455 protein-coding genes, 13 tRNA genes, 8 pseudogenes and 1 CRISPR repeat array (2 of these 477 cut by a window edge) are annotated in these 459,036 nt (G+C 51.0%); of the genes and pseudogenes, 205 read left to right on the forward strand and 271 right to left on the reverse strand.

Features of this window, described 5'->3' with window-relative positions; genetic code table 11:
* The 3 genes in view from BWM17_RS06510 to BWM17_RS06520 are tightly spaced (at most 30 nt apart) and all read left to right on the forward strand, a layout consistent with a single transcriptional unit that may run on beyond the window.
* Positions 1-453, forward strand: the 3' portion of a protein-coding gene (locus tag BWM17_RS06510; RefSeq protein ID WP_309493128.1) for a uroporphyrinogen-III synthase. It extends 456 nt beyond the left edge of the window; 453 of the gene's 909 nt are visible here — the last part of the coding sequence; the start codon falls outside the window, past its left edge; its stop codon occupies positions 451-453.
* Between the two features lie 2 nt (positions 454-455).
* A complete protein-coding gene (locus BWM17_RS06515) occupies positions 456-1,547 on the forward strand; it encodes a DUF362 domain-containing protein (protein WP_309493129.1) in 1,092 nt (363 codons plus the stop codon).
* A 30-nt stretch (positions 1,548-1,577) separates the two neighbouring features.
* Positions 1,578-1,994, forward strand: coding sequence for a pyridoxamine 5'-phosphate oxidase family protein (locus tag BWM17_RS06520; protein WP_309493130.1), 417 nt, complete (start codon positions 1,578-1,580; stop codon positions 1,992-1,994).
* A gap of 37 nt (positions 1,995-2,031) precedes the next feature.
* On the opposite strand, the gene comD is transcribed toward BWM17_RS06520, so the two are convergent.
* Together comD and BWM17_RS06530 are read right to left on the reverse strand one after the other, a co-directional pair.
* A complete protein-coding gene (comD, locus tag BWM17_RS06525; RefSeq protein WP_309493131.1) occupies positions 2,032-3,153 on the reverse strand; it encodes a sulfopyruvate decarboxylase subunit alpha in 1,122 nt (373 codons plus the stop codon).
* Entirely contained in the window at positions 3,150-4,385 is a 1,236-nt protein-coding gene (locus tag BWM17_RS06530; RefSeq protein ID WP_309493132.1) for a cysteate synthase, read from the reverse strand. Before BWM17_RS06530 ends, comD begins: the two co-directional genes overlap by 4 nt.
* 92 nt (positions 4,386-4,477) lie before the next feature.
* Between BWM17_RS06530 and BWM17_RS06535 the strand changes: the two genes are divergently transcribed.
* From BWM17_RS06535 to BWM17_RS06560, 7 genes and pseudogenes are all read left to right on the forward strand, one after another.
* The gene (locus BWM17_RS06535; protein WP_309493133.1) at positions 4,478-5,410 is read left to right on the forward strand and encodes an ABC transporter substrate-binding protein; all 933 of its coding nucleotides are present in this window, start codon (positions 4,478-4,480) and stop codon (positions 5,408-5,410) included.
* 42 nt (positions 5,411-5,452) lie between these two features.
* Positions 5,453-5,572: pseudogene (locus BWM17_RS09640) on the forward strand (AbrB/MazE/SpoVT family DNA-binding domain-containing protein); the annotation flags it as partial.
* Positions 5,573-5,677: 105 nt separating this feature from the next.
* The gene (locus BWM17_RS06540; RefSeq protein ID WP_309493134.1) at positions 5,678-5,893 is read left to right on the forward strand and encodes a 4-oxalocrotonate tautomerase family protein; all 216 of its coding nucleotides are present in this window, start codon (positions 5,678-5,680) and stop codon (positions 5,891-5,893) included.
* 38 nt (positions 5,894-5,931) lie between these two features.
* Positions 5,932-6,447 (forward strand): C-GCAxxG-C-C family protein, encoded by a 516-nt coding sequence (locus tag BWM17_RS06545; RefSeq protein WP_309493135.1) that lies wholly within the window; start codon positions 5,932-5,934, stop codon positions 6,445-6,447.
* 229 nt (positions 6,448-6,676) lie between these two features.
* Positions 6,677-6,830 (forward strand) — tRNA-Lys (locus BWM17_RS06550).
* A 282-nt stretch (positions 6,831-7,112) separates the two neighbouring features.
* On the forward strand, positions 7,113-8,120 hold the full coding sequence (locus tag BWM17_RS06555; RefSeq protein WP_309493136.1) for a hypothetical protein: 1,008 nt from the start codon (positions 7,113-7,115) through the stop codon (positions 8,118-8,120).
* Positions 8,121-8,334: 214 nt separating this feature from the next.
* A complete protein-coding gene (locus BWM17_RS06560) occupies positions 8,335-8,808 on the forward strand; it encodes a hypothetical protein (RefSeq protein WP_309493137.1) in 474 nt (157 codons plus the stop codon).
* A gap of 69 nt (positions 8,809-8,877) precedes the next feature.
* Here the strand turns inward: BWM17_RS06560 and BWM17_RS06565 are convergent, their stop codons facing one another.
* From BWM17_RS06565 to BWM17_RS06590, 6 genes are all read right to left on the reverse strand, one after another.
* Complete coding sequence (locus BWM17_RS06565) at positions 8,878-9,129, reverse strand: hypothetical protein (RefSeq protein ID WP_309493138.1); 252 nt, start codon at positions 9,127-9,129, stop codon at positions 8,878-8,880.
* Positions 9,130-9,137: 8 nt separating this feature from the next.
* Positions 9,138-9,905 (reverse strand): HEAT repeat domain-containing protein, encoded by a 768-nt coding sequence (locus BWM17_RS06570; RefSeq protein ID WP_309493139.1) that lies wholly within the window; start codon positions 9,903-9,905, stop codon positions 9,138-9,140.
* A 155-nt stretch (positions 9,906-10,060) separates the two neighbouring features.
* Positions 10,061-10,519: a hypothetical protein gene (locus tag BWM17_RS06575; protein ID WP_309493140.1), complete on the reverse strand. Its 459-nt coding sequence runs from the start codon at positions 10,517-10,519 to the stop codon at positions 10,061-10,063.
* Positions 10,520-10,526: 7 nt separating this feature from the next.
* Positions 10,527-11,912, reverse strand: coding sequence for a FecR family protein (locus BWM17_RS06580; protein WP_309493141.1), 1,386 nt, complete (start codon positions 11,910-11,912; stop codon positions 10,527-10,529).
* Between the two features lie 182 nt (positions 11,913-12,094).
* The gene (locus BWM17_RS06585; protein ID WP_309493142.1) at positions 12,095-13,393 is read right to left on the reverse strand and encodes a HEAT repeat domain-containing protein; all 1,299 of its coding nucleotides are present in this window, start codon (positions 13,391-13,393) and stop codon (positions 12,095-12,097) included.
* A gap of 57 nt (positions 13,394-13,450) precedes the next feature.
* On the reverse strand, positions 13,451-14,200 hold the full coding sequence (locus tag BWM17_RS06590) for a hypothetical protein (protein WP_309493143.1): 750 nt from the start codon (positions 14,198-14,200) through the stop codon (positions 13,451-13,453).
* A 532-nt stretch (positions 14,201-14,732) separates the two neighbouring features.
* On the opposite strand from BWM17_RS06590, the gene BWM17_RS06595 reads away from it, so the two are divergent.
* Entirely contained in the window at positions 14,733-16,358 is a 1,626-nt protein-coding gene (locus tag BWM17_RS06595) for a HEAT repeat domain-containing protein (RefSeq protein WP_309493144.1), read from the forward strand.
* Positions 16,359-17,261: 903 nt separating this feature from the next.
* Here BWM17_RS06595 and csa3 read toward each other — a convergent pair.
* Entirely contained in the window at positions 17,262-17,918 is a 657-nt protein-coding gene (gene csa3, locus BWM17_RS06600; protein ID WP_309493145.1) for a CRISPR-associated CARF protein Csa3, read from the reverse strand.
* A gap of 131 nt (positions 17,919-18,049) precedes the next feature.
* Between csa3 and BWM17_RS06605 the strand changes: the two genes are divergently transcribed.
* The 6 genes from BWM17_RS06605 to BWM17_RS06630 are packed head-to-tail and all read left to right on the forward strand — an operon-like array spanning position 18,050 to position 24,467.
* A complete protein-coding gene (locus tag BWM17_RS06605; protein ID WP_309493146.1) occupies positions 18,050-18,520 on the forward strand; it encodes a hypothetical protein in 471 nt (156 codons plus the stop codon).
* Positions 18,521-18,522: 2 nt separating this feature from the next.
* Positions 18,523-19,725 carry a DevR family CRISPR-associated autoregulator gene (locus BWM17_RS06610; RefSeq protein WP_309493147.1) on the forward strand — a complete coding sequence of 401 codons (1,203 nt, stop codon included), beginning with the start codon at positions 18,523-18,525 and terminating at the stop codon, positions 19,723-19,725.
* A gap of 6 nt (positions 19,726-19,731) precedes the next feature.
* Entirely contained in the window at positions 19,732-20,607 is an 876-nt protein-coding gene (gene cas5a / locus BWM17_RS06615; RefSeq protein ID WP_309493148.1) for a type I-A CRISPR-associated protein Cas5a, read from the forward strand.
* Between the two features lie 29 nt (positions 20,608-20,636).
* On the forward strand, positions 20,637-21,776 hold the full coding sequence (locus BWM17_RS06620; RefSeq protein ID WP_309493149.1) for a hypothetical protein: 1,140 nt from the start codon (positions 20,637-20,639) through the stop codon (positions 21,774-21,776).
* Positions 21,758-23,653, forward strand: coding sequence for a CRISPR-associated helicase Cas3' (gene cas3 / locus BWM17_RS06625; protein ID WP_309493150.1), 1,896 nt, complete (start codon positions 21,758-21,760; stop codon positions 23,651-23,653). Before BWM17_RS06620 ends, cas3 begins: the two co-directional genes overlap by 19 nt.
* Complete coding sequence (locus BWM17_RS06630) at positions 23,646-24,467, forward strand: CRISPR-associated endonuclease Cas3'' (protein WP_309493151.1); 822 nt, start codon at positions 23,646-23,648, stop codon at positions 24,465-24,467. Before cas3 ends, BWM17_RS06630 begins: the two co-directional genes overlap by 8 nt.
* Positions 24,468-24,495: 28 nt before the next feature.
* Here the strand turns inward: BWM17_RS06630 and BWM17_RS06635 are convergent, their stop codons facing one another.
* From BWM17_RS06635 to BWM17_RS06645, 3 genes are all read right to left on the reverse strand, one after another.
* Positions 24,496-24,909, reverse strand: coding sequence for a PIN domain-containing protein (locus tag BWM17_RS06635; RefSeq protein ID WP_309493152.1), 414 nt, complete (start codon positions 24,907-24,909; stop codon positions 24,496-24,498).
* A 5-nt stretch (positions 24,910-24,914) separates the two neighbouring features.
* Positions 24,915-25,157, reverse strand: coding sequence for an AbrB/MazE/SpoVT family DNA-binding domain-containing protein (locus BWM17_RS06640; protein ID WP_309493153.1), 243 nt, complete (start codon positions 25,155-25,157; stop codon positions 24,915-24,917).
* A 122-nt stretch (positions 25,158-25,279) separates the two neighbouring features.
* Complete coding sequence (locus BWM17_RS06645; RefSeq protein ID WP_309493154.1) at positions 25,280-25,483, reverse strand: hypothetical protein; 204 nt, start codon at positions 25,481-25,483, stop codon at positions 25,280-25,282.
* A gap of 355 nt (positions 25,484-25,838) precedes the next feature.
* Here BWM17_RS06645 and BWM17_RS06650 point away from each other — a divergent pair, with 355 nt between their 5' ends.
* The 6 genes from BWM17_RS06650 to BWM17_RS06675 all read left to right on the forward strand — a co-directional run bounded on the left by BWM17_RS06650 (position 25,839) and on the right by BWM17_RS06675 (position 35,885).
* On the forward strand, positions 25,839-26,564 hold the full coding sequence (locus BWM17_RS06650; protein ID WP_309493155.1) for a hypothetical protein: 726 nt from the start codon (positions 25,839-25,841) through the stop codon (positions 26,562-26,564).
* 818 nt (positions 26,565-27,382) lie between these two features.
* The gene (cas2, locus tag BWM17_RS06655; RefSeq protein ID WP_309493156.1) at positions 27,383-27,667 is read left to right on the forward strand and encodes a CRISPR-associated endonuclease Cas2; all 285 of its coding nucleotides are present in this window, start codon (positions 27,383-27,385) and stop codon (positions 27,665-27,667) included.
* A gap of 9 nt (positions 27,668-27,676) precedes the next feature.
* Positions 27,677-28,561 (forward strand): type I-A CRISPR-associated protein Cas4/Csa1, encoded by an 885-nt coding sequence (cas4a, locus tag BWM17_RS06660; protein ID WP_309493157.1) that lies wholly within the window; start codon positions 27,677-27,679, stop codon positions 28,559-28,561.
* Positions 28,562-28,564: 3 nt separating this feature from the next.
* Positions 28,565-29,590 carry a CRISPR-associated endonuclease Cas1 gene (cas1, locus tag BWM17_RS06665; RefSeq protein WP_309493158.1) on the forward strand — a complete coding sequence of 342 codons (1,026 nt, stop codon included), beginning with the start codon at positions 28,565-28,567 and terminating at the stop codon, positions 29,588-29,590.
* A complete protein-coding gene (cas4, locus tag BWM17_RS06670; RefSeq protein WP_309493159.1) occupies positions 29,565-30,164 on the forward strand; it encodes a CRISPR-associated protein Cas4 in 600 nt (199 codons plus the stop codon). Before cas1 ends, cas4 begins: the two co-directional genes overlap by 26 nt.
* A gap of 109 nt (positions 30,165-30,273) precedes the next feature.
* Positions 30,274-34,657: direct repeats of the CRISPR family, unit length 37 nt; unit sequence GTTTCAATAGGAAGACTCATAAAATGAGGATTGAAAG.
* Between the two features lie 199 nt (positions 34,658-34,856).
* Positions 34,857-35,885, forward strand: coding sequence for a DUF362 domain-containing protein (locus BWM17_RS06675; protein WP_309493160.1), 1,029 nt, complete (start codon positions 34,857-34,859; stop codon positions 35,883-35,885).
* Positions 35,886-35,894: 9 nt separating this feature from the next.
* Here the strand turns inward: BWM17_RS06675 and BWM17_RS06680 are convergent, their stop codons facing one another.
* Entirely contained in the window at positions 35,895-36,374 is a 480-nt protein-coding gene (locus BWM17_RS06680; protein WP_309493161.1) for a hypothetical protein, read from the reverse strand.
* A 163-nt stretch (positions 36,375-36,537) separates the two neighbouring features.
* Here BWM17_RS06680 and BWM17_RS06685 point away from each other — a divergent pair, with 163 nt between their 5' ends.
* The 3 genes from BWM17_RS06685 (at position 36,538) to BWM17_RS06695 (ending at position 39,189) form a co-directional block, all read left to right on the forward strand.
* Positions 36,538-37,287, forward strand: coding sequence for a helix-turn-helix transcriptional regulator (locus BWM17_RS06685; RefSeq protein WP_309493162.1), 750 nt, complete (start codon positions 36,538-36,540; stop codon positions 37,285-37,287).
* A 114-nt stretch (positions 37,288-37,401) separates the two neighbouring features.
* A complete protein-coding gene (locus BWM17_RS06690; protein ID WP_309493163.1) occupies positions 37,402-38,226 on the forward strand; it encodes a hypothetical protein in 825 nt (274 codons plus the stop codon).
* A gap of 198 nt (positions 38,227-38,424) precedes the next feature.
* On the forward strand, positions 38,425-39,189 hold the full coding sequence (locus BWM17_RS06695; protein ID WP_309493164.1) for a cyclase family protein: 765 nt from the start codon (positions 38,425-38,427) through the stop codon (positions 39,187-39,189).
* 54 nt (positions 39,190-39,243) lie between these two features.
* Here the strand turns inward: BWM17_RS06695 and BWM17_RS06700 are convergent, their stop codons facing one another.
* The 8 genes from BWM17_RS06700 to BWM17_RS06735 all read right to left on the reverse strand — a co-directional run bounded on the left by BWM17_RS06700 (position 39,244) and on the right by BWM17_RS06735 (position 46,182).
* Positions 39,244-40,536 (reverse strand): DUF1116 domain-containing protein, encoded by a 1,293-nt coding sequence (locus BWM17_RS06700; RefSeq protein WP_309493165.1) that lies wholly within the window; start codon positions 40,534-40,536, stop codon positions 39,244-39,246.
* Positions 40,537-40,612: 76 nt separating this feature from the next.
* Positions 40,613-41,005 (reverse strand): RidA family protein, encoded by a 393-nt coding sequence (locus BWM17_RS06705; RefSeq protein ID WP_309493166.1) that lies wholly within the window; start codon positions 41,003-41,005, stop codon positions 40,613-40,615.
* 97 nt (positions 41,006-41,102) lie between these two features.
* Positions 41,103-41,315 carry a hypothetical protein gene (locus BWM17_RS06710; protein ID WP_309493167.1) on the reverse strand — a complete coding sequence of 71 codons (213 nt, stop codon included), beginning with the start codon at positions 41,313-41,315 and terminating at the stop codon, positions 41,103-41,105.
* A 126-nt stretch (positions 41,316-41,441) separates the two neighbouring features.
* Entirely contained in the window at positions 41,442-43,733 is a 2,292-nt protein-coding gene (locus BWM17_RS06715; protein ID WP_309493168.1) for a xanthine dehydrogenase family protein molybdopterin-binding subunit, read from the reverse strand.
* Positions 43,733-44,221 carry a (2Fe-2S)-binding protein gene (locus BWM17_RS06720; RefSeq protein WP_309493169.1) on the reverse strand — a complete coding sequence of 163 codons (489 nt, stop codon included), beginning with the start codon at positions 44,219-44,221 and terminating at the stop codon, positions 43,733-43,735. Before BWM17_RS06720 ends, BWM17_RS06715 begins: the two co-directional genes overlap by 1 nt.
* Positions 44,221-45,090: a xanthine dehydrogenase family protein subunit M gene (locus BWM17_RS06725; RefSeq protein ID WP_309493170.1), complete on the reverse strand. Its 870-nt coding sequence runs from the start codon at positions 45,088-45,090 to the stop codon at positions 44,221-44,223. The genes BWM17_RS06720 and BWM17_RS06725 overlap by 1 nt, the downstream gene beginning before the upstream one ends.
* 134 nt (positions 45,091-45,224) lie before the next feature.
* Positions 45,225-45,677: a nucleoside deaminase gene (locus tag BWM17_RS06730; RefSeq protein ID WP_309493171.1), complete on the reverse strand. Its 453-nt coding sequence runs from the start codon at positions 45,675-45,677 to the stop codon at positions 45,225-45,227.
* Positions 45,678-45,687: 10 nt separating this feature from the next.
* Positions 45,688-46,182 carry a hypothetical protein gene (locus BWM17_RS06735; protein WP_309493172.1) on the reverse strand — a complete coding sequence of 165 codons (495 nt, stop codon included), beginning with the start codon at positions 46,180-46,182 and terminating at the stop codon, positions 45,688-45,690.
* 87 nt (positions 46,183-46,269) lie between these two features.
* Here BWM17_RS06735 and BWM17_RS06740 point away from each other — a divergent pair, with 87 nt between their 5' ends.
* The gene (locus BWM17_RS06740; RefSeq protein ID WP_309493173.1) at positions 46,270-47,640 is read left to right on the forward strand and encodes an amidohydrolase; all 1,371 of its coding nucleotides are present in this window, start codon (positions 46,270-46,272) and stop codon (positions 47,638-47,640) included.
* A gap of 58 nt (positions 47,641-47,698) precedes the next feature.
* Here BWM17_RS06740 and BWM17_RS06745 read toward each other — a convergent pair whose 3' ends face one another.
* Complete coding sequence (locus BWM17_RS06745; protein WP_309493174.1) at positions 47,699-49,177, reverse strand: amidohydrolase family protein; 1,479 nt, start codon at positions 49,175-49,177, stop codon at positions 47,699-47,701.
* 188 nt (positions 49,178-49,365) lie between these two features.
* On the opposite strand from BWM17_RS06745, the gene BWM17_RS06750 reads away from it, so the two are divergent.
* A complete protein-coding gene (locus BWM17_RS06750) occupies positions 49,366-50,544 on the forward strand; it encodes an amidohydrolase family protein (protein ID WP_309493175.1) in 1,179 nt (392 codons plus the stop codon).
* A 31-nt stretch (positions 50,545-50,575) separates the two neighbouring features.
* Here the strand turns inward: BWM17_RS06750 and BWM17_RS06755 are convergent, their stop codons facing one another.
* From BWM17_RS06755 to BWM17_RS06780, 6 genes are all read right to left on the reverse strand, one after another.
* Positions 50,576-51,751: a (Fe-S)-binding protein gene (locus BWM17_RS06755; RefSeq protein ID WP_309493176.1), complete on the reverse strand. Its 1,176-nt coding sequence runs from the start codon at positions 51,749-51,751 to the stop codon at positions 50,576-50,578.
* Between the two features lie 15 nt (positions 51,752-51,766).
* Positions 51,767-53,230 carry an FAD-binding oxidoreductase gene (locus BWM17_RS06760; protein WP_309493177.1) on the reverse strand — a complete coding sequence of 488 codons (1,464 nt, stop codon included), beginning with the start codon at positions 53,228-53,230 and terminating at the stop codon, positions 51,767-51,769.
* A 131-nt stretch (positions 53,231-53,361) separates the two neighbouring features.
* Entirely contained in the window at positions 53,362-54,453 is a 1,092-nt protein-coding gene (locus BWM17_RS06765; protein WP_309493178.1) for an NAD(P)/FAD-dependent oxidoreductase, read from the reverse strand.
* Positions 54,437-56,032, reverse strand: a complete 1,596-nt coding sequence (locus tag BWM17_RS06770; protein WP_309493179.1) for a lipoyl protein ligase domain-containing protein — start codon at positions 56,030-56,032, stop codon at positions 54,437-54,439. The genes BWM17_RS06765 and BWM17_RS06770 overlap by 17 nt, the downstream gene beginning before the upstream one ends.
* A complete protein-coding gene (locus BWM17_RS06775; RefSeq protein ID WP_309493180.1) occupies positions 56,025-57,017 on the reverse strand; it encodes a radical SAM protein in 993 nt (330 codons plus the stop codon). Before BWM17_RS06775 ends, BWM17_RS06770 begins: the two co-directional genes overlap by 8 nt.
* A gap of 14 nt (positions 57,018-57,031) precedes the next feature.
* Positions 57,032-58,174 (reverse strand): radical SAM protein, encoded by a 1,143-nt coding sequence (locus BWM17_RS06780; RefSeq protein WP_309493181.1) that lies wholly within the window; start codon positions 58,172-58,174, stop codon positions 57,032-57,034.
* Positions 58,175-58,342: 168 nt separating this feature from the next.
* Here BWM17_RS06780 and BWM17_RS06785 point away from each other — a divergent pair, with 168 nt between their 5' ends.
* The 4 genes from BWM17_RS06785 to BWM17_RS06800 all read left to right on the forward strand — a co-directional run bounded on the left by BWM17_RS06785 (position 58,343) and on the right by BWM17_RS06800 (position 63,906).
* The gene (locus BWM17_RS06785) at positions 58,343-60,511 is read left to right on the forward strand and encodes a molybdopterin-containing oxidoreductase family protein (protein ID WP_309493182.1); all 2,169 of its coding nucleotides are present in this window, start codon (positions 58,343-58,345) and stop codon (positions 60,509-60,511) included.
* A gap of 4 nt (positions 60,512-60,515) precedes the next feature.
* Positions 60,516-61,004: a 4Fe-4S dicluster domain-containing protein gene (locus BWM17_RS06790; protein ID WP_309493183.1), complete on the forward strand. Its 489-nt coding sequence runs from the start codon at positions 60,516-60,518 to the stop codon at positions 61,002-61,004.
* 99 nt (positions 61,005-61,103) lie between these two features.
* Positions 61,104-61,538, forward strand: a complete 435-nt coding sequence (locus tag BWM17_RS06795) for a hypothetical protein (RefSeq protein ID WP_309493184.1) — start codon at positions 61,104-61,106, stop codon at positions 61,536-61,538.
* 55 nt (positions 61,539-61,593) lie between these two features.
* On the forward strand, positions 61,594-63,906 hold the full coding sequence (locus tag BWM17_RS06800; protein ID WP_309493185.1) for a xanthine dehydrogenase family protein molybdopterin-binding subunit: 2,313 nt from the start codon (positions 61,594-61,596) through the stop codon (positions 63,904-63,906).
* 73 nt (positions 63,907-63,979) lie between these two features.
* On the opposite strand, the gene BWM17_RS06805 is transcribed toward BWM17_RS06800, so the two are convergent.
* From BWM17_RS06805 to BWM17_RS06820, 4 genes are all read right to left on the reverse strand, one after another.
* A complete protein-coding gene (locus tag BWM17_RS06805; RefSeq protein WP_309493747.1) occupies positions 63,980-64,939 on the reverse strand; it encodes an ABC transporter permease in 960 nt (319 codons plus the stop codon).
* Entirely contained in the window at positions 64,932-65,882 is a 951-nt protein-coding gene (locus BWM17_RS06810; RefSeq protein ID WP_309493186.1) for an ABC transporter permease, read from the reverse strand. The genes BWM17_RS06805 and BWM17_RS06810 overlap by 8 nt, the downstream gene beginning before the upstream one ends.
* A gap of 118 nt (positions 65,883-66,000) precedes the next feature.
* A complete protein-coding gene (locus tag BWM17_RS06815; protein WP_309493748.1) occupies positions 66,001-67,455 on the reverse strand; it encodes an ABC transporter ATP-binding protein in 1,455 nt (484 codons plus the stop codon).
* Between the two features lie 110 nt (positions 67,456-67,565).
* Positions 67,566-68,639: a BMP family ABC transporter substrate-binding protein gene (locus tag BWM17_RS06820; RefSeq protein ID WP_309493187.1), complete on the reverse strand. Its 1,074-nt coding sequence runs from the start codon at positions 68,637-68,639 to the stop codon at positions 67,566-67,568.
* Between the two features lie 138 nt (positions 68,640-68,777).
* Here BWM17_RS06820 and BWM17_RS06825 point away from each other — a divergent pair, with 138 nt between their 5' ends.
* The 3 genes from BWM17_RS06825 to BWM17_RS06835 are packed head-to-tail and all read left to right on the forward strand — an operon-like array spanning position 68,778 to position 70,998.
* The gene (locus BWM17_RS06825; protein WP_414641339.1) at positions 68,778-69,449 is read left to right on the forward strand and encodes a hypothetical protein; all 672 of its coding nucleotides are present in this window, start codon (positions 68,778-68,780) and stop codon (positions 69,447-69,449) included.
* A gap of 8 nt (positions 69,450-69,457) precedes the next feature.
* Positions 69,458-70,645, forward strand: a complete 1,188-nt coding sequence (locus BWM17_RS06830) for a thiolase domain-containing protein (RefSeq protein WP_309493189.1) — start codon at positions 69,458-69,460, stop codon at positions 70,643-70,645.
* 11 nt (positions 70,646-70,656) lie between these two features.
* Entirely contained in the window at positions 70,657-70,998 is a 342-nt protein-coding gene (locus BWM17_RS06835) for a Zn-ribbon domain-containing OB-fold protein (RefSeq protein ID WP_309493749.1), read from the forward strand.
* Positions 70,999-71,005: 7 nt separating this feature from the next.
* On the opposite strand, the gene BWM17_RS06840 is transcribed toward BWM17_RS06835, so the two are convergent.
* From BWM17_RS06840 to BWM17_RS06850, 3 genes are all read right to left on the reverse strand, one after another.
* Positions 71,006-72,367 carry an amidohydrolase gene (locus tag BWM17_RS06840; protein ID WP_309493190.1) on the reverse strand — a complete coding sequence of 454 codons (1,362 nt, stop codon included), beginning with the start codon at positions 72,365-72,367 and terminating at the stop codon, positions 71,006-71,008.
* Positions 72,368-72,552: 185 nt separating this feature from the next.
* Complete coding sequence (locus BWM17_RS06845) at positions 72,553-73,944, reverse strand: monomethylamine:corrinoid methyltransferase (RefSeq protein ID WP_309493191.1); 1,392 nt, start codon at positions 73,942-73,944, stop codon at positions 72,553-72,555.
* Positions 73,937-74,623 carry a corrinoid protein gene (locus tag BWM17_RS06850; RefSeq protein ID WP_309493192.1) on the reverse strand — a complete coding sequence of 229 codons (687 nt, stop codon included), beginning with the start codon at positions 74,621-74,623 and terminating at the stop codon, positions 73,937-73,939. The genes BWM17_RS06845 and BWM17_RS06850 overlap by 8 nt, the downstream gene beginning before the upstream one ends.
* Positions 74,624-74,762: 139 nt before the next feature.
* Here BWM17_RS06850 and BWM17_RS06855 point away from each other — a divergent pair, with 139 nt between their 5' ends.
* From BWM17_RS06855 to BWM17_RS06865, 3 genes are all read left to right on the forward strand, one after another.
* Positions 74,763-75,941, forward strand: coding sequence for a BMP family protein (locus BWM17_RS06855; RefSeq protein ID WP_309493193.1), 1,179 nt, complete (start codon positions 74,763-74,765; stop codon positions 75,939-75,941).
* 93 nt (positions 75,942-76,034) lie between these two features.
* Positions 76,035-77,102, forward strand: coding sequence for an ABC transporter permease (locus BWM17_RS06860; RefSeq protein ID WP_309493194.1), 1,068 nt, complete (start codon positions 76,035-76,037; stop codon positions 77,100-77,102).
* A gap of 20 nt (positions 77,103-77,122) precedes the next feature.
* Positions 77,123-78,037 carry an ABC transporter permease gene (locus BWM17_RS06865; protein WP_309493195.1) on the forward strand — a complete coding sequence of 305 codons (915 nt, stop codon included), beginning with the start codon at positions 77,123-77,125 and terminating at the stop codon, positions 78,035-78,037.
* Positions 78,038-78,081: 44 nt separating this feature from the next.
* Here BWM17_RS06865 and BWM17_RS06870 read toward each other — a convergent pair whose 3' ends face one another.
* Complete coding sequence (locus tag BWM17_RS06870; RefSeq protein ID WP_309493196.1) at positions 78,082-79,611, reverse strand: ABC transporter ATP-binding protein; 1,530 nt, start codon at positions 79,609-79,611, stop codon at positions 78,082-78,084.
* A 258-nt stretch (positions 79,612-79,869) separates the two neighbouring features.
* Here BWM17_RS06870 and BWM17_RS06875 point away from each other — a divergent pair, with 258 nt between their 5' ends.
* From BWM17_RS06875 to BWM17_RS06890, 4 genes and pseudogenes are all read left to right on the forward strand, one after another.
* Positions 79,870-81,201 carry an amidohydrolase gene (locus BWM17_RS06875; RefSeq protein ID WP_309493197.1) on the forward strand — a complete coding sequence of 444 codons (1,332 nt, stop codon included), beginning with the start codon at positions 79,870-79,872 and terminating at the stop codon, positions 81,199-81,201.
* Positions 81,202-81,354: 153 nt separating this feature from the next.
* Positions 81,355-82,152: pseudogene (locus BWM17_RS06880) on the forward strand (diguanylate cyclase); the annotation flags it as partial.
* 18 nt (positions 82,153-82,170) lie between these two features.
* Positions 82,171-82,425: a 4Fe-4S binding protein gene (locus BWM17_RS06885; RefSeq protein ID WP_309493750.1), complete on the forward strand. Its 255-nt coding sequence runs from the start codon at positions 82,171-82,173 to the stop codon at positions 82,423-82,425.
* 6 nt (positions 82,426-82,431) lie between these two features.
* A complete protein-coding gene (locus tag BWM17_RS06890; protein WP_309493198.1) occupies positions 82,432-83,823 on the forward strand; it encodes an amidohydrolase in 1,392 nt (463 codons plus the stop codon).
* A gap of 42 nt (positions 83,824-83,865) precedes the next feature.
* Here the strand turns inward: BWM17_RS06890 and BWM17_RS06895 are convergent, their stop codons facing one another.
* A complete protein-coding gene (locus BWM17_RS06895) occupies positions 83,866-85,251 on the reverse strand; it encodes a dihydroorotase (RefSeq protein WP_309493199.1) in 1,386 nt (461 codons plus the stop codon).
* Between the two features lie 68 nt (positions 85,252-85,319).
* On the opposite strand from BWM17_RS06895, the gene BWM17_RS06900 reads away from it, so the two are divergent.
* The 6 genes from BWM17_RS06900 to BWM17_RS06925 all read left to right on the forward strand — a co-directional run bounded on the left by BWM17_RS06900 (position 85,320) and on the right by BWM17_RS06925 (position 90,708).
* Complete coding sequence (locus BWM17_RS06900) at positions 85,320-86,330, forward strand: arginase family protein (protein ID WP_309493200.1); 1,011 nt, start codon at positions 85,320-85,322, stop codon at positions 86,328-86,330.
* A 68-nt stretch (positions 86,331-86,398) separates the two neighbouring features.
* Entirely contained in the window at positions 86,399-86,890 is a 492-nt protein-coding gene (locus BWM17_RS06905) for a 4Fe-4S dicluster domain-containing protein (RefSeq protein ID WP_309493201.1), read from the forward strand.
* Positions 86,854-88,776 carry an aldehyde ferredoxin oxidoreductase family protein gene (locus tag BWM17_RS06910; protein WP_309493202.1) on the forward strand — a complete coding sequence of 641 codons (1,923 nt, stop codon included), beginning with the start codon at positions 86,854-86,856 and terminating at the stop codon, positions 88,774-88,776. Before BWM17_RS06905 ends, BWM17_RS06910 begins: the two co-directional genes overlap by 37 nt.
* 31 nt (positions 88,777-88,807) lie before the next feature.
* Positions 88,808-89,113, forward strand: coding sequence for a MoaD family protein (locus tag BWM17_RS06915; protein ID WP_309493203.1), 306 nt, complete (start codon positions 88,808-88,810; stop codon positions 89,111-89,113).
* Positions 89,114-89,303: 190 nt separating this feature from the next.
* Positions 89,304-89,777, forward strand: coding sequence for a cytidine/deoxycytidylate deaminase family protein (locus tag BWM17_RS06920; RefSeq protein ID WP_309493204.1), 474 nt, complete (start codon positions 89,304-89,306; stop codon positions 89,775-89,777).
* A gap of 28 nt (positions 89,778-89,805) precedes the next feature.
* The gene (locus BWM17_RS06925; RefSeq protein ID WP_309493205.1) at positions 89,806-90,708 is read left to right on the forward strand and encodes a prephenate dehydrogenase/arogenate dehydrogenase family protein; all 903 of its coding nucleotides are present in this window, start codon (positions 89,806-89,808) and stop codon (positions 90,706-90,708) included.
* Positions 90,709-90,713: 5 nt separating this feature from the next.
* On the opposite strand, the gene pheA is transcribed toward BWM17_RS06925, so the two are convergent.
* Genes pheA through BWM17_RS06945 form a run of 4 tightly spaced genes read right to left on the reverse strand, consistent with a single transcriptional unit; the run spans position 90,714 to position 94,640 of the window.
* On the reverse strand, positions 90,714-91,559 hold the full coding sequence (gene pheA / locus BWM17_RS06930; RefSeq protein ID WP_309493206.1) for a prephenate dehydratase: 846 nt from the start codon (positions 91,557-91,559) through the stop codon (positions 90,714-90,716).
* A 25-nt stretch (positions 91,560-91,584) separates the two neighbouring features.
* Positions 91,585-92,823, reverse strand: a complete 1,239-nt coding sequence (locus BWM17_RS06935; RefSeq protein ID WP_309493207.1) for an argininosuccinate synthase — start codon at positions 92,821-92,823, stop codon at positions 91,585-91,587.
* A 44-nt stretch (positions 92,824-92,867) separates the two neighbouring features.
* Entirely contained in the window at positions 92,868-93,380 is a 513-nt protein-coding gene (gene leuD, locus BWM17_RS06940; RefSeq protein WP_309493208.1) for a 3-isopropylmalate dehydratase small subunit, read from the reverse strand.
* 3 nt (positions 93,381-93,383) lie between these two features.
* On the reverse strand, positions 93,384-94,640 hold the full coding sequence (locus tag BWM17_RS06945; protein WP_309493209.1) for a 3-isopropylmalate dehydratase large subunit: 1,257 nt from the start codon (positions 94,638-94,640) through the stop codon (positions 93,384-93,386).
* 178 nt (positions 94,641-94,818) lie between these two features.
* On the opposite strand from BWM17_RS06945, the gene BWM17_RS06950 reads away from it, so the two are divergent.
* From BWM17_RS06950 to BWM17_RS06970, 5 genes are all read left to right on the forward strand, one after another.
* Entirely contained in the window at positions 94,819-95,478 is a 660-nt protein-coding gene (locus BWM17_RS06950) for a nuclease-related domain-containing protein (protein ID WP_309493210.1), read from the forward strand.
* 78 nt (positions 95,479-95,556) lie between these two features.
* Positions 95,557-96,099: a CDP-2,3-bis-(O-geranylgeranyl)-sn-glycerol synthase gene (locus BWM17_RS06955; RefSeq protein ID WP_309493211.1), complete on the forward strand. Its 543-nt coding sequence runs from the start codon at positions 95,557-95,559 to the stop codon at positions 96,097-96,099.
* A 248-nt stretch (positions 96,100-96,347) separates the two neighbouring features.
* Positions 96,348-97,022, forward strand: a complete 675-nt coding sequence (locus BWM17_RS06960) for a pyruvoyl-dependent arginine decarboxylase (protein ID WP_309493212.1) — start codon at positions 96,348-96,350, stop codon at positions 97,020-97,022.
* A 41-nt stretch (positions 97,023-97,063) separates the two neighbouring features.
* Positions 97,064-98,803: an ATP-dependent DNA ligase gene (locus BWM17_RS06965; protein WP_309493213.1), complete on the forward strand. Its 1,740-nt coding sequence runs from the start codon at positions 97,064-97,066 to the stop codon at positions 98,801-98,803.
* 171 nt (positions 98,804-98,974) lie between these two features.
* Positions 98,975-100,030 (forward strand): tyrosine-type recombinase/integrase, encoded by a 1,056-nt coding sequence (locus BWM17_RS06970; protein WP_309493214.1) that lies wholly within the window; start codon positions 98,975-98,977, stop codon positions 100,028-100,030.
* Between the two features lie 306 nt (positions 100,031-100,336).
* On the opposite strand, the gene BWM17_RS06975 is transcribed toward BWM17_RS06970, so the two are convergent.
* The 8 genes from BWM17_RS06975 to BWM17_RS07010 form a co-directional block, all read right to left on the reverse strand.
* Entirely contained in the window at positions 100,337-100,768 is a 432-nt protein-coding gene (locus tag BWM17_RS06975; RefSeq protein ID WP_309493215.1) for a hypothetical protein, read from the reverse strand.
* Between the two features lie 295 nt (positions 100,769-101,063).
* The gene (locus tag BWM17_RS06980) at positions 101,064-101,537 is read right to left on the reverse strand and encodes a hydrogenase maturation protease (RefSeq protein ID WP_309493216.1); all 474 of its coding nucleotides are present in this window, start codon (positions 101,535-101,537) and stop codon (positions 101,064-101,066) included.
* Positions 101,538-101,631: 94 nt separating this feature from the next.
* Positions 101,632-103,092: a Ni/Fe hydrogenase subunit alpha gene (locus tag BWM17_RS06985; RefSeq protein WP_309493217.1), complete on the reverse strand. Its 1,461-nt coding sequence runs from the start codon at positions 103,090-103,092 to the stop codon at positions 101,632-101,634.
* On the reverse strand, positions 103,089-104,045 hold the full coding sequence (locus BWM17_RS06990) for a F420-nonreducing hydrogenase (RefSeq protein WP_309493218.1): 957 nt from the start codon (positions 104,043-104,045) through the stop codon (positions 103,089-103,091). The genes BWM17_RS06985 and BWM17_RS06990 overlap by 4 nt, the downstream gene beginning before the upstream one ends.
* A 2-nt stretch (positions 104,046-104,047) precedes the next feature.
* On the reverse strand, positions 104,048-104,479 hold the full coding sequence (locus BWM17_RS06995) for a hydrogenase iron-sulfur subunit (protein WP_309493219.1): 432 nt from the start codon (positions 104,477-104,479) through the stop codon (positions 104,048-104,050).
* A gap of 15 nt (positions 104,480-104,494) precedes the next feature.
* On the reverse strand, positions 104,495-107,860 hold the full coding sequence (locus BWM17_RS07000) for an NAD(P)-binding protein (protein WP_309493220.1): 3,366 nt from the start codon (positions 107,858-107,860) through the stop codon (positions 104,495-104,497).
* Between the two features lie 5 nt (positions 107,861-107,865).
* Positions 107,866-108,759: a CoB--CoM heterodisulfide reductase iron-sulfur subunit B family protein gene (locus BWM17_RS07005; protein WP_309493221.1), complete on the reverse strand. Its 894-nt coding sequence runs from the start codon at positions 108,757-108,759 to the stop codon at positions 107,866-107,868.
* Entirely contained in the window at positions 108,760-109,323 is a 564-nt protein-coding gene (locus BWM17_RS07010; protein WP_309493222.1) for a 4Fe-4S dicluster domain-containing protein, read from the reverse strand.
* A 253-nt stretch (positions 109,324-109,576) separates the two neighbouring features.
* Between BWM17_RS07010 and hypE the strand changes: the two genes are divergently transcribed.
* A complete protein-coding gene (hypE, locus tag BWM17_RS07015; protein ID WP_309493223.1) occupies positions 109,577-110,623 on the forward strand; it encodes a hydrogenase expression/formation protein HypE in 1,047 nt (348 codons plus the stop codon).
* Between the two features lie 19 nt (positions 110,624-110,642).
* On the opposite strand, the gene hypD is transcribed toward hypE, so the two are convergent.
* The 7 genes from hypD to BWM17_RS07050 all read right to left on the reverse strand — a co-directional run bounded on the left by hypD (position 110,643) and on the right by BWM17_RS07050 (position 117,758).
* Positions 110,643-111,725 (reverse strand): hydrogenase formation protein HypD, encoded by a 1,083-nt coding sequence (gene hypD, locus BWM17_RS07020; protein WP_309493224.1) that lies wholly within the window; start codon positions 111,723-111,725, stop codon positions 110,643-110,645.
* Between the two features lie 4 nt (positions 111,726-111,729).
* Positions 111,730-112,101, reverse strand: coding sequence for a hydrogenase maturation nickel metallochaperone HypA (gene hypA, locus BWM17_RS07025; RefSeq protein ID WP_309493225.1), 372 nt, complete (start codon positions 112,099-112,101; stop codon positions 111,730-111,732).
* A gap of 22 nt (positions 112,102-112,123) precedes the next feature.
* A complete protein-coding gene (gene hypB / locus BWM17_RS07030; RefSeq protein ID WP_309493226.1) occupies positions 112,124-112,792 on the reverse strand; it encodes a hydrogenase nickel incorporation protein HypB in 669 nt (222 codons plus the stop codon).
* 25 nt (positions 112,793-112,817) lie between these two features.
* Entirely contained in the window at positions 112,818-113,060 is a 243-nt protein-coding gene (locus BWM17_RS07035) for a HypC/HybG/HupF family hydrogenase formation chaperone (protein WP_309493227.1), read from the reverse strand.
* Between the two features lie 62 nt (positions 113,061-113,122).
* Positions 113,123-115,402: a carbamoyltransferase HypF gene (gene hypF, locus BWM17_RS07040; protein ID WP_309493751.1), complete on the reverse strand. Its 2,280-nt coding sequence runs from the start codon at positions 115,400-115,402 to the stop codon at positions 113,123-113,125.
* Positions 115,403-115,451: 49 nt separating this feature from the next.
* Entirely contained in the window at positions 115,452-117,620 is a 2,169-nt protein-coding gene (locus BWM17_RS07045) for a molybdopterin-dependent oxidoreductase (RefSeq protein ID WP_309493228.1), read from the reverse strand.
* Between the two features lie 60 nt (positions 117,621-117,680).
* Positions 117,681-117,758, reverse strand: a tRNA-Arg gene (locus BWM17_RS07050).
* Positions 117,759-117,851: 93 nt separating this feature from the next.
* Between BWM17_RS07050 and BWM17_RS07055 the strand changes: the two genes are divergently transcribed.
* A tRNA-OTHER gene (locus BWM17_RS07055) sits at positions 117,852-117,988 on the forward strand.
* A gap of 311 nt (positions 117,989-118,299) precedes the next feature.
* Here BWM17_RS07055 and BWM17_RS07060 read toward each other — a convergent pair.
* Positions 118,300-118,860, reverse strand: coding sequence for a C39 family peptidase (locus BWM17_RS07060; RefSeq protein WP_309493229.1), 561 nt, complete (start codon positions 118,858-118,860; stop codon positions 118,300-118,302).
* Positions 118,861-119,250: 390 nt separating this feature from the next.
* On the opposite strand from BWM17_RS07060, the gene BWM17_RS07065 reads away from it, so the two are divergent.
* The gene (locus tag BWM17_RS07065; protein ID WP_309493230.1) at positions 119,251-120,879 is read left to right on the forward strand and encodes a vWA domain-containing protein; all 1,629 of its coding nucleotides are present in this window, start codon (positions 119,251-119,253) and stop codon (positions 120,877-120,879) included.
* 189 nt (positions 120,880-121,068) lie between these two features.
* On the opposite strand, the gene BWM17_RS07070 is transcribed toward BWM17_RS07065, so the two are convergent.
* Positions 121,069-121,203, reverse strand: a complete 135-nt coding sequence (locus BWM17_RS07070; protein ID WP_309493231.1) for a hypothetical protein — start codon at positions 121,201-121,203, stop codon at positions 121,069-121,071.
* A 245-nt stretch (positions 121,204-121,448) separates the two neighbouring features.
* On the opposite strand from BWM17_RS07070, the gene BWM17_RS07075 reads away from it, so the two are divergent.
* Positions 121,449-122,279 carry a sulfide/dihydroorotate dehydrogenase-like FAD/NAD-binding protein gene (locus BWM17_RS07075; RefSeq protein ID WP_309493232.1) on the forward strand — a complete coding sequence of 277 codons (831 nt, stop codon included), beginning with the start codon at positions 121,449-121,451 and terminating at the stop codon, positions 122,277-122,279.
* A gap of 41 nt (positions 122,280-122,320) precedes the next feature.
* Positions 122,321-123,688 (forward strand): NADPH-dependent glutamate synthase, encoded by a 1,368-nt coding sequence (gene gltA / locus BWM17_RS07080; RefSeq protein ID WP_342766507.1) that lies wholly within the window; start codon positions 122,321-122,323, stop codon positions 123,686-123,688.
* A gap of 46 nt (positions 123,689-123,734) precedes the next feature.
* Here the strand turns inward: gltA and BWM17_RS07085 are convergent, their stop codons facing one another.
* The gene (locus tag BWM17_RS07085; protein ID WP_309493234.1) at positions 123,735-124,769 is read right to left on the reverse strand and encodes an isocitrate/isopropylmalate dehydrogenase family protein; all 1,035 of its coding nucleotides are present in this window, start codon (positions 124,767-124,769) and stop codon (positions 123,735-123,737) included.
* A gap of 116 nt (positions 124,770-124,885) precedes the next feature.
* Here BWM17_RS07085 and BWM17_RS07090 point away from each other — a divergent pair, with 116 nt between their 5' ends.
* Positions 124,886-125,404: a Mut7-C RNAse domain-containing protein gene (locus BWM17_RS07090; protein ID WP_309493235.1), complete on the forward strand. Its 519-nt coding sequence runs from the start codon at positions 124,886-124,888 to the stop codon at positions 125,402-125,404.
* Positions 125,401-126,030: a TIGR00296 family protein gene (locus BWM17_RS07095; protein ID WP_309493236.1), complete on the forward strand. Its 630-nt coding sequence runs from the start codon at positions 125,401-125,403 to the stop codon at positions 126,028-126,030. Before BWM17_RS07090 ends, BWM17_RS07095 begins: the two co-directional genes overlap by 4 nt.
* A 17-nt stretch (positions 126,031-126,047) precedes the next feature.
* Here BWM17_RS07095 and BWM17_RS07100 read toward each other — a convergent pair whose 3' ends face one another.
* Together BWM17_RS07100 and BWM17_RS07105 are read right to left on the reverse strand one after the other, a co-directional pair.
* Positions 126,048-127,190: a glycosyltransferase gene (locus BWM17_RS07100; RefSeq protein ID WP_309493237.1), complete on the reverse strand. Its 1,143-nt coding sequence runs from the start codon at positions 127,188-127,190 to the stop codon at positions 126,048-126,050.
* Positions 127,191-127,263: 73 nt separating this feature from the next.
* Entirely contained in the window at positions 127,264-128,457 is a 1,194-nt protein-coding gene (locus BWM17_RS07105; RefSeq protein ID WP_309493238.1) for an MFS transporter, read from the reverse strand.
* 212 nt (positions 128,458-128,669) lie between these two features.
* Between BWM17_RS07105 and BWM17_RS07110 the strand changes: the two genes are divergently transcribed.
* Complete coding sequence (locus tag BWM17_RS07110) at positions 128,670-129,044, forward strand: hypothetical protein (protein ID WP_309493239.1); 375 nt, start codon at positions 128,670-128,672, stop codon at positions 129,042-129,044.
* A 76-nt stretch (positions 129,045-129,120) separates the two neighbouring features.
* Here BWM17_RS07110 and BWM17_RS07115 read toward each other — a convergent pair whose 3' ends face one another.
* From BWM17_RS07115 to BWM17_RS07145, 7 genes are all read right to left on the reverse strand, one after another.
* The gene (locus BWM17_RS07115; protein ID WP_309493240.1) at positions 129,121-129,576 is read right to left on the reverse strand and encodes a hypothetical protein; all 456 of its coding nucleotides are present in this window, start codon (positions 129,574-129,576) and stop codon (positions 129,121-129,123) included.
* Positions 129,577-129,584: 8 nt separating this feature from the next.
* Positions 129,585-129,842, reverse strand: coding sequence for a TIGR00304 family membrane protein (locus BWM17_RS07120; protein WP_309493241.1), 258 nt, complete (start codon positions 129,840-129,842; stop codon positions 129,585-129,587).
* Positions 129,843-129,934: 92 nt separating this feature from the next.
* The gene (locus tag BWM17_RS07125; protein ID WP_309493242.1) at positions 129,935-132,076 is read right to left on the reverse strand and encodes a CDC48 family AAA ATPase; all 2,142 of its coding nucleotides are present in this window, start codon (positions 132,074-132,076) and stop codon (positions 129,935-129,937) included.
* A 126-nt stretch (positions 132,077-132,202) separates the two neighbouring features.
* Entirely contained in the window at positions 132,203-132,598 is a 396-nt protein-coding gene (locus BWM17_RS07130) for a helix-turn-helix domain-containing protein (protein WP_309493243.1), read from the reverse strand.
* A gap of 102 nt (positions 132,599-132,700) precedes the next feature.
* Positions 132,701-133,717: a polyprenyl synthetase family protein gene (locus BWM17_RS07135; RefSeq protein ID WP_309493244.1), complete on the reverse strand. Its 1,017-nt coding sequence runs from the start codon at positions 133,715-133,717 to the stop codon at positions 132,701-132,703.
* A 38-nt stretch (positions 133,718-133,755) separates the two neighbouring features.
* On the reverse strand, positions 133,756-134,790 hold the full coding sequence (locus BWM17_RS07140; protein WP_342766508.1) for an NAD(P)-dependent glycerol-1-phosphate dehydrogenase: 1,035 nt from the start codon (positions 134,788-134,790) through the stop codon (positions 133,756-133,758).
* A 52-nt stretch (positions 134,791-134,842) separates the two neighbouring features.
* Positions 134,843-136,021: an NAD(P)/FAD-dependent oxidoreductase gene (locus BWM17_RS07145; RefSeq protein WP_309493246.1), complete on the reverse strand. Its 1,179-nt coding sequence runs from the start codon at positions 136,019-136,021 to the stop codon at positions 134,843-134,845.
* A gap of 149 nt (positions 136,022-136,170) precedes the next feature.
* Between BWM17_RS07145 and tes the strand changes: the two genes are divergently transcribed.
* The 5 genes from tes (at position 136,171) to BWM17_RS07170 (ending at position 141,671) form a co-directional block, all read left to right on the forward strand.
* A complete protein-coding gene (tes, locus tag BWM17_RS07150) occupies positions 136,171-137,784 on the forward strand; it encodes a tetraether lipid synthase Tes (RefSeq protein WP_309493247.1) in 1,614 nt (537 codons plus the stop codon).
* 91 nt (positions 137,785-137,875) lie between these two features.
* On the forward strand, positions 137,876-139,219 hold the full coding sequence (locus BWM17_RS07155) for a UbiD family decarboxylase (protein WP_309493248.1): 1,344 nt from the start codon (positions 137,876-137,878) through the stop codon (positions 139,217-139,219).
* Between the two features lie 7 nt (positions 139,220-139,226).
* Positions 139,227-140,432 (forward strand): aconitase X catalytic domain-containing protein, encoded by a 1,206-nt coding sequence (locus BWM17_RS07160; protein WP_309493752.1) that lies wholly within the window; start codon positions 139,227-139,229, stop codon positions 140,430-140,432.
* On the forward strand, positions 140,429-140,845 hold the full coding sequence (locus tag BWM17_RS07165) for an aconitase X swivel domain-containing protein (protein WP_309493249.1): 417 nt from the start codon (positions 140,429-140,431) through the stop codon (positions 140,843-140,845). Before BWM17_RS07160 ends, BWM17_RS07165 begins: the two co-directional genes overlap by 4 nt.
* A gap of 40 nt (positions 140,846-140,885) precedes the next feature.
* Positions 140,886-141,671, forward strand: coding sequence for an isopentenyl phosphate kinase (locus tag BWM17_RS07170; protein ID WP_309493753.1), 786 nt, complete (start codon positions 140,886-140,888; stop codon positions 141,669-141,671).
* A 53-nt stretch (positions 141,672-141,724) separates the two neighbouring features.
* Here the strand turns inward: BWM17_RS07170 and mvk are convergent, their stop codons facing one another.
* Together mvk and BWM17_RS07180 are read right to left on the reverse strand one after the other, a co-directional pair.
* Positions 141,725-142,723 (reverse strand): mevalonate kinase, encoded by a 999-nt coding sequence (gene mvk, locus BWM17_RS07175; protein WP_309493250.1) that lies wholly within the window; start codon positions 142,721-142,723, stop codon positions 141,725-141,727.
* Between the two features lie 42 nt (positions 142,724-142,765).
* Positions 142,766-143,113: an SCP2 sterol-binding domain-containing protein gene (locus BWM17_RS07180; protein WP_309493251.1), complete on the reverse strand. Its 348-nt coding sequence runs from the start codon at positions 143,111-143,113 to the stop codon at positions 142,766-142,768.
* A 121-nt stretch (positions 143,114-143,234) separates the two neighbouring features.
* Between BWM17_RS07180 and BWM17_RS07185 the strand changes: the two genes are divergently transcribed.
* Entirely contained in the window at positions 143,235-143,381 is a 147-nt protein-coding gene (locus BWM17_RS07185; RefSeq protein WP_309493252.1) for a DUF5679 domain-containing protein, read from the forward strand.
* A 320-nt stretch (positions 143,382-143,701) separates the two neighbouring features.
* Complete coding sequence (locus BWM17_RS07190; RefSeq protein WP_309493253.1) at positions 143,702-144,559, forward strand: hypothetical protein; 858 nt, start codon at positions 143,702-143,704, stop codon at positions 144,557-144,559.
* 13 nt (positions 144,560-144,572) lie between these two features.
* Here the strand turns inward: BWM17_RS07190 and BWM17_RS07195 are convergent, their stop codons facing one another.
* Positions 144,573-145,493, reverse strand: a complete 921-nt coding sequence (locus BWM17_RS07195; protein WP_309493254.1) for a carbohydrate kinase family protein — start codon at positions 145,491-145,493, stop codon at positions 144,573-144,575.
* Positions 145,494-145,647: 154 nt separating this feature from the next.
* On the opposite strand from BWM17_RS07195, the gene BWM17_RS07200 reads away from it, so the two are divergent.
* Positions 145,648-146,832, forward strand: coding sequence for a hypothetical protein (locus BWM17_RS07200; RefSeq protein ID WP_309493255.1), 1,185 nt, complete (start codon positions 145,648-145,650; stop codon positions 146,830-146,832).
* A gap of 93 nt (positions 146,833-146,925) precedes the next feature.
* Positions 146,926-147,396 (forward strand): DUF22 domain-containing protein, encoded by a 471-nt coding sequence (locus BWM17_RS07205; protein WP_309493256.1) that lies wholly within the window; start codon positions 146,926-146,928, stop codon positions 147,394-147,396.
* A gap of 174 nt (positions 147,397-147,570) precedes the next feature.
* On the opposite strand, the gene BWM17_RS07210 is transcribed toward BWM17_RS07205, so the two are convergent.
* Positions 147,571-147,734 (reverse strand) — tRNA-Lys (locus tag BWM17_RS07210).
* A gap of 105 nt (positions 147,735-147,839) precedes the next feature.
* The gene (locus tag BWM17_RS07215; protein WP_309493257.1) at positions 147,840-148,106 is read right to left on the reverse strand and encodes a hypothetical protein; all 267 of its coding nucleotides are present in this window, start codon (positions 148,104-148,106) and stop codon (positions 147,840-147,842) included.
* Positions 148,107-148,298: 192 nt separating this feature from the next.
* On the opposite strand from BWM17_RS07215, the gene BWM17_RS07220 reads away from it, so the two are divergent.
* The 4 genes from BWM17_RS07220 (at position 148,299) to BWM17_RS07235 (ending at position 152,555) form a co-directional block, all read left to right on the forward strand.
* Complete coding sequence (locus BWM17_RS07220; RefSeq protein ID WP_309493754.1) at positions 148,299-148,808, forward strand: (2Fe-2S)-binding protein; 510 nt, start codon at positions 148,299-148,301, stop codon at positions 148,806-148,808.
* Between the two features lie 14 nt (positions 148,809-148,822).
* A complete protein-coding gene (locus BWM17_RS07225) occupies positions 148,823-151,180 on the forward strand; it encodes a xanthine dehydrogenase family protein molybdopterin-binding subunit (RefSeq protein ID WP_309493258.1) in 2,358 nt (785 codons plus the stop codon).
* A 24-nt stretch (positions 151,181-151,204) separates the two neighbouring features.
* On the forward strand, positions 151,205-152,065 hold the full coding sequence (locus BWM17_RS07230) for a xanthine dehydrogenase family protein subunit M (RefSeq protein WP_309493259.1): 861 nt from the start codon (positions 151,205-151,207) through the stop codon (positions 152,063-152,065).
* 64 nt (positions 152,066-152,129) lie between these two features.
* The gene (locus BWM17_RS07235) at positions 152,130-152,555 is read left to right on the forward strand and encodes a RidA family protein (protein WP_309493260.1); all 426 of its coding nucleotides are present in this window, start codon (positions 152,130-152,132) and stop codon (positions 152,553-152,555) included.
* Between the two features lie 48 nt (positions 152,556-152,603).
* On the opposite strand, the gene BWM17_RS07240 is transcribed toward BWM17_RS07235, so the two are convergent.
* Entirely contained in the window at positions 152,604-153,686 is a 1,083-nt protein-coding gene (locus tag BWM17_RS07240) for a hypothetical protein (protein ID WP_309493261.1), read from the reverse strand.
* A 274-nt stretch (positions 153,687-153,960) separates the two neighbouring features.
* Between BWM17_RS07240 and BWM17_RS07245 the strand changes: the two genes are divergently transcribed.
* The gene (locus tag BWM17_RS07245; RefSeq protein WP_309493262.1) at positions 153,961-155,052 is read left to right on the forward strand and encodes an ABC transporter ATP-binding protein; all 1,092 of its coding nucleotides are present in this window, start codon (positions 153,961-153,963) and stop codon (positions 155,050-155,052) included.
* 13 nt (positions 155,053-155,065) lie between these two features.
* Complete coding sequence (locus BWM17_RS07250; protein WP_342766495.1) at positions 155,066-156,154, forward strand: ABC transporter ATP-binding protein; 1,089 nt, start codon at positions 155,066-155,068, stop codon at positions 156,152-156,154.
* 57 nt (positions 156,155-156,211) lie between these two features.
* On the opposite strand, the gene BWM17_RS07255 is transcribed toward BWM17_RS07250, so the two are convergent.
* From BWM17_RS07255 to BWM17_RS07265, 3 genes are read right to left on the reverse strand one after another with little or no spacing between them, the layout of a single operon-like run.
* A complete protein-coding gene (locus tag BWM17_RS07255; RefSeq protein ID WP_309493264.1) occupies positions 156,212-157,066 on the reverse strand; it encodes a carbohydrate ABC transporter permease in 855 nt (284 codons plus the stop codon).
* Positions 157,067-157,078: 12 nt separating this feature from the next.
* Positions 157,079-157,957 (reverse strand): sugar ABC transporter permease, encoded by an 879-nt coding sequence (locus BWM17_RS07260; RefSeq protein ID WP_309493265.1) that lies wholly within the window; start codon positions 157,955-157,957, stop codon positions 157,079-157,081.
* A gap of 27 nt (positions 157,958-157,984) precedes the next feature.
* Positions 157,985-159,604 carry an extracellular solute-binding protein gene (locus BWM17_RS07265; RefSeq protein ID WP_309493266.1) on the reverse strand — a complete coding sequence of 540 codons (1,620 nt, stop codon included), beginning with the start codon at positions 159,602-159,604 and terminating at the stop codon, positions 157,985-157,987.
* A 205-nt stretch (positions 159,605-159,809) separates the two neighbouring features.
* On the opposite strand from BWM17_RS07265, the gene BWM17_RS07270 reads away from it, so the two are divergent.
* Positions 159,810-160,871: a class I SAM-dependent methyltransferase family protein gene (locus BWM17_RS07270; protein ID WP_309493755.1), complete on the forward strand. Its 1,062-nt coding sequence runs from the start codon at positions 159,810-159,812 to the stop codon at positions 160,869-160,871.
* Here the strand turns inward: BWM17_RS07270 and BWM17_RS07275 are convergent.
* The 9 genes from BWM17_RS07275 to BWM17_RS07315 form a co-directional block, all read right to left on the reverse strand.
* Positions 160,861-161,292: a DUF371 domain-containing protein gene (locus BWM17_RS07275; protein WP_309493267.1), complete on the reverse strand. Its 432-nt coding sequence runs from the start codon at positions 161,290-161,292 to the stop codon at positions 160,861-160,863. The two genes, BWM17_RS07270 and BWM17_RS07275, sit on opposite strands and share 11 nt — an antisense overlap.
* Before the next feature lie 345 nt (positions 161,293-161,637).
* On the reverse strand, positions 161,638-162,336 hold the full coding sequence (locus tag BWM17_RS07280; protein WP_309493268.1) for an ABC transporter ATP-binding protein: 699 nt from the start codon (positions 162,334-162,336) through the stop codon (positions 161,638-161,640).
* On the reverse strand, positions 162,329-163,054 hold the full coding sequence (locus tag BWM17_RS07285) for an ABC transporter ATP-binding protein (protein ID WP_309493269.1): 726 nt from the start codon (positions 163,052-163,054) through the stop codon (positions 162,329-162,331). The genes BWM17_RS07280 and BWM17_RS07285 overlap by 8 nt, the downstream gene beginning before the upstream one ends.
* Positions 163,041-164,036 carry a branched-chain amino acid ABC transporter permease gene (locus tag BWM17_RS07290; RefSeq protein WP_309493270.1) on the reverse strand — a complete coding sequence of 332 codons (996 nt, stop codon included), beginning with the start codon at positions 164,034-164,036 and terminating at the stop codon, positions 163,041-163,043. Before BWM17_RS07290 ends, BWM17_RS07285 begins: the two co-directional genes overlap by 14 nt.
* Positions 164,029-164,907, reverse strand: coding sequence for a branched-chain amino acid ABC transporter permease (locus tag BWM17_RS07295; protein WP_309493271.1), 879 nt, complete (start codon positions 164,905-164,907; stop codon positions 164,029-164,031). The genes BWM17_RS07290 and BWM17_RS07295 overlap by 8 nt, the downstream gene beginning before the upstream one ends.
* Before the next feature lie 44 nt (positions 164,908-164,951).
* Positions 164,952-166,331: an ABC transporter substrate-binding protein gene (locus BWM17_RS07300; protein WP_309493272.1), complete on the reverse strand. Its 1,380-nt coding sequence runs from the start codon at positions 166,329-166,331 to the stop codon at positions 164,952-164,954.
* A gap of 251 nt (positions 166,332-166,582) precedes the next feature.
* The gene (locus tag BWM17_RS07305) at positions 166,583-168,025 is read right to left on the reverse strand and encodes a trimethylamine methyltransferase family protein (protein ID WP_309493273.1); all 1,443 of its coding nucleotides are present in this window, start codon (positions 168,023-168,025) and stop codon (positions 166,583-166,585) included.
* A gap of 13 nt (positions 168,026-168,038) precedes the next feature.
* Positions 168,039-168,692, reverse strand: a complete 654-nt coding sequence (locus tag BWM17_RS07310; protein WP_309493274.1) for a corrinoid protein — start codon at positions 168,690-168,692, stop codon at positions 168,039-168,041.
* A 261-nt stretch (positions 168,693-168,953) separates the two neighbouring features.
* Positions 168,954-169,316, reverse strand: coding sequence for an SCP2 sterol-binding domain-containing protein (locus tag BWM17_RS07315; protein ID WP_309493275.1), 363 nt, complete (start codon positions 169,314-169,316; stop codon positions 168,954-168,956).
* 204 nt (positions 169,317-169,520) lie between these two features.
* Here BWM17_RS07315 and BWM17_RS07320 point away from each other — a divergent pair, with 204 nt between their 5' ends.
* Positions 169,521-171,602 (forward strand): hydantoinase/oxoprolinase family protein, encoded by a 2,082-nt coding sequence (locus BWM17_RS07320; protein ID WP_309493276.1) that lies wholly within the window; start codon positions 169,521-169,523, stop codon positions 171,600-171,602.
* A gap of 2 nt (positions 171,603-171,604) precedes the next feature.
* Positions 171,605-173,380, forward strand: coding sequence for a hydantoinase B/oxoprolinase family protein (locus BWM17_RS07325; RefSeq protein WP_309493277.1), 1,776 nt, complete (start codon positions 171,605-171,607; stop codon positions 173,378-173,380).
* A gap of 116 nt (positions 173,381-173,496) precedes the next feature.
* Here the strand turns inward: BWM17_RS07325 and BWM17_RS07330 are convergent, their stop codons facing one another.
* Both BWM17_RS07330 and BWM17_RS07335 read right to left on the reverse strand, forming a co-directional pair.
* The gene (locus BWM17_RS07330) at positions 173,497-173,976 is read right to left on the reverse strand and encodes a hypothetical protein (protein WP_309493278.1); all 480 of its coding nucleotides are present in this window, start codon (positions 173,974-173,976) and stop codon (positions 173,497-173,499) included.
* A 123-nt stretch (positions 173,977-174,099) separates the two neighbouring features.
* The gene (locus tag BWM17_RS07335; protein WP_309493279.1) at positions 174,100-175,320 is read right to left on the reverse strand and encodes a Xaa-Pro peptidase family protein; all 1,221 of its coding nucleotides are present in this window, start codon (positions 175,318-175,320) and stop codon (positions 174,100-174,102) included.
* 191 nt (positions 175,321-175,511) lie between these two features.
* Between BWM17_RS07335 and BWM17_RS07340 the strand changes: the two genes are divergently transcribed.
* The gene (locus BWM17_RS07340) at positions 175,512-176,345 is read left to right on the forward strand and encodes a DUF364 domain-containing protein (protein ID WP_309493280.1); all 834 of its coding nucleotides are present in this window, start codon (positions 175,512-175,514) and stop codon (positions 176,343-176,345) included.
* Between the two features lie 62 nt (positions 176,346-176,407).
* Complete coding sequence (locus BWM17_RS07345) at positions 176,408-177,133, forward strand: cytochrome c biogenesis CcdA family protein (protein WP_309493281.1); 726 nt, start codon at positions 176,408-176,410, stop codon at positions 177,131-177,133.
* A gap of 20 nt (positions 177,134-177,153) precedes the next feature.
* Here BWM17_RS07345 and BWM17_RS07350 read toward each other — a convergent pair whose 3' ends face one another.
* Positions 177,154-178,266, reverse strand: a complete 1,113-nt coding sequence (locus BWM17_RS07350) for a glycosyltransferase family 2 protein (RefSeq protein ID WP_309493282.1) — start codon at positions 178,264-178,266, stop codon at positions 177,154-177,156.
* Positions 178,267-178,644: 378 nt separating this feature from the next.
* Between BWM17_RS07350 and BWM17_RS07355 the strand changes: the two genes are divergently transcribed.
* On the forward strand, positions 178,645-179,556 hold the full coding sequence (locus BWM17_RS07355) for a GH39 family glycosyl hydrolase (protein WP_309493283.1): 912 nt from the start codon (positions 178,645-178,647) through the stop codon (positions 179,554-179,556).
* Here the strand turns inward: BWM17_RS07355 and BWM17_RS07360 are convergent.
* The 5 genes from BWM17_RS07360 to BWM17_RS07380 all read right to left on the reverse strand — a co-directional run bounded on the left by BWM17_RS07360 (position 179,553) and on the right by BWM17_RS07380 (position 182,449).
* Positions 179,553-181,175, reverse strand: coding sequence for a hypothetical protein (locus BWM17_RS07360; protein ID WP_309493284.1), 1,623 nt, complete (start codon positions 181,173-181,175; stop codon positions 179,553-179,555). The two genes, BWM17_RS07355 and BWM17_RS07360, sit on opposite strands and share 4 nt — an antisense overlap.
* Before the next feature lie 225 nt (positions 181,176-181,400).
* Positions 181,401-181,504 (reverse strand) — tRNA-Arg (locus BWM17_RS07365).
* 119 nt (positions 181,505-181,623) lie between these two features.
* Positions 181,624-181,872, reverse strand: coding sequence for an alpha/beta hydrolase (locus BWM17_RS07370; RefSeq protein ID WP_309493285.1), 249 nt, complete (start codon positions 181,870-181,872; stop codon positions 181,624-181,626).
* A 102-nt stretch (positions 181,873-181,974) separates the two neighbouring features.
* Complete coding sequence (locus BWM17_RS07375) at positions 181,975-182,292, reverse strand: alpha/beta hydrolase (RefSeq protein ID WP_309493286.1); 318 nt, start codon at positions 182,290-182,292, stop codon at positions 181,975-181,977.
* The gene (locus BWM17_RS07380) at positions 182,267-182,449 is read right to left on the reverse strand and encodes a hypothetical protein (protein ID WP_309493287.1); all 183 of its coding nucleotides are present in this window, start codon (positions 182,447-182,449) and stop codon (positions 182,267-182,269) included. The genes BWM17_RS07375 and BWM17_RS07380 overlap by 26 nt, the downstream gene beginning before the upstream one ends.
* A gap of 108 nt (positions 182,450-182,557) precedes the next feature.
* On the opposite strand from BWM17_RS07380, the gene lpdA reads away from it, so the two are divergent.
* Entirely contained in the window at positions 182,558-183,964 is a 1,407-nt protein-coding gene (gene lpdA / locus BWM17_RS07385; RefSeq protein WP_309493288.1) for a dihydrolipoyl dehydrogenase, read from the forward strand.
* Positions 183,965-184,046: 82 nt separating this feature from the next.
* Complete coding sequence (locus tag BWM17_RS07390) at positions 184,047-185,243, forward strand: dihydrolipoamide acetyltransferase family protein (protein WP_309493289.1); 1,197 nt, start codon at positions 184,047-184,049, stop codon at positions 185,241-185,243.
* A 94-nt stretch (positions 185,244-185,337) separates the two neighbouring features.
* Here the strand turns inward: BWM17_RS07390 and BWM17_RS07395 are convergent, their stop codons facing one another.
* The 7 genes from BWM17_RS07395 to BWM17_RS07425 all read right to left on the reverse strand — a co-directional run bounded on the left by BWM17_RS07395 (position 185,338) and on the right by BWM17_RS07425 (position 193,175).
* A complete protein-coding gene (locus tag BWM17_RS07395; protein ID WP_342766510.1) occupies positions 185,338-186,342 on the reverse strand; it encodes an alpha-ketoacid dehydrogenase subunit beta in 1,005 nt (334 codons plus the stop codon).
* A gap of 15 nt (positions 186,343-186,357) precedes the next feature.
* A complete protein-coding gene (locus tag BWM17_RS07400) occupies positions 186,358-187,308 on the reverse strand; it encodes a thiamine pyrophosphate-dependent dehydrogenase E1 component subunit alpha (protein WP_342766511.1) in 951 nt (316 codons plus the stop codon).
* A 173-nt stretch (positions 187,309-187,481) separates the two neighbouring features.
* Entirely contained in the window at positions 187,482-188,924 is a 1,443-nt protein-coding gene (locus BWM17_RS07405) for a trimethylamine methyltransferase family protein (RefSeq protein WP_309493292.1), read from the reverse strand.
* Between the two features lie 3 nt (positions 188,925-188,927).
* Positions 188,928-189,587 carry a corrinoid protein gene (locus BWM17_RS07410; protein ID WP_309493293.1) on the reverse strand — a complete coding sequence of 220 codons (660 nt, stop codon included), beginning with the start codon at positions 189,585-189,587 and terminating at the stop codon, positions 188,928-188,930.
* 35 nt (positions 189,588-189,622) lie between these two features.
* Positions 189,623-190,399 (reverse strand): SDR family oxidoreductase, encoded by a 777-nt coding sequence (locus tag BWM17_RS07415; RefSeq protein ID WP_309493294.1) that lies wholly within the window; start codon positions 190,397-190,399, stop codon positions 189,623-189,625.
* Positions 190,400-190,409: 10 nt separating this feature from the next.
* Entirely contained in the window at positions 190,410-192,692 is a 2,283-nt protein-coding gene (locus BWM17_RS07420) for a xanthine dehydrogenase family protein molybdopterin-binding subunit (RefSeq protein WP_309493295.1), read from the reverse strand.
* Positions 192,693-192,698: 6 nt separating this feature from the next.
* Positions 192,699-193,175 (reverse strand): (2Fe-2S)-binding protein, encoded by a 477-nt coding sequence (locus BWM17_RS07425; protein WP_309493296.1) that lies wholly within the window; start codon positions 193,173-193,175, stop codon positions 192,699-192,701.
* A 307-nt stretch (positions 193,176-193,482) separates the two neighbouring features.
* Here BWM17_RS07425 and BWM17_RS07430 point away from each other — a divergent pair, with 307 nt between their 5' ends.
* From BWM17_RS07430 to BWM17_RS07450, 5 genes are all read left to right on the forward strand, one after another.
* Entirely contained in the window at positions 193,483-194,331 is an 849-nt protein-coding gene (locus tag BWM17_RS07430; RefSeq protein WP_309493297.1) for an FAD binding domain-containing protein, read from the forward strand.
* Between the two features lie 38 nt (positions 194,332-194,369).
* The gene (locus BWM17_RS07435; protein ID WP_309493298.1) at positions 194,370-194,585 is read left to right on the forward strand and encodes a hypothetical protein; all 216 of its coding nucleotides are present in this window, start codon (positions 194,370-194,372) and stop codon (positions 194,583-194,585) included.
* 84 nt (positions 194,586-194,669) lie between these two features.
* Positions 194,670-196,190 carry an ABC transporter substrate-binding protein gene (locus tag BWM17_RS07440; RefSeq protein ID WP_309493299.1) on the forward strand — a complete coding sequence of 507 codons (1,521 nt, stop codon included), beginning with the start codon at positions 194,670-194,672 and terminating at the stop codon, positions 196,188-196,190.
* A gap of 27 nt (positions 196,191-196,217) precedes the next feature.
* Entirely contained in the window at positions 196,218-197,132 is a 915-nt protein-coding gene (locus BWM17_RS07445; RefSeq protein WP_309493300.1) for a sugar ABC transporter permease, read from the forward strand.
* A complete protein-coding gene (locus BWM17_RS07450) occupies positions 197,133-198,011 on the forward strand; it encodes a carbohydrate ABC transporter permease (RefSeq protein ID WP_309493301.1) in 879 nt (292 codons plus the stop codon).
* A 203-nt stretch (positions 198,012-198,214) separates the two neighbouring features.
* On the opposite strand, the gene BWM17_RS07455 is transcribed toward BWM17_RS07450, so the two are convergent.
* The 8 genes from BWM17_RS07455 to BWM17_RS07490 all read right to left on the reverse strand — a co-directional run bounded on the left by BWM17_RS07455 (position 198,215) and on the right by BWM17_RS07490 (position 205,844).
* Positions 198,215-199,309, reverse strand: coding sequence for an ABC transporter ATP-binding protein (locus tag BWM17_RS07455; protein ID WP_309493302.1), 1,095 nt, complete (start codon positions 199,307-199,309; stop codon positions 198,215-198,217).
* An 88-nt stretch (positions 199,310-199,397) separates the two neighbouring features.
* Positions 199,398-199,877, reverse strand: a complete 480-nt coding sequence (locus tag BWM17_RS07460) for an SRPBCC family protein (RefSeq protein WP_309493303.1) — start codon at positions 199,875-199,877, stop codon at positions 199,398-199,400.
* A 140-nt stretch (positions 199,878-200,017) separates the two neighbouring features.
* A complete protein-coding gene (locus BWM17_RS07465; RefSeq protein ID WP_309493304.1) occupies positions 200,018-200,962 on the reverse strand; it encodes a type II secretion system F family protein in 945 nt (314 codons plus the stop codon).
* 7 nt (positions 200,963-200,969) lie between these two features.
* Complete coding sequence (locus tag BWM17_RS07470) at positions 200,970-201,884, reverse strand: type II secretion system F family protein (RefSeq protein WP_309493305.1); 915 nt, start codon at positions 201,882-201,884, stop codon at positions 200,970-200,972.
* Entirely contained in the window at positions 201,881-203,653 is a 1,773-nt protein-coding gene (locus BWM17_RS07475; protein WP_309493306.1) for a type II/IV secretion system ATPase subunit, read from the reverse strand. Before BWM17_RS07475 ends, BWM17_RS07470 begins: the two co-directional genes overlap by 4 nt.
* Before the next feature lie 42 nt (positions 203,654-203,695).
* Entirely contained in the window at positions 203,696-204,724 is a 1,029-nt protein-coding gene (locus BWM17_RS07480) for a hypothetical protein (protein WP_309493307.1), read from the reverse strand.
* 14 nt (positions 204,725-204,738) lie between these two features.
* Entirely contained in the window at positions 204,739-205,212 is a 474-nt protein-coding gene (locus tag BWM17_RS07485) for a hypothetical protein (RefSeq protein ID WP_309493308.1), read from the reverse strand.
* A 98-nt stretch (positions 205,213-205,310) separates the two neighbouring features.
* Positions 205,311-205,844 carry a hypothetical protein gene (locus BWM17_RS07490; protein ID WP_309493309.1) on the reverse strand — a complete coding sequence of 178 codons (534 nt, stop codon included), beginning with the start codon at positions 205,842-205,844 and terminating at the stop codon, positions 205,311-205,313.
* A 209-nt stretch (positions 205,845-206,053) separates the two neighbouring features.
* Here BWM17_RS07490 and BWM17_RS07495 point away from each other — a divergent pair, with 209 nt between their 5' ends.
* On the forward strand, positions 206,054-206,836 hold the full coding sequence (locus BWM17_RS07495) for a lipoate--protein ligase family protein (RefSeq protein ID WP_309493310.1): 783 nt from the start codon (positions 206,054-206,056) through the stop codon (positions 206,834-206,836).
* A 9-nt stretch (positions 206,837-206,845) separates the two neighbouring features.
* Here BWM17_RS07495 and BWM17_RS07500 read toward each other — a convergent pair whose 3' ends face one another.
* The 3 genes from BWM17_RS07500 to BWM17_RS07510 are packed head-to-tail and all read right to left on the reverse strand — an operon-like array spanning position 206,846 to position 210,063.
* Positions 206,846-208,051 carry a dihydrolipoamide acetyltransferase family protein gene (locus BWM17_RS07500; protein ID WP_309493311.1) on the reverse strand — a complete coding sequence of 402 codons (1,206 nt, stop codon included), beginning with the start codon at positions 208,049-208,051 and terminating at the stop codon, positions 206,846-206,848.
* Positions 208,052-208,061: 10 nt separating this feature from the next.
* On the reverse strand, positions 208,062-209,036 hold the full coding sequence (locus BWM17_RS07505; protein ID WP_309493312.1) for an alpha-ketoacid dehydrogenase subunit beta: 975 nt from the start codon (positions 209,034-209,036) through the stop codon (positions 208,062-208,064).
* Position 209,037: 1 nt separating this feature from the next.
* A complete protein-coding gene (locus tag BWM17_RS07510) occupies positions 209,038-210,063 on the reverse strand; it encodes a thiamine pyrophosphate-dependent dehydrogenase E1 component subunit alpha (protein ID WP_309493313.1) in 1,026 nt (341 codons plus the stop codon).
* Between the two features lie 114 nt (positions 210,064-210,177).
* On the opposite strand from BWM17_RS07510, the gene BWM17_RS07515 reads away from it, so the two are divergent.
* On the forward strand, positions 210,178-210,492 hold the full coding sequence (locus tag BWM17_RS07515) for a hypothetical protein (RefSeq protein WP_309493314.1): 315 nt from the start codon (positions 210,178-210,180) through the stop codon (positions 210,490-210,492).
* Between the two features lie 228 nt (positions 210,493-210,720).
* On the opposite strand, the gene BWM17_RS07520 is transcribed toward BWM17_RS07515, so the two are convergent.
* Both BWM17_RS07520 and BWM17_RS07525 read right to left on the reverse strand, forming a co-directional pair.
* Positions 210,721-213,102: a carboxypeptidase regulatory-like domain-containing protein gene (locus BWM17_RS07520; protein WP_309493315.1), complete on the reverse strand. Its 2,382-nt coding sequence runs from the start codon at positions 213,100-213,102 to the stop codon at positions 210,721-210,723.
* A 527-nt stretch (positions 213,103-213,629) separates the two neighbouring features.
* Positions 213,630-213,705: transfer RNA gene (locus BWM17_RS07525), tRNA-Arg, on the reverse strand.
* 113 nt (positions 213,706-213,818) lie between these two features.
* On the opposite strand from BWM17_RS07525, the gene BWM17_RS07530 reads away from it, so the two are divergent.
* Positions 213,819-214,553 carry a phosphoribosyltransferase family protein gene (locus BWM17_RS07530; RefSeq protein WP_309493316.1) on the forward strand — a complete coding sequence of 245 codons (735 nt, stop codon included), beginning with the start codon at positions 213,819-213,821 and terminating at the stop codon, positions 214,551-214,553.
* 37 nt (positions 214,554-214,590) lie between these two features.
* Here the strand turns inward: BWM17_RS07530 and mtnA are convergent, their stop codons facing one another.
* Entirely contained in the window at positions 214,591-215,628 is a 1,038-nt protein-coding gene (gene mtnA / locus BWM17_RS07535) for an S-methyl-5-thioribose-1-phosphate isomerase (RefSeq protein ID WP_309493317.1), read from the reverse strand.
* Between the two features lie 180 nt (positions 215,629-215,808).
* On the opposite strand from mtnA, the gene BWM17_RS07540 reads away from it, so the two are divergent.
* Together BWM17_RS07540 and BWM17_RS07545 are read left to right on the forward strand one after the other, a co-directional pair.
* Positions 215,809-216,033: a hypothetical protein gene (locus BWM17_RS07540; protein ID WP_309493318.1), complete on the forward strand. Its 225-nt coding sequence runs from the start codon at positions 215,809-215,811 to the stop codon at positions 216,031-216,033.
* A 188-nt stretch (positions 216,034-216,221) separates the two neighbouring features.
* Complete coding sequence (locus tag BWM17_RS07545; protein ID WP_309493319.1) at positions 216,222-217,082, forward strand: hypothetical protein; 861 nt, start codon at positions 216,222-216,224, stop codon at positions 217,080-217,082.
* A gap of 42 nt (positions 217,083-217,124) precedes the next feature.
* Here the strand turns inward: BWM17_RS07545 and BWM17_RS07550 are convergent, their stop codons facing one another.
* The gene (locus BWM17_RS07550) at positions 217,125-217,532 is read right to left on the reverse strand and encodes a hypothetical protein (protein ID WP_309493320.1); all 408 of its coding nucleotides are present in this window, start codon (positions 217,530-217,532) and stop codon (positions 217,125-217,127) included.
* 51 nt (positions 217,533-217,583) lie between these two features.
* On the reverse strand, positions 217,584-218,963 hold the full coding sequence (locus BWM17_RS07555) for a glycosyltransferase family 2 protein (RefSeq protein WP_309493321.1): 1,380 nt from the start codon (positions 218,961-218,963) through the stop codon (positions 217,584-217,586).
* 362 nt (positions 218,964-219,325) lie between these two features.
* Here BWM17_RS07555 and BWM17_RS07560 point away from each other — a divergent pair, with 362 nt between their 5' ends.
* Positions 219,326-220,576 (forward strand): glycosyltransferase family 87 protein, encoded by a 1,251-nt coding sequence (locus BWM17_RS07560; protein ID WP_309493322.1) that lies wholly within the window; start codon positions 219,326-219,328, stop codon positions 220,574-220,576.
* A gap of 138 nt (positions 220,577-220,714) precedes the next feature.
* Here the strand turns inward: BWM17_RS07560 and BWM17_RS07565 are convergent, their stop codons facing one another.
* Entirely contained in the window at positions 220,715-220,909 is a 195-nt protein-coding gene (locus tag BWM17_RS07565; RefSeq protein ID WP_309493323.1) for a hypothetical protein, read from the reverse strand.
* A gap of 155 nt (positions 220,910-221,064) precedes the next feature.
* On the opposite strand from BWM17_RS07565, the gene BWM17_RS07570 reads away from it, so the two are divergent.
* A complete protein-coding gene (locus BWM17_RS07570; protein ID WP_309493324.1) occupies positions 221,065-222,558 on the forward strand; it encodes an ATP-binding protein in 1,494 nt (497 codons plus the stop codon).
* Positions 222,559-222,562: 4 nt separating this feature from the next.
* Positions 222,563-223,720, forward strand: a complete 1,158-nt coding sequence (locus BWM17_RS07575) for a DNA double-strand break repair nuclease NurA (protein WP_309493325.1) — start codon at positions 222,563-222,565, stop codon at positions 223,718-223,720.
* A 9-nt stretch (positions 223,721-223,729) separates the two neighbouring features.
* Here BWM17_RS07575 and glnA read toward each other — a convergent pair whose 3' ends face one another.
* On the reverse strand, positions 223,730-225,169 hold the full coding sequence (glnA, locus tag BWM17_RS07580) for a type I glutamate--ammonia ligase (protein ID WP_342766512.1): 1,440 nt from the start codon (positions 225,167-225,169) through the stop codon (positions 223,730-223,732).
* A gap of 163 nt (positions 225,170-225,332) precedes the next feature.
* Here glnA and BWM17_RS07585 point away from each other — a divergent pair, with 163 nt between their 5' ends.
* From BWM17_RS07585 to BWM17_RS07605, 5 genes are all read left to right on the forward strand, one after another.
* On the forward strand, positions 225,333-225,782 hold the full coding sequence (locus BWM17_RS07585) for an Lrp/AsnC family transcriptional regulator (protein WP_309493327.1): 450 nt from the start codon (positions 225,333-225,335) through the stop codon (positions 225,780-225,782).
* A gap of 89 nt (positions 225,783-225,871) precedes the next feature.
* Positions 225,872-226,543, forward strand: coding sequence for a flavodoxin family protein (locus BWM17_RS07590; RefSeq protein ID WP_309493328.1), 672 nt, complete (start codon positions 225,872-225,874; stop codon positions 226,541-226,543).
* Between the two features lie 213 nt (positions 226,544-226,756).
* Positions 226,757-226,870, forward strand: coding sequence for a CxxC-x17-CxxC domain-containing protein (locus BWM17_RS07595; protein ID WP_342766513.1), 114 nt, complete (start codon positions 226,757-226,759; stop codon positions 226,868-226,870).
* A gap of 29 nt (positions 226,871-226,899) precedes the next feature.
* Positions 226,900-227,376, forward strand: coding sequence for a hypothetical protein (locus tag BWM17_RS07600; RefSeq protein WP_309493330.1), 477 nt, complete (start codon positions 226,900-226,902; stop codon positions 227,374-227,376).
* Positions 227,377-227,554: 178 nt separating this feature from the next.
* A complete protein-coding gene (locus BWM17_RS07605; RefSeq protein WP_309493331.1) occupies positions 227,555-228,097 on the forward strand; it encodes a DUF998 domain-containing protein in 543 nt (180 codons plus the stop codon).
* Between the two features lie 7 nt (positions 228,098-228,104).
* Here the strand turns inward: BWM17_RS07605 and BWM17_RS07610 are convergent, their stop codons facing one another.
* Positions 228,105-229,040, reverse strand: a complete 936-nt coding sequence (locus tag BWM17_RS07610) for a ribbon-helix-helix domain-containing protein (protein ID WP_309493332.1) — start codon at positions 229,038-229,040, stop codon at positions 228,105-228,107.
* 95 nt (positions 229,041-229,135) lie between these two features.
* Here BWM17_RS07610 and BWM17_RS07615 point away from each other — a divergent pair, with 95 nt between their 5' ends.
* Both BWM17_RS07615 and BWM17_RS07620 read left to right on the forward strand, forming a co-directional pair.
* Positions 229,136-229,642 carry an ECF transporter S component gene (locus tag BWM17_RS07615; RefSeq protein WP_309493333.1) on the forward strand — a complete coding sequence of 169 codons (507 nt, stop codon included), beginning with the start codon at positions 229,136-229,138 and terminating at the stop codon, positions 229,640-229,642.
* The gene (locus BWM17_RS07620; protein ID WP_309493334.1) at positions 229,632-230,399 is read left to right on the forward strand and encodes a hypothetical protein; all 768 of its coding nucleotides are present in this window, start codon (positions 229,632-229,634) and stop codon (positions 230,397-230,399) included. The genes BWM17_RS07615 and BWM17_RS07620 overlap by 11 nt, the downstream gene beginning before the upstream one ends.
* Before the next feature lie 430 nt (positions 230,400-230,829).
* Here BWM17_RS07620 and BWM17_RS07625 read toward each other — a convergent pair.
* Positions 230,830-230,907: transfer RNA gene (locus tag BWM17_RS07625), tRNA-Glu, on the reverse strand.
* 9 nt (positions 230,908-230,916) lie between these two features.
* On the reverse strand, positions 230,917-231,201 hold the full coding sequence (locus tag BWM17_RS07630) for a Trm112 family protein (RefSeq protein WP_309493335.1): 285 nt from the start codon (positions 231,199-231,201) through the stop codon (positions 230,917-230,919).
* A 114-nt stretch (positions 231,202-231,315) separates the two neighbouring features.
* On the opposite strand from BWM17_RS07630, the gene cgi121 reads away from it, so the two are divergent.
* Complete coding sequence (gene cgi121, locus BWM17_RS07635; RefSeq protein ID WP_309493336.1) at positions 231,316-231,903, forward strand: KEOPS complex subunit Cgi121; 588 nt, start codon at positions 231,316-231,318, stop codon at positions 231,901-231,903.
* Between the two features lie 11 nt (positions 231,904-231,914).
* Here the strand turns inward: cgi121 and BWM17_RS07640 are convergent, their stop codons facing one another.
* The 3 genes from BWM17_RS07640 to BWM17_RS07650 form a co-directional block, all read right to left on the reverse strand.
* Positions 231,915-232,487: a THUMP domain-containing protein gene (locus tag BWM17_RS07640; protein ID WP_309493337.1), complete on the reverse strand. Its 573-nt coding sequence runs from the start codon at positions 232,485-232,487 to the stop codon at positions 231,915-231,917.
* Positions 232,450-233,070, reverse strand: coding sequence for an L-threonylcarbamoyladenylate synthase (locus tag BWM17_RS07645; protein ID WP_309493338.1), 621 nt, complete (start codon positions 233,068-233,070; stop codon positions 232,450-232,452). The genes BWM17_RS07640 and BWM17_RS07645 overlap by 38 nt, the downstream gene beginning before the upstream one ends.
* A 96-nt stretch (positions 233,071-233,166) precedes the next feature.
* Positions 233,167-233,313: transfer RNA gene (locus BWM17_RS07650), tRNA-Phe, on the reverse strand.
* Between the two features lie 107 nt (positions 233,314-233,420).
* Here BWM17_RS07650 and BWM17_RS07655 point away from each other — a divergent pair.
* From BWM17_RS07655 to BWM17_RS07665, 3 genes are all read left to right on the forward strand, one after another.
* Positions 233,421-234,641: a phosphoglycerate kinase gene (locus BWM17_RS07655; protein WP_309493339.1), complete on the forward strand. Its 1,221-nt coding sequence runs from the start codon at positions 233,421-233,423 to the stop codon at positions 234,639-234,641.
* A 28-nt stretch (positions 234,642-234,669) separates the two neighbouring features.
* Positions 234,670-234,769, forward strand: a tRNA-Thr gene (locus tag BWM17_RS07660).
* Positions 234,770-234,864: 95 nt separating this feature from the next.
* Entirely contained in the window at positions 234,865-235,107 is a 243-nt protein-coding gene (locus tag BWM17_RS07665) for a 4Fe-4S binding protein (RefSeq protein ID WP_309493340.1), read from the forward strand.
* A gap of 181 nt (positions 235,108-235,288) precedes the next feature.
* Here the strand turns inward: BWM17_RS07665 and BWM17_RS07670 are convergent, their stop codons facing one another.
* The 3 genes from BWM17_RS07670 to BWM17_RS07680 all read right to left on the reverse strand — a co-directional run bounded on the left by BWM17_RS07670 (position 235,289) and on the right by BWM17_RS07680 (position 237,948).
* Complete coding sequence (locus BWM17_RS07670) at positions 235,289-236,347, reverse strand: MBL fold metallo-hydrolase (RefSeq protein ID WP_309493756.1); 1,059 nt, start codon at positions 236,345-236,347, stop codon at positions 235,289-235,291.
* 117 nt (positions 236,348-236,464) lie between these two features.
* The gene (locus BWM17_RS07675) at positions 236,465-237,343 is read right to left on the reverse strand and encodes a hypothetical protein (RefSeq protein WP_309493341.1); all 879 of its coding nucleotides are present in this window, start codon (positions 237,341-237,343) and stop codon (positions 236,465-236,467) included.
* Positions 237,304-237,948 carry a Yip1 family protein gene (locus BWM17_RS07680; RefSeq protein WP_309493342.1) on the reverse strand — a complete coding sequence of 215 codons (645 nt, stop codon included), beginning with the start codon at positions 237,946-237,948 and terminating at the stop codon, positions 237,304-237,306. The genes BWM17_RS07675 and BWM17_RS07680 overlap by 40 nt, the downstream gene beginning before the upstream one ends.
* Positions 237,949-238,161: 213 nt before the next feature.
* On the opposite strand from BWM17_RS07680, the gene BWM17_RS07685 reads away from it, so the two are divergent.
* Positions 238,162-238,935 carry a phosphoribosyltransferase gene (locus BWM17_RS07685; RefSeq protein ID WP_309493343.1) on the forward strand — a complete coding sequence of 258 codons (774 nt, stop codon included), beginning with the start codon at positions 238,162-238,164 and terminating at the stop codon, positions 238,933-238,935.
* Between the two features lie 10 nt (positions 238,936-238,945).
* Here BWM17_RS07685 and BWM17_RS07690 read toward each other — a convergent pair whose 3' ends face one another.
* Positions 238,946-239,254, reverse strand: coding sequence for a thioredoxin family protein (locus tag BWM17_RS07690; RefSeq protein ID WP_309493344.1), 309 nt, complete (start codon positions 239,252-239,254; stop codon positions 238,946-238,948).
* A 113-nt stretch (positions 239,255-239,367) separates the two neighbouring features.
* Complete coding sequence (locus BWM17_RS07695; RefSeq protein ID WP_309493345.1) at positions 239,368-239,697, reverse strand: DsrE family protein; 330 nt, start codon at positions 239,695-239,697, stop codon at positions 239,368-239,370.
* Positions 239,698-239,881: 184 nt separating this feature from the next.
* On the opposite strand from BWM17_RS07695, the gene BWM17_RS07700 reads away from it, so the two are divergent.
* A complete protein-coding gene (locus tag BWM17_RS07700) occupies positions 239,882-240,607 on the forward strand; it encodes a DapH/DapD/GlmU-related protein (protein ID WP_309493346.1) in 726 nt (241 codons plus the stop codon).
* Between the two features lie 21 nt (positions 240,608-240,628).
* Here BWM17_RS07700 and BWM17_RS07705 read toward each other — a convergent pair whose 3' ends face one another.
* From BWM17_RS07705 to BWM17_RS07740, 8 genes are all read right to left on the reverse strand, one after another.
* Complete coding sequence (locus BWM17_RS07705) at positions 240,629-241,837, reverse strand: MFS transporter (RefSeq protein ID WP_309493347.1); 1,209 nt, start codon at positions 241,835-241,837, stop codon at positions 240,629-240,631.
* A 284-nt stretch (positions 241,838-242,121) separates the two neighbouring features.
* A complete protein-coding gene (locus tag BWM17_RS07710; RefSeq protein ID WP_309493348.1) occupies positions 242,122-242,805 on the reverse strand; it encodes a ubiquinone/menaquinone biosynthesis methyltransferase in 684 nt (227 codons plus the stop codon).
* Between the two features lie 83 nt (positions 242,806-242,888).
* On the reverse strand, positions 242,889-243,449 hold the full coding sequence (locus BWM17_RS07715) for a CD3072 family TudS-related putative desulfidase (protein WP_338140516.1): 561 nt from the start codon (positions 243,447-243,449) through the stop codon (positions 242,889-242,891).
* A gap of 125 nt (positions 243,450-243,574) precedes the next feature.
* A complete protein-coding gene (locus BWM17_RS07720; RefSeq protein WP_309493351.1) occupies positions 243,575-244,960 on the reverse strand; it encodes a monomethylamine:corrinoid methyltransferase in 1,386 nt (461 codons plus the stop codon).
* 17 nt (positions 244,961-244,977) lie between these two features.
* Positions 244,978-245,667: a corrinoid protein gene (locus BWM17_RS07725; RefSeq protein ID WP_309493352.1), complete on the reverse strand. Its 690-nt coding sequence runs from the start codon at positions 245,665-245,667 to the stop codon at positions 244,978-244,980.
* A 142-nt stretch (positions 245,668-245,809) separates the two neighbouring features.
* Entirely contained in the window at positions 245,810-246,583 is a 774-nt protein-coding gene (locus tag BWM17_RS07730) for an ABC transporter ATP-binding protein (protein WP_309493353.1), read from the reverse strand.
* Complete coding sequence (locus BWM17_RS07735) at positions 246,583-247,332, reverse strand: ABC transporter permease (RefSeq protein ID WP_309493354.1); 750 nt, start codon at positions 247,330-247,332, stop codon at positions 246,583-246,585. The genes BWM17_RS07730 and BWM17_RS07735 overlap by 1 nt, the downstream gene beginning before the upstream one ends.
* A gap of 109 nt (positions 247,333-247,441) precedes the next feature.
* The gene (locus tag BWM17_RS07740) at positions 247,442-248,533 is read right to left on the reverse strand and encodes an ABC transporter substrate-binding protein (RefSeq protein ID WP_309493355.1); all 1,092 of its coding nucleotides are present in this window, start codon (positions 248,531-248,533) and stop codon (positions 247,442-247,444) included.
* A 207-nt stretch (positions 248,534-248,740) separates the two neighbouring features.
* Here BWM17_RS07740 and BWM17_RS07745 point away from each other — a divergent pair, with 207 nt between their 5' ends.
* Both BWM17_RS07745 and BWM17_RS07750 read left to right on the forward strand, forming a co-directional pair.
* On the forward strand, positions 248,741-250,114 hold the full coding sequence (locus BWM17_RS07745; RefSeq protein WP_309493356.1) for a monomethylamine:corrinoid methyltransferase: 1,374 nt from the start codon (positions 248,741-248,743) through the stop codon (positions 250,112-250,114).
* A gap of 91 nt (positions 250,115-250,205) precedes the next feature.
* The gene (locus BWM17_RS07750) at positions 250,206-251,324 is read left to right on the forward strand and encodes a BMP family protein (RefSeq protein ID WP_309493357.1); all 1,119 of its coding nucleotides are present in this window, start codon (positions 250,206-250,208) and stop codon (positions 251,322-251,324) included.
* Positions 251,325-251,410: 86 nt separating this feature from the next.
* On the opposite strand, the gene BWM17_RS07755 is transcribed toward BWM17_RS07750, so the two are convergent.
* Positions 251,411-252,334 carry an ABC transporter permease gene (locus BWM17_RS07755; RefSeq protein ID WP_309493358.1) on the reverse strand — a complete coding sequence of 308 codons (924 nt, stop codon included), beginning with the start codon at positions 252,332-252,334 and terminating at the stop codon, positions 251,411-251,413.
* A gap of 16 nt (positions 252,335-252,350) precedes the next feature.
* Entirely contained in the window at positions 252,351-253,364 is a 1,014-nt protein-coding gene (locus BWM17_RS07760) for an ABC transporter permease (protein ID WP_309493359.1), read from the reverse strand.
* Between the two features lie 275 nt (positions 253,365-253,639).
* On the opposite strand from BWM17_RS07760, the gene BWM17_RS07765 reads away from it, so the two are divergent.
* Positions 253,640-254,302 (forward strand): corrinoid protein, encoded by a 663-nt coding sequence (locus BWM17_RS07765; protein WP_309493360.1) that lies wholly within the window; start codon positions 253,640-253,642, stop codon positions 254,300-254,302.
* An 8-nt stretch (positions 254,303-254,310) separates the two neighbouring features.
* Here the strand turns inward: BWM17_RS07765 and BWM17_RS07770 are convergent, their stop codons facing one another.
* Positions 254,311-255,363: a uroporphyrinogen decarboxylase family protein gene (locus BWM17_RS07770; protein WP_309493361.1), complete on the reverse strand. Its 1,053-nt coding sequence runs from the start codon at positions 255,361-255,363 to the stop codon at positions 254,311-254,313.
* 97 nt (positions 255,364-255,460) lie between these two features.
* Between BWM17_RS07770 and BWM17_RS07775 the strand changes: the two genes are divergently transcribed.
* From BWM17_RS07775 to BWM17_RS07805, 7 genes are all read left to right on the forward strand, one after another.
* A tRNA-Ile gene (locus BWM17_RS07775) sits at positions 255,461-255,556 on the forward strand.
* A gap of 212 nt (positions 255,557-255,768) precedes the next feature.
* Entirely contained in the window at positions 255,769-256,338 is a 570-nt protein-coding gene (locus tag BWM17_RS07780; protein WP_309493362.1) for a flavin reductase family protein, read from the forward strand.
* 85 nt (positions 256,339-256,423) lie between these two features.
* Positions 256,424-257,662: an amidohydrolase family protein gene (locus tag BWM17_RS07785; RefSeq protein ID WP_309493363.1), complete on the forward strand. Its 1,239-nt coding sequence runs from the start codon at positions 256,424-256,426 to the stop codon at positions 257,660-257,662.
* The gene (locus BWM17_RS07790; RefSeq protein ID WP_309493757.1) at positions 257,659-258,330 is read left to right on the forward strand and encodes a 2,5-diamino-6-(ribosylamino)-4(3H)-pyrimidinone 5'-phosphate reductase; all 672 of its coding nucleotides are present in this window, start codon (positions 257,659-257,661) and stop codon (positions 258,328-258,330) included. Before BWM17_RS07785 ends, BWM17_RS07790 begins: the two co-directional genes overlap by 4 nt.
* A gap of 15 nt (positions 258,331-258,345) precedes the next feature.
* Positions 258,346-259,590: a 7,8-didemethyl-8-hydroxy-5-deazariboflavin synthase CofG gene (cofG, locus tag BWM17_RS07795; protein ID WP_309493364.1), complete on the forward strand. Its 1,245-nt coding sequence runs from the start codon at positions 258,346-258,348 to the stop codon at positions 259,588-259,590.
* A 3-nt stretch (positions 259,591-259,593) separates the two neighbouring features.
* Positions 259,594-260,766, forward strand: coding sequence for a 5-amino-6-(D-ribitylamino)uracil--L-tyrosine 4-hydroxyphenyl transferase CofH (gene cofH / locus BWM17_RS07800; RefSeq protein ID WP_309493365.1), 1,173 nt, complete (start codon positions 259,594-259,596; stop codon positions 260,764-260,766).
* Between the two features lie 156 nt (positions 260,767-260,922).
* The gene (locus tag BWM17_RS07805) at positions 260,923-261,393 is read left to right on the forward strand and encodes a cyclic nucleotide-binding/CBS domain-containing protein (RefSeq protein WP_309493366.1); all 471 of its coding nucleotides are present in this window, start codon (positions 260,923-260,925) and stop codon (positions 261,391-261,393) included.
* Positions 261,394-261,455: 62 nt separating this feature from the next.
* On the opposite strand, the gene BWM17_RS07810 is transcribed toward BWM17_RS07805, so the two are convergent.
* A complete protein-coding gene (locus BWM17_RS07810; protein ID WP_309493367.1) occupies positions 261,456-261,965 on the reverse strand; it encodes an HAD-IIIA family hydrolase in 510 nt (169 codons plus the stop codon).
* Positions 261,966-262,071: 106 nt separating this feature from the next.
* Here BWM17_RS07810 and BWM17_RS07815 point away from each other — a divergent pair, with 106 nt between their 5' ends.
* Positions 262,072-262,470 (forward strand): NfeD family protein, encoded by a 399-nt coding sequence (locus BWM17_RS07815; protein ID WP_309493368.1) that lies wholly within the window; start codon positions 262,072-262,074, stop codon positions 262,468-262,470.
* Here BWM17_RS07815 and BWM17_RS07820 read toward each other — a convergent pair.
* Both BWM17_RS07820 and BWM17_RS07825 read right to left on the reverse strand, forming a co-directional pair.
* The gene (locus BWM17_RS07820) at positions 262,467-263,840 is read right to left on the reverse strand and encodes a glycosyltransferase (protein WP_309493369.1); all 1,374 of its coding nucleotides are present in this window, start codon (positions 263,838-263,840) and stop codon (positions 262,467-262,469) included. The two genes, BWM17_RS07815 and BWM17_RS07820, sit on opposite strands and share 4 nt — an antisense overlap.
* Before the next feature lie 16 nt (positions 263,841-263,856).
* On the reverse strand, positions 263,857-264,819 hold the full coding sequence (locus BWM17_RS07825; protein WP_309493370.1) for a hypothetical protein: 963 nt from the start codon (positions 264,817-264,819) through the stop codon (positions 263,857-263,859).
* A 276-nt stretch (positions 264,820-265,095) separates the two neighbouring features.
* Between BWM17_RS07825 and BWM17_RS07830 the strand changes: the two genes are divergently transcribed.
* Together BWM17_RS07830 and BWM17_RS07835 are read left to right on the forward strand one after the other, a co-directional pair.
* Entirely contained in the window at positions 265,096-265,563 is a 468-nt protein-coding gene (locus tag BWM17_RS07830; protein ID WP_309493371.1) for an NUDIX hydrolase, read from the forward strand.
* A complete protein-coding gene (locus tag BWM17_RS07835; protein ID WP_309493372.1) occupies positions 265,563-266,609 on the forward strand; it encodes a radical SAM protein in 1,047 nt (348 codons plus the stop codon). Before BWM17_RS07830 ends, BWM17_RS07835 begins: the two co-directional genes overlap by 1 nt.
* Positions 266,610-266,638: 29 nt before the next feature.
* Here the strand turns inward: BWM17_RS07835 and sepS are convergent, their stop codons facing one another.
* The 4 genes from sepS to BWM17_RS07855 form a co-directional block, all read right to left on the reverse strand.
* Entirely contained in the window at positions 266,639-268,225 is a 1,587-nt protein-coding gene (gene sepS / locus BWM17_RS07840) for an O-phosphoserine--tRNA ligase (RefSeq protein WP_309493758.1), read from the reverse strand.
* Positions 268,225-268,914 (reverse strand): hypothetical protein, encoded by a 690-nt coding sequence (locus BWM17_RS07845; protein WP_309493373.1) that lies wholly within the window; start codon positions 268,912-268,914, stop codon positions 268,225-268,227. The genes sepS and BWM17_RS07845 overlap by 1 nt, the downstream gene beginning before the upstream one ends.
* Positions 268,911-269,873 carry a 4-demethylwyosine synthase TYW1 gene (gene twy1 / locus BWM17_RS07850; protein ID WP_309493374.1) on the reverse strand — a complete coding sequence of 321 codons (963 nt, stop codon included), beginning with the start codon at positions 269,871-269,873 and terminating at the stop codon, positions 268,911-268,913. The genes BWM17_RS07845 and twy1 overlap by 4 nt, the downstream gene beginning before the upstream one ends.
* 99 nt (positions 269,874-269,972) lie before the next feature.
* Positions 269,973-270,440: a CopD family protein gene (locus BWM17_RS07855; protein WP_309493375.1), complete on the reverse strand. Its 468-nt coding sequence runs from the start codon at positions 270,438-270,440 to the stop codon at positions 269,973-269,975.
* 243 nt (positions 270,441-270,683) lie between these two features.
* Here BWM17_RS07855 and BWM17_RS07860 point away from each other — a divergent pair, with 243 nt between their 5' ends.
* Positions 270,684-271,016: a helix-turn-helix domain-containing protein gene (locus tag BWM17_RS07860; RefSeq protein WP_309493376.1), complete on the forward strand. Its 333-nt coding sequence runs from the start codon at positions 270,684-270,686 to the stop codon at positions 271,014-271,016.
* A 146-nt stretch (positions 271,017-271,162) separates the two neighbouring features.
* On the opposite strand, the gene BWM17_RS07865 is transcribed toward BWM17_RS07860, so the two are convergent.
* Positions 271,163-272,170, reverse strand: a complete 1,008-nt coding sequence (locus BWM17_RS07865; protein WP_309493377.1) for a substrate-binding domain-containing protein — start codon at positions 272,168-272,170, stop codon at positions 271,163-271,165.
* A 31-nt stretch (positions 272,171-272,201) separates the two neighbouring features.
* Here BWM17_RS07865 and BWM17_RS07870 point away from each other — a divergent pair, with 31 nt between their 5' ends.
* Complete coding sequence (locus BWM17_RS07870; protein WP_309493378.1) at positions 272,202-272,756, forward strand: TOBE domain-containing protein; 555 nt, start codon at positions 272,202-272,204, stop codon at positions 272,754-272,756.
* A 124-nt stretch (positions 272,757-272,880) separates the two neighbouring features.
* Positions 272,881-273,480, forward strand: a pseudogene (locus tag BWM17_RS07875) (ThaI family type II restriction endonuclease).
* Here BWM17_RS07875 and BWM17_RS07880 read toward each other — a convergent pair.
* On the reverse strand, positions 273,453-274,349 hold the full coding sequence (locus BWM17_RS07880; protein ID WP_309493379.1) for a site-specific DNA-methyltransferase: 897 nt from the start codon (positions 274,347-274,349) through the stop codon (positions 273,453-273,455). The pseudogene BWM17_RS07875 and the gene BWM17_RS07880 sit on opposite strands and share 28 nt — an antisense overlap.
* Entirely contained in the window at positions 274,349-274,495 is a 147-nt protein-coding gene (locus tag BWM17_RS07885) for a DUF7557 family protein (protein ID WP_309493380.1), read from the reverse strand. Before BWM17_RS07885 ends, BWM17_RS07880 begins: the two co-directional genes overlap by 1 nt.
* 264 nt (positions 274,496-274,759) lie before the next feature.
* Here BWM17_RS07885 and fbp point away from each other — a divergent pair, with 264 nt between their 5' ends.
* The 3 genes from fbp to BWM17_RS07900 are packed head-to-tail and all read left to right on the forward strand — an operon-like array spanning position 274,760 to position 277,446.
* Positions 274,760-275,854, forward strand: coding sequence for a fructose-1,6-bisphosphate aldolase/phosphatase (gene fbp, locus BWM17_RS07890; RefSeq protein WP_342766514.1), 1,095 nt, complete (start codon positions 274,760-274,762; stop codon positions 275,852-275,854).
* Positions 275,855-275,865: 11 nt separating this feature from the next.
* Positions 275,866-276,555: a triose-phosphate isomerase gene (tpiA, locus tag BWM17_RS07895; RefSeq protein WP_309493381.1), complete on the forward strand. Its 690-nt coding sequence runs from the start codon at positions 275,866-275,868 to the stop codon at positions 276,553-276,555.
* An 18-nt stretch (positions 276,556-276,573) separates the two neighbouring features.
* Positions 276,574-277,446, forward strand: coding sequence for a damage-control phosphatase ARMT1 family protein (locus tag BWM17_RS07900; RefSeq protein ID WP_309493760.1), 873 nt, complete (start codon positions 276,574-276,576; stop codon positions 277,444-277,446).
* Here the strand turns inward: BWM17_RS07900 and BWM17_RS07905 are convergent.
* The gene (locus BWM17_RS07905; protein WP_309493382.1) at positions 277,435-278,133 is read right to left on the reverse strand and encodes a phosphoglycolate phosphatase; all 699 of its coding nucleotides are present in this window, start codon (positions 278,131-278,133) and stop codon (positions 277,435-277,437) included. The two genes, BWM17_RS07900 and BWM17_RS07905, sit on opposite strands and share 12 nt — an antisense overlap.
* A 64-nt stretch (positions 278,134-278,197) precedes the next feature.
* Between BWM17_RS07905 and BWM17_RS07910 the strand changes: the two genes are divergently transcribed.
* From BWM17_RS07910 to BWM17_RS07930, 5 genes are all read left to right on the forward strand, one after another.
* Positions 278,198-278,833, forward strand: coding sequence for a methyltransferase domain-containing protein (locus BWM17_RS07910; protein WP_309493383.1), 636 nt, complete (start codon positions 278,198-278,200; stop codon positions 278,831-278,833).
* Between the two features lie 93 nt (positions 278,834-278,926).
* Entirely contained in the window at positions 278,927-280,081 is a 1,155-nt protein-coding gene (locus BWM17_RS07915) for a M20 family metallopeptidase (protein WP_309493384.1), read from the forward strand.
* 261 nt (positions 280,082-280,342) lie between these two features.
* Positions 280,343-281,911: an ABC transporter ATP-binding protein gene (locus tag BWM17_RS07920; protein WP_309493385.1), complete on the forward strand. Its 1,569-nt coding sequence runs from the start codon at positions 280,343-280,345 to the stop codon at positions 281,909-281,911.
* On the forward strand, positions 281,908-282,942 hold the full coding sequence (locus BWM17_RS07925) for an ABC transporter permease (RefSeq protein ID WP_309493386.1): 1,035 nt from the start codon (positions 281,908-281,910) through the stop codon (positions 282,940-282,942). Before BWM17_RS07920 ends, BWM17_RS07925 begins: the two co-directional genes overlap by 4 nt.
* A gap of 4 nt (positions 282,943-282,946) precedes the next feature.
* The gene (locus BWM17_RS07930) at positions 282,947-283,873 is read left to right on the forward strand and encodes an ABC transporter permease (protein ID WP_309493387.1); all 927 of its coding nucleotides are present in this window, start codon (positions 282,947-282,949) and stop codon (positions 283,871-283,873) included.
* A 62-nt stretch (positions 283,874-283,935) separates the two neighbouring features.
* Here BWM17_RS07930 and BWM17_RS07935 read toward each other — a convergent pair whose 3' ends face one another.
* The 5 genes from BWM17_RS07935 to BWM17_RS07955 all read right to left on the reverse strand — a co-directional run bounded on the left by BWM17_RS07935 (position 283,936) and on the right by BWM17_RS07955 (position 288,047).
* Positions 283,936-285,069 carry a BMP family protein gene (locus BWM17_RS07935; protein ID WP_309493388.1) on the reverse strand — a complete coding sequence of 378 codons (1,134 nt, stop codon included), beginning with the start codon at positions 285,067-285,069 and terminating at the stop codon, positions 283,936-283,938.
* Positions 285,070-285,305: 236 nt separating this feature from the next.
* Positions 285,306-286,802, reverse strand: coding sequence for an amidohydrolase (locus BWM17_RS07940; protein WP_309493389.1), 1,497 nt, complete (start codon positions 286,800-286,802; stop codon positions 285,306-285,308).
* 265 nt (positions 286,803-287,067) lie between these two features.
* A tRNA-Asn gene (locus tag BWM17_RS07945) sits at positions 287,068-287,192 on the reverse strand.
* Positions 287,183-287,560, reverse strand: coding sequence for a thioredoxin family protein (locus BWM17_RS07950; RefSeq protein ID WP_309493390.1), 378 nt, complete (start codon positions 287,558-287,560; stop codon positions 287,183-287,185). The genes BWM17_RS07945 and BWM17_RS07950 overlap by 10 nt, the downstream gene beginning before the upstream one ends.
* 76 nt (positions 287,561-287,636) lie before the next feature.
* Positions 287,637-288,047: a M67 family metallopeptidase gene (locus BWM17_RS07955; protein WP_309493391.1), complete on the reverse strand. Its 411-nt coding sequence runs from the start codon at positions 288,045-288,047 to the stop codon at positions 287,637-287,639.
* Positions 288,048-288,124: 77 nt separating this feature from the next.
* On the opposite strand from BWM17_RS07955, the gene BWM17_RS07960 reads away from it, so the two are divergent.
* Together BWM17_RS07960 and guaA are read left to right on the forward strand one after the other, a co-directional pair.
* Positions 288,125-289,108, forward strand: coding sequence for an ornithine cyclodeaminase family protein (locus BWM17_RS07960; protein ID WP_309493392.1), 984 nt, complete (start codon positions 288,125-288,127; stop codon positions 289,106-289,108).
* A 110-nt stretch (positions 289,109-289,218) separates the two neighbouring features.
* The gene (gene guaA / locus BWM17_RS07965; protein ID WP_309493393.1) at positions 289,219-290,157 is read left to right on the forward strand and encodes a glutamine-hydrolyzing GMP synthase; all 939 of its coding nucleotides are present in this window, start codon (positions 289,219-289,221) and stop codon (positions 290,155-290,157) included.
* A gap of 32 nt (positions 290,158-290,189) precedes the next feature.
* On the opposite strand, the gene BWM17_RS07970 is transcribed toward guaA, so the two are convergent.
* From BWM17_RS07970 to BWM17_RS07985, 4 genes are all read right to left on the reverse strand, one after another.
* Entirely contained in the window at positions 290,190-290,648 is a 459-nt protein-coding gene (locus BWM17_RS07970; protein ID WP_309493394.1) for a thioredoxin family protein, read from the reverse strand.
* A 126-nt stretch (positions 290,649-290,774) separates the two neighbouring features.
* Entirely contained in the window at positions 290,775-292,433 is a 1,659-nt protein-coding gene (locus tag BWM17_RS07975) for a hydroxymethylglutaryl-CoA synthase (protein WP_309493395.1), read from the reverse strand.
* Positions 292,434-292,802: 369 nt separating this feature from the next.
* Positions 292,803-294,401, reverse strand: coding sequence for an ATP-binding protein (locus BWM17_RS07980; RefSeq protein ID WP_309493396.1), 1,599 nt, complete (start codon positions 294,399-294,401; stop codon positions 292,803-292,805).
* Positions 294,364-295,389 (reverse strand): hypothetical protein, encoded by a 1,026-nt coding sequence (locus tag BWM17_RS07985; protein ID WP_309493397.1) that lies wholly within the window; start codon positions 295,387-295,389, stop codon positions 294,364-294,366. The genes BWM17_RS07980 and BWM17_RS07985 overlap by 38 nt, the downstream gene beginning before the upstream one ends.
* A 138-nt stretch (positions 295,390-295,527) precedes the next feature.
* On the opposite strand from BWM17_RS07985, the gene BWM17_RS07990 reads away from it, so the two are divergent.
* The 7 genes from BWM17_RS07990 to BWM17_RS08020 all read left to right on the forward strand — a co-directional run bounded on the left by BWM17_RS07990 (position 295,528) and on the right by BWM17_RS08020 (position 301,284).
* Positions 295,528-296,160 carry a metallophosphoesterase family protein gene (locus BWM17_RS07990; RefSeq protein ID WP_309493398.1) on the forward strand — a complete coding sequence of 211 codons (633 nt, stop codon included), beginning with the start codon at positions 295,528-295,530 and terminating at the stop codon, positions 296,158-296,160.
* A 13-nt stretch (positions 296,161-296,173) separates the two neighbouring features.
* Entirely contained in the window at positions 296,174-296,980 is an 807-nt protein-coding gene (locus tag BWM17_RS07995) for an MBL fold metallo-hydrolase (protein WP_309493399.1), read from the forward strand.
* A gap of 63 nt (positions 296,981-297,043) precedes the next feature.
* On the forward strand, positions 297,044-297,475 hold the full coding sequence (locus BWM17_RS08000; RefSeq protein WP_309493400.1) for a cyclic nucleotide-binding/CBS domain-containing protein: 432 nt from the start codon (positions 297,044-297,046) through the stop codon (positions 297,473-297,475).
* 123 nt (positions 297,476-297,598) lie between these two features.
* On the forward strand, positions 297,599-298,003 hold the full coding sequence (locus BWM17_RS08005) for a hypothetical protein (protein ID WP_309493401.1): 405 nt from the start codon (positions 297,599-297,601) through the stop codon (positions 298,001-298,003).
* A gap of 11 nt (positions 298,004-298,014) precedes the next feature.
* On the forward strand, positions 298,015-298,443 hold the full coding sequence (locus tag BWM17_RS08010) for a hypothetical protein (protein ID WP_309493402.1): 429 nt from the start codon (positions 298,015-298,017) through the stop codon (positions 298,441-298,443).
* Positions 298,444-298,559: 116 nt separating this feature from the next.
* Entirely contained in the window at positions 298,560-300,998 is a 2,439-nt protein-coding gene (locus BWM17_RS08015; RefSeq protein WP_309493403.1) for a valine--tRNA ligase, read from the forward strand.
* A gap of 118 nt (positions 300,999-301,116) precedes the next feature.
* Positions 301,117-301,284, forward strand: coding sequence for a hypothetical protein (locus BWM17_RS08020; RefSeq protein ID WP_309493404.1), 168 nt, complete (start codon positions 301,117-301,119; stop codon positions 301,282-301,284).
* A gap of 50 nt (positions 301,285-301,334) precedes the next feature.
* On the opposite strand, the gene BWM17_RS08025 is transcribed toward BWM17_RS08020, so the two are convergent.
* The 3 genes from BWM17_RS08025 to BWM17_RS08035 all read right to left on the reverse strand — a co-directional run bounded on the left by BWM17_RS08025 (position 301,335) and on the right by BWM17_RS08035 (position 302,966).
* A tRNA-Gln gene (locus BWM17_RS08025) sits at positions 301,335-301,474 on the reverse strand.
* 96 nt (positions 301,475-301,570) lie between these two features.
* On the reverse strand, positions 301,571-301,846 hold the full coding sequence (locus BWM17_RS08030; protein ID WP_309493405.1) for a hypothetical protein: 276 nt from the start codon (positions 301,844-301,846) through the stop codon (positions 301,571-301,573).
* A gap of 148 nt (positions 301,847-301,994) precedes the next feature.
* Positions 301,995-302,966 (reverse strand): triphosphoribosyl-dephospho-CoA synthase, encoded by a 972-nt coding sequence (locus tag BWM17_RS08035; protein ID WP_309493406.1) that lies wholly within the window; start codon positions 302,964-302,966, stop codon positions 301,995-301,997.
* 114 nt (positions 302,967-303,080) lie between these two features.
* On the opposite strand from BWM17_RS08035, the gene BWM17_RS08040 reads away from it, so the two are divergent.
* Together BWM17_RS08040 and BWM17_RS08045 are read left to right on the forward strand one after the other, a co-directional pair.
* Positions 303,081-303,389 (forward strand): translation initiation factor, encoded by a 309-nt coding sequence (locus BWM17_RS08040; protein WP_309493407.1) that lies wholly within the window; start codon positions 303,081-303,083, stop codon positions 303,387-303,389.
* Between the two features lie 101 nt (positions 303,390-303,490).
* On the forward strand, positions 303,491-303,709 hold the full coding sequence (locus BWM17_RS08045; protein ID WP_309493408.1) for a hypothetical protein: 219 nt from the start codon (positions 303,491-303,493) through the stop codon (positions 303,707-303,709).
* An 18-nt stretch (positions 303,710-303,727) separates the two neighbouring features.
* On the opposite strand, the gene aroC is transcribed toward BWM17_RS08045, so the two are convergent.
* The 18 genes from aroC to hisC all read right to left on the reverse strand — a co-directional run bounded on the left by aroC (position 303,728) and on the right by hisC (position 321,512).
* A complete protein-coding gene (gene aroC / locus BWM17_RS08050) occupies positions 303,728-304,828 on the reverse strand; it encodes a chorismate synthase (RefSeq protein WP_309493409.1) in 1,101 nt (366 codons plus the stop codon).
* Positions 304,821-306,104 carry a 3-phosphoshikimate 1-carboxyvinyltransferase gene (gene aroA / locus BWM17_RS08055; RefSeq protein ID WP_309493410.1) on the reverse strand — a complete coding sequence of 428 codons (1,284 nt, stop codon included), beginning with the start codon at positions 306,102-306,104 and terminating at the stop codon, positions 304,821-304,823. Before aroA ends, aroC begins: the two co-directional genes overlap by 8 nt.
* A gap of 8 nt (positions 306,105-306,112) precedes the next feature.
* Positions 306,113-306,982 (reverse strand): shikimate kinase, encoded by an 870-nt coding sequence (locus BWM17_RS08060; RefSeq protein WP_309493411.1) that lies wholly within the window; start codon positions 306,980-306,982, stop codon positions 306,113-306,115.
* The gene (locus BWM17_RS08065; RefSeq protein ID WP_309493412.1) at positions 306,983-307,840 is read right to left on the reverse strand and encodes a shikimate dehydrogenase; all 858 of its coding nucleotides are present in this window, start codon (positions 307,838-307,840) and stop codon (positions 306,983-306,985) included. It abuts the gene before it with no gap.
* Entirely contained in the window at positions 307,830-308,519 is a 690-nt protein-coding gene (aroD, locus tag BWM17_RS08070; RefSeq protein WP_309493413.1) for a type I 3-dehydroquinate dehydratase, read from the reverse strand. The genes BWM17_RS08065 and aroD overlap by 11 nt, the downstream gene beginning before the upstream one ends.
* Positions 308,516-309,601: a 3-dehydroquinate synthase II gene (locus tag BWM17_RS08075; RefSeq protein WP_309493414.1), complete on the reverse strand. Its 1,086-nt coding sequence runs from the start codon at positions 309,599-309,601 to the stop codon at positions 308,516-308,518. The genes aroD and BWM17_RS08075 overlap by 4 nt, the downstream gene beginning before the upstream one ends.
* The gene (locus tag BWM17_RS08080; protein ID WP_309493415.1) at positions 309,598-310,389 is read right to left on the reverse strand and encodes a 2-amino-3,7-dideoxy-D-threo-hept-6-ulosonate synthase; all 792 of its coding nucleotides are present in this window, start codon (positions 310,387-310,389) and stop codon (positions 309,598-309,600) included. Before BWM17_RS08080 ends, BWM17_RS08075 begins: the two co-directional genes overlap by 4 nt.
* 11 nt (positions 310,390-310,400) lie before the next feature.
* Positions 310,401-311,444, reverse strand: a complete 1,044-nt coding sequence (gene asd, locus BWM17_RS08085; protein WP_309493416.1) for an aspartate-semialdehyde dehydrogenase — start codon at positions 311,442-311,444, stop codon at positions 310,401-310,403.
* Complete coding sequence (locus BWM17_RS08090; protein WP_309493417.1) at positions 311,437-312,684, reverse strand: aspartate kinase; 1,248 nt, start codon at positions 312,682-312,684, stop codon at positions 311,437-311,439. The genes asd and BWM17_RS08090 overlap by 8 nt, the downstream gene beginning before the upstream one ends.
* Positions 312,685-312,941: 257 nt before the next feature.
* Positions 312,942-313,505: an alkyl hydroperoxide reductase subunit C gene (gene ahpC, locus BWM17_RS08095; RefSeq protein ID WP_309493418.1), complete on the reverse strand. Its 564-nt coding sequence runs from the start codon at positions 313,503-313,505 to the stop codon at positions 312,942-312,944.
* A 66-nt stretch (positions 313,506-313,571) separates the two neighbouring features.
* On the reverse strand, positions 313,572-314,162 hold the full coding sequence (locus tag BWM17_RS08100; protein ID WP_309493419.1) for an aminodeoxychorismate/anthranilate synthase component II: 591 nt from the start codon (positions 314,160-314,162) through the stop codon (positions 313,572-313,574).
* Positions 314,159-315,649: an anthranilate synthase component I family protein gene (locus BWM17_RS08105; RefSeq protein WP_309493420.1), complete on the reverse strand. Its 1,491-nt coding sequence runs from the start codon at positions 315,647-315,649 to the stop codon at positions 314,159-314,161. The genes BWM17_RS08100 and BWM17_RS08105 overlap by 4 nt, the downstream gene beginning before the upstream one ends.
* 16 nt (positions 315,650-315,665) lie before the next feature.
* A complete protein-coding gene (gene trpA / locus BWM17_RS08110; protein ID WP_309493421.1) occupies positions 315,666-316,481 on the reverse strand; it encodes a tryptophan synthase subunit alpha in 816 nt (271 codons plus the stop codon).
* A complete protein-coding gene (gene trpB / locus BWM17_RS08115) occupies positions 316,478-317,692 on the reverse strand; it encodes a tryptophan synthase subunit beta (RefSeq protein WP_309493422.1) in 1,215 nt (404 codons plus the stop codon). The genes trpA and trpB overlap by 4 nt, the downstream gene beginning before the upstream one ends.
* The gene (locus tag BWM17_RS08120) at positions 317,689-318,357 is read right to left on the reverse strand and encodes a phosphoribosylanthranilate isomerase (RefSeq protein WP_309493423.1); all 669 of its coding nucleotides are present in this window, start codon (positions 318,355-318,357) and stop codon (positions 317,689-317,691) included. Before BWM17_RS08120 ends, trpB begins: the two co-directional genes overlap by 4 nt.
* A gap of 3 nt (positions 318,358-318,360) precedes the next feature.
* Entirely contained in the window at positions 318,361-319,131 is a 771-nt protein-coding gene (locus BWM17_RS08125; RefSeq protein ID WP_309493424.1) for an indole-3-glycerol-phosphate synthase, read from the reverse strand.
* Positions 319,124-320,176 (reverse strand): anthranilate phosphoribosyltransferase, encoded by a 1,053-nt coding sequence (gene trpD, locus BWM17_RS08130; protein WP_309493425.1) that lies wholly within the window; start codon positions 320,174-320,176, stop codon positions 319,124-319,126. Before trpD ends, BWM17_RS08125 begins: the two co-directional genes overlap by 8 nt.
* Positions 320,177-320,411: 235 nt before the next feature.
* A complete protein-coding gene (hisC, locus tag BWM17_RS08135; RefSeq protein ID WP_309493426.1) occupies positions 320,412-321,512 on the reverse strand; it encodes a histidinol-phosphate transaminase in 1,101 nt (366 codons plus the stop codon).
* A gap of 168 nt (positions 321,513-321,680) precedes the next feature.
* Here hisC and BWM17_RS08140 point away from each other — a divergent pair, with 168 nt between their 5' ends.
* On the forward strand, positions 321,681-322,691 hold the full coding sequence (locus BWM17_RS08140) for a (Fe-S)-binding protein (protein WP_309493427.1): 1,011 nt from the start codon (positions 321,681-321,683) through the stop codon (positions 322,689-322,691).
* 5 nt (positions 322,692-322,696) lie between these two features.
* Positions 322,697-323,932, forward strand: coding sequence for an LUD domain-containing protein (locus BWM17_RS08145; RefSeq protein ID WP_309493428.1), 1,236 nt, complete (start codon positions 322,697-322,699; stop codon positions 323,930-323,932).
* Here BWM17_RS08145 and BWM17_RS08150 read toward each other — a convergent pair.
* Together BWM17_RS08150 and BWM17_RS08155 are read right to left on the reverse strand one after the other, a co-directional pair.
* Positions 323,929-325,218 carry an NRAMP family divalent metal transporter gene (locus BWM17_RS08150; RefSeq protein ID WP_309493429.1) on the reverse strand — a complete coding sequence of 430 codons (1,290 nt, stop codon included), beginning with the start codon at positions 325,216-325,218 and terminating at the stop codon, positions 323,929-323,931. The genes BWM17_RS08145 and BWM17_RS08150 overlap by 4 nt on opposite strands.
* A 9-nt stretch (positions 325,219-325,227) precedes the next feature.
* Positions 325,228-325,626 carry a hypothetical protein gene (locus BWM17_RS08155; RefSeq protein WP_309493430.1) on the reverse strand — a complete coding sequence of 133 codons (399 nt, stop codon included), beginning with the start codon at positions 325,624-325,626 and terminating at the stop codon, positions 325,228-325,230.
* A 141-nt stretch (positions 325,627-325,767) separates the two neighbouring features.
* On the opposite strand from BWM17_RS08155, the gene BWM17_RS08160 reads away from it, so the two are divergent.
* The 4 genes from BWM17_RS08160 (at position 325,768) to BWM17_RS08175 (ending at position 330,187) form a co-directional block, all read left to right on the forward strand.
* A complete protein-coding gene (locus BWM17_RS08160; RefSeq protein WP_309493431.1) occupies positions 325,768-326,373 on the forward strand; it encodes a PRC-barrel domain-containing protein in 606 nt (201 codons plus the stop codon).
* A gap of 99 nt (positions 326,374-326,472) precedes the next feature.
* A complete protein-coding gene (thrC, locus tag BWM17_RS08165) occupies positions 326,473-327,702 on the forward strand; it encodes a threonine synthase (RefSeq protein ID WP_309493432.1) in 1,230 nt (409 codons plus the stop codon).
* Complete coding sequence (locus BWM17_RS08170) at positions 327,699-328,721, forward strand: homoserine dehydrogenase (protein WP_309493433.1); 1,023 nt, start codon at positions 327,699-327,701, stop codon at positions 328,719-328,721. The genes thrC and BWM17_RS08170 overlap by 4 nt, the downstream gene beginning before the upstream one ends.
* A gap of 47 nt (positions 328,722-328,768) precedes the next feature.
* Complete coding sequence (locus BWM17_RS08175) at positions 328,769-330,187, forward strand: aspartate kinase (RefSeq protein ID WP_309493434.1); 1,419 nt, start codon at positions 328,769-328,771, stop codon at positions 330,185-330,187.
* A gap of 14 nt (positions 330,188-330,201) precedes the next feature.
* Here BWM17_RS08175 and BWM17_RS08180 read toward each other — a convergent pair whose 3' ends face one another.
* The 9 genes and pseudogenes from BWM17_RS08180 to hisG form a co-directional block, all read right to left on the reverse strand.
* On the reverse strand, positions 330,202-330,879 hold the full coding sequence (locus tag BWM17_RS08180) for a histidinol phosphate phosphatase domain-containing protein (protein ID WP_309493435.1): 678 nt from the start codon (positions 330,877-330,879) through the stop codon (positions 330,202-330,204).
* Positions 330,876-331,268, reverse strand: a complete 393-nt coding sequence (gene hisI / locus BWM17_RS08185; RefSeq protein ID WP_309493436.1) for a phosphoribosyl-AMP cyclohydrolase — start codon at positions 331,266-331,268, stop codon at positions 330,876-330,878. Before hisI ends, BWM17_RS08180 begins: the two co-directional genes overlap by 4 nt.
* The gene (gene hisH, locus BWM17_RS08190; protein WP_309493437.1) at positions 331,265-331,879 is read right to left on the reverse strand and encodes an imidazole glycerol phosphate synthase subunit HisH; all 615 of its coding nucleotides are present in this window, start codon (positions 331,877-331,879) and stop codon (positions 331,265-331,267) included. The genes hisI and hisH overlap by 4 nt, the downstream gene beginning before the upstream one ends.
* A gap of 2 nt (positions 331,880-331,881) precedes the next feature.
* Positions 331,882-332,166, reverse strand: coding sequence for a phosphoribosyl-ATP diphosphatase (hisE, locus tag BWM17_RS08195; RefSeq protein ID WP_309493438.1), 285 nt, complete (start codon positions 332,164-332,166; stop codon positions 331,882-331,884).
* Positions 332,163-333,476: a histidinol dehydrogenase gene (gene hisD, locus BWM17_RS08200; RefSeq protein WP_309493440.1), complete on the reverse strand. Its 1,314-nt coding sequence runs from the start codon at positions 333,474-333,476 to the stop codon at positions 332,163-332,165. The genes hisE and hisD overlap by 4 nt, the downstream gene beginning before the upstream one ends.
* Before the next feature lie 5 nt (positions 333,477-333,481).
* Positions 333,482-334,246 (reverse strand): annotated as a pseudogene (hisF, locus tag BWM17_RS08205) (imidazole glycerol phosphate synthase subunit HisF); the annotation flags it as partial.
* Positions 334,247-334,249: 3 nt separating this feature from the next.
* Positions 334,250-334,840 (reverse strand): imidazoleglycerol-phosphate dehydratase, encoded by a 591-nt coding sequence (locus tag BWM17_RS08210; RefSeq protein ID WP_309493441.1) that lies wholly within the window; start codon positions 334,838-334,840, stop codon positions 334,250-334,252.
* Complete coding sequence (gene hisA, locus BWM17_RS08215) at positions 334,827-335,582, reverse strand: 1-(5-phosphoribosyl)-5-[(5-phosphoribosylamino)methylideneamino]imidazole-4-carboxamide isomerase (RefSeq protein WP_309493442.1); 756 nt, start codon at positions 335,580-335,582, stop codon at positions 334,827-334,829. Before hisA ends, BWM17_RS08210 begins: the two co-directional genes overlap by 14 nt.
* A complete protein-coding gene (hisG, locus tag BWM17_RS08220; RefSeq protein WP_309493761.1) occupies positions 335,579-336,442 on the reverse strand; it encodes an ATP phosphoribosyltransferase in 864 nt (287 codons plus the stop codon). The genes hisA and hisG overlap by 4 nt, the downstream gene beginning before the upstream one ends.
* Before the next feature lie 94 nt (positions 336,443-336,536).
* On the opposite strand from hisG, the gene BWM17_RS08225 reads away from it, so the two are divergent.
* The 8 genes from BWM17_RS08225 (at position 336,537) to BWM17_RS08260 (ending at position 342,149) form a co-directional block, all read left to right on the forward strand.
* Entirely contained in the window at positions 336,537-336,953 is a 417-nt protein-coding gene (locus tag BWM17_RS08225; RefSeq protein ID WP_309493443.1) for a hypothetical protein, read from the forward strand.
* An 85-nt stretch (positions 336,954-337,038) separates the two neighbouring features.
* Positions 337,039-337,212 (forward strand): alpha-aminoadipate/glutamate carrier protein LysW/ArgW, encoded by a 174-nt coding sequence (gene lysW/argW / locus BWM17_RS08230; RefSeq protein WP_309493444.1) that lies wholly within the window; start codon positions 337,039-337,041, stop codon positions 337,210-337,212.
* 18 nt (positions 337,213-337,230) lie between these two features.
* Positions 337,231-338,070: a lysine biosynthesis protein LysX gene (gene lysX / locus BWM17_RS08235; protein WP_309493762.1), complete on the forward strand. Its 840-nt coding sequence runs from the start codon at positions 337,231-337,233 to the stop codon at positions 338,068-338,070.
* 21 nt (positions 338,071-338,091) lie between these two features.
* Positions 338,092-339,150 (forward strand): N-acetyl-gamma-glutamyl-phosphate reductase, encoded by a 1,059-nt coding sequence (gene argC, locus BWM17_RS08240; protein ID WP_309493445.1) that lies wholly within the window; start codon positions 338,092-338,094, stop codon positions 339,148-339,150.
* A 98-nt stretch (positions 339,151-339,248) separates the two neighbouring features.
* On the forward strand, positions 339,249-339,863 hold the full coding sequence (locus tag BWM17_RS08245) for a DUF2284 domain-containing protein (protein ID WP_309493446.1): 615 nt from the start codon (positions 339,249-339,251) through the stop codon (positions 339,861-339,863).
* Positions 339,864-339,957: 94 nt separating this feature from the next.
* Complete coding sequence (locus tag BWM17_RS08250; protein ID WP_309493447.1) at positions 339,958-340,776, forward strand: [LysW]-aminoadipate/[LysW]-glutamate kinase; 819 nt, start codon at positions 339,958-339,960, stop codon at positions 340,774-340,776.
* A complete protein-coding gene (locus tag BWM17_RS08255) occupies positions 340,763-341,965 on the forward strand; it encodes an aspartate aminotransferase family protein (RefSeq protein WP_309493448.1) in 1,203 nt (400 codons plus the stop codon). Before BWM17_RS08250 ends, BWM17_RS08255 begins: the two co-directional genes overlap by 14 nt.
* A gap of 22 nt (positions 341,966-341,987) precedes the next feature.
* Positions 341,988-342,149, forward strand: coding sequence for a hypothetical protein (locus BWM17_RS08260; protein ID WP_309493449.1), 162 nt, complete (start codon positions 341,988-341,990; stop codon positions 342,147-342,149).
* Between the two features lie 8 nt (positions 342,150-342,157).
* On the opposite strand, the gene cofE is transcribed toward BWM17_RS08260, so the two are convergent.
* From cofE to BWM17_RS08295, 7 genes are all read right to left on the reverse strand, one after another.
* Positions 342,158-342,925, reverse strand: coding sequence for a coenzyme F420-0:L-glutamate ligase (cofE, locus tag BWM17_RS08265; protein ID WP_309493450.1), 768 nt, complete (start codon positions 342,923-342,925; stop codon positions 342,158-342,160).
* Between the two features lie 25 nt (positions 342,926-342,950).
* The gene (locus BWM17_RS08270) at positions 342,951-345,629 is read right to left on the reverse strand and encodes a DNA-directed DNA polymerase I (RefSeq protein ID WP_309493451.1); all 2,679 of its coding nucleotides are present in this window, start codon (positions 345,627-345,629) and stop codon (positions 342,951-342,953) included.
* Between the two features lie 54 nt (positions 345,630-345,683).
* The gene (gene speB, locus BWM17_RS08275) at positions 345,684-346,577 is read right to left on the reverse strand and encodes an agmatinase (protein ID WP_309493452.1); all 894 of its coding nucleotides are present in this window, start codon (positions 346,575-346,577) and stop codon (positions 345,684-345,686) included.
* Entirely contained in the window at positions 346,574-347,566 is a 993-nt protein-coding gene (locus BWM17_RS08280) for a deoxyhypusine synthase family protein (protein ID WP_309493453.1), read from the reverse strand. The genes speB and BWM17_RS08280 overlap by 4 nt, the downstream gene beginning before the upstream one ends.
* A gap of 140 nt (positions 347,567-347,706) precedes the next feature.
* Positions 347,707-349,689, reverse strand: coding sequence for a molybdopterin biosynthesis protein (locus BWM17_RS08285; protein ID WP_309493454.1), 1,983 nt, complete (start codon positions 349,687-349,689; stop codon positions 347,707-347,709).
* Positions 349,682-350,986, reverse strand: coding sequence for a gephyrin-like molybdotransferase Glp (gene glp, locus BWM17_RS08290; RefSeq protein WP_309493455.1), 1,305 nt, complete (start codon positions 350,984-350,986; stop codon positions 349,682-349,684). Before glp ends, BWM17_RS08285 begins: the two co-directional genes overlap by 8 nt.
* A gap of 110 nt (positions 350,987-351,096) precedes the next feature.
* Entirely contained in the window at positions 351,097-352,284 is a 1,188-nt protein-coding gene (locus BWM17_RS08295; RefSeq protein WP_309493456.1) for an FprA family A-type flavoprotein, read from the reverse strand.
* Between the two features lie 127 nt (positions 352,285-352,411).
* Between BWM17_RS08295 and BWM17_RS08300 the strand changes: the two genes are divergently transcribed.
* Positions 352,412-353,041, forward strand: coding sequence for an NYN domain-containing protein (locus BWM17_RS08300; RefSeq protein WP_309493457.1), 630 nt, complete (start codon positions 352,412-352,414; stop codon positions 353,039-353,041).
* Between the two features lie 8 nt (positions 353,042-353,049).
* Here BWM17_RS08300 and BWM17_RS08305 read toward each other — a convergent pair whose 3' ends face one another.
* On the reverse strand, positions 353,050-354,027 hold the full coding sequence (locus BWM17_RS08305; protein WP_309493458.1) for a zinc metalloprotease HtpX: 978 nt from the start codon (positions 354,025-354,027) through the stop codon (positions 353,050-353,052).
* Positions 354,028-354,201: 174 nt separating this feature from the next.
* On the opposite strand from BWM17_RS08305, the gene BWM17_RS08310 reads away from it, so the two are divergent.
* From BWM17_RS08310 to BWM17_RS08325, 4 genes are read left to right on the forward strand one after another with little or no spacing between them, the layout of a single operon-like run.
* Entirely contained in the window at positions 354,202-355,797 is a 1,596-nt protein-coding gene (locus tag BWM17_RS08310) for an FAD-dependent oxidoreductase (protein WP_309493459.1), read from the forward strand.
* Between the two features lie 6 nt (positions 355,798-355,803).
* Complete coding sequence (locus BWM17_RS08315; RefSeq protein ID WP_309493460.1) at positions 355,804-356,289, forward strand: 4Fe-4S dicluster domain-containing protein; 486 nt, start codon at positions 355,804-355,806, stop codon at positions 356,287-356,289.
* A 6-nt stretch (positions 356,290-356,295) separates the two neighbouring features.
* On the forward strand, positions 356,296-356,583 hold the full coding sequence (locus BWM17_RS08320) for a (2Fe-2S)-binding protein (RefSeq protein ID WP_309493461.1): 288 nt from the start codon (positions 356,296-356,298) through the stop codon (positions 356,581-356,583).
* On the forward strand, positions 356,567-357,766 hold the full coding sequence (locus tag BWM17_RS08325; protein ID WP_309493462.1) for an FAD-binding oxidoreductase: 1,200 nt from the start codon (positions 356,567-356,569) through the stop codon (positions 357,764-357,766). The genes BWM17_RS08320 and BWM17_RS08325 overlap by 17 nt, the downstream gene beginning before the upstream one ends.
* Here BWM17_RS08325 and purE read toward each other — a convergent pair.
* The 7 genes from purE to purS are packed head-to-tail and all read right to left on the reverse strand — an operon-like array spanning position 357,726 to position 365,685.
* Positions 357,726-358,151, reverse strand: a complete 426-nt coding sequence (gene purE, locus BWM17_RS08330) for a 5-(carboxyamino)imidazole ribonucleotide mutase (protein ID WP_309493463.1) — start codon at positions 358,149-358,151, stop codon at positions 357,726-357,728. The genes BWM17_RS08325 and purE overlap by 41 nt on opposite strands.
* A 17-nt stretch (positions 358,152-358,168) precedes the next feature.
* Positions 358,169-359,656 (reverse strand): phosphoribosylamine--glycine ligase, encoded by a 1,488-nt coding sequence (gene purD / locus BWM17_RS08335; RefSeq protein WP_309493464.1) that lies wholly within the window; start codon positions 359,654-359,656, stop codon positions 358,169-358,171.
* Positions 359,643-361,052, reverse strand: a complete 1,410-nt coding sequence (locus tag BWM17_RS08340; protein ID WP_309493465.1) for an amidophosphoribosyltransferase — start codon at positions 361,050-361,052, stop codon at positions 359,643-359,645. Before BWM17_RS08340 ends, purD begins: the two co-directional genes overlap by 14 nt.
* The gene (purF, locus tag BWM17_RS08345; RefSeq protein ID WP_309493467.1) at positions 361,049-362,485 is read right to left on the reverse strand and encodes an amidophosphoribosyltransferase; all 1,437 of its coding nucleotides are present in this window, start codon (positions 362,483-362,485) and stop codon (positions 361,049-361,051) included. The genes BWM17_RS08340 and purF overlap by 4 nt, the downstream gene beginning before the upstream one ends.
* On the reverse strand, positions 362,482-364,710 hold the full coding sequence (purL, locus tag BWM17_RS08350) for a phosphoribosylformylglycinamidine synthase subunit PurL (RefSeq protein ID WP_309493468.1): 2,229 nt from the start codon (positions 364,708-364,710) through the stop codon (positions 362,482-362,484). The genes purF and purL overlap by 4 nt, the downstream gene beginning before the upstream one ends.
* Positions 364,711-364,720: 10 nt before the next feature.
* The gene (purQ, locus tag BWM17_RS08355) at positions 364,721-365,428 is read right to left on the reverse strand and encodes a phosphoribosylformylglycinamidine synthase I (RefSeq protein WP_309493764.1); all 708 of its coding nucleotides are present in this window, start codon (positions 365,426-365,428) and stop codon (positions 364,721-364,723) included.
* Positions 365,425-365,685, reverse strand: a complete 261-nt coding sequence (gene purS / locus BWM17_RS08360; protein ID WP_309493469.1) for a phosphoribosylformylglycinamidine synthase subunit PurS — start codon at positions 365,683-365,685, stop codon at positions 365,425-365,427. The genes purQ and purS overlap by 4 nt, the downstream gene beginning before the upstream one ends.
* 403 nt (positions 365,686-366,088) lie before the next feature.
* Between purS and BWM17_RS08365 the strand changes: the two genes are divergently transcribed.
* Both BWM17_RS08365 and BWM17_RS08370 read left to right on the forward strand, forming a co-directional pair.
* A complete protein-coding gene (locus tag BWM17_RS08365) occupies positions 366,089-366,316 on the forward strand; it encodes an LSM domain-containing protein (protein ID WP_309493470.1) in 228 nt (75 codons plus the stop codon).
* 46 nt (positions 366,317-366,362) lie between these two features.
* Positions 366,363-367,559 (forward strand): methionine adenosyltransferase, encoded by a 1,197-nt coding sequence (locus tag BWM17_RS08370; RefSeq protein WP_309493471.1) that lies wholly within the window; start codon positions 366,363-366,365, stop codon positions 367,557-367,559.
* A gap of 11 nt (positions 367,560-367,570) precedes the next feature.
* Here the strand turns inward: BWM17_RS08370 and BWM17_RS08375 are convergent, their stop codons facing one another.
* The 4 genes from BWM17_RS08375 to BWM17_RS08390 all read right to left on the reverse strand — a co-directional run bounded on the left by BWM17_RS08375 (position 367,571) and on the right by BWM17_RS08390 (position 371,792).
* Entirely contained in the window at positions 367,571-368,449 is an 879-nt protein-coding gene (locus BWM17_RS08375; protein WP_309493472.1) for an RIO1 family regulatory kinase/ATPase, read from the reverse strand.
* A gap of 51 nt (positions 368,450-368,500) precedes the next feature.
* Entirely contained in the window at positions 368,501-370,114 is a 1,614-nt protein-coding gene (locus BWM17_RS08380) for a CTP synthase (protein WP_342766515.1), read from the reverse strand.
* Positions 370,115-370,257: 143 nt separating this feature from the next.
* Positions 370,258-371,043 carry an S-methyl-5'-thioadenosine phosphorylase gene (locus BWM17_RS08385; protein WP_342766516.1) on the reverse strand — a complete coding sequence of 262 codons (786 nt, stop codon included), beginning with the start codon at positions 371,041-371,043 and terminating at the stop codon, positions 370,258-370,260.
* A gap of 20 nt (positions 371,044-371,063) precedes the next feature.
* Positions 371,064-371,792, reverse strand: a complete 729-nt coding sequence (locus BWM17_RS08390; RefSeq protein WP_309493475.1) for a diphthine--ammonia ligase — start codon at positions 371,790-371,792, stop codon at positions 371,064-371,066.
* Between the two features lie 161 nt (positions 371,793-371,953).
* On the opposite strand from BWM17_RS08390, the gene BWM17_RS08395 reads away from it, so the two are divergent.
* Positions 371,954-372,967: an adenylosuccinate synthetase gene (locus BWM17_RS08395; protein WP_309493476.1), complete on the forward strand. Its 1,014-nt coding sequence runs from the start codon at positions 371,954-371,956 to the stop codon at positions 372,965-372,967.
* On the opposite strand, the gene BWM17_RS08400 is transcribed toward BWM17_RS08395, so the two are convergent.
* From BWM17_RS08400 to BWM17_RS08415, 4 genes are all read right to left on the reverse strand, one after another.
* Positions 372,964-373,350, reverse strand: coding sequence for a hypothetical protein (locus tag BWM17_RS08400; protein ID WP_309493477.1), 387 nt, complete (start codon positions 373,348-373,350; stop codon positions 372,964-372,966). The two genes, BWM17_RS08395 and BWM17_RS08400, sit on opposite strands and share 4 nt — an antisense overlap.
* A gap of 70 nt (positions 373,351-373,420) precedes the next feature.
* Positions 373,421-374,071 (reverse strand): YqaA family protein, encoded by a 651-nt coding sequence (locus BWM17_RS08405; RefSeq protein WP_309493478.1) that lies wholly within the window; start codon positions 374,069-374,071, stop codon positions 373,421-373,423.
* Between the two features lie 137 nt (positions 374,072-374,208).
* Positions 374,209-375,183: a calcium/sodium antiporter gene (locus BWM17_RS08410; RefSeq protein WP_309493479.1), complete on the reverse strand. Its 975-nt coding sequence runs from the start codon at positions 375,181-375,183 to the stop codon at positions 374,209-374,211.
* Between the two features lie 9 nt (positions 375,184-375,192).
* Positions 375,193-376,440, reverse strand: coding sequence for a 2,3-bisphosphoglycerate-independent phosphoglycerate mutase (locus BWM17_RS08415; protein ID WP_309493480.1), 1,248 nt, complete (start codon positions 376,438-376,440; stop codon positions 375,193-375,195).
* A 105-nt stretch (positions 376,441-376,545) separates the two neighbouring features.
* Here BWM17_RS08415 and proS point away from each other — a divergent pair, with 105 nt between their 5' ends.
* From proS to BWM17_RS08430, 3 genes are all read left to right on the forward strand, one after another.
* Positions 376,546-377,985 carry a proline--tRNA ligase gene (gene proS / locus BWM17_RS08420; protein WP_309493482.1) on the forward strand — a complete coding sequence of 480 codons (1,440 nt, stop codon included), beginning with the start codon at positions 376,546-376,548 and terminating at the stop codon, positions 377,983-377,985.
* Positions 377,986-378,025: 40 nt separating this feature from the next.
* The gene (locus BWM17_RS08425; protein WP_309493483.1) at positions 378,026-378,301 is read left to right on the forward strand and encodes a 30S ribosomal protein S26e; all 276 of its coding nucleotides are present in this window, start codon (positions 378,026-378,028) and stop codon (positions 378,299-378,301) included.
* Positions 378,302-378,362: 61 nt separating this feature from the next.
* The gene (locus BWM17_RS08430; RefSeq protein ID WP_309493484.1) at positions 378,363-378,701 is read left to right on the forward strand and encodes a PadR family transcriptional regulator; all 339 of its coding nucleotides are present in this window, start codon (positions 378,363-378,365) and stop codon (positions 378,699-378,701) included.
* Here the strand turns inward: BWM17_RS08430 and BWM17_RS08435 are convergent.
* Positions 378,698-379,516, reverse strand: coding sequence for an HD domain-containing protein (locus tag BWM17_RS08435; RefSeq protein ID WP_309493485.1), 819 nt, complete (start codon positions 379,514-379,516; stop codon positions 378,698-378,700). The two genes, BWM17_RS08430 and BWM17_RS08435, sit on opposite strands and share 4 nt — an antisense overlap.
* A gap of 90 nt (positions 379,517-379,606) precedes the next feature.
* Entirely contained in the window at positions 379,607-381,286 is a 1,680-nt protein-coding gene (locus tag BWM17_RS08440) for an alkaline phosphatase family protein (protein WP_309493486.1), read from the reverse strand.
* Positions 381,287-381,629: 343 nt separating this feature from the next.
* Here BWM17_RS08440 and BWM17_RS08445 point away from each other — a divergent pair, with 343 nt between their 5' ends.
* From BWM17_RS08445 to BWM17_RS08455, 3 genes are all read left to right on the forward strand, one after another.
* Entirely contained in the window at positions 381,630-382,994 is a 1,365-nt protein-coding gene (locus BWM17_RS08445) for a phosphomannomutase/phosphoglucomutase (RefSeq protein WP_309493487.1), read from the forward strand.
* 109 nt (positions 382,995-383,103) lie between these two features.
* Entirely contained in the window at positions 383,104-383,673 is a 570-nt protein-coding gene (locus tag BWM17_RS08450) for a hypothetical protein (protein ID WP_309493488.1), read from the forward strand.
* Between the two features lie 48 nt (positions 383,674-383,721).
* Positions 383,722-384,372 carry an MBL fold metallo-hydrolase gene (locus BWM17_RS08455; protein WP_309493489.1) on the forward strand — a complete coding sequence of 217 codons (651 nt, stop codon included), beginning with the start codon at positions 383,722-383,724 and terminating at the stop codon, positions 384,370-384,372.
* Positions 384,373-384,622: 250 nt separating this feature from the next.
* Here the strand turns inward: BWM17_RS08455 and BWM17_RS08460 are convergent, their stop codons facing one another.
* Entirely contained in the window at positions 384,623-385,315 is a 693-nt protein-coding gene (locus tag BWM17_RS08460; protein ID WP_309493490.1) for an MFS transporter, read from the reverse strand.
* A gap of 222 nt (positions 385,316-385,537) precedes the next feature.
* Here BWM17_RS08460 and BWM17_RS08465 point away from each other — a divergent pair, with 222 nt between their 5' ends.
* The 3 genes from BWM17_RS08465 (at position 385,538) to BWM17_RS08475 (ending at position 387,465) form a co-directional block, all read left to right on the forward strand.
* Positions 385,538-386,554: an alanine--glyoxylate aminotransferase family protein gene (locus BWM17_RS08465; RefSeq protein WP_342766517.1), complete on the forward strand. Its 1,017-nt coding sequence runs from the start codon at positions 385,538-385,540 to the stop codon at positions 386,552-386,554.
* 55 nt (positions 386,555-386,609) lie between these two features.
* The gene (locus BWM17_RS08470; RefSeq protein ID WP_309493492.1) at positions 386,610-387,161 is read left to right on the forward strand and encodes a nitroreductase family protein; all 552 of its coding nucleotides are present in this window, start codon (positions 386,610-386,612) and stop codon (positions 387,159-387,161) included.
* Between the two features lie 172 nt (positions 387,162-387,333).
* A complete protein-coding gene (locus BWM17_RS08475) occupies positions 387,334-387,465 on the forward strand; it encodes a hypothetical protein (RefSeq protein WP_309493493.1) in 132 nt (43 codons plus the stop codon).
* A 76-nt stretch (positions 387,466-387,541) separates the two neighbouring features.
* Here BWM17_RS08475 and pheT read toward each other — a convergent pair whose 3' ends face one another.
* From pheT to BWM17_RS08495, 4 genes are all read right to left on the reverse strand, one after another.
* A complete protein-coding gene (gene pheT, locus BWM17_RS08480; protein WP_309493494.1) occupies positions 387,542-389,215 on the reverse strand; it encodes a phenylalanine--tRNA ligase subunit beta in 1,674 nt (557 codons plus the stop codon).
* Positions 389,216-390,715, reverse strand: a complete 1,500-nt coding sequence (locus BWM17_RS08485; protein ID WP_309493765.1) for a phenylalanine--tRNA ligase subunit alpha — start codon at positions 390,713-390,715, stop codon at positions 389,216-389,218.
* Between the two features lie 73 nt (positions 390,716-390,788).
* Positions 390,789-391,049, reverse strand: a complete 261-nt coding sequence (locus BWM17_RS08490; RefSeq protein ID WP_309493495.1) for a hypothetical protein — start codon at positions 391,047-391,049, stop codon at positions 390,789-390,791.
* Positions 391,050-391,267: 218 nt separating this feature from the next.
* On the reverse strand, positions 391,268-392,284 hold the full coding sequence (locus BWM17_RS08495) for a hypothetical protein (RefSeq protein ID WP_309493496.1): 1,017 nt from the start codon (positions 392,282-392,284) through the stop codon (positions 391,268-391,270).
* A 136-nt stretch (positions 392,285-392,420) separates the two neighbouring features.
* Between BWM17_RS08495 and BWM17_RS08500 the strand changes: the two genes are divergently transcribed.
* A complete protein-coding gene (locus tag BWM17_RS08500) occupies positions 392,421-393,569 on the forward strand; it encodes a tryptophan--tRNA ligase (protein ID WP_309493497.1) in 1,149 nt (382 codons plus the stop codon).
* Here BWM17_RS08500 and BWM17_RS08505 read toward each other — a convergent pair.
* On the reverse strand, positions 393,559-394,047 hold the full coding sequence (locus BWM17_RS08505) for a phosphopantetheine adenylyltransferase (protein ID WP_309493498.1): 489 nt from the start codon (positions 394,045-394,047) through the stop codon (positions 393,559-393,561). The two genes, BWM17_RS08500 and BWM17_RS08505, sit on opposite strands and share 11 nt — an antisense overlap.
* 40 nt (positions 394,048-394,087) lie before the next feature.
* Between BWM17_RS08505 and map the strand changes: the two genes are divergently transcribed.
* Positions 394,088-395,002 carry a type II methionyl aminopeptidase gene (map, locus tag BWM17_RS08510; RefSeq protein ID WP_309493499.1) on the forward strand — a complete coding sequence of 305 codons (915 nt, stop codon included), beginning with the start codon at positions 394,088-394,090 and terminating at the stop codon, positions 395,000-395,002.
* Here map and BWM17_RS08515 read toward each other — a convergent pair.
* A complete protein-coding gene (locus BWM17_RS08515) occupies positions 394,999-395,397 on the reverse strand; it encodes a hypothetical protein (RefSeq protein WP_309493500.1) in 399 nt (132 codons plus the stop codon). The two genes, map and BWM17_RS08515, sit on opposite strands and share 4 nt — an antisense overlap.
* A 17-nt stretch (positions 395,398-395,414) precedes the next feature.
* Positions 395,415-396,539, reverse strand: coding sequence for a DUF1512 domain-containing protein (locus BWM17_RS08520; RefSeq protein ID WP_309493501.1), 1,125 nt, complete (start codon positions 396,537-396,539; stop codon positions 395,415-395,417).
* On the opposite strand from BWM17_RS08520, the gene BWM17_RS08525 reads away from it, so the two are divergent.
* Together BWM17_RS08525 and BWM17_RS08530 are read left to right on the forward strand one after the other, a co-directional pair.
* Entirely contained in the window at positions 396,538-396,678 is a 141-nt protein-coding gene (locus tag BWM17_RS08525) for a hypothetical protein (RefSeq protein WP_309493502.1), read from the forward strand. The two genes, BWM17_RS08520 and BWM17_RS08525, sit on opposite strands and share 2 nt — an antisense overlap.
* Positions 396,679-396,719: 41 nt before the next feature.
* The gene (locus BWM17_RS08530; protein ID WP_309493503.1) at positions 396,720-398,090 is read left to right on the forward strand and encodes a monomethylamine:corrinoid methyltransferase; all 1,371 of its coding nucleotides are present in this window, start codon (positions 396,720-396,722) and stop codon (positions 398,088-398,090) included.
* Positions 398,091-398,225: 135 nt separating this feature from the next.
* Here the strand turns inward: BWM17_RS08530 and BWM17_RS08535 are convergent, their stop codons facing one another.
* Positions 398,226-398,546 (reverse strand): winged helix-turn-helix domain-containing protein, encoded by a 321-nt coding sequence (locus BWM17_RS08535; RefSeq protein ID WP_309493504.1) that lies wholly within the window; start codon positions 398,544-398,546, stop codon positions 398,226-398,228.
* 255 nt (positions 398,547-398,801) lie between these two features.
* Between BWM17_RS08535 and BWM17_RS08540 the strand changes: the two genes are divergently transcribed.
* The gene (locus tag BWM17_RS08540; RefSeq protein ID WP_309493505.1) at positions 398,802-399,371 is read left to right on the forward strand and encodes a hypothetical protein; all 570 of its coding nucleotides are present in this window, start codon (positions 398,802-398,804) and stop codon (positions 399,369-399,371) included.
* Positions 399,372-399,512: 141 nt separating this feature from the next.
* Here BWM17_RS08540 and BWM17_RS08545 read toward each other — a convergent pair whose 3' ends face one another.
* Complete coding sequence (locus BWM17_RS08545; RefSeq protein ID WP_309493506.1) at positions 399,513-399,737, reverse strand: hypothetical protein; 225 nt, start codon at positions 399,735-399,737, stop codon at positions 399,513-399,515.
* Between the two features lie 176 nt (positions 399,738-399,913).
* On the opposite strand from BWM17_RS08545, the gene BWM17_RS08550 reads away from it, so the two are divergent.
* From BWM17_RS08550 to BWM17_RS08585, 8 genes and pseudogenes are all read left to right on the forward strand, one after another.
* Positions 399,914-401,002 carry a phosphate uptake regulator PhoU gene (locus BWM17_RS08550; protein ID WP_309493507.1) on the forward strand — a complete coding sequence of 363 codons (1,089 nt, stop codon included), beginning with the start codon at positions 399,914-399,916 and terminating at the stop codon, positions 401,000-401,002.
* Positions 401,003-401,275: 273 nt separating this feature from the next.
* Positions 401,276-402,850, forward strand: coding sequence for a hypothetical protein (locus BWM17_RS08555; RefSeq protein ID WP_309493508.1), 1,575 nt, complete (start codon positions 401,276-401,278; stop codon positions 402,848-402,850).
* Positions 402,847-403,155 (forward strand): hypothetical protein, encoded by a 309-nt coding sequence (locus BWM17_RS08560; protein WP_309493509.1) that lies wholly within the window; start codon positions 402,847-402,849, stop codon positions 403,153-403,155. Before BWM17_RS08555 ends, BWM17_RS08560 begins: the two co-directional genes overlap by 4 nt.
* 120 nt (positions 403,156-403,275) lie before the next feature.
* A complete protein-coding gene (locus tag BWM17_RS08565) occupies positions 403,276-403,920 on the forward strand; it encodes a methyltransferase cognate corrinoid protein (RefSeq protein ID WP_309493510.1) in 645 nt (214 codons plus the stop codon).
* A 17-nt stretch (positions 403,921-403,937) separates the two neighbouring features.
* A pseudogene (mtbB, locus tag BWM17_RS08570) lies at positions 403,938-405,335 on the forward strand ([dimethylamine--corrinoid protein] Co-methyltransferase).
* A gap of 343 nt (positions 405,336-405,678) precedes the next feature.
* Positions 405,679-405,909: a sulfurtransferase TusA family protein gene (locus BWM17_RS08575; RefSeq protein WP_309493511.1), complete on the forward strand. Its 231-nt coding sequence runs from the start codon at positions 405,679-405,681 to the stop codon at positions 405,907-405,909.
* A 67-nt stretch (positions 405,910-405,976) separates the two neighbouring features.
* Positions 405,977-406,321: a P-II family nitrogen regulator gene (locus tag BWM17_RS08580; protein WP_309493512.1), complete on the forward strand. Its 345-nt coding sequence runs from the start codon at positions 405,977-405,979 to the stop codon at positions 406,319-406,321.
* A 185-nt stretch (positions 406,322-406,506) separates the two neighbouring features.
* Positions 406,507-406,722 (forward strand): DUF2116 family Zn-ribbon domain-containing protein, encoded by a 216-nt coding sequence (locus tag BWM17_RS08585; protein WP_309493513.1) that lies wholly within the window; start codon positions 406,507-406,509, stop codon positions 406,720-406,722.
* A 239-nt stretch (positions 406,723-406,961) separates the two neighbouring features.
* Here the strand turns inward: BWM17_RS08585 and BWM17_RS08590 are convergent, their stop codons facing one another.
* The 3 genes from BWM17_RS08590 to BWM17_RS08600 form a co-directional block, all read right to left on the reverse strand.
* Positions 406,962-408,383: a cytosine permease gene (locus BWM17_RS08590; RefSeq protein WP_309493514.1), complete on the reverse strand. Its 1,422-nt coding sequence runs from the start codon at positions 408,381-408,383 to the stop codon at positions 406,962-406,964.
* 3 nt (positions 408,384-408,386) lie between these two features.
* Complete coding sequence (locus BWM17_RS08595) at positions 408,387-408,698, reverse strand: hypothetical protein (protein WP_309493515.1); 312 nt, start codon at positions 408,696-408,698, stop codon at positions 408,387-408,389.
* 159 nt (positions 408,699-408,857) lie between these two features.
* Positions 408,858-409,127: a DUF2116 family Zn-ribbon domain-containing protein gene (locus BWM17_RS08600; protein WP_309493516.1), complete on the reverse strand. Its 270-nt coding sequence runs from the start codon at positions 409,125-409,127 to the stop codon at positions 408,858-408,860.
* A 156-nt stretch (positions 409,128-409,283) separates the two neighbouring features.
* Between BWM17_RS08600 and BWM17_RS08605 the strand changes: the two genes are divergently transcribed.
* Positions 409,284-409,802 (forward strand): hypothetical protein, encoded by a 519-nt coding sequence (locus BWM17_RS08605; RefSeq protein WP_309493517.1) that lies wholly within the window; start codon positions 409,284-409,286, stop codon positions 409,800-409,802.
* 40 nt (positions 409,803-409,842) lie between these two features.
* On the opposite strand, the pseudogene mttB reads toward BWM17_RS08605, so the two are convergent.
* Both mttB and BWM17_RS08615 read right to left on the reverse strand, forming a co-directional pair.
* Positions 409,843-411,327: pseudogene (mttB, locus tag BWM17_RS08610) on the reverse strand ([trimethylamine--corrinoid protein] Co-methyltransferase).
* Between the two features lie 146 nt (positions 411,328-411,473).
* Positions 411,474-412,124 (reverse strand): B12-binding domain-containing protein, encoded by a 651-nt coding sequence (locus BWM17_RS08615; protein ID WP_309493518.1) that lies wholly within the window; start codon positions 412,122-412,124, stop codon positions 411,474-411,476.
* A gap of 325 nt (positions 412,125-412,449) precedes the next feature.
* On the opposite strand from BWM17_RS08615, the gene pylSc reads away from it, so the two are divergent.
* Genes pylSc through pylD form a run of 4 tightly spaced genes read left to right on the forward strand, consistent with a single transcriptional unit; the run spans position 412,450 to position 416,429 of the window.
* On the forward strand, positions 412,450-413,292 hold the full coding sequence (gene pylSc, locus BWM17_RS08620) for a pyrrolysine--tRNA(Pyl) ligase large subunit (RefSeq protein WP_309493519.1): 843 nt from the start codon (positions 412,450-412,452) through the stop codon (positions 413,290-413,292).
* A gap of 13 nt (positions 413,293-413,305) precedes the next feature.
* Complete coding sequence (pylB, locus tag BWM17_RS08625; RefSeq protein WP_309493520.1) at positions 413,306-414,406, forward strand: methylornithine synthase PylB; 1,101 nt, start codon at positions 413,306-413,308, stop codon at positions 414,404-414,406.
* Between the two features lie 6 nt (positions 414,407-414,412).
* Positions 414,413-415,621: a 3-methylornithine--L-lysine ligase PylC gene (pylC, locus tag BWM17_RS08630; protein ID WP_309493521.1), complete on the forward strand. Its 1,209-nt coding sequence runs from the start codon at positions 414,413-414,415 to the stop codon at positions 415,619-415,621.
* The gene (pylD, locus tag BWM17_RS08635) at positions 415,602-416,429 is read left to right on the forward strand and encodes a 3-methylornithyl-N6-L-lysine dehydrogenase PylD (RefSeq protein ID WP_309493522.1); all 828 of its coding nucleotides are present in this window, start codon (positions 415,602-415,604) and stop codon (positions 416,427-416,429) included. Before pylC ends, pylD begins: the two co-directional genes overlap by 20 nt.
* 135 nt (positions 416,430-416,564) lie before the next feature.
* Here the strand turns inward: pylD and BWM17_RS08640 are convergent.
* The 5 genes and pseudogenes from BWM17_RS08640 to BWM17_RS08660 form a co-directional block, all read right to left on the reverse strand.
* Positions 416,565-417,944 (reverse strand): annotated as a pseudogene (locus tag BWM17_RS08640) (monomethylamine:corrinoid methyltransferase).
* Between the two features lie 110 nt (positions 417,945-418,054).
* Complete coding sequence (locus tag BWM17_RS08645; RefSeq protein WP_309493523.1) at positions 418,055-418,705, reverse strand: corrinoid protein; 651 nt, start codon at positions 418,703-418,705, stop codon at positions 418,055-418,057.
* Between the two features lie 170 nt (positions 418,706-418,875).
* Positions 418,876-419,508 (reverse strand): phosphoribosyltransferase, encoded by a 633-nt coding sequence (locus tag BWM17_RS08650; RefSeq protein ID WP_309493524.1) that lies wholly within the window; start codon positions 419,506-419,508, stop codon positions 418,876-418,878.
* 61 nt (positions 419,509-419,569) lie between these two features.
* Positions 419,570-419,720, reverse strand: a tRNA-Ile gene (locus tag BWM17_RS08655).
* Between the two features lie 174 nt (positions 419,721-419,894).
* Positions 419,895-420,380 carry a twin-arginine translocase TatA/TatE family subunit gene (locus BWM17_RS08660; RefSeq protein WP_309493525.1) on the reverse strand — a complete coding sequence of 162 codons (486 nt, stop codon included), beginning with the start codon at positions 420,378-420,380 and terminating at the stop codon, positions 419,895-419,897.
* A 162-nt stretch (positions 420,381-420,542) separates the two neighbouring features.
* Here BWM17_RS08660 and BWM17_RS08665 point away from each other — a divergent pair, with 162 nt between their 5' ends.
* Positions 420,543-422,339: a ribosome biogenesis/translation initiation ATPase RLI gene (locus BWM17_RS08665; protein WP_309493526.1), complete on the forward strand. Its 1,797-nt coding sequence runs from the start codon at positions 420,543-420,545 to the stop codon at positions 422,337-422,339.
* A 132-nt stretch (positions 422,340-422,471) separates the two neighbouring features.
* On the opposite strand, the gene BWM17_RS08670 is transcribed toward BWM17_RS08665, so the two are convergent.
* From BWM17_RS08670 to nifB, 4 genes are all read right to left on the reverse strand, one after another.
* On the reverse strand, positions 422,472-422,819 hold the full coding sequence (locus BWM17_RS08670; protein ID WP_309493527.1) for a DsrE family protein: 348 nt from the start codon (positions 422,817-422,819) through the stop codon (positions 422,472-422,474).
* On the reverse strand, positions 422,812-423,627 hold the full coding sequence (locus BWM17_RS08675) for a sulfurtransferase (protein ID WP_309493528.1): 816 nt from the start codon (positions 423,625-423,627) through the stop codon (positions 422,812-422,814). The genes BWM17_RS08670 and BWM17_RS08675 overlap by 8 nt, the downstream gene beginning before the upstream one ends.
* A complete protein-coding gene (locus BWM17_RS08680; RefSeq protein WP_309493529.1) occupies positions 423,624-425,426 on the reverse strand; it encodes a nitrite/sulfite reductase in 1,803 nt (600 codons plus the stop codon). Before BWM17_RS08680 ends, BWM17_RS08675 begins: the two co-directional genes overlap by 4 nt.
* 293 nt (positions 425,427-425,719) lie before the next feature.
* A complete protein-coding gene (nifB, locus tag BWM17_RS08685) occupies positions 425,720-426,973 on the reverse strand; it encodes a nitrogenase cofactor biosynthesis protein NifB (RefSeq protein ID WP_309493530.1) in 1,254 nt (417 codons plus the stop codon).
* 104 nt (positions 426,974-427,077) lie between these two features.
* On the opposite strand from nifB, the gene BWM17_RS08690 reads away from it, so the two are divergent.
* The gene (locus tag BWM17_RS08690; RefSeq protein ID WP_309493531.1) at positions 427,078-427,410 is read left to right on the forward strand and encodes a hypothetical protein; all 333 of its coding nucleotides are present in this window, start codon (positions 427,078-427,080) and stop codon (positions 427,408-427,410) included.
* A gap of 87 nt (positions 427,411-427,497) precedes the next feature.
* On the opposite strand, the gene BWM17_RS08695 is transcribed toward BWM17_RS08690, so the two are convergent.
* Both BWM17_RS08695 and BWM17_RS08700 read right to left on the reverse strand, forming a co-directional pair.
* Complete coding sequence (locus tag BWM17_RS08695) at positions 427,498-427,779, reverse strand: signal recognition particle subunit SRP19/SEC65 family protein (protein ID WP_309493532.1); 282 nt, start codon at positions 427,777-427,779, stop codon at positions 427,498-427,500.
* Between the two features lie 70 nt (positions 427,780-427,849).
* Positions 427,850-428,242: a 30S ribosomal protein S8e gene (locus tag BWM17_RS08700; RefSeq protein WP_309493533.1), complete on the reverse strand. Its 393-nt coding sequence runs from the start codon at positions 428,240-428,242 to the stop codon at positions 427,850-427,852.
* 206 nt (positions 428,243-428,448) lie between these two features.
* Between BWM17_RS08700 and BWM17_RS08705 the strand changes: the two genes are divergently transcribed.
* The 4 genes from BWM17_RS08705 to BWM17_RS08720 are packed head-to-tail and all read left to right on the forward strand — an operon-like array spanning position 428,449 to position 433,046.
* Positions 428,449-429,522, forward strand: a complete 1,074-nt coding sequence (locus BWM17_RS08705) for a BMP family protein (protein ID WP_309493534.1) — start codon at positions 428,449-428,451, stop codon at positions 429,520-429,522.
* 5 nt (positions 429,523-429,527) lie between these two features.
* Positions 429,528-431,054 carry an ABC transporter ATP-binding protein gene (locus BWM17_RS08710; RefSeq protein WP_309493535.1) on the forward strand — a complete coding sequence of 509 codons (1,527 nt, stop codon included), beginning with the start codon at positions 429,528-429,530 and terminating at the stop codon, positions 431,052-431,054.
* Positions 431,027-432,106 (forward strand): ABC transporter permease, encoded by a 1,080-nt coding sequence (locus BWM17_RS08715; protein WP_309493536.1) that lies wholly within the window; start codon positions 431,027-431,029, stop codon positions 432,104-432,106. The genes BWM17_RS08710 and BWM17_RS08715 overlap by 28 nt, the downstream gene beginning before the upstream one ends.
* Positions 432,099-433,046: an ABC transporter permease gene (locus BWM17_RS08720; RefSeq protein ID WP_309493537.1), complete on the forward strand. Its 948-nt coding sequence runs from the start codon at positions 432,099-432,101 to the stop codon at positions 433,044-433,046. Before BWM17_RS08715 ends, BWM17_RS08720 begins: the two co-directional genes overlap by 8 nt.
* Positions 433,047-433,141: 95 nt before the next feature.
* Here BWM17_RS08720 and BWM17_RS08725 read toward each other — a convergent pair whose 3' ends face one another.
* On the reverse strand, positions 433,142-433,783 hold the full coding sequence (locus BWM17_RS08725; protein ID WP_309493538.1) for a class II aldolase/adducin family protein: 642 nt from the start codon (positions 433,781-433,783) through the stop codon (positions 433,142-433,144).
* 175 nt (positions 433,784-433,958) lie between these two features.
* On the opposite strand from BWM17_RS08725, the gene thiC reads away from it, so the two are divergent.
* A complete protein-coding gene (gene thiC / locus BWM17_RS08730; protein WP_309493540.1) occupies positions 433,959-435,245 on the forward strand; it encodes a phosphomethylpyrimidine synthase ThiC in 1,287 nt (428 codons plus the stop codon).
* On the opposite strand, the gene BWM17_RS08735 is transcribed toward thiC, so the two are convergent.
* Together BWM17_RS08735 and kae1 are read right to left on the reverse strand one after the other, a co-directional pair.
* Positions 435,242-436,477, reverse strand: coding sequence for a translation initiation factor IF-2 subunit gamma (locus tag BWM17_RS08735; protein ID WP_309493541.1), 1,236 nt, complete (start codon positions 436,475-436,477; stop codon positions 435,242-435,244). The genes thiC and BWM17_RS08735 overlap by 4 nt on opposite strands.
* Positions 436,478-436,574: 97 nt before the next feature.
* Positions 436,575-437,564 (reverse strand): KEOPS complex N(6)-L-threonylcarbamoyladenine synthase Kae1, encoded by a 990-nt coding sequence (gene kae1, locus BWM17_RS08740; protein ID WP_342766518.1) that lies wholly within the window; start codon positions 437,562-437,564, stop codon positions 436,575-436,577.
* Positions 437,565-437,748: 184 nt separating this feature from the next.
* Here kae1 and BWM17_RS08745 point away from each other — a divergent pair, with 184 nt between their 5' ends.
* The 3 genes from BWM17_RS08745 to BWM17_RS08755 all read left to right on the forward strand — a co-directional run bounded on the left by BWM17_RS08745 (position 437,749) and on the right by BWM17_RS08755 (position 441,545).
* The gene (locus BWM17_RS08745) at positions 437,749-438,621 is read left to right on the forward strand and encodes a xanthine dehydrogenase family protein subunit M (protein WP_309493544.1); all 873 of its coding nucleotides are present in this window, start codon (positions 437,749-437,751) and stop codon (positions 438,619-438,621) included.
* A 7-nt stretch (positions 438,622-438,628) separates the two neighbouring features.
* Entirely contained in the window at positions 438,629-439,102 is a 474-nt protein-coding gene (locus tag BWM17_RS08750; protein WP_309493545.1) for a (2Fe-2S)-binding protein, read from the forward strand.
* Positions 439,103-439,235: 133 nt separating this feature from the next.
* Positions 439,236-441,545, forward strand: a complete 2,310-nt coding sequence (locus tag BWM17_RS08755) for a xanthine dehydrogenase family protein molybdopterin-binding subunit (protein WP_309493546.1) — start codon at positions 439,236-439,238, stop codon at positions 441,543-441,545.
* A 69-nt stretch (positions 441,546-441,614) separates the two neighbouring features.
* Here the strand turns inward: BWM17_RS08755 and BWM17_RS08760 are convergent, their stop codons facing one another.
* The 23 genes and pseudogenes from BWM17_RS08760 to BWM17_RS08870 all read right to left on the reverse strand — a co-directional run bounded on the left by BWM17_RS08760 (position 441,615) and on the right by BWM17_RS08870 (position 457,137).
* Complete coding sequence (locus tag BWM17_RS08760) at positions 441,615-443,645, reverse strand: TIGR04076 family protein (RefSeq protein ID WP_309493547.1); 2,031 nt, start codon at positions 443,643-443,645, stop codon at positions 441,615-441,617.
* Between the two features lie 476 nt (positions 443,646-444,121).
* Positions 444,122-445,579 carry a trimethylamine methyltransferase family protein gene (locus BWM17_RS08765; RefSeq protein WP_309493548.1) on the reverse strand — a complete coding sequence of 486 codons (1,458 nt, stop codon included), beginning with the start codon at positions 445,577-445,579 and terminating at the stop codon, positions 444,122-444,124.
* A gap of 12 nt (positions 445,580-445,591) precedes the next feature.
* Complete coding sequence (locus tag BWM17_RS08770; protein WP_309493549.1) at positions 445,592-446,242, reverse strand: corrinoid protein; 651 nt, start codon at positions 446,240-446,242, stop codon at positions 445,592-445,594.
* Positions 446,243-446,496: 254 nt separating this feature from the next.
* Positions 446,497-446,979: an EMC3/TMCO1 family protein gene (locus BWM17_RS08775; RefSeq protein ID WP_309493550.1), complete on the reverse strand. Its 483-nt coding sequence runs from the start codon at positions 446,977-446,979 to the stop codon at positions 446,497-446,499.
* A 2-nt stretch (positions 446,980-446,981) separates the two neighbouring features.
* Positions 446,982-447,581 carry an adenylate kinase gene (locus BWM17_RS08780; RefSeq protein WP_309493551.1) on the reverse strand — a complete coding sequence of 200 codons (600 nt, stop codon included), beginning with the start codon at positions 447,579-447,581 and terminating at the stop codon, positions 446,982-446,984.
* Positions 447,582-447,614: 33 nt separating this feature from the next.
* Positions 447,615-449,018 carry a preprotein translocase subunit SecY gene (secY, locus tag BWM17_RS08785; RefSeq protein WP_309493552.1) on the reverse strand — a complete coding sequence of 468 codons (1,404 nt, stop codon included), beginning with the start codon at positions 449,016-449,018 and terminating at the stop codon, positions 447,615-447,617.
* A 16-nt stretch (positions 449,019-449,034) separates the two neighbouring features.
* Entirely contained in the window at positions 449,035-449,475 is a 441-nt protein-coding gene (locus tag BWM17_RS08790) for an uL15 family ribosomal protein (RefSeq protein ID WP_309493553.1), read from the reverse strand.
* A gap of 41 nt (positions 449,476-449,516) precedes the next feature.
* Positions 449,517-450,008 carry a 50S ribosomal protein L30 gene (locus tag BWM17_RS08795; protein WP_309493554.1) on the reverse strand — a complete coding sequence of 164 codons (492 nt, stop codon included), beginning with the start codon at positions 450,006-450,008 and terminating at the stop codon, positions 449,517-449,519.
* A gap of 6 nt (positions 450,009-450,014) precedes the next feature.
* Complete coding sequence (locus BWM17_RS08800; protein ID WP_309493555.1) at positions 450,015-450,635, reverse strand: 30S ribosomal protein S5; 621 nt, start codon at positions 450,633-450,635, stop codon at positions 450,015-450,017.
* 125 nt (positions 450,636-450,760) lie between these two features.
* A complete protein-coding gene (locus BWM17_RS08805; RefSeq protein WP_309493556.1) occupies positions 450,761-451,354 on the reverse strand; it encodes a 50S ribosomal protein L18 in 594 nt (197 codons plus the stop codon).
* The gene (locus BWM17_RS08810) at positions 451,354-451,812 is read right to left on the reverse strand and encodes a 50S ribosomal protein L19e (RefSeq protein ID WP_309493557.1); all 459 of its coding nucleotides are present in this window, start codon (positions 451,810-451,812) and stop codon (positions 451,354-451,356) included. The genes BWM17_RS08805 and BWM17_RS08810 overlap by 1 nt, the downstream gene beginning before the upstream one ends.
* Before the next feature lie 62 nt (positions 451,813-451,874).
* Positions 451,875-452,255, reverse strand: a pseudogene (locus BWM17_RS08815) (50S ribosomal protein L32e); the annotation flags it as partial.
* 7 nt (positions 452,256-452,262) lie between these two features.
* The gene (locus BWM17_RS08820; protein WP_309493559.1) at positions 452,263-452,808 is read right to left on the reverse strand and encodes a 50S ribosomal protein L6; all 546 of its coding nucleotides are present in this window, start codon (positions 452,806-452,808) and stop codon (positions 452,263-452,265) included.
* Positions 452,809-452,821: 13 nt separating this feature from the next.
* Complete coding sequence (locus BWM17_RS08825; RefSeq protein ID WP_309493560.1) at positions 452,822-453,214, reverse strand: 30S ribosomal protein S8; 393 nt, start codon at positions 453,212-453,214, stop codon at positions 452,822-452,824.
* 15 nt (positions 453,215-453,229) lie between these two features.
* Positions 453,230-453,391 (reverse strand): 30S ribosomal protein S14, encoded by a 162-nt coding sequence (locus BWM17_RS08830; RefSeq protein WP_309493561.1) that lies wholly within the window; start codon positions 453,389-453,391, stop codon positions 453,230-453,232.
* On the reverse strand, positions 453,388-453,942 hold the full coding sequence (locus BWM17_RS08835; RefSeq protein ID WP_309493562.1) for a 50S ribosomal protein L5: 555 nt from the start codon (positions 453,940-453,942) through the stop codon (positions 453,388-453,390). Before BWM17_RS08835 ends, BWM17_RS08830 begins: the two co-directional genes overlap by 4 nt.
* Before the next feature lie 5 nt (positions 453,943-453,947).
* Positions 453,948-454,697, reverse strand: a complete 750-nt coding sequence (locus BWM17_RS08840) for a 30S ribosomal protein S4e (protein ID WP_309493563.1) — start codon at positions 454,695-454,697, stop codon at positions 453,948-453,950.
* Positions 454,690-455,124: a 50S ribosomal protein L24 gene (gene rplX / locus BWM17_RS08845; RefSeq protein ID WP_309493564.1), complete on the reverse strand. Its 435-nt coding sequence runs from the start codon at positions 455,122-455,124 to the stop codon at positions 454,690-454,692. The genes BWM17_RS08840 and rplX overlap by 8 nt, the downstream gene beginning before the upstream one ends.
* Before the next feature lie 14 nt (positions 455,125-455,138).
* Positions 455,139-455,576: a 50S ribosomal protein L14 gene (locus BWM17_RS08850; protein ID WP_309493565.1), complete on the reverse strand. Its 438-nt coding sequence runs from the start codon at positions 455,574-455,576 to the stop codon at positions 455,139-455,141.
* Positions 455,576-455,908 carry a 30S ribosomal protein S17 gene (locus BWM17_RS08855; RefSeq protein ID WP_309493566.1) on the reverse strand — a complete coding sequence of 111 codons (333 nt, stop codon included), beginning with the start codon at positions 455,906-455,908 and terminating at the stop codon, positions 455,576-455,578. The genes BWM17_RS08850 and BWM17_RS08855 overlap by 1 nt, the downstream gene beginning before the upstream one ends.
* A gap of 1 nt (position 455,909) precedes the next feature.
* Positions 455,910-456,197 carry a ribonuclease P protein component 1 gene (gene rnp1, locus BWM17_RS08860; protein ID WP_309493567.1) on the reverse strand — a complete coding sequence of 96 codons (288 nt, stop codon included), beginning with the start codon at positions 456,195-456,197 and terminating at the stop codon, positions 455,910-455,912.
* Positions 456,194-456,397: a 50S ribosomal protein L29 gene (gene rpmC, locus BWM17_RS08865; protein WP_309493568.1), complete on the reverse strand. Its 204-nt coding sequence runs from the start codon at positions 456,395-456,397 to the stop codon at positions 456,194-456,196. Before rpmC ends, rnp1 begins: the two co-directional genes overlap by 4 nt.
* Complete coding sequence (locus BWM17_RS08870) at positions 456,397-457,137, reverse strand: 30S ribosomal protein S3 (RefSeq protein WP_309493570.1); 741 nt, start codon at positions 457,135-457,137, stop codon at positions 456,397-456,399. The genes rpmC and BWM17_RS08870 overlap by 1 nt, the downstream gene beginning before the upstream one ends.
* 134 nt (positions 457,138-457,271) lie before the next feature.
* Between BWM17_RS08870 and BWM17_RS08875 the strand changes: the two genes are divergently transcribed.
* On the forward strand, positions 457,272-458,348 hold the full coding sequence (locus BWM17_RS08875) for a histone deacetylase (protein ID WP_309493571.1): 1,077 nt from the start codon (positions 457,272-457,274) through the stop codon (positions 458,346-458,348).
* A 47-nt stretch (positions 458,349-458,395) separates the two neighbouring features.
* Here BWM17_RS08875 and BWM17_RS08880 read toward each other — a convergent pair whose 3' ends face one another.
* Positions 458,396-459,036: the 3' portion of an HAD-IIA family hydrolase gene (locus BWM17_RS08880; RefSeq protein ID WP_309493572.1), read on the reverse strand. The gene runs 163 nt beyond the window's last position; 641 of the gene's 804 nt are visible here — the last part of the coding sequence; its start codon lies off the right edge, out of view — the gene reads right to left on this strand; its stop codon occupies positions 458,396-458,398.

Here is a 459,036-nt window from a genome sequence, read left to right on the forward strand (position 1 = left end):
CGGGAGGGGATGAAAGGCTTGGGAGCCAAGGTGGTGGAGGTTCCCGTCTACCGGTCGACGCTTCCCTCAGACAGGTCGAGGATGCTTCAGCTCGCCCGAGACCTCTCTGCGGCTAGGGTTGACGCTGTGACTTTCACCAGCTCCTCCACTGTCGAAAACCTCTTCAAGGTGGCTGCGAAAGCAGGTTTAGCTGGGAAGCTTAAAAAAGCCCTAGAGAGCTCGGTGACAGTCCTGGCCATTGGGTCGAAAACGCGGGAAACACTGCGGAAGCTTGGAGTTGCCTCGTCTCTGATGCCTGAGAAGTTCACCGCGGAAGCCATGTTGAAAGCTTACATCGACTTCTTGAAAGGGAGCTCACTTCCGCTCTTCCCTGCTTCAGGGAGGAGGCAGGTTTCCCCTTCCAGCAACCGTTTTAAAGGCTCTGTTCCTCCCCACCGTGAAAGGGAGGGGTAGCCTTGGCTGAGGTCTACTTTTTCGACTACGGGAAAGGAACCAGCATACTACCCGGCCTTGAAAAGCTTTTCTACTCCTCGGGAATGGCGGAGGTGGCCGCCCCCGGAGCTAGGGTTGCCGTAAAGGTTCACATGGGAGAGCGGGGAAACCTCACCTACCTCAGGCCCCCCATCGTCCGAAAGGTTGTGGAGCTGGTGAAGGCTGTGGGAGGCGTGCCCTTCGTCGCTGATACCACGGTGCTCTACCCCCAGAAGCGCTTCACAGCCCGAGACTGCTTGGAGACCGCTGCCTACAACGGCTTCACCCCTGAAACCGTTGGCGCCCCTATTGTCATAGCCGACGGGGAAGACGGCTACCAAGGGGTCTCCGTTGAAGTTGAAAGAACAGTGGACGGATGCAGGCTGAGGGAGGTAAAGGTTGCCTCCGCCTTCCTCGAAGCCGACGCCATGATAGTCTTATCCCATGCTAAAGGCCACCTTCTCTCCGGCTTCGGAGGAGCCTTGAAAAACCTAGCCATGGGATGCACCACGAAGCATGGGAAAGCCGCCCAGCATGCCTCCCACGGCCTAGGGTTCGACGGGTCCAAATGCGACGGTTGCGGGAAATGTGTTGAAGCCTGCGTTTATGCAGCCCTCAGGCTGGAGGGAGGCAAGGCTGTTCGAGACCTTGAAAAATGTATGCACTGCTGCAACTGCCTCTTTGTGTGTGAGAAGAACGCCTTCTACTGGCCTGAAGGTTGCAGGGATGTCTTCCAAGTGTACATAGCCCACGCTGCCTACGCGGTTGCGAAAGTCTTCAAGAAAGGCCGAATGGGCTTCCTCAACTTCGTGCAGGACGTTACTTCCCGCTGCGACTGCTGCACCACCGCGGAGAAGGCTGTCACCCAGGACGTAGGCATCCTTGCCTCCTCCGACCCTGTGGCCGTCGACAAAGCCTCCGTCGACCTGATAGACCAAGCGCCTAAGCTGGCTCAGCTTCCCCACGACCCGCCGGACATCCTAGGAAAGATAAACGGAACCAACTCCCTCATCCAGCTGCGCACAGCTCAGAAACTGGGACTGGGAAGCCTAAAATACGAGTTGACGACGATTTAAACAATCAAACCATACGCTGGGTGAGGGATGATGAAGGTGAACAAGGCGGTTATGGATTTTTTCAACTTCCCCTGCGCCAAGGGCCGGCCTCCGGTTTGGGTGGCAACCGTCTGCAAGGGGGCTCCGCACGTGGTCCCCGTGTGCTTTGTGAAGCCGCTAGGGGATGACAGGCTGCTGATAGCAAATGTCTTCATATCCAAAACCGTGAAAAACTTAAAGGAGAACCCTCATGTGGCTGTGGGCGCGTCCAAGAAGGACGAAGGCTTCGACGGCTACCTCCTAAAGGGCGCCGCGGAAATAATTGAAGAAGGCCCTGTGTTCGAAGAGTTCCGCAGAAACGTGGAGGAACTGAGCGGAGGAAAGAGAAAACCCCGCTCAGCCATACTGGTCCGCATAGAAGAGGTTTACTCCCTCCAACCTAGGCTGGGGAAAAAGAAACTTCACTGAAGGCTCCCTTCGTTTCAAAAGCCACGGAAGAGGAGTTTTAGCTCTTCAAAAATTCCACGACGTTCTCCTTTATTTCCCTAGAACTTAGGGGAACGTTTGGCAGCTCCACGTTGCCCGGCTTGGCCACGGCGTGGATGAAGTTAGGCCCCTCGCCCAACTCCTCTAAGACCCGGTGAAGCTGGTCTTTGGTGGCTACCTTATAGGTGTTTTTTATGCCGAACCCCCGGGCGACCAGCTCCAAGTCCGCGTAGCCGTTGGCCGCCGTGGGCTGGTTGCCTGTGGAGCCGTAGACTCCATTGTCGAAAACCAGTAGGGTGAGGTTTCGGGGGGCGGTCAGCGCGGTGGTGGCTAGGGTGCTGGGGTTCATCAGTATGCTGCCGTCTCCCTCCACCACGACGACTTCCTTCTGGGTGTTGAGGGCTATGCCTAACCCTACAGCCGAAGCCATCCCCATGCTGCCCAGCATGTAGAAGTTGGATTTCTGATGCTTCAGATGGTAGAGTTCCTTGCAAGGATAGCCCAAATTGCACACGACGGCTTTTCCCTCCAGATAGGGGACAGCTGCCTCCATGAGCTGAAACCTGGTGAAATGCGGGCGGATTCTCAGGACTTTGTGCTGTTGCTCTTCCAGTTCTTTTCTTTCCACGACGATGTTTTCCATTCCGCGCATGTTTTCACCCCAGAGTTTCGGGTTCAGCAAAAAGGCGTGGACGGTGTTTTCCTCGAAAACCTTTCCCAGAATGTCCTCCACCGCGGACAGCTCCCTAGGGTCCGCCAGCTCGGTGCGGCCTATCTCCAAGGCGTCCAGAAGTTTAGGGAGGTATTTTCCCATGGGAATCTGAGCCGCTATCCTTTCGTCGTAGACCCCCCTCCAGCTGACGAGGATGGGTAAGGGAAGCTGGTAAAACTTTGTCAGAGAACACAGAGCGTTGATGGTGTTTCCCACCCCGGAGCTTTGAATCAGCATCCCCGCCCTAGCGCCGGCTAGGGAGGCCCCTGCGCAGATGCCGACCCCCTCCTCCTCCCTGCTCAGGGGAACATGCCTGAAATGGCGGGGTATCTCGGCCAGAAGCCTCTGCACCCTTTCGCAGGGGAGGGAAACCATGAGGTTGACTCCTTTCCTCTTGAAAGAATCGACGATGACGCGTTCAGGCTTCATGATAGAACCTCCCTGAGTTCTTTTTCCGAGATGTCCTTGGAAACTTTTATTCCGTCCACGGGGTATATGTCCACGTCTTCTTTAACCCTTTTCTCCCCGCCTCCTGAAACATTCAGTAAAACGGTGTCCTCCGCATCCACCTTCCCCACCTCAACCGCCTTGAACAAAGACGCCACGGCGACGGCGGCTGCTGGGACAATGTCCACGCCTTCCACTTCCTCGAAGAGTTCCCCTGCCTTCCGAGCTTCAGCGTTGGTCACCGCGTACATTTCCCCCCCGGTAGCCGTCAAGGCATCGTAGAGGCCCCCCTTCACACCGTAGAGGGGAGAGCGTTTAGAGAGCACTTTAGCGTAGATCAGGTTCACCGCCTCCCCGGGAGGAAAGTCCTGGGGCAGAATTTCCCTCCGCCCAGCCTTCCAAGCCTCCACCATGGGGGCGAAGGGGCTGTTCTGAGACAGGTGCAGCCGCGGCAGCTCCCCGCCGAACCTTCCATCCTCCAGCAGCCTCAACGCTGCCTCCCAGGCGCCGATTCCCCCTGTGCCGCTGCTCACGGCTTGAAAATAATGCTCCGGCAGCCTACCTATCTCCCCCACAGCGTCCAGCAGCACCGTTCCCAGAGCGTCCCTCCGAGCGACGTTTCTGCCTCCCCCCTCGCAGGTGAAGCCTTCCATGGACCAAAGCTTCTTAGCCAAGGCATCCGCGTCGGAGTAGTCCCCCTCCACCACCAAGGTCTTAACCACAGGGGAAACCACCGGGCTCCAAACGTCGCCGACGCAGCTCCGCGGCACCACAGCGACCAAGGGGAAACCAGTCTGAGAGCCTATGTGCACGAACGCGCGGGCGGAATTGCCCGCGGAGGATACGACGATGTTTTTCACACCGCCCTCCAAGGCCCGCTGGATCACCACAGGAGCCTCCAACTCCTTGAAGGTGCACGTCTTAATCTCCGCTCCCAGCTCAGGGCAGTACCCGCTGAAGGAAACATACAGGTTCCGGAGGCCGAGCTCCCGGGCTAGGCCCCGGCTTTTGTAGGTCACCGGCTTCCCATGGTAGTCTGTGGTTTTCTCCACAGGAAGCCATCCGTAGAAACGCCACAAGCCTGGAAGGCTGCGGAGAATCAGCCTTTTTTCCGGATAGTTACTTCTTAGGATTCCATCATGCTTAGGGCATGTGAGGGTGAAGCCGCTGCTGTATTCTGCACCGCATTCCGGACACCTCAGAGTATACTTCATGGCTAGGCTGCCGGCTCCTCTCAAGCGGAATTGTTTCCCAAGATTTAAATCATCAGGAGAATTTAAGTCCTATTCAAGCGGAGGGCGGTGTTTTGAGAAGAGGACAACTGAGGATCGGCCACCTTTCCACCTTCTACCACACCTCGTTCATTCTCATGGGCACAGGGTGGATTGAAGCAGAGATGAACGTGGACGTGGACTGGGAGCTGTTCGCCGCCGGCCCCGAGATAGTTCAAGCCTTCGCCGACGGCCGCGTAGACATCGGATACATAGGACTGCCCCCCGCCGTCATCGGAATCGACCGAGGCATCCCCATCAAATGCATTGCCGGAGGCCATGTGGAAGGCACAGTCTTGGTGGCTGATAAAAAATTCAAGTCCTTGGAGGAGCTGGGAAGCGTGAAGGCTGTCCTTCAACAGTTCGGAGGCGGGACCATCGCCTCCCCCCAGCGAGGGTCAATCCACGACGTGATCATCCGCCACCTCATCAGGGAAGAGGGCCTCGAGGAAGCAGGCATAGCTGTGAAGAATTTCGAATGGGCTGACCTCATCCCCGACGCCCTCTTGGACGGAGAAGTGCAGGCAGCTGTGGGAACCCCTGCCTTAGCGGTGGCGGTTTTCCGGGTCTGCGACGGTAAGATGGTCATCCCCCCAAGCAGGATGTGGCCCTACAACCCCAGCTACGGAATCCTCGCCAGCAAGGAGATGGTGGAAAACACCCCCAGCCTGCTGGAGGATTTCCTAAGGCTTCACGAAAAAGCCTCAAACCTGATAAGAGAGGAGCCGGAAAAAGCAGCCCGCATAGTTTCCCGCGTGGTAGGGCTGGTGGACGAGGACTTTGTGCTCCAAGTCTACAGGGTCTCCCCGAGATATTGCGCCAGTCTCCCCAGAGAATACATCGACTCCACCCTAGCTTTTCTCCCCGTGCTGAAAAAGCTGGGCTATATCTCCCGGATGCTGAGGGAGGAGGACATATTCAACCTAAGCTTCATCAGAAAGATTCACCCCCAAACCCCCCACTACTAGCGGCATCCAACCCGCAGAGGGGTTCTTTTAAAGTCTTTAAGGACAACTATTCCTATGGGAATCATTAAGCAATTTAACCTTTCAGAAGGAGATAAACTTAATTGGGAAATTAGAGCTGAGGATGGGGAGCTTATAATAGTTGTAAAGCCATTAAGACGGTGAAAAAGATGGATGAGTTCGTATATACTGCCAAAATTAAAGAATAGCATGAACTTCGTATAATAAAAAAATTTAGGGTAGTTTAAAACTAAAAAGGAGGTGATCGAGATGCCGTTGATTCAAATGTATTTTGGAAAGGGCGCTCTCACAGATGAGCAGAAGGCCGACTTGTCCAGAAAAATCACCGACTTGATCGTCAAGGAGGCAAAACAACCACAACATTACACGTGGGTCATAATCCATGAGGTCCCCGTGGAGAACTGGATGGTCGATCGTCTCACCTTACCAGAGCTTAAGGCCAAGCTCATGGCCGAAAAGGAGTAACGAGTGCCCAAAAAGTAAGGTAATAGAAGGTGAGAAAAATGTCTGAAGAAAAACAACCTGATGTGAAGGAATTGCAAGAAAAAGTGATGCGATATTTCTGCGATAGACCCAGCAACTTCCCTACCGGGCGACCGTATAACTGCTGTGAAAGTGTTCTCTTAACTCTGCAAGAATATCTCGGTACAGATTCTGAGCTGATTCCGAAGATCGGTACGGCGATAGGTGCAGGGGTTAGCTTGAACGGGCTTCTTTGCGGTTCTATCTCAGGTGTGGCAATAGCTATTGGCATCAAATACGGGAGAAGTACTCCAGAGGAGAACCCGGAACCGGTATGGGCAATGATGAATGAATATGTGGCTGCCTTCAAAAAGAAGTTTGGCTATGTAAATTGCAGACAACTCACCGGTCTAAACTTAAAGACACCAGAGGGATTGAAAGAATACTTTACAAGGGTTCATGACTACGAATGCACTGAGAGATTAAAATTTGCAGTTGAGAAGGCTGTAGAGATCCTTAAAGGCAAGAGTAAAACATCGTCAGGGAACGTCGCCTAACAGAGCGTATCCGACTTCGGTGCTTCGCGCTTTCACCTAAATCCAGCAAAGCTGGACTTCAGATACGCTCGGAACGTTAAGTGAGACATTTTGTTCTATTTCAAGATCGATTTAGAGTTACCACTACGTCTGCAACACTACAAATGCAACACCCTAAGATTCAACAGAACCCGCGGAGGGAAAAGTTAATTATTTCTCCCCTGATAGTAACCATGGGCCTGCCAGAACTGGGCCCGTAGGCTGCCAGCCGCAGCCGGGAGGCTCAGCTAGGATAGAGCACCGGGCTTTTACGGGCCACCCGCCCAAAGCCACCCGGAAGAAGAAAGGCCAAGCCCGCCTCTTCTGGGGAAGGGTCTCGGGTTCGATTCCCGACGGGCCCGCCATTTCACTGGTTTAACGAATTCTTAAGCATTTGTTTATCAGCTGTATGAATTGTTTCTAAGGAAATAGCAGCGTCGTTGGTTGAAGGCTTTGGGAGCTGGCTTAGGATTAAACACTGTTCTGCTTTGATTTCCAGATTCAGTCTTAATTCTCCACTTCACCCATCCTAGAAAAGACCCCTCTTCTGTTTCTGTTGTTCCCTTGTCTGAAATGTGTTAAAGCCGGTAGGAAACATGCAAAACTATTTAATCTATAAGCTTCAATAAGATACTGAGGGTATTTTTATGTCGCAAAGCCTTATTTCTGATGCTCCGGGGATGAGAGACCTTGTTGGGACCTATGCGTGGGTTACGGGGAGGCACTCTGCGGCGCTCAGGAAGCTGGCTTCTAAGATTGTGAAATACTATGTTTCCTACGTGAAGGTTGAAGACGGAAAGGTGGTCAGCATCTCCCCTGAAAACGCTCACACACCCACCGTGGAGAACATGCTCTACCGTATACATGCAGGATGGTCCAAGGATCCTGAAGAAAAGGTTGGGCGGTTTGTGGACTCCAAGATTACCCTTGCAGAGCTACAAGAGATCAGGGAAGCGGCGGACGCAGCGTTACGCGTGATAGAGGAGAACAAGTGGCCAGCGGGAAACATGGCCCGCTGCCTCGAACCCTTCTTAGGTGTGATACGTGAACTCTTTGAGCTGATAAGAAAGAAAGACGTTACCTCGAATAAAGTCATCAAAAAGTATGAGGAGGCCGTGAGGAAGTTCCATAAGGAACTTGTCGAGACACCGTGGGACAAGCTCCCAAAAGCCGATCCCCCTACGATAAAAGAAACATTAGCAGATTTCGCCAAGATACTGGGGGAGGTGCAAAAAGGAGTAGAATTTTGGACCTTTTATTTGCCGGGTCTCCCCACAGACTTCGACAGGATCGCATCAACCTTCTATGTTTCAGTCAGGGAAATAGACGATGCCTTCCGCGGATACGAGGAGCTGGTCAGAAGTTGTAAAGAAAAGTCAGGCTTCATGAAAGGACCCCCACCTGACCTCACGCAAAGCGCAATGCAAGCCATGCGCAGATTATGGGATCTACTATGTGGACTGGGAATCCCAACCGTTCTGTCTTCCAACTATCTAAAAAAACCTATTTTCAAGAAAGAAGCGTTGAGAGAGATCGACAAAGCCATAGAGAAAGCTTCCAAGCAAGGCTACGTAGACGGCAAAGACGCGAGTAGAGTGCTCCATTTCCTAGGATTCGGCTCCCGTATGTCCATAGTCCGCTGGATGAACAGGTAAGATAACAAGGCTGGGGAGGGTAGCTACCGCAGTCTACTTCCACCGCCACATGGGACTAGGGATCAAAGGTGACACTCGCTACCCAGTCAAACAGTTTAGGAAACCTTGAAAAGTAGGCAGAACTGGTCTGCTTGATCCTTATAACGTAGCTGAAATCTTATCGCTTAAGAAGCAATTAAGGTCACTTTATAAGACTGCTAGCTAACATATACTCATGGCCCAGAAGATCTATCCTCTGATGAGACTGAGGGACATGGCCCTCATTTCTGTCATGTTTTTGTTCTTGTTCGCTGCTCTCAACGGGTTCCTGTTGCCTCTTTTAACTCGCTTCATTCCTGAAGCGGCATTGTTTTGGCTGGCTTGGGGTTGGATAATCTTTCTGTTATTGATACTTAGCGTCATCAGCATGATCCTTAATGGGTTGGGCATCAGGAAGAGTGAGATAGTCCTTGGCGAAGAAGGCATGCTCATCAAACACACCTTATGGAGGACGACTAGCATTCAAAAGGTAACAGATGTGAAGATATCCAAGTCTGGGAAAGTGACGGTCGAAGGCTTGAGTGCTGATGGAAAGAGAATCCGTAGAACGTTCTCAAGGACGTTTGGCTTAGCAAAGAAATGGGAGGATTTCAAGAAGGAATTGCAAAATTTCGTCACCCCCTCCAAGGAGCAACAAAGCCAAGGATAAAAAGGAGGAGTATTCACTAAACACCCTCATAAGCTCTGTCAGTTTCTAAACTGGAACTTCACCCCTCATTTATTCAAAGTTCCGACAGATCGGTTTATCCAAGAGTGATGGAGAAATCTGTTTTATCCCCTTTTCGAACGTGAACAGACTTTTCGTCTTATCCACTATCACGCCAAGTTTATTCAACTCAGCCTCCAATGGGCGGACTTCCCCTTCCCTTCCTACTATCGTTTCAGCTCTGAGTCCGAACTCTCCCAAAACCCCGAATGTGTTCTGCCCGTATTCTGTCCTGTCAAGGTATTCCTTTATAGCCTTCGCCATTTCCGCGTTCAGGTTTCCCTTCTTCCAGCTTTGATTCTTTCTAAGCGTTCTAGCCAGTCGTACAGCGGTTTCCTCGCCTTCTCCCAATCATAATTCTCCGGAGCCCCGAATGGCTGTTCTCTCAGATAATATTCCTGATCACGGTTTATCTGTTCGATGCCATGTTTGACAGCAGCGATCATTTCCTCTACAGAGATGTATTTCTCTAGGAAAGAGGCGTATCCATGTGTTTTGATCAAGCTTAGAATGAGTTCCTTATCCCTGCGGACATCGGGGTCCATCTCTTCGAGAAGCTTTTCGAATGCTACCACTGGAGGAACGTAAATCGTCGCTAAGAACTTCAGTATCACTTCTTTATCTTTTCTCCACCTTGAATCCTTGATGACAACTTCTGCTGCGGAACGGGAGTTCGGGGAGCCGGATGAGAGCATTATATCTCTGCATGTTCCATAATCTTCAAGCTTGACTAACGCCCGTTCGACGTGGGTAAGCCACGGACGATTTTTGTGATAACGATCTCTGTAGTATAATTCTCTGAGGGCTTGGACGGCATCCTCACCGCCTATGTTGGCCAACGCCTCCACGCTCACCGGAGTATGTGAGAATTTTGCATATTCTAGGAGAGGTTTAACGGCACGCTTGTCACCAAGTTCTCCCAGCCTCCTAGCAGTCTTCTCCCCTTCCTTCCCATAACGTCCCCGCTCGGAAAGCGCTTTTTCTAATTTGTCAATGTACTTGGGGACTTGGTCGCCGCGGAATCTGTCTAAGAAGCCCATCCGAATCCAGCAGACGATTGTTTTGCGGTAGATTTAAATGTTTCTAGCCCTGGAGTAAGCTTTGAGATTTGGGCGTAATGTCTTTCACGACTTCGATTCTACTTATAGATTGAAGATAATCCCTCTTGCTTCGGAGAATGCCTTGCAACCTAGGTTCATGTACGTTCTCGGGTAATTGCGGTATCTATACGTAGACAATTTAAGTCCTCTTTGAATTCCTCCCACCTTTCCTGCAGCTCCCCTTTCCTCGCAACCCGTTTCCTGATTTTCTTGCCGTCAGGAGCTTCGCCTACTATCGTTAAGCTTACCTCTTTCTTTCGAGCTCTCAAAGCCCTTCCTCTACTTATCTTTACCTCACCTATCTTCCTGATTACAATTTCTCCCAATGGTCGATGAAGAATTACACCTTCTTCAGCGATGGTGATCCTCGTTATCGTAAAGAGCAACAGAGCTGCTGCCATAATGGCCAGCAGAAGAAAGTAGGCAGCAAGAGGTCCGGAGCTTGGAAGAACTTTGTATCTGTAACTTATTCCAGCAAACATAAGAAGTAGTAGTACTGCACCGGCGTCTTTTCCCAGCCCACCAAGCTTATAGACCTTCTCCTCCGTACCCATAAAGACTTCAGCTCCTTCGTCTTCTTCTTACACCAAGATAGAGAGCTCCTGCTACCAAGGCTGTTAGCACGACAGCAAGCACGACCGGCATGGTTCCTGCCCAGAATGTGGTGGGTGTAGGTGTGGGCTTCAGAGTGGGCGTAGGTCGGGGTGAAGGCTTCTCTTCTACTATTTCCCACCACCTATCGATCTGTCCGGGATCGATCGAAGTTGGGTCTGAGGGTTTGCCGCCAGCTCTCACAACCGAGGTTTCATGCTGTTCTACAAGGACTGTCTTTGTGCGGGTTAGGTCGGAGAATTCAGCTGAACCCTCGAGGACGATTATGGTTGTAGTTCCATCTTCAGCGACCTCCAAGGAGAGTTCAGTCCCCCTAGTCCAAATCGTACTGAACGGAGTTGTTATGAGAAACCTTGCTCCGTCGATCCCAATCCACATCTTACCCCAGGAGAATTCCAGTTCTCTATCCCTTTCCCCACGGCCCAGCTGCTTGATGCTTACACGTGAGCTCTCTCCAACAACAAGAGAGGCGTTTTCCTCAGGGATGACTATCTTCACCTGCGTTTCCGACGCCGTGATCACGGTGTCTCCGACTTGAAGCATGGCGTAGTTTTCGTAACGGTACTCACCTGAATACTCATCATACTCTCCGATTCGGTGAGCGTCTATCGTCATCGCTCGTTCTTCATCGTCTCTAAGAACCTTGAAGTTGCCGTAGTAGGTGTCGGCGACCACGGAGAGACCCCATGTAGGATAGAGAACCTTCACGACCTCTCCCCCGGCCTTCACCGAGTATGGATCTGACTGGTAGCTTGTAAAGAGCACCAGCTTTGGCTTAGGTGTTATAGGAGGCTCGCCCACAGTCTCCTCCACGTACGTGAGCTTTGCAAACAGCCAGAGCACACCTATCTGCCACGTTCCCCTCCATGTACTCGGTTCACCTTCCCTTGGAAAAAAGACTAAGGACGCCGTTATAGCAGGCTCCTCGTCGGGGTAAATTGACAGCTGAGGGGGATCTAGGGAAATGGTGCCGGTGATCCCGACCACATATTCGGTGGGGCTTATCTCAGCCGCTACATGGGTGATATTTGGGTGATGATGGACGTAGTGTGGCTGCTGAAGTATGACCTTGGCCTTTCCGGCTAGGGGCGCAGATTTCCCCTCACTGCCTACATCCTGCACGGTGAACGCCAGCTTAACCGTACACTTCCAGGTTGATGCCTCCTGTCCATGAGCCTCCGTCCATGTAGCTTCTAATTCCCCGCTCCAACTACCCGCATACTTGAACCCGGAATCCTCCGCATGTACGCTTGGCACTTGGGTTGAAGCTGTGATCGAGGTTGATAGAGCAACAATCACTATGAGAAATACGGTTGCCAGCGCATGTTGAGGCATTTATACACTATCCGCCAAACCTCTTTTAGCAAGGAGAATTTATAAACTTTATATCCACGGCATACAAAGTTTCCAAAACTTGGAGACGTTTATAGGCCTGTACAGCATGGAGTCGGGATTCCAACCTTCGCCCTAAGGAGGTTTTGACTTAACTTTCTTGAGGGCTAGCGTCGTCTTGTCACCTATGCTGTTTCGCCTTTCGTCTCATGTCTCAACACATGAAGTAGCAGACCTTCTCGTAGCCTCTCTGCGTCCGGCTCAAGTTTCTCCGTATAGCTGAATACGTGGCTACTGCACTTCCTACATTTCCACACCCATAAAGTCAGGGAATCACTCGTTTCCACCTTATACTCAAACCATTCCTTAATAGGCTTAGAAGACGGTCTCATTCTAGTTCGGATCTTTTCAAGCGCTTCCGCTGCTTTTCGGCGAACCAATGTACTATCTTTTGCAGTGTAATACGTATTCTCTACGTAGGTCCCATACCATTCGACCGTGTCAATTAATGGTTCAACGGCCCTTTCATCCCCAACTTCACCCAAGGCCTCGGCGGCCCATGGTTTAATGTCAACGTCAACTCTGCTCCTTCTCCAACGGTCATCTGTCAGTACTTTGATGAGTGCTTCAACATCCCTTTCCTTTGTCATTTTATCTATCATCCTCTGAGAAATATATCGAACGGCGCTACGCGCAGCGTCGCTCACCGGATATTCATACTCGATCCTTGATTCTGAATAGTAGCCAGCTTCGTCTACGTTCTGATCGCTTACATGCCTTTCTTCCTTATACGGATCTGAGATTGCCACTTGGAGAAGAAGTTCGATCGCTTGTTCGTTTCCAATTCGGCCCAGTGCTTCAGCCGCGTCTTTGCGTACTCCCCACCAACTGTCTTTAAGAGCTTCGATCAGAGGAGGCACCGCCCAAGCGCCACCTATTCTTTTCACCATTTCGACAACGGTATCCTTCCCGGGGACTTCCCTAGAGTCTTTACCAAGGGTCTTGGCCAATTGCCTGAAGGCAGGTTCACCGAGTTCTGCCAGCACATCGGCGGCAATGTCGGTGGGCACTTTACCGCAATATTTGATAAGGGTTGCGATGGCTTTCTCATCACCCTCCTTTCCTAGGTTAGCAAGGTCTTTAAATGCCCTAACACACTCTTCCTCTCCGAAATCCCCAAGCTCCCAGGCCAGTGCCTCTACGGTCGAGCTGTTCATCGCTCTCAACGCTTCAGCAGCACATCGGCATATCTGAACATATGCATCTTGATATGCACGCCAGTCCTTAGATGGTATGCGGTGGGGGTCGTGCTGTTGAAGCGTTTTGCACAACGGTTCCACGGCGCGTCTATCACCAATTCGACCTAACGCTCGGGCAGCTCCGGCGCGAACATCTAGGTCCCTATGGTTGAGCGCCTTTACCAATCCCTCAACATTCCGTTTCCGCTCCATCTTCTCGATATCGGGCTTGCCGAATATTCCCATTTTTGTCACTCACTTTTCATTAAGCTTTATTCCCATTTTGGCCGAAACATCTTCCCCTTATGGAAGCCAGCCACCTATGTTTATCCAAGCGTGCTCCAAGTCGATTTCATCAGCGGGGGATTTCTTCACGATGTGCCAAGCCAGTTTCATCAAATCTTTTCCGCCCATCTCATACAGTTCTTCCCCTATCTTCCTAGCTCGGATGTTCTTCCTCCTCTCCATTCCGCGCCCTTCTGGATAGAAACTGGGACCCTTTCCAAAGTATCCTTGAGTTACTCCTATTGAGATCAACTCCGTGACCAGTCTTTCAAACTCCTCAAGTCTGTCGCCAGGAGTCACAACAGTCGTTATGATTTTCGCCTTCTTCTTGTAGATGATCTCGACGACGGCCCGCTGAAACACCTGGACCTTGTATATGCTTAGCTTTCTCCCAATTCCAAACACCCCCTTCCTACCTGGGGACGCCAATTCAACGCTTCTCAGCGACGCAGTATCGTCAATCCTTTTTTTCGCTCTCTTCTTGGCGTCCTCTTCATCGAGCGCTTCGATTGTAAACTCCTTCTTTCCAGAAGACAGGTAAACTTTCTTGTCTAGGACTTCTCCATCAGCGGGTACATCTTTTCTTGCCTTCTCGAAGGCTTCCTCGACCGTTTGCGCAACAGACCTTATCGTTTTGGGCTTTCCATCGGAAATGATCTTCGAGTCTAATTTCAAGAGAGGACCCATGATCGATAGTATCTCGCGCTTAACTTGTTTCCTGGCCTCTGCCAGAGATTCACCTTCGCCCACTATCTTTAGCGTAGTCATCTTATCGCCCCTCTGGTATTAAATATACCACATTCGGAACATCTTTCAGGTACCCTTTTTTCCGCATGCGTGTCTTCTCCCAAAAACAGCTTATCAAATATTCCCAACCTTTGTTCACCTAGAGCTCATAATATGAAAGCCTACTAACATTTATTAAATGAGTAGTACTTCACCTAATGGGGCATCTCATGACTAAGGGCCATATGAAGGATTCAGGTATAAGGCGTTGGCTTCACGAAGTGAACGGCATCAAGCCATGGGAGTAAGCATTATGAGCGCTTCGCCAACAGTAAAAAATAACATCTACAAAACAGGAGTCCTCTACGGGATTAACGTAAAGGAAAACATATACCAAGACTCAGCTCACGGTACTGCTTACACCTTGCTTGATAAGTATACCCCTAGTATCCGTGGGAGAAATTAGCATGCCAACCCTCCTATTAACGGCTGCTACAGGAGCCTTCGTGTTTTTCACGATTATCTTAACAGCGGGACAACCACCATAAAAAATCTGAAATGAAAGGAGATAAAAATGAGTGAGCCACCAACCTTAGTAAAATTAGAGGAAACATTACAACTCATCGAAAAAACCAGAACAGCAGAATCACCGAGCCAAAAAGTTGAATTTTTAAAGAAAACTGCTGACCAAATTTTACCTTACATTAAACAATGGAAGCCCATTTATTTACGATTAGAATCTGGATTTGAAGAAGAAACCATAACCGGGCCGCCACCCTATAGAAGACCCATAGAAACAATTATAAAAGAATACGTAAAAGAAAGTGGCAAACATGCAGATAAAGGTATTCTTCTCTACGAGCAGCCGATAGCAAATCGTAAAATTGGAGAGATATGCGAGATTTGGCTTCTTCGCTCTGGGCGTTTACTCCTAATAGAAACATTAAGCTGCGAATATAACGCTGGATATTGGGGTGGATATAAAGACGAAACTCATTATCCGAATACCTACAAATGGTCAGGGAAAGCTACGAAAACAGTTGACCCCGATGAGTTAGTTTCAAGATCAGATGAAATTGTGAAAGGTTTCGTTCAAATAATAAAGGATATCTTATTTACTATCAAAGAGGTTGAGGAAGGCCAACAAAAAACCCTATTTTATATTTTAGAAACTTTATTATCAGAGAATATAACCATCGATAGATTTCTTGAACAGCTGTCATCTAAATCTACATCCACCATTGGCAAATATCTCTTTGAAGGAAATGTTTTTAACACGCTCTCTAGAAGTCTGCTTTTATCTTTAATATCTGCCGGTGTTCTTGCAAAAGTTGGAAAAAATGTGATCACGCCTTTGATTAAAAAGTTTAACGAGGCAGGTGAAAAAGACTCTGAACTTTGTTTGGAGATAATCAATGTTCTTTTAAAGATCGACGATGGTGATGATACCACTGAGTTTCTCATAAAAGCAGTTGAAGAAGGTATTGGTTATAGATGGGGCAACTCCGTCATAGCCAGAAATGTTGCGGCTAAATTAGGGGAAATAGGTGATGAGAGAGCATACTTACCCCTCCTCAAATCTCTCAAAGGCCTTTCTCTCATAAAGGATGATGACCTGAGATTCAAAGCAATTCGGTCAACTGAAGAAGCACTGCTCAAAGTCGCGAGCAAGTTAACCGCAAAGTCTATCGAACCCCTAATTCAAGCTCTCAATGATACTGATTATAAAACACGCTTGTGGGCGGTGGTAGGATTAGGTGAAATTGGGGATGAGAAAGCAACGGAACATCTTATCAAAATCTTAGACGATGAAACTTGGGGAATAAGAGACAACGCAGTTGTGGCGCTAATGAAAATCGGGGGCGAAAAAGTGCTCAATGTTGTTATCCAAACCCTGATCGAAACGCTCGATGAGCCTTTTGATTTTAGGTGTAAGCAGGCGATAATTAAATTAGGAGAAATTGGAGATGAAAGAGCAGCAGAGCCTCTTATCAAAATCTTAAACGAAAACACAAAGGTAGAACTTAGAATAGAAGCGGCAAAGGCTCTTGGCAGGATTGGTAGTGAAAAAGCTATAGGTGCTCTTGTCCAAGTTTACAAGAAAGATAGAGACAAACAGTTACAGTCTGTTGCAAAGGAAATCCTAGATAGGCTGGGCAAACGACCTAAATCTCGATTTGAGAAAATGTTTGGAAGATAACGGTCAAATTAAATAGCGCTACACTTGCAAGCTAGCTGATTTAAGGAAAATGCTATCAAATTAGGAGTAGGTAAACTATTCTGATTAAGACCCTTTATCCCAATGTTCTTCATATGTTGTCAACTGCCTCACCGTTTACACTCCATGCTTCTACGACCTACACTGCAGCTGAACAGCAGGGACAGCCGCTTTAGGGGCGGTGGGCGTCTCAAAAATTAAGCCAGCTGTTTAGTGAACTATGCAATAAACCTGCTATCTCCGCCACTATCCAATAAATTTAACCCGTTCCTTTTTTCTTCCTAGACCTTAAGAAAAATAGTGAGTTGAATAGAGGCATGTTCGTCCAAGCCTTTTCAGGGGCGCCTCACCCCAGGGGTGGGGTTTCGAGACACCGTGAGTCTGACGTTCTAATGCTTTTTTGACGGCTTCAAGTTCACCACGGACCATTTTGAGTCTAAGGCCTTGTCTTAGAACGAAGTGTTTCCGATGCCTAGCAACGGCATCCTTGCTCACCGGCACGCCTAAGGCGCAAACTTTGGCGGCTATCTGGCGTAGAGATATTCCTCGCTCTGTCTGACCCTTCACGGCTACCTGAAGCTTCGGAGGCGGGCTGCAAATCTTACAGGGACGCCCACCTTTACCCTGTCTTGAACTAACTCCCCTCAGCGATAAGTTATCTTACTGTTGAATATCTCCAGCAGCAAAGTAGCCCTAGGAGATTATGAGAAATAAGAAAATTGTTCCTTAGTTCTTATGAAGATTCAAGATCGGATGTAAATCCGCCTGCGTGCTGGCTAGGTTTGCCGGGTACTCCGACATAGGAGGGGTCTGAACAAGCTGTTCGAAGCGGCAAAACTCCTAACAAAATCACAGGAACAGTAAAGGTTTGAATGACTGTCGGGATTATGTCAACATCTTGCCCAACTCTGATGCTTGGATTTGGATTTTTCTGCCTTCCCTCCTAAGAGTGACGAACCCATCGGATGCCAACCTCCGTAGGACCCTTGAAAGAGTTGAGGAGCTTACGTCGAGGGCCTTCAGAAGCTCGCCTGTTTCCATCATGCCTTCGCTGTTGCCCAGCGTTCTTAAGACCATGCGTTCTGTTTCGCTAAGTTTCCTGAGAAGACCTAGAGGTGTTAGCCTAACCGTTCCGGCTGCCCCTTCAAGTTCTAGGTCGGTGAACGAGAGCCTTACCCCATTGATGGCGGAGAGTAAAGCGGCGGTGTAGGCTTCGAGGACGAGGGCCCGCATCCCCCCGCTGAGGTTGAGGTAGACCTCCCCTCTAGAGGCTTCCCGCTCGATCAGCCCCTTAACCAAGCTTACGGCCTGGACAAAGTCTTCCACCGGTATGTTTAGGCGTTCGAGGCCTATGGTTCCGCCGGAAATGGCGTTCAGCATTTCCCTCAACTTCTCCATGGCGTTAGAAACTCTGGCCTCGTCCCCGATGCCCTTAGGAACGAGGACTACCAGCTTATCGTCCCGGCTAAGCCCCAGCCTAACCACCGGAGCCAAAACCGCAGACTCGGTAAAGCCGAAAGTGTTAATGAAAGTCTTAGACAAGCTTCAGCCTCCCAATTTCACTTATTAGGAAAACATTTCATAAAATTGAAATATAGGCTTTTCTATTTCAAAATACCGAAAAATTTAAAAAGCATATAAGACCCAAAAATATTTTTACGGGGGCCCTAATTATGTCGTTAAAAGAAAGTTTTAGGGAAGAATTCCAAGAGGTGGTTGACGTCTTAGGCGTGTTTGCCAGAATGGGGGCTTACGGTTTAATAGACCGTATAGCCGGAGCCCTAACACCTGAAGCAGTTGAACATGCACTCTACGACGCTATGAGAAGCCTTAACGCATTAATAAGGCAAGCCTCAATCGTAAAGATTGAGAACAAAGATGAGCCCATGAAAATAGTTGACTGGACCGAAAAACTTGACGACCCTCGCTATCAACTAGCAGAGGAAGGAAAAGTTGTTGAAGTTATAAGCGGCTCAACCGAGTTACGTGGTAAACGTGTACGCTACGTTAAGGTACCAGATTATCTTCCAAGTCAAGAAAAGCTCGACAGCTTTGTAAGCCAAGTTAAAGAAAAAGGTTTTGAGGGTTTAAGCTTAGCCCGCAGAGTTGCACTTCTTTCACTGACACCTTACAGGAGAGGATAAGCATGTTTTTAAGCGTTTCAGCCCGTTTTCTTGTAAACGTTGAAGCATTAAATATGGTCGAAAGCGTTGGTAACGTTGTCAGACATAGGAGAGCTCCTATAATAGTCCCAAGTAGCAATAAAAATGAATACGTGTTGGTTTATACACCAGTTATAAGTGGGGAGAGCATAGCAAATGCCTACCAACGCTGGATGGCTGAACTTGCAAAACAAGAAAATCTACCGGTGTGTACTAACTGTGAAAGAGCTTTCTTCGTTAAACATGGAGATCGCGAAATATTTGGTGATAAGAATTGGGAAATTAAACTTAAAGAGATTATCGAAAGATTTGCTGAACGCAGAAGAATGGAAAACTGGAATGAGTTAAAACAACGTATTATGGATATGAAAAATCTGGTAAACAAAGTTTCAAGCCACTGGGCAAACAGCTTCGATGAATGGATTAAAAACAAAGAACAAAATCCTCCTAAGCGCCGTGAAGAACTGGATAGCGCTTGGAATGAATTACGTTCATTATCTATCCATTACATGGAAGAATCCCTTATAAACAACTGCGTAGTTGAAGATATAGGTGGCTTCCTTTTACCAGAAGAATTTCCAGTTAAGCGTACTTCTAAGTTTCAAGTCGGTTTTATGGTTCCAGCCTATGATCAGATAAGAACCTCTGCTTTAGAAGCTCAATTCCACGTGAGATACGCTCCGGATCCCGCTAGACATAGCATATACTATGTGGAGTTAGGCTCGGCACTTTATGCATTTCATTTTAATATAGACTTAGGTGCGATTGGTTACACTAGTATGATGAAAAAAGAGATGGTAGTAAATGAAGATGAAAGACTAAAACGGATAGAACTCGCAGTTAAAGCTTTAACCCACATGTTAGAGAATAAACTATTCGGTGCACATCTTTCACGTCATAATCCTGTAGGTGAACTTAGAAGTCTCGTAGCAGTCGTTAGTGAACCTTTACCATTTACAACCTCCATAGCTCATGGAATCGATTACGTCGAAGATACAAGCAAGAGGGCCAAGCGATTTTCAGAAATTATTACAAATGAATCATCATATGGGCAGTTTATTAATAAAGAAGGTCTAGGAACAAAGGAAGTTTCTGAAGAACGAGTTAATCTAAAACGAACTGAAACCGTCTCGGAGGTCTTTAAAAATATAATTAAACATGTAACCGAGGAGCTTAAGACTAAGTGACTATGATTGGTAGATTGGTATCTGCTAAAACTTAATGCGGATCTTGCATGGGGTTTCTCCATTAAAACACCTACAACTTCGGCTGCGGAAATGGCATTATTATGTCCTCCCCCTTCAACCTTATTTGGTGCCTTAGCTCGAGGGCTTGCATATCAATTTGAGGATTGGTCTGAATGTATAGTTAACCCAAAGATTAATAGGCCTGAAAGCTCCACTACAAAAATATTAGACTTTATAATTTCAGCCCATTTTGGATTTTCAAAGGATACAATAGCAATAACGCCTTGGAGCGACCTTACACATTCCTCTGCTATACCGTACCAACAAGTTCAACATAGAGTTGAATCTAAACGTGCAATGTGGTTTGGGGTACATGCAAGCGGTAAAATATATGCTGCCAATTCCCATGTTAACATCATTTATGTTATTAGAAGTGACAATGCTGAAAAAAAGCTTGGAAGCGACTGGAAAGACAAGCTGAAGAGAGCAGGTTTTTGTATATTAACATTAGGTAGTAAAGAAGGAATAATAGTCATTAAGCATGTGGAAGTTATTGACGCAAAAGTTATAGATAAAACCACCTTAAAAACTAGTTATTATTTACCAGCTGAAGCCGTTAAAGACTATAAGCCTCAAGAACTTTGTGAAGGCGAATTCTGGGAACATAGGTATATCTCTCCGCATTGGAGAGGGACTTTCCGTAGAAAGGATAAAGCCGAACGAGAAGAAGTGACAAGAACTCGATACATTCTACCTTTAGACAAATTAAATTTCGGTCAAAGGAATGTTACTGTCCATCTATCCGAGCAGGGCATAGGATTAACGGCAGCAGACGGATCACCAGAATATACAGTGATACTTTTAAAAGATTGGATGGCTTAGTTATGTGCGCTACTCGTTTATCAGTTATTGTGAAACTACCCTCAGAAGGATTCTTAATTAGAGATTTTATGCTAACTACACTTGCATACATGTGTGTAAAGGTAGGCATGCCTGATGTAAAGACAATGGAAGCATCTATCAAAGTAAGCTCTACCATTAATTTAGCAAAAGCATATGTAGAAGTTTTAAGAAATAGTGCAAGAAAAAAGAATCTAAGGTTTTATCCCCCTGATAGGAGTGCTAAAAATAAACTTTTTTCTGGAATCAAAAAACTCTCAAAAAAACTCCCTCAGGATTTATCTGGAGTTTTTAACAGTTACGCTGATTGGCTCGAAAGCAACCCAAAACATGTAGAAGAAATATTAAAAAGTTTAGGCGTTTTAAGATGGTCTGGGCCCATAGATAACGACATCTTCTATTTTGGGCGTAATCCAACAATTCCCGCTGCTCAACTCTTTAAACTTAACTATTATGCGGGTAGGAGGGTTTTTCTTCCGCAACGCTACCAAGATGCTAGATTATACTTTGACATTCATACCTTCATATTTACATTAGCCGGCGCTTCTTTGTCTCTAGTTGGAACTATAAGAAATGGACCAACTGTTTATGTCGCAGTACTCGATCCTGGTGCGATAGGTTTATGTGAAGCTTTACAGGGTTTCATCAATGAAGTGAAGTGTAGATTAGTTCCTGAGGTAATTTTTAGAGTTGCCTCAACCTTAAAAATAGCTAAACTTGGTGTTCACCCTATCAAGATAGTGATGATAAACGAGGTTGGGAATAGGCCCTCCTTATTATCGTCTCAGAATGTTTTCGTCGATGAAGGTCTGTTACGTTTCACAAACTACTTAAAAACCGACATTCGTGAAAAGTTATTAAGACTTTTAACTTTCGCTCTCAGCGATTGGGAAACAGAGGATATAAATCAACGGATGATCGTAAGGATCGGATATGAGATTGCACAGGCCATCTATCTGTCAACTACAGGAGCCTTAAAGTCTGCCGATGTAATTTACCACGTAGCTAGGTCAACTTACGCTACAACAGGCGACAGGTTTGGTAGAGCTTTAAAAGAAGCTAAATATTCACCGATAAGAAATTTAGATGAATTTAAATATCTAGTTTTAGGCATCAAGGATGCATTGGAAAGATGTGTTCAAGCACCCTAAAATCTTTTGAGCAAATATATGGATATACACCTAGACCTGCTGTACGTGTATTACTTGAATTTATTGATAAAAAACTTGAGGGTGAAGATTCCAAATTTTTGGTGCTATTCTCAGCGCCAACTAGTTATGGTAAGTCCTCGTGTACCATAGCTATAGCTAATACACTAGCACACAGTAGTAACTATCTAGGTGAACGTTTAATACATGTGCTTCCTCTCCGCTCAATTATTGAAGATTTATACATGAAAGCTAAAGAAAAGAAAAGAGAGATGAAACTGAATAGTGAGTTAACAATTGGAGCGCAAGCTATGCACATATTAGATGCTGAAAAATCACCTTACATGATGCCTAAGGTTGTTTATACCACTATAGATTCATTTATTCACAACTTATTTAAAAGGCCAGTAGCTGAAATGTACAGAGAGCACAGTCATTTTGACATTCCGAGATATGCTATATACTCGTCTCTTATCATATTTGATGAAGCTCATCTTTTTTCAAGTGAGATTAAAATTAGTGAAAATGAGCTGCAACAGAAGCATAATAGAATGTTTACAGCGTTCTGCGCCTCTATTCGAGCGCTCACTGAATCTTCAGTGCCAGTAATAGTTATGACAGCAACTATGCCAAATATTTACACACATAGCCTACTTCAACATGTTGCCAATCATACTGACATTTTTATGATCGGAGTTGATCCTGCGCTAAGTACAGAGGAAATAAGGGAAAGCTCTCCTACTGGTTTTAGAAATATTAGATGCTTTAGTACTGGTGTTGATAAAGATTTTTACCGTATTATTCAGGAAAACAATCCGGAACTGAAAAATATAGTGGATGAAACTGACATCAAGAATATCGTTCTGAAGTATTGCACATTAGGAAATGTAAAAATTTTAGTGGTCAGAAATGTTGTGAAAAAAGCCTTAAAAACCTACAAAGACCTAAAGGAAGAACTGAAAAAAAGGAATCTACAATGTTTCGTACTACATGGTAGGATGAGTGTTGAGGATCGGGAAAATACATTACAGCTTATCAAGAAAACTGAACAAGATAATAGTGGGATAGTTCTAGTTTGTACGCAAGTTATAGAAGCTGGAGTAGATATAGATTTTGATATATTAATCAGCGATGCTGCACCGTTTACCTCTCTTATCCAACGAGTTGGGCGGATTGGTAGGAGTTTAAAAGAAAGGAAAATTCATCCAAGTGTTTACATAGTTACGGGAAACGGAGATGGCATCTACGATAAAGAGCTTGTTAAATCCACGCTTAATCATACGAGAAAAGCGCATAATCAAGGGAAACAGATAGGATGGAGAATTTCAACAAGATATGAAACTTACAACGGACTCATAAGTTACAAATGGTTGCTGGAAAAAATATATACTAGCCTCAAATATTCTGTCGATGAAAAATTGATAAACGTTTTACGTGAAATAGACCACTATTTTATTGGCTCTGAGAGTTTAGAGCTTCAACGTAAACTTTGCAGTTTCGTTAGGGATGAAGGATTTATAGCTACCTCAACATGGAAAGGTGAAAGTCAAAAATTTAAAAATAGACGCGAAGCTTTAGAGATAGCATATAAAAGCATGCTTCCACTAACTTTCAGCTTCTTGAAAGATAAATGGAGGAAAATATTAAAGGTTAACGAACAAAAGATTGCTATACTAATTCATGAAGGCAATAATTTAAGATCAGAACTTTCAGAGGACATATATGAAATACTGGAGAATGTTGAAAGAGGCAAGGAATGCTTCCTTTTATATAAACTAGATAAGGCTATGCGAAAACTTAGAAAAGGTGATCAGATACCCTTAGCAATTATCTTACATAAAGACAGTTATAAACTAAAAGAGGGCTTAATCATTGAATAGCGAGCTAGCATATTCTTGGTGCGGTGAAAGGCTTGAGGAGCACTCACATAAGACTTCTGAGATTTTTAAATTAACCTTTGAAGACAGAATAATAAAAACGTTAAGCGGAAGATTAAACTATAAGTTTAATGATGTGGGAAAGTTTATCATCAGACTTATACCTTTACTACATGACATCGGAAAATCTCATGTACAGTATCAAAATACCATAAAATTTAAAGAGAGATGTCCTAAAACTGCCATCATATGTCGTGAATGTAAAGATAAACCAAACTTCTCATGGCATGAAGTATTATCAGCTCAGTTATGTTGGAGAGTGATAGAAGATTTACTCTTTAATTTAAGTTTATATGATAGGTTTAAGAATCTACAAGAGATCGCAACTGCATCTATACTATTTCATCATCAGGGAATCAGAGCTATAGAATCAGAGACACCTCTTAAAGAAATCAATTTAAAAGAGTATCTTAATGAAACGCTATACACATTATTGCCTAAATTAATAGATATTGCTCACTACGGATTAAAACTAGATGGGCATCTGATTAGAGAAATAGTGTCTTCAGCACTACAAGAGCTAGAAAGTGACCTTAAAAGTACAAGGAGTCTTAAAGGCTTATCTACTAGGATACTGAATGAACTTAGAACTGCACCAAAAAATTACCTAAAACTTTATTCTATTACTGCTGGTCCCCTCGTAATATGTGACTGGATTGCTGCTAGAGTATTACGTATCCAAAATCATTATCATTATTCTCCTATGTTAAATGAAGCAGTATATTCTTTTCCAGAATTAGAAACTTATTTAAAATAGAACTTCTTTCCGGTTTCCGAAGGTAGCTTTAAACGTATTTGGCTGGGTGGTTGTATTTTAGGTTGGCTATGTTTGTGTATGTTCTGTCGTAGCTTACCAGTCCGGCTTCTTCGACAATGCTGGCCGCTGCGTGGAGGCTGTCGAAATACGTTAACTGCTTGTACCTGCGCCTGAGCTCGTAGGCCTTTGCGTGGTAGAGTGGTTTGGATGGCAAGAGGTCTACGGCCCTGTATTCTAGGAGGTTTCCGAGGGCGGTGTAGAAGGCTCCAACTTCCCTGACGGCGACCTCACCCGACCTTATCAGCAGGTTTAGCTCTACTAGGGCATAGGGGGAGAGCAGCGTTTCCCCCTCAAACATGTCGAGAAGCCTGACGGCCTCACCGTGGTGTTTATCCCCCTTGGACACGAGGGCTAGGAGGACGTCGGTTTCGACCAAGATCACGGAGCCTAAGCCTCCAAAAGCTTACACTCAGCAGCCCTCCGCAGCCTTCTGATGTCCCTCTCCACGTTGCTCGTACCCTTGACGACGATTTTCTCCAAGGATTTTAACGGGTCTTCTATGGGCTCTAGCACAACCCTACCCTTTTCGACCTTAACCCTAACCCGCTTCGAGAGGCCCACCTCCCTGCGAACCTCTGCAGGTATGACGATTCTACCCTTCCTATCGACCTTAGCCGTCAACGGATCCAAATTCCCACCTCAAATGAGATTCCTATCCCACCATATAAACATTCCCACTTAAACCAGTGTGGGAAACTCCGTCCTAACCAAGGCTATGTTCGGCATATCCATCTGTAGCCGCAGCATCTCCTTCAGCTCCCCGTGGAGCCTGAGGTTTTCCTCCTGCTGAAGCCGAGCCTAGGAGCTGCATGGAGCACCCGCTCGAAGAAGACAATCCGGGGACAGTAGAGGAAATGCTTCGCGTCGGTCACCGAGAAAAGGGCCTCGGTCACGTCGGAGGTAGGCTGCCTACCTAGGTCTCTTCGGGGGCCTACCTGAGACTTTCGACGGCCCATAAAGTATTTCTAGTCTATGGCTCTGAGCCATCAGTTTTGAGAGCGGGCGGCAGGCGGGTTTTCTATTTTTCGGAGATTATCTCTCGAGCAAAGGTTTTAGCAAATTTTTCTTTGATATTTTTTGAAGTTTAAATCTATACGCGTGCTGATAAAGAATGAGGGACAATGCATGATATTCGTATCAAAGATAGTATTACATCTCAATTTTGTTTCTCCTGCTAGGTTTCCTTACTGGATGGGTTCTATGTTTCGGGGAGGTTTCGGCCAAAACCTAAGAAAAGCTGTGTGCCCATCTCCTAATGCTGAGTGTTCTTCATGTGATCAACGTCTTCAATGCCTTTTCTATCATACTCACATGAGAAGCGAGGCGAAAAGAGGCTATGCGCCTCCGTCTAAACCTGTCATCTTGATTCCCCCATTTTTCGGTAAGGCCATGGATATTGAAAAGGACGCCTGCCTCACCGTAGAAGCCCTCCTCTTAGGAGATTTCCGACGCTACCTTCCCCACCTCCTTTTGGGCATGAATTTTCTCGGGCAAGTCGGCCTCGGCTCAACCCGCCACTACGGCCTAAGCAGGTTTGAAGTGGAAAAAGGCATCTGCGCCTTTTCAGGGAAAACCGTGTACGAGAGGGGAGTCATAATGCCGGCAAACATGAAATCTGTCGACGTAAGGGACATACCCCCTTACCCTGACAACCGTGTAAAAGTCGGCTTCAAAACTCCCTTCACAGGCAGCTGCTTTCCTCCCACGCCTGAGAGGCTTTTGTGGATGATTCGTAGGAGGCTGATAGGCTTCGTAAACGAATACGGCGACGGCTCAGAGGTAGCCGACTTCAAATGCAGCGGGCAAATAGTAAATCATTCCGTGCATGTTCACCACCTCCAGAGACGTTCTAAGCGCAGTGAGAAAAAATATTTTAAAGGATACACCGGCGTTGTGGACTACGAGTTCAGCGAGTTGGATGACGTGGGAAGATGGCTTCTGAACCTAGGCTTCATCATCGGCTGCGGCCCTGACTCCTCCTTTGGCTGCGGTTTCCTCCAAGATTTAACCAATCCTCCGTTTGAAACGCCAAGTTAACCCCCCTCAGAGGGGCTTGTGGGTCACCCTAACACTGAGGCCAGAGAGCCTGCAACGCGGTACTACGCCAGCATGCTTTCCCCGCTTCCAGCTTTTTTCTCAGCCCTCGCAGCCTGCTCCGCGGCGTTATGACTGCAATAAGTTTGGCGGCCAAGTCTCTACAGGCTTTGTTCTACGGCGATTTTCCTGTTTTAAGAAGAAAATAATACTAAGGGAGAGCAATAATACTGGGTTAGCTCTGTAGTTTTAAAATGTCCAAAAAATTGGATGACCCCCGGAGGGAGGTTCTCCAAAAAATTGGAGACTTTGGAGGCATCAGCCATCTTCAATCTTCGGTGTCTTTGCGCAGACCTCCGTCAAACCTATTGCTGGAGTTAGTTTCTTCTCCTTGCCCTCCCTGGATTTCTTTCACTTTCACCCCAGCCTAGACCCCACAAAATATTCTATTTACGCGGAGTCTATTGCATAGGAAGTCATTAAATGGTCCCTGTGGTCGCGGAGGTCCTTAACGGAGGTTTTCTTCATGTTCCATAATACTTTCGCTGGCGGCTAAATGCTCAGCCAAAATTTCGTTAATTGTCTTGGAGGTCCCCTTTAGCCCCTTTTTCGGCCTTTAACATCTAAGTTATCCCTTAATATTACGGTAGTCTTTCAGCCATAAACATAAACCGTTTATCTGCTTAAAACATTTACAATATGGCTTCTCCGGAAGTTTGTCCACATTTATCCAACCGACACCGGTAAGGCTTAAGGGTCGTAGAAGGTTCTTTAATCCATTTGGTGATCTCAGATCACCATCGAAAAAGGTGAGCTTGTTTATGATGACCCTAGTCATCTATGATATCTCCAACGATGACAGTCGAACTAAGCTTGCTAATTTACTTCAAGATTTCGGCCTTGAGAGGATCCAGTACAGTGGTTTTAAAGGAGACCTAAACACCCACGACCGCCACATCCTCGCCCAGCAAGTAAAAAAGTTCGTAACGGGAGAACGCGACAGCGTATACATAATACGGCTCTGCAACGAATGCGCCAGCCTCTGCCACATCGTCTCCAGCAAAGAAGCAATTTTTATCGATAAATCCCATGTAAAAATCGTTTAGAGGTAAAGGATGATGTATTTCCTCTCCGAGCTAGAGCACAAACTGCTCCTCCATAAACTTCTACCAACTGCCAGAGAGGTGGGTGTGAACCCTGACCTACGGGGATGGAACTGGCATCAATCCCCCCTCAAACCCTATTACAACGAAAAGATTCCCATGTACGCTGTATGCTCAAAATACTGTCCAACCAACCGAGACATTTTCTTGAACCAAGTGAAAAAAGTCGCCCCCACCCTCAACTTCAACGTATCTTTAGGGAAACTTCTCCACGGCGTCGTCAGCGACGCTCTCCAAGCCATCATAGCTAGGGACAGCTTGAATTTTGAAGACTGGTGGAAGAAAATACGCTGGGAAGGAATGGTAGGTGACAGAGACCTGTTTAAGAAACGTGCCAGGCAAGTTTGGGACCATGTGCAAAAAACCTGCCATGCCAAATACGCCCACGTCTCTACTGAGCAGCCCTTCGCATCCAACTACGACCTAATGGCCTCAGCTTTACCCTTCCTAGTAGAGCATAAGATTTCAGGTGAACTCCTAGGCTTAAGCGGGTTGCTCAGCCTTGACTGCTACGACTATCTTCGCTGTATCATGTTCGACTTGAAGGTGGAGAGCAAACAAGAAGATTGGCATAGGCTATCCCCTGTGGGTTATGCTCTGGTTTTTGAAAGCGTGCACGAAGTACCAGTGGACATATGTTGCGTGCTATACTTGAACTTCCTTGACGATAAAATCGTGGTCAAGAAAGATCTCTTCTTCGCCAACAACGACCTGCGCAGCTGGTGGATAGAAGAGAGAGACCGTAAACTGGAGATTGTGGCCCAGAGGAAAGACCCTGGCACGCCAAATGTCTGCGATGAGAGTTGCATCTACTACATGAGTTGCAGGGGTGGGTGAGTTATGGAGCGTCTGGTGGTCGACGGCTTTGGAAAATATGTAGGTAGGAAAGGTAACAGAATAATTGTGAAAGACGGCGGAAGCATAGTCCACCAAGCATTACCCGAAGAATTGAGACAGATCTTGGTGACCGGTAAGGGGTCCATCGGCTTCGACGCCATAAACTTCCTGTCCTCCAACGGTGTAGACATAATCTTCCTGAATTCTAGAGGTCAACTCACCGCACGTCTTGCACCTTTGGAAATGAGAACCGTTGAAACGAGGAAAGAACAATACTACGCCTACAAGGATGCTAGAAGTATGGTTCTCGGAAAAGCGTTCGCCCTAGCAAAGATAAAGAACCAATATGCAACCCTCGGCACCTTAGCCAAAAGGAGAAAAGACACTAACCCAAGCTCAGCTGAAGAAATATACAACAAAAGAGAAGAACTACGGTCGAAAATATCGGAGATGGAGCATGTTGAGGGAAAGAACATCGAATCAGTCAGGGACACCGTCATGGGCATCGAAGGCTCCGCCTCAGCCCTATACTGGCTTGGCGTCGCTCAAGTCATCCCAGAGGAATTCGGGTTTAAGGGGAGATCGGGAAGATACGCCCCTGACCCTGTTAACGCCATGCTGAACTATGGCTATGGAATCTTAGAAGGCGAAGTATGGCGTGCTGTGCACTTTGCCGGCTTAGACCCTTACGGCGGCTTTCTTCACGCCGACCGTCCTGGAAAGCCTAGTTTGGTCTTGGATTTAATGGAAGAATTCAGGCAGCAGCTCATCGATAAGAGTGTCATCAAGCTTATATCGAGGAAGGAGGTTGCTCCTGAAAATTTCACAGTAAAGGAGAATGTTTGCTCTTTAGGCGATGAAGCTCGAAGGACATTGTTGACAGAGGTATTGGAAAGATTTGAAGAATACGTGGCTGTTGGCGATGAGAAGGTCAGATGGTGTGACCTAATAGTAAACCAGGCTAGAAAGATTGGAAAATACTTGAGGGGAGAGATACCGCTGTATGAAGGCTTCTTCCTCCGGTGGTAAACTTCCAATAGACGTATGGGAGATAGTCCAGTATTACTACTGTCCTAGGAAAATTTACTTTCTAAGAACTTTAGGGGTTCCTGTGGTGCAGAAAAGAAAAATGGCTATGGGTCAAGATGAGCACTTGAAAGAGATAAAAAGACTGAAGGAGAGACAATCGGTCTTCGGCTTCAGGAAAAGCGATGTGGAAGAAATATACCAAAAACTGGCGTTAGAGGATGCGGAGCTGGGTTTAGCAGGACAGATAGATACTGTCATCAAACTTAAGAACGGTAAAATTATGCCGGTGGAGCTGAAATATTCCGACTATGTGGCCGCGTTCAGAAGCAGGAAAAAACAGCTCACAGCCTACGCCATTCTCTTGGAGAGAAAATTTAATCAGATTATAGATACGGGTATTCTCTATTTTCCCATACAGAATAAGCAAGTGACGGTTTCAATAACATACGAGGATAAGAAAAACTTACTCGCTGACTTGGAAAAGATAAGGCAGTTGATTCTCAGCGAGAAAATACCGCGTAAATCTCAGAGCGAGAAATGCCGTTACTGTGAAGCCACCAGATACTGTGGTTAATGTGAACGCCTTCATATATCCCACATCGATTTTTTAATGTTCACAGGGGAGGTCTTGAACCAAAAAGGATAAATGCCTATCAACAAAAAATAACCGTAGGTAAGGGACGGTTTCAATAGGAAGACTCATAAAATGAGGATTGAAAGGCTCCACCGCCACCTCAGGGTGGAGGCGCTCATACCGTTTCAATAGGAAGACTCATAAAATGAGGATTGAAAGAGGGAGAATTACGATTTTATGCTTGGTGGGCCGACAAGTTTCAATAGGAAGACTCATAAAATGAGGATTGAAAGCTTCCGATGGCCCACTGGGGAAATGCCCAAAATGCCGGTTTCAATAGGAAGACTCATAAAATGAGGATTGAAAGCACATTACTGGGACACGGAAGTGGGCGGCGGGTGGGGGTTTCAATAGGAAGACTCATAAAATGAGGATTGAAAGGTTAAGTTTTCTGCTGAACCGAGGAATTTCATTTTCGGGTTTCAATAGGAAGACTCATAAAATGAGGATTGAAAGAGGACTTCGGCTTGGCTGAGGTTGTGGTTTTCAGCCAAGTTTCAATAGGAAGACTCATAAAATGAGGATTGAAAGACCGACTGGAAAACATCCTAAAAAAAGTTGAACAAGTTTCAATAGGAAGACTCATAAAATGAGGATTGAAAGGTCATATTATTTACCTAAAGTCCCTTTTGGTCATCCAGGTTTCAATAGGAAGACTCATAAAATGAGGATTGAAAGTGTAGTAGATGCGGCCGGCTGTCTCCAGCTCCACCTGCAGTTTCAATAGGAAGACTCATAAAATGAGGATTGAAAGTCAAGTTTCCCGATGGCAGTGAAGTGGAAACTTCTTAGTTTCAATAGGAAGACTCATAAAATGAGGATTGAAAGTTGAAGCGGTTAAAATAGGCAAATTCGAGGGAGAAGTTTCAATAGGAAGACTCATAAAATGAGGATTGAAAGTCGAAATAACTGAGCGAAAATGGAAATGCCTCAGATGGTTTCAATAGGAAGACTCATAAAATGAGGATTGAAAGTAATTCTGAAATCGTTTTTTATTTTTTCAGGCACGTTTCAATAGGAAGACTCATAAAATGAGGATTGAAAGAATTCTCCCGAAGCTCCTTGACCACCTTAGCCCTCATGTTTCAATAGGAAGACTCATAAAATGAGGATTGAAAGGGCGTAGGTGTCGGTGCAGGTAAAGGCGTAGGAGCAGGTTTCAATAGGAAGACTCATAAAATGAGGATTGAAAGTTAAAATCAGTCTCCTTGTAAAACATCATTTTTTATGTTTCAATAGGAAGACTCATAAAATGAGGATTGAAAGTGTATTGCGGTGGATAAGGCTTTTTCTGGATCATCGAGTTTCAATAGGAAGACTCATAAAATGAGGATTGAAAGGTTATTTGTATGAACATCATCCTTCAACCTTCTTTAAGTTTCAATAGGAAGACTCATAAAATGAGGATTGAAAGCGACATACTGCGCTCCCAAGAAAATCAGGAGAATCAGTTTCAATAGGAAGACTCATAAAATGAGGATTGAAAGTATAGCATTAGTCATCCTACCAGTCGCCTGTTGTTTGTTTCAATAGGAAGACTCATAAAATGAGGATTGAAAGTCTTTATAACCTCCATCCTCCTCTCTGAGTCTTTTTGTTTCAATAGGAAGACTCATAAAATGAGGATTGAAAGTGAAAGGCGCCGAAGCGCTCCGCAATCTCAGGTGTGAAAGTTTCAATAGGAAGACTCATAAAATGAGGATTGAAAGAGTTTGAGAGCGTAATTACCCTTACGTAAGCACCGAGGTTTCAATAGGAAGACTCATAAAATGAGGATTGAAAGTGAAATTTTATTTTACTTTGATTTATCAGTCTAGCCATGTTTCAATAGGAAGACTCATAAAATGAGGATTGAAAGGGCTCACCGTCAACCGCCTCAAGCAGGCCTGCGAGGAGTTTCAATAGGAAGACTCATAAAATGAGGATTGAAAGAGACGACATCCTTCCAGAGCCCGGCGTCACCCCTGGTTTCAATAGGAAGACTCATAAAATGAGGATTGAAAGGAGTTTACGTTGTGGATGCGGAAGCAGGGGTTTGGGCCGTTTCAATAGGAAGACTCATAAAATGAGGATTGAAAGAATTCCCCTTGGCAAGTTTATAGAAATGGAAGTGATGTTTCAATAGGAAGACTCATAAAATGAGGATTGAAAGGATGGCTGGTGCGCCCTTCCTCTACGGGCACAATCTGCCGTTTCAATAGGAAGACTCATAAAATGAGGATTGAAAGGAGGGGACAGGTTGAGGGGGAGCTTCTCCTTCAGTTGTTTCAATAGGAAGACTCATAAAATGAGGATTGAAAGATGTCGTTAAGCCGCCTCTGATACCACTTGGCGACTTGTTTCAATAGGAAGACTCATAAAATGAGGATTGAAAGTCTATTCCAAAATCATAATAAAGCCACTCCACTTCTGTTTCAATAGGAAGACTCATAAAATGAGGATTGAAAGAGTAGCCATCCTTTACGGTGTAGGCTGTGGTAGAAGTTTCAATAGGAAGACTCATAAAATGAGGATTGAAAGGAAGGCTCAGGACTTGCCCGCCGACGTGACTTCGGTGTTTCAATAGGAAGACTCATAAAATGAGGATTGAAAGTAGGCGGATGTAGGGTCGCATCCAGCAGCCTAGTTTGTTTCAATAGGAAGACTCATAAAATGAGGATTGAAAGTTAGATGAGGAGTAAAACTCTATTTTTTATTCCCTAGTTTCAATAGGAAGACTCATAAAATGAGGATTGAAAGCTTTAATTCATCCCCCTTTTGAAAAGATAGGAAAGGTTTCAATAGGAAGACTCATAAAATGAGGATTGAAAGTTGAAGCGGTTAAAATAGGCAAATTCGAGGGAGAATTAGTTTCAATAGGAAGACTCATAAAATGAGGATTGAAAGTTTTATTCTCCTTTTAAAATTGAATTTATAGCTTCATGTTTCAATAGGAAGACTCATAAAATGAGGATTGAAAGCGCTCAACAAAGATTGAGTTTAAGACTTATTAAAAGTTTCAATAGGAAGACTCATAAAATGAGGATTGAAAGCGTAATCCGCGTTTTTCGGGCCGTTTAGGGCAAGTTTGTTTCAATAGGAAGACTCATAAAATGAGGATTGAAAGTTGCTTTCGGTTAAAACTGCTAATGTCGTTATTACAGTTTCAATAGGAAGACTCATAAAATGAGGATTGAAAGACCATTTTTCTATATCTTCCGCGGCTTTCGGTCTTGGTTTCAATAGGAAGACTCATAAAATGAGGATTGAAAGATCAGGCTAGCTAAAAGCTAGTCTAACGTTAGAATGGGTTTCAATAGGAAGACTCATAAAATGAGGATTGAAAGCCTCTTCTCTGAGGTGAGGGTAGGCTTTCAGGTAGCGTTTCAATAGGAAGACTCATAAAATGAGGATTGAAAGCTTTTTTTGTAAAATTCAAGAAATAAATTTTTTCCTTTGTTTCAATAGGAAGACTCATAAAATGAGGATTGAAAGACGAGATCGCAGGCAAACCCCCAACTCCACCAACGGCACCGTTTCAATAGGAAGACTCATAAAATGAGGATTGAAAGAAAAAAGTCAGCCCCCCCTCTCAGTTTCCTCTTTAAGTTTCAATAGGAAGACTCATAAAATGAGGATTGAAAGTTATCATAACCACGGAAGACAATGTAAACGCAAACGCGTTTCAATAGGAAGACTCATAAAATGAGGATTGAAAGTCCCATTTTCCCTCTATGGCTCTTTCAAGTATTTTGGTTTCAATAGGAAGACTCATAAAATGAGGATTGAAAGGAGATTAAAAAAAACGAAGAATAAGCGTTCCCTTTAGTTTCAATAGGAAGACTCATAAAATGAGGATTGAAAGGGGCTCGGCATCGAAGCCTTAACCGTCACGTCTCCAAGTTTCAATAGGAAGACTCATAAAATGAGGATTGAAAGTCGGTTGTCTCTTTAGGACAACATTGCCTTATCTAAGAGTTTCAATAGGAAGACTCATAAAATGAGGATTGAAAGTAAATAAATTGTCAGCCCAAGACCACCGCCCACCAAGTTTCAATAGGAAGACTCATAAAATGAGGATTGAAAGCCTTACTTCTATTCCTCTATAGTAGTAATCATTCTCGTTTCAATAGGAAGACTCATAAAATGAGGATTGAAAGATCTTAGTGATCCTCTTAGTAGTAGAAGCTTCAACGTTTCAATAGGAAGACTCATAAAATGAGGATTGAAAGGCGGACTTGGAGCAGCGGGAGTCGGATGTGTTCTTCGGTTTCAATAGGAAGACTCATAAAATGAGGATTGAAAGACCGGCATACTGTCATTTCAGGCATAACACAATCAGGGTTTCAATAGGAAGACTCATAAAATGAGGATTGAAAGACGCGTGGAAACCCCACGGAGACCAACCTTGAACATAGTTTCAATAGGAAGACTCATAAAATGAGGATTGAAAGCCTGATTTCACCACCAAGCCAACTGGTGGTGATGGACAGTTTCAATATGTCAGTTTAAGAACGATTTGAACGCTCAAGGAGGCAAAAGCCGAGGAAATCCTATAAGGGCTCCACTTAGCTCCTTATCCTAATCCCAAACAGCCCTAACGCCATGTTTAAAGGACCTCTGCGTGGTTCCTATGCGAAGATGGGGGTTTAGGTGAAGTTAACCCGCCGCAAACTTGTAGCAGTCACCGCCTTAGGGGGGATAGGCGTTCTGTTGAGCGGTTATTTTCTCGCCATCTCTACTCGGAAGATGATGGAGGTGGAGAGCGGTGGTGAAAACGTGGAAGTTTATCTGATAAAGACGTCGGACAGAAGCGTTGGAATAAGAAGTATCCTCCGCCGATTCGGCTTGGAGAGTTATCGTGGAAAAACCGTTGCCTTGAAGGCTAACTTTAATAGCGCCGACCCCTTCCCAGCCTCAACACATGTGGAAACCCTCCGAAGCTTGGTGGAAGAGCTGAAGAAAGCCGGAGTAGGCTCGCTGACCTTGGCCGAGCGGAGCGGCATGGGCGACACCCGGAAAGTCTTAGAGCAGATGGGCGTCTTCAATCTTTCAGAGAAACTGGGCTTTAAAACAGTGGTGCTGGACGAGGAGGGCAGGGATGGGTGGGTCAAGATCCAGCCGAAGGGAACCCACTGGCTGAAAGGATTCCCCATCGCAAGAGTTTTCCTCGACGCCGACAGGGTGGTTCAAACTTGCTGCCTGAAAACCCACCGTTTCGGAGGGCATTTCACCATGTCCCTGAAGAACTCGGTAGGCCTTGTGGCTAAGCACTTTCCCGGTGAACCGTATAACTACATGTGGGAGCTACATTCCTCCCCTTATCAGAGGCTTATGATTGCCGAGATCAACCGGTTCTACAAGGTCGACTTGGTGCTCATGGACGCTTTGGAAGCCTTTGTGAGCGGAGGGCCTGAGCGCGGCGAACTGGTGAAACCTAGCCTCCTGCTGGCCAGCCGAGACAGAGTTGCCATCGATGCGGTGGGAGTAGCCATCCTCCGAAGCCACGGTTCGACGAAGGAGGTCATGAAAGGAAGAATCTTCGACCTAGACCAGATCCGCAGGGCAGCTGAACTCGGCCTAGGCGTCAGCTCACCCTCAAAAATAAAGCTCATCCCTCTAGACGGGGAAAGCGTCGGGGAAGTGAAAAAGCTTGAGGAAATCCTCCGTTCTCAAGGATAAAACCGTCTCCTATTTCAGTATCGCCCCGCAGAAAGGGCAGAGGTTGTATCCTTTCAAAAGCGGTTTACCGCAGCTGAGGCATCTGGGCTGGGAGGCTGAGTTGACCAAAGACGAGACCTGTTTTCTGATGTAGGTCCACAGTTTTTCCTCGAAATATTTGTAGGCTGCAGCGCTCGCACCCGCGGCTATTAGGCCGGCTCCCAGCGTGATCGCCCCCACTATGGCTGAGGCGGCGATGTTCTTCCCCCAGTCGCCGGTTCCCACGGTGACCTCGAAGTCGTTGGGGTTGCCCTTAACCACGATGTCGAGGCATCTCCTCGCTCCGAGGAGGGTTCTCACAGCGTCTGCTTTTATGGCTTGAACATGGTAGAAGCCGGCTTTTCTGGTGAGTTTGGCTTCAAAATCATGGGTGTTGCAATAGTCCACGATCGACGTTGCAAGCCGTCCTAAATCCACGTTTAAAGCAGTCCACCGCTCCTTTCTAACCAAGGAACATACCAGCCTGGGGAAGCTGTGACATCAACAGTACACCGGGCCTCCTTTAATCTTTCCGGCCAGAAGATGTTTTTAGTCTTTTCTGGAAAGAAATAATCAGCATCCACAGGAATGTTTAATGGAGAGGCTGACAAAAGTTCTATGGCCGGTGAACTGAATGGCTGCGCGCAACTCCGTCGAAAGCTGGGAAGAAAGGAGCCGGTTGAAAATCGCCTCCGCCTTCTCTCTTGTAGGCGGAATTCTAATGCTTTCAGGTAGCTTAGTCAGGTGGTTTTGGTGGAGCCGGGGATGGATGAGCGGAAGCCTCATGGGTATGCACATGATGCGCATGGGGCCGATGATGGGCGGCTGGCCGGGAGGGCCGCTCCCCATATGGAGCATAATAGGCCTTGGAGGCGGACTCGCTGTGGTCCTCTGTGCTCTTCTTCTCCATGCTAGACCTGACCGACGTCTCCTAGGAGCTCTTATCATAGTTTTCTCCTCCCTGAGCATTCCAGCCTCACTAGGAGGATTCGTGGCAGGCTTCTTCTTAGCGGTTTTGGGCGGAATATTAGCTCTCACTTGGAAAGTAGCCCCGCCTAGCACCGGTAGGTGGGTCTACGCTCCTCCGCAGCCTACCCTAAAGGAAGGCGAGACACCTACAGACGCCCTCTCCGCTGCTTTAACTTTGATGCGCCCGATTCTTTCCGAGGATGAGCAAAGGGTTTTGGAGGAGATAGTTAAGGCTCGGGGGGAAATCCTCCAAAGAGACCTACCCAAGAAACTGGGTTTCTCCAAGGCTGCCGTCAGTAAGGTCATTTCAACCCTAGAAAGGAGAGGCGTGGTGGCTAGGGAAAAATACAAATGGACCTACCGGGTTAGACTCTCGGAAAGGCTTATTTCAGAGGCTAAAAACAGTTATGAATAATTAGAAACGTTTAAAAACAAAAATAAACTATTTCTAGGCTTAACTAATTGTAAAAAGGTTTAACAGAGGCTTTCTGCTATTCTCAGCCAACAAAAAAGGAGGTGTGAATGGAAAATGGGAGACGACAAAAAAATCTTGACCGTTACCCTAGTGGCGATTTTAACATTGGCCGCAGCCTTCTCTCTAATATGGATAAGTGCGCAGGCTTCCCCGCTGCCGACAGTGAGGATGCGCCCCTCCGATAACTTGACTTTTCAAGGGAGATGGAGCGGTATGGGCGGCTATGGAAGCGGGGTTATGGCCCCCCAAGCCGGTAGGCCTACTCCCTACGGGTGTGGAATGGGCCACGGAATGATGGACGGCTGGCACGGTCCCAGCGGAGGAATGGGCTGGGGTATGGGGTGCCCGATGATGGGGGTTTCCGCCTACTCTTATCCCCCCCGCCTCCTCCAGCCTCTATCCATCGAAGAAGCAGTGAAAATTGCGGAAGGCTATCTGGCGTCCTTAGGTAACCCTGACCTCGCGGTGGAGGAAATCGAAGAGTACACGCTGAATTTCTATGTGCTCTACTACGAAAGAAGCACAGGCATGGGCGCTTTCGAGATGCTCATCGACAAGTACACGGGAAACATCTACCCGGAGCCCGGGCCTAACATGATGTGGAACACCAAATACGGGGCAATGGGCAGGTACTGGGCGGCTTCCTCAGCGGACATGCCCATAACCCGGGACCAAGCCGTCAAGATTGCTCAAAACTACCTAGACCTCTATCTCCCCGGAGCCACGGTGGAAGATGTCCACGCCCTTTACGGCTACTACACAGTTATGATCGCCCTCAACGGCCAGACCTACGGCATGCTCAGCGTCAACGGTTACAGCGGTCAGATCTGGTACCATACATGGCACGGTCTATTTGTTCAAGAAATTGAAGTAGAATAAACTCCGGCTTTTATCAAGCCGGGGCTCCCGATTTTTTATGATCCTTAAACCTCGGTTGTTGTGATCCAACCCCGTTTTCTAGTCAAATGCTTTTTTGATGCAGAAAATCGATTTCGTCGGTGGTGACATGAAATTTTCAATCCGTCGGCTTAAAAATTTAAATACAGAAATCCGGCTTCACCTTTTACGTGATGATAAATGAAATTGAGGGCAGTTGATCTAACTCAGCCGCTGGGAATAAAAACTCCGCCGTTTCCCGGCGGTAGACCCATGACCATTAAATATACGAATAGGATTTCCGGTGACGGATATGGTCAGCAGGAATACACTTTCACAACTCACACGGGGACGCATCTTGACGGCCCCTTGCACTTTGACCCGAAAGGCGAGGACCTTGCAAGTTTACCCATGGATAAGCTCTTCGGGGAAGGGGTTATCGTCGACGTCAGTGAAGTCGGGGAATACGGAATTTACACGCCTAAGCACGTTACGGAAAAGGTTGAAGTTAAGAAGGGGGATATTCTCATAATTCACACAGGCTTCCACAAGTATTATGTCGGAGACAGAGACCCGGATGAGGTGGCCTACTTCTACAAGCACCCTGGACCTGACTGGGAGTTCAGAAACTGGTGCGCTGAAATGAAGTTTAAATGGCTAGGGGTGGACGCTGCCTCTCAAGACCATCCTATGAACATAGCTGACCTCAGAAAGTTGAGGCCCAAGTTCGTCGAAGAATTCGAGAAGAAACACGGCAAAAAGAGGGAGGAGATTTTCCCCGACGAAATGGAGCATCTGATGCACTGGTCGCTTTTCGCCAAGCCGCATCAGATCATTCACGTCGAAAACGTAGGCGGAGACATCGACAGCGTGCTAAACCGCCGGGCGTTGATCGGCTGCTTCCCCCTCAAGGTGGTGGACGGAGAGTCCAGCCCCTGCAGGGTCGTAGCCTTTATCGAAGACTGATAATTTCAACGAGTCCAAACTGCTTGGGAAACTTGGAAGCCGCGGGATGTCGCCTTACCGGTTACAGGGCCAAGTATCCGGTAGGCCCCATCGTCTCCTAGCCTCGGCTACTGCTTTTTCAAAGCATTCAAGGGGCGGGTATACGATGCCCGCTCCCACCTGTCCTATGCCTGGAGACCTGTGGGCTAAGCCGGTGTTGATTACCGGAGTGATGCCTGTTCGCAGCACTTTTCTGATGTCTATTCCCAAAGGTGTGCCTTCATAATCCAAGTACGGTATCCGGTAGTCTCTATGTTTGGCAACGGTTATCCTGTACATCTGCTTGGTGGATTGAACTCCGAAGCTCGGCGACCCGCCTACGAACTCTGCTATGGCTGGAGAAGCCGCCATGGCGAATCCCCCGATACCCGCCGGCTCTGAGATGTAGGAGTCCCCCACCACGGGGTTGGCGTCCTCTAAGCGGAAGCCTTGGAAGATCTTTCCGCTTGACTGCACGGGGGCAGGTGCGGTGAACCACCGGTTTCCCAGACCGCTTACTCTGATTCCCAGCTCGACGCCGTTGGTCGTTATCGCTGTGACCACCGTGCTGTAGTTGATTCCTTGAGCTGGATCCATCGTCGCCTTACTGGACGCCATGGACAGGTTCAGGAAGAAATGGTCGTTTCCCCCGATAAAGTCGAGAACTCTGGCTAAAGTTTCTCTTTCTATGTTCGACCTAACTAGGGGTGGGGTGATGGTTTTGAAAAAAATCGCCGTCGCCGACTTGTTTCTGTTATGGCATTCGTCTCCTCTTCTCAGAGCTTCAGCTATCATTCTTTTCAAATTGATTTCCCCTAAGGCTTTTATCGCCGCCTTTAGCGCAGGCATCAAGGCTTTTTCCATCCATCTCAGCCTTTCCACCACCTCCGTGTTGTTAGCTCCGAACCTCAAGGTCTTAACCTGCCCTACGCCCTCGTTCAGATTGGAGAAGGCCGTGTTTCCGAAGGTTTTGTTCTTCACGACGAACACGGGCATGGAAGGTGAAATGATTCCCGCCATCGGCGCAACGGCATCATGTTCATGGGTTGTCGAAAACCTGATCCGGCCTTGTTCCACAAGTCTGGCGGCTTCCTCAACATCTCTGGCTAAACCTTCGTATACAAGGGCTCCTAGGGCCGCGCCTTTCATGGGTCCGCACATTCTCTTCCATTCTATCGGGGGCCCTGCGTGCAGAAGCATGTCTTCCTTCATTCCAGGTATGACTTTCACAGCTTTGTTGATGTCCACCAACACGGTTTCCGCGTTTACTATTTTCTCGATCACTCTCGCGTTGGCTTCGTCTATCATTTCATCCACAGTTTTACTCATGCTTTCCCTGTTCCCCTGTTACTATGACTGTCTTCGGTGAATTAGATGAAAACCTGCGTGCTCCGGAAATGTTCTATTAGTCCAAAACAGCGTCCGCGTCTACCTCAACCAGAAGCTCTTCTGATGCTAGGCTTTTGACGACGAGAAGGGTGCTGGCTGGGAGAACGCCCCCTTTAAAGTATCGTTTACGCACTTCATGGAACTTAGGGCGGTTTTTGAGGTCGGTGAGGTAGATTCGCATCCTCACTATGTTATCCAAAGTTCCCCCGCTGGCTTCCAAGATGGATTTCAAACACTCGAACACGTGAACTGTCTGCGCTTCCATGTCTCCCTTACCGACGATTTCCCCTTTTTCGTCGAAGGCCGCTTGGCCGGAGATGAACAAAAACTTGCCAACCTTGACGGCGGGAGAAAGCATCCCGTTTCCCGGCCACACCCGGGACGTGGTTATGCATGTTTTCTCAACCATGGAGATCCCTTCTCTGTTGACTCACCTTTTTACAATTAAATTATTAAGTATAACGGTTAAAAGCTAGGCCTACAAAAATGTTCTAGAGGCGGCTGAATTACCCGCCGGCAACCGGGGGCGCCAAGGTTATCTCGTCGGCCTCCGGGTCAAATTCGGTGGTGACTTTTCGCAGATGCTTTTTCCGTTTGTAGGCAAGCCACCCTTGCTTCAGCTTTTCCTGGAAAATCTTCTTCGCTTCTTCGACGGAAGAGGGGTCGCTTTCGCTCCATTTCACCTTCTTGTTTTCGAGGAAAACCTTAAGCTCCCCCATCCTCATCACACTGGCAGACTTGTGGCTGAATGTATAACTGGAACGCAGATGAATTAAACCCGTCGATTAATTTCGTTTAAATTTTCGCGTATTTAAAGGTTGAGAAAAAGGTTCTCTTGTTGAAAGTCAAACTTTTCGGAGGGCTTTGAGGATTTTCTCCGCCGTAAGGGGGAGATCCCTTATCCTCACACCTGTGGCGTTGTACACGGCGTTGGCTATGGCTGCGGCCGTGGGCACCAAACCCGGCTCTCCCACGCCCTTCGCCCCGTAGGGGCCGTCGGGGTCGATGGACTCCACGATGACGGTCTCGGCTTCCGGCATATCCGCGGAGGTCAGCAGTTTGTAGTCTCGAAAATTCGGGTTAAGCATGATGCCCTTTTCGTCTAAGAGGATCTCCTCGGTCAGAGCGTAGCCTATGCCTTGGTGTAGGGCGCCTTCAATCTGGCCCTCCACCGTTTGGGGGTTTATAGCCCGGCCGACGTCATAGGCGGACACCATCTTGAGCACTTTCACATCCCCTGTTTCCGTATTCACCTCCACCTCAGCGAACTGCGCGCCGAAGGGGTGAGTCGGCGCTATGCGGCCGTAGAACGACCTAACATCCGGGCTTTCCGTGTTGGGAGTGTCGTAGTCCGCCTTGCCCATGATGGTCCTCCCCTCGGAAAACTGTGCAAAACGGATCACATCCGAGATGGGCGCAGACCTACTGGGGTTTCTTTTAACGTAAATTCTCTGACCCCCCGCTTCTAAGTCTTCAACTTTGGCGTCCAGCATCCGAGCGGCGACTTCCAAAAGTTGGCGTTTAACCTCCGCGGCAGTTGCCTTCACCGCGTTGCCTACTATGAAGGTTGTTTTACTGGCATAGACCCCGTAATCGTAGGGGCAGATGTCCGTGTCGGCTGTAATTAGATAGACATCCCTCACCCTGATCCCCAACTCTTCCGCAACCATCTGTGCCAGCACCGTGTCGGAGCCCTGCCCGATATCAGGCGCTCCGGTAATTAGGGTCACTGTGCCGTCTTCGTTGAGCTTTATCATGGCGGAGGCGGTGTCGCTGCCGAGACAGTAGCCGGTGGAGTGTATCATAGACGCCATGCCCACCCCCCTCGCCTTGCCGCCGGCTCCTTTCGGTGTTTTCCGCTTTTTATCCCAGCCTATTCTTTCCGCTCCTTTCCGAACGCATTCTTCTATGCCGCAGCTGGTTATCTGCCATCCGATGGCGGTTACATCGCCGCTTCGAACGTGGTTTTTCAGCCTAAACTCCTTAGGGTCTATTCCCAACTCTTCCGCCATTAAGTCTATCTGAGACTCCACGGCAAAATTTATCTGAGGATTTCCATACCCGCGGAAGGCGCCCGCCACAGGCGTGTTGGTGTATACGCAGTACCCTACATACTTCACGTTGGGGCATCTGTACAGCGAGACGCCGGCTCCTAAGCCGTAGGGTACCACACACGGCCCGTGGGAGGCGTAGGCCCCAGTGTCAAAGACAGCCTTGATCACACGGGCTGTAAACAGGCCGTCTCGGGTTACTCCCGTCTTCAGCTCAACAATGCAAGGGTGCCTAGTTCGGGTGGCGGAGAAAACCTCCTCCCTGCTGTACTCCATCTTGACGGGCCGGCCTGTCTTCTTAGCCAGAAGCGCTGCGAAAGGTTCTACGATGAGCTCGGACTTCGCTCCAAAACCTCCTCCTATGGAGGGAACCATGCACCTGACCATGCTCAAAGGCATGCCTAAAATCTTAGCCAACGCGCTCCGCATGGAGAAGGGGTTCTGAGTAGGCGACCAAACTGTCAGTTTCCCCGCGCGGTCGAAGCTGCAGACGCATACATGCCTCTCCAAACAGCAGTGGGCAACCCGCGAAGTTGCATACCTGTCTTCAAAGACGGAGTAAGCCTCCTTCAAGCCTTTTTCCACGTTTCCCTGCCCCCCCTCCACCGTTTTTGCAACGTTATTCTTCACTCCCGGTATCTCCGGGTGAAGCTGGGGGGCGTCGGGCTTCATGGCCTCCTCCGGGTCGTAAACAGCCGGCAGCACCTCGTAGTCTACGTTTATCAGCTCCAAAGCTTCCTCAGCAACGTCCTCGTCCACAGCGGCAACTGCTGCCACAGGCTCCCCAACAAACCGAACCCTACTGTCGAAAACATATTGGTCGTAGACACAGTAGGGAGGGACATGGGTGCCCCACAAGATTCGGGGAGCATCTCGGTGGGTGACTACAGCCTTCACGCCCTTAAGCTTCTCCGCCCCAGCCGTGTCGACTCTGAGAATCTTGGCGTGGGGGTGAGGGCTTTTTAAAACTCTGCCGTAAAGCATCCCCGGCAGCTTTATGTCTCCTGTGTATACTGTTTCCCCTAAGGCCTTCTTCAGCACGTCAACCTTCGGCAGGCTTCTGCCAACGCATGAAAACTCGCTCATCACCGGCCCTCATTTCTCAAAACCTTAGCGGCTGCTAAGATAGCTTTGACAGGTTTAACGTAGCCCGTGCACCGGCATAGGTTCCCGGAGATAGCTTCCCTTACCTCCTGCTCTGTGGGGTCCGGGTTCTCGTCAAGCAAAGCCTTGGCGGCGAGAATCATCCCAGGCGTGCAGTAGCCGCATTGAATGGCGCCCTCTTCGATGAAGGCCTTTTGAAGCGGATGGAGGTCAGGCCCCTTGGCAAGACCTTCGATGGTGATTATCCTCCTACCCTCCGCCTGCGCGGCGAGCAACACGCAGGACTTAACGGCTTTCCCGTCCATGAGAACAGTGCAGGCGCCGCATTCGCCCGTGCCGCAGCCGTACTTAGTTCCGGTGAGGTTGAGTTCGTTTCTCAGGACGTGAAGCAACGTCCAATGAGGCTTCACCGCCACCTCATAGTCTTCCCCATTTACATTTAACTTGATGAGCATTCGCCCCACCTGCATCATCCTCCCCTTAACGCTTTATCCGCCGCCTGGGTTAACGCATGTTTAACGAAAACCCTGCTCAGCTCCCGGCGATATTCGGCGGAGGCTCTGACATCGCTGATGGGCCTAGTTTCCTCCGAGGCTGTTTCAGCCGCCTCCTCAACAAGGGAAGCCTCCAGTTTTCTCCCTTTAACCAAAGCCTCAGCCTTCCCAGCCCTCAGGGGCGTGGGCGCCACCGCCCCCAGCACTATTCTAGCATCTTCGCAGGCGCCGTTCAAGCCTAAGGTAACCCGGACCGCAGCGTTCACCAGAGCGATATCCCTTCGCGTCCGACCCTTTTTGAGGAATACCGCCGCCGTGCGAGCTGGCTGCGGTGGAACTTGGATTTCGGCGAGGAGTTCCCCCTTCTGCAGAACGGTTTTCCTAGGGCCTAGGAAAAACTCCTCTAAGGTGACGGTTCTCTCCCCGGTGGGGTTGAGTATTTTCGCCTTGGCTTCCAAGGCAATCAGCCCTGGAGGGAAATCTGCGGAGGGCACAGCGCTGCAGATGTTTCCCCCAACTGTAGCGGTGTTTCGAATGGAAGGGTCGCCCATCCGGGAGGCTTCCTCCCAGAGGACGCTGTAGGGTTCCCTCTTCAACAGTTTGGAGTCTAAGACTTCGGAAAGCGTGGTGGCGGCGCCGATCTTTAAGTGGTCTCCCTCGCTTTTAACGTAGTTCAAGCCTAAGCGGGTAATGTCCACGAGGCATTCAACCTCCGGCTTCTCAACCAGTAAGTCTGTGCCCCCTGCAATGGGCCTCGCCCGCTCTCCGTACTTGGCCAGCAGAGAAACAGCCTCCTCCACGGTCATAGGCCTGTAGTACTCTGTAGGCCTGAAAAGTTTCTTCACCTGCGAGCCTCCTCTTATGTATAAGTTTAGTTGACGGTGTATCTGTGTAACCTCTTTAGCCTTATTTATTTTTTCCGCCGGACTTGTGAAAGAAATCTGATTCTCTCTTAGCTTTGCATGCTAAGCCTTGGAACCTATTTGACGCCTATTCTTTTGTACAGGTTCAGGCATTCTTCGGATAACACGCCTTCGACGATTTCGATGCTGGCTGAAGCCTTTTCTATCAAAAATCTGCATCTGACAGGGATTCTTTTTTTACCTAGTTTAGCTGTTTCCTCCATGGATGCGCCGTAAACTATCCTAGTTAAGCCTGCCCATATGCATGCGGCTGAGCACATGGGGCAAGGTTCATGGGTGGCGATGATGGTGCTCCCCTCGAAGCCTAGTCCGCTGAGTTTTTTCGCAGCCTTTCTGATGGCGTTGATTTCAGCGTGGGCAGTAGGATCACTGTCTGTGACCTCGGTGTTATGGGCCTTGGCAACGATTTTTCCTCTTGACACAATGACGGCTCCGTATCCCTTGTTTCCCTCCTTCAAGGCCAACTCAGCTTCTTTGAGGGATATTTTCATGAATTTTTCCCATCCCATTGGGGAAGCCTCACTTTCCTAACTCGATAATCTCTTCGCAAAATTGCGCATACGGCCTGATTTTATCGTAGTTTCTTTTGAATTTTAGGTTCGGATTGACTTGGCGGATGAAGTCTTCCGTCGACTTCTCGTAAGCCTCTCTGCAAACTTCTCTGGTGTCGAAGCCTAGAAGCCTACATGCCTCTAAAATCGGGCAGAAATTGTACGACCTGAAAACGATCCGGTGTTGAGATTTTTTCACTATCTTAACTTCATCCCGGTTGATCCCTATCTTGAGAAGGAGAAGCTCAAAGGCTTTCTCCACATCTGTCCCTTCCAATTTCAACATGCTTTTATTTTTTCTAAACCAAGTTAGTCTTTTGTTTAAAACTTGGCTTTCCAGAATTTTCCAGTTTCTGTTTTTCCATTCCGCTATTTCTTTCAGTTTTTTAACGGCGTCTTTCACCATCCTTTGCTGGCTGTCGGTTATTTTTCCGTTCCGCAACTTGGTAAACGTGAGTTTCACCGAAGATCACTGGGAGCTAGGGCTTAAATGATTAATCCCGTCAAAGTTTTATAGAAGTTCCCGAATAACTGTTTTCCGTGGTTTATTTTGACTGAGACAACCATCATCAAAAACGGTATCGTCGTAACTGTTGACGAGGAGAACAGAATATACAAAGATGGCGCGCTCGCCATTCAAGACGGCCGCATCGTGGATTTGGGCGAAACTGAAAAAATCGAAAAGGAGTATAAAGGGGACATCATCATCGACGCTCGCAAGAAAGCGGTTCTCCCCGGGTTCATAAACCTCCATGCCCATTCAGGTTTGATTCGCGGCACAGCTGAGGACTTACCTCTCTGGGAATGGCTGGCTAAATGGATTGACCCTAAGCATAAGGTTCTGACCAACGAAGACGCCTATATTGCTGCCTCCCTCTGCTACGCTGAGATGGTCAAAGCCGGGATCACCTGCGTTTTAGACATGTACCGTTTCATGCATCGGTGTGCAGACGCAGCTGAGGAGGTCGGTATCCGAGCTGTGCTGGCCCCCTACGTAGCTGACCGTCCTGAGTACGATTATTTCGAGAAGCTCAGCGACAACATCAAATTGGTTGAGGCAAGACATGGAAGCGCCAACGGCCGTATACATGTGTGGTTCGGGTTAGAGCACTTGCTCTACTGCACCGAAGAAGCCTACTACAAGGTGAGTGAACTTTCAAAGAAATACGGTGTAGGCATCCACACCCACGGAGAAGAGTCCCTGGAGGTCGCTTTAAGGTTAACCAAGGAGTATGGGCGTTATCCCATCCAAATATTCCACGACAGAGGCATCTTAGGCCCTAAGACTGTGCTCGCTCACTGCGTTTGGCTCAATCCGACGGAAATCAAACTCCTCGCAGCCACTAAGACAAGCGTAGCACACTGCCCTGTCTGCAACATGAAGATAGCCTCAGGGGTGGCTCCAATCCCCGACTATCTTAACCAAGGCGTCAACGTGGGGTTAGGAAGCGATGGAATAAAAGAGAACAACCGATGCGACCTAATCCAAGAGATGAAAGTAGCCGCCATCCTGCAAAAAGTCCACCGGCTGAACGCTTCGCTTCTGCCCGTGGAGCAAGTGTTACGCATGGCCACCATCAACGGGGCGAAAGCCTTGGGCTTGGAGAAGGAAATAGGCTCCTTGGAAAAAGGTAAGAAAGCAGATGTTATTCTCATCGACTTTAAGAAACTTCACCTAACTCCCTTCCTAGTGGGGAAATACTTCAACATCCTCGCCAACATAGTCTATGCAGCCCAAGCCAGCGATGTGGACACAGTTCTGGTAGACGGAAGAATAGTCATGGAAAACCGTCGGCTGCTAACCGTGAACGAAGAAGAACTGATGGAAAAACATACAAAAGCCACTGAGGAGCTTCTGGAGAGAAGAGAACCTTTCGTCCCCAAAGAAGTTCCAACAGCATGGGATGTGAAAATAAAATAATCATCTTGTCTGATTTTCAACAATATCGGCGAGGGCGGCTAAAAAAAAGAAGGGGAAGTCATTCGCGCACCCATTTTAGCTCCCAAACTTCAGGCTTCTTAAGCCATGGTGCTGTGGGGACTATCTCCTCGCCGCATTTTTGAACATAGTCGATTACTTTATCTTCGTCAACCGTCTTGACCACGCCTTTCTCCATCACTATCTTGCCGTCGATGATCACGGTGTCCGCTGAGTGGCCTGTTCCGTTGTACACGAAATTGTTGATGACAGTGTACTTTGTGACGGGAACCCAGTACACTTTTCGAAGGTTCCACATGACGATGTCCGCCTTTTTCCCCACTTCCAAGGAGCCGATGTCCTTATCCCACAAGAGGGCTTTAGCGCCGTTCAACGTCGCCATCTCCAAGACTTTAGGATTCGGGTCGGCGGTTTTGAGCATAAACAAGTCTGGGTCTGGGAAGATGTAGGGATGCCACGCTTCAGCATGACCTACGGCCACCGTCCAGATGTCTCGGACAAGGTCGTGCGCCGTTCCAGTGCTTGATTCGTCGTTTCCGATGCAGACGTTTATCCCCATGTTCACCATCTGCGGAATCTTCCCCCGCATGGAGACCGCTGAATATACGCCGTGCATGCTTGAACCGGGGACATGAACCACGTTGGAATTGGTTTCTTTAAGCATCAAAAGCTCCCGCCCGTTCACCCAAGCCATGTGGGCTGCCATGAAGTCCGGCCCTAGGACCCCATGCTCGTAAAGATATTCTATATCCCTCTTACCGAAACGTTTGCGGGTCATTTCAACCATGTCATGGGACACACCGGCGTGGGTTAGGATCCCTATCTTATACTTATCAGCCAATTCCCTCACTCCCCTGCACAGCTCAGGGGTGACGTTACAGACTTGCTGCAGGTCAAGCCAAGCTTTGATGCGGCCATTGGCTGCGCCTTCGTATTTTTTGATAAATTCTTCGCTTCGCTTTAGGCATACGTCTGTGGACTCTCTAAGCCTGTCACACAGTTCAGTGAAAGCATCATAGGAGGCGTAGTCTGATTTCGTAGCTTCATGAATGTCCATCAAGTCTCTTCCCAGCACAGCTCTCATGCCTATTTCGGTGACAGCCTTAGCCGGGGCTTCTTCCATCGTTTGGATGGTGCCGCAGTCGCATACTGTGGTTGTTCCGGTTTTCACAGCCTCCAAAAGGTTCTTCAACGCAGCATAATAGTAGTTCTCTTCAGTCAGCTTCATGTAGGTCCAAGAGAAGTATCTCTCACACCAAGGGACAACAGGCACATCGTCCATCATACTTTTATCGTAAGCGGATTCCAGATGTATGTGTCCGTTGATCAAGCCTGGTGTGACGAAGAAGTTTTTTCCGTCAATTACCACGTCGGCTTTATGTTTCTTCTTCACGTCGGAGGGGTCTCCGATGTCAACTATTCTATTTCCCTCTATTGCTATGGAGGCGTTTTCTAGAAGTCGCCTTTGGCTGTCCATGGTGAGGACGAAGCGGGCGTTTTCGATCAAAATATCAGCCATACTTAACACCTGAAGTAAGGTACCGCTTAAAATTATATAAATCTTAGTTAAAAGAAATGAAAAATTTTTCTAACTTCGCGCGTAACTTAATAATGTTCAGCCACAGTTAAATATGCGTGAGAAAGATGGGTAAGGTCGTCATCACAAACATAGGTAAAATAATTTCAGGAAATCTGAAACAGCCCGTTTTGAAAGCAGACACTATAGTGGTTCAGGAAGGTAAAATCTCCCAAATCGGTTTCAGCGGGGAGGTGGATGTGGAAAACGCTCAACATATCGTGGACGCCAACGGAATGGTTGTAACTCCCGGCTTCATCGACTCTCACACCCATCAGCTGATCGGAGACTGGAATCCCATACACAATTCGCTGAGGTGGATGGAAAGCTATCTGCTAGCCGGGGTCACCACTCTCATCTCGCAGGGGGAAGCTGTAACCCCTGGATACCCCGGAGACCCAGCTGGGATGAAAGCTATGTCCATAGCCGCTGCCAAATGCTACAAAAATTTCAGACCTGGAGGTGCTTTGAAGGTTCACGGAGGCGCCGTCAGCCTTGTCGAAGGATTCACGGAGGATGATTTCAGGGAGATGGCTGAAGCAGGCGTTTGGCTGGTGGCTGAAATAGGCTGCTTTGGCATAGCCCAGCCTGATAAGGTTAAACCCATGGTGGGGTGGGCTCGGAAATACGGGATGAAAGTCACCATGCATCTGGCGCCCCCCTCCGTGCCTACTTCCACTGGGCTGGGCGCTCATGAGATCATGGAAGTAAACCCGGACATAGTGGCTCATGTCAACGGCGGCTCCACCGCGGCACCCCTGCGGGATGTGGAAATGCTGGTTAAGGAAACAGACCTTCCCTTAGAGTTCGTTTTCAACGGTAATCCTAAGGTGGGCGTTGAAATGATCAGGATGATGGTGGAGAGAAAAGTGTTCCATCGGCTGATCATAGGGTCTGATTCCCCCACCGGCAACGGGCTTATTCCCACGGCTGTCCTTCGGACAGTGGTTCAAATTTCTTCCCTGAATGAGGTTCCCGCGGAAACCGTCATCGCAGCGGCCACAGGCACCACTGCAGATGTATTCGGATTGAAGGATGTGGGTAAAATAGAAGTAGGCCGCGCCGCTGACTTGTTGGTGATAGATAAACCCGCCGGCTCGGTGGGAGCGGACGCTTTAGAAGCCATCGAGGCAGGGGACATTCCTGGAACAGCCATGATAATGGTGGACGGGCGAATAGTCGCCTACCGAGGGCGAGACACCCGGCAGACGGCGAGATACGTAAAAGTGGACGGCGTGGAAAAAAGAATCATGACCCCGGAAGACTACCTCTACGGGCCTTACAGGTTCAGCGGCGAAGTCTTATCTTGACAGCTAAAAATTCCACCCCACAAACCCCGGGTTACGCCAGAAACTCGGCGACCAATTCGGCGATGTCATATACGGCCATCTTCGCGCATCTCTCAGCGGCTACGTCGGTCATGTGAAGCTTGCAGGCTACGCATGCTGTGGCAATATTGGCAGCACCTATTTCCTCCGCCTCCTTAAGTCTTTTTTCAGCAATGTTGAAAGACAAGTTTCGATTAGTAGCTTTAAGGAGACCTCCCCCACCGCAGCAGTTACTCCTCTCGCGGTTGTAGGGCATTTCCAGCAATTTGACTCCCGGGAGATTCTCTAAAATCTGCCTGGGCTCCTCGTAGATGCCGCCCAACCTTCCGATTTCGCAAGGATCGTGGTATGTTACAACCGTTGTCCGCGGCTTAAACTTTAATCTGCCTCCGTTCACCTGGGAGCTTAGAAATTGTGAAAAATGCTCAATCTCGATTTCAGGGTCTATGCCGAGTAAGGTGGGGTATTCATGTTTAAACGCAAGGTAGCATCCAGCGCAGTTCGTGACGAGTTTCTCCACTCCCAATTCTTTGAGTTTTCTCAGGTTGTGCTCCGCTAACCTGTTTGCCGAAAAAGTTTTCCCTGCAAGAATCAAAGGGTGACCGCAGCACCATTCATCGGAACCGAGTATGGTGTAGTTTACTCCCGCTGAGTCAAGGATTCGGACGGTGGATTCAGGTATGGAGGCTATTCTGCCTGTGAAGGCGGAGACGCAGCCTATAAAGTAGGCGATTTTAGCCGGCTTGTTGATTCTAGGTAAAACCTGCTCTTCGATCATCATCGACCAAATGGTTCGCTCGGAGTTGGGCATTGAAAAAATGTTGTTCTCCTTCAGGACGGCTTTATCGATCTCCTTAGCCGGCGGAGGAAGCAGTCCTCTGTTTCCAAGCTCTGCCCGGGTTGCCGTCCACAACTTTGTGAGGTCGATTTTAGATTGACATACCTCTTTACAGTGGCCACAGAGTGTACACTGAAAAACTCTCTCTGCAAACTTATCGCTGAACGGACGCTGTTCAAGCGAATGTTTCCCTCCGAGAAGTAGCTTCATGTAGTATATTTTTCCCCGGGGGGCTGTTGACTCCCATGCGAGCTGATCGAACACTGGGCAGATAACCCGGCAGTAACCGCACTGGGAGCAGACCCACGGCTCCGACGCCATATTAAAGTGCTCCAACATGGAAAGCTTCAAGGGACATAATCCTCCCTAAATAAGCCGGTTAACAAGGGCTCCAACGGCCATGGACAGGCGGTAGAATCTCGGAGGGATGGGAAACCCGAATCTTGTACTCGCCTCGAAGAATTTACCCGGGTTCATTATCCCTCTGGGGTCCAGCTTCTTTTTCACACGCTTAAGCTCCTCAAAATATTCCGTCCCGTATTTCTCGGCGGCATAGAAAGAATTCCAGAGGCCGATTCCGTAAGGGGAGCCCCCCTGCCTTAATCCTATGTCGGTTATATCTTTTATCAAGGCGAACTGGGTGGTGTACTTCAGCGTCTTTCTCTCATCCGTCAAAAACACCGCCATGACTAGGGCGGAATCTCTTGAAACCACGTAGCCTTCAACTCCGAGTTTAATGCCGTATTTTTTTTGAAGCAACTTGATTCCGCCGACGGTAGCACTCAGGCGGTTTAGGGGGACAACGACCTCCCCCGCCAGCAAGGTTGGGCCAAGCCGGCTTATCCGCATGGGGTTGAATCTTTCCTCCCACTCGTGAGTGCACACGTTTTCCTCAGCCAGTTTAGCTTTAGCCTTTCGGAATTCTTCTCCGAAGTAGTTGACCCCGCGGGTAACTTCGGACGCTGGCCCCTCATAGGCTGCTAGAAGAAAGTTTTCTTCCCGAATTTTCACCCGGCTTACTTGGTTCTTTAACTCCACGAGTTCCCTGTCCATGAACTTCAAAAGATAGGGAACAACTTCCGCTTTGGCTAGACTACTGAGGAGGTTTGCCACCGTTTCAAATTCAGAAGAATACAGTGCGCATACGGCTGTTTTTTCAGGTTTTCTACGGATTTTAAACTTTAAGCTTGTGATCACTCCGAGGACTCCCTCGGTGCCGAAAAACCACTTCATCTCAGGCTCCTCTGAGCCTGAGGTAAGCCGCTGTATCCGACCTTGGGGGGAAACCACCTCCAACTCTGCGATTTGCTCACCGAAATATCCGAACTTCAGAGAGCCTATCCCGTAGCCTCCCGTGCTGATCCAGCCGCCGACGGTGCTGGACGGTGCGCTGGTCGGATAGGATAGCACGGTGTAACCTTCGCCTGACAGCTGGTCCATCAGTCTTTTCCATACTATCCCCGCCTCAACCTCCACGGAAGGCTCATCGGAATACAGCTTTTTGATCCTGTTCAATTTAACAAGGTCAAGCACGAGGCCGCCTTTAACCGGCACTGACCCCCCTAACGCCCACGTTCCAGCCCCTCGAGGCACTATGGGAATGCGGCGGTGAAAGGCGAACTCTACTACCTTCGCCACTTCCTGAACGTTTTCAGGCCTGACGATGGCGGCGGGTTGCATGTTGAAGAGTTTGGACAGAAAGCTCGGTATGGGCGCTGTGTCGTGACTGTAGAGGCTTTTCTCCAGCGGATCCTCGGAGATGTCTTCTTCCCCGACGATGTTGCTGAGGTGGGCGAATAATTCATCCATGGTAATGTAGGTGTTACTCATCCCACCCTATTTATCCCTATTCCTGAATTCTCCCCAAAAGTTCCGGCTTTGCAGAGCTACGTTCCCAGTTGTCGCTGGCAGGAAATAATTCCACACGTGTGGAAAAAGGCTGCGTGAAGAATAGACGCGGATCACAGCGGCAAGCTACGTTTGAGCTCCGACTTTACAAATTCCCCCGCCGCCTCATCGGTTAAGTTTGAGGTGGATTCCTGCGTCTTTCGGATAAACATGTTCAAATCTTCTACACGTCGGCTATAGACTGAGGAAAGTCTTTCCCCGGAGTGTTCAGCTATATCTATGGATTCAGCCGCCGTGATCCCGCTTTCCATCGCCAGCCTCACGCCTTCTCCGGAAAATTGGTTGCAAAAACCGGCTGCATCGCCAATCAAAACCACACGGTCTTCTCCGTTCACCGGCCTATCATGAGGAAGGACGGCGGCTTCCTCTTTAACCAATCGAATGGGGTGAAAGGAGAATTCTCGGCGCAGCCATTCTTTAAACTTCTCCATACGGGTAGACATCTGCTTAAAGGAGCCTGTAGGCAGCGCTGTTCCCAGCACAAAAAACCCGTCTTTCGGAACCACATAGGCGTAAAGGGGAGCGATCTCCTGTTTGAAAAACACATAGAAACAGTCGCTGAAATCTCCCTCAGCTTCCCACCATTCCTGTAAAGCTGTAAACATTTTCATACGCCTACACGGATACAGTTTTCTTCTCACCTGGGAAAGCGCCCCATCTGCACCTACAAAATATAAGGCGGAAAACCTCGCCTTCTCACCGTCAACCTCCGCCGCAACCTCCACCCTCCCGCCGGCGAAGCGAAGGCCTTTAAATTCAGCCTTGAACCTCACATCCACCCCGAAGTTCTGCGATGCTTTCTGCAGCCAACGGTCGAAGAGGTCTCGATTTACGTTGAGGAGCCTGTAGCCTCGGACAGCTCCGCCTTTCCTCCTACCTTCAGGCGGAACGTAGAAAAGGCTGAGGGTTGGAGGTGTGCACATTACCTCTTGGGGTAGCTTCAATCCTAGGTCGCTTAAAACCTCAGTGCAGATGGAAGGAAACACTCCCCCGCAGGGCTTATGTCTAGGCGGTGCTCCCTTCTCCAGGAGAAGGGTTCTATATCCGAGTTGAGCGCATTTTATGGCTGAGGCAGCCCCAGCCGGGCCTCCTCCCACAACTATTACGTCAAAACTTTTACCTGTCATACTACCGTCTTCTTCCAACTTGTGGAAGTAGCTTTTCAAGCAAGTCTGTTTTCAATTTTGTCTGGGCGTTAAACTCCCCCTTGTATGCTTCTCCCTCTTTTCCGAGGTCGTAGCAGGTCTGGTCTTCGATGCCGATGATAAGCCCTGGAACCCCCGCCTGCTCTAAGTCGTCCCTATGCTTGCAGTAAAAAGCTTCGCAGCAGCATCCAACATACCCTCTTGCCTTTTCTCTCCTCAACTTCTCTAAAACCTCCATCAGATGTTCGAAGCTTAGGATGGTGATGACCTTCATTCCCACACGCTCAGCCAGCTCGTAGGCTTCTCCAACTGAGCAAACTCCGCACTTTTCGCAGCTGTCTAGGAAGCGGTGTTTGCACGAGAGGTCTTTGGCGCAGTAAGGCAGAAGAAGGTATTCACCTTCAAAACCGTTCTCCGAAAGGCTATGCCGCAAAACAGGGTACAAGCAGTTTACCTCTTCCTCCGAGAGACCTATCTTCTCAAAAGACAACTTATCCGCAGCCTCCAGAATAAGTTCAACGATATGTCCTGGAGTCACCCCAACTATCTGAACGGATTTTTCCGCAAAGAAGCTTTCAACAATATTCTGCGCTTCTTCAAGCTGAGTTGCCTTTAAGGCTGCTTCTAGGTCGAGGATCGCCCGGGATGGGAAGGTGAAGAAATCCCCTGTGATGAATACTTGCTTGATGATTTCTGATTCTCTGTCTAATGCCAGCGAAACCCTCACCAGTCCTCCCGGCGTTTTATCCACTGCATGCACCATTCCCAGCCCATGGGACAAGCGCCTATCCGAATAGATCCACTGGTCAGACTGGAAATAGGGAAGTTTCTCCTTGAACATGTTCTCTTCCGCTTCTGTTAGACTCCCTTCGATCAACCTAACCTTCAAGGCTTTCTCGAATCCTTTCACCAGAGCCTCCTTAATTTTCTGGTAGCTGGGAGTGCTGCCTAGTTCCCAGCTTAGGCATGTTACCCTCTGTTTTACGGACTTAAGCTCCTTATCCTTCAGCTTCACAATGGGTATCCGTAAGGCGCGGATCATAGAGTCTACGTCGAAGTCGGTGAGAAGCGTGCCTTGGAATAGAAACACCTCACCCCGCTCCACACCCCCGGTGCCGGAGATTTTTCTACCGTTCACTTCCACATCGTTTTTCGGCCGGAAGGCTCCTTCGACGCCCAAGGTTTTAAGGGCGTAGATTACTCCTTGGCACATCCACTTGAACAGCTCCTCTCTGGCATGGTAGTTGGGGACAGCGGATTTGGAGGCGACTATTTCCCACCCTATCGACGACTGGTCAAAGTAGATGGCTCCCCCGCCTGTGAGCCTTCTGTTGACGTCGATTCCTTTTTCTTCAACGTAGGATAAGCGGACTTCCTGCTCTACATCTTGATGGTAGCCCACCAAAACCGCTGGGGGGTTGAACCTGAGAAATCGTAGAGTATCCGGAGTGAGATGGGAAGACCGACACTCCAGTAGGGCGTCGTCTAACGCCATGTTCTCCGCAGCAGTACGTACACCTGTATCCAGCAGCCGCCACTCCACAGTCTCCTCACCGGAACACTCCGTTAGCCTAAACAAGTTCTCTCCAAAGGAGCGAGCAACATTCACTGTGGAACTCAACGCTGAGCTTCAGCTTCTCAGCCAGCCGGTATGCCTCCTCACAGGGGTAGGCAAGCCCATTTACGCCAGCCTTCAAAGCCAAGATGTCGGTTTCGATCCTCTGCTCTCCCCTAGGCCGGGCGCACCCTAAAATTATCGGCGTCCTAGGCATGCTCAGTCTTGAAGCAAGGATCACTCTGGCGATGTCCATAGGGCTGGGGGGCGCTGCATGCCCCATGGGCGTTCCTGCCAGAGGCATGAGGGCGACGACGACTACGGCCGCCGGTCGATGTCTGGCAAGCATCTCCACAGCTTTCCCTTCACCCAGCAACCGCCCGTAGTGGATGCCTACCACGATGTGGGGGACGGTTGGTATGCAATTTTTCTCCAGAACGGATAACGTTGAGCTAAAATCTTCCACGCTTCGGTCTAGATGGTAGACTTTCCTAACAGTTTCATCCGCTCCGAGGATGTCGACCATGGCAGCGTCTACACCCACGTCCACTAATTCTTCCGCCAAGGACTGGTCGATAAGCCCTACATGCACCGCCAATTTTAATCCAATCTCCCGCTTTATGCGCTTCATCACGGGGACGAATTTTTTCAGGGGAACACTACCGTCGTGTATGCCGCCGCCAGTGATTAGGCATCCAACTCCCCCGGCTTTTTTGACCAGTTCACATGTTTTGAAAAGTTTTTCAGGGGTTGGCGCTGGGATCATGTTCTCCAGCATTTTTCCTCTGCAGTGTTCGCAGTTAAGCTGACATGTCCTCCCAGTAATGGAGATCCCGGGAAACCTGTAAGGGTCACCGGCTTGGTAGAAAGATGTTGCGTAACGCACCATGCCAGGGGCGTAGAAATGAATCACGTCTCGGAAGTTTCTTCTAGAGAGACGGTAGGCCTTCTCGAAGATAGAGAAAAGCCTGCGGCTGGAGGCGTTGAAACAGTCTTCTATCAAGTTCATGTCCAAGTAAACTCCTAGCATCGATAACGCTGGTTTAACAGCTCCCCAGCCACCTCACCCATCCAGACCCTAACCGGCTCCTCAGAATAGTCCCACAGCTGCCTTCTGATGAGTTCTACATCATCCCGGTTAGGTTGGAAAGGATAGTTCCGCAGCTCCCCCAAATATGCTTGGTAAGGAGTGCAGTTTGAAAACGGCCTATTGCAGGCGCTGTCCATACTTTTGCCAGCGCACCCCGAGGTCATAAACGGCCAGCCGCTTTCCACTGTCTCATTCAATAAGTCTTCTGCGATGCCGAAGTCTGTTAGTCTGCCTACCCTGTCAAACGTCATATCTTCCACCCTAGCTAGGCCTTTGTTTATCAAAAACCTAGCAAGCTGAACTCTCCGGTATTTTCCTATAGGCGGCTGCAGGCTGTCTTGCAACTGCGAGTTTTCTTCCGGGAAGAAGGAGAAAAGATGGGTGAGGGCGCCTGCGTCATAGGCCTTCTGAATAGTCTTCACTGCCTCTTCCTCTGTTTCACCTAAACCTACGATGAGGTGTATGCCCACGTTGAATCTGCCGAAGACTTCCACAGACTCCTCCACAACCCTCCAGTATTTGTTCCACTTATGAGGTCCTCCAACGCCTTTGCCTCTCAGCCTTTCAAACAGTTCCGGCGTCGCAGCGTCAACTGCCACACCCACCTTGTCAGCGCCAGCGTGCTTCAACTTACCTAGCCATTTCTTGTCGACGATGGTAGGTGCGATGAGGGCGGAGACGGCTTCGATCTTCTCGCTGAGCACCCCTACAATTTTCAACGTGTCGTTTTTCGCTTTACCGTTGGTGACCATGGAGACGCATACTCTCTCCACATGACTGCAGAATCCGCTTTCTATCCTTCGGGCAACGTCTTCAAGGAGGACCACAGGCCACTCTACCCGTATGAAACTGTATTCGTCCCAAGGTTTAGCTATGGTTCGAGTGTGGGAGAGCCCGCAGTAGGCGCATCTCCCGGCGCACCCCTCCCTGTAGGTCAGAAGAAGGTTAAGGCAGTATAGTTTGGCATTCCGATAGAATCTCCCAGGCATTAAGCCCAACGTTATGGCAGCGGCGAGGCTTGTCCTCACATATTCAGGGGATTCACGCGGAGGCGAAGGACCTGTCGAAGGTTCCACGACACGGTTCACCGCCAGTCTCGAGGCTGTATCTTCAATGGAAACATCCCTTTGAAACATTTTTTCTCCAGCAACATCTCAAGTTTGAGCAATCGGTTTTTCGGCGCAATAAAATTTATATTTTTTCCAATTGTATTTATGACTATTGGAATTATGTGAGGTTTCTTCATGAAAAAAATAGTAAAATCCATCTGCACCCAATGCCACTGCGAATGCGGAGTACTGGTTCACGTGGAAGACGGTGTGGTCAAGAAAATCGAAGGAGACCCGGAGTTCCCTCAAAACGAGGGTACCATGTGCCCGAAAGGTTTAGCGTTTGTTCAACTGCTCTACCACCCGGATCGTTTGAAGTATCCCATGAAGCGAGTTGGCGAAAAAGGGGAAGGCAAATGGGAGAGAATATCGTGGGAGGAAGCCTTAGATTTGATGGCAGCTAAATTCACGGAATACAGAGAAAAATACGGCCCCCAATCCATCGCCTTCGGCTTTTGCGACGGAGACAGAGACGAAGTCGGCCCATGGATGGCTTGGCTTATTGCCGTAGGCAGCCCCTATATTTTCGGCACCGACGCGCACTACTGCCTCCGACCTGCTTTCGTGGCTGATTCGCTTACCTTCGGCCAGTCTCACACATGGGAGGTGGGGCCTGACTACGACAATAGCAACTGCATCCTCATCTGGGGGGCTAATCCCGTCGAAAGCCACCCTTGCTCCACTGCACGGAGAATCCTCAAAGCCAGAGCTAGAGGCGCGAAGCTGATAGTCGTTGACCCCAGGTTCACGCCTCTTGCTTCCAAGGCGGATGTTTGGCTGCAGCCGCGACCGGCCACCGATGCGGCTGTGGCCTTGGGGATGCTGAACGTCATCATCAACGAGAAGCTTTACGATGAAGATTTTGTGAAAAACTGGTGCACCGGCTTCGAGGAGTTAAAAGAGCGCGTGCAGCAGTATCCTCCAAGCAAAGTAGCGGAAATCAGCTGGGTGCCTGAGGAAGACCTAGTTAAAGCTGCCAGATTGTATGCAAAAAATAAGCCCTGTGCCTTCCATACGCGGATGGGGTTGCTTATGAACACCAACAACCTTCAAACAGTTCGAGCGGTGGACTTGCTGTCCGCTGTTACAGGTAACGTTGACATAAAAGGAAGCAATATTCTGCCCTATCCTTCACCTCCTCGCTCCCGGTCCTACGTCGACTTCTTCCGACTTCATAAGGAGTCCATACCCTTGGAGCTCTTTGAGACGAGGCCTGGGTACAAAGAATGGCCTCTTATCTATGGCTACGACTCGCCTTGGAATGATGCTCACCCCCCCTCGGCCATCGAGGCCATAGCGAGAGGTCAAGTTAAGGCGATGATATGGGTCAACGACCCGGTGATGGGACTTCAAAACAGCAAGAAGATTCAGGAGTCCCTTAAAAAGCTGGAATTCATGGTGGGCATAGACTTCTTCCTGTCGCCCACCGCCAATCTGGCGGACATAGTTCTCCCTTCGGCTACATGGCTGGAGAGAGACATGATCCACGATCTGCACTATTTCTATCTTCCGCCCAAAGGAAAACGCGACTATCACGAGTCTTTCGTGAGCATCGGGGAAAAAGTGATAGAGCCGCTTTACGAGTGCTGGGAAGAGAGAAAAATGGCTGCGGAGTTAATTAAAAGAATGGGGCTGAAATCACCTATTCCCATAGATAGCTCAGACGCCTATAACAACTGGCGGCTGGAGCCTTTGGGCATCACCGTCGACGAGTTGAAGAAAAAACGCATCGTAAGCATACCGATCAAGTACAAGAAATACGAGGAAATAGGCTTTCAAACGCCTTCGTTCAACGTTGAACTCTGCTCCAACGTGCTGAAGGAGCAGGGCTTCGACCCATTGCCCTACTACGAGGAACCCCCGGAGAGCCCCTACAGCACCCCGGAGCTTGCAAAGGAATACCCTTTCATCCTGATTTCTGGGGGAAGGCATATCTGCTTCTACCATGGAGCTCTGCGGCAGCTTCCTTGGCTGAGGGAGCTGAACCCTGAGCCTAAAGTGGAGATCAACCCTGAAACCGCGGAGGAGCTAGGCATTCGAAACGGAGACTGGGTTTGGATTGAGACTCCCAGAAGAAAGGGTGAGCGGGTTAAACTGAAAGCTGAACTTACGGAAACAGTGCACCCCAAGGTGATTCACGCCTATTCCCACTGGTGGTTCCCTGAAAGGAAAGACGACCCTGACCGGGGATGTTTCGAGTCAAACATCAACATCATAACCTACGATGATCCTCCCTACGACAAGCATTCGGGAACCCCCCTGATAAGAGGTTGCTTATGTAAAATAGGCAAGGTGGAGGCTTGAGACAATGGTTAAGTATGCGCTGATGTTCCATCCCGATCGCTGCGTCGGATGCCCCACTTGCGTGGTAGCCTGCAAGCAGGAAAACGAGATTCCTGTAGGGCCTTCCTGGCTGAGGATAACCAAGCGCGTATACAAGGTCGACGGGAAACTTAAGATGAGTTTCAACCTCCTGCGATGCATGCACTGCGGCAGACCTCCCTGCATTGAAGCCTGCCCGGTGAACGCTATAACCAAACGCTCAGACGGGATTGTCTTGATAAACAAGGAGCTGTGTACCGGCTGTAAAGCCTGCATCGAAGCCTGCCCCTTCAAAGCTCCGCAATACAACCCGGAAAAGGACGTAGTGGAGATGTGCACCCTCTGCGTTCACAGGATTGAGAAGGGACTGCTACCCTCCTGCGTTCAACACTGCCCAGCAGGGGCCTTATATTTTGGGGACGTGAACGCCGTCACAGCTGCGCTTCAGGAAAACAAATGGCCCACTGAAGTCTAAGGGCTGACGGCCCCGGATTTTTTCATTTTTTAACCGATAAGTTTCCCTAGGTCCTAAAATTATATAGGGACCCTCGGCAAAACAATGCAAGGTGTCAACATGGTTAAGGTTGAGAACTATAATCTGCCGGATGAACTTTATTACTGGGCTAAAGGCTACACTTGGGCTAAGATAGAATCCGGCGACAGAGTGAGAGTAGGCATCACGGACTTCGGCCAAGACCAGGCGGGAAAAGACCTGCACATCCGCATACGGCCTAAAGGCAGCTCGGTGGTTCAGGGGAAATTCTTCGGAACCTTGGAGTCAGCGAAATGGGTCGGACCTCTGGAGTCCCCGGTGAGCGGAGTCATCGTAGATGTTAACGAAGAAATCAAAAAGCCTGAAAACAGAAACCTCGTCAAAGAAGATCCCTATGGGAGAGGGTGGTTGGCGGTAATTCAGCCTTCCAATCTGGAGAGAGAACTTAAAAATCTTCTCCAAGGCGAAGCCGCTGTGAAATGGTTAACCGAAGAGATCGCTAAAGCTAAAAAGTAGCTAAACTGAAAAGTAGAATCGAAAATTTTTATAATTCTTGCTCCATAAAAAAGTTATGCCTGTTTTCTCTTTTGTGGGTAAGAGTGTTGCTCGGTTTGATGGTTTGGAGAAGGCTACGGGTCGGGCTGTTTTTGTGGGGGATTTGTCGCTGCCTGGGATGTTGTGGGGGAAGATTCTTCGCAGTCCTCTGGCTCACGCTCGGATTGTGGGCATCGACACGGGGGAGGCGGAGAGGGTTCCCGGGGTGAAGGCTGTCCTAACCCACCGCGACGTACCCAAACACCCGTCCCACATGGGCCATCATCACCCTCCTCTATCCCCTGACGACCGGTATATTCTGGACGATCGGGTGCGTTATGTGGGCCATGAGGTGGCGGCGGTGGCGGCGGACAGCCTGGAGGCGGCGGAGGAGGCTGTGGAGAAGATCAGGGTGGAATACGAGCCTCTGCCCGCGGTTTTCAACCCCCAGGAGGCCATGCGGCCTGGGGCCCCCAGGCTGCATGTGGGCGGGGAGCGGGGCATCTACGACCGGGAGCGGAACATCGCCAACCACCTGGAGATCGCCGTGGGCGACGTGGAAGCCGCCTTCCGGGACTCCGCCCACGTCTTCGGCCCCGAAACCTTCCGCACCAGCGCCCCCCACCACGCGCAGCTGGAACCCCACGCCGTCCTAGCCTCCGCCGACCCCCAAACCGGCCGAGTCACCATCTGGGCCACAACTCAGACTGTTTTTCACTACCGTAAAGCTTTGGCTGCGGCTTTAGGTATGCGGGAAGGCGACATCAGAGTCATCGCTCTTCACCTAGGTGGCGGGTTCGGAGGTAAAGTTCTCACAGCCTCCTACGATGCTCTCGCTGTGCTTTTGTCGCGGAAAACCGGCCGGCCGGTGAAGATCGTCCTCACCCGGGAGGAGGTGCTCGGCGGAGGCACCGGCAACCGAAGCCCCGCCATCCTCCAACTCAAACTCGGCACAGACCCCAACGGCCACTTCACAGCCTTCGACGCAAAAATAACCATGAGCACAGGAGGCTACGCCATTGAGGGAGGAGCTGTGATAGGAGTCTGCTGCACGATGCTCACCTGCCTTTACAAGTTTCCAGCCTTCCGGGTTACAGGAGACTCTGTTTACACCAACTGCCCCCCAAGCCTTGGCTTCCGGGGCTTTGGCAACCCTCAAGGCCAGTGGGCTTTGGAGCAGCTTGTGGACATGGCTGCGGAGGAACTGGGCCTAGACCCCCTGGAGATACGGAGGAGAAACCAGGTGAGAGTAGGAGACACGGTCCCTTCAAGCAAGAATCCTCTTAAAACCTGCGGCTTGGAGGAGTGTATGGACCGGGGGGCTGAGCTCATCGGCTGGAAGCGGAGAGAGGACCCCGCCTACCGGGGAAAAGGCGCCAAAAGAAAAGGCATAGGCATGGCCGCTGTAACTCAAGTGTCAGGGTTGGGGGGAACCTTCACACCCTATCCGGAAGTTTCGAATGCTGTAATTAAGATGAACGATGACGGCACATTCAATTTGATGATGGCTCTCCACGAGATGGGTGAGGGAATAAAGACCGTTATCCTTCAAATAGCAGCTGAAGAACTAGGAGTGCGAATAGACGACATTAAACTGAGTTCGGAAATAGACACGGACGTATGCCCCTTCGACCACGGCTCTTTCGCAACCAGAACCACTTACGTATGCGGCTCCGCTGCTAAGCTCGCAGCGGCTGACGCGCGCAAGCAAATCTTGAAGAAAGTAGCGGAAAAACTGGACACCAAGGTTGAAAACCTTGAAATGGTTGAAGGGAAAATCTACGTTCGCGGAGACCCTGAAACAGCAATTTCTCTCCGAGAACTCGCGGAGCACATCCGCTTCCATGACATGGAAGACGCTGGGACCATCGTCGGCCGCGGGTCCTTCACAGCTCAAGCCAACTCCCCACCCTTCGGAGCTCAGTTTGCCGAGGTGGAGGTGGACATGGAAACGGGGGAGGTGCAACTCCTCCGCTTCGCAGCAGTTCACGACGTAGGCACAGCCATCAACCCCCAAGCGGTGGAGGGTCAGATTGAAGGCGGCGTAGCTCAAGGCATAGGCTACGCCCTCACCGAAGACACCGTGATTGACCCTCGGACAGGGGAAATTCTCACCGCCAGTTTCCTCGACTACAAAATCCCCTCCTCTCTGGATATGCCTCCCCTCTACGTCGCCCTCGTTGAGCCTTCCGATCCCTATGGACCCTACGGAGCCAAGGGCGCCGGCGAACCTCCCATCGTCCCCACGGCTCCGGCCATCGCTAACGCCATTGCTAACGCCATAGGTGTTCGCATCAAAAGCTTGCCTATGACCCCTGAGAAGATACTGAAGGCGTTGAAAAAACTCTGAAAAACCAAGATTAAACTACAGCTGTCTCTGGAGTGCTCCCGGACAGCCGGGCTAGAAGTTTACATGCAGCCTCCTATGTTTTTTCGCCTCTCACATACGGAGTTAAGAGCGCGGTGGGTGCGCCTATCTTTTTCGCCAAAGCCGTCGTAGAAATGGAGCTTAAAGCGAGAATGGTGAGAACGTAGGGCATCATCATGAGCAGGTTGTAGGGGATACCTATTCCTACAGCCTGAAGCCTCAGCTGAAAGGAGTCAATGACTCCGAAAAACAGCGAGCCGGCGAAGCTCCATACAGGATTCCACATTCCAAAGATCACCAAGGCTATGGCTATCCACCCACGCCCGGCGGTCATGAGTTCCACCCACTGGCGGGTGTAGGCCAGTGACAGGTAGGCTCCTGCGATGCCGGCCATGATGCCTCCGAAGAACACGCAGAGATACCTCGTCAAATAGACGTTCACGCCTAGAATGTCCGCGGCTTCAGGGTTTTCACCCACCGCCCTGATTATCAGGCCGATCCGTGTTTTGAAGAGAATCCATGAAGACACAGCGACGATGAAGAAGGCGAGATAAACTAAAACGTTTTGGCTGAACAGAATAGGCCCTACTATCGGAAGGTCGCTCAAGCCGCGGATGTAGATGGGATAGAAACCCGCCTCCGCCGCCATGCCGATCCACTTTTTCCCAATGTAGCTGGTTACCCCTATGCCGAAAATGGATAGAGCAAACCCTGAAATCACTTGGTCTGATCTGGTTGTGATGGACAGGAAGGCATGAATAAGACTCATGGCTCCGCCGCATAAGGCTGCCAAAAGGATCCCCATCCAAGGATTTCCTGTGATGTTCACCCCGATGAAGCCGACTAAAGCCCCTACGATCATCATTCCCTCTACGCCCAGATTTAGCACCCCTGAGCGTTGAGCGTAGATTTCCCCAACCGTAGCCAAAATGAGAGGAGTACCCAGCCTCAACGCCGAAGCCACCAGTGCTGTTGAGAAAATTTCTGTCAGAATTTCCTGCACGGCTTCATCCACCTCTTTCAAAGCTGACCCTATAACGGATTAGAAACTCTCCTGCAACAATTAGAAGAAGCACCAGCGATTCGATGATGTTCACCAAAGCCACAGGTATGCCGACTGCCCGCTGCATCATGTCAGCTCCCACCAGTAAGCCTCCGAAGAAAATGGATGAAGCAATTACGCCGATGGGGTGTAATTTCCCCAATAACGCCACCACCACGGCTGTGTATCCGTATCCGGGGGATAAGCCAGGCATGATTCTGTAATGAATGGCGGACACCTGAACCATGCCGGCGATACCCGCGAGGCCTCCGCTTATTATCACAGCTGGGATGATGGTTTTGAAGATGCTGATGCCTGCATAGCGGGCGGCTTTTATGTTGGCGCCAACGACTCGGATTTCATACCCTAACCTAGTTTTCATCAGCATCAAGTAGATGAGAACGGCGGCTATCAAGGCGAAGAAAATGCCCACATGCAGCCGAGAACCAGCTAGGTTGGGCAGTCTGGCGGCTTCGGTGATGATGGGGGACCACGGAAAGCCTTCGTACATCCACGGCCCTACTAACATGTGGGTTACCCACAATATCGCTATGTAGTTCATCATCAGAGTGGTGATTATTTCATTTACTCTCAGCTTTACCTTCAAAACTCCCGGTATCATCCCCCAAAATCCTCCGCCCAAAAACCCTAGAAGCAACATGAAAGGAAGAAGAAAGGCAGCGTCAAGTTCGGAAAAAGCATAAGCAGCCCATGTGGCTGCGAAGGCTCCCATGTACAGCTGTCCTTCCGCTCCGATGTTGAAAAAGCTGCATCTAAAAGCCAAAGCGACACCCAAACCAGCCAGCATGAGAGGCGTTGCCTTGACAACTGTTTCGATTAAACCGAACCTGCTGCCGAAGGCTCCTAAAAATAGTTTCCCATAAGCCATCAGAGGGTTAACTCCGGAGGTGACCAAGAAAACGGCTCCTAACAGCAAAGCTAACAGGACACTGGACGCTGAAATAAGCAACTTCAAATAAAGGGAGGGAGAAGGCCGTTCAACTAACCTCAGCCGCAGTCGCTGCATGGAAGATTCACTTTCCCCCAGCCATCATTAAGCCAACCTCTTCTCTCTGCGCAGCCTTAGCCTCCACCGTGCCCACGATTTTCCCTTGATACATCACCGCTATTCGGTCGCTTAGAGCCATGATTTCGTCAAGGTCTTCTGAGATGAGCAGTATGGCGACACCTCTCCGCCTCTGCTCCAGCAGCATCCTTTGAATATATTCTGTGGCGCCCACATCTAGGCCTGAAGTAGGGTGAACGGCCACCAAAACCTCCGGGCTGGCGGAGATTTCCCGCGCCAATAGAAGTCTCTGCTGATTCCCCCCCGAAAGCAATTTAACTGGGGTGTCTCTGGCTGGGGTCATAATGTTAAAACTTGAAATCAGACGGTCGCAGAAATGCTCCACAGCCTGACGGTCGATGAATAATCCTCGGTTGAAATCGCTACTTCTGTAATTCTTAAGAATCAGGTTCTCTAAAACACTCATGCTTGTGACAAGTCCTATGTTCACACGGTCTTCAGGTATGTGAGCTAACCCTAAGTCAATTCTCTCCCTCGGTGAACAGCCGGTGATGTCTTGGCCTTTAAGGAAAACTTTTCCTCCCGAAGCCTTCCTGAGGCCTGTGATAACCTCCGCTAATTCGCTCTGGCCGTTGCCCGCTACTCCGGCAATCCCAAGGATCTCTCCCTGTCTTACATACAGTGAAACTCCGCGAAGAGCTTCCAGCCCTTTGTCGTTGAGTGCGTGAAGATCTTTCACTTCTAAAATAACCTTGCCTTTCCCAAGTTCTTCTCTTTCAGGTCTGAAAATGACCTCCCGGCCTACCATCATGCGAGCCAGTTCAGCCTTGTTTGTTTCGTCCTTATTGCAGGTGAAGACAACTTTTCCTGCGCGCAGCACCGTGATCCTGTCTGCAACGGACATAACTTCCTCCAGTTTATGGGTGATGAACACGATGGAGAAACCTTGCTTCACCATCAGCCTAAGGGTCTCGAAAAGTTTCACGGTTTCCTGAGGTGTAAGCACTGAGGTGGGTTCGTCTAAAATTAACGCCCGAGTTCCCATGCACAAGGCTTTGATGATCTCCACCCGCTGCTGCTCACCTACTGAAAGTTGCCAGATCTTTGTCTGAGAATCAACTTTCAACCCGTATTTTTCAGAAAGCTCAGCTATCTTGGATCTGACCTCTTCCACATTCTGAGAAAATAAACCTGCAGACTTCAGCCCTATCATCACGTTTTCCACAGCGTCGAAGGAGGGCACCAGCGAGAAATGCTGCTGCACAAACCCTATCCCGTTTCTTATGGCCTCCTTGGGTGAGTTAGACGTGAAACGTTTCCCGCGAAGCAGTATATACCCCTCATCCGGCTGGTAGAGTCCGTACAGTATCTTCATCAAAGTAGTCTTCCCAGCGCCGTTTTCCCCCAGCAGCCCGTGGATTTCACCTTCTCTGAGGTCGAAGTCTACGTGGTCATTAGCCACCAAACTACCGAACCTTTTAGTTATACCCCGCATTGAAACAACATTCGCCTTTTCCAAAGCTACCGTCACTGATAATTAGGGTGAAGAAAAAATAAAGGAGAGGTTAAAGGCTACTCCCAAGTATACTCGCTGATGGTGGGAACTACAAACTCGCCTGCAACTATCTGGCTTCGTCTTTCAGCTATCTTTTCCTTCACGTCGTCAGGAACCATAGGCCCGAAGAGAGTTAGGTCCGTGGCACCTTCTGCTATGCCTCGATAATAGAACTGGTTCAAATCCTCCCTCGTCAAAGTTCCCGCTCTCCAGCCTTCTATGATCTCCCCGAAGAACGGCGCCCAATTCCATATGATGATCGCCACCACAGCTTCTGGGGCGATGAAGCGGCTGTCGGTGTACATTCCGAAGGCATAAACACCTCGCTCCGCGGCTGCCTCCAGAACCGCAGCGGAGTCTTGGTAGTGGCTGAGAAAGTCTGCTCCAGCGTCAATAAGAGCGAAGGCTGTCTCTTTCTCTTTCGGCGGGTCATACCATGTACCTGTAAAGGCCACTCGAACCTCGATGTCGGGGTTAATCTCTTTGGCTCCCAAGATGTAGGCGTTGATACCGTACACCAGCGTTTCGATGGGGTAAGCCCCGACGAAGCCTATTACTCCCGTCTTGGTCATCATTCCGGAAAGCATCCCTGCCAAATACTGGCTTTCGTAGTCGCGAGCGTAGTACGTGGCTACTCCCGGGGCAGTGGGTCCGCCACCAGGGTACAGGAAAGCAACCTCCGGGTGTTCCTCCGCTAGCTTGAAGCAGGCGTCTTGGTAACCCCAACTATGAGCGAAGATCACCTTATGGCCTAATCTAATCCAATCGCGCAAGTACGGCTCAGCATCAGCCTCGGGGATGTTGTCGGCGTAAGACATTTCCACAGCAGGTAATGTCTCAGATACCTCCTTCATCGCCGTGTAAGCAGCATAGTTCCACCCGAAATCCCCTATGGGGGACGGTAGCAGCAAAGCTACCTTAATGGGCTCAACTTCAACTGGTGCGGGTGTAGGCGTTGGGGTTGGGGCGGGTCTTGTGGCTTGCCAGGCGGCGTAGCCGCCCACACCAGCCACCACCGCCGCAGCAATGGCGGCAATGCCGTATTTCATCGCACTTCTACGAGATTTATCTGCCAAAACAGTTACCTCCACTTCCCGTTTTTATCCCCTATTGGAAATATAAGCTTTTGGGTTCAGAGTATAAAAAATTGTTTTTCCAAGGAAGGACGCCGAAAGAATTAAAATTACGTCCATATCTAATTGATGATCCTAACTAGCTAGAAGGTGAAGGTGTTGTCAGAAGATCAGGAATCGATTCTCAGGGTAGATTGGGATATCCCGAGGAAGATCTATCCGCCGAAGGTGGTAACTTTGGCCAGCGGTGAGAAACTGGTAATTCGGGAGATAGAGAGAGGAGAGGTGCCTCCTATTCTTGAGGCCATTAGACCGCTACTGACGGTTGAGAAGGATTACTATGACATTGTAAGTGCCAGAGTATATGCAGAGCTCTTGGGATGGTACAGATATAGAGTGAAAAACGAGTACTGCCTCATTGGAGTGGTAAATGGTGAATTGGCAGGACTGGTCAACAATAGGCTGGTTAATGAAAAGGTTTGCATGAGCCTTCATACCCTTGCTTTGAAAAGAGGTGGACGGATAGGGGCCCATCTGTTTGCAGCCAAACAGGAGCATGCTATTGAGAACTACAGCGTGGACGAGGTTTGGGTTACCGCGGAAAGTCCTATAGGGTTTAGGCGGTGGATGGTGGAATGGAGCTTGCAGCCTAGGCCTGACCTGCAACATGAATTGGGAGGTGTAACGGTTTACGTCTTGACGAAGGAAAACTACTACAAACTGAAGCCGCAGAAAGTCTTTGGAGAAAGACCGGTTCCTGAAGAATTATATAAGGAGTCGCTTAATCCCAAGATAATAATACCAGACATAATACGCCAACAAGAGTAAGATGAACTATGCTCAGACAAGTTGCAGTCATAGGCTGCGGAATGACAAAATTCGGCCGACATGACGGGAAAACCTTATTGGAAATCATGGTCGAAGCATCGCTTCGCGCCATCGATGACGCGAAAATTGGAGAACGTGATGTTGATGCTGTCTACGTCTCCACCATGCTATCTGGGGAATTATCCAATCAGACTGCTCTTGGCAGCGCCCTTGTCGACCAACTTGGGCTAATGCCCGCTGCAGCTCATCGCTTGGAGAACGGTCCAGCGTCCGGGGGTTCAGCGGTTAAAAATGCATGTATGGCGGTGGCTTCTGGATTTTGCGACTTGGTCTTGGTGACTGGAGGTGAGAAGATGCGGCATATATCCGGCGACAGAATAACAGACCTCATCAGTACGATGGTTCACCCCACTGCCGAATACGTGCATGGCGTCACTCTCCCCGCTCTTGCCGCCATGTTCACTAGGCTTTATATGCACCGTTATGGGCTGAAGCGTGAACATTTAGCAAAAGTAGCCATAAAAAACCATGCCAACGCCTTGAAGAATCCCTACGCTCACATCCACCAGCCCATAACCATCGAGGGTATTCTTTATGCCAAAGAGGCTGAAGTCAACAATCCTTTGGTTGCGGATCCTCTTCGGCTGTTTGACTGCTGCCCGGTTACGGATGGCGCCGCGTCGGTTGTTTTATGTGCGGCTGAAATCGCTAAGGAGTTCTGCGATACACCTGTCATCGTAGCTGGGCTAGGTCAAGCTACAGACACCTTAGCGGTTCATGAAAGAGAGGACCCAACTCTGTTGAAGGCAGTACAGGTAGCCTCTCAGAAGGCCTTTAAGATGGCTAAACTAACCCCTGCCGACATGGATTTGGCGGAACTGCATGATGCCTTCACCATCTTGGAGATCGCTGAGAGTGAAGACTCCGGATTCTTCGCTAAAGGAACCGGGCATAAGGCCTTGGAGGAGGATGTTACCTCTCTAGGCGGCAAATTGCCCATCAACCCCTCCGGCGGTCTGAAAGCTCGAGGGCATCCTGTAGGCGCCACGGGGGTGGCCCAGATTGTCGAGTTAACATGGCAGTTACGCGGTGAAGCAGGGGGAAGGCAGGTTCAAGGAGCAGAGAAAGCTTACTGCTGCAATTTCGGGGGGTTTGGTAACAACGTTATCTCATTCGTATTAACGAGGAGGAATTGATTGTGCAAAAAATGACCGGGTTCAAGTGTGAAAAATGTGGAAAGATGTTTTATCCAAAACATGCTCGCTGCCCAAGGTGTGGAAGCTTGGAGTTGAAGGAGATAGATCTGGGAAACGAGTGCACGTTGATGACTTATACGAAGCTCTTCGCTGTACCGGAAGGTGTGGAGCAAATTCCCCTCTTACTGGGCATAGTGGAATTCAAAAACGGAGTTAGGGCGCTGGGTCAGATAGTGGCTGAAGAGGTAGAAATAGGCGCCACTTTACAGCCGGTATGGGGTCCCCTAAGAAAGGTCCACGGCAAAACGGTCAGCGGCTTCAAGTTCGAGCCAGTCAAGCGAAAACTTAGTTGAAGAAAATCTATCTTCGCCCCATAAGCTCTTGGGCGAACTTTTCTCCTATAGGCCGGGCTTTTTCCATTATCTTCTTCTCGTTCAGCACTTCGATTTTCCGGTCCCGCATCAATATTTTTCCGTCGACTATCACCGTCCTCACATGGCCGGCGTGGGCGAAGTAGACAATGTGGGAGAGAATGTTATCCTTGGTGAGGGGGAAGAACCGCGGATCGGCTAGGTCCAGCAGAACCACGTCAGCCTTCTTTCCTTTCTCCAAGCTGCCTACTTCTTTTTCTAGCCCCAGAGCTTTAGCCCCGTCCCTCGTCGCCATCCTGAAAATATCCCTAGCAGGCAGTAGGGAGGGGTCCAAATGGTTAACTTTGTGCACGCAGCCTGTGAATTTCATCACTTCGAACATATCTAAGGGAACAACCTGAGGGCCGTCTGTGCCTAAGCCTACGGTGATCCCTTCCTTCACCATTTCAGGGACTCTGGCGATTCCGAAGGCATATTTCATGTTGCTCATGGGATTGTGGGCGACTTTTGTGTCGGTTAGCTTGAAGAGTTTTATCTCTTCGTTGCTGAGCCAAATGCAGTGGAAGCCTATGGTCTTCGGCCCCAGCAGCCCTATGTCGTACATGAACTCGACGGGTCTCCGCCCGAACTTCTTCTTGATCACCTCCACCTCGTCCAACGCCTCCGCCATGTGGATGCCTATGCCGACTCCGTATTTGTCAGCGATCTCTAAGCACTTTTTGAAGTAGTCTATTTCACAGGAGTAGGTGGCATGAGGGTGAACCCGCACGTTAATTCTGCCGTTTTCAACCCTATGCCATCTTCGTATGGTTCTCTCCGTCATTTTCAAATATTCTTCAGGACTGTCCGCGTCTGGAAGTTTTCGACTGTCTAGGACTTGGGGGCATAAGACTGTCCGTAGGCCTGAGTCTCTGGCAGCCTTAGCCATGGACTCCGGGAAAATATGGCAGTCAAGGTGGGTTGTTGTACCGTTTTTGATCATCTCTAGAAGCCCTACTGTTTCGGTGATGCGCACGGTTTCTGCGGTGTGGTATTCGTAGCCGAACCAGATCAACTTGGCCAGCGTGTCGATGATGCCTTTCGCCGGCAGGTCTTCGATTAACCCTCGAACATAGGTCTGCCCCACGTGGGCATGAGTGTCCACCAATCCGGGGATAACTGCCATTCTCGCCGCGTCGATGACAACCTCTGGCTTATACTGCTTTTTCTTTAGCTCCCCGCTTCCCCCTAGGTCGACAATTTTGCCATCTTCAATGTAGACATCGCCATACTCGATGATCCGTCTCTCATTGCAGACGAGAAATCGAGCGTTTCTTATCATGATGGATTTAGCTCTTTTCAAACCGGGCATGGTCTAACTAATAAAAATACCCAATAAAAAATTTGCCCTAATTCTAAAAAACAGTGGAAAACGCTGGAAACATCCCGCCAACCCAGCGTAGGCGAGACGCCTCACTCGAAAAAACCAGTGCTCATATATGCCACTTTTTCACACTCACTCCTCAGCTGGGATTATAGGCATACTTACTGCTGCGTCTATTTCCATGGTTTTTGGAGGCCTAGGTTTTCGAGTTCTTTCCACACCTTCTCGTAGATGGCCTGCCACTCCGGGGTGGGTTGGAGGGTTTTGAGGTCGGTGCACTGGGGGAAGCTGAGCCCTTTTGGGGGGCGGCGGAGGCGGTCCTCGTAGCGGGGCAGCAGCGCCTTCACCAGCTCGCAGGCCTCCCCCCGCCTGAGGCCCGCCGAGGCCTTGACCACCTCCGCGCAGAACCTGTTCTCCAACCCGCTGGCATAATCAGGAAACCTACAACCCGTAGGACGAGTGCCCATCACCATGCATATGCCCGAAGACACTTCGGCGACGGAGATGCAGGCTGTTTCGTAGAGAAGCATGTCCGTGCAGGGGCCGCTTACCTGGCTGGTGACTCCGAAAGGCAGCGTGTTCGTTTTCATGCTTCTAGCCTGCACGGTGATGCTATTCGCCCAGATGGCTTCCCTTCCGCAGTTTCCGAAATACCTCACGTCAAGAATGTCGCTCTGGATAACCGTAGGCTGCATGACGGCGCACTGCAATACGTGAGCGGCTAGGGCTCCTACAGCTGCCCCTTCCGGGGGGCCTTCGTAGCCTCCGATCATCGTCCAATGCCCTGACTCGATGGGGGCGCCCCAGTTGATGGCGTGGGCAACCTTGTGCAGCAGCGAGTAATCTGTTTTCAAAGGTGAGGGAAGAAGGGCGATGGCTATCGCCCACGAGGGGTCAAAACTACCCGGAGCCCCGTAGCCGCCTAGGTACCCATATTCGGTGGGGCTGCTTTCCACGCCCCAAGCAGGCATTCCAGGTCTTCCCGCCCTCCTGGTGGCTTCTCTCACCAGAAGCCCTTCGTATTTTCCCCAAAGTGTCTCGTAGGGGGTTCCTCCCCTGCAGATTCTGCCGTGGAACGTCAGAAGGCAAGGGGATATCACTATGTCCACCACCCGGTATTGCGCAATAGCTTGGCAGACAGGGATGATGAGGTCTTCCGAAAACGTTATCCCTAGGGGAGTCATGGTGGTGATCGGGGGCTTTTTATCCTCCGGCTTCCTCGGCTCGATGACAACCCTGTCTGAACCCGATCCTAGGGTTAATCTGCTCGGCCTGTTCCTGAGAGCCTCTTTGAGCTCTTCTTCGGTAAACTTTATTATTCTTTCCGTAGCTAGGCACAGCATTCCCGTGCTGAGGGCAAGCTCGAAGCCGGCTTCCCAGAAATCGTCCACCAACCCGTCGTCTGTGTTCACAGGATTTTCAGGAGCGCACACACCGGTGAGTCCGTGTTCTTTCAGGATTCTCTTTATTTCTAAGGGTACGATCCTCGCTTCCCAGTCTTTCACCTTACAAACAGGGCCTGTGTGAGCTTTATCCAAAACCTCCAAAAATTTAGTCTCACTCACCGGGTGCACCTCTGGCGACGAGTCCGCTTACTTCCCTGCTGCCTTCCATCAGTATTTTAGCGACTTCAACAGCGTCTTCCGCGTATTTCCCCCAACCGTCCGCAGAGATTCTCTCAGCCCACTGTGGTGTGACAGGGGCTCCTCCCACCATGATTCTATACCTGCTTCTGACTCCCATGTCTTGAAGCTGGTCTATTACATCCTTCTGGTAGATCATGCTGGGGGTTATCAGAGAAGACATGGCGATAATGTCGGCTTTAACTTTCTCCGCTTCATCCACAAATCTACCAGACGGAACGTCGGCGCCTAGGTCGACGACCTCAAACCCAGCCACTTGGAGCATGGTGGCTACGAGATTCTTCCCTATGTCGTGAATATCTCCGAAGACGGTTCCGATGACAACTTTTCCTCTCCGTATCTCCCGCTTCTTTTCTTCAGGGATTTTAGCTGTTAAAACTGCTAACGCCTCTTTCACAGCGTCGGCTGCAAGGATTACCTCGGGTAGAAATATTTCAAATCTACTAAACTTATCTCCTATTTCCTGCATGAGCACTGTTACTTCCGAGATCGCGGCTAGCGGGTCTCCTCCTTGCTCTACGAATTTCTCCGCCATTTCCCTAGCGTCTTTTTCAGAGCCTATCCGAATGGCTTCTTTCAGCTTCTCAGTTACACTGCTCAAACAATGCAGCCTCCTATCCTGCTAACTCGCAATACCAATTAATCACGTGAACTTAAAAGTTTACTCCTGACTCTCTCAGCTAAATTTACCAAAAGTCTTATATACAGTTCCAAGAAAAACTAGGTACTAGGTGTATTCTATGTCTTCGGAAAATGTTAGTCAGCCTCGTAGAAGTGCGTTGAAATATGGTGTTGCTGCGGTTGTGGCTGTGGTGGTGGCCGGTGTGGGCGGCTACGCCGCCTGGCAGGCCACAAGACCCGCCCCAACCCCAACGCCTACACCCGCGCCGACGCCTACGCCCACTCCCACCCCAACACCAGCACCTACGCCAACCCCAACACCAACACCCACGCCAACACCCGCGCCTGCTCCTAAGAAGTTGAGGCTAGGTATTATAACTCCGACTCCCATAGAGGAACCGTGGAACTTGGCTCTGTTCCAAGCTTTAACACGGACGAAAGACGAATTGAACATAGAGTTTGACATATCAGAGTCTGTTAGTGTCGCTGACGCCTACACGGTGTTAAGCGGCTACGCGGAGGAAGGCTACGACATTCTACTCGCCCACAGCTGGTATCCCGACGCCATCAAAGACATAGCGGAGCAGTATCCGGATGTCTACATTCTGGGCGCTGGAGGGGGAACAGAGCTTAAAGTTCTCTATCCGCCTCCGGAGGAAGTCCCTCCGAATGTGGGCCATTATGACACGTGGATGCATGAAACCGGATACTTGGCGGGCATGATCGCTGGCTACATGACCAAAACCAATAAACTGGGCATTGTAGCCGGCTACCCGGTAGAAAACGCCAACAGGTACATGAACGGTTTCATCATGGGGGCCAAAGATGTCAACGCTGAAGTCCGCGTTCTCCTCACATGGATAGAATCATGGTTCGACCCGGCGAAGGCGAAAGAAGCCGCCATCGCCCAGATTGAAGCAGGAGCAGACATCATATACAGTGAAAGGCCCGGAGGCGAAGTAGCAGCGGAAGAGAGAGGCCTTTTCTGCATCGGCCAAGATGTTGACAACTGGGAGCTAGCACCCGAGGCCACGTTGACAAGTATCATGTGGATCATCGACCCGATATTGAGAGACGTCGTCAATGGTGTGAGAGCAGGGAAATTTGAGAACAGAGAATATGCCTACGGTCTAGCTGAAGGTGGAACTGATATTGCACCATACCATGGAACAGCCGACGTGGTGCCTGAGTGGGTTAAGGAAAGCGTCGCGGCAATGAAGCAGGACATCATCGAAGGGCGGGTAGTCATACCCCACATCGAAACAAAGCCGGAGGAATACTGGGGAGAAGCGCTTTAAACTCCCCTTCTCTTCTTTATTTTTTGCTCAGTGGAAATCCCTTGACATATTTTAGTAGCCAGCTTTTATAAGGCAAAACGGGAATTGAGGAGCATGGTCCATCTCCTCAAAATTGAAATAAAAAAGCGGGAAACCCCCTCAAAAGTCGCGGAGTTCATAACAGTAATCATAGCGGCCGTAGTGGCCCTTCTCATCGGGGCGGTTTTAATCTATTTAGAAGGAGCAGACCCTATCCTCGGCTATAAAGCTCTTCTCATAGGTTCTTTGGGGAATCGCGCCGTCTTTCTCGAAACCTTAGTGAAGATGGCACCTCTCCTTCTTGCAGGTTTAGGCATGGTAGTCGCCTACCAGTGTAAATTTTGGAACATAGGTGGAGAAGGCCAGATTTTCGCAGGAGCCTTGGTTACTACTTGGGTTGGGATAACTTTCACAAAGGAAAATCCCGGCATTTTACCCTTGGTTATACTGTTGAGTTTTCTAGGCGGCATGGCTTGGGCTTTGATCCCCGCCGTGCTAAAAGTGAAGCTTCAGATAAACGAGATCATAACCACTCTGCTGATGAACTTCATCATCATCTATTACATAGATTACTTGGTGCTGGGTCCGTGGATGGACCCCATATCGGTGATGCCTCAATCCGTGAGAATAAACCCTTCAGCTAGGTTGATGGAAATAGTTCCGGGAAGCCGGCTTCACGCAGGCTTCCTCATCGCCATGGTCTGCGCACCGTTGGTATACATACTTCTCCAAAAAACAGTTTTAGGATACCGGATAATGGCGGTGGGCAACAACCCTGAAGCAGCGCGCGCCGGAGGCATAGACATCGCCAAAACCATCCTCATCGCCGCTGCAATAAGCGGAGGCCTCGCCGGCCTCGCGGGTATGGGGGAAGTCAGCGGGCTTCATTACCGTCTCCGAACAGACATAAGTCCAGGCTACGGTTACACCGCCATCCTAGTAGCTTTACTGGCTAGGTTGCACCCCTTCCTTGTGGTGGTGACATCCTTCTTCTTCGCTGTTCTGTTTAAAGGAGGAGATGCCCTAAAGAGGGTGACGGGGGTGCCGACGGCTCTCATCCCCGTAATCCAAAGCATCGTTTTCATCAGCATTCTAGCCAGCGAAGTTATCACGCGGTATGAGATACGAATAAAGAGGCGGTAACACTGGTCTTCGAGGAAGTTGTGGTAGCAGGGCTTCTGGTCGCCACCCTGAGAATGACCACCCCTATTCTGTTTGCGGCTGTAGGTGAAACTATCACCGAACGCTCCGGTGTGCTAAACCTTGGAATGGAAGGCATAATGTTGATGGGCGCCATCGCAGGCTTCATCGCCACATTCACCACCGGGAACCCTTGGATGGGTGTTTTGGCGGCGATGCTCGTAGGCGGCTTAATCGGTTTAATTCACGCAATTTTATCCATAAGTTTGGGAGTAAACCAAGTGGTTTCAGGTGTTTCCCTAACCATTTTCGGAATGGGTATGTCAACCTACATCTACCGGGCGTACTTCGGAGCGCTTCCGGTTCCCCCATCTATAGAGCCTTTCAAGGTTCTGACCGTTCCCGTGCTGAGCGGGATACCGTTCATCGGGCCTTTTCTATTCCAAGCTTACCTTCTCACCTACATTTCCCTGTTTCTCGTGGTGTTTTTCCAATTTTTCCTCTTCAAAACCCGCTGGGGGTTGAGGATCAGGGCTGTGGGAGAAAACCCTGAGGCAAGCGACACAGCCGGAATAAAGGTGTTGCTTCTACGCTATGTGTGCGTGATTTTAGGGTCGATGCTGGCGGGGATAGGTGGCGCATTTCTGCCGTTGGCTATTGTTAAATTTTTCATGCCCATGATGACCGCGGGCCGCGGCTGGATTGCTGTGGCTGTAGTCATATTCGGCAGATGGATTCCCGTCAGGGTTTTGGGAGGCGCCTTACTCTACGGCTTCGTCGACGCTCTTCAACTTCGCCTTCAAGCTGTAGGGATAGGGATCCCCTACCAGTTTTTCCTCATGGCCCCCTATCTTGTGGTCGTCTTGGCTTTAACCGTAGTAGGAAGAAAAATGAAGCCTCCCAAGGGCTTGGCCATACCGTATAAGAGAGGCGAATAAGCAGATTTTTCTCCTTCAATTAATAATGGCTTACGGAGTATCCGTTACTCTGCAGATTTAGGTTTCACCCCAGCCATCATCAACCCAAGTTCTTCGATGTTAACTTTCTCCGTGGGGATTATGCCCATGATCTCCCCCTCATATATGACTGCGATCCTGTCGCTGAGGGAGAGAATTTCGTCGAGGTCCTCTGAAATGAGCAAAATGGCAGTGCCATTCTTCTTTTGCTGAACAAGCATATTTCGTATATACTCCGTAGCACCCACGTCAAGACCCCTAGTCGGCTGGGAAGCTATCAGAAGCTTGGGAGTCCCGTCCATCTCACGGGCGAGGATGAGTTTTTGAATGTTCCCTCCGGAGAGGTACCTCACATATGTTTTTATGCTCGGAGTCATGACATCGTATTTTGAAACCAGCTTCTGCGAATGCTGGTCAATTTCCTTATCGTTCAAAAACCCTTTTCGAGAAAAGGGTTCACCATCATGCGTCTTCAAGATGACGTTTTTTGTGATGGGGAAGTCGACTATCACCCCCTTCCCCAAACGGTCCTCTGGAATGTAGGCTACCCCTTGTTCGATCACTTCCTTCGTCGACCGGTTGCTTATTTCACGTCCGCAGAGAAGAACCTTTCCAGCCTTAGCTCTGCGCAGATTGACTAAAACTTCCTCCAACTCACTCTGACCGTTACCGCTGACTCCGGCTAATCCTAAAATCTCCCCGCGGCGTATGTTGAAGGACACTCCTTTAAGGGCCAACATTCCTCTATCATCTAGAGCTTGGAGATCTTTAACTTCAAGAATCACTTCGTCACTTTTCACCGGAACTCTCTCTATTTGGAAGATCACCTCCCGCCCCACCATCATCCTCGCCAACTCCCTCATGCTGGTTTTAGAAGTTTCAACGGTGGCGATAACTTTGCCTTTTCGGAGTACGGTCACCCGGTTGCTGATGTCCATGACTTCCTTCAGCTTATGGGTTATGAATATGATGGCGTATCCTTCCTCAGCCATCCCGCGAAGCGCCTTGAAGAGTTCCCTTACCTCCGTGGGAGAAAGAACAGCGGTAGGCTCGTCGAGGATCAATATGTTCACATCCCGGTAGAGGGCTTTCAGGATTTCAACCCTTTGCTGCTCTCCCACCGACAGCTCCCATATCTTAGCTTTCAAATCGACTTTGAATTCATGTCGCTTCATGATTTCAGATATTTTATTTTCTGCGCTTTTAAAGTCCAGTAAACCTCTCTTCTCAGGTTCCAGCCCGAGAACGATGTTTTCAATAACGGTCAATTCAGACACAAGCATAAAGTGCTGGTGGACCATGCCTATCCCAAGGCTGATGGCTTCTCGAGGTGATCTTATGTCTACTTTTTGACCGTGAACAAATATTTCCCCTGAATCCTTACGGTACAGCCCGTACAGTATCTTCATCAAAGTAGTCTTCCCAGCGCCGTTTTCCCCCAGCAGCGCATGAATCTCCCCCGCCTTCACGTCAAAATTAATATTGTCATTGGCGAGCACTCCGGGGAACCTTTTAGTGATCCCTCGCATCTCCACAACAGTTGACCCGATTTCCACTTTTTCGGCGAACGCCGGTTGAGAGGGTAGTTTTTCTTTAGGAGGGGGGTTGGCGGTTAGGCTGATTTTTCTGAGTCTTGATGCCACATATCTCACCAAATATTTTTTGTGGATGTCTATTTATGATGCTTCAAGTAAATTTAAGGGTTATGTGGATGAGCGTTTTAAAGTTGCATTCCTCCATAACTGATAAAAGCCTGTGGAAACAAGAATTTTAAATTCTCAAAAGGATAGATGATAGCAAAGGAGAGTGAAAGGTTGAGTTTAGCGATAGAAGGTGGAACGATAATAACTTTAGATAAAAACCGCCCCATCATCAAAAACGGGCTTCTTGTCGTTCAAGATGGAGAGATCACCTTCGTGGGGGAGAAGTCTGAATTTAAGGAAAGCCTAGACGTCGAAAGACGGATCGACGCTTCGGGAAAGTTCGTCTTCCCAGGTTTCATCAACGCTCACAACCACATGTTCCAGGTTTTTATCAGAAGCGTCGCGGTGGACATGGAGCTTCTGGACTGGCTGAAATTGGCCATATGGCCGTTTACCCAGAGCCTCACCGAGAGCGATATATATGTGGCGGCGAGGCTTGCCATCATTGAAAACATAAAGTCGGGAATAACCTGCATCGTGGACAATCAATACCCCCGATTCTACGAGCCGGTAGCTAAGGCGATGGATGAAACCGGTATCCGCGGAGTTCTCGCCTGCGGATATTACGAACTGAACGTCTTGGATGAGATGAAGACTGAACCCTCGGAAGCGCTTAAAAAATGTGAAGAGACCCTCAGGAAATGGGATAAAGCTGGAGGTGGACGTATCAGGGTATGCCCCGCCCCCATGCATCCCTGCTTCGCTTCCGATGAGCTCATCTTAAAATCCAAGGAACTCGCAGACAAGTATGATACCTATCTCCACATTCACACGGCGGAAAGCGAGAGAGACGTCAGAATGCTCATGGAGAGGACTGGAAAACGAGACGTCGAGTATCTCCACGACTTAGGGGTGCTGGACAGCCGGTTTCTAGCCGTCCATTCCGTATGTGTGACGAAACGGGAGATAGACCTTCTCGTGGCATCCGGTGCCCAGATAGTTCACAACCCCATCAGCAACATGTATGTCTGCGACGGTGTAGCCCCCATTCCTGAATATATTAGAAGAGGCCTCAACGTAGCCCTAGGGACCGACGGCTCCGCGAGCAATGGGAATCAGGATTTCTTATCATCCATGAAGTTCGCTGCTTTACTCCACAAAGTCTACCACATGGACCCGTCGATAATTAAGGCTCAGGATTCCTTGGAGATGGCCACCATCAACGGAGCGAAAGCTCTCTCCATGGGAGACCGGCTGGGCTCCCTTCAAGTGGGTAAGAGGGCTGATATCACCATAGTGGACATGTTCAAACCTCACACGGTGCATGTGCACGATCCCGTGGGTTCGCTGGTTTACTCTTGCACCCCAGAAAACGTGGACACAGTCATCGTGGATGGGAAGATTCTGATGGAGAACAGGCGGATAACCTTCACCGACGAAGAGGAGGAACTGAGAAAAGCCGATGAAGTGGCTCAGGCCGTTAAAGAAAGAGCTCGAATATAGAGTGGAGAAGCCGAAGTTATTCCGTCGAGAGTGACCCATGAACTCCCAATCGAAATGGGGCGCGGATTTTTGAAATGGTGAAACGGTATTTTTTATTAATCGAGTAAACAGTAAAATGTCGCGAGGTGAGCAGGAACGGATCTTTCCGTAGAATTAGCCGGTGTTAGGTTGCCTTTCCCCACCGCTCTTTCATCCGGCCCTCTGAGCCGGGACGGCGCCACCATCAGGAAAGCCGCTCAGCAGCATGGTGTGGGGGCTGTTTTCACCAAAACGATCATGGAAAAATATGAAGATACACCCCGGCCCAGCATGGCTACGGTTAAAGGCGGTTTACTGAATTATGACTGGCAAGCTCCAGGGATAAGCGAATTCTCTGAAAGAGAGCTTAGAATCGCCAAGGAAGGGGGGAAGCCAGTTATAGCGAATGCTCTGGGTTTGACGGTGGATGCAAGCGTAAAATTGGCTGCCGCCTTAGAAAAGGCGGGAGCAGACATGTTTGAGCTTCCCGTCCCAGCCGCCCCTCTGAAAGAGCTTACGGAGACGGTGAAGGCTGTCCGGGAGGCCATCAGCATACCTTTCATCGTAAAGCTGGGCCCTGACATTCCTGACATACCCAAATACGCTCGAGCCATAGAAAGCGTTGGTGTTGATGCCATATCAGGAATAAACACCTTCGGCCCCTGTCTCTCCATCGACGTGTACACCGGGAAGCCTCTGCTGGGGGCGAAATCCGGCTACGGCTACCTCTCAGGTTCGGCGATAAAGCCGCTGGCAGTTCGCTGCGTCGCCGAGATGGCCATGGCTGTCAGGATTCCTGTGCTGGGCGGCGGGGGAATAAGCAATGGCGAGGACTCTATAGAGATGTTCATGGCCGGTGCCACCTGCGTTCACCTTCACACGGCAGCTCTGCTACGGGGCTTGGGGGTATTCTCAAAGATCGTCAACGAACTAGAAGAGTTCATGAAGAAAATGGGCTACAGAAGCTTGGACGACATCAGAGGCATATCGCTAAAGTACCTGCGTAAAGAAGCCACCTATACTCTATTTCCAGCTAAAGTGGAAGCTGAGCTCTGCAACGGCTGCGGGGCTTGTGAAAGAGTATGCGCTTACGACGCTGTCAAGGTCGTAGAAGGTATAGCCCAAATAGATGAAGAGGCCTGTTTCGGCTGCGGACTCTGTAAAAGCATATGTCCCACCCGGGCGATCACCTTGCATAAAAGGTGAGATAACTTGGCTGACTATATCTTCGAAAACGGAACTGTTGTGACCATGGATGGGAAAGGGAAAATCATAGAAGACGGCGCTGTGGCTGTGGAAGGAAACAGAATTCTAGCTGTCGGAAAAACCTCCGACGTCAAGAGGAGACACAGCGCGGAAGAACGGATTGACGCCAGAGGTAAGGTTATCTTGCCTGGTTTTGTAACCTCCCACAATCACATGTACAACTCGTTGACACGCTACATGAAATTGTCCATCTCCCCGGAAATAGGCTTAGATTTCGGACCTATTCTAACTAGGTGGTGGTGGCCGAAGATCGAAGACACCTGCAGAAAGGACGATGTCTACGCTGGAGTTTTGCTGGCGAGCACCGAAATGGTTAAAAGAGGAATCACCTGCACCGCTGACCTTCAAGAAGGCCAAAACCTCATCCCCGGGGTTCTGGACTATGCTGCGAAAGCCGTGGAAAAGGTTGGAATCAGAGCCTGCCTTTCCTTTGAAGCGACGGATAGAGAAAGCGTCAAGAAAGGACGGCTGGGCCTCAAGGAAAACGAAGCCTTCATCAAGAAATGGAATTATAAAAAAGATTCACGCATCCGAGGGATGATGGGAGTGCACACATGCTTTTCATGCCATCCTGAGACATTAAGGAAAGCCAGAGAAATCGCTGACAAACACCGGTGCGGCATTCAAATCCACATCGCTCAAAGTGTATACGAAGTCAAAATGATCCGGGAAAAATATGGAGTGGGGGGTTCTGTTGAATTTCTAGACAAGCTAGGTTTCCTAGGGCCGGATGTGAATGCCGCCCACGGAATCTACATCTCAAAAAAAGAGCTGGAGATATGGCAAAGAAACGATGTGGGATTGTCTTTTAACATAAAAAGCAACGCCTTCTGGGCTAACGGCCTCGCCCCCGTGGTTGATCTGCTCCGAAGAGGCTGCAAGGTTGGTCTCGGCGTCGACGGTGAGAACATCTACGACATGTTTGAGCTGATGGCTTATTCTGCGGCGATACTTCGCCTTTACCATTTGGATTTATCTCTGATACCTCCCAAGCAGGCGCTTGAAATGGCCACCATGGGCGGAGCCAGATGTTTAGGGTTGGAAAAGGAAATAGGTTCTCTTGAAGCTGGGAAGAAGGCTGATGTTTTAGTTGCAGATTTTTCCGGCCACGCTCATTTAACGCCTATTTTTGATAAGCTCGCCGCCTTGGCATTCTATGTCAGAGGCACGGATGTGGACACGGTCATGGTGAACGGGGAGATTGTGGTTCGGGGGAAGAGGATTTTGACGGTGGATGAAGAAAAGATATCAGAGCTAGCTGCCAAAAGGGCTGCAAAGTACCAAGAGCGCGCCGCGTCCGCTCCGTTAAACCCTCCGTGGAACTTGCCGAAAAAGTGAAAGTCAACGCTTCTTATGCCTATGTAGCTCATCTGGGCAAGATTATTTTTTCAAAATATGGTGCCTTTGACATGGTACGAACCTACCTTTCCCAAGCTTACCCCACACTTCACCGTCCACCATCATAAGCTCTCCTTTAGACACAGTCATCACAGGTATTCCTTTCATGCGCCATCCTTCGAAAGGTGTCCAATCGGCTTTATGGTGAAGGCGGTCTGCTGATATTTTAAATTCCTTTTTCCTGTCGATGACCACGATGTCCGCGTCGGACCGCGGTTGGATGACGCCCTTCCTAGGGTAAAAGCCAAATATCCTCGCCGGCTTGGTGCAGCAAGCATCAACGAATCTTTCTAAGGAGATTCTCCCTTTGTTTACACCTTCGCTCATCATGAGCATAAGCCTTGTTTCAACACCAGGCACCCCGCCTTCAACCTCCCATATGTTTTCCCATCCCTTGTCCTTCTCCCTCTTTAGAGGAGCGTAGTGGTCCGTTGTGATGATGTCTAGGGAGCCGTCTGCCACTGCCCTCCACAGCGAGTCCCTATCTTCTCTGGACTTCAAGCAAGGGTTCGTCTGAAGATACGGCCCGAACTTCCTGAGGTCTTCTTGAGTGAAAAATAGAAAGTGTGGGCAGGTCTCACCGGTTAAAGGGAAACCCTCCTGCTTACATCTTCTAAGGAAATCTGCAACGTTGCCCGAGCCGACGTGAAAAATATGCAGAGGCACCCCGGCTTCCTCGGCAAACAGGATCGCTCTCATGGCAGCTTCATCCTCACATATTCTAGGCCGTGACTCTGCATGAGCAGTAGCATCGATTCTCCCAGCTTTTTTAAGCTCCTCTTGAAGGTGTCTTCTTATCTCTTCGCTCTCCGCATGAACTGAAACTATCCCCTTCGCCTTTCCCACTTTTCTAAACGACTCCAATAGGATTCCGTCGTTCATGACTTGTTCAAGCCCGTTGCAGTTAGCTAGGACATGTTTGAAGGATGCAACACCTTTCTCGGCCAAGCTGTGAATACAGTCCATGGATTTTTCATCCAATATGTAAACGTGCAGAGAAAAATCTATTAAGGACTCCCTCTCACCTACCATTTTCACCCTTTCAAAACTTTTTTCCACATCTTCCCCCCAGCCTGCAAAATCAATAACCATCGTGGTCCCACCTGCTAAGGCGGCCTTTGTGCCGCTTTCAAAATCTTCTCGGTAGCGAAATTTTTCCCCATTATAAATATGGACGTGGGCGTCGATGCCCCCGGGTATAATTAGGTTTCCTTTCACGTCAATAACCCTGTCTGCTCCAGGGAGATGTGCATCCTTTGCCACTGCTACGATTTTTCCGTCATCCACAACCAAACCCGCGTCCAGTAGTCCGTAGGATGTGAAAATTTTCCCGTTTTTCAAGACTAGATCGACTTTACTCACTTTCATGTGAACACCGGACTCGTTAACTTTAGATAAGATGTAAAGAAATAAACATTACCGAGATAGAGGGGTAAATGGTGAAATTCAAGCATAGGAAGCCGATGGACCCTCTAGAAAAACTGTTAACACCTACGATCTACGGCAACACGCCAACCTTCTTGGCTGTCCCTCGCGCGAGGGACAAGCGAGACCTTAAAGGAGCTGACGTGGCAATTATAGGCGGCGGCTATCAGAGTTTCGGGGAAAACCCTTGGAGGACAGATTTAGGTTTAACTTTTTACAGCCAAGGAGAAAGAACTTTTGAAATCCTCGACCCCATGCTGCTGAGAAAAGCTTCGGTGAAATACAGCGGATTTCTGCCAGAACTGAACATCGACGTGTTTGAGCATATAAGGCTTGTCGACTACGGAGATGTAACCGGCATCTCTCCGATAATAACCCGGGAAGACTGGGTTAGAGCTGTTCAGCGAACTGTTGAAAAAATAAGCGAAGTGTTGGAGGCGGGCTGCATACCTATCACCATTGAGAGCAGCATGTACGCTGTTGCGAAGGCCATGGCTGAACGGTCTAAGGGAAGCATAGGCATCATAACTTTGGATGCGCATGGAGATAACGCCTGTCCACCCCCGTACGTTGGCTGGGTTGATCCCGTTTCCACATTGGAAAAGGTAGACATGGAAAAATTCGTTCTGATCGGCATGCGGGGACCGCGAAACTTCAAAGAACAATTGGACTGGTATCAGAAACGAGGAAGCCATGTCTACACCTACAAGGACATCAAAGAAAGGGGCATTAACGCCGTCATCCAGGAGGCTGTCAAGATAGCCTACAAAGGAACTGAGAACGTCTTGCTGAACATAGATTTCGACGTATTAGACCTGAGTGTTGCCCCGGGATTAGATGAACCCTTGGGAATTATGATGGAGGACCTCTTAACTGTCACTCTCCGAATCGGTGAAAAAGGCTTCGCAGCCTTCAATATAGAGTGGATACCGAAGCCCACAGCGGCCTTATACCACATAGTAACTTGGACTACCTTATACTTGCTAGCCGGTTTAGCTATGGGCAGAAGAAAACTAAGATGAAAGGTCGCTACGGGTGCATTTAAATAAAACAGCATGCGTGAAGATGTAGATGGTTCTAGGTGAAATTGGTGGTCAAAAAAATTCTCTACGCAGACCCTTTGGAATGCTGCGGATGTAGAAACTGCGAAATAGCCTGCTCCGTGGCAAAGGAAGGCATTATGAACCCACATAAATCTAGAATAAGGGTTGTCCGAGAAGGGCCTGTAATCGACATGCCGATAGCCTGCCGCCAGTGCGCAGACCCTCCCTGTGCCAAACCCTGTCCCACCAATGCCTTGGTGAAAGAGAACGACTTAGTTGTACTTTATGAAGAAAACTGCATAGGTTGTGGTTTATGCGTGGAAGAATGCCCTTTCGGAGCCATTTTCATCCACCCAGATAAAGGAACAGCCATCAAATGCGACCAATGTGGCGAATGCCTCGATTTCTGCCCCACCGGAGCGTTAAAGCTCGTATCCACCGAAGCGGTGGCGCATGAAAAACGCATAGACCTTGCGCAAACTCGAGTTAAGGTGATTGAGGAATGGCTTTTAAATTCAAAGGATATGGCGGAAAAATAATCCGAGTGGATCTGGGCCGGGAAAAAACCGTTTCCCAACCGCTATCCAGCGACATGGCAAAGAAGTTTCTAGGCGGAAACGGCTTCGTCACAAAAATCTTATGGGATGAAGTTAAACCCGGATTAGACCCATTTGACCCAGAAAACCGGCTCATCTTCGCCATCGGCCCTCTTTCTGGTACAGGATGGCCTCAAGCCGGTAGGTTTGAAGTGGGAGCGAAGTCTCCTCTCACAGGCATTTATGGTGATGCCAGTTGCTGCGGCCATTGGGCGTCAGAGTTGAAGTTCGCAGGCTACGATGCCATAGTCTTCCAAGGGAGAGCCAGTAAACCTGTTTACCTTTGGGTGGATGATGACAAAGTTGAACTCAAAGACGCAAAAGATGTTTGGGGAAAAACAACCTCTGAAACCGAGAAAATACTGAGAGAGCAGCATGGCAAGGATGTTCAAGTTGCCAGCTGCGGCCCTGCTGGAGAAAATCTGGTGAGATTCGCCGGAATACTGCACCAGCGAAGGGCCGCTGCGCGAAGCGGGATAGGCGCCGTGATGGGATCTAAAAAACTGAAGGCCGTAGCCGTTCACGGTTCAAAAGATGTGGCGCTGGCTGATCCTGAGGGATTCTACAAGTTTTCAAGGGAAATCATTGAGCTGTATAAACGGGATAAATTCATCGAGTCTAGGGCTAAATATGGAACTCCGATTTTGGTAGAGCTGATGAACGAAATCGCCCGATGGCCTGTGAAAAATTTTCAAACAGGATATACTCCCCATGCTAAGGAAATAGGCGGCGAACGGATTAGGGAAGAGTATAGGATTAAGGACAGAGCCTCCTTCGGATGCTGGGCTAGATGTGAAAAACCTTTGATGGTAAAGCAGGGACCCTACAGGAGGATCTATGCAAAACAGCCTGAGTATGAAAGTTTATCAGCGTTAGGAGCTAGAAACTGGATTCACAATCTTGACGTCATCATCTACGCCAACGAGCTCTGCGACGAATACGGCATGGACACCATATCTACTGGAGGAACAATTTCCTGGGCTATAGAGTGTTATGAGAAAGGAATCATCACCAAAGAAGACACAGGCGGCTTAATTCTATCTTGGGGCAACACTGAAACCCTCATCGAGCTTATCAACAAAATCGCAAAAAGGGAAGGATTTGGAAACCTCTTGGCTGAAGGAAGCTTAAGAGCCTCTAAAAAAATCGGAAAAGGCTCCGAGAAGTATGTGATGCACGTTAAAGGGATGGAGATTGCTGCTCAAGACGGCAGAGCACAAAAGTCTATGGGATTAGCTCACGCCACCTCCAGTAGAGGCGCAGACCACCTGAAGGCTTTCCCCCTCCTCGACGAGGTTGTAATGAATGAATATATCGTAGCCCGCTATGGCCGAGAGTATCTTCCCGAAATGGCCAATAGGCTTGATATCAAACATAAACCCTTTGAGGTTAAAGACGGGGAGGAACTATGCGCCCTATGCGACAGTCTACTGCTGTGTAAAAGCGCAGGAACCAGTCTACCTCTCTTCACAGGGGCAGTTTATTATCCGGAAATGGCCAAAGCCGTTAAACTGGCGACAGGCATGAACATTGATGCATCAGGGATGCGGACGATAGGAGAAAGAATCGTCAACCTACAAAGGGCCTTCAACATCAGAGAGGGAATCTCGCGGAAAGACGATACACTGCCTTCAAGGTTCACCGAGGAACCAGCTCCCGAAGGGCCGCCGAAGGGGCATGTCGTCGAGTTGGAGCAACTGCTAGACGAATATTATAAGCTCCGGGGTTGGGATAAAGAAACAGGGCTCATCCCCCGAAAGAAACTAGAAGCATTAGACCTAAAAGATGTAGCCGACAGCTTAGAGGCCATGGGAAAACTTCCAAGATAAAGTCTTTTATTTTTTCCATTCTCAGCTTAATATGGGGAACTCTGTATCTATGAAAGTCAACGTAGTCTATCTTACAACATTCAGAGAAATCGTCGGTAGGCGAAGCGAAACTGTGGAATTGCCGGATGGTTCAACGCTCATGGATTTACTTGAAACTTTAGCTGAAAGAAGCCAAAAATTCCGGAAGGAACTGTTCAACCCAGAGGGGGGAGAGATTAGAAGCTACAACAAGGTGGCGTTAAACGGCATCTACGCAGAGTATCTGAACGAAAAATTCGCTACAAAGCTTAGAGAAGGAGACAAAATACTCATCGCTCAGGGAGTTTCCGGAGGTTAAAACGAACAATCCCACACCTTTAACGGGGAATAGGCTCGTTTTCCCGCCTAGACTCTCCAAAAAACTGGAGAGTTTAACATATCCAAACTCCCTTCGATTAATTTTAAGTTTGGCTGGACTTGGAGAAAAAGTACGCTGAGCAAATGGGAAACCATATTAATGTGAGCCGGTCATTACTTTGGAATGAAAAATGAGGCCTTCTAAGGAAGAATATTATCTGGCCATAGCTTCCCAGGTGGCTACGAGAAGCACATGCCTCCGGAGACACTACGGAGCCATCATCGTGAGAGACGACCAGATAGTCAGCACAGGCTACAATGGGGCGCCCCGTGGGCTACCTAACTGCATCGACCTAGGCTACTGCATTCGAAAGGTGCGTAACATCCCCCCAGGGGAGAGATATGAGTTCTGTCGAGGTGTCCACGCTGAACAAAACGCCATCATCAACGCCGCCCGGGCGGGAGTCAGCGTCCTCAAGGGAACCATCTACATTGCAGGGCGAGATGCGGACACTGGAAGAGCGCTGACGGAAAACTATCTGGTACCATGCCGTCTCTGCGCGAGGATGATCATCAACGCTGGCCTCCAAGCAGCGATAACACCCTACAGGGTCTTTTCGGTAGACCACTTGGCGGAGATAGGCGAATTGGAGAAGGTTGATTAAAACATCCGCAGCCTAGAAGGTGTCAGGTTTGGATCCCTTTGGAAGAAAAATTTCCATCATCGGTGGAACGGGTAGAATGGGCAGGTGGTTTGCCAAATTTTTCAAAGACAAAGGCTTCCAAGTTTTGATAGCCGGTCGAAGCCTTTCAAAAGCAAGGCGGGTGGCTGCTCAACTGGGTGTGGAGTTCGCCGAAAAGGGGAAACCTGCCGTGGAAGACGCCGATATGGTGATGGTGGCCACAACGCTGAATTCCACAGCGGCTGTTCTCTTGGAGAACGCTCCTTTGATGAAGAGGGGAGCCGTCCTCATGGATGTTGCTTCCCTGAAAAGCGATGTCATCCCAGCTTTGCAGAAAGCCGAAGCCTACGGAGTTCACTGCCTAAGCCTCCACCCCATGTTCGGTCCAGCCGCTCAAACCATGGCTGGAAAAAACATGCTAGTCATTCCGGTGAGTAGTTTGAAAGGAGAATTGAGGAGGCTTCTGAGGATTTTCAGCGAAGCAGGAGCTCGCGTAGTAATTCTCCCCAACGCTCAAGTCCATGACAGGATGATGGCCCTCACTCTCGCTCTACCCCATTTTGTCAACATAGTATTCGGGCGGACACTCTCCGCGGCGGGTGAAAAAATAGGAGAGCTTCAAAAATTCGCGGGAACAACTTTTTCCATGCAGACTCTTCTGGCTGGAAGCGTCCTTCAAGAAGACCCTCAAACCTATGGGTCCATTCAAATCGACAATAAAGCTTTTCTTAAAATCCTATCATTACACATTGAAAAGGTCAACGAATTGAAGCGGATCATTCAGGGAAAAGACAAAGCTAGTTTCATAAAATTTTTTGATGCAGCAAGGGATTACTTGGCTGAAAGCGCTGAGTTCAAGGCCTCGCCTAAAAAAGTTTACAGTGCTCTTGAATTTTTGAAGTCATCAGGGTAAAAATTTTACGACGCCCGCCTGTAGGAGCCTAAGACCTTAAGAAATTCACATAGGCTTCGCAGGTCTCCTATGGCTTCTGCGCACTTTTCATCTTTTCTATGCCCTTCAAATTCCATGAAGAAAACATACTCCCAAGGTTTTTCCTTAGAAGGTCTGGACTCGATCTTTGTCAGGTTAATGCTTCGGGAGGCAAAAGGCTCCAACGCTTTATGAAGGGCGCCGGGGACGTCTTTGGTGGAAAAGATGAGAGAGGTCTTATCCTTTCCTGTAGGCTTAGAATCACTTTGGGAGAGGACAATAAAACGGGTTAAATTTTGAGGCCAATCGCAGAGGTTTTTTTCCAGAATTTTCATACCGTAGATCTTCGCAGCCAACTCTGTTCCTATCGCTGCGGCATTTTTCATTCTTTTGAGTTTTCTGACAGCTGAAGCCGTGCTTTCCACCTCTTTTCTCTTTGCTTTGGGGAAATTCTCGTCCAGATAGGTTCTGCACTGGGACAGAGCTTGAGGGTGAGATAGAATGACTTTGATTTTCGACTTATCCGTTCCCCTATTCACTATGAGGCTGTGTTTTATCTCCTCCAGGATTTCGCCACATATTTTCAAATTAGACTTGTAAAGGAGGTCCAGAGTTAAGTTAACGGAACCTTCAACAGAATTTTCTACCGGCACAACCCCGTAGGTAGCCTTACCCTCAGCTACGGCTTCAAAAACTTCTTGAAGAGACTCCAATTCAAGGAACTTCGCTTTCCTTTTGGAGAAGAATTTTATCGCCGCCTGCTGGGTGAAAGTACCTTTAGGTCCTAGGAAGGCTACAGTAGGATGTTTTTCCTTTGTTTTCAAAGTCGACAACGTCCCCATGGATCCGGGTTTACTTTTATTTTTCATCTTCGCTGACTTCCGATTCTTTAGTGGCAGACTTTAGTTTGGCCAGAAGCTGGCTGGAAACCTTTGTAGGAAGCCCCCAGATTTCGATGAAGCCTTCAGAAGCAGACTGGTCGAAGGTTGACTTCACGTCGTAAGTGGCTAACCTGAGGTCGTAGAGGGAGAAGGGAGAGCTTCTGGCCACCGTCTTCACGCTTCCTTTGAAAAGTTTAAGCTTAACTGATCCACTTACTCGCTGCTGGCTGGTTTTGATGAAGGCGTCTAAGTCCTTTTTGAGAGGGTCTTCCCAAAGGCCGCTGTAAACCAGCCAACTCCATTGCGAGTCTACATACTGCTTGAACATCAACTCATGGCGGGTTAAAACCAGCTTTTCCAAGTCTCTATGAGCTTCCAGCAAACATGCTGCAGCAGGGCACTCGTAGACTTCTCTTGACTTCAACCCCACGACTCTGTCTTCCACGTGGTCTATTCTTCCTATCCCGTGAGCCCCCGCGATTCGATTCAGGTTTTCGATCAGGGTCACCCCGTCAAGTTCTTCGCCGTTTAATGCGATTGGGACTCCTTCTTCAAATTTCACTGTCAAGTAAGCGGGTTTATCAGGAGCTTTCTCCGGGGATGTTGTCCAGCTAAAGGCATCTTCAGGGGGTTCAGTGTCTAAATGTTCCAGCGGACCTGACTCTATGGAGCGCCCCCACAGATTTTGGTCTATGCTGTATGAGGCTTCTTTCAAGATTACAGGTATTCCATGCTTCTGCGCGTACTCGATTTCCTTATCCCGCGTTAACCCCCATTTTCGAACCGGAGCCAACACAGTGAGTTCAGGGGCTAGGGCGCGGATGCTGACCTCAAACCTAACCTGATCGTTTCCCTTTCCAGTGCAGCCGTGAGCTACTGCTGAGGCTTTTTCCTTTCTAGCTACTTCCACCAGTTTAGCAGCTATCAAAGGTCTTGCTAGCGCGGTGCTGAGAGGGTATTTCTCTTGGTAAAGCGCATTGGCTTGGATGGCTGGGAAGACATAGTCTTCCACAAACTCCTTTGTGGCGTCTATGTTGTAATGCCTCGAGACTCCTAGCTTCAGGGCTTTATCCTCAACGGCTTTAAGGTCTTCCTGCTGGCCTACATTTACAGTTACGGTCACTATCTCTGCGTTGTATTTCTCCGCAAGCCACTTTATCATGACTGTGGTGTCAAGGCCGCCGGAGTAGGCTAGGACTATTTTCTCCAAGGACATCCTCACCAAAAAAATCATGTTAAAAGGCTTAAAGCTTTTTAGCTTCAGAGGACATAGGTACCCTTCTTCTTAAGATACTCAACCAGTCCGCCGCTTTGAAGAATATCCAAAAGAACGGAGGGTAGAGGTCTGAAGTTGTAGGATCTCTCAGCCTCCCTGTTCTTTATCACGCCAGCCTCCAAGTCTATCTCTAGGATATCTCCCTCCCTAGTTTCTTTGGATGCCTCCTTTGACTCAAGTACAGGTAAACCCACATTGATGGCGTTTCTAAAAAATATTCTGGCGAAAGACTCCGCCACCACAGCGCCTATGCCCAGTTCCTTCAACACCCGTGGAGCATGCTCCCGGGAGGAGCCGCATCCGAAATTTTTCCCAGCTACAATGACATCCCCCGGCTTGGCTTTTTTTGAGAAGTTCGGGTCTAAGCCTTCCATAGCATGTTCCGCCAGCTCTTTCATGTTGAGGGTTTTAAATTTGTATTTACCTGGGATGATGACATCAGTGTTTACGTCGTCGCCGAACTTCCAAACTCGACCTTTAATGGGCTTGAAAACCATAGGTCAACCTCTCCAACCTTGAGGGTCAGTTATTTTCCCCGTTAAAGCGGACACAGCGGCTGTCTTAGGCGAGACGAGGTAAATGTCTGCCTCCGCGCACCCCATCCTCCCTACAAAATTTCTGTTGGAAGTGCTTAGGACGACTTCCCCGGGAGCAGGGATCCCTTGATGAGCTCCTACACAAGGCCCGCATCCGGGATTACACAGCGTGCATCCTGCCTCGAGAAAAGTTTTGATGAATCCTGCCTCCAAAGCTTCTAGGTACACGTTGACGGAAGCAGGGACGACGATCATCCTAACATGAGGGCTGATTCTTTTCCCAGCTAAGATTTCAGCGGCCTCCTTCAAGTCTTCTACGCGACCATCGGTGCATGAACCTAGGAAAACTTGGTGAATGTCAAGGCCTTCCACTTCTTTGACAGGCTTCACATTATCCACTGTGGGCGGGCATGCTATTTGAGGTTCAATCTTTGATACGTCGTATTCACGTGTCTCCACGAACTCTGCGTCAGGGTCGTTCTTCAAAGCTTTAGAGAAGTTCCTTCTCTTCTCGAGGATATATTTCTCAGTCGTTTCATCAGGTTCTACCAAACCGTTTTTAGCTCCCATTTCCACAACCATATTGCAAAGAGTAAGCCGCCCGTCCACGCTCATATGCTTCACAGCCTCTCCAGAAAATTCCACAGCCTTGTAGGTAGCTCCGTCTGCTCCTATCTGACCGATGAGGTAGAGGATAACGTCTTTAGGAGTAACATGAGGAGGCATTTCGCCATCTAGGTTTATCTTTAAGGTTTCAGGAACTTTAAACCAGAGTTTTCCCGTCTTGAAAACTGCCGCTACCTCTGTGGAGCCTATGCCCGTGGAAAAGGCTCCCAAGGCTCCGTAGGTGCATGTGTGAGAGTCTGCGCCTACTACAACCATGCCAGGTTCCACGTGTTTCTCCACCATCAGCTGATGGCATACTCCCACACCCACATCGTAGAAGTTTTCAATTTTCTGCTCCGCGGAAAACTGCCTCATCAGCTTGTGAAGACTGGAGGTCCCTTCTGTGGCGCTGGGAGCTACGTGATCTATGACGAGGATGACTTTTTTCGCGTTCCATAGGAGTTCGCCGCCCATTTCCCTGAACATTTTAATGGCTAAGGGAGCGGTCCCGTCATGAGCCATGGCCAAGTCTACCTCAGCCACCACCAGCTCGCCTTGCTCTACGTTCTTCCCCGATGCCCTCGAAAGAATCTTCTCCGTTATGGTCTTTCCCATAAGTGTCTTGAACTCCTCTTATGGTGTTGGAATTAAAGGAAAAATGCTGAGAAAAGATATATACCTTACTAGAAAGCCCTTTTAGATAGGCTTTAAAGCCCACGGACAAATTAAACAAGCTGGGAAAATCTCCAATTTGACCCTCGCAAAATTGAACAAAGAATTTTTACTGGAGATTTTGAAGTACACAAAGGAAAGCGATGTCCTACTTGAGGACGTGTTATTATCCAACACTTTTCTACCTTCCCACACAGCCAGAGACCAGTTGAACCAACTCGCTGTTCAGAGGCTTATTTCCAGAGAGGGAAACCGCCTAAAAATTTCGCCAATCCAGAAAGTAGATCTGGCGGTTCAAGCCTTAAGGCTGGGTTTAACCCTCGGCTCTGTCTGCCGATATCTGACTTGGCAAGAGTTTGAAAAGGTAACAGCCTACGCTTTGGAGAAAAACAACTACCATGTTTTAGCCCACTTGAGGGTGAAAATGAACGGAGAATGGAGTGAAATAGATCTTCTCGCCGTTCAAAATTGGCTTGCGTTAATGATAGACTGTAAACATTGGAAAACCCACCTAAACAGGTCGAAGGTTCAGAGAATAGTGGACATGCAACTGAAGAGACTGGAGGCTCTGTCATCTCCTAAGAACTTGAAGAAAATCGAGGTTGAATTAAAAATGAAGCTTCCACCTTGTTTGAAGGCAGTTCCGGTGGTTGTAACTCTGCTGGAGGTTAACTACCTTGTCTACAGAGGAGTTCCCATTGTTCCTATATCCAAGTTCGGCGGCTTCCTCAATGAGGTGCTGGGCTGCTGGGAGCTTTTTTCATTCAAATCCCTGACCTGAAGCACCCTCGCTTATGCGGCTTCGTAAGTTTAATATGGAAAAGGATGTTTACTGGTTCAGATGGCCGTGGGTTGAAGCTTGGCTGACCTAAGTTTCATCATCTCTTCAGCCATCATCATGGTGCCGGCCTATCTAGCCAACGGCATGCCTGTCCTTTTTGGGGGTGGGAGGCCCATCGACGGAGGAAAGAATTTCTTCGACGGTCGGAGGCTTCTAGGAGACGGTAAAACGGTGAGAGGAGCTGTTGCAGGGGTGATGTTTGGGGTGGTAGGCTGCCTTTTGACAGCGAGTTTCCTGAATTTGGTAACCACTCAGTCTTTCCCTCTGCCTCTTTACGCTCTTTTAGGGTTGGTCGTAGGCTCAGGTACAGTTTCAGGAGACCTTATAGGGGCTTTTATCAAAAGGAGAGCCAATCTTCCCCGAGGAGCCCCAGCGCCCGTGCTAGACCAGCTGGGATTCATTTTAGTGGCTCTGCTTTTCATCTACCTCTTTAACCTAGCTGTTCCCTTACTAACTCTGACCGTAGAGGTCTTTTTCGCCGTTTTGGTGGTAACGCCCTTTATTCACATAACTGCTAACGTGATCCTTTTTCTTTTAGGGAAAAAAAAAGAACCTTGGTAGTTTTCTGGTTTTTTAGAAAACTTTATTTGAAAGCCATCAACCTAGAAACTTTTGGGGCTTTGAAAGAGAAATTCTTTAAATTTTTAAGGTTTGGGTCTAAATTTTTTAAACTGAAATGTATAATAATGAAGCTTCCTGAAAATATTCCTAATTTCGGCTTTATATTTTAAATTAATCGTGTCTAAAGGATTTATTCTGAGGAAAAACTTTAATAAGAAAAATTAAAAACATCTAAAAACGTAAAAACCTTGCATGTTAAGGAAAGGGAGGCAAATCATAGAAAGTTGGCGTATCCGATACATGGACTGTTTCTGCCTAAAAAATTCTTTCTGACCAGCGGATGCGCAACCAGTTCTACGTCTCCTCTAAACGCCTTTGACGCCGCCCTCATCAAGGCGGGAATAGGACAATGCAACCTTGTGAGCGTGTCTTCCATACTTCCCCCAGACGCGGAGAAAATGGAGAGCTTTGAAATCACACCTGGCACCATCACGTTTTGCGTTTTAGCTCGAATGGACGGAGATCCCGGGGAGACCATCGGCGCAGGTATAGGATGGGCCTGGGGCATCACAGCAGATGAAAGAAAATATGGAATCGTCGCTGAGGCTCACGGGTATAAAGATCGGGAAGCCATCGATAGGGAGTTAAAATGGAAACTTCAGGAGATGGCTAAACTCAGGCAGATGCGCTTAATTCATGTTGAAACAAAACCTGAATGTTTAGAGGTCCCTAAGGGGAAATATGGCAGTGCAACCGTCGCCCTTGTCTACGTACCATGGGAGTTGGAAGAAACTCAGCGAACCATTGCTAGGGAATCCTATATGGTCCCTGAGGAATTGTTAAAGATGGAAGCAGTTACAGCGAAGGTAAACAATAATTCGGGGTCTCTTAAACTTCAAAACAATTCCCGCCTTAAGACATAAGAAAAACTTTAATCACTGAAGACTATATTTCCTAAACTGCCGTGGTTCAATTTAAAGAACTCTGCGAATTATGTGAGCGTTTAAGTCAAGTCTCCAGTAGAATTTCCAAGATAAACCTAGTAGTAGAATTTCTCAAAAGGGCAGACTTGGAGGAGATTTCTGCAGCCATTTCCCTTATCATGGGGAACCTCCCCAAAGCTTACGGGCAGCCTTTGAACCTCAGCCATTTGACTCTTTACCGCACTGTATTGAGGATGACCAAGGTGGAGGAGGAGAAATTTTTCGGCGAATTTAGCCAAACAGGGGATGTAGGAGAAACTGTTAAGAGAATTCTCGAAAAATATCCATCTAAAACGCAAAAACTCCTCAAAGATGAGCCCATAACTTGCCGAGAAGTTGCTGAAGCCCTTCAGCAGATAGCGGAATTTACAGGAGCGGGCGCTCGGGTTAAGAAAGAAAGGCTGCTGGAAAGCCTCTTAGGCAGGGTAAGCCCGTTGGAAGCGAAATATTTGGTGAAGAATCTGCTGGGGGAAATGAGGCATGGATTCGGCGAAGGCCTCATGGAGGAAGCTTTAGCCAGAGCCTTCAATATCGGAGTTGAAAAGATCCGCATAGCCCACATGTCTATAGGGGACTTGGGGCGGCTGGGGAGACTGTTGAAATCCAAAGGACAGGCTGGTTTAGAGGCGGCGGTCATAGTTCCCTTTCATCCTGTAAAGCCTATGTTGGCCGAACATGCTGAAAGCTTAGAAGAAGTGCTTAGGCAGCACGGGGGAAAAACATGTTTAGAAGACAAGTTAGATGGGGTTAGAGTGCAGATTCATAAGGTAAACTCTGAAGTTCGCATTTACAGTCGAAGATTGACGGAGGTTACAGATTCTTTCCCAGAGGTCTCCAAGACGATAAAGGAGAAGGTGCAGGCAAAAGAAGCCATAATAGACGGGGAAATAGTAGCCGTGGATCATAGAGGCCGCTTTCAACCATTTCAAGAAATTATGAAAAGATACGGGCGAATTAAAGAGACCTATGACTTCGCTAAGCATGTCCCTGTCGCCCTCTTCTTATTCGATATTCTCCACCTAAACGGGATGCCTCTTATCGATAAACCCCTGATGGAAAGAAAAGCCATATTGGAGAAGATTGTTCCTTCGCGGATGCTTGTCCGCAGCCTAACCGCTGTAAGCCTCGACGAAGCTAGGAGATTTTTTGAAGAAGCCATAGGTAGAAGATGCGAAGGCGTTGTAGCCAAGCGTCCAGATTCTACTTATACCCCGGGCATCCGCGGGAAAAAATGGCTGAAAATAAAGCGGCCTCCCTACACTTTAGATCTTGTAATTGTGGCGGCGGAGTACGGCTATGGATATAGGCATAAGTGGCTTAGTGATTATTACCTGGCAGCAAGCGTTCAAGATGGTGAAAAGAAAGACTCACCCACAACCTTTCCAGAATACGTGGAAGCCTTCCATGGCGGCAAGTTTGAAATAGTTGGGAAAACTTTCAAGGGTTTGACTAACGAAGAAATCAAAACTCTCACCCAAAGGCTTCAAAACATAGCCCTCAAAACTGAAGGAAGGGCGGTCATAGTTAAGCCTGAAATAGTGGCGGAGATAGCCTTTTCGGAGATTCAGCGGAGTCCCCAGTACAGCAGCGGCTACGCCCTCAGATTCGCCAGAATCATCCGTATCAGAGACGATAAAACCGTAAGCGAGATCAGCAACCTGAAAGATGTTGAGCGAGTTTTCCTCACTCAGCATAGGGTCCAAGATTTTGGACGGGTATAGTGCTCTCCAAAAAATCGAAAACTGTGAAGTAGGAAGTTTTCCATAAATTTTCCGGATCTTTTCTTGTTGGAGGTTAGGGGGTAAAATGGAAAAGTTTTTGGAAATGAAAGGGCTCTTAAAATTTTTCCGTATATATGCAGAGTGCAATACGGAAAAATCCTTATATAACAAATGAAATCACCCATAATTATTCCGGTGGAAAACATGCAAGACCTCCTAGCCTACGAGTCTGTTCGATCTTGGATGAGCAATTTCCCAGACAGACCTAACACCAAAAAAGTCTATCTATTTAGGCTGTCTAAGTTCTGTCAGTGGATAGGGAAAGACCCTGACACCTTAATTCGAGAGGCTGAAAAAAATCTTTCCGCTGCACATAATCAGCTGAAAGAATTCTACAATAAGCTGCTGGGAGAAGGTAAAAGTCTAAAGACAGCGAGCACATCTTATCAATGCTTAAGGTCTTTCTATCGCTGGAATGACGTGATCCTGCCTCGGGCACCGCGAAGTTTCAAAGGCCGGGTAGAATTCGCCTCCCGACGAGTTCTAAGCCAGCAGGAAATCAGCATTATGGTAGGTGCATGCTCCACCATAAGAGACAAAGCTCTGATAACCTTCCTAGCTCAATCTGGCCAGCGAAGCGGGGTTTTAACGGCTTTAAAATATAAACATGTAAGAAGAGGACTTGAAAATAATGAGAACCCGCTGCTGGTGGAAGTTCCAGCTGTGCTTAGAAATGACAAAGGAATTAACATCAACAAGCTGGGTGAAGCCTACAGGTTTGCGGTAGGGAGAGACTCGATCATGTTTTTGAAGATGATGATAGAAGAACGTCGAAGGGACGGTGAACCTATCGACGGGGAAAGCTGGCTTTTTAGGAGCTACTCTAAAGGCGGTGAAAACGGAAAGTCGACGCCTACAAAAATTTCTAAAAGTGAAAGGGGTCCCCCTTTAACATCTGTTTCCATCAGAGAAATAGTTCACGAGGTCGCCCTAAGAGCTGGAATTCAAGGGAAGGCCTCGGATAAACGCTACGAGATATATCCTCATGTCTTCAGGAGATACTGGAACATGAGAATGCAGGAAGCAGGCCTCAGCGAAGATTTAAGGGAGTATATGATCGGGCATAGAGTCCCCTACGAGGGCGCCTACAGTAGATGGTATCCCGACGCCATAAGGCGGGAATGGAAAGCTAAAAATGTCGAAAAATATCTCAGCCTTCTCTTATAAACGCCTCTCCAGTTATTAGGGCGAAGAGGAGATGTCCCTAAATTTATTATACTTTAGTAGGGTTTTTTTGGATGCTCGCTGAATTATCAGTTTCCTATTTTTAATTTTAACACTAACCCATACTAGGTCTTCTTTGAAGGGGAAACTTGAGTCGTCAACCAACTTTGTTGGCAGATAGATTCTCGGCGAAGAATAGCTTCGTCCATTTTTCAGCAGTTTTTTTGCTACGGTAAATTTTGCCAGACACTCTTTCAAGGCTTATCACGTTTTACTTCGTAAATACTGTTTCAATATCATTAGAAAAGTTTATAAAATTTTCCTTCGCAAAAATCTCAGAAAATCTAGCTTACTTAAAACTCCTTTCTGCTGAAAGTTTTCAGGTGGAACGGATTTTTTGAGCGGCCTTACTGAGTCAATGACGGAATTATGTATAAATCGTAATATTTCTTCTTCAAGCTGATTAAAATTTGGAATAAAAACGTAAATGTTGGAAGGAATATATACCATAAAAGGTAATCTGAGTGTATTAGAGTAAAGGCCCTCGGAGGTTTTTGTGTATATCTTCAAGCTGATTTCCTCCCGATCACGCGGTGACTGGTCTGGGTTATACTCTATTTCAAACGTCCATTCTTGGGGAAGCCTGCGTTGCAAATATTTCTTCAGAAGAGTGACTAGAGTTTCCCCGTATTTTAAGGCAAACTCCTTCCTTTCTCGTAGGGGTATGGGAAACTTGGGCACCTTTCGCCATCTCCACCTTGAACTAGGCTCACCAGTGGTAAAGTCTACGGAAGCACATAAGTTTATTTAAGCTTGAATAAGCGACTTGGAACTGCTAAGTTGCAACTTATATTAAATAGTGTTGAAAGTTGAAGGAACAGAACCTGAGTAACGTAGGTTTGTGCCCCTTTGCAGAAGTTTTCCGTAATCTTGTTTTTTGCGCGTCTCCGCCGTTTTCGATTTTTTGGACGGTTATTAAACCCTCCAAAATTTTGGAGGGTAGAAGCGTGATGCGTCCCAGCTTTGCAGATTGACCTCATGATTCCAGTTCTTTCAAAATAGCATCAACAACCCGAAGACCGGCTTCCCGAACTTTCGCCGTTATCCGCTTCGTGAAGACGGAGAAATCTTTTATTTCTATGGCGTAGACCACTATTTCTTTCGGCATTCTATTGGGAGCATAGTTTTCACCAAGTCTTAAAGCGGTGGCGAAATTCAAGTCATGGGAGGAAGAAAGGTGACGGGTGCTGTCAAACTCCGAGGGGGAAAGCCTAAATATTCGGCCTACCTCAGTCTTTCCAGTTGCTATGGCGTCTACAACTATCACTTTATCGTAGTCCAGCATTTCCTCTATGAGCCTTAATCCTCCCGCACTGGCCTCCTTGACATCGATGTCTGTGCGGCGGCGCAACCGTTTTTTTAAATCTCGAGCAACCTGTATGCCTATCCCATCGTCTCCTAAGATTTCATTGCCTACGCCCAGTATCAAAGTTTTCAACTTGATCTTCAACAGATCAGTAAGCGATGGGCAGATAAAGATTACGAAGTAAACTTCCAGCGCCTAAATATAAAATAGAGGAATAGTTAAACTTCAAAATAAAAAATTAGAAGCGCGTCAACCTCTTCTTGAGCTTTCCGCGACTATCGTAAATGTCAACTTCAAGAGGCATCTGACCGGGCAGCGTGTGGGTGGCGCAAGCGAAACAGGGATCGTAGGCTCGGAAAGCCATTTCCACCATGTTTAGTATTCCCGGCGACACTTCACCGTTCTTGATTAACCCCTCTGCCGCTTTTTTAATGGACATGCATATAGCGGCATGGTTATTGGTAGTACCCACTATAAGGTTAACTTTCTGCACGATCCCCCTTTCATCAGTCTGATAATGGTGGTAAAGAGTGCCACGGGGAGCTTCAACAACGCCTACTCCCTCGCTAGGGGTCTCAGTTATTGGTCTTCTAACGTTCGGATCTGTTATTTCAGAATCTTGGCTGAGTTCCAAGAGTCTTTCCGCAGCGTAAAGCAATTCCACCAAACGGGCCCAGTGAAAGGCTAGGGTAGCATGCACGGGCTTTCCGCCTAAGGTTTCGTATAGTTTTTCATACTGCTCCTGAGCAAGAGGCGTCGCCATTCCGTCCGCGGCGTTAAGCCGTGCGAGAGTGTTGGCGCGGTAGACTCCGCTGTTTTTACCGTCTACAAAACCCTTCCATCCCACTTTTTTTAGGTACGGGAATTTCAGGTAAGACCAAGGTTCCACTCGTTCTTCAAGATGATTTAAATAGTCGGAGGCTGGGAATTTCACGAACTCATTGCCGTCCGGGTCTACAACCCTGATTTTTCCGTCGTAAAAGTTCACTCGGTTTTTGTCGTCCACCAGACCCATGTAGTAGGTTTTGTGCGTGTAAGTGTCTCCGGTGATGAGGTCCACGTAGGTCTTGTTTTTGAGGACTATGTCTTCAAAAAGTTTCAAGGAGAACTGCGCAAATTTGACTTCCTCTTTTGCCATTTCCTCTATTCTAGCTCTTTCCGTTTCTTTCAAGGGCTTACTTATTCCGCCGGGAACACCGAAAGTTGGATGAACTTTCCTCCCGCCGATCATGGACACGATCTCCAAGGCGTCCATTCGCTGTTTTATCACGTACTTTCCGGCTTCCACACCTACTTTACGTATCACGCCGAAGATGTTTCGCTCCTCCGGAGGCGCCTCGGGGCCGACGACGAAGTCGGGGCCGCCTAGAATGTAAAAATGAGTGGTATGATCGTATACGTAGAAAGCACTGTAGAGGAGTTCCCTGAGTTTTTTAGCCGCGGAACTAGGCTCCACGTTGAAAACAGCATCTAATGTTTTGGTGGAGGCCATATGGTGGGCTTCAGGACAGACACCGCAAATGCGCGCGGTTATGTCCGGCATTTCCTCTACAAATCGGCCTTCGCAGAATTTTTCGAAACCCCTTAGCTCGGGGACTTGGAAGTAGGCATTGGCCACATTGCCTCTGTCGTCTAGAAAGATACTTATTTTCCCATGACCTTCAAGCCGGGTTATAGGGTCTATGGTTACTGTTTTCATTTTCTTACCCTCCCAAGAATGGATTTGGTTAGAGTAAACTTGTAGAACTTACCTAGGGGGTCTATTACTTTGCCTAGGGCTTCCTTTATCTCCTCTTCATCTGTGGAATCCAAGTTTGAGGCTAAGGCCGAAAGCATCTTGGCGCCTTGGTCTTCAATGTTAGGCGAAGGCCCATAGCATCCCCAACAAGGCATGTTAGCCTTGGGGCACAATGCCCCACAGCCCCCTCTCGTGGCAGGCCCCATGCAGATGACACCTTGCTCTAGAAGGCACTGCTCTTGGTCGGGGACGATTTCGTAAGGTCGGTAGATGGTCTTGAATTTGTTCCCCAATCTTTTCCTTTCACATTCATGGCAAAGCGCCCTGTCTGAGGCTCCCACAACTGAGCCTTTCGGCGGCAGTTTCCCGCTGACGATGGCTTGGATGGCATTCCAAACTTGCTCTCCAACAGGCGGGCATCCGGGAACATAATAGTCCACATCGACAACTTCGTCGAGGGTGGAAACATTTTCCCTCAACTCAGGTAACTCCAACTCCCCTTCAGGAATTGAGTATTTCGGCTGAGGCTCCACCTTTTCCGGATTGATTGTGCTTGGAGTTTCATGGTAGGCTCTGGTGAAGATGTCTTTGACGGTGGTGGCGTTTCCTAAGCCGGGGATACACCCATCTACGGCGCAGGAGCCGAAAGCTATCATCACCTTAGACTTAGCCCTCAGAAGCTTAGCTACATGCTCATCTTCGCGATTACGAATGGCCCCGTTGAAAAAGCAAACGTCTATGCTTTTGTCTTCCATTTTCTCCACATCGGAAAATTTGAAGTCCACAGCCGCAGGCCAGAAGACTATGTCAGCAACAGCCATGACATCCAATACTTTTTCCCCTATTTCGAGAACTGATATTTCGCAGCCTCCGCAGGAAGCAGCCCAGTAGAAGCCCAGTTTCAACTTTCCCATTTTTACCGTCCCTCCTTCTTGCCAGTGTTCCAGTTTAACGGCCCTAGTTGTCTGATTTTCTCTGTCATCTCATGAACTGTTTTGGCGAATTTTTCTCCCTCGGAGGCTGAGATCCATTCTAGCCTCACTCTCTCTTTCTCTATGCCGAACTGCTCCAGAAGCCTTGAAAGGAGAGTGTACCTTTTTAACATCATATAGTTCCCTTCCATGTAGTGGCAGTCTCCCGGGTGGCATCCTGCAATGAGAACTCCGTCAGCCCCTTGGGCTAGAGATTTAATTACGAATGTTGGGTCTATTCTGCCTGTGCAGTTAACTCGGATCGTGTACACGTTAGGTGGGTATTCCATCCTGCTTGTACCAGCCAAGTCGGCTCCCGCGTAGGCACACCACCGACACAGGAAACCGATTATTTTAGGTTCAAACTTCTCTCCCAATCAAAACACCCCTTTTTAAGTGGCCAAAATTCCCTCCACTTCCGCGTAAATCTGTTTATCTGTGAAACCTTGCTGTTTAATGGCGCTTGAAGGACATGCGGCAACGCAGACCCCGCAAGCTTTACAGAGGGTTTCTTGCACCACCGCCACTTCTTTTTCCTCGTCAAATTCTATTGCATTAAAGGGACAGGCTCGAATGCAAACCCGGCAGGCGGAGCAAAGGTTCTCATCAACTACCGCTATATCTGGCTCAACTTCCACTTTACCACGGTCGATAAGCGAGAGCGCCTCAGCTGCAGCTGCTCCTCCTTGAGCCACCGAGTCAGGTATGTCTTTAGGCCCTTGGCAGGCTCCTGCTATGTAGATGCCGTCGTTGGCCGTGGAGACTGGGGCTAACTTCGGATGTCTTTCTAGGAAGAAGCCGTCTCTGCTTCGGCTGAGAAGGAATGTTTTAGCGATCTTGTCGCTGTCTTTCCTCGGCTCCAAGGCTACGCTGAGAATGACCATGTCCACCGGAATCCGCCGCACTACTCCGAGGAGGGTGTCCTCGCATACTACGATGAGTTTTCCCTCTTCTTCTGGGGTTTCAGCGAAATCTGTAACCTCAGCGCCCTTACCTCTTATGAAAATCACTTCCTCGTTCATCACTCTCTTATAGAATTCTTCATACCCTTTGCCGAAGGCTCTGATGTCGATGTAGAGTTCGTAAACTTTAGCATCGGGTAGTTTCTCCCTAACTAGGTGAGCGAATTTCATGGACTGCATACAACATATCCGGGAACAATATTCGTGGTAGTTTTCATCCCGGCTTCCGACGCAGTGGAGGATGGCTATGCTTTTAGGTGCCTCTCCGTTTTTGAGGGTTATCTTACCGCCAGTAGGCCCTGAAGCATTGCACATCCTCTCAAATTCGAGTGAGGTTACAACATTATCATAGACTCTATAACCGTACTGCCGAGCGATAGAGGGATCGAAAACGTCGAATCCTGTGGCTACAATGACGGCTCCAACATCTATCTCCATCACTTCATCTTTCATCTCATGGTTAATTGCCTCCAGATCGCAGGCTTTAACGCATTCCAAGCATTCGGAACATATTCCGCAATCCATGCAGCGGTCAGCTTCACTTTTAGCTCGCTCGATGTCATAGCCTCGGACTACTTCGCTGAAATCTTTTATCCGCGCGCTAGGCTCTGCAACTTGAGGCTCAATCCGCTCCTGAACAGGGAAACGTTCTCTGAATTCCGCGATCTGCTCTTCGCTAGGTTCACGGGGAGCCTTCACTTCTTCCGGGGTGGGAGCTAAAGGCTCTCCTTTCAGGTATCTGTCAATGGACTGGGCGGCCTTTCTACCAGCAGCCATGGCATCGATGACGGTGGCAGGACCAGTTACCACGTCTCCTCCTGCGAATACACCTTCCAGATTGGTGGCTAGAGTGGCCTCGTCGACCTTCAGCGTCCCCGCGGGGGAAAGCTCTAAGCCTATCTCTTTGACGAATTCTAGGTCGGGTGTTTGGCCTATAGCAGCGATGAGGTTGTCTACTTCGATGGTGAATTCTGAACCTTCAATGGGAATAGGCCGCCGGCGCCCGCTGGCGTCAGGAGGGCCTAACTCCATCCGGATACATTCCACTTTTGATATTCGGCCTTTCTCCGCAATGATTCTTTTCGGAGCCACGAGGAACGTTAATTTAACGCCTTCCATTTCAGCAGCGTGAACTTCCTCCTTGCTGGCAGGCATCTCTTCGCGGGAACGCCTATAGAGAATAGTTGTAGAACTCCCCAGCCTAACTGCCACTCTAGCAGCGTCGATAGCAGTGTTTCCTCCGCCGACGACCACCACCCTGCGTCCCAGCTGAACTTTTTCACCCATGTTCACTCTGCGGAGAAAATCTAGGCCGGGGATAACGCCTTCCGAGTCTTCCCCAGGAATTCTGAGGCTCACACTCCGCTGAGCCCCTGCAGCCAAGAAGATGGCCTGGTATTTTTTCTTCAATTCCTTAAATCGAATCTGTTTTCCTACTTTAACGTTTGTCTTAATTTGCACTCCAAGCTTTTCAATGTAGCCAATGTCCTTGCTGAGGATGTCTCTGGGAAGACGGTAGGCGGGTATCCCCATCCGCAGCATTCCACCCGGTTCGCTAGCAGCTTCGAATATGGTGACATCATATCCCATGAGGGCTAGGTCATGAGCTGTGGTAAGACCTGCTGGACCTGAGCCTATGATGGCGACTTTCTTACCGTTTTTAGTTATGGACGGTATCTCTATTTCTTCAACATCAACCTGGTCAGCTGCAAATCTTTTGAGGGCGGCTATAGACAGAGGCTCGTCGACATATCTGCGGTTGCAGACGTTTTCACAGGGATGATAGCACACCCGGCCGCAGACGGCAGGGAGGGGATTAGTTTTCCTGATGAGCTGGTAAGCTTCTTTGAATTTACCTTCAGCGATGAGGGCTAGATACCCCTGAACATCTTGATGGATGGGACAAGCTAACTTACAGGGTGGAGTCTCCTTTTTGGAGATGAGGAAAGTATGAGGAACTGCCTGGGGAAACGGCATGTAAATGGCCTTGCGAAGGCCGAGGCCTAAGTCGAATTCGCTGGGTACTTCAACTGGGCAGACGTTGAGACATTCTCCACAAGCAGTGCATTTTTCAGGGTCTACGTATCTGGCTTTCTTTCTGATTTTGACCTTAAAGTTGCCTGCGAAACCTGAAAAGCCTTCAATCTCACTGTAAGCCAGTAGCTCAATGTTGGGGTTACTTCCAACCAAAGACATCTTGGGAGTGAGTATGCATGCAGCACAGTCTAGAGTTGGGAAAGTTTTATCAAACTGCGCCATGTGGCCGCCTATGGTGGGCTCTTTTTCTACTAGGTAGACTTTTTTACCGGAATCAGCAACTCTAAGAGCCGCCTCGATCCCGGCTATGCCTCCGCCCACAACCAATGTGTTCGGGTTCACACTGAAAGTTTTGATCTCCAAGGGCTCATGATGGGAAACTCTTCTCACGGCAGCTGCTACCAGTCTTTTAGCTTTCTCCGTTGCAGCTTTACTATCCTCCGTAACCCATGAATCCTGCTCCCTGATGTTTGCCATCTGGAACAGGTACGGGTTCAAGCCTGTTTCATTCAAAACGCGCCTGAAAGTCTGCTCGTGCATCAGCGGTGAACATGAGGAAACAACGATGCGGTTTAAACCGCATTCCCTGATGTCTTTTTTGATCAAGTCTTGGCCTGGATCAGAGCACATGTATTTGTATTCTCTTGCCACCACAACTCCTTTTAGTTTAGAAGCAAACTCTGTTACTTCTTGAACGTTCACTGTCCCTGCAATGTTCGTCCCACAATGGCATATGTAGACTCCAATTCGCTCTTCCACCAAATTCACCTCTCCCTTTTAATCACACTCACTTTGTAAGGCTCGATGATTTTATCCACCGCCACCAACTCCTGTCCCAAGGCTACTTCACTCTCTATGGGACGACCGAAAGCTAACCCCAAAAGCTGGGTGAAATATAGTGTAGGCATAGAATAATGGGTTCCGAAAATCGAATTGACCCTATCTTGGGAAGCTTCCAAGTTCATCTGACACAACGGACAAGCAGTAGCAATACAGTCCGCCCCTGATCTGGATGCAGCTTTTAACAGTCTTTCGATCAGCTTTAAGGCAGCCTCCTCATTGGTAACCCTCTGCATGCCGCCGCAACACTTCGCTTTTAAAGGAAACTTGACTGGTTCAGCGCCGATCCATCTGAGAAGCTGTTCCATGGTTTGAGGGTTTTCTTTGTCGTCAAAGGCTCCGAAAGGGCGAACAGTTTGGCAACCGTAGTAGGGCGCCACTTTCAAACCTTTGAGCGGGGCTGTAACCTTCGATTTCACTGCTTCTTCTCCTACATCGTTAACTATGATGTCAAGCAGATGACGTACTTTTAATGAGCCATAGTATTTGAGGTTGATTTCCCCTAAAGCCGCGTTCACATTTTCTCTCAGCTCTTTGTTTTCACATATATACCGATTGGTTTTATCTAGAACAACGTAGCATGCTGGACAGATTGTCGCTATATCCCGATTATACTTTTCAGCTAGAGCTAAGTTCCGGGCGGCAAGAATGTGAGCCCGCAGTTCGTAGATCGACATGTAGGCAGTAGCTCCGCAGCAGTTCCAATCATTCAATTCTAGAAGGTTCACTCCCAAAACTTTTGAAGCAGATAATGCAGAAATTTCATAGCTTTTATTCAGCCCTTTAACCGAACATCCCGGAAAATACGTATAATCCAATTACTTTTCTCCCCCTTTTGAACGTTCAACTAGATTTGGCTCCATTTTTTTACTCACTAACCATCTGTCTATTTTATGGAGGTCTTCTACACCTTTGATCGTTTCCACGCCCAGCGGCAGACGTCCACGTCTGAAGAGCTTTAGACCTAACATTGCTTGTGACAGAAGTTTTCCAGGTTTAGTTTTAGAGGTTTTCATGCCGTAGGTGGCCATTAGTTTCATTTCAGGGATGCGGCCATACTTGTTAACCAGTTCGACGAAAGTTTTAGCTAGAATCGCCGCGCCTTGATGTTCTCCTAGTCCATATTCGATAGCTAGCCTTTTCAACTCATACATGAAGTCGGTGATTTTAATGCCCGCTGGACATCGGACGGTGCAAAGGTAGCATGAAGTACAAAGCCACATAGTGTTGCTTTTCAAAACTCTATCTACCATTTCCGCTCTCAAAGATGCTATGATCTCTCGAGGGGTATAGTCCATAGCCCAGCTTGTCGGACAGGATGCTCCACAACTGCCACATTGAAGACATTTTTTAATGGTACTGCCTTCAGGGGTTGCGTACAAAGAATCTAGGAAACTTTTTGACTGGATGGAAGAAACGACCTCGGACAGTACATTTCACCTTGGCTATAGTATTTTCGATGGTATATATAAAAATTTTCTATATATAAACAATAAAAATAAATTTTTTACAAATAATAAAAAATAAAAAAGTATATATAAATTTTAACCCCTCATCAACCCCCTCAAAAAGGTTAATTAACCAAGAAAAGGCTGAAAGCACGTAAATGTCTTCCTCAACCAAGAGGTTACACCTATGGACTATGTAACCCTAGCCCATGGAGCCGGTGGAACCGTCATGCAAAGTTTGATCAAAAAGTACTTTTTAGACTTTTTAGGAGGTAGCAAAGCCGAAGTTCCTCTGGAGGCCTTGGATGACGCAGCTGTGGTGGATGATGTCGTTCTTAAGTCCGACTCTCATACGGTTAAGCCTCTCTTTTTCCCAGGGGGGGATATCGGACGGTTGGCTGTGGCGGGGACGGTTAACGATATAGCGGTTATGGGCGCGGAGCCCAAGGCCTTAGCCGCTGGCTTCATCATAGAGGAAGGGTTTCCCATAGCGAATTTAGATAAGGTTTTAAGGGGAATGAGAGACGCTTGCCGGGAAGCTGGAGTCTACGTGGTAACCGGTGACACCAAAGTTGTTGAAAAAGACGCTTTAGACCAGCTTGTGATAAACACCTCGGGAATAGGCAAAAGAAGTGAAGCTTTGGATGAAAACTTAGCTGTTGTAAAGAAATATCGGCCTATAGATTCCCGTTGGCTTTTAGATTCAAATCTCCGAAAAGGAGATAAGATAATAGTCTCAGGGACCGTAGGCGACCATGGACTAGCCCTGCTAGCTTTCAGGGAAGGCTACAACTTCGGAGGAAACATCGTCTCCGATGTAGCTCCACTGAACAAACTAGTTCAGAAACTCCTAAAAGTGGGGGGTATAGTGAGTATGAAAGACCCGACTAGAGGCGGCTTGGCCAACACCCTCAACGAATGGAGCGAAAAATCGATGGTCGGAATCACCGTTAAAGAAAGTCGAATACCCATCTCCGAGGGTGTGAAAGCTGCCTGCGAAATGCTGGGCATAGACCCTCTGGAAGTGGGAAACGAAGGTAAATTGGTCATCGCAGTGGTTCCTCAGAAAGCCGAGGAAGTTCTCGCTGCTTTGAGGGATACAAAAGAAGGAAGGGAAGCCCAAATTGTCGGAGAGGCCACCGACAAATTCGGTGAAGTGGTTCTAGAGACAAGCGTAGGTGGACGAAGACTGCTCCCTCCGCCCGCAGGAGATCCCATCCCTAGGATCTGCTAGGGAGGGCGCCGCCTAACTTTTACCTCGGTCCTCCACCGTATTTATATTCGATCTGGCATGCACCTTCTATCGACACCATGCAAGGCCCTAGAGGGTGCGATGGTGTACAAGCTCGAGCGAAAAGCTGGCAGTCTTGAGGGTTCACCAATCCTCTGAGAATTTCGTTGCACCGGCATCCTTTCGGCTCAGGGAAATCCATGTTTTCCAGTTCTTTAAGTTGGTCTTCAAACCTCTTTCTGGCGTCATAATTCTGAAACTTGTTTTTCAGCTTCATTCCTGAAGCCTTGACAACGGGGAAACCTCTCCAAGCTAGATCGACAGGCTCAAAAACTTTCTCCAACACTGCTAAAGCTTTAACATTTCCCTCCGGCTTCACCGATCTTCTATATTCATTTTCAACCTTGGCTTCGCCTTTCTTAATTTGCTGCGCTAACATGTAAATGCCCATGAGAACATCTAAGGGTTCGAATCCCGCGATTACTTGGGGTATGTGGTATTTTTCCGAGAGCATCTGGTAAGGTCTTAGGCCGATGATGGTGCTTACGTGGCCGGGTTCTAAAAGTCCCTGGATAGCTAGGTCGCCCATCTCAAGCAGAGCGTGGAGGACCGGGGGAACGTAGCGGTGGCAGTTGAGGACTGTGAAGTTTTCCGGAGGATCCCTAAGCAGAGTGACTGCTGTACTGGGAGCGGTGGTTTCGAAGCCTACTGCCAGAAAAATCACGTTTTTCCCGGTTTTCTTGGCCAAATTGACAGCGTCTTCGATGCTGTAGACTATTCTCACATCGCAGCCTTCAGCTCTGAGGTCTAAAAGCGAGCTTGCTCTCCCTGGAACTCGGACGGCGTCCCCGAAGGTTGCCAGCACATTCCCTTTTTTAGCCATGGTTATAGCCTCCTCGTATTCTCTAGTTGTAGTCACGCATACAGGGCATCCAGGGCCTTGTCTTACTTCGATTCCACTTTGCTTGAAGAGGCTGTCTAGACCGAAGCGAACAATGGTATCTTGATGAGTTCCGCAGACGTGCATGATTCTAATTTTAAGATCTATCCCTTTCAGTTTTTCAACGATCTTTTTAGCGACTTCGCTGTCCCTGTATCTGAACAAGCTTTTACACCTCCATTTTCACAGATTTTATAATGCACTCTTTCCCTTCTACTACTTGAATGTCATTTCCGCATTTCGGACACCGGAAAACCGGCAGCCTGAAATGGTAGGCTGGATTCTCCTCGTATGAGATAGGCCCTCGGTAGCCGCAGAGTTCACATTTCACCACTCCTTCCTTTTCTTGAACGTGGAGAGTCGAGCCTTCTAAGGGCGTCCCCTTCACCAAGGCTTGATAGCAGAACTTAACCTGTTCCACGCTTAGGAAAGTAAGTTTCCCTATGGTAAGGCGGACTGCAAGAATTTTCTTTGCCCTCCGCTTGGATGCTTCGTCGAGAATTTTCTCCACGATCTGGGCGGTAAAAGAATATTCATGCATTTACAAGGACACCGGACTACGCTCAGAGTTCTAATGCTTCTAGAACGCTGTCTATTCCCTCACCACTTTTGCAGCTTACTCTAGCTATTCGAGCTCTCGGATTAACTTTACTTATGTCCTCCTCCAGTTTATCCACATTTACATCCACGATTTCAGCTAGGTCGATCTTGTTGATGGCTACCACATCGCTGCCGAGAAAAGACAGAGGATGTTTTACCACAATATAGGGGCCTTCGGTAACACTTACAACAGTGAGCCTCTTCTCCGACCCTAAGGGGAACTCCACAGGGCAGATGATGTTTCCCACGTTCTCGATGAAAATGAGGCTTAGTTTTTCAAGGTCAAATTTTTTCAAGGCTTTTTGAACTAAATTCGCATCGAGATGACATTCTCTGCCTGTGTTTATCTGAACTACAGGAACTCTGTGCACTTTCAAGCGATCCGAGTCTATGGTTGTAGTTAGGTCCCCGTTGAGAACAGCGATACTGTATTTTTTCCCCAATTTTTGGATGAACCTGTCGATGAGAGAAGTTTTCCCCGAGCCCACGGAACCCATGATGTCTATAGCCTTTACACCATGTTTTCTCAGCAGTTCCCTGTTTTCTTCCGCAAGCCGCCTGTTGGCTTGAAGAAGGTCTTCTTCAAGCTCGATGTCGTAGGTTTCGCCTTCAGCAGTTACAACTTCTCGCATCCGGCCTCCACCTCGAAAGAAAAAATCAATATTTTCCTGATGGCGAAGTTTCAGCTGTGCTGAGCAGTTCCTCCCACAGCTTCAGGGTTTTTTCAGCTTCCTCCTTGTCTAGCACTTGGATGGCAAAACCGGCATGCACTATTACATATTCGCCTTCAGCCACATCAACTAGGGATATGTTTACGTCCCTTGTTACTCCGTCGCCGAAATCAACCTTGGCGATGTCGCCTTTTATCTCCTTTACTTTCGCTGGAACTGCTAGACACAATTTCTTTTATGCCACCATTGCATACTCAATTAGTGTTATCTTATATTAACAATTCTCCTTTTTCAGTTCAGCCAACTGGCTACCACCGACTGTCCGAATGATATCCCCCCGTCTCCGGGGGGAATTTGAATGTGGGTGAAAAAGTTGAATCCTTCTCCCTCCACAATGTTTCTGATGACCCTGCTGATGTGCTCGTTGTAGGCTACACCTCCAGAGAAGCCAACAGCTTGAACTCCTAGCCTATCGCATTCTTTCACAGCTAATTCAGCTAGCCCCCTAGCTAGGTAGGACTCTGCAGAGTAAGCTAGGTCCGCGGGTGAATGTTCATCTCGTCGAATGAACACTTCCTTAAGGAGATATGACGTGTCGAGAACTCCTCCGGAAATCTTAGGCGTTAAGCACAGGATGTCTCTACCTTTTATGGCGGCAGATTCAAGCTTCACGGCAGGTTCTCCTTCATAGGTCCGTTCATAGCATAAGCCCAGCAACGCTGAGACGGCATCTAAAACTCTTCCACAGCTTGTGGTCTTGGGGGCGTGCCCGCTTTCCAACTGCCTTAAGACTACGCCTAACTCCATTTCCCCACGGGGGAAACATCTAACATTTGAATATAGCCATTCTTCGACATCCACCAACCCGTGAAGAATGCCAGCTACCATCCTCAACGGGTAACGGGTGGCAGCGTCTCCACCGACCATAGGCTGCTCTTGAAGATGGGCAAGCCGTCTGAAGCCGTCTCGGTCGCAGTATAGAATTTCTCCACCCCATGCGGATCCGTCGGAGCCGTAGCCGAAGCCGTCGCAGCAGATGCCGATCATATGGGTGAGGTTATGCTCGGCCATGAGAGCTGCTATGTGGGCGTGGTGGTGTTGAACCTGCACCACGGGACATCCGAGCTTCTCCGCCAGCTCGTAGGCGAATTTGGTTGTGCTAAATTTAGGGTGCAGATCGCAGGCGATTACCTCAACTTTGAGGTTTGTCAGCTTTAGCAGATGGTCTGTGGCACTTTTAAGATAGTTAAGGGTTTCAAGATTTTCCACGTCTCCAATATATTGCGAGATAAAAGCCCGCTTTCCGGAAAGCACGCAAGAAGCCACATTTTCTTCAGCCCCCAAACCTAAAGCGCAACGTTTCACTTCGGATCCCAAGTGAATCGGTGCGGGGGCGTAGCCTCTGGATCGACGGATGAGGGTGGGGGTTCCTCTATTCACGCGAAGGACTGAGTCATCGCATCTTTGGGCTATGTCTCTATCATGCATGAGAAAGAAGTCGACAACAGGCCTCAGCCTCCTCACGGCTTCCTGATTTTCCACAATAATGGGCTCGCTGGGAGGGTTAGCGCTGGTCATCACTAGAGCTGGTTCATTTATGCTATCAAAGAGCATGTAGTGGAGGCCTGTGTAAGGCAGCATGACGCCTACGTTGTGAAGACCCGGGGAGATCAGGTCTGAAAGATAAAAATTTTCACTCTTCTTCAGCAGAACTATGGGCTTTATGTACGATGTCAGAAGAGCAGCTTCCTCCTTTCCCACCTCCGCAAAGGATTTCACCGCCTCAAGGTCTCGGGCCATCACGGCGAAAGGCTTCTGCGCCCGGTGCTTGGCCTTCCTCAGCCTGATTATCGGCTCAGGCTTCATCGTCGATGTAGCCACATGGAAGCCGCCGTTTCCTTTAACAGCCACTATGTAGCCTTCTTCAAGCAGCCGGCCTGCTTCTCTGATAGGATCCTGATGGTCGAGGATCTGTCCGTCTTTTGAGGTTAAAAAAACTCTGGGGCCGCACCGAGGACAGGCCACAGTTTGGGCGTGAAACCGCCGATTTAAGGGGTCCGTGTACTCTCGACTGCAATCTTCGCACATGGGGAAGCGGTTCATCACTGTGTTGGGTCTGTCGTAGGGTAGTTTCTCTATTATAGTATACCGAGGGCCGCAGTCGGTGCAGGTGATGAAGAAATAGCCGTATCGCCTGTCCTTTAGGTCACGAAGCTCACGAAGACAGTTGTCGCAGATGGAAATGTCCGGTGGGATTATGGACCCTGAAAGGTCGCTCTTTTCACTGCTCTTAAGGATGATGAACCTTGAAAATTCTCCCTTATCCTCTGCATAGTTCACGCTTAACTCGTAGATCCGGGCCAAAGGCGGCTTCTTCCTCTCAAGGTCATCAATGAACCTTTTGACATTTTCCTCCGACCCTTCAACAACTATCTCCACACCTGCATCTCCACGGTTTCGAACAGTACCTTTCAGCTGGTTCTCTGCCGCAATACGGTAAATGAAGGGACGGAAGCCTACGCCTTGAACAATCCCCGTGACTAAGATTTCAGCGCGCAGAGGCCCGCACACCAAGTCCGCTTGAATTGCATTTTAAGGAAAGATCGCGGTACATTTATTCCTATTGCGGGCTACGTGAGCTTATTTTGTAAACTTTGCAGAGAGTGCCTCTAACCCGAACAGACCCGCATATTTTTTCCCTTGGCGGAGCATCAGATGTTATGACATTGATGTTTGATTCGAAACAGCCATGCTGTGGGGATGGCTTCTCCGGGAACCACCATCCATGTCTTGCGTGGGCGACCATGGGATGAATGCCGGCTGTAAGTTTAGCTTTAAACTTAACTCTCTCACCCTTAACCTGCGGGGTCTCAACCCAAACCCAGTCGCCGTCTTTAATGCCCATCTTAGTTGCCGTTTCCGGATGAATTTCAATCTCAGGGTCGGGTGCCAGCCTACGCAAGCTTGGAATCTGGCGGCCCTCAGAATGGAAATAGTTAATATGCCTTGAACCTGTAATCAAAATGAGGGGATATTCTTCTAAAAATTCCGGTGAGCCTACAGGGCTCTCCGGTGGTTCCACGTAAGTTAGCAGCGGGTCGTATCTGTATTTTTCCAGAATTGTTGAATAAAGCTCCACCTTTCCTGTGGGTGTTTTAAAACCCTCACTTTCATATTTTTTATATTTCAGAGGCGTCATGATGTGTCCTTTTTTCTTAAACGATTCAAACGTTATTCCTAGTCCTTTAACTCTCCAGTCATTGAATTCCCCAACACTGTTCCAAGGAAGAAACCTTCTGTTCGCCCAAGGGATTCTTTTAACCAGTTCTATAACTATTTTCATATCATGCCAACACTCAGAAGGCGGCTCTATTACTTTCTGTCTAGCGGCAATGTAATTTACGTATGAAAGATTACAGCCGTCGTCTCTTTCAAGCCACATGGCAGCTGGGAGGACATAGTCGGCTAATTCGGCAGTAGGGGTCATGAAAAAGTCAACGACAACCAAAAGTTCAAGCTTTTTCAATGTTTCCCAGACTTTCTTACTGTTCTGAATGTTAATAACAGGATTTCCTCCCCCACAGAACAACGCCTTTACAGGATAGGGTTTACTGGTTAAAATAGCATCGATCAGAAGCAGAGAATTAACAAAGGGAAGCAACGCTTCTTCTCCTGATGTAAGAGGATAAACGTTGCTCCCTATGCGCCTCTTCTCCAAGGATGGATCTGGCCGAAGCGCCCTTGCCTCTTTTCCCACTCCCAGTAGCAGCTCATCACCTACATATCCTTCCAAGTTTACAGAAAAAAGGTTTCCTCCTTTTACGTCAAGATTTCCCGTAAGTGCTATGAGTACAGCTAAAGCCCGATTCGTCTGAGTGGAATTGAGGTTATGCTCCACCGCTACACGGTGGTGGAGAACCGCCGGCTTTGTCGTCGCATAAATTCTGGCAGCTTCCTTTATCTTTTCAGCTGAAATCCAAGTTATGTCGGCTACTCTTTCAGGAGGATACTGCTTTAAGTGTTCTTTTAGCGCATCAAATCCGTGGCACCATTTTTCAACAAACTCCTTATCGTATAGTTCCTCCTCTAGGATCACATATATCATCCCCAAAGCTAAGGCAACATCTGTTCCAGGTCTGACCTGTAACCACAAGTCTGCTTGAGAAGCGAGAACTGTCTTCCGTGGATCGATGACGATGAGCTTAACATTTCTTTTCTGCTTAGCCTCAATGATCTCCATTCCTCGCGGTGGATGGGAAACCACCGGGTTTCCACCCCAAACCACAATGCAGTTTGCGTTTTCGTAATCAGGTCCCACCTCCATCATAACAGACTTGCCGAAAGTGCAGTTTTCCGCTATTAAGGAAGGAGCAAAGCATATGTGCAAATCAACACTTCCAACATTCGGACTGTTCAGCGCGTAAACAAGTAGACAGGTAGAATAAAGAGTAGGTCGAGGGCCAGTGCCGTGAATTGAAGCAATTGACTCGGAGCCGTATTTTTCTTTAATTTCCGTAAGCTTTTCAGCAATCTCATTTAAGGCTTGATCCCATGATATCCTCCGCCATTTCCCTCCACCTCGTTCTCCAACCCTCTTCAGTGGATGCTTTAAACGGTCAAGATGTTCCACAAATTCTGAATATTTTTCACCTTTAACGCAGATAAACCCGCGGTTCAATGGAAAAGCCGGGTCGCCTTCGATCTTCACTACTCTTTCATTCTCAACGTGAACGAGAACTCCGCATTCGCAATGACAAGCTTGGCATATAGTCTTGACTGTTCTTTTCAAACTTACCCCTGCCTAGAAATTGAATATCTCCCCGACAAACTATTTATCGTTTCAGGAGCATGGCGGGCCCGGGGGGATTTGAACCCCCGACCTACAACTTAGGAGGCTGCCGCGCTGTCCTGACTGCGCCACGGGCCCAACTTTAGGTGAAAATAAAAGATTTTAAACCTTTTCACGGAAGGGCGGTTAAACTAATTAAGACTGGGAGTCTCCCCTTATAGGGGAAGCTATGCGGGGGTTCCCGAGCCGGGTCAAAGGGGCAGGGCCGCTCACCGCGGGGCCTAACTTAAGATCCCTCACCTCGGGTTAGCCTATGAGAAATCCTGTGGCGAAGGCTTTCGTGGGTTCAAATCCCACCCCCCGCACCAGATAAGTTCGATTCCCAAGCCCGTTTTATTGGGCGGACAAGCTAGGTAGAGATACCAGCAAAATCGGATTTTAGAGAAGAGGCGAAAGGGAATTGGGAAGGAGGAGAAAAACTCAGCTTCCCAAGGAATGTCGTCCTGACCAGCCTGTACATCCATGCGGCTCCACCGAGTTTTGTCCAGAAGACCCTGAAAAATGCATTTTCTTCAGAGGAGGGCTGAGATAACCCTTTTCCAAAACAGCTTGAAAAGTGGCTTCGGAAACCTGGGTTCACGGAGTCTCTTTGCGGATCTTTCTCAGGTTTGCATGTAATTTATTTTTTTATTATTCTTCTTAGTTTCTTAAAAAACCTAGGCAACGAGCGGTGTTTTCTCGCCTTCTTTAATTCAAGTATATCCCCACGCCAAACGCTGTCTTCTTCAAGCTTGTGGAAGACCAAATACTTCACCGCTCCGTCTCCAGTGTCATATACTTCAATTCCCTCGGCATCATAACCGACAACTACAAGGGCGTGCGCTTCAACTCGCTCAGGGTCGTAGAGGGTGATGATTGGAGGGATGTCTCTGTCTACGAGTCCTTTGACTTTCTTCTTCCAAATCTGAAAATTGCCATAACTTTCATCCCAGCGTTTAATGTCAATTCCATCTTTTTTGAAGACTTCTCTCAGACAAGCAACTACTTCCCGAAAGTCGGATCCTTGAAACATCCCTCTCCGTCCCTCCGCTAACCGCCGTACTATGCCATCTTGGTCCCAGTTTTTTGAGAGGTTGGTGAAGCGGAGAACGACCTCCATGGACGCGGGGATACATTGATTTTGCCCTGTTTGGACTACTTTGCAAGTGGAGATTGTTTGAAAATCTTTTATCCTTCTCAAAGATGCAGCCTTCTCGTTTCAAGTATTTTTCATGACAAGCGTGGCTATATGCCTTGTTCTATCCGACTGTAGATGATAGTGGTTTGCACCTTAACATAGTTTCTTTAGACTGCTTTACATACCGCGGCAATGGACATGCAACCGCAGTCGACTTTAAGGCAGAAATGCCCCCGCCCAATACCTGCAAGGTATGTCATGCGAAAATGTAGATCAAGCGGCTTTAAACCGGTCTAATCTAATTTAGGACGGCCCCTTTTGGAGGGTGATTGTTTGGCAGTTGAATATTGTTATTTTAGGGAGAGATTTTCGACATGTTTAAATGTGTATGTTTAACCGAGTATTCCAGAAATGGGCAGGCTGAGAGGACCATTTGTAAGGTTTCTGCTTTTGATGCTCATTTTTTCTACGTTAGCAAGCGCACAGTTTACCCTTCGGACGGTTTCTTCCACCCCGCCGCACTTAGAGGTGGATAAGTCTGTAAATCCTTCAAAAATATGGATCAAAAGTCTAGGCTTCACCCCAGAAAAGGCTAGAATAACCCTAACCCTCAGAGGGGTCGGTGACCCTGCGGTTCAAAGTTTCCCCATCGACGTGGTGCTGATCGTGGACAGGTCTGCGAGTATGGCTGAAGGAGAAAAGTTGGAAGGCGCTAGGTACGCTGTGAGTAGTTTTCTGAAGCTTCTAAACCCGGAGATAGACCGTTCAAGTCTAGTGTCTTTTTCTTCTTCAGCAAGAATAGATAGAAAGTTGACATTTAACCACATGCAAGTTCAGGAAGCCATCATGGGCCTGAGTCCAGAAGGCGCAACTGCCCTAGGCGACGCTATTCACCTAGCCAACTTGGAACTGTCTTCCCATGGAAGACCGCAAGCCGTTTTGGTGGAGATCCTACTGTCAGATGGGGCTGCAAACATAGGCTCGGACCCTGTGAGGCGGGCTGAGGAGGCGGCGGATATGGGCATCGTCATCTACAGCATAGGATTAGGAGTGCCCACGGAAGAAAGTCTATCCTTGCTGGAACATGTGGCTAAGTTGACTGGTGGTAAATATTATTCTGCACCGGATCCCGCCAACCTTGAAGGCATCTACCGCGAGGTGGCGCAGCAATTAAGCAGCTTGGCTGGGAAGAACATAGTTGTAAAAGAGGTTCTGCCAGATTACCTCAACCTAGAAGGCGATTACACCCTAGAGCCTGTCGAGGTTATCCTTAACCCCGATGGGACTACAACCATCTTCTGGGATGCAGGTTTCCTTCCCATAGGTGATACGTGGACTGTGTCTTTCAACGTAAGCTCATCCCAAGGCGGCTTTCTCCCCGCGGATGTTTATGGAGAAACAAAGGTTGCCTATACAGATTATAAGGGAGAGTTCGCGAGCGTCATCTTCCCGGAAGTAAAGATATTGGTGAGAACAGTCAATCATCCACCAGTGGCAGATGCTGGAGCCGACATGTTTGTTGAACAAACCACGTATCAGGGTGCGATGGTGACCCTCAACGGGTCCAGTTCCTTCGACCCAGACGGGGACTCGCTAACCTACATTTGGACATGGGACGGTAACATTGTTTCAGGTGAAAGCCCAACTGTGCTGTTACCGTTAGGGGAGACGGTGGTGATGCTAACCGTAGATGATGGAGTTTTTTCGGATACCGATACGGTGAAGGTCACTGTCCACGAAACCACACAGTTCACTGCCCCCTTAGTTTACGAACAACCTTCAACCTCTATTAGGGAGGAGGTGAGAGGGATTGACGTAGAAAGCCTGTTTAGAGTAACGTTCGTACCTTTTTACGCTCTCTTTTTCAGGGAGATTATCCTCCTATCCGTGTTGTTGCTTCTGGTGGTCTTGCTGGTTATGATGACAAGAAGTCAGAGAATCTACGACCGATATGGTGAGGAGTATATGAAGCTTCTTAAGCAGTTCATGGTGCATAGGATTCTGGTAAAAATTCTGTACTTGTTGTTGGTCATCCTTGCCATAACCCTGTTTATACTCCCCATTCTCTTGGCTATCTTCTGATTCTGAAGAGAAAAATAACTTAAAAGAGACAACCTGTTTTCGAAATAGAAGTGGAGGCTCTTAACATAGAAAGCTGAGCGAAAGACCGTATAAATAAAATATATATCGGAAGCTTTTCATGAAAAGCTGATTTGTTGAGGATACTCTCATAGGCGGCGGAGGTTCAGACCGTCCAGAGGAGAGAAGGCGTTACCATTCTTCTTCCTCAGCCCACTCTTCCTCTTCGCCCCATTCCTCCTCTTCCCCGGCCAGCTCTTCTTCTTCTCCAGGGTCTATTTCTCCACCGTTCCAATTTTCATCTTCCACGTTTAAGGCGGCAGGCATCATTCTTCTACCTCAGCGCATCCTTGGTTTTCTTGAACAGGGTAGTTATACTTAAATTTTATTCCCCTTCTCCGGGAACAGCTTCCGGAGGTTCTTATTTTTCCATTCAAGTTTAAATACCACTCCCTAAATTTAGCGGATTTTAAACCTTAGAAACGAAGTTTTTATTAGCAAAGTAAAATAATGAAAATAAAAAATAAAAGCCGCTTCTAAGGCGCTGACATTCAGCAGGATGTGGAAATCAATTGAATGATATAGTTTCAGCAAAAGAGTTGGCTCCCAATATCAAGCAGTTTGAAATCTTGGCCCCTCCCGTGGCTACTAAGGTTAGGCCGGGCCATTTCGTGGTTTTGCAGACGGAGGAGGAAGGAGAGCGGATACCTTTAACCGTTGTTGACTCCAACCCTGAGAAAGGCACTGTTACCCTCGTGTTTTTGGAAATCGGAGCCTCCACCAAGAAGTTGGGAAAACTGAAGCAGGGGAACCGCATCCTCCACTTCGTCGGACCCTTGGGGAACCCCTCTGAAATAGAGAAATTCGGGCAAGTTGTCTGCGTAGGGGGAGGAATAGGCGCAGCGGCCATCTACCCCATCGTCAAGGCTTTAAAGGCTGCGGGCAATCGAGTGATATCCATCATCGGGGCGAGAAACAAGGACCTATTAATATATGAAGAAGAGCTGCGAAAGGTAAGCGACGAGCTTTATGTAACCACAGACGACGGCTCGAAAGGCCGCCACGGTTTCGTCAGCGACGTTCTGAAGGAGCTACTGGAAAAGGGCATTCCCATCGACAGGGTCATAGCCGTGGGTCCAGCTGTTATGATGAAGGTGATAAGCAACCTAACCAAGCCCTTCAGAGTTAAAACCATCGTAAGCTTAAACCCCATCATGGTGGACGCCACGGGCATGTGCGGCTGCTGCAGGGTTTACGTGAGCGGTGAAACCAAATTCGCCTGCGTCGACGGACCTGAATTTGATGGGCATCAAGTTGACTTTGACAATCTCCTAGCCCGGCTTCGAACCTACGTGGAGGAGGAAAAGCTTTCTCACCAGATGTTGGAAAAGGGAGAGGGGTGAAGAAAGTGGCGAAGCCAGATAAGCTCATTCCCAAACAAGCCATGCCCAAGTTGTCCATGGAGGAGCGGAGGAAAACACTCAAAGAAGTGGCTCTAGGCTTTTCCGAAGACCTAGCCTTGGTTGAGGCCTCTCGATGCCTTCAATGCGCCAAACCTAAATGTGTTGAGGGTTGCCCTGTGAACATCGACATCCCCGCCTTCATCAAACTCATTCAAGAGCGAAAGTTTGAGGAAGCCATCGAAAAAATAAAGGAACGAAACGCCCTCCCCGCCATGTGCGGCAGGGTTTGCCCTCAGGAAAACCTATGCCAAAAAAGCTGTGTGCTGGGGATAAAAGGTGAACCTGTAGCCATAGGCGCCTTGGAGAGGTTTGCAGCTGACTACGAGTTGAAAAAGGAACCCATAACCCCCACCGGAAGCAAATGCAACCCTACAGGCGTAAAGGTGGCTGTGGTGGGCTCCGGGCCTTTCGGATTGACAGCGGCCGCCGACTTGGCTAAGCAAGGCTTCGATGTTACCATCTTCGAAGCTTTACATGAGCCGGGCGGTGTTCTCATCTACGGGATCCCGGAGTTTCGGCTTCCTAAGCGTGTGGTGAAGGCGGAGGTGGAGTATGTTAAATCGCTGGGAGTTAAAATTCAAACCGACGTCATCATCGGTAAGACCTATACCTTAGACGAACTTTTCCAGATGGGCTACAAGGCGGTGTTCATCGGAACCGGAGCTGGGGCTCCGATTTTCTTAGGCATACCTGGAGAAAATCTCAGCGGCATATACTCAGCCAACGAGTTTCTGACAAGGGTTAACCTCATGAAAGCCTACCTCTTCCCCAAGTACGCTACCCCGGTGAAAGTCGGGAGAAAAGTGGCGGTCATAGGCGGTGGAAACGTAGCCTTCGACTCCGCTAGGACAGCGTTGAGGCTGGGAGCTGAGAAGGTTGCTCTTGTCTACAGGCGGACGGAAGCGGAAATGCCCGCTAGGAGAGAGGAAGTTGAAAACGCTAAGGAAGAGGGTGTCGAATTCATGTGCTTGGTGAACCCCGTCCGATTCATCGGCGACGAAGCCGGGTGGGTTAAGGAGATGGAATGCCTCAGGATGGAGCTTGGAGAACCCGACGAGTCAGGGAGAAGGCGGCCCATACCCATCAAGGGCTCCGAGTTTCGAATTCCTGTGGACACGGTGATCGTGGCCATAGGCACTAGGGTGAATCCTCTCATCCAAAAGACAGCTCCTCTTCTCAAAACAGATAAACATGGACACTTGGTCGTTGACGACTACGGTAGGACCTCCATGAAGTTCGTGTATGCTGGAGGAGACATAACCTCAGGGACAGCGACGGTCATCGAGGCCATGAAAGCCGGGAAAAGAACGGTTCAAGCCTTCTGCGAAGATCTTCAAAAATCTGAATAAAAACAGCGAAACAGTCTCTTCCATCGTCTATATCCGCCGGCAACCGTTAGATTTCCTGTCCTAAAATCTTCGCTGCTATGGCTTCAGCCATTTCGCTGGTAGTGGCGTTGCCTCCCAGATCGTAGGTTCGCGTCTTACCCTCCGTGAGGACGGCGAGGACGGCTTTTTCCACCCTCTCAGCGGCTTCCCCCTCTCCAAGATGATCCAGCATCATTTTGGCAGCTAGGATGGTGGCAAGAGGGTTAACCTTGTTCTTTCCCGCGTATTTTGGGGCTGAGCCGTGGACAGGCTCGAACATTCCGTAGGTGTCCCCCACATTGGCTCCGGCGGCGAAGCCCAAGCCCCCTACCAGCTGAGCTGCTTCGTCGGAGAGGATGTCTCCAAACATGTTGGTAGTGACCACCACGTCGAATGTTTCCGGCCTTTTGATGAGCTGCATGGCCATGGCGTCGATACGTTGCTCCTCCACCGCTACTTCCGGATACTCCTTAGCCACGTCTAGTACAGCTTGTTTGAAAATTCCGTCGGTGAGCTTTAGGATGTTTCCTTTATGGACGTAGGTTACCAGTTTCTTTCTTTTGGAGGCTAGGTTGAAAGCGCAGCGGGCTATTCTTTCACAGGCTTTTCTTGTTATAAGCCTTAAAGCTACAGCGACTCCGGGGACTATTTCGACTTCTTTGGCGAAGTAAAAGCCTTCAGTGTTCTCCCTTAGGATGATCAAGTCGATGTCGGGTTTAAGGGCGGCCACTCCCGGCAAGGTTTTACACGGCCGAATGTTGGCGTAGAGGTCGTAAAGTTTCCTGATGGTCACGGCTACACTCACCGGGGAACCGGGTTCTTCAGGGGTGGTCATGGGGCCTTTGAGGCAGACGCTGGTTTCTTTCAACATTTCCAAAGTTTCCGCGGGGAGGTTGGTTCCGTATTTAGCGATACAATGGTATCCCGCTTCCCCGCGGAGGTATTCGAGCCTTAACCCCTTCACCGCGTCTTGCACCGCATCCAGAACGGTGAGGGCGGCCTCTACAACTTCAGGGCCTATGCCGTCGCCGGGAAGCACCGCTATTTTATAGACATTGGTCATGGTGGATCCCCAAGTCGGAAAGACCGTTCAAAGCCTGTTCTATGATGGGTGGTGTTCCTTAAAAAGTTGGCTTACCAAGAAGCTAAACTTTAAGGCATGGGCTGCCAAAGTAGAAGATGAACTCAATGTCTTTAAAAATACGCTTCCTCGCCGACGGAATGCTGGGAAAGCTAACCCGATGGCTGAGGATGCTGGGCTACGACGTAGAATACATCCGAGACTCCCCAGACGAGAAACTAGTGGAGAGGGCTGAGAAAGAGAGAAGAGTTCTGCTGACCAGCGACCTCCACCTTTACAGGAGAGCCCTAAGACGAGGTATCCGAGCTCATCTAGTGGAGGGAAGAAAAGAGGCTGAAAAAATAGCCGGAATGGCTGGAAGGTTCAAACTGAAGTTGAAAATCAACCCCGAGAGCTCCCTGTGTCCCCGCTGCAATTCACCTCTTAGAGAGGCGGAAGCCTCCGTCTTGAGAAGCCTAATACCTGCCTCCGTCTTGAGGAAGCACCAGAAGTTCTGGGTCTGCACCAACTCTGAATGTGGGAAGGTTTACTGGAAAGGAAGCCACTGGAATGAAATAGATAAAATACTGGAAGAAGCTAGATCGTATCTGAGGAAGAATCTGAGGGTTAAACCTTGACCTTCCAGCTTACAGACGAAGAAGGAAGCTTCCTAGTTCACCTTGCAAGGGAAGCCATAATCCTCCATCTCCGCTCAGGAGAAAAGATGAAGCCTCCCCTAGGCACACCGCCAGCCCTGAAAACCAGATGCGGCGTGTTTGTAACTCTCAACAAAGTTAAAGGCGGGGAAAAAGAGTTGAGAGGTTGCATAGGCTACCCTGAACCCACAGCACCCTTGGTAGAGGCAACCATCGACTCAGCCCTCAACGCAGCGTTTTCAGACCCCCGATTCCCACCTCTCAGAGAAAAAGAGCTGGCGGAAGTCGTGGTGGAGGTAAGCGTCCTAACGCCTCTCCAGCCCGTTCGAGTAAAAGACCCACGCGAACACCTAAACCACATTAAGGTGGGCGTAGACGGATTGGTGGTGGAGAGAGGTTGGAACAGAGGCTTGCTTCTCCCTCAGGTTCCCGTGGAGTGGGGCTGGGATGTGGAAGAGTTCCTGGCCCACGGCTGCCTAAAGGCTGGGCTTCCCCCGGATGCGTGGCTTCTATCCGGAACGAAAATCTACAAGTTTCAAGCCATCATCTTTGAAGAGGAGGAGCCGGGGGGAAAGGTTAGAAGGCGAACTCAGCCTAGCGATGGGTGAAGGAAGTTCTCCGGAGACTATCTGCGGGCGGCTTCGATGAGCCTGACGGCTTCCCTGACACCGTTGAACTTGCTTGCGTATTTTCTCAGCTTCATGATGTTCTTTTTATAGTAACTGTAATTGTTCACTATTTTTTCCACAGCAGCCTTCAATTTAGTTGAGGTAACTTTCCCCTTGATGCGGATGGAGCAGCCCATCTCCTGCATTTTCTTCGCATTCGCATCCTGCTCTACCTGGGTAGGTATGCATATGCTGGGTTTTCCGTACTTTATCACCTCAAAACATGTGTCATGGCCTCCGCTGAACAAGACCAGAAGCGCCCTCTCCATCCACTTCCCTCTTTCTTCCACCCAGCCTTTCACCAAGCAGTTTCCGACTTTCCTTTCAAAACTGCTTCCCGGCTCCCCTAGGCTTACCCTACTTTCGCAACTCATTCCGGAGAGAATGGGTATGATGGAGTCGGCTAGTTTGACCCTTGTACCCATGGGTCCGCTTATCGACGCGTAGATGAATTCTCCAGAATCGGCCAAGGGCTCCAAGCTCATGTCGGAGAAACTGCCCACGTAGTGCACGTTATCAAACCGTTTTAGATTGCCTAGATTATACTGGCAGACAGTATAAGGCGGTGGGAGGTCTGGAATGACAATGCTGCTACTATTCGACATGTAGTTATCCGCAAGCCTTTGAACGGGAAACGCCAAAAAATTGGCTAGGAAATGGTTCGGCTGGGTTATGTTTGTAATGAACACACATGGCATGCCTCTCCTCAAAGCCGCCCTTATAGTCGCCAAGTCCCCGTCTGACACGTAGAGGTCAGGCTTAACTTTGGGAATCTCATCCCTCAAAATATAATAATGACGTAAAAATTCTCCAAGCGCGCTAGGCTTCTTCCGGACTCCCCCCCCACTAGAGTCGAAATAAGGCAAAGGCAGAAAAACGTTTAAAAAAGAGGGCAGAACCTTCACGCCGCCAGCATCCTCATACCAAGAAACCCCGGGAGCAAAGTAAACCTCTTCGAAATTTTTCCTCAGTAATTCGTAAGCGTAACCGCCGGCGAGAAAATACACTTCATGGCCTCTCTTCTCCAGTTCTTTTCCAATTTTAACTGTCCTAAACGCATGCCCTGTGCCGATGTTGCAGGAAGTGTAAAGTATCCTCATGGGTTTCCCGGTTTCTTGGCTGCTAATACGATTAGTGATTGATCCGTATAACATTCAAAACCTTTTAATACTTTTAAGCCTGAGCCTCCGCTTCACCCCTTCTAATTCCTTCGAAGGTAAGCGGGCATCGTGGAAAGACGGATTGGCTATTTTTTATCTTCGCTGCAAACACCGTTGCTGCTCCTCCTGTGACGAGTGCTAGGAATAGGAAGGCCGCCTCAAAGCTGGCTACGTCCAGCAGATACCCCATGATTGTGGTGAGCAAAATTCGCCCTAAAAACCCGAGGAATAAAACTATTCCTAAAGTTGTGCCGCTGTGGATGGAAACGTCTATGGTTAGCTTGTTGGCTGAGGCGAAGGTGAAAGCGCTGAACCAAGCTATTAAAATCGAAAGGGTGAGCATTAGGTAAAATTGGTGGGATAAAGATAAGCCCCCCAAAGAAAGAGTGCAAACCATGAGGGACAACAGGATCAAAAGTCTGCAGCTTAAACGCTGAGCTGCGTAACCCCCTGATATTCTTGAAAAGGCATTCACCAACACAACTATCGATCCGAACATGATGCTGGAGATTAGGGTCTTCTCCAAAATGAAATAGCTGGTTATCCATGTTCCTATGGCTAGTTCTAGCCCCAGCGAAGAAAATTGAACTGTTCCCAGCGATAAAATCCTAGGGTCTCCGGCTATCTTTAGATCCTTCATCGACAAAGCGGGACATCCGACAGTCTGAGGCGTTTCCCTCTGTGCGATTAAAAAACCTAAAGCTGGAGACAATGAGAGTAAGGGAAAAAGATTGACTATCTTCCAGTCCACGGCTAAGGTTATCGGAGACACGACGAAGGCGGCGACGGTGCCGAAGCCGAAGAAGCCGCCGTACAGCCCTTGATTCTTGGCTTTTTCACCCTTTTCAGACCACACGGCGATGTAGTTGGCGGCGGCTACGAAATTAGAGCCAAGCACGGCTCCTAAAACAATTCTCAGCAGGAGGATATGCAAAAATTCCGTTGCGAAAAAAAGAGCGACTAAGATGGGGATGCTCAAAGTTAAAGTAAGCTTCAGAGTCTTATTTGCACCCAGTTTATCCGACATGAAGCCGCTGGGAATTAAGGCTACTAGGCCGCCTAACATCAGCAGGGACATCAACAGGCTGATTTCGGTGAAAGAGACGTTGAAAACTCTGACAAGCTCAGGCAAAATCGGAGCTATGCTAAAGATAGCCAGCCCGGCGGAGAAGTTGGATAAGCATGCGACGAGTAAATGCTTATTCATCGGAGTTCTCAGCCTCTCTCCTTCCGATAAATTCGCAGGATCGACAAACCGTCAAGTAACTCATGGTTATTCACATTTTCCCAAACATATTTAATTCCTCTCATTTTCCTCCTTGCCTGTTAGGTTGGCATCGCCCTCCACTGCCGAGGGTTAATATTAGGTTTATATAGACGTTCGCAAAACCCCCTCTCAAAGCGAAAAAGGTTGACGGTTTGGCTGAAAGGTATTTAAAGGCAGTTCAGAAAGTCCTCAACAAAGGCTCCGTTTACCTCAGACTCCACGGCTCCATATACAAGATAAGAAGCCTTGAAATCAAAGGCTCCGACGCCAAATTCGACTGCCGAAGCCTGCATAATGGGGAAAATTACGAGATCAGCTTTAAAATTGAAAAGAAACTCATGACCGACCTCATCGGCTTCGGCCTCAGAGACAAGCCCAACAGTGTGTTCGTGATTTCCGAGGATGCTGATAAGCCTATATGGTTTGAGACTTCGCTTCAAGAACTGATTGAGGAAGTGGAAAAACGAGCTCTGCGAAAAGACCTTCTAAAAGAATTAAGCACATACGCGGACATAGAAGAAACCTAACAGCCAATTTCCCGGGAGCCTGACACAGGCTTATCTTCCGGCAAATATCTCTTCGGGAAATCGTCCTCCCCGATTATTACTCAAACCACCTAGGCAATCTGCCAAGCCAAAGGAAGACAGCTACTAAGACCAGCATGAGAAAGACTGCCATAACGGCGATGATTGAAAATTGGGCGCTTTGGACATCGCCCCCAGAGCCGAAGCCGAAAATGAGGGGAAAAGGCCAGATGAAAAAGAAACCTGAGCCCTCCGAGGGAACACCGCCTAGGACAACGGCCAAGAAGACTAAGGTCATGCCTGCAAAGATCGCCATAAAACCCAAAGTTAAGAGATAGGGCAAAAGCCCTAAGCTAGGAGGACTTCCTGAGCTGTAGGTTTCCGCCGTCTCCTCCCTTTCTGAGGAGGTAGGTCTGCATCCAAGGCAAGTCCAGTTCCAAGGGTTCACACACCGCTCGCAAACTTTTCGGCCGCATTCTTGGCAGACATAGCGGGCTCGACGGCGGAAGCAGACCTCGCAGTTTAGGGAGGTCATCCAGCCGCTCAGCCTCCTCTGAGCAGAACTGGCATCACCGTGAAAACCAGCGCAACCAGCATGAGGATTAGGGTGAGGTATATCAGCGTTTTCACCGTCTTAGTGTCGGAGCCGAAGACTATGGGGAAAGGTCCCAGCAGCACAACGCCCCCCGTGGTTTTAGGTCGAGTCTTACCTAAGCCCAAGCCGGAGAGCAAAACGGCTAGAAAGACTAGGAGAAAGCCGACTGTGATCAGCAGAAAACCCAAGAACGCTAGGTCCGTCATAGGCTTGTCGAATAGGAGGCACTCGGATTCGACTTATAACTCTTGCTGGATAGGCAGCTTCACGAGGTCTGCTTGGGGCTTTAACGTTTCTCCTAGGCGTAGATGGGTGCTTCCATAGGTAGCCTGGATTGGGGGGATGGTGCTGCCTTGGAAGGTTTAACCTTGGCTGCGGCTTGCTCGAAGTGACGGAGGTAGACTTTTTCCGCTTTCATGTCTTCCCTCAGCGCTATCATGCCTGCTTCACGGCAGAGGGCCTCCAGTTCAGCGCCTACATAGCCTTCGGTCATGTCCGCCAGCTTTTCTAGGTTTACATCCGAAGCCAAAGGCATGTTCCTTGTGTGCACTTGCAGTATCTTCAGCCTTGAATCCCTGTCAGGCACAGGCACGTTCATGATCCGGTCGAACCTTCCCGGTCTTAGAAGGGCTGGGTCGATGAGGTCGGGCCTATTGGAGGCGGCTATTACGACTACTCCCCTCAGGTTTTCCAACCCGTCCATTTCGGTGAGCAGCTGGCTTATGACTCTCTCCGTCACATGAGAGTCTCCGAAGCCGGAGTCTTTCCGCGGAGCTATGGCGTCGATTTCGTCGAAGAAAATTATCGCGGGAGCAACCGTCCTAGCCCTCCGGAACACTTCCCGGATGGCTTTCTCGGATTCTCCAACCCATTTGCTTAAGACCTCGGGGCCCTTGATGGAGATGAAGTTGGCTTCGCTTTCGTTGGCCACAGCCTTAGCCAGCAGCGTCTTCCCCGTGCCCGGTGGGCCGGCTAAGAGAATGCCTCGAGGCGGCCTGATGCCCATGCGTTTGAAGCTTTCAGGGTTGTGAAGAGGCCATTCTACAGCCTCCTTCAGCGCTTGTTTGACGTCTTCAAGCCCTCCGATGTCCGTCCATCGGACGTTGGGCTTTTCTATGAGGACTTCCCGCATGGCAGAGGGTTGAACTTCCTTGAGAGCTTCGAAGAAGTCTTCTTTTGTCACTTCGATTTTCTGCAAAACCTCCGGTGGAATGGTGTCCTTCTCCAAGTCTAGGTTGGGCAAAACTCTGCTCAACGTTTTCATGGCTGCTTCCCTGCAAAGGGCTGCCAGGTCAGCGCCTACGAACCCGTGGGTGATGTCGGCTAACTCCTCCAAGTTGACATCTTTGCTCAGCGGCATATTCCGAGAATGCACCTGCAGGATTTCCAGTCTTCCCTGCCGGTCTGGAACTCCTATTTCAATCTCTCTGTCAAATCGCCCCGGCCTCCGCAAGGCTTCATCGATGGCATTAGGCCTGTTGGTAGCTGCCATGACGATGACTTGCCCCCTAGCCTCCAGACCATCCATCAAGGCTAGAAGCTGGGAGACTATTCTGCGCTCTACTTCCCCTGTTGCCTCTGAACGTTTCGGAGCTATGGCGTCGATTTCGTCGATGAAGATGATGCTAGGAGCGTTCTCCGCTGCCTCCTTGAAGATCTGCCTCAACTGCTCCTCGGATTGGCCGTAGAATTTGCTCATGATCTCAGGCCCGTTGATGAGGATGAAGTTAGCGTTGGTTTCGTTGGCCACAGCCTTAGCCAGCAGCGTCTTACCGCATCCCGGAGGCCCGTGAAGGAGGACGCCTTTGGGTGGGTCGATGCCTAGGCGGTTGAAGAGCTCCGGGTGCTTTAGGGGTAGCTCCACCATTTCCCTGATTTTCTTTACAGCATCCTTCAAGCCGCCTATGTCCTCATAGGTCACTCGGGGAACGGTTCCCACGCCTTTGACGGGAGTTTCGCGAATGGTGAGCGTAGTGTTTTCCTCTATCTGAACCAATCCTTTTGGGACGGTGTTGACGACGGTGAGTTCTAGGGCCCGGCCGAGGACTCCAACCGCCACGATGTCCCCCGCCGTCACAGGCCTGTTTAAAAGGTACTGTTTAACGTAATCTTCAAACCCTTCCCCAAACTTTATCGGTTGGGTTGGGGCAAGGATGATTTTTTCAGCGTTCTGAACTTCAGCTTTTTTGATGGTGACGGTGTCCCCTATGGAGACTTGGGCGTTGCTGCGGGTTAAGCCGTCCATTCGCACTATTCCAAGACCCACGTCTTCCGCATAAGCAGGCCAGACGATGGCGGCGGTGGTCTTTTTCCCTTGTATTTCGACGATGTCCCCAGATGTGACGCCTAGTTTTTCCATGGTTTTTGGGTCGATGCGGAGGATTCCTCGCCCTGCATCTCTTTGTGTGGCTTCTGCCACTTTCAGTTGAATGCCGGTCATGTTCCATCACCTCCTTTACATAAGGGTTAGTAACTTTCTATTTTGGAAAGCTATATAGTTAATAGTTCGGGAGGTATATAAACTTTACTCTTAATATAGCTTCTTACCAAAAAGGTAAGTAAAAATTTACCCGAATTCCAGCGTAAAATCCTTCATCCTGTCAATCTTCTTCAGAATAGCCGCCATTTCCCTCAGCTGGGCCAAAATTATCTTCCCTAAGGGCGATAGTTGGTAGCCTTCCGGCTCCCGGGCAATAGCCTCCGCCTTCAGCAAGTCATCTAAACACTGAGCTATGGTCTTCTGGCTGTAGCCTAGAGCCTGATGAAGCTCGGTGAAGGTTAAAGACGGTTTCTCAGCTAGAAGCCGCATAACCCGGTAGCGGCTCTCGTTGGAGATGACCCTGAAAAGCTCGATCACGGGGTCGAGGTCTTTAGTAGCCACTAGTTTTACGTCGATTTCCTCGTCTATGATAACTTGCCCGTCTTTGGTGCTGAGTTTAAGCCGGCGGACTTTTATCCCCATTGCTTGTCATCTCTGTTATTAATAAATAGAGTGAGGCATATAAACTTTACTTAAAAGAAAGTAGCTTACCTTAAAAGTAAGTAAACAACCCTCGGCATGGAGTTAAAACTCACGCCGAACCAAAAGACCGGTCAAGGCGGCTAAATCCGCCCTAGCCTTAGTAGGCGGGAATCCCTCCAGCTCATCTAACGCCTCTCGGACGAGTTCTTCCGCTTTCCGTTGCGCATAGCTTGTAGAACCCAAGGACACGATTAACTCCCGAGCCTTAAGCAAGTCGGCTTCCGCCGGAGTCCCTTGCATCACTTGGAGGAAGAGAGCCCTCTGCTCCAGTTGAGCATGGTGAAGAGCGTGGATAATGGGCAGAGTCTTCTTCCCTTCCCTGAGATCGCTGCCCACAGGTTTACCCAGCTTCTCCTCTGAAGCCGTCAAGCCGAGGACGTCATCAACAATCTGGAAGGCTAAGCCTGCCAGCCGCGCGAAGCTTCCCAGCCTTTCGACTTGACTCTGAGAACCTCCGCCCACGATGGCTCCAGCTTGGGCGGCTGTCTTGAAGAGGTAGGCAGTTTTCTTTTCCACCATCATAAAATACTGTTCCTCCGTGACTTCCTCCACCTTAGGGTAGGTCATGTCTAGCATCTGACCCTCACACAGCTGGATGGCAGCTTCAGTGAGAAGGGCGAAAACCTTAAGGGCCCGGCTTTCGGGAATTCCCCCCTTCCCAGCTTTTTCCAAGACCGCCTCGTAGACTTTGGCGAAAAGGAGGTCGCCGGCAATGATCCCCACCGGTTCCCCCCACCGTGCATGGACGGAAGCGACTCCCCGCCTTACAGGGTCTCTGTCAATGATGTCGTCGTGGATGAGGGTGAAAGTGTGCAGAAGCTCCACAGCCGCAGCGACGGGAAGTGCATTCTCCGCGTTTCCCCCAACTAGTTCACAGGTTTTAACCGCCAAGTAGGGTCGGAGCATTTTCCCTCCCGCGGATGGAAGATGTCGGGCTGCTTGGTAAAGGAGTTGGAGTTCCGGTTTTTCAACTGTCAACATTTCAGCTATGATCTTTCCTACCTTTCGGGAGACTTCTCCCAGGTCATCCGGCCAAGGGAGGCTTGAATTTGAAGCCAAACTGCATCCGGCCTCTTATTGCCTTGAAAACTAAATTCTTAGATAACTCCAGTATTTTTAGCTAATCTATGAGCAGCGTCTTTACTTAAACCCTTTTCTCCTAGGATGGTGTACCTTTGGGGTCTTATTTTATGAGCCATAGCCAATGCCTCCACCACATCCTGAGGGGAAACATGAAGCTCCTCCGCTGTGGTAGGCGCTCCTACTTTTCGGAGGACATCCCTAACCATCTTCCACTTCAACTTGTGAAGATACGCCATCATGATGGTTCCCACCCCGCAGCGTTCACCGTGAAGAGCCCGGTCGGGAGCTATCATGTTTAAGGCGTGACTGAAGAGATGCTCGGAACCGCTGCAAGGCCTAGAGCTGCCTGCAATGCTCATGGCTACTCCGCAGCTGATGAGAGCCTCCACCACGATGCGCACTCCCTGTTGCGAGTTTTCGTGAATCAGGTCAGCGTTCTTGGACACCAAGCGGGCACTCATCAAAGCTAGGTTGGCAGCGTAGTCCCCATAATACTCGTTTTGAAGCTGGTGGGAAAGCCACCAGTCCTTGACCGCTGTATATTTCGCCATGATGTCCCCACATCCGCTGGCTGTGAGCCGGTAGGGAGAGCCGGCGATCACGGAGATGTCGGCTATGATGGCCATGGGCGCTTGGGCGCCGACGGAAAGAGGCTTCTCCAGTCCTTTAAGGGAGGCTTGGGGGCTGGCTATGCCGTCGTGGGAGGCAGCGGTAGGTATGCTGATGAACTGCACCTGGCTTTTCGCGGAGCTGAGCTTGGTGACGTCGATGATTTTTCCTCCCCCCACACCTAAAACCACTTGGGGTTTAGACTCTTTGATCTTCCTCTCAGCGGCTTCAACCCAGTGAACGGTAGGCTCAGGGACAATGAGTTCTTCCACATCGAAACCCGCATCGGACAAGGAGTCAAGCACAGCCTCCGCCGCGGTGCTACGGGTTCGAGGCCCAGATATTACTAATCCCTTTTCGGAGAAGCCTAAGCTTCTGCAGGCTTCCCCCACCAAGCGGAGTAGGTTGTTTCCGACGATGACTCTCCTCGGCAGCTCCATGGAGTGAACAGGTTGCACGGTGTTTTATCCCCTGAACCTTTGATTCAAATCTTTATCCGCTCAGTAAGGCTTCTCCAAGGCGGGCTGCGAACTCGGGATGGCTCTGCAGTTTCTTTCCAACCTTTTCGATGTTGAAGCCGCTGGCTAAGTTCACAATATCTTCTCCAGTCAAGATTTCAGCCAGCTGGTTTAACTCCGAGTCCCCCAGCTTCTCTATCAGTTTGAGGGAAAGGAGGCTGTTGGCTATGCGCCTACTCCAGTAGGCGTATCGGCGGGGGTATTCTTCCAGGTCCACGTCTCCCTGAACAGCCGCCCGCCCGGCTACCTCCCCCGCTATTTTTCCAGCCACGATGGAGGTGTGAATTCCCCCGCCAGTCAGGGGGATAACTTGCCCTGCAGCATCCCCGCAGAGGAGCACACCTTCCCCGTGGACCACCCGGCCGATCTGTCCTCCCACTGGAACAGGGGCTGCTTGAATTTCCACAACTCTCGCCTTCTCAAACTTGGCGGGATGAGCTGCTATAAATTTGTCTAGGTAAGGTTTTGCAGGGGCTCCCCGGACTCCGATGCCCACGTTGGCCGAGCTCTCGCTTTTTGGAAAAATCCAAGCATAACCCAAGGGAGCGACTTCATGGCCTACGTAGGTCTCCAAGACATGGGGGTCGTCTAAGCGGCAGTTAACCATCTTATATTGGACGCAGGGAATAACCTCGTATCCTTCTCTGCTGAAAAATTTCTTCGCCACCAAAGAAGTGACGCCGTCACATCCGACCAGCATCTTACACTTTATCTCTCCGGTTTCGCCGAGCCGCTTCACCTTCAAGCGGAAAAGCCCCTGATTTTTTTCGACGTCTAAAACCGTCGCCCCCACTAGGATTTCAGCTCCCTGCTGAACTGCTTGGCATGCCAGTTCTTGGAGGAAGAGCTTCTTCTCCAAAAGGAAGCCTTCGCTGAAGCCCAGCTCCTCGGAGTAAATTTCAACCTTTTTCTCTTCGTTGGGAGCGTAGACCATGATGCCTTTCACTCTGTTGCAGATGAAACGGGGTGAGGGGTCTATCTCGGCGTCTGCTAACGTAGAGCCTGAAACAGCTTCCCCGCAGACCTTTGCCCCTAGGCTCCGCTCCTTCTCTAGGAGGAGAACTTCAGCTCCTGTTTGAGCTGCTTTCCGCGCAGCCATCAGCCCAGCCGGACCTGCGCCTACCACCGCCACGTCGAAGGTTTCTTGGCTCAAAGAGACACCTGCTCAATAAAGTTATTTTTTAAGCAAAGCCAGATAAATACCTACTGTATGCCGGTTGGAATAGCCTACCTTGGCCGCTTTTTAAGTAAAGGTTTATTATAGGTTGGTTTGCATATAATGTTTTAACATCGCATTTGGTGGTGCCTATCTCGACCGAGCTGACGGTTGAAGAAAGGGTGAAAGTGGATACAGGGCGGGAGGTCGGCGCTGAGGAGCTCCTTCGGAAAACCCAGAGCCTCTGCCCTGAGTGCCTCAAACTCATCCCCGCGGAAATCTACGCCAAAGAAGATAAGGTCTGGATAAGAAAGCAGTGCCCCGACCACGGGGAAGTCGTAGACCTCTACTGGGGCTCCTACTCCATGTACCAAAGAGCCCAGAAATACGAAAGAAGGGGCAAAGGTATCGAGAACCCCAAGATCTCCAAGGCTCACCCCGTTTGCCCGGTGGACTGCGGTCTTTGCAATATCCACCTCACCCACACTGCTTTGGCCAACATCGTGGTTACCAACCGATGCGACCTCACATGTTGGTATTGTTTCTTCTTCGCTGAGAAGGCTGGCTACGTCTACGAGCCCACCCTCGACCAGATAAGAGAGATGGCTAGGGCGTTAAGAAACGAGCGGCCGGTCCCCGCCAACGCTGTTCAGCTTACCGGAGGAGAACCCTGCCTTAGAGAAGATTTGGTGGACATTATCAGAATATGTAAGGAGGAAGGTATCGATCATGTTCAGCTTAACACCGACGGAATAAGACTGGCCACCGACCCCCACCTCGCTTCCAAGGTGAGGAAGGCAGGCGTCAACACGGTCTATTTGAGCTTCGACGGAGTTACCCCTAAGACTAATCCGAAGAACCACTGGGAAATTCCCGCGATCCTAGATAACTGCAGAAAAGCGGGGCTGGGCATTGTCTTCGTGCCTACCGTGCTGAAAACGGTGAACGACCACGAAGTAGGAGCCATCATCCGGCATGCGGTGAAAAACATCGATGTCGTCCGGGGAGTTAACTTCCAGCCTGTCTCTTTGGTTGGCAGGATGACGGAGCGGGAGAGGGCTCAGTACAGGATTACAATACCCGATGTGATTCAGAGGATCGAGGAGCAGATGGACGGGGAGATAGGCTCGGAGGACTTTTACACCGTGCCCTGCGTCACGGCTGTCAGCGACTTCGTGGAAGCCATAACCAAGAAGCCCAAATATGAGCTTGCCATCCACTTCGCCTGCGGCGCCGCCACCTACGTGTTCAAGGAAGGAGATCGGCTTATTCCTTTGCCGAGATTCGTCGATGTGGAAGGGCTCTTCGAGTATTTGAGGGAGAAAGCTGAGGAGATGAGGGCTGGGAAGAGTAAGTATCTGGTTTTGCCTAAGATGCTTTTCAAGCTGGGAAGCTTCATCGACAAGGAAAAACAGCCCAAAGGCCTCAACCTCGCCAAGATTCTCTTCCAGATTTTCCTGAAGCATGACTATCGGGCGCTGGGGGTCTTCCACCACCGTTCCCTGTTCATCGGCCTGATGCATTTCCAAGACCTCTACAACTGGGACATTGAACGTGTTATGAAATGCGACATCCACTACGCTGTGCCCGACGGGAGGATCATACCCTTCTGCACCTTCAACGTTATACCCCAGTGGTACAGGGATAAAATCCAGAGAGAGTACGGAATTCCCGTCGAAGAATGGGAGAAAAAGACAGGTAGACGGCTGAGAGACGACCTCTACAAAAGGAAGATGCCCTCCGCGCCCATGGAAAGCTAGGCCGGCGGCAATGCGACGGCTGTCTTTATAAGGATGTCAAAGATATTGGAAATTGAAGCCTGTTTCCGTTAACCTGCGGTCTGTGCCAGAGATGCCTGACCTGAGAAATTTTTTGAGGGAATCTGAAAAGATAGGAGACGTTTTCAAGGTCTCCCGGGAGGTCTCCGTTAAGTTCGAGGCCTCCGCCCTCATAAAGAGGCTGGAAGCTGAGGCCATCGTCTATCTGGAAAAGATCAGGGAGTCAGATTTCCCGGTGGTGGCCGGAGTCTGCGGGAGAAGAGAGCGGGTCCTCAGAGCATTGGGCGCGGGGGAAGCGGAGTTTTACAGCCGTCTGCTGGGGGCGCTTCAATCCCCTGTAAAAGCTGAAAGGGGAGAAGACGGCCCCGTGAAGGAGGTGAAGGAGGCTCCTGACCTTCGAAGGCTTCCCATCCTCACCCACTACGAGGGAGACGGGGGCCCCTATATTACCTCCGCGTTGGTTTCAGCCCGAAGCCTCGACGGCCGGGTGGAGAACGTCTCCATCCATAGGCTTCAAGTTTTGGATAACCGTCGCCTCGCCATAAGACTGGTGCCCCGGCATCTCTACCAGCTTCACCAGTCGGCTAAGGAGGCGCACAGGGCTTTGGATGTGGTCATCTCTATAGGGGTTCATCCCGCTCTCTCCCTAGCGGCCTCGTCCCCCGCTCCTTTTGGGGTGAGCGAATACGATGTGGCAAACGCCTTGCTGGGCGGAGGGCTTAAGCTGGTCAGGGGTGAGTCGGTGGAGGCCTACGCTCCAGCGGAGGCTGAGATAGTCTTGGAGGGTAGGCTGCTGCCTGGGGAGGAAGTGGAGGAAGGCCCTTTCGTGGACTTGACGGAAACCTATGATGCTGTCCGCCGGCAGCCGGTGGTGGAGGTTGTGAAGGTTTTCAGAAGGGAGAAACCCCTCTACCAAGCTCTCCAGCCCGGAGGCTGCGAGCATAGGCTTCTGATGGGCATGGCTCGGGAGGCTAAGATCTGGGAGGCGGTGAGAAACGTGGTTCCTGTGGTTAAGGCCGTCAACCTGACGGTGGGAGGATGCGGATGGCTTCACGCTGTCATAGCCGCGGAGAAACAGACAGACGGGGATGCCAAAAACATCATCCTCGCCGCCTTCGCCGCCCATCCCAGCCTGAAACATGTAACCGTAGTCGACCCTGACATCGACGTTCACAACCCTAGGGAGGTGGAGTGGGCTCTGGCTACCAGGTTTCAGGCCGATAAAGACTTAGTGGTGATTCCTCGGGCTCGAGGGTCAACTTTAGACCCTTCAGGAGACCAGAAGGAGGGCTTAACCGCCAAGATGGGGTTTGACGCTACAGTCCCCCGAACCTTGCCCAAAGAAAAATTCTCCAAGGCAAAGATTCCGGGGGAAGAGGAAACTTGCCGCCGTTTTCTAGGGGAAGCTGGAAGGTGACTTATCCCTGTTCTTAACCAGAGAAGAAGAGCGTATTTTGAACGGGGAGAAAGGTGAGGCCGCGGCGACTTGCATGCGGCTTCTCGTCACCTTGGGGGAGCTTTTCGAGGCGGATAGGATGATCCCCATAACCAGCGCCCACGTTTCAGGAGTTTCCTATAAAAACATCGGCACCGCCGGCTTGGAGCTTCTGGAGGAACTGGCCGGAAAAGGGGCGAAGGTTCAGGTGAAGACCACCCTCAACCCGACGGGGATGGATTTTTTTAAATGGAGAGAAGTGGGTGTAAAAGAGGAATTCGCCCGCGAACAGCTGCGGATCGTTGAGGCCTTCCGAAAGATGGGCTTACTGGAGGAGTTAACCTGCATACCCTACGAGGCGGGTAACCGGCCTTCGGCTGGGGAGCATGTTGCCTGGGCTGAATCCTCCGCCCTAGCCTACGCTAACTCCGTCCTAGGCGCTCGGACTAACCGGGAAAGCGGCATCTCCGCTCTTGCCAGCGCTGCGGTAGGCCGGACGCCCTACTACGGCCTCCACCTAGACGAAAACAGGGCGCCCACTCTCCTTGTGCAAGCTCCCCCGGAGCTGGAAGATCCTTTGGAATTCAGCGCCCTGGGATATTTCATCGGACAGAACTTCGGGAGAGCCGTCCCTCTTATTCGAGGGCTGAAAACCGTAAGGCCTGAAGGGTTGAAGGCCCTTGGAGCCGGGATGGCTGCCTCGGGGGCTGTGGCCCTCTACCACGTGGAAGGCCTGACTCCCGAAGCCCACCGTTTCTCGGAGAAGCCTCTGGGAGGCTGGGAGAGGCTGAGGGTGGATAGAAAAGACTTGGAGGAGACCCTTCGGAAGCTTTCCTGCGGGGCTGAGGGCGGTTATGACTGCGTTTTTCTCGGCTGTCCTCATTACAGCCTCCGCCAGCTTGAAAGGCTTACCTCCAAAGTGAGGGGAAGAAGGCTGCGTCGAAGGCTTTGGGTTTGCACCTCCAGAAAAGTCTATGAGGAAGCTGAAAGGAGAGGCTATGTGGCTGCCATAGAGGAGGCGGGAGGAGTGGTGCTCAGGGACACCTGCATGATAGTTTCCCCCACTGAGGAGTTAGGCATAGACACCGTGCTCACCGACTCCTGCAAGGCAGCGCATTATTTTCCCAGCCTCTGCAGGGTTAAAGCCAGCCTTGGAACCTTGGACGCCTGCGTGGAGGCCGCTGTAAGGCGTTGAGAACCCTGACCCTTAGGGGGAGAAAGCTGGTAGGCGGCTTGGCTGAGGGAGTCGCCCTTGTGACCAAGCAGCCCATATCCTTCTTCGGAGGCGTAAAACCGGAAACAGGCTTGGTGGTGGAAAGAGGCCACGAGCTTCAAGGCAAAAGTATCAGGGGAAAAGTTTTAGTTTTTCCTCACGGTAAGGGTAGCACTGTGGGCTCCTACACGCTTTATGCCTTAGCCAAACAGGGCGCGGCCCCTAGGGCTATCGTCAACCTTGAAACCGAGCCCATCATAGCCGTGGGCTGCGCTTTGACGGGGATACCGTTAGTGGACAGGCTGAACAAGGACCCTTTGGAAGTCATTGACACGGGGGATTATGTGAAGATCCTCGAAGATGGCACCGTGGAGGTAAGAAAAAGCCTAGCGTAAGCCCCCGGGGTGAAAGGCTATTCAACGTAACAAGTTAACCATTCTCAAGCTGGGCGGCTCGGTTATAACGGTGAAGGAGGAGAGATACACCCCCAACCAGGCTGCTATCTCTCGGCTTGTTGGAGAAATTAAGCAGGCTGAGGTTAAGCCGCTGATCCTAATCCACGGAGGAGGCAGCTACGGCCACCCCATCGCCAAGGACCACCAGATAAAGGGAGGCTACCGGGAGCCTTCTCAGCTTCAAGGTTTTGCCAAAACCCATCAAGCCATGGTCACCCTCAACGGAATGGTTTTAGAGGCTCTTCTTCAGGAGGACATACCCTCCATGAGTCTTCCCCCCTCTGCTTTCCTGACCACGGACAGGGGGCGTATCCGCTTCTTGGAGCTGAGGCCCATCCTCAAACTTTTGGAGCTAGGCGTCCTCCCCGTGCTCTACGGCGATGCCGTCTTGGATTCAACCCTAGGCTTCACCATTCTATCCGGAGACCAGCTGGCCGCCCACCTCGCCATAAAGCTTAACGCAGGCCGAATCATCATGGGCATAGACGTGGACGGCATTTACTCGAGAAACCCGAAAACAGACCCCTCAGCGCAGCTTATCCCCCATCTCACCCTCCATGAGCTGAGGGAAGTTCTCAAGCACCTTCAGGAAGAGACAGTGGAGGAAGCCGATGTCACAGGAAGCATGGCGGGGAAGATTCAGGAACTCATACCCGCCCTCAAACGGGGAGCCCAAGCCCTGATAGTAAATGCGGAAAAACCGGGCAACATCTACAAGGCTCTAAAACGGGAGCAAGTCCTAGGGACGACGCTTCAGGCAGTGTAGTGAAAAACCATGCCATATTTGTGCATATTTGTGCATGGCTTCCAGAAGCAAGCTTAGCCGACGCAGCCTTTTCCAACCCACGACCTCAGACCTCTCTCATCAGTCTCCACCAAATAGGTTTCTCCGTGGAGCCTCTGCAAAGCCTTAGCCACGTTTTCAAGGTCTTCTCCTCGAGCTAAGGCGATCATGCAGCCGCCGCCTCCCCCACCTGTCAGCTTAGCTCCGAGGGCTCCGGCGTTTCTAGCCGCCTCGATGAAGAGCTCCAGCCTCTTGTGGGAGACTCCCACAGCTGAAAGCAGCTTCTGGTTTTCATCCATACACCTGCCCAGTTGAGGGAGGTCTCCTCTCCTGATGGCTTCAGCAGCCTGCAACGTCAGCCGCCTAGCAGCCTTCAAGTTTTTCCTCATCAAGGCTTCTCTTTCCTCCGCCAAACTGCTTACCTTTTTAACCAAGACCCCCGTAGACCGGCGGATGCCTGTGTTCCCAACGACCAAGCGAAGCGGCCTAGCTGCTTTCAAAAACTTAACCGGAGCGCCTTGCTGGAAAAAAATGATGCCTCCGTGGATGCAGGTAGCTTGGTCTATTCCTGAAGGCCGGTAGTGGAGGAGGCGCTCGGAGAAATAGCTCAGCCTCAAGACTTCCTCCCTAGACAGTTTTAACCCCACAAACCGGGCTACAGCTGCCACGGTGGACACAGCCATGGCGGCGGAGGAGCCCAGACCCACCTGTATGGGGATTCCCGATTCAACCTCCACATCCAAGTCTAACGGGGGACTGCCTGCGTAGTCTAAGACGGCTTCCGCAGCTATCTTTATGGGCCTCAGCAGTCTGCCGCCGGCTTTACCTCCCACCTCCGCCTTGTACCTGCCACCGTGGAAGAGGCCGGCTGCTTTAAGGCCTCTGGAAGATACGTGAATCCCAGCCTCAACCCCTTTCCTCACCCGGGCTTCCGCATAGAGGTTGACGGCCATGCTTATGGCGGGGGCTCCGTGAACGCAGAAATGCTCCCCCAAAAGGATGGTTTTAGCCGGGGCCCTAGCGGCTGAAAACATGGAATAAAATCAGGAATAAAAGATTTAAAGGCGTTGCTGAACTCACATTCCGAGAACCTTTTTCACCACGTTGACTTCCTTGAGGCTGATGTTCCTCCACTTAATCTTCCCCGTAAGGAGGTCGATGACGTTAACCCTCTTCTGGTCGATCATCTTCTGGAGAATTTCCTTACTGGTTTCCAAGTACATGTCCTCCGGGCAGTTTTCAGGGGAAACCGTCATCCGCAAACCGTCGACGGAAAGATGAAAAACGTAGACAGCGTCGTCCGTAACCTTCAGCACAATAGTCCTCCCTTCATATTCCTTTAAAAGATCACGAAGCTGAGGCTCACTCTGCAGCCGCTTGTTAAACTTGATGATCCCGTTGTCAAAGCGTTCCTTAAACGACATGGGACTCATTAATTATGAAAAGACATTTAAAATTTACCCCAAAGTGTGATCCTTTGCTTCCATAAGCAGTTTTAAATACTATAAAAAGGGGAAATAATAGGTTAAAAGGAGTTTATGAATCATGACAGAAGGATTCTGTATGAAATGCCGGAGAAAAGTGGAGATGGCGGACGCAAGAGAAGAAACATTGAAAAATAAGCGAAGAGCCTTGGTGGGCAGATGCCCCGCCTGCGGCACAAAAGTCGTAAAAATACTTAAAAAAGCCTAACCCATCTGAAAGCCCTAAACCAACTTAAACCCGGCCGGATTCCAGCCACACGGCCTTTTTCTCAAAAAGGCTTAAAACCGTTAGAACTCCCTCCAAAGCATCCGGTGCTCTTCCCGCCAGTTTATCCGAAATTTGAAGCTTAAAGCGGGAAGGTTGCACTTTAAATTTTGAAGAAAGCAGTCTTGTATAGGCTGGTTTCTTTTTCCTCTAAAAACGTTTTAATCAGTTTAGGCTGAAACTTTTAATCGCATCTCGTTGAATACTATTCTCGAAGAAAAAAAAGCTGAGAGACTGGAGGAGCATTTCTTCGGCTGAGCGACATGGTGAAGCTGGCGGTTAAAAAATTTGGCGAAGTGCGCGAGGGAGAATTGAAATTCGCATTGGAGGTGCTTGATGAATGTTACAGGCGCCTGAAGCCTCATGCCCTCAGCCTCGTAGACCTTTACGTTTTCGAAAAGTCCTCGGCCATGACCGCTTTCCTAGCTTGGGAAAGAGAACAGTTGAGAATAAAAACTTCCGATGTGAGCGAGCAGTTTTTCGCCGTCCATGATGCTTGGAGGGGGATACCGAGAATCGCCTTCAGCCTAGAAAAAATGCGGGTTATTCCGCAGCCTGTGGTTGTAGGCGGATTGAGACATGAAGCCGCTCACACTGTTCTTCACGGCTCCCCTGAGTATTACATCATACCCATCCCTGAACCTTTAAGGAAGATGGAAGTAAAATACGGACTCCATCCGCAGATGACCGAGGAGCTACTTTACCTTATCTCCATGGCTGTCAAAGACTGCGAGGTCACAGAACTCCTCTACAGCCGAGGCTATCTGGAAGACCAAGTAGCCTACAACAAGTTTTTTCTTTCCACCACCGGCGAAGATGAGCAAACATGGGAGCTTGCCAGAGCGGAACCCTCGACCGCAATCCTTTTCCTCACCTCCCTCCTTAAAACCGCTTGTTGCACTGCCCCCCTCCTAGGAAACAAGCGGCATGGGAAAGAACTTCAGCATGCTCTGCGCGAAAGCCTAGCTTTCCTACCCTTAGAATTTAGCTCCAAAATCCCTACTCTCGCCGCCCGCGCGGCTGAGGGAAGAGAGGGGGACACTCACCGGAAGATACTGCTGTTCACTCAAGATGTCGTCAGTGAACTGATACGGCCTCTGTTCCACACCCAAGGCCATTAAACCGGGGTGAGGCTCATCTTCTTTTAAGACCCTTCCATCCTCTCTGAACATCCTTCAACATGGCAGTGTAGTGGAAGATGACTTGCATCTCGGTTTCCAGCTGAGACTTATACCCATAGGGGCCGATGAAACCCAGCTTCTGCCCAGCCACAGCGTTCCCGAACATGGCTGCCACAACGGGGTTACCGTACTTCATCAACCCGTAGATATAGCCGGCGGCGAAGGAGTCCCCTGCCCCCGTAGTGTCCACCACCCTCTCTACAGGAACCGGGGGAATATGAGCGTGGTAGACGGCCTCTGTTTCGCTATAAACGACCAAAGCCCCTTGGCTTCCCAACGTTATGACCACCTGTTTGATTCCCTTTTCAATCCACCGCTCCGCCGCCTCCACCATTTCCTCTTCTCCGGCTAAGTTGACTCCCGCGGAATACGCAGCCTCTGTCTCGTTCATTTTGAGGATGTCGATGTGAGGAAGCCATTCTTCAATATCCGACCAAGCTTGGAGGACCCGGTTGTTTTCCGGGTCGATGGAGTTTGTGGGACCGTGGGCGTCGAAAAGAATCAGGCCTGAAGACGCCTTCCTCAGTCTCTCCACAGTGTCTAAGGGAACCTCAAAATCGGTGACTGGAACGAAGATGAAGGCGTCGGATTCGATGAAAGGTTGAAGGTCTTCAAAGGATATAGGCTTCATCCTGTTAGTCTGCTTCTCTAACCTTTCGCTTTCTGAAATGTACTTCAGAAAGATTCTGTTCGTTCCTTCAGGCGTAGCCCTGAGCCCTGTTAGGTCAATGTGGCGGTGCAACCCCAGCAAGCGTCGGAGCAGAGGCATATCCTCTTCGCCTACGTTGGCGACAGGGTGGATGGTGGAAGGAGGCTGGAGCAGGGAGGCTAAAGCTAGGGTAGGGTAAAGAACGCAGCCATACTGTTCTTTCACAACCCCTAGATGGGTTTCAATATGGTCGTAGGGTATGGGTCCCGCTACAACTACCTTAACTACCTTTAAGGCCTCCTCAAGGACGTTAGGTGGCTTTAATAACCAATATTTCTTTTCTTGGATATTAAAGGTAACGCGTTTCGGTGGAGAAACATTGTCCCTTGTAGGTTTCGCCTCAAACAGGGGATTCGGCCACTGGAGAAGGTTGAGAAACTACCTCACCCTACCTCCCCTTAAGGATAGAGCGGTGCTGATAGCGCCCATGACGCTGGCCAACCTTTCTTGGGAGGTAGTGAACTCCGTGGGCTACGTGGACGGAGGAGCAAGGATGGTGCTGGAAGAAGATGGAAGCCTTCAGACCACGGTGAAATACGACTCTCACCTGCCCTATAAGCCGAGTGTGGAAGGCTATTACCTCATCCCTTGGGCGCATGCCTACTTGCACAGGGCTCGGATGCTGGTGGTGGACGCTCACAACGAACCTGAGATTGTCTACTGCGATGAGCTTTTCCCTCAGTCCGCCGACATCGTCCGCCTCTGCCGGGAGCAAGGCCTGCGAAAGGTGGTCTTCACCCTAGAAACGCAGGTCTTTCGGAAATTACCTCTCCGATACCGGAGAGCTTTTGAAAAGGTAGACATCCTCCTCGTCCCCTACGAGAAAGAATTTTTCGCCGAATGTGTCTCCCTAGAGCCCTTTGAAGAGTTTGAAGATAAAATGTTCTATGCGGGAAGCGTGATCAATCCTTCAATCGTCAAAATACTCCGCACTCCCAAGACGAAGGCGAGGGAGATGTTGAAACTGCCAGCCGATAAAACCGTCATCTTTTGCACCTACGGAAAAGGGGAAGGCGCCCAGCGGATTGTAGAAGCTCTTGTGCAGATTGGAGACGACTTCGCAGCGAAGCATCCCGGCACCCATTTCATAGTGAGCGACCCCACAGGCAGATTCCGGCAGTCAATGCCCTCCCGGCCTTGGCTGGAATTCATAGGACTAGACTATCAAAAGGCTATGATGACCATGGCTGCCTGCGATTGCACCATCCAAGGGCTGGGAACAAGCACTCTGCTGGAGGGGTTGGTAGCAGGGAAGCCCATGGTAGCCATCAGCCTTGAAAGACCCTACGAAGAACAGGAAGCGAAAGGCAGAGGCGTGGAAAAATTCGGACTAGGAGAGTATCTCCCCATCAGCCAAGTATCACCCCGCAGCATCTCCAACGCCCTCCAAAGAGTTTTAGAGGAGGGCTACGGAAAAAAATTGAGACAAGCACTCCCAAGAACCCTCGGCAACTTGAAGGGTGCAGAAAAAATAGCTGACCTTTTAGCCTCAATCTTGTCGTAGCTGAAGCTTTTTGAAATGGAACTTGGAAAGGGCTTCAATGGTAATATGACCCGAACCTGATTATATATAATATTGGTGGCAGAGATGCCAAGGATGAAAATCTCCTACCTCACCAAGGGATATGAAGGGGAAAAGAAATCTCTCGAAATCTCAGCTGAACCGTACGAATTTATATTGACAACCCGAGGATGCTGGGAAAACGTCATCGCCGATGAGGATGTCTTCGTTCAGAAGGGGGAAATCAAGTCCATTAGAATTAAGCCCCTCCAGTTGAAACCTGAGGAAATCGTGATCTCATGCCCCATCATGCGAAACGCCCTAGGCTGCATCCTCTCCGTGGGAGGCGAAGGCCCGCCCAGAAGGGTGGAGAAACCGCGTAGGTTCACCTTCGCCCTCTTCGCCGCTTACAGGGAAGGAGAAATTCAGAAAAACGAACTGCTGGGAGTAGTCAACATTCTCTCCACCGCCGTCAGCATCAGCGCCCTAGCTAGAACGCTTCTGAACATAAGATACTTCGTCACACACTTTACGAAGCCGCCGCAAAAGCCGCGCGGCTCAACGTAACAGAAAAGAAACAGCCAAAACCTATCCACCGCCATCGGGCATGATGAAGATTTAATCAAAAGCCCCCATGAAGCAAAAGAATTCAGAAGCATCAGTGTAGCGACTTATGTTGGAGTTGGATGGAAAGTTTACTAAAATTGCGTATTAACATAATTTTCAAAACTGATAAACTTATGGCGGGCCCGGAGGGATTTGAACCCTCGACCACTCCCCGAGGCGTCCGAGAAACAGGCCTCTACGGGTTTCACCCAGCGGCTAAGAGCTGCAGCCTGCCTAGGCAGTCCGCCGCTCCACCTTTTCAGGGCATTTCCTAGGAAGCCTGACTGAGCCACGGGCCCTTCTAAAGTTAGAATGGCAACCCGTAAACTTTTAAGGTTTTTTCCCCAAGCTGCTGAAAACATTGCATACTCAAACAGCAGTTTGGCGGTCCTAGAACAGCCGTGTTATCCTCCGCCGGCAAAAGGCCTTATGGTTATCTGCTTCTCCTCGTTTCCTTTTAACTCTTCTTTAGGATTAACTATTCGATCGTTTACGACGACAAAATACGGAAATACTCCTTCAGACGAAGAGTCTGGAAGGTTTAAGACTAAGCCTTTTTCCTTCGTGGCTTTCAGTATAGCCTCGATTATCTTCGTTCCCTCCGGCACTTCAAGGGTTACGTATTGCTGGCTTCGTGCACTCAATCCGTAGGCTTTGATCGCAACTTTCATAAACAGGGACTACCCCCTTTGTTTTTTTCATGGTGCTTCTCTTAAATTTTATGCTTTGACAATAAACATCACACTCATGTCTTTGTCAGAAAAGGCAGAGCCTTTACCTTTCTACTGCTCTCTCAACTTCCTTTTACGTTAAGCCGTCTGAAAAATTTAAATAATGAAAAAATGGAAACAAATAATAGGTTGGTGATACTATTGGCGACCATTACAAAGAAAACCGTGAAATTAACGGTAAACGGCGTAGAATGCGAAGTAGAAGTTGACGTCAACGAGGTGTTAGCAAAAGTTCTGCGAGAAAAACTGGGATTAACCGGTACAAAAATTGGCTGCGAAAGCGGAGAATGCGGAGCCTGCACAGTTCTAATAGATGGACAACCCAAGCTTTCATGCCTGATTCTCGCCATCGAATGCGAAGGGAAAAAAATATTGACCGTAGAAGGTCTTTCAGACCCTGAAACTGGAAAGCTGCATCCCATCCAAGAAGCCTTCATAGAAAATTTTGGGTTTCAATGCGGCTTCTGTACACCGGGATTTCTTATGGTGACTAAAGCTCTGCTGGATAAAAAAACTGGAGAAAAACTCACGGATGAGGAAATACGACTTGCCATTGCAGGAAATATCTGCAGGTGCGGTGATTACTACCATATTATCGAGTCGATCAAAGCGGCTGCAGAAAAAATGAAAAGATTTTCTTGAGGAGGTGGCGGTAATTGATTGAATGGAAAGTTTATCCGGCGAAAGGCGCGCAGGAATTTAAATGGATTGGAAAATCTATCCCTCGAAAAGAATCTTATGAGAAAGTTACAGGGGCTGCTAAATTTGTCGCTGACATGAAAGCTGACCTTTGCGCGAAAATCTTGAGGAGCCCCCATCCCCATGCGATAATAAAAAACATAGATACCAGTGAAGCTGAAAAGCTTCCCGGTGTAGCCGCCATAATCACCCACAAAGATGTACCAAAAAGGCTACTCCCTCGAAGCAGCGCTAGAGCTTGCTACATTTTGGAGGATCATGTGCGTTACGTAGGCGATGAAGTGGCGGCGGTAGCGGCTGTAAGCGAGGAAGTGGCGGATGAAGCATTAGACCTGATAAAAGTTGAATACGAGGTCTTGCCCGCCGTGTTCGACCCGGAAGAAGCAGCTCGGGAAGACGCGCCGAAGTTGTATCCTGAAGGCAACGTCTACGGCCCTCTAGGCGGGACTATCGTGGAGAAGGGTATACGTGAACCTACAGTGCTTGAATGGGGAGACCTTGACAAAGGCTTTAAGGAAGCTGACGTAATAGTGGAAGATAAATTTGTGGTAAAACCGCAGATACACGCACCTTTAGAGCCTCATGTTTGTTTGGCTCAATGGGAAGGAGACCGGCTGACGCTCTGGGTCGCTACGCAGACGAAACATGAGATCATTGATAGCCTCTCCTACGTGTTCGAGATGCCGTCAAGCAAGATCAGAGTCATATCGAGGTATGTAGGAGGAGGGTTTGGGTCAAAATACATCGAAAGATACATTCCCATTGCAGCCTTGCTGTCCAAAAAAGCAAAAGGTAAATCGGTAAAGCTGGTGTACACAAGGGAAGAGGAACAATGTCATACAAAGCGAGCAGGCCAGAAAATATACGTTAAGATCGGCGCCAAAAAGGACGGAACTTTCACTGCCATTCACTTCAAAACCTACTGCGATATCGGAGGCTACGGAAATTCTGTCAGTGGAAGTTGCCAATTTTGGGAAGAAGCGCCAGCTATTTCTTATAAAGCGGAAAATGCTCGATTTGAAGCTTGGGATGTGCATGTGAACTATTTCAGCACCCAGCCGTTCCGTTCGGTGCAGGTGCCAAGTACAAATTTCGCTTTAGAGCAAGTCATCGATCAGGTTGCTGAAAAACTTGGAAAAGACCCCGCGGAGATCAGGCTGAAAAACATGCCTGAAACGGGGGACGTTGTGCCTCCTAAACCCTACAAGAATCCCTTCTACCCCAGAGCCGCCTTGGATACCTATCCCTCCAAAAAAATGCTACAAGAAGTCTTGAAAGAGATAGGATGGAAAGAGAAGTGGAAAGGTTGGGGGAAACCTGTAGCCGTAGAAGGATCGAAAAGGAGAGGAATAGGCCTAGCCTACTCGGCTGCTTGGGGAGGGTTTAACTACGATGGATTAATGACCATGACCGTCACCATGTATCCGGACGGTTCGCTTACGATCCTTTCAGGCACCCAGGATCTAGGCACAGGTTCCAATACAACTTTGTGCATGATAGCCGCGGAACATCTTGGAATATCCTTGGAGGAGGTCAGCATAATCGCCGACGATACGGCTGTAGGGCAGTTTGACTACTATGAAGCCAGGTCAAGCCGGACGTTGACTATCGGGGGACACATGCTCCTACTCGCCATCGAAGACGCGAAACGGAAGATTTGCGAGACAGTAGCCCCGAAACTTGAGGTGCCTCCGGAAAACTTAGAAGTCAAAGAGAAAAAAGTCTACGTTAAAAATGATCCTAAAAGAATGATTCCTCTCACAGAAGCCATCACTTCAACAGTGGTTGGCACTGCATCAGGTCCTCCGGGAAGCGAATTCCCTGAAATCGAGCCCGGGTTCAAATGGCGTAACCCTCTAGTTTCAGCGGCGGAAGTTGAAGTTGACGTTGAAACAGGAGAAGTTAAAATAGTAAAACTGGTTCCCAGCTACTGCCCAGGGAGAATGGTAAATCCCAAGATTGTGATAGGGCAATATTTGGGAGGAGCATTATGTCAAGGGGTAGGTATGGCTCTCTACGAGAATTTCAACTTCGACGAAAAGAACAACGTCTATGTCAGCAGAAACTTCTTAGACTATAAAATCCCGCGAGCGACAGAAATGTACGAAGTAAAACCTGTCATAATAGAGGAAGTCAAAGACCGGCCTCCACACGTAGGACCCCCCTACGGGGTGAGAGGTGTCGGAGAATGGGGAATAGGCGTCATTGTCCCTGTTATTGCCAATGCCATTTACAATGCTCTAGGCGTTAGGGTTAAACGCTGCCCGATGACAAGCGAGGTCGTTTTAGAGGCGCTGAGAGGGGGGAAAGAGTAGATGCCATTTATAATGAAAAGGCCCTTGAAGAAATTCGAATACGTGGCTCCTTCGAAGCTTGAGGACGCATTAGCTATCCTTGGAAAACTCGGCGAGAAAGCCGCGATATTGGCAGGAGGAACAGACCTTCTGGTATTCATGAAAGACAGGGCGATTATGCCCCAATGCATTATAAACATCAAAAACATAGCCGGGATGGATTATATAAAGGAGACAGAAGAAGGGGGATTGGCGATAGGCGCCCTCACCCCCATCATCAAAATAAACGAGTCCAAGCTGATCAAGCAGAAATATCCCTCGCTTCACGAATGTACCACAAAAGCATTTCACAGTTGGCAGATCAGAAACATGGCTACAATAGGGGGAAACATTTGTCGAAGCTCCCCTGCTGCGGATGCTGTACCTCCCTTAATGACCTATGATGCGGAAGTGAAACTGGTCGGGCAAAAAAGTGAGCGGAGAGTATTGTTAGAAAAATTCTTCCTCGGCCCTAACAAAAACGTGCTAGATCGGGAAATTTTGACAGAGATAATAATACCCCCGCAGAAAGGAAACTGCGGAATGGCTTTCGAAAGCATGAAACGAGTCTCCGTGGACTTGTGCAAATTGAACTGCGCTGTGAAAATTGTGCTTGAGGGCAATACATGCAAAGACATCAGAATAGCCCTCGGCGCCGTAGCTCCCACACCCATCAGAGCAAAAAAAGTTGAAGAAACCGTGAGAGATAAAGAAGTTACCGACGAGCTCATCGAGAAAGCTTCTCAAAAAGTCGTCGAAGACATCTCCCCAATAACCGATGCTAGGTCAACCGCTGAATACCGGAAACAGGTTAGCGTGGTAATGGTCAGAAGATTGATAAAGCAAGCAGTTCAACGTGCAAAATAATATCTCTAACCCAAAGTTAGGAAAAATTTAAATCGTGGATCACGCCTATCACTTCCGATGCAAAATGGGTAAAAGAATAGCCATAAATCCAAAAGGTGTTTGGGATCCTTCCCAAGGTCCAGATGCGAAAGTAAGCAAGTTTCCAGTTGGCTGGTCACAGGTTGCCATAAAGGGAAACTTTATTTTCATATCAGGTCAAGTTGGAGCCAACGAGAAAGGCGAAATGCCCCTCGACCTTAAAAGCCAGATGGAGTTGACCTACGAGAACATTGACAAATGCTTAAAGGCTGCAGGCGCCACATGGGATGACGTTGTTTTCATGACCATCTACGGAACGTCTCTTGACGTAGAGTTCTACAACATCTGGCGTGAAGTCCAAGCGAAGTACATTTCCGGGCCGCCATTCCCAGCTTTAACAGGTGTAGGTTGCGCTCGCCTCACTTGGCCAAACCAGAAAGTTGAATTGGATGTAATAGCCATTAAGGATTAAAGCTTCACCTTTTTTTTTTTTAAAAAAAAAAGGGAAAAATTAACTGTTTTAATACGAAAGAATTCGCTTCGGGTTATCTATCATCATAGTGCGAATTTGCTTTTTAGATACCCCCATGTATCTCAGCCTAGGAACGATGTGTTTCAGTATATGCGCGTAGCCCCAGCCTCCATATTTCACCCTTTGAAGTTTTGTGAAAACATCTTGGGACATCATGAGCTGTTTTTCATAGCCTTGGTCGCATAGTTCTGCAATGGCCAGTAACCGCTCATTATCGCTGACGAATAAAGCTCCAGGCCACAGGCTGTTCCACCAGCTTTCATTGCCAATGGTGTCATATTCCAAGATTATTGGATATTTATCCATGAGTTTTTTATGAAATTCAACGTTAACTTTGGATCTGTCATCACTACAAGTCAAGTCCATGTGACTCATATAGAACTTTTCTAGATTCGCTCCTTCCTTTTCTATCATCTTTATTATATTCTCCTGGTCAAAGACTTTCTTTTTCTTCTCCACGTCTAGAAGCGTTGGATGTATGGTGAAGGGCGCTCCCGTTTCTTTCTGAGCCCGAGCTGCCCCTCTGAATACTTTTTCCTCTTCTTCCGATATGGGGTAAAGAGTAGCGCATTTTATGACGCCTGCTTTTATTTCGGTTTCAACCGGATAGCTTATGCCCTCCGTTAACTCCTTCACGATGAAGTCGCGCACTCCGTCAATGTCCATTTTCTTTACCAAAGGCGGGTGAGATAAACCGATGTAGAAGCCTGAAGGACAAATTATGTTGATGCCTGTAGCTTGGGAGATTTTCCTCAGGGCTAACGGATCCCTTCCTACTCCCGGGCAAGTCAACTCCACTAAGCTGTTGCCACCCCAGTGTTTGAATTCCATCAATTCCTCAATAGCTTCATCCACGTCAAGCATTGTCAAATTGTTGCAAGATACACCGGCATCCCGCAGAAGATCCCCCCGATTCGCCAAGGTTATCGGCGCGTCGACCAGCGCTCTTTTCCTTCCTTCATCAGGAGCCGTATGCCAAACTGTAAATGTGCAGATGAGATGCTCATGGGGTAGTGTTAACTTCAACTCTTCCGGCGAAATAGGACCGTTAACAGTTTCCACCCTAGCCATGTGTCCACACCTCCAGATTTCCATGAGTAGCGAGGTTTCCATCCCTCAACTTCAGGGAGCACAATTGAGTAATACCCTCCATTCAATTAATCAGCTTAGTTTGCATGTCGCTTAAAAATATTTTGCACACTCCAATGAGAAGCCTTCCTGAGCCAACTTCGATGAAGATTTTTTAAAGGTTCTTTGGTGAATGTGAACTTCTCCCGTAACCTATTTAAAGTAGAACGGTGAATTTTTCAATCGCGTATTTCGTGACATCATCGGATGAAGCCCTATGGCAACTGTCAAAGTATCGTTAGAGAACGTGACAAAAAAATTTGGAGATATTACCGCTGTTAACAGGATCAGTTTAGATGTGAAAGAAGGGGAATTTCTATGCTTACTCGGGCCTTCAGGTGCCGGTAAGACTACCACACTCAGACTCATAGCTGGTACTGAAACGCATGACGAGGGAAATATATACATTGATGGAGTGCTTGTGAACGATCTTCCCCCTAAAGACCGAGACGTAGCCATGGTTTTTCAAACCTATGCTCTCTACCCGAATAAAACAGTCTTTGAAAACATAGCCTTCCCGTTGAAGGTAAGAGGGACGCCTAGGGACGAAGTTGAGAAGAAAGTTTTAGAAGTTGCAAAAACCTTGGGAATAGAAAAATTGCTCGATAGGCTTCCGGCATTGCTCAGTGGAGGTGAACGGCAGAGAGTTGCCATTGCTAGGGCGATAGTGAGAAGACCTAAAGTGTACTTGATGGATGAGCCCTTAACGAACTTAGATGCAAAACTTAGAGTTCTTATGAGGTCTGAGATTAAAAGAATGCAGCAGCAACTTCAGATAACGGGGATTTATGCCACTCCAGATCTATTTGAAGCTATGAGCATAGGTGATAGGATCGCTGTTATGAGCAAGGGCTCTGTTCTCCAATGCGATAATGCGGAGAGTTTGTACAATAAACCCAAGCATATAATTGTTGCTGAAACCATGTGCAGTCCGCGAATTAACCTGATAAACTGCACTTTAAACGAGAAGAATGGAAAAATCATGCTCGACGCGGGAGATTTTGTCTACGATATGACAGAACTGAAAGATGTAGTCAGCAAATTTTTAGATAAGGATGTTGTCTTAGGGGTGCGACCTGAACACGTAAATATTTTGGATAAGAAAGTCAAAGAGGCCATCCCGGCTGAGGTGATCGGCATAGATCATATCAGGCCGGAAAATGTTGTTTATTTGAAGGTGGGGGGAACCGAGCTGATAAGTTTAGCCGACGAGGTTACGGCAAGTCGAATTAAAGATAAAGTATACTTTACCTTTGCCAATAAGCATATAATACTTTTCGACAGGAAAACTGGAAACTGCATCCTCTAAGGAAGCGAGAAAAATGGTTTCTGTCCGTTTGGAAAAACTCACAAAAACCTTTGGGAAAACGATAGCGGTCAATGAGCTAGATTTGACTATAAAGGATGGGGAATTTTTATGTTTACTCGGGCCCTCAGGCTGCGGTAAAACAACGACGCTTAGAATGATCGCAGGTTTAGAAACACCGACGAAGGGAGAAATCTACATAGGAGACGTGCTTGTGAACGATCTTCCTTCTAAAGATCGAGATGTAGCTATGGTTTTCCAGTTTTACGCCATCTATCCTGAAATGAAAGTTTTTGACCAGATTGCCTTCCCCTTGAAAATGTTGAAGAAACCAAAAGAAGAGATCGATAAAGCCGTTAAAGAGGTTGCTGAACTTTTAGGAATAACTGATGTGCTTAACTTTCCTGTGGAACGCTTAACGATGGAGCAAAAGCAAAAAATTGAGCTGGGCAGGGCCATTGTAACCCAGCCTAAAGTTTACCTTTTCGACGAACCTCTCACAAACCTAGACACGAAAGTTAGAGCTCGTACAAGGATCGAATTGAAGAAACTTCAGCAAAGGTTGAAAACGACGACTATATATGTCACCCATGACCAGCTCGAAGCTTTAACTTTAGCTGACAGAATCGCTGTGATGCACTTGGGCAGACTTCAACAATGCGATACTCCGGATATGCTTTATAGGTATCCGAAAAACTTTTTCGTAGCAGGATTCATCGGCAGTCCGCCCATGGATTTCATAGACTGCACTCTAGTGGAGAAAGACGGTAGATTCGTACTTGATGCGGGAATTTTCAGCTATGATGTAACCGAGTTCAAAGAAGACATCGAGAAGCTTACGAATAGCCGTGAATTCGTAATCGGAGTGAGGCCTGAGTTTTTGACGTTAAGTCTGACTAAAACCGCTAACAGCCTTGCAGAGGCCTACGTGGACATCATTGAACCTTTGGGGGCTAGAATGATAGTAAATCTGAAAGTTGGAAACTATACTCTAAAAGCAAATGTGCGTAAGATGCCTTTGACAAGCGGGGAGAAAGTATGGTTTGGATTCGATAAAGATAAGCTTAGATTATTCGATAAAAAGACAGAACACTGCATCATCTAAATTTCTGCCGGCGCAGCACTATATTTTATTATTTTATCTTAGAGAAAAATTTTTCATTTACTTGATAGCGCCGCTCATGATTCCTTTAATGATGTATTTTTGAAGTATAACGGCCAGGGCTATAACTGGGAGGCTTGAAAACACACCGGCAGCCATAACCCGGGGGATAACCTGCTTCATCGGGCCCATGAACTCTAAAATAACCGGCTGAAGCATTTTGAAATCTCTCACACCGATGACGCTGGAGTACATAAGCTCATTCCATGAAATGATGAAACAGAAAACCGTAACGATCATGACGCCTGTGATGGACAGAGGCAGAACAACCCGAAACATGGTTCCAAACCTACTCAAACCATCAACCTGTCCAGCTTCCTCCAAGTCCATGTGAACTCCTCGAAATATTGAAGCAAGCATCCATGTCATCAGAGGAAGAATGAAGACGCTGTGAGCGAACACGACCCCCGGCAAGGTGTCTATCAAACCTAAAGCTCTCTCCACTGTTGCCACAGGTATCAGCAATGCAACTCCTGGTAGCATATAGAAGATCACGATGGCTTGGAGGAGGACCCTGTTCACTTTAAACCTGGTCCTGACAAGGGCGTAAGCTCCCAGTGAACCTGCTGTCATTACGAAACCCGCCGTTATCAAGGCTACTAAAGCGCTGTTCACAAGCCCTTCGGTGAAAGGCGGGTAGCTTAAGAGTTCACCGTAATGGAAGACTGTAAATTTAACGGGTTTAAACGGGAAGGGGGGAGGCCTGTAAAGGTCTATTTCCCGCTGTAAACTTGAAGTAACCATCCAGAAATATGGAAAAAGTATGGTGAAAACTAAGATGGCGAAGGCTGTGTATATTCCGATTTTCCCTGCGATTTTTCTTGCTTTGTTCGGTTTTGGTATTTGAACGTTCATTTATGTTTCACCTCAAACAACCTTGTACCATCTGAGTGCGGTAAAAGCGAAAACTAGGCCTATCAAGGTTACTACATAGGCAAGTGTAGCTCCGTAGCCTGCATTCAAATACCAGAAGGTTGTGAGGTAAGAATAGAAAGTTAGCACATAACTTTCAGTCCCCGGGCCGCCTTTGGTGATGGAGATCACAATATCGAAACTGTAAAGTAAGGATAGAATGGCGTTTAAAATACAATTTATGACGAATATTCCCTTGATATGCGGCCATATGACATATTTGAACCTGGAAAGAACACCAGCCTTGTAGATTTTCACAGATTCAACAATTTCTTTTGGAACATTTTGAAGAGCTGAAAGAAATAAAAGCCCGTAGAGTGTAAAAACTTTCCAGCAGAAGAATAAAGCTAAAATATTTAATACCAGAAACGGAGTGCTGAAGAACGAAATTGCTGCGGGAATTAAGCCTAAGGTTTTCAACAGCCAATTGACAATACCGTAAGCTGAATTGAAGATCCACCAAAATATTAAGGATACAACTATCGGGGGGGTAGCCCAAGGTAGAAGAAGAAGGACTCTTCCGAAGGTGTTTCCCTTGAATTCTTGACTTAAAAGCAGGGCTGTACCTAAACCAGCTGGAACGGCTATTATGGTGGTTAAGCCGAAGAAATACAGAGTATGCCAAAGGGAGGTTATGAACACAGGGTCCGAAATCATATAAGCCCAATTACGCAAGCCTACAAAGGAATATTCTAGCGTCCTCAAACTTAAGTCCGTAAATGTGTAATAAAATGAAGCCCCAAGGGGATATAAAATAAAAATCGAAAGGAAAATAAAGAAGGGGGACAAGCAGAGAAGGGCGAATTTACTTTCTCTGCTTATCTTCAGAGCCACAGTTCGATTCTTCTCCTAGTGAGGCTTTTAGCCTCCCCTAAGCCAGTACAGCCAAGATAGCGACTCCTCAGGGGAGTTTTCCTCAATCCACTTGAGGATGTCGTCGATCTTAGCTATCACTTCCCCGGTTATCAGTCCGTCGGTCCAGGCTTCAGGATATCCGCCACCGTACTTCTCATACTCCTCGTCGACTATTTCGTCGCATTTCTCAGCAGCATCACTCATAGCTTGCTCCGCTGTCTTTATGCCTTTGAGGGCGTTAGTTATTTCAATCTCCACAGTGTCAGTTATAGCCTGATACGCCGGTCTAATGTAGCGGCTGCATCTATACTTCGACTGCTCCAGCTGCTCCATGATGAACATGTTCCATGGGAAAACAGCGAACCTCTCGTCATAGAAGTATGACCATCTTGTCGGACATGGCTCCTCAAGATCCGGTGTCGGCCCATTATGCAATGTCATCTGCACTTGCGTCTCTTTGCTGTGAAGGAACTTTATAAAGTCCCACGCTGCCTCCTTGTGTTTAGCCATCACCGGAATTCCGTAACCTTCAGGAGCGTTCTCGGAGGCTGAACGCACAACTCCACTATGTCCTGGAACAAGCCAAGTTATGACTTCCTTCTTTGACAGCGGGTATCCCAGTTCATGGTACTTCGGCATTACAATAGTGGTCACATGGGGATAGTACATCATGTAGGTGGCGTTTTCCAAGTACCACTCTTTTCCAGCTTGAATGCTGAATATCCATTCGATAGCAGCAGGGTTCATGTAGTTCCTATACAGCTCGATCATATCCTCTACAGCTCTAATAGATTCCTTGCTGTCCACATTGATCGTCCTACGGGAGTCATACTTCCAGAAGTCGCCCCCGTTGCAATGCAACCACACAAGGTAGTGGGTTAGAAGATATCCTTGCCTGAATCCTGCCGCATAGGGGTAATAGCCTTCCTTGCCTTTAAAGTGGTTCTTCAGCAATTCAAGCTGCTCCAACCATTCTTCAAACGTCGTAGGCCAGCTTAGCCCTACTTCCTTCAAATGGGTTAGGTTAGCGTTGAGGGTGAAAACCTCGTACATTCTTGGCAGAGCGTAGTATCTGTCTTTATAGGTTACAGTTTCCCGGGCGTAGGGCACTATGTCCTTGTCTACTTCTGGAGGGATCTCTATTCCCAGCTCGTCCAGAGGGGTGAAGAATTCCAGAAACTCTTGAAGCCAAGCTCCCCATTCATAGGTTACGTCGTAGGCATAGGTTCCAGCTGCGAAGGTTGTGGCTAGCTTATCATGCATGGTCACGAAGTCGTCCGTGAAAATGTTGATCTTTGTTCCAGTAACCTCTTCGTATCTGGATATGTTTTCCTCGTAATTGTAGTACCATCCACTGTGAGCAGACGTATAGAAGTTTAGCTCCGGAACCGATACAAGACCCCACTGATCAATAGGCGCCTTAAACGTATCCGCAACAACCGGAGTTGGAGTTGGTGTAGGGGTAGGGGTTGGTGTAGGCGTGGGTGTAGGCGCAGGCGCAGGCCTCATGGCTTGCCATGCAGCGTAGCCGCCCACGCCAGCGACAACAGCAGCGGCGATGGCGGCGATGCCGTATTTCATCGCACTTCTACGAGACTGACTTGTCATTTCATTTTCACCTTCCATCCTTTTTATTTTAAAGAAAATTAATATAAAACTTTCGGTATAAAATCACACTCAATAACAAACCATGTTTAACAAGAACTTTATACTTCCCAGCAACAATTTCTGGTATTCTCAAGTAAAGATTTAAACATAAAACTAATATCTATGCTAAGATTTCTCTCCCCTACAGTCAAATTTAATCAGCAGTCAACTGGAAGGTTTCGCGCTGAAAACTAAAAGCCAATGTTTAGCGGTCAGGAAAAAAGACTGCGAGTTTGCCCTACGCTTGCTTAAGGAGCATGCTTTCCTGAAACGTGAGATGAAAATCTCCGTCGAAGGAGAACTGGCTTTTATTCCTATAAAAGAAGCTCCTCCTCGAAATCTTCTGAATAATGCTGGGCTAGGCTACGTGAATGTGGTGGAGAAAATCGTAGAAGCTGGGAAGACGATTCAGAATTTTACTAGTGCCTTAGAAAAAGTTATTCCTTCCAAATTAAAACCGTTGATTCCGCGATCCCTAGACATCATCGGCCATGTGGCCATCGTAGAGCTGCCGCCAGAGCTGGAACCCTACGCGGAAGCTTTGGGCAAGACAGTTATGGAGACCCACAGAAACGTCAAAACGGTCCTAGCTAAAACATCCCAAGTAGACAGTCCTTTTCGGCTGAGAAAGTTCAAGCTCATTTCCGGCATAGATCAAACGGAAACCGTTCACCGAGAGTTTGGATGCCGTTTCGTCGTGGATGTAAGGAAAGTCTACTTCAGCCCTAGACTGAGCTTCGAACATGACAGAGTTTCAGCTCAGATAGGTGAAGGGGAAACCGTGGTTGATATGTTCGCAGGAGTAGGCCCTTTCTCAATTCTCACAGCTAAAAGAAGGAAGAAGGTCAAAGTCTACGCCATAGACGCCAATCCCGAAGCTTACAGTTATCTGCTGAGAAACATCGCCATTAACAAAGTTGATAGCAAGGTCACCGCTCTGCTTGGCGACATCCAAAGACTCTTGGAGAAAAACCTAAGGGGGGTGAAGGCTGACAGAGTCATAATGAACCTTCCCTCTGAAGCCTTTCGCTTTCTCCCTCAAGCTTTAACCTTGCTCAAGGCCGAGGGCATCGTCCACTATTATTGCTTTGCAAAGGAGCCGAACCCATTGGAGAAAGCGGAGGAAGAAGTGAAGAAAACTGTCGCCTTCTCCGGGTGGAAAGCGGATGTCCTTTATGCCCGGCGTGTCAAGCCTTCGGCTCCAAGAACATGGATGGTAGCCTTAGACCTCAGATTCACCCTCTAACTTCGACTGTCAGCTCGATGACGACGGAGACGTCAGCTCTCGACAGTTTGGCGACTAATTCTCTGGACAAATCCGCCGCCGCCTTATCCGCTCTAACCATGACCGTTCGTGGACAAATATAGTTGCTTTTTCTAACCACCAAATCGGTAGGATGCGAAAAAGACAGACGGGGATCTCCCCAGCCTCGGACGAGTTCCCTCTCCCCTTCAACCTTGACTGTTAAGGTGAGTTTGGCTTCGCTCTTCCGGGCTAGTTGTTTAAACTTTGAGCTGAGTTCAGCTGCTCCCTTGTTGGCACCCACGGCTATGATGCAGTCCCCTCGAAGGGAGAGACATTCTTCCTTGGTGACCTCTAGGGTTGTTCTGTGAGTTGCTCGGACAGCCTTATGGCCTCGCGCTGTGAAGACTTCCACTACTTTCATGAGAAACAACCATTAACCTAGGCTTCTCTCTAACCTTTCCAACTTTATCCTCGCATCGAAAGGTTTTATTTTTTCATCTCGGAAGGTTTAGACGTTCACGAGCTAAAACTCTATATGTATCCTTCCCGAATATTAATTCCATGGTGCTCATAAGCATTCGTGAAGTTTTCATCATTATCGCCGTAATTTTCGTACTCATCGTATTCCTGCCATGGCTTGCAAAGAAGAGAAAGGAAATGTAAGTGCGAAAAATATTTAACAGATTTTTCCGTTTAACGGCTGAAACTGCAGCGTCCCGTAGCTTGAATAAATCAACTTGCAGTAAAAACCTTGAGTACGGATGCTTTACATACCCAAATAAGATTTTCTCACAAAATCCGAGTCTAGAAGGTTAGTGCCCTCCGCAACTATACTTCCGTTCTCAAGGACGTAGGCTCTATCTGCCGAGGAAAGAGCCAACCGTACGTTTTGCTCAACCAGCAGTATCGTTAATCCTCGTTTCTTAAGCTCTTTTATCACATTATGAATTTTCTGCACCAATAGTGGTGCAAGACCTTGCGAGAATTCGTCGATAAGGAGGATGTTCGGATCAGCCATGAGACTTCTTGCAATGGCTAACATTTGCTGCTCGCCTCCGCTAAGTGTTCCTGCAAGTTGCATACTACGCTCTTTTAGCACAGGAAACAACTCGTAGACCATTTTCAAATTTTCATCCTTCTTTAACTTAGCACGTTTCAGGTAGCAACCCATTTCCAAATTCTCCTTGACCGTCATAGCTGGGAAAAGCCGCCGCCCCTCAGGTATATGTCCAATACCAAGCGCTGCGATGGAGTGAGGCGGAAGTTCATCTATTCTTTTACCCATAAACGTTATCTTTCCCGTCTTCGGATGAAGTAAACCGGAGATAGTTCTCATCAGAGTTGTTTTTCCGGCTCCGTTTGAACCCACGACAGCTACGTATTCTCCTTCATCAATTTTTATGGAAACATCTCTCAGCGCTTGCGCGTCTCCATAATAAACACTGATCCTGTCTACTTCAAGCATACTCGCCCACCCCCAGATAGGCTTCTATAACCTTCTTGTCTTGAGATACTTCTTTAGGGGTGCCATCGGCTATAACTTCCCCTTGGTGTAACACTACAACCCTCTCTGAAACGGACATCACGGCTTTCATCACATGTTCCACCATGAGAACGGTGACACCTCTCTGCGCAATCTCACGGATGATCTTAAGACCTTCTTCAATTTCTGCAGGAGTCAACCCAGCTAATACCTCGTCGAGAAGCAGAAGTTTAGGATTGACAGCTAAGGCTCTGGCGAGCTCAAGGCGCTTCCTGTTCTGAAGGGTTAAACTGGCAGCGGGAACATGGGACAGCTTATAGAGACCAGTTAGCTTCAAGATATTTTGGCAGTAGGCTTCCAAGTCCTGATCCCCCAGCCGGCGGCTGAATATTGCAGGAGTCATAACGTTATCCATCACTGTTAGGCTGTGGAATGGCTTCACTATCTGAAATGTCCGCCCGATTCCCATTCGACAGATTTTAGTTGGCGTAAAGCTAGTGATGCGTTTTCCGTCAAATAATATCTCACCCGCATCGGGTTTATAAAAGCCGCAAATAACATTGAACAAGGTTGTCTTCCCAGAGCCGTTAGGCCCGATGAGGCCTATGATACCTCCTTTCTCGATGTTGAGGGTTACGCCTCTCAGGGCTGTTAATCCTCCAAACCTCTTGGACACGTTCCTCAGTTCAAGAAGACTCACGTTTTAACAACCTCTGAATTTTCTTAAAGAAGATTGGAGCAGATGAACGTCCAGAGAGGGCCCCCACAATGCCTTCAGGCATAAATCTGAAGACTACAACGAGCATGATGGCCATGAGAAGTAGGGAGCCTCTCATGAAGAAAGTTTTACCTATCTCTTCGAAGATCAGGACGAGTACAGCACCCACTATCGGTCCGGCGAAAGTGGAAGCCCCTCCTATAACTGCCATAACGATCACTTTGAATATCCAAGAGAATTCAAAGGCACTGTAAGGATCAACAAAGACCTTATATTGAGCAAAAAAACCTCCAGCCAGCCCAGCTAGAAAGGCGTGGATCATGAAGGCTATGGTCCTGTAGAGGGTCGTGTTTATTCCCATCATTCTCGCTGCATCGTAATTATCGCGAACGGAAACAAAGGCTAAACCCAGCCTAGAATTGATAATTTTGTAAAATACAATAATCGCGCTGAAGCCCAAGATTAGGGCTCCAAAATAGTCAAAAGCTGGAGGGTAAGGATGCTCTACAAATATACCTGCTCCAGCATTTGTAACAGCGGGAAAACCGAGGATAAGTGTTCTGGCAATTTCCGCAACCGCCCATGTGCCCAAGGCGAAATACCAACCTCTTATATGCAGAAGAGGATAAGCTACGATCAACGCAAACAAAGCGGCCATGCAGCCCCCTAACAGAATGTTGAAAGGTATAACGATATCTATGTTATGAAAACTAAGCAGAGCCACCGTATAGCCACCCACGCCGAAGAAGCCGATGTGGCCGAAGGTGAATTCTCCAGCATATCCGCTGAGTATACTCCAGCTGATAGCCAGGACGATGTAAACCATGAGGAAAATGATGAGGCTTGAGATGTATGCGCCTATTAGTCCGACCATGAACATGGCTGTGAGGATTGCGAAGCATATTATGGTCAAAACGTAAACGTTACCGAATCTACCTAGAGGGATGCTTCTGAACTTAGGCATAGACTTCCACTTTCCCTAGAATGCCTCTGGGTCTGAGAAGTAAAACTAGGAATAGAATTACGTAGACAACAGTATCCCGGAAAACTCCGCCGAACACGTAAATTCCTATATTCTCAAGTAAACCGACAATTATTCCCGCTATAAAGGGGCCGGCGATGCTTCCCATACCTCCGAGAATGAGCACTATAAAACCTCTGACTGTGAAAGCTATCCCCAACCCGGGGTTAAGGACATGGGTGAGAATCCAAAGCAACCCTGCCACGGATGCAAGGGCTGTGGAGAGGCCGAAAGTCAAGTAGGCCGTTTTCTCAAAGTTAACCCCCAGCATCATAGCCGCTTCTCTGTCTTGAGTGCAGGCTCTGATGGCTCTTCCAAGGCCTGTTCGGCTGAGGGTGAGATGGAGTAGAACAGCTACGGCAACCGCCATCAGCAAAGCCAGAACACGCATGAGATTGACCAGAACGCCCCCTACCATGAAATTTAGTGCAGTATAACTGGTTTCTATCGACCTGAGGTTAGGAGACCAGACGATGAATTCGGATTGCATGATTACAAGGGCTAGGCCGAAGGTGATGACCATGGAGGCGGAACTTTGAAGCTCAACTTTTCTGATAGACGGGCCCACAATGAACTTTTGAATAAACATTCCTGCCCCAAGGGTTAGAGGTACGATTATGACGAGAGATAAAAGAGGGTCTAGGCCGAAAAGAGTGAACAGCCAAAAACTGATCATCGCTCCGAAAATCATGAGATCCCCATGGGTATAGTTGATGATCCTCATCACACCGATTATCTGGCTTAGTCCTATGGCTATCAGCGAATAAATACTACCCTCAAGAATACCACTTATCAAAACTTCAGGAGGTATCATCCTCAGGACACCAAAAAATAAAAAAAATGGATGGACCGGCTATTTCAGCCTTTAGGAGTATACCGCGGTTTAGCATCGGCTATTTCCAGCGGCCAAACGATTTTCGGCCATCCATCTTGGTATTGAGCCCACGAGAATCTCATCTTCGTATTAGTACCGTCTTCGGCCAACAGCACATCTCCTACAACCGTGGTGATGGTATGCTTCCTCACGAAAGATGCAAGTTCATCATCATCCAACGTTCCAGCTGCATTGATGTATCTCGCCGCTGCTTCTAGTTGGACGAAGGTTGTAGTGGCTCCGAAGGCTGAAGGAAGCGCGCCGAATTCGGCTTTATATCGCTCCCTAAACTTGTCGGCATATCCGCCATGGTATTCCTCAGACCACACAGCATATCCGTAGGTCATGACTCCTTCGGCTATTTCTGGGGTTACACCGCCCAGCTCAGGGTTTACGAACCATTCAGCATAAGTCCCTGCCTCGTTGGCGTAGAACAGGAGGTCCTTGGTCAGGTTCATCTCGACTATCAGCTTCTGAACGTCTACACCTGGACCGAACCAGGCTGAATGGTACCAAAGGTCTGGTTTGGCTGCCTTCACTTTTTCCAATAAAGGCGTGAACTCAGCGATGAACGGGTCGTAGAGCTCAACCAGCACAGGTTCTATTCCTAACCCTCTCCATACGTCAGGCCATTTAGTTGTGTACTCAACTCCATAGGGGTTGTTTGCAAAGGTTATCGCTATGGTTTCGGGGTAGGCAGAGCCTTGGTACTCCCATTTATCCCAGTCCGCTATGAATCGGTGGAATCCATCATTCCATCCACCGGCTATACCTCCTGTTTCGACTCCCGGATTGAAAAAGTACGTGGGGTCTTCGTCTGGAGGCAACGGTGCGACCACTGTCCAAAGGGCTTTACCATGTTTTCTGGCTACAGCATAGGCTGGATGAGCCATGTAGGTGGCGTAGGGTCCTAGGAGAATGTCAACCTTGTCGCTTACTATAAGTCTCTCATACAGAGATGTGGCTTTGGGAACCTCCCCCGCATCATCGTAGATCACCAGTTCTACAGGTCTGCCTAAAATTCCCCCATCCTCATTTATGAAGTCCCGTGCCGCCTCAACGCCTCGGAGGCACAACTCACCGTCCGGTGCAAGAAAACCCGTCAAAGGTAACGTAATACCTGCCTTCACAGGCTCAGGAGTAGGGGTAGGGGTCGGAGTGGGTGTAGGAGTTGGCGTGGGCGTAGGCGTAGGGGTCGGAGTCGGTGTCGGAGTGGGTGTAGGAGTTGGCGTGGGCGTAGGCGTAGGGGCTGGAGGTCTTGTGGTTTGCCAGGCGGCGTAGCCGCCCACACCAGCCACCACCACGGCCACAACAGCGGCAATACCGTATTTCAGAGCTTTCCTACGGGGTTCGGAAGCTGCCATGTTTAAACACCAACTTATCTTTATGTAAGTAACTATTTATAAAACTTTCCAAATAGAAAGATTTTTAATTAATTTTTCAAAAAATAAAATTATATACGTGGCTGAGTTTTTTACATTCACGTTAATAAACCCTATTTTTCGAAATACAGTTTCCTATCTGGGTTTTTATTTAATTATTCAAATTTCCCAATCTAGTAAAGGAGTAGCTATGCCGAAGATGATGCGAGACAGTCAAGTAAGTTGATGTTACGCTACCACCAGCCTTGTTTCTTGTACCATTCCTCTGCTTCTCGAAGTATTCTGTTAATCTCTTCATCTTGGTCTTTGGGCAGGGGGGTCGGCGTGTGAGTGGAGAGGATTTCTTTAACTCTAGTCTTCGCGTTCTCTAAGGCTGTCTTTTTTCCTCCCTGAACCCACTCTGGATATGATGTTCTATCTGCCACCTTTGGTATGAACAACTCCTTTTTCCACCATCTCCGCGTATGCTCCCTGTTAAGATAATGCCCGGGAATCGGTCCGACTTCCTCTATCAAGTTCACGGCTAACGTTTCTTCACTTACGTCCATACCTTCCAAAACACGCTTAACCATGCCCATGACATCGTCGTCTAGCACCGCTATCACAGGATGCGCCGTAAGCTCCATGCTACCTCCGCCTAAAGCACATATCACATTAGCCCCGGAGAGGGCTGCTAAAAAAGTGGAGACAGCTCGCTCATACCCGCACTGGTAGTCTACAGCCTTTCCAGACCAGAAAAAGGCGTTTCCACACGGTATCCTATAGTGACGCCAGATCTGGTTGAAAGCCATACTGTGAAGGCAGATTTCCACGGCTCCGAAAAAAGGATGACCTCTCTGCATGTCGATGGGAAACGTGAAATCGTAAGGAATTACCCCTATCCCCGGCCTGATGAGCTGCGCCAACACCAAAGCCGCCAACAACTCCGCATTGGTCATCACCGTCGCTCCGGCTAACGTCACCGGGCCGGATCCCCCGTAGACAGCACCACTCCACAGTTCAACGGGAAACCCAACCTCGACGTAATCAAAAGCAGCCTCGACGGCATCGCTGTAATATGTTAAAGGCGGGGACACGGTAACGATGCCGAGAAGCTGCTGGCCGGTGGCTTTCGCCATTTTTATGTTCCAAACCTGACATTTTTTGATTCCCCCCGCATCCATCGCCTTCGTAGAGTTTCTTATGCGGCTTGCGCACCCCATGGGCAGAGTCATGAGGGGGTGGACTCCCTGAAAGTTGTGGTGGGGGCCATAGCCCAGTATATGCACGTGTTCCAAGGCGTCGAGAACTTTAACGAAATCATCTTGATCCTGCAGGGTAGGCGTTTTAGGCTCCAAGGTGTCCAAGTCAAGGGTGTTCATTCCGCAGTTGGACATCATGTATACGGTTGTGCCACCTATTCTCACCGTGTTCTTCGGGTCTCTCGCCTTGACAGCGAAGCTGCTGGGAGCTTTACGCAGGCATTCTTCAACCAAGTAGTCGGGGATTTTCACCAGACGTTTTTGAAAGTCAACATGGCAGCCGCTGTCGGCGAACAGTTTCAAAGCTTTATCGTGCTCAAATCTGACCCCTGTTTCTTGGAGAATGTCTAAAGTTCCCCTGTGGATTGCCTCCACCTGCTCGTCGCTTAAAATTTCCAGCGGTTTTATGTTGAGGGGAAAACCGTTTAAAACCATGCTTCCCTGACCCCTATTCTATTCCAGCCAGTTTTTTGGCCAGTTCCGCTGCACCAGGCGCTGTGGGGGCATATCCGTCCGCGCCTATGCCCTCAGCGAACTCTTGGGTCACAGCACCCCCGCCTACCATGACCTTCACCTTATCCCTGAGTCCTTCTCTTCGCAGAGCCTCTAGGACTTTTCCCTGCTCAGGGGTTGTTATCGTCATAAGACTTGACATAGCCAGAATGTCTGGGTTATACTTTCGAACAGCCTCTAAAAATTTCTCAGCTGGAATGTCGACGCCTAGGTCGATGACCTCGAAGCCTGCGGCTGTGATCAGGGTGGACACCATTGTTTTCCCTATGTCGTGAATATCCCCGGCCACAGTTCCGATGACCACGGTGCCTTGAGTTTTCTGTTTTTTCCCTGCCTTCTTAATTTCCTCCTCGATGATGGGCACAGCGTTTTTCATAGCCTCCGCAGCCATCGACAGATCGATTATGAACAGCTCACCTCGACCGAAACCTTCACCTACTTTTCTGATGGCTTCGGTTAGCACATCTGCCACTGTGAGGGGGTCTATTTTCTTTTCCATGGCTTTCAAAGTTAAACTTCTTGCGTCTCCTGCGTTTCCCTCGAAAATCGCTTTCTTTAAGTTTTCTAGGATCTCGGTTTCTGCACTCAACTATTAGGTCACCTTTGCGTTTGACTTCATTAAGTGCTAATAAGCTAATTAAAATATAATATTATTTTCCGTCACCGCCTGCAAGAAAAAAAGACTTCTACATTACAGATAAGCCTCCAATGACCGACGAGAAATAGGACGAATACGAAACAGAAAACATTGAAGGGTGCTTTCCATAAATTTTTAAAAAGTACCGCTTCCCTTGCCTATATTTATCTCTGAGATGGATTTTGACGGAAGCCTTTCAGCTGAAGACTTAAGTCATCTGAGGAAAAATCTAACCAAGCTGAGGGCTTTTTTGTGGGAGTTGGCTACTATTTCTCCTAGACGTTTAAATTTCGTTCCGTCGACGATGGACCCGGATACCTCGTACCTGTGAAAAGTGTAGGCTTCTTGCGGGTCCATTTCTCCCAGCAGTATTTTTGTAAAATACTCTGGGTCGGACTTTATGGTTACATCAGGGTTTTCACTCTTCCCGTCGAAGAAGGCGATCTTCCCATCCTTGACCTGAACGAAAAAGCGTTCCCTGTCCCCTATTTCAAATTGGATGGTGGCGTCCCAAGATTCCATGAAATCTTTTGCTTCCTTGGTTCGATTAGCAAGCCATGTAAGCGCCTTGACCATCAGCTTGCTTTTAGCCAGTTTCTTTCCCTCGGGTTTCTTTAAAAATAAGTGGTGGGCGTGATATTTACTTTGCTGAAATGCTCCCTTGAACCCTGTGGGTTAGGCTTAAAATCCTATAAATCCTATAAAGGATTTCATAATCTAAACATGGGCGAGTTAATCTAGGCGAGAGGGAAAGAATAGGAGGAGGCTAGGGTTGGAGATTTGAAATGCGTCGGGGTGGATGTGGGGGGAACCTTTACAGACCTTATTCTCATGGACGACGAGAAAGGTACCGTCTTCACCCACAAAGTCCCTTCTACCCCCCGCGACCCTTCCGTGGGAACGCTCAACGGCTTGCTGGAGCTGTGTAAAACGGCTGATGTTCAGCCTTCCGAGATCAGCCTATTCTTCCACGGGACAACCGAAGCCACAAACATTGTGATAGAGCACCGCGGCGCCAAAACCGGGATGATAACCACCAAGGGCTTCAGGGACATCGTTTACATAGGAAGACAGAAGAGATATCTCACCTACTCCGTCCAGATAGACCCGCCTTGGCAGAAGCACCCCTTAGTTCTGAGGAGATACCGACTTCCTGTGACCGAGAGGATAGGCGCTGACGGGAAAGTGCTTGTTCCCTTGGATGAAGAAGAAGTAGCAGAAGCCATTAGAAAGCTGAAGAAAGAAAAAGTCGTCTCCATAGCGGTGTGCTTTCTGAACTCTTACATCAACCCTGTTCACGAGGATAGAGTTCAACGGTTGATAGCGGAAATCTACCCAGAAGCCTACGTTTCACTAAGCCACGGCATCATCAACCAGTACAGGGAGTATGAGCGGTTTAACACCACCTGCCTCAACGCTTACATCGGCCCTGTTGTTGCCAAGTACATAAAAAACCTCAAACAGGCTCTGCGTTCTAGAGGTGTGGAGGCGGAACTGCTCCTAATGCAGTCTAGCGGAGGAACCGCTTCCACTGCGTGGGCGGTTGAGAAGCCTGTTACCCTTCTGACCTCCGGACCTGCAGCCGGGCTCATTGCCGGCACGAAATTCGGCCAGCTAGCCGGCTTCGAAAACATCATCACCTTGGATGTGGGAGGAACATCGGCGGACATCGGCGTTTCACCCCGTGGAGTAATGAGGTACAAGTATCTGCTGGACACCAAGATCAGAGGCTACCATGCTATGCTGCCCACTTTGGACGTGGATACCATAGGCGCTGGAGGCGGCTCCGTCGCCCACGTGGAGCAGGGAGTCTACAAAGTCGGTCCCAGAAGCGCTGGAGCGAAGCCGGGTCCCGCATGTTATGGCCTAGGAGGCGTGGAGCCCACCGTCACCGACGCTCACATAGTGGCTGGGAGGCTTAACCCCGACTACATGCTTGGAGGAAGAGTGAAGGTCTATCCTCAACGGTCTAAAAAGGTCTTTGAAGAAAAAGTCTGCCATGTTCTCGGCTTGAAGTTAGAGGAGGCGGTTCTCGGGGCCATCAGGATAGTCAACCACAACATGACCTTAGCCATGGAGATGAACAGTATAGGCCGAGGCTACGACCCCCGGGATTTCGCCCTTGTAGCCTTCGGGGGGGCAGGGCCTCTTCATGCCTGTGAAATTGCGCGGGAGCTGGCGATTCCCCACATTGTCGTGCCTCCTCTGCCGGGAATAACCTCCGCCATAGGCTTGCTTTTGGCTGACGTTTCCTACGATTATTCCATGACCATAATGCAGGCTTCCAAAGGCTTAGACCCTGAAAAATTGGAAGAACATTTCACCGAGTTGGAGGAGAAAGCCTATCAGAGGCTGAGGGGCGACGGCTTTGCCGACGATAAAATCTCCATTCATAGAATTGCGGAATGCCGGTACAGAGGCCAGAGCTACGAGCTTCGAGTCCCCCTCCACACAGCCGGGGCGGCTGAAGAGACGTTGAAAAACTTGGTTCAGGAATTCCACCGAACTCACCATAGGGAGTACGGCGTAAGCTTCCCTGAAAGAGAAATTGAAATCGTTCACATTCATGTCCTTGGAGTTGGAAAGACATCTCCCTTCGTTTGGAAAAGGATAGAAAGAGGGACAGAGAAACCGGACAGCGCCCTGAAAGCAGAGAGGAAAGTCCTGTTCGAGGTTGACGGTGAACCTCAATGGGTGCAAACGCCTTGCTATGAAAGAGGAGACCTTAGGGCTGGAAATGTGGTTAAGGGCCCTGCGATAGTGGAGCAGCCGGACTCCACTACGCTGATAGACTTCGGCTACAAGGCGGAGGTGGACGATTACGGAAACCTTATCATTAAGGCGGAGAGTGAAGAACACTGACGGTGAAAAATCATAGTAAAATAGACCCTGTTACCCTCAGAGTTTTAGGCGGAGCCTTTGACACCATAGCCAAGGAGATGGCACTCCACCAGTATCGGATGGCCCACTGCACGCTGGTCACGGAGTCGGAAGACTTGGGCTGCGGCCTCTTCATGCCTGATGGTAGACAGATAGCGGAGAGCGGAAACTCTCCTCTCCACTGTGGCTCCATCGGAGGCTACATTCGAGGGGTCTTGAAGAAGCTGGAGGGAGATATCCAAGAAGGCGATGTGATAGCCCACAACAACCCCTACATGGGGGCATCCCACACCCCGGACGTGGGCATCATCATCCCCATCTTCCACGAAGACCGCCTGATAGGTTTTGCCGGCAGCACCTCCCACTGGGTGGACATAGGCGGCTCCCAGCCAGGCATCAACTTGGACGCCTTGGACATGTGGGCGGAGGGTATCATCTTCAGCGGAGCCAAACTCTACGAGGCGGGAAAAAGAAACGAGCAGCTGTGGGAGTTCATATGGAACAATGTCCGCACACCCCACGAGAACCGAGGGGACTGCCTCGCCCAGATAGCCGCTTGCCAGTTCGGGAAACGCCGATTTCTAGAGCTTGTCCGACGCTACGGCTACGAGACTGTGATGGCTGCAGCGGAACGGTGGATGGACTACGCGGAGGAAGCCCTCCGCCTCAGAGTCAAAGCGGTTCCTCCGGGGGCTTACTTCGCCGAAGGATGGTTGGATGATGATGGAAAGAACAGGGGCAAACGCCTCAGGGTAGCGACTAAAGTCATCGTGAGCGAGGACGGAGGTCTCACCGTGGACCTCACAGGCTCAGCATCCGAGACGGAGACAGGTTTCAACTGCCCCTTCTACGGGGCTACCTGCGTGGGGGTCTACGCTGCTGTCAGGTCCATCTTCTTGGACGAGTACACGTTGGAGGAGCCCGTTCCCCAGAACGAGGGAATCTTCCGGGCGGTTCGGGTGGTGGCTCCTTTGGGCTCTATGTTCAATCCCCGCTTCCCTAAGGGTACCTTCGCCCGGCTGACTCAGATCCAGAGGGTGGCGGACAACATTCTCAAGGCCTTAGCTCCCGTCCTCCCTGAACCTATGAGGAGCGCAGGCACCTCCGCCCATATTCACTGGCTTTCCTACTCAGGCTTCCGGCCTGACACGGGGGACTACTGGGTGCACCTGGAGCCGGAGGCAGGCGGCTCTTTCGGAGGCAGGCATGGGAGGGATGGAAGCGACGCCACGGCTGTTCTTTGCACCAACACCCGAAATGTGCCCATAGAGCACATGGAGAAGATGTTCCCTCTCCGGTGTGAGCGATACGAACTCCGAGACGAGCCTCCCGCAGCCGGCAGATGGCGGTCGGGGCTGGGGATTGTTAGGGTCAACAGGGTTCTCGCCCCCACCATCGTGTCCTGCGAGGGAGATAGGCATTTTGATCCCCCTTGGGGCGTCTTAGGCGGAAAGCAAGGCCGCCCGGGCAGTTTAACGAAGATTGGACGTGGAGGGAAGCGGGAACCTTGGCCTTCCAAGTTCACCGGGTGGAGGCTGGAGGCTGGGGAAGCCTTGGAGATAAAGACTCCCGTTGGGGGAGGCTATGGGGACCCCTACCAGCGAGACCCTCAAAAAGTGCTGGACGACGTGTTAGACGGCTACATAAGCTTAGAAACAGCCAAATCCGACTACGGAGTGGTTATCAATCCCCAAACTATGCAGGTGGATACCAAAGCTTCTGAGAAGCTTCGGAAATCTTTCAAATTTAGCAAACAGTAAACATGACCTCCAATCAAAAAGATAAACTACCGCCGATATATCACCTGAGTTTATTGGTGGGTTCAGGGTCAAAAAGACAAGAACCCTTATCCAAAAAAAGTAATGTTGAGATGTTCTCATCTACGCGGCTTGATTCCCGTTGCCGATAGGTCTTTTTCAAATGCGGAGTCAGTCACGGCTACCTTTTTACCTGTGCTTTTTGAGTATATTGCTTGGGCGATGATCCCCCAAGGACATGTTACGTCTTTAGGCTTCAACAGTTCATGCACTTTTCCGTCACGGTTAAGGGCACATCCTTCAATCTTTAACATATACTCTTCTTCAGACTGTTTCTCTATAACGGATTTTTTGACAAGCCCCCGCATCATAAGCCGCTTCGCATAGTTTTCCATGACCTCGTCCACGTTTCGGCCTTCACTCAAAGAGACACCTATTTTTCTGTGGAGTTTATTTATAGTATCGATCACGGGATCAACAAAGATAGCGTCGCCTGTACGCAGAATGTCTCGAACTGATTTCTGGTAAGCGAAAAGTATAGAATGTAAAAGCACAACCGCTTCTTCTAATGCAATTTTTTTGTGCTTTTTTATCCCCAAATCTTAAACCTCTATACTTAGATAAAAAGTGGCATATATATGTTTTCTAAAAAAATGATCATACGACGTAAAAAAGGCGGCTGAACATCCAGCCTATAAAGAAAAAGAAAGGCTGTTTTTCGCTCAGACGATGGTTATTTCTTCCACAGGCCACTTGGAGAGAACTTCAACTCCGGAGGATGTGACAGCTACCATCTCCTCGATTCTCACACCTCCGTCTTTCCATGTTCCCTGCTGAGTTTCTAGGGCGAAGGTCATACCCTCCTTCAAGGTTACGGGAAACTCCCTAGACCATATTCTCGTTATGGTAGGCGGCTCATAGAGAGCTAACCCCAAGCCGTGACCCCACTCATTGGCAATAGCCTCCCATTCCGAGTCGTAGCCCCATTCTTTGGTGGCGTCAGGCCAGTCGCTCACTAAGTCGGCGGTAGTCGCTCCCGGCTTAATTTTCCTGATGGCGGAGTATATCCATTCGTAGGCCTCCCGGTAGAACTCTTTTATCTTAGGCGACGGCTGCCCCAAGGAGAAAGTCCGATAATAGCATGTCTTGTATCCGTTGTAGCTGGCGCCTCCGATGTCGAAGGTCACCGTGTCCCCGGGGCGGATGATTCTGTCTGTGTAAAATTTGAAGTTAGGCCAAGCATTGGGACCGGAGCATACGGTGAAGCCTATGATATCATCCATCCCCATCTCATAGCCTACCTTATACCCTAAAGCCGTGAGGTGAAGCTCCGTTATCCCCGGCTTCAAAGCCCTCCGAACCTCCTCCAAAATGGCTTCGCAGATGGCAGCTGCTATCTTCAGACAATTCAATTCATCCTTGGTCTTTATGATGCGAGCGTCCAACATAGCTTGTTGGCAGTCGGTGACCTCGATTCCTTCATTCTGCAGAGCCCTCACCGAAACGGCTTCAGGAACATCCAAACCGACTTTTTTCACACCTCGAGCAACCAATTCTTTCTTGATGTCAGCCGCCCATGTTCTGGCAATATGCTCAGTTAACGGTCCAGGCTGACCTCTCATCCAAGTGTAGGCATATTTCACCTCCGACAGCCACGAGCATTCAGCCTTTGTAATATGTCTGATGTCTCCATGCTCCCAAAGAACCGGGTCTTCATCCCGAACGAGAAGACAGTAACGCCAACCCGGCACCCTTATCATCCATGGCGGCGTAATCGTGCTGGTAATATATCGCACGTTGGTTGAATCCATGCAAAGCATAGCCTCCAGCCCATGAGCCTTCATGGAGGCTCTCGCCCTTTCCAAGCGTTCTCTCCTCATCCGCTCCACGTTAATGCCGTCTCTCCAATCGTAGGCAAATCTGCCGAACCTAATGTCAGACATATTTCACACCTCAAATTTACAGATGAATAAAAGTAGCTTCCCAGCATATATGAAAGTTTCGACGAGACTACGCTTAGGTTCACCATTCGATCCACCAGACTATTCTGGCATGCGAGACCTCGCGGAACGCCGCAACTCCATCGGAATATTTAAAGTATCGGCAGTTCATCATAATGTATTGAGGTGAGACATTGGAGCCAGCGAAACCAACGCCGCTAGTAAAGGAGCTAGTAGACCTAATCCGCAGCAGAACCGATGTCTCTTCCCTTCGGGTGGAAAGGGTGGTTGTCGGAGTTTTTTACACAGGCGTTAAACTGAACACAGGCCACGGAGGTGTCGCCTTTACTCCTATCCATGAAATTCCCGACGCTGTCTGCTGCCCAAAATCCTTCGGTAAGATGCCTTCCTCAGGTCGGTTGACAGAGTTAAGCTTGGAGGAGGTTTTCGAGTACCCTTACAGCCGTAGTCCTTTGGTGAGCGCTGTAGGTGTCGCCGCCTTAAACGCTGTGTCCCAGAAGATAATCTCTGAAAAATCTGCAAAATACGATATCGTTTACGATAAAGACGCCTTAGACTTGGCAGGGATAGGGCCTGAGGACACTGTGGCCATGATAGGGGCTTTTACTCCCTACATCAAACGTCTGAAAGGCAACGTCAAAAACCTTTACGTGATCGAAAGAAATCCTAGGGCTTTATCAGGATTCGACTTGCATGTACATCCCGAGGAAGCGTCAAAGGACTTGCTGCTCAAAGCCGACGTGGTGATAGTCTCCGGGGCTTCCATTGTAAACCAGACCATAGACGGCATTCTAGGCTTGGCAAGTCAAGCAAGAGAGATAATATTATCCGGGCCCACTGCCAGCATGATGCCTGAACCCTTCTTCAAGCGAGGAGTCTCCGTTATGGGCGGAGTTAAAATCGACAACGCCGACCGAATGCTGGAGATAGTATCCCAAGCCGGCTCTGCTTATACGCTCTTCAAGGAATGCGCTGTTAAGATGGCGGTTAGAAAACCGTTGTCCTGAAGATCAGAGGGTCTTCGTATTCGCATATACCTCGGAAGCCGTGTTCAAGCGGAATCCAAGACTTGGATGCAGAAAATATGTTGACAGCACGGTTAACCTTATCTTTTCTTCTAGGGGTTCTCGCAGTGGGCAACCCCTGCGCGCTCCCTCTCTACCCCGGTTTTCTGGCGTATCTAGCCAACAAGAGTAAACATTTAGGAGAAAAGCGTTACGAGGTCTTCTTGGGAGTAATAGTCCTCTTCGGAGTTCTCTCCGCCATGCTCTTGATAGGAATGCTGGTCGCGGTTCTCGCAACCACTCTGAGCAACATACTGAGAGTTGCTGTGCCTCTTGTAAACATTATGCTTCTAATCCTCGGCATGACTCTCTTGCTAAACATGAACATCGGACAGATGTTTCCCTCAGTTTCCGCTCCTATCTTCACCAACCCGTTTTCCACAGCTTATTTCTACGGTTTCCTCTTCGGCCCCATCGTCCTCCCCTGTAGCGCTCCATTGGTTCTTTCAGTGTTTCTTCTCTCTGCTACTCTTCATGATTTTGCAGCTAGGTTCCTCCTTTTCATAGCCTTCGGGCTCGGGATCGGCTTTCCTCTTTTCCTAATCTCCCTCATCAGCCAGAAGGCAGGAGGCGGCTGGCTTATCCGGCAGTTTACATTTCATTATCAATCGATAAACAAAATCGCAGGGTTCATTCTCATCGGGCTGGCTGTCTATAACATGTTGTATTCAGCGCAGTTTATTCAAATATTTTCAACTAAAGCCCTCAAAATCACCATAGGATGGTTATAATTGAGAAGATTTCAAAGCGATTAACATTTCCAATCTACTTTAGGTTCGCCACGCCTTATTGTAACATTGATTAAGCTGACAATTACTATCAAAAGCCAAAGAGGCGAAAGGACAAAATAAAACAGTAGAAAACCTCCAAGATTAAACGTGTATTTTAACTTCCGCGCGAAAAGGTAGTAGATGATAGAAACCGCTACGAAACTGACAAGGATAGCTAAGCTACTTCTTATGAAAAGCGCAGAAATGAAAATAAAGAATAGAGGATGAATGAGGAAGCCGAATTTCGATGCCAGAAGTAACAGAAATAGAGTTACGGACTTATGGTATAATAAGCTGGGGATCATAAAATTCATCACTAATAAGATCAGCGAAGGGAACACAACAATTATCGCCGGTATCAAAACCTTAGGGTACCTGAGAATGATCCCCGCCAGATCCTTGTAGTATTGCCTGATCCAGAGGGCGGCGCCTAATCCCCACCGTTTTCTCTGATTATACCATTTCTTCCAAGTTGATGGCACTTTCGTGAACGCTTCCACCTTATCGGAGAATTTGTACTTACACCCTTGGAGAAACGCTCTTAAGGCTATGTCCAGATCCTCTGAGATAACTCTGCGAAACCCTCCTAATTCTTCGAATGTTTTTCTTTTAATGGCGAAGGCAGAACCGTTTATTCCAACAGATTTACCCAAGCTTCTGGAGAAAAACCAGTTAGCGGTATTGGTGGCTAAAAATTCATAATCCACAATCTTCGCTAGAAAAGAGTCTCTAAGGGCTTTTTTCTTAATATCCAGTAAATCAGCATTTTTCATTTCATCTACTATGGTTTTGAGAAAATTAGAGCTAGTATGCCCCAGCTTCATGTCACCGTCGAGGAAAAGGAGAATATCTCCCGATGACCGCTTGACGGCTTCATTCAACGCGTTAACTTTACCCATCCGCTCGTTGGAGAGGATAAAATTAGTGGTCTTCGACCATTTTTCGGCAAGCATTAAACTTTTTTCTGTTGGCTCATCTATCACCACAAAAACCTCTTTGGAGTTGTAGGAGTCAGCGGTGATCCTTTCCAGCAAAGGTTCAAGCAGTTCCGACTCTTGGTAGACAGGTATGAAGACATCGACCTTCGGATTCATCGGGGAACACTCATTGAAGGAAGAGGTAGTGAAAGCGAAATAGCCTATTCACTCCCTCTCCCAAGCTATTCTGGAATAATAGAAAATTCAGGGAATACTTAAGCTATCCGCCAAAATTGGGCCTTAACCCAGGCTGTCCTAGTTTAAAAGCGCCTAAAAACAAAATAGATAAGCGCTACGTGGGTAAAAGCGTTGGTCCTAGAAAAAGTCCAAGAAATACTGGATAAAGGGCTATGCCATTTATATTATGGCTTATCCTTTCTCGCCGTATTAGCTCAAGAACTCTACAACTTGAAAGATCATAGGCAAATGAAAAGAGACTCTGCTTATAAAGAAGAGTACAAAGCAGTGAGATTAGGGTTTAAACATAAACCCCAATTGGGCTTTTGCTCCTACCTACCGGATGTGCTCCATTACGGTGAAAAAATCATAAAACTCATCAGCAGCCTCAATGCAAGATGGCTTAGAACAGATTTCCCCTACTCTATGTTAGGCCGTGGAGAAAGCGGGGTTCTCCCCGTCGACGAGATCGTCGAGAAAGCTTATCGAGAAGGAATCCAGCTTCTACCTATCCTAGGAACATGGACTGTAGGCAGACCGAAGCCGCCAAAAGATTCCAAGAATTTTCTGCAATATGTTGAAAAAATTGTCAGCAGATATAACGGCCGAATAGACAGCTACGAATTTTGGAACGAACCCAACTGCGTATGGTTTTGGAGAGACTCCGTGAACGGATTCTGTGAACTGATGGATTCAGCGGCTCGAAAGGTTAAGGAAGTTGATCCTAAAATTAAATTCGGGGTCAACATAGCTTGGCATTGGAGCCTCGGATGTTCTTGGGCGCTTAAATTCATTCGCGCTGTATCGAAAATAACCGGGTTAAGCCATGTTGACTTCATAGGGCTTCACGGATATCCCGGAACATGGGAAACGGGCAACGCGAATACATGGCGGAACAGAATCCGGGAAACAAAAGAAACATTAAAAGCTCTAGGCCACGAGGATAAAGAAATATGGGTGACCGAATTTGGCTTTTACGCTTTCAAAAATAGATTGTTTTATCCCCATATTCCACGAAACCAAACTGAATATTTTCGAGAAGCTTTTAAAGCAATGGCGGAAGCGGAAGTTCCTGTTGCCATATGGTACTGTCTCCATGACCCTCTAACGTTTTCTAACTTTAACCTTCAAAGATTCACTTACCAAGAATTTGGATTTGGACTTTACACAAAAAATCTTAAACCAAAAGACCCTATGGTAGTCGAGGTTATTCGAGAACTCGCGTCCTAGCTGGCGGACTGAGCATATATAAAACCTGCGTTTCCACCTCCAAGTTCTACGTCGTATTTCAGAGGCTCCCTCTTCAGTTCATTCCAACGTATTTTAGAGCGACTTACCCAGCTGAACTTTCTGAGCAGACTCTTTGTGTAAATCCTCGTCCAGTCCAGTTGAACATGGTCAGACCAGGCTTTGAAAATCCTTGGATCAATGTAGTTTTTCAGAGAAGTATTCAAATTATATTCTTTTGTAGCTTCCGCCATCTTCATGGCCAGCCGAAGCTTGGTAACCTTTTCCCTCCACCTTTCCAGCTGCTTCTCCGTTTTGGGATGCTGGGCTTCAGCCTTCGCCAACATCTCCCGCTTTTTTTCCATCGATTTCTCCCATGTTGAGGGAGGAGTTCTTTTATGGTTTAAGGTTATAGCAGCCAAGAGGTTAGCGAGTCTAGCGTAGTAGATCCGGGTGGCTTCGTAGCCATCGTTTAACTTGACGTTTCTGCTGAGATAGCCTCTGACTACGTCGGAGGCAATGAAAGTTCTGAAAACCTTAGCCGTTAAACCGGGCATAGCCTTGTTCAGAAAGCGATTCACTTGGGATGAACGTACCCCATCGAACACCTGATCACCCGGGCGCTTATCTTTCATCAATGATTTGAGGTTGTCGAGAAATTTCGGGTTTATCTTATTGACAGGGAGAGATTTATGCCATCGGACACTGTCTTTTCCGAGAAAATCAAACTCTACACTGCCACGGTTCAGGCGAATGTGCTCAACTCTGAGGGTTGACGCTCCGACGGTGTCCGCTTCATCCTCATCTTTCTCATCGCCAACCCTCATAGCTAAGGTGTCGATGAGGTAAGTCACCGTTGCTAATCTTCGCTCCTTCTCGTCGTGGGAAGATAGTTTTCTTTCTATGAAACGTCTGACCGAGTCTATCTTTGAAGAGAGACGTCGGGCTTTTTCGTACTTTTCTCTTTCCCTCTTCTGCTTCAGTGAAGACGTGTCAGAGAGCCAAACGTATTTCTCTTTACCCGAGAGTTTATCCACCCACTTAGCCAGCCACATGGAGTTGTGATCGTGCACAATGTCTTTCCATTCACCTTTCGGTATAGGGGCATCTTCTCCCAAGTTTAGGATGACATCTTGAGGGTAAATTCTAGGCTTCCACCTGCCTCGGAGGGGATGGTTGCCCCTTCCCATGAAGATGCCGGGGGGTTCCACCATCCAGTTGGCTACCTCTGTTTTCTTGCCGTTAACTTCAGCATAGCCGAACTTGGCTTTCAGCTCTTCTCTGCGCTTCTTTCTCTCAGCTGAGATTGCTTTTTTCTCCTCTTTACTCATGGTCAGCTTTCTGTTTTTCTCCTCGTCTACGTATCGGTAGAGCTCTGAAAAGTCAATGTCCTCAATGGTTATGCCGCGAAATTCGCGGCCGAGTTTTTCTGCGAAGTCGTGGACAAAATTCGCCGCGAATATTTCATCTTTGACGTAGGGTGTATCTTTCTTTTTAGCCCAAGCGTAGGCCATTTCCTCCTGCTCAGGTGTGAGGGTGATTTTTTTGCCCTTGACGGTGATGGAGAACGATTTCGGAATGTAGGGCTCGGGAAAAGCTACCCCGTTATGTTTTAAAGTCACCCACTTTCTCGCCGTTTTCCCCAGTCCACCTTCGCTTCCTTGCGCAGTAATATAGGCTCAAATGTTATCAACCTCTTTATTAGATTTAGCTCGAGCATGTCCTAAAGCAAATTCATGCCCACTAAGCCATGCATACAGCAGATGGAAACTTTACATACAGAAAAGTACGGGTGGATAAGAAGGCTGAATACTTTTTTTTACAGTAACACAAATTCGCTTCTGGAGTGGCGGGCCCGAGGGGATTTGAACCCCTGATCTTCGGCTCCGGAGGCTTTCGCCCTCTTTACAGGAGAGAGGTCAACGTCCTATCCAAGCTGGACCACGGGCCCTCCAAAATAAAAATGGCGCGGAGATAACTATAAGAAGATTCCTGAAACCTCCCCGAATTTTCCGGATTTAAACTTTGAGGATGAGGATTTTCGGTGAAGCTGATTTTTCATTGATCCATTTAGGCTTTTCTTGTACGTAGAAAGCTGGTTATTACCTTAGCGGCTTCCTCCGGCTTTTCGAAGAAAATGGCATGTCCGCAGTTCTTTATCACCTTTAGTCGTGCTTGACGTATTTTTTCGCTGATGACTTTGCCTCCTCCACCTTTAGGTCCTTGCTCTAAGGGGATTATGAGATCGGCTTCGCCGGCTAGCACAAGCGTCGGCGCGTCTATACGGTGAAGTTGATCTATGATATTGAAGTTTGCCATGGCCTTGCAGGAGGATTTAAAGATTTCTGGAGTATTGTTCTCAGCAAAGATCTTCTTTACTAGCTTTAACGCCTGAGGAGCCTCGTTGCTGTCGAGAAATCTTCAGGACAAAGCTTGAAGGGATGTAAGTTCAGATAGAGTTTCCAAGTTTACTCCCATTTTCTCCGCTACATCTCCCCAAACTTTGAATAACAGTTTTGTAGCTTCATCCATTTTGCATGCAGAGCAACTTATGATCAGCTTCTCAAGTTTTTCAGGGTACTTTAAGGCAAATTGCATAGCGACCATTCCTCCCATAGAAGCCCTGTGAACGTGGGTTCTAGGAATATTCAGAGCCTCCAGTAGGCCCTTAAGATCGTCGGCCCAAAGTTCTATGGAATATTCTTGCAAAGGTCTATCTGAAAGGCCGAACCCTCTCATGTCGTAATTCAATAATCTTAAACTTTTTTCGCAGCAAAGGAGTAATGGCTGCGAAGTGTTCATGGCCTAAGCCTAATCCATGAACTTGAACGAGGGTTTCTCCTTTTCCTTCGAACTCATACCATAAGTTAACCTCGTGCACTTTAATTTTCGGCATACGAATCACCTTCAGCCATCTGAAACTTTATGCAACTTAATTTCTATTATCCAAGAGAAAAACCTTTATTCTAAAAACTGTTATGAAGCGTGAAGTAGGTGGGGTTTCATGGCCTCAATCTTAGAAGCAGATGTCACTGTTCTTGGTGGAGGCCCGGGAGGTTATGTGGCAGCTATCCGTGCGGCTCAACTGGGCGGAAAAATTGTTCTAGTAGAAAGGGACAGAGTAGGAGGCACGTGTCTAAATAGAGGATGCATCCCAACTAAGGTTCTGATGACCTCCGCCGAAATAATATACATGTTGAAGAAAGCAAAAGATTTCGGAATAACTGTTCCTCAGCCTTCCATAAATCTTCTCGCCTTACAAAAACAGAAAGAACACGTGGTGGGGACGTTGGTGAGAGGTGTGGAGGCTCTTCTCAGACATAACGGCGTCACGCTTCTTCGAGGTTTTGGAAAACTTCTCAGCTGCGAAGAGCTTGAGGTCGTGGGATCCAACGGCTCCGCCATTAGAGTGAAATCCAAAAAATTCATCTTAGCTCCCGGTTCCCGTGCTCCAGATCCTAGAAGTCTAGGTTTTGAGGGAGAGGGCGTTCTCAACACTGATGAGGCATTGGAGTTGGAGGACGTGCCTCGAAGCTTGTTGGTGGTGGGAGCCGGGCCTTCCGGCTTGGAGTTTGCTTGTATTTTCAGGCACCTAGGCTCGGAAGTCACCGTGGTGGAAATGATGCCTCAAATCTTACCAGGGGAGGATGGCGAAGCTGCATCCCTGCACAGGCAAACGTTGGAGAGGGAGGGAACTAAAATTTACACCGAAACCAAACTTAAGGAAATCCGCGAAACAGGGAACGGGCTCTCTATGAAAGCCGTGTTGATGACAGGCGATGGTGAGAAAGAGGTAGAAGCAGAGATAGTCATAGTAGCTTTCGGAAGAGTTGCCAACTTGGAAGGCATAGGCTTGGAGAAAGCTGGAGTAAAAGTTGAAAAAGGCAAAATCACCGTGGTAAACGACAAGATGGAGACCACGTCTCCCGGGATCTACGCTGTGGGAGACGCCATCGGCAGCCTCTACGCCCATCAAGCCTACGCCGAGGGAATTGTCGCTGCCGAGAATGCCATGGGCAAGGAGTCTCACATGGACGGCAAGACTGTTCCCCGCTGCGTCTTCACAATTCCGGAATTGGCAGCTGTAGGCATGACTGAAGAGCAGGCAAGGAACTCAGGTGTGAAAATCAAGGTGGGAAGGTTTCCATTCGCCTATAATGGCAGAGCCCTCACCTTGGGGAAGCCAGAGGGGCAGGTGAAGGTTATAACAGAGGAAGATACTGGAAAAATCTTAGGCGTTCACATTATTGGCCCTCATGCTACAGAACTGATAGCTGAGGCAGCTTTAGCTGTGAAATTAAACTGCACCATGGACGGATTAGCTGAGACCATTCACGCCCATCCGACACTGTCCGAGGCTTTTAAGGAGGCAGTACTGGACGCGGGAGGGAAGGTTCTTCACAAAATTTGAACCGGCTTTCGAATAGGCCTAGGTGGGAAAGCTTAATTGTTCTTCCCCGCTTTAAATAGGGCGTGCTGGAAGGAGAGAGCTTATGCCTGCTAGGGTTCTCATGCCGAAGCTAGGTTTGACGATGAAAGAAGGCACTGTCGTTAAATGGCTTAAAAAAGAAGGGGACACCGTTGAAAAAGATGAACCTCTTGTTGAGATCGAAACAGAAAAGATATCCCACACTATCCAAGCTCCAGCATCAGGAGTGTTGCTAAAAATCCTAGCCCCCTCTAGGACTATTGTTCCCATCGGCCGAACGATTGGGTTTGTAGGCGAAATTGGAGAGCCGTTGCCCCCTGTGGAGGAGGCTCCCCCTGCACCTGAGAAGCCTACTGTTGAAGCCAAGCCATTGGCGCCGTCGACTCCACCGTCTCATCCGACGGGCGCTCCCCCTAAGGCTTCGCCTAGGGCTAAGCTGTTGGCTAAGGAGAAAGGAGTAAATCTAGCTGAAGTGGTGGGCTCCGGTCCGGGAGGAGTAATCTTAGAGAAAGATGTGCTCAAGCATCTTGAAGAGGTTAGGTATAGAACCCAAGCCGGGTTAAAGGTAAAGCAGATAATTCCCATGTCGGAGAAGAGGAGGGTTATCGCAAAAAGGATGACTTCCAGTCTCCAAACCATGGCCCAGCTTACCATCACCATGGAGGCTGACGCTACGGCTCTTCAGACTTTCAGAAAGAAAATGGTGGAAGAAGCTGAAAAAACAGGAGTCCGCATAACCTACACGGACATATTGGTCAAAGTCGCTGCAAAGACTTTGGAGGAATTTCCCCTCTTCAACGCAGTGTTGGAAGACTGGGAGATAAAACTCATTGAAGAAATAAACGTCAACGTAGCTGTGGCAACGGAAGCAGGGCTTACAGTTCCTGTCATTAAAGATGCGGACAAGAAATCTTTGACAGAGGTCTCCCTGAACTTGAGAAGTCTTGTGGAGAGGGCTAAACAGGGAACTCTAACTGTGGAAGATGTGAGCGGGGGGACCTTCACCATCACAAATTTGGGCATGTTTGAAGTCGACGTCTTCACTCCCATCATCAACCCGCCGCAGACAGCTATCCTAGCCGTGGGGAGGATTGTGGAAAAACCTGTGGTGTCCGGAGGAGCTATCGTAGCCAAGCCTATGACGACTTTGAGCCTTACCTTTGATCATAGAGTGATCGATGGAGACGTAGCCGCGCGGTTTCTCCAGAGAATAAAAGAAATACTTCAGAATGAAAACATGTTGACCGAGATTTGTAGATAAATGGCAGACAGCTTTTTTCCCTGCTTGTATACTAAAAACCGAATTCAAGCGCCTATCTCCTGTAATTGCAGCGGATCATTTTCGCTTATGCCTATTACTTTCCCACGACTTCCCTTACAGTTCGGATTAGGCTTTGGGTACTCGGTATAATGGTGCTCTCAAGGATGGGGCTGAAAGGTATGGGTATGTTGGGTGTTGCAATCCGCTTGATAGGAGCCTCCAGCTCAAAAAAGGCTTCATCGGCCACGAGGGCAGCCACCTCCGAGGCGAAGCCGCATCTTTCTCGGTCTTCGTCCATGATTATCAGACGACGAGTTTTCCTTACAGATTTGAGAATGGCCTCCTTGTCTAGAGGGACCAAAGTTCTGGGGTCGATAACCTCCAAGCTGATTCCTTCCTGAACCAGTTTTTCAGCTGCCTCCAGAGCTTTGTGAACCATCAAGCTCACGGCTACAACCGTGACATCTTTTCCTTCCCTTTTAATGTCCGCTACCCCAAGAGGTATAGTATAAGCTTCTTCCGGAACAGGCTGCCTCCCAGCTGTGGGAAGCCTATAGGTTTCTGATACGCCTAAGGATTTATGCTCCAAAAATATCACCGGGTTGTCATCCCGTATGGCTGAGATAAGTAAACCTTTAGCATCGTAGGGTGTAGACGGGACCACGACCTTCAACCCTGGAGTGTGCGCAAACATAGAGTAAAGGCATTGAGAGTGATGAGCGGCTGCCGAGACCCCTGCGCCTATGGACGCTCTGATCGTTAAGGGAACTTTAACTTGCCCACCGAAGATATAACGAGTTTGAGCTATCTGGTTGAGGATCTGGTCCATAGCTAACCCGATGAAGTCAGCAAACATTAAATCCACTACAGGTCTCAGCCCCGTGATCGCAGCGCCGAAGGCGATGCCGGTGAAGGCTGCCTCCGAAATGGGGGTATCCCTCACTCTCTCGGGGCCGAACTTTTCCAGTAGGCCATGAGTGGCGAAGAAAGCGCCTCCATAGAGGGCTATATCTTCACCCATAATGAAGACGGTTGGATCTCGTTCCATTTCAAGCTTTAAGCCGTCGTTTACAGCCTCATGAAGGGATAACTGTCTCACCATCTACCAGTCACCTCAATAGAAATCCTCCACAAAAATATCCTTGAAAGCGTCTTTAGGCAGTGGGTCCGGGCTTTCCTCAGCGAATTGCACAGCCTCTTCAACAATTTTCTTAGCTTTCGAACTGATGTCCTCGGCTTCTTTTTCAGTTAAGACGCCTGCCTCCATTAGCTTTTTCTTAAAGTTTAGTATCGGATCCTTTACAAGCCAACGTTCCAACTCTTCTTTGCTTCTGTACATGAGAGGGTCTCCCTCAAAATGCCCTCTGTACCTATATGTCTTACATTCTATCAGTGTTGGGCCTAGTTTCTCTCGAGCCCTCTGGACTGCTTCTTCTGCAGCCTTGTAGACGGCTAAGACATCCATGCCGTCAACTGTAAGGCCGGGGATATCGTAGCCTAGAGCTCTCTTGGACAGGTCTTCGATGGAACAACTGTACTGCGACTGTATCTTCGTAGGTCTTGTGGGAAGGGAGGTAGCGTACAAATTGTTTTCCACAACAAATATTACCGGAAGCTTCCAAACAGCAGCTATGTTAAAGCACTCCTGAACCACCCCCTGATTTATGGCTCCGTCTCCAAAAAAAGCTACAGCCACCTGGTCCGTGTTTCTGATCCTAGCGGAGAGAGCGGCTCCCACAGCCCAAGGGACGCTGGCTCCGACCACAGCACTTGCCCCCAGAACGCCCACCTCCAATTCAGCGAGATGCATAGAACCTCCCTTACCTTTGCAGCAACCTGTAGCTTTACCATAAAGCTCAGCCGTCATCTTTTTCATATCGCAGTCTTTGGCAATACAGTGCCCATGCGCTCTATGAGTGCTCGATATATAGTCACTTTTCTTAAGGTTCGCGCATACACCCACGGCTATTGCCTCCTCTCCAATGTAGAGGTGGACAAAGCCCGGAAGCTTGCCGGCAGCGAATATTTCGCCTATTTTTTCCTCATAAACTCTTATCAGGACCATTTTCTCATAGAGGCCGATGAGTTTCTCTTCAGGCAGAGAAAATGAGGACAAATTCTAATCTTCCCTCCAAAATTCAAAAACCATCCTTTAGAACTTATTGAATATTATTTATTAATATTTTTAATTTCTAACCATTTATCTGCTGAGTTAAATTTTCATCAAAAACGGATCTCTCACACTTTTATTTGGTACTTTTTTTGTAGTTCCGCTATTTTTTGTTCCACTTCTCTCGGAAGGGGTTCAGGTTTATGGGTGCTTAAAATTTCTTCTACTTTCTCATGGGCTCTCTGAGTAAAAGATTTTGATCCCAGTTCCATCCATTTTTCTCGTCGATGTTTTTCGAAAATGCCGTCTTTTCTAGGTCGATGTTCTTTCGCGTACCAGTTTAAGGTATGCCGCTGATCGAGGAAATGTCCTACCCGTCTTTTTCCGTCAATCTTCCTGCAGACTTTTTCGATCACTTCTACGGCTAAAGTGTCTGAATTTACTTCAATTCCGTCCAGTATGCGCTGAGTAGCTGTCACCATGTCATCTAAGAGAAGCAATAATTCGTTGTTGAAAGCGCGGGAGGAGTCTAGCCCATGGGTTACAACCAGTCTGCTTCCGCCCAACATCTGAGTTAGAAGCAGAAAGCCAAGCTCATAGCTTTCCTGTAAGTCCAGCAGTTTGGAGTCAGGTATGACAGGTGTCACGATGGGTATTCCTAGGTACTCTTCTATCTGACCGATGGCGCATGCGTAAAGAAAGTTTCCATGAGACGCGAAATTGACGGCGCCTGTTTTCTGGTCGAAGGTTTCATGCACATCAACCCATATGATGGGCATTCCCCTGTTCAACAACTGCAGAACGACAGCCCCGCTCAGAAACTCAGCCATCTTCTGGGCGATGTCTCCGGCGACCGTCACCGGACCTGTGTCTCCCATGGGAGCCTCAGTGGATATGGCGGGAATAATTCCCCACCTAGCGGTCGCCTTGAGCATAGCGCATCCTTCTTTATTCCAGATGAGAGGTGAGATGCAACAGTAGTTGACCGTCAGCAGTGGCCTCCTTTTCAGCTCATCCTCACCGCCAGCCATCTCCACGGCCAGCTGGTAGGTCGGCTCGACGGATTTGGGTTCAAAATTGATGACGCATACGGGTTTTGTGGTGTTGCGGATGCCTAATATGAAATCGCCGAACATGTACATGTCTTCGAATTCAGGTATCATGGAAAGCATCCAAACGCCGTTTACTGTGCTGAGGTGGTCGCAGAGTCTGACAAATCGCGCCACATCATCTTTCGTCGGAGTTCTGTAAGTGTTGGATACGCAGTCAAAATAATTGTAAGAAACTAAAGGGATAATGTATGGGTATTTCTGCCTTCCAACTTGCATGTCACAAGACGGATTCCTGCCACATAAGGTGACTTCTTTCGGTGTGGAATTTAAACAGTCTCTAACCAGCCACTCCGGAAAATACACTATCCTGTTGGAGTCTACATCGCAGCCGTTATTCGCGAGAAGCTTTATGATTCCCTCATCTTCTATGTTAACCCCCACCTTTTTAAGCAGATATAAGGCGGTGGTGTAGATGGTGTCTAATTCTTCTTTTCCAAGAACCTTAAGTCTCGGCTTCACCTTCTACCGTCTCCCAGCCTCGCAGATTTCTCTTATTATTCTTACTCCCTCAGAGGCGTCCACAGCGTAGAAGTCGCACCCAATTTCCTCTGCCCACTCTCTGTCCGTTGCTCCGCCTCCTATGATGGTTTTGACCTTCTCTCTAATTCCTGTCTCCTTCAATTTTTCTTCGATTATTTTTTGCTGAGGTCTTGAAGTTGTCAGAAGAGCTGAAGAAGCAACTATGTCGGCGTTAACTTCAGCAGCCTTTCTGGCGAAATTTTCAGCCGGCTGATCTATTCCGATGTCGTGGACTTCAAACCCTGAAGCCTCCAGTAGAGCTTTGACAATGTCTTTTCCTATGTTGTGAATGTCTCCTTTCACGGTTCCTATAACTATCACTCCTTTAGGTTTACCTGCCTCCGTTTTTGATTCCAGTATTTTCCGCTTAACTATTTCAACTCCTGCGATGCAGGCATTAGCCGCCAACATCAGCTCTGTCAAGAATATTTTTTCTTCACCGAAGAGGTTGCCGACCTCTGTGATGGCTTTAGCCAGCCCTTTGTTCATGACTTCTAGGGGGCTAAGTCCGCTTTCCAAAGCTTCCTTGACGAGTTTGGCCACGGCTTCTTCATCGTAGTCTAGAATGGCTTTTCGTATGGATTCAAAAAAATTAACAGCCATATTTCATTTACCTGTCCAAGATTATTGCGTGAAGATCAGCCGGTTTCGCCGCCTGCGAAGGGCCCATAACCCAGCGTGATACCTCCGTCGATAACCAGTATCGCTCCTGTCATGTAGGTGGAGTCGTCTGAGGCGAGATAGACGGCGAGTTTGGCTATTTCCTCAGGTTTTCCGAATCTTCTCATGGGATTGGCTTTTATGAGTTTCTGGAGAAGTTCCTCCGGTACGGATTCCATGAGCATAGGGGTTTCAACTTGCCCGGGACAGATGCAATTAACCCGGATATTATACTTAGCATAGTCTATGGCCATGCATTGAGAGAGATCGATCACACCCGCCTTGGAGGCACAGTAGGCGGAGTATTGAGCCCCACCTCTTAAGCCTGCTATGGAGCCTATGTTGATTATCACTCCACCCCCATGTTTTACCATATCTGGAAGTGCTTGTTTAGAGCATAGGAAGACTCCCTTCAAGTTTACGTCTAAGCATTTATCCCAAGCTTCTTCGGAAGTGTCCAGTACACTTCCAGCGATGCCTACACCCGCATTGTTCACGAGAATGTCAACTCTTCCATACTTTTCTATGCAGGTATCTACAAGCTTCTTTACGTCAGAAGACTTGGATACGTCGGCTTCGACGAAAGTTGCCTCCCCTTCCGCTTTTGAGATCAGCTGAACGGTTTCTTCTCCGCCTTTCCGGTTGATATCGGAAACCACAACCTTTGCTCCTTCCTGAGCGAATGTGAGAGCTATGGCTCTGCCTATCCCGGAGCTTGCTCCAGTTACTATGGCTACTTTACCTTTCAATTTCATGAAACTTTCCTCACCTTTTTCTTAAAGCTTCCATTATTTTTTCCGGCGTTATGGGCAGTTCTTTTATTCTCACCTTTACAGCATTGTAGACGGCGTTGGCTATGGCTGGGGCGCTGGTGACCATGCCGCTTTCGCCGACACCCTTTTGCCCTAGAAGAGTCACCGGGTCGATGGTTTCCACTATCAGGGATTGGATGTCTGGGAGGTCCGCTGCGGTGGGAATCTTGTAATCTGTGAAGTTTGGGTTAAACGGGTGGCCTGATTCAGCATTATAAACAAGGCCTTCAAAGAGGCCGTAGCCTATTCCTTGGGCTGTTCCTCCTTGAAGCTGCTGTTCAACGATTTCAGGATTCAAAGCCCGGCCCACATCGTCTGCGGTCACATATTTAACAAGTTTCACATGGCCGGTTTCAGGCGAAACCTCCACAAGCACAGCGTGGGCTGCGAAGCCGTAAGTGGCGCAGCAGTTCCCGCAGCCGTTCTCGTCAAAGGGCACAGAGGGGGGGTCGTAGACGCCTCTTCCTATGATAGGGCCTACTATTCCCCTTTTCTTGGAGAAGTAGGCGGTGGAGGCAACCTCCCCTACCGTCACGGCTCTATCTGGGTCGTCTTTGACGAAGATTTTTCCTCCTCCCACCTCCAAGCTCTCGGAGGGTGTCTCCAGAATTTCAGCCGCCACCTCCAGCATCCTTTTTTTAGCGTCTGCCGCAGCGAGTTTGACGGCGCTGCCAGCCATAGTAGCAGACCTGCTTCCCCAAGCACCTAGGCATGGTGGAGTGGCGTCAGTGTCCGCGGCTACAACGGAGATATTTTCCATCGGTATTCCTAACTCCTCAGCGACTATCTGTGCTAGAACGGTGTAGAGGCCTGTTCCAAGGTCACAGGAACCTGTGAACAGCATCGCCGTGCCGTCTTCGTTAACCTGCACGATGGCTGAAGAGTAGTCGGCGTCGAATCCCGGAAGCCACTTTCCACCGGTCCAAGTCATGGCGCAGGATACACCTATTCCTTGGTTGGGCTTCAGTTTCTCCCTTCCCACAGCCTCCAAGGCTTTTGTCAGGCATTCCTCTATGCCGCAGCTGTTTATTATCAAGCCGTTGGCGGTGGTGTAAGGGAGGTCCTCGGGCTTTATCAGATTAATCCTTCTGAATTCCACAGGGTCCATTCCCATTTCGTGAGCGGCGATGTCCAGCAGAGACTCTCTGGCAAAGGTAACCTGCGGGTTGCCGAATCCCCGAAATGCCCCGGAGGGGGCCTTGTTGGTATACACTATGTAGCTGTCGATCCAGAGATTGGGTATCTTGTAAGGCCCCACGGTGAAAGCCTGTGCCATGTAGGCGACGCCAAGCCCAAAACTAGCGTAGGCACCCGTGTCCAAGATCGCTCTATTTCTCAGCGCTGTGATTTTCCCGTCTTTCCCCACGCCTATTTCCATTTCCATGATCATGGGGTGACGTGTTCTGGTGAGCATCTCCTCCTCTCTGCTGAGCACCATCTTCACAGGTTTCCCCGTCTTCATGGACAGTAAAGCAGCGCAGGCATCTAACGGGTAGTCGGACTTTATGCCGAAGCCTCCCCCCATCCCTTCAGGCTTGGTGACTCTGACCTTACTCTCCGGTAGGCCTAGGGTGCCGGCGAGGTCTAGTCGAAGGATGTGGGGAGTATGGGTGCTGGACCAATGGGTCAGTTTACCGCTGACAGGATCGTAGTGAGATAGGGCGCAGTGAGGTTCTATAGGTGTGGGAGACTGTTTTGAGGTGACAAATCTTTCCTTGAACACGCGGTCAGACTCTTTGAATCCCTTTTCCACATCTCCAGCTCGAAGCTTTGCGTGATGGGTGTTATTCTTCACTCCATCATGTATTTGCGGTGCACCGGGTTTCATGGCTTCCTCCGCATCGTAGACAGCCGGTAAGACCTCATACTTTACATCTATCAGCTCTACAGCTTCTTCAGCTACATCCTCGCTTACAGCTGCCACAGCAACTATTTCGTCCCCCACATGGCGAGCTTTGTCCTTTAAAACGTATTCGTCCTTTATCGTCGTCGGCCCGCTGGGTTTGGTTTTGGCGATAACTTCTTGGGGGGTTAAAATCGCTTTAACTCCAGGGAGCCTTTCCGCTTTACTGGCATCTACGCTGAGCACCTTGGCGTGAGGGTAGGGGCTTCTGAGAATTTTACCCCACAACATGCCGGGAACAAAAAGGTCTTCCACATACTTGCAGGCGCCGGTAACCTTCGAAACAGCGTCTATTCGCTGCACTCGTTTACCTATAAACCTAAATTCTTTCATGGAGAATTAACCCTTCCTCATCCTCTCCGCTGCTGCGGAAATAGCGTCGATGATTTTCGTGTAGCCCGTGCATCTGCAGAGGTTTCCTTTAACGTACTCTCTTATCACTTCCCTTGTAGGGTTCGGGTTCTCTTCCAGTAAAGCCTTCGCCACGAGCACAAAGCCGGGTGTACAGTAGCCGCACTGGATTGCGCCTCGCCTTACGAACTCTTCCTGCAAGGGATGCAGTTTTCCGCCTTTACCTAGCCCTTCTATGGTTAAGATATTTCTACCATCTACCGCCACTGCCAGAGTCAAACAAGATAGCACAGGTTCCCCGTCAACCAGCACGGTGCAAGCGCCGCACTCGCCGCTTCCACAGCCGTATTTCGCTCCTGTTAATCCTAGGTCATTCCTCAAAACTTCCAGCAAAGTTTTATGAGGATCTACCGAGACTTCGCAAACCTCGCCGTTGACGTTCAGCTTTATAAGACTTTTCGCCAATAGCTCTTTTACCCCAGAAGCTTCTACGGTTAGAAGCGAATTTAAGCTTTTCGAGAAATTGATTTTACCTCCGGGTCCGTCGATTTAGAAATCCGTCTGACAAACTAAACAGCCCATTAGAAATTAGTGCGTCAATAAGACCCGCAGAAATGTTTCTCCGATTAAACACTGTTCCACTTTTCTGACCCTGCAGTGCAAGTGCTGGGCTTGAAGGGGGGGTCTTAATCTTTAAATACCAAGCTTCACGAAACCTCTAATAATCGGTGCAATTCACTTGACCACCAGAACTTTAAGCAGGTTTGAGTATTTGGAACCGAGGTCGGTGCAGGAGGCTGTTCGACTGCTTGCCGAGCATAATGGGGAAATTAAAGTTTTAGCCGGAGGCACTGATTTGCTGGTTTCTATGAAACTGAGGAGGCTGAAGCCCAGATACTTGGTTAGCATTATGAAAATTCCAGGGCTTCAGGGGATGAGTTTCAACCCTGAATCAGGTTTACGCATCGGGGCGGCGACGACCATACGCAGTTTAGAGCGATCAGCTCTGATAGCTCAGCATTATCCTCTGCTCAGCGACGCCGCCAAGTCTTTTGCCTCGGTTCAGGTTAGGAACATGGCTACCTTAGGAGGAAACATTTGCAGCGCTTCCCCCGGAGCCGACTTTGCCACTTCCCTCTTAGCTTTGAACACTCAGGTGAAAATCGTTGGACCTGATGGTGAACGCACCGCATCCCTAGAAGGGTTCTTCACCGGACCGGACCGATGCGCTTTCAGGCCTGATGAGATTCTGACAGAGTTCCTCATTCCTTCACCTAAGCCTAAAACTGGAAGCGCTTTCATGAAGTTGGGCCGGGTGAGCATGGATCTTGCAAAAGTGAACGCGGCGGTCGTCCTCACGGTGGACGGAGATTTCTGCAAGGATGTGAGCATCGCCTTGGGAGCAGCGGCTCCGACTCCTATGAAAGCTAGGAAAGCTGAGGCGGTGTTAAGAGGCCGGAAGCTTACAAATGAGGCTATAGAGAAAGCTGCTCAAGCAGCCTCAGCTGAAGCCCAACCTCGAACCAGCTTCAGATCCACCGCCCAATACAAGCGAGAGGCGATAAAAGTCTTGGTGCGACATTGCTTGATGCTGGCTTTTGAGCGAAAACCGTCTAAGTAATGCGAATTTACACTTCACAACTGTTCGGTGGGAACAAATTGAGGATTCGCCTTGTCGACTCGTCGACCAACACCAGTAGAATCGTAACCTCCCGAAAAGAGTTGGAGGAAACCATTGGGCGGAGGGTCTGCTGGCTGGCTTTAAAAGAGCCTAGCGGCTACCGGAAGGTTTACTTGCATGAAGTAACGAGATTGGAAAACGAAGAAGAAGTCTACCTCATGTTTCCGGTGAGAGGGGGAACAACTGAGATTTAACTAGCTCGGCATAGAAGTGTTAAAAGCACTCTATCAAAAGACTTTTATATCCATATTGTAGGAATATAAGACAAGGTGTCTGTTTTGTCTTCGGAAAAAAATGTGAGTCAATCGCGTAGATCTGCCATGAAATACGGTGCAGCCGCCGTGGTTGCGGCGGTGGTGGCTGGTGTGGGCGGTTACGCCGCCTGGCAGGCTACAAGGCCGGCTCCAGCCCCCACACCGACGCCTGCACCGACGCCTACGCCGACGCCCACACCCACGCCAACACCGGCGCCCACACCGACTCCCACCCCAACACCGACGCCTACACCCACTCCCGCGCCTGTCCGTAAGATTGATTTCGACATCCCCCCCGACGCCATAGTGGAGCCTATCTATCTCAACACATGGCCGTTTAGGCCTGACATCGTCCGCGAAAACACGGAGCGGTTCAACGAGCAATATGGAGAAAAGGCGGAGATGGTGGAGATCACCGGTGACTATCACGCCATAATGACATCTAAGCTTCAAGCAAAAGCACCACTGGACATATTCTACGGGTCCCTGTACCATCTCGCCCGGTATGCGTCTGCAGGATGGCTTGAATACATCGACGACCTTCCAACTCTGGAAGACTACAAACGGGACGTCTACCCCAAGTACCGGGAAGCCCACTACGACCCGATGACAGGCCATTATTATGGCTTAGTCTACTACGATGGCTGGAGAACCCTCCTGACCAATCAGGCTATCTTGGAAGAGGCGGGGATGGCCGACGACTACCCGAGAAACTGGGACGAAGTCTACGAAAATGCTAGGGAATTAAAGCGGCGGGGATACACCGATACTCCTCTCGGGCTATGGTGGCAAGCTGATTGGTGGATTGGCGCCGAGCAGTTTGCGGCTGAACATCTGAACGAAGGCTTCACCCTCATCGACGAAAATTTTGAACCTGCCTTCGAGGGAACGGACTACATCTTGCAACGGTGGAAGGACGCTTACGATGAAGGCCTCGTCCCCAAGGAGCTGCCCGCCATGAGCTGGGGTGACTACTTCACCTTCCTGTTGAGCGGAAAAGCCGCCTACTTCTACACGGAATCCTACAACATAGCCGTCTTCAACGACCCGGCTAGGTCTCCCTATGCGGGAAAGTGCAGCCTAGTGCCCAGTACACCTAAGTACATCTTCGGCCACACCAAAGGAGGCGACGCTTACCTTGTGGCAAAGAGACCTCGCGACGATGTACAGCTCTCCCGGGTCTTCAGATTCCTGTCCTACCTAGGCTACAGGGATAAATTTGGGGAACTCTATGTTTCGAAAAGGTGGAACCTAGAGTCCTACTTGTCATCGGTGTTCCCTGAAGTAAACGAAGACCCTGAAGTTGTAGCAAAGTTTGTAAATAAAGCCACAACCTACAGAGGCGAAGTAGACTACGAACGCTACACTTACGGATTTGCAAACGCCCCTTACATCCACTGGTGGAAAGCTTTCTGGGCTATCGACTTCATCATCAAAATCGTGGAAAGAGTACCCCGAGCGATATTGGGCGAAGTATCCATCCCTGAAACAGTGGAAGCGCTCAGAAACGACGTTATTAGCCTCAAAAAGATGTACGGCATGTAACTGTCAAATGAGGAAGCTAGTACAGGGATGAGGAAGCCGCAGCGATCGAAGCCCAGAGTTACAAGCGACCAAACCTTTGCGATATACCTACTCCTCCCCCTAATTTTTTTCACTATGGCACTGGTCATCTATCCACTGTCTTACTCGTTATGGTTATCGTTTCAAGAGCAAATTTGGATTGGAGGCTTACGCTATGTCTTCGGCGGATTAACCCAGTATGCTAAGGCTTTGAAAGACCCCCTATTTATCAACTCGATCCCCATAACTTTTCGGTTTGTCGGCGAATCAGTCACATTAGCTGTGCTGATAGGGTTAGGCATAGCCTTAGCGTTAAATCAGCCTCTCCAAGGGAGAAAGGTAATAAGAGCTTTAATCCTCCTCCCTTGGGCCATCTCAGAATTTGCAACAGGAATAATATGGTCTTTCGTCTACAAGAGGGATGTAGGTCTTCTAAACGCCATGCTGAAAGCTTTAGGGATCATCGAAAGCGACATCGTGTGGATAACCCCCAAGTTTGCCATCGAAACCGTCTCCATAGCCTTCGCGTGGCATATGGCCCCCTTGGCAGCGTTCTTTTTCCTAGCAGGACTGCAGTTCATTCCCACGGACCTCTACCGTCAGGCTCGAATCGACGGAGCCGGTGTTGTCCGCCGCTTCTTAAGCGTAACACTTCCTCATTTGAAGTATTCTATGCTGGTGATAACTATTCTCATCACGGTGATGACAGCTAGAAGCTTGGACACTATTTTGACCTTGACGGGCGGCGGGCCTGGGTTCGCATCCAGCACCTTCACCAACATCGTGTATGTGAGAACCTTTAAGGAGTTGCAGTTTGCATACGGGGCTGCTTTATCGTGGTATGTCATTCTCATCGTCGTTATCTTGGTGATTGTGATGTTCATGTTAATGACCAAGGGATTTGCTCGTGGGGGGAGACGGTAAATGGCAAAAGGGAACCGTGCGCTGCTTTACTTTGCCGTCATCATAATTGTACTCTGGAGTTTCATGCCCATCTACTGGATACTGAATTTGTCCCTTCAATTTGAAAGCACCATATATGCTACACCTACAAACCTAGCCCCCCTAAAGCCGACTGACTACTGGTACCGCCGCATACTCCAACTTCCTGTGGAAGAAATTGAGATGGCAGGAGCTAGCGTAGGGGCTATGACAGCGGAGCATATTGGGCGAGGTTTGAAGAACAGCATACTTGTGGCTCTCCCTGTTTCTGTCATCGCAACAGCGGTAGGTTCCCTCTCAGGGTACGCTTTTGGTAGATTGAAGTTTAAATTTAAGAACGGCTGGCTAGTCATGTTACTAGCGTCCCAAGTACTACCTCCCGTCGCCGTGGTGCTACCGTTTTTCATCTTCTTCCTAACCCTAGGGCTTCTAGGAACTCTCCACGGTCTCATGATCATCTACCTCGGCATGTTGATACCTCTTGTAACTTGGGTTTTGCTAGGTTTTTTCGCAGGTCTTCCTCTAGAGATCGAAAGAGCCGCCAGAATCGACGGCTGTGGAAGACTGGAAGCCTTAAGAAAAATTGTTCTCCCCATGGCCGCGCCCGGCATAGTTGCAGGGTGGGTGCTAGCTTTCATCACAGCCTATAATGAATTTATGTACGCGTGGATACTGACCACCGGCAGCTTCGCTCAGACTCTTCCCCCAGCCATAACCGGGCTGTTTTTCCAAGATACAGGGGTGCCAGAGATGAGCGCCGCTGTCATGCTATCACTGTTACCCGTGCTCGCTCTAGGCCTCGTCCTGCAAAAGTATATTATGCAGTTGAGAATAGTGGACCCCGTAACCGTCGTTGCCTAAAATACTGTTTTTTCCGCTTCAAAGCCAAGTCCCCTGTAATAAAAAATCTAAAAAGAAACATAGGCTATGCTCTAAAGTCTTAAGCTGAAACGCTCATCTCGAGAACACTAGTATCTCCAATACTCTCAAAAATTCAAAACTAATTGTAATCGTTAAATGGCTTAAAAAACTTTGACGGTAGATGAAAAATGTTTTCTACGATTTTAGACGATAAGTTTCTCCGTCTTTCGGTCGTAGACGTGTATCTTGGCGATATCGATCTTAGCCCATACCTTTTCTCCAAGAGAGGCTTTAAAGGTCGGAGGACATACACTTTTCACTATTTGTCCGCCAACCGTAAGGTCGACGATGGTTTCGGTTCCTAAGGGTTCCACAGCATAAACCTCCGTTTCAAAGGAATCATCGCCGAGCCGTTGCTTAGACACGGAAATGTTTTGCGGTCTCACGGCTAGGATGAGGTCAGAGGTATTCCCGTGTTCTTTCACAAGGGCCGCTACATCACTGGGTAGACTTAGGGAAAACTCGGAGGTCTTCAACTTCGTCTTTTCTTTCTCTTCCATCAAGCTACAGTGGAAGAAGTTCATAGGCGGGCTGCCGATAAACCCCGCGACAAAGGTATCCGCTGGCTTGTCGAAAATTCGAATAGGCTCATCCAGCTGCGCCACTTTTCCCTTGTTCATGATGGCTATTCTATCCGCCATGGTCATGGCCTCCACTTGGTCGTGAGTTACGTAGATAGTGGTAGTCTTCAAAGTCTTCTGTAACCTGATGAGCTCCGCCCTCATAGCAACCCTAAGCTTTGCATCGATGTTAGAAAGAGGCTCGTCTAGGAGGAAGGCCTTAGGATTTCTTACGATGGCCCTAGCCAATGCAACCCGTTGTCTTTCACCGCCGCTCAGCTCGTAGGGCTTTCTGTCGAGCAAGGATTCTATGCCGAGCATTTGCGCTGCTTCCATAACTTGCTTCCTGATTTTGTCGCTGGGAACCTTTCGCACCATAAGAGGGAAGGCAATGTTACGGTAGGCAGTCATGTGGGGGTAGAGGGCGTAGCTTTGGAAAACCATGGCTACATCTCTTTTCTCCGGAGGGACCTCATCGACTTTCTCATCGTCAAAATAGACGCTCCCTTGGTCTTGCCTTTCTAAACCTGCAATGATGTTGAGTGTTGTGCTTTTTCCACAGCCTGACGGCCCTAAAAGGACAAAGAATTCTTTATCCTTAATCTCTAAACTTATATTGTTAACAGCTATAACGTTTCCGAATCTTTTAACGACATTTTCTATTGTAATTTTGACCATATGAACTCACTCGGTTTTAGCGCTCCAAGGGCCTTCTAGCAATAAGTTCTATCGGTCTGAAATATTAGTCTTTCTTCTTCTATATAACTTAAAATGCAGAGTAGGCCGAGGGATTTCTTTCCATGTACCTTTTTATATTCATCAGCCATTCTTCCGTTTTCTTTTTTATTTTCTTATTCACCCACAACCAGTCTGCTACAGTACCTAAAATCCAGCCCGGCAGGTCATATTCCAAGGTTCTGGTAAGTCTAGTTCCAACAGATATGGGTTCCAACGTCCATTTGCTTACCTTAAAATTGAAGCCTGATGTAGACTTGGTATGATAAAGTCGATTTTCCACGAGGCCTACAACTTCCGCTGTCCATAACACCCTCCTCAGTTTTCCCCTTCTAGCTGAGACGCGATATTTCGTCCCAACTCGTACCGGGCCATCGGTTAACTTTTCCACGTGGAACTCCCACTTCAACGGTAACGGAACAAGGCTTAACATTTTCTTCTCATCCTTAACCAGCGAAAACACATCCTCCGCCAAGGCGGCAATCTCAATCGACAGTTTGACGAAGCCCATAGCTTCCTCTCTACCAAGAAGAGAGAGCCTACCATTGAAAAAAGTTCGCAGTGTACATCCCAGTGCCTTTATACAGGTGTTTGCATGCGGCTAACTCGAGACATCCATTAGCTGAGGGGCGAGTAGTTCCGCTATGTCTTTTAGAGGAAGCTGAAAACGGTGAAGCTTATAGTACAAAGTATGGTTGAATGGAGGAAGCCGTTCTTGATGGAGCCGGTGCTCATTTTTCCTCCAGCCAGCCCTGAGAAGACACCTTCCACCATCGTCATGTAAAAGAAGATGGGGGTTATGATTTCCTTTGAAGCTATGGGTGCGCCGAATCCGCCGAAGGACTCCATGCCAGCTAAGCCGGGGATTCCCAAGGAGACATTGAAGAATTGTGTTGAGAGGAAGTAGGCAGTTATGAGGAAAACGAAGAATGAGATGTATATTACCCCTATATATGGCTTCATCTGCATCATCCTTTTCCTCTCTTGTTTTTGAATCTCCCTGATGTGGCGGGCGATGGTTTCGATGCTTTCTTGAATGTCTCCTCCAGTTCGGCTGGCAGCCTGTATCATGAAGGCGGTGCGTCTAGCTAGAGGTGTGTCGCATCGTTCAGCAAACATTTGAAGCGCCTTGTCGAAAGGAACCCTCCAAGAAAGTTGAGCCACCAATTTTTTCAGCTCTCTAGTCAAAGGACCGTAGTTATGTTCTGTGGAGACTTCTATGGCTCTTATGAGGGTCATGCCCACGGAGCCTGCTTCCGCTATCTCCTGCAACAGGGTGGGTAGGTTGTTATCTATGGCGTTTTTACGTTTGCTTTCGCGATGAAAGTAGATGGACGGAGGGATGAAAGCTGAGATCACTCCAAGGGCGATGAAGCGGTCTAGGGTTAGGGAAGCCGTATGCCCAAAAAGGGTTAGCGAAGGAGGATTGTGAGCTGTGAGAATCCCCATCAGAAAGTTTAGTGTAAACCAGGAACTAGAGAGGCTTAACATCATCCATATTGCTCTGCGCTTCGGTTTTCTCCCAGAAAACTTAGCAGGCTTATCTGCTGATTTTCTCGCCTTCAGTTTCCAGAAAGGGTTTAGGTTTATTCTCATTAGCAGTTCACCCCTTCGGCTGAATGATGTCTATGAGAAGAATGTAGAAAGCCGCCAGCACGGGAATGATCAAAAAAGTTAGGAGGTACATAAGTTGGACGAGGTCGAATCCGGCCAGCGACCCTCCTATGGAAGCCATGATGGAGAGCATTATTATTGCAAGAAGAGGAAAAGCCGTAAACAGGAGCACATAGGTCTCGGCTAGCATCCCCAAAACATTGAGAAACTGCTGTATTCCCATGTTTCTCCAAGCCAGAAGCTGCTTGGTCACCGTCAGGAAAAACTTCTTGACGTCGCCCCCGGTTCGAATGGTGGAGGCAAGCCCCTTCAACAGATTCATATACAAGGGGGAGGGCGCCCTTTCCGCTTCATGCTCCAAAGCCGAAAGGATATTGTAGCCCAATAGATCCATCTTTCCGATGATGGACCTCATTTCCTCGGATAAAAGTATGTCAGGGTCAGCGTTCGCAGCGGAACGTATGATCTTCTCAGGAGGGACACCGGCGCAGGACAACACAGACATGTAGCTTGCAGTGATGGGGAGAAACTGTTCCACCCGTCTTTTACGCGCATTGGCATTGAGAGACGGCAACTCATACAGAAGTAGAAAGACGCAAACGCCGATGACGAAAGGCCCTAAGAAGACAACTGCAAAGGAGGCACCTTGAAAGGGGAGCAGAACCTGCAAGAGGGAAGGCGCTAGAAGGTTGAGGGTGAAGAAAACTCCGAAGCTTCCTACCACCGACAAGAAGGTGAGGAAGAATATCTGGCAGAGATATGCCTTAAAGCTTACTTTCATATCAGCTCGGGCTAGATCCAGTTTAAGTTTGTTGAACAAAGGGTAGATTGGGCTAAGTTTCTTTCCCAGAAGCTTGTAGCTGAAGTATGGAAGAGATCGGCTGATTCTTCCATGGGCTTTCACTGAGCCTTCTCCCCCCTTTCTATCTTTTTCATCAGCATAGAAGGATTCAAGTAGTAGGATCGGATGATCTCCACCACGTCCTTGTAGTTGTTAACGCGGTTTTTCACCATCCATTCGAGGACTTTCCGCCTGTTCTCTAACTCGCGTTCTATCTGCTCGTAGCTCATCCCCCTTTCATTCACAAGCCTGTCGAGAAAGTCGCTTCGCCCGGAGTAAACATGAGAGTCGGTTCTAGGATTCCATGTGAAAATGTCGCGGGTTATGATCTCCTTGGACACAGGGTCTAAGCCTAGGATCTCTGTAACCTTGATTATTCTTCTGACGGATTTGCCCCCTAAGTTAACTCTTGCCTGAACGACGATGAACCCCAGCGTCGCTATCAGCGACCTCGGTATGTTCATTGGCTCACTCTCCAGCCGGTGCACCGCCGCCTCAACAGAGTCCGCATGTAAGGTTGAAAGACCGCCGTGGCCTGTTGCCACCGCTTGGGCTAAAGTGTAAGCCTCCGAGCCTCTGACCTCCCCTACGATGAGGTAGTCGGGCCTCTGCCTCATGGCGTTTTTCAACAAGTCGAAGAGAGTTATCTCCGACTGTCTGCCGCTTACACCAAATCCTGTTCTCACAACGGAGGGAAGCCAGTTTTCATGGGGCAGCTGCAGTTCCGCTGTGTCCTCTATGGAGATGATTTTTAAGGTCGGCTTTATGAACATGGATAACATGTTGATGGTAGTAGTTTTACCTGAGGCTGTTCCTCCAGCTACTAGGATCGACGCCCTGTTCTCTATGACGTACCAGAACCAAGCAGCAAGCTCAGCTGATAAGGTGTTGCTGAGGATGAGGTCTGTTACGGTCAGAGGATTTTCGCGGAATTTTCTTATGGTGAAGGAGGAGCCTCTACGGGTGACTTCCTTCTCGTAGGTTACCTGCAGTCTACTCCCATCTGGCAGGGTGGCATCCACCACGGGTTGAGCTATAGATACAGCTCTCTTGGTTATGTCCGTCAGCTTCACTACGAATCTGTCCAGCTCTTCCGGTGTTGAGAACACTACGTTTGTGGGTATGGACTCGTATTTTCTATGCCAGATGTAGACGGGTAATCCGTGGCCGTTGCAAGATATGTCCTCAATGTAAGGGTCTTGCATGAGAGGGTCGATCTTGTCGTATCGGATGAAATCTCGGAGAATGTAGTACTTTACTTTATCCAAGGTCTCCGGGCTGAGTTTCATGCGATACTTTTCAACTAGCTTCTCAACCTGATCTATCAAATACTGTTCAGCTTTCTCAACCGATCCTATCTTTCTTACGTCCACATCTAGTTCGTCGATCAAAAGTTCCTTTATCTCCTCAAGCTGCCACCTTTCCGTTTCCATGAGAGAAGGTTCGATTACCCTGTATTTTATCTGGCCTGAGCTCTCTTTGACTATCTGAACCCGCGCCAGCCCTCCCTTTAGTTCATACTGCTCTATCAGGGAAACGTTAGGCTCGTTTGGTTCTGGTAGCTCAAGGGGTTCCGTTTTCTTTTTCTGTCTTCTTACTACCTCCTTGTATAGCTTTTCGATGGAGCTTTTCCATAAATGATCCGGCATGATGATAACGGCTTCAGATAACTCCTCGGAAGCCAGTACAGCTTTCAGATCCTTTTTCAGCATCGCCTTTCCATCTTTACCGAATCTCTTTTTGTAGATGGATTCAAGTTCACGGTATAGACTGTCAGCCTTCTTCCCACCCCTCAGAATATTCCACTTTCCGAGACTCATCTTCATAACCATCTGCCCTATTCCTCCTGCAGATGAAGATGGAGGGTGATGTTTTCAAGTGGTTCTAATGGCGACAAAAGGTATGGTCACCCCCATCTGCTCCCCGTTAACCTCGTAGTAGAGTCCTATGAAAACGATGTAACGGGTGCTGCTGGAGAGATCACGGGGAGTATCTCCTCCCATCTCCGTGGCGCTGAACTTAACTATCAGCGGCGGACCACCTGCTTGATAGTCTCCCTGCGCATTGGGCAGCAAAATGTAAGGGTCATTATCTTCATCGTAGGACACAACACCGGGAGTTCCCCCGGGATAGTCGGTAAGGGGGCTGACGATGAAGAAGGCTTCTGGAACAGGGTTACCGGACTCCTTAAACTCCATGGCATAGAACACGCTCTGTTTGAGAAGTTTCAACTCATACGGGCCTATGTTGGTGAGTTTCACATACCACACCAAAGGCGTGGCACCCGGGACTACCCACCCCGGAGCAGGGGTAGTCTGGCTTGGCGAAGTATAATTAACCGAGGTATAGGTTAGGTCGAGCCTGATGGGGCCCAGGTTAACTTGACTTGCCCAAACTGCACTTGTCGATCGCTGGTATTCCGCTGTGAAAATTCTTCCTCTTTCGGTGACGAGTTTAACAGTGTAGAGGGCTCCGTCGTTGAGGTTTCGGTCGGTTTTCACATGAATTCTTTTCTCCAATTCACCGCTGTCCAGAAAGTTGTTGGTGATGCCGGGGACGGTCGGGGATTCCTGTTCGTCGAGAACTGTCAAAAGGTCGCTGCTGTTGCTGTAGATGTAGATCCGCGCCACTTTAACTCCGACGCCTCCAACGTTACTGACTACCACATCGAATTCGTAGCCTGCCTCTGAACTGGTGAAGTTGACGAGGGCCGGGTTTCCAAACTCTAGGTTTTCACTGAACCTTTCAGTGTCCAAGCGGTTCATCTGCTCTGTCACTTCTCTTAATGTCTCTTGCTGAACTAACATCCAGAAGATGGCGTTGAGAGATGAAACGGTAATTAACACCACAAAGATGCCGCCGATGACGGTGCTCAAACCTTGCCTGCTCTTGAAGAGCCTCACATCGGCAGCCTCCTCTACCTCGCTTCCCAGTAGACGGTGTAGGTGTTTCCTCTACTTGAGAGAATCTCTATTTCCTTAAGGGCGCTTGGAGAGACTTTTTCCGTTAACGTGACCTCCAACTTTCCCACCTGGTTCATTCCTAGTTCCAGCGGTAGTTCAGGGGTCGTAACATCTTCCTTCACGCCGTCGACGTAGACTTCCTCGATGATGAGGTGGATCGTTCCGATGTTGCGTATGTACAATTCCACTTGGTCGTAGAGGCCGTCATCGTCGCCGTCCACAAACCAGACATGTTCGATGATGAAACGTTCTTTGGCTGAGCTACTTCTGTCTGACAGGTAAAAGCTCACTTGGCTTTGGTAGGCTCCGTAGCCTGTTACAGTCCATGCGAAGAGGGTTGTGCCTACGGCGGCGACCATGGCCATGATCAAAAGGTTTGCCACGATAGTTGAAACAGCTTTGCGGCTTCTGTGGAGCGGTGGATTCATTTTTAGCCTCCCCGCACCCTCAACATGTATGTCTATGAGCATATTAATATGCTTTTTTATTTTTAGAAAAATATTCTCAAACAGTTAAAAAGCAAACCTTAGGCTTCGCCCTTAACCTCAAATATCAGAGGAGAAGTTAAGGTTCTCGCTTCAAGCTGACAGCCCAAGAGCTCCTCTAAAAACCCCAGCAAAAGGGTTGAATCAAAAAAAGGATTCTTCACCACAATAAACTTCTCCCGAAGGCTGAAATCGCCGAAGCCTAAGACACGGAGGCGTTTGAACAAGTTGGGCCAATTCTCCCTTTTTGTCGTGTCCATGCCTTGGTCGACTTGGGTGGTGTGGCGGAAGGAAGAACCTATCCTTCTTCCAGCTTCCCGCCATTTTTCCTTGGGAATGAACTCTGCGAGGATGTTGACGGTGTCCCGGCTTACGAAGGCTACGCGGCTGCTTCCGTGATAATACTCTCCTGGGTATTTCCAGTCGTAGATGGCCATACTGCGGTAGATGTCAAACATCTTGGAGATGAACGGCTTTATTCCGGGCTCCTTTCCTTCCGCTATCAGTTTTTCTAGAAATTCCCGGTCGCCTTTTTCAAGAATGATAGTGGTTCTTTTGCTTCGCTCTTCTCTCATGGTGGACCACTGGATAGCCGGAGGTCATAGGTAAGCATACATAGGCATAATATCAAATGCCTTCCACCTAAATATCCTTTTCTTCCTTCAGAAACTTCCCTGCCGACTAAGCTCTCAAGGTAGCTCTGTTCAGCTTAACAGAAAACATTAGAAAGAAGACTGATAATAATAAGAGCTAGAATTTTAAGCCATGTCCAAGGCGCCTCAAAATGGCTGAAGAATGGAGACTGGTCGACGCGGAGTTTCCAGATCCTCGCAAGAATCTAGCCCTTGAAGAAACCCTTCTGCGAGCGCTCCAAGAAAACCCAGAAGCCTCTAATACCCTTAGGCTTTGGCGGAATCCGAAGGCAGTGGTTGTGGGGCGCTTCCAGAAAGTCCCATGGGAAGTGAACGTTAAACTGTGCAGGAGGCTCAGCGTCCCTATCCTCCGGAGGTGCAGCGGAGGCGGGGCTGTATACCATGACCCAAATAACCTTAATTGGTCTCTTTTCATGAGGCTTAAAAAAGACCCTTTGGCAGCTGAGCCGGTGACAAGTTTCTTCAAACTTGCCGGCGAATGTGTTATCCGAGGGTTGAAGCGCCTTCACCTTGAGGCCTTCTTCAAGCCGCCCAACACCATCGCCGTGGCTGATGGGAAAATATCCGGCATGGCCATGTGCATCAGAAAAAATACGCTTCTTTGCCATGGAACTCTCCTAGTCGCCACAGACCTTCAAACCTTGCAAGACATATTACAGCCCAAGAAAAATGTTTCTGAGGGGGAAAAGCCGTTTACGAGAAGCAGAAGGGAAAAAGTGACTTCCCTCGAAAAAATTCTAGGGAAACCTCCCTCCATGGTAGAGGTTAGAGAAGCGTTGAGGAAAGGCGTTGAGGAAACCTTAGGCGTCAGGGTGAAGAAAGGCGATCTGACCGCTTGGGAGAGAGAAGCTTTGGAGAAAATCTGGAGGGAAAAATATTCCACGGACTCTTGGAACCTTTCCACGCCGGGTTGACGGGGTCCTTTAAAGCATGAGCAAGTAGGGGTTCTCCAGCAGTTGTTTGACCTTCTGGAGAAACAGGGCTGCAGGCACCCCGTCGGTTATCCTGTGATCGAAGACCAGCGAGAGGACTGCCGTAGATTTGATGTGAAGAGAGCCGTTCTCTACCACGGGCTTTTTCACAGCCTTGCCCATCCCTAGGATGGCGCAGTGAGGAGGATTGATAACTGGAATGAAAACTTCCACACCATATCCGCCCAAGTTGGTGACGGTGAAAGTCCCCCCGGTTAGATCTTCCAACGTCAGCCGGCTGCTTCTGGCCTTCTCCGCCAAATGGCTGATAGCCTGGGATATTTCCACCAGCGTTTTCCTGTCGGCGTTGGGGATCACCGGCGCGGTTAGGCCTTCAGACGTGTGGATGGCTACGGCGATGTTTATGTCCCTGAAAACCTTGACCTCGCCTCCCTCCAGAGACGAGTTGAGTATGGGATGGTCCTCCAAGGCCTTAGCGGCTGCCTTGACCAGTAGGGCGGTGACGGAGACTTCCTTGGAGGTTCCCACCAGCTTCAGCGCATGCTCCATGTCCACCTCCATCGTTAACGTCGCGGGAACCGTTGTGCGGAAACTGTAGGAGAGCCGCTCCGCCACCGTCTTCCTCACCCCTGAGAAAGGTATGCTCTCAGCTACCTCCGGGGCTCTGACTTCAAACCCCGTGGGCTCCAGCTGGGCTGCGGGCTTGACTTCAGGAGCCGCCTTCCCCATTTTCTTTTCCACAGCCCGAAGCACGTCTTCCCTGACTATTCTCCCACCGGGGCCTGTGCCCCTGAGGGTAGTCAGGTCTATTCCATGCTTTTCCGCAAGCTTCCGGGCGAGCGGAGAAGCCTTAACCCGCCGCTCCTCCCTCTCCAAGGTCGCTGCCGGCTTCTCACCAATGGCCGGAGCCGCAGCCTCAACCGGTGGGGGTTCGGCTGCTCCCACTTCTGGAAGCGGTTCCCCCGGCTCTCCGAGAAGGGCCATGACAGCGGCCACAGGGACGTCGGAGCCATCGCCGTAGATTATCTTTCGGAGGACGCCCGACTGGGGAGCTGCCATTTCTAGGGTGGTTTTTTCGCCTTCCACCAACACTAAGGGTTCGCCTTTCCTGACGGGTTCTCCCTCCTTCTTGAGCCATCGGATGACCTTTCCGCTCTGCATGCCGGGGTCAAACCGGGGCATCATGATCTCGTGCAAGGATGATTCCTCATTTCAGCAGCTTGCGAGCGGCTTGAACTATCTTGTCACTGTTGGGCATGTATTCCCGCTCTAAGGAGGGGGAGAAGGGCACAGGCATGTCAGGGGAAGCCACCCGCAGGATGGGGGCGTCCAAGTAGTCGAAGGCTTCTTCCATCACCGAAGCGGCGATCTCGGCTCCTATGCCCCCTGTCTTAACGTCGTCCTCAGCTATGATAAGCACACCTGTTCTCCTGACCGAGTCTAGGATGGCTGCGAGATCCAAAGGCCGGAGGGACCTAGGGTCGATGACTTCGGCTTCGATGCCTTCCTCCTCCAGTTTCTGCGCGGCTGCTAGGGCTTCATGGACGGCCCTGGAAAAGGCGACGACGGTTAGGCTGTTTCCCCTCCTCTTGACCTCCGCCTTCCCCAAGGGGACAAAGTGTTCTCCTTCAGGGACAGGGCCTTTCATCCGGTAGAGAAGGCCTGTTTCCACGAACAGGACGGGGTCCTCATCTCTGATGGCCGCCTTCAGCAGGCCTTTGGCATCCGAGGGCGTGGATGGCAGGACAACTTTCAAACCTGGGACGTTAAGAAACCACACGGGGAAAAACTGGGAGTGCTGGGAGCCGTGAACCCTACCTAAGCTGTACTGGGTTCTCACCACCATGGGGACACTCAGCTTCCCCCCGCTCATGAAGCGCATCTTCGCCGCTTGGGTCACCAGCTGGTCGGAGCAAATGGTCATGAAATCCATATACATGATCTCAGCCACAGGCCTCAGCCCCATGAGGGCGGCGCCAATGGCTGAGCCGACGATGGCGCTTTCGGAAATGGGAGTATCCCTAACTCTCTCAGGGCCGAACTCCTCCAAAAGGCCCTGAGTTACCTTGTAGGCTCCTCCGTAGACTCCGATGTCCTCTCCCATGAGAATAACCCGGGAGTCGCGTAGCATTTCCTCCCTCAATGCTTCACGTAGAGCTTCGCTGTAGGTCAGCTCCCTCATTTTACTCCCCTACAAAGTAGACGTACTTCTCCAACTCGGAGAAGGAGAGAACGTTGCTGCTCTGGGCGAACTTCACAGAATCCTCCACTTCCCTCTTTACCTCATTCTCCAAACTATCCATCTCAGCAGCCGTCAAAAGGCCGGCTTCAAGGACTACTCGACGGAAGCGGGTGAGAGGGTCCTTTTTCAACCCTTCCTCCACCTCGCCCGGAGGCCTGTACTCAGCCTTGTCGTAGACTCCGTGGCCCTTCCGCCTGTAGGTTTTGCATTCGAGGAAAGTAGGCCCTTCTCCCCTCCGGGCTCTTTCCGCCGCCTGCGCTGTCGCCGCGTAGACGGCTGCCACATCGTTTCCGTTCACCGCCATGCAGTTCACGCCGTAGGCTAAACCCCTAGCGGCTATGCTTTCCACAGCCATGGTTCGCTCCACCTTGGTGGACATGGCATACATGTTATTTTCGCAAATGAAGAGCACTGGCACCCTCCAGAGAGCGGCCAAGTTCATTCCTTCATGGAAAGCCCCCGTGTTGACGGCTCCGTCTCCAAAGAAAACAGCTGCCACACGGCCGGCTTTCTCCCGCTGCAAAGCCAAGCCAACTCCCACGGCAATGGGTATGCCGCTTCCCACGATGGCGGAGGAATAAAGCGCCCCTTTTTCAGGGTAGATGGCCACATGCATGGAGCCCCCGAGGCCTTTACAGGTTCCTGCAGCCTTCCCGAAGAGCTCCGCCATCACCAGCCTTGGGGGAATGTCCTTAGCTAAGGCGTGGCCGTGGCCTCGATGGTTAGAGATTATCGGGTCATCGCTGCGTAGGGCTGCAACGGCTCCGACGGCTATGGCCTCCTGCCCATAGCACAGGTGCGCCGGGCCGATGAGCAAACCTTTGACGAGAAAGAGCTCCTCCACCTTCTCCTCGAACAGCCGTATCTCCACCATCTTCCTCCACATCCACAGCAACTTTTCTCTTGTGAGTCCATGTTTGGAGTAATCTGCGGGAGGAACGTCTTCAACGACGGAAACCGAAGCCACCATCCACCGCCTCTACTTAAGGTGAATCTGATAATTTTAAAAGTTTTTACACAGAACCCTATGCGCAGCATTTCCGCGGAAAAAATTTTCCGTTCTTGAGGGCTCTCTTAACTCTTGGAAAAGATTAAAAACATAGGGAGGCAACATAAATTTGCGGTGAAACCCATGGTCTTGCTTTGCTACACTTGCAAAAGCGGGCTCATCTACTTCTCCAGCGACTTCGCCTCCACCCGCTACTACTGCCCCACCTGTAAAAAATTCTACACCATAGCCCGAACCTCGCCTCCGGAAAAGAAGACCGTTAAGAGGCCGCCTCCAAGGAAGGCGCTGCGGACTGTTAAAAAAGTCGGTGCCAAAAAGATTCTCAAGAAAACCAAGAAGAAAGGCGCGCCTAAAAGGGTGAAAAGGAAAAAGGCTGGGAAAAGCTAACTCTTCCCCCTTTAGGAAACTATCCTCCGCTACATGGTTTTGCGGCGCTAAGCTATACCTTCACTTCTAACGATGATAGGCACTTGAAGGGGGATAGCATTCGCAGTCAAACTCGTGGCAAATAGACCGGTAGGATACGCAGGATAGTTCCAACTTCGTTTTACGAGTTCTTTCTCTGTTGCGAAAAGTCTGAGGGGTAAGTAGGTTGGGAAATATTTTATTTCAGGATTATCGTTGAATAGCTTGTTTTATTAATTCATTGTATTCTCCCCAGACCTCAGCTGCTGGTTTAGAGCGAAATCCAGGACCCGGGTCGCTTGGTAGGTGAATGTAACTATAGTCTCTTCCGAGAACTAGTTCAATATAACCCCGCTCTGCAACCGATTGCATAAAAGCATTTGCAAGACGTTCATGCTCGCTGAGATCAACAGTATAATCTTCCGATTTCTTTACAACAAGATATGGTTCGGTAACGCTTTTACCGCTTGCAGCTCCCTCTATTGTGTTGTAAGTAAACCACATAGCAATTGGAACATTATAGTGATCATAAATTTGTTTGACCTGGGTATCAAATAGGCTGTCAAAGGCTGCTTTCATCTCCTCAACACTTGCATTTGACGGAACACCCAAGTCTACTTGACTGAAACCTGGATCAAGCAGATCTAAATTAGAAAAGTACGTCATCCTTGTCCCCCAATGTACCGGTGAATACAATTTTCCAGAATAGACTTTTCTAGTTTCCGTGATAAGTTGATTCATCCTCTCATCAATCAAATCAATGTACTGATCAGTTACACACGGAGGAGGGGACGGAATCTGTATCACCTCAATACCTGCCTCTTCTGCAACCTTTGCAAACCCTATGAAGAAAAGCTCCATCTGGTCAAACCAAGCATTATACCACTCAGCACTAATTCCAGTGTTCACATGCTCATCAAAGAACTGTTGGTATTCGTAACTGAAACCAATTACTTGGAAAACAATTACTTTAAGACCTTTACCATGCGCAATCTCTACAGCCTCTTTCAAGTCTTCCATCGGTGTAAACCAGAATTGGAACCTCGGTTCAGGTTCTACTCTGAGGTAGTCAGTTATCATGGATATGCCGACATAATCATGCCTCTCTCTAACCAAATCATCTGTAAGCCCATCAAAATTTGTTAGAAAGTTAGGCGCCCACCAATCAAATGTGTTGTGCCCTACAGCAAACTCTGAACGTGGCGCAATGCTCACATTCGTGTTTATAGCTGTTGTTCTTTCACCATAATCACTGAAGGGCCATTTCTCAACAACGTCATTAACCACCTGATCAACTGTTCCCACGACAATGCGGCGGCGCTCTTGCGGTGTCGGATCGATTATTTCGCAACCTTCTCCCGGGATTCCATGTGCATAATTGTATTCAATAACATAGCCTGGCTTAACAAATATTTCTAATTGATATTGATTTTCACCAACTTTATGCATCGGAATATTTTCAAAAAGAATATTCTCTTTCGGATGCGTTTCAGGCGGTGTTCGCAGATTAAACGTTATCTTACTGTATTCCCTAAAACTATTAAGATGATCGTTAATTTGGGTTGTCGTAGGAGTTACAATAAATCTCCTAACCTGTATGCCGGAACCGTCGCTTGCCGGCTCTGCGCTAAGATGAACCCCGCCAAACGTATAAACATATTCGAGATACTGGCCGCCATAGAATTCAAGAGTTGTAGTAAACGTTTTATCATCCCGTGTAGTTAGTATCGGCGCACGTTCCATATATGAAATTGGACCCTGCGACATGAAGGTTCCAAGCTTATACGTGTTCCCAACGATTCTTAGTTTGTCCGGAAGCTCCTCAGCTGTCTCTACAGTGAATACTACTGTTACCTTTTCTGCTTTTTCTAATTGCACATCCAAGTTTAACGATTGATCCGTTGACAGATCAGCTTGTTTCGACTGCGATTTGAAATCATGCAACTCTGTGAAGAATGTGACAAGGTGTTTTCCTGGGGGTAGATAGAGTGAGTAAGTTCCATCATACCCAGTATACGTTTTTACCCCGCCGGCGACAACTAGAACGTTAAAGATCGGGGTGCCATCGTTATCTGTCACTCTTCCTTGCAGCAAGTTAACTGGACCGTCGTAGAGTTTGAGTTGCTTCCATCCGGAAACAGTGTCTTCTATTTTGGTAAGGTCAGGGTGAACTTTTACTACACGAAACGGATCAAATGATTCCGGGCCTATTGATTCCGATCTCACCCCTTCTTCACCACCGAGTACAAGTGTATAAGTATAGTAAAGAAAGGTATTAGTTGGCAATTGGACTGCCCCAGTCGCCCTGTCACCGTCTCTTTCCAAGGTTACTTGCACCCACGGTTCATTAGTAAAAGATAGAGCTGCAAAGATTATGTCTGCATTGTCTGGTGTCGTTTTCGGAATCTTGAGAGAAATCTCTACTGTCTGTGTTAGAAACGGCTGTAACGTTAGATTTGTTTGCCTCGGAGGCTGCTGCAATGTGTCTGGACCACTAGGCGGCGTTTGAACGTAGCCGCCAATAAAAATTACCCCAACTATCACCAATATTAAGACACTATAAATCATAAATCTTTTCAGGCTTCTTTTCATCAGCGACATCTCATCCGAATTATGAAAGAGCCAAAAGGGTTATTATTGCCTTATACCTATAACCTTACTATACCAATGTCGATAAAAAGATTGTTCTATGGTCTCGACCCACAAAAACACTAATTAACGAAATGGGTATTTACAAATAAATCCGACACCAAAACTATCTCACTATGCCTTTATACAACATGACTGTTTCCCTATTTTCCAGTCCATTACACCTTTCTTCTAATGCTGAGGGCCTCCCTTTATCTCATAAGAGAAAAAACGAGCAGAGTACGCTTCTCGAAAAACTTGGAAACGCTGTAATGAAAGGGAAACCGCGAGACATTCACAGGACCTCCTCACTTTTTAGGTATCGCACAGCGACCGTTACAACAATAGAGTTCATCCGATAGTTTAAACGATGTCTAAGGCTAGGCCATAGCATCATTGAACTAGTCAGGCCAGTGTTTAAACTCTTGGCTTCACACCAAAGATAAGCAAACTGACAGTAAAAGAGATCATGGCTGAAACTCTGAAAATAGCGGGCCCGAGGGGATTTGAACCCCTGATCTTCGGCTCCGAAGGCCGATGCGTTGGTCCTGACTGCGCTACGGGCCCTCTTCTTCTCCGTGAGGAGGGTTCTTAAAGATTTATCTAGGGCTTCTTTCTATAAGTTTTTCTAGCTTGATGGGGTTCCTCCCCTCGTTTTCGGAAAGTAGGGTTGATGTGGGTTGAAGACTGAAACTCATACCCGAGACTTGGAGTTCAGGCTGATGACTATCAAGATGTTGAACACCATCAAAAAGAAGCATACTTATAGGGAGATTTCCCAGTGGACAGGGCTGCCGGTGACTGTGCTGAGCCGTTATGTGAAGGGACATGTCCTCCCTGCCTCCAAGAGGTCTAGGGAGATATGGAATTCTCTTCAAAAAGTCGCTGACTTGGAAAATACGCTCCTGTCAAGGATTAAATTTGATGACATGGGCTATTTTGACAACACTCAGATTGTGTGGGATACGTCCCTCCTCCGCCTTGCAACCCAGTATGTGGTCGCTAAGTTTGCTGGAAGGAGGATAACGAAAATTCTAACAGCCGCCGTGGACGGAATTCCCCCTGCTACCCTCGTAGCTAGCTCTCTGGATGTGGATTTGGTGGTGGCTAAAAAAACTAGGGAGGTAGGGGTTAAAGATTACGTAGAAGAAAGCTACGTGCCCCAAGACTCTGGGGTGGTGGTCACCTTCTACGTGCCCAAGGACTCCATCAAGAAGGGGGACAGCGTCCTCATAGTAGACGACATCGCTAGGACGGGGGAGACCCAGGAGGCCCTCATCCACCTCATCCACAAGATGAGAGGAGAAGTAGCCGGGATATTCGTCTTGGTTGGAGTAGGCGAAGAATGGAAAACCAAGCTCAGCATACCCCCAAATTGCCCAGTAGAGGCATTGGCTGAAATACAGAAGAAATAACCAGATAAGCCCTCGCAGCCTGTTTAAAAGGGACAGACTATCTTCCGTCAGACGCGTCTAGCAGAGCTCTAATTTTTGGGGGTTTAACTTCTATTACCCCCTTTTCGGTGATCAGGGCGGAAACCAGATGAGGGGGGGTTATATCAAAGGCGGGGTTGAATGTTTTAATTCCCTTGGGAGCTATTCTCAACCCGCCCAATTCCAATACCTCTTTTGGGTTTCTTTCTTCGATGACCACTTCCTCCACAGAGTTTTCGGAATCTATGGTGGTGGTAGGCGCTGCCACGTAGAAAGGGATACCGTGCTCCTTAGCTAGAACGGCGATGGTGTAGGTTCCAATTTTGTTGATAACATGACCTGACATCAGAATGCGATCCGCTCCAACGAGCACCTTGTCTATGATCCCCTGAGCCATCAGATAGCCAACCATGTTGTCGGTAATGAGAGCGAAAGGAATTCTCTTTCGCTTCAGTTCATAAGCTGTAAGGCGGGCGCCTTGAAGGAGAGGCCTAGTCTCAGTTGCTATCACCCTTATGTTTTTACCTCTCCGATGAGCCGCGGCTATTACTCCTAAAGCAGTACCATATTCTACGGTAGCCAGTTCACCGGCATTGCAATGGGTGAGGACAGTATCCCCAGTGTCGATCAATTCTGCCCCGTGGAGGCTTAAGGCACGGTTAACTTTTGCATCCTCAGCAATCAGTTCTAAACATTTTTTGATCAGATATCTCCGCAACTCTTTGAGACTACACGGATGTTCTTCTGCCATTTTCAAAACAGCGTCGACAGAGTTAAACAGATTCACAGCCGTGGGGCGTGTGGTCTTTATCAACACCGCTGTTTTTTGAAGCTCCTTCAGAAGACTGGCTCTGCTTTTAGCTTTTGACTTGTAAACAGTTTGAGCCAAAGCTAAAGCAGCAGCGGCGCCCAGAAGGGGGGCTCCTCGAATTTTCATGTTTTTTATCGCCTTCGCTATTTGGTTTGGTGTTCTCAGCTTAAGGTGAACCAGCCTATGGGGAAGGAGAGTCTGGTCTACGGTAATGACCACGCCGTCTTTCCATCGAATAGTCTTCAAACCTTCAACTCCCAGACAAGTAATCTTATACTAACATTTCTGCCCGTAATAAAAAAGATACGCCAAGTCAGAGTAGCGGGCCCGGCATACCCTCGCTAACTTTATGGAAGGGAGATGAAGAGTTAAGGCTTAAATATTAGTATTACTTTTATTTATAAAAATAATATTGATGAAAAATGAATGGTATGCTACATCGTTCCTCTGGCTATGGCTGTACTGCTGTCCGCTCTCTGGGGCTTCTCGAAAAGAGGTATTCAAGGATTCTGGCTTAACTTGATGCTTTACGGAGCCGCCTTCTTCGTAGTCGACCATCTCTGGCACGGAGAACTCTTTCTCACCTCAGCAAACTGGGTTGCCGATCTAGCCTTGGGGGGAATCATTACTAGTGTAATATTTGGGGCATAGGGTCTGACGCTGGGCGTTGTCAAAGTAAAACCTGCCCTCGCCTACCGCACTGGCATTCTAAAACACCGAGAACTACACTGAATTCTAACCAAAACCAGCTAACTTTATATCAGAGTATCTGCCATTCTGCAAAGGAGAGATAATAGGCTAAACCAAAAAACGACACGTACTTTATTCGGGATAATTCCTTGTCATCCGAGAAGATGCCGCGGAAACTTGAAAAGCCATTAACTGTCAAGGCATCCGACCGCGTATTCTTAAGGCTTTATCCCGACTGTAAGCCTCACAAGTTAGAGATCGCGGATTTGCAGAAAGGTTTAGTGCTTATGCTGGGAGCCAGCGAGCTTGTGGGGGAAGGCATAGGCTTCGGCGCTCCGGTGATAAGATATGCTGACAAAACTTTTTTCTCGAAATCAGCGGAGGTCTCTGTTCAAGGGCAGGATGAGGGAGGCGTAGTTGTATCAAAATCCTTTCTTATGGATGCTGTGTCAAGGAAGCGAATTTGTAGGGGGCCCTTTATCAGCGATAACCTTTACTCATTTTTTCACAGAGCCTTCATGAGAGGTTATGAAGGCTGCAAAGACTTTAGACCTTTCTTCGACAAGATTATGGAACTGCGAAAGATTTTAGGGATAAAATCCCAGTTTGTCGAAGTTAATCCTAGAGGCAGAGTCAACATTGTTTATAAGTGTTTTTCAGACACTGTTCAAATCGAGGTTGATCTCAGAGCCTTGGACAAATCTGGATGCGAAGAAATTTTGATCTTGAATGAGCAAGATTCCTCCTTCTTCAGGAGATACTTCGATACAAGCGGTCTCGAACTTTTTGGAAGGCAGATAGGAGCATGGGAAAAGGTTGAAGCTGATGAAGCCTCTTTTTCGGACATAAATGGACACCTAACCTTCAGCTTGAAGAGGTTAGACCAGGCGACGTTGTTTCGAGGATGGGAGGAGGTTAAAGGGAGGTTCTCTTGGGCGGGCTTGGGGTATTCCTTGAAACCGAACATATCCACCTTTACCTACCTAGTTAAGATCAGTATGCATGTTTAACTTAAATTCGAATCCCTTAGGCTCTCGGGGATCATCAGACTACTAAATGTAGTAGAAAAGGTAGAATCCTATCCCCAGTAGCAATGCCAGAATCCACGTGGTGAAAACTATCCTCATCCATAGCCTTACATTTCCAAATTTTTTGAAGACTAAGATGAGACCTAGAATCCATGCGAAACCGCCTATCACCGCGTGAATGATTGTTATTATTCGCCCCACAACCGGACCAACCATTAAGGCGCCGAAATTTGTAATCAGGGATACTCCCATAACTGCGAAGATGAGAGCTCCGTTAAGAGCCACGGCGAAAGTCATCAGATAGCCATGGCCTTTAAAATGTCCTTTCTTAACAGCGAAAACTCCTGCTAGGAGAATTATCAATATTACAAACTGAAGAAGAAGGTTTACATCGTAGATTAAGGCGGCTTTAGTTCCGAAAAGACCGACCATAATAATATTCAACCAGTCTTTCAATAAAAGTGTTTCCGCAGAGGTTGAAAGCTAAGTAAAGAGAAGCTTCTCGATCCCTTTGAAAACACTCTGCCGGATCGACAGAAGGCCCACTGTCATATAGGCTACGGCGTAGAGAGTGAGGATAGGCGTTATTCCTATGTTTGCATTGGACAGTGCATAGGCTAGGCTTGCAACGGCCAGCATCCCAGCTGCCAGCTCTAAGATGGCAGTCTTCTGAATGTGGATTTGATACTTTTTGTTTCTCCATAGATCATGCGGGCTTTCGATTTTGTATTTCGGAGTTCTCTGGAAAACACCCGACCGAGCGCTGAAAAGCCCTTTGAATACTGCTATGGTATTGCTAATGCTGATCCCATAGCCTACGAAAGTTAAGGCTACGATGTTCTTTAAATAATCCACAAATTTCATTCTCACCTCTTTAGAGGCTATGTAGCACATGATCCAGACGGCGAAAGTGCTGAAAGCAATAGCCAGATAAAGGGCTACCAGAAACGCTGACCATAAGGGGGGAGAACTTCCAATTACCCCGACCTTCAACGGTAACTGGATTACATGAGCTCGGAAAAAAACAGATGCAAGAGCTAGAAGGTAGGATGTGAACATCAAAAAGTGAACAAAATAGTAGGTGAGATGAAGAAGAGCCTCAATTTTCTGTTTCAGCGTTAACTGCGGCTTCTTAAAAAGAGAGAAAACAAGCCTCCTTGCAGTTCGAATGGAACCCTGCGCCCACCTAGACTGCTGTCTTTTGAAGGCTACGATGGTAGGCGGGATCTCCGCTGGGCAAGCTAGGTCTCGGAGATAAGCGTATTTCCAGCCTTTAATCTGCATTCGGTAGCTGAGGTCTAGGTCTTCGGAGAGAGTATCCGCGCACCATCCGCCTGCATCGATCACGGCCTCTTTTCTTAGCACGCCAGCTGAGCCGTTGAAGTTGATGAAGCAATCGGCTTTTTGCCTGCCGGTTTGTTCTACTAGAAAGAAGGCATCGATGGCCAGAGCTGCTGCCTTCGTTATCGCGTTGTACTTCGGATTCGCGTGGCCCCACCGGCATTGGAGGAAGCCTAGGGAAGGATCAGCCACCATATGGGGGATTGTTCTCTCTAAGAAGTCTTTTTGTGGAATGAAATCGGCGTCGAAGATGGCGATAAATTCGCCTTGGGTATAGTGTAAGGCGTTGGCTAAGGCTCCTCCCTTGAAGCCGTCCCTGTGATTTCGGTGGATGAGGTCTATGTTGTATCCTTGAAGATGAAACTCTTCTACCTCTTTGCCGAGAATCTGTGTGGTGTCGTCGGTTGAGTCGTCAAGAACTAGGATTTGAACCTTATCTTTCCCGTAATGCTCAGCCATCTTTACCACCGCTTTGAGAAGACGGGGGGCGACGTAGCGCTCGTTATAAATGGGAAGCTGCACCGAGACTTTCGGCTTCGTGCAGTTGAAAGTTTTCGAGCTGAGATTTGACTCCTTTCTAGACTGCCAGGTCAGATAGTATATGTTGAAACCATAGACAAAAAAGCAAAGGAAAAGCAGCAACGATGCTACAAGTAGAACCGTTGAAACCAATAAGGCCAAGCCGGTTTTCCTCAGGTGTGGTATACTGCTATAAAATCGTTGTGATGTTTAAATAGAATTCGCCGCAGATACAAATGCGTTTAAACGCTTATGCATAAATCGGAGAAATTAGGGATGAATAGATGCATGACTCGGCATTTTTATATTAGCTGTTAGAAATCGGTGGATGAGGCGGAAGAGTGTTTAGCACTTCAACCAGCCGGTTGAGGAGGAATTCTTCCGGCAGCATGTATTTTGAGGCAGCCTTAAGCTTGACCTTTCAGTTGGCATTGGGCGCCTACCTCGGCCACTATTATGATATAAGGGTGTTCATGGTCTCAGGCTACGCTGTGGCTGAGGGTCTATCTCCCTATGAAACTCGGGAGCTGGAAAGTGTTTTTGACCATCCTCACTTTGATGGCGGAGTGCCGGGTATAGGGTATCCCCCTCCCTGGGGGTTGCTTCTCGGCTTGATTTATCAGGTCTCCTACAACATTTTCCCAAATATTTTCTTCTACAACGTTGTGATAAAACTTCCAGTCATCCTAGGGAATCTTCTTTTAGCCGTGCTCGTCAGGAACCTCCTCCAAAAGGAAAATGTTGAAGCGAAGATGGTGAAGGCTGCGTGGAGGTTTTTTCTTTTTAACCCTTTCGTGGTCTACACAACGGCGGTGTGGGGTCAATTTGACCCTCTGGTCGCTTTTTTAACAGTTCTATCCGTCCTCCTTCTCTTCCAAGGGAAAAATAAGGCCTCCGCCATCCTTCTGGGTTTGGCGGCTGCCTTCAAACTTATCCCCGTAGCTTTCGTTTTCGCCAGTCTCCTATTCTTAAAGAAGAAGAATGAAAAAATAAGGGGGTTAGAATATATTCTGTTCTTTACAGGGGCGTTTGTAGCCGCAACTTATCTTCCTTTCCCTCTTCTCAACTGGGGTATTGCCCCTATCTTCAGCTCTTGGAATATTCATTTTTCAGTTTTGGGAGGCTTGTCTCTTTTCAACATCGCCGAGCTTTTCGGTCGAGATAGTTTTCCGGCAGGCTTAGAATTGCTGGGTTATCTCTGGGCGCCGGCTTTGATTATCACCTTTTATATCTTATGGAGAAGGACGGTATCTCCCTCCTTCGAAGAGCTTGTGAAAAGTTGTCTTGTTTTCATCTTTGTTTTACTGCTTACGCGTAGCTGGGTTTCGGAGCAGAATTTGAATCTGCTTTTTCCTTTCCTAATTTTAAACGCCTCCCTGGGAGGTATTAGCCAGCGTGCGGTGACCCTAGCGTGGGTTATACCTTTCATATTCACCTTTTTTAACGCATCTTTCCTTCAGCAACTTTTCCTAATTTATCCTGAAGCAATAGCGCTGAATGACACTGTTTTCTCCGCGGAGTCTTTCCTGCACTATCGCCTTATACTGAGATTTCTCGTCGTGATTCCGTGGCACATCATGGGATGGTGGATTGTAGTTCGAAACTTGCGCAGTTAGGGGCGATAAGCCCCCCCTGTGAAAAAAAGTTGACCGGGGATTAGAGCATCTGCAACAGCATTAGCCGCGGCGGAGAATTATTGTAGCTCCGGAAGGCGCCCTTTTTCTTTAGAAAGGCAACAAGTTTCACGCGGGCGCTTAGACGATGTATCTTACTAGGGTCATCCGTTTAGCGTATTGAGAAGCGTCTTCCAAGATCTGCCTAGCCTCTGGGGATAGGAATTCCGGTGAATTTTCCATATTCCTCAACACTGCGAGAAGGGCGGCTAGTTTAAGCAGTAAAGTTAGGCTTCCTTTTCCTCCAGCGTCCATGTCTTCCAACTCTTCGCGCATAGGCCGCGAACCTTCTTGTAATTTTTCTCGCATAGATAAAAAGTTTTCAGATAAACGGTGAAAGGCCGGCTGACTTGGTTTAAAGGGTCCTACCTCTTATATGTCTATTTTAATATACGATGGCCCTGAATACTCTATTTTGGAGGTTGCTTCGTTTGAAGTTTATTGGGAGGATAGCCGACGGCTCTACGGAGGCCTCCGCCCGGGTTATTCTGCTGAAGAATTTGGAAGGGAAAGTGGCCGCGGAAGAGCTTGTCCTTGTCCACAATGGAGGTCGAGAAGATTATCCCAACCAACTATTGGGAGTGCTTCGCGGAGGGCTGGGTAAAAACGAGTTTCTCACCCATACATCCTATCGTCCGGATGTGGCGTATATGAAGTATGGAGGTGAGCCCTCGGGAGCTAGGGAAGTTTACTCTTTTTCCATCAAACCCATAGGCGTGGTTGCGGAGGGAGGAATAGAGCCGAATTTAGCCATCATTCAGCCTAGGTCTCCCGTATATTTGCTGGAGGAAGAGGATAACCCTCTCCACCTGATAGTAAGAGGGAAGACCCTGTGGATGGACGCCTACATGGAGGGGCACGAGTCTTGGAGAATTCCGGTGAAGCATGAATTCATACCCTACCATGTGGGGGTATACGGGAGCACAGGCAGCGGTAAGTCTTGGTTTACCCGCTACGTTCTCATACCTTTATATCTTAAAGCCGGCTACCGGGTTTTCATTCTCGACTGGAGTGGAACAGATTACGCTCCCTATTATCGAGGCTTAAAAAACGCTCAGGTGATGAAGGTAGCTGACATAGCCTTGGATGAGGAGTCGGTGTTAAGCTACTTAGAGGCTAAGACCTTCGGCTTTGGGAGAAACGACAACATCCGCGACGCCTTCGACACCTACGTGGAAGGCTGGGTGAAGAAGGTGGAGCACACCTTAAACGCAGCCGCTGAGGAGGGAAAAGATCCCGCGGAATTTCTCTACGGGCAGCTTAGAGACCATGTGGAAGCGGTTGTAAACAACATAGACAAAAGGTGGAAGGGTTTCTCGGAAAGGGCAGCTCGGAGGGTTTTCAGGAGGTTGAAGCCCGAGGACTTGAAGCCGGTGATGGGAACCCTGCCCGTCGAGAGCCTATTCGAGAAACTTGAGGGCAGAAACCTGCTGGTGGTCGACATGGGCGGAGCCTTAACCCATGCGAAGCTGGGGTTCTTTCTCGCTTTAGCCAGACATCTCTACGGTTTGATGGAGGCGGGAGAGAATCTGAAGGCATCCCTAGTCGTCGACGAAGCTCCGCAGTATGCTCCTTGGGAGCCGAGGGGAATTCAAGCTGAGACAACCGAAACCATAAAGAATCTAACGGCCTTGGGAAGAAAGCGGATGCTCAACCTGACCCTCATAGCTCAGGGAATAAAAGGAGAGATAGGGATCAACGCCTCCGTGAGGAGAAACCTGAACACTCATTTCTTCGGCAGAATACATCCTTTGGACGCGGGAGGCGAAGGAGGCGCATCGGAGTGGCTTTCCCCCTACGGGATAACCTCAGACCAGATGCTGCAGTTGAAGCCGGGAAGATTCTACTTCTCAGGGGTGATGAATCCTTCCCCGGTGCCTTTGCTCATCACCTACCAGCCTCCGGAGGGAGCCCAAGCTGTTTGAAGAAATGCTAGAGTGGGTTAAGCTTCCCCAAGACCTTCAGCATCATTTTTTTAAGTTAGCTGAAGAGGAAGCTGAAAAGCTGTCAGAAAGCGTCCGCCGGTTAAGCCGCCAGCTGGGAGAGCTGAAAGCAAGGCTTCAACCTTACATTCACAGCCTACCCGGCAACGACATGGCGTTGACCGTGGCCGCTGTGGACAGTTCTAGGTCTCCGAGGCTCAGTGAAAGGCTGGGGGTGAGATACGGTGTTTTCGCAACAGGCGCCGTGTACCTTAAAGGTGTGGAGAGTAGGGAGGAAACCTTCAGGGCGGGAGTTTTTAAGAGGAAACAGGCGCTGTCTCAGGATAAAAGTAAGTACCTTTTCGACCTCCTCACAACCTATACGGAAAGGAAGCTGGCTTTGGAGGCCTTGGACAGGTGCGACCTGTTGATTCTGGACGGAAGCTTCTACGGTTTCATCTACGGAGCCAGTTTGATGAAGAAAACAGAGCTCTATGGGGATCAGGAGGAGGAAATCGTTAAAAAAATCTTCGAAATGACTGAGGAGCTGAGAAGAAGCGGAAAAACCGTCGGCGTGATCAAGCGAAGCCACACCAGAAGCATCGGAGGTTACCTTGCCTTCAAACATGGGGACAGCGCCTTCACATCCATCATCGACAAGCTGATTCTCTCCATGCTGATGCCGGAAAACTCCTACTTCCGCTACCAGGAGCTGATAGGAGAGGAGCCTGTGCAGATATACTCCGGCTACGCCCGCTTGGTTTCCATAGGGTGGTCAGAGGGCGACCTGATGGAGGAGGCGGAGAAAAGAGCTTACAGGCCTCTTGAAAACCTGAAGCTGGACAAGGAGGGGCTTAAAAAAATGAGGAGGATGCAGGTTCGATTCCACAGGGATACAGCTCCCTGCGAAATAGAGTTCCCAGCGTCCATTGGAAAAAAGAAGCTCCTAGAATGGTTCGGCCAGAAAAACTTCTTCAACGAAGCGACAAACCTGCCCATGGCTTTGGACCTCGTCGACAACATGGTAGGCCTATCGGCTAAATTCACCGAAGAATTCGTCTCAGAGGTGGAGGGGAGAATGCTGGAGACTGTGGCTGAAAACCTACGCGACCAAGAAGCCGTGAAAACATTCTTCACCCTCCTAAACCCGCAAAAACCATACTGAAATTCCCCCTTATCTGTCGAAGTAGAGGTAGAATTCGTAGGGGTGGGGTCTCAGGCTGACTTCCATGTCCTCCAACGTCTCCAGCTCGATTATTTTCTCTATCACATCCGGTGGGAAGATGGGCTTCAAATACTCGCTGTCGCTTTTCAGGCATTCCACCGCCTCTTTAAGGGTGGCGGGTAGAACCTGGATGCCCAGTTGCCGCCGTCTTTCAGGGCTCAGCTTGTAGATGTCCTCCTCCACAGGGTCCCCGATGTCTATTTTCTTCTTAATTCCGTCCAAGCCAGCGGCTACCAGGGCTGCGAAGCAAAGGTAGGGGTTGCAAGCCGGGTCGGGGGGCCTGAACTCAATCCGCTTAGCATCAGCCATCTTCGGCCCCTTATGGTAGACGGGTACCCTCACGGCGGCAGACCTGTTACTCCGACTCCAAGCCAAGTAGACGGGCGCCTCATAGCCGGGGACAAGACGTCGATAAGAATTAGTGGTCGGAGCCACGATGGCCGCCAGAGACCGGCCATGGTCGAGGAGGCCTCCCCCAAAATACCGGCCCAGTTGGCTCAGCTCGGTTCGAGGGTCTTCAGGGTCATAGAAAAGGTTTCGCCCTTCCTTCCAGAGGCTTACGTGGACATGCATGCCTGAGGCGTTGTCCATGAAGACAGGTTTAGGCATCATGGTCGCTGTTAGGCCTTTCTGTTTGGCGATATTCTTCACCACAAACTTGTAGGTCATGACGCTGTCTCCCATGCTGGTCAAGGTATCCCGGTACATGTCGATCTCTCCCTGCCCGGCAGTGGCCACCTCATGGTGGTGAGCATCGCAGGGAATTCCGAAGAATTCCTCCAAGACCTTAGCGCACTCGCTCCGAAACTCCGTGAAAGTGTCCTGAGGAGAAGCGGGAAAATAGCCTTCCTTAAACCTTATGGGATACCCTGACTCGCAGCCGCTGTTCCAAGCTGCCTCCCGGGACTCCACCCGGTAGCTTTGGCCCCGGTAGGCGGAGAGGACATCCCATTCCACCTTGTCGAAGACGAAAAATTCCACCTCAGGCCCCCAGAGGGAAAAGTCGTAGCCCGTCTTCGTGACCGCTTGTTCAGCCTTCTGCGCTATGCTTCGAGGGTCCCGGGAAAGCCTCCCCAAACCAAACCCCCAGTAAACATCGCATATCATCCTAGCCATCTTGATATCTTCAGGGACCCATGGAATAACCCCGTAGGTGGAGGGGTCGGGCTTGAGAACCAAGTCTGACTCATGGATCTCGGTGAAGCCCTTGATGGAGGAGCCGTCCAGCTTCGGCACTCCTTCCTCGAAAGTCTGTAGTTCAAGAGAATCGGCCCTGATGGTGGTGTGCTGAAGCCTCCCCAGCAGATCCGTGAAGTGGAGGTCGATGAATTTTATTCCATCCTCTTTCAAAAGCTTCAACACTTCTTCAGACGTCCTTTTCAAGGGCATGAGTTTTCCTTCAGGGGTCTTTGAGTAGGGCACTTTTCCAATCCCCGCCATATGCTAACTTTATAGACATTATGGAAAATGAATATATACTTTTTCCTCTAAAAAATGGACAATCGTCAAGTTTATAAGCCAATATAACACAAATGTTCGGAAGGGGTAAGCCGTGAACCTCGACGAGCTAGACTACAGAATACTCAAGGAGTGCCTGAAAGACTCCCGAGCCTCCAGCCGGGAAGTAGCCAGAAAGGTAGGCGTATCGGTAGGCACAGCCTTAGCCAGAATCAAGAAAATGGAAAAGGAAGGCCTTATAAAAGGCTACACGGTGGTTCTCGACTACGAAAAACTCGGCTACCAGTTAACGGCGATAACGGAAGTAATAGTCTCCAAGGGTAAACTGCTGGAGGTGGAAAAAGAAATCGCTAAGATGCCCATGGTCTGCGCCGTCTACGACGTCACAGGAGAAATCGACGCCATTCTCATCGCTAAATTTAGAAGCCGAGAAGAACTCAGCAACTACACCAAAAAACTTCTAACCGTCCCCTACGTGGAAAGAACCAACACTCACGTAGTCCTTACCACCGTAAAGGAGGACTTCCGGCTGCTAAGCCAGTGAAGCCGCCACCCTCAGCTCAAAGCTTCGCATCTTCTGAGCGTTAGCGTTAATATTTCTCATCCACCTACAGAGGTATAGGTGCGAGTAATTTGACAAGAATCAAAATCCTCGGAATAAGCGGAAGCCCTAAAAAGGGAGGAAACTGCGAGCAATGCCTCTCCGAATCTTTGAAAGCAAGCCAAACCGTCGGCGACGTGGAAACAGAGCTGATAAGCCTAGCTGGGCTTCAGGTCAACCCTTGCAACGGATGCCTCCGATGCCATTTTAAAGCCTCCCGGGAGAGGCCTTGCCCGGAATTCGACGACGGGATGACGACTCTATACCCTAAGCTGATCAACTCTGACGGCTTTATTTTCGCAAGCCCTGTGTATTTCGGCTCAGTTTCCGCCCTGATGAAGGCTTTCATGGACAGACTTCTCCCTTTCACAACAGCATACTACTACCCGGAAAGCGAGTTTAAGGAAACTTTGCGCTTTAAGCCAGCGGGAGCGATTGCCGTGGGAGGTGCCCGCAGCGACGGAGTTGAGGGAACCCTTTATTCCTTCCACCGCTTTTTCCTCTACCATGACATGATCACCGTCGGAGCCCAGACCGTCGGCAACATCTACGGGGTCTCAGCGTTGGGAGGAGCCGTGGTCACCGAAGATAAGCCAAACGCGGTGGACAGAGACCGCTCCGGCATGGCCACTGTTAAGGTGATAGGGGAGAAAGTTGCGATGCTGGCGAAGGCGTTTAAACCTGTCAGGCCTACGCTTGAATAAAAGACAGCTCAGCCTTTAAACGGGTCAGCGTTTCCGAGTGAATAGATACCTTTATATGGGTTTCATTGCGATGTATAAGCGGAGTTAATCTTCAGGAAGAGACGGAGTAATTACGTAGCTCGTTTTTACTCGCGTTTTTCTTGCAAGAATAGCTCCAAAAAATCTAGAGAGTGGTGAGAGATATTGAGTTTTGGTGAACGCAGAGAGAGGAAGATGTATCCGGTTACCTGCTCGGACTGCGGAGTAGAGACGGAAGTTCCCTTCAAACCCACCGAAGGCAGACCGGTATACTGCAGAGAATGCTACCAGAAGCATAGGAGATACTAAGTTTCCTGGAAAACGGAAAGTGGATGCGAATGTCAATAGGGGAAGAAGCAGACTCAGCAGCTGTGGAGAAAAAAGTAAGCGAACTAGGTCCTCACGTGAAAGGAGTTGACATAACCGTCAAGGTTATGTCGAAAACAGCTGCCCGTGAAGTACCTTCAAGGATCGACGGGTCTGTGCATAGGCTTGCAGAAGCATTGGTAGGCGACCCTACAGGGTGTATCATATTGACCCTGTGGGACGACGCCATCGACAAGGTGAACGAAAACGAGACCATCTCCATAAAAAACGGCTACGTTTCAATGTTCAAAGGCTTTATGAGGTTGAACACGGGGAAAAGCGGCACCATAGAACCTGCGGAAAAACCAGTCACCGAAGTAAACGAAGCAAACAACCTGTCAGACCGCCGATTCGAACAAGAGCAACGCTACCCAAAGTTCCGCCCTTTGTACGGAGATATGGACCGTTCTAGACGAGGCAACCGAGGTAAATTTAGAAGAAGACGATAAGCCTACTCAGTCAACAAGAACAGAAAAACCTCAAAAGGGGGGGCGTTGGAAACAGCCTCCTTCCGTATATGGGTCGACAAAATATTTTCTTTTTCATTTTTTAAATTTTGCTTTCAACTTTCCAAGATTTTATTTATAAATTTTAGGAAGAAAATTCCCGTGTCATAAGGTGTATTCGGTGGACTGGAGAAGATTCGCATGGTTTGGCTTGGTGGGACCTTTGGTAGGTTTTGCTTTTGTCGGGGCTTCTATAATGTTGGCACCGTGGTTCAGCTGGCAGAGCAACGCTCTAAGCGACCTCGGACACTCCGTTAAGAGCAGTGTAGCACCCCTTTTCAACTTCGGATTATTTTTAACCGGATTCCTCCTCATTGTATACTCAATTAAGGCTTTGCAGAAGCACTCAAAGTACGCAGGCTATTGTCTGCTTACCTCGGCTCTTGCACTTCAGCTGGTAGCCGTGTTCGATGAAGTTTACGGGCTTCTGCATTTTGCAGTATCGGTGTTGTTCTTCGCTTCCCTGGGGGTTTCCTCTATAGTGTATGCTGTGGAGAGAAAATCGATCCTTGCTTTCGCTGCCTTCATCATAGGTTTAGGAGCGTGGGTTTTATTTTGGATTGGAGGATATAGCGGAGGCGTTGCCATCCCTGAAACTGTATCCTCTGGAGTGATGGCTTTGTGGATAATGTCGTCCGCCTTTTACGTTTATTCCGCAAAGTGAGGTGTTATTATTTTACAATCCCTATTATTGTTTGAGGCTTGCTGAAAAGATTCTCCACTTCTTGAAAACTGCTCTTTGGCAAAGTATAGAGTAAAACGGTAGCAGGACCTGCTGATTTATTCAAATCAAGTTCCAAGGGTATTCTACGGGAAAATTTTACCTCTCGACCGACCCAAGAAACAAGCGCTGTAGCCTCGGCGACGATTCCCCGAGACCCTACGGGGACAATTTCATGAACGAATTTTTTCTGCAAGAGGAACATCACATCTAACAGGTCTGCAGTTTCTCCTCTCGCTTCATGGGTTAGTACTTCGTTTCCAGCACACGGCCGACCGAGCGCTACCACCAGATCTCCTTTACAGCTTTTCCCTATTCTCAGTTCTTTTTCGCGGGCGATGCCGATAACCGTCACGCCGAGGCCTGTTTGCGAAGTTTTGATGCTTTCCTCCGTGTCAAGGAGGACCATTTCATCGACATCCAAACCTAGGAGTTTAGTTTCGCTTTCCACCCCCTTTAGAATCTCTTCACCTGCAGGGCTCCTTTCAGCGCTTAAAGCTACAGAAACAAGGGTTGGATGGGCGCCGGTTGACAGAACTTTTATCAGTCCAACCCTAGCCATGAATTTACCTAAAACTTCATTCTTCACTTGAATGACGTCGTCTGGTTTACAGCCAATGCCTCCAGAGGAAGATACACTCATGATCAATGCGAAATTGGGTGGAAACCTAGCAATGATCACATCTCTTACCTTTGTGAAGCTGATCTTCGCTGGCACTAGGCTGAAGGCAGCTGGGTAGATGAGTTCGCCGATGTTTTCAGCTGCATTCAAGTAGAAGAGTAGCGCCTGCCGTGCAATTTCAGATCTGCTCAGCGAGTATTTTTTAGAGAGTTTATCAATCTCGTGGAAAAGTCTTGCAGGGAGTCTGAGATTTAATATTTTCAATGTATGACAAATGTAATACATAATGTAACTATTAAATATTATTTTCCCACTCTAGGGATAGCAGGCTAAAAATTATGATTATGGAGAGAGCTCTCATGAGTAAGCGTTACTCCAAGTCCAAAACTTTGCATGTAGCCCGGTGGGGTATTTTTTCAGCTTTGAGTGTGGTGGGTTCCCTTATACCGTTTCCAAGCCCTGTGGGAACCATAGCCTTTGACTCTTTTCCCGGCTATTTTGCAGCCCTCTATTTTGGGGTTATGGACGGGGCGGTGATATTTGCCATCGGACACTTAGCCACGTCCATTGTCCATGGTTTCCCCCTTGGTTTTTGGCATTTCTTGATAGCTTTAGGCATGGCAGTTGTAGGGGTTGTTGTAGGAATCGTGCATAAGGTCATTTCCAGAGTTTGGGGGTTCATTCCGGCAACGATTGCGGGGATAACCGCGAATACTGCCATGTTCCCCTTGGCAGTGCCTGTGATGGGTTGGGCTGGTTCGCTGCTGCTGGTGCCCTTTCTGGCAGTTGCTTCAACTTTAAACGGCATTCTAGCCATGTTCATATTCATAGCGATAAGGAGGAGAAAAATCCTCGTTGAGGGCTAGAAGACAGCCCAGAGAAGTGTTTGTAGAAACTCTGAGGGATTTAATTGTTCTCAGAATCAATAAAACATATCTGACCGTTAGCTGCGACTCCTGCGGAGGAGTAGGTTTTAACCCTCTAGACACTTTGAAGGTTAAAGGTGTGGTTCTGGGGAGATTTCTGGCACGAGTGGCTCTTATGGAAACGCTCTCAGTTAACGCTCAACCTTTAGCGTGTTCGCTTACATTGTCAATAAATCCGAGTCCTGCATGGAAGGGGTTTTTAGCCGGCGTCCACGGGGAGTTCAAAGCTGCTGGTTTAAAAGCCTACGATGTGAAGTTTATTCTCAGCTCTGAAAAAAATTTCCCCGTCAGACAGACAGGAGTCGGCATCACCATCTTGGGGGCTACGAGAAGCCTTAAGATTGGAAGAGTGGAAAGGGGAGATTTACTTGTAGCCGTGGGTAAACCGCATGTGGGACGCGAAGTCTTGAAAGCTGAAACAGGCCGTGAAATCGCAGACCTCAGAGATTTAAACAAACTGTTAAAGACAAGTTTCGTTCATGAAATTATCCCCGTTGGCTCCCAAGGTATTCTTCATGAGGCCAAAGTTTTAGCCAAAAGTTCAGGGCTGAATTTTAAACCCTTCAAGTCAACAATAAACCTCAAGAAGCCAGCCGGCCCTTCAACGGTCATCTTGGCGGCTGTGGAGGAAAATAAAATGAGAGACCTCGCCGAACACGCCAATAAGCCCCTAACTCGGATTGGCTTTTTCACGTAGAGCCAAGATTGGTTTCTGGGGTTAAACGTTTTCAGTTGCTCTCAAACCGTTTATAGTTGCATTCCAGCTCAGTGACAGATAAGTTTTAAGAGAAAGAAATTATCGAACTCAGAGAGGCAGCAGGAAATTTTAAAAAATGGGAGTTTTATTTCTTCCTAACTATTTTTACGGAGTCCGACCCTTCTATCGGGATGCTGTCTCTTGTTTGGCCTGTCAGTGTAGCGTCCGTGTCACCATCTGCTATTCCTGTATCCTTTGTTTTGAAGTGATATACGGCATCTAGGGTCTCCCATTTTTGGTATTTGTTGACCGTCTCTCTTAACTATCTGAATTTATTTAAAAATTATAAAATAATATTTATTGGGGTTTGATCTTCCTCGGAAAGTGCTGGCGTTGTCTTCTATATTCTTTGGATGTACAAAGAAAGGCTTGGTGCTCCGGCCGGGATTTGAACCCGGGTCGAAGGCTCGAGAGGCCTTCATCCTTAACCGGACTAGACTACCGGAGCGTCCCTGAACTAGACTTCTTGGGACAGATTGAAGGGGCGGCCTTGTTTCAGGATTTTTTCAGGCACCTTCTCCTTCCATTTTCGGAGGAAGGCTAAGTCTTCCCTTTCCTCCCTCAGCTCCGGGGGGAGGCAGTGGGGTATCTCCTCGATGATGGGATACCACATGCGGCATTCAGGGTTAGGGCAGGCTAGGATGCCTTCCACAATTTCCTCCTTTTCGTCGAACACGTGGAGCTCTAGGGGATGAGCCTTACACATGGCGCAGGCTAAGAATTCCATGAGCCGCCTTTTCAATCCTTTTCACCTACACTTTAAAGCCCATCAGTCAGATAATAGTTTTTCCAGAGGGAGGCGTAAAACCATTTTTACCAAGGCCAACCAACCTTAGAAGAGGGGAAGGGTAGAGGTTTGGGAAGACCGGAAACTTTAGGGGAACTCGGCCGTCACGTTTCTCAGAGGCTTTTGATAAAAGGCTTTAGAAAAGTGAAACTGAGCGCCTTGGAGAGCTTCCTCCCCCGGTTAAGGGAGACCGTGGGGGGTGCGAAGGTTCAGCTGTTTGACGCCGACAGGATTGGGGGGCGGAGGCATTTAGAGGCGGCTGTTTTGAACGCTGTGAGGGCTTTTCAAGACGGCTACAACATTTCCCGAAGCTTTCCTGTTGAGGTCATGGTGTATGCGTCAGCCCAGAGGCAGATTGGAAAAGCCTTCCAACTGGTGGGGTTGAGGCCTGAAACCGAAAACGTGGCCGTCCTCATCTTCGAGGCGAAAAAATCGGAGGCTGAAAACCTTCTCAAAAGGCTTCATGAATTGATGGGCGGCAAAATGGATGACAGAGTGGTGAGCACTCCCAAGGGAAAACATCTCAAGGTTTTCAAAAGAATCTTCAACATATCTGATCGAGAGATCGAAGCGGTGAAGACGAGGGGAGAGAGCGAAGGGGAGGCTGCGGTGAAGATTGCCTTGGAGAAAGTGTCCCTCCTATCCGCTGGGAGGTAGAGGGCGCTGGGTTAGATTTTCTCCTTTGCCACCGACAGGATGTCTGAGGGCTTGAGGAGGGAAACGCCTGCCTTACTGCCCAGAACTTCGATGAGAAGAACCTTGTCTGGATGTTTCAAGTCCACTTTCCTGTTCACCTCCCTCGCAACGGCCTCGATGATTTCTGCACGGTGAAGGCTGGTGTATCTTTTTTCAACTTCAACCTTAAATTTTTCTTCTGCACCAATTTTGGAGGCCAGCTTCCGAGATGCGGCTGCGATTTCCTCCAAGTTTGCAGGAACAACTTCATGGATGGGGATCACCTTCAAAACATATCGGAACTCTTCAGGTCTTTCAGCCAAGAGAGCCTTCAACTTTTCCACTGTTTCCACAGCGTCCAGCCTCGTCCTAGCCACCACCAAACCTCGGATGGAAGTCCGGTCTACCTGAGCTTCGGGGTCTCCCACCTCTTTGAGGAGATACCAAGTTTCTGAGCATGCTAAGCTTTCTTTCCCCCTCCAAGTGGAAATGAGAAGGTTGAAGTTTTCCAAACCTTTCACCCGCCTATCAAAGCTTCCCCAACACTTGGGAAAGCTCCTCCACATCCACCGCTCCCCTCCTCAGAACTTTAGGCTTCTCAGCTGAAAAATCCACTACGGTGGAGCCTACCCCGAGGGGGGTTCTTCCTCCGTTCAGGATCATGTCCACCCTCCCTCCCAACTGGGCTGCGGCTTCTTCCGCCGTTTTAGGCGGGGTCTCCCCCGTCAGGTTGGCGCTGGTTCCCACTAAAGCTCCTCCGCAGAGTTCGATCAAGCTTAAAGCTATGGGGTGGCGGGGCACCCTCAAACCTATGAGGGAGGGGTCTCCGCCCAAACAGCTGGGCGCCTCCGGCTTCCGCCTCAACACCAAGGTCAGGGCGCCGGGCCAGAACTTTTTCGCCGCCTTCAACGCGGCTGGGGGAAAGTAGCCTAATCGACGGGCTTTTTCCAAGCTGGATACCAGCAGAGGAAAGGGTTTCCCGGTTCTGCCTTTGACTCTGAAAGCTTTTAACACCGCCTCTTGGTTGTAGGGGTCGCAGCCTAACCCGTAGAGGGTGTCGGTTGGATAGACTACAAGGCCTCCTTTTTTCACGATTTCCGCCGCGGCCTTGAGGTTCTTTTTTGAAGTTGAACGCAAAAGTATTTTCAAAGGTATTCCTCGACGGGGTCCTGTTAAATTTAACCTATCGCTACCTGTTAAGGTTTCAGTCTTCTCTTGATTCTTCAAGGATATTAGCTAGTTGTTTGGTGCCGGGGGCGAGCTTCGAACTCGCGACCTTTCTCCGGCGGCTGCCTCTGGATTATGAGTTTCGCTCCCCTGCGCTGAACGTTGGGGTCCAGCGCTTTAGTCCAGCCCATTTTAAGGGGCTCTAACCAGCTGAGCCACCCCGGCACTTCCTTTCAAGACAGGTGGGACAGGTGTTATAGAGTGAAACTAACGGTTATAAAAGTTTGGAAGAATAATTATTTCATCAAACTTGGGGAGAGGGAGCTGTCGAGATGGAGTATTTGACTCTCAACGATGTGGACACGGAGGATAAAACGGTTTTTTTGAGGCTTGACATAAACGTGCCCATCAACCCGGAAACAGGCCAGATTTTGAACGACGCGAGGATCAGGGCGGCTGTGCCTACGCTGAAAAACCTGAAAAACGCCCGCGTGGTTGTCGGCTCACATCAAAGCAGGCCGGGAAAAGACGATTTCATCTCTCTCCAAGCCCACGCTTTAGCCTTGAGGAAATATTTCGGGTGGAGAGTTAAATTCATCGACGATGTCATCGGACCTAAGGCTAGGGAGGAGATCAGAAAAGTGGAGAAAGGGGAGGTTCTCGTCCTAGACAACCTCAGATTATGCTCTGAGGAAAACATTGAGGCTCCACCCGAGAAGCTGGTGAAAACAATCTTCATCCGAAGGCTGGCGCCCCTGTTTGACTTGTTCGTCAACGACGCCTTCGCCGCAGCCCACCGGAGCCAAGCTTCCATCGTCGGCTTCGCCGAGCTCATGCCTGCTGTGGCAGGTAAAACCATGGAAAGAGAGCTGAAGGCCTTGGAGGCCACCTTGGAAAAGCCCAAGAGGCCTTGTGTCTACGTCTTAGGCGGAATCAAGGTGGCGGACAGAATACCTGTCTTAGAAAACGTTCTTGGAAGCGGGGAGGCTGACAAGATTCTCCTCGGAGGCTTGCTGGCTGAGTTCTTCCTCTACGCTGCCGGCCATAGGCTCGGCCAGAAAAACGAGGAGAAGCTGAAGGGGTTTCTCCCCCTCCTAGATAGGGCGAAAAAGCTTCTCGAAGCCTACAAAGACAGACTCATCTTACCCTCCGACCTAGCTGTTCTGGAGAACGGGGAGAGAGTTGAGAAACGTGTGAAAGAGTTTCCCCTGAACTCCGTGGCCCAAGACATAGGGGTGGATACGCTGGTTTCCTACAGGGGAATCATCAAAAAGGCGGGAACCGTCATCGCCGACGGCCCTGTGGGCGTCTTTGAAAAGGAACCCTTCAGCTTGGGCACTAGAGAGATCCTAGAGGCCATGGCGGAGAGCAACGCTTTCACCGTGGTGGGAGGCGGACATGTGGGCGGAGCCGCTGAGCTCATGGGGTTGAAGGAGAAAATCGGCCACATCAGCACAGGTGGGGGGGCCATGCTGGCCTACCTGTCCGGCCAAAAGCTCCCAGCTTTGGAGGCCCTAAAAAAGGCAGCCAGAAGGTTTAAAGGAAAAACATAAAACCTTGAAAGCCCTCCACAGTGGAAGAGCCCCGGTAGCTAAGCCAGGTTATAGCGATGGCCTTGTATCCTCACCGTGCATTTTGAAAAGAAAGCCATCGGTCGAGGGTTCGAATCCCTCCCGGGGCTCATTTCCCTACAAGGGTGAGAGTGCGCTCGTCTCCCGTGGTTGAAAAGGTTTTTTAAGGTTACCTTCCAGTTTATAGCTTAGGAAGAAAAAGGGAATGCCAAGAATACAGATCAACTTGGAATTGTGCGACGGATGCGGAACCTGCGTTTACGTCTGCCCTGCATCCGTTTTAGAACCCCACGGCAGAAAAGTGAAGGTTGCAAACCCTGAAGCCTGCTTGGGAATACGGGCGAAAAATATCTGCGCTGAGTGCATGGAGAAAGAAGAGTCATGCTTAGGGTGTCTTGCCTGCGTTAAAACATGCCCTACAGCCGCCATTGAAATATTCGAAGCCTAAACAGGCATCCTCAGTTCCACCTTAATTAATCTCCTTATCCGCCAGCTTCTTGAAAAGCGGCCATATATGGCATGATTTTTATCGGATGGGAAATCACGAGGTCTGCCGCGTGGTTAGCATATAGCTTCTGTTTCCTCTGTTCCTTAGAGGGCTTTGACCTAGAATAACGCCTATAAGGCGGTTAAGAGGACAGTAGGCAGGCTGGTTTTTTGCCCAGAAGCTCGGCGGCTGTGGTGACTTTTTTCCCCTCCTTTTTCGCCGTCTCCCAGATGGGGCGGGTTCTTTCCATAAACTTCGACTCCCGGGGTAAGTGGTGGTCGTAGATGAGGAGACGGCAGGAGGGGGTTTCTCTCACGATCTTTAACGCGTTCTGGAGGGTTCGGTTGAAGTTGATGAGGTTGAGGGTGTAGCCGAGCATGTAGGTCATGGGGCCGTCTAGAAAAAGCACATGAGGGTCTTCCTCCGCTATCCACTGGGCATAGTCTTCGATGACGGGGCCGTTGAGGTCTGAAGAGTGAATGAGCTTTTCGCCGCCATGCTCCACCACGATGGAGAAAATCCAGCCTACCCTCGAATATTCGATGCCGTGAAAGAGAGGCCCCTTAAACCTCAGCCTCGTCCCTCCGAATCTGAATTCTCTGCCCTCCGGGAAGACCACCTGGGTTTTTCCGAATTTAAGCTCTGGGATGACCCTGTATTTTCTCCACTTGTTCACCCTTGCTTTGAACCATTTTTCTCCCGCCTTCAACAAGGCCTTCCGCCTTTCACCGTAGTCCCCGAAATCTTTCTCTCTGGAGAGAACTAGGCTGTCCCGCGGGTCGACGTATTCTTGGGGCTGCGGTTCTTCCAGGGTTTCCTCCAATCTGACTCCTCCCAGCTCTGCGCAGAAATGTTGAAAAAACTGCTCAGCCCTGCTTCTCTGGGAGTCGTTGATGTAGCAGTTGGGGTTTTTGGCGAAGAGAAGCTTGTTTCTGTAAAGGCCTCCCTCAAAGTCGATGAAATGGTCGTAGTGATAATGGGAAAGGGTCACCAGGTCTGCTTTTCTCGCGGCGGAGCGGATGGCCTTCCCAGCTGCTTCATACCAGCGGAGTTTCTGCTCTTCTGAGGCTGGGAAGCCGGGGTGCATAACCGCCACTCCGGGGTCGATGATGAGCTTTACATCCGGTGTTTTAACCAAGACGCAGGAGGACTTGGCTCCCAGAGAATCAAACCATACAATCTCGAAGCGAATATATTTCATATCCACATAGAGGAGGAGGCAGCTGATAAGTTAAGGCCTTTTCGCCAATTTTAATTCAGAAACCTGAAAGCCGAATCCGCGCCCTCTACACGAAGCTGACCGGTTTCTGGACCGGGTTTAGGGGAAGCCTAGGGAGTAGGGCTGGTTTATAGCGATACCGCCCACACCCACCTGTAAGTCGACATCCAGCCGGGTAGGAGCTTCTTCGTAGCCGGGGGTTCTTATCTCGCTTTCCAAGGCTGTGCTCTTGACCACCTGGAAGCCTCGGCTGTTTAGGGCTATCCCCCCTGTGTCTACGAGAGCGGTAAGCCGTCCTCCAGCGGGAGGAGTGAGGGTGAAACTTTCCAGCTGGATACCGCCTACTTCAACCCTAGCGGAGACCAGGGCGTTTTCTTGAAGATTCGGCCTTTCAACTTTCAGCCTTATTCCCCCCGTGTTCGCCCTCAGCTCTAGGCGGTTGAAGGATGCACCTTCTAAAGCTTCCAAGGATGTGCCTCCAAGATAGGCGACGTGAAGCTTAAGGCTGTCCACGGTGGAATCCTCCGTTAGCCTGACGGAAACACCGCCCACACCTACCTCCACAGCGAGGCTGTAGACTTGTCCGCTGCCGAGGATCACCTCGAACTCACCCTCCTCGGCGAAAACCTTCACTGCCAGCACGCCATCCATCTGGGTATAGGAGATGCTAGGTTCAGGAATGTTGTTGCCTTTAACTATGATTTTGTAGAGGAGACCCGCGTCTTCGACGAAGGACATGTTAACTCCACCCCTCTTCACCGTCATGTCAAACTGAACATGAACCACCTCCCCAACCAGCCGAGGCTTGGTGAGGGCGTATTCCCTGAAAGCTTCAGGTTTCCTCTCAACTCCCATGGCAGTGTAGACTGAAGCTGCAGTATAAGCTAGGGAAAGGAGGAGAAGCCCTATGATCACGGACCCTAGGATGGGGGAGCCTTTCACCCCCAGAAACCTCCCCACATCAGAGGAGCCGCCCAAGTTAACCCAGTGAAGAGGACGAGGTAAACCAAGAGAGGCGCCACGAAGGCGGAGACAAAGGCTCTTCCAAAGCTGATGCGGTGGCTTCTCTCTACGGCTATCACCAAAAGAAGCACCGTCCAGAAGACGGCTGTCAGCCCTAAGAATGCAGCGTAGGGCAAGAGGAAAAGATTCAACCACCCCAGCGCCAAGCCTACTGCGACGAGGAAAAACGGTGTAGCCGCGTAGCCTTGGAGAGTGAAAACCTGAGCAAAGGAGCCTTCCCCGCCGAAGACCACCCGGGCGCAGAAATGGGAAATGGCCGAGGATATCAGCCAGAATAGGAGAACACAGACGAAGCTGAGCACACCCAAGGCGATGGGGAAAATGAAGAAAAGCTGAACTGCCGCCTGCGGGAAGACGGCGCCTCCCAACCATGGACCCGTGGAGGCGAAAAAGGCCGCTGCCAGTTTGGCTATGCCCATGCCCGCCATTCCCCCTAGGATGCCGAAGATGAGGGCAACCGCTGCCAGCGCCCCCAAGAAGCTTGCACCTTCGTCAAGCATTCGGTCGAAGGTGTGAATGGGTTCGATGAGGGTTCCGCCTAACTTTGACAGAAAACCCATCCGCAGATCAGCCGAAAGTGGCTGTTGAGGGTTTCCCGAAGACATTTCAACCATACTTGTTAAGGGGCTGTAAAGTATAAAAAATTCTTCCCCCTCCATTCCCGCTAAACAGAACGGGAGTCTTGGGGAGAAGCTAAGCCTCCAACCTACTCCTAAGCCGGTTCGAAGGGGGAGAGACGCTGGTTTTAAAAATTCTCCGCCCAAACAAATCATATGGTGACCGGATTGAGCCCTCCCCAAGGTTTCGAAGCTAACTTTATCGAAAAAGCTTTGGAGGGTATTAAAGACAGACTGCTGAGAGATAAGGCCCTTACAGGGAGAACCTTCGTGTTCAGGGACAGAATCCACGCTGGCATGCTTTTAGCTGAAAAGCTTAAAGAAAGCGGCATTGAGGACTCTTTTATATTAGCGGTGCCCAGCGGCGGAGTTCCCGTAGGCCGCATGGTAGCGGAAAAATTGAGAGCCCCTCTCGACTTGGCTATCTGCCGAAAACTTCCAGTTCCCTCCAATCCTGAAGCAGGCTTCGGAGCCGTGGCTCCTGACGGAACCTTGGCGTTGAATCAGCCTTTGGTCAGGGGACTCGGCTTAACCGAAGAAGAAATCAGTAGAACGGTTTCCCGAGTCTTGGAGGAGATTAGGAGGAGGGATCAGGTCTTTAGGCAGGGGAAGCCCTTCCCTGACATGGCCGGTAAGTCTGTGGTCTTGGTCGACGATGGGCTGGCTTCTGGCTATACCATGCTGGTGGCTGCCATGTTCTTGAGGAAAAGGAACGCTGGCAGAATAACCGTGGCCGTCCCCACGGGCTCGGTGGATGCTTTAATGCTGGTCGCCCCGCAGGCAGATTTGATATGCTGCCTCAACATACGAAGCAGCCTCTTCGGCTTCGCCGTAGCTGACGCCTACGAGCACTGGTACGACCTAGATGACGGAGAAGTCCTGAGACATCTTCAAGAAGCTCGAAAAATTCATCAGCTTAACCCTACTTGAAGTAAACTTTCTACTTTTCTCCTTTTCTAGCTTGGATGGCTAGGAGGAGTTCTTCCGGCTGGGGTATACGTCCTGATAGGAGGAGCTTCCCGTCGACCACGAAGGCTGGGCTTACCTTAACTCCGTAGCGAGATGCTTCTTGGGCTAGGCCTCGGTGGACTTCGATTTCAACTTCCGAACCGTACTTCCTCTTCACTTCTTCGATGAGGGTGAGAATTTTACCCCAATAGCAGAGAGGTTGGCAGGTGAAGACTTCAAACTTGGTGACCATTGAAAACTTCAGACCCCTTTCTCTTCCCCGGCGGCCTGTTTGTTTCATAAACTAGGGGCTCTGTTCTGGTGTCACTCTTCACAGGTCCGCAATACCAGCTTTCATCATTGCCTAAGCTCTATGGGCGCGGGGTTCCCCAAATAGTTTTCGCGCATTCCAGCCTAGCCTATGGAGATGATTCTGTCGGATTCTTCCACCAGTTTCAGCAAGTCGGCCATGGTGGACACAGGGCAAAGCTCCACGGTGTCTTTCCCTCTCAACTTCAGACAGGTTCCGCAGGCTAGAATTTCCCCCTTTTCCTTGAGAAACTGGGTGAGCTTGTTTTTTACGTCGAATTTTTCGTCGCCGATTTCCTCCAGTTCAACCCCTTTTCCCAGCAGGAAAATCCTTGTTTCATGCCCCTTCGCCAAGGAGGTGATGCCGAGCCTGAGGGCGTTCCACACCTTCTCAGCGTCGTTGGTTTCGATGATGATGCCTATCTTCATGGTCATCAATCTTTTATAGATTGTATATTTATTATTTTTATTTACATATAAATTGACCGCGCATTAACTGAAAAACCCATTAAAATCCTTTCAGATGTCATTTAGCAATAAACCTAAATTTCTTTTCGCCCCTGATAGTTAGAATTTGATGGGCTTAAGCCTCTAACCGTTAAAAAGGCAGGGGAAAAACATGCAAAGAAAAGGGTTAAAGATTTCTGCCAGCTGCAGAGTGGAAGCAGGGAGTAAACTGTATGGAAAGATCCGCCTTGGAGAACGGGTCAAGGTGGATTTTAACGTTCAAATCTACGGTCCAGCCCGCATAGGCGACGGCTCCTACTTGGGGGCTCACAGCATCGTAGGCTATCCTCCCCGAAAGGACTTGAAATCTATCCTGGTAGACGAAGGATGGAAGGAGGAGACTGAAAACAGAAGACCTGTGAAGCTGGGTAAAAACGTCATCGTAAGGCCCAGCTGCACTATCTACTCTGACGTGGAGCTGGGAGATGGAGTGGAGCTGGGCCACAGCGTCCTTTTAAGAGAGGGCGTAGTGGTGGGAGAAGACACCCTCATTGGCAGCGGGGTGGTGGTCGACGGCCACTGCCATATCGGCGCCCATGTGTCCATTCAGACAGGCGCCTACCTGTCCGCCTACAGCAGAATAGAGTCCCGCGCCTTCCTAGGGCCCCGCTGCGTCCTCCTCAACGACAAATACATGAAGTGGAAGACTACCCCTCTGCGAGGGCCCGTGGTGGGGGAGGCTGCGAGCATTGGGGGAAACGCCGTGCTCATGCCTGCGGTAAGGGTGGGAAAGAAGGCAGTGGTGGCCGCGGGGGCTGTGGTCACGGAGAACGTGGCGGCTAAAACCATCGTAGCCGGGGTTCCTGCCAGAAAAATAGGCACCACCTCCGACAAATAGTCTGGATTGAAGCTCACCAGTTTAGCCTGAACCGGTCGGAGGCCTGTGTTTCCTAGGTGGGCGTGTCAAAGCGATGGATAGGAGGGCTGAGAAGGTTATCAGACCCCCGGCTAGGAAAGCCTCCCGATAGCCTCCGGTTACGTCGATCAAGTATCCGCCAAGCACCGGGCCTATTCCTATGCCGATCCCGTAGGCTAACCCCTCAAAAACCCCGTAGACGACTCCGATGGATTTTGAGCCGAAAAAGTCCCCGATGATCGCTGGCATTTGAGGTATGAAGCCTCCGAAGGCGTAGCCGAAGACGGCGGCTGAAAGATAGAGCGCAAAAGCGTTCTTCACCCCCACCAGCGAAATGATGCTTCCGGTGAGCAGAGCGAGGCAGATCACCAACGCTCGAACCCTCCCAATCCTGTCAGAAAGAGGCCCTATAGTGAGTCTCCCAAAAATGCTTGAAACACCGAAAACACTCAAGGCCCCCGCTGCCGTGAGAGGCTGAATACCAGAGGCGATGGCGAAGGGAACCACGTGAACCAGAGGGATGAAAGTGCTGGTGAAGAAGAGGAGGTAGGTGGAAAGGATAAGCCAGAAGGCCTTGGTCCTAAGCGCTGCACCTAGGCTTAGGCTTTCTGGGGGAGAAGCCTCACGGATGTTCCCAGCCTCTTCGGAGAGTTCACCGTGGGCTTCCAAGGCTTCCCGGCTGGGATTTTTAATCAGCACTATGCCCACCAGCATAAGACTCCACACCAGCACACCGCAGACCACGAAGGCTTCCCGCCAGCCGTAAAGGGCTATCAGCCGCTCGACGGCGGGAGGGATCAGAATAGCACCCAACCCAGCACCCACAGTGACCACGCTGAGGGCTGCGCCTCTTCTTTTGACAAACCATCTGACGACGGTGGAGTGGGTTGGAATGAACACTGCTCCGACCCCAAGCGAAGTCACCAAACCGTAGAAAAAGTAAAACTGTAGCAGATTCGCCGTTAGACTGGACAGCACTAGGCCTAGCCCCATTAGGAGGCCTCCAACTCCCAAGGGCAGCTTTGGACCGTAGGCATCCGTCAGCTTCCCCATCAACATGGCGGAGGCTACATAGGCTCCGGCGTGAACGGAGAAGGCTGCGGAGGTCTCCGCGTTGCTCCAGCCGAATTCGCTGCGCAGAGGAGTGAAGAAGACGCCGAAGGCGAAGAAGACACCGTACACCAAGGTTACGGCTAGCGAGCCCCCGACCACCAGCCAACCGTAGTAAAAACGCATAAGCCTCAGTTCCCTGCCTTTGATTTCAGCCGGTTAATAAGGTGTAAGCATCAATCTTATCAATGTTAACCTTTAACCCTGAAAATTTGCAGACACCCTTTCATCCGAGGTTCGAGATAAAAATCCCGGCTGAAAGCCTGCTCAGCGTTTCTCGGAAGATAGGCAGGATGTATCCTACGTGTCTCATCTAATTTTTTCAAGAGAATTTTTCTCCCTTCAGCTTAAACCGGCATCTCCTAGCCGGGGGCAAGCTGGCTGACCTATTTCACGCCCACATGAAGAGCAACTACGCCGAAAGCTAGGAGTTTAAAAGAAGCCTCCTGGAATCCAGCGTTCAAAAGCATCTCTGCAACTTGCTCCGCCGGGGGAAAGTTGACTGCAGAGGCTCCAAGGTAACGGTAAGCAGCTTTACGTCCAGATACTAGGCCGCCGAGCCATGGTACAATTTTTCTTAGGTATAGGTGGTAGAGAATTTTTAAAGGGCGTTGCTTCGGCTGGCTGGTTTCAACGCAGACAAACCTTCCTCCGCAGCGCAGCGTTCTCAGCACTTCTTTGAGGTATTCTTCAGCCTTAGGATTTCTGTAGGTGAGATTGCGGAAGGAGAAGGAGATGGCTATTCGGTCAACGCACCCCTCTTTAAAAGGCATGTGCGCCGCGTCCGCGAGGACTAGATCTATTTTGCTTCTCCTTCCAAGTTTTTTGCCCGCCGCCTTCAACATCGCCTTGCTGAAATCAAGCCCGACTATGCAGGCCTCGGGAGCAGCCTGCTTCAGGATGTGTAACGCCAAGTCACCGGTTCCGCAGCAGAGGTCGACCACAACTCCGCTTGAATTGCACTCGCGGGCGCAAAGCTTCCGCCAAACCCCGTCCAGCCCCCAAGTCAACAGGCGGTTGAGCAGATCGTATGTTCCCACCACGCCGTCAAACATCGGTTTAAGCGACATTCCACCCACGAGATGGAGATTAGTTGACGGGGACCGTTAGAATTTTAATCCCGCCGGTTGCCACGGAAGCCGGGGGCTTCGGGCTACAGAAGCTTTTTCAGCCGGGATAGGGCATCTTCCATAGACCCTACTTCAGGGGTTTCCGGTATGCCGATGAGGGGTATGTTCAAGTTTTTCTTTTTCATCTCATCCTCTAGAACCTCCATGTAGACGCCTTTTTCCGCCACTTGCTTCTGGCTTGGCAGCTTCTCCGGTATGAGTCCGCTCCAAGTTGGGTTTCTAGGCGTTTTGTTGACGCCGCAGCTGGGGCTTCCGTCTGCGCCTAGGATTGCCACTATCTTGTAGCCGCTTTTCTGATAGTCTTCTATCTGGTTTAAGATGAAATCAGCTAGCTTCTTGCAGTGTTCTCTGAAAGCCGGAGTGTCATATTGCTCCTTGACATACTGCCATCGACGTATTCCTAGGTAGGTGGTTTCAGGGCATGGCATTTGAAGGATACCCAGCCCGCTTTTGACCAAGAAGTCCACGACAGGCGTTATGACTCCGGGAAACTTAGCTATGCCTTGTATCTTCGCGTTCTGATTCAGAATGCAGTGCGTTGCAACAACGATTTTTTTGCTTCTCTTATCCTCCACCACGGTCACCCTATCCAAATTGACATGTGTTTCGCATTCGACCGTATTTTAGTATTTACACAGTGAAAAATCTCAGGCTGCGAAGGGCAGCTCCGGTGAAAGTGAGTTGCAAAAAGCTTGTTGGCGATTCTTTTTTATTCTAGCGGGATCCCGTGGTCTACGAGTTCCTTCTTCACCTTTCGATATATAGCAAGCCATTCGGGAATAGGCTTCAAGGTCTTCAAGTCGACGCACTCCTCGAACTTTTTCCCGGCGGGAGGTTCCTTTAATTTATCTTCATATCTGGCAACTAAGGTTTTCACGATCTCGTTTGCGTCTGAGCGTTTAACCCCAGCCGAGGCTTTACCTACTTCCCCTGCAAAGCCCGCTTCAAGGCCGCTGAAATAGTGCGGATACCTCCCCATGCGAGGGCGGATGCCCATTATGCACGCAGTGCCGGAGGACGCATGCCCGATGCACTGGGCTGCCGCTTCGTAGAGAAGCATGTCGGTGCACGGCCCTGCCACCGGGTTGATGTTGAAGAGAGTGATGTTATGAGTGTTCCTACTCTGGGATTGGCATGTGAGGCTGTTGGCCCAGATGGACTCCCGGCTGCTGCCTCCGAAAAGATGCCGAAGGTCGAAGACGGCTGCGGAAGGTATCGTCGCCTGATGCACCACGAGGATCAGAACGGCCGCAGCGTTGGCTGTTACCACGCATCCCTCCGGTGAACCGGAGTAGCCGCCGATCATAGAGTAATGGGCCGCCCCGACCGGACCGTTAAAATTGAGAGCCTGAGCTGTCTTGTTCAGCAGGGGATAGTTCGTCTTCAGGCATGAGGGGGGAAGACTCCACATGAGGTTCACCTGCGGGTCGGCAGCGTCCACAGTTCCATACGCGCCGATGGCGCCCCATCCGCTCACATCGGAGACGAGGAAAGGATAGGACATGCCGGGTCTTCCAGCCCTTCTCACCCCTTCCTTGGTCAACACGGCTTCCAGCTTCCCATAGACGGTCTCATAAGGGGTGGAGCCCTTAAGCGGCCTTCCATAGGCGGTGACGAGAGTAGGCTGGTGGATGATGTCCACCGACCTATATTGGGCTGCAGCTTGAACGGCTAAAACGAAGAGCTCCTCGGAGCACTCGGTGTCGAAGGGACCTAGAAACGTCGTCGGAGCCTGTCCGTCTTCCGGCTTCCTCGCTTTGCATACAACCTTGTCTAAGCCGGTTCCAAGTGCTACTTGGCTTCGCGCTTCTCTCAAAGCGCTTTTGAGTTCTTCCTCGGTGAATCTAATGTTCCTTTCAGTGTCAGTGCAGAGCATGCCTACTTCGACGGCGAACTCGAAGCCGGCTTCCCAGAACTTATCTGCCAGACTGTCGTCGGCGGGCACAGGGTTCTTGGGGTCGCAGACGCCCTCCAGCCCGTGTTCTTTAAGCTTCTCCGTCACTTTCGTCGGAATAACTTTGGTGTCCCAGTCCTTGACCTTGCAGACGGGGCCTGTGTGAATTCTATCCAAGACTTCTAAAAAAGAAACACTCATCAACCAACTCTCCTTGCTCATTCTTTTATCATCGGCTCAGGGAGAGGCGGCTTCACCCTTTTTCCCAGAAGCTGTTTGCACACCTCCACCCCATCGTCGGCCAGTCTTCCGTATCCGTCGGCGCCGATCTCCCTCGCCCATGCGGGGGTTATGGCGCCTCCTCCAATTATAATGTAATATCTATTCCGGAGACCCATGTCTTTCAGGTAGTCTGCGACCTCCTGCTGGTAAAGCCGGGTGGTGGTCATTAGGGAGGACATGGCTATGATGTCTGCTTTGACTTTTTCAGCTTCCTCCACGAACTTCATAGACGGCACATCTGAGCCGAGGTCGTGGACTTCGAATCCGGCTGCCGAAAGCATCACAGCCACGATGTTTTTGCCGATATCGTGAATGTCCCCCTTCACCGTTCCTATGACAACTTTTCCCGCTATGGCTTCACTTCTCCTTTCAGCCGTCAACTTGAAAAGAAGCACTTCCACACCAGCCTTGGTGGCGTCTGCCGCCAGCATCACTTGAGGCAGAAATATTTCACAGTCATGAAACTTCTGGCCGACCACAGCCATACCTTTTCCAAGCCCTTCTTTGATGGCTTTCAGAGGGTCTATACCCGTCTTCACAGCTTCTTCAGCCGTGCTCTTCGCTGCCTCCTCATCCATTTCAATAACGGACCTAGCCAGCCTCTCCAAAATGTCAACTTCAGACAATTCAGACGTAACCTCTGTCTACGACTAGAGTCATCCGAAGACCAGCGAATTTAAGCGTTTCGGTTACTCGCGTTGGAAAAGCCTGAAGAGATGAGAAGGTTCTGCTGTGGCGAACGCAGAGCAGTTCATCGGATGACAGTCTCTAGCCGAGCCCTAATAATTTGTGAATGTCTAAGATATATTCGGAAAATTTTTTCTCTTCCCTATGCTCCAATCTTCTCGGCCGGGGTAGATCAATGACTATCTCTTTAGCTATTTTGCCTGGGCGGGGAGTCATAACCAGCACCCTGTCCGCCAGAAATACAGCTTCTTCAACATTATGGGTTATGAACAGTATTGTCTTTTTTGTTTCATGCCATATCCTCAAAAGTTCAAAGTTCATCTCATACCTTGTCAGCGCGTCCAGCGCACCAAAAGGCTCATCCATGAGCAACAGTAAGGGGTCATGTATCAGCGCCATACAGATGGAAACTCTCTGCTGCATTCCACCGGATAGTTCATGAGGGTATTTGTTCTCAAACCCTGATAGGCCGACCAGTTTGACCAGTTCAGGGATCTTTTCGTAATACTTCTTCCCCAGCTTGAGTACTTCGAGCGGTAGCATTATATTTTTGATAACAGTTCTCCAAGGGAAGAGGACGGGAAACTGGAAAACGATGCCTATGTTCGGCTGAGGTCCTTTCAGCAGTTTACCGGCTATACGGATTTCCCCGCTGGTTTCCGGTATTAAACCTGAGATAACATTGAGAAGCGTGGATTTTCCACATCCGCTCCTCCCGACGATGCAGATGAATTCTCCCTTCTTAACACTGAATGAAACGTCTTCTAAGGCCAGAACGTCCCCTCTTGGAGATTGGTAGACTTTTGTTAGATTTTTTACTTCAATCAGTTCTTCGGCTGAATTACCGGTTTTCATCACTCACGAATTCTCCATGGAATCAGCAATTTTTCCAGCAACACTATAGACCCGTAGAGTGTAAGCGCCAAAATGCATAACACCAATAAAGACGCAAAGGCGAAGGGGACGTTTAATGAGAAGTTGGAAACAAGCACGAGATAGCCAACTCCGGAGCTGGACGCTATGAATTCTCCTACCACAACTCCTACAACTGATAAAGTGATAGATACTTTAAATCCGTCAAACAGGTAAGGGAGGGCGTTCTTGAATCTTAATTTTCTGAGTATCTGCCATTCGGAAGCACGGAAAGAGCGCATCAGCTTCAACATGTTGGGGTCGATCTTTGTTAAGCCACTTATGGAGGCGATGACTATAGGGAAAAAGGCGAGGAAGAAGGAAACTAGCAATATGGACGGACTCCCATACCCAACCCAGATGACAAAAAAGGGAGCGATAGCCACCACAGGCAGCGACCGTATGGCGACCATCAACGGATACAGGGTAACCCTCAGAATCCATGAATAGGCAATTCCCACCCCAAGGACAAAGCCGAAGACTACAGCTAAAAGGAAGCCTTCCACAATTAAAAGAAACGTAAAGTACGTATTTCTCAAGAGCGTATCAAGATTATTCACAAGCTCGCTTGCTATGGCTGAAGGGGGTGGAAGAAAAAAACTAGGTATATTGAATATTTCTACCGCCATCTGCCACACTATAACCAGCATAAACATGAAAACTGTGAAGATTACTGGCTCTCTTATTCTCATCTTCGCACCCGATCCTGCCGGCATATCATATGTTTTTCGCTTCTTATCTAGCTCCCGCTACCCCGTAGGCTGTCAAACGGCTCATATTTGATGAGAGTGTAGCCGGCTGTTACATTACCTCCGCTATTATCGCATTGATGTTTTCTTCGGCATTTTCCGGTGGGAGTATTTTCGTCAAGTATTCGTTCGTGTAAATCCTTTCTAGGGGAACTTCTTCGAAGCCAAAAGCCTCCGACGCTATTTTTTGCGTAAAAGCCATTTTCTCTTCGGTTACCCAGCCCAGCCCCAATTTCGCAGTCTCTTCCGGGTTTCCTAAATACCCTTGCAGCCCAAACGCCAACTGAATTCTGATGTCTTCCCGTTTAAGCTCCGGGCGGTATTTGTGCATAGCGTCAACTGCTTCTTCAGGGTTGGCCATGGCGTCTCTGATGCCCATGAATGTGGCCTTTAAAAATCTCCGGATCAGCTCCGGGTTTTCCGCCATAAGATCCAAGTGTGCTACGATGGCATTATTGTACACGTCTAAACCCCAATCCGCGAAGTTGATGTGGTTGACTTTTTCCCATAGAGCTGCACTAGGAGACTCGCTGTAGAAGCCGCATATGTCGGTTTCTCCTGCAAGCAACGCTGAGACCGCTACCCCTGGATCAAGGTTTCGCATCTCTACGGTCGCGGGGTCAACACCGTTGATCTCTAAGAAGTAGGGCAGAAGTAGCGAGGTTTCGCTTGCAAAAGTCTGCCCATATATCTTCCCCACCATGTCCTGCGGCCCTTTTATTCCGCTGTCCTTTCTGACGATGACACCGTTTACGCTTCTGAGGTGCAGCATCGCCACTATCTTCAGCTGCGCACCTTCGGCTATGGCTTTTATGGTTCCGCTGGTGCCCGGCATGCCGAAATCAAATTTCTTGGCTTCCATGTTTTTTAAAACGTCGGAGGTTCCATATCCCCTAAATATCCTCAGGGACAGCCCTTCTTCTTCATAGTATCCCTTTTCCATGGCTAAGAAGAAGGGGGCATCCCTTCCGACGAAGGCCCATCCCGTTTGAAAAGTGACAATGGCGATTTCGGGTGCTGGTGTAGGTGGTGGAGCTCTTGCAGTTCCGGCGAGATATCCCCCAACCATGCCTACCGCAAAGCCTACTACGGTGCCTACGGCGGTTTTAAGCCATCCTCTTCGAGTAACTTTCTCATCTACCAAAATTCTTACCTCTCTCCTACCTTAGCATCTAAGCCCTATTTAAACCTACTGAGCTTGTTGAAAATCCCTTCTTCGCCCCGCTTACAAGCTTGAGCAAGTTTCGCAACTAAAGCCCAACGGATCCTTGGCTTCTTGTGTCTTAAGACTGCGAAAGATTTATCTGTAGATCGACAAGAGTAAACGTCTAACAATTGTCGGTGGTTTCGTGTGGTAAGTTTTCTTGAAGTCTTAGACAGAGCTCACAGCGGCCCCGTGTGCGAAGTAGGTGAATGGGATAAGAGAGTGATACCAGGGAAGATCATGGAGAAGCTTAAGGAACACGGGCTATCGCGAACATGCAGCCCTGAAAACCCTGTCAACACGGATGATGGTTTGGCAGATAAGTTCTGGGAAGCCGGCTTCGAGTTCGCCGTGGAGACGGGAATGCTCTGCATCAACACAGAGAGAGTCATAAAGTTCAGTGAAGAAGAAGTCAAAGAAGCCCTGCGGCTGGCTCCCAAAGAAATCACGGTAGGGGAGAGCAGCGACAAGGTGGTGATAAGAGCCCGAAGGCCAGAGGACCCTAGGCCGCCGGTTTTCAGGTCGGGGTTTGGAATAGTCTCCGAGGAGCTTTTCATGCCCATAATGCAGGGCATCGCTGAAAACAGGGTTATAGACATGTTGTCCGCGCTTTCCACATCCACAACCCACGGTCGACCTGTCATAGCAGGCTCACCCTACGAGTCCCTCGCAGGCCTCAACGAGGGAGCTGCTGTGAAGGAAGTGGCGAGGCGGGTAGGCCGGCCGGGCATCCCTTTCATAGGCCCAGCCCTCAGCCCCACAGAATACGGTCTGCTGGGCGGATATGGAGCACCTCACAGCTACACGCGGAACGACATGGGGCTGGTCCTCGCCATCACGGAGTTGAAAACCTCCTACGGCTTACTGCATAAGGTTGTCAAGGTTCAAAGCTATGGAGGCTATGTTTACGGAAACCACTGGTCCATGATAGGCGGCTACGTAGGCCCGCCTGAGGGAGCGGCTGTGGCGGCTGTGGCCGCTACGCTGCTTCAAGTCCTAGTGCACAGGTGCGCTGTTCCCTGCGGGGTGATTTACGATTTCAGGTATGACGGCAACGTAGGCCGGGAAGCCGTGTGGGCTGCCAGCGTGGTGGAGCAGGGGGAAAGCCGAAACACCCAGCTCTTGATAGGGGGAATAACCAGCCAGGTTTCAGGCCCGTGCACGGAGGAAATCCTCTACGAAATGGCCGTGGGAGCCATCGAACAGGCTGTGTCCGGGTGCGCAGCCAACATAGGAAACCGCTCCGCGGGAGGAAAACACAAAGACCACGTAAGCCCGCTGGAGCAGAAGTTCGGCGCAGAGGTTGTCAAGGCATGTGCGGGGATGAAACGCTCAGACGCCAATGAGGCTGTGAAGGCCCTTCTGCCGAAATATGAAAGCAAGCTGAGAAATCCTCCGCTGGGTAAAACCTTCCCGGAATGCTACGATGTGAAAACCCTCAAACCCAAGGACGATTGGCTCAGCATCTACAAAAAAGTGAAAAGAGAACTGGTGGACCTAGGCGTACCTTTAGACGTTTAAACATCCTGAAACCGGATCTCCGACAAATCCGGTGAAAATTTAAATACCAGAATCCCTAAACAGAATGCGTTTAAAGGAGGATTTTGATCTCATGGCAACCCAAACATCCAGAAGAAGTGCTCTTAAATACGGTGTTGCTGCGGTTGTGGCTGTGGTGGTGGCTGGTGTGGGCGGTTACGCCGCCTGGCAGGCTACAAGGCCGGCTCCAGCCCCCACACCGACGCCTGCACCGACGCCTACGCCGACGCCCACACCCACGCCAACACCGGCACCTACCCCCACACCAACACCGACACCGACACCCACACCCGCGCCTACTCCAATAAAAGTTGCAATGTCCTTGGATGCGGGAGCCGATATACCGGGATGGAGCCATTCAGGATATCTCGCTTTGAAACATGTGGAAGAGAAGTTTGGAGCGGAGATTTCGTATTCTGAATTCATACCTTTCGCTGACGCTGAACGGGATTTGAAACAGTTTGCCGCCGCGGGATTCGACCTAGTTTGGGGCCACGGAGGCCAGTATGACGACGCGGCGGCTAGGGCGGCTGAGGAGTTTCCGGACACCTATTTTATGACCACTGGCTGCCGGACGTCTGCCCCTAATCTCCGAGCCTATGATCCAAAGTGGCATGAAATGACATACTTAGGCGGATTGTTGGCGGGTTTGATGACGAAAACCGGCAAGATAGGTGTGGTCAACGGAGGGGAGTTCCCGGTTATAAAAATGCTCACCAACGGCTTCATCTTGGGAGTGGAGGCGGCTAACCCTCAAGCGGAAGTGATAGTCTCCTACGTGGGGTCTTTCATCGAGCCGGTTAAGGGAAAAGACTTCGCTACCTCTCAGATAAACGCTGGAAGCGACATCATCGCCTCCTGGGCCGGTTTCTCCTCCACTGGAATCTTCGAAGCCGCGCGCGAACGGGAAGGAATTTACGTGGTATCAGAGCATCAAGACTACTTTGAAATGGGTAAAGACGTGTCCATCGCCACCTACGTCTTCAACTTCATTCCGCTGCTCGAGGAAACTGTTCAAAGCATCCTAGAAAACAACTTTCAAGGAGGCACGTTTACGCCTGGAATAAAAGAGGGAGTTCTTGACCTTCGCATAAACACAGAGCTGGTTCCCTCGGACATAGCAGAGACCGTGATGAAGGCGAGGCAGGATATCATCGACGGTGTGCTCGTGGTACCGGAAATATGGGATTAACGTCGGAAGGAACTAAACACCTAGAAAACGGAAGCAGAGGCCGTAGGTGCTAACCTACCTACCTTTTTTTATAAAGGGCTCTTGGATTATCTTGCTCTCTTGTATGGAACGGTTAGAGCTTTTGGGAATTCGGCTTTTCTGCCTATGGCGACCATCATCGATATTGTCAGAAGATACGGCAGCATGGACAAGAATTGATACGGCACCATCACTCCCAATGCTTGAATGTGTATTTGAAGGGCTTCAGCCCCCCCGAAGATGAGCGCCCCTAAAATTGCGCGGGCAGGATTCCACTTGCTGAAGACCACGATTGCTATGGCTATGAACCCTCGACCTGCCACCATGTTGTGGGTGAACAGCCCCACATGGGCGATGCTCAGGTAGCAGCCTCCTAAGCCGGCCATGGCTGCGCTTACAAGGATGGTGATAGACCTAACCCAGTTTACGTTAATAGCTGCATTTTCCGCAGCCAACGGGTTTTCTCCCACCGCTCGGATGTTTAAGCCGAATGTTGTTTTGAACAAAATTAACCAGAAAAGGGCGACAGCTAATATTGAAGCGTACACCAGAAAGTTCTGCTGAAACAGGACAGGGCCTATGAAAGGCAGCTTACTGAGGTATGGCACTGGAATTGCCTCCAACGTCTTTATGGTGGGGAATTGAGGTAAACCTGCAACATACCATTTCAGCAGGAAAGTGGAGGCTCCCAGTCCCAGAAGCCAAATTCCAACCCCGTTGATCACCTGGTCAACGTGTAGCAGGATGACGATGACGAGGGTTGCTAAGCCGAAAAGTAGCCCGCCTGCAAGGGCTGCTCCTAAGCCGATGTAGGGGCTGCCTGTGATGTGTGTTGCTATGAGGCCTAGGGAGGCGCCCATCAGCATTATTCCCTCTATCCCCAAATTGAGCACACCGGATCGTTGGGACAAAGTCTCTCCAAGGGCGGGCAGTAGAATGGGAACCATCATGTGAACGGCGGTGGCGAGGACGAACACTATAAACTCTGACATTCTCGCATACCTCCCTTTAGAACAATTTCATCTTCTCCATCATCGAGTCGATGCCCAGCATGAAAATCAGAATGAAAGCTTGGAGGACGTACATGAAAGCGCCAGGTATGACGGTCATGGAGGTCATGGCGGAGCTGCCGACTATCAGTCCTCCGAAGAAAATGCCTGTGAGAACCACTGCGATGGGATGCAGCCTGCCGAGCAGGGCGACGATGATGGCGAAATATCCGTAGCCGGGGGAGATGTTGTTAACCAGCCGGTAATGGACACCGGACACTTCTCCCATTCCCGCCATCCCTGCCAAGCCTCCGCTGAGGATCACAGCATATATGGTGTATCTGGTGACGTTTATCCCGCCGTATCTGGCAGCTAGAGGATTGGAGCCGGTAGACCTTATTCTGTACCCGAAGATCGTTTTCTGCAGAACCAAGTACACGAGTATGGAGAGGGCAACCGCCACGATGAAGCCTGCATGCAACCTTGTTCCCGGGATCAATTTCGGTAACTGTGCAGCTGGTAGGATGGGAGGTGTACGGGGGAAAAGGGCGCCCTCCTCTTTTAACAAGTCTTCCACCAGAAAGCTCACAAACAGAAGTGCTATGAAGTTCATCATCAAGGTGGTGATTATCTCATTCACCTGCAGTTTAGCCTTCAAGTATCCGGGGATCACTCCCCACATTGCACCCGCCATGAAGCTGGCAGAAAATAGCAGGGGAAGCATAAGGCTGAAAGGTGCTTTAACACTCATTCCAAGCCAAGCGGCGATGGCGGCTCCTAGGAGCAGTTGACCCTCCGCCCCAATGTTCCAAAATTTACATCTGAAGGCTACAATTATCCCTAAGGCTGCTAAGATGAGAGGTGTAGCCACGGTTAAGGTTTCAGCCACCCCGTAAAGAGAACCGAAGGCGTTGGAAAAAAAGACCCCATATGCCATCATGGGGTCTACTCCCATGGCTGCGATGAGAAAAGCGGAGGCTGCGAACGCTAAACCTATTTCCGCCACGATGGCGAGGATCTTTCTTCCTTTCATCTAACTCATCATCAACGGTTTTACCTTTTCTAACTTTATTATAGGGAATTTAAGGTTTTCCAAAAAAAATCGGCAGACATATTCAGCCGTCTTCAACTCCCATGGAGAAACTATAAAAAACCAGCTCTACCTGTCTGGGTTTCGGAAAGGCTTAAATCACTCTAACAGCAAGAGGCTTTCAACACCATGTCTACAATCGGTTGCCTTCAACAATTTGAAGGAGCAAAGCCGAAGGCGAACACCATCCATTAACCAGCGGGATAGGGGGAGTTACCGTGAAGTCAAAAAGGCATCAAAAATCAGGTGAAGTACTGGGGAAGGTCAACAGCTGCATAGTCAACTTCGACGTGGAAGGCCTCCGGCAGGCCTGCCGGGAAGCCTTAGACGAAGGCATCCCTCCTGCTGAAATTTTTAGGGAAATGGCGAGGGGCATGGAGGTCATCGGCCGGAATTACGAACGTGGAGAATACTACCTTTCTGAGCTGATCGCAGCAGGGGAGACCATGAAGGAGGGAATGCGGATAGTGGAGCCGCATCTTAAAACTGCCGATTACAAAGCAGCGGGCAAGGTGCTCATAGGAACGGTTAAGGGAGACCTTCATGACATAGGAAAAGACATAGTCATAGCGCTTCTGAAGTCCGCAGGCTTTGAGGTCGTCGACCTAGGCATAGACGTGCCTTCGGAGAAGTTCGTGGAGGAGGTTCGCAGGGTTAAACCCGACATCCTCGGACTGTCCGGCTTACTGACGCCTTCCATGATGGAAATGGAAAACGTCATCCGAAGGCTTACTCAGGAAGGCCTCAGGGAAAAAGTCAAGGTCATCCTCGGCGGCTATCCCATCAAAGAAGATTTCGCCCGGAAGGTGGGAGCCGACGCCGGCGTGAACGACGTGGCTTTAGGCGTGAAAATCTGCAAAGAGTGGATTAAATCCAAATAGCCTTGCCTTTAACGGTATTTCCCATATTCTTCGGCTGCCTGAATCAGCGCGTCTAGGTTCTCCGGAGGGGTGTTGGCTGTGACCTCGCAGGAAGAACTCAGGATGAAGCGCCCCCCGGGGGATGTCTCCAAGACGCAGGCCTTTGCCATCTGAAAGACTTCCTCCTTTGGGCTGAAGGCGAGTTTGAAGCTGTCGATGTTGCCTGAAACGCAGACCTTGTTTTCGGTGATCCTCTTAGCCTCCGCCAAGTTTACCTCCGACTCCAAGCTTAGAGTCGAAGCTCCTGTCTCAGCCATTTTTTTGAGAATGGGCTTGGTGTTTCCGCAAATGTGAAGGATCACCCCTGCGCCGAGTCTTTTGAATTCCGCTATGAGCCTTCGCAGATAAGGGAAGGAATACTCTTCAAACCGGGCTGGGGAAACCACTTGGGGTGAGGCGGTGGGCTCGAATATCATAAGGGACTTTACCCCGCCGACTTCGATCTGAGCTTTCCCCCACTCCATCAGAAATTCGGTTGAAAACTCGACGACCTCCTTGCAGAAACCTGGGTTCCTGATGAGGTCGAGCAGAAAGTCTTTAGGCCCGCGTAGGATGGCGGCGAAGGACAGCGGCCCTTGGAAGCCGCCCCCCACCGATATGGTTCCCTCTGTTTTCTCACGGAGGATCCGCTGGCATTCCAGCACCACGGGCATGCGTCCGTCTTTCCTCGGATCAGGTATGCGAAGATTTTTGAGGTCGGAGTAGTTCTTTATCGCCGGCTCTTTAGCGAATATCACGTGGCCGTCCTCTATTATGACCTTGCAGCCCATTTCATCAGCCCCTAGGGAGGCGTAGGTTACCGCTCCGATGGCGTCGTAGCCGTGTCTTCTCCATGTGGCCAGAACTCCCTCCGCCATTTTATTCGGGTCTGAGACAAGCTTGGGGAGGGGTATGCGGGTAAAGGCTGAGATGTATTGGTGGCCTACTCCGGGGATGACTGGCACACGGTCTGGTAGCTCTCCCCGCACAGTCCGAAGAACCCTTTCCAGCGGAGTCATATCCTTCAACTTGATACCTTCCATTTTCTGGACGATTTAACTTTTTAAAGTTACCTGTGCAACAGACATAAAGCAAAAAAGGATCTTTTAAGAGTTAAGAGAAACAGACAGACCAGCCCACGGGCCGGTAGCTCAGCTTGGCTGGAGCGTTCGGCTGATAGGATGAAACGGCTCCGACACCGAAAGGTCGCCGGTTCAAATCCGGCCCGGCCCACCAAACAGCCTAGAGAGTTCGAGAATTTCAATGATTCTGCTTTTTCGTGCAGTAGGCTGAAAACCGGAGAGCATCTCAGAAACGTCCAGTATTTCTCCGCTCAACATGAAGGCATTCCTTTGCTGGGAACAGGATGCCTTGGTCTCTTTGCAGGTTAGAGGAGGTAAAAGCTTAACTTATTCACCCCTCAATTAGTTTGGCTTGAGGGGGATTCCATGGGCTCTGTGAAAGTAGACGTGCCCACGCACTGCGTTCACAGGCTTCTCTACCCTAGGAGCCTTGTCCTAGTCAGTTGTGTCGATGGGGAGGGTAAGGCTAACATCATCACCTTAGCTTGGTCTATGCCCACTTCCTTCAACCCGCCCAAGGCCGCTGTCAGCGTGGGGTTAGGCCGGTATACCCACCGTATTTTAGAGGAAACACGGGAATTCGTGGTCAACATTCCCACCATGAGGCTTTTGAGGCAGGTTCTCTTCTGCGGCAGCGTCTCAGGGCGGAGGAGAGATAAGTTTAAGGAAGCCGGCCTCACCCCCCAGCCGGCTCGGAGGGTGAGAGCCCCCATCGTCGGCGAATGCGTCGCCCACTTGGAATGCAAGCTCAGCCAAGCTCTGACCACCGGGGACCACACTATCTTTGTAGGCGATGTCCTCGAAGCCTACGCGGACCAAGGGGTCTTCCGTGAAAAATACTTGTTGGAGAACGCGGAGATCATCCTCCAAGTGGGGGAAGGCGACTTCCAGTCTTTAAAACCCCAGCCGGGAAGGGCGTGGTCTCCAAAAACTTAAATTTCCCAGACCCTTAGGGGTCATAAACCATGCCGCCGGGTCCACCTGCAACCCCAGCTGCCTTGTTCACGTGAGGGGCGTTTCCTTGAAGGTTGTTGAAGGAGCCATCTTACTGGTGGGGGAGGAACTCCACCCCATGGAAGGCGGCTACCTAGCCTTCGAAGGCGACCGGATATGCGAGGTGGGGAAAGGCAGCTTCAAAGGGCAGTGTGAAGGGAGACTGGACGCCCGAGGCCTCATCGGCATCCCCGGGCTTATCAACGCCCACATCCACGTAGGGGACTCCGCCTTCAAGGAGCAGGGGTCAGGCCTCAGCCTAGAAGCCTTGGTGAGGCCTCCTCAAGGGCTCAAACATAGGCTTCTCCGAGAAACCTCCCGGGAGCAAATTCTCCGCCATATGAGGGGGACGTTGGAGGACATGCTCTCCGCGGGGGTCACCGCCTTCGCCGACTTCAGGGAGGGGGGGATGCCCGGGGTTCAACTCCTCCGGGAGGCTTTGAGAGGCCTGAAAATCCGCCCCATAATTCTGGGCAGGCCTCAGCACCATTGGGGGGAGGAAGACCTAGAAGCCAACCGCGCCAAACTTCCGGAGGAGGCCGTGGAAGAAGCGGCGGCCATCTTGGAGTCAGCGGAAGGCCTAGGCCTCAGCAGCCCCAACGAGTTCACAGACCCAAGCCTCCTTCAGATTTCAACCCTCCTCCAAGGCCGGGGAAAACTCTTGGCAACCCACGCTGCGGAAGACCCTGAGGCTGAGGGGAAATCCAAGGCTAGGACAGGGCTGGGGGAAGTGGAGAGGGCTGTTAAGCTGTTGAAAGCCAGCTTTCTGATTCATCTCACCCACGCCCGCAGCGGGGATTTCGCTCTCCTCTCCGAGCGCAGGGTAGGCGCCGTGGTCTGTCCGAGGGCGAATGCTGTTTTAGGCTTGGGCTTCCCTCCGGTTAGGAGGTTGATGGATTCAGGGGTTACGGTGGCGCTGGGAACAGACAACGTCATGGTGAACTCTCCGGACATGTTCAGGGAAATGGATTTTCTCTCCAAGACCGTGAAGGCTTTGGAGAAGTCTCCAGCCGCCGTGAAGCCGGAGGAAATCCTCCAGATGGCTACGGTTAACGCTGCCAAGGTCCTGGGGCTCGGGGAGTCCCTAGGCTCCCTTCAACCGGGAAAGCTGGCTGACGTAGTATTCATCGACGCTCAAGCCGCCAACCTAGCGCCGGCCCGCAGCCCCGCTGCCTCCGTAGTCCACCGGGCTAGGGGGGATAACGTTAAACTGGTCTTGGTGGGGGGCGAGGTAGCCGTTAACAAACTGGGGAGGAAACCTTGGTGAAGCCTCCTGCCCAGCGGCCCTATGTGATTTTGAACGCAGCCATGAGCTTAGACGGCAAGATAGCCAGTCGGCGGGGGGACTCAGCCCTCTCCAGCCCCGAGGACTGGAGGCGGGTTCACCGGCTGAGGCGGAGGGTTGACGCCATCATGATAGGCATCAACACTCTCTTGGTAGACGATCCCAAGCTGACGGTTAAAGGGCCTAGGGCGGTTGGGGTTCCTCTGAAAATAGTGGTGGACAGTCGAGCGCGCACTCCCCCCGACGCCAAAATCCTAACCCACACTCACAAGGGAGGTGTGTTGATAGCCGTCGGCGGCAGGGCGCCGGAGACCCGTGTTAAAGCTTTAAGGAAGGCGGGAGCTCAGGTCCTCAGAGCCGGGGAGACGGAGAAGGTGAACTTGAAGCTTCTTCTAAAGAAGTTGGGGAAAATGGGGGTTAAGACCGTCCTTTTAGAGGGGGGAGGCACCCTTAACTGGGGGATGGTGAAAGCAGGCTTGGTGGACGAGGTTCAGGTTGCCATTGCCCCCTACTTGGTGGGAGGCAGAGAGGCGGTGAGCTTGGTGGAGGGAGAAGGCTTCCCCACCATCCGGGAAAGCTTTAAACTCCGCTTCTCAGGAATGGAGAAAGCGGGAGAAGACATCGTGTTGAAATTCAGGAAAACCCGGTGAAAGAGGCGTTCGCCTTTGAAGCCTTCCATTCCCGCAATTCTCACCCGAAGTTTGAAGACGGAAAGCCCTCCGGATTCGAAGGGAGCCGTGGGGGAGGTTCTATCCAAGGCTTTGGGGGGCGAAGGCCTCAGCGTGGAGGACGGCTGCGTGCTTCTGGAGGCAGAACCCCATGAGCTACCCGCCGTCTTCGGCGCGGCTTGGAAAGTGAGAAGGAAGGCCAAGGGTAGGAAGATGACCTACTCCCGGAAGGTTTTCATCCCCCTCACGCGGCTGTGCCGCAATGCCTGCGCCTACTGCGGCTTCAGAAGACCGCCCTCCCCTAGAAGCCGCTTGTTTCTAAAGCCTGAAGAGGTCTTGAAGATAGCAGCAGCCGGAAGGAACGCGGGGTGCACCGAGGCTCTTTTCACCCTGGGGGAGAAGCCTGAGGAGAAATATCCTGAAGCGGAAAAGGCCTTAAGCCGAATGGGCTACAGCAGCACTCTCGACTATTTGGCGGACCTCTGCCAAGCTGTCCATGAGAAGACAGGCCTCCTCCCCCACAGCAACCCCGGAGTCCTGTCCCTCAAAGAGATGGCGGCCTTAAGGGAGGTCAACGTCAGCATGGGCCTCATGCTGGAGAACATCAGCCCCCGCCTCTGCCAACCTGGAGGTCCCCACGAATTCAGCCCTGGGAAACACCCCCACCTCCGGCTGGCTACCTTAGAGCATGCAGGCAAGCTTAGGGTGGCCTTCACCACCGGACTGCTTTTCGGGATTGGTGAGAAACCTCGGGAACTGGTCGAGTCGCTTTCCGTCATTTCCAAGCTTAACCGGGAATACGGCCACGTTCAAGAGGTAATTTTGCAGCCCTTCGCCGCCAAGCCTAGAACCCCCATGGGCGATCACCCTGAGCCTGAGGGGCTGGAGACCCTGCGGGTGTTAGCCGTTTCAAGGTTGGTCTTGGGCGGGGAGATGAATCTTCAGGTGCCTCCCAACCTCGCTGCCTCTGTCGCCTCCGCTCTTCCCTTGGCGGGGGCTAACGATTGGGGAGGCGTCTCCCCCGTCACCTTAGACCATGTGAACCCTGAAAAGGCTTGGCCCAGCATCCCTAAGCTTCGAAGGATAACGGAAGGCTGCGGCTTGGAGCTCAGGCAGAGGTTGCCTGTCTACCCGGAGTACGTGGTTGACAAGCCTGAGTTCATCCCTGAAGCTCTGAAGCCGACGGTTCTAGGTCTAGTTGATGGGGAAGGCTACGTGCGAAGGGAAAAGGAGGCCGGTTAGGGCGTGGAGGCTAGGCCTAGGCTGAGGGAGCTTCAAGCCTTTAAGGAAAACTTCCTCGCCTCCCTAGACTCGGGAACAGCTGAGGTCTTGAATAAAGCGTTGGGAGGAGGAGAGTTGACGGAGGAGGAAGCCTCCTGCCTCCTTCAAGCTCGAGGGCTGGAGCTTCACGCGTTGATCCTCGCGGCCGACTGGGTTAGGCGGCGGAGGGTGGGGGACATCGTCACCTACGTGGTCAACTGGAACATCAACTTCACCAACATCTGCGGCACCGGCTGCCGGTTCTGCGCCTTCAGCCGAAGCCCCCGCGACCCCGAAGCTTACTTGCTCTCCCCCGCTCAGGTAGCCGCGAAGGCGGAGGAGGCTTGGAGGCAAGGGGCCACGGAGGTTTGCATCCAAGGCGGCCTTCACCCCGAGGTGGACCTAGGCTTTTATGAGGCCTTGTTGAGGGCGGTGAAGAGAACTGTGCCCTCCATCCACATTCACGCTTTCTCCCCCATGGAGGTGGTTTACGCTGCCTCCAAGGGAGGGCTTGGTCTGGAGGAAACCTTGAGGCGTCTCAAGGAGGCGGGCTTGGATAGCATGCCCGGCACCGCGGCGGAGGTCTTGGTGGATGAAGTCAGGAGGGTAGTGTGCCCTGAAAAAATCAGCGTGGGAAAATGGGTTCAAGTGGTGGAAACCGCCCACAGGCTGGGCATCCCCACCACGGCCACCATCATGTACGGTCATGTGGAAAGCCCCATCCATCAAGCCCGGCATCTGGCTGTGGTTCGGGAGGTTCAGAAGAAAACTCGAGGCTTCACCGAATTCATCCCCCTCACTTTCATCCCTTGGAAGACAGCTCTTTTCAGAGAAGGAGACAGCAAGGCTGGAGCCACTGGAGCTGAGGACCTGAGGATGTACGCTGTTTCAAGGCTGATGCTGGCGGGGTGGGTGGACAACATCCAAGTCTCCTGGGTTAAACTAGGCCCCAAACTGGCTCAGGTGGCCCTCAACGCTGGGGCTAACGACCTAGGAGGAACCTTGATGGAGGAGAACATCTCTAGGGCTGCGGGAGCCAGCTCAGGACAGTGCCTACTTCCCGAGGAAATGGAGCGGATGATAAGAGACTTGGGTAGGATTCCAGCCCAACGAACCACCACCTACCAGCTGGTTACCGGTTGGAGGCCTCCCAGCTGAGCAGCCTCCCTTCATGGGGGGACGTTTTCAAGAAGCTGAGGTGTTAGGAATGGTTTTCGATTTCCTTTTTTAGAGTACCCGACTATCAACTAGGAGTTAAAAGGCTGGAGGGAATCCGGCAGGCTTAAAGTTTAAAAGTGTCCCCTGCGAGGTGGTATGCGGGAAATTTTTATGGCGGAAAAAATCCCTGAAATGCCCTCAGCGGCTAGGCTTCTGATGAAGGCGGACATACCCGCCGCTGAATCCACTGCCTCCGTCTTGGAGGTGGCTAGGATGATGAGGGAAAACCGTCTGAGAAACGTCTTCATCTTGAAAGCCGGAAAGCCTGTGGGAATTCTGAGGGACAACGACTTGGTGACCAAGGTGATGGCGCTTCAGAAAGACCCTGCGGCCTTGAAGGCGGAGGAAGTAATGGACTCCTTCATCCCCGTGGTGGAGCCGGATACGGGGATCTCCGACATCGCAAAGCTGATGGCTGACAGCGGCACGCGAAGAGTTTTGGTGGTGGAGAAGGGGAAAACCGTGGGGTCCATAACCGCCGGAGACTTGCTTCACTTCATAGCCTTCGTCTCCCGGGGAGAATGGATGCGGCTGCAGAGAACCAAAACTCAAACGCTGGAAGAATAGCCCCCCGGGGGCTTAGCAGCATCTCCAGCGGGAAAAGGCTGGAATGCTTGAGGTGACTTTGTTTAACCTTTTTCTCCGATTTCCTCAATTATTTTTAGGACTTCATCCAAGCTTCTGACTGTGAAGTCGGGTTTTTTCTCCTCACTGTCTATGGAGTCCGGATACCGGTTGTTCCACTTGAAGAGAATGCTTCTCATGCCCGCCCTCTTCGCGCCGACCACGTCAGCGTCCACCCTGTTTCCCACCATGACGGCTTCCTCAGGCTTCACCCCCAGCCGCTCCAAGGCTATCTGGAAGATGCGGGGGTCCGGCTTCTCGATGCCCACATCCCCGGAGATGACCACCACGTCAAAGGAGTTCGTTAAACCACTGGAAGCCATAACCCTCCGAGTTCCCACACTGTCCCCGTTGCAGACGAGGGCAAGCCGGTAGCCTTTTTCCTTGAGGGCTTTAAGCAGCTGGAAGGCTCCCTGCACTGGGGAGCCGCTGAGAGCCCGGCCGTCTGGCTCTCGGACAACGCTTTCTTCGTCGATCAAAGTGTCTCCCAAGTCTAAGCACACTGCTTTAATCACACCGCATCTCCTCCCATCGGCAGAATGGGAAGTATTGGATGTTCTTTCCCATAAATTTGACCCTTTAAATTCAGCCGGCGCCCCTTTGACATTTAGAGGGTGGAAAATGTCTTGGAGAGGAAGGAGGCGAGCAGGCTTCGTCGCTGTCATAACCATTCTGGACGAGATAGGCGTGGGGCTGCTTCTGCTGATGGTCCTCCCCCTTCTCGGCTTTAGAATCCCAGTAGGCTACATCGCCGTCATTCTCGCCCTGTTAGCGGTCCTCTCCCTCGGAATTTACAAGACAACTACCCCTGCGTTGGCGAGAAAACCCGCTGTGGGAATCGAGGCCATGGCGGGTTTGAAGGGGAAAACGTTGACCTTCCTCAATCCCGAAGGGTTAGTCAGGGTCGAGGGGGAGGTGTGGAAGGCTAGGGCTGCGGAGGGGTACATCGAGGCGGATAGAGAGATTACAGTTAAGGCCGTCCAAGGATTGAGACTCCTTGTAGAAGAGAGAAAAACTTAACTCCGAGGAGCTAAGCTTAGGTGCTCTTTCCACCCTAGACCATAATGCTCCGTCTTAGCCCAGTACAAAGGCCTCGTCCAATGAAGCCAAAAGGCGTAAATTAAGCCTGCGATGTGCAGAAACATGTAGAGGAAGTAAGTCGGAAGCCATAGGAGGTTTCTGCGATTTTTGTTCTCCAAGACTATGCCGGCTAAGACGGCTCCGTAAAAAACAAAGTTGAAGAGCAGAGGAATCACAGCCCACCGCGGGAAAGTTAAAGCCATAAGCCCTGGCGCCCACAGCTTGAAAACTTCAGTGACGGCCCAAAGGAAAGTTAAGGCATAGCCGATGGGCACGAGAATCATCACAAAAGGGGCTCCTAAAACTAGAATCATACTTAAAGTCTTAAGAAACCCAAGTCTTCTCATGTTTCGAAGGGCGGGAAGCCAGTAGGTTAGAAAAGTTTGAAGATAACCCCTCATCCACCGACCCCTCTGCCTCATCCATTCGCCCACCCTTATGGGAGCTTCCCCCCAAGACCTAACCTCAACCATTTTGATGTCGTAGCCTGAAAAGGTTAAACGGACAGCTACTTCCAAGTCCTCAGTCAGATTCTTAGAATCCCACCACCCTACTCCCCTCAAGAACTCTCTTCTGAGGAAGCAACATGTTCCCCCTAAGGGGATGAAGAATCCGAGTTTTCTTCTTCCCCAGAGGTGTATTCTGAACCAAGAAGCGTATTCAAGGTCCATCATCCTAGCAAGCCAAGCATCCTCCCTGTTGCCCATCCTGAGAATTCCTTGAACTGCCCCCACCTTAGGGTCGTCGAAGAAGGGCATCACCTTCATCAGCACATCCCTGTCTGGGACGTCCTCAGCGTCGAAGATAGCGATGATCTCCCCGTTGGTGAAGTGAACCACGTCGTCTAAGGCAGCGGGCTTGGTTTCAATTCGGGAGGGGGCGGAGCGGAAAAATATCTTAACAGACTCGGGGTTGGCTGCGGCTAGGGGCATAGCCGCCATGGCGGTTTCCTCATCCTCCGTGACCACCACCACTTCTTTTTTCCCTTCAGGATAATCCAAATGGTTCGCCGCTATGTTCACTGCTCGCCCTATAACCCATGGCTCATGTTTAGCAGGTATGAGGATGGAAACCGTGGGGAGGGAAAGCGGGTCGGCAGGTTTAGCCGTGTCCATGCGTGTTAATCCCGCTGCCAAGATGGGCAGGTGGTAGAGTCCCCAGAGAAGAAATACAAGGGAAACAAAATAGGCGAAGGCGGTCAGGATGAGTTTAAGGTGTCCCGCTGCTATGAGGAGAGAAAAGGAAAAGACGGCAGCGGCCGCGTAGATGGAAACCTTCGTTAAAGGTGAATGCTTCTGCGTCTTCAACACGGAACAGATTCTCCCTTCAAAGACCTATTATCTTCCTCAGCTGATCGACGGCGTCCTCCATGTTACCTGCCTCCAAACATTCCACCCGAAATTTGGATGCGAAAACCCGGGCTTCCCTTTCAAGTTTAGGTATGGCAACGAATATACCGTGGAAGCCCTTTGTTTTCACGTCGAAAAATTTGGCTAAAAATTTCAACAGGTCGTCAACGGTTACAGTCAGCCCTCCCTTTTCTTCCACTTCCACAATGAGTTCTCTGCGAGAAGGCCCTGAGTTTTTGGCTACGATATCGAACATGTGGAAGCTTCCTGATTTACCTTCCAGCTCATAGAAGCATTCCACGGAGAAGCCTCCCCGTTTCAGCGCTTCAGCCATGGGCTCGACGTAGAGCAGCGCCTTCCTCACCTCGTTTCTCCTAGCCTCGTTAAACCGGTAGGAGTAAACGTTTTCCCTCCGCGCCTCCGTAGGCCTGAAGGAGCGGTCGCATACCTTGCAAACCCACCGTTCAAAGGGAAGGTGGAAGAATTCTCCACATTCTAAGCATTTGAAAGCCATGCCGGGATTGCCGTAGTCAACACCAATCTGCCTGAGAACCCGATTGCATCGCGGGCATCTGACAGATGAGGCTTCTTTCCAAAATTTTTCCTCAAAATCTATGTAGCTACATGAATAATGGACGAGGACGTTCCCCTCTGTATAGTCGGCTGATTTGCATTTCGGACATAAAAGTTGGGGGCGGATGTCCGCGGAGAAACATTGAGGGCACTTGAAGATGTTGTCGGAAACTTTTCTATGCAGAAAACCCTCCTCCCCCAGTTTTTCAAGAAGTTGAGCAGCTTCCTCGTCTGAGCTTTCCAACTCTCTCAGGGAAGGATAGGTCACTCGGTTCGCTGTGACCTTGGCGTGAATTTCGGAGATCTGCCCTGTCACCAGTTTATATAAAAGCCTCAAGGCCAACGAGTTCTGCAGCAACGCTTCCAACAGGGCTACCTCCAGTCTTCCGAAAAACGCGAAGGGGCGGTTTTACTTTAACATCTTCTTGTCTAGGTTGGATATAAAGTTAGGATGAGCGATCCAGGCTTTCCTCGAAGAATTTCATGGTGCTCTACAATGTTTAACTCTAAACATAGGTAGTGAAAATGATGCTTTTCTGGAGGGGGAATTAGAATTTATTTGGCAAAATCAACGGCTCTTTTCAGGCTTTTCGCTTGAAACGAAAGATAAAAGAAACTTGCGCAAGAATAAGGGGGAGTAAACATGGTTCAGCCGTCAGGGGAGAGACAGTATCCCTCCTATCCGCGTGTAGGTGTAGGTGCTCTAATAAGGTGCGGAGAACAGGTTCTCTTAGTGAGAAGGAAATTTGAGCCGGGAAAGGGGCTGTGGTCTATTCCCGGCGGGCTGGTGGAGCTGGGGGAACGTCTGGAAGAGGCTGTTAGGCGGGAGGTAAAAGAAGAAACAGGTTTAGATGTCGCTATAGAAAACTTGATCAACGTAGGTGAGGTCATTGAAGCTGACGGTGAAGGGAGGATTCTCTTCCACTACGTCCTCATCGACTATTCAGCTCGACCTGTGGGGGGAAGGCTTACCGGAAGCCCGGAGTCCTTGGAGGTGAAATGGGTTAAAGCAAGGGAAATCTCCCGCTACAAGACCACCAAAGCTTTGCAGAGGTTGCTTAAGAAGCTGGGCTACCTCCCTAAAGAAGAAAAGGAGAGGTGGAAAGGATGATGGGAAAGCTTTTCAGCAGCCTATCCTGCCTCCTAACTCCTTACAAGCCTCACCCTTACCATGTCCAGTGGTTTCTCACGGGAAAATGCAACTATCGCTGCCGAACATGCCAGATTTGGAGTCAGCCTCAAACCCGAGAGTTAACCGTCGAAGAAGTCAAGAGAGGCATCGACATCCTGCACGCCATGGGCGTGGTGGACTTGGTTTTCACCGGAGGGAATCCTCTCCTACGCGGGGATATTGCTGAAATTTTGAAATACGCCCATCCAAAGTTTCCTCTGGTCACCATTTACGATAACGGCAGCTTAGCCTCCAAGAAGCTAGACATCCTCCGCCATGCGGACAGGGTGTGCATCAGCCTTCACTCTCTTAACCCTGCGCTTCAAAACGCCATAGCCGGCGTGCCCAACGCCTTCCGGGAAGCCATGCAGTCCATTCTCCTTCTGAAAAAGAAAGGCTTGGGAGTTGTGGTGGCGGTTACTGTGGCAGGGAACAACATTCACGAGGTCCCTGCCTTGATTGAGTATTTCGGTGAGAGGGAGATCCCCGTCATTTTAGCCCTCTACAGCGACCTATCCTCCGAGGACAGTCTTGTGAAGATCGGAACGCCTGACCCTTGCTCTCAATTTCATGACGGCGAAAGTTTGCGGAAGTTTTTCCAGAGCCTCCGGGAGCTTAAGAGAAGATATCCGGTTCATCTGGACTTCAAGACTTTAGAGGCCTTGGAGGCCTTTTTCTCGGAGGGTAGGAGAAACTGGCAGTGTCAAGCTCTGAGCTCCTTCTTCATGGTAAACGAGTTAGGCTGGGTTTCAGGCTGCCATGTCATGCCACCTGTCTGCCGTCTGGGGGAGCTGCCTTCCCTTTGGGGTTCTGAAAAATTCGCGGAGCTGAGGGAAAACTGCAAGCTGTGCGAAAAATGCCTCTACTTGTGCTACGTAGCCTATTCCCACATCCGGAGGGCTCGAAACTTGGCTGAATACCTCTGGGACTACAAGCGCTACATGTGGGAAAGATTCCTCCTCACGCTGTCTTCTGAGAAAGGGTGAAAATTCTCTCTTTTGCGGGAGCCGAGGGTTCAGGAGATTACAGCTTCAATCCCGATGAAAGTCGGCCCTTTCACGTGGATTCTTTTGTTTCTGCCGGTTATGTAGCGTTGGGCGGAGGGTTGAAGTTTCACGTTTACATCACTGGGCTGCTTGGCCAGCCGAACACGGACCGTCAGTTTACCCAGCTGGGCTTTCTCCAGCATTCTTTCGATTTTGGCAGCTGCTCCAGCGGCCACAGCCTCCAGGTAACGTATGCCCGTGGAGACACCGTGTTCTCGGGCTTCCCCCACCAATGGGTCTTCTCCCAGTCCCTGCCGGGGGATGCCTAGGATGTTTCCTTGGTAGACGTAGATGGTGTTGAGGGCAGCAGGCCCCAGAAGCATGGCTTTGGGGTCAGGTTCGAAGACAGTGACCTCCAGTTTTCTCCCGGAAACCTCCCCTTTGAAGGCTGTGAACCTGCAGGGGCTTTTCTCGCAGGCGTGGGTTAGGGCTGTTTGAACGATGGCGTCCATGATTTTCTTCCCCTCCTCAGTCCGGGGCTTCTCGTCCACCTCCACCATGCGGGCTAGTTCTTCGTCGCTGTATTCTTTTTTCTCGTAGAACTGGGGGTAACTGAGCCTTCGAATGTCCTTTTCACCGTGGAGGAGCATGGCCAGCCTTTCCACGCCTAGGCCTACGTTGAAGACGGGGTGAGCGATGTTGTAGTTGGCCAGAGCCACCGGTGAGTAGAGGCCTTGGTCTCCCACCTCAATCCAGTCTTCGCCGCTTCTCACGAAGACTTCCATCTCCGTCTGGGGGGCATAGTATTTGCCAGTGGCCTTCTTCACCGCAAACCTGACCTCTTCAAACCCCAACTCGGCGAGAACATGCCTCGTTAACGCGGAGCCGTCTTCCAAAGTCAAGTCCGCGGCCAACACTGCGGCGGAGGCGACGAGGGATTCGTAGAGGTGAAGGGGGTCAAGCTTCTGCTCCCTCCTGTATTTGAGGCCGATAGAAAAGACCTTGAGGGGGAGAGTCCGCTTATGTTGAAGCTCAGCTAGGGTGGGAAACCAGAGGGCGGTCATGTGGGACCTCAATATCTGCTTGGTGGGCTTGGGTTGAAGTTTCAAGAGCTCAGGGAAGAGGCCGAGGAGGGCTGTAGCCTGTTCGGGGGCTAAGCCCAGTTTCTCCACCAGCTCCTCCGCCAGGCTTCCTCCTTCAACCTTACCTTCTTTGTAGGCTCTGAAAACCTTGCAGAGTTCTTCCACCTGTCTGTCAGTGAAGCTGGGGATAAGTCTTCTAATGTTTGAAAGGGTTTTGGCGTTAAGCCCTAGCTCAGGCCGGGGAAGCTCAGCCAAGTAGAAGCAGCGGTCTAGGATGACTGGCGCCTCAGGGCCGTATTGCTTGTAGACTTCCGCCTCCCCCACGATGGTGGGGTTTAACACTTCCTCGAAGCCTAGGTTGAGGAAGACGGTTCTAAGCCGCTCCACCAAGTCGAGGACCGGGTGGCTTTTTCCCTTTTCCCTCACCCACTCCACGCTTCGACCCTTAAGCTTCAGCCACCGCCCTGTCTCAAGCCAGGCCTTTTCAAAGTCTTTTTTGGCCATCCTTTGAATGTTTTTCACGTCGAACTCCATCACGCAGGCTTCTCCTTGAAGGTTTCGGAGCTGAGTCTTCTTTCGCTTCTCCTCAAGGCCTCCTCCAACCTTTGCTGGCGACGCTCCAAGACCACTTCGCTGGCGGTCAGCTCCAGAAGGTGGCGGATTACGTCGCATTTCCGCCTCAGCCCGGGTAAGACGTGGAAGGCTTGCTCGTTGAGGGCTGTAAGCTCGTTGTAGATGGCCTCCATCACCCGGAAACGTCTCTCAGCCCCCTCCACATCGTGGTTTAGGAGGGCTGTCAAAACTCCCCGCCTCAGCTCTCCGGGGACGTCCGCCAATCCTAGGATGTAGGAGCCGAGGTCCACCTTCACCTCCTCCAAGGTGGGGCATGTTCCCCGCTCCTCCAAGGCCAAGAGGATGAAGGCCTCAGCGAACTCTTGACACGCAGCTGAGAGCGCTCCGCTGTGGCGGAGCTCCGGAGCCTCTTCCAGCTTCCTCATCAGCCGGCGGATCATTTTACCCGCCTTTTTCAATCCAGCTTTGGCCTTGGGGATGCGACCTTGAAAGATGAGCGTGGTGGCCTCCTTGGAGACGCGGGTTATCCTCCTAGACTCAGCCAGCATCTTCTCCCTCAGCTCGTTTTTAGCCTTCAGCTCTCTTCTCAAAAGGCCTACAGCCTTTCTCAGGGACTTTTCCGCGGAGGTTCCTTTTTCCAGTTTTTTCACCGCAACTTCCTCTCTCCGTCATGCCGGCTGAGGAGGGCCACCCGGCTTTCCGGGGCCTCATCCACCACCCTGTAGCCCGTCAGGGCGCTTAAGCTTTCCGCGAAGCGCCGGACATCCCCGTGGCTGGGCATGCTTTCGTAAGGAAGTCTCCTCCGAGAGAAACCCACGTACATGTAGGCTTTGGCCTCCACGTAGGTGGGCTCTGTCTTGGCGATGATGCGAGCGTAGCCTTCAGGGTCCTCCATGTTTCTTCCCCGAACCAGCGTCAGCCTGAGAACCCGGGGGCAGCGGAAGCTCCTCGCCCACTCCAAGGCCTCCATAACCCTCTGCCATGCTTGGGGAACCCGAGGCCGGCAAAGCCTGATGAACGTCCTTTCCTCCGGAGCGTAAAGGGATAGATAGAGCTGGCTGGGCTCGGTGGGGAGGCGGCTTAGGGCTTGAGGCGCGGTGCCGCTGGTCACCAAGAAGGTGGTCATCCCCCGGCGGTGAAAGCATTCGATGAGCTCCCCCAGCCGGGGGTAGAGGGTGGGCTCTCCGGTGAGGCTGATGGCGGCGTGGGCTGGGTTGAGGGCTTCCCGGTATTTTTCAGGGCTGATTTCCCGGTGAGCCTTATAGCCGCTGAGGATGCGCCTCTGCGCTTTGAGGCTTTCCTCCACGATGAACTCCGGGCTGTCGACAGCGGGCAGGGCTGCCTCGTTCTCCCTCATCCTCAACCCCAAGTCTTCGGGGTGAATTCTCCAGCAGAAAAGACATTGGAGGAGGCAGTGGTAGGCCACAGGGGTCATTTGAAGGCATCGGTGAGACTGGATGCCATAGAACTTCTGCTTGTAGCAAACTCTGCCGTGGACGAGGCTTTGGTGAAGCCAGCTGCACTTTTTCACAGCCGAATGAGCGCCCACCAGCTGGTAGCGCTCCCGCCTCATCCTCGCCGCCAGAGCTTCCAGCACCGTTTTTTCCATGATCCCTTTTCCGTCTCGTTTGCGGTTTTGTGTTAATTTAAAAAAGAGAGGGGTCCTTTAAAAAGAGTTTAGCCTCGAGGGGGCCAAATCGGCTTTGTGTTAGATTTCTTGCATGGCCGCTGTGAACAGTAACACGACGATGCCTAAAGACAGATTGAGCTTTACCAACAACACTATTCGACTTAGCAGCTCCCTCATTTCCGACGGTAGCTTCGTTGATCCGGTTTGAGAGACAAGTTTCCTCAGTTTTGGGAAAAGGATGAAGCTGATCATGGCGACGATGAAAACCATTGCTGTTACAATTGCATGTTTAACCGATAACAGGATTCCATAGTTCAAATTCGTAGGAGTTGCGGTGAGAATGCCGGTGACTATGAGAGTGAATATGCTTATCCAGGCGAGGTAAAGAAAGCGGCTTAAAACCTGATCCACAAGCTTAACGCGCTGCTGCGGGTCTACTATCGCTAACGAGGGGCGTAATATTACGATGTTGAAGAACATACCTCCGATCCACACGGTAGTCGCCAGTAGATGAAGCCAGTCCATGACCACATTAATGATGTTCATTTATTCCATCTCAAATCCATGGAAAAGATTCTACTACTTCGCCTTCGCTCTTTTCGTACTTTTCCCGTTTCTGCTTAAACATTCTATACACATTTTTTATCGCCTCTTTGATATACTTTAGAAAATTAATATAAAATATGAAGTATTTAAATCACCAAGTTTAAAGCATAATAGCAGATATGGTAGAGGAGAGTCAGTATACTGAAGAAAAGTAAAGATGTCTGCGCAACACGAAACGGGGAAGTGTGCCTTTGCCACCTTGGGGACGTCATAGAGATTATTAGCAGAAGATGGGCACCGCAAATCATTGCTGTGATAGGTAACAACCCGAAGTTAAGGTTCAACAGGCTCATGGGAAAACTGGGCAAGATAAGCCCGAAGACCTTGAGTGATAGATTAAAGGAACTGGAAACGGCTGGCCTGATTAGGAGAGAGTTCTTTGCAGAGATACCCCCAAGAGTGGAGTACACCCTTACCAAAGACGGGATGGAACTGAGGAATGCGCTGGCACCACTGATGGAGTGGGCGTCCTCGAAAAATCTACGAAAGAGACAGCCAGAGTTTTCCTCGAAATAGCAAGCTTATTACCAGTGCACTTACATGCTACTACCGAACGAGGGCTTGGAACCACGATTGAACTCGCCAAACTTTTCTGTGCAATAAAGCAGAAGAACGGGGCGATATCAAACTACTTCAGTTTTGCAGCTACATCAGGCGACAGGTCAGTCGTAGAGTCCGCTGTTGGGGGTGCGATACTCGGGGGGGCACTCGGTTCCGTTGAGGAAGGCGAATTCTTCAATCCAACCGTAGAGGACTGGGTCGCTTCCTGTTTCAATCAGCTCCACAGCCGGGTGGAAGAGAGGCCTCCCATAGGCGTCCACACCGTAGTCTCCGATGATCCCCTGGCCTTCCGGGGAGGTTAGGAATTTTATGAAGGCGATGGCGCCCTCTAGGTTGGTGTGGGGGTTGGCTTCAGGGTTGACGGCTATGGCACTGTAGACGTTCAGCAACTCCCGGCCCTGGGTTACCAGCATCTTCAGGCTCACATGCCCCTCCGCGGAGTATTTCAGGTAGGTGCCCATGTCCGCCAGCGTGTAGCTGTTTTTCTCCTCCGCCAGCAGGAGGGTTTTACCCATGCCGGCTCCGGACTCCAGATACCAGTCTTCTCCGCGAAGCTCCTCCACCCTGAAGCCCGCTGCCTCCCACAGGGCTATCTCCTTGAGGTGGGTTCCAGACCTGTCGCCTCGGGACACCCAGGTGGCCGCCCCCCGCTTCCCTGCTTCCGCAATCTTCTCCATGGCTTGGGCGGGCGGCAGGCCTTCTATCCCCGCAGGGTCCTCGGCGGGGCCGACGATGGTGAAGAAGTTGTAGGCGATTATCTTCCTGTCGACGCCGTATCCCTCTTGGAGGAAGGCGAACTCGACGGAGGGGGCGTGGACGAGGATCATGTCCGCGTCGCCTCGTTGGGCTTGCTGGATGGCTAAACCAGTGCCAGCGGAGATGAAGTAAAGGTCTACGGCGTACTCCGCCTCAAACCGGTCTTCAAGGACGTCCAGAAGGCCGGTGTCGTAGAGGCTTGTGGTGGTGGAGACGACCAAGGTTTCTCTGGAAGGGGACGGGCCTAGGATTCCCGCCCAGTGGAGGGTTAGGCCGAGGGCTGCTACAAGCAAGATGGCGATTAGGATGGGTTTTCTCGTACGGCTTTCACCGTTATTTCCAGTTAAACACAACGAATTTTTATATAAGCTTTACCAAACTAAGATGGCGGAGGCTATGTTCTCGGTCTTCAGAGTCTGGCTGGAGCGCGACGGCAAACACATCATAGGAAAGGGAGGTGTGGAAATCCTCGAGGCTATCGACAAAACCGGCTCCCTCACGAAGGCGGCTGAGAAGGCGAAGATGTCCTACAAGTACCTCTGGGACTACCTCACCGCCATGGAGAAAAACCTAGGACAGCCGGTGGTGGCGACGAGGAAGGGGGGAAGCTTCGGAGGCGGAGGAGCGGAGCTCACCGAGGCGGGTAGGGCGCTTCTCCGAGAGTACAGACGCATCGACGAATATTTGAGGCGGGCTCTGGAAGACCCTGAACGCTGGGAGGCGATAGGTTTGAAGATAAGCGCTAGAAACCGGTTGAAGGGCCGGGTGAAGAAAGTCACCAAGGGCGCTGTGACTGCCAGCGTGAAGATAGAAGTCGAAGGCCCCGTGACCCTTACGGCGGTGATCACGAAGGAGGCGGCGGAGGAGCTTAAACTGAAGCCGGGAGACAGGGTCTACGGGGTGGTGAAGGCAACCGAAGTCATGATCGCCAAAGAATAAAACCTCAGAGACCATAACAGATAGTGCCCACACGGCGAAAGGAATCGAAATATTATATCTTCTTTCAATCTTTTTGTGTGGTGAACGAACTTTGGGTCGTTTAGTTGAAATATTTGAAGATGAAATGCTCATAAAGAAGATCCAAAAGCGGCTGCCCTATTTATTTCAGCTCGCTGAACTCGAAGCTTCTAGAGCTGGAAAAGTTGGAATGGAGGTAGGGTCGCTTCGTGAGAAAATTTTAATCGCTTTGTTGATTCACAAATTTGGAGAAAAAGCCATTAAAACTGAAATTCCTATCACGGAACCAGAAGTTGATCTAGAATTATTTGGAGAACCTATCTCTATTAAAACCATTACAGGAATGAGTGGTGTTAAAATTATATGGACCGTTGACAGCCAAAAAGCACGAGAATTTCTTGACACCTACACCCCAAAATGTGACACCTTACTTGTTCAGATTAAGTGAGGTGGAGAGGGAAATCTTTCATATATCCCTCGAAAAGTTCAATGCAGAGTTTTTGAGAGGCTGGGGAGAGAGAAATACCTTAAGCTTCCTAAACTCGGAACAAATCCCAGGGGAGTGGAAATTAGCAGAGAAGCTCTGGGAAGGTTAATGGTTGAAGAGAATACAAAATCAATTCGGATATTTTGGCAACGTTCTAGAATAGAATATGATCCTTATCGGAGATGGGTTAACTATTGGAAGGAGAATAGCTTTGTCTGAGCTAAATATTTGTTTACCCTTTTTCTGGCTTTCATCACATAATCGATATTAATGTCTATTCCTATGAATTGTCTGTCAGTTTTTAATGCCGCTAAACATGTGGTTCCTACGCCACAAAATGGATCTAGCACTACTTCATCTTTGAAGGTGAATAATTGGATGCACCGGTATGGTAATTCGAGGGGGAAAGGCGCAGGGTGCCCCACCTTCTCAGCGGACTCTGGAGGGAATTCCCAGATGCTTTTTGTGAATTCCAAGAATTCTTCTCTTGTAATTGTAGACTTTTTGCCTTTGCTGTTTCTTGTGAATTTATCCTTAGAAAATACGAGTATGTATTCATGAGTGTCTCTTAAAGTTGGATTAGAAGCGGACATCCAACTACCCCATGCTGTTGAAACACCAGCACCCGCACCTTTGTTCCAGATTATTTCTCCCCTCATTAAGAATCCTGACCCTAACATGGTATCGATTACGAATTTGTGGTAAGGAATGTACGGCTTTCTTCCTACATTGGCTATATTCACACAAGCTCTTCCTCCCGTCACAAGCACTCTATATGTCTCGGTGAATACGTCTCTCAGTAATTCGAGGTATTCATTCAGATTAAGGTTTTCATCGTATTCTTTGCCAACGTTATATGGGGGTGATGTCACCATAAGGTGCACGCTAGAATCTGGAATGTTGCTCATATTTCTAGCATCTTGATGCAAAATTTTATTGAGAATTTCGGATGGAATGGGATTTTCGATCTCAGGTTTTCCTTCGTCTACTTTGAAATTTTGATAGAGTTTACTACCATAGAACAAAGTTGAGTCATGACTTTCTCTTTTAGAGACGCCGAATTTACTAGTTTTGGTTCCTTTGCTCATTAAATATCTCCTTTTCCGCCTACTTTCGCAAGTTGAAGCAACCTTTCAAGTATATCATCATAAGTTTCTCCTTTCTTGCCGAGCTCTTTTAACCTCTCTCTTATGGTCTTAGATATCTGGATTGTGGTCACTTCAGATTTTCCCATGGCGCATCATTAATAGTATAATAATTATATGATTTTAAATCTTCCCATAACCGTTATAACAGTTATTGCTAAAAAATCGTTCGTGCAATCTGCTAATTATAAGCTTATAAGCTTTGGCTGATAATGGATCGCATTGACATCTATTAGAAAATTTTAGGACTTGAGGGTATTTATTAGAAAGCAGGCAGTTATCAAGAGAGGGATCTCGATGCTTTAGGTTTATAAGGTTCAAGGTTGCTAGTGAAAGGTTTGAGGGAGAAAACGATGGTTGAAAAAGTCACAGTCAGCCTGATAAAGGCGGACATCGGAGGCCATCCCGGCCACCACAGGGTTCACCCCAAACAGGTGGAGATGGCTCGAGAGCTCCTCGCCAAAGCTCAAAAGGACGGGCTCATCGTCGACTACAGAGTTTTCCACTGCGGAGACGACCTCCAGCTTCTCATGACCCACCGCCGGGGGGAAGACAACCCCGACATCCATGGCCTCGCCTGGAGCATCTTCACCGAAATAACCGAGAAGGTTTCCAAACCCCTGAAGCTCTACGGAGCAGGCCAAGACCTCCTAGGGGAGGCTTTCTCCGGCAACGTCCGAGGCATGGGCCCTGGGGTTGCGGAGATGGAGTTCGAGGAAAGACCCTCCGACCCCGTGCTGGTCTTCGCCGCGGACAAAACCGAGCCTGGGGCTTGGAACTATCCCCTGTTCAAGATCTTCGCCGACCCCTTCAACACCGCCGGCCTCATCATCGACCCCAGCCTCCACGACGGCTTCAAGTTTCAAGTCATGGCCCTCCACGAGGGCAGGGAAGTGACGGTGAAATGCCCTGAGGAACTCTACGACCTCCTCGCCCTCCTAGGGACACCCAGCCACTACTGCATCAGCAAGGTCTTCCGAGCCGACGGACTGCCCGCAGCCGCAGCCAGCACCAGCCGGCTTTCCCTCATCGCCGGCAGGTATGTGGGCAAAGATGACCCTGTCTGCATCGTCCGAGCTCAGCACGGCCTCCCGGCAGTGGGAGAAGTCCTGGAGCCCTTTGCCTTCCCCCACATCGTCGCAGGGTGGATGCGGGGCAGCCACCACGGCCCCCTCATGCCCGTGTCCCTCCGCTACGCCCAGTGCACCCGGTTCGACGGCCCCCCTAGGGTGGTGGGGTTGGGCTTCCAAGTTCACAACGCCCTGCTGGAGGGACCTGTGGACCTCTTCGACGACCCTGCCTTCGACTTGGCCAGGGAGGAAGCCAGCCGGGTGGCCGACTACCTGCGACGGCACGGTCCCTTTATGCCCCACCGGCTGGGCCCGGAGGAAATGGAGTACACCACCCTTCCCAAAGTCTTGGAGAAGCTGAAGGACAGGTTTAAGTAGGTTTGACCGCGGTGAAGCTGAAGCTCCCCGCCATCCTCGTCAACTTCAAATGCTACCGGGAAGCCACAGGAAAGCAGGCTGTCCGCTTGGCGGAGATAGCCGGGGAAGTCTCCGAGGAAACAGGGGTCACCTTGGCGGTGGCCCCCCAGTTCACAGACCTTCCCGCCGTAATTCAAGCCGGCCGCGTGCCCGTCTTCTCCCAGCACATCGACCCCGTCAAGCCCGGCAGCTTCACAGGCCACATCCTCGCCGAGGCGGTTAAGGAAGCGGGGGCCTCGGGGTCGCTGGTGAACCACTCCGAGCGGAGGCTACCGCTGGAGGATGTTAAAGCCTGCGTGGAGAGGGCTAGGGAAGTAGGCTTGGCCACGGTGGTCTGCGCGGACACCCCCCAAGCCTGCGGGGAAATCGCCGCGTTCAACCCGGATGTCATCGCCATCGAACCCCCTGAACTCATCGGAACCGGAATCCCCGTCTCCAAGGCCAAGCCTGAAGTGGTGACAGGCGCCCTGAAGGCGGTGGAGGCTGTGAACCCGGCTGTTCCGGTCCTCTGCGGCGCGGGAATCACTGTGGGGGCCGACGTGGAGGCGGCGTTGAAGCTGGGAACCAGAGGCGTCCTCCTCGCCAGCGGAGTGGTGAAGGCCCCTGACCCCCGCCGGGTTTTGGTGGAAATGGCGGAGGCGGTGGTTAGGGCTGAGAAGTGAGGGCTTCGACGTTTGAAGGTGGAAGCGGAATGTCTCCTCTGCCTCTTGGAGAGAGCCTGCCGGCAGACAGGCTACGTGGGCGGAGATAGACAGGCTTTTTTCCAAGTGATGACTGAACTCTTAGACATGCTGCACAAGGAGTTCACCCCCGAAGCTGTCCCCGCCTACCTGGGAACGTTGAGGGACAGAATCGTCCGAAAGGCTACAGGCCGAGACCCCTATGAGGAGCTTAAGAGGCAGGCCAACGAGGCAGCGTGGAAAGTCCTACCCGCCGCGGAGAGGTTCGTCCTCCAGGCGGACTCCGACTACGAGCGGTTTCGAAGGCTGTGCATGGTGGCGGTGGCCGGGAACTCCGTGGAGTTCGACGTCATGGGCTACAGCTTCACCCTCGACCGCTTGGGGGGAGAGCTGGAGAACCTCACCCTCCGCCTCGACCATCTTCCCCAAGCCTACGCCCAGCTTGAAGCTTCCCGGGAGGTGCTGTTCCTAACCGACAACGCGGGGGAGATAGTCTTGGACACCTTGCTCATGAGATACCTGAAGCAGAGAGGTCTAACCTTAACCGTGGCCGTGAAGGGAAGTCCCGTCCTCAACGACGCCACCCTCGTCGACGCGCAGGAGGCTGGAGTGGACAGGATAGCCGACGAGCTGATCACCACCGGCCTCGACAGCGTGGGGCTCATCTTAGACGCGGCGCCCAAACCTGTCAGGGAGAAGTTCACCCACTCAGACTTGGTCATAGCCAAAGGGATGGGAAACTACGAAACCCTCACCGAGGTGAAGGGCGCAGGCGTGAAAGTGCTCTTCCTTCTCAAGGCCAAATGCGCCCCCGTAGCCCGAAGCCTAGGCGTGGAGAGGGGCTCCAACGCCGCGCTGTTTCTAGAGCTTTAGCTTAAAGGCCTCCCGCAGCCACTCCACCGCCTCGCAGAAGCCTTCCCCGTAGCTTTTGGAGGTAACATGGTCGGCTATCTTTTTGAGCTCCTCAGGAGCCTGAGCTAGGGCTATGCCGTAGCCTGCGGCCTGAAAGAGCTCCACGTCGTTAAGGCCGTCTCCCACGGCGACGATCCTCCCGGAGTCTAGGTGGAAGAGTTCAGCCAGCTTCTTCAAGCCTGAGCCTTTATCCACCCCCGCGGGTAGGAGGTGGTAGGCGAAGCCGCTGTCGTAGACGCGCACTCCGACTCCGTGGTCTCTGAGAATCCTGTTTCCTTCCTCCAAGGGGAAGCTTCTCTCCAAGGCTATGTCCACCATCCGGGGTTGGATGCCTCTTTCCTGAACCTTCTCCCCCAGCTTTTCCCTGAGAACCCGGTAGCCTTCCAAGGCCAGTTTCGGGTCCCCGAAAACCCTGAGAACCCTCCAGCCCCGGCCTAGCACCGCGCCGTTTTCCCCCATGACGATCTCGCAGGTGCCGATGAGGCGGGCCAGCATGGCGGCGGTATAGATGCTTCGGGCGGTGCTCAGGATGACGGGCCAGCCGGCTGCCTCAACCTTTCTCACCTTTTCCACAGCCGCCAACTCCAGCCTTCCATCGGCGTCCGTCAGCGTCCCGTCCACGTCCACCGCCAAGGCTTCAACCTTCAACCCTCGCCCTCCCTCCGGGTAGCCTTAACGTTAATTTTTCACTCTCCCCCATAATTAACCGTATATGGCAAAGATTGAACCCTTCGAGAAGTTTGCCCTCCGCTACGAAGCCTGGTTTTCCCGGCATAGGTTCGCCTACGAATCAGAGCTCCAAGCGGTAAGGGAGCTACTGCCGAAAGGCGGGGAAGGCGTTGAAATCGGCGTGGGAAGCGGCAGGTTCGCAGCACCGCTGGGCGTCAGGCTTGGGGTTGAACCCTCCCACAAGATGCTGGAGCTGGCTAAGGAAAAGGGGGTGGAAGTGGTAGGCGGCGTAGCCGAAGCGCTGCCCCTTCCCCCTTCACGGTTTGACTTCGCCTTAATGGTTGCCACCCTCTGCTTCTTGGACGATGTGGAAACAGCGTTCAGGGAGGCATGGAAGGTGCTGAAACCCGGCGGCTGCTTGGTGATAGGGTTTATCGACCGTGAAAGCCCCTTGGGGAGGCTGTACCAGCAGCGTAAGGGGGAGGACGTATTCTACGGGGAAGCCACCTTCCACTCAGTGGAGGAGGTTGTTTCTCGCCTGAGAAAATCGGGGTTTGAAAACTTCCACTTCACCCAAACCATCTTCCATAACCTGCCTGAGATAACAGCCGTCGAACCTGTCGAAGAAGGCCACGGGAAAGGCTCCTTCGTGGTGGTCAGAGCGAGGAAACCCAGATAAGACCCCCTTATCGGAACAGTTTTAGGGAAGGTTAGAATAACAGGCTAGACACGTCCGGGAGGCCTGTTCCACGGCCGTCAGCCAGTGGTCGAGTTGAAAAAAGACATCAAGCACGCTGTCAAGGCCTTGCTCAGAGAACTCGTCGAAACCCCCACCGTCAATCCCCCCGGTGAAAACTACCCTCAAGCCGTGGAGAAAATAGAAAGGATGCTGGAGAAATTCGGTGTTCCAACGCGCATCGTGGAGGCAGCTGAAGGGAAGCCGAACCTGATCGCCAAGGTGGGGAGGGGAAAGCCGGTTCTGCTTTTCAACGGCCACATCGACACCGTGGCCGCAGGTGCCGGTTGGAGGACAGACCCCTTTAGGTTGGTTGAAGGGGATGGAAAACTCTATGGAAGAGGCACAGCGGACATGAAAGGCAGTCTAGCCGCCATGGCCGTTGCCGCCGCCAGCCTCGCGGAGGCCGACGGACCCCTAGAAGGCTCCTTGGTCTTCACCGCCACCGTCGACGAAGAAACCGGAGGACAAGACGGTTTAGGCTATTTGGTGAAAAGAAGGCTCGTCAACCCCGACTTCTGCGTGGTCGGGGAGCCCACGGGCTTGAACGTCGCCACCTGCGAGAAGGGAGCCTGCTGGTATAGGATAACAGTCCAAGGGAAGGCAGCCCACGGAGCTGTTCCTGAGCAGGGAGTCAACGCTGTGGAGAAGGCATCGAAGATCACCCTAAAACTGCTGTCTCTAAAATTCAGAAAAACCCACAGACGGCTGGGGAAGCCTACCTTAAACGTCGGAAGAATGGAGGGAGGCGTCAAAATCAACGTGGTCCCCGACCGCTGCGTTGTGGAGGTAGACCGAAGGACTCTCCCAAGTGAAACCCCCCAAGCTGTGAGAAGGGAGATAAAAGAGGCCCTCGCATCCCTCCGCTCCAAAGACCCCTCTCTGCGCTACCGGGTGGAGGAAATCCTCGTCTCCCAGCCCTTCCAGTCGCCTGAAGAGGACCCCCTAGTCGAAGCCGCCGTGGAGTCGGTTGCCTCTGTCCTAGGGCGGAAGCCCAAGCTCGTCGGCATGCAGGGGGTGACCGACGCCCGCTTCCCGGCGGTGGACCTGAAGAAGCCCACCATCATCCTAGGAGCCGGCAGCCTGAATCAGGCTCATAAGCCCAACGAGTATGTTTCAGAAAAACAGCTCCTCCAAGCCGTGGACGTCTTCAGGGTTCTCGCCGAAAAAATCCTTTCCGGCAGAAGGTGAGGACATTCGAAGACCACCTGTGGGACGGGGCTGGAAAGGAGTTAAAGCTTTCAGAGTTTTTGGAAAAGTATGAAAAATGTAGGTGGACTATACAGCTTACCCACCTGAGCTGCCCACTTCCTTATGCCACATGGTGTGCACATTGAGCATAAAAAATTAGCCGTATTCAGAAAACTTAAAAGGATAATTACCGAGATAATAACACTTCGCTGATGATGTTCTGAAGGAGGATGCGCCTTCACGAGAGTTCCCCTTGGAAAGGTGAAGCCGGGAGAAACCGTCATCGCCATGAGGGGAATCACCAAGCGATTCCCAGGCGTTCTCGCGAACGATCACGTAGATATTGACATAAAAGCTGGTGAGATTCACGCTATCCTAGGTGAGAACGGTGCAGGAAAAACTACTCTTATGAACATATTGTACGGACTTCTGCAGCCCGATGAGGGGGAAATATTCGTCTATGGAGAAAAGGTAACCCCGAAATCTCCGAAAGACATGATCGACCTAGGAATCGGAATGGTCCACCAACACTTTATGCTCATTCCCACCTTCACCGTCGTAGAGAACATCATCCTAGGACTTGAATCCTCGAAAGAGCCGTTTCTAGATGTCGATTTGGCTGAAAAAAAGATAATCGAGTTATCGGAGAAATACGGCCTCAAAGTTAATCCTAAAGCTAAGGTTTGGCAGCTGTCGACTGGCGAGCGGCAGCGTGTGGAAATAATCAAAGCCCTCTATCGGGGCGCTCAGGTATTGATCATGGACGAGCCGACGTCGGTGCTTACTCCGACGGAGGTGGAAGAGCTTTCGAAGATTCTTAAGCGGATGGCGAAAGAGGGATTGGCGATTATTCCTTTCATAACCCATAAACTGCCTGAAGTGATGGCGATAAGCGACCGCGTAACCGTTCTCAGGAAAGGGAGAGTTGTGGGGAGGTTTGAGACAAAACTCACGGATGAGAAAAGCCTAGCTAGAGAAATGGTTGGAAGAGAGGTCTTGTTTAAGCTACCAAAAAGTGAGGTAAAGAAAGGGAAAGTGGTCCTTGAGGTCAGAGGACTATGGGCCCAAAGCGACTTTGGAGTTTCTGCCCTCAAAGGTGTTTCCTTCTCCATCAGGGAGGGAGAGATCCTCGGCGTGGCTGGGGTGGCTGGGAATGGGCAGCGGGAGCTGGCGGAGGTCATCGCGGGTCTGCGCCGGGCTGTGGCGGGGAGGGTGCTCATCGACGGAAGGGACGTCACCAACCTCCCCCCAAGGGAGATAATCAAGCAGGGCCTAGGCCACATCCCCGAAGACAGAATGGGAATGGGCCTCATCCTAGACTTCTCCATAGCCGAGAACATCATTTTAGAAACTCACTCTGATCCCCCCTTCGCCTACCGCTGGATCCTTCCGTTTAAAAAGCGATGGTTCATCGATCAAGACGAAGTTGATAAGTACGCGGAGAAGCTACTTCTGGAATATAACATTGTAGCCGCTGGTAAGGATACGCTGGCAAGACACCTCTCTGGTGGGAACTTGCAAAGGCTTATTTTGGCTCGGGAGCTTTCCAGGGAGCCCAAGGTTTTGGTGGCCAACCAGCCGACTCGGGGGTTGGACGTGGGGGCCACCGAGTTCATCCGTAGGAAGCTTTTGGAGCAGCGGGACAGGGGCGTGGCCATCCTCCTCATCTCCGAGGACCTGGACGAGGTCATGTCCATGAGCGACCGCATCGCCGTCCTCTACGAGGGCGAAATCATGGGAATCCTCCCCGCGGAGAAAGCGGATATGAAAGAGGTGGGGATGATGATGGCCGGTTCAAAGCGGGCACAATCTTTGGAGGAGCCAGCTTGAAAGGATTCTCGTCGAAGATGCCGTCCAGAAGCATCCTACTACCGCCCATGGCAATTTTATTGGCCCTAGCCATAGGCGCCCTTACAATCTTGGCTTTAGGAATAAACCCTATTTTCGCCTATGCTGCACTTTTTCAAGGAGCTTTCGGCAGTCTCCATTCCCTAACGGAGACTTTCGTGAAAGCCTCTCCTCTGCTTTTCACAGGTCTAGCGGCAGCAGTGGCCTTTAGATGCCGGGTGTGGAACATAGGAGCTGAAGGCCAGCTTTACATGGGAGCGGTGGTTACCACGTGGGCAGGACTCACGTTGGTAGAAGTGCCAGCAGCTTTGCTGATCCCCCTACTCATATTGTTGAGCTTTGCTGCGGGAGCAATGTGGGCTGTCATCGCGGGGGCTTTGAAGGCTAAATTCAAAGTAAACGAGATAATTCTTACCCTCATGTTAAATTTCATCGCAATCTACTTCGTGAGCTACTTGGTTGAAGGGCCGTGGAGAGATCCTTCTGGAATAACATACAGCCCGCCTCTCACCACCTCAGCTTGGCTTCCCACCTTGGTATCCGGCACACGACTCCATCTGGGCATTTTATTAGCGTTTGTGTGCGCTGTTTTCATTTCTTTACTCTTCCGAAAGACCGTTTTAGGCTATAAAATCCAAGCCATCGGCGCTAATCCGGAGGCTTCGCGTTACGCGGGCATCGAAGTCTCCAAAACGATCATAATCGTCATGGTGATCAGCGGTGGACTGGCTGGACTGGCCGGAATGGGAGAAATAGCCGGGGTGCAACATCGCCTGATGAGCGGATTCTCACCGTGGTACGGTTTCTTGGGTATTTTAGTGGCAATGCTGGGGAAGCTGAGGCCTTTCGGGATAGTAGTCGCTTCCATCCTCTTTGGAGGCTTACTCGTCGGAGGCGATGCCATGCAGCGAGTAGGCGGAGTGCCGGCTCCTCTTGTCTTTGTATTGCAAGGGTTGATAGTGCTTTTGCTACTATTTTATGAACATGTTTTTGCGCGATTCGCAAGGAGTTGAAAAATTGGCGCTCCCTGTAGTGGAAATATCAGCGGCCATCATTGAAATGTCCACACCTCTCCTAATAGCAGCACTGGGGGAAATTTTCGTTGAGAGGTCGGGTGTGCTGAACCTGGGAATCGAAGGGATGATGCTGGTAGGCGCCTTCTCCGGCTTCGCTGGAGCGTACTTCAGCGGCAACTTTCTTTTCGGATTCCTCATCGGGCTGGTTGTTGGCATGTCCATAGGAGCATTGATGGCTTACCTCAGCGTGAAATTAGGTGTAGACCAAATTCTCGCTGGGCTTGCAATTTGGATTTTCAGCATAGGCCTCTCCACTTTCTTGGCTAGGACGATTTTAGGAATAGCTCCTGGAACTGTGACAATAAAAGGTTTGGAGCCTATCAACATTCCCCTTCTTTCTCAGCTTCCAATTTTAGGGCCTATCCTGTTTCAGCATAACATTTTAGTATACCTTGTTTTGATTTCGGTGCCTCTGTTCCACATTCTCCTATTCCGCACAACCTTTGGCTTGAAGGTGAGGGCGGTAGGCGAGAATCCCAAAGCCGCTGATACGTTGGGAATTCACGTTCACCGTATTCGCTTTCTCTGCCTTCTCCTAGGAGGAGCCATGGCCGGGTTGGCGGGCAGCTATCTCACAGTAGCTCGGTACCATGTTTGGATAGAGGAGGTAACCGCCGGGATGGGATGGATAGCTTTGGTTGTGGTCTTCTTCGGTAAAAGAAGCCCGTATAGGGCGCTTTTGGGTGCATGGATCATCGCCACAGGCTTCTCTTTAAGATACTATCTCCAAATCGCCGCCTTCTGGATACCCTACCAATTCATCTTAATGTTACCCTACATCCTCACCATAATTCTGCTCGTCGGAATCGTTGGAAAGGAAGAAACACCAGCCGCCTTCTGCATCCCATACAAACGGGAGGAGACGTAATCCGTAGGCAAACAAAGCAATAGACCAAGTTGACAGGACGCTGAAAAAATAAAAGGAAGGTTTTATGGAAAATCTTTCCTAGGAACTTCTAGCGTGCCATCCAGAATTTGCTGCCGGATGCTCTCCACCTCGGCTTGGACCTCTTCGGGTATGACTTCTCTGCGGCCCCATATCAAGTCGGCGCCTTCTTTCAGCCCATATTCGTAAAACTTTTCAGGCTCCAGCTCTCCTTCTAAGGCCTTGCCGATGATGTCGACGTAGGCTTTTTCTATTCCCCAACCAACGCTGGCTAAGGTTATCGACGGCGCATAGGGATGCTCATTCCCGACGCCGCCTATGTAATAGACACCTGCAGCCAAAGAAGCAGTGCGCGCTCCCACATTCTGCGAGTCGCCGTTACCGCATATGATGTCGGCACCCCAAGCAATATGGGCTTTTGCAGCATCATATCCAGCACCAATGTCGATAAATGTTCCAACCCAAGTCACTTTAACTTCCGCATCGGGATTGACAGCTTTCACCCCTCTTTCAAATGCGTAATAAGACCGGTAGGTGCTGGGAACGTTCATACCGCCGACGACGCCTATCTTATTCGTCTCCGTCATCCTGCCAGCCAAGATCCCGGCAAGATAGGATGCTTCATGCGCCAGAGGCGTTATGACGACCATGTTCTTTTCGATCGGCGGCCATCCGTCAGTCCACACAATCCAAGTTTGCGGATAGTCTCTGGCCACCGCCTTAGCCGCTTCTCCAGCTGGCGTAGCATGCACAAATATAAGGTCATAACCGGCAGCGGCGAAACTCCGAGCCTCCTTCTCATAATCCGCTAACGAAATCTTTTCCACAAAGGCGATTTCGATCCTGTCCTTATAGATTTCTTTAGCCTCCAACAGGCCGCTATATGCGGTTTCATTCCATTGATTCTCTTTCACAAAAGTGTCGAATACCGCTGCCACTTTCAGTACCTTTGGTGGTGGTGTAGGAGTGGGTGTGGGAGTTGGAGTAGGCGTAGGAGTTGGGGTAGGTGTAGGCGTAGGAGTTGGGGTAGGGGTGGGTGTAGGGGTGGGCGCAGGGGTTGGCGTCGGCGCGGGCCTTGTGGCTTGCCAGGCGGCGTAGCCGCCCACACCGGCCACCACCACAGCCACAACCGCAGCAATGCCATATTTCAGGGCTTTCCTACGGGGTTGATTGGCCATTTTTTACACCTTCCGACCCTTTTTTCTCCCCTCATACGATATAAAGCTTTCGAGCTTCGTTTTGAAACAGCGCTTCTTTAATCTTCGGTACTTCTGAAGCTGAAGTCGAATACGTATAAGCGGCTAAATGTTAAAGTTTTGAGCAGGGTGGAGAATCCTACGGGCATACCTCGTTCACGCCATAATTTTAAAAAGTTTGACAAGTTATTAACCGCCATCTTGATAAAAAAATCGTATCAGATAAGCGGCCACTTTCTTTTTACTTCTACCTTAGCCTTTTGCAAGATTTTTTCAGCCTTTCCTTGAGCTTTTGCGAGGATTTCTTCCTCTTCCAGCGTCAGCACCTTTCGATTTTCAACGACGAGCTTACCGTCAATGAGGACTGTTTTAACATCGTTTCCACTGGTAGCCCAAACCACGGCTGACGCAGGGTCGTGGACTGGCATGGCATGGTGATTTTTTAAGTTCACCACGATTACGTCTGCTTTTTTCCCAGCCTCAAGGGAACCTACCTCCTTCTCCAACCCCAGTGCCCTAGCACCGTTTATCGTCGCCATCTCCAACGCCTCCTCAGCCCTAGGATAGACAGGGTTGAGCGAGTTAATTCGATGAAGAAGCACTGCGAATTTCATTTCCTGAAAAAGGTCGCAGGTATTGTTAACCGGAGCGCCGTCGGTACCTAGGCATACGTTTACTCCAGCCCTTAACATCTCCGGTATTTTCGCCACACCCATTGCAAGCTTTGAATTGGTGATAGGGCAGTGGCAAATATTGACCCCAGACCTCGCAAGCAAATATATCTCTTCGTGTTCAAACCAGATACCATGAGCCATGGTCACATTCGGGGCGAGAAGTCCTACAAACTCTGCAAATTTTGCCATACCCATATTGAAAACCTTACGAGTGTATTGTAGGTTGTTCTCCGCCTCGGCCCAATGCATAGTTATTCCCACTTGGTATTTCTTGGCAATCTCTGAAATCTCCCGTAAGGTTTCAACCGAGCATGCTCCCACGGAACGGGGAGAGAGCCATATGCGAATCTTGCCGTCTGCCTTTCCGTTCCACTCTTTAATAAGTCTTAATGCCTCCCTCATGGAACTTTCTTTGACTTCATGAAGCCCCTCATGAATGGCCATCTCTTCGTCTGCGTAGGCACGCTTTTCCATTATGTATTTTGACACTGCACCCCTTAACCCGGATTTCTCCAGCTCTCGGAGGATGCCATCGATGCCATACCTTGGGTGGAGGCCTGTGCTGATGAAGGAAGTTGTACCGGACTTGAGCATTTCGAGGAAGGCGAGAAGACTGCTGATCTTACCATCTTCCTCATCGTAGCACCCTTGGATAGGCCAGATGTACTTCATCAATTCGTCCATCACCTCTGCATCGTCTTGAACGCCTCTCATCAACATCTGGGGCAGATGAATGTGGCAGTTGATCAATCCCGGCATCACAGCGCATCCTTCAGCGTCGATGGTTTCTTCAGCTTTGTACCGTCCTTCGATCCTATGAGCTTTATCAACATCAAGAATTCTATCGCCATCAATGACGACGGATCCCCCGTTAAAAATGCGCCTTTTTTCGTCCATTGTAATGACTGCTCCGTTTGAGATGATCACGTCAACCTTTTCTCTCATAGGAGAGTTCCCCCCTTTATCTATCTTGGAAATCGGTTTAAAAGTTCCCCCTTCAGCTAGCCCTACGCCTGTGTTTAGGTTGTGTTCTACATCCAATTTGTGTGACCGACGAGAAGACCTCTAGCGGAACGAGTATCCCAGCTTAAAAAGACTTTTCCTCGTTTTCTGGCAGTTCTTTTAAGGTCTTCCATGACTCGTTGATAGCTGACGCTCCGCCCCGCCTTCATGTATGCCTTTAGCTTCCCCAACGTTACGCGAGTTACGGAAGTTACAACTTTCTTCCTCTCGGAGTTTTTGGTCAATATGGACTTGCCCAGAGGTATAATCCGTAACTTCCGAAAAGGAGTTGAACAAATTCGTGTGGCGCCGCCGGACGGACTCGAACCGTCGACCAGCGGGTTCCTGTCAGCAGTTAACAGCTTCAGCCCTTTTTCAGCCCTGAGGGGCCTTGAGGTCCGCTGCTCCACCACGCTGAGCTACGGCGGCGCTTCTTGGTTTTCTTCCACTTGCTGGACGGCGGCTGCTTGGAGGAACCTTCCCCAAGAGCACCCGTAGGGGAGCCCCACCCACCGGTCCACCGGCCGGCCTTGGAGGTATAGGATGTAGGTGGGCAGGGTTTGGATTTGAAGCTTTTCAGCGAGCTCCCGGTTCTCCTCCACGTTCACCCGGGCGAAGAGGAGCTTTCCCCCGTGGTGCAGGGAAGACTGCTGGAAGAGGCCTTCCGCTGCCTTGCAGGAGAAACTCCAGTCGGCGTAGAACTCCACCACCACTCCGCGGTTTTCCCTCACCACCCGGTCGAATTCGCTGCCTTTCAGCTGGATGACGGGGGAGGTTGAACCGAGGGTCTGGGGCAAGTTTCTCCAACCTCTCGGGTTAGGCTGTAGATGTCGAACCCTCTTATGGAGGAGCATCCTTTAAATCTGTTTTGGCCTAGGCCTCCACCTCCACCGGTTCGGGGGTGAACTCTCCCTCCTGAAAAATGAAGGACCTGAGAAGCTTCTCCGGCAGGGAGTAGATGGCGTAGGACATCCCCGGGTAGGTAGCTCGGCTTCGGTCAACCTCGGAAACCCTAGCCGGCCAGTAGGGGTGGCTGTGGTAGAAGCCTAAAACCTCCAAGCCCTCCTCCTCCGCTTCCGCGAAAACCCGATGCTGCTCCTCCGGGTCTAGGAGGTAGGTGGAGGGAGAAGGCTCGATGTTCTTCACCCGGCGGACCTTCTCCACCACCCGCACGTTTCCCTCAAGGAGCCTTCCCACTAGGATTCCGCAGGCCTCGGCGGGGAAGACCTCCTGAGAGTGGCGGGCTATCTCCTCCAAAAAACGCTTTTTAATCCTCAACACCATAAAGGAAACCTGTAATCTAAAGAAGAGAGGAAGCTGAAAAACCTTCACCCTCAACGCATGGGGAGGGAAACCTGAACTTGGTCCTGCTTCTCTCCAAGCCTGAAGTGGAATCCCTGCTGACGGCTTCCGAAGCCCTAGGCGCCGTGGAGGAAGCCTTCCGAGCCCATGCTCTGGGGCAAGTCCTCATGCCCAGCCGAGCGGCTTTCCCTCTAGCTCAAGGGAAAGGCTGGACGGGCATCATGCCGGCTTACATGGAAAACCTTCAGGCTCTCACCGTCAAACTGGTAACCTCCTTCCCTGAGAATCCTAAATCGGGCTATCCCACCGTCAACGCCCTCCTCATCTACAGCGACCCCTCCACCGGGCTGCCTTTGGCCGTCATGGAAGCCGGTTTTCTAACCTCCCTGAGGACGGGAGCAGCTGGAGGGGTAGCGGTCAAATATCTAGCCCGAAGGGACGCCGGGGTCTTGGGCCTCCTAGGCGCAGGGGAGCAGGCTTGGAGGCAGCTGGAATCGGTGAGGCTGGTCAGAAACCTGAAAAAAGTGAAAGTCTACAGTCCGAACCCCCAGCATAGGCGAAGGTTCGCCCAGCAGGCGGCTGAAAGCTTTGGAGTAGAAGTCAAGGCTGTGGACACAGCTGAGGAAGCGGCGGTGAACTCGGACATCGTAGTCCTAGCCACCACCTCCAAGGTTCCTGTGCTGAGGGGAGACTGGGTGGAGGAAGGCGCTCACCTCAACGCCTTTGGCGCCCACACACCTGAGACCAGGGAGTTGGACGGGGAGACGGTGGTTAAAGCCAAGATAGTGGTGGACTCCAAAGAAGCCTGCCTCAGAGAGGCGGGGGATCTGCTCATCCCCCTAGCTCAAGGCCTAATCCGGCAGACGGACATCCACGCCGAGCTGGGAGAGGTCGTCGCAGGGCTGAAAGAGGGCAGGAGCTCAGACAGGGAAGTTACCCTCTTCAAGTCCGTAGGTTTGGCCTTCCAAGATGCTGCGGTGGCTAAGGTCGTCTATGAGAAAGCCTTAAAACTCGGTGTGGGAAAAGAGTGGGAAATTCTGTGATAATCCCCCCTCATAGGGCGGGGATGGAAAGAATTAGATACTAGTACCTGACATATACTTTACTATAAATCACTATAAAATAATACTTATCATATTAAGGAGGAAGGCCTATGTTCAACCCTCAGAATTTCATCTCCCAAAAGATGGAAGAAATCAAGAAGGCAGTGGGGAACGAGAAGGCTCTCGTAGCCCTCTCCGGGGGAGTTGACAGCTCCACCACGGCGGTCTTGGGCTTCAAAGCCTTGGGCGAAAAGCTGGAAGCCGTCTTCATCGACGACGGCCTGATGAGGGAGGGGGAAGGGGAAAGGATATCCGCCACCTTCGCCTCCTTGGGTTTGAAGGTCCAGACTTACTCCATGGCCGAGGATTTTTTCAAGGCTTTGAAGGGCTTAACCGACCCTGAGGAGAAGCGGAAAGCCTTCAGGGAAGCCTTCTACCAGAGTCTGGCGAAGATCTCCCGGGGAAAGGGCGCCAAGTGGCTTTTGCAGGGAACCATCGCCGCGGATGTGGTGGAAACCTCCCGAGGCGTCAAAACCCAGCACAACGTCCTAGAACAGGTGGGAATAAACCCAGCGGAGAAATACGGCTTCAAAGTTGTGGAACCCCTCAAAGAACTGTACAAGCCCCAAGTGAGAGAGGTGGCTAAAGCCTTGGGTCTTCCTGCCGAGATCACGGAAAGGCGGCCGTTCCCCGGCCCAGGGCTCTGCGTCCGGGTCTTAGGGGAAGTTACTCCCGAAAGGGTTGAAACCGTCAGGAAAGCTACTAGGATCGTGGAGGAGGAAACAGCAGGCCTCCTCTGCTTTCAAGCCTTCGCCGTGCTGATGGAGGATAAGGCCACAGGGCTGTCGGAGGACAAGAAGAGAATCTACGGGGAAATCCTAGTCATCCGGTCGGTTGACTCCACCGATGCCATGACCGCCCAACCCACCCAACTCCCATGGCCTGTCTTGGAAAAGATAACCAGAAGAATAACAGCGAGTCTTCCTTCGGTCACCCGAGTTCTCTACGACTTAACCGGCAAACCTCCTGCGACTATTGAATTCGAGTAACCGGTAAGGGCTGCCTTATCCTTTCTCCGAAGTCAACGTTCCCACTGCTCCAAGATGGCTAGAGCTTCCCGGCGGAATGCATCCGGCGGCCTATACCCCACTATTCTCCCCACCTCCTCGCCGGCAGGGGTGAGGAAGACGATAGTGGGAAGTTCCCACACCCGATATCTGTCGGCCAGGACTAGGTTTTCCCGGTTCTCCACATCTATTTTGAGGGGAATAAATTCTTCGTTGAGAAAAGCAGCCAGCCGTGGATCGGTGTAGGTTTCCATATCCAACTTCCTACACCACCCACACCAATCTGCGTAAAACTCCATCATTAAAAGTTTTCCTTCCACCTGAGCCAAATTCAAGGCCTCATGGAAATCGTGCCTCCAGTTTATGCTTCCTTCCGACGGGGAGGAGGGCTGAAAAAATTGGAGAAGGTAGAAGGCGCCTCCCGCGGCGGCTAGGGCTACCATCACGGCCGCCAATACCGCAACGCGCTTCATGACAAAACCTTAGGAAGCTGATTCATTAACATTGCGTCCCTAGGAGAACCGGTCAAGCTGACCCTCCAAAGACCGATTAGACAAGTCTTAGGAAAAGAGAAGCCCTTTTCCAGCTTAGGCGACAGTTCAGGCTGAATTGGAAGTGACCGGTGTCTTCAAAGGCACCCGGTAGACGATGCCGTAGCGCACTTGGCCTTCGTCGCCTTCCTCGTCGATCTTCCTGACGATGGCTTCCAGTTCAACTCCTTCAGTCAAATAAGGCGGGTAGGTGTCCGTGATGATGGCCATGTTCTCCTTGTAGACGTTGTACGACTTGATGCGGCATCCTTTCTTGAAGGACACCAGAACCGCCCGGGAGGGGTAGAGTTTGGCCTCCAACACCGAAGGGTTGTTAAAGCCGGGGCACTTGGAGTCGACGCAGAAGTCTTTAGCTGGGAAGTAGACGCGCTTGCACCCGTGGCAGAGCTGGATCTTTATTTTCTTACTTTTGATAGGCTTTATCTCGCCTACGACTCGTTTAGGCGGCCGTCCCATTCGCAGGTATTCTCTTATGCGGCGTATCTTAAGCCAGTAGTAGTCCTTCCAGCCCAACTTCTTCTTTCTCTCCAAGAAATCCCTGATGCTGGGTGCTAAGGTTTTTTTCTTCTCGATTCCCGGCAGCGTTCTAACCCATGTGGCCAAGCTGGCTGCCCAAGAGCCGTAGGAAATAGCCAAGATGTCCTGTCCGGGAGCGGCCATGTCGAGGATGTTCACAAGGTTCAGGGGCGTGTTCCCAGCGTAGGAGTTTCCCACCCACCTGGAAAGGAGGGTGGGGTGGATCTTCTCCTTCCTCTCCGCTTCGCTGAGGGTCAGGATTTCTAAGGATCTCATGACAAATTTTTTGAAATACTTGTTCAGGTAGCTGAATTCCTCAGCCCTCTTGACCACGACGTCGGGGTTTTCCTTCATCTCCCTCTGAAGCTTCTCCGTGCACTCCTCGGGGTGGAGAAACGTCTGAATGACCGAGAGAGGCCTGAAGGTCTGCTCCACAAGCTTCGCGTAGGGAGAGTGGGAGGTGATCCACCTGAAATGGTTCAATGTCAAGTCATGCTTCTTCAGCATCTTATAGGCCGAGTTGAGTACCCGATGCATGTACGCCCTCTTCGTCGTCTCGCCGAAGTGGGTAGGGTTCGGCTGACCTTCCCGCCTCCAGAAATCCTGCTCCAACCCCGCGTTCCCTACCACGTCCACGATCTCAGCCGCAGGGTCTTTCGTCTCATCCTTTCTGCCGATGAGGAAGGAGCCGCTGCCGCAGCCTACCAGTATCTCCAGCGGATCGCCTTCCGCCCCGCCGGAGATGTCCGCCCCGATAGCTAGGCCGTAGGATATGTCCCCGCTTTCCACGTATTTCTGGCAGATGCTCAAAGCCTCCATGCCTGAGTTGCAAGCCAACTCAAGGTCGGCTACATGTTCAAGATGCTGGCAGGACTCGAAGAAGGCGGCTACATGAAGCCCGGAGGAGCCTACAGCGTAGGGTCCGGATTCTTTTCCGAAGAAGGCGGCCTCGATTTTTTTGCAGTCGATTCCGCTTCTCTTCACTGCGTTGTAAGCGGCTTCCCAGCCGAGGGTGATGGTGTCCTCATCGATTCCGGGGACAGCTTTTTCCTCAACCCATAGACCATACCGGTAGTAGGAGATTCTATCTTTCTTCTCTCTTCTCCGCACCAGTTCTTCCACGTCGAATCTTCTTAGGGGGATGTATCCTCCCCAGCCTAGGATACAGGCTCCCTGACCGTTACCCGCCATAACCGCCTACCCAGTCCTTTGACGCCTTCGCTAAATTTTTCCAGCTTCACCTATGTTGAATTGATCTTAATTAAGGTTTCCGTTCCCAGCCCCGCCAGCTTCACTTAGAATGGGGAAGAAGCTGCGAATACAGTCGGCGGCTTTCACCAGATTTCTGTCCAGCATGATTCGACAGTTTGCCCTTCCCCATCATGAAAAACCCGCGGCGAAAAATCTGTAACATGTATGGCCATATATGGCAAAATTATTATACTCGCTGTTTCAGAAGGGGACTCTTACCAGAAGGCTGGTTTTCAGGGAACGGTGGAATTCTTCTTTGGCAGCGTATCCCTAAACTAGGTTCCGCCGAGCGAATTTAGCCTCAGAGGTTTAGAGGACGTTTTCTTCCACTTCAGACTTCTTCACAGGCGCGTTTCTTGCTGCGAGCGCTTCCCTCTGAGCATAGGCTTGCTTGGATAAGGATTGTTCAAGATATTCTTTGTAGTCGAAGATCTTCACCGGCACAGCGAAGTGAATTTCAGGCTGAGAAACCAGGAGGGCTTCCCCCACATCCAGCATCTTCAACTCCACATCGGAATATTCCAGGTAAGGCGTGTTCTCAGCCAGGTAGACGCGGTCCTCTTTGAGGCTGGTCTTCAGGATTAGCTTGGTCCAAAGCTCAGCGAAGACATCGCGGTTTATGCGGCAGGGCCTAGGGGTCACCGCGTTCAAGCCCACCTTATACTTGCGGCATGTGAGGGCTATATCTGAGAAGAGGGTGTGTCTTTCCTCCAGAAACTTGTGAGCCTCCTCCAAGGTGATGAGGAGGTAGGGAAGCCTCCGCCAAGCCTCATAGTCAGAGCGCCACCGAGCCTTGTAATACTCCACAGCCCTGTCGGCTACCCAGCCTACCACCTGCCTCTGAGCTTCCTCCCTCATCCCTGAAACATCGACCAACACGCTTTTGCCTCCGGCCAAGGCCTTGACAACGGAGTGGGAGAAGTCATGGTCTAGATCCGCGAAGACCGTGCCGTTGAGGTAGGAGAGTTTTCTAAGCAGGGCGGTGGCCACAGCCTTCTGGCCGTCCGCCACCTTGAGCACTCCGTAGACATCCTCCTTCTCGTAGAGGGCTACAGCCTCGGTGATCCACTTACCCCGGCCCAGTCTGCTGGAAAGCTTCTTGGCGTAATGAGCTTGGGGAGGCGAAAGGTCTGGGTAAAGCTTCCAAAGGTCCTGAGGCTCTATTCTCCTCAGGCCTATCCGAATGAGGCCGTGGGCCACGGGAACCCGAGGTCTTTCCAAGCCGTAATACTCCAACCTTTCGGAGGCCAAGGGGCTGTCGGCCAACCCTTTGCCGATACCTTTCCCGGTGAGGAGTTCTCCTGCGAAATCGAAAATGAGCCCCACCGCTTTCCCCTCCGTCTCCATAAGGGCTGCGTTCAACACCAACTCCGCGTTGGTCTTCCCCGAACCTATCTGCCCCACCACTGCCATCATCCGGGGTATGCACTCCACACCGATACCCACCGTCCTCCTGCCTACAGCGGAGCCCTCCCGGAGGTAGCCTAACTTCAGCTCTCCGGTGAGCTCCAAGGCCTTGTAGTCTTCCCAGCCTAGGGACTCCGCAGCCCAGCCGTAGTCAGGATTCAACGTAGGAGACCTAATCCGCCCTAGGCTGTCCCTTTCGAGGAAGAGGACGGCTTCCACGAAGCGGAACTGGGAGTAGGGCCCCACGGTTCTCATGGAGCCTTTCAGGTCCCGCAGCTCATCCAGCTCCCCCAGCGTCGACCGGCTTCCAGCGTCGGTTACCCGAGCGTAGAAAACCCGGGAGGCCCCCTCCTCTCTTGAGGGTGTTATTTTTACAATCTGGCCGAAGCTGATGGTTGTGTCTGCAGTGACGATGAAAATCACCCGGTCTCCTTGGGCTTCCCTCACCCTGCCCAGCTCCACCTTACCAGCCCTCCATTCTTTCCACAAGCTCGTAATCATGCCTCAAGCCCAGCAGATGCCTTCTGAAACTGGCTGCTTCCACCTCCGTGAGAAGGTCTTCCAGCAGCCCTTCTTCCTCCAAACCCGTGTAGAGCATCTCCTCATATTCGAGAAGCTTGGCTTCAGGGATCTTGGTCTGCTGATGCGCGAGGAAAAGCGGCGCCGGGTAGCCGTCGCAACGGGCGTCCCTAGCCAAGTAAGCCAGCTGGGAAACGATTTCCACCGCCTGGGAGGAATCCCGTCCTTCCAGTAGGTAGTCGACGATGTCGCAGCGGAAAACCCGTGGGCTGGAAGGGGACAGCTTCACGCAGGAAATGTCAGCATAGAGATGCCGGCTTTGGCTTTCCCTTTTACCTAGGGGATAGTAAACCCAGCTCTCAGCCAGCTGCCCTCGGCTTTGAAGCTTCAGACCCCCTCGGCCCACGGAGGCTAGGAGGTCCCTTCCCCGGGAGTCCCGAAGTTTGGGGGAGGTCTTAGGCATCATGAGGAGGGTTATCCCCCTTCTTTTGGAGGCATGGTAGAGGTTGATGGAAAAATTCTGCTCACCCCCAAAGTAGGCGGCTCCGTCCATGAGGTACACGTCTCTCCTGTCGAAGCGGGGCTCCAGCTTCAGCACCAGATCGCTTTCAAACCTCCGAAGCTGAGCCCATATTTCAAAAGCCCTGCTCTTTGGGGAGCCTACGACGGCGAAGAGGTGGTCTTCGCTTCCTTCCTCCTCCACGTTCAACCGGCCTCCCTCAGTTTGCACGACCACGTAGGCGCAGCGGCTGACCCCTATTCTCCAGTTGTTGGCGCGGAGGAGGGCGTAGGATGAAGCGTCGACGGAGAGATATCTTCCCTTGGGTTGAAGAGGCTTCAACGGGTGATAGCGGTCCGGATGAACTTCTTCGAAGATTTCATCCTCTTCCTCGACGGGATAATGTTTGGGGGCTCCCTCGTCTAGGTATTTCTTCATCTTCTTCAGACAGTCTTCTAAGCCTCGAGCCATGAATTTTCGCCAAAACTTTGAAGAATCGGAACCAGCCCTTCAGAAATAAAAGAGTGCAACCTTTATTTAAGCCAGTGAGACCGATGAAACTATTCTCCGTATAGGTTTTATAGATTTCCAATGATCAAACTTTAAGGGTTGAAACCTTTGAGGACCCTAGCCATCTCCGACCTCCACGGCCGGCTTGAGAGAGCCGCCCAATTCAGCAAACTAGCTTCAGCCGATTTCCACTGCCTCGTCCTATGCGGAGACATAACCCATCTGGGGCCGACGGACCTAGGGCGGAAGATCGTTGAAACCCTCACAAAATCCGGGATCCCTGTCCTCTACGTCGCCGGAAACATGGACCCGCCCACCATCCTTGAAGCTCTCCAAGGGGTGGGAGTCAACCTCCACGGGGAACCAGCCACTGTTGGAGGGTTTACCTTCCTAGGAGCCGGCTTCGAATACGCCATCGGAGAAAACCTGAAGAGAGGCTTTGGAAAGCTGGAAGGCAGGAAACTCGACGTACTGGTCACCCATGCTCCTCCCTATGGAACAGAGGTGGACACCATCTGGGGCGGCCGACACATCGGAAGCCCTGAAGTGAGAAGCTTCATCCAAGAGCACCGCCCCTCCATCGCCCTCTGCGGCCACGTTCACGAAGCCCGAGGCTTGGACAGGCTGGGGGAAACCCTCATCTGCAACCCAGGCCCGGCGGCTCAAGGGTTTTACGCTGAAATCCAGCTGGGAGGCAGGGTTGAGGCTGAACTTTTGAGGCTGAAAGGCTGAGAGGCCGAGTGGATTGGAGGTTTTCTTCCTAGGGACGGGAGGAGGCCGCTTCGCCACCATCACCCAGAAAAGGAAAACCGCTGGGCTTAGGATTCTTTCAGGCCGGGTGAACCTGCACATCGACCCCGGTCCCGGGGCTCTAGTCTACTCCATCCAAGCGGGATTAGACCCGAGGAAGGTCAGAGCCGTCCTCATCACCCACGCTCACCCCGACCACTGCAACGACGGAGAGGTTATGGTGGAGGCCATGACTGGAGGCGCCATAAAGAAACAAGGCTACCTAGTCTGCGCGAAAAGCGTCCTCCGAGGCAACGAGGTCTGCGACCCAGCGGTCTCCCGCTACCACCAAGGCCTCCCGCGGGAGATAGCGGAGCTGAGCTCAGGAGGGCGTTTCGAGTTCGAGGGGGTTAAAGTGCAGGCTGTGAAGGCTGTGCACTACGACCCAGACACCGTGGGGTTCAAAGTTTTCCTACCAGGTGGAGAAAGCCTAGGCTACACCTCCGACGCTGAATATTTTGAGGGCATGGGAGCCGAATACCAAGGTGTAGACCTCCTCATCCTTTGCACCATGAGACCTCGAGGCAGCCCTCTGAAGTGGCACATGTCCGTGGACGACGCTGTTAAAGTGTTGGAAGAAGCCCATCCGAAACAGGCTGTCCTCACCCATTTTGGCATGAGGATGCTGACGGAGAACATGCCTGAGTTGGAGGCTGAATACGTGGAAAAGACCACGGGGATCCCCACCGTTTCCGCCTACGACGGAATGAGGCTGAAGGTGGAGAGGGAGAAGGAAAAGAGAGACCTAACCAGCTTTTTCTAATAAGGTTGCAAGGGGGTTTAGTTTTAAAAAATTTATATAACTATTATTGTATATATTTATAAGATGGTTATCATGCCTCTGACCGTGGACGAAGTTGCCCGTCACACGCTGGTAACATGCAAACCAAGCGAAACCCTCTTCGAAGTAGCCAACCTCATGCTGAAGCACAACGTAGGCTCCGTGCTGGTAGAAGACAGCCAAAGGGAGATAGTCGGAATAGTCACCAAAAACGATATCTTGAGGCAGATGATCGCTGGGAAAAATTTGAAGACCACCCAAGCTGGGGACATAATGTCGTATCCCGTTGCCTCATGCAACCGGACAGACACCCTGGAAGAAGCGTTGAGAAAATTCGGAAACTACAGCAGGCTTGTGGTGAAAGCGGAAGACGGAAAAGTAGTGGGCGTGGCCAAGAAAAAGATCGTGGAACGGTTTGCCAACGTATCCTTAGCCTACGATTTCATTCAACGGCGCCTCCGAAAACCCGGAGACTAAATTTCCCCTACCTTTCGCCAGCAGGCCACCGTCAACCATACCCGGGATGCCTGCGCTGATTTTAACATTGCCGTTGGAGGGAAAGCTAAATTAGCGGCTTCCATCGAAGTATCTAAAAGTGGTGTGGAAATGGTGAGGATCACCTACAGACCTACCCAAGAGATAGTCATCTTGGATAGGGTGGAATATCCCACCGTCGACGACTTGGTGAAAAACATCATCCTAGTTGCCAAGGGCATAGGGCAAACGGGTGTGCTGAGCTGGACGGGGGGAGTCCTGTTCGCGGTTACTCCTCTTCTGCCTGAGAACGAAAAACTCATGGGCGAATATCTTAGGGGGCGGACCTACATCTCCAATGTCATATTTTCCCTCATGCCCCACTATACTGACTCCATCAGGAAAAACGGCATGGAGATACCTGTCATCGATGTCACCCCTAATCCGACCATGCGGAGAATAGCCAGCTGGCTGAAGAAAACCTCAAGGAGCAGAGCGGGAAAACGGCAGCTTAAAATAAAGGACAGATGAAGGGTATCTGCATGGTTCTCGAAGACTTTCTGTTCCCCGGGGAAGCAGTTTCCTACAAAAGCCTTTCGAAGGTTAAGTACCTGGGCGATAAGTTTGATTTTTACATCACCAATCAAAGGCTCATACTCTTTCAGGGTGGAAAAAAGGACAGACTTTTCGCTGAAAGATTCAGAGACATCGGAAGCCTCCGCTACAGCGAGCGAGGGAGACTCTTGAAAGAGGCATCCATAACCTTAGAAAACCGAGAAAAATACCAGATGGAAATTTCAGGAAAAGCCTCAGACATGAGGGTCATATGGATAGCGTTGCAGAAAAAATGGCAAGAACTGCAAAAAACTCCAAGCACCGCGGAAGCTGAAAAAGCGAAGTGCAAATTCTGCGGGGCCCTCATGAACGCTGGCTCTTTAGTTTGTCCAACATGTCGAAAAATACAGAAATAACCGGGCACCGGGTGGAAAAGATAAATACGGTAACCTGAAAAGCATCATGTCACGCCACATAGGAACACCCGCCATGTCAAAGGGTAGCTACTGAGAGAAGCCGCGGGGAATACACCATGCGGGAGACAAAGGGAACAGAAGCGAAGTTCAAACCCAAGATCGCTGAAAAAAGATGGTCTCCCAGCTTAGAAAACGAGATTTTTGAGGAATGGGAGAAGACAGGCGTTTACAGGTTTAACCCTGATTCTGGAAAGCCGATATACTCCATAGACACACCGCCTCCCTATGCCTCAGGCCGTTGGCATGTGGGCGGAGCCACCCACTACGCTCAGATAGACATGGTCGCCCGCTACCGGCGGATGAGGGGCTTTGAGGTGAACTTCCCCTTCGGCATCGACCGGAATGGGCTGCCGGTGGAGGTGGAGGTGGAAAAGAAACACGGCATAGCCGCTCACCAAGTGCCCCGAGAAGAATTCATCAACCTCTGCAAAGAATTCCTCGACCAAGTTGAGGAAGCCATTCTCGCCGCGGCTAAAAGGCTGGGAATGAGCTGCAACTTCAAGCAGCTCTACCGAACCGACAGCCCTGAATACCGGAGGATTACGCAGGAAACCTTCATCGAACTCTGGAAGAAGGGCTTGGTCTACACGGACGACAGGCCTACCAACTGGTGTCCCGTCTGCAGGACCACCATAGCCGACGCTGAGCTGGAATACGCGGAGCGGGACGCCTACCTCTGCTACATCAGGTTCGGTGTTGAGGGAGACAGCCGAGGAGCCGTAATAGCCACCACCCGGCCTGAGCTTCTATGCACCTGCGCCGCCGTCATCCGTCACCCCGAAGACGAGCGGCATCAGCACCTGGAGGGAAAAAAAGCTGTCACCCCCATCTTCAGCCGCAAAGTCCCCATCCTAGCCGACCCTTCAGCCAAACCTGAATTCGGCACAGGCCTCGCCATGATATGCTCCTACGGAGACTACACCGACATCCGGCTTTTCAGGGAACTAGGCCTCAAGGCTGTGTTGGCCATAGACAGGGAGGGAAGAATGAACGAGGCCGCCGGCCCCTACCGAGGTTTAACCGTGGAGGAGGCCAGAGAAAGGATCATCGACAACTTGGAAAAAGCCGGCTTCATGGTTAGGAAGGAGAAAATCCGCCACAGCACCCCCGTGTGCTGGAGGTCTAAAAACCCTGTGGAGTTCATCTCCATGAGCGAGTACTACCTTAAACAGCTTCCCTTCCAAGAGGCAGTGAGAAGAATGTTTCAAGAAATGGAGTTCTATCCCCCTGAAGCCAGACAGCTTCCCCTAAACTGGGTGGACTCCCTCAACGTCGACTGGCCTATCTCGCGGCGGAGATTCTACGGAACCGAGCTCCCCCTCTGGTACTGTCGAAAATGCGGCAAACCCTACCTGCCTCCGCCCGGGCGGTATTACCAACCGTGGAAGGAGCCTCCGCCCACACCCCAATGCTCCTGCGGCTCCACCGATTTTGAGGGGGAAACCAGAACCTTCGACACTTGGATGGACTCCAGCATCACTCAACTTTACATTCTAGGCTACCGCAGAGATGAAAACCTCTTCAAGAAGGCTTATCCCTGCACTCTGAGACCTCAGGGAGCCGACATCGTCCGCACATGGCTTTACTACTCCACCCTCAGAACCTACCAGTTGCTCTCCGACAAAGCCTTCCGGCAGGTGAGAATCTCAGGCATGGGCCTCGACGAGGCAGGGGAAGCCATGCACAAGTCCAAGGGGAACGTCATATGGCCTGAGCCCATCTTGGAAAAACTCGGCGCCGACGCCTTCAGGCTTTGGGGAGCCTCTGAAGCCCGGCTGGGCTCCGACTACCGGTTCAACTGGAGCAGACTGGAGGGAGCCGCTAGGTTCATCACCAAGCTTTGGAACATCTCCCGTTTCATCTCCTCCTTCCCGGTGGAAAAAGGGCCTGTGGAGCTTCAGCCTTTAGACGGCATGATCCTCGCGGAGCTGAACAAGGTTGTCGAAGAATGTGTGAAGGGCTACGAAGCCATGGACTTCTTCATCCCAGCTCAAGCCATCCGAAGCTTTTTCTGGAACATCTTCGCCGACCATTATTTGGAAGCCGTTAAGGCGAGGGCCTACAACTTCCAAAACCTTTTCCAAGATGACGCCCAAAGATCAGCTTGGAAGACGCTTCACCTCTGCCTGAGCACGGTCCTAAAACTTGCGGCACCCATCTGCCCCCATGTGACGGAGGCCGTTTGGCGGAGGATTTACTCTGAGACCTCCATCCATTTGGAGGAGTTTCCTCAACCTCAAAAAGAGTGGGAAAGCAGCCTCGGAGAGCTTCTCAAACCTTTCACAGCCTTCAACTCCGCGGTGTGGAAGTTCAAAAAAGCCAAAAACATGGCTTTAAACTCCGAACTTCAAACAGTCTACACGCTTCAACCTCTCCAGCCTCTGGCAGCAGACTTGAAGGCGATGCACAGAATTGAGACCCTAGTCTTCGAGCAGCCTCCGTCGGGGGAGAAGGGCTTGGAAAAAATCGAAGAGTTGTACATTCGTCCCAAGTGACACTACCGCCCACTAGACCCCTACAGCTCGGCTTTTATCACCCAAGCCATTTAAGCAAAGGTTCGGAGAACTTGGTTTAAATAGTATTTCATGCGCTTTCCTTTTGGTTAAACACGGCATGAAGTCGGAAAAACCCTGCAAGTACAGAGGGGAAATTAAACTCGGAAACCAGAAGTGGAACTGGTGTTTCTTCTACAACTCCAAGATCGGCGACGTATCCTGTGAAAAATGCGAAATCCCAGGGTTAAACAGTCAAACCAAAATGAAAAACACGCCCATAGTGTAGGCTGAGGGTTAATGGCCTCGGCTTTTGAGCGGAGTCTTAAGATGAATAGTTGGTAGCCCGGGGGAGATTTTCGGGCAGCCACCGCGGCTGCGTTTCGAACTCCCGTCAGCAGGTCTCCCCTTGATGTTGACAAGCCAGAGCCTGCCATGCCTAGCCGGCCTAATCCCTTTGACCGCTACACCACCGGGCTACGCCTTGGAGAGTGATTAATCTATTTCCACCCTTATTTTTTATCTATTTCTCAAGCCGCTTTTAAGGAATATGCAACTTCCTGTATCGAACTCTATTATACGACGCCGGAGATTTCCAAGCCTCTTTTTCTCCGGGCAGCCGCCGGTCTTTGTTCGCATGTTTTCCTACGGTATTCGGCTAGGAGTACTTGAAACAGCAGCTTCAGCTCGTAGGGGCTATCATGGTAGGCGTCTTCCAGCCGTTGTTTTAATTTCTCATGTCTTTTCACGTTGAATTTTTCCATGAGCTTTCGTTCAAACCATTCCTGAAACCCAGCGTCCTCAGGCAGCTTTAACCCCATCAACACTGCCAAGGCGATAAAACACGGCATAATCCACCATCTTCAAGCCATATCCATAAGACACACGTAGCTAACCTTAACGTGCAAACTGTCGAGATAAAAACGTTTACAAGCCGGACCCATCCCGGGATGCTATCTCAAAAACACCGCCTTTGAAGGCTTCCGCAACCGCTTCAACTCAGGGTCTGAAGCCGCATAACAGAAAGACCATAAGGGAGCTGGCTGTCAGGTCGGCGGTGGTCCCTGGGTTTAGGCTGTTATCGGGGCTGCGAAGTTGAGCGTGCAACTTCAAGACCGCTTGCTTTCCAGCCTCCGTCAGCATTCCTCCCTTTTCCAAAACCGCCTTGGCCTTTTCAGATATCCGCCGGGCTGTTTGCAGGCCTCTTCTCCTAGCCACCAAGCTGTCGGGGTAGTCGGCTAGAATTTTCAAGTAACATTGAACCACAGCTTTGTTCACGTCTCCTTCCCGGCGGAAGACTTCTGCCAGTTGAGGGTAGCCGACTTTGAAAGTTATAGTCATTCCCGTGGCCCACTCGCTGCCTATTCTATCCCATGCAGCGCAGGCTTTCATCACTTGGTACAGGGTTAGCCTTTTTTGGGTGATTTCCTCTGCCGCTGAATTTTTTAAAACATCGGGAGCCCCTTTCACCTTCGGTTTCTTCAAGCCCCCAGGTTTGGCCTTCCTCACAGCATCATAAAAGTTCAAGGCATCCTTTACACTGGTGGCTTTCAGCGCTCTCTTCACATTCTGACGAAGAAGAGGGGCTGTAAGCTTTGAGGTGGAGGCCCATGTCATGCCTGCCCCTGCCGCCAATGGTACGAGGAGGCTGAGGGTTCCTAGGTTGGTGTTACCGCCCTGATGCCATTGCGCGGTTTGGTAGACGCCTTTCCTTATCCAGCTTCCTATCCCCAGCTGGCTTAGGCTGATTTCACCATTTCCAGCCCTAAGACCTTTCAGGGAAGCTTCTCGGGTGCAGGCTCCTATGGCTATTCCCCCGGCGAGGAAGTGATCATATTTCGTGTCCCTGAAATCGTGGAACCTGTCGATGTTGCCTGGTTTGGGGTAGGCGGAGACCTCTAAAACCACAGCCAGCTGGGCTGCTTGGGCTATTTCCTCGGCAGCGGTCTTCATCCAGCTTCTCGACGGCAAGGAGCTTCCGCCTCGCGGGTGGATGGGCGACTTGTACATCGGAAGGAAGTTTAACCTTTTCTGAAGTGGTGGATTTATATATTGAGTATTGTATAAAGATTAGTTAGAAAAGGTATGGCGGAAATCTGTCAAATATGCGGGCTGCCTAAAGACCTTTGTGTATGCTACGAGATAAGTAAGGATCAACAGAGAATAAAAGTTCGCTTAGAAAAGAGAAAATGGAACCGCCCTGTCACCGTCATCGAAGGGCTGGATGAAAAAAGCGTTGACCTAGGGAAGCTGGCTGCTGAGTTGAAGACTTATTGCGCCTGTGGAGGGACTTTTAAAAACAGCCAAATTCTCCTCCAAGGAGACCATCGAGAGAAAACCAAGGAAAAACTTGTCATGATGGGTTTCCCTGAAGGAAACATCGAAGTCCGATGAGACCTAAGCCTGCCGATCCTTTCTGCCGACTGGGAAGAGGAGACGCTGAGCTCTTGCATTCCTCAGTAACACATAAAGGTTGATGAACCATAGAGAACGATATGCATGAAGTCGAAGTGAAAATTCTCCAAAAACCTTTACGTGTCCCCAAGGAGAAACTGGGAGAGCTGAAGGGAACCGTATCCGGAAGCCTCTTAAGCCGCATGAAAAAAGAAGCTGTGGACTGCCCTGTGAAGGGGGAGACTCTTCCTTTCATCGAATGTTTTACCTGCGAAAATTTTCTCCGAAGAGTGAAAGGCCACGTTCACTGCCGAGGCTGAAGGCGCCTCCGGGGCCCTCTAGGATTCAGCCGGCTTTCCCAAGATTCCCAGCGGCAGAAGATGGTCTGCCAAAACGCAGGCCACCAAAGCCTCCACAATGGGAACAGCTCTAGGGACTACGCAGGAATCGTACCTTCCCTTAACCTCCAACTCAGCGTCTTCCATGGTTCGGAGGTCCACGGTTTTTTGGCGTTTGAAGATGGAGGAAGGCGGTTTGAAGGCGGCTCTCACCGCAATGGGCATGCCGTTGGAAAGGCCGCCTAGGATCCCCCCTGCGTTGTTGGTGAGGGCCACAACCTTCCCCCCCACCACGCGGTAGGGGTCGTTGTTCTCCGACCCCCGAAGCCGGGCAGCTTGGAAGCCTGCTCCAAATTCCACCCCCTTCACAGCTGGGATGAAGAAGAGGTACTTGGCTATGTCCGCATCCAGAGAGTAAAAGATGGGATCTCCAACTCCCGGGGGGACGCCGGTGGCTATGCATTCTACGACACCCCCTACGGTGTCGCCTTCCGACTTGGCTTGGAGGATTTTCTTCTCCATTTCTTCAGCTGTCTGAGACTCCACGCACCTGAGAGGGTTGGAGTATGCTTTTTCCCTGATCTCCTCAACGGTGGGCTGGCTTCGGATCTTCACCCCGGCTATTTCAACCGTGTGGGCGTAAACCCCTATGCCCGCTTCTCCGAGGAGCCGTTTGGCCACGGCGCCTGCGGCCACCATTCCCACGGTCATCCTGGAGGAGAAGATGCCTCCCCCCCGGTGGTCGTGGAAGCCTCGGTATTTGACGAAGGCGGGGTAGTCAGCGTGGCCAGGCCTTGGCTTCCACCTGAACTCCTCGTAGGCCTCGGAGCGGTATTCCTTGTTCCACACAAACAGGCAGAGGGGCGCACCTGTGGTGCGGCCTTGGAACACTCCTGACAGGATGTTCACCTTATCCTCCTCCCTTCGAGAGGTTGAATACGCGGCGGAGGTAGGTCTTCTCCTGTTCAGTTCAGTTTGAATGTCTTCTTCGGAGAGGGGGAGCCCCGGCGGGCAGCCGTCCACCACGACGCCTATGCCTTTGCCGTGGCTTTCCCCGAAGAGGGTGACGACGTAGTTTCTTCCGATGGAGTTGCTAACCAAGCTTCACTCTTCCTCCTAACCTTGCCAGGTCCATGTAAAAATTCGGGTAGGACTTACTTACGCATTCCGCTCCGTGGATTCGGGTTACTCCCTCCGCTCCCAAGGCTGCGACGGCGCAGGCCATGGCTATTCTGTGGTCTCCGTGGGAGTCCAGCTCCGCCCCCCTCAGCTTGCAGGGGCCCTCCACTTTCAGTCCGTCCTCTTGCTCTACTATCTTCGCCCCCATCTTGGCTAGCTCGGAGGCCGTGGTCCTCAGCCTGTCAGACTCTTTAATCCGCAGCCTCCTAGCGTTTTTTATGAAGGTTTCCCCCTCCGCGTAGCAGGCTAGGGCTGCACAGACGGGAACCAAGTCCGGGATATGCCTAGCGTCCACCTCCATCGCCTTCAATTCCCCGCCGGAAACCGTTACCTCCAAGCCTTCGCAAACTACCGCGGCGCCCATTTTTTTCAGCAGCGTCAATATTTCCCTGTCGGGGTGAGGGACCCCGCTTCCGTCTAAGTTTTCCACTTTGATCTCCGAGCCTGTTATGGCTGCGGCTGCGAGGAGAAAAGCAGCTGAGGAGAAATCCCCTGTAACTTGGTGGTCTTGAGGCCTGTAGCTTTGGCCGCCGGAAACCGTGAAGAGCTGATGGTTTTCTGAAACTCCAACCTTGACTCCGTGCCTCTCCAAGACGTGAAGCGTCAACTGAACGTAAGGCAGTGACTCCAAGCTTCCTAGGATGCGGATTTCCACTTCGCCTTCAGCCAAGGGGCTGGCGAAGAGGAGGCCGCTGACATACTGGGAGCTCACATCGCCGGGGATGGACGTCTTCCCCCCGGCTATTCCGCCGCCGTAGACCTTCACAGGCGGGTAGCCGCCTAGGCTTTCACACCGCACGCCCAGCTGCCGGAGGGCTTGGAGCAGAGGCTCTATGGGCCTTCTCAGCAGACCTTTTCTCCCCGTAAGAGTGGTGACACCCTCCGCCAAGGCGGCTAGGGGGATCATGAACCTCAGCGTAGCCGCGGATTCCCCGCATTCGATGGGCTGAGAAGGAGCCTTCCACCGGGCTAGGCCCTTGACGGTGATACTGTCTTCTCTCTGCTCCAAAACCGGGCCGAAGCTCCGGCAGGCGCTGACCGTGGCCAAGGTGTCATCGGAGATGAGGAGGTTTTTTATGAGGGATAGGCCCTCCCCCAGTGAGGCGGCTATGAGGGCCCGATGGGTGTAGCTTTTGGAGGGAGGCGCCTTCACCCGGCCGGAAAGTTTCTCGGTTCTGCCCACAGTGGCCACGACCATGCTGTCCGTCACCTCAGCACACGGGCCCTAGCCTTGTTGGTTCTAGCCCTCAAGATTTCCCCCTCATGATTTCTCCACGCCTCCACCACGCTTCCGCCCTCCCCCAGCCGGGTTACAGCGACGGTGGCCGGGCCTTTCCCGCTGAGCCCGGCTGCGATGGCGCCTGCCTTCAAAGCGTCCAGTGCAGGTTGAGGGTTGTATCCCAGCGCAGCTGAGTAGAGGAGGCCGTTGAGGGTTAGAGCCTTCCAGTAGTGGCCCTTGAAGGCTTCCTCGAAGGCCAACTCCACCAAGGGGGCTATCAGCTTCATTCGGTCGACATCCGCGCTGGGGGTGTAAACCTTTTGGGGTGGAAGGAGGATGAGGGCTTCGCAGTCTTCCACCGAGTCATGTCGGAGGAGCTTCCTCACAAAGTTGTCGGTTAGGACGATGCCTCCCAAGAAGGAGGCGCAGGCGTCGTCGTAGGCTCCGGTTATGGTGGTCTTCGCCTCAAAAGCCGCGTCCACAGCTAGGTTTAGGGCGGTGGAGTTGTCGAGAGTTTTTCCGAGGGCTGCGGAGGCGGCCAACACCAAGGCATTGGCTGCTGCGCTACTGCTTTTCAGCCCTCTGGCTACGGGAATGTCGGACCGGGTTTCCACTTCAGCGCCAAACCGGCCTTGAAGGCCAAAGTGCTTCAGCACCTTTTGCACCGCCTTCTCCACCAAGAGGGTGCTTTCCCCCTCTTCCGGAACTATCCGGCCGCGGATGACACCCGCCTCCCCGGTCAGCCTAACCCGGGCGGTGGTTTGGAGGCTGAGGCTGAAGGCAGCGCCTTTCCCCGTAGCTATGGCGTTGACGATGGTGGCTGCACCGTAGGCCACAGCTTCTCCAAATCCTTCCATTCACTTTTCCCCCAAAGCCTTCAGGGCTGCGTTGAACATGACATCTAGGGGAGCCTTCTTCCCAGTCCATATTTCAAAGGACCTCGCAGCCTGATGGACCAGCATACCCAAGCCGTTGACTGTCTTAGCTCCGGCGGCATCCGCCTCCCTGAGCAGCCTTGTCTTCAGCGGATTGTAGACGATGTCGAACACCGTCAAACCGGAATGGAGGAGGCGGCTGGGAATCGGCGACGCATCCTCATGAGGATGCATCCCCACCGAGGTGGTGTTGACCAAGAGTTCAGCGTCTCTGAGCTCTTCCCCCAGCCTTTCGCTGTTCAACCTGATCCCTTTCACCCTGACGCTGTGATGACGGGATAGCTCCTCAGCCAGCTTCACCGCCTTAGCCTCCGTCCGGTTGGCGACTACAAGCTCACCGGAGGTTTTGGCGAGGGTGAAGCCTAAGGCTCTGGCCGCGCCTCCCGCCCCGAGGAGGACGACTTTCAGGCCCTTCACTTCAACACCGGCCTCCCGCAGAGCGGAGATGGCGCCTTCTCCGTCGGTGTTGTAGCCTACTGTTTTTCCTCCCATTATTTTCACGGTGTTGACGGCGCCTATGCTTCTGGCCTCAGGCTCCACCTCGTCCAGCAGAGGGATGACGGCGGTTTTGTGGGGGATGGTCACATTGAAGCCTTGAACTCCCAAGCTTCTCAAGCCAGCGAGGGCGGATGGGAGGCCGTCGGAGGCCACGTTGAAGGCTAGGTAGACGCAGTTGAGGCCTAGGCTTTCAAAGGCAGCGTTGTGGATGGTGGGGCTGAGGGAATGCTCCACCGGGCTGCCTATGAGGGCGTAGACCCTGGTGGCACTGTCAACCTTCATCCAGCATCATCAGCCTGTAGACTTCCCGGGTTTCTCGGATGGTCAGCTGGCCGGGGGCGGACTCTTTTCCCCTTCTCACCGAGGCGTAGGTGAAGAAGCCTCCGAAAAGGGGGGAAAGCACCCTGGAAAAAACTCCTCGAGGACCCATGCAGAAGGCGACGGTGGGAGTTTGCTTGGAGGCTTGGGCTAGGAACTCTAGACAGGTCAGGTTATCCTCCGGCCTTTGGGCGGTGGTTACTATCTTGCACACCTCAGAGCCTTTTTTCAGCCCCTTTCGAAGGAGCGTGTGCAGGCGGCGGAGAGGCGGCGTGCCTGCGAAGTCGTGGAAGGAAACGATGGGCTTAGAGCCTTCAGCCTTCACTTTCTCCACCATCTCTTCCACATTTCCCGCGGACAGTTCCACATCCACATATTCGAAGCCGGCTTCAGCGGCATCCAAGAGGAGGCTGAGTCTTTTTTCCTCAGGTCCGTCGAACAGGCCTTTCTCCCTCAGAGGGCGGTTGGTGGCAATGAGCGGGAGGGAGGTCAGCTTTCGAACGGCGAAGGCGGGCACTGGCTTCTCTTGGTAGTCGATTCGAACCTCTATCAAGTCGGCCTCAGCCTTTTCCGCTTCCCGAACCATGCCCTGCAGTTCTCGGAGGCTTCTCCCCGGGGCGACGGCGCATATTCTAAGATTCACAGTTCTATCACGGTTTCTTCCTTGAGAAGAATTCCGAAATGACGCCCTCCCGGCTGGTGGTGGATTAGGACTTCGTCCCCTGGTTTCAAGTCCCTGACCGACTTGGATCCTTCCTTGGTTACAAGCCTAATGGTCTCTGCGTTCTGGACGATGGTCTTAACCCTGCGGCCTTCCACCTCCGCCTCCACCAAGAGCATGGGCCTCTTCTCTATCTTAACCCTGCCCACGAAGGCGGCTCGCAGGTTTCCACCCCTGTCTACGACGGCTACTTCTTCCCCTGCCTTCAACTCGGAGAGATACTTGGTCTTACCCTCCGGGGTCAGAGTGTAGAGGGACACCGGCCCCGCGTTCACCCTGAAAGGCCTAGGCTCCACGTGGGGGTTTTCCTGCACCTCCGCTTGCACGAGGAAAAGCCCTGAAGACTGGCAGCCTACGAGTATTCCTTCCCCGTGGGTCATGAGGTCGCAGGTGTCTATGCAAACCCTAGCGCCTAAGCCCAGCTCTTTGCACCCCACAACCTTGGCTGGAACTAACCGAAGCTTCGAAGGCTCCTCCCTCCCGGCTTTCACCTTCTCTAGGGCGGAGGCAACCTCGACGATTTCACCGGGCTCTTTGGCTTTTAGGACTACTCCATCTACGCCCAGTTCAAGGGTTTCCAAGGCCAGTTTAGCCTCCCGCCCGGAGGAAACCTCAGCCAGAAGCTTGCTTCTCCCCTGGATTTTTGCGATGAGGTTCTCCAAGGGTATGACCTTCCAATCCGGACAGCTGGCGATGATGCAGTCTACTCCCAAGGAGGCGGCTTCTACAATTTTGTCCTCGTCAGCTCTCCCTCGAACGTTCATCTTCACGCAGATACCTTTGCCCTTCTCTTTCGCCTTTTTCACCTCAGCCTCCGAAAGCTTTCCCAAAAGCTGAATTTCACCGCCCTCGCTGGACACGGTTTTCAAGCCTAAGGACTCAGCCAGCGATGTCAGCTTCCCCTCAACTAGTGCGGTGGTGCAGAGGCCTTGAGCAGCCGCCAAGAGGCTGCGCTTGGTCTCCTCAGGCAGGGAGGGATCTATTTCTATCCAGAATTCTTTCATCCTTTTCCCCTGAGGATCTTTAATGCCTCATCCACTTCAGCCTTTTGGTGGATGAGGGCGTGGAGGGCTTTCACCATGGCTGTGGGGTTTTCATGCTGAAAGACGTTTCTTCCGATGGAAACCCCCGCGCCGCCCACTTGGAGGGAGTCGTAGACCATCCTCAGCACTTCCTCGTCGGTTTTCGCCTTCGGACCCCCAGCTACGATGACAGGGACGGGGCATCCTCGCACCACTTCCCGGAAGGTTTCAGGGCTTCCGGTGTAGTTGGTTTTGACGATGTCCGCCCCCAACTCGGCTCCAAGCCTAGCCGCATGCTTGACCGCTTCAGGGTCATGTTCACTCTTAACCTTGGCTCCCCGCGGATACATCATAGCCAAGAGGGGGAGACCGTAGAAGTCACACTCGTCAGCCACACTGCCTAGGTCGCTGAGCATGGCAGACTCTTGCTCAGCGCCCACGTTGACATGGACGGAGACCCCGTCAGCCCCCAGCCTCACCGCTTCTTCCACGCTGCAAACCTGCACCTTCTCTAACGGGTCTGGGCCTAGGGCGGTGCTTCCTGAGAGGTGGATGAGGAGGGCCATGTTCCCTGTATCCGTGCGGCTGGCGACTCCTTTGTGGACGATGACCCCGTCTGCGTTTCCCAGCCTGATCTTGTTGAATATCTCCTGCATGTTCACCAGCCCTCGAACAGGGCCGAGGGTGACCCCGTGGTCCATGGGGACCAACAGGGACTTTCCATCCTCTTTGAAGATTCTCTGCATTCTCCTCTTTTTTCCAGGACCCATGATTTCTCCCTTCAAATTATCCCTTTAGCCTTGAGGAGCTCGGCGTTGAGGATTGAGCATCCCGCAGCTCCCCTCACTGTATTGTGTCCTAGGACTAAATATTTAACTCCCCCCAAGGCAGCGTCCCTCCTAACCCTGCCCACCACCACAGACATGCCTCGGTTCTCCCACCGGTCAAGCCTCGGCTGAGGCCGATCCATCTCAGCCCGGACGACGATGGGCGGCTTGGGGGCGGTAGGCAGACCTAGCCTCTGAGGTTCACCCTCAAACTTGGCCAAGACCTCGGCCACCTCAGCCGGCTCAGCCTCGGCCTCTGTTTCCGCGAAGACGGCTTCCAGATGCCCATCGAGGGTGGGAACCCGGTTGCAGCTGGCTGAAATCCTGAACTCCGCAGGCTTCTCCGGGGAGCCTAAGATTTTCAGGGATTCCTTTTCGACCTTCTCCTCCTCCCGGCTGATGTAGGGGATGACATTGTCCACAATGTCCAAGGAAGGGACACCCGGGTATCCAGCCCCTGAGAGAGCTTGCATCGTAACCAGGAAGAGACGTTTCAACCCGAAAGCGTCGAGGATGGGCTTCACGGAGAGAGTTAGGATGGCGGTGGTGCAGTTGGGGTTGGTGATGATGGCCCCCTCCCATTTTCTCCGCCTCCGCTGTTCCTCCACCAAATAGGCGTGGTCCGCGTTGACCTCAGGGTTGAGAATGGGCACATCCGGGTCCATGCGGTGGGAGCTGGCGTTGCTGAAGACGGTGAAGCCGGCTCTGGCAAAGTCCTCTTCCACCTTATGCGCCACCTCCGCGGGGAGAGCTGAGAACACCAAGTCCACGTCGCCCAAAGCTTTGGGCTCAGCAGGCCTCACCTCCATGTCCGCCACCTGCGAAAATGTCTCTCCCTCCAGCTTCCACTTCACTGTTTCAGCGAAGGTTCTGCCCGTTGAGCGTTCTGAGGCGGCTAAGGCTTGGAGTTCAAACCAAGGATGGCCCTTCAGGAATTGAATGAACCTCCCGCCCACCATGCCTGTGGCTCCGAGGACTCCTACTTTGACCTTAACCATGGGAAACACCTGCCTTGGGAGGGGCTAGCTTCTCCACGTTTTCCTTTATCAGCGTTAAAGCCTTTTCTCTATCTTTCCAGCCTAGGAAGACCCTGACAGAGGAACTGATGGTCATGACCCCCAAGAGGTTAATGCCTTCGCGGGCCAGCGGCGCCACCACAGCGTTCACGATGCCGGGAGCCTTCTCCAACTCAGGGCCTGAAACGGTGATGAGGGCTATGGGGTCGAGGCTGTGGACGGCCTTGGCTATCCTCCGGTTTTTTATCAGCTCATGCAGCCTCTGGAGGAGGTTGGAGGGATTCTCCACGTAGAGGAGAAGGGAGGGTGAAGCCAAAGTTAAGCCTAGAATCTTGGCGGAGGTGCTGGCGGCCTCGGAGAAGATCATCAAAAGCGTCTCAGGGGAGGAAACTTCCCACCCCACCAAGGATACCATGGAGAGAGGCTGATGGTGAAGGGCGACGGAAAGCCTTGTCTCCATAACCCCCTTGATGACGGTTCCCTTTGCGAGGTCTTCCTCCTCGAATCCCACCACCCTTAGGGTCAGGAAGTCTGTCTTGTATTTGAGGGATTTCGGGTGAAGAACCTTCGCGCCGGCGGTGCCCAAGGTGAACATTTCCTCCACGTCTAAGCTTTCGATCATGGCGGGAGCCGTGACTTTCTTAGGGTCAGCCGACAGAACGCCTTGAACATCCTTGACGAAGACCACCTCATCGGAGCCGACGCAGCGACCTAGGACCACGGCGGTGATGTCGCTTCCTCCCCGCCCCAGGGTTGTAACCTTCCCTTGAGGAGACAAACCTATGAAGCCGGGGACAACGACCACGTAGCCTTCCTCCAGCAGAGGTTTCACCTTCTCCAACACCGCCCGCTGAGTCTTCTCCAAATTCACCTCCGCCTGGCCGAATTCCGAGTCGGTGTAGATAGGCCACTGAGAGGATGAGGGATCCAACCCCACAGCCTTCACCCCCTGAGATTTGATGGCGGTGGTCATGATGCGGGCGGCTGTCCTTTCACCCATGGAAAGAACCTCATCCAAATCCTCTTTGGAGAGCCCGTTGGGGCTGGATTGGAGAGCGGTTTGGAGGAGACCGTCGGTGACGCCTGTGAGGGCTGAAACCACAACGAGAATTTTCTTTCCTTTTCTGGCCTCCGCAGCCACCTTTCCCGCTGCTTGAGCTATGTTTTCCGGAGTTGAAAGGCAAGAGCCTCCGAACTTAACCACAAGAGTTTTCACTGGCATGGATGATACCTCCGAAAACTTTCACGGAAATAGTTTTGACGGATGGAGAGAATGGAGGGAAACGCCTAACAGCTACCCGAGTATTCATGCTTTGGCGAGGTTCGGGGATAAACACAAAGCCCCCTGAAAACGTGAACCCCCCTGGAATGCACCCGGTTAACCTCCCCAGTATTGCATAATAGGATTTACCATCTCTATATAAAGATTATCAAAAAAGAAAGAGGAAAGAGGTTCCTCGTTAATCTCCTTTTTCCGTTTTAGATTTTGCCGACCAAGTCTAAGCCAGGTTTGAGGGTTTCCTTTCCCGGCTTCCAACTCGCCGGGCAGACTTCTCCCTTGTGTTCCCTCACGTGGATAGCTGCTTGGAGTTTTCGCAGAAGCTCCTCGGCGCTTCGGCCGATGCTGTTATCGTGGATCTCCAAGGCTCTCAAAACTCCGTCGGGGTCGATGATGAAACTTCCTCGCAGGGAAAGTCCCTCCTCTTCGATGTAGGTACCGAATTCTCTGCAGAGTCTTCCCGCGGGATCAGCCAGCATGGGGAACTTGATTTTCTGGATGGCGGGGGAGTGGTCATGCCAGGCTTTGTGGACGAACACCGTGTCGGTGCTTACACTCAGCACTTCTGCTCCCGCTTTTTTGAATTCCTCGTAGTTCTCAGCCAGCTCTTCCAGCTCGGTGGGACAGATGAACGTGAAATCCGCTGGATAGAACACCAGAACCAGCCATTTACCTCTGTAGTCAGAAAGCTTGATGGTCTTGGTTTCCTCGTTGTGGAAGGCTTCCGCCTCTAGGTCTGGAATTTGTTCACCGATTCTCACCACGGTTTTATCACCTGTTAAATTTATATTATAAACTTCACCATATTTTATATATTTTTACTACCCATCCTAGGAATCCGGAAAGTAGTGGTTCGGTGTTTCCAGAAAATTTTGGATAAGCCGCTTACCATGAGCGGTTAAGATGCTTTCAGGGTGAAATTGAATTCCCTCCACCGGCCGGCTTTTATGCCGGACCCCCATGATGGTTCCGTCCTCCGCCTTGGCGGAAACCTCCAGACAGGAAGGCAGGCAAGTGGGCACAGCGGCTAGGGAATGGTAGCGAGTAGCCGGGAAAGGATTAGGCAGCCCGTGGAACACACCTTTTCCGTCGTGGTAGACTTGGGAGGTTTTCCCGTGCAGCGGCCCGGACTCGGCTCTGTCCACTTTCCCCCCGAAGGCTTCCACGATGGCTTGGTGGCCTAGGCATACGCCGAGGATGGGGATGGAGGCGAGTTTCCTTATCACAGCCATGGTGTTGCCTGTGCTCTTCCGGGGATGCCCGGGGCCGGGGGATATTATGATTCTCTGAGGCCTCATTTCAGCTGCCTCCTGCGCGGTCAGGATGTTATCCGCTACTACCACCTTGCAGCCTTGGCTGGCCACGTAGTCGACGAGAATGTAGACGAAGGAGTCCCGGTTGTTGATGAAGAGAACCTTCACGCTACGTTCACCTTCGCCTCCGCCATGCCTACGGCCTTCACTAGGCTTCGCATTTTGTTCTCCGTTTCAATCCACTCCAGCCTCGGCTGGGAGTCGGCTACCACCCCGGCTCCAGCTTGAACGGTGGCCGTGGAGTTCAAGAGCTGGATGGTTCGGATGGTGATAGCCCAGTCCATATCCCCGTTGAAGGCCATGTAGCCGATGGCTCCCGCGTAGGGGCCTCGGGGCTCCTTCTCCAGCTCTTCGATGACCTCCATGGCTCTCAGCTTGGGGGCGCCGGTTACCGTTCCTGCGGGGAAGAGGCATTTTAACACGTCGAAGGAGTTCATTCCTCTCCGAAGTCTTCCCTCCACGGTGGTGACTAAGTGCATCACGTGTTTGAACCTCTTCACTGTCATGAAGCCTCTCACTTGGACGGAGCCCGGCTCGGAAACCTTTGAAACGTCGTTCCTGGCCAGATCCACCAGCATGACGTGTTCAGCTCTTTCTTTGCTGTCTGTCTTCAGCTCCCTGAGCATCCGCCCCTCATCCACCTTGTTCCAGCCTCTCCGCCTTGTCCCCGCGATAGGGACGGTGGTTATCTTTTCACGGTTTAGGCTTACTAGGGCTTCAGGGCTGCTTCCCACAAACCTGAGGCTTCCGAAGTTCAGGTAGAACATGTAGGGGGAGGGATTCAGCCTCCTCAAAGCCTCGTAGATCGCCAAGTCTCCAGCCTCAGTTTTCCGACCTACCTTCCGGGAGACCACAACTTGGAAGATGTCTCCGCTCCAAATGTATTCCTTGCACTGTTCAACCATGTGAGAGAATTCCTCCTGCCCCACGTTGGACTTGAAGTCTTCGACGGAAATGTCCCCGCTGACATCATCCTTTCTCCCTCCCTCAGCCCTGTAGCTTTTCAAGGCTTTTCCCAGATCTTGGGAAACATCGCCTGCGCCTCCCACCCCGTTGTCCACCTGCAGCAAGATTTCCCGAGCGTGGTCGTAGATGAGGACCGTGGTATGCATCCCCAACATGACCTCAGGGGTTTCCGCTCGACGTTTGAAGCCCACCCACGGGGCTACCGCGTCGTAGGCCACATAGCCTAGGTAGCCGCCGAAGAAAACCTGCCTCCTGAAGAAGGGAGGCCTCCGCAGTGCGGTTTCAGGAAAATATTCTTCAACCCTGTCCAAGGCCAAGATTCTGTTCTCAACCCTATCCTCCACAGCTCGGTGGGCTGCGCTGGGCATTTTCCGTTGAGGCTGGAGCCTGCGGAGGATCTGCTCCCCTCTCTCCGTTAGAATCTCCTCAACCCTCGGCCTGTCTTTTTTGACGGTTAGAATGTAATCGGGGTTGAAGCAGAGAAAAGAGTAGAGGGGTTTGTGTTCGCTGAGGGATTCCAGAAGGAAAGAGAAGCGAGGTTCCAGCCTCTCCGATAGGTGTTTGAAGAGGGAGAAGACGTTGCACCGTCCTCCCACCCTTGTAACCTTCGGCTGAATGCTGGTAGGCATTTCGAGCCGCCCCCTTTCACGCTTTTTTAGCCGTCGCTGCTTTGAGGGTGTGGACGTAGGCGGAAACCTTCTCCAAGGCTTGAGCAGGGTTTGAAGCTGAGCTGGTGTAGAGGTCGATGAGGGCGGAGCCCACGATGGCTCCGTCTGCTCCCGCCGCTATCACTTCCCGGACGTGCGGGGGCTTGGAGATTCCGAAGCCCACGGCTACGGGAATCCTCGCCTCCACGTGTTTGGCTATTCTTGAAATCGTCTTCTTCGTCAACGCGGAGAGGCTTTCCCTCGCCCCCGTCACCCCTAAGAGGGACACTAAGTAAAGGAAGCCCTCTGCCGCCTTCACGATTTTTTCAAGCCTCCGCTCCGTAGTGGTCGGTGCCACCAAGAAGATCAGGTTGACTCCCGCGTCCTTTCCAGCCTTGGAAACCGGCTCCGCCTCCTCCACGGGAAGGTCGGGGACGACCACCCCGTCCAACCCTGCCTCGGCGAAATCCCTGAAAAATCCAGCGACCCCCCGGCGGAGGACGGGGTTGTAGTAGCTCAGAAGGACCAAAGGCGTCTTGACCTTATCCCTGAGCTTGCGGACAGCCTCTAAGGCCCTGTGGGTGTTCATTCCGGCTTTAAGGGCCCTCTGATAGCTGGCTTGGATGGTCGGCCCGTCGGCCACGGGGTCTGAGAAAGGGAGTCCCAGCTCCAAGATGTCAGCTCCGCTTTCAGCCAGCCTCCGGGCTAACTGGACGGAGCGTCTGAGGGAGGGGTCCCCGAGGGTTGTGAAGGTGATGAGGGCGCCTTCCTTTCTCTTTTTAAGCTGGTTGAAGGTTTCCTGTATTCTGCTCATTTTCTGTCCTCCATGAATTTCTGAACCACTCCTAGGTCCTTGTCCCCCCTCCCCGAAAGGTTGAGCACTACGATGCTGTCTGGGGGAAGCCGCCGGGATATCTTCGCCAAGTGGGCTAGGGCGTGGCAGGGTTCTAGGGCTGGGAGGATGCCCTCCAGCTTGGCGAGCATGTGGAAGGCTTCCACAGCTTCCGCGTCCGTGGCCGTGTAGACTTTCAGCCTTCCTGTTTCTTGGAGAAAAGCCAGCTCCGGGCCTACGCCGGGATAGTCCAAGCCGGCGCTGATGCTGTGGGATGTTTCAATCTGCCCGTATTCGTCTTGGAGGATGCGGGTGTAGGCTCCGTGGAGAACCCCGAGGCTTCCAGCGGCCAAGGAAGCTGAATGCCTTCCGGTCCTGAGTCCCTGGCCTCCAGCCTCCACTCCGTGCAGCTGGACGGAAGGGTCTTCCAAGAAGTCGTAGAAGGCTCCTAGGGCGTTGCTGCCGCCTCCGATGCAGGCAACTAGGAGGCTGGGCAGTCTTCCTTCTTTTTCCAAGACTTGCTGCCTTATTTCCTTCCCTATGACCCTCTGAAACTCGCGGACGAGGAGAGGGTAGGGATGAGGCCCCACCACCGACCCCACCACGTAGTGGGTGTCACCCACGTGGGCTATCCAGTCTCGGAAAGCTTCGTTGATGGCGTCCTTCAAAGTTCGACTCCCAGACTTCACCGGGTGAACTTCCGCTCCCAGCAGTTCCATCCTGTAGACGTTATGCCTCTGCCTTTCCACGTCCTCCTCCCCCATGTACACCTCGGTTTTCAAACCCAACACCGCCCCGGCCATGGCGGTGGCTAAGCCATGCTGCCCGGCTCCTGTCTCCGCTATAAGCCGCTTTTTCCCCATGCGGAGGGCTAGGAGGGCCTGGCCTAGCGTGTTATTGAGCTTATGAGCTCCTCCGTGGGTTAGGTCTTCCCGCTTCAGGTAAACCTTGCAGCCCAGCCGCCAGCTTAAACGCTGAGCGTAGTAGAGGGGCGTAGGCCTGCCGGCGTAGTCCCTCAGATACCTCCCCAGCTCCCCTTGGAATCCGGGATCTCGGTGGTGCCGGAGGAAGGCTTCATGCAGTTCCTCCAAGGCCGGCATCAAAATCTCGGGGGCGAAGATGCCTCCGTACCTGCCGAACTTGCCCTTTTCGTCGGGATACCTCCCATAATAGGAGAGGCTGGTTTTTTTCACCCTGTTTCAACTCCTGCGGTTTTGGCTTTTCTTATGAAAGCCTGAATCTGGGAGTAGTCCTTGACCCCCGGGGAGGATTCAACCCCTGAGGACACGTCCACGGCGTAGGGTTGGACGGCGGCTATGGCTTCCTGGACGTTGCCGGCGGTGAGCCCCCCGGCGAGGATGAAGGGCTTGGGGCGGACAGCCTCCCCGACCATCCGGGCTACCTTCCAGCTGACGGGGCAGCCGGTTCCTCCGTAGCCTTCGGCTGTGGTGGAGTCGAAGAGAACCGCGCTCGCCACCTCGGCCAGTTTTTTCGCCTTCTCCTTCAGCTCCTCTTCCTTTTGGGAAGGATTCCAAGCTAAAACTCCGATGACCTGAGACTTGAGGGTGGAGGCTACGTGCTTCACGGCTGAAGGCTGGGTTATTCCGTGAAGCTGAACCGCGGAAGGGTTCAGCCGTTCCGTGGCCCTCACTATGGCGTCGGGGGAGGTGGTTGCTGAAACCAAGACTGAGGAGACAAAGGGGGGAACCGCTGAGAGGATTCTTCCCGCCTCTTCCAAAGACAGGTTTCTCGGGGATCGGGGAGAATAGACCACCACCCCTACAGCGTCGGCTCCGCTGTCGACAGAGGCTTGAAGGTCTTCTCTGCTTTTCAAACCGCAAATTTTAACCCTGACCACGGTTCAGGCCTCCACCAGCTCCCTCACCTTACTGGCCACGTTTTCAGCAGCCATGATGGCTGAGCCTACCAAGACAGCATCAGCGCCCCACCTGCGAACAGCCCGGACATCCTCCGCTGTGCGGAGGCCGCTTTCACTCACCACAACCGCCCCGGGGCACGCTACTCGAACCTCCGGCAGCAGCCTCTCCGTCACCTTCAGGTCGACTTGGAAAGTGGTCAGGTTTCGGTTGTTCACCCCCACCAGCTTAGGGTGGAGGGAAGCAGTCTTCTCCAAGTCCTTCGGGTCATGGATTTCCACCAAGGGCTCCAGTCCGAGGGAGAGGACGAGGCGGTGGAACTCCTCCAGCCTGGGACATAAGGACGCCACTAGGAGGACGGAGTCAGCCCCTGCCTCGAAAGCATGGTAAATCTGCCGTTCGTCTAGGATGAAGTCCTTCATCAGAATGGGAACCTGAGGGAAGGCCGCCTTCACCCTCCTGAGGTTTTCCATGCTTCCCCCGAAGAAATCCGGCTCGGTGAGGACGCTGAGCCCCACGGCTCCGCCCTGGAGCATTTCCCCCGCCACCTCTTCCACGGAACCTATCTTCCGCAGAGGACCCTGCATCGGGGAGGCTGGCTTGACCTCGGCTATCACCGGCACCTTGGAGCAGCCTCGGATGGCTTCGGTCAGGCTCACCCTCGGCCGGCGGCTTCCTCCGCTCGGCTGGTAGGCTCGGTAGTCTCTGTCGACTCTTCGCCTTACGGATTCGAGGATTTCTTCCATCCTAATCATGCTCCAAGGCCTCCAGCTTCCCGGGGTCTCCCCCAGACTCTTTTATGAGAAGTCTAAGTTTTTCCAAGGCCTTTCCTGAGGACAAGGCTTCCCAGGCGAGCTCGAGGCCTTCTTCCACCCTTTCCACCTTGGAGGCGGCTAGGAGGGCGTAGGCGGCGTTGAGGGCAGTCATTTCGGCTTTGGCGTTTCTCACCCCCCCGAGGACCTCCAAACTTTCCCGAAGGTTTTGCTTCAGCTCTCCTCCCCTCAGTTCCTCGACGGTTTTCCCTTCCTCCAACCCAAACTGGCGGGGGTGAACGTCGTAGCTTTTGACGGTTCCATGGTTTAACTCTGCAACGTGGGTCGGCCCTACGAGGGATACCTCGTCGACTCCTATCAGGCCGTGGACGACGAAGGCTTTCTCCAAGCCCAGCTTCTCTAGGACGGCGGCCAGTTTTTCCACTAGGTCGAGGCTGTAGACGCCTAGGACCTGAGCCTCCACCGGCGCGGGGTTAGTGAGGGGGCCGAGGATGTTGAAGACGGTTCTGATCTTTATCTCCCTCCGAGGCAAGAGAGCATGCTTCATAGCTTGGTGAAATTTGGGGGCGAACATGAAGCCCACGCCCACCCTCTCCACGCAGCGTTCCACGGTTTTAGGCTCCGCTTGGATGTTGACCCCGAACCCCTCCAAGAGGTCGGCGCTGCCGCAGCGGCTTGAGACAGCCCGGTTGCCATGTTTGGCCACGTATCCCCCGGCTGCGGCTACCGTCAGGGCTGAGAGGGTGCTGACGTTGAAGGTCTTGACAGGGCTGCCTCCTGTGCCGCAGGTGTCGATGAGGCAACCGGGAACTTTGGGATGGATCTTCACGGAGAAGCTTCTCATCACCCCGGCGAAGGCGGCTATCTCCTCCACGGTTTCCCCCTTCATCCTCAGGGCCGTCAGGAAGGCGGCTATCTGGGGCGGGGAAGCCTCGCCGCGGAGAATGGCCCCCATGGCCTCCTCCGCCTCCCCCGGAGTCAGGCTCCTTCCCTCCACCACCTTCACTAGGGCGTCGGCTAGGCTCACCGGCCGCAGCCTCCAACCTCTAAGGTTGTTGCGAAGAAAAATCTGGTAGGTAAGGAAAGAAAGAGCCGCAAGAGGAGGGGGGAGGGTAATCTAAAACTGCAGGAGGCTTTGGGAAGGTTTATCTCCAGTCCAGCTGGTGCACTCGCTCCCCACCGTCAAAACTACTGTATCAGAGAACAATTCTTATTTAAGGCTTATGCGTAGGCTTCTGTTTCACGCTCTCTTTTCCGCGGTTTTAGAGCCTTTCTGTCACCAGCCGCTCTAGAGCGTTGATGAGAGCTTGGTTTTCCTCAGGGGTTCGGACGCAGAACCTGAGGCAGTCTCCCAGCCCCGAGGCCTCGTCGAAGCTCCGGGGGACTATTCCCTGCTGGAGCAGCCTCCTGTAGGCTTCCGGAGCTGGAGGAGTCTTAAACCGGATGAGGATGAAGTTGGCTTGGGAAGGATAGACTTGAAGGCCTGGGATGACTTGGAGGGCTTTGATGAGCCGCTCCCTCTCCTCCGTCACCCACTGGACGTTTCTTCGGAGGAGTTCCAAGTTCTCCAACGCCAGCCCAGCGAGGGCTAGGGAGATAACACTCAGGCTGTTGGGCGGCCTTACCTTGTTGAGCAGCCGGACGGTTTTCTCGTGGGCGACCATGTAGCCCACCCGAGCTCCAGCGAGGGAGAAGGCTTTAGAAAACGTCCTGATGACTATTAGGTTCTCGTAGGCGTCCACCAAGTCCACCACCGTCCGGCCGCAGAACTCGGCGTAGGACTCGTCCACCACCAGCGGGCAGCCGGACTCCTCCAAAACCTTCATGATGTCGGAGCGGTCTGTCAGGTTTCCAGTGGGGTTGTTGGGGCTGCAGATGAAAACCAGCCTAGTCTGGCGGCTGCAGGCCTCCAGCAAGGCGTCCACGTCCTCCGAGAAGTCTTCCCTCCGAGGAGCTAGAACCAGTCTTCCTCCCATCACCTCGACAATAGTGCTGTAGAAAGAGTAGGTGGGCTTTGAAGCTAAAGCCTCGGTGCCTGGGTCGATGAAAGTTTTAGCCACGATGTCCAAGGCCTCATCCGCACCCGTGGTCACGGTTAACTGTTCCACCCTCCGCCCCAGATATTTGGCGAGGCCTTCTCGAAGCTGGGTGTAAGACGTGTCCGGGTAATCGTTCACCCCAAGCCCGGGCAGCAACTCAGCCAGCTTCGACAAAAGCTCCTTGGGGGGGCTGGGCATGGTGTTGGTGTCAAACCGGAGCACTTGCTCCTTTCTTAGGCCCAGTTTTTTTGAAAGCTCGTCGGTGGAAGGCTCCCACTGGTAGGGTCTGAGGGTCTTCACAGCTTCCCTTATCTTCATGCTCATACTCTAAGCCTGCCTCCAGTGTTAGATGAAAGAAAACTGGTAGAAAAACCCTTACATGACCCCCCAGTTGGCAGCCGGCTTCGGCGCTAGATTTATGTCCTTCCAAAACCTTCTCCCTCTAACCTCAGGGCTGAAGACTTCTCCCTGAAAACAAAGGACCTGAAAAAATTGAGGACCCTTGTGCCTCCGAGCCATGTCTACCTCAGAGACAACATCGCGGCCAAGGGGAACCCTTTCGGAGCCCCTGCCAAGGCTAGGGCTGAGTGGGCTCAGGGGTTGAATCTGCCTTCCAATGGAGAATGCTTCTTTTTTGCAGGCTGCGGCTACCAGTTCATGGACCGCGCGGAGACATGGTTGAAAGCTGTCCGAGGCTTAGAGAAAAGAGGCCTGCCTGTCGAACGGGTCTTGGGTGTGTCCAAAACTCTCAAAAAGGTAGGTGTGGACTTGGCCGGAGTCTACGGGAAACTAGCCGGCTCGGGGAAGACTACCGCCTACATCAACGCCCTCATCAGCGCCGTCAATGTCCTGAGAAAACTGGGAGTAAACCCCGCTTACCTCTACGATAAAGAACCTTGCTGCGGCTCACCCTTGTACTCTTCAGGCTTTGAGGAGGACTTTGCTGAAAACGCCCGCCGAACCTACCGGCTGTTGAAGTCCTTGGGGGTGAGGAAGCTGATAAGCCTTGTGCCCGCCTGCACTCACACGCTGCGAAACCTCTACCCCAGATACGTGGACGGCTTCGACCTAGAGGTCAGGCACTTCTTGGAAGAGGTTGCCGGCAGGCTGAAAAATGCCGGCATCCAGCCGGCCTTGAAAGAAGAGATGGAGCTGACTTTCCACGACCCTTGCCAGCTGGCTAGGTTCCTAGGCATCACCCAAGAGCCCAGAGAAATCTTAAGCAGAGTGAGAAATCTGAGGCTCAGGGAAGTTACGTCCACAAGCAGAGAGCGAACCACCTGCTGCGGCGGCGGGGGAGGCGTGGAGTTCACCTTCCCCGAATTGAGCGGAATGCTGGCTGAGGAGAGGATGAAAGAGCTCCTCGAAACAAAGGCCTCCGTCATCGCCACCCACTGCCCCGCCTGCCTACTACAGCTCAGGGAAGCCCGGGAGAGGATGAGGGCTCAAGTCCAAGTTTTAGACATAGCCCAAGTTTTGGACAAAGCCTTGCGGGGAGGTTAAAAAAGATGGACCCTCAGGAAACCTTCGCCAAGGAATACCGGGCTAGGCTTATGCAGGCGGCTAGGGATGAGAAAATCAAGCGCGCCCTCTCCCGAGCCATAGCCTCCTTCAGAAAAAACGTGGACACAGCCCTTTCAGCCTTCCCCCACACGGTGAAGCTGACCAGGGAGGTCCGGAGGATCAAGGAGGAATCCGTAGAGCGGATGGAGGAGCTTGTGGAAGCCGCAGCCACCTCGGTGAGGAAAGCGAAGGGAGAAGCCTACTTGGCCAAAGACGGAAGGGAGGCTGAAAAAATCATCGGGGAACTGGTGGGAAGCGGTAAGTTGGTGGTCAAGTCCAAAAGCCTGACCGGGGAGGAAATAGAGCTACGGCAGTACCTGGAAAGGCGGGGCAACCAGGTTTACGAAACAGACCTAGGAGAGTTCATCGTCCAGCAGCTCGACATCAAGCCCATGCACATCCTCAACCCTTCCATCCATGTGCCCCGGGAAGCGGTGGCTGAAATGTTGAGAAAGCTAACAGGGGAGGAGGTGCCCCCGGATATAGCTGAAGAGGTTCAGGTGGTAAGGCGGCTGCTTCGGGGCAAGTTTTTCGAAGCTCACGTGGGAATCAGCGGAGCCAACGTGGTTTCAGCCGACACGGGAAGCCTTTTCATCTTGGAAAACGAGGGAAACGCCCGGCTGGCCACGGGAGCCCCTCCGAAGCACATAGCCCTCGTGGGCATGGAGAAGGTGGTCCCCACCCTCCAAGACGCTTGGAAGGTGGCGGAGGTAACTTGGCGCTACGCCGGCTATGCTGCTCCCTCCTACCTCAACATGATCACGGGGCCCAGTAAGACGGGAGACATTGAGAAGGCGATAACCTACGGCGTCCACGGCCCCCGAGAGCTTCATGTGGTCTTCCTCGACAACGGCCGCCTGAATTTTTCAAGACACCCGGTTTTGAAGGAAGCCCTCTACTGTCTTCGGTGTGGAAACTGCCTCTACGAATGCCCAGTTTTCTCCCTCACGGCAGGATACTTCGGGGACAGATATTTTGGAGGAATAGGCGCTGTGTGGGCGGCTATAGTTTCAGGGGACATCTACGGGGAGGAATTTTACAGGGCGATCCCCCTGAGCTACACCTGCCTAACCTGCGGCCGATGCAAGGTAAGATGCCCTGTGGAAATCGACGTGCCTGAAATGATCGTGGAACTGAGAAAGCTGGCTGTGAGAAGGTTTTTGGAGAAACCCCCAAGCTAAAACAGGCCTGCCAGAAACGTCGAGATTAAAAAGGCGTCCAAGACCAGCAGGACTCCGAAAATCAGCCATCCGGCCGCTCTGAAATGCATTTTGTTGGCGGCGTCTCTGAGCAGTTCACGGCTGTTGGCCGTAGTGAGGATGAGGAGCATGACTAGGGGGCTGAAGATGAAGGATATGACCATGGAGTAAACCATAGCTTGAATGGGTGTGACACCCAAAAGGAGAACCGCGTAGCCGATGATGAAGCAGGCTGTGAAGGTCAGATAAAAATGGAAGGCCTCCGCCACCTTCTTGTTCAGCCCCCTTTCCACTCCGAAGAATTCTCCGAAGGCATAGCCGGAGCTACTGACCACCACTCCGGTGCCGATGACGGAGGAGGCGAAAAAGCCTATGGAGAAGAGGATGAAGGTGGCAGCCCCGAGATAGGGAAACAAAGCCAAGGCAGCATCCCTAGGTGTGTCCACAGTGATCCCAAGGGGGTGCAGAACCGTGGCTGTGACCACAACGATGGCGAAGGCTTCAATGCCGGAAACGGTGATCCCGAGAACCGAGCCGGTTCTCCCCAGTTTCAAGTCCTTAAGCTTGACGCCTTTATCCACGAGGGCTGAAGTCAGGTAGAACTGCATGTAGGGAGAGATAGTCGCTCCGATGACAGCTGCCGAGAAAAGCAAATAATCAGGGGTCGGCTTGTGAACGATCCAAAAGGTACCTGCAGCCACAGCCTCAGGGGAAGGCTTAGCCATGAAGGCTACTGCTACATAGGCTAGGAGGGTTAAGCTTACCACGGAGAAAATTCTCTCCACCGGACTGTAACCTTTCTTCAGCAGGAAAGCCCAAACGCTGAAAGCTAGGATGGGAGATAAAACCACGTAGGGCGTGTAGAGGCCTAGGGAGCCTAGGAGAAGCTCCAGCCCAGCAGCCATGCCGGCTATTTGAGCCACGATGGTGGCAAAGTTCACGGTTAGAAGACCCAGCAGATAGGTGAATCCTACCCTGATGCCGAATCTTTCCCGGGCATGTTCTATCAGCCCTTTACCCGTGCCCACAGCGATCCTCACGCACATGTCTTGGATGAAAACGGAAAAAACTAGAGCTAAAAGTAGCGCCCACAAAACCGAGTGCCCATAGAGGGCCCCTGCAGAGGCAAGGCTTCCGATACTCGCCGCGTCGTTCCCAGCAGATCCCACGATGAGCCCTGGGGCAACAAGCCAGAGGAGATGTCTCACCCGCTTCGCTCGAGGAAAAATGCCTCTCTTGGCTTTCTTACCTCTTTTGGCAGTTTTCAAGGTCTTCCACTAGTCTAAGTTCACTTCAAACCTGAATTCGGTCTCCTCCGTAGATATGATGACCAGCAACTCCTTACTGGTTGAAACACCGTGAATGAGAATAGTCTCACCTGGAGAGTTCAAGGTGGTAGCTCCCCAAACGCGGGGGCTTGGTCGATAGGTTCCAGGCTTTTCCGGGTCTGGCTCCAGAACCTCCAATCGGGCGGGAAGCGAGGCTTCAGGGGAGGTCTTAACCCGTAGGTCAGCGTGGTCTCCGTCCCACCAAGCCTTGACGGTGAAGCCTCCTGCGGAAGCTGTGTAGGAGTTTTCCGTCAAAGTTAGCGCTGAGGCGGTTAACCCGGTGGTGATAAGGATGATGAAAGGCAGCACTACAGCTAGGCTGTGAACATCAAACCTGTAAGCGCTCAAAGCCCATTCAACCTAGAAACAGTTCTCACTATTAGACTGATAGGTTTTTCGAACCCATCCTGCTGGCAAAGGAAAGAAATAATTACTTCTCCCCAACATTCATGGAGGTTAAATCCGGCTGCGAAATGGAGGGTTAACCCCGTGAGGCTGTGCGAAAACTTCTTAGGGAAGACCGTTGTGACGGCGGAAGGTGAAAAGCTGGGAAAACTCTACGACATCATAGTGGACCCCAAACATGTCTTCCCTAAGATTGACTTCATCGTCGTCAGAGCTCGAAGGCGGAATTCGGAGAGAATTTCCCTACGCAAGATAATCCGCTCAGTCAAACTTGGGCGGAAAAGTTTTCTCTACATTCCATGGAAATATGTGGATGAAGTGGAAAGGAAACGAATCCTCCTCCGGGTGAACGCTGAAAGGCTGGAGGAGATGTGGGATGAATTTTCAGAATTCAAAAACGCCAAAAAGAAATATTCGCTGGTCAAGGACGTTCTGGACGAGCAGGTTGTAGATTCTGACGGCCGTTTTATCGACAGGGTTGACGATGTGAAAATTGAGCAGGTAGGTCGAACTTTGAGGGTCATAGGCTTGGACATAGGGATTGAAGGGGTGCTGGAAAGATTGGGGTTCGAGAGAATCTTGAAGAACATCGGAATAAAGCTTCCGGAAAAAATGATCCCTTGGTATCTGGTCAAACTATCTAAGAGAGCTAGGAGGATTCAGTTAAAAGTTCCAGGAGAAATCCTGTGAAACATCCCTTTAACCCCTGCGCTTTTAAGAAGAACAATTTTTATAACTTCCCCTGAGCTATGAAAAGCGATTCAGAACTCCCTAGGCCGGGTTAATCGGTTGTTTCACCTCGAATGCATCGGATGCCATGAAAAATTCGGCGGAGAAAAAGTCATCTACGTCTGTGAAAGATGCGGAGACCTGCTTGACGTTAAATACGATTATCTGGAACTGGAGTCAAAGCTCCGCTCCAAGGAATGGGAGAAACAGCCGCTCTCCGTGTGGAAGTACAAGGACTTCCTCCCAATCTTAGACCTCTCCAAGGTGGTTTCTCTAGGAGAGGGGGGAACGCGTCTCTACGAGTGCAGTCGGCTGGGACGGAGGCTGGGGGTTAAGAAGCTTTACGTCAAAAATGAGGGAGACAATCCCACAGGCTCTTTCAAGGACAGAGGCATGACCGTGGGGGTGACCAAGGCTTTAGAATACGGAAGGAAGGCGGTTCTCTGCGCTTCCACGGGGAACACTTCCGCATCCCTAGCCGCCTACGCTGCCAAAGCAGGGCTACGCTGCGTGGTGGTGGTTCCGTCCAAAAAAATAGCTCGGGGTAAACTGGTTCAAGCGGTGGCCTACGGCGCCCAGCTTATTCCGGTGAAGGGAGGATTCGACGACGCCTTGAAGATCGTGTTGAAGCTTTCCCAAGCCAGGAAAGACCTCTATCTGCTTAACTCCATCAACCCTTACAGGATTGAGGGGCAGAAAACCTTGGCCTACGAGATCGCAGACGGCCTTCGGGGGAGGCCTCCAGACAAGGTCTTCATTCCCGTGGGCAACGCCGGGAACATCAGCGCCCTCTGGAAGGGCTTCAAAGAATATAGACGCCTAAATCTCATAGACAGCCTGCCTCAGACTATAGGGATTCAAGCCGTGGGCGCTGCGCCCATTGCCGAGGCGGTTAAATCAGGGTCGGAGACGGTGAAGCCTAAATCGCACCCTGAGACGGTAGCTACCGCCATTCGCATAGGCTCCCCTGTAAGCTGGAAGAAGGCGCTTCAAGCCATATGGGAGTCGCGGGGAACAGCGGAAACAGTGACCGATGGTGAAATCATGGAAGCTCAAAGGATGCTGGCCAGTCAGGAGGGGCTGTTCGTTGAACCTGCCAGCGCCTCCACCATCGCAGGCTTGAAGAAGCTGGTGGAAGAGGGTGTGGTGGGGAGAGATGAGGAAGTAGTCTGCATCGCCACAGGCCACGGGCTCAAGGATCCTGATACGCCCCTAAAATTCAGCGAAAAAGCCGAGGAAGTAGAGGCTGAGGTTGAGGCGGTGGAAAAAGCCATCGGTGTCTTGAGATGAGAATCATTCTGGTGGGCTTCGGTGTGGTGGGTCAAAGTTTCGCCCAACTTTTAGCAGCCAGGTCTCCTGATCTGCTGAAAAACCATGGACTCCGCCCCCGACTGGTGGCCGTGGTCGACAGGGGAGGCGCTGCTGTAAACTCGAGGGGCTTGGAACCTCTGAGGACCTTGGCTGCTAAGAGGGAGAAGGGCAGTGTGGCTGCGGATGGGGAAAACGGCAGACCCGGGTTGACGCCGCTTGAGGTCATAGAGAAAGTAGGGGCTGAGGTGGTGGTGGAGGTTACTCCCACTAACATAGCTGACGCTGAGCCGGGTATAACCCACATCAAGGCCGCCCTTAAAAGCGGGAAGCACGTCATCACCACCAACAAGGGGCCTCTAGCCTTGGCTTTTCCAGCTCTCATGGAGCTAGCCGACTACAACGGCGTGCTCCTCAGGTTCAGCGGTTGCGTGGGCGGAGGCACACCCATCCTAGAGTTTGCTCGAAGATGCCTGCTCGGTGATAGGATCATGTCCTTCCGGGGGATTTTGAACGGGACCACCAACTACATCCTATCTCAGATGACGGAGAGGGGATGGTCCTTTCAAGAAGCCTTGAAAGGTGCCCAGGAGGCGGGTTATGCTGAAGCTGATCCCTCCATGGATGTGGACGGCTACGACGCAGCCTGCAAGTTGGTCATCATGGCCAACTGGATCCTGAACCGGAAGGCTGTGTTGGGCGATGTGAAAATAGAAGGCATCCGGGGAATTACCCAGCATGCCATAAAGGAGGCTCTTCGCAGGGGGCGGAAGATAAAGTTGCTAGCTTCCGCCGACGGCAACCTCGTGGTTTCTCCCCAAGAGGTCCCGGTGGGACATCCCCTCTGCGTTGATGGAGTCCTCAATGCTGTGAGCTTCATGTCTGAGTATGCGGGGGAGGAAACCCTCATAGGCAGAGGCGCCGGTGGGAAGGAAACCGCCAGCGCCGTGTTAAGGGACTTGATCCTCATCAGGCAGTCCATCGCTAAGATTCCGGTTTAGGTTTTCGAAAACGTTAAAATCCCTTCTCCTCCACCAAATAGCTGAAGGTGTCCTTAGGATTGAGGCTTGTGATGAAGTTCGGGGGAACGTCGCTGGCTGACGGAGACTGCATCAGCCGAGCCTGCGGCATTGTAGTCGACAGTTTGAAGGGGGGGAATAAGCTTGCGTTGGTGGTCTCAGCCATGGCTGATGTTACCGACGAGCTTGTCGAAGCTTGCAGGTCCGCTGAGGTGGGTAACAGAAGCTTCATCCGGAATACCGTCGTGGAACTCCGTCAGCTACATGAGTCAGCCTGCAGGGTTTCAGTGACAGATAAGCACCTCAGAAACGAGGTTAAGAAAACCGTGGAAGAGTCTTTAAAGGAACTGGAAAACGTTTTAGAAGGAATCACCTACCTGAAAGAGGTAACTCCGAAAATCGAAGACTACGTCCTCTCCTTCGGTGAGAGGCTTTCGGCGCCAATAGTTTGGGGGGCCCTCCGCTCTAGGGGGGTGGATGCTGAATGGTTCACCGGAAAGGAGGCAGGAATAGTGACGGATTCCAATTTCGGAGACGCTAAGCCTCTGATGGAGATGACCGTCCACCAAGTGAAGGACCGACTTCAGAAACTGTATGAGGGCGGCATCGTCCCTGTGGTGGCCGGATTCATAGCCGCTGACCAAGAGGGGCGAATTACGACCTTGGGTAGGGGAGGTTCAGACTACACCGCAACCATCTTGGGATGCGCGCTGGCTGTGGACGAAGTTTGGTTCTGGACGGATGTGGACGGTTTGATGACCACAGACCCCGCGGTGGAGCCTTCCGCCAAGACCATTCGGAAGCTGTCCTATCAGGAAGCCTTGGAAATGGCCTTCTTCGGAGCTAAGGCTCTGCATCCTAAGGCGATAGAGCTGGTCATGGAGCGGGGAATCCCCCTCAGGATAAGAAACACCTTCAATCCTCAAGACCCAGGCACGGCCATTAAGGCTGACCAAGAGGTGGAGCCCAGCTCGGTAGCTAAGGCTATCTCCCTCATCCCCAAGGTCGCCATCATCACCGTCAGCGGAGCGGGCATGGTGGGAGCGCCCAGCGTAGCCTCCAAGCTTTTCGAAGTCTTAGGGAGGAAGAAAGTTAATGTTCTCATGATCTCCCAAGGCTCATCGGAGGCCAACATATCCTTCGCCGTCCCTAGGGAAAGCCTAGATGAAGTCCTGAACACGTTGGAGCTCTCTTTGCTGGGAGGAAAGTACGTCCGCGAAATAAAGGCGGAGGAGGACGCCTGCATCGTAGCCTTGGTGGGAGCGGGCATGCAGGGAACCCCAGGCGTAGCCGCCCGCATATTCAGCGCCGTGGCTAGGGAGAAAATCAACATCAGAATGATAGCTCAGGGTTCCTCGGAACTCAACATATCCTTCGTGGTTAAGGAAGCTGAAGGAGAAAAAACGGTCAGAGCCCTTCACAGGGAATTTAACCTAGGCGGGAAGTAAGTCTTCCCCGGCGGCTAATCTAAGAGGCGCTTCAACAGTTTTCTCGGATTATCCCTGACAACCACTAAGGCATCCTTCCAGCTCAGCCCAGCTCCTAAGGCAACCTGATAGGCGTCTTTTTGGGTGATGAAATCTTCAGGGCTGTGAAGGTCGGTGTTAACAACCAAGTTCGCTCCGGTTTCCAAACTCTGCTTGGCCACAAAGCCGTTGGTTAAGCAGTGTCCCTTCCGGGTTGTGAGTTCTAGGTATACTCCGTTACCCGAAGCCTTCTCGCACTCTTTCTCGCTGATCATTCCCGGGTGGGCGAGGATGTCCACTTCCCCGGATTCCACGGCTGCCAAGTTTGTGCCCCGGGTTACAGGCTCCACCAAAGTTTCCCCGTGTGCTATGACCAGTTTGGCCCCCAGCCTTCTGGCCTTGGAGGCTAAAACCCCTATGGCTTTGGGTGGAACGTGGGTGAGCTCCACACCTGGGTAGAAACGGGTTTTCCCCGCGTATTTTTCCAGCTCCTCGGCCATGTTTGTCAGCTTGGTTACGACGGATTCCAAGTTAGCTGAGTCCACATGGTCTGTCACAGCCACAGCTTCGTAGCCCATGTTTTCAGCCCGCCTCAAAATTTCGCTGGGCAGTAGCTCTCCGTCGCTGAGAAGGGAATGGGTGTGAAATTCAATCCTTCTGCCAAGGGTCTTCATTTCAGGTTTTCCTCCTCCTTGAAGGTTGCTCCTTCCAGTTTCCGGTAGAAACACGTCCTGTAGCCCCTGTGACATGCTCCGCCTATTTGGCGGACTTTAACCAGCAGGGCGTCGAAGTCGCAGTCTACATAGAGTTCCTTGAGAAACTGGTAGTGGCCTGAGGTTTCACCCTTCTGCCAAAGCCTATTTCTCTCCGTGCTCCAGTAGTACATCATGCCCGTGGTGAGGGTTTTCTCCACAGCCTCCCTGTTGGCGGAGGCCACCATCAACACTTCTCCGGTGGAGGAATCCTGCACCACCACCGTCACCCGGCCGTTGTGCCGGTAGTTAAGCTGGCCTGCAACCTTCCTAGCCTCCTCTGGGCCTAAGGGCAGATTTGACACCTTCATTCTCCGATCGACCTGACGAAGTTTTTGAGAAGCCTTAAGCCTTGCGCTCCGCTTTTTTCCGGGTGGAACTGGGTTCCGTAGAGGCTTCCCGAAACCACCACCGACGGGAAAACCGTCCCGTATTCAGTGGTGGCTAGAACGGCTGCTTCCTCCGCTTCCCCCACGTAGTAGGAGTGAACGAAGTAAAAGTAGTCTCCGTCGTTTATGCCTTCTAGGAAGCCGTGGGCTTTAACCGTCTTCACGGTGTTCCAGCCCATGTGGGGGACTTTAACACCTTGGGGTAGAGGTACTACTTTTCCCCTGAGGAAGCCTAAGCCTTTAGACCATCCTCCTTCTAGGCTTTCGCTGAAGAACAGCTCCATTCCCAAGCATATCCCGAGGAGAGGGAGACCTCTTTCCACGGCTTTTTTAAGCTGGGGCAGGCGGGGGGTGAGAAACTCAACGGCAGGCCGGTAGGCGCCCACGCCGGGGAAGACCACGGCGTCCCCCTCTAGGGCGTCCTCTACCCTCGAGGTGATGAAGGGCTGGGCTCCAACTTTCTCCAAGGCCTTCCGGATGCTCATCAGGTTTCCCACCCCGTAGTCCACCACCGCTATCCTAGGCGGCTTCAACCTTATCGCCTCCTCCTCCGGAGTTCTTGAAGTAGTTCCTCCAGTTTTATTCCTTTGAAGACCAGTAGCACCCAAGTGTGGAACACTAGGTCGGCGGCTTCATGAACTATCTCCTGCCTTTCTCCTCCCCGAGCCGCCTTCACCAGCTCTTGGGCTTCCTCCTTCACCTTGCCCAGAACCTTGTCCACTCCTCCTTTTAAGAGGCTTGAAACATAGGAGCCGGGTTTGGGCCTGTGCCTCCGGTCTTCGATGACCCGGTAGACTTCGGATAGAACCTCCAAACTCACCGACGTCGGCCTCCCTTTCGCCCTTTGAATCTTTTCTCCACCGCCAGCCCATGGGCTGGAAGCCCTTCCGCCTCAGAGAAAGCCTTCACCGTCTCCCTCAGCCTCTTCAGTCCTTGGGGAGTGAGGTACTCCACGTTGATGGCTTTCATGAAGTCGTAGACCCAGAGGCCTGAACTGAACCGCGCTACTCCTCCCGTTGGGAGCACATGGTTTGACCCTACAGCGTAATCCACTGCCGGAGTGGGCGTGGAGGCTCCAAGGGAAACGGATCCCGCGTTGGTGATCATGGAAACAAACTTCTCCGGCTTCCTGCAGAGGACCTCCAAATGCTCCGGGGCGAAGGTGTTGATGAACTCAGCTGCCTGAGCCGGGCTGTCCGCTAGGAGGAGGACTCCTGACCTTTCCAAAGCCTCTTCCAACACGGTTTTCCTCAGCCCTTGAGAGGCGTAGGTTCGAAGTTTTTCCCCCACCTTCGCAGCCAATCTCCCGTCTGTAGTGACCAAGATGGGTACGGCAAGGGGGTCGTGCTCCGCCTGGGAAATCAGGTCCACCGCCACAAGTTCAGGGTCAGCGGAGCTGTCGGCGAAGACCACCAGCTCCGTGGGGCCGGCGGGGAAGTCGATTCCCACCTCTCCGTAGACCAGCATCTTGGCCGCGGTGACGTAGACGTTTCCCGGCCCTAGGATCTTGTCAACCTTTGGAATCGTCTGGGTGCCGTAGGCCATGGCACCGACAGCCTGCACTCCACCCACCTTGAAGACCTCCTTCACCCCAGCTACATCCAAAGCCACAAGGGTGGCTGGGTTGATTCTCCCGTCTGGGGCAGGAGGCGTGCAGGCGACCAGCCTCCGAACTCCCGCCACCTTGGCTGGGATGGCCAACATGAGGGCGGTGGAAGGATAGGCGGCTTGGCCTCCGGGAACGTAGAGCCCCACCGTTCCCAGAGGACGGAAGACCTGCCGAACGTAGACTCCTGCGGTTTTCTTGAGGACTTTGCTCTTGGGCAGCTGTTTCCTGTGGACCTCCCGGATGTTGGACGCAGCCTTTTTTATCGCCCTGAGCATTCTGCCTCCCACTTTTCCGTAGGCTTTGGCGACTTCGAAGGGCTTAACCTGCAGCTCCTCCGCCGTGATTTCAACTCTGTCGTAGAGTTTCGCATATTCGACGACGGCCTCGTCGCCTTTCAGCTTCACCGCTTGGAGGATTTCCTCCACCTTGCCTTTTACGAGTTGAAGGCTGAACCTGTTTCTCTGGATGAGTCTGCTCAAAGCCTCAGGGCTTAGGTCTTTTATTCGAACAGGCCCTAGCATAGCGGCTACCCCCTAGGCGGCCTCACGGGGACACCTAGCTTCATCAACTCCCTCTTTATGTCCGCCACGGTATACTGCCGGTAGTGGAACACGGAGGCCGCTAGGGCGGCGTCGGCTTTTCCCTCAGTTAAGGCTTGGTAGATGTGCTGGGGTTCCCCAGCGCCTCCGGAGGCTATGACGGGAATGTTCACCGCTTCGGCGACGGCTCTGGTAAGTTTTATGTCGTAGCCAACTCTCGTCCCGTCGGCGTCCATGCTGGTGAGAAGGATTTCCCCGGCTCCCAGCCTTTCCACTTTCTTAGCCCACTCCACCGCGTTGAGGCCTGTGGGAGTGCGTCCTCCGGTGATGTAAACTTCCCAGAAGCTCTCCCTCACATAGAGGGCGTCGATGGCTACCACGATGCACTGGCTTCCGAATCTTTCCGCTCCCTTCCTCACTATTTCAGGGTCTCTGACCGCGGCGGTGTTGATGGAAACCTTGTCGGCTCCCGCCTCCAAGAGCGCTTCCATGTCTTCCAAACTCCGAACCCCGCCTCCCACCGTGAAAGGTATGAAGAGGTTTTCCGCCGTCTTCTTCACCACGTTGACCATGGTGGCTCTTCCCTCCGGAGAGGCGCCAACGTCCAAGAAAACCAGCTCGTCGGCTCCCTGCTCATCGTACATCAGAGCCAAGGCTGGAGGGTCTCCGGCATGGCGGAGTCCCTTGAAGTGGATGCCTTTGACGACGACTCCGTTGAGGACATCGAGGCATGGGATTATGCGCTTGGTTAACGTCTACAAGACCCCCTTGAGGCTGGGCGGCTTTTTCTCCTCCGCCTCCCTCAACCTCGCTGCCTCTGCCAATGCTCGGCCTAAGGCCTTGAAGGCAGCTTCAGCCTTGTGGTGACTGTTTAAGCCGCGGATGGCTACGATATGCAGGTTGAAGCGGCCTCCTTCCGCCAGCGACCTGAAAAAGTGGTCCACCATCTCGGAGGAAAGCTCCCCCAGCTTCGGCTCCTTGAACCTCAGGTTGGAGCGGTAGTAGGGTCTCCCTGAAAGGTCTATGGAGACCATTATCAGGGCGTCGTCCATGGGTAGGACGGCGCTTCCGAAGCGGTTGATTCCCTTCTTGTCGCCGAGGGCCTTATCCAAGGCCTGCCCTAGGACCAAGCCTAAGTCCTCCACCATATGGTGGTCGTCGTAGACGGGGCCTTTTTCTTCGGCTGAGGCTTCGAGGGTGAAGGAGCCGTGGAAGGCCATGGACCTAAGCATGTGCTCTAAGAAAGGCTTGCCCACCTGCAGCTTAACCTCTCCGGGCTTGTCGAGGTTGACCGCTACCTTGACGTAGGTTTCCTCCGTCTTCCGTTCAACCTTAGCCTGCCGCATTCCTAACTATCTCCTTCGCTTCCTTTAACGTAAAGACTCCCTCATATAAGGCCCTTCCAACCACAGCGCCCCAGACTCCCGCCTTTGCCAAGTGGAGGAGGTCTTGAAGGGAGGACACTCCACCCGCGTAGATGACGGGTTTATCCGTAGAGTCTACAACCTTTCTAACCAACCCCGTATCCAGTCCGCTTAACGTCCCTTCCACATTCACATCCGTGTAGAGAAAAGCCGCCACCTCCTGCCGGGTGAAGAACCGTATGAGGTTGAAGGGGGAACCTGCTGCCTCTGCAGTCCAGCCTCTGGTCACCACCCTCCCCCCTCTGGAGTCTAAGGCCACGATAACCCGGTCGCCGCCTACACGGTTTAGGAAGACTGAAATCGCCTGAGGTCTTTCCACGGCGACGGTTCCCAGGATAACCCACCGAGCCCCCGCCTCCACCAGTTCCCGGGCGTCCTCCACCCGCCTGATGCCGCCGCCTACTTCCACAGGGATGCGGAGGCTTCTGATGATTTTTTTCACGGTTTCCCTGTTTTTCCTGCTGCCTGTGAAGGCCGCGTCTAGATCTACCACGTGGAGAATTTCCGCTCCTTCCGCTTCCCAAGCCTCAGCTACTTTCAAGGGATCGTCCGAGATCTCCCGCCCTGTTCCGGGTTTTCCTTGGACAAGTTTGACGCATTTTCCATCTTGGATGTCGACGGAGGGTATCACCTTCATCGGCTGGGGGCGCTTCCCTTCTTTCACGGGACAACCCTCTCCACGGGTAGGACTATGATGTCTCTGGCTCCAGCCGTCTTAACCGAGCTTATGACATGGGGGATTTCCCCCTCCTCGACAACAGAGTACACCTCCCACATGGGGACGGGAGCCTCAACCTTCGCCAACGTGGGGCCGCCCATGGAAGGGAGGACACCTAGAACCCGCTGCAGAGCTTCTTCGGGAACGTTCATCATCAGGAGCTTCTTTTTTCTAGCCATTAAAACACTTCGGAGAGCGGTGGTGATTTCCTTTATCTTCTCTCCTTTCTCCGCCAAGGCCTTCTTGTTGACTATTAGCCTAGCCGAGGACCTCAGAACCTCCTCCACAATCCTCAGACCGTGAATTTTCAAGGTGGCCCCGGTGTCGACGATGTCTAACACAGCCTCTGCCACATTCATAAGGGGCGTGATCTCTACGGCTCCTGAGACCTTCACTATCTTAGCCTTCATACCTTTAACCTTGAGGTAGTTGCCGGCTATGGAAGGATATTTGGTGGCAATTCTAGTCTGAGCGGTTAGGTTTCGGGGAGACTCTATCCCTGACTCTTCAGGGGCGGCTAGAACTATCCGGCAGCCTCCGAACTCCAAGTCAAGAAGCTCAGCCACTTCCGCTCCGCTTTCCACGACGTAATCGTAACCTGTGACGCCCAAGTCTACTGCTCCTCCTTCCACCAACGTCGGTATGTCCGAGGCTCTGGCTAGGACTATGGAAAGCCAAGGAATCACCGTGGATAGGTAAAGAGAGCGTGTTTTCCAGTTTGATGGCGCTAGGCCTGCTTTCGTTAAGAGTCTGACGGAGGGCTTGTGAAGGCGGCCTTTGTTGGGTATGGCGATGGTTATTCGGATTTTTCATCCCTTCTTGTGGGAAATTTGTGGGTTTAAACCCATAATATACACATAAGTATATAAACTTTCCCGCACCAATACATAGTATTACAAGGTGAGAGCTACGCGCATCTCAGAAATCATCCGCATAGACAACCGAGGAAGAGTGATCATCCCCGCTTCCATCCGAGAAGCCTTCGGCCTGAGAGAAGAAGCCTATGTAATGTTGATGGCGGACTTGGAAAGCCAAGAAGTGAAATTCATCCCCTTCGCCGACCCCGACGCCAAGCTCTTCGAAGTAAAACTCTCCCTCACCGACGTGCGGGGGGCGCTGGCCAAGGCAGCCATGAAAATGGCGGAGCTGGGAGTAGACCTCCTCTCCACCCAATCCAGAACCCTGCAAAGGGGAAAGTCCGCCGAGTGGCATGCCATCGTCGACCTCTCCAAGTGCAAGCTTACGCTGGGCGAGCTTAAGCGCAAGCTGGTGGAAGAGGGAGCTGCTAAACACGTGGAGATAAAACAGTTCGGGTGAATTTTGATTCGTGAAATGTAAAAGCTTAAAAAGTTAAGTTGTGATTATTATACCTACATTTGAAGAAGGTACGATGATTTAGAAAATGAAAGTCAAATGCCCTGAATGCGGCGCGGAATTCGACGCTCCCGACGACGTGATAGTAGGGGAAATCGTCAGCTGCCCGGACTGCGGCTTAGAGCTTGAAGTCAGCAGCATCCAGTCTGGAAAAGTCGACGTTAAAATTGTCAGAATTTCCGGCGAAGACTGGGGGGAATGATCAGTCACCTCCATAGGCATCCTCTACGATCAGATCCGTTGGGAAGAAAAAGCCATAATCGAAACCGCCAAGTCTAGGGGAACACCTGTTAAGCTCTTAGACTCGAAATCGATGTTCTTCGAACTGGGAGCCCGGGAGCGCGGAGGAGAAAAATTCGCCGACATAATTCTCCAACGCTGCGTAAGCTATTTCAGAAACCTTCACCTCACCGCCCTCCTAGAGAAAAGAGGCTACACAGTCGTTAACCCTTACAAGGTTACCCAGCTCTGCGGCAACAAGCTTCTGACAACCCTCGCCTTGACAAAGGCTAAGATACCGACCCCTAAAACCTACGTAGCCTTCACCAAAGAGAGCGCGTTGGAAGCCTTGGATAAAATGGGCTACCCGGCGATGTTGAAGCCTGTGGTGGGAAGCTGGGGGAGACTCATCATCCCCTTGAAGGACAGGGAGACAGCGGGAGCCGTCTTGGAGGAAAGGGAGTACATGTTCCCCCTCTACCAAGTTTACTACCTTCAGGAAATGGTCAAAAGGCCGCCGAGGGACATCAGGGTCTTCGTCATCGGAGACGAGGCAGTGACAGGCATCTACCGTTATTCCTTCTTGGACATCAAGACCAACATCGCCCGGGGAGGAAAAGCTGAACCTTGCCGCATAACTCCTGAGCTTCAAGAGCTAAGCCTCAAGGCAGCGGAGGCTGTGGGCAGCGGAATTCTCGGAGTTGACATGATGGAAACCGATGAGGGAATCGTGGTACATGAAATTAACCACACCATCGAATTTCAGGCAACCGCCACGGTGACGAAGGTCAACATACCTAAATACATCGTAGGCTATTTGCTTAGAAAAGCCAGAAAATAGCTGCAGGCGAGGGCTCAGCCTATGCTTCGAGTAGGCGTCATCGGAGGCTCAGGTTACACCGGAGGAGAACTTCTCAGGCTGCTTTTGGGCCACCCCCAAGTTGAAATAGCTCAGACAACCTCCAGAGAATACGGCGGCGAATACGTTTTCCGAGTTCACCCCAACCTCAGAGGGCTGACCAGCCTCCAGTTCGCCAAACCAGACTTGGAGAAGACGGTGAAGGAATGCGACCTTGTCTTCACGGCGACCCCCCACGGAGTTTCCTCCAAGCTTGTTCCCCGGCTGCTGGAGGCGGGGTTGAAGGTGATAGACTTGAGCGCAGATTTCAGGCTGAAGAATCCTGAGGGCTACCCCCAATGGTACGGCTGGAGTCACCCTCACCCCGAACTGCTTCAGAAAGCCGTCTACGGCGTTCCTGAACTTCACCGGAGCGACATAGGGAAAGCTCAGCTTGTCGCTTGCCCGGGCTGCATGGCTGTGGCCAGCATTCTGGCTTTAGCCCCAGCGGCCAAAGAAAGGCTTTTCGAAGAGGACAAGGTTGTGGTCGACGTTAAGATCGGGTCTTCAGGAGCCGGAGCCAAACCCTCCCGGTCAACCCACCATGCTGAGAGAGCCGGCGTCATCCGGCCTTACAAGCCCACAGGTCACAGGCATACGGCGGAGATCGAGCAGGAGTTGAACTGGGTTGCAGGCTCCGGGGCGGTGAAGATTTCCATGTCCGCCCACGCCGTCAACGTTGTGAGAGGCATCCTCGCCACCGCGCATCTTTTCCTGAAAGAGAAGATAGGGCTGGCGGAGGTTTGGAAAGCCTACCGGGGGTTCTACCAGAACGAGCCCTTCATCCGCTTGGTCAGGGATAAGAAAGGCCTCTACAAGCTTCCCGACCCCAAAACCGTCATCGGCTCCAACTTCTGCGATATAGGCTTCGACTTGGATAAGCATGTCAACAGGCTGGTGGTCTTGGGGGCTATCGACAACCTGATGAAGGGAGCCGCCGGCATAGCCGTTCAAAACCTTAACCTGATGATGGGCTGGGATGAAAGAACCGGGTTACTGCCGCCTGCCCTCTACCCTGTCTGACGGCTTCCCTACCCTGCTCCCGGTCATTTTTGCCTCGAGGTTGAAGGCTGAGTTTTCAGCTATAGGTTTAAGAAGACGGCTTCATTTTGTTCTGGTTCATGAAGAAGAAGGGTTCCTACCGCGGCAATGCAATGGATAGACTAGTGAGGATAGCTGAGGAGGGGGGAGCCGCGGAGGTCAAGGTCATCAACGCCAAGGACATCGTTGTGGATAAGAGGGTTAGGATGAAATGTGCCATTCCCCCATGCAACCAGTACGGGAAAAACCTGATGTGCCCGCCTTACGTCATGTCCGTGGAAGAGTTCACCCAAATCCTCGGTAAATACAGAAAAGCCTTGCTGGTTCAGCTTGAAACTAACACCGACTCCTCAGACAAAGCGGACGCGCCCCTCACAGGAGAGCTTATAGAAACGCTAGAGGAAAAAACAGGCCTAGCAGAATGGTCGCTGAAGCTCCATAGGCTGATAAACCTCCTTGAAACCGAAGCTTTCAAGCTAGGGTTCCCCTTCGCCACAGGCTTCACTTGCGGACACTGCCGCCTCTGTGAAGAATGCGTGCCCCCCGGGAACCCTTGCCGAAAACCCTTTGAGGCTAGGCCTTCCATGGAGGCCATGGGCATCGACGTCTCCAAGACCTGTGAAAAAGCTGGCATTCCGGTTTCCTTTTCTTCAAACCGAGCCATAAAGTTGACAGGGCTGGTCTTGCTTTATTAGCTGCGAAGCTTCTGACTGAAAGCTAAAATACGCCTTCAGACTTTTCTAAAAGGAACCGCGAATTACCAGCGACGGTTCTCAGGAAGGTTTCAGATTGGCTGACAGGTTCCTTGTGGTAAAGGTGGGGGGCAGCCTTCTCAAATCAGGTTTTCCTCCCACGCTACTGAAAGACCTGAAAAGCGCGGCCCTAAACCATCGGCTCACCCTCGTCCACGGAGGGGCGGCTCTGGTTACGGAGACCGCCCAGAAGATGGGGAAAGAGCAGAAGTTCATCGTTTCTCCCGATGGAATGAAAAGCAGGTACACCGACAGGGAGACCATGGAAGTCTACACCATGGTCATGGCGGGTAAAATCAACAAGCAGGTCGTGGCTTTTCTGCAGAGCGGAGGGGTTAACGCCATAGGCCTCAGCGGGGCGGACGGCCAGCTTCTCAGAGCTTCCAGAAAGAAAAAACTCATCATCTTGGATGAAAGGGGAAGAAAAGTGGCTATTGAAGGCGGCTACACGGGGAAAATCGAAGAGGTGAACCCCCAGCCTCTCCGCTGCCTGATGGACTTGGGCTACATGCCTGTGGTGGCCCCCATAGCCGTGGACGATGAGTTCCAGCTTCTAAACGTAGACAGCGACAGGGCTGCCGCCTACATAGCCAAAGCCCTGAAGGCTGACTGCCTCATCCTCTGCACCGATGTGGAGGGACTTATCCTCAACGGCGCTCTCGTCAAAAGGCTGAAGCTGGAAGAGGCTCGGGAAAACCTCCCCAAGATCGGGCATGGTATGAGAAAGAAGATTTACGCTGCGGTGGAAGCCTTAGAAGGAGGCGTCAGAGAAGTGGTGGTGACGAAGGGCGCCTTGGAAACCCCCCTAACCTCAGCTTTAAACCATGAGGCGGGAACCCTCATTGTCCCTCAGTAGAGATGAGATAATCCGCTGGGAAAACAGCCAGCTGGCCGACGTCTACCACCGGAGAAACCTCGCCGTAGTCCGGGGTAAGGACGCCCTCATCTGGGATGCGGATGGAAAGCAGTACATCGACTGCATGGCCGGCTTCGGCGCTGCTTTCATAGGCCACTGCAACGAAAAAGTGGTAAAGGCCCTTCAAACCCAAGCTGAGAAACTCATAGCATGCCACGGGTCCCTCTACAGTGAGGCTAGAGCTCAGCTTCTCCGAAAATTGGCCTCCATAGCTCCGAAGGGGTTGGACAAAGTTTTTCTGTCCAACAGCGGCTCCGAAGCCGTGGAGCTGGCTTTAAAGGTTTCAAGAAAGTTCACGGGAAAGAAAGAGTTCATAGCCATGATGAGAAGCTACCATGGGAAAACCATGGGCTCCCTCTCCGTCACCTGGAACGCCAAATACCGAGCTCCCTTCGAGCCGCTCATTCCCCAGGTGAAATTTGTTCCCTATGGGCGGTCGGAGGAAGTCAGGAAAGCCCTGACGGCTGACACAGCCGCCATCATCGTGGAGCCAGTTCAGGGAGAAGGCGGAGTCTACGTGGCTCCGGAAGGCTACCTGAAGGAACTCAGGGAGCTGGCCGACCGCCAAGGGGCACTGCTGATCTTCGATGAAATTCAAACAGGCTTCGGGAGAACTGGAAAGATGTTCGCCCTCGAACACTGGAATGTCACCCCCGACATCCTGTGTCTGGCAAAGGCAGCGGGCAGCGGTGTCCCCATAGGCATCACCCTAGCTGGCGAGGAGGTCATGGGCTCGCTGAAGATAGGGGAACACTCCGCCACCTTTGGGGGAAACCCCCTCTCCTGCATTGCAACCGTCGCCACCATCGACGTGCTGGTGGAAGGACGACTCTGGGAGGCAGCAGCTCGCTTAGGGAAGCACTTCTCAAGCCGTCTAAGAGAGCTGGGTGAAAGACATAGAATTGTAAGGGAGGTCCGAGGCTTAGGCTTGATGCTGGGGATGGAGCTTCGCTTCGACGTCTTGGACATCCTTAACAAGATGCTGGAGAAGGGGGTTCTGATAATGAACGCGGGGGTGAAGACTCTCCGTTTTCTCCCTCCCTGCGTAATCTCCCCAAGCCAATTGGATACCGTCGTCGAGAAGCTGGAAGAATGTCTGAGGGAAAAAGAAGCATCCATAGCTAGATAAACGTGAAAGGAGGTGCAGTAGAATGGAGGAAGTGAAAGTTCTGCTTCAAATCGACGGGAAGATCGTGCCTCTCAACCGGTTCGCCCAGCGGATATTTCAAACCACTTTGGAAGGGATGGTCTCAGCCCTGAAAGGCATACCCCCTGCCTACCGGGAGCTGTCCCTCTCGATTAAAAAGAAGTAAAACAGCCTTCAGATGAAAAGATCGTATTTTGCAGGCCTGACCAACTCGCCGGCTCCCGCGTCCTCACTTTCTTGGTAAGGGTATCCTCGGATAACCACTACCGGCAACGCCTCAGCCGCTTCGCCCATGAGTAGCTCTCCCGCCGAGGCCAGCTCATCGGCTACGGCTATCTCCTTCACCTTCAACGTGTAGCCGAACAGGTCTTTTTCTCCCTTTCTGTCGTGGATGGGCCTCAGGCCCGCAACGCCTATGGCGACATTGACTTGCCCCATCCTGAAGGGCCTTCCAAACGTGTCTGTTATAATCACAGCCAGCTTTTTCCCGGACAGTTTCATGAGCTGCTCTCTCAATTTTCTGGCAGAAGCATCTGGGTCTCTGGGAAGAGTTGCCACCGCGTCTCCGCCGGAAACATTGGAGAGGTCGACGCCTGAGTTGGCGCATATGAGGCCGTGGCGTGTTTGGGTGATGAGGTGGCCTCTGCGAAACCTTACAATGCTTTTAGCCTCTTGGAGGATGATTTCCGCCATCCCCACTGGTTTTTGAATCCGCTCAGCCACGATTTCAGCCATGGCGCTGGGTTTCACGGATTTTAATCTCACCACGGAGCCTTCAGCCTTGGAGATGACGACTTGAGCGACGACGATGATGTCCCCGTCTTCAAGACGTATTCGCTGCTTTTTTGCGGTCTTCCAAATAAGCGCGGCCACGTCGTCCCCAGGTTTGACTAGAGGCATGCCGGGGATGGGGATTATCTCGATTTTCCGGGGGGACGGCATAGGCAAACCTGTCAACTTCCCTTTTTTAGAAGTTTAAAAACGACTCTAGTTTGGAGATGCCTATGATCTCTTCGAAGCTGATGTCCAAGGCGTCCAAGACTTGTTCGAAGGTGGTTTGAATGTGCTCCACATATTTGTTGACGTCGATTTCTTCCAGGGAAGCTTGGGATAACAGTTTAACCCATGGGTCTTTTCTCACTTTCACATACCTCACCACGGAGCCGGCTCCGATTTTTTCTTGGTCCTCCTTGGAGAGCTCCCTCAAAGCTTTCACATGCTGAGGGGTTGTTTTCTCATAGTCCTCCAAGCTCTTACCCAAGACGACGGTGAAGGCTAGGTCTTCCAAAGAATATTCCTTGCTCTTCAGCCGGCTGTAGCATTCTTTGACGATCCCCTTGATCTTCTCTTTGGCGTTGAAGAAGGCGTCCTCGGTTTCCACTTGGCTGAGGATGTTAACCATGTCGGCGAAGGCCTTCTTCAAAAACTCCGGAGTGTTCCTCTTCTTCCCGGTTAAGCCTTTTATGTCAACGTTTCCCGTGGGGTAAACTCCGATGTAGTTTTTCTTCCGGGTGGAGAAGACGGTATACCGGTAAACTTTGTCCACATCCAAATCCATGCCCAAGTTATCTTTAGACCATTCGATGAGCTGGCGGATTTGGGCTTCGGAAGGGTTTTTCAGAAAAACCGAGTCCGTGTCTCCGTAGATAACTTCAATGCCCAAGTCCTGAGCTTTTTCTATCACCTCCTGAATGGCATACCTCCCCACGCTGGCCGTGGCTTCCGCTACAGGAGGGCAGTAAAGGACAAAGTGCTCGGCTCCGAAGACCCCGTAGGCAGCGTTCAAGATTACCTTCAGAGTCCTTTGGACAGCAGAATACCATGAACGGACTTCCGGCGGCACCGAAGGGTCTTTGGCTTTGCTCTTGTACCATCGAACTCGGAGGTCTCGGAGGGAGCCTATTAGGAGGCTGGTCAGCCCTCTTTTCTTCGTGCATACCCAGTGGGTTGTTTCCGGGATAAGGTTTCTCTTACATTCTTCATGGGGACATCGGACGGTTTCATAGGAGAGGTTCCACCTTTTGATGATGCTGGGGTACAGGCTGCTGAAGTCGAGAACGATGACGTTGAAGTTAACCCCAGCCCTCGGCTCGATGACCACAGCGCCCCGGTATTTCTTTCCCTTGATGATGGAATGGGTTGCAGTGACGCCTTTCTCCGCGAGGATTTCCTTGGAAGTGGGGATGAGAATTCCCCGCCTCCTATGCTCACTGTACACCATGCTCCTTATCCAATTAGAAACTCCCTGCCGGGACACATCCTCCAAAGGCATCTTAGCGATTCTCGAAAGAGCGATGATCAACTTCAAAACCAAGTTATCATCCAAAGCCGCCAGCTGGTAGGTTAGCTCCGAATCCCTGAGACAGTAGGCAGCCAACTCCATGTAGGAGAGCCGGGAAACATCCCTGTCCAACCCCAGCTTACCCAAGCCTAGGAGGGAAGAGGCTACCTCTTGGAGAGTTATCTCCCTGTACTTCTGGTCGAAAGCGTAAACCTGAATCGACCTGTTGAAGAAAAACCTGTAGAGGTCAAGGTGGATGCTCAGCCGGAGGAGGGCGGATTCCCTCCCCAGCTCAATGGGGATATCCTCCCTCGCAAAGCCCAGCCTCTCAGCTCGGTGATGAAGATACCGGAGGTCAAAGTCATCTCCGTTGAAAGTCAAAACAATAGGGTAGTCGGTGAGGATCTCAAACAGCTGCCTGAGAAGCTCTTTTTCGTCATCGTACCATTCAACCCTAGCCTCCGAGGGAAGCTCCGCTGAACCTTCGGAGACGACTCCCCTCCGAAGCAGCAGAACTCTTTTAACAGAGTCGGAAGCCACTAAGGAGGCACAAATGACCCTGTATAGGGCTTCTTGCGGGCTGGGAACCCTGTCCAGGGTAGGGGACTCTACCTCGATGTCCAAGGCAGCGTACCTCAGCTTGGGAACAGGGCATTCCAGTAGCCTCGCCCAGTTTTTGATGTACTCAAAAAACTCCGGAGACTCGCCTGCGAAGGCCGCTTCCACTTCGCTGAGGCTGGAGGACAGCCTCGATTCTAAGGGTATGATCTCCTCTTCCCTGATGGCGTAAGGCATCCCTACCTCCAAGTTTCGATCGTAGAGGTAGTTTTCATAGTATTTTATGTCAGCCTCCCAAACCTTCACCGAAGCGTCCTCCGGCTTCCACCGGGGGATGATGTCCCTGATGCACCCCGAAGGCCTGCCTCCGATGGCCAAGGGGTCTCGGGCGACGATCCGGGTCACCACCACTCGCCGGTCGATTAGAGGGTCCAGCTTCTCCACCTGCTCAAAGCCCTCCAACCCTTCATGGGCCATGAGCTCAGGGATATTCTTCAACTCCTCAGGCCGGAGGCTTGTCAGGCAGTAGGGCTTGTGGCCGGTGTTATCGTACCAAAAATAAAGCTGCTCATCGGAGGGGCTGTAAAACTTCAGAACCGCGCAACGTTTATCACCGTCGTAGGTGGCTGAAAGAAGGTAGGCCTCAGCCAGATCTGAGGCTGGGGCAAGCCTTTCAGCCATATGCTTCCTAATTTTCTCCCGCCAAGCTTCCATATCCCCGGTTTTAGGGGTTTCAGGGGCTTGCGGCTTTTCCTCAGGCTTCCCCAAGTAGTCTTCTAAGGTTTTTTCCTGCATCTTCCCAGTCACTTCACTGGTCGAAGGCGATGATTAATAAGTTTTTGCTGCCCCACGGCCACTCAGTCAATCAAACTTTTTCGCCTCCAGCAAGCACAAGGCTTCAAATATTATCTTCGCACCAAGGACGGCTGTGATGCCGCTGTCGTATCTTGGGGCTATTTCAACCAAGTCGAAGCCTTTCGCTTTCCCGTTTACCACCCCCCTCAGAATCTCCAAGAGAAGATGGGAGTTCAGCCCCTCCGGCTCAGGGTTTCCGACGGCGGGAGCGAAAGCAGGGTCCAATACGTCCATGTCGACGGTGAAGTAGGAGGACTTGAAGCTTCGGAGAAAATCCCTGATGTTTCCAGCAGCCCAAGCGGAGCCTTGGCTGAGGATCTGGTCGGAAGTCAGGTATCTGATTTTCCGGCTTTCCACGTAAGCCAAGTCCTCCTTGCACACCGCCCTGACACCTGCGAAAATAATTCTATCAGGCCCTATTTTCTCCGCCAGTCTCCTCATGAAGGTGGTGTGGGAAAATTTTTTCCCCTCATACTCGTCTCGAAGGTCGAAGTGAGCGTCAAAAGAAACTATTCCCGTATCCTTGGGCAAGGATTCGACTGCTGAAAAAGTTAGGGTATGCTCTCCACCTAAGACCACCGGCTTCTTCCCAGCTTGAAAAATCCTTGAAACCACTTCCTTCAGATTCGAAAAGGATTCAGCCACATCTTCAGAGACAGCCACGTCGCCAGCGTCGTGGATTTTAAGGTCCTCTAAGAAGACCCGGGTTCGGAGGCTGTAGGTTTCGATGTTGAGGGAGGCCTCCCTCAGAGCATTAGGTCCCTCCCGCGCCCCAAAACGGTAAGTGCTGGTGAGGTCGAAGGGAAACCCCACAACGACGTAATCGGCTTCGGAGAAAGGAAGCGACAGACCGGAAAAGGGGGAGGGCGGAGATGTTAAGAGGGTCTTTTTCCAGTTCACTTCTCAAATATTCTCTCCATCACGGCTGCCACCATTATGGGGAAGCAGATGGTGGTGTCACCGATAACCTGAACGTAGCTGGCTTTACTTTTAACCTTACCCCAAGACACAGCCTCCTCCAAAGTGGCTCCCGATAGCCCTCCGGGTTCAGGGCGGTCCATGGTTATCTGTATGGCGTAGTCCAATTTTTTACCCGTGGTGAAAGCTGCTTGAAAGATGAAGTTTTTCGGAACTCCTCCTCCGAGAACCAAGGCACCCGTTTTTTTAGAGGCTCTAAACATTTCAAAGAAGTTCTCCATGTCGCCCATGACATCCAATTGAATTTTCGGAACCTCCTTCACGCTTGGATATTTTCTATCCCACAACAACCCAAAACAGGAGTCGTTGAGAGCCGGAACGTAAATCGGCTTATCAGCCTTGTAGGCTGCGTAGATTATCGAGTCTTCACAAGGTTTCATCAGCATGCCAACTTTTTTAAAAAACTCAGAGATCGACAGCCTAGGCGAGTTTTTGTTTTTCATCATTTCCCCGTAGATTTCTTGACAGATGCCCAGCATCGGCTTATCGAAACAGTCGACAAAATACTGATCCGGAATGAAGACATCGTATATTCTGTCGATTTTCTCGGAATAAAGTTTGCTGTCGTCGGTTTGACAGGTTCCCTTAAAATGTCGACCTCCGTAGGCTTCAACGAAGTCGTGAACCATGTTGGCTCCGGTGCTGACAATGACGTCTACCATGTCTCTCTTGATCATTTCGATGACGATCTGCTTCATCCCGGCGGGAACCATGGCGCCTGAAAAACCAAAAAAAATAGTAGCATCATCTCTCAGCATCTGCTCATAAATGTCAACAGCCTTAGCCAGCCTTCCAGCTCCAAAGCTTCCAGACCTACCCATTTCAAGGATGAGTTGATTTACAGTCATGCCGCACCTCAACTTCACCGGCTCAACAACATCCTTACAGAATTCATGAGCCGTCTTAATCACACCTATAAGTTTTTAACAATTCTTAAACTGGAAATGGAAATATAAAATTTTCTAAGAAAATACTTGAAGACCCGGAACAGAATTTTGGATCTCAAAAAAAACCTCGCATCTGAAACGTTTCGAGGCTGGTTTGAATTTTATCAGAAAATCCTTTTACCTGTTTCTTCGCCTACTTTTAACCCAGGTCTTCGAGCTGTCAGCATCTCTTGAAATTCTTTTGAACTCAGAATTTTCAGGAAAGCTTGAACTGCAGGCTTGTTAAGCCTGTCTAACCTTATGGCGAAGTCGTAGTTTTCATCCTTTAGATGAACGTAGTCTAGACCGTTCAGGCGGGCCACAGTCTCTATGGCCAATCCCACGTCGGCTTTTCCGTGCAGGATGGCCGTCGCTAGAGCTGAGTGGGATTTGACTTCGAAGGTGTATCCCTTAATTTTACGGATTAAGTCTTCAAAATCAACCCGCTTTTTCTTCGCTACTTCCTTTATATAAAAATCCAGCAGAATTCTGGTTCCGGAGCCTGTGTTCCTGTTCACCAAGGTTACATCCTCTCTCCAAAGGTCTTCTAGGCTACGGATCCCTTTCGGGTTTCTCCTTGCCACCACCAGTCCCTGCCTTCGGATGTAACCCCTCACCAAGGCTGCTTTCCCTTCAAGGCCGAATTTTTTCATAAACGACACATTGTAGTCTCCGGTTTCTCCATTCAGCAGGTGGATGCCTGCCATGTCAACTTCACCCCTCCTAAGGGCGGACAGGCCTCCACTAGAGCCGAGGTTGATTATCTTGAGTTTAAAGCTGGGATTTTGCTGAAGGAACAACTCAGCGGCCACATCCAAGCCTAAGCAGTGGCTTCCCCCTATCACCAAGTCCGCAGGCTTAAACTGGGATCCGAAAATCCTAACCTGAACGCTTTCCCCCTCCTCTAGGAAAACTCTTCCCTCAGGAATTTCAATAAAGCCGTCAGCCTCGGCTAAAGTGGATATGGCCCCTGAACCCCCGACGGTGGGGAAAACGATGAACGCTTCCCCCGCCTGAATTATGTGCACTGGCAGAAAGTTCCTCCTCCCGGGGGTAGAGAAGATTCTTTCCCCCGCCTTGGCTTCAAGGACTTTCCCCTCAACCCACGGGCTTAAGCCGGCCATCTGTCTGAGAACAGGTTGGACGAGTATGTTGAAAATCATCAGCGCCGAGGTGGGATAGCCCGGCAGCCCAAAGATAGGCTTACCTTGGATCAAGGCAATGATAGTTGGCTTTCCCGGCTTCACCAACACCCCGTGGACCAGTATGCCGGGTTTTCCAAGGCTGTCCAAGATTCTGTAGAGAATGTCTCCTGCGCCAGCTGAGGTTCCTCCGGAAACTAGGACGACGTCGCTTGTTTCAAGCGCCAGCTGGATCCGCTTCTTCAAGGCTTGGGCTTCATCGCCAACTACCCCTAGGAAGCGGGGTTCACAGCCGCATTCCAGAACGGATGCGGAGAGGGTGTAATTGTTGATGTCATAGATTTTACCGTAAGGTAAAGGTTGACCTATAGGGGTAATCTCGTTGCCTGTGGAAACCACGGCGACCACAGGTTTTCTGTAACATTTTACCTCCGAGATGCCTAAGGCTGCCAGAACCCCTATTTCTACGGGAGTTAAAACCGTCGACTTTCTCAGCACAAGCTCCCCAGCCATCATGTCGGAGCCGGCTGCCATAATGTTCTCCCCGGTGGTAACAGGCCTGTAGACTTCGAGGGAATCGCCCGCGGATGACGTATACTCCACCATGACAACAGCGTTCGCCCCCGGCGGCAGAGGCGCTCCTGTAGCGATTTCCACCGCCTCCCCTTTCTGCAAGGTGAAGGGGGGCTCTTCTCCAGCTTGGAGCCGTCCCACTATTTTGAGCCTCACAGCTTTGTCCTCTTCAGCGTTGTAGGTGTCCTCCGCCTTGACAGCGTAGCCGTCCATGGCAGCCCTGTCAAAAGGTGGAATATCTAAGGGGGCTTCCACATCTTCTGCTGTAACCCTCCCCAAGGCCTCCGTCAACTTTACTGTCTCAACTCCCACTGGTTTCGGTTCAAAGTGCTCTCGCAGTTTCCTACCTGCTTCCTCAAGGGAGAGGAGATCCCGGAAAATTTTTCTAGCCATAAGCTGGCTCCTCCAGACTTCTCAGCAAGGTAACCTTCACGGTTTCCCCTTTTTCTATTCCTTCCTTTTCTTCAGGCACCACCACTAAGCCTTGGGCTTTAACCATGGAGGATATTATTCCAGCTCCTGTGATTCTGATAGGTTCAGCCTCATAGCCTTCTCCCGTCTTTCTTAAAGCAACTCGGACAAAGTCTCTGACGCCGGGATGGGAAGGTACTCTCCTCGCCATCTTCGCCTCCACAGTGTAGCCGGATATTTCAGGCAGAGAAGTCCCCAGCATTTTCCCAATAATCCCCTGCACAAACAAGTAGAAGGTCACCATAGCGGCCACAGGATAGCCGGGTAAAAGCACCACAGGCTTTTCCCCCACAGCCGCCAAAGCAACAGGTTTGCCCGGGCGAATGGCCACTCCGTGAACAACAATACAGGAGTCGGGGAAAGACCTCAGAGCTTCGACCACTAGGTCCCTAGCCCCCACAGAGGTGCCGCCGGATAGTACGGTGAGGTCCGCTTTTCTCAGACCCTCCTCCATCTTGGCCTTGATGGAGTTCAAGTCTTCGGAGGCTATGCCTAGGTCTAGAGGCGTGCACCCCAGTTCCGCTATCGCAGCCAACAGGAAATAACGGTTTGAATCGAAGGTTTTTCCACTCTCAGCCGGCACTCCAGGCTCGACAAGTTCGTTGCCCGTGGAGGCCACAGCGACCACAGGCTTTTTGACCACTTTAACCTTCCCTTTTCCCAAAGCGGCTAGAAGAGCTAAGTCCTGAGGCTTCAAAGCTAAGCCCTTGGTTAGGACAACTTCCCCCTTCCGGACGTCCTCTCCAACCTTGGAAACATTCTGCCCCTGACTCACTGTTCGGTAAACTTCTAGGATGCCGGAATCATGGAGGTTGGTGTACTCTAACATGATAACCGCGTCAGCACCTTCAGGCAGGGGAGCTCCTGTCCAGACTCTCACCGCCTGCCCTTTTTTGACAATGAGCTCTGCCTTCCTTCCCACCTCCACTGTTCCAACCACGTCCAAAAGAACCGGGTTGGTGGCAGAAGCCCCTGAAGTGTCCTCCGCCTTGACGGCGTAGCCGTCCATGGCAGCCCTGTCAAAAGGTGGAATATCCACTTCAGCCGTGAGGTTTTGGGCTAAAACCCGCCCCGCAGCATCGGAAATCGGAACCTCCTCAGCATCGCGGACTTTAATTTGAACCGTCGTGAAGTATCGGTCTAGGGCTTCTGCCGCCTTCAAGGATTCAGCGAATCCTTTCAACTTAACATCTCGCATGTTTTCTGAGATAGGGGACATGACTTTATACATCCCTGTTTAAGATAGACTGAAAAACACAGCCTCATAAGGATATACATTATGCCTAATGCGAAAGACCCGGAGAAAGACTTTGGAGACAACGTCTTAAGTTAAATTTTTCTGGCAAATTCTTCTCCGTACTCCAAGCATTTTCGGGTTTCTTCCTCGTCTGGAACCCATTTGACAGTCAAGCCGGGGGACAGTATCTCTATTCCCGCCTGCCGGAGGGCTTCTTCAATATGCCTCACCGCACCTCCACCCCACCCGTAGGAGCCAAAGGCGGCTGCAACTTTTTTCCTAGGCTTTAACCCCTTTAGGTCTTCGAGGAAGGATGCAAGAGTTGGGAGGATGCCGCTGTTGATGGTAGAGGAGCCTACTAGGAGGCCTTTAGCTTCAAGAAGCTCCCTAATCAGGGCTCCTCGGTCTGAGAGCGGCAGCCTGAACAGCCTTACTTCAACGCCTTCCCTGCGGATGCCTTCGACGATGGCTTTAGCCATCTTCTCCGTGCTGCCCCACATAGTATCGTAGACGACTAGGATTTTCTTTTCAGCCTCTCCCCGAGCCCAACAGAGGTAGGCTTCAAGGATCTTCGCTGGGTTGCTCCGCCAAATGACACCATGGCTTGGAGCTATCATGGCGACACTCAGGTTTCGTTGCTGAAGTTCCTCTATTTTCTTTATCACCAAGGAGCTGAAAGGCCAGAGGATGTTGGCGTAATATTTAGCCGCCTCCTCCATTAGAATGTTCTCATCCACCTCGTCGTCAAACCGCTTTGAGGTTGCCAGATGCTGGCCGAAGGCGTCGTTGGGCAAAAGCAGACCGTCTTTTCCTACATAGGTGAACATGCTGTCAGGCCAGTGCAACATGGGAGCCTCTATGAAGCTTAGAGTCCTTTCGCCGAGGTTTATTTCGTCCCCGGTTTTTACCACCTGAAAATTCCAGTCTCTGAAAAAATAGTGTTTAAGTAATCCCTCTTTACATCTGGCCGTGCCTACCACCTTTGCCTTCGGAGCGAACTTTAAAACTTCGGCTAGGGCTCCGGAATGGTCCGTCTCCACATGGTTGATGACGATGTAGTCAATTTTTTCGGGTTCCACTATCTCCCTGATTCTCTCCATCATTTCCCCTCCAAAAGGGGCGTAGACACAGTCCACCAAGACTATTTTTCCGTCCACAATGAGGTAGGCGTTGTAGGTTGTCCCCCGAGGTGTGGAGTAAGTGAAGCCGTGGAAGTTTCTGACGTTCCAGTCCACCGCACCGACCCAGTAAATGTTTTCTAGAACCTCAACCGGCTTCATAAAGGACCGCCTGATTTCAGAGAATGTTATCTTAGCTCCGATAAGAGTTTTCCTCTCCCCCACCTTTCAGCCTACTGCGGAGTGAAGTGATTAGCTTAAATAGGCGGCTTCGGAAAACTATAAAATCATGGCCCAGTATGGGTTTACTCCCCCTGCCGCATTCAGGCCTGTGATGGTTTTCATCGACGGAGGCTATGTGCGGGAGATTTTCAGGGAAAAATTCGGCCATGATAGCATAGACTTTCATAGATTGGTCACCATCATGAACGAATATCCTTTTCGAGGAAAAAGCATTCAAGGAGAACTGCTGAGAGCCTACTACTACGACGCCATAGTCGAGCAGACGGAAGACCCCCATCTGTTCAGCAGACAGCAGGCTTACTTTGACAATATTGAAAAGTCTCCCGACATCCAAGTTAGGCTGGGAAGACTGATTCGAACCCATGCGGGTTACAGGCAGAAAGGCGTGGATGTGCTACTGGCCATTGATATGCTGAGCATGGCCTTCCAAAACCGCTACGAAATCGCCATTTTTCTGGGCGGAGACGACGACTTTGTAGACCTCATCGACGCCGTTAAAAATTCAGCCGGCAAGAGAGTTTTCGGCTTCTACTACCCTCACCGAATATCTAGACGGCTCTTCAATTCCTTTGACCAAAGATTCGAATTGGATGAAAACATTTTAAACAGCATTAAAAAACAGGGAGACCACTCTGCACCAGGAACAGACAAAAAAGGCGGGAACGCTAGGTTTTAGGGTCGAGTTCACCGCAGTTCTTGAAGAGCCTTAAGCCTTTTCACAATGTTTGGGTGGGTTGAGAAGATCTCCGCAAACCGGTCAGCCCAAGTAAGCCTCCGGGAGAGAATTTCGTTTACAAGCTGCTGATCCGATGCATATCGAGAATAATGGGAAAGTTCGACGACGTCTCTAGAAGCTCTGACAGGGTCGGCTATGAAGAGGGATTTGAAGCTGCTCAGGCTGCCTATTTCCCGCCCCTGATACCGCCTCATCCTCCCTGAGAAGCGAACGATCTTAGCCAAGCCTTCGGACAGTTTACGGGCGCCGTCCTCCACAATGCTGACACTGGTTCTGTCCGCGTAATACTCTCGGTATCGGCTTAAACCCAAGACGAAGAGAGAGAGAATCCAGTAGATGGCGAGGCAGGCGATGCCGATGAGGAAGGGCGCCGCTGCACCTTGCCCTCTTCTAGCTCCGTAGCCGCCGAACCAAGTGGAGAGCATGAGGGAATAGCCTAGGAAATAGAATATAGCCGGCAGAACGGAGACGAACATCATAATCTGCACATCTCGATGTTTGAGATGGCCTAACTCATGCCCTATCACGGCCTCCACCTCTTCCTCTTCCAAGTTCTTGAGCAGCCCCTCCGTTACCGCCACCCTGCTCCCTGTCAAGGGGGAACCGTAGGCAAAGGCATTGGGAATTGGAAGGCGGGCAATCATCAGCTTAGGCGTCGCTAGGTTTAGCTTCCGGCTTAGCCTTTCCACCATTCCATAGAGGCGACCGTGCTCCGACCTTGAAGCTTCCTTAGCCTTGTACATGGCCTCTATGAGTTTAGGGGCGAAAAGCCACTGGATGATGTTGAAGATGACCACGATGGGCATCAGAACCAAGAGACTGAGACTGCCGGTAAGAGTCAGAATGGCTGCGAAGAAAAGGGTGGAAGCTCCGATGATGAAAGCCAGCGTGCCGTACATGGAGAGGCGAAGCTTCAAAAGACTCATAGGGATACCCTCTCTCATTGAGAGAAGAAAAAGAGGTTTATAACTTTAACGTTGACACATTAAACCGCATTCAGTTAGCTGAATGCTCTTGGGGAAAGCTATTTAAGCAGACTTTGAAAAATACTGCTAACTCTTCCACCTCTAGTAATTGCCGAGAAGCGGAGAAGACCTCTGATGCAGGGAGAACGGTATTCCCCCCGTATTCAAGAACACCCCATTCTCAGCTTTGAAAGGGGGAGGAAAATAAAGTTCTTCTTCGACGGCCGGGAGATCGAAGCCTACGAAGGGGAAACCATTACGGCGGCCCTCTACGCGGCGGGGATAAGACAGCTCACCGAGAGCCTGAAATACAGGCGGCCTCGAGGGTTCTTCTGCGCCATAGGAAAATGCTCCAGCTGCCTAGCTCAAGTTGACGGTGTATCCAACGTCAAAACCTGCGTAACCTTGGTTAAGGAAGGCATGGATGTCAGATCCCAGAAAAGAAAATTTTCTCTCCTAGGCTCCTTGGTTTCAGCCGCCTTGAAGCGCGGCCTGTTTCCATCCGTCGGAGGCCATTACAAGAAGCTTGTGGGCGGCCCGCTTGTCTGGCCTCTGGCCCGGAGAGCCATAAAAGCCATGGCGGGATTCGGGGAATTCCCCGAACCTAACCCGACGCTGGGGAAGTTTCTTCCCAGCGAAACATGGGAAGGAGACTTGGTGGTGATAGGCGGCGGCCCCGCGGGTATTTCAGCGGCCCTCTACGGAGCTAAGCTGGGTTTGAAGGTGGCGTTGGTGGATGAAAACAGCCGCCTAGGGGGGCAACTGGTCAAGCAGACCCATCGCTTTTTCGGCTCTAAGGAATATTATGCTGGAACTAGGGGATTTGAGATTGGGAGAATTCTGGAAAAAGAAGCCGCCAGCTACAGTAACATCACCGTCTTGCTAGACACCACCGTCTTCGGCTTTTACCCCGGCAACATCTTGGGCGCAGTTCAGAAGATAGATTTCTGCAAGGAGAAGATGGTCAAGCTTAGAGCTAAAAGAATGGTCTTCGCCACCGGAGCCTACGAGAGAACTTTGATCTTCGAGAACAACGACCTGCCAGGGGTTATGGGAGCCGGAGGCGTTCAAACATTGATGAATGTTCAAGGGATAAGACCTGGGAAAAACGGCCTCATCATCGGAGCCGGCAATGTGGGCCTTATCCTCGCCTATCAACTGCTCCAAGCAGGGGTGAGGGTGGAGGCTGTTATTGAGGCCATGCCAGGGGTAGGCGGATATTTCGTCCACGCAGCCAAGATTAGGAGAGCTGGGGTTCCCATTCTCACCTCGCACACGATCCTGAAGGCATTGGGGAAGGGAAGCGTAGAAGGCGCTGTGGTGGCCAAGCTTGACGACAAGTGGAATCCCCTTCCCGGCAGCGAGAAAGAACTAGAATGCGACTTTATCTGTGTGGCCGTGGGGTTGCATCCCAGCTTTGAACTCCCCTACCAAGCGGGTTGTCAGCTGAAGTACGTGCCTGAGCTGGGGGGAATGGTTCCCGTCCACGACCAATGGATGGAAACCTCGGTTCCCGGGATCTACATCGCTGGAGACACTTCAGGCATTGAAGAGGCCAGCACCGCCATTCTAGGGGGGAGAATAGCCGGCCTCTCCGCCGGCTTATCCTTGGTTAAAGACCGAGAAGCGGAAAAGTTGCGATCGGAATTCGTGAAAGCCCTAGAAGAGTTCAGGGACAATCCTCTAAGCGCAAAAATCAGGGAAGGAAAGAAAAAGGCTCAACCGAGGTGAAGTAGGGTGGAGAAGCGTCTGAGGCAGGGCTTCATCACCTCAGAGGACCTGAAAAACCTGCCCGACAAGGAGCGGTTGAAGAAGGGCTGGGTTGCCGTGATCGAATGTCCTCAAAACATTCCCTGCGACGCCTGTATCTACGCGTGTAAAACCCAAGCTTTGGAGATGAAGACGGTGGCAGACCTACCTGTGATAAACTACGATAAATGCATAGGATGCTTCCAGTGCATGCACGCCTGCCCAGGCGTAGCCATCTTCATGGTGCGCCTAACCGATGACGGAAAAGGCATGGTCAGTCTACCCTACGAGTTCACCGACCTCCCTAAAGCGGGGGAAACCGTGGACCTCCTCAACCGGTTAGGAGAGAAGCTGGGTCCAGCTAGGGTGATTAGAACCTTCAGCATGGGTAAGGACGCCGCCAAGTCAAGTTACGTCACCGTGGAAACTGCGCCTGAACTGATATGGGATGCAAGGTTCATTCGAAGAAGGTGAAAACAGGTGGGAAAAGGAAAGGAGATAGTTTGTTTCTGCGAGGACGTATCCAAGGAAGAAATCGTGAAAGCCATCAAAATGGGCTTCAAGGACTTGGAAACCTTGAAAAGGTTCACAGGCATCAGCACTGGGCCCTGCCAAGGGAAATCATGCCTTTTCCAAGTCATGAGAATTCTAGCCCAAATGGAAGGCAAAAAAATGGAGGAAATGGCGACCACGACCATCAGGCCGCCGGCAAGGCCTATCCTCATAGGCGCGCTGGCCGAGGGGGAAACCCGTGCTGGAGAAGGCTGAGGTTGTCGTAATAGGCGGGGGAGTCGTCGGCTTATCCGTAGCCTACAACCTAGTCAAGCGAGGCGTGGGAAAAGTCTCCGTGCTAGAGAGGAGATACCTCGGAAGCGGAGCGTCCACCCGGAACTGCTGCGGAATCCGAAGCCAGTTTGGAGCTGAGGAAAACATCCGACTGGCTAGGGAAAGTAAAAAAATTTTCCAAGGTCTCACCGCCGAGCTGGGCTTCAACATCCTCCACATTAAAGGAGGCTGTATGATGCTGGCGTCGACGCCGGAGGAGGCTGAGATCCTAGAACGGAATGTTCGGCTTCAAAACCGTTTAGGTGTGAACACTAGGCTTCTGAACCCCGGAGAGCTTCGAGCACGGTTTCCCTATCTGAACCCTGATAAGATTAGGGCAGCCTCTTTCGACCCCACGGACAGTAAGGCTCACCATGACGCGGTGGTCATGGCCTACAGTGAAGCCTGCAGAAGGCTGGGCGTGGAGCTTAACACCTACACCGAAGTCAAAGGCTTCAAGGTGGAGGGGAAAGCCATCAGGGCGGTGAAAACTAGCCGGGGGGAGGTAAAATGCTCCCGGGTGGTTAACGCGGCTGGAGTGTGGTCTCGGCAGGTGGCCAGAATGGCCGGGGTCAACCTTCCTAACAGGCCTCTGAGGGCGGAGGGAATGGTTACAGAGCCTTTCCATTATTTTCTCGACCCCACCATCGTTCATCTCAACGGGCCCTTGGAGCTTACTCAAACTTTGAGAGGTGAGCTGGTAGGCGGGCTGGCGGACGGGGAAGATTTTTCCCTAAACCTTAACTCCAGCCTAAGCTTCGCGGAAAACTTCTGCAAAAGAGCAGTGGAAATCTTCCCCCGGCTGAAGTTCGCCAACCTCATGAGGCAGTGGGCTGGGTACTTCGACGTAACCCCCGACGGAAGCCCCGTCCTCGGCCCAGCGGAGGAGGTGGAAAACTTCTTCCAAGCCAATGGTTTCAGCGGCCACGGTTTCACGCTGGCCCCGGTGGTAGGAAGGCTTTTAGCTGAAGTGATAGCGAAGGGGAAAGCAACCCCATCCCTCGAACCTTTCTATCCCAGCAGATTTAGGGAGGGTAAGCTCATCGTGGAGAATACCGCCCCCGTCGACCGGCTGAGCTGGGCTTCTACACTTCCAGAAGCCTCTTCTTCAGCGCCGAGTCGTTGAGGGCTAGGATTCGGGCTGCGAGCCAAGCTGCGTTTTCTCCATTGTCGATGCCCACGCAGGCGGTGGGGACTCCCTTGGGCATTTGAACCATAGAGAGCAGAGCGTCGAGGCCTCCCAGCTTCACGCTTTTGGGCACCCCTATGACGGGTTTGAGGGTTCGGGAGGCGATGAAGCCGGGAAGATGCGCGGAGAGGCCGGCTATGCCTATAAAAACTTCTGCCTCTGACTTTTCCAAGTATTTCTCCAGTTCCTTGGGGGTTCGGTGGGCGGAGAGAACTTTGACCTCATAGGGTATGCCCAAGGTTTTTAGGATTTTTTCTGCCTTGGAAGCTATGTCCCTGTCGTTTTCGCTTCCCATCAGAATAGATACTTTGACTTTCCTCATTTTTATTCAAATCCTCTTCAGGCTTTTAGGACGAGTTTACCTTTTCTGGGAATCCATTCGACGGTTTTCCCCACCAGCCCTTTTTTAGCCCTGTACTTGTAGACAGCCCGCATAAGCTGGGCCTGCTCTATTCTGACTTCCAGAAGTTCCCTTGAGCCAATGTCGCTTCGGTGATAAACACCCCAGCCGTCTCCCAGTTTCACGTAGGGCATGCAGGCTTCGGCCTTTTCCCCAGCCTCCATGATGGTTTCGCCTTTGGCGAAGATTTCCACCAGCCGGGAGCCGCCTGAATAGATGGCGCCGTCAGGTTTCTGGTCGGTGGATGCGAAGTAAACTCGGCCTCCATGCCTTCTGATGGCTTCGAGGTCTATGGAGAGAGGGTGACCTTTGGCCAGCTCTCTCTGGTCCGGATAGCCTCTTGGAGAGACACATTTCACCACGGAGGCAGCATTCTCCAACTCCAGCCTGATTTTGTGGAGTTTCTCATCGAGGATGGCCTCGCATATTTCCACCATGTCGGTTTTCAGAAGGGGAAGCACGTTGACTGCCTCCGGGTCTCCCAGCCGGGAGTAGAATTCGATGATGGTGGGGCCCCAGCTGGCTGTGAGCATCATCTGCCCTGAAACCACTCCCTTGTATTTTTCTCCTGTTTCCGCCTCCACCGCCTTCACGCACTTGTTCACAATGCTGACAGACTGCCGGTATTCCTCCATGGTGATGAAAGGGAGGAGAGGACCTTTCCCTGCGATGGAACCCATTCCCCCAGTTTCAGGACCTATGTCCATTTCGAAGGCGTTTTTGTTGTCTTGAACTAAGGGCAGAGGTCTGACGGTTCTGCCGTCGGTGAAGGCTTGAAGCGTGTACTCAGGCCCGTCTACTTTTTCTTCAATGAGGATGCGGTCTTCGATGTCCGTGTAATCTTTCATGTGTTCGCTGTAGATGATTTTAGCATGTTCTTCTTTGACGTGGGATTTCTCCGCGCTTAGGTAGGCTTGGAGGTCTGCCACCACTTTGACCCCCTTCCCTCCCGCCTGTCTCGCAGGCTTTAAAGCTAAGCTTTCCGCGTACTCCCGCAGATAGGCGACGGCTTCGCTTACCTCCTTGAAAACCTTGAACCTCAGCCTTCCGGGGATCTTATACTTCCACATAAGCCTTCTCATGGAAGCCTTGGACATCTCCAACTCCGCAGGACCCTTCTTCGCCCCCACGCAGGGTATTCCCGCCTTCTCCAAGGTGTCAGCCACACCGTGGAAAAGAGGCTCCTCAGGCCCTACGAAAACCCAATCCACATGGAATTTTTCAGCCGCCTCCCAGACAGTTTGAGGGTTCTTGGAATCCCCTAGGAAAACTTCGCCGCCTGTTTTTTGGCAGAGGGACGCTATGCCTGGATTGTTCAGCCTCATAACAGCGTAAAGCCTAGGGTTTTGGGGGCTGCGGCAGATAGCTTCCGCTATGGCGTGCTCTCTGCCGCCTTCACCGACTAGCAAGACCTTAACGGCCATCATCAGCGCCTCCCTCTTCTGGTGGAAGAGGATACTTACCTGAAAAACATCCCAAACACAGACGGCTTTTGGGAATGCCTAGGGCGTCGGTTAACCCTCGAAGACTCAGCCAGTGGAAACTGTCCGCCCCCACCACCTTTCCCACCTCTCCCGGAGTTAGGTTAGCAGCTATGAGTTCGTCTTCCGGAGGAACTTCAGTGCCGTAGGGGCATGAGGCCACCAGTCTAGGGCTGCCCACCCGGACGTGAATTTCCTTAGCGCCCATTCTATTCCTCATGAGGCTCACCGTGTTTTTGGTGGTTGTCCCTCGGACGACGCTGTCGTCGACGAGAACTATTTTTTTCCCCGCCATAGCAGTCTTGATGGGGTTGAGTTTAAGCTGAACTCCCACCAGCCTTTCAAATTGAGTGGGCTTGATGGCGCTTCTGACCCTTCTCCCTGTCTGCACAAAACCCAGACCTAGGGGAGTTCCTGTTTCGTTGGAGTAGGCAACCGCAAAGGGGATGGCTGTCTCCGGGACACCTAACACCACCTCCGCATCCCTGACAGGGTTTTCTTTCGCCAGTCTTTTCCCGATCTCCATTCTCGCGTTGTAGACGCTGCTTCCGTTGATCCAAGAATCAGGCCTAGCGAGATAGACGTGTTCAAAGGCGCAATAGCTGGGCTGAGGCTTCACAGCCTGTTTTCTTTTGATGCTTTGGGAGTCGAAATAGTAGATTTCCCCCGGCTTTAGGTCGCTTTTGAAATCCGCCCCTATGACGTCCACAGCACAGCTTTCGGAGGCTACAACCCCGTAGTCAAAGCCGAAGCTTCCTATGGTTAAAGGCTTAACCCCTCGGGGATCCCGGGCGGCCACCATTTCACCTTTTCCTGTTAAGATAACAGTCGAGTATACGCCTTTCACCGTCTTCATCAGCTCAGCCATGGCGTCTAGGGGATGCTTTTCCTCCAATTCTCGGGAGAAAAGAGCTGCGAAAAGTTCAGCTTCGCTTTGGGGAACAAAGGGCTTGACCCTTCCTGTCAATTCCTTAACATTGAGAATTTTTCCATCGAAACATAAGGCAACTTTTTGAGGCCCCTCTACCAGCGCAGGCTGGATTTTTCCAAGCTCTTTCTCTGGCATAGCTGTTACGCAGCCTATGCCCATCCATCCTTTCAGGGCCTCTATGATTTTAGGCTCTGAGAACACTTGGTCTACGAGGCCTGGGGCCTTGTGATGGTAGAGGTTTCCATTCCCTGCGGAGGTGACAATTCCGCAGGTTTCTTGACCCCTGTGCTGGAGAGCCATGAGGCCGTAGTAGAGGAAGCGAGCCATCTTCCAAAGGCGGCTGAAGCCGTAAATGCCTATTATTCCACTGCCCACGGTAGACGGCCTCCTTCTTTCACCTCTAAACTTCATCCTTCCGCTTCAATGTATCGGACGCCTTCTGCAGGCATCTTCACCCGCATTCTATCGGCTAGCCTTTGGGCCTTAGGAGTAGGGTAGACGCCTGTTAAACAGGCCAAGCAGAGCTCTTCTTCCCTCAGGCCTATGGCTTCCACCAGTCCTCGGACAGTTTGATACTCCAAGGAGTCAGCCCCTATAAGGCGGCGTATTTCCTCCACAGTTTTCTGGGATGCGATAAGTTCTTGGTGGGTCGCTATATCTATGCCGTAAAAACAAGGGGAGATCAGAGGGGGACAGGTTATTCGAACATGGACTTCCCTAGCCCCAGCCCTTCTGACCATGTCGACGATCTTCCGGATGGTGGTGCCCCTCACGATGCTGTCGTCCACGAGGATAACACGCTGCCCTCGGAGCACCGATTTTAGGGGGTTGAGCTTCATCTTCACCGCATCATCCCTCGCCGCCTGAACAGGCATGATGAAGGTTCTGTGAATGTAGCGGTTTTTAATCAAGCCTTCTGCCACTGGAAGGCTGCTCATCCTAGACATGCCTTCAGCCGCAGGCCTAGAGGTGTCAGGCACAGGCACTATCACATCGGCGTTGCAGTCGAAGTCCTTAGCTAATCTTTTTCCTAGGCTGATTCTCACATCGTAAACGCTTTTCCCCTCCATCACCGAATCAGGCCGGCTGAAGTAGACGTACTCAAACATGCAATGAGCCCTCCGACAGGGAGCAACGAACCGCTTCTTCACTAGGTGGGAATCCGTAATCAGCAGAGCTTCCCCCGGTTTAACATCCGACAGAAACTCGCCGCCAACCGAGTCCAAGGCCACACTCTCAGAGGCGCAGGCGGCAAAGTCTTCTCCCCTGCCATAGCACAGCGGCCTCAGCCCAAGGGGGTCCCGGAAGGCTAACAGTTCACTTTGGTCGGTTAGGCAGAGGGCGGCGTAGCCTCCCTCCACCACCTCAGCCAAGGCGGAGAGGGCCTCAAAAACGTCCCCTGTTTCCCTCCGCTTCTCCAAGAGAATGTTGAGCAAGATTTCAGCATCGGAGGACGACATGAGAGGAATACGTTTCTTCCACATCAGCCCTTTCAGCTCCATGTAGTTGACCAAGTTTCCGTTGTGGCAGAAGGCCATCTCCCCGATGCAGAAAGGCTGCGCATTGTCCACGGAGGAAAGACCCGTGGTCGAGTAGCGTACATGTCCCAAGCCTATTTTACCTCTGAGACTTAGGGCTTCCTTCAAAAGGGAGCCGCTTCCCACCAAGCCCATGGTTTTCTTGGCCACCAACCGGCCTTCAGGCTCAGCTAAGGCCATTCCAGCCGATTCTTGCCCCCTGTGCTGGAGGGCCATCAGGCCGGTGAAGATGCGGCCGGCCGCAGGCTGTGTGGTGCAGCATACTCCGAACACACCGCAGGCTTCCCGAGGATAGTCGTGGCTCAATTTTTTCCCTCCATGATCCTAGGAATAGCCTCCCTCCACCTTTCTTCGATCTCAGCCAAGTCAACTTGGATGACAGGGGTTCCGGAGGCTTGTAGGAGGAAGACGGCGTCATCCACCACTCTGCCTACCTTTCTGGCAGGTGCGCCTTCTCGGCTTGCCAACTTCAAAACCACATCAACATTTTCCTCGTTGACTGCGAGAATGAACCTTGAATAGGTCTCGGAAAAGAGCAGTTCGTCTTTACGGGTTACCCCTCTGCAAGGAACATGTTCCAACTCAATTTTCAATCCCAGTTTCCCTTGGACAGCCATCAGTGCCAGCGCCACGGCTAGACCGCCTTTGGAGCAGTCGTGGGCTGCGGAAACATACCCAGCTCGGATGGCCTTCAAAACAGTTTGAAGGGAGGCTTTCTCCCTAGCCGCCTCAGCTGCAGGAGGCCTGCCTTGGTTTATCCGGTGAATCTCGCAGTAATATTCTGAGCCACCCATCTCCGGGCGGGTCTCCCCCACCACCAGAACACAGTCTCCGGGGTTTTTGAGGGCTAGGGTTGTTATCCATTGAAGGTCTTCTATCAGTCCCAACATAACCACGACGGTAGAAGGCTTAACAGCCACCCCTGTCTCGCTGTCCTCGTTGTAGAAGCTGACATTTCCTCCCACGCATGGAATGCCCAAGCCTCTGCCCATGTAAGCTAGGCCTTCTATTCCTCTCTTAAACTGCCAAAAGATCTCCGGCTTTTCCGGATTGCCGAAGTTACAGCAGTCAGCATAGGCGACGGGTTCAGCTCCTACGCAGACCACATTCCTAGCTGCCTCCGCCAAGGCTCCGGCATGGCCGTAGAAGGGATCAAGGTAAGCGTGGCGGCTGTTACAATCAGCCTTGAGGGCTATGGCCTTGGGGATTTCAAGAAGCCGGAGCACGGCAGCATCACCTTCTCCGGGCTTCACCACCGACCTAACTCCCACCTCATGGTCATATTGCTGGAAGACCCACTCTTGGCTGGCTATGTTAGGCAAGGCCAGGAGGCTGAGGAAAACCTCGTTCAGATTCTCAGGTTCCTTGGGCGTCGGATAGTTCTGACCATCCGCCGGGAGGCTTGGCTCTTTGGCTTCTCTCCTGATAACAGGTGCTTGAGCTAAGATTTCGGAGGGAACTTCCGCCACCTTTTCACCTTGGAAGAAGACGGAAACATTGCCACCTTCCGTAACTTTTCCTACGATGGAGTAAGAGAGTCCGTATTTCTCGAAGACTCGGAGAACTTGGGAAAGCCCCTGAGGGTTGACGGCAAAAAGCATGCGTTCCTGAGACTCGGAAAGAACCAGCTCATAGGGAGTCATGCCTTCTTCCCTGACGTGAACACGGTCAAGGTTTAGCTCCACCCCTCTGCCTCCTTTAAAGGACATTTCTGACGCTGCACAGGTTAGGCCGCCTCCTCCCAGATCCTTCAACCCCCTAACCTGTCCTGTTTTCAAAGCTTCCAGAACAGCTTCTATCAGAAGCTTTTTGGTGAAGGGGTCGCCAATCTGAACCGCAGGCCTGTCTTCCTCCGACTGCTGTCCGATGGTTTTTGAGGCGAAGGTCACCCCGTGGATGCCGTCCCTTCCAGTGGGACCTCCCACTAAAACTAAAATGTCTCCAGGTTCCTTGAACTCAGCTAAGATAATGTCCTCTCTCTTCGCAAGCCCAACGCAGGCTACGTTGACCAAGCAGTTTGTTTCAAAGCTACTGTCAAACTCAACTTCCCCCGCCACCGTGGGAACCCCGATGCAGTTACCGTAGTCGCCTATCCCTCTCACCACATGCTTGAAAAGCCACTGGGTGCGCCCTGACCGGGGGTTCCCGAATCTCAGAGAGTCTAAAAGGGCAATAGGCCTGGCTCCAACGCAGAGGACATCCCTGACGATTCCTCCAACGCCTGTAGCGGCTCCGTTGTAAGGTTCGATGGCAGAGGGGTGGTTGTGGCTTTCAACCTTGAAGGCTACCACGTAGCCGTCCCCTATGTCCACGATGCCTGAATCGTAACCCGGCCCTACGACGACCCTTGGGGAACGTGAGGGCAACAAGCTCAGCATGGGTCGGCTGCTCTTGTAGGAGCAGTGTTCGGAATACATGATGTCGAACATGCCCCACTCTACCGGATTTGGCTCTCTTCCCAGCCGCTTCCTTATCTCCTCCGCTTCTTCCCTAGTTAGGTGGGTTTTTATGGGCGGTGATAGAGTGGACATGGTTTTTCCCTCAATGTTTGATATAGTCGACCATGGACTGGAAGATCAGCGCACCGTCTCTCCGCCTGCTAGGGTTGAGGATAGGCTCTGAAGCCCTCTCTGGATGAGGCATGATACCTAGGACATTTCCCCGCTCGTTAGCAATAGCGGCTATGTTCCCAACTGCCCCGTTAGGATTAGCCTTAGAGGAGGGCTCACCTTTTTCATCCACGTATCTGAACACGATTCGACGGGAGAAGCTAAGGGCCTTGAGGGCTTCTGCCTCATGAAAGTATCTTCCCTCATGGTGGGCTATGGGCATGTGAAGCATTTGTCCCTCCGAAATGAGGCTGGTGAAAGCGGTGTGGGCTGTTTCACATCGGAGGATAATCCACTTGCAGATGAATTTTAAGCTGTCGTTGGGCAGAAAGGCTCCGGGGAGAATTTCAGCTTCGACCAGTATTTGGAAGCCGTTACATATTCCTAAAACTGGTTTCCCTTCTTCTGCCATGAGTTTAACTTCCTCCATAGCCGGGCTTCTCGCCGCTATAACTCCGCATCTCAAATGATCTCCGTAAGAAAATCCTCCAGGTAAAACCACGGCATCATAGCCGCTGTGCTTGAATTCCTTATGCCAAACCAGCTCCGTGGGAACGTTTAGAACGTTTTTTAGAACATGGACCACATCTAGGTCGCAGTTGGAACCGGGAAACTTAATGACAGCAACCCTCGTTTCTATTTCTCCCTCACTTGGATGCGGCTTGTGTGAACCACAGGATTGTAGAGACGAAGAGCGTTACACATTTCAAAAACCAGCTTTTCAGCATCTTCAGGACCCTCGGCTTGAACTTCCAACTGAATGTACTTTCCAGCACGAACAGACTTCACATTTTCATATCCTCCCTTTAATAGGAGGTCACGGTGGATCGTTTCGCCTTCTGGATCCCGAGCGACAGGTTTATTTTGAATCACTACCTCAACCGTGTAATTTTTCACTCATATCCCCCACATTCAACTTCGGTTTTGAAGCTACTTCCTTCATCTTTCCCAGCAATGAGTCTCGTCTATAAACATCGCTATCTATGGTTTCCTAGTTTTGTTCCCCGTGAAGGGGGGAGGTTATTGAACTTCAAATTTACTCCAGCCCGGATGGAAGACTCGTGAACACGGCTTTTCCTCTTCAGCTTATACGACGAATCTCGCTCTTCCTCTTGGAGTAAGATTGCAGATGTTTGATATAAAAAATTTTTTGCATAAATGATTAAAAACTTTGAAAAATTTACATTTATATGTATATCATTTGAGTTGAAACGGTCAAACCTAAAAGTGAAAAATTTAAAAGAAAAACTTATAATATCTAAAGATCCCGTAAGGATTCAATCCTAGAAGGTTGAACTTCGTGGAAACCGGGAAGAAACCCATAGTGTTCTTGGCTAAAAACTTGAACGCGAACATCAGGGTTAAACTCAAGAACGACCTAGAATACAGAGGTCGACTGGTTAAATGCGACAACTACATGAATCTCATCCTGGACAACGCCACAGAATATGCCAGCGATGAACCAGTGGTTCAATACGGTAGCATCTTCATCAGAGGTAACAACATCATCATGATATCCTTCCAGTGAAGTAAGAAGCAACTTTATTCAGTAATTCTAAACGCGGGGAAATAGAATGGCCAGAGTGCTTATAGAAAGCATCGGAAGAAAGCCTACTGTTGACTACGGCATAGAAATAGTAGAAAGAAAAGGTAAAGGGCACCCCGACTACATAGCCGACGCCGTAGCGGAAAACCTCAGCCGAGAATTGTGCAAATGCTATTTGGAAAAATTCGGAGCCGTTCTCCACCATAACCTAGATAAAGGTTTGGTTGTAGGTGGAAAGTCAAATCCAAGATTTGGAGGAGGAGAAGTCCTCGAACCTATTCACATCATTGTCGCCGGGAGAGCCATTACAAAAAGTGGTGGAGAAGTCGTTCCGCTGGGAGAACTGGTTGAAAACTCCGTGAAGGCTCTCATAAAAAGAAACTTCAGGTTTCTTGACCCTGACAAACATGTGAAGGTGTACCATAAAATTCGAGAGGGTTCAATGGATCTTGTTAAAATCTTTCAGGCTGGGAAGACGGTGCCCCTTTCCAACGATACATCTTTCGGTGTGAGTTTCGCTCCATTAACCCCCACGGAGAAACTTGTTTTGGAGGCTGAAAAATACCTGAACTCAGAAGGCTTCAAGAAGGAACTCCCTGAGGTGGGGGAGGATATTAAAGTCATGGGTTTGAGGAATAGAAACAAAGTGAAGTTGACGATATCCGCAGCCATGATAAGCCCTCTAATCCCCAACAAAGAGCATTATATAAGTGTGAAGGGGGAGGTCTGTAAGAAGGTTAAGGAACTGGCCGCCACACTAACGGATATGGATGTAGACGTGAAGGTGAACGTGGGCGATAGGCCCAGAGTAGGCTGCTTCTATCTCACAGTTACAGGGACCTCAGCTGAGATGGGAGACGACGGAAACACGGGGAGGGGGAACAGGGTGAACGGGTTGATAACCCCTTGCAGACAGATGAGCCTTGAAGCCACCGCGGGAAAAAACCCCGTCAGCCACGTGGGAAAAATCTACAACCTTCTCGCCCGAATTTTGGCCAATAAGATTTATGAGGAAGTTAAGGGCATCCGCGAAGTATACGTAAAAATCCTAAGCCAAATAGGAAAACCCATCAACAAACCCCTGATGACCAATGTTCAGACGGTGATGGAGAAAGGGCGAACCTTACAAAGTATAAAAGATGATGTGAAATCCATCGTCGACGAGGAAGTAGCTGGTGTGACAAGACTGACGGAGGACATCCTCCGTGGAGTTGAACTTTTCTAGGGCGGCTGCTTCTACTCTTTACCGACTATTTTTAATGCTTCTTCCAGAGTCATCCTAATTTTAAATTTTCTCTGAAAAAACGTCCATATGTTTTGAATATCCCTTTTTAGGAGAAAATCCGCATTGGGGTGGGTTGCGGTGACATATTGAGGCCAATCGATTATTTTCAGAGAGCCGTCCGGGGAGATCATGACGTTGTATTCACTGAGATCGCAGTGAATTATTCCAGCTTCCCTCCAAGCCTTGCCGATGTTTTCCAAGATCTCCATCATAGTCTGCTTCGGCCGAGGTAGCTTAGTAACGTGCACAAGCCTTCTTCCTTCTATTTTATCCATCAAGACAGCGTGGCGGTTCTGGGCTATGGGCCTCACCACTTGGATCCCATGTGCGTGAAGCTTCTCAAGGGCTTCGTACTCTCTTTCCGCAGCAGCTTTGGAGCGGAAAAGCCATAGGGCCTTCTGTTTTACATAGCCTCTCACACGCCTTGTTTGTCTGAAGCTTATCCTGCCAAGTCTGTGAAATTTCAATGCAAGGAGGGCCCCTTGGGGGTTAAAGGCCTCATAGACATCGGCCTCCTTACCGAGGCCTAGGCTTCCGCCTAAAGCCTCTATTAATTCAGCTTTGACGAAGAAGTTTAAGGCGAGAAAATCATAGCCTAAGTAATTTAGAGAGTACCCCACGTAGGGGCGGGAGGTTCTTCTCAGCACACCCAGTTTCTCAACCCGCTCTAACCTGTAGAGGGCTTCCTCTGGGGGGAGGTTTGAGTAGCTTAAAACAAGGTCCCGGGGAACAAACTCGTGACTAGTCATCCCCGTTTCCACCCCTAGGAGAATGCGGAAGTCCCGGGGATCCAGTTGCCTGAACCTCTGCATCACAGACTTAAAGGACATAGTTGTTGAAAAATGCGGAAAAGACGTTTTTAAATATATAAATGGGAGCGGTCACCCGCCGCCCTGTTTTCTCCGGAGGCATGCCTCTATAAAGCCGCGGTAAACCGGCTCCGGCTTCCCGGGTCTGCTTTCAAATTCCGGATGGAACTGCACTCCCATGTGAAACAGGTTTCTTGGATATTCGCATATTTCCACCCTTTTTCCGTCGGAGCTTTTCCCGGAGAGGAGAAGTCCGCCCTCCTCTAGGATGGGCCAATATTTGGGGTTTACCTCAAATCGATGCCTGTGCCGTTTCCGCACCAAGCTGCTCTTGTAGAGTTTATGGGCTAGGGTTTTAGGCTCTATTCGAACCTCTTGGGCGCCAAGCCTCATGGTTCCCCCTTTAAGCTGCACGTTTTTCTGCTCAGGAAGCAAGTCAAGAACTGGGTGGGGCGTCTGAGGATCGTTTTCGGTGCTGTTAGCTTTCTCCAAGCCGCATACGTTTCTGGCGAACTCCACCACTGCCATCTGAAAGCCGAAACAAATGCCTAGGAAAGGTATGTTCTGTTCCCTTGCATGTTTAATCGCAGCGATTTTACCTTCAGTCCCCCTCACTCCGAAGCCTGGAGGTGTCAGAATTCCATTGTACCCATTCAGAATGCTGAGCTTGGAGAGGTCTTCCTCGAAGATTTCAGTTTCAATCCAATCCATCTTCACCGAGACTCGAAAAGAGCCTCCCGCGTGTTTTAAAGCCTCGTTGATGCTGATGTAGGAGTCAGCTAGTTTGGCGTATTTTCCACAGAGGGCAATTTTAAGCTCCACGGTGGGCTTGGAGAGGTCTTCGACGACCTTTAACCAACCGTTCCACGCCGGCTTTTGCTTGGGCAGACCTAGTCTTTCGCAGAGGTATTCGCCCATACCCTGTCGGTCGAAGGTGAGGGGCAGCTCGTAAATGTTAGGTATCGTCGGGGAACAGAAAACACTTCGCTCTTCCACGTTTGCAAAGAGGGCTATTTTCCTCTGAGCCTCTGGCTCAACCATCGTGCTACACCGGGATATAACGATGTCCGGCTGTATTCCTATCCGCCGCAGCTCGTTTACGCTGTGTTGGAGAGGCTTGGTCTTCTGTTCCTTGGTAGTTTCAAGAACTGGGACCAGTGCCACATGGACAAAGAGAGTGTTGAGGTAGCCTTCTTCAAGGCGCAGCTGCCGGATGGCTTCTAAGAAAGGTAAGCCCTCGATGTCGCCGGTGGTACCTCCGATCTCTGTCAGCACGATTTCAGCCCGCGTCTTCTCAGCCACGCGACGTATTCGCCTCTTTATTTCATCGGTTATGTGAGGGACTATCTGGACGCATTTTCCTAGATAGTCGCCTTGCCTTTCCTTTTGGATAACCTCCCCGTAAATCTGCCCTGTGGTGATGTAGTGGTCTTTGCTCATGTTTAAATCCAAAAACCGCTCATACCAGCCGAGGTCGAGGTCTGTTTCTCCTCCATCTTCGGTGACAAAAACTTCCCCATGCATGTAGGGGTTCATCGTCCCCGCGTCCACATTGAGGTAAGGGTCTATCTTAATGGCGGTGACGTAGAATCCTCTAACTTGGAGCATCTTTGCTATGGAGGCCGCTGCAACCCCTTTCCCAACGCTGGATAAGACTCCTCCGGTTACGAAGATGTATTTCGTCAACACCATTCTCTCCTACGCCGGACTCCGTCATAAACTCTTTTCACCTAGCTTAAAAAATAACTTATTAATTAACTCCCCGCCCTTCAAATCCAAGGCTAAATAGCGCCTAGAAAACGCTCGACGGCCACAATAGCAGAAAGCCGCTAGAATTTGGTCATGCTGAGGGCTGAACTGCAAGGGCAATGTCTATCCTTGGAAATTTTAGGTACGACCTCGTAGATAAGCTTCTTCACATTTTCAATGTTTTGGGTTAGAACCTTTAAGATCTCCAAGTGGCTGACAGGTTCAGGCTGCCAGACATCGTAGTCCGTTACCAAGGAAATGTTAACGTAGCAGATCTCCAACTCTCGGGCCAGTGTGACCTCGGGATACTGAGTCATGTTGATGACCTCCCAGCCGAAGCTCTTGTACCACCGGCTTTCAGCCCTAGTGCTGAACCTAGGCCCCTGCACCACCACCACGGTGCCGCGGTCGTGAACCCGCAGTTTTAAGCTTCTCCCAGCTTCAATGACCCATTTCCGTAGCTCAGGGCAGTATGGGTCGGCTGCTGACACATGAGCTGTCACCGGGCCGTCATAGAAGGTGTCTACTCTCCCCGATGTCCTGTCTACAAACTGGTCACATATTACAATGTCGCCCAATTGAACGTGAGGTTGAAGGCTGCCTACTACACAGGGGGCCAGAATTCTCTTCACCCCCAGCTTCCCCATAGCCCAGAGGTTAGCTCGGTAGGGTATGGTGTGCGGGGGATGCTGGTGGTGTCTCCCATGCCGGGGGAGGAAAGCCACTTTTCTGCCTGCGATTTCCCCTAGGGCCAAGAGGTCGGAGGGGGGTCCGTAGGGGGTGTCTATTTTTATCTCTCTGGGTTTCTCCAGCAGCGAGTACAGCCCTGTGCCTCCCAGTATGCCTATTTCAGCTTCCTCTCCCAGAGGCTTGTTTTCTCGATCCTTCAAGCTATTGCGGCCCTCCTTTTCCCTGATTTATCTATCAGCTTGGCTTCTTTAACTTTGAGGTATCCCCAGTATCCCCGCCAAACCTTCTCAACGCCGCAGAACTCCACCTTTCTCGCGAAAAAAGGAGTATCCTTCACGAAAGTTTCCCCTTCTCCCCCTTCCAAAGAGGGGTGGACTCCGAATTTTTTGTTAAGGATCTTAAGGTCTCGAACAGCCTCCTCATCCAGTCTCCGGTTAAGCCAGCTTTCATCAAAACCTTCAGCTGCCACAGCGGTGAAGACAATTTCGAAACCTAAACTCAGAACTTCCTCTAGAAGTTTTAAAGGATCCCTGCCCCACAGCGGATTCAGGCTTATTAAGCCGGTTTCTTTGCAGATTTTTTCGATGCGGGATTTCTGGTACTGGCTTTCAACAGCACCTGAAGCAACGGCCTCGATCCGATATTTCTTTTTCAAGAACTCCAACGCTCTTCTCAGGTCTTGAAGTTCTTCTTCTTTTCTCCCAGAAGTCGCCTGGATATGGAGAGGGAGTCCCATGGCTTGGGATTGAAGGGGAGTCAGGTCGATGCAAGGATGATGGAACATCCAAGATTCGGGGTTTGCTGGTTTAACCGTCAGTAGAGCTGAAACTCTATGTCCGAGGCTGACTGTTTTCAGCACAGCTAAAGTGGAGTCTTTCCCTCCGGAGAAGAGTACCGCCACTTTTAAGGGCTTCACGGCTACCATTCGCCTGAGTTGATTAATTTTAAGGCTACCTAGTTTGACCGACCTTCCTGCCATAGATTAAAGGGGATGGTGTATTTTTCGTTTTCAGCTGAAGAAAACCTTTTTCTTCTAGGGACGCCTACTAGCTCTGAAATCCGCAAACACTCTCTCGGTGTCGAAGAATGCCCTGCACGGTTACCGTCGGAGGCTTTTGGGGAGACGAAGGCAAAGGCAAAATCCTGTCCTACTTGGCGGTGAAAGACCAAGTCAAATGGGGGGTCAGAGGCGGCGTAGGCCCTAACGCTGGGCACACCGTCATTTACAAGGGCAGAACATTGAAGCTTCGGATGCTTCCCAGCGCCGTCGTCAACCCGAACACGCAGCTTGGAATAGGAGCAGGGGTGCTGGTGAACCCCCGTTTGCTACTGAGCGAAGTGGAAATGACAGGCTGTCACGGACGCCTCCTCCTCGACCGCCAGTGTGCTATCATCGAAGATCGACATGTGGAAGCTGACAAGGCTTCAGCGCATCTATCCGGGAAGATCGGAACCACGGGAACGGGAACAGGACCTTGTAACGTGGAAAGGGTTCAGAGGACGGTTAAAATCGCCGAGGAACACTCTGAACTTAAGGCTTACTTGGGTGACGTGGCTGGGGAAGTAAACGAAGCGCTGGATAGGGGAGAAAAAGTCTTGGTGGAAGGAACTCAGGGGACTTTTCTCTCTCTCTACCATGGAACCTATCCGTATGTCACGTCCAAAGACGTTACAGCCTCCTCCATCTGCGCCGACGTAGGCATCGGACCTACCCGAGTAGATGAGGTTTTAGTGGTGTTCAAAGCCTACGTCACCCGAGTTGGAGGAGGGTTCTTACCCGGCGAGCTTCCTCCTTCGGAGGCAGAGAAAAGAGGCTGGAGCGAAACAGCCACGGTAACCGGTCGAACAAGGAGAGTAGCGCCTTTCAACGTTGAACTGGCTAAAAGGTCGGTGAAGCTGAATGGAGCAACTCAGATCGCCTTGACCAAAATGGACGCCCTTTACCCTGAATGCCGGGGGGCTAAAAAACTGGACCAAGTGCCTCTGGAGGGAAGGAGATTTCTCCAGAAAATCGAAGACCTACTAGGCGTGCCTGTTACCCTTGTGGGGACAGGCCCTGACCTCGAAGATGTTATCGACCTCAGAAAAGGCCGAATTTAAACAGGAGGGCTTCTTCCTTCTTCTCTTTTAACCTGCTCTTGCGAAGCAAGAAGGTAGCGCTTAGCAGCCCACAGTTTTTCAGAAACCTGTCCTCGACCTTCAGAGGCATCGCAGAGTTCCAAAGCTTCTTGGAGGAGGGTCTGCGCTCTAACCACGCACTCCGCAGGGTTCTGTTTTTCATCTTCGCAGTTCAGGTTCTCTGGTTTTAGGTAAATTGGTTCTCCGTCGATTTCCAGTAGGAAGAGGGCATATTCGACTTCCGATGACGCCTCCCAGATTTTCAGCTCCGCCTTCGAGGGTGTTCTTTGGATATAGTCCTCCAAGGATGACTCCAGTTCCTTCAAGGCTTTTTCGATGGATGTTTTGACTTCTGGGGAAGCCATGGAAAAGTCGCCGTTTTCCTTTGCCGGCTACTCCCATAATGTAATAGGGTCTTTCAGTTAAATTTTTGCCTCAGCGGGAAAAATTGGTGTTGAGGGTTGTCCGGATGAGAGTTTCGTATTTTTCCAGAACTTTTTCCCAGTCGATTTTCCATATTACGAAAACAGTTACTAGGAGAGCGGCGAAAGTTATGACCGTGAAAACAAGTGTGGTAACTGGGCCGCCTCCTCCCACCAGAGAGCTTGCGATTCCGCCTAAATATTTACCTCCAAACACCAGCATGTAGAACATGGCCAGTTTACCTATGATGCAGGGAATGAAGGCTCTGAGGAAATTGAAGTGAAGAAGACCGAGGGGAACAAAGAGAATATCGTCGGGCAGAGGGGTGAGAGCAAAGAGAAATATCAGAAGAGGCCAGATGTTTTTATGCCTCATCAGTATTTTCAACATGGCGTCGAACTTTCTCTTCCGCTTTTCACTGACCACATGTTTCGCTGCGTAGCCTAGGATATAGCCGGAGAGCTCCCCCACAGCGGAACCCAGTCCCGCCACCGCGGCGAGCATGTAGGGGTTGATGGGCATATTGAGGCCTAGCCACAAGATCACCACCGTATAGGGGATGGGGATGATCACCGAGGAGGCGCCTATGAAGCTTATCAGAAACACTCCTACGAAGCCCAGCTGCCTAGCGAGATCCCATAGAAGCTGTTCAACGCCGACCAATCAGTTCACTTCTATGCTAGTATGAGATTTAACAATATAAATCTAAATCCGCATCACCTCACCCCTTATGCCGGAAAAGATGGTCATCTGTTAGAAAAACACATTTCGACCTTTAAACCACAACCATCGACAGCCTTTTAGTAAAAGAATTTTGCCAGTTGGAATAGGTAAACGACGTAGAGGCTTAATAGAAGGAGGCCTTTCCACCTTGTCAGCTCATATCGGTGCCGCATTAACAGCAACATCACCGCAACCACCAGAAGCATCCACGGATAGGCGAACTCGATGGTTTTAGGGTCCACTTTTATCGGGTTTACCAAGGCTGAGACGCCTATTATCCACAAGATGTTCAAAACATCAGCGCCGAGGATGTTTCCTACGGCTATTTCGCCTTTGCCTTTACGGGCTGAAACCACGGCGGTGCTTATCTCCGGCAGGGAGGTCCCTAGGGCGATGACCGTTAACCCTATAACCACTTCAGGTATCCCGAAATATTCAGCTATGGAAAGCCCTGACCACACCACCAGCCTAGCTGAAACTATAACGCCGCCGGCGCCTGTGAGAAACAGGAGTAAAACCCTTCGAAAGGTGACCTTTCGAGCCTCAACGTAGCCTTCCGTGTTTAGGTGGCTTTTCCTCTGCTGAGCCCCGGTTTTTATGAGGTAAAGATAATATCCAACCAGCAGAGACGCCAACACCAAACCTTCAACTCTCGTAACCGAGGCGTCTAGGGCCAAGAGGTAGGATAAAAGAGCTGAGAATATCAGGAAGACTCCGAATCTCTTCAACACTTGCTTGTCGATGGAAATGCCGGCTATAATTGCAGCTAAAGCCAATGCGAAGGCGTCGTCGGCAACCACCGATCCTACAGCGTTGCCCAAGGCTACCTCAGGATGCCCTAAGTAGGCTGCCTGCACGGAGACAGCGAACTCCGGGGAAGTTGTGAGAAATCCCATGAGCACTATGCCAATGAAGATTCGGGGAAGTCCGAGTTTGTCCGCTAACCCCGCAGCCCCATCGACAAAAAAGTCTGCACTTTTAAGCAAAAAAATAAAAGCTGAGATAAAGACGGTAAAGGAAATGAGGGGTGCTTCCGTCAAATCCGCCGACAACCCAGCTGGTTATACGCCGAACTTTTTCAGTCTTCCAACCAGATTCATGAGAATGGGCATAAGGTCTTTACCTCGAATCCTGCCTAGCCCTCCCTTGGCGCAGGCCTTCTCTGAGAACTGGTTGACATCGTCTGCCAGCACCCCCCAGCCGGCTATGGTTAGGGGAACAGGGTCTCCGGAGTGGTTCCGCATGGATAGAGGCGTTGTATGGTCAGATGTCAAAGCTATCACAGTCTCTTCCAAGTTTAGGTTGTTTAACAGAAATTTCACCATGGAATCTAGCTTTTTAACCATGGCCATTTTCCCCTCTAGGTTTCCGTCGTGGCTGGCGTTGTCTGCTCCCTTCACGTGGAGAAAGAAAAAGTCGAAGTTCTGAAAGTTCTCCACCAGCTTCTTAGCCTTAGCTATTACGTCTGTTTCCAGTGTTCCCGTCGCACCTTCGACGTTGAGAAGCTCCATTCCAGCCGCTGCGCTTACCCCTCTGACTAGGGCGGTGACGGCTATGCATGCGGCTTTCACGTTGAAAAGCCGTGTCATGGGAGTTATGGGCGGTAGAATGCCTGCTCCCCTGAAAAGGACGCAGTTGGCAGGTTTTGCACCCTTCTCCGCGAGTTCCCTATTCAGCGGATGCTCTCTCAGTATTTGATGAATTTTTTTCGTCAGACGGTTGAGGATGCCGGCTGTTTTCAGTGCTTCAGGACTCTGGTCTGTTGCTTTCACCTCCAAAACCTTGGAAGAGGTACGCCCCGGGTCAGAGTCGGTTACATTGCGGGAAAGTCCTTCCCCCCTCAGGATTAGGGCTCCTCGGTGTTCGGTGGTGTGAAGGAAGGAAACCTTCACGTCCGGATATTCAGGTAGGGAAAGATTTTGAAGTTGGGGGGCCAGTTGAGCGGCTAGTTCGGTTCTTATTCTTCCCGCCCTCCGGTCTAAGACCGTCATGTCCTCGTCGACGGTGGCGAAGTTAACCCTGAAGGCCACATCACCCGGCTTCACCGGGAAACCTCCACCTAAAGCCTCCAGCGCCCCTCTGCCCCGGTAGACTTGGAAGGGGTCGTAGCCGAAGAGAGCCAAATGAGCGGTGTCACTGCCAGGAGGTATCCCAGGGGATATTACATCCATGATCCCGTTGACCCCTAACTTGGCGAGTTCGTCCATGGAGGATTTATCCACAGCCTCCAGCGGGGTTCTTCCCTCCAGCTCCTTCACAGGCCTGTCGGCTAGGCCGTCGCAGACGATCAGCACTGCTTTGGGTTTCATGCTAACCCAGCCTCCCCTTCTTTCAGCTTCATCTCTAAAACCTCTTAAATACTGTGTTTCTCTCTAATTAAAATTGGTTTTGAAGAGGGCTCGGTGTAGGGGTTTATGGCTGTGGAGAGAAAGCGATGGCAGAGGGAATTCGGAGACTGGTTTCACCAAGTTATTTGGGAGTCAGGGCTGATGGATTACCGCTACCCTGTGAAGGGTTGCGGGGTATGGCTTCCCTACGGTTTCAAGCTGAGAAACAACGTGCTAAACCTCATGCGGAGGCTGCTGGATGAGACAGGGCATGAGGAAACCCTCTTCCCCCTCATGATAACCTCCGACATGGTGAAGAAGGAAGCTATTCATGTGAAAAGCTTCGAAGACCAGCTTTTCTGGGTAACCAAGGCTGGAGACCGAAAGCTGGATGAAGAGCTCGCCCTCAGACCCACCAGTGAGACAGCCATATACCCTATGATGCAGCTTTGGATACGCTCCCACGCCGACCTCCCCAAGCGGGTCTACCAAGTGGTTAACACATTCCGCTATGAAACCAAGGCCACTAGGCCGCTGATCAGGGTTAGGGAAATCTCCACCTTCAAGGAGGCTCATACTTTTCACGCCACCTTCGAAGAGGCGGAAAGACAGGTGGAAGAGGCTGTGAGAATCTACAGCCAATTCTTCGACAGCCTCGCCATCCCCTACGTGGTCTCCAAGAGGCCGGAGTGGGACAAGTTCCCGGGAGCCCTCTATTCCATAGCCTACGACACCGTTCTCCCCGACGGGAAGGTCCTGCAAATAGGAACCGTCCACAACCTAGCTCAAAACTTTTCCAAAGCCTTTGATATAACCTTCGAAAACGCTGAGGGCCTCAGGGAGTATGTCTGGCAGACTTGTTACGGAATCTCAGAAAGAGTCATCGCAGCCCTAATAGCCGTTCACGGAGATGATAAAGGGCTTATACTTCCCCCGGGGGTCGCTCCCATTCAGGCTGTTGTCATTCCCATACCCTATAAGAGCAAAGAAGCTGCCGTCACTGAAAAAAGCAGAGAAATCAAAAAAGTCTTGGAAAAAGCGGGCGTGAGAGTTTGGCTGGATGAGAGAGATAAACTGACTCCCGGCTCCAAGTTCTACGAATGGGAATTGAAAGGCGTGCCCCTTCGGATTGAAATTGGCCCAAGAGATCTAGAGTTCCGCAACCTCACATTGGTGAGAAGGGACACGATGGAAAAGTTTCAGGTACCTGAAGAAGAGGCAGCATCCAGAGTTTTGGAAACATTTTCCGAAATCCAGTCTTCACTTTCAAGAAAAGCATCCGAATGGTTGAGGCAAAGGATCCATCAGGCTGGGAACCCCGAGGAAGCCGTTGCTTTATTCCGTGAAAAACAGGGCATTGTTGAAGTGGGATGGTGCAGTAAAGAACGGTGCGGTTTGACTTGGGAGGAGGAAACCGGCCTCCAAGTGTTGGGAATTGCTTGGGGAGAGACCTCTTTAAATGGGGGCGTCTGCCCTATCTGCGGTGAAAAAGTTGGACGGGTTCTCAGGCTGGGAAAACCCTATTAACTTGTCCGTGGCTTAAGCTTAACGGGAAGGTTTATGGCAAATGGGGAAAAAAAGGAAAAGCAGAGGAAGGGGAAAAGGCGGTAAAGGAAGAAGTGAAATAGTTCAATGCGACAGCTGCGGAGGCATGGTACCTCGGGATAAAGTGAAAAAAGTCACCGCCTGGGTTTCCTTTGTAGACCCAGCTTTGAGTAAGGAGCTCAGAGCCCAAGGAGCCTTCATCCCCCGAGAAAGGGTGACTAAGTATTATTGCGTATCATGTGCTGTGCACCGGGGAGTAGTGAAGGTTAGGTCAAAGGCGGAAAGAAGGCAGACTTAGTATCCCTTAAACTCAGGTAAAGTTTTCTTCCGCTGAAATTATCAGCGGAAAACCTTTTTTTTTGGGGGGGGGTGGGCTGAAGCTGAGCGTCAAAAGGCTGAACGACAAACTTACTAAGGAAAACCTATGGATTTACATCCTCGCAGAACTGGTGAAACGGCCCATGTACGCCTACGAGGTTGCCAAAGCCGTCAAGCAGAAATACATGATCCCCGCTGCCACCGTTACAACCTACGTGGTCCTCTATAAGATGAAAAGGGAGGGGTTGATAGAGAAAAAGGAAAAGTCTTTTCCCCTCTCAAGGCCGGCGAGAAAATATTACGGGATCACCGAGAAAGGCCTTAGAGCCTTAGAGGAGGGAAAAAGGCTTCTGAGACAAACCCTCGACGTTTTAGGTTAGCCTCTGCCAAGCGAGTAGCGCTGTCCTATTCTGGTGGCGGTGGTTTTGATTTCCACACCATTCTGGAGCGCCACGATCTCTATGAGCTCCTGAATACCTGAGGTCCTGATCTTCTGCTGCAGAATTTCCTCTATTTGAAACACACCAGCAGGGTTGCTCATCTTCACCAGAATTTTAAGCGGCCTATTTCCGCCTTTGCAGATCTCAACAGATTTGATGGATAAGGCTGAAAGAGAGTGAATGTCAACTTTTCCAATTTCATAGGGAACCCTCGCCCTCCCTTCAGCCATGTCAAGCCCATCGGCCACTTTGACTATTCCAGCTTCCACGCTTAGGCATTTCAGGTTTTCTTCACTTGAAAAAATGCAGTGAAGGATTTCCTGCTTTAACCGAAGCATCCGCTGCCGGTCTTTCTTATAAAGAACTGGAAGAAGCCTCTCCAAAACTCCCTCCGCTAATAGGCATCCGTGGATATGATGCAGCTCCCGGTGGACAGCGTTCCCTACATCGTGAAGGTAAGCTCCGCAGAGTGTGACCAGCTGGGAGTCCACGAGGTCGCCGTCTCCATCTTTAACAACCGACATGCTCACTTTCTCCGAGATGATGTCAGCGATTTCCAAGGCTGTTCCAGCCACAATCCTCGAGTGAACAGGCCCGTGGTCGTTGTACATCAGCCTCTTAACAGCCATGGTATTGGCCATGGAAAGATAGGTTTGAACGTCCGTGTCTTTTTCTAGGAGGTTAAACATCTTTCGCAGCTTGGGATTCTTCAAGTGCGAATAGATAAGCTTGGAGGAAACCAGGACCACTCCCACTCACCTAACCTCAAAAAGAGAAAGCACCGTATTAATAGGTTGGGAGGCGGGAGCGACAGCGCTGGGGGAGCCCTCAAGGGAGGGTTTAGCTTAATAACCCCACCCCTTCAATCTTTCTCTGATGAGTTTCTCCTCCTCCGCAGACCAAACTTCCTCGGGTTGATGTTCGTAGGCGGATTCCTTCTGAAGACGTACGTCTTCTTCGCTGACACCTTCGAGGATGTTTGTTAAAACTTGCCCATCCACATCATCAGGTATGGGTAAGCCCATGAGCTGCAGAACTGTAGGGAGCACGTCCACTGTTCTCACATCCACTTCAACCCCTTGTTTGACACCGTTTCCAGCCATCAGGAAAATTCCGTCTTCTACCGAAAGCGCTTCATGAGCGCCGGAGCGTATGGGGGAGGGCATGATCAGGGCTTCGGGGTTGGAAACGGGGGTCGCTCGGTCTGTGTGCTTCATGGTGAACACTAGGTCGCTGGCTTGGTCTACGAAGGGACCGGAGTAAATTTCCTCCCTCTTGTAAACTTTGTCCACCAAGTTTTCTCCGGTTTCCGGATCCTTCAGCTTGTACAGTTCGCTGATGATGTAGTCTCTCACTTTTTCGTATTCTTCCCCCGGATTTACAATGCCCTTCGGCTCTCTCCCCTTGAGGTTGATGTAGATGTCAAAATAATTGCCACAGTAAGCCTTGGTTTTACTCCAATCCACATCTTTAATGTTGAAACTGGGGAGAATGGACATCAAAGCCTTCTTGGCAATGAAGTCCCTGAGGAATTTCATAAGCTTCCGGCTCTTAAGCAGAAAACCGTTTTTTGAAGATTGGAAGTAAAACAGCCGCTCCACATTACCTGGCCCAAGTTTGCGGGTTAGGGTGTAGGTGGACCGCGGCTTCAACTTAAGCAAGCCAAGGGACATCAGCCACTCGTCTAAGTAGAAAATACGATATTGAGGTTCAAATCCGTGGTCTGAAAGCGCAACTACAACAGTGTCTTCGTCCAGTTTTGCAACTATCTCGCCGATGATGCTGTCGATTTTCTGGTAGAAGGAGAGGACGGTGTCTCCGTACTCCTTCGCCTCCTCTGGGTTGTAGGAAGGATGGTTTGGGTCCATGTACTTCCAGAAAAAGTGCTGAATTCTGTCAAGAGCGGTGAAGACGATGAGGAAGAAATCCCAGTCGTAGCGTTCCATGAGGTATAAAGCTGTTTTCCCCCTGTTCTCCTCTATGGAACGCAGCTCCTCGATGAAGGAATCCCGGGTGGCCATGTAGCCGCACAGCATCGGGTCAACTTCTTCCTTGTAGTCGCTGATTTCTTCCATGAGGCTCTTGGGGTACGCGGATGTTTGGCCCGGCGAGGGAATGCCTGAAATCATAAAGCCGTCGACTTTGTCAGGGGGGTATGTGGCTGGGAGGTTGACGATGCCAACTTTTCTTCCCGCCTCGTTGAGTATATTCCATATGGCCTTCGTCCTCCTCAGCTTTGAGTTGGCAATCTGCATGTCGTAGCCGCCTTCTCGCCGCTGCGTGAAATTGAAGATTCCGTGTTTCCCAGGGTTTTTTCCGGTTACGATGGAGGTCCAAGAAGTGGGGCTGCTTGGGGGGATCGTTGAAATAAGCCTACCGCCCACCCCTTTCGCTCTTATGCGGGATAGGTTGGGTAGTTTGCCTTCCCGCATCCACTGGCTAGTAAGCTTGTAGGAGGCTCCGTCCAAACCGAAAATGAAAACTTTTTTCCTTTTCTCTGAAGCGGCTCCAGCCTCCGAACCCATAAAACATTATCACCCTTTTTCAATTATTAAATCATATCGATGTCCAGAGGAGGACAGCGGAAGAAAGCACAGATTTCCCACCTTCTAATCAAATAAGAGGATAATTGGCATGAAAGCATAGACTATTCCCTATTTATCCTGATATTTAAAATTTTATCCGGTCAATATACTTAAAACAGTCGTATGGGCGGATATCCCCGAGATAATTCTAAAGCTAGCCCGCCAGCCTATACTTTCGACCGTCTTCAGCCGGTTGCTAGTTTCTTTTAGGGTTTTTCGTCTGCCTTAAATCTTATCAGTTCGACATCCTTTTCAGCTATTAAGGGTAAAAGGGGGGAGCTGCTTGGCAGGTATTTTCAGAGCCTACGACATCAGGGGAATCTACGGACAAGACTTAACCCCTGAACTGGCGTTGAAAATCGGATTAGCCTTCGGGAACTTTTTGGGCGGCCGTGAACAGGTGGTTGTGGGAAGAGACTCCAGACTAAGCGGCCCTCCCTTGGAGAGAGCTCTTACAGCGGGGCTTATGGCTTCAGGCTGCAGCTGCGTAGGGCTGGGAATAGTCCCCACACCTGTTCTCTACTTCGCTTCTGTTCACTACGGACAGAGGGGGGGCGTGATGTTGACGGCTTCTCACAATCCGCCTCAATACAACGGATTCAAACTCTGCCGGGGAGGTGTCGCCTACTCCTACGAAACCTGTATAGGGAAATTGGAGGAAGCCGTTGAGAAAGCTTCCTTTACTCTTGCAAGCTGGCAAAGAGTGGGAGCCTACGAGAAGCAAGAGGTGCTAGGCGACTATAGCAGCTGCGTGATCAAAAACCTTCGACTGGAAAAAAAATTGAAGATAGTCTTAGACATAGGCAACGGCGCTTGCGGATATTCGGAGAAAATCTTCCGAAACCTAGGCTGTCAAGTTGGCAGAACCCTCTTCCCGGAGCCTGATGGGAGATTTCCTAACCACATCCCTGACCCCCTCAAGGAGGAGACCCTTACAGCTTTGAGGCAGGAGGTAGTGGCGTCCAAAGCCGACATGGGTGTGGCCTTCGACGGGGACGGAGACAGGGTGGGGTTTGTGGATGACAGGGGGCGCATTGTCCCCGGGGACTCTGCTTTCATTCTCTTCGTGAGAGATGTTCTCAAAAAGCATCCTGCCTCGAAGATTGTTCTCAATGTTTTATGCTCCAAGGCGGTGGTAGAGGATATCCTAGCCCATGGGGGAGCCCCTGTAACGTCGAGGGTTGGACACTCCTACATTCAAGAAGCTTTTCTTCGGGAGGAGGCCGCTCTGGCCGGGGAGGTCAGCGGCCATTATTATTTCGGCCGAGAATATTACGGCTACGACGACGGAATCTACGCTGCCCTCCGGATGGCTGAAATTCTCTCCAAGTCTCCTGTGAAGTTCTCCCAGCTGGTGGATGGGCTACCTCGTTACGTTTCCTCCTCAGAGATACGTATCCCCTGCTCTGACTCCATAAAGTTTAAAGTCGTCAACAGACTTCGGGAAAAGTTTCAAGGGGAAGGTTACCGAACGGTGACCATCGACGGGGTGAAGGTGGAGCTGGAAGACGGCTGGGGAGCTGTGAGAGCCTCTAACACCGAGCCGGTTCTGGTCTTCCGGTTTGAAGCCTCAACCTCAGAGAAGCTGGAGGAAATCCGCCGGTGGATGGTGGAGGAAGCAAAGAAGATGGCGACGTCTCTAACCTAGCCGGAGGCAATGCCCTCCTCCAGCAACCTGATGCCGGGAACTGGAGCTTTCGCCTCAAGCGACTTCCACTTAAATATCTCCGTAGTGTAAAAGAGGGTTGGGAAGGGTCTTGGGTGAAAATGAAGAGGTGGAGAAGCTTCGGCGGAGCCGAAGCAGAGTGGAGAAACGTATCACCCGCCTAAAAGCTGAACTGGACCATCTGACTCATATTCTCTCCGTCATCGACAAGCATCTTGCCGAAAGAGAGAAAGCGGAGGCTAAGCCGCCTGAAGCCAAGCCTGCGGCTCCGGAGGAGAAGGTTACTCCGAAGCCTCCACCGGTTTCAGTCCAAGCGATTCCCTTGGTGGCTGCCTCAGGGGTTACTCTTGGAACCCTATACTTAGGTGAAAACGAGATTAGGGTGATTCCTTCTAGGGACTTAGAATTTAACGTCAATACTCCCCCTTTCAACCAGTTTCTCATAACCAAAGTGCTGGCGGGGATGGTGACTAAGGATAGGGAAGAAGCCGTGGCAGGAGCCATAACCCCGGATGAAATCTTAACCTACCGGGTGATGCGGGAGGGGGACATTCTGAAGGAGCTGGTAATCAGAAACTACAGGGAAGAGAAGAGAGCCGTCACCCTCAAAAACTCCATCCGATGGACCTTAGAGAAAATGTACGAGAAGATGAAAACCTAGCGGAAGGCTAAAATATTCTAGGCTGCAATAAAACCTTCGGTGCTGAAAATGCTGGAATATAAAGGCTTGAAGATAAGCTGGCTGGGCCACGCAGGCTTCAAGATAACCGACGGTAAAACCATCTACATCGACCCCTACCAGATTAAAGGCGAAGGGGAAGCTGACTTGCTTCTGATCACCCATGAACACTTTGACCACCTGAGCCTCGAGGACATCAAAAAAATTGCTTCAGAAAAAACCGTGGTGATCACCACGCCTATGGCTGAACCTCAACTGGCTAAGCTGAAGGTTAAAGAGGTGAAAACTGTAAAGCCGGGGGATAGAGTTGACGTGGAAGGCGTCACCGTCGAGGCTGTACCCGCCTACAACTTGGACAAGTTTCGCTCACCAGGCCGAGTTTTCCACCCCAAAGAAGATGGGAAAGTAGGCTTTGTGCTCACCTTCCAAGGGGCGAAAATCTACCACGCAGGAGACACGGACGCTGTGCCGGAAATGAAAGACATCCAGCCCGATATCGCCTTGCTCCCCGTAAGCGGAACCTATGTCATGACGGCTGTAGAGGCCGCTGAGGCTGTGAAGCTCCTGAAGCCTAAGCTGGCTGTGCCCATGCACTACGGAAGCATCGTCGGAGACGAGGAAGACGCTAAAAAGTTTAAAGAAACAGCCTCCTGCGACGTGCAGATCCTGAGTAAGGAGTAGGCTTCCCTCCCTTTTTACTCCCTGAGGAAACAGCAGCCTCGTCCACCACCCCATTCAGCCTCATGGAGGCGACAGAGTGGAGGAAGAAAACCGCCTGATGAAAGAACATGAGAAAAGGAGAAAGTCGAAAAGGAAAAGAAGAGGACCCTACCGGAAAGCTTTCTTGGGCGGGAAACAGCGGAAAATCGAATAAGCATACACATGAATATGGAGGAGAGAACACTAGACCCCGGGCCAGATTACGTCTTTTTTAAACGGACTCTTCAAGGTCGAAAAGCCCCTTAAACAGGGGTTCCGCCTTCGTTTCCGCGGAGGTGCTTCCCTCACCTTCCTGTTTTTCTTTCCACGGCTCCTTCACGTAAAGGTACATGAAGACCGTTCCGAAGACTATGAGCAAAGCTCCTACTAGGAAGGTGATCCTGAAACCTGCCTGCTGAGCTAGGAAACCTCCGAAGGCCGGCCCTACAATCCAGCCCATATACCACACTCGCTCATAGATGCCCATGGCCCAGCCACGCTGCCTCGCGGGGGCTATGTCGGCGATGTAGGCGGGCACGGTGACGCCTAAGGCCGCCCAAGTGGCGCCTTCGAGGGCTTGGATGGGGAACACGGCTATGAAACTCCCCGCCGTAGCGTAGAGGGAGAAGGCGGCCATGAAGCCGACCATGGACAAAAGCATAATCGGCCTTCTCCCCACCCGGTCTGAAAGCCTGCCGAGCATAGGGGCGGCTAGTGCTCCTGCAAGGGCGCCGGTCATGAATATGAGGCCTATGTGAAATCTTGAAGCCCCCAAGTCGTCTACAATGTAGAGGGCGAGGATGGAGTAAACCATCCCTGAGCAGATCATGAGAGGCAGGATGGAGATGCACAGTAGGTACAGTTTTCTTTTTCTCCAACCCGTTGAGGCGGAGTCTTCTGAAAAACCGAAGATCTTCCCAGCCATAAGAAACCCTCCTATAAAGGAAAGCGAACTACCTATTTATGCTGTGCAACACCGATTTCAACGTATGGATTTATCTGAAAGCTTAGGCGGAGGAAGACCGCAGCAGATGTAGTAGTTTATATATTTTTTTGCCATTGGTTTTATCCATCGGAATAAGGGGGAGATGCTGTGAAACTTTTCACCGTGGGACCCGTAGCCTGCTATCCTGAGGTTCTGGAAGAAATGAAACGCCAAATGTTCAGTCATAGAAGTAAAGAGTATAGGGAGCTTCACAGGGATACAGTGGAAAAAATGCAGCGTTTCCTTGAAACGAAAAACCAAGTATTCCTAGTGCCCAGTTCAGGGACGGGGATCATGGAGGGTTCGGTGCGAAACTGCGTGGAAAAAAAGATGCTGTGCTGTGTCAATGGCTCCTTCGGCGAACGCTACGTGGAGGTCGGGGAATCTAACGGAAAAATCGTCGAAAAACTTGAGCCTAAGCTTGGAAGCCCTATTACCCCTGAGCTTTTAGAGGAAAAGCTTTCTTCATGCCCGGATGTGGAAGCCGTCACCATCACCCACAACGAAACTAGTGTGGGGCTGATAAACCCGTTGAAAGACCTAGCCCGGGTGGTTAAGAAACATGGAAAACTCCTGTTCGTCGACGCGGTGAGCGCCATGGGTGGAACGGAGATCAGAGTGGACGAGTGGAAAATCGACGTTTGCTTTGCAAGCTCCCAGAAATGCTTCGGCCTCCCCCCAGGGTTGGCGGTGGGAAGCGTAAGCGAAGAAGCCTTAGAGAGGTCTGAGAAAGCCAAGAATAAGGGATGGTACTTTGACTTCAAACTCCTAGAGAAATATCAGAAAACCCAGTGGAGCACACCTATGACTCCGGCGATCCCCCAAATATTTGCCCTGAAAAAGATGTTAGAGATGATCGAGGAGAGGGGAGGCAAGCAAGCGCATTTTCAGCTCTACAGGAAGAGAAGTGAAAAAATAATGAAGGGCGTGAAAGAGCTGAACTTGACCCTATTTCCGGAGAGGGGATATGAGAGCCCCACGGTTACATGTGTAAACGCTCCTCCAGGAGTCAGCGGTTTAGAGATCTACGAGAAGATGAGGGGGAAAGGTTTCGAGTTGGCTAAAGGTTATGGAGACATCAAGGAGAAAACCTTCCGAATCGGGAACATGGGCTACATCTCCTTTGAAGACATAGACTCCATGCTTCAAGCACTGGAAGAGGTTTTGAAAAAACCCTGAAAAGGGGAAAGCTTTCTTTAAATATGAGGATCCGTCTATCTAGGTGTGAGCGGTCATGAGCGAAGTTTTAAACACCATCAAAAATAGGAGAAGCGTCAGGAAATTTCTGACCACCCCCATAGAAGAAGATAAAGTTGAAGCCATCCTTACAGCTGGCCAGTGGGCGCCTTCCTTCGTAAATCTCCAACCTTGGAAATTCATCGTCGTCCGAGACCCTGAGACAAAGAAGAAGCTGGCTGAGATTTTGAAGATGCCCATGGTGGGGATTATCTATCGGGGGGAGATAGCCTACGATCAGCTTCCCCACGTTCCAGTTATCATCGTTGTTGTCGTCGACCCGAACAAAGACAAGCTTCACTATGTAGAGGATGGCGCTGTGGCTACTCAGAACATGGCCTTAGCCGCCCACAGCCTTGGACTTGGCACCTATTGGATAGGCGTTTACAACCACACCTACATTGAAGATGAAATAAAGAAGGCTTTGGAAATTCCTGTCGACTGTAGGGTTATCTCGCTGATGCCCGTGGGAGTAGCTGCGGAGACTCCCCAAAAGGATAGGGAAAGCCTCGGAAACATTGTCTACTATGATAAATTCGGAAAACGCTGAATTCAATTCAGAACTCTAACTCATCTCTTTTTTAATTAATTCTTTAAAATGAGCTCTTCGCTTATTGGCAGGGTTCTGACATTAGTCCTAGGTTTTGGAGGGGGAAACTCTCCCCTTCCCCGGTTTCAAAGGGATGGCTTGTGGCCCGAATAACTAACACTCAGCATCACCGTTGAGCAGACGCTCATCTCAGCTGAGCTCTCTCGTATCGGGCTTTTCCGCCAAACCCTTTGCCGCCACCGCCCTGTCCCGCCGCTGGGTTTTCTCCGTCTTCATTGTAAGCGCCCGGCTGGACGCTTCCTAGGTTGGATCCGTGTCAGCGGTTTTTCGGACGGTGGTTTCGGTTTCCTTGAGGCTAATGAAACTCTCGCGTTGGCGGCTTATATTTTTCCCTCTGGAAACAGTTGGGATAGGTTGATCTCCAAAGCGACCACAGGGTTTGGTAAGCTGAAGTTTTCCAGTACTTGAGGGTGGATCTCGCCTAAGACGGCAAAGTCTTCTTTTCCATCGAGCCTTAAGCCCGCGGCTCTACCGGGGATAAAGCTGGGATGATTTAGTCTTCTTATCTCCCAGTTTTCCACTTTTACCAGCCTCAGGAATTCGAAGGCTAAGGCTTGGATCTCCTCATAGCTGACTTTGTAGTTGCAAACAGCTGCAGCCAGTTTCCACTCTTCTTTGACGCTGTTATCGGTTTGGGGGTCAGGTTTTACGGTAGTCCCCAGCTCAAAGACCCTTTGAGGATAGTCCACATGGGTGTTGTGGGAAAGAAACTCCATCAAGCTTGGCAGCAGCCATAAGCGGAGTTGGGAAAATTCCGCGGTCATGGGGTTGGCCAACTCCACCAGTTCCCCCTCTTCAAGCCCCATCTTGGTAAGCTGGTTTTCTCTGCTTGTCAGAAGATAGCTGGCGACCTCTTGGAAGCCGAAGCCCACCATGAGGTCCCGGAGCTTTCTGGCTGCCACCGACCGGGGAAGCTCCCTGCCTAGAGTGGATGTGGGGGGAAGCTGAGGCCCCACCCGGTGGTAGCCGTAGCCTATGATAATGTCCTCAACGATGTCGATGGGGTGGAGAACGTCGCAGCGGTAAGGTGGGATAAGAACTTCCATTTCCCCTTTTCCCGTCGCCTTGGCTCCCAGCCTCATCCTCTCCGCCAGCCTACAAGCTTCCCGAAGGCTCAGGTTTAATCCTGAAACCTCGTTTACATAGGCTAGACTCAGCCGGAGCTTCGCAGCCTCAAGGCGGGGAGTCCTAATTCTCCGCCTCGGATAGTTCACCTGAACTCTCTCAATCCGGCCGCCTCTCTCCCAAAGGCTGGCGGCCAGAATGTTTACAGCCTTCTCAGCCACCTGCGGGCTTGTGCTTGTGGTGTCGATGAAGAGGTTTCGGGTCGAGGGCGTAACCTTAGTCTCTTCGCTGTTAACGATAGGAGGCATGGAAAGCACTTGGCCTTCCGAGTCCACCAGCAGGGGGAAACGGGTTAAACCCTCCAAGAGGTGAGCGTACTCTAAACCTTGAGGAGTTTGGCTTAGAATCTCGCGGGCTGTGAGTGGCTGAGCGCCTTCTAAGGGGGTAAACTTTATCTTCTGAGGCTCAAGAGCCGTGTAGGTTATGGGCGGTTTCACCTTGTCTAGATCGTAGACTCCGATGGAGGCTTTTCTCCTTCGACGGCAGAGGTTTTCGTCGAGTTTATCCTGCAGTCTCATCAGCTGAGCTATGGTACTGTCAGTCATCCGGAGGCCCCGCACCACAGCGCAGGCTATGTAGGGGCGAATCTTTTTAACAGAGTCTGAAACCTTCACCGAAACCCCGCTGGGCTTGGCGGAGTAGGGCCTGTAGCCTGTTTGAATTCCTAGGAAACCCTTGAGGGCGCGGGCGATGCCTTCGGCGGAAAGCATGTCCGGCCTGTCGGCGTTAACCTCCACCGTGAATTCCTCGCCTTCCATGTTCTTGACTTCGCATTTGATCCGAGGCAACCACTCTTCCAGTTCGGAGCGGGAGAGTTTTCTTCCCAGAAGCCGGTAGAAGTCCTTTTTTTCCAAAGTAACCGTGGGCATTTAGAGGGTCCTCTCCCGGAGGAACTCTAACCTTCTAGAGTGAAGCTCTCGGATGTCGTCGATGCCCAGTTTAGCCATGGCCAGTCTGCCGATGCCTATCCCCCAAGCCAGCACAGGGTATTTGGCTCCCAAAGGCTTAGCCACCTCAGGCCTGAACAGCCCAGCTCCCGCTGCTTCCACCCAGCCTAGCTTGGGGTGGTAGACGAAAGCCTCCACGCTGGGCTCGGTGAAGGGAAAGTAGCCGGGTTTGAAGCTGAGTTTTCCCAGCCCTAGGGCTTTTCCGATCTCCTCTAAGAATCCGAGGAGATGGCGGAAGGTAAGCCCGCGGTCCATGACGATGCCGTCGCATTGGTGGAACTCCATGGCATGCCGGGCGTCGAGGACGTCGGGTCTGAAGACTTGGGAAAGACAGAACATCTTCACAGGCGGCTTGGTGTGCTGGGCGAGAAACCTGACTGAAACTGCTGTGGTCTGAGTTCGGAGGATCAGCCTCTTAGCCACCTCTGGATTCCACTTGTACCGCCATCCTGTAGACCCTGTGACCCAGCCATTCTCATGAACCTTCTTAATCCTTCGGACAAGCTTTTCATTTCCTAGACTGCCACGGCTGGGCTTCTTCAACTGGTAGCTGTCGTGGATCTCCCGAGCTGGGTGGTCTTGAGGCTGAAAGAGAACGTCGAAATTCCAGAACTCCGTCTCCACACAGGGGCCCTCCGCCTCCTCAAAGCCCATGGAAAGCAGGATTCTTTTCACTTCTTCAAGAAATTCCATGTAGAAATGCTTCCGGCCGGGGTAGACCTTGGGCGGGGAGGCTGCGATGTCGTATTCCCGAAACTTAACCTCCCTCCACCGGCCTGAGGTTATCAGCTCCCCGGTGAGGAGGGTTGTTTCCTCCGCCGCCGGCTTAGGCTCGAGGCTAAGCTGCCTTATGCCCTCCTCTGTCAGTTGGATTTCCCTCAGAACAGAGGTACGTTCCTCCACAAGCTTTCTCCTTTTCAGCTCCGCCGCCGCCTTCAGCTGCCTTGGGTCCAGCCGTTCTGACCGTAGCTCACCTTCCAGTTTCAGCTGCCTAAGAAAACGTTCGTCTTCTCCTTCTGGGGGAGGGACGGGGACGTGAAGCTCGATTTCCTCGTCTTTTCGGCTTATATGGCCCCAGCCTTTTCGAACCAGCCATCCTGAGGCTATGCTGACGGCTGAACTGGGGACTCCTGCCTTTTCCATGGCTTCCTCCAAAAGAGCCCGGCCGCCGAGGGAGACCACGGTTTCCGCCAGCCTTCTTTCTGGCAGCCTGTTTTCCGCGTAGAGGCTTCCTTCCGGTGTGAGGGTGAAAACTTGCTGCTTTCTTTCGAAGGTTTGAGCCCATCCCTTTTCTACCAGCGTCAGGACGGCTCTCATGACGGAGGAATGGCTTAGGCCAGTGGCTTTGACGAGGGCTTCAACAGAGGCTTTACCCTCCTCCCTTCTCAACGCCTTCAGGACTTCGTAGACTGTTTCCTCCATCGACGGCAAGGGCTTCCCCCAGAAGCTTCGGACAATTCTTTACCTCGCAGGTTTCAAAAAGATTTCCTCTGGCTTAAGGCTGGGAGACTGGCTTCCTCACCCTGCTTCGAGGCTTTTGGAAGGCGGGCTCGCTGATTACCTTGGCTTCCACCATCTTGAGGACGGAACGGACACTGGCCTCTCCCTTAAGTTTGCCTAAGCCTCCAACGGAACGAGTCCACCTTAGCTTGGTGGAGCTGCTTTTGGAGTTGTAAACCACGCCCACCACGTTTTCAGCCTTCGTAAACTGGATTTCCCCTATTTTTTTGAGGCTAACTTTGTCCTCCGCCTCCACGTAGATCAGGCCTTTTTCAGCCAGCCGCTCGGGGTAAACGGTTTCATCCCTCAGATACTCTGGAGGGATGAAAGAATAGCAACAGCTTAGGATTACAAACTTCCTGAAAGCCTCCAGCGGGCATGAGGTTTCAATGGATACCGACCTCTCCTACCTCCTAACTGAACTCGCCTGAAACCCGGAAGCCAATCTATCATCTTTTTCAAAAGATTAAAACGTTATTCTTTGGGAAGGGAAGCAGCCTTCAAAGCCCGGGAAACAGCCTCATCCAGTTCCCTCTCGGAAGCCACCCCGACCATGCAGGCGGCCACCTTCGGGATGCTGTAAACGTAGCGGAAGGCGGTTTCAGGCGGTATCCTCCCTCCTCCCAGAGGTTTGATGGCGATAACCGGTCTGCTCGCCGCCTTCAGGGCCTCCACGGCCGCTTCCTGGGTGGGGAACATCATGATCCCCCGCCTGTTCACGGGAGTGACGTAGCCCTCAAAACGGATTCCCGCCTTTTCTAAAACAGGCACCGTCAAGCCTGCGTGATGGATTCCTAAGAGCGTTGCGCAGCCAAGTCTATCCTGTAGCCGGCTGACGACTTCCCCCAGCAGGTCCAGCCTATCTGTGAGGGTGAGGAAATCGGTTTCAGAACCGGGTTCAGTGAACAGAAGCCTAAAGCCTTGAAGGCTTGAGGCAGCCTCGTCCAGTTTTTTAAAGTCGATTTTCATGTTTTCAATTTCTCTTCTTTCATAAGGCCTGCCGTGGAGGAGGGTGTAGCGGAATTTTTCTTCCCAGTTTTCCCTGCAGAGCAGCACCGGGTCTTCCATGTATTTCTTTAAAACTTCACCGCTCACCTTCTTTTCAGCTTGGTAGTAGGTGAGCCATCTTCTGTAGTCGTCCACGGGTTTCCCTCCCACCACCAAGGGTATTCTGAAGCAGGCTATCAGGGCCAGTTCCACTGAGGTTCGCTGCTCGGTTTTCCTCACAGCCTCCAGAAACAGGGAAGCCAGCCGGCCTTCGCTTGGCTGAGCTCCGATGACGGCGACCCCATAGTGGGCAACCGCTCTACTTAGAATTTTCACGGTGTTTTCCACGTTGGAGAAGCGGGAAGCCAACTCGCGGTTCTTTTCAGGGCCTTGGTAGGATTCTCCGACGAAAGGGAGATGACCGAGGATCAGCCGGGGGACGGGGATTCCGCCTATCTTCACCAGGGGCAGGGAGGCGGCTTCCAGATAGTCTCTCATGCTCACCGCCTGAATAATGAGGGGTTGTTAACTAGTTTTTCTCCTCTCACCCAAAAAGCTTGCTCGGCCTCTAGGCTGCGAAAAGGTTTATTTCTGCTCAAGGCTTCAAATTTCAGTATTTGGCGGTTTCGAGGGTAGGCTTATGGCGGATTTCGAAGAGGAGATGGTGGTCACCCCTTGGAAAGTAGCCGGGAAGATAGACTACGAAAAGTTGATCAAACAGTTCGGCGTGGAGCCTCTCACCGACGAGCTTTTGAGGCGTCTGGAGAAGTTTACAGGCCGCCTTCACCTCCAATTGAGGAGGAAGATATTTTTTTCCCATAGGGATCTAGACTGGATTCTAACCCTCTACGAACGAGGTGAAAAATTCGTCCTCTACACGGGAAGAGGCCCCTCGGGGCCTGTTCACATAGGCCACATCGTGCCTTGGATCTTCACCAAACATCTTCAGGAGGCCTTCGACGCTAAGCTTTACTTCCAGATGACCGACGATGAGAAATTCCTCATCCACGACGACTTCACCCTTCAAAAGGCGGTAAGCCTTACCTACGACAACGCCCTCGACGTGGTGGCAGTGGGCTTCAACCCTGAGAAGACGAGGATCATTTCCGACGTGAGGCACATCGAGTCCCTCTACCATCTGGCTCTGAGAGTAAGCCGGCATATCACCTACTCCACCATCAAGGCGGTCTTCGGCATCGGAGAAAGCGACAACATAGGATTGTCCTTCTTCCCCGCCGTTCAGGCTGCCCCCGCCTTCCTCGAGTCCGTGCTGGCTGGGAAGCCTGTTCCCTGCCTGATCCCCGCGGCCATCGACCAAGACCCCTACTGGAGGGTCACCCGGGATGTGGCTCCGAAAATAGGCTTCTATAAGCCGGCTCAAATCCACAGCCGCTTCCTCCCAGGGCTTGGGAAAGGAGGCAAAATGTCGGCTTCCCAGCCTGAAACCTGCATCTTTCTCACCGACCCTCCGGAGGTGGCTGAGAAGAAAGTCATGAACGCCTTCACAGGCGGCAGGCCCACTGCGGAGGAGCAGAGGAAGCTGGGGGGGTTACCTGAAATCTGCCCCGTCCACCAGTACCTTTTTTTCCTTTTCGAGGAAGACGACGAGAAAATGCGGCGGCTTTGGGAAGACTGCAAGGGAGGCCGAATCCTCTGCTGGGAGTGCAAGGAAATCCTAGCGGCCAAGGTTAAAAAATTCTTGGCTGAACATCAGAGGAAACGGAGTAAAGCGGAGAAGACGGTGAAAAAATACTTCTTATCCAAGGCCATCACCCCCTTCAAGGCCTAAGCCTCCGGCCTGCCCTGTCTATTTCTCCAGCCCGAATCCTCGTCGCTGAGATGGGTTTGCCGTCTTCAGCCAGCTGTTTTTCGAAGACCACGACCTCCACCTCCCTCAAGCCTCTTTCTCTTCGAGCCCTGTTTATTTCTCGGGCTACGGGATAGGTTTCCCGGCTTACCATGAGAGCATCCAGGTCTTCGAGGAAAGGAGCTGACCCCCATCGGCTGTCGATGGGGACGACACTACTTCTTTCAAGGAAGTCCTCCGCTCGGAGAAAATCTTCCAACGCCTTTTTCCTCTCCGAGTAAGGTCTAACTGGATGGCCTTTCGCCAACTCTTCAGCCAGCCGGTCGGTGCTCAGCCCGATGATGACGTATTCGCTCAGGCTGAAGGCTTCCCGCAGGATTTTTTCATGGCCTTGGTGGAGGATGTCGAAGGTTCCGCCTAAGGCCAGTTTCCTAAACTTTTTGACGGATTCCCTCGCCAAGGCTGAACCCTACTTTTATGTGCCACCTAACTCATTTAAAATGGAGGCGTTCCGGTTGCTGGAGGAGGAGGAATTAGCTAAGCTCAGAAAGGCTGGAAAGATCGCGGGGGAAGTCAGGAGGTGGGTTGAAGGCTACGTGAAAGAGGGTATGAAGGTCATCGACCTATGCGAAGGGGTTGAAAGAGAGATCCGCCGACGGGGAGGCAGTCCAGCCTTCCCTTGCAATGTGGACATCAACGAGGTAGGCGCCCACTATACTTCGCCTCCCAGCGACCCCAGCCTCATTCCCCCGGGTTCCATAGTGAAGGTGGACATTGGAGTTCACATCGACGGCTACATAGCCGACACAGCGGTTTCCATCTGCTTCAACCCAGAGCTCTACGTCCTCAAACAGGCTACGGACGAAGCCTTGGAGGCTGCCTTGGAGGCCTTGGCTCCGGGGGTTAAGGTTTCAGCCATAGGAGCCGTCATCCAGAAGATCATTGAAAAGTACGGGTTGAAGCCTGTGAAAAACCTGACAGGCCACGGGTTAGGCCGATACAAACTTCACACCGGAAAACCCATCCCCAACGTAGCCGGCTTAGACAGCCTAAAAATCGAGGAAGGGGAAGCCTACGCTGTAGAGCCTTTCTCCACCACTCAACAAGGAGCAGGGGAAGTGGGTGAGGCGGGATTCGGCCACATCTTCAGAATTCTGAAGATGAAGCCTCCGAAAGAAGAAAAAGCTCGAAGCCTCTTTGAAGGTATCAAGAACCGCTTCCACACCCTCCCCTTCGCCTTCCGCTGGGTTGAAGAAATATGGGGAAAGGAAAACTTAGCGGCCTTCAGCAGCCTCCTCAAAGAAAGACACGTGACCGAATACCCTTTACTAGCGGAGAAGAACAGGCAGCCGGTAGCACAATCAGAGCACACCGTCATAGTATTGAAAGACGAGGTTCAAGTTTTAACTCTCTAAAACTTTGGCTCCCGCCGCTTGGGCCGCTTCTCCTCCTCGGGATAGATGGCTTCAACCATCATAGTCCCCCCGCAACTGGGACAGCTGCCCATGGGCTTGGGGATGAAATCGCCCAGCTGAAAGTTGCGGAGACTTTTGAAGGCGCATTGGCTGCACTGGAGCAAGGTTAAGGTGACCTTGGGCGGAGGCAAAGACATTTGGCCGAGGATTCGGCTTACCATGAGGACGAGGAAGAGAATTCCGAGAAGACCTAAGAGGAGGGAGCCCGTGGATTCCCGGGGGCCCACTTCCATGTACTGGGCTATGCCTGAGAAGAGAAAGAACACGGCTAGGAACGCTATTAGAAGGAGAAGAAGCAAGCCGACGGGGGACTTTGGCGCAGGTTTTCCGGACACCTTCAAACCTCCCAGGGTTACTGGCCTATCCCTATGGTGTTGCCTATTCCCGCTAGGATGAGGGTTTCCCCTTCCTGGGTGTTCTCCCTCACCAGCCGCTTAATCCGCTCCAAAGCTTTTTCCACGCCTTCGTAGATTTCCTTTTTCATGGGGGCTATGGCTTCCCGGAGGGATTCTTTGATGATAACAGCGTACACCGGTATCTTATTCTTGTGGGCGATTTCCTCGATCTTAAACCTTTCAGTGCCTATGCCTCCGATGGCCGCTCCTACACCCTCAGCCACATCCCCCGTGTTTTCACCCTCAAACTTGAGGGCTGCGTCCACCATGATGATGAGCGAGGGCTTAACGAAGCCCGAAGCCAGCAGGTTTTGAAGGGCGTCGCCCGGCTTGCCTACGTTGCCTCCTGGGCCTTCTGCTTTGAGGACGAGGGTTTTACGGCCTTCGATCTCCGTTTCGGCCATCACCATGTCTTTCTCTATCTTCTTTACCTCCTTCCCTCTCATGAGCTTGTTGACGAGGAGAGGCCCGGCGCCGTCTCCGATGGGCTGACCTTGGGCGAAGGCTTGCACGGCTCCGTCGTAGGCTGCGGCTATGTCCATGATCATGGGGAGGATCATGTGAAGCTGAGCGGTGATGATGTAGGCGTTGGTTCGTTTCCCCATCAGATAATAATGCTTCACAATCCGGTAGATGAGGTTCAGGTCGAGGGAGGCTTCCAGAAGGTTTTCGAGGTTGTGAAGCGTGGGGTCGTCGGCTTTTGGGGCAATTCGCTTAACCTCCTCCTTCATGCTCATGTCCCTCACATCCAATAGATGGTCCAGCTTCCAAACGATACCCGCCGGGTCCATGTCCACCGGCTGGATGAAGAAGCGCTCCAGAAACTGGTCTACCCGAGGCGTGGGGTCCTCGTTGGGTTTTCCCAGCTCTTGGACGGTGTTGAGGGAAATCTCCCTAGCCCTGTCCCTCATATACCGCAGTTTCCTCAACTGCCTTTCGATGTCGCGGTTCCACATGAACATCTGAATCTTCTGCCCGTAGAAGAAGTAGAGGAGGATGATAAACATGAAAGCGATTTGGAGAATGTAAGCGAAGATTCCCGGCTGCTCTCCGCCTCCTAAAAGCGGTGAAAGTAAAGCCATGAACCGTTCTCCTTCATACCTAACAGGGTTAAGATACTTCAAAAAAGAGGGAAGATTCCCTGTTATAAAGCTTTACTCTGCAAAAAAGATAGATTACTGGAGACTTTCACCATTAGCAAACAATAAATCCCATGCCTAAGAAAAGATATATAATGTACTTTTTCAGGTAGGGGAAAACCTGTGATCGATCTTCTAGAACTTTGGAAACGCTCAGAATCAGGGCCAGAGATAGGGGAGAGAGAATTCGACATGAAGATTCTCCCCAAAAAGCTGGAGGAGCTTCGGAAGGAATATGGCATCCGCTACAACCCAGAAGAAGTAGTGTCCACCGACGCCTCCCTCGCCAAGGCTGTCTATGAAGCCGCCCTCAAGCTCCTCTGCGACGTCGGAGTTTACTGTACCGACAGCGGACGAGTCATACAGGTGTCGGAGGAAGAGGTCGAGGAAGCCCTCCGCTCAGCCTCAACCCGGCTCTTTCTGGGCGGAGGAAAGGAAAGAATCGAACTCGCAGCCCGCCGGACGGGAGACGGCCGGAGGCCGCTCATAGCCGGAGGGCCTTGCGGCTGCCCTCTTTCCGAGAAATTCTACAGAAGAATCCTGTACAGCTACGCCAAGGAAACCTCAGCGGACATCATGGTGATGGGGCCCTTGGAAAGCTTCAAGGGAATGACCATCAAACCCCGGTCGCCCATCGAAATGGCTGCTGCGAGGACTGAGGCTGTGGAGGCTAGAGAAGCCGCCAAGGCAGCGGGCAAGCCGGGCCTGTGCATCTTCGGAGGCATCTCCGTGGTCACGGCGGCAGCCTCCAACTTCGCCGACTCCCCCGACGGGCTCAGGCCCACAGACCTGCATGAGGTGGCGCAGTTGAACGAGTTAAAGATGAGCTGGGAAGTCTTCAACAGGATGACCCACTGCCAATACCAAGGGAACCTTGTGGCCGCGGCTCAATGCCCTGTTCTCGGCCAAGCAGGCGGACCGGAGGCGACGGCCATCCTCTGCGCAGCTGAAGCCCTGCAGGCTTTCACCCTGACACGCGGCCACCTTTTCTGCATGGCGCCCTCCCACATGTGGACTTCGACCACCACCGACAGGGAGGACCTCTGGGTGAGCTGCTTGGTCATGCAGGCGGTTAAAGGCGTTCACCCAGTTCCCATGGGAAGCTACATCTACTCGGCAGCCGGGCCTTGCACCGAAATCCAGTGCTACGAACTGGCAGCCCAGACGGCAACTCACACCGCCTCCGGGGCAGACCTAATCTGCTCTGCAGGAGGCACGCGGGGGACCTATGTGAACCATTACACGGGAATGGAAGCTAGGATAGCGGGGGAAATCTGCCAAGCCTCAGCCTCCCTCAGAGCAGTGGAAGTCAACGAGCTTGTGAAGGAGCTGCTGAGCCGGTATGAGGAGCCGTTGCGGATGAGGAAGGCTCCTCCGGGGAAGAGGTTTGAAGAATGCTACGACATTGAGAAGATTTCACCTTCCGAGGAATATGTAAGGCTTTGGGAAACCGTTAAGCGAGAGTTGGAAAACTTAGGTATGAATTTTCCCTGAACCAGATAAGATCGCGCTTTATTCTACTGTTCCAACACAGCCAGAGGAATGTGCTTTGTCTGCTGAAAATCTGAAGCTGCCTACAAAACCAGTGTAGTCGGAGAGAACGCAGATTTATTTAATCGTTTACCGCCTTCAAGGTGAAAGCATGGTCAGGATTTCTTTCCGCTGCCTGGAGAGCTCTAGGAAAAGTCTTCCCCTTTCCGTGGTCATTATGCCCCCTCTTTCGGTGAGAGTTACTAGGCCCTTCTCCAACAAAAGTGAAACGTAGTTCTTGTAACGGTTAAAGTTGAGGTTAGCCCTGTAGACCACCTCGGTCTTTGATGCCCCGTTGAAGGCGACGGAAAGGATGTCCTCCACGATTTTTAGTCCATCCCGTCGTTTAAAGGAAATATTTTCCGGGAAACCGGAGGCCGCTGGAGGGGACTTCTGCTTGGTATCGAGGCGGCTATTCAAGGGGTTTTCCCCTCCTATATAAATAATATATGGTATTATAAGCTGTTATTTATATGTTTTTAGAATTTTTGGTTCGAACTTTAAAATCTAGGGTAAACCGCCATGTTTAGCACATGTTCCTGTTAAAATTTGCAACATTTGGGAAGAGGCTGGGCAGTTGTATGGTTGCAGTGAGCTGATAATTGATGTTTAAGCTTGATTGTATAAAGATTTTTAAAGGGGAACGCTAAAATTTAGGAGAGGTGTCTGTTTCCGATGAAACTCTCCATTGCTTTAACAGCAGCTGCTTTCATGTTTGTGCTGTTGTTTTCGCCTCTCCCTGCCGCGGAGGGGGCTGAAGAGAGCCTCGGCGCCCTAGGTTTTGATTCCGCCGAAACCAAGACGGCGATCACGATCAACGTGGAGAGAATTCCGAAGAGAAGCTATCTGGGTGAAAGCATTTTGATCAGAGGAAACGTATACCCCGCCATGGAGGGACTTGAACTTAAAATATTCTATGGCTACGCCAAGGCCGGCGAGGAAACGGTGGAGTCGGTCATCGTCTTCACCGACGAAAACGGAGCCTTCCAATTTAGTATGATCCCGGAGGAGATTGGAAGCTTAGCCTTCGTAGTGACGCATGAAGGCTCTGACAGTACGTTGCCGGCTAGAGCCGAGCCTGTAGCCACTCTTGTTACTCAGAAGGTGCCCATCAAGCCAGAGCAGACTTTTCTACCTTTAATATTGGTGGCGATCCTGCTTGCCCTCTGGTCTAGGTGGGACGACATTAAAGAGTTGAGGGGGAAAGGGAAGGCGACTAAAAAATTTGAGAAGTGGAGAAAATAGTTAGGAAAATATTTTTAGCCAGTTAAATAATGTGTTCCAAGGTGAGATTTAAACTAGGATGTCCGCCCCTTATCTTTGGTTGGTTGTTTTCTTGATCGGCTATATGTGTTCGGCTTTAAGCTCGGGGAGTGAATTCAGTTTTTATCTGTATTTACGGATGCCGATGAAGCGTGCGGATGGGCCTCTGAAGTTCTCTTCAACCTCTCCCCAGTAAGTTCCGCAGACACGGCACCAAGGGACGTTGGTGACTTGCACTCCCCACCATCCTTGGTAGCCGCATTTGGGACAGTTGGGGCTGTTCTTCTCTGCTTTTGGTTTTACTATTTCAGGGACTACAACCTTCGGTTCTTCTAGGACGGTTTCCATTTTTCACCTCCTCCTTTTTTACCCGACCCGGGAAAGTTGGGTTTCGCTTGGTTTTCCCAAGCTCGTCAGGGGTTTATTGTGAAATTTTTTATCCGTAATAAAGAAAGTGTTGGCGGCATATAATTATTTAGCGAAAACTATAAATTCTAGTATATACTAAAGATAGTGGGGATTTTATGGAGGGAAGAAAGCTTCAAAAGGTCGGCTACTCAACCCTCAGCGTTTCTCTCCCCAGCCGATGGATCAAGCGGTTTAGGTTGAAGAAGGGGGACACCGTCGTCTGCAGCTATGAGAAAGACGGCTCCCTCAGATTGATGCCTTCGGAAATGGCTGAGTCTAAGGGCAGCTTGGATGTGGCAGTGAACTTAGACCTCTGCGACAGTCCCACGCTGCTGGAGAGGCTTGTCGTGGGCTGCTACATCGTAGGCTACGACACCATAACGGTGTTTTCGCGAAACAAGATTCACGGGGATTGGCTTACCGTCTTGAGGAACGTTTCCCAGAGGCTGATAGGGCTGAGCATCATGGATGAAAGGCCTGACGCTGTCGTCCTTCAATGCACCTTAGACCCTTCCAGCATCCCTCTGACGACGATGATGAGGAGGCTTTACGCTTTGACGGCGACCATGTACACTGAGGTTTTGGAGGCACTCATGGGATTTGATCCCACCCCCGCTAAGGAGGTGGTGAACAGGGAGTCTGAAGCCAACATGCTGTATTGGCTGATTTTACGCGTCATAGAGCTGGCTCTGACCGATGTGAGGATTGCGGAGAAAGTCGGCGTGCAGAACCAGCATTATCTGCCCACCTACCGGGTTGTCATTAAGTATTTGGAGGCCATAGCGGATTATCTGGAGGAGGCAGCAAGCAACATTCTCCAGCTTATCGAATTGAACAAGAAGCCGAACGAAGCCATGGTGAAGGAACTGCAGCGAATAGGAAAAATCGAGTTGGAGGTTTTCAGCGGCGCCTTCGAAAGCCTCATCACCGGCGACTTGCATAGGGCGAACAAGTCTGTTGAAGATAGGATGAGGTTAAAGGACGATGCGGAGGAGATTGTCACCAGAATTCTGAGGGAAACCGAGGACCCGGAGATAGCGGTTCACATAAAGATTGTGAGTAGGGCTTTTAATAGGATCGCGGAGATAGGGGCCTCCATGGCCCATCTGGCCATCAACATGTATGTCAGCAAACCCAGTAAGATGGTGATGCCGACGGATTCCGGGAGGCTTCCGAAGGAGAAGACAGCTGAGTCTCAGGTCTGAGAGGAAATGCCGAACGGTCCGTCGAATGTTGTGCCCTGAATGTTCCCAGAAATCTGTCATAGGTTTTTCCGGTTTTCACTTTACATCCTTAAATTACTGGTAGCTTCCGAGAAACTCCCTCCCCCGTGCCCTAAGAGGCGGGGTAGAGTCTAAGATTCTTGGTTCTTACTTTAAGTTCGTCAAGTATAATAGCTCTCCTTCTCCAGTATCTCTGAAAATTGCTACGGTATCAAAAACCATGAGAGGAGACTCTGGAAAATGGCAGGAGAAGAAATGACTGTACAACAATTGGCTGAAATGCTACAGTATGCGCATGGTGTATGGGTGGAGTGGTTCTACTGGGTTACGGTCATCGTCATGTTCTTCATCCACATCGGCTTCGGCATGTACGAGGTAGGTGTTGCTAGGAGAAAGAACGTCGGCCACACGCTGATGAAGAACAACATGCTTTTCGCCCTCATCCTCTTCACCTTCTACCTCTTCGGGTGGTGGGTTTACGGCAGCTTCATGGGCCCCAACCCCATCAACGCCTTCATACCCAACTACGAGGGCAACCCCTATGTGGGAGGAGACTTCGGACCTCTAAGCCCATTCATGACTGGCAATCTACAGGAGTTACCGCCGGGCTTCATGTTGGCTTTCTGGGCTGCCTTCCTCCTCTTCGCCCAAACCGAGGGCTCCATCATCTCCGGAGGCATGATCGAAAGATGCCGCATCAGCTCATGCGTCGTCCTCGCCGTGATTGTGGGTTCGTTCGTGTGGATATGGCTGGCCGCCCAAGGGTGGAGCAACGGCGGATGGATGCTGAAATGGTTTGGCATCCACGACGCCTACGCCAGCGGCATCATCCACACCATCGCCGGCTTCTTCCTCTTAGGCTGCCTCATCAACCTAGGCCCCAGAATAGGCAAATTCGACCCGCAGGGAAGACCGAGAGACATTCCCCTCCACAACCAGTGGATGACGGCTGTGGGGTTGTTCATCATTGTCACCGGTTTCTGGGGTTTCTACTTCGCCTGCAACGTCCCCCTGATAATAGCCTGGGACTTAACGCTGCCCTACTGGGGAACGGTCAACATCTTCGGGAACCCCACCACGCTGTCGCTGGTCGGCACCAACTTCCTCATGTCTCTGGCAGGAGGGATGATGGGTGGATTCACCGTGGGCCGAGGCAATCCCTTCTGGACTTGGAGCGGAGTCTTAATGGGTATCATCGGCGCCTCGTCGGGGAACGACCTCTACCATCCCTTCCAAGCCTTCATCATAGGGTTCATCACGCCTTTCATCGGTTACAAGCTTCACTACTGGGTTGAGCGGAGGTTCAAGATCGACGACGCCGTGGGAGCCTGCGCGGTGCACGGATACTGCGGCTTCATAGGCCTAGGCATCTTCCCAGGCTTTCTGCTCTGGGGCTACCCGACCGGGGGGGCCTACTACTTTGGCTTTGACTACATCGCAGGGGTCACCACGCCTTGGGGTCAGTTTGCCTCCGCTCTCTGGGAGGCCGGATGGGCCTTTGCCATTGGCTTCGTCTGCAGCTGGGTTCTTAAAAAAGCAAAGCTTCTCAGAGTAGAACCTCTGGTAGAGTTGGTAGGCTTAGACATGTCTTCGCCGGCCTTTGGAGACATGTACCCATACTTCCCGCAGCTTCCAACCGATAAGCTTCCGGAAATCGACAGGGTGCAGTACACGGAGATCGCTAAATACCTCGGCAAGACACGTTCCAGTCGAGGACGGTTCGCAAGCAAGGACGCGGGTAGGAAGGACTACCTGCCGCCGGCATCGCCCAAGGAAATGCTGGAGGATGCCATAAGGCTTCAAAGAAAGCTGATGGGGGGAATTAAATGAGCATCGTTTCAGCCCTTCTATTCGCTCAGCTGCTGGCCTTCGGTACGGGAGTCACCGACTGGGAGGGCGCCTACTGGGGCGGACCGATAGAGGTCATCAGTCCTCTGTGGGGGATAGGCACCGTCATCAGCGCCCTCGTCGCCGTGGCCATATGGGCCTTCTATCACATCCTTGACGCGGTTCGAGAGGACAGGACGGAGAAAGCCGCTGTGAGGGAGTGGCTGGAGAAAGGCCTCCCAGAACCCTATACCACCTACGTCCAAGAACTGACTGCCGCAGCGAAACCTGAAGAAGCCGAAAAATAAGCCGACTGTAAACCCTAAAACTCTTTTTTTTTTAAAAAAAAATCAGAAAATTCTACCGGTAAACCTTTTATATTCAAAAAAGGAGAGAATACCCTCGGAGAAAAAGAGGAGGGATAGATAATGTCTTCTGAAGAAGCCTTGAAAAAGCTCTACGACGCCATCTTCGCCCAAGATGTGGAAGCCGCCTCCAAAGCCGCCAACGACTGTGTGGCCGCAGGCCTCGACCCTCTGAAGGCCTTGGAAGCCGCCTCCAAAGCCATGACAGACCTAGGAAACCTCTTCGAGAGAGGCGAAGTCTTCCTCCCCCAAGTCGTCGTGGCAGCCGACGCCATGAAAGCCGCTGCCCAAGTTCTTCTCTCCAAGCTGCCCACCAAACCGTCTAAAGCAGGCAGAGTCCTCATAGGCACGGTGGAGGGCGATGTCCACGATGTCGGCAAGGGAATAGTCTCTGTTCTCCTCGACGCCGCCGGCTTCGAAGTCATCGACATAGGTCGGGATGTCCCCACCAAGGTCTTCGTCGAGAAAGTCAAAGAGCTCAAACCCAACATCGTAGGCTGCTCAGCCCTCATGACCGTCACCCGCGTAGGGCAGAAAGCCGTCATCGACGCCCTAGCGAAGGAAGGCATAAGAGACCAGGTGAAGGTCATGGTAGGCGGAGGAGCTACCACAGGCGTTTGGGCTGAGGAAATAGGCGCCGACGCATGGGGTGAAGACGGACCGGACAGCGTGAGGAAAGCCAAAAAATTACTCGGCATAACCGAGTAGGAAGGTGAAAAAGAAAAATGGACTACCTAACCAGAATGGGAGACGGCCGACCGGTAAGAATGAGCAAAGAGCAGATAAAAGCCGACATCGAAGCCGGAACCAAGGACGCGGCGGAAAAAGCCCACGTCCCCGAGCTTTCAGGAGCCGAACAAGAGCATCTGCTGGAGATCATCACCGACCCCAACCGGCTGGTAGCCGTGGAGCCGGGGAGAGAAGTCGTCCTCACCCACGACGTAGGGCCTTTGAAGGTGATGGCCGACCAGTCCAACAGCGGAGTGAGCATCCCATGCTCCCGGGAGCAAGCCATGTGCATCTACGAGAAAGCCTTCAGCGCCGACACCGCCGAGCTGGGGCACATCGACTACAGCTTCAAACCCGTTAAACCCATCATCACCCAGGAGCAATCGGTCCTGCAGAACGTCCTGCACATGACCATCCTCCCCATCTTCTACGGAGCCATGCCTAACCTAGGCCTATACTACGCCCCAGACGGACCCTTCCCCGAACCCATCGGGCTCATCAAGGACCGCAAGATAGGGGAAGCAAAAGAATCCATGGAAAACGCCGCCCACAGGTTTGTGGAAGACCTAGAATACATCACCGTGAGACTCTACGAGGTAGGCTTGGACGCCTTGAACATCGACACCACCGGCGCCGGAGGCGACGCAGACTTCTACGCCTCCCTTACCGCCACGGAAAAGATAAAGAAGGAATGCCCCTACCTCTGCGTGGAAATGGGCATGGCGGGAGAATTCATCCTAGGATTCCACACCGAGCTGAAATATCAAGGCGTCAAACTGGCGGGACTCTGGCCTCACCAGCAAGCCAGCCTCGCTGAAAAGGCAGGAGTGGACATCTTCGGCCCGGTGGTCAACACCAAGCCTTCTCTGTCCTTCCCCCTCAACATCGCCAGAGCAGTCACCTTGGTCAAGCACTGCGTCAAAGAATCCAAAATCCCCATCCACGTCAACATGGGCATGGGCGTTGGGGGAATCCCCATGTACGAAACTCCGCCGGTGGACGCTGTGACCCGGGCCAGCAAGGCAATGGTTGAAATCGCCGAGGTAGACGGCTTATAGGTGGGAGTGGGCGATCCCTTTGGGATGCCCATAGCTCACTGCGCCGCCAGCGGCATGGGAGGCATCAGGACGGCGGGAGACATGGTGGCTAGGATGCAGATGCTGAGATATAGGTTGAAGGACGCGAAGGACTACGTGGCCAAGAAGCTGGAAACCGACACCATGGCTCTGCGGGACGAATTTGAGATGAGAAGGCTGAGGGAGAGGCTCAACATCGGCACTATCACAGGCGTCCCAGGGGTCGCCAGGGGCCTCGAAGCCAAAGCCCGAATCGCCGAGATCCTCGGCATCCGCATCAACGCTGTCGAACGCCTTAAGGAACTGGTGAAACTCTAAAGAGCCAAGCCCAGAGCCACCGCCCACCGACCCACGCGTGAAGCGAGGGGGATGAGGGAACGGCTAAGCCTCTGGGCCACAAACCCCATCTTCCTTTTTTTGAGCCGGAAGTATTGTGAAGGCTGATCTTAGAAAAAGTTAAATTCAGTGCACCGCTAGCCTTTTTAGAGGTAAAAATTGAAAAAGGACGGCAGCCGCCGAGCCTGCGTATTTCAGGTGGAAGCCAAGGAAACGGCACCTGATGTAACGGTGTCTCATCTGGGAGGCAGCCTTGGAAAAACCATGCCAAATATGTTATATTTGACATAGCCTTTTTTGGGGAAGCCTTCTTTTAGGTGATTTAATGGAGGAAGCTCACGAAGTATTGGACGTTCGAAAAAAAGCCTGCCCCATGCCCGTTTTGTTGACGAAGAGAAAACTTGCGGAGTTGGAGGTGGGGAAAATTCTCAAGGTCATCGGAGACTATCCGTCGGCTAAAGAAAATATTCAAAGATTCGTCCTCAGAGAGGGACATGAGATCCTAAACATCAAAGAGAACCGAGCTAAGTTTGAAATCGTCATAAAAAAAGCTTAAATCACATATTTCCCATATTCTATTTAGAGGCAGGCTAAACCCTTAGCCACCTTTTAGGAGGAATTTTTTGAAAAAAATTGAAGCCTACATTAGGGCTGAAAGATTGAAGGAAACTATACAGAAATTGAAGGAAATAGGCGCACCCGGGTTCACCTACTATGATGTGAGAGGCCATGGCAGAGAATACAAGTCTGGGTTCACCCCCACGCCCTTCACGCCGCCCATCGTAGAAGATATTCTTCCTAGGTCGAAGATTGAAGTCTTCTGCGAGGATGGAGATGTAGAAAAGATCGTCGACGCCATCCGAGGAGGATGCTGCACGGCAAAGCCAGGGGATGGCATGGTTTTCATAAGCACCATCGACGAAGCCCAACGCTTAAAAACCAAAGAAAAAGTGCAAAAACTCGAATAGCCGAAAACTGAAACAAACACCTCCTCCTTTTTATGGAGAAGGCGCTGTTTTTGGTGGAAATTTTGTGAGAGTAGAAACAGCCTCTCTCAAAATCTACGCTGGGAGAGGGGCAAAGTTTTAAAGAATATACCGGTAAACCATAGAATACACGGGGACGGAATCATCTCAGCGTTGTTGATGCCAGAATGGATGTTGAAATCGAGGAACACAGACATTGTAGCGTTTGCGGCAGCGTGGTGCGGGGAAAGGGAAGAGCTAGGTCTGGCGTGGTGCTTTGCGGGCCCAGATGCGCTAAGATGTACGAGGATGAGATGGCGAAAGCTCGAAGGCTGAAGGTGATGTGGTTTTTCCCCATCATATTTTTCCTCATAATCTTCATAATACTAGTTTTGAGAGGCTGAAAAACCCATAGCATATGGCCACATGTGGCTCTTGTTTTCAGGCTGATCTTCCCCGACGCGAATAACCGCGTCCAGCCAGCTCCATCAAACCGAGGAATGGCTCGCCGAAGCTGTCTTCAAAGGCAACTACTCTTTGAAGACTTTTACAGATACCTGCCTTAAGGCATGAAACAAAAATTTTAGACTTCAATTTGGGTTGTTTTTTTTAAAAAAAAAAAAAAAAAGTTGTGGGAGGGTTTTCACTCGACCACACGTAGTCTTTTCACTTCTTGCGGGTATATCAGATGCATGAGGAGCCAGTACAAGGCGATGGCATAGCCGAACACTAGGAGAAGCCCTGAAACCCATGGGAAGCCGACGCCGAAGTAGCCTACGTAGCCTGTCAGAGGGTTGTAGACTCCCAGGTAGATTATGACACTGGAGAGATAGGTGATCCAAGCTGCCAGGTTGAAGCCTTTGTGGTATCGGAATATCTTCCCCATCATGTACATGTCTCTTATCTCGTCCACCGTCCAGTAGCCTTTCTTCTTCCTGAAGGCGAAGAAGTCGGTGAAGATTATAGCCCCGTACACCGTCCACAGACAGCCGATGAGCGTCAGGAAGACAGCGTAGTTGTTGAACACCACTTCCTGAAACAGCACTACGGCCGGTACTGCCGCTATCGTGACGCTGGCATGCACCCACCTTATCCTAGGTATGGCCACCTTGATGGGTATAGCCGCCGTGTAGATAAGCAGCACAATCGACCCTATGTTGGCAATGGCGAAGAGGAAGAGCCCTATACCGCCGAAAGTTGCTCCACCGATAGCCATGAACCAGTCGGTTGGATCGAAGGTTCCAACGATCAAAGCCGTGAGAATGGAGAAGACCACAGCAATGCACAGGACAGGCCCCCAGCCCCACCATGGACCGTGAAGGGCCGCTGACTCGGTCTTTGCCAGACGGGACCATTGCCCCCAATAGTAGCACCAAGCAAAACCTAAGCCTAGGTTCCACTCAAAGGCATTCATCCAAGATAGATGACGAGTCTCGTATGCTGCTACCGGTTGACGGGCGAAAACAGCGCCAATTCCTTCCACGGCGAAGATGTAGTAGATCAGGCCGCCTAGCACTATCAGCATCAATGGGGACGTAACCCTCGTAAACCACTTGCATGCAATGGGACCCTTCCAAGCTACGTAGGAGGCAATGGCCGTTGCTATAACTGCCCAGAGGGTGGCGCCCGGCCATACGGTTGCGAGAACGGAGGGCACCTGAGGCCAGATCAGCGGGGTTAATTTTATCGCAGACATGCCGAAGAGAAACGCTGAATACGCTATCCACCCGTAGTTGATAGGTATCCATATGGCCAGCTGAAGGTTGCCTCCTCTGTTTCCAAAGGCAGCTCTCGTCAATAGGAACTGGTCGGCTCCATATCTGCCAAATATCACAGCATAAAAGGCGGATGCGAAGAGGCCTAATCCCTCACCGGCTATGGCGGCTGTTATGGCTTCAGTGGCAGGCAGTACTATTCCAGTCAAGCCGCCTACTAGGAAAGCCCAAGAGGCTATACCGTAGGCCATCTGCAGCCAGACATAGTCCACGAAACCGTAGACCCGGTCTTCCGCCAGCACCGGCAAAGCGCCGAACAGTACTTCCTTTTCAATCGCTTCTTTGGCCATTTTTTATCGCCCCTTCCTCACCCGGTCAATTCCTATGAGTACCACTAGGATCAGTAGAGACCCGTAGAAGGACATGTGCGCCCAGAGGGGTATAGGGTTCACATAACCCAGCACTGCGAAAACAATAGCCCACAGCATGGCGAACGCCAAGGCCGCATAAGACCACATGGGGCATTTGGTAACCAAGGAGCCTTCGGTTCGAAGTTTTTCATCTAGGATCTTCAGTCTCCTCTCAAGCTCAGCGTGGAAGGCAGGGTAGAATGTTTCCGCGTCCATTCCAAACCAGAAACCTGCTCCTTTTTTCTTCTCACTCACAGTTCTTCACCGGTTTATCTTTTGGAGAATTTTCAGCTACATTCAAGTTAGTATTAACTATTCTTTTAGTATTTAAATTTTTGCGGCGATCAGCTTATAAAAAACAATTAATAATTTATTTAACAAAAAATAGATTTTTCGTAAGCCTGTTAAAATCATTTAACCGAAAAGAAGCGCCAAAATTGCCAGAGGAACGAGCACGATGAACGTGGAGAGGTACCAGAGAAGTTTTATTCTCTTAACTTTTTTAACCCGCTTATCATATGTTTTTGAACACTGCTCACTGCATACGTAGGCTTTCCCAGGTTTGCCCTTGTCCTTGTGAGATATGACTGCTCCGCAAACCGCGCAGTGCTTGTGCTCCTCAAGGCCTTCCACGCTCAAAACTCCCACCATGAGAGGGGTTATCGAAAAGAAACTAGGGCTCAACCATGTTATTAAATTATTTGAAGACGGTTGTCTGACCTTTAACCAAAGCTTATTTTTCAGGAGATGGTTATTTTTGAAAGATAAACAGTGCTCAAAATACTTGAAACCTCTCCGGGCGAGAAAAGGGAATCCTTCAAAAATCTCATAATCAAACTTTTGAAGAAAACAGGGATAACCATCCACCAAGAAAAAATCCAAACCAAACCCCCTATAATCGATATGACCGGGCGGAAGTTCATAGGCGGAGATAAAACCGTTGTGAGAATCGACTTCAGCAGGGAAGCCGTCTCCAAGCAGCTTAAAAATTTTTCCTCCTACATCAAATCCATGAAACTCAACCAGGGCGTATACATTCCTTTTTATAAAAAAATCTGCAAGCCGAGTTTTCTGGTTCCCCCTAACGTCTACATGATCGACGGCGAAAGGCTGAGGCAGCTTATGGACAGGTTTCTGATAAAAATCTCCTCCCGCGAAGCTGAACGCATGGTTCAAAACCTAAGTCGTGGAAAACAGCCTACTAGAAAACCGAAACTGGTATGCTGCAGAGGGCAGCTTAACTGGCTGGTCATGGCTGTGAAAAACAGGAGAAATAAGCGAATGTACTTAGTGGACGTGGAAACTGGAAACATCACTGTTAAGCCAGCCTCACCTAAAAAAAGAGATAGACTTGTATAAAAAAATAGAGGGGAAATTTAGGCTGATTTAATCAGCCAAGCTACCCGCGCGCAGCCCTGTCCGCTTCTTTGACGATAGCCTCCATGGAGGCCAACAGGTCTTTGTCGATGGGTGGAACCTGGTGAGTCTTCAAGATTTCCTTCGACTTTTGGTAGGCCAAGTAGGCTAGGTCCTTCTTGTCTGTTTTTTTCTCCCAAGTTCCTCGCATGTCCCTGTTCAGCAGCGTGGGGAAGGATTCCTCCGCGTCCATCCATTGGAGGGTGTGCTTCTTGGAGAGGAAGTTCCCCCCAACCCCCACCTCTTTTATGAGGTCTGTCGCCAAGGTGTCATCGTTCACAGAGATGCCCTTGGTAGCCCTCCGGCACATGGCTATGATATCGTGGTCGATGATCAGCTGCTCCAAGCTGAACGTTTGACCCAGCTCCAGCATCCCAGCGCCGTAGATGGCATTGGCCCCCGCCAGCATGGGCAGGAGGGTGGTTATGGTCTTCTCGTGGGCAGCCTGCGCGTCGGGGAGCTTGGCATCAGCCTAGGTGCCTGCCACATAGCTGGGCAGCCCATAATACTGCGCAAGTTGCGAAACAGCGGCGCTTATCAGCCCCAGCTCCGGCGCTCCCACGGGTGCTGTGGCCGTCCTGAGGTCGAACATGGTGGTGGAGCTGCCGTAGATGACAGGTGCACCGGGCTCTGTCAGCTGGGCGAGGACGATGCCTGAGAGCACTTCTGCGTTATGGGTCACCAAAGTGCCGGCCAACGTCACGGGGCCTGTAGCTCCAGACATGGCCATGCTTAGCACGTTCACCGGGATGTCGTAGCGGGCTCCTTGGATGATGACTCCGCAGGCGTTGGCGTGCAGCTGGAGGGGACTGGTGGGACACAGCAACACGGATATGATGGGCCTCTTCCTGAAGGCTTCTTCGTCGCCTCCATAGTAGGCGACACCCATCTTGAAGTAGTACTCCATGTGCTCAGCCACCGGGTCGACGTGGTGGAAGTGTTTTCTCGTCCCCACCCAGGAAGTGAAGGTTTCGTGGACGTCCGAAGCCAAGCCTTCCATCAGAAGCTCTCTGGCTGCACAGGGCAGGGAGAAGAAGTCGATGGTGGAGCACCAATCTGCAAGGACAGCGGCTTCATAGACGTCTTGATTGTTCGACTCTCGAATGGAATTGGTTTCATATTCGTAGGTGTACAGCCCCGTGCCGAAGGTAGTGTTACCCACTTTTCTTCCAGCCTCTAGAAGCACGTCGCTTCCCTTTTCACGGCCGGCTAAAAGGACTCGGCCGGGACACTTGTGGAGGGCGTCCTTAACGATGTGCTCAGGAATCCTCACCATGCGTTTCACCGGGTCAACGTCACATCCTCCCTTTTTGAAGATTTCCAAAGCCTCTTCATGGTAGACTCCAACTCCGCTGGTCTTCAATACGTCCATCGTCTCCGAGTTGATGCGGTCTAGGGCGTCTCTGGAAAGTAGCTCCAACCTAGCTCCTTGAACCATGTCAAGTCCGGCGAAGAGTTTCACTGGCATTGCATTTTTCACCTCCCTTTTTTCTGGGTATTTGTTTCATCACGCCCCTCCTCGGCGCTCGATGAGTGTACCCTTCAAGCATCTCCGCCCCTCATCAACATGGTTCAGGGCAGCGGCTTGGCTGAAGGGTTAAACCGGATGATGGGTCATTTCTTTTCCAGAAGTTCTTTAGCCTTGTTCACAGCGTCGACAGCATCTTCTCCTCGAGCGTCAGCACCGATGACTTTAACCCAGTCAGCGGTAACCGGCGCGCCTCCGACCATGTAGACTACTTTGTCCCTGATGCCTGCCTTCTTCAACTCTTCAGCCAAAGTCTTCTGCTCAGGCATGGTGGTAGTCATGAGGGCAGAAGCGCCGACGATATCAGCGTTGACCTCTTTGGCCTTGTCTACGATGGTTTTAGCCGGTATGTCGCGGCCTAGGTTGAACACTTGGAATCCGGCGGCCTCCATCATCACGGCGACGATGTCTTTTCCTAGGTCGTGAACGTCTCCGAGGACTGTGGCTATCACTACTTTGCCTAGGTATTTTCTTTCCTTTCCCGCCTGAAGCTTAGGCGTCAGCATGACTATCGCTTCCCTCAGAGCATCAGCCGCCATCATGACGTGAGGGAGGTAGAGTTCACCTTTCTGGAAGGCTTCCCCTATCTTCCGCATTTCTTCGGTGCTGGCGTCGATGGCCGCTAAAGCGTCTATGTCAGACTCGAGGATCTTGTTCACGACAGCCTTCGTGGCTTCCACGTCACCTTCGCGGATCGCTGCGCACAATTTACGCAATATTTCTTCTTTTTCAGCCATAGGAGAACAACCCCTGTCGTTTCACCCCCAACTAGTAAACATTGTTTGCATTAAAAAATTTTTCCAGCTACTACTTTTCTGGTAGCGGGGAAGCGGCAGAAAAATTGAGCGGTTTAAATAATTAATGTAAGCAGATTCAAAAAAATCTCTGATTTAGATAAACCAATTTATAGGGGAAAGATAAAAGTACAAATTGGTGAACTGCGAAAAAATTGATGGGGGATCGGCCGGGGGGCCACAAGAGTTCTAACCTCTTGGAGCCGGGTTCGACTCCCGGATCCCTCGGCACAGGAAAAGGGCTTATTTAAAATCTATGTGAGCTTCCATGGGCGATTCCTCCATCACCTTTACCCCCAGCCAAAAGCAGCGTTTGATAGAGCTTGGTGCTGAGCTCAGCAAACTGGAAGCTTCTTTTACCTCCCCCAGAGAGCGGGAAAAGGTTTTCAACAGCCTAGCTGAGAAGCTTACGAGAAAAAACCGGGAAACGATAAAGAAGCTGAAGGACAGCGGAAAAAGGCCTCCCCTTAAAACCGTTGAAAGTAAGCTGGTGAACGTTTTAACCTCTCTGGGGTTCGTTGAGGTTGTCACTCCCACGATAATTCCGAAGACCTTCATCAGCCGAATGGGGATCGAAAAGGAAAGCAACCTCTGGCAGCAGATACTCTGGCTGGACGGCCGGCGATGCCTCCGCCCCATGCTGGCACCTAACCTATACTTCGTAATGGGGAAGCTTAGAAGATTCTGGAAGCCTGTGAGGATATTCGAGGTTGGATCCTGTTTTCGAAAAGACACTCGGGGGTCCTTCCACACCGAAGAGTTCACCATGCTCAATTTCGTGGAGTTAGCTCCTGATGCAAACCCTCGGGAACGTTTGGCGGAGCTGATAGCCAAGACTATGGGAGGCCTCGGCATCGGATCCTACGAGGTTCGATCTGAAAGCTCAGAAGTCTACGGGGAAACCTTAGATGTCTTGGTCAAAGATGTGGAGATAGGCTCCGCTGCCATAGGGCCTAAGCCCATGGATGTCAACTGGGGCATCGTTGACCCTTGGGTAGGGTTGGGCCTCGGCATTGAAAGAGTAGCCATGGTGACAGGGAACCATCACCCCATAGCGAGGGTGAGTAGAAGCCTCATATACCTCAACGGCGCTAGGTTGGATATCAAATAGGGCTGTGGAATTGATGCCCCTGACGAGCACCGCCTTGAAGGGCGAGGCTTCCCGCGAGGTTCAGGAAATTCTGGCAAAAGCCGCTGAGGGAAACTTAGAGGAGAAGGACGCCCTACGCTTGATGAAAGCCGAAGGCATAGACGACTTGTTCGCCCTGTTCAACACCGCCCATGAGATAAGAAAACGACAGTTCGGCGACAAGGTTTTCGCCTACGGCTTCGTCTATTTTTCCACCTACTGCCGGAACAATTGCTCCTTCTGCCTTTACCGGCGTGCAAACCGGTGTGCTCCCCGCTATAGGAAAAAAGCAGACGAAATAATGGAGATAGCGGAGATGTTGAAGAAGTCGGGAGTGCACCTCATCGACTTAACCTCGGGGGAAGACCCTCAAATCCATTCGGAGAAAGGGTACCGCAGACTGTTGAGCTACGTGGAGAGGCTGAAGAAGGAATTGGACATGCCTCTCATGGTTTCACCGGGGGTTTTACCGAAAACCGTTCTCAGGGAGTTGGGAAGAAAAGGTTTGGACTGGTATGCCCTCTACCAGGAAACCCACAACCGCCTTCTTTTCTCCAAGCTCCGCTGCCGCCAAGACTATGATGAAAGGATGAAAGCCAAGACCTACGCCAGAGAAGAGGGAATGCTTATTGAGGAGGGAATTCTCATCGGTGTAGGCGAAAGCAGGGAAGACGTGGTCGATTCCGTCTACCAGATGAAAAAGATGAAAGCCCACCAGGTTAGAGCCATGGGCTTCATACCTCAGAGAGGAACTCCTATGGAAAGCCGCCCCTCGCCGCCGATTCTCGAAGAAATGAAGGCCATATCTTTGATGCGCCTTGTCCACCCAGATAGGCTGATCCCAGCTTCCTACGACATCGACGGTCTTAAAGGCCTAGGCCTACGCCTGATGGCTGGGGCCAACGTGGTGACCTCCCTGATACCTCCAAGGTTTCACCTCCGGGGAGTAGCCCAGGCGGAGTTGGATGTGGAAAGCAGCCTGCGAACGCTTTCTGGCGTAAAACCCTACCTCCAAAAGCTGGGATTGGAGGTAGCTTCCCTGAAGAGTTACAGGAAATGGATTGAAGAAGAGAAAGCTCGCCTCCCGGGGAAATAGGCTTCCATGCCCGTCAAAACCTTATGCATCGCAGGCGGACGGCTTCAGGGAATTGAGGCTGCCTACCTTGCCAGAAAAGCCGGATACAAAACAGTGCTCGTAGACCGGAGAGCCAAGCCACCTGCCTCAACGCTCGTTGACAACTTCAAGAGACTGGACGTGGCGAAGGATAAAGGCAGGTTGAAGAAAGCAGTAGAGGAAAGCGACGCAGTCTTACCAGCTCTAGAGGACGAAGAAGCCTTACGGGTTCTGGAAGAAACTTGCTGCCAGGCAGGGGTTCCCTACCTGCAGGATAACAGCGCCTTCGCCGTCACCTCCAATAAAATCCAGTCTCAGAGCTTCTTCAGGAAAATGGGCCTTCCAACTCCAGAAATCTGGCCTCGATGCCGGCTGCCCGTGATAGTCAAGCCCGCTCATGCGAGCGGAAGCACCAGCATATACAAGGTGGAAAGGATAGAGGAGCTGAGCCAAGCTGTGGATGCTGTGTTGAAGACAGACCGTGAATACCTGATCCAAGAATACGTGGAAGGCCCATCCTTGTCCTTGGAGGTTTTATCCTGGAACGGCGAAGGGCAGCCTCTTCAGGTCACAGGCCTAGAATTCGACCGAACCTTCGGCTGCAAACGGGTTGTGGCTCCATGCCGGCTTGATAGCTTTCTGGAGGAAGAGATATTCGAAATGGGAAGGAGGATGGCTGAAGGGCTGAACCTATCGGGTTTAACTGATGTTCAATTAATCCTAGGCCCACAGGGGATCAGGGTCATAGAGATGAACGCTAGGCTGCCAAGTCAAACACCTACGGTGGTATACCATTCAACCGGCGTAAACATGGTTGAATTGCTCTGCTCACTTTTCACCCAAGGCAATCTGCGCCCTGTGAAAATACCCGACCAGAAGGCTGTCATCTACCAGCATGTGAAAATTGAAGGAAAGCAACTGACAGTGACAGGAGAGCACAGCCTCTCGGACGCTGAAGGCTTGAGGTTTGAGAAAAACTTCATGGGAGCGGATGAAGCCGTCACCAACCTCAACCCTGAGGGGGAGGCTGAAGGATGTGTAGCAACATTGATAACCGTGAGCCGTCGCCTCCGAGACGCGAAAAAGAAAATGGAAAAATCCGTGAACTCCCTTCGACACCGTTATGGGCTCACCGGCTTCTCTGACCCCTCACCAGAAGGTTTGAGGCAGAAGTTCTATGACGAGATTGACTCCTGAGATTTTAAAGCCCATCCCCGAGACGGTTCCCCGATTTGATGAGGAGTTAAAAGCTAAAATCGGCGTCAGCCTTCTGGAAGCAGCCCTCCGCGCAGCCGACTGCGGTGCAGCCGTAGAGAGGGCGTTGAAACGCTGTCGGGCCGCCGTTGTACCCATAACTTCCGGGGAAGGCATCATTCCCGGCTTCGCTGAGGCTGTGGCATCCACTCTCCGCCATTTGGGATTGCAGGCTGAGCCAACCCGGAATTCGGACGTTCGGGGGTTCATCGAGGCTTTGGAGAAAAAATGTCAGCTCCTCTTCGCCGCCGACGACCATGTTTTCGCAGGCATGAACCTTCGAAATTTTAAGGTAGTGGACAACGCCCCTGCCACCGGCCGAGGCTATGCGGCGGTTTTGGAATTAAAGCTAAAGGAGAAAAGTAAGTGCGCAGCAGTCATCGGAGTGGGAAAGGTGGGCTCCGCCGCCGTCGCTTATCTAGCTGGAAGAGGGTTTCCGGTTTATATCTACGATTCAAACCGCGCCAAAGCTGAGCATGTGAAAAACACGAACCCGGGGAGAAACATTCAGGTATGCAGCTCTGTGGAAGAATGTTTCAGCAAAGCTAGGGGAGTCATCTTGGCAGCTCCAGCCGCCAACTTGGTGACGGAGGCCATGGTGGACGAAGACACCGTGATAGCCGCCCCGGGGATTCCTTTGGGACTCACAGCGGAGGCAAGGCGGAAGCTTCCTGAGAGGAATCTTATCCACGAACCTCTCATGCTGGGAGTGGCGACTATGGCGGTGGAGCTTCTCAAACCTAAACCCTAAGCTATCGGTGTCTGAAAAACCAGCAACCCCTCTAAGATTATTACCTTACCCTTGCTTTTCAGCTTAAGGAAATATGAAAGAGAAAAATACAGAGGGTAGTAGGGGAGACTGGGCGGAAATAAAAGAGAGAGGTGTTTAGAAGGTGAACTTCAACCCTAGTCCTTCCAAGGTCTCCACAGCCTTCCCGTAGACCTCCACGTACTCCGGTGTAGGAGTCACTTTAACCACGTCGTAGCATTGCTGGAATGTCTTACCCTGAGGCGGGTTCCTGTAGTTTCCCTCGTAAAGGGATATCAGCTTGTCCAAGATCTCGTTCACAGTCTCCACCTTCATCCCAGCCACAGCCTTGGCAGCTTCACCCATAATCCTCGCCTCCATACCTGTGGTGTAATCCAAGGCCACACCCTTAGCCGCAGCGGACCCAGACATCAGCTCCCGGCCGCTGCCTGTGTCCGTGATGGCCTGCGCAGCCGTTTCCAGGAGACACATCTCCGTGCAAGGCTGGGCTAGAGGATAGTACTGGTTGGAAGTCAACAGGTGCGTGTTGGCGTCGATGGCCATGTTGCAGTGCCCAGCCACCGTCAAGGGCTCCCGGGCGGTGGTGATCCCCCACCTGACATGAACAGGCCCGTCTAGGTGGAAGTCGGCGTTGCAGATGGTGAAGGCGATGAGGTGGGAGGACACGTCCACGATGGTGGTTTCCTCCAAGCCGCCGGCGTAGCCGCCGAAAGTGGGCATCTGCTCGATCATGATGATGTCGCCGTTCATGATCCACCCTGCTATCATCTGAAGCCCTCCTAGGTCCACCTTCAACTCGTTGAGCAGGGACATTTCATGGGGGTCAGACGCCCTCATGCCGCCTTCGAAGTCGGCGGCAATTCGCCCCGCAGGGCTTAGGGGCGTCTCTGGTCCCTATAAGCCCATGCCAGGCCTGCCCACCTTATGGCAGGCTTGCCTGACTAAAGCGACCTCCATTCTTGTCCCTTTGATTTCCCAAGGCGAGTTGGGGAAGGGCTCGTTTCCTTCCACGGTGTTCATCACTCCGCTGACAATACAGTCGACAATGGCTTCCTGAGCGTAGCTTTGCATCATGGGAAGGAAAATTTCCTCCGAAACCGGAGCGCCTGTAGGTCCGCCTTGGACGATAGGCCATCGGGAGTCTTGAGGAGACCTGGGAACCATGTCCACGGCGTCCCTTCCTTCGCCGATGACCAGCTTATCAGGGGCTTTCTTGATGGCCTCCTTGACCTCTTCCTCGGTGACTTTTATAACCCGACCGGTGTTGATGCAGTAGACGCCGTTCTGAACCAGCATCTCCATGCCGGCTAGGAACAGGCTGTTGATGGTGTCCTTGTCGGTGGGTATGACTTCCTTTTCATTGAACTTTATCCCGTATTTCTTCTTGAGCGCCGACGCGCTTTGAGGGATAATTTTAAAGTCCCATTCTTTTTCGGAAACCTTAGGCCCTGTCTTAGCTCTGTTGAAAGCTTCAAACACGTCTACCGGTCTTTCCACAACTTTTTTCAATTTCTCACCTCCTTTCCCTTTGATTTTTAACTGTCTCTTTTACCCTTTAGCACACCCTCATGCTCAGTCGGGCATGCGGGTTTGGTAAAAGAGTTGCATCATCTACCAACTAGGTTTTTGGCTACCTTAACCGCTTCCGCTGCATCCGCCGCGTAGCCGTCGCCGGCAATCTGCTCCACATACTCCCTTGAAACCGGCGCCCCTCCGTGGAGAGTTTTAACCCTGTCTCTTAACCCTGCCTCCTTCAGAGCGTCCACTATTTCTTTTTGAGCCGGCCTGGTGGTGGTCATCAAGGTTGAGGCGGCGACGATGTCGGCGTCGATCTCCTTAACCTTCTTCAGAAACTCTGCGATGGGGACATCTCGGCCTATGTCTACAACCTCAAAACCTGCCCCTCGCAGCATGGTGGCCACGAGGTTTTTGCCGATTTCATGGATGTCCCCCTCCGGTGTGCCTATGACAACTTTCCCCAGTTTGGCTTTCTCCGCCTGAGCGGTGGTCATTTTTTCCTCCAGTATTTTTGTGGCTTCGCTCATGGCATCGGCTGCCAGCACTATTTGGGGAAGGTATAGTTCCCCTTTGTCGAAACGGTCTGAAATGGTCTCCATTCCTTTCGCGAGGCCTTGGGTGATAGCTTCATAGGGGTCAATGCCGGCTTTAAGGGCTTCTTTAGCTCCCTCGACAGCCGCAGACACGTCCATCTCTTCGATAGCCCGCTTTAGTTTATTAAATATCTCTTCTTTGGACATATAGAACAAATCCTCTTTTCATTCAGCAAGATTTTATAGGCAAATCGCGGGTATTTAAATTTTAGGAACTTGGAGGATATCGAAGAAAAAGCGTTTTCTGATGGAGATTTTACCGTTAAATGGTAGGCTGCATCTTTACTTCGAAGAAGAAGCTGGTTTCTGTCTCTTCTTTATATTCTTCCCCTTTTTTCGAGGGTTGTTATGACTTCTTTTATCGTTTTAGGCTCCACATCCAAGCCGTATTTCTCTTTGAATTTTCTGCTGGCTTCCCTGAAGTTTTTGCAGATGTTAGGGTCGGTTTTAATGGCTCTTTCCATGAGGTTGCAGAGGTCCTCGGTGAGGTTCCACGGGTAAACGAACCACGCCCACCCTCTCACCTTGACGGCATAATAATCGGGAATAAACTCGGAGCTAGTGATGTACTGCAGGACGGCTACCTTAAGCTCCTCGGGGTTGAAGCGTTTAATGTACTCGACGGAGACCTTCATGCTTTTACCGGTGTCCACGATGTCGTCCACCACCAAGACCTTCCGCCCTCTGAGTTTAAAAGGAACCTTGTAGGGGATGGTTGCCTCATCCCTATGCTGCCCTGTGGTGTCCAGCCAATGTTCAACCTTAAGCCCCAAGAGGTTGGTTATGCCTAAGAGGTCGGAGATGATCCTTCCCGGCACAAAGCCGCTGCGGGCGAGGGCTATGAGCGTATCAGGCCTGTAGCCGGATTTCTCTATCTTGGCCACGAGATTTTTGCACCATCGGTATATTTCATCCCAAGTTACTATCCTGCACCGCATCTCCAACGGCATGATCTCCTCAACCCTGCGAGAGAACTTCCGCCATTTAGGTGGATGAACCTTTCCATGGGGTTGGTGGGCCCGTCCGGATTTGAACCGGAGACCATTCCCCGAGGAGGCAGGGCTTGGCCGTTCCTACCTCCCTACAGGTTATGAGCCTGTCGCTCTTTTAGTGGGTATGTCTCCCTTTGAGGCATACCATAACCTAGCTGAGCTACGGGCCCTGATCCTAATTGGAGGGATTTACCATTTAAGATTTTTCCGAGAACAACATTAAATCCTGACTTACAGCCTACTTCTTCGCCTTTTTCCCCGTTTTCTTTTTACTTCCACACGGCAAACTGTTTCGCCCCCTTTTAATTAACCGATTAAACGAGAGTTAAACGTTTCGACTGCCTTCAGGTTAAGGCTCGGGTTATCTCTCTTCTAAGCTCTTCCGCAGTTTTACCCTCCGTGGATATCCCCAGCTCCTCAGCTATCTTAACGAGCTTATCTCGGCCTACCTTTAGACTCGGAGGGGTAACCGGTAGAGGAGTGGAGGGCGCCTGTTCTCTTTTTTCAACTTTCAAATTTTTTCCGTACACGATTCTTTCTTTAGGCCTGCTCAGAGGAGGAGTCTTCCTTACTGTTTCAGGTTTTTTGGCAGTGGCAACGGGGGGATTCGGGGTGGGGGCTTCAGGGTACACTGCCTTTTGTAGCTCCCTCTCCATTTCCATTCTAGCTTTTTCAAATTCCCCTGTGGCCCTGCCGAGGGCTCGGGCTAGTTCCGGAAGCTTGTTGGTGCCGAAGAGAAGGAAGAGAATGGCGATTAAGATGATGAACCATTCTAGCCCCCGGATTCCGCCGACTTGTAGGATGAAGTCCAGATTCCCTGAGGTGAGCATGCTGCCTACATTTAACTTTAGTCTCCCTTCCAGCTTATCAAGATTTTCCCTCGAATCCGGAATCCGGAAACGCTGCGGGAACGGGAAAACGTATTTTTGGCACAGCGTCGGTTTAATTTCAGCTGAGGAATAGTATTAACGGCTGCGAAGCAGGCGCTTGGGATGAGGGTTGCAGTCATCGACAGAGACGTCTGCCGTCCTAAAGACTGCGGAAGGGCATGCTACCGTTTCTGCCCTATGGTTAGGAATAAGGTCTACGCTGTGAGGTTTGAAGAGGGAGAAGAAAAGCCGACCATCGTGGAGCCTCTATGCACAGGCTGCGGCATTTGCATCAAAAAATGCCCCTTCTCAGCCCTAAGCATCGTAAACCTTCCGGAAGAACTGGAGGGGGAATGCAGCCACCGCTACGGCGCCAACGCCTTTAAGCTCTACAGGCTTCCTGTGCCGGCGCCCTCGAAGGTAACCGGGCTCCTGGGGAAAAACGGAATAGGCAAATCCACCGCCCTCCGGATTCTTTCAGGGGAGAGTAAACTTAACCTAGGGGAATTCGCTGAGCCCCCGGACTGGAGTCGGATAATAAGGCGTTTCAGGGGGTCGCTCCTCCAAGAATATTTCACCAAACTCAGCCGGGGGGAGTTAAAAACAGTTCACAAACCCCAGTACATAACCCGCATACCTCAGCTGTTGAAGGGGGAAGTGGAAGAAGTTTTGGAGAGGCTGGATGAGCGGGGTAAGATGCGCTATGCGGTGGAGGTCTTGGAGCTTCAGGAACTCTTGGACAGGCCTGTGGAAGTCCTTTCAGGAGGAGAATGCCAAAGGCTGGCCATAGCCGCCGCCCTCTGCAAGGAAGGAGACGTTTACATTTTCGACGAGCCCTCCAGCTATTTGGATGTGAGGCAGAGGATTAACGCTGCCAAGGCTATCCGAAGCTTGCTAGGCGAAGGTAAGACGGTGCTAATAGCGGAGCACGACCTAGCTGTCTTAGACTACCTCTCCGATCAAGTGTGCCTTTTCTACGGAAAGCCGGGAGTCTACGGAGTGGTTTCTCCACCCCAAGGAGTTAGGGCGGGAATAAACATCTACCTCGAAGGCTACCTGCCCAGCGACAATGTCAGGTTCAGGGATGAGCCTATCCGTTTCCACATCAAGCCTCCGACTCCCAGCTGGGTTTCCACGAAGCCGCTCTTCCAGTGGAGCCGCCTGCAGAAATCCTACGGAGGCTTCAGCCTGAAGGTGGAAGAGGGCGCTGTCCACGAAGGCCAAGTGGTAGGCGTCCTCGGACCCAACGGCATAGGTAAGACTACCTTCATGAAAATGTTAAGCGGGTTGGAGAAGCCGGATGAGGGCTCCGTGGCCAACCCTGAGGAAGTTTCCGTCAGCTACAAGCCTCAATACGTTTCCACAGACTACCCCGGCTCCGTGGAGGAGTTCCTTAGGTCTTCTGCCGGCGAGGAGTTCGATTCCCCGAGGGTCAAGTCCGAGGTCTTAGCCCCTCTGGGGTTGGAGGAATTTCTGGAAAGGGATTTTTCAAGCCTCAGCGGAGGGGAAGCCCAGAAGGTAGCCATAGCCGCTTGCTTGGCTAAACGGGCTACGCTGTATCTCCTAGACGAGCCCAGCGCCTTCCTCGACGTGGAGGAAAGGCTGGCGGTGGCTAGAATCATCAGGAAGACAGCGGAGACTTGGGGTGCAGCGGCCCTTGTGGTGGAGCACGACGTCATCGTCCAAGACTTCACAGCCGACAGGCTGATACCCTTCTCCGGAACACCGGGAAGAAACGGCTACGCGTCTTCTCCCACCGGCCTGAGGGAGGGAATGAACTCTTTCCTGAAAGGGTTAGGTGTAACCTTCCGGAGAGACCCCTCCAGCGGGAGGCCTAGGGTTAACAAGGAAAACTCCCAGCTGGACCGCCGTCAAAAGGCGTTGGGCGAGTACTACTATGTTCCCTCTAGCGGAGAATAGCCCACCCATGGGAAGGAACTTCCAGAAGCATATACTCCTCCCGGGGATTTTCTGCCACATAAAAAACCTATCGCCATATATGGCCATATAAGATGAGACTCGCCCGGTCTGCTGCGGCTCGTTAGGCTGTTTTTAGAAGGTCATTATTGTGAATCCTTCACTCAGCCGGTCTGCGATGTAGATGGGGGCGCCCACTATCTTCACACCTTGTTCCTGAACATCCAAGTCTAAGCCCAGTTCTCTGACGTTGGCGGAGCACGCGGCTATCTCAACCCCTAAGCCCTTCACCTCCTCTAGGAGGTCTTTGACTTCCCCTGAGAGGTCTAGGGCCAGCCACTCCACGCCTGAGCCGTAGAAAAGCAGCCTGATTTCTCTGAGGAAGTCAAGCTTCTTCAGGTCTCGGGTGAGGATCAAGCCCTGCCTCACCCTGTCCTCCCCGTTCCGGCTGCTGAGGATGACCACCAGCAGTTTTTCACTCAAGGCTGATGTCCCCCAACAAGTCTCTGTAGTGAGCTTCCTTCAACCTTTCCACCTGCAGCCCAGCGGACATTAGATCTTTCCAAGAGCCGGGGTAAAGCTTAACTTTTTGGAAGCCTGCAAGCCTGAAGGCATAGAAAACAAGCGCCGCGGAGGCTCCGTCGCTGGAGTAGGTTATTATCTCCTTATCCCGGGATATGAAATGCTCGTCGATGAGTCTTTCCATTTCCTCCCGGCCTGCGAGGACTTTTCCCCTTCCAGCAAACATCTTCCAAGGCATGGTTTTAGCCCCCTTGAGGTGACCGTCCAGATAGTCAAGCCTGCTCCTCACGTCGACAAGGACCATGTGGGGGGACCCGGCTTTCTCCCTGATTTCTTCCCCCGTGGCTACTATGTGGATGTTCTCTCGGACGCTGTGCATTTTGGTTTCTTCAAGAGGCTTCTTCAAACTCACGGGGAGGCCTCTGTCAGCCCAAGAGCGGAACTCCACCTCGAGGACGGCGACCTTGAAATGGCCTGCCCGCTCCAGAGCCCATGCCAGCCTTGAAGCGTGGGTTCCCCCTCGGTCGTCGTAGGTTACCACCAGTGTTTCATCTTCCACCCCCAGCTTCCCCAGCAAAGCAGCCACCCTCTCCGGCTGTTCATCTTCGAGAATTCTTTGAAGAGGCAGAGATACAGCTCCCTTTACATGACCCCTGCGAAAGTCTTCCGCATCCCTAGCGTCCACAACTTTCACCCCCGGGTCCTCAAGCCTTGCGCTGAGCCATTCAGCTCCCACCAGGGGGTGGGGATACCCGGTTTTCCCGCTCAAGCGGCACACTCACCCCGCGCAGTTTTCGCCACAAACTTCTCTTCACTGCCCCAGTCCATGTAAGCCTTAGGGTCTTCCCGAGGCGAAGGCAGTTTAGCCGCTTTCTCCAGCTCCCTTCTCAGGTCCTCAGCGTTTTTAATGACCGAAGCTCCTCCCCCTCGGAGGACCCGGTCGATCCAGTTGTGAAAGTCCTCGCCCTCCGCCTTCTCAGCCTTGTAAAGCTCAAACAGCCTCACCAAAACCTCCGGAAGCTTTTTGGCGGGAACCCTCATGAAGGGCTTCCCTATCCTCGCATCCAAGCCTGTCTTCCCTCCCAACAGCATCAGATAGGCGGGGGTGAGGATGCCCTCAATCCTCTGGGTGGACCCCACCAATCCCACCGCCCCTATGGCGTGATGACCGCAGCTGTTGGGGCAGCCGCTGAGCTTCACCGCCAAATTTTTTAGATCCCCGTCCATGTCAAGGCCAAGCTCAAGAAACTTTTTCCGAACCTCCTTGGCGACTCGATGGGAATTGGTAATGGCCAAGTTGCAGGAGGCAGTCCCCGTGCAGCCTACTACAGAGGCCACGGAGAGGGCGCCGGGGCTAGCCAAGCCTGCCTCCTTCAGCTTCCAGTAGACTTCAGGCACATTCCTCCCGGGTATCCACCGGAAAACCAGACCTTGCAGAGGCGTCACCCGAACCAAACGCTCCTCCGAGTGATTTCGAGCAACCTCAGCAACGGCTCTAACCTGCTGGGCGAGCATGTCGCCGGCGGGGGTGCTGAGGTAAACCGCGTAGTAGCCTTTCTGCTTCTGGGCTGTGACGTTGGTGGTGAACCATCTCAGGTAGGCCTCATCCTTCACCCCCTGAGCCGGGTTGAAACTTTCTTCAACCTCCTTGAGGGGTGAACTCGCCTGGGGGAGGCTGAGTCTAAAATTCGCCGGCTGGGTTACTTGGACGATGCGGCGTTCCCTCAGAACCAGTTCCTTAAACTTTTGGAAACCCATTTCCTTGACCAGATACCTCATCCGGTTTTTATGCATCTTCACCCGGTCGCCCAGCCTGTCGAAAACTCTTATCACCGACGCCACTGTCTCGAGAAGCCGGTCTTCAGGCGTGAAATCTTCAAGAAGACCCCCCACATAGGAGGCAGGCCCTAAGCCTCCGCCCACGTAGACCCTGAAGCCCTTTACCCTTCGACCACCGTCCTCCCGCTCCTCAGCTACAAGGCCTACATCGTTTAGGGGAGCGAGGCTGCACCATCTCCCACATCCGGAGAAATTGATCTTGAACTTTCGGGGAAGATCCTGATTCATGGGGTTTCTCAGCAGATAGCGGGCTGTGGCTAAGGCGTAGGGGGTTACGTCGAAAGCCTCATGGGGGCAGCAGCCGGCCAGGGGACAGCAGGTCACGTTTCTGACAGTGTTCCCGCAGGCTTCCCGAGTGGTCAGACCTGCTTCAGCCAACCTCCTCAGGATTTCAGGCACATCTTCGAAGAGAAGCCAGTGGAGTTGAATGTTCTGCCTCGTCGTCAGGTGAAGGCTGCCGATGGAGAAGACTTCCGCCAAGTCGGCGAGGAGCTCCAACTGTTCGGGGGTGATGACTCCGGCTGGAAGTTTAACCCTAAGGAGGCCGAAGTCTGTTTGAAACCTTTCGCTGTAGATTCCATGCTGAAGCCGAAACCGTCTGAAATCGTCTTCTCCGAGTTTCCCCTCCCTGAAAAGCCTTAGAACGTGAGCAAACCGCTCAGCTTCCTCCGGCATCGCAAACCCTAAGCCACCCGCGGAGGCTGCATGCTCTTCTTTTCCCGGATTCAATTCACCCGCACCCCTCCTGCTGGTTGGGTTTTAGAAAGCAAAAGGTTGGACTGCGGATTTTCCAGTCTCCATCCAAAAAAGAGATTGAGCCAAAGACCCCTTAGCTTGAAGATGAAGCGGTGGTGAGAAATCTTCGTAGCCGGAGCTGGGGAAAGCAAAAGCACAGGGCTATCCTTGGCCCCGGAGGCAAACAGGGTCCCCTCTTTCCATCCGCTTCACCTATAACACTGTTATTGGTTGATTATTTAAGAATATCGCCCAAAAACTCAGCCGGCAAGCTGAAGGCTCCGAAGCTAAGCCGCCAGCCTTCGGGCAGCGACCTTTGCAACAGCGTCCTCCACGAGGTCGTAGGTTTCCACAGGCTCGATTCCCGCTTCCCTCAGATACTGCTTAGGGCCGTAGCCGATCCTCAGGCAGAGTACGGCTTGACAGTCTTTGAGAAGCTCCACCGTCCGCAGGAGGCTTTCCTCCTTATCTCCGCAGAAAGACTTTCCAAAACAGTATTGGCCTACGTTTCTCTTTTCCAAAAACTCCGTCGACTGAAGAGAAGCTCGGTAGATCAGAAAGGAGTCGGCGTGGCCGAAATGCTGGTCCACGAGCCTGCCGCTCTTGGTCGCCACAGCCACCTTTATACCTCCGGCGGGAGAAAGCTCCCAGGGCTTCTTCTCCCTACGCTCCACCAGCTCTACTGTTAGGTTGTTTCCCAGGAAGCCCACAGCGTCCGATCGGCACTGCCGACAGTGGCGCATCTGTTTGATGTGAACTTCACACTGGTCTCGCAGTCTCTTCAGCTCAACCAAGCTGGGTTTGCGTAGGCCTTGAAAATCGGTTCCCTCCACTGGAATGAGAGGCATGACATTCATCATGAAAGCCCCCCATTTCTTCACCTGCTCAGCAACTTGGGGAAGGTGGCTGCTGTTGACTTCGGGGATCATCACGGAGTTAACTTTGACGAGAATACCCTCTTCAGCCAGCTTCCTGACGCCCTCCTCTTGCTTGGAGAGCAACAGGGAGGATGCTTCCCTTCCCCAGTAGGTTTTCCCCTCGTAATGAACCCAAGAGTAAATTTTTTCCCCCACGGAGGGCTCCACAGCGTTTACGGTGACGGTGACATGGCCTACTCCCAGCTGGAGAATCTGGGGAACCCGCTCGGGCAACAGCAGCCCGTTGGTGCTTAGGCAGAGAATCAGCTCAGGGTACGCCCTGCGCAAAAGCCTGAGAGACTCTAAAGTCTGCTCGTTGGCCAGAGGCTCCCCCGGCCCTGCCACAGCTACCACGGTAAGCTGAGGCAGAGAACTCCGAACCTCCGCAACCTTCGCTACGACTTCCTCAGGCCTCATAACCCGGCTGGTTACGCCGGGTCGACTTTCGTTTACGCAGTCATAACGCCTATTGCAATATTTGCACTGGATGTTGCACCTTGGCGCAACAGGCAGATGCATCCTCGCATAGGTATGGCAAGCGTAGGGGCTGTAGCATGGATGAAGCGCTATCCTATCCTCAGCCTCCCAGCCTACTTTAGGGATAGCAATCTCCCTCGAACTCATGGGGAATCAACTCGTATTGTTCCGCTTCGTAAGGCTTATTGTGAGCCTTGTTTTAACAAGTGTTAAAAAAGTATTTAAGTTTAACGGACGTTAAATATTAGATCATGAGACATCCCTCGGCTGACGTTGCCAGGTACCTTCTCCCGGCGGTTAATGCTCTCATAGCCCGGGAGCTTGTTGAAAAATACGGCTTAAAAAGGTCTGAGGCTGCCAAAGTCATGGAGGTCACTCCGGCGGCTGTGACCCAGTATCTGAAACTATCGCGGGGCGGGAAAATCGTGGAGCAGCTGGAGGGCTCGGAGAAAATCATGCGCATTATTTTCTCCTTAGCTAGGCGAATGCGGACTGGAAAGGTGAACTCGGAAGGTTTCAACTTGGCAATTCGGAGGGTTTGTCGGGAGGCAAGGACACTGGGCATAATTCCCTGCCAGCCGTAAGCTCGCAGAGTCAAAAGGCCGGTGAGTAGGTTTAAAGGAAGAACATGGTTTTCCCGCCTGAACGCAGGGTTGGGGTTGCTTTCTTCGCTAACCTTTAGACTGTTCTCCGCCTCTCAGCTTAGAAAGCTCCTTAGCCAAGAGTTTTAAGGTTTCTCCCTTGGAGTTGATTTTATCCATTACCACGTAGCCGGCTTCCTTCCACCAGCATCGGGGATAGCGGGCTTCATATTTGGGTTGAGGTGAAAGGTTCAGCCTGCTGGCCGCTTCCACGATTTCCTTCAAGCTGGGAGAGGCCACGGCCATCCTTTTGGGAATCTTCCGCCCCTCGCTTCGGCTTCGGGCGATGTCAAAGTAGATGCTCCAAACCACAACTCGGCGGTTGAGCTTTCTCAGAGGCTTCTCCGTCTCCTCTGGGGTGAATCTAAGCTGGACTGCCCGTCTAAGCCTGCTTGGGCTTCAGCAGCACAGCGTTAAGGACTCCGTGCTGGCCAGGTCTTGAGGTAACTTTGGCCGTGCCTATCTCCGTCTCCAGAATGGTTCCCTTTGTGATGATTCCCTGCCTGTCATAGGCGACATTGGAGGGGTTGCTTATAACCCTCAGGATTTGAGCAGTTTGAGTCTTTCCAGTTTTAGGATTGGAAACCTGAACCTTGCCAGCGGCTCTCAGACGCAGCTTGTAGTTGCCTCCTCGCCCCCTTTTTGGAACCCTCAAATCCTCTCCGACCACCGTCTCAGCGGGGTAGCCGCCGCGTTCAAACTTTCGCCTACCTCGGTAGGGAGTCTTCGCGCCTCCCGTCCTCTTCCGCTTGTGGAGGTCTGAATGCCAAGCCATAGACGTTCCTTCCAGTTTACGGTATAAGCGAAACTACGCGTTCAGCTTAAATTTAAGCATGACTATGCGCGATGGTAGCACCTGATGCTACTTGAAATATGGCGGAGTATTTAAGCTTAGCATCGGCGGGACCTTAGCGAAAGGGGGGTAGATAGTTTTATATACGACAATAAGGGAAAAAAAGGTTCTAAGGTGAAACTATAAAATTGGCTAGTGAACCACGTAGGAAGGCCCTGAAATACGGCATCGTCGCCATTGTCGCCGCTGTGGTGGCCGGTGTGGGCGGCTACGCCGCCTGGCAGGCCGCGAGGCCAGCTCCAGCCCCAACACCTACTCCTGCTCCCGTGGAAAAACCCATTAAAGTGGCCGCCATATATGTCACACCGCTTGAAGAGCCGTGGAATACGGTTCTCCATGAATCGTTAACTTGGGCTCAAGAAAATTTGGGTATCGAATACGTCTATTCGGAAAAAGTTGACACTGCGGATGCGGAGAGGGTGGCAAGAGAATTCATCGATGCGGGTGTCGATGTACTCTTCACTCACAGCTGGGGGTACCATCCGGTGGCCATTAAGCTCGGAGAGGAGTTCCCCGATCTAGCCCTAGCTCAAGGCTCAGGCCCCACGGACATTGAATGGCCGCCGAACATTGTGCTCTACGACTATTGGATTCAGGACGCTGCATACCTTGCTGGGATGGCTGCGGGCATGATGACCAAGGGCGACCAGATAGGCGTCGTAACAGCCTACGCTGTGCCCGACGTGAACAGGCTGGTTAACGGCTACATTGCCGGCGCTAAATCGGTCAACCCCAACGTTAAGGCTTCGGTGGTATACTTGGAAAGCTGGTTTGACCCTGTCCGCGCAAAAGAAGCTGCACGCGCCATGATCGACGGTGGGGTGGACTTCATATACGCTGAACGATTTGGAGTGTTCGAAGCGATAAGAGAGGCTGACAAGGTCGGTCAAGTATACGCCTTCGGGAACATTGTGGATCAGTCACCCCTAGACCCAGAGGTTGTCCTAGCCAGCATAGTTTGGGATCTACACTCGTTCGTGGAACTCCTGGTGGAGATGGCGAAGACGAACACATGGCAAGGCGGAATTTATGATTGGGGGATGAAGGAAGGCTGGGCTAAGCTGGTGTGGAATGAAGACCTCAAGGCGAAAGTGGTACCGAAAGATGTGCTGGAGGCCATAGAAGCAAAACAGGAGGAAATGCTGAAAGGCGAATTCGCAGCGCCCATCTACGAAGACTGGGTTCCGGAACGCTGGGAATAAACCCCTTGACGGAGCAGCTGTCTGCCGGTTTAATCGTTTCAATGCAGGGAATAACCAAAGTCTACGAAGGGCAAGTATTAGCCTTAGAAGACGTGGATTTCGACCTTCGAAAAGGAGAGATCCACGTCCTTCTGGGGGAGAATGGAGCCGGTAAAAGTACTTTAATGAAAATTCTAGCCGGGGCCTTAAAGCCTACTGAGGGACGGATATTCGTTAAAGGCCGTGAAGTGAGTTTCTCTTCTCCCAGAGATGCGTATAGAGAAGGCATAGGCATGGTCCACCAGCATTTCACCCTGATCCCTTCACTCAACGTGGCTGAAAACATACTTCTTGGCGATGAAAAAATGGACTTTCTCCTGCACATGCCTAAGATAGCAGACACCGTGATGAAGTTTGCAGATAGAGTTAATCTAAGCGTGGACGCGAGGACGCCCCTTCACACTCTTTCGGTTGGAGAGAAACAGAGGGTTGAGATTCTGAAGCTTCTCTATAGGGGGGCGGACATAATGATATTCGACGAGCCTACATCCGTCTTAGGAGGCCTTGAAGTGGAAAGCTTTTTTGAAACCCTCAGATCCTTGACGGCTCAAGGCTCCTCCGCCATCTTGGTAACTCACAAGATAAGCGAGGCGATGAACATAGCTGACCGCCTAACGGTGTTGAGAAAAGGAAAGAAAATTGCAACCCTCACCAAAGATGAAGCAGATGAAAGAAAACTTGTAGAGCTCATGATAGGGCCGGGCGAGGTCATACCTCCTCCTCCCAGCGCAGAGCGTAAGACAGGCTCCGTGGTCCTTAAAATTAGAGGCCTCCAAGTTTTCGACGACCTAGGAAACCTGGCAGTGAGGGGGGTGAACCTCGACCTCTTTGAAGGGGAAATCCTCGGCCTCGCAGGCGTGGAGGGTAACGGTCAAGAGGAACTCGTCGAGACGCTGGTAGGACTGAGGAAAGCGCATGGAGGAACCATAGAATATCAAGGTGCGCGGATCAGAAACCTAAAGCCCAGAGACCTCCTCGACCTAGGATGGGCCTACATTCCAGCGGATAGGTTAGGCCGGGGGGTGGCACCTGAACTCGATGTTATGCTCAACTGTTGTATGAAAAAACTGGACGAAGTGGCGGATAAATTTAAACTGATTAATCAACGCAATCTTTCTGAGCTGGCTAAAAAAGTCATTTCCATGCTGGGAGTGAAAGCTCCTTCCCAAAAGGCACCCGTCAAGTATCTTTCAGGAGGCAACATCCAGAAGCTTATTGTAGGGAGGGAGGCGCACCTGAATCCAAAGCTACTGATAGCCGAGCAGCCTACAGCCGGACTGGATGTGAAGACCACAAACCTGACCCATTCTATCCTGCTGGAGATGAGAAATAGAGGAGCTTCGGTGCTGCTGGTTTCCACCAACCTCGACGAGATACTTAAGTTGAGCGATAGAATAGCCGTAATCTATAAAGGGGAGATCGCGGGAATCTTCTCGCCCAAGGACGATGTAGGTCTTATTGGAACATGCATGCTAAGGGGAAAACAAGGCTAAGTCTAAGGCAGAAACTCCTTCTGCTTAGACTGGGAACCGCCTTCATAGCAATAGTCGCAGCCCTTCTCATAGCCTCCATCCTAATAGTTTCCGCGGGAGCTAACCCCCTCAGCGCCTTCTACCACATGTACGTCGGATCCATAGGCAGCTTTCCAGCTCTCGTTGAAACTCTTGTTCGCGCCACCCCAATAATGTTGGTAAGTCAAGGTTTGGCGGTGGCATTCAGGGCGAGGCTCTGGAACATCGGCGCCGAAGGTCAGCTTCTCATCGGCGGCACAGTGGCCGGCGCCTTGGGTCTTTACCTCCACGCTCTACCTCAACCTTTGGCGGTTCCCCTCATTCTTTTGGCTTCCGGGCTGGGGGGCGCTGTTTGGATAGTTATCCCCGCCCTCTTGAGGGCGTATTATGAGGTTAACGAAATATTCACAACTCTCATGAGCTACTACATTGCCCTTTACTTCGTCAGTTTTCTGCTCTCAGGACCCCTGCGGGACCCTGTTGGTCTTTTTCCGGAAACGACAACCCTCCCCAAGGAGATGATGCTTCCCATCATCATCAAAGAAACTAGGTTTCACGCGGGAATACTTATTCCACTGATGATCTTCGGCCCTCTTCTCTACATGGTCATCGGAAGGTCCACTGTAGGCGTGAAGCTTTCGATGGTAGGATGCAACCCCACCGCGGCGCAATATGCAGGAGTGGATTTAAAGAGGGTGACCGTTTTCAGCTTGCTCTTCAGCGGTTTTCTGGCAGGACTTGCCGGCGGCGTCGAAGTCCTCGGCATCCAGTCGAAGATGAGGCTTGACATTTCACCAGGCTATGGGTTTACAGGCATAGTGGTGGCTTTGCTGGGATACATGGACCCCATCGGAGTTATGGTTGCTTCGATGATCATGGGAGGCTTGATCAACGGAAGCACCACCATGCATCGGCTTGACAGGGTTCCTGTGGGAATGGCGTTCATGATCCAAGCCATGGTCGTCATCTTCGTCATGGTAGGCTATCTTCTCTACGATAGATTTTCAAGGAAGGTTGTGGGCAGAGTTGAGTGAGTTCATAGACTTGCTGATTTCCGTCGGCATAGCATCCGCCATGATCAGGTTAATGACGCCTCTTTTGCTCGCAGGGGTCGGAGAACTCTTCGTTCAGAAGAGCGGTGTTTTGAATTTAGGTGTTGAAGGCATAATGCTCTTCGGAGCTTTCTTCGCTTTCATAGGCACGTTTTTCACAGGCAATGTAGGCTACGGGCTTGCGTTAGCCATAGTTGTGGGGGTGGCCATCAACCTTCTTTTCGCCTTCCTCACGGTCTCCATGGCAGTGGACCAGGTGGTGACAGGGCTTGCCATAAACATCGCTGCGATAGGGACCACCTCCTACCTTTACAGGGCTACCTTCCCTTATGCTACAGCCATCCCTGCAAAGACCGAAACCATCATAGAGGTGGAACCTATTCCGTTTCTGTCTTCCATTCCCTACATCGGCCCTGCCTTGTTCTCGCATACCGTGTTCACCTACGCTGCGCTGCTTCTTGTCCCTGTAGCTGCATTTATGATATCTCGCACCAGCTGGGGGCTGAGGGTCAAGGCGATAGGGGAAGACCCCCACGTAGCCGATCTTCTGGGCTTGAATGTGGTGAGAACCAGGTATTTTATTCTCATCATGGAAGGGGTGCTAGCCGCCCTAGCAGGCTCCATGCTTTCCATTTCACAGTATAACATGTTTCTGGACAATATGACGCAGGGGCGGGGATACATAGTCGTAGCCCTCATAATCTTGGGAAGATGGTCCCCCATCAACTTCTTAGCTGGCTCACTTTTCTTCGCTTACATCGACGCGCTTCAGCTGAGAATCCAAGCCGCCGGCATCACCATCATACCCTACCAGTTTGCACTCATGCTCCCCTATCTCGCATCCTTCGCCGCTTTGGCGTTGGTGGGCAGAAGGGTAAAGGGCCCAGCAAGTCTGGCAAAACCGTATAAAAAGGTTAAATGAACACCCGTAATCCGGGTTGAAGCTTCAGCCTGAAGAATTGCAGAAACCCTGCGCGGCATTCAGGCTTTGAATTAAAATTAAATTTGAACGGAGTTTCACGCCGTCTGGCTCTCCGCCTTCTCCAAGTCTCTCAGGGGGATTGTCGGCAGCTTCTTTTTAAGCAACACAGCTACCAGCTGGATGGCAGCGGCCTCCTCCAGAATTTCCACCCTCATCCTCGCCTCCGAGAGGCTTCGACCCACACCCACCACCCCGTGGTTTTGAAGGATCACAGCCTCCGCTTTTTCCAGTCTTTCAGCCGCCAGCTCCGCCAACCTCCGGGTTCCCGGGAAAACGTAGGGTATCATCCGGGTCTTCCGTAGGTGGAGTCCTGTTTCCACCGTGAGAGGTTTAAGCTCCCCACCGGTTAAGGTAAGTCCCACGGTCAGGGGGTTGTGGGCGTGGACAACAGCGTTTACATCAGCCCTCCTTCGATAGATGGCCGCGTGCAAGAGAGTTTCATGGGACGGCTGGCCTGCGCCTTTCACAGTCCTTCCCTGCAAGTTCACCTTGATCAAGTCTTTTGGCTTCAGCTCAGTTTTGAAGAGGCCGCGGGGCGTAATCCAAAACTCTTCCGCCCCGGGAAGTCTGGCGCTGGCGTTCCCTCCCACCGAGGAGATCAGCCTCCTTTCAAAAAGGACTCTCATGACATTGCAGATCTCTCTCTTCAAAGTTTTCTCCGAAATTTTTTTCTTCAATTCAGCCGCCTCTTTCCGGGAGCTACACGTCTTGTTTTCACTCTGATTCTTAAGTCTTGGTGTCTAGGAAAACTTCCGACGTCCTCTGTTGGCTGTGGCGTGCGGTGGGCGAGGTTCCGATGTCCGACAAGTATAAAAGCTTGGCTTTTTCCACCTCCTTTGAAGGCGGAATTAAATGACGGTTATGGATGAGGCTAGACGGGGTAGGATCACGGAGGAAGTCAAAGCCGCTGCGAAGGAGGAAGGCCTTGAGCCTGAGAAGCTGAGGAGAGGCATAGCTTCAGGGAAAATAATTCTAACAGGATATGCCCGCGGGGAACGCTGCAAAATCGTAGCGGTTGGGGAGGGGCTGAGGACCAAGGTAAACGCCAACGTGGGCGCTTCCTCAGAATTCAGCAACATCAAAATCGAGCTGGAAAAAGCCTTGACCGCCGTCAGATACGGCGCGGACACCCTCATGGACCTCAGCACCTCTGAAGACCTGAACGAGATCAGGCGCCTGATCCTCAAGGAGACCCCTCTGCCCGTTGGCACCGTTCCCATCTACCAAGCAGGTGTGGAGGCCATTCGGAAACACGGCGCCATCGTCGACATGGGTGAAGACGAAGTCCTCCGGGTGGTTGAAAACCACGCGAAGGAAGGTGTAGACTTCATGACAATTCACGCCGGCATCACGCAAGGGATAACCGCCCAGCTCGCTGAGCATCCTCGGGTTGCAGGCGTGGTGAGCCGGGGAGGCGTCTTCCTGGCTAGCTGGATACTTCACCATAAGGCTGAGAATCCCTTTTACAAGAACTTCGACTACCTTCTCGAGATAGCTAGGTCCTATGATTTTTGCATAAGTCTAGGCGACTCTCTGCGGCCCGGAAGCCTAGCTGACGCCTCAGATTGGTTTCAGATCCAGGAGTTGCTCACCGTTCAAAAACTGGTGGAGAGATGCTGGAGAGCGGGAGTTCAGGTGATGGTGGAAGGCCCGGGGCATCTTCCCCTAAACCAAGTGGAGGCCAACGTCGTCCTTCATAAATCCCTCTGCAAAGGGGCGCCTCTCTACCTTCTCGGTCCCATAGTTACAGATATCGGAGCAGGCTACGACCACATCGTAGGAGCTGTGGGGGGAGCCGTCGCAGCCATGGCGGGAGCGGACTTCCTATGCTACGTCACCCCTTCGGAGCATCTAGCCCTACCGACGGTGGAAGATGTCCGCGAGGGGGTTATCGCAGCCCGGCTGGCTGCTCACTGCGCGGACGTGGTCAAATTGGGGGAGAGAGCAAGCCGCCATGACTTGGAGATGGCGCAGGCCAGAGCCAAGCTGGACTGGGAGACCATGTACAAACTGTCCTTGGACCCTGTGCGGGCTAGGGAGGTCAGGGAGAAGGGTAAGACCAAAACCGACGCCTGTACCATGTGCGGGCAATACTGCGTCTATAGGATTCTGCCCGCCAAGCAGACTGGGTGCATTTAGCCTTTCAGTTTCCCGTAGCCGATGAGCCGCCATTTGCCAGCTATTCTTCTGCTTAAGGCTATTCTAGCCCCATGCTTGGCGCAGACAGGTTTCTTGAGGGCTATTTCTACGTGGTTTTTGCGGGCTAGGGTGACCACACCCACGCTGACGGCAGTGCCCACGTTTACGACGAGGCTCTCCTTAAGCTTCACCGACTCCACGTTTGTCAGCTCCGGGGTTCCCACCACATGCTGGAAGAGGGTGGGTTCGAAGCTGAGGGTTTTCTCAGCTTCAGGAAGCTGCCCTGGTCTGCCTACGACGTTGCCTATGAGGCCGTCGGCCTTGGTTAGGGAGGGGTCGAGTTTTGAGCCTAAGCCGATAAGCCCCCCGCAGCCGGCTTCCTCAACTTTTTTACCCCCCGCATGAAGACTGGTTACCTCAGTGAACAGGGTTCGGTAGTTCTGGCTTTCAGCCCATTTTATTCCAGGCCTTATCTCGATCTCCTCTCCAACCCTCAGCTTACCCTCCACCATGGTTCCTCCGAGGACACCGCCTTGAAGGTCCTCTATCTTCGTCCCCGGCTTGTTGATGTCGAAGGACCTTACTACATGCATGAAGAGAGAGCTTTTGGGATCCCGCTTCGGGGTTGGAATGCATCTCTCCAGCGCCTCGATCAAAAGATCTAAGTTAACCATGTGCTGGGCTGAAACGGGAATGATGGGCGCCTCTTCGGCCACGGTTCCTTCAAGAAACGCCCGAATAGCCTTGTAGTTTTCCAGAGCCTTTTCTTTAGAAACTAGGTCAACCTTGTTCTGAACCACCACTATCTTGTTGGCTCCGACGATTTCCAAGGCGGCCATGTGCTCGCGGGTTTGAGGCTGAGGAACAGGCTCGTCGGCCGCTATGACCAAGATTGCCCCGTCCATCACCGCTGCCCCCGAGAGCATGGTTGTCATCAGGACCTCGTGGCCGGGGCAGTCAACAAAGCTCACAGCCCTCAAAAAATCTGTTTTACCTCCGCAGTTGGGGCATGTTGGCTGGGTAGTATAACAGGTGGGCGGAGGGCAGCTGGGGCATTTGTAGAAGGCGCAGTCAGCGTAGCCAAGCCGGATGGTGATGCCGCGGCGGAGCTCCTCCGAGTGTTTACTAGCCCAGACTCCGGTTAGGCCTTTTATCAGAGTGGTCTTCCCATGGTCCACATGGCCGGCTGTTCCGATGTTAACCTCAGGCTGGGCTGGAAGAGGAGAAGTCAACTGCCATTTCACCTAAGTTTCGTCTCATGAGCATAGGATGCATGTCGATTAAAAACATTACTAACCGGGTAAGGGTAAGTCTTAAGACGTCCTTGCATTAACGTCTCCAAGGGATGGGCACAGAATCCAGCCGCCAACGAGGTTTAACGAGACTCCGCTCTATGCTTACCTTCACTCCTTGAAGGTGGGCGAGGAGGCCGGTCCAAGCTATCTGGGCTCCGCAGTCTCCGCTGTACTCGCGGGGGACAACGTAAAACTTGGCTTTATGCTCCTCAGCCACCTGTTTCAGCATGGTTTGAAGACGCTTGTTCGCTGCAACGCCTCCCGTCAGCAGCAGTTCCTTTTTCTCAAGAAACGCCAGAGCCCTCTCGGCAGCCTCAGCCAAAGCGGTGAAGGCAGTTTCCTGGAGGGAGTAGCAGAGGTCTTCCAGTTTATCTCCCCCCTTCTTCAGCCTCCTAACCGCCGCTGTGAGCAGGCCTGAATAGGAGACATTGTTGCCTTTGACAACCAAGGGTAGGTCGACGAGTTTTTTCCCTTCCGAAGCTTTAGCTTCAACCGCGGGGCCGCTGGGAGAAGGCAGGCGAGCCTCCCTTCCAAAGACGTCTAAGAGGTTCCCTAGGGTGATGTCTTCCGTCTCCCCGAAAACCCTCCACCGCCCCCCGGCAAAGGAAGTCACCGTGGTATGTCCTCCAGAAACCAGAACCGTCAAAGGGTCTGAAGCTCCCGTCTTTAAGGCAGCTAACTCGATGTGGCCTACTGCGTGGTGAACCGGCACCAAGGGAACATCCAAGTAGGCGGCCAGCGCCCTTGCCACCGTGGCTCCTGTTCTCAGACAGGGTCCGAGGCCGGGTCCTTGAGAGAAGGCCACAGCGCTCAATTCCTCCGGGGTCTTTCCAGCTTTCCTCAGCGCCTCCCTAACGACCAGGGGGGACGCTTGGGAGTGATGTTGAGCGCTTTCTCGGGGGTGAATTCCCTTCCCAACGGGAGGGGCGTAAACTTTTTTTTCATCGGAAAGGATTCTTCCCCGGCTGTCCACTAGGCTGACGCCGAAAGTGTGAGCCGTGCTCTCGATGCCTAAGCAGATTATCTCGCCTCTGTTCAGCTTCACCGGCCATCAACCAACAATAGAACTTAGAATCGGTAAAAGCTTTAATGTGCCGGTAGGCTGATTTTCATGTTTACAATTTTCCTTTTACTTTACATTACGAAAAACCTTAAATCTTTAATAGAGGTAAACTAAAAAGATTAAGTAATTCCAGTTCGGTGTTCGTATGCCTGTTTTCAGACCTTCTGAGTATCTTGTGCCTGAAACAGTGGATGAGGCAGTAGCCCTTCTACGGGATTACAAGGATAGGGCGAAGATAATAGCCGGGGGAACCCAAGTCTACGAAACCGCCATGAAAGGCATGATCCCAAAAGTTGAAAAGCTACTGGACATCAGGAAGCTCGGGCTCAATTACATCAAAGAAGAAGGGGGCCATGTGAAGATAGGCGCCATGACCACCTTCACAGATATGCTGGAGTCAGAACTGCTGAAGAAGGCGCTTCCCATCATAGTCGAGGCGGTTTCCCTCATTCGCCCCGTGCAAATAAGAAACGTAGCCACCATGGGAGGAAGTATTTGCAGCGGGCTTCCCTTCTTCGACATACCCTCAGCGCTGCTTACCTTAGACGCGACGGTGAAAGCCGTCAGTTCCAGCGGGGAAAGGGTTTTGAATGTAGACGGGTTTTTCATAGACTATTTTCTGACAGCATTGAAGCCGAATGAGCTGATTACAGAGATAGCGATACCGAAACCGCCAGCCAATACGGGGTCGGCGTTTCTGAAGATGGAAAGGACCCTTGTCGACCTCCCCACAGTAAACACAGCAGTAAGGCTGACTATGGATAATGGGCGATGTAAAGTTGCGAGAATAGCCGTGGGGGCGGTAGCTCAGGTTCCCCTAAGGCTCAAGAAAGCTGAGAAAAGATTGGAAGGAAAGGAACTAACAGAAGCAGCCATCGCTGAAGCCGCTGAGGAAGCATACAGAGAAGTTAAACCGGTCAGAGGTGTTCATGCCTCTGCCGAATACAAAAGACACGTGTGCAGAGTCCTAGTTAAGCGCGCTCTAACTCAGGTGAAAGAAAAGCTGAAAGGAGGCTGAGTGAGCGTTGAAAAAAACCATAAGATTAACCGTGAACGGGGAAGACTACACCGTATCCATTGAGCCTTTTGACACTTTAAACAAAGTTTTGAGAGAATACCTTGGCCTAACAGGAACCAAAAAAGGCTGCGATTACGGAGGCTGCGGGTCGTGCACGGTGATCGTGGACGGGAGAGCCGTTTACTCCTGCATGTTTTGGGCAGGTCAAGCCGATGGGAGGAAGATAACGACGATAGAAGGGTTGGTGAAAAACGGCGAACTGGACCCAATTCAGGAGGCGTTCATTCAGCATGGGGCAGTTCAATGCGGCTACTGCACTCCCGGCATGATCATGAGCACAAAAGCCCTGCTGGATAAAAAGTCGAACTTCACCGAAATGGAAGCCAGGGAAGCCATCGCCGGCAACCTTTGCAGGTGCACTGGCTACGTGAAGATCGTGTCGGCGATGATGTCCTTGGCTAAAAAATCTTCGGAGGGATAAGAACCGTGTCTGGGCTGGGTTATCAGAAATGCCCCAAGTGCGGCTATGAGTTAAACCCGCCTATGGCTAGGTTTTGTGTAAAATGTAAGGCAGTTCTGCCTAGAAAGGTTCCAATGTAAGAAAGGGGATATGTATGACTGAACTGTCGGTTGTTGGGAAAAGGATTCCGAGAGTTGATGCCAAATCTAAAGTTTCAGGAAGAGCCGTATATTTCGGAGACACCGTCCTACCTAGGATGGTCTACGGGAAAATACTTCGAAGCCCCTATCCCCATGCACGGATAACAAAAATAGACACCAGCGAAGCGGAAAAGCTACCTGGAGTCAGAGCCACCCTCACCTACAAGGACGTCCCCCGGGTTATAACCTACATAGGGCACCTGCATCCTCCAGACACCCCGCTCGACCGATACATTCTGGATAATGTTGTGCGCTACGTAGGCGACGAAGTGGCGGCGGTGGCGGCGGACAGCCCGGAAACAGCGGCGGAAGCTGTTGAGAGAATCCATGTGGAATATGAACGTCTACCAACCGTCTTCGACCCCGAGGAGGCGATGGAACCTGGGGCTCCGAAGCTCCATGATGAAGGAGAATTCATCTTCGATATGGATCGAAACATTGCGTCCCACATAAAACTGGCTTTCGGCGACGTGGAAAAGGGCTTTAAGGAGTCAGCGGTGGTCGTCGGCCCTGAAAAATTCAAGGTTTCAGCAGCCCACACGAACCCCATAGAACTGTACGGCTGCATAGCCCAATGGGACCCCCTAGAGAACAGGGTGACATTCTGGGCTCCCAGCCAGATGATCTTCAGATTCCGCACCGTCCTAGCCCACCAGTTGGGCTTGCCGGAAAACAAGGTGCGGGTTATATCACCCTACGTGGGCGGAGCCTTTGGAAGCCGATGCCACGTTTACCCGTTTCACGCCATCGCCGCTTTTCTCTCCAAGAAAACAGGCGGCAGACCTGTGAAGATCACGCTTTCAAGGGAGGAAACCTACGTAGGCGGCACCAGCAACAGGCATCCAGGGACCCTTACGTTGAAAATGGGCGCAGCGAAGGACGGGCTGTTTAAAGCCTTCGATGCGAGGATAGTCTTCAGCGCCGGGGGATACGCCTATGTGAGCAGCGGCCCCATAGGCTTCTGCTGCTCCATCATCACCTCCCTCTACAGGTTCGGCGCCTACAACGTCGAAGGCTACAACGTGTACACCAACACTCCGCCGAGCGGAGCCTTCAGAGGATTCGGAGGCCCTCAAGCGCATTTCGCCCTTGAGCAGATCGTCGACATGGTGGCTGAGGAGCTGAAACTTGACCCCATAGAGTTGAGGAAGAAAAACCATGTCCGCGTCGGAGATGTTATCCACTGGAGCGGAGTGGAGGTCAGAACCTGCGGCTTGGACGAATGCCTCGACAAAGGGGCGGAGGCCGTAGGCTGGAAGCGGAGATACGACTCAGCCTACCGGGGAACAGGCGTCAAGAGGCGAGGCATCGGTGTTGCTATGATGGAGCATGTCAGCGGAACAAAGTATATTCCCGGGGAAGCGGAGATAACCAGCGCGATAATCAAGCTGGATGAAAGCGGAAAGATTACTCTGCTCTCCCCCGCCCACGAGCTTGGACAAGGCTCGAGAACGGTTGCCACACAGATAGTGGCTGAGGAGTTGGAGGTAGACCCTGAAGACGTCGTCATACCGGAGCTGGACACGGACTATCTACCTTATGGGCTGGGTAGTTTCGGAAGCCGATACACCTACGTCGACGGCACCTTGATCAGGGCCGCGGCGGCTGATACCAAGAGGCAGGTCTTGGAATGGGCTGCTAAGAAATTCGACACAACGGTGGCGAACCTAGAATACAAAAAGGGGAAAGTCACCGTGAAAGGAGCTCCTGAAAACACGGCTACACTGGCTGAGATTGTCAAATTTGCTCAATGGTACAATCCCGACGACGTGGGAGCCATCATAGGGAAGGCCACAGGTCCCCCGCTCTACAACGCCCCGCCCTTCGGAGTTCAGTTCGCAGAGGTGGAAGTGGACGTGGAAACAGGGGTGGTGAAAGTTCTGAAGCTGGTGGCGGCTCACGACGTAGGGAAAGCTATCAACCCCACAACAGCGGAGGGACAATTGGAGGGAGGCTTGACCCAAGGGCTAGGCTACGCGTTGACAGAAGGCGTGATAGTGGACCCTGAGACCGGAAAAGTCCTCAACAGCGACCTTATGGACTACAAAATCTTCACAGCCTTGGACATGCCGGAAACCAGGGTTTTCCTCATCGAACCCATCGACCCCACCGGGCCTTTCGGCGTTAAAGGCATAGGGGAGCCTGCGCTGGTTCCCACCGCTCCAGCCATAGCCAACGCCATATATAATGCAATAGGTGTAAGAGTTAAAGAGCTCCCCCTTCTCCCAGAGAAAATTTTGAAAGCTCTTGAAGAAAAACAGTAAAGGCGGCCGACCTCACCCAGCCCTAAGCTGGAGTTTCAGGGGAAAGGTGAAGCCGCGCTTTTCTCTTTTTTAGCTGTGTATTTCTAAGTCCACCGGCTTCAGTTCTTCTGTGTCCGTGAGGCCGAACTCGGTTATCTTGTAGGTTGGGATGAGGGGGTAGGCCATGAACGCTAGGGTGAGGAAGGGCGCCCTTATGGTGCAGCCTAAGGTCCTAGTGGCTTCCACCGTCTTCTCCATCTCCACGGCTACCTCTTCAATGGGTTTTTCCGAAAGGATGCCCAATATCGGCAGTTGCATTTCGCTGAGGATTTTGCCTCCGTCCACGACCACAAATCCTCCGTTCATTTCCTTTATCCTGTTAACGGCTCTTGCCATGTCTGCGTCGTTGGTTCCCACCACGATGATGTTCTCAGGGACTGGAGCGTAGGATTCGCCTATGGCACCCCTCTTAAGGTTGAAGCCTTTGATGAAGGCTTTCCCCATCAACCCAGACCCTTTATGCCTCTCGACCAAAGCCACCTTCAGAACATCGTTGTCGACATCGGGCATGATGAGCCCATTGCTGACCTTCAGTTTAGCGGTTTTCCTCTCGGAAATAAGCGAGCCGTCCACAACACCTATTACTCTCACTTCAACTTCACCTGAGGATTTTGTCTTTATTTCAAAATCCTCCGGGCGGAAGTCTCGGGGGAGGTTGAAGGTTTTCCTCATGAAATCCGGGTAAACCGGAGTTTTAATCTCGCCTGTGAAGCGCCCTTTCTCAGCCACGACCTTCCCGTTGGCTATGACCAACTCCGCCCTGAAATCGGAGAGGTCGTTGACGATGACTATGTCGGCGATCTTACCTTGGGCAATGCTCCCTATCTCCTTGTCTACCTTAAAGTACTCCGCAGCGTTTATTGTAGCCATTTGGACAGCGACAACGGGGTCTAGCCCCAGCTTCACCGATTTCCTGATCTTATAGTCCAAGTGCCCGTACTTCGTGAGGTCCACAGGGTCCTCTTCGTCGGTGCAGAACATGAAATGCCGCGGATCCACCTTATGCTCTGTCACGGCCTTGATCACATTAGCCAAGTCCGTGGCCGCAGACCCTTCCCTCACCATGATCTTTAAGCCAAGCCTCACTTTCTCCAACGCCTCCTCCGCAGCCACGGATTCATGGTCTGAAGAGGGGCCGAAGGCCATGTAGGAGGCTAGGTTTCTCCCCGAAAGCTCGCAGGCGTGACCTACCACTATCTTATTCTCCCGCAGAGTTTTTCGTATCAAATCCCTGACAGCTGGGTCAGAGAGGGTGGGCGCTTGAACCTCGCACAAGGCGACGGTGGGCCCCCATCCGATCATGATGGACAACTCATCCGGGGTAACTTTGTCCGTGTTTCCCAAGGGGTTGTTCTGCAGATACGCCAACAGCGGCACATTGAAGAGGATTTTGAGAGGAGTACCCTGAGACTCGGCTAAGGCAAACTTGATAGCTTCCACCCCAGCCACAGCGCCGTATTCGTAAAAGTCGCTGGCAGTGGCGGTTGTGCCTCTGGGCAGCAAGGCCTTGGCAAGGTTTGACATGGTCAAATGCGTTCCAGCCACATGGTAATGAGTGTCAATCAGCCCCGGCACCAGATATTTACCTTTGGCGTCGATGATCCTTGTTTTCTCGCCTACGAGGTCATCCAGTTTTTCGTCGATCATGGCTATTCTTTCCCCGTAAACAGCTACGCTGGTTTCGTAGATTTCAGCCGTGTGAACGTTCACCAGTTTTCCGTTCTTAACTACGATGTCCGCCTTCAAACCCTTGTCCAGCAACAGATCCGACAGCTTAGACCTTGCATCGTAGACCTCTTCCCCGGTCTCCGGCCAGACTTCAAACCACACGGGATTTCGGCCGTCGGGGCACACCAGCAGATACTTGCCCTTCTTGTCGAAGGTAAAGGGAGCCTTCCACCCCAACCCGAAGATAATGTTCCAGAAAGCCACCAGAGCGCTGGGGCATAAGCCTCCGTGGATTTTTTCATCCTCATCGATCAGGAACTCGTGGCCTACTTCATGCCCTGCATGACAGTAGCCTTGTTTCTTAACAACCTTCAGTCTGACTTTCCGAAGCAATTTAAACCCTCCTTAATTAAGCTGATTTTTGACTTTTTAAAATTTATGCATTTAATTTCTCAACTGCCAGTTGGTTCGCTCCACAGCCCCTCCTTTCCGCTAAAAAGAAAAATAGCCTAAAACAATTCTGTCACAAGGCAAGACTTCCCAGCTTCCCTTGGGCGGGCAGATGTTATGGAATGCATCTTCAAGCATGATGACAGTTGCATGATCTGCGAGGCTCATAGGCTACACGGCAGACCCATCGCCTATGTAAGGGATGAAACTCATAAAGCCGAGTTCTGCCGTAAGGGACGGTTCCGCGAATGCCCAGTGTACATTGAGGCTAGGGAGAACCCGCTTGCCTGCAGTTTCACCCCATGCCATCACCATATCTACTACCCACACTACCTTTGCGTCTCGAAATATCTGAAATTAGTGAAAACCGAGCTACGCCACAATAGAGTTTAGGAGGCCTAAGTCCTTTACCCGTGCTCCTAGCTATGTTTTCGCTCTGCGGCTTTCACTATTTCCCTTATTTTGGCTTGAGCTTCTTTGTCCAAAGGTTCAGGTTGATGGACGGACAGAATTTCTTTGACTTTTTCCTTCGCCACTTGGAAGAGGTCTTTGCCTCCGCCCTGTTCCCATTCTTCTCTGGTGGTTCTGTCGCTGAGCTGGGGCATCCATTGTTCCTGTCGGAAGTATTTTTTGGTGTGCTTGTGCTTTATGAAGTTCCCTCCGATGCCGATTTCTTTGATGATGTCTACGGCGAGCGTATCCTCGTTTACCTCGATGCCTTGCAGTATTCTTCCCGCCAGTTCACATATTTCATGGTTTAACAGTATCTGCGGATAGCTTGAAGCCAAGAGGCTGTCCACCCACCCGGATAACGCTCCATGGACGACATCAGCTCCGGACAGGGTTGAAAAGAGGATGCTGGCAGCTTTCTCAAAGCCGGCTTGAATGTCGGAGATTTTAGATTCAGTGGCTCCCGCGGTTCCTATGTAGGGTACATCGTAGTAGCGGGCTAGTTGCGCCGACGCAGCCACCATCAGAGGCATCTCAGGCCCTCCGGAGGCAAAGCAAGCGTATCTCTGGTCGAGAACAGCGGCGAAGGAGCCTATCAGCGTACGTGTCCCCGCCCGAGTTGCCTGAGCCAACGTCAACCCGGCTAGAAGCTCAGCGTTCTGCACGACAAGCGTACCCGCCAAGGTAGCCGGCGCTGTCCCTCCGGCTTGGGGCAGCGTCCAAACGGTTACCGGGAGGCCTTCTTTGCTGAATTCCACGATGCCGCCTGCTACGCCATCCCCTATTATCAGGGGAGAGGTGAGGGATTCCTGACAGCTTAAGATAGGCTTTTTCCGAAGCTCGGCTTCACCGCCGACGACAGCCTCGCACATCTTGATGATGTCCCTCGCCCCTTCCGCATCGTAGGTGTCGGCTATGAGGTGTTTTCCCGTATTATTCAGCAGCGTCTCCACGATGTATCGGTCTGCAATTATCCCCGGTATATCTTGGGGAATAGCCTCGGTCATGACCATGTGAGGGTATTTTAGGGCGTCGAGAATCCTGATGATGTTGGCCAGGTCTTCCCGGCTGGTGGGCCTGCGTCTCCCCGTGTCCATGTCTAAAATGTTGGGGGCTCCGTAACCGTTCACCAAGTAAACCTGACGGGTTCCAAGCGTTACCTCGTTCTTCGGACTTCTTCCATAGAGGGTAAACCGGTGAGGCGCCTTCTTTACCATCTCCTTAACAATGTGGGAGGAAATCCTCACCACTTGCTTTTGAAAGTCAACTTCAGCGCCCACGCCGCTCATGATCTTAAGAGCTTCTTCATTTTCTATTCTCATGCCAACTGTTTCAAGAACCTCCAAAGTGGCTTGGTGAATGTCGTAGACCTCTTCGCTGCTCAGAGGCTCGACCACCCGTCCATACAGAGGTCTTATTCCCTGCATCTTCACTCCTCCTTACTCAGCGCCTAAAAGACGTTTAGCAACCTCCACTGCATGCACAGCGTCTCTTCCATAGCCGTCTGCGCCTGCTTCTTCTGTCCATTCCGGTGTGATGGGGGCTCCGCCTAGAATAACCTTGACCTTGTCGCGGAGTCCAGCTTTTTTCAGCTCTTCGACGACTTCCCGTTGCTTCGGCTTGGTGGTGGTCATGAGGGCGGAGAGCCCTAAAATGTCAGGTTTAATCTCGCCCACTTTCTGAACGATGACGCTGCTGGGGATGTCTATTCCTAAATCAACAACTTCAAACCCCGAGGCTGCAAGCATGGTCGCCACAATGCTTTTGCCAATGTCGTGAATGTCGCCTTCCACCGTGGCTATGAGCAGTTTTCCTTTTTTGGCAACAGCTTCCCCGGCGAGAAGATGAGGTGTAACCACTTCGGTGCCAGCCTTCATGGCCTCACCGGCCATCGCCAAATCCGTGAGAAACATTTCCCTCCTTCCAAAAGCATCCCCCACATATCTGACGCCTTTAGCCAAGCCTTCTTCCAGTATTTTTAAGGGGTCTATTTTCTGTTCAAGGGCCTTCTTCACTAGGTCGACGGTTTTTTCCGCGTCGCCTTCCACAACAGTTTGGCTGATTTCTTCCAGAATTTCTTTCTCACCCAATGATAGCCACCTCATGTTTTTCAAATGTTGCGGGTTTTTTATATATGTGGACTGTTAGGAATATTTAACATAATCGGTAACAGCGCCTCGCTTCGCCCATTGTGCGCCTTCAAGCCGAAGATTTTCTTCAAATAATTGAAAAACGGATGATTTCTCGGTCGAGCATTGTTATTATGAAGAGGACATTACAATATGTGGTGGCCTTAAGACTTTTTAGGCTGGGGATGATAGCGTTTACGAAGTAAACTCCGCGGTCAAGTGGTGTAAGTTCTGAAAAGCCGGCTTATGGGAAGGTTGAGGGATATAGCTGATAGAAAGTACCAAATCCAGAAGGTTAGCTCAGTCTTATCAGGTCCCACTGCCCCGTAGGGAATGGGGACAGGAGAATAAGCAACCACGGTAGTTCCGATAAAGCGGAGTAACACCCAGTAGATAACTAAGAAGGGTATGGTTGTGAGAAGCATGACTTTAGACTGCTGGCCCATGACTTGGGAGGAGTCCTTCATCATCAGCCTCTGTTTTCTCTGAAGCTTCGCCAAAGTCCTTTTATCTCCTTTTTTCCTAGCTTCAGCCATCTGCTTCCTGAGCTCGCTCATCTGCGACCTCATTTCCCTTACTTTTTCAAAGTCTACAAATTTCCTCTGAACCAGCGAAGACGTAAGGGCTAAGGTTAGCGATAAACCCATGATGGCGAAGGTCAACAGAGGTATGGGGTAGAGGTCTCCTCCAAAGCCCACGGCTATCCCCCCAGTGCTTCGATCATATTCAAAATTTTTTCAGCCGCCTTCGCGGCTTCCCCGGGTGGATTTTCTACTATTCCCAAGGGGGCTCCGGAGAGGAGGGAGCATCCGGAGGCTAATGTTCTGGACAAGTGAATTTCGAACTCCACCTCCTCGGCCACAGCTTTATCCCTCATCCTTCCGGAAGAATCTCTCATCCTCCTAGCTTTAATCTCTTCTGGAGAGGCTTCAATCAAAACTATAAGGGAAGGTTGGAGGATGGAGATAATATGGCTTGGAACGCCGGGAAGATAGCCTGAAGGCGTTTTAACCATCATGTGAGTGTCGACGACGAGGACACCGTTCTCCATGGATGAGCTTCTCCGCAGAATTTCTTCAGCCGCCATTTTTTGAAGCTTATGCTGGAAGGCTAGAGAGCTTTTTCTCATATCGTCCCTGTGCATACTGGCTTTCTCCTTTTCAGCCATCTCCACCATGACGGTTCCGTAGTTCACAACTTTCAAGGGAAGGCCTCGCCGGCCAGCTTGTTTTTCTAACTCGTTTAGCACCGTGGTCTTTCCTACTCCCGGCAGTCCGACGGCGATGATTCTGCTTCCCACGGCTTTTTCACCCTATTTAGATTGGCCCTGTTTTTAACCTCTTCCCAGAAGCCGGCTTAATCCTGGGTACATTTCCTCGATCCTCTCTTTCGCCAGCAGCTGATAATACTGCCATATGATGCTTGTAGTCAGCAATATGCCTATGCCGGTTCCGAAGGGGTTGAAAAAGTTGGCTACAGCGGCTATCAACCCGACGCTCAGCCCGCTTAACACCGTCATGACAGGGATATACCTGTCGAGAACCTCCCTGATAGGTTGTTCACTCCGCCTGAAGCCGGGAATCTGCACCCCTGAACCTATGAGCTGCTTCGCCACATCCCTTGAAGTCATTCCGGTAAGTTCAACCCACAGTTTGGCGAAAACAACGCATATTCCCGCAAATAAAACTGTGTAGACCAAGGCTCTTAAAGGGTCCAGCATTACAGCTTGCAGGTTTCCGGGAGGAGTTAGAAAGTAGACGATACCCCCGGTGGGCTGCCCGGTTACTGCGTCGACTCTCCCCAAGATCTCTGCGAGGAAACTGTTGGGGAAGCGGCTTGATAAGATAGAGGATATAAAATATACATTGGCGAAGAGAGCGGAAGCTAAGATCACGGGTATGACGGAGACGTAGAAGAACTTGATGGGGTAGCTCCCCCGGAAGCCTCGGAACCGCGCGTGGGAAATGGGCACATCAACCCGGATGCCTTCTGCGTATATCAAAATGACGAAGATGACGAGCATGGAGATGAAGCCTACCATGTCCGGAAGCCCCATGGGCCGGATGAGCGTGGCTTGAACGTTGTTAGCCATAATGGACTGAAAGAACGCCAAGATCGCCCCCACAAGATACCCGTCTCCAGCAGGACCTATGGGGGCGAAAGAACTCCAGTAGATCGATTTGGTGACACCTGCCACGATGAAGAGGCTGATTCCGCTCCCGAGCCCCCAGCCCTTTTGGACAAGCTCGTCTAAGAGGATCAATATTATGCCGGCGACCAGCAGTTGGAAGAAGACAAGAAGGGCTATTGAAGTCGAGAGGGGACCGTACATTCCTCCGAGGATGAAGACTGCCGCCTGAAAGCCGAACATGATGATGGCTAGAACCTTGTTCGCAGCTGCGAACACCGCTCTATCTCGGGCCTTGGAACGGTCGATCTGGATTATTTTTGACCCTGCGAGCAATTGAAGGATTAAGCCGGCGGTGACAATGGGGCCTATTCCAAGCTCCATGAGGGTGCCTCTTTCAGACGCGAAGATCACCCTCATCATAGCGAAGGGGTCGCCTTCAAGCCCCGCAATGCCGTATAAGGGGATCTCAGCCATGATCAGATAGATTATGACTGCGGAGGCAGTCCAGAATATTTTCTCTTTAAACTGTACTTTGCGCGTAGGTTTTTCTACTTCAGGAATTACCCGAGCCAGACTGGCAAAAGCTTCAAGCCCTCTTCCAGCCATCTTCCCTGTGCCTCTTCTATCCCTTGACCTTTATGAGAGCTCCTCCAGCATCGACGATCTTCTTCTCAGCGGCCTTGGACCAGTAGGGTGCCTTCACCACGAGAGGCCGGTTAACCTTGCCTTCTCCCAAGATTTTCTCATAGCCTAGATTTAAAAGGTCCACCTCAACCTTTTCTCCGTCGGCCTTCAGCTTCCCTTCAGCCAGCAGGTCTTCCACCATCAGCCCCAGTTCCCCCACGTTTAAAGCCCTCAGCTGGCCGCGGCCTGTGGGGCAGCGGAAGCCCTTTTTACTGAAATATTCAGGCTCATATTTGACCACGTAAGTCCAACCATGCTTGTGGAGACCCGCCTTACCGCGCCCTCCTTTCATGCCGTGTTTTCGATGTTGACCTACTTGTCCCCATCCGTGGGTTCTTGACCCTCGAAGCTTTCTGGTTTTCCTGAGCTTATGCGGCATGTTTTCCACACCCATTGAAGCCTAGACTATATAGGAGGTGATCAGATCATCCTCGCTATGAGCTTGTTTATCAACTCACCCCGGTAGCCGAGTTCACCGCCTTCCGCAAAAGCCTTCTTCAGGGATTTTTTAAAACCTTTGGAGGGCGGATGAAGGCGGAAAACAGGTTTAACGCCCTTGAGGTCTTTAAGCTTTAACCTGCCTAAAGAAAGTTCTTCGGCAGCCTTTTTGAAGGACGAGAAGCCGATTTTTTTCAAGTATGCTTCAGTCAGTTTTCGGCCTCCTTCGATTTCTCCCCGCTTTTTCAGGAGGTGGAGAATAGTCTGTGGAGAGGCTTCGCCCCACGTTAGATGGTCTTTTGCTTTCTTAAGCATTCCCAGATAGGTCGGCGTGGAGGGGACCAGTGTGGCATGATTCGGCCTGAGCAGGTGGAGCATGGATAGGGTATCTTTGACGTCGCCCCGCACGTTGACAGTTCCTCTTACCCTGACCACAGCTAAGCATTTTTTCTCCGCTTCCTCCTTAGCCGGCATCTTCCGTCACCTAGTCCAGTCTTGGGGGGCCACCGTCTTGTAGGTGTTCCGCAAAGCATAGTATACAGCATAAGCTAGGGAGGAGGTAGTCTTGGTGGAGCCGAAGCTTCTGGACCAGCAGTCTTTTATTCCGCTGAGGCGAAGGATGGTGGCGGTGGTTTCATTGGCCACTATTCCCAGCCCTCGAGGGCCGGGTATCAGTTCAACCCTGACACTTCCACACTTACCCACGGTTTTGAAGGGAAGGGAGTGGGGTTGATGGCAGGCGCATTCCCAGCTTCCACAGCCCCTTCTCACGGGGGTGATGTTCAACTTGGCGTACATGGTTGCTTTTTCAATGGCTCCCCTGATCTGCTTAGCTTTACCAGAGTCGACGCCTATATAGCCGTCTTCGTTCCCCACAGCTACAACGACTTTAAACCTAGACTGCTCCCCTGCGTCGGTCTGCTTTTGAACGATGCTCATGGACAAAACCTCTTGGCGGAGGTTGGGCATAAGCCTGTCTACGATTTCAGTTTCCTGAATCCTCAGGCCTTGGGCGAAGATCTCATCTAATGAGACGATCTTTCCTTCGAGGACCATTCTACCCAGTTTCGTCTTAGGAACCCACTCAACCTCAGCTGACAAGCCTATTCTTCCTCGACAGCTCCTCGATTCTCGGCTGAATTACAGCTCCTCCGGGTTTTCCAACGGAGCTGATGCAGATGGTAAAAAATGAAGGGATATAAAGCTTCCGTGAAGAAACCCTCTTTCTAGCCTTGACTAAAAGCTTTTCGAATGTTCTCTTTTACATCCTGAAAATGTTTCGCCAAGTCTTCAGGCGTTAACCCCTTAGCCAGATATTGGGAAAAAAACCGGCTCCGTTGCTCCGGGTCCGTTAGGCTCCGCCAGTGTTCGGCCACATGCTCTCCGGTAATTCGCTCCTCGCTGGGCAGTACATCCGAGTCGCAGCTGACTTCTACTCCTGCATCCAGCAAGCCTTTGAGGCCTGCGTAGATCTTAGACCCTTTCACCGGCTTCTTCACCCCCGCGTCCAGCACAGCCTTCTCGATTCCTTTTCTTTTAGCTTTTAACCCCGCCAGAAACCCTGTGAGGTAGGCTGCGGGCATGTTTCCGCAGGGAGCCTTCCATCCGTAGTCCCTGACCAGCTCTTGGGAGGCAGCGGAGACGAGAACCCGGTCCCCATTCATTGCAGCCTCAACAAACTGAGCTAAAGAATTGGAGAGAGAACATCGGAATACGAACCTCGTCAAACCGGAGGCAATAAGCTCCTTCCTTCGACGGTAGTCTGTTTTCGCTTCCCTGCGTCTGCGGAAAGCCACCTGGTAAGCCGGTCCCCGAGCCATTATCTAAGCTTCCTCCTCAAAAGCCCTGAGGACTCCAAGTAGCGCATGAGGTGAGACGAATTTTTGAAGGCACCGCCCTTGGCCATCATGTACACTTTGCGATAATGGGCCCCTGTCAAAACCTTAGCCTCTTTCAGGGCCTTAAGCCGACGCCTTATAGCCCTGATGGTATTGATCCACCGACGCTTACTGGGAAGCCGGCTTCCCTTGGAGCCTTCGCGGCTTCCGGGGCCTTTCCTTCTCCCAAGCCGCCTTTTCCTACGGAGGGCAACAGCCCGACCTCGGCTTACACCTTTTTCCGGGCGGGCTCGAATGACACCCCGTCGAATAAGCCTCTCTATTTCCCTTCTGGTTATAGCTGTCTGAACAGCGTCCACTTTTTCCGGGTCTATCCAAACCCTGTTTTCTCCGACCTTAAGGACTTTGGCAGCGAGCATTCTCTGACTTTTAAGGTTCACGGGGAAGCCTCCTCTTCGCTCTGACTTTTTTCTTTGATGGACTGAGCCTTTTTAGGTAAGGAGGGATTCAGCACCTTCAAACCTAATTTTTCCGCTTCCTTAATTATCTCCGCTCTTTTTCTCCCGCCGACTCCTCGGGCTATTCTCACAGTCTGACTTTCAGCATCCAACCTTTTGAGGCCCTCAACCCTGTGAACCAAGACCTCTGAAAGCCCTGAAGGGTGAAGGCCTCGGATGGATTTCGGCACTCTGAATCCCGCGGTGGGCGAGGTAGGTCTGCCCTTTTTTTTAAGCCTCATCTTACTGTCTATGCCTTTGGGTTTCCTCCAGCCTGTCTCGATGCGTTTATACCTCCAACTTTCCTCCCTGCGGAAGACAGGCTTGTTTCCTCTGAACTTTTTTATCATCTTAACTTTTTGAGCGATGCTTTCAGACTTTTTCATCAACCGTTCAGCTTCCTTTCTTTTTCTCGTAGATGTAGATGCCGTCGAGGAAGACTCTTGGGTCTTTCTTCCTTATCTTGGTGGCTTGCTGAATGTTGGCGGCTGTTTGACTTACATCCTCCAAGCTTAAGCCCTGAATTTCAATGTCATCTCCTTTTATGGAGATTTTGACGTCTCCAACGATCTTCGCCACCCGAGCGCTTCTTTCTCCGATGAAGTTTTCAATCAAAACCTTTTTCCCGGAAACTTTGATGGTCATGGGGAAGTGGGAGGAAACCAGTTTAAGCTTGTAAGTGAAACCTTTGGTAACACCTTCCACCATGTTTTTCACACTGGATGCCACTGTTCCAACCAAAGCCTTTTCAGTTTTCCCAGCCCAGAAGCAGCGAACCGCCAGCTTATTGTCGAAGATTTCCAACTGAACCGGGGTATGGGAGAAGTCTTTTTTCAGCTCTCCAAGCGGCCCTTTTACGAAGAGGAGTTTTCCTTCAAGACTGGCGGTTACCCCTTCAGGGAATTCGACGATTCTTTCCTCCAGCGGAACGCGAACCATGGAATCAACCTTCCTAGTAGACGTAAGCGAGCAGTTTGCCTCCTACATGTTTTTCCAGCATTTCCTTATGAGAGAGAATTCCTTGAGGCGTGGAGACGATGAGGATGCCGATGTCCCGGGAAGGCAGATACCTCTCCTCAAAGCGCTCTAAGTCCTTTACCTTAACCGGGTGCCGGGGCTTTATAACCCCGCACTTGTTTATCCTGCCAAGAAGCTGAACTCTGAACTTACCTCCCCGGCCGTCGTCGATGAATTCGAATTCACCGATGTAGCCATGCTGCTGCATCACCTTCAGAATTCCACCTATGAGTTTTGAAGCTGGCTTAAGGAGGCATTCCCGCTTGTTACGAATTTCGTTGTTGTAGATGCTTGAAAGACTGTCCGCCAGAGGGTCTTGAAGAGTCAACTTCAGCTGTCTCCTTCAGCAATATTTTTTGAAGCCAAGTTTAGGGGCTATCTCCCTGAAGCATTGCCGGCAGAGATAAAGTCCCAACGTTCGGACGGTAGGCCCGTAGGCTCCGCATCGATGGCAGGGCCGGCTTCCTTTCCCGAATTTTCTCTCTTTTTTAGGCTTAATCTTCAAGCAGGACCACCTTTCACAACTTCCACTCCGTAAGCTTCTCTGATGAAACACATGGCTTCTTCGGGTGTAACTCTATGCTTAGATCCGACTTGGGACCTGGCTCTTTTCTTGACTTTAACCCTATAGCCCGGCTTGCTGAGGGTGGCGCAGACGTTCATGCCCACCACGCCCAATTCGGGATCATATCTTACGCCGGGAATTTCGATATGTTCCTTTATGCCAAAGGCAAAGTTTCCATCCTCATCAAAAGCAGACGCCGGTAGCTTGTTTCCTATTGCTGAGAAGGCTTTAGTCAGAAACTCTACAGCTTTCTGTTTTCGAAGCGTGACCACAGCAGCTATGGGCTCGCCTCTTCTAATCCCAAAGTCTTTGATGGTTTTTCTAGCCGGTCGAAGAATGGGTTTTTGACCTGTGAGCTGCTCTAGAATTTTGCTGGCCTTCTCCAAGGGTTCGCCGGATTTCCCAGTGCAAATGTTCACCGTTACTTTCTCAATCCTAGGCTTCGTCATAGGATTTCTCGACCATTTTTCGAAGAAAACTTCGCAGGGCATAAGGGTCAGCTTCCTCCTAGGGTTATCAAAGGCTTATCTTCCCCAACCACCATGACATACTGGGCGGGGGAACTGAACTCACCTTCGCTCCCCTTCACCTTCACCATGCTTGGAATGGTGGGGGAGGGTTTTTCCACAGCGGCTATGACTCCATGTTTTCCGATGTTTTTCCCTCCGACGATAAGCCCGTACATTCCTTTTCCAAATTTCAAATGAGCTAGAATCTCTCTTTTGGCCAAGCTTAGTTGAAGGACATCCCAGACTTTGTAAACGTCCTCTTCAGGGTTATTCGGGTTTTCCACCTTCACAAGTAAGGTGCGGCCGTCGTGAAGTGCCAGCTGAATATGTCCTCCTTTGACCGTGACTTTATCCTCAATCCTGCAAAGTTTGAAGGCTTTCTCCTCCTCCGGTATTTCTTGAAGCCTTAAAATCTTGTGGGGGTCTGGAACTACCCTGTAGGCCTTGCGAATGTCAGGAATTTCCAAAAGGTCCATTAAGCCTAGGTGAAAGCCTTTATCCCTTCTTATTTTGCCGTCCACCTTCACTTTACCCTCTGCCAGTATGACCTCCGCCTCTCGGCTTGTCTTGGCAAGTTTCAGAATGTCTCGCACAGCTATGAGGAGAGGTATGCTTCGACTCCCAGGGTGAGGGCCAGGAATAGGCCTCACAGTCCAAACTTTCTCCTTCTTGGGAATAGGCCAGAAGGCAGGTGAAGCAAGCCTTTTCAGATGCACATCAGCGCCTTTTTTAGCCACTCTCTCCGCCTCCCTGCTTTTTTTTCTCTTCCATTTCCTCAGCCTCTAATCCAGCCTCTTTTAGACTCGCTCCCAAGCTAAGCCTCTGGCTTCTCCATTTGTCCTCGAGGTTAAGCTTGGTGATTAGGAGATTGGAGGGGGCGATGGGAACATGCACCGTTGTGCCGTCGGCTTTTTCCTTCGTCACCCCGTCCACCGTTACCCTTAACCTTTTGAGGTCAACTTTTGTAACCTTTCCTTCCATCCCCTTGTAGTCTCCTCGAAGAATCTTGACGGTGTCTCCTTTCCGAAGAGGGAGGGCTCTCTTTCCATATTTCTCCATCAGGCTTAGGCTTAGGTGCGCCGACATAAGCTTGCGTCTTTTGTGTAAGGGCGCAGTCCACATGGCCTTTCTCTGCTTGGACGGCTTCGCTGAAACCAAGGTCATTCTAGGCACTCCTTCTAGATCACCATGCTGGAAAGACTGGCTATTCGAGGCCACCTTTCAGCTGCCTCTTTGGCAACAGGCCCCCGGATCTCTGTTCCCTTCAACTCTCCTTCAGGAGTCATGACCACGGCGGCGTTGTCCTCAAACTGAACCACCAACCCGTCGCTGCGACGGAAAGGCATCCGCTGCCTTATGACCACCGCGGGGAAAATCTGCTTCCTCATTTCAGGCGACCCTTTTCTGACTGAGACGTAGATCATGTCACCTACTTTGGCAGAGGGAGACCTTCGAAGTCTGCCCTTGTATCCTACTACTTGGACTATTCTCAACTCCTTAGCCCCTGTGTTGTCGGCGCATCGGATGATAGCCCCGGTGGGTAGTCCGCGGGAGATTCTAGGACGATACTCTATGACTCCTCTGGCGCTTACAGCCCTTGTCCTAGGAACCGGCATTACCCTTCAGCCTCCGACCTTTTCTCCACCACCACAAAGGAAACAGTCTTACTCAAAGAGCGGCATTCAGCGATCTTCACCAAGTCTCCCGCCTTGGCTAAGATGCAGGGCGGATTGTGAGCGGGTATCTTACTTCGCCTCCTTTCAAACCTCATATATTTTGGAACATAGTGAGAATAATCCCGCTGGATCACCACGGTTTTGTTCATCTTAGAGCTTACTACCCTTCCTTCCAAAATCCTCTGTCTCACGGAAAGCGTCCCATGGAAGGGGCAGTTGCGGTCGTCGCATTTTTGCTTTGGAGCCTTAACAGGAAGCCCTATGTTTCTCATCCTACCACCTTCCCGGAACTGCCTTCTTCACCCTGTCCTCAGGCCTCCCTACCAGCTGCCGGCCTTCCACTTCCACCTTTCTCCCGTCCGGTAGCTGAATTTGAAAGCGGGAATTTTTTTTGGGAGCCTTCTTCAACTTGCCCTCCGAGTTTATGATCAGCATGTTCATGGTTTCGTCAACTATTCTCCCCGAGACGCCTGCAAGCGTTTTGCTTGAGCTTTCTACTATTTTCACTTCTAATCCTATCAGCTCATGTCTGGTTATGTTTTTGGGAGTTATAGGGGTCACCGAATTTCTTCCTCCCTCTGAACTGTGAGGATGCGGGCTATGGTTCTTCTCAGTTCTCTTACAGCGGAGGGGTTCTCCACCTTCCCACGGGCCTTGAGGGTGCTTCGAAGCTTCATCAACTCAACCCTGAGCTCTGCAAGTTTTTTCTCCCTCTCAGCTTTGCTCATGCTTCTGATGTCCTTCATCCTCAGAATGGGCATCAGGCTTCACCCTCCTTCCTAGTTTCCTCAGCTTTGGGCTCTTTTTCCGTTTCCTCTCCGACTGTTTCTTCCTCTTTTGCCTCTTCCATTTTTTCAGCGGCGGCAGCGGCTTCCTCTGAAGGTGGAGCGGCAACAGTAGCTGGCGGGCTTTCTTTAATTTCTATCTGGTCTGGAGACTTGTAGTCAGGGGGGACGATGGTTACCTGAACTCCGAAGAGGCCTTGTTTGAGCAGTGTATACACCACAGCCCTAGGGATTTTCTTCAACACTGAGTCGCCTACTTTGGGGAGGTATCCGGCTTTAAACTTCTCATGCCTAGCCCTTTCGGTTGTAAGCTTCCCTCCGATGACGATTTCCGCCCCCAAGGCTCCGGCGTCCATGATGTTGGTGAGGGCCCAGTAGCAGGCTCTCCTGAAATGAACTCCTCTCTCCAACGCAGCAGCGATCTTGGAGGCCATGATGTGGGGGTTAAGCTCGGGGACGGGTACCTCCGCCACGGCTATTTGGGGGTTGGAGAGCCCAAATTTTTCCTCCAGATTTCTAGCTAAGTTTTTGATGCTTTCTCCACCTCGGCCGATTACCAGTCCCGGCTTAACCACGTAGAGGGTGACTCTAGTGCCGAGGGGGGTTTTGGCTATCTCCACTCCTCCATAGCCGGCTCTAGCTAAGGCTTTGCGCAGGAACTCGTCTACGTCAACCCGCTTCTTGGACTCTGTTATTATCTGCTTTATCGCTGACATTGTTACACCTAGGGTGACCCCTTATCTCAGCCTCATCCAGTCCTGACGAATTGTTTATTAACGTGCTTTAAACAATAAGAACAGGAGAGCTTTAAGTTTTACTTTTAAACCTCCAAAAGCTGGGTAAAAGAAAAATGGCAGAAAAACCCACCGCCGTGATATACAGCGGCCGTTTTCTCGACCATAAGACAGGCGTCCACTGTGAAGCGCCCTCTAGGCTTAAAATAGCCATGGAAACCCTTCAAAACCCTGAGTTGAAGGCATCAGGCAAGTTTACCGTGATAGAGCCGCGGCTGGCTTCCAAGGAGGAAATAGCCCTAGTCCATAGCGTTGACTATATTGAAGAGGTGAGAAGCTTCTGCGCCCGGGGAGGCGGCTACTACGACGGCGACACTCCTCTGTCTCCGGAAAGCTTCGAGGTTGCTTCCCTAGCCGTGGGAGGCCTCCTAGAGGCTTGTGAAAAAGTTTTTTCAGGAGACATATCCAACGCCTTCGCCCTCGTACGGCCGCCCGGCCACCATGCGGGGATCCACGGGCGGGCTTTAGGGGCTTTGACCAATGGGTTCTGCGTCTTCAACAACGTAGCTGCAGCTACAGCCTACGCGGCGAAGAAAGGATGGGCGAGGAGATCCCTAATCTTCGATTTTGACACTCACCACGGAAACGGAACTCAAGAGATCTTCAACTCCGACGCTCAAGTTCTCTACCTCAGCCTTCACCAGAGGGGAATATATCCGGGAACAGGCTACGAGGATGAAATCGGAGTAGGTGCGGGGAGAGGGTTTAAAGTTAACGTGCCGCTGCCAGCCCGCTCTGATGACGAGGTATACCTTAAAGTCCTGGGGGAAATCGTGGAGCCTGTGGCGGAACAGTTCAAACCAGAACTGATCCTACTCTCCGCAGGATACGACGCTCACCACTCAGACATCGTAGGGGGCATGTTCCTCTCCGCGGAAGGCTTCGCCAAAATGGTGGAAAGCATGGTGAAGTTGGCTCGAAAAAGTTGCGGTGGAAAGCTTCTAGCCTGTTTGGAGGGAGGATATTCCGCTCAAGCTCTTTCTCAGGGGATAGCCTCAAGCTTGGCGGCCATGGCCGGGATTTCCCTGAGCCTCCGAGACCACGCCCCTCGGTCGCCCTCCCACGTGCAGTCTGCAGCAGCTCAAGTCATTCGGAAGGTTAAGGATAACCTAGGAAGCTACTGGAGTTTATAGTCTGCAGCAAGTTAACAGAAAGCCGGCTGTCTTCCCACCAGTTACACTTACTCTAGGAGGGTGAGAAGTTCCTCCGGGTTCTTGACAACAAGGTCAGGGAGGATTCCCCAAGATAATTTTGGCCCAAGGCTTTCTCTGGTGAGGTAGATGGAGAAAATCTTAGAGATCTTAGCACCCAGCACATCTGTTTCCAGTTTATCTCCCACCATGGCAGCGCCATCCGGCTTGGTTCCGTAGCGTTCCAGCACTTGCTCAAAAACCTCAGGATAGGGTTTTCCCACATATTTAGGAGGCGTTCCGGAGGCTACAGCTATGGCCTCGCAGAGAGCTTTCCCGCCGAGGAAGTAGCCCTCTTCACCTTCGAAGACCCCTCTGAAAACAGGGTTAGGCCCTGCGCAGACAAGTCTAGCGCCGGATTTCACCAACTTCATGGCATGGTTAAGCCGCTGGTAGGTTACCTTTCTATCCACAGCCACTACCACAGCGTCAGCCGGTCCCTCCTCCACCAATTCCAGCCCTGCCGCGCTGAGTTCTTCGACTAAGCCCTCTTCCCCTATGAGGAAGCATCGGGCTTGAGGTTTCCATGCCCTGAGATAGGAGGCGGTGGCTGAGGAAGCCGTAGTGATGTTATCTGAAGCCACCTTGAAGCCTTGTTGGCGGAGGATTTCAACTATCCAGCGCCTAGATT

The organism is Candidatus Hecatella orcuttiae (genome assembly GCF_002009985.1).
Taxonomy (GTDB): domain Archaea; phylum Thermoproteota; class Bathyarchaeia; order Hecatellales; family Hecatellaceae; genus Hecatella; species Hecatella orcuttiae.

What these genes read in the sequence shown, in the direction of transcription:
- BWM17_RS07815 (WP_309493368.1), top strand. Translation starts at nt 262,072, where the DNA reads ATGTCTTGGAGAGGAAGGAGGCGAGCAGGCTTCGTCGCTGTCATAACC.
- BWM17_RS07445 (WP_309493300.1), top strand. Translation starts at nt 196,218, where the DNA reads ATGAGGAAGCCGCAGCGATCGAAGCCCAGAGTTACAAGCGACCAAACC.
- pylD (WP_309493522.1), top strand. Translation starts at nt 415,602, where the DNA reads ATGACGAGATTGACTCCTGAGATTTTAAAGCCCATCCCCGAGACGGTT.
- BWM17_RS07520 (WP_309493315.1), bottom strand. Translation starts at nt 213,102, where the DNA reads ATGAAAAGAAGCCTGAAAAGATTTATGATTTATAGTGTCTTAATATTG.
- BWM17_RS08370 (WP_309493471.1), top strand. Translation starts at nt 366,363, where the DNA reads ATGGCCAGAGTGCTTATAGAAAGCATCGGAAGAAAGCCTACTGTTGAC.
- gltA (WP_342766507.1), top strand. Translation starts at nt 122,321, where the DNA reads ATGCCCAAGTTGTCCATGGAGGAGCGGAGGAAAACACTCAAAGAAGTG.
- BWM17_RS06585 (WP_309493142.1), bottom strand. Translation starts at nt 13,393, where the DNA reads ATGGGAATATTCGGCAAGCCCGATATCGAGAAGATGGAGCGGAAACGG.
- BWM17_RS07670 (WP_309493756.1), bottom strand. Translation starts at nt 236,347, where the DNA reads ATGAAATATATTCGCTTCGAGATTGTATGGTTTGATTCTCTGGGAGCC.
- BWM17_RS06745 (WP_309493174.1), bottom strand. Translation starts at nt 49,177, where the DNA reads ATGGCTGATATTTTGATCGAAAACGCCCGCTTCGTCCTCACCATGGAC.
- BWM17_RS07655 (WP_309493339.1), top strand. Translation starts at nt 233,421, where the DNA reads ATGGAGTATTTGACTCTCAACGATGTGGACACGGAGGATAAAACGGTT.
- BWM17_RS07885 (WP_309493380.1), bottom strand. Translation starts at nt 274,495, where the DNA reads ATGGGAAAATCTGAAGTGACCACAATCCAGATATCTAAGACCATAAGA.
- BWM17_RS07290 (WP_309493270.1), bottom strand. Translation starts at nt 164,036, where the DNA reads ATGCCTAAGTTCAGAAGCATCCCTCTAGGTAGATTCGGTAACGTTTAC.
- BWM17_RS06970 (WP_309493214.1), top strand. Translation starts at nt 98,975, where the DNA reads ATGAAATCACCCATAATTATTCCGGTGGAAAACATGCAAGACCTCCTA.
- BWM17_RS06910 (WP_309493202.1), top strand. Translation starts at nt 86,854, where the DNA reads ATGGCTTTTAAATTCAAAGGATATGGCGGAAAAATAATCCGAGTGGAT.
- cas2 (WP_309493156.1), top strand. Translation starts at nt 27,383, where the DNA reads ATGATGACCCTAGTCATCTATGATATCTCCAACGATGACAGTCGAACT.
- BWM17_RS07475 (WP_309493306.1), bottom strand. Translation starts at nt 203,653, where the DNA reads ATGGTTATGAAGATGAGTCTCGGAAAGTGGAATATTCTGAGGGGTGGG.
- BWM17_RS07235 (WP_309493260.1), top strand. Translation starts at nt 152,130, where the DNA reads ATGGGTAAAAGAATAGCCATAAATCCAAAAGGTGTTTGGGATCCTTCC.
- pylB (WP_309493520.1), top strand. Translation starts at nt 413,306, where the DNA reads ATGCCCCTGACGAGCACCGCCTTGAAGGGCGAGGCTTCCCGCGAGGTT.
- BWM17_RS07760 (WP_309493359.1), bottom strand. Translation starts at nt 253,364, where the DNA reads ATGAAAGGAAGAAAGATCCTCGCCATCGTGGCGGAAATAGGTTTAGCG.
- BWM17_RS08245 (WP_309493446.1), top strand. Translation starts at nt 339,249, where the DNA reads ATGAAGAAGAAGGGTTCCTACCGCGGCAATGCAATGGATAGACTAGTG.
- secY (WP_309493552.1), bottom strand. Translation starts at nt 449,018, where the DNA reads ATGGCTGGAAGAGGGCTTGAAGCTTTTGCCAGTCTGGCTCGGGTAATT.
- BWM17_RS07870 (WP_309493378.1), top strand. Translation starts at nt 272,202, where the DNA reads ATGGCGGAGGCTATGTTCTCGGTCTTCAGAGTCTGGCTGGAGCGCGAC.
- BWM17_RS08665 (WP_309493526.1), top strand. Translation starts at nt 420,543, where the DNA reads ATGAGGGTTGCAGTCATCGACAGAGACGTCTGCCGTCCTAAAGACTGC.
- BWM17_RS07490 (WP_309493309.1), bottom strand. Translation starts at nt 205,844, where the DNA reads ATGAGAGAAGAGCGAAGCAAAAGAACCACTATCATTCTTGAAAAAGGC.
- BWM17_RS06855 (WP_309493193.1), top strand. Translation starts at nt 74,763, where the DNA reads ATGTCTTCGGAAAATGTTAGTCAGCCTCGTAGAAGTGCGTTGAAATAT.
- BWM17_RS08455 (WP_309493489.1), top strand. Translation starts at nt 383,722, where the DNA reads ATGCTGGAATATAAAGGCTTGAAGATAAGCTGGCTGGGCCACGCAGGC.
- BWM17_RS08400 (WP_309493477.1), bottom strand. Translation starts at nt 373,350, where the DNA reads ATGGCTTCCCCAGAAGTCAAAACATCCATCGAAAAAGCCTTGAAGGAA.
- BWM17_RS07540 (WP_309493318.1), top strand. Translation starts at nt 215,809, where the DNA reads ATGGTATGCTACATCGTTCCTCTGGCTATGGCTGTACTGCTGTCCGCT.
- BWM17_RS07980 (WP_309493396.1), bottom strand. Translation starts at nt 294,401, where the DNA reads ATGATTACGAGCTTGTGGAAAGAATGGAGGGCTGGTAAGGTGGAGCTG.
- BWM17_RS06720 (WP_309493169.1), bottom strand. Translation starts at nt 44,221, where the DNA reads ATGCAGGTGGGGCGAATGCTCATCAAGTTAAATGTAAATGGGGAAGAC.
- BWM17_RS08440 (WP_309493486.1), bottom strand. Translation starts at nt 381,286, where the DNA reads ATGGGTTCGGAGGCTGGAGCCGCTTCAGAGAAAAGGAAAAAAGTTTTC.
- BWM17_RS08390 (WP_309493475.1), bottom strand. Translation starts at nt 371,792, where the DNA reads ATGGTAGCCGTGAAGCCCTTAAAAGTGGCGGTACTCTTCTCCGGAGGG.
- trpA (WP_309493421.1), bottom strand. Translation starts at nt 316,481, where the DNA reads ATGAGCAGAATACAGGAAACCTTCAACCAGCTTAAAAAGAGAAAGGAA.
- BWM17_RS07685 (WP_309493343.1), top strand. Translation starts at nt 238,162, where the DNA reads ATGGTGACCGGATTGAGCCCTCCCCAAGGTTTCGAAGCTAACTTTATC.
- BWM17_RS08145 (WP_309493428.1), top strand. Translation starts at nt 322,697, where the DNA reads ATGGACCCTCAGGAAACCTTCGCCAAGGAATACCGGGCTAGGCTTATG.
- BWM17_RS08460 (WP_309493490.1), bottom strand. Translation starts at nt 385,315, where the DNA reads ATGGCTGGGAAGATCTTCGGTTTTTCAGAAGACTCCGCCTCAACGGGT.
- BWM17_RS07975 (WP_309493395.1), bottom strand. Translation starts at nt 292,433, where the DNA reads ATGGCGGGTAACGGTCAGGGAGCCTGTATCCTAGGCTGGGGAGGATAC.
- BWM17_RS06860 (WP_309493194.1), top strand. Translation starts at nt 76,035, where the DNA reads ATGGTCCATCTCCTCAAAATTGAAATAAAAAAGCGGGAAACCCCCTCA.
- BWM17_RS07855 (WP_309493375.1), bottom strand. Translation starts at nt 270,440, where the DNA reads ATGAACATCATTAATGTGGTCATGGACTGGCTTCATCTACTGGCGACT.
- BWM17_RS08015 (WP_309493403.1), top strand. Translation starts at nt 298,560, where the DNA reads ATGCGGGAGACAAAGGGAACAGAAGCGAAGTTCAAACCCAAGATCGCT.
- BWM17_RS08010 (WP_309493402.1), top strand. Translation starts at nt 298,015, where the DNA reads ATGGTTCTCGAAGACTTTCTGTTCCCCGGGGAAGCAGTTTCCTACAAA.
- BWM17_RS08260 (WP_309493449.1), top strand. Translation starts at nt 341,988, where the DNA reads ATGGAGGAAGTGAAAGTTCTGCTTCAAATCGACGGGAAGATCGTGCCT.
- BWM17_RS06715 (WP_309493168.1), bottom strand. Translation starts at nt 43,733, where the DNA reads ATGAGCGAGTTTTCATGCGTTGGCAGAAGCCTGCCGAAGGTTGACGTG.
- BWM17_RS08045 (WP_309493408.1), top strand. Translation starts at nt 303,491, where the DNA reads ATGCATGAAGTCGAAGTGAAAATTCTCCAAAAACCTTTACGTGTCCCC.
- BWM17_RS08650 (WP_309493524.1), bottom strand. Translation starts at nt 419,508, where the DNA reads ATGCCGTTGGAGATGCGGTGCAGGATAGTAACTTGGGATGAAATATAC.
- BWM17_RS08285 (WP_309493454.1), bottom strand. Translation starts at nt 349,689, where the DNA reads ATGGCTAGAAAAATTTTCCGGGATCTCCTCTCCCTTGAGGAAGCAGGT.
- BWM17_RS08565 (WP_309493510.1), top strand. Translation starts at nt 403,276, where the DNA reads ATGTCTTCTGAAGAAGCCTTGAAAAAGCTCTACGACGCCATCTTCGCC.
- BWM17_RS06595 (WP_309493144.1), top strand. Translation starts at nt 14,733, where the DNA reads ATGAGTGAGCCACCAACCTTAGTAAAATTAGAGGAAACATTACAACTC.
- BWM17_RS07185 (WP_309493252.1), top strand. Translation starts at nt 143,235, where the DNA reads ATGACAGAAGGATTCTGTATGAAATGCCGGAGAAAAGTGGAGATGGCG.
- BWM17_RS07125 (WP_309493242.1), bottom strand. Translation starts at nt 132,076, where the DNA reads ATGACCGGCATTCAACTGAAAGTGGCAGAAGCCACACAAAGAGATGCA.
- BWM17_RS07130 (WP_309493243.1), bottom strand. Translation starts at nt 132,598, where the DNA reads ATGGGGATAAAAGTCCGCCGGCTTAAACTCAGCACCAAAGACGGGCAA.
- BWM17_RS08210 (WP_309493441.1), bottom strand. Translation starts at nt 334,840, where the DNA reads ATGCGGCAGGCTAAGGTTGAACGGAAGACGGAGGAAACCTACGTCAAG.
- BWM17_RS08485 (WP_309493765.1), bottom strand. Translation starts at nt 390,715, where the DNA reads ATGGAGGAAACAGTCTACGAAGTCCTGAAGGCGTTGAGAAGGGAGGAG.
- BWM17_RS08300 (WP_309493457.1), top strand. Translation starts at nt 352,412, where the DNA reads ATGGCCCAGTATGGGTTTACTCCCCCTGCCGCATTCAGGCCTGTGATG.
- BWM17_RS06700 (WP_309493165.1), bottom strand. Translation starts at nt 40,536, where the DNA reads ATGAGTAAAACTGTGGATGAAATGATAGACGAAGCCAACGCGAGAGTG.
- glnA (WP_342766512.1), bottom strand. Translation starts at nt 225,169, where the DNA reads ATGCCCTTGAAAAGGACGTCTGAAGAAGTGTTGAAGCTTTTGAAAGAG.
- BWM17_RS06690 (WP_309493163.1), top strand. Translation starts at nt 37,402, where the DNA reads ATGGGAGACGACAAAAAAATCTTGACCGTTACCCTAGTGGCGATTTTA.
- BWM17_RS08870 (WP_309493570.1), bottom strand. Translation starts at nt 457,137, where the DNA reads ATGTCAGCGATAAAGCAGATAATAACAGAGTCCAAGAAGCGGGTTGAC.
- BWM17_RS08835 (WP_309493562.1), bottom strand. Translation starts at nt 453,942, where the DNA reads ATGCCCTGCGAAGTTTTCTTCGAAAAATGGTCGAGAAATCCTATGACG.
- argC (WP_309493445.1), top strand. Translation starts at nt 338,092, where the DNA reads ATGCTTCGAGTAGGCGTCATCGGAGGCTCAGGTTACACCGGAGGAGAA.
- BWM17_RS08790 (WP_309493553.1), bottom strand. Translation starts at nt 449,475, where the DNA reads ATGCCGCATAAGCTCAGGAAAACCAGAAAGCTTCGAGGGTCAAGAACC.
- BWM17_RS06555 (WP_309493136.1), top strand. Translation starts at nt 7,113, where the DNA reads ATGTCGCAAAGCCTTATTTCTGATGCTCCGGGGATGAGAGACCTTGTT.
- BWM17_RS08180 (WP_309493435.1), bottom strand. Translation starts at nt 330,879, where the DNA reads ATGAAGACCCTTGGCAGAAGGATTGAATTTCACACCCATTCCCTTCTC.
- BWM17_RS07465 (WP_309493304.1), bottom strand. Translation starts at nt 200,962, where the DNA reads ATGAGAATAAACCTAAACCCTTTCTGGAAACTGAAGGCGAGAAAATCA.
- BWM17_RS06710 (WP_309493167.1), bottom strand. Translation starts at nt 41,315, where the DNA reads ATGGGGGAGCTTAAGGTTTTCCTCGAAAACAAGAAGGTGAAATGGAGC.
- BWM17_RS07350 (WP_309493282.1), bottom strand. Translation starts at nt 178,266, where the DNA reads ATGAATCCGAAGGTCGATGTCTTCATACCTGTCTACCAAGAGTCGGAA.
- pylSc (WP_309493519.1), top strand. Translation starts at nt 412,450, where the DNA reads ATGGGCGATTCCTCCATCACCTTTACCCCCAGCCAAAAGCAGCGTTTG.
- rplX (WP_309493564.1), bottom strand. Translation starts at nt 455,124, where the DNA reads ATGACCTTGGTTTCAGCGAAGCCGTCCAAGCAGAGAAAGGCCATGTGG.
- BWM17_RS07085 (WP_309493234.1), bottom strand. Translation starts at nt 124,769, where the DNA reads ATGACCAATGTCTATAAAATAGCGGTGCTTCCCGGCGACGGCATAGGC.
- BWM17_RS06590 (WP_309493143.1), bottom strand. Translation starts at nt 14,200, where the DNA reads ATGACTACGCTAAAGATAGTGGGCGAAGGTGAATCTCTGGCAGAGGCC.
- BWM17_RS06545 (WP_309493135.1), top strand. Translation starts at nt 5,932, where the DNA reads ATGTCTGAAGAAAAACAACCTGATGTGAAGGAATTGCAAGAAAAAGTG.
- BWM17_RS07370 (WP_309493285.1), bottom strand. Translation starts at nt 181,872, where the DNA reads ATGGCAAACTTCAATATCATAGATCAACTTCACCGTATAGACGCGCCG.
- BWM17_RS07155 (WP_309493248.1), top strand. Translation starts at nt 137,876, where the DNA reads ATGCCTGACCTGAGAAATTTTTTGAGGGAATCTGAAAAGATAGGAGAC.
- cas4 (WP_309493159.1), top strand. Translation starts at nt 29,565, where the DNA reads ATGAAGGCTTCTTCCTCCGGTGGTAAACTTCCAATAGACGTATGGGAG.
- BWM17_RS07420 (WP_309493295.1), bottom strand. Translation starts at nt 192,692, where the DNA reads ATGAAAGAATTTAGGTTTATAGGTAAACGAGTGCAGCGAATAGACGCT.
- BWM17_RS07180 (WP_309493251.1), bottom strand. Translation starts at nt 143,113, where the DNA reads ATGTCGTTTAAGGAACGCTTTGACAACGGGATCATCAAGTTTAACAAG.
- BWM17_RS07400 (WP_342766511.1), bottom strand. Translation starts at nt 187,308, where the DNA reads ATGGTCCTGATAAGAGTTTATGAGGAAAAAATAGGCGAAATATTCGCT.
- BWM17_RS07280 (WP_309493268.1), bottom strand. Translation starts at nt 162,336, where the DNA reads ATGCTTGAAGTAGACAGGATCAGTGTTTATTATGGAGACGCGCAAGCG.
- BWM17_RS06705 (WP_309493166.1), bottom strand. Translation starts at nt 41,005, where the DNA reads ATGGTTGAGAAAACATGCATAACCACGTCCCGGGTGTGGCCGGGAAAC.
- BWM17_RS07120 (WP_309493241.1), bottom strand. Translation starts at nt 129,842, where the DNA reads ATGACGGACCTAGCGTTCTTGGGTTTTCTGCTGATCACAGTCGGCTTT.
- BWM17_RS06900 (WP_309493200.1), top strand. Translation starts at nt 85,320, where the DNA reads ATGGTGAAATTCAAGCATAGGAAGCCGATGGACCCTCTAGAAAAACTG.
- BWM17_RS08060 (WP_309493411.1), bottom strand. Translation starts at nt 306,982, where the DNA reads ATGGAAGGATTTGGAGAAGCTGTGGCCTACGGTGCAGCCACCATCGTC.
- BWM17_RS06945 (WP_309493209.1), bottom strand. Translation starts at nt 94,640, where the DNA reads ATGGGAAAGACCATAACGGAGAAGATTCTTTCGAGGGCATCGGGGAAG.
- BWM17_RS07485 (WP_309493308.1), bottom strand. Translation starts at nt 205,212, where the DNA reads ATGAATCCACCGCTCCACAGAAGCCGCAAAGCTGTTTCAACTATCGTG.
- cas3 (WP_309493150.1), top strand. Translation starts at nt 21,758, where the DNA reads ATGTGTTCAAGCACCCTAAAATCTTTTGAGCAAATATATGGATATACA.
- BWM17_RS07070 (WP_309493231.1), bottom strand. Translation starts at nt 121,203, where the DNA reads ATGCCTGCCGCCTTAAACGTGGAAGATGAAAATTGGAACGGTGGAGAA.
- BWM17_RS07970 (WP_309493394.1), bottom strand. Translation starts at nt 290,648, where the DNA reads ATGAAGCGCGTTGCGGTATTGGCGGCCGTGATGGTAGCCCTAGCCGCC.
- cas4a (WP_309493157.1), top strand. Translation starts at nt 27,677, where the DNA reads ATGATGTATTTCCTCTCCGAGCTAGAGCACAAACTGCTCCTCCATAAA.
- BWM17_RS08545 (WP_309493506.1), bottom strand. Translation starts at nt 399,737, where the DNA reads ATGGAAACCGTCCTAGAAGAACCGAAGGTTGTAGTCCCTGAAATAGTA.
- BWM17_RS07935 (WP_309493388.1), bottom strand. Translation starts at nt 285,069, where the DNA reads ATGGCCAATCAACCCCGTAGGAAAGCCCTGAAATATGGCATTGCTGCG.
- BWM17_RS06610 (WP_309493147.1), top strand. Translation starts at nt 18,523, where the DNA reads ATGTTTTTAAGCGTTTCAGCCCGTTTTCTTGTAAACGTTGAAGCATTA.
- BWM17_RS06795 (WP_309493184.1), top strand. Translation starts at nt 61,104, where the DNA reads ATGGTTAAGGTTGAGAACTATAATCTGCCGGATGAACTTTATTACTGG.
- BWM17_RS08500 (WP_309493497.1), top strand. Translation starts at nt 392,421, where the DNA reads ATGGCGGATTTCGAAGAGGAGATGGTGGTCACCCCTTGGAAAGTAGCC.
- BWM17_RS07300 (WP_309493272.1), bottom strand. Translation starts at nt 166,331, where the DNA reads ATGGCAGCTTCCGAACCCCGTAGGAAAGCTCTGAAATACGGTATTGCC.
- BWM17_RS08615 (WP_309493518.1), bottom strand. Translation starts at nt 412,124, where the DNA reads ATGGCTGAAAAAGAAGAAATATTGCGTAAATTGTGCGCAGCGATCCGC.
- BWM17_RS07115 (WP_309493240.1), bottom strand. Translation starts at nt 129,576, where the DNA reads ATGACCTCCCTAAACTGCGAGGTCTGCTTCCGCCGTCGAGCCCGCTAT.
- BWM17_RS07140 (WP_342766508.1), bottom strand. Translation starts at nt 134,790, where the DNA reads ATGGAGCTGCCGAGGAGAGTCATCGTCGGAAACAACCTACTCCGCTTG.
- BWM17_RS08075 (WP_309493414.1), bottom strand. Translation starts at nt 309,601, where the DNA reads ATGAAAGAATTCTGGATAGAAATAGATCCCTCCCTGCCTGAGGAGACC.
- BWM17_RS07205 (WP_309493256.1), top strand. Translation starts at nt 146,926, where the DNA reads ATGAAAATCTCCTACCTCACCAAGGGATATGAAGGGGAAAAGAAATCT.
- BWM17_RS06840 (WP_309493190.1), bottom strand. Translation starts at nt 72,367, where the DNA reads ATGCCCGGTTTGAAAAGAGCTAAATCCATCATGATAAGAAACGCTCGA.
- BWM17_RS07835 (WP_309493372.1), top strand. Translation starts at nt 265,563, where the DNA reads ATGGGAAAGCTTTTCAGCAGCCTATCCTGCCTCCTAACTCCTTACAAG.
- BWM17_RS07755 (WP_309493358.1), bottom strand. Translation starts at nt 252,334, where the DNA reads ATGTCAGAGTTTATAGTGTTCGTCCTCGCCACCGCCGTTCACATGATG.
- BWM17_RS07575 (WP_309493325.1), top strand. Translation starts at nt 222,563, where the DNA reads ATGCTAGAGTGGGTTAAGCTTCCCCAAGACCTTCAGCATCATTTTTTT.
- BWM17_RS07770 (WP_309493361.1), bottom strand. Translation starts at nt 255,363, where the DNA reads ATGGAAGGTATCAAGTTGAAGGATATGACTCCGCTGGAAAGGGTTCTT.
- BWM17_RS08660 (WP_309493525.1), bottom strand. Translation starts at nt 420,380, where the DNA reads ATGCTCACCTCAGGGAATCTGGACTTCATCCTACAAGTCGGCGGAATC.
- BWM17_RS07265 (WP_309493266.1), bottom strand. Translation starts at nt 159,604, where the DNA reads ATGGAAGGTGAAAATGAAATGACAAGTCAGTCTCGTAGAAGTGCGATG.
- BWM17_RS06645 (WP_309493154.1), bottom strand. Translation starts at nt 25,483, where the DNA reads ATGGGCCGTCGAAAGTCTCAGGTAGGCCCCCGAAGAGACCTAGGTAGG.
- BWM17_RS08040 (WP_309493407.1), top strand. Translation starts at nt 303,081, where the DNA reads ATGGCGGAAATCTGTCAAATATGCGGGCTGCCTAAAGACCTTTGTGTA.
- BWM17_RS07090 (WP_309493235.1), top strand. Translation starts at nt 124,886, where the DNA reads ATGAACTCAATGTCTTTAAAAATACGCTTCCTCGCCGACGGAATGCTG.
- BWM17_RS07295 (WP_309493271.1), bottom strand. Translation starts at nt 164,907, where the DNA reads ATGATACCTCCTGAAGTTTTGATAAGTGGTATTCTTGAGGGTAGTATT.
- BWM17_RS08590 (WP_309493514.1), bottom strand. Translation starts at nt 408,383, where the DNA reads ATGGCCAAAGAAGCGATTGAAAAGGAAGTACTGTTCGGCGCTTTGCCG.
- BWM17_RS08715 (WP_309493536.1), top strand. Translation starts at nt 431,027, where the DNA reads ATGCATGCTAAGGGGAAAACAAGGCTAAGTCTAAGGCAGAAACTCCTT.
- BWM17_RS07700 (WP_309493346.1), top strand. Translation starts at nt 239,882, where the DNA reads ATGCAAAGAAAAGGGTTAAAGATTTCTGCCAGCTGCAGAGTGGAAGCA.
- BWM17_RS07600 (WP_309493330.1), top strand. Translation starts at nt 226,900, where the DNA reads ATGTCAATAGGGGAAGAAGCAGACTCAGCAGCTGTGGAGAAAAAAGTA.
- BWM17_RS07695 (WP_309493345.1), bottom strand. Translation starts at nt 239,697, where the DNA reads ATGACCATGAAGATAGGCATCATCATCGAAACCAACGACGCTGAGAAG.
- fbp (WP_342766514.1), top strand. Translation starts at nt 274,760, where the DNA reads ATGGTTGAAAAAGTCACAGTCAGCCTGATAAAGGCGGACATCGGAGGC.
- purD (WP_309493464.1), bottom strand. Translation starts at nt 359,656, where the DNA reads ATGATGGCCGTTAAGGTCTTGCTAGTCGGTGAAGGCGGCAGAGAGCAC.
- lpdA (WP_309493288.1), top strand. Translation starts at nt 182,558, where the DNA reads ATGGCCTCAATCTTAGAAGCAGATGTCACTGTTCTTGGTGGAGGCCCG.
- BWM17_RS07595 (WP_342766513.1), top strand. Translation starts at nt 226,757, where the DNA reads ATGTATCCGGTTACCTGCTCGGACTGCGGAGTAGAGACGGAAGTTCCC.
- BWM17_RS08805 (WP_309493556.1), bottom strand. Translation starts at nt 451,354, where the DNA reads ATGGCTCGGGGACCGGCTTACCAGGTGGCTTTCCGCAGACGCAGGGAA.
- BWM17_RS07615 (WP_309493333.1), top strand. Translation starts at nt 229,136, where the DNA reads ATGAGTAAGCGTTACTCCAAGTCCAAAACTTTGCATGTAGCCCGGTGG.
- map (WP_309493499.1), top strand. Translation starts at nt 394,088, where the DNA reads ATGGAGGCGTTCCGGTTGCTGGAGGAGGAGGAATTAGCTAAGCTCAGA.
- BWM17_RS08540 (WP_309493505.1), top strand. Translation starts at nt 398,802, where the DNA reads ATGAAACTCTCCATTGCTTTAACAGCAGCTGCTTTCATGTTTGTGCTG.
- BWM17_RS06530 (WP_309493132.1), bottom strand. Translation starts at nt 4,385, where the DNA reads ATGAAGTATACTCTGAGGTGTCCGGAATGCGGTGCAGAATACAGCAGC.
- BWM17_RS06570 (WP_309493139.1), bottom strand. Translation starts at nt 9,905, where the DNA reads ATGGGCTTCTTAGACAGATTCCGCGGCGACCAAGTCCCCAAGTACATT.
- BWM17_RS06885 (WP_309493750.1), top strand. Translation starts at nt 82,171, where the DNA reads ATGGGCTACAGAAGCTTGGACGACATCAGAGGCATATCGCTAAAGTAC.
- BWM17_RS08795 (WP_309493554.1), bottom strand. Translation starts at nt 450,008, where the DNA reads ATGCCGGCTAAGGAGGAAGCGGAGAAAAAATGCTTAGCTGTGGTCAGG.
- BWM17_RS07375 (WP_309493286.1), bottom strand. Translation starts at nt 182,292, where the DNA reads ATGAGAGGGTTCGGCCTTTCAGATAGACCTTTGCAAGAATATTCCATA.
- BWM17_RS07750 (WP_309493357.1), top strand. Translation starts at nt 250,206, where the DNA reads ATGGCAACCCAAACATCCAGAAGAAGTGCTCTTAAATACGGTGTTGCT.
- BWM17_RS06830 (WP_309493189.1), top strand. Translation starts at nt 69,458, where the DNA reads ATGCTCAGACAAGTTGCAGTCATAGGCTGCGGAATGACAAAATTCGGC.
- rpmC (WP_309493568.1), bottom strand. Translation starts at nt 456,397, where the DNA reads ATGCCCATTCTGAGGATGAAGGACATCAGAAGCATGAGCAAAGCTGAG.
- asd (WP_309493416.1), bottom strand. Translation starts at nt 311,444, where the DNA reads ATGGTTAAGGTCAAAGTAGGAGTCCTCGGAGCCACAGGCATGGTGGGC.
- BWM17_RS07505 (WP_309493312.1), bottom strand. Translation starts at nt 209,036, where the DNA reads ATGAGGGAGCTGACCTACAGCGAAGCTCTACGTGAAGCATTGAGGGAG.
- BWM17_RS07460 (WP_309493303.1), bottom strand. Translation starts at nt 199,877, where the DNA reads ATGGGCTTCGTCAAACTGTCGATTGAGATTGCCGCCTTGGCGGAGGAT.
- BWM17_RS07390 (WP_309493289.1), top strand. Translation starts at nt 184,047, where the DNA reads ATGCCTGCTAGGGTTCTCATGCCGAAGCTAGGTTTGACGATGAAAGAA.
- BWM17_RS07275 (WP_309493267.1), bottom strand. Translation starts at nt 161,292, where the DNA reads ATGAAAGTAGTGGAAGTCTTCACAGCGCGAGGCCATAAGGCTGTCCGA.
- BWM17_RS08690 (WP_309493531.1), top strand. Translation starts at nt 427,078, where the DNA reads ATGAGACATCCCTCGGCTGACGTTGCCAGGTACCTTCTCCCGGCGGTT.
- BWM17_RS08425 (WP_309493483.1), top strand. Translation starts at nt 378,026, where the DNA reads ATGGGGAAAAAAAGGAAAAGCAGAGGAAGGGGAAAAGGCGGTAAAGGA.
- BWM17_RS06565 (WP_309493138.1), bottom strand. Translation starts at nt 9,129, where the DNA reads ATGGCGAAGGCTATAAAGGAATACCTTGACAGGACAGAATACGGGCAG.
- hypE (WP_309493223.1), top strand. Translation starts at nt 109,577, where the DNA reads ATGGACTATGTAACCCTAGCCCATGGAGCCGGTGGAACCGTCATGCAA.
- hypB (WP_309493226.1), bottom strand. Translation starts at nt 112,792, where the DNA reads ATGCGAGAAGTTGTAACTGCTGAAGGCGAAACCTACGACATCGAGCTT.
- nifB (WP_309493530.1), bottom strand. Translation starts at nt 426,973, where the DNA reads ATGAGTTCGAGGGAGATTGCTATCCCTAAAGTAGGCTGGGAGGCTGAG.
- mvk (WP_309493250.1), bottom strand. Translation starts at nt 142,723, where the DNA reads ATGTTTTCAGCCGCTAGGGCCCCGGCTAAAACCATCCTTTTGGGGGAG.
- BWM17_RS08765 (WP_309493548.1), bottom strand. Translation starts at nt 445,579, where the DNA reads ATGCAGGGAATAAGACCTCTGTATGGACGGGTGGTCGAGCCTCTGAGC.
- BWM17_RS06730 (WP_309493171.1), bottom strand. Translation starts at nt 45,677, where the DNA reads ATGGGATGGGAAAAATTCATGAAAATATCCCTCAAAGAAGCTGAGTTG.
- hisC (WP_309493426.1), bottom strand. Translation starts at nt 321,512, where the DNA reads ATGAGCATGAAGATAAGGGAAGCTGTGAAGACCCTCAGACCCTACCAG.
- BWM17_RS07665 (WP_309493340.1), top strand. Translation starts at nt 234,865, where the DNA reads ATGCCAAGAATACAGATCAACTTGGAATTGTGCGACGGATGCGGAACC.
- lysW/argW (WP_309493444.1), top strand. Translation starts at nt 337,039, where the DNA reads ATGAAAGTCAAATGCCCTGAATGCGGCGCGGAATTCGACGCTCCCGAC.
- BWM17_RS07495 (WP_309493310.1), top strand. Translation starts at nt 206,054, where the DNA reads ATGGCTGAAGAATGGAGACTGGTCGACGCGGAGTTTCCAGATCCTCGC.
- hisI (WP_309493436.1), bottom strand. Translation starts at nt 331,268, where the DNA reads ATGAAGGTGTCAAATCTGCCCTTAGGCCCAGAGGAGGCTAGGAAGGTT.
- purL (WP_309493468.1), bottom strand. Translation starts at nt 364,710, where the DNA reads ATGTCCACTCTATCACCGCCCATAAAAACCCACCTAACTAGGGAAGAA.
- BWM17_RS07315 (WP_309493275.1), bottom strand. Translation starts at nt 169,316, where the DNA reads ATGGTCAAGGCGCTTACATGGCTTGCTAATCGAACCAAGGAAGCAAAA.
- BWM17_RS08645 (WP_309493523.1), bottom strand. Translation starts at nt 418,705, where the DNA reads ATGTCCAAAGAAGAGATATTTAATAAACTAAAGCGGGCTATCGAAGAG.
- BWM17_RS06785 (WP_309493182.1), top strand. Translation starts at nt 58,343, where the DNA reads ATGAAAAAAATAGTAAAATCCATCTGCACCCAATGCCACTGCGAATGC.
- BWM17_RS07250 (WP_342766495.1), top strand. Translation starts at nt 155,066, where the DNA reads ATGGTTTCTGTCCGTTTGGAAAAACTCACAAAAACCTTTGGGAAAACG.
- BWM17_RS07450 (WP_309493301.1), top strand. Translation starts at nt 197,133, where the DNA reads ATGGCAAAAGGGAACCGTGCGCTGCTTTACTTTGCCGTCATCATAATT.
- BWM17_RS07335 (WP_309493279.1), bottom strand. Translation starts at nt 175,320, where the DNA reads ATGTCTGACATTAGGTTCGGCAGATTTGCCTACGATTGGAGAGACGGC.
- BWM17_RS06835 (WP_309493749.1), top strand. Translation starts at nt 70,657, where the DNA reads ATGACCGGGTTCAAGTGTGAAAAATGTGGAAAGATGTTTTATCCAAAA.
- BWM17_RS08395 (WP_309493476.1), top strand. Translation starts at nt 371,954, where the DNA reads ATGCCCTGCACGGTTACCGTCGGAGGCTTTTGGGGAGACGAAGGCAAA.
- BWM17_RS06775 (WP_309493180.1), bottom strand. Translation starts at nt 57,017, where the DNA reads ATGAACTTGATAGAAGACTGTTTCAACGCCTCCAGCCGCAGGCTTTTC.
- BWM17_RS07245 (WP_309493262.1), top strand. Translation starts at nt 153,961, where the DNA reads ATGGCAACTGTCAAAGTATCGTTAGAGAACGTGACAAAAAAATTTGGA.
- BWM17_RS06560 (WP_309493137.1), top strand. Translation starts at nt 8,335, where the DNA reads ATGGCCCAGAAGATCTATCCTCTGATGAGACTGAGGGACATGGCCCTC.
- BWM17_RS07780 (WP_309493362.1), top strand. Translation starts at nt 255,769, where the DNA reads ATGGGCTCTGTGAAAGTAGACGTGCCCACGCACTGCGTTCACAGGCTT.
- BWM17_RS08755 (WP_309493546.1), top strand. Translation starts at nt 439,236, where the DNA reads ATGACTGAACTGTCGGTTGTTGGGAAAAGGATTCCGAGAGTTGATGCC.
- BWM17_RS06800 (WP_309493185.1), top strand. Translation starts at nt 61,594, where the DNA reads ATGCCTGTTTTCTCTTTTGTGGGTAAGAGTGTTGCTCGGTTTGATGGT.
- BWM17_RS08105 (WP_309493420.1), bottom strand. Translation starts at nt 315,649, where the DNA reads ATGCCTACCAGCATTCAGCCGAAGGTTACAAGGGTGGGAGGACGGTGC.
- BWM17_RS08550 (WP_309493507.1), top strand. Translation starts at nt 399,914, where the DNA reads ATGGAGGGAAGAAAGCTTCAAAAGGTCGGCTACTCAACCCTCAGCGTT.
- BWM17_RS08340 (WP_309493465.1), bottom strand. Translation starts at nt 361,052, where the DNA reads ATGAAGTTTAGAGGTGAAAGAAGGAGGCCGTCTACCGTGGGCAGTGGA.
- BWM17_RS07830 (WP_309493371.1), top strand. Translation starts at nt 265,096, where the DNA reads ATGGTTCAGCCGTCAGGGGAGAGACAGTATCCCTCCTATCCGCGTGTA.
- proS (WP_309493482.1), top strand. Translation starts at nt 376,546, where the DNA reads ATGGCTGTGGAGAGAAAGCGATGGCAGAGGGAATTCGGAGACTGGTTT.
- pheT (WP_309493494.1), bottom strand. Translation starts at nt 389,215, where the DNA reads ATGCCCACGGTTACTTTGGAAAAAAAGGACTTCTACCGGCTTCTGGGA.
- BWM17_RS06935 (WP_309493207.1), bottom strand. Translation starts at nt 92,823, where the DNA reads ATGTCCTTGGAGAAAATAGTCCTAGCCTACTCCGGCGGCCTTGACACC.
- BWM17_RS07735 (WP_309493354.1), bottom strand. Translation starts at nt 247,332, where the DNA reads ATGAGAATAAGAGAGCCAGTAATCTTCACAGTTTTCATGTTTATGCTG.
- aroA (WP_309493410.1), bottom strand. Translation starts at nt 306,104, where the DNA reads ATGGTCGTGGCCACTGTGGGCAGAACCGAGAAACTTTCCGGCCGGGTG.
- BWM17_RS08295 (WP_309493456.1), bottom strand. Translation starts at nt 352,284, where the DNA reads ATGAAGCCGGTTGAGGTTCTAGAAAACATTTACTGGGTCGGTGCGGTG.
- BWM17_RS06915 (WP_309493203.1), top strand. Translation starts at nt 88,808, where the DNA reads ATGGGGAACTCTGTATCTATGAAAGTCAACGTAGTCTATCTTACAACA.
- BWM17_RS07680 (WP_309493342.1), bottom strand. Translation starts at nt 237,948, where the DNA reads ATGGGTTTTCTGTCAAAGTTAGGCGGAACCCTCATCGAACCCATTCAC.
- BWM17_RS08520 (WP_309493501.1), bottom strand. Translation starts at nt 396,539, where the DNA reads ATGGCTTTACTTTCACCGCTTTTAGGAGGCGGAGAGCAGCCGGGAATC.
- BWM17_RS06760 (WP_309493177.1), bottom strand. Translation starts at nt 53,230, where the DNA reads ATGAGTAACACCTACATTACCATGGATGAATTATTCGCCCACCTCAGC.
- BWM17_RS07730 (WP_309493353.1), bottom strand. Translation starts at nt 246,583, where the DNA reads ATGAAAACCGGTAATTCAGCCGAAGAACTGATTGAAGTAAAAAATCTA.
- comD (WP_309493131.1), bottom strand. Translation starts at nt 3,153, where the DNA reads ATGAAGCCTGAACGCGTCATCGTCGATTCTTTCAAGAGGAAAGGAGTC.
- thiC (WP_309493540.1), top strand. Translation starts at nt 433,959, where the DNA reads ATGACGGTTATGGATGAGGCTAGACGGGGTAGGATCACGGAGGAAGTC.
- BWM17_RS08560 (WP_309493509.1), top strand. Translation starts at nt 402,847, where the DNA reads ATGAGCATCGTTTCAGCCCTTCTATTCGCTCAGCTGCTGGCCTTCGGT.
- BWM17_RS07550 (WP_309493320.1), bottom strand. Translation starts at nt 217,532, where the DNA reads ATGGTCGGTCTTTTCGGAACTAAAGCCGCCTTAATCTACGATGTAAAC.
- cas1 (WP_309493158.1), top strand. Translation starts at nt 28,565, where the DNA reads ATGGAGCGTCTGGTGGTCGACGGCTTTGGAAAATATGTAGGTAGGAAA.
- BWM17_RS08080 (WP_309493415.1), bottom strand. Translation starts at nt 310,389, where the DNA reads ATGGGTCCTGGAAAAAAGAGGAGAATGCAGAGAATCTTCAAAGAGGAT.
- BWM17_RS08310 (WP_309493459.1), top strand. Translation starts at nt 354,202, where the DNA reads ATGCAGGGAGAACGGTATTCCCCCCGTATTCAAGAACACCCCATTCTC.
- BWM17_RS06605 (WP_309493146.1), top strand. Translation starts at nt 18,050, where the DNA reads ATGTCGTTAAAAGAAAGTTTTAGGGAAGAATTCCAAGAGGTGGTTGAC.
- BWM17_RS06520 (WP_309493130.1), top strand. Translation starts at nt 1,578, where the DNA reads ATGAAGGTGAACAAGGCGGTTATGGATTTTTTCAACTTCCCCTGCGCC.
- BWM17_RS07640 (WP_309493337.1), bottom strand. Translation starts at nt 232,487, where the DNA reads ATGTGGAGGAGCTTTCCCAAGTGTTGGGGAAGCTTTGATAGGCGGGTG.
- BWM17_RS08375 (WP_309493472.1), bottom strand. Translation starts at nt 368,449, where the DNA reads ATGTCCTTTAAGTCTGTGATGCAGAGGTTCAGGCAACTGGATCCCCGG.
- BWM17_RS08470 (WP_309493492.1), top strand. Translation starts at nt 386,610, where the DNA reads ATGAGCGAAGTTTTAAACACCATCAAAAATAGGAGAAGCGTCAGGAAA.
- BWM17_RS07720 (WP_309493351.1), bottom strand. Translation starts at nt 244,960, where the DNA reads ATGAGTGTTTCTTTTTTAGAAGTCTTGGATAGAATTCACACAGGCCCC.
- BWM17_RS07410 (WP_309493293.1), bottom strand. Translation starts at nt 189,587, where the DNA reads ATGGCTGTTAATTTTTTTGAATCCATACGAAAAGCCATTCTAGACTAC.
- BWM17_RS08065 (WP_309493412.1), bottom strand. Translation starts at nt 307,840, where the DNA reads ATGAAGGTTGACAGTGCCACCAGGGTCTACGCCCTCATAGGCAGCCCG.
- BWM17_RS08465 (WP_342766517.1), top strand. Translation starts at nt 385,538, where the DNA reads ATGAAACGCCAAATGTTCAGTCATAGAAGTAAAGAGTATAGGGAGCTT.
- BWM17_RS07380 (WP_309493287.1), bottom strand. Translation starts at nt 182,449, where the DNA reads ATGCCGAAAATTAAAGTGCACGAGGTTAACTTATGGTATGAGTTCGAA.
- BWM17_RS06790 (WP_309493183.1), top strand. Translation starts at nt 60,516, where the DNA reads ATGGTTAAGTATGCGCTGATGTTCCATCCCGATCGCTGCGTCGGATGC.
- guaA (WP_309493393.1), top strand. Translation starts at nt 289,219, where the DNA reads ATGTTCAACCCTCAGAATTTCATCTCCCAAAAGATGGAAGAAATCAAG.
- BWM17_RS08415 (WP_309493480.1), bottom strand. Translation starts at nt 376,440, where the DNA reads ATGAAACCCAAAGCAGTGCTGATCGTCTGCGACGGCCTAGCCGACAGG.
- BWM17_RS07190 (WP_309493253.1), top strand. Translation starts at nt 143,702, where the DNA reads ATGGTGAAGCTGGCGGTTAAAAAATTTGGCGAAGTGCGCGAGGGAGAA.
- sepS (WP_309493758.1), bottom strand. Translation starts at nt 268,225, where the DNA reads ATGGAGTTCGACGTGAAAAACATTCAAAGGATGGCCAAAAAAGACTTT.
- BWM17_RS06920 (WP_309493204.1), top strand. Translation starts at nt 89,304, where the DNA reads ATGAGGCCTTCTAAGGAAGAATATTATCTGGCCATAGCTTCCCAGGTG.
- BWM17_RS08125 (WP_309493424.1), bottom strand. Translation starts at nt 319,131, where the DNA reads ATGATTAGGATGGAAGAAATCCTCGAATCCGTAAGGCGAAGAGTCGAC.
- leuD (WP_309493208.1), bottom strand. Translation starts at nt 93,380, where the DNA reads ATGGTTTTCAAGCCCATTAAAGGTCGAGTTTGGAAGTTCGGCGACGAC.
- BWM17_RS06985 (WP_309493217.1), bottom strand. Translation starts at nt 103,092, where the DNA reads ATGAAAACAGTAACCATAGACCCTATAACCCGGCTTGAAGGTCATGGG.
- BWM17_RS08020 (WP_309493404.1), top strand. Translation starts at nt 301,117, where the DNA reads ATGAAGTCGGAAAAACCCTGCAAGTACAGAGGGGAAATTAAACTCGGA.
- BWM17_RS07955 (WP_309493391.1), bottom strand. Translation starts at nt 288,047, where the DNA reads ATGGTGTTGAGGATTAAAAAGCGTTTTTTGGAGGAGATAGCCCGCCAC.
- BWM17_RS07690 (WP_309493344.1), bottom strand. Translation starts at nt 239,254, where the DNA reads ATGAAACAAACAGGCCGCCGGGGAAGAGAAAGGGGTCTGAAGTTTTCA.
- BWM17_RS07805 (WP_309493366.1), top strand. Translation starts at nt 260,923, where the DNA reads ATGCGGGAAATTTTTATGGCGGAAAAAATCCCTGAAATGCCCTCAGCG.
- BWM17_RS08855 (WP_309493566.1), bottom strand. Translation starts at nt 455,908, where the DNA reads ATGAGAAACATAGGGCTTCCTGTTAAGGCTCCAAAGCAAAAATGCGAC.
- BWM17_RS07415 (WP_309493294.1), bottom strand. Translation starts at nt 190,399, where the DNA reads ATGAAATTGAAAGGTAAAGTAGCCATAGTAACTGGAGCAAGCTCCGGG.
- BWM17_RS08030 (WP_309493405.1), bottom strand. Translation starts at nt 301,846, where the DNA reads ATGCCGTGTTTTATCGCCTTGGCAGTGTTGATGGGGTTAAAGCTGCCT.
- BWM17_RS08305 (WP_309493458.1), bottom strand. Translation starts at nt 354,027, where the DNA reads ATGAGTCTTTTGAAGCTTCGCCTCTCCATGTACGGCACGCTGGCTTTC.
- glp (WP_309493455.1), bottom strand. Translation starts at nt 350,986, where the DNA reads ATGTCCCCTATCTCAGAAAACATGCGAGATGTTAAGTTGAAAGGATTC.
- pylC (WP_309493521.1), top strand. Translation starts at nt 414,413, where the DNA reads ATGCCCGTCAAAACCTTATGCATCGCAGGCGGACGGCTTCAGGGAATT.
- BWM17_RS07880 (WP_309493379.1), bottom strand. Translation starts at nt 274,349, where the DNA reads ATGAGCAAAGGAACCAAAACTAGTAAATTCGGCGTCTCTAAAAGAGAA.
- BWM17_RS07105 (WP_309493238.1), bottom strand. Translation starts at nt 128,457, where the DNA reads ATGAATAAGCATTTACTCGTCGCATGCTTATCCAACTTCTCCGCCGGG.
- BWM17_RS08525 (WP_309493502.1), top strand. Translation starts at nt 396,538, where the DNA reads ATGAACCGTTCTCCTTCATACCTAACAGGGTTAAGATACTTCAAAAAA.
- BWM17_RS08850 (WP_309493565.1), bottom strand. Translation starts at nt 455,576, where the DNA reads ATGCCGGTTCCTAGGACAAGGGCTGTAAGCGCCAGAGGAGTCATAGAG.
- BWM17_RS08090 (WP_309493417.1), bottom strand. Translation starts at nt 312,684, where the DNA reads ATGCCAGTGAAAACTCTTGTGGTTAAGTTCGGAGGCTCTTGCCTTTCA.
- BWM17_RS08170 (WP_309493433.1), top strand. Translation starts at nt 327,699, where the DNA reads ATGAGAATCATTCTGGTGGGCTTCGGTGTGGTGGGTCAAAGTTTCGCC.
- BWM17_RS08875 (WP_309493571.1), top strand. Translation starts at nt 457,272, where the DNA reads ATGGCAGAAAAACCCACCGCCGTGATATACAGCGGCCGTTTTCTCGAC.
- BWM17_RS08555 (WP_309493508.1), top strand. Translation starts at nt 401,276, where the DNA reads ATGACTGTACAACAATTGGCTGAAATGCTACAGTATGCGCATGGTGTA.
- BWM17_RS08745 (WP_309493544.1), top strand. Translation starts at nt 437,749, where the DNA reads ATGCCTGTTTTCAGACCTTCTGAGTATCTTGTGCCTGAAACAGTGGAT.
- BWM17_RS07100 (WP_309493237.1), bottom strand. Translation starts at nt 127,190, where the DNA reads ATGAGGATACTTTACACTTCCTGCAACATCGGCACAGGGCATGCGTTT.
- cofE (WP_309493450.1), bottom strand. Translation starts at nt 342,925, where the DNA reads ATGCCGTCCCCCCGGAAAATCGAGATAATCCCCATCCCCGGCATGCCT.
- BWM17_RS08585 (WP_309493513.1), top strand. Translation starts at nt 406,507, where the DNA reads ATGGATGTTGAAATCGAGGAACACAGACATTGTAGCGTTTGCGGCAGC.
- BWM17_RS08700 (WP_309493533.1), bottom strand. Translation starts at nt 428,242, where the DNA reads ATGGCTTGGCATTCAGACCTCCACAAGCGGAAGAGGACGGGAGGCGCG.
- BWM17_RS06650 (WP_309493155.1), top strand. Translation starts at nt 25,839, where the DNA reads ATGAGAAGCGAGGCGAAAAGAGGCTATGCGCCTCCGTCTAAACCTGTC.
- BWM17_RS06685 (WP_309493162.1), top strand. Translation starts at nt 36,538, where the DNA reads ATGGCTGCGCGCAACTCCGTCGAAAGCTGGGAAGAAAGGAGCCGGTTG.
- BWM17_RS06575 (WP_309493140.1), bottom strand. Translation starts at nt 10,519, where the DNA reads ATGGGTACGGAGGAGAAGGTCTATAAGCTTGGTGGGCTGGGAAAAGAC.
- BWM17_RS07565 (WP_309493323.1), bottom strand. Translation starts at nt 220,909, where the DNA reads ATGCGCGAAGAGTTGGAAGACATGGACGCTGGAGGAAAAGGAAGCCTA.
- twy1 (WP_309493374.1), bottom strand. Translation starts at nt 269,873, where the DNA reads ATGGAAAAAACGGTGCTGGAAGCTCTGGCGGCGAGGATGAGGCGGGAG.
- BWM17_RS06580 (WP_309493141.1), bottom strand. Translation starts at nt 11,912, where the DNA reads ATGCCTCAACATGCGCTGGCAACCGTATTTCTCATAGTGATTGTTGCT.
- BWM17_RS06895 (WP_309493199.1), bottom strand. Translation starts at nt 85,251, where the DNA reads ATGAAAGTGAGTAAAGTCGATCTAGTCTTGAAAAACGGGAAAATTTTC.
- BWM17_RS07255 (WP_309493264.1), bottom strand. Translation starts at nt 157,066, where the DNA reads ATGAACGTTCAAATACCAAAACCGAACAAAGCAAGAAAAATCGCAGGG.
- BWM17_RS06695 (WP_309493164.1), top strand. Translation starts at nt 38,425, where the DNA reads ATGAAATTGAGGGCAGTTGATCTAACTCAGCCGCTGGGAATAAAAACT.
- purE (WP_309493463.1), bottom strand. Translation starts at nt 358,151, where the DNA reads ATGAGGAAAGTCAAAGTATCTATTCTGATGGGAAGCGAAAACGACAGG.
- BWM17_RS08575 (WP_309493511.1), top strand. Translation starts at nt 405,679, where the DNA reads ATGGAGGAAGCTCACGAAGTATTGGACGTTCGAAAAAAAGCCTGCCCC.
- BWM17_RS06540 (WP_309493134.1), top strand. Translation starts at nt 5,678, where the DNA reads ATGCCGTTGATTCAAATGTATTTTGGAAAGGGCGCTCTCACAGATGAG.
- BWM17_RS08000 (WP_309493400.1), top strand. Translation starts at nt 297,044, where the DNA reads ATGGTTATCATGCCTCTGACCGTGGACGAAGTTGCCCGTCACACGCTG.
- BWM17_RS07985 (WP_309493397.1), bottom strand. Translation starts at nt 295,389, where the DNA reads ATGGCTCGAGGCTTAGAAGACTGTCTGAAGAAGATGAAGAAATACCTA.
- BWM17_RS08820 (WP_309493559.1), bottom strand. Translation starts at nt 452,808, where the DNA reads ATGGTTCGCGTTCCGCTGGAGGAAAGAATCGTCGAATTCCCTGAAGGG.
- BWM17_RS07215 (WP_309493257.1), bottom strand. Translation starts at nt 148,106, where the DNA reads ATGAAAGTTGCGATCAAAGCCTACGGATTGAGTGCACGAAGCCAGCAA.
- BWM17_RS07240 (WP_309493261.1), bottom strand. Translation starts at nt 153,686, where the DNA reads ATGGCTAGGGTGGAAACTGTTAACGGTCCTATTTCGCCGGAAGAGTTG.
- BWM17_RS07065 (WP_309493230.1), top strand. Translation starts at nt 119,251, where the DNA reads ATGCTCATTTTTTCTACGTTAGCAAGCGCACAGTTTACCCTTCGGACG.
- hypA (WP_309493225.1), bottom strand. Translation starts at nt 112,101, where the DNA reads ATGCATGAATATTCTTTTACCGCCCAGATCGTGGAGAAAATTCTCGAC.
- BWM17_RS07710 (WP_309493348.1), bottom strand. Translation starts at nt 242,805, where the DNA reads ATGTCGCTTAAACCGATGTTTGACGGCGTGGTGGGAACATACGATCTG.
- hisD (WP_309493440.1), bottom strand. Translation starts at nt 333,476, where the DNA reads ATGCTAGGGCCTGTTCGAATAAAAGACCTAAGCCCTGAGGCTTTGAGC.
- BWM17_RS07455 (WP_309493302.1), bottom strand. Translation starts at nt 199,309, where the DNA reads ATGGTCAAAATTACAATAGAAAATGTCGTTAAAAGATTCGGAAACGTT.
- BWM17_RS07910 (WP_309493383.1), top strand. Translation starts at nt 278,198, where the DNA reads ATGGCAAAGATTGAACCCTTCGAGAAGTTTGCCCTCCGCTACGAAGCC.
- BWM17_RS06990 (WP_309493218.1), bottom strand. Translation starts at nt 104,045, where the DNA reads ATGGGAAAGTTGAAACTGGGCTTCTACTGGGCTGCTTCCTGCGGAGGC.
- BWM17_RS07305 (WP_309493273.1), bottom strand. Translation starts at nt 168,025, where the DNA reads ATGGTTTTAAACGGTTTTCCCCTCAACATAAAACCGCTGGAAATTTTA.